This window comes from Pedococcus ginsenosidimutans, assembly GCF_039544395.1.
Taxonomy (GTDB): Bacteria; Actinomycetota; Actinomycetes; order Actinomycetales; family Dermatophilaceae; genus Pedococcus; species Pedococcus ginsenosidimutans.
Genome location: NZ_BAABLO010000004.1, coordinates 343,689 through 799,153 on the forward strand (window position 1 = coordinate 343,689; position 455,465 = coordinate 799,153).

Sequence of the window (455,465 nt, forward strand, 5' to 3'; positions counted from 1 at the left end):
GAGGACGTACTCGTGCGGGTCGTCGAGGCTGCGCGACCAGTCGAACCACAGACAGCCCTCCTCGGCCCGGCACGCCTGCGTGAACTCGCGGCTGAGCTCGGGCCACTCGTCGGCGTGCTCCGGCTTCACGGGGAACTTGGCGGTGATGAAGATCAAGGGAGGCTCCTTCGGTCAGGGTTTCGCGGGGGTTGGCGCGCAGGTGAGCGCCTCGTGGGTGCGGTCGGGCCCGGGAGAGGCCGCCAGGTCGGTGGCGAGCGCCACCGCCCGTCCGAGCACGACGCCGTCGGACAGCAGGTCGCCCAGTGCCTCGCGCAGGGTCGACACGGTTGCCGTGTTGGGGTCGAGAACCGTTGCGAGACCTGCTCTTTCGAGCGAGTCGGCCCCGGCGAACTGGTCGGTCGACAGGGGCAGCACGAGCATGGGCACCCCGGAGGTCAGCGCCTCGGTGACGCTGTTGTTGCCGCCGTGGGTCACGGCGAGCGCCGCCGAACGCAGGAGGGTCACCTGGGGCAGGGCCTCCCGGACGAGCCACGACGCCGGGAGGTCGCCGAGCGCCGAGGCCGGGGTGGAGCCGTGAGCCAGCGCGACGCGCACGTCGAGGTCCCGCAGGGCCGCCACGAGCCGCGTAAGGACGTCGCCGCGCACGGACAGGAAGCTGCCGAGGCTGACGTAGACGTAGGGGACGGCACTCTCCCTCACCCACGCATCGACCGCCTCGTCCGGCGGCTCTTCGCGCACCGCCGACCCCAGGAAGCGGTGCGGGGGCAACAGGGCGGTGCGCTCGGGGTCGTGCAGGGCCTCGGGGTAGTTCAGCAGGAGGACGTCACCGGTCACGGCGAACGCGTCCTCGACCTCGGCGGCCCCGGGAGACAGGGCGCGCGCCGCGGCGTTCCACTCGCGGGTGAACGCGTCACGGACGTCCTCGCACACCGTACGGAGCAGGGCCCAGGCCGCGGGGTCCGGCGCCAGGGCTCGCGGGAAGGCCGGTGGGCACCCGTAGACCTCGTCGCCGACGGGCAGCGCCGTCGGGTGGCCGAGGACCACGTCGGCGTGTGCGACCGCGGCACTGGACAGGGCGAGCCGCGCGGAGAAGGCGAGGTGGTCGACGAGCACGGCGTCGGGGCGGACCTTCTCCACGACGTCGAGGACCGCGCGGCCGACCTGCACCGGCTCCCAGAGGAGGTCGTCTCGGCGCGCCCGCGCCTGGAACAGCAGTGTCTCCACGGCCCCCCGGCGGGTGGCGTCGAAGAACCCGCGGAGCGCGTCGTCCTCCCCCGCCGGTTGTTCCTCGGCCCGGATGACGCCGGGGTTGGAGCCGCGGCCCAGCTGGAGGTGCTCCCGCTCGAACCCGAAGCCGCGCACGATGTCGTCGGTCGCCGGTCCGGTCGCGACCACCACCCGCTCACCGCGGGCCTGCCACGCCGTGGCGAGGGTGGCGAGCGGGTAGAGGTGGGAGGCGTAGTCGGGGCTGATGACGAGCAGCGTCACGACGCGGCCCCGGTCGAGGGTCGAGCGACGCGTGTGACGGGGTGCGTGGCCGGGTGCGTCGTGCCGGGTCTCCCCACGTGCGCTGACGCCTCTGCCCGAGCGGTCTCCCCGGTCGCGTCGGTCGCCCGGCCGGAGGCTCCGGCGTACACGCACGCGAGCGCGTCGGCCATGGCGTCGATGCTGAACCGCTCACGCAGGGTGGCCAGCGCGCGCTTCTGGGCCATGCGGGTCTGCGGGGAACGGGCCAGCTCGAGCGCCTCGAGCACCGCTGACGCGAGCGCCTCGCTCGAGGTGGTGTCGGTGAGGATGCCGGTGACCCCCTGCTCGACGTAGGTGGCCGGTCCGCCGCCGTCGGGCGCGACGACGACCAGCGAGGCGGCCATGGCCTCGAGGATCGCCAGCCCGAACTCCTCCTTGAGGCTCGCGGACACATAGACCCCGCCCGGGGCGCTGAGCCCGGGACGGCCCCGCAGGGTGGCGGCGAGCCAGGTGGCCACGGTGGCGTGCGGACGGTGCCCGGAGAGCAGCAGCCCCTGCGGTGCCGCCTGCTCGCGGGGCACTGCGGCGAAGACCTGGTCGAGCTCGGTGGCCTCGTCCGGGGACGGAGAGGTCAGGTCGCCGCCGACGACCAGGAGGTTGCAGGCGTCGTGCAGGGCGGGTGTCGTCGCCCAGGCCCTCGTGAGGGTGGCCATCCCCTTGACGCGGTTGAGCCGGCCGACCGAGATCGCGAGCGGGAGGCCACGCCGTTGCTCGGGCAGCTCTGCCAGGAGGGCGTCGAGCTCGCCCAGCGCGTCGTCCGCGGCGGTCATCGCCCTCGCCCCCGGGCGCAGGGCTGCACTGGCACGGTCCACGGCCCGGAAGTCGATGCCCTCGGCCACGACGGTCGAGCGCGCCCGTTCGCGGTCCGTGTCGAGGTCGAGCCCCAGCAGCTCGCGGGTGTCACGGCCGAGCTCGGGCCGGGGGAAGAGCACGAGCTGGTCGGCCCCGTCGGCGAGCTCGCGCACGAGGCGGTCGCGGTAGGCGAGGTGCTCGACTCCGTCGACCTCGGCGAAGCGCGCACGGGTCAGCTCACCCGCCGCCTCGCGCCGCGCGAGCACCACGTGCGGGTCGGGGGCGAGCGTGAAGACCACGGGCACACCGAGCTCCCGCGCCGCCTCCGCCGCAGCCAGCGACCCGACGTCCGCCATCCGCAGGTGCACCGCGTCCACGTCACCGGCGGCCTGCAGGACCCGGCGGACCCCACGACGTACGGCGACGCGGTGCACCCACGCGTCGGCCATGCCGACCGGCGGTCCCCAGAGGGGCACCGGCGCGTAGTGGTGGCCCGGCGCGGCCAGGTCGGTGGGCACGGGCGCGGTGTCGGGACCGCCCCGGGAGACGGTGACCACACGCTCGACGCCGCGGTGCCCCTCGAGCAGGGCGTCCCCGAGCTGGACGAGCAGGGTCGCGATGCCACCGGTGTCGCCCTTGCCCGCGCTGGTCAGCCGCCCGTCGATGTCGGCGTGGAGGAAGAGCTGGACGACCGTGAGGCCGTCACGGGCGCGGCCGGGTACGGGGGCGTGACGGCGAGCACCGAGGCGCGGGGTGATGAGGCGGTCGCCGAGGGCCGTGGCCGCGGCCAGCGCCGCCGGCGCGGGGAGCTGGGCGGGCTGGACCATGCCCACGAGGACGGCGGTCGCGGCGTCGCCCGGGACGAGACCCACGGTCTCGACGAGGCGGGTGGTCGCGCCGAGGTGGTCCGGGCTCCTCCCCTGCCCGGCCTGCGCCTTCCCGCCCCGGCTCCCACCGGTGCCGGCGTGGTCACGCCACGACCGGTCCACTGCGGACACGAGCGCCTCGAGGACGAGCGACGGCACCACCCCAGCCCAGCGCTCGAGGGTGCGCTGGGCCAGCATGGCGGTGAAGCCGCCGGCGGCGACGAGGGCCACGAGCGGGGGCACCGCGGCGGGAACGGGCGGGGCGTGCTCGAGGGCCCAGGCGGCGTGCTGCGCCGTGAAGGCGGTGCCGGTCCCGAGCATCGGGACGAGGGTCGTCGCGTCCGGCTCCGGCAGCGCGGCCAGTGCGTGGATGGCGCCCAGCCCGGTGACACCGTCGCGTGCGTCGAGGGCCGCCTCGCGCAGCAGGCCGAGGCTCGTCCCGTCGTCGAGCGCCGCGGCCCGGGTGAGCGCCTCCACCGACCTCAGCCCCTGCAGGATCGTGGGCGCGGCGCGCACCTCCTCGAGGGCCGCACGGACGTCCGTGGTCTCCCGCTCCCCCGCCGGATCCGCGGTCCCCGGACCCGCCGTCGCCACGGGCGACGTCGTCCCCACCGCTGCCGGCCCCGTCACGGCGGCGTGCTCCCTCTCCACTCCTCGACCCTAGGTCGGCCCCCGGGCCGCCGCACTCCCGGCGAGGCGCCGCCGGGGTGAAGAGCAGTCGAAGGTCGGGCGAACTCCTCATCCCGCTCTCCACCCCGCTTGACCACCGCCATGCACGACGAGCCGCGTGGCCAGCGCGACACGCCGCGCAGGGGTCGTCCGAACGGGTGGATCTCGTCAGGCAGTGAGACATCTGGCAACAGGAGGTGACACTCTTCACTGTCGTCACACCCGCCCCTGTTGACTCTCCCCCCGGACTCCACTGATGCGACTGATCTCTGCCGCCCTCGCCGTTGCTCTCACCCCCGCCTTCGTCGCCCTGCCGACGGTGTCGTTCGCTGCCCCCGACGCGCCCCACCCGGTGCGGCCGTCGGTCGTGAGCACGTCCATCTCGGGGATCGACGGGGCCGCCGCCGCCAAGGAGCTCTCCCTCAGGCACCGCGGCCTGGCCCTCTCACGCCGCGCGGTGGAGGGCGAGCGCGTCACCTCCGTGCTCACCGGCGAACAGGTGCGCAAGCGCTTCACCGTGGCAGGGGTCTCGTGGGCCGGATCGACGGACCTGACCGCTGACGACGTCACCGTCGAGGTCCGGCTCAAGGAGGACGCGGGCTGGACCGACTGGGACACCCTCCCCGTCCCGGACGACGGGCCGCAGCCCGGCACCCCCGAGGCCGTGGGGGCCCGGCTGGGTACGACGCCCATCGTCAGCGAGGGCGCCACCGGCATCCAGGTGCGGGTCGACACCCCGAGCGGCCGCACCCTGCCCGACCTCAAGGTCACCACCATCGACCCCGGCACCTCGGCCGCCGACGACAACCTCACCGCCGCCCAGCCCGCCGCGAGCGCCTCGGCAGCCGCGATCCAGCCGACCATCATCACCCGGGCGCAGTGGGGCGCCGACGAGAGCCTGCGCGGCAGCAAGACGCTGAGCAGCACCGTCAAGGCGATCGTCATCCACCACACGGCCGGAACCAACGACTACACCCCCGAGACCGCCGCGGCGCAGGTGCGCGGCATCTACGCCTACGACACCCAGGGCCTCGGCTGGGCCGACATCGCCTACAACTTCCTCGTCGACAAGTGGGGCCGGGTCTACGAGGGCCGCGCGGGCTCGATCACGCAGCCCGTCCGCGGCGCCCACGCCATGGGCTTCAACACCGACACCATGGGCATCTCGGCGATCGGCAACTACGAGACCGCGACCGCGCCCGCGGTGATGGTCGACGCGATCGCCAAGGTCGCCGGCTGGAAGCTCTCGCAGTACGGCGTGAGCCCCACCGCGACGACGCGCCTGACCTCCCAGGGCGGCACCGGCGCGAAGTACGCCGCCGGCGTGACGGTCACGCTCCCGACCATCAACGCCCACCAGAACACGTCCTACACCCTCTGCCCGGGCAAGTACCTCTACCCGCAGATGGACACCATCCGCACCAAGGCCGCCAACTACGCGCAGTACTCCAACACGGCCGGCGCGGTGCCGGTCCCGACCTCGCGCCTGTACGCGACCTACGGCTCGCTCACCCTGAGGACGGGTTCGACGGGCACGGCGGTGCGCGACCTGCAGACCGAGCTCAACCGACGCGGCTACTCGGTCGGGACCGCGGACGGCGCGTTCGGTCCCATGACGGCCAGCGGGGTGTCCGCCTTCCAGAAGGCGGCGCAGCTCGCGGTCACCGGCACGGTCGCCTCCAACGACTGGAAGGCACTGTCCGGCCTGGCCTACACCAAGGTCACTCCCCCCGCCCCGGTCGTCGTGCCCCCCATCGCGGGCTTCAACGCCGACGGGCGCGGTGACGTGCTGGGCCGCACCGCTGTGGGCGACCTCTACTACTACCCGGCGGGCACCGGCACCATCGGGGCACCGGTGCGCATCAGCAGCGGCTGGGGCTCGTTCCGCCAGGTCGTCTCTCCCGGCGACTGGAACGGCGACCGCTTCGCGGACATCGTCGCCACGACCTCGGCCGGCGCCGTCTACCTCTACAAGGGCAACGGCAAGGGCGGCCTGCTCCCGGGCCGCACGCTGCTGTCGAACACCTGGACCTCCTACGTCGACGTCCTGACGCCCGGCGACTTCACCGGCGACAAGAAGCCGGACCTGTTGGCGCGCAAGGCGAACGGCGAGCTGTGGCTCGTCGCGGGCAACGGCAAGGGCGCCTTCACCGGCACCTGGCGCAAGCTGGGGACCGGCTGGCAGACCTACACCCAGGTCATCACGCCGGGGGACGTCACCGGCGACGGCAGGCCCGACCTGCTCGGGCGCACCCCCGCCGGAGGCCTCTACCTGCACGCCGGCACCGGGTCGACCACGGGCCCCGCGTACAAGGGCCAGAGCCGGATCTCCTACGGCTGGAAGGGCTACAACACGGTCTTCTCCACCGGCGACCTCACCGGCGACGGCAAGGCCGACCTCATCGCCCGCACCGCCGCCAACGTCAACACCGTCTTCCCCGGCACCGGCCAGGGCACCTTCACCACGGGCAAGGCCCTCAAGGCGCCGTGGGGGTCCACGACCATGGTCGTCGGGGTGCGCTGACCCGGTCGACGCATGCGCGGCGCGAAGCCTGCGGTGGCCTGCGCGGGGTGATCGGCAACCGTGATCAGCAATGTCGCCGGGAGCGCTGACACAGATGGGCCCGCGTCCTAGCGTGTGCCCCAGCCGGCGTCGAGGGACGTGGTGGTGCAGCACCTCGAGGACGAGGGGTTCGCTCCCTGATTCACCAGGGGCGGGAGCGATGCGCGGGAGGTGCTCCCAGCCCGTCCCTCGCGCCGGCTCCGCGTCGCGCTGCGGCTGAAAACCCCCGAAAAGCCCTCTGACCTGCGCAAACAGGTTGACGGACCTCCCCCGTGGGGTCACGATGGGCCATCGGGCGGCAGGTCAGGGCAGGGCGCGCATGGAGCTTCGGTACCTCGAGGTCTTTCTCGCGGTGGTGGACCACCACGGCTTCCGGCGCGCTGCCGCCCACCTGTACCTCAGCCAGTCGGCGGTCTCCGCCCGTATCCACGAGCTCGAGCAGGAGCTCGGCGCGAAGGTGTTCGAGCGCAGCCGCAGCGGGGTCGCCCTCACGGCGGCGGGCGAGGCGCTGCTGCTCCCCGCGCGCAGGATCCTCGAGGACGCCCGGGCGGTGCGTCGGGGCGTGGAGCTGACGTCCTACGCGGGCAGGCTGACGCTCGGTGTCATGCCCGGCGGGGCCGCAGAGCTCACCCGGCCCCTGCTGCTCGAGCTGTCGCGCCGGTTCCCCGGAGTGACGTTCAGCTTCGTGCACGTGCCGATGCACGGCTGGCACGAGGGGATCCTCGGGGAGGTCGACCTGCTCGTCACCCGTGAGCCCTACCCGGGCCACGAGGTCGTCGCCACGGAGCTGCTCCGCGAGGGTGTCGGGGTCGCCCTGCCTGCGTCGTTCGACGAGGCCGACGCCCACACCCTCACCCTCGACGAGGTCCTGGACTGCCCGATGGTGCGGGCCTCCGACGCCACACCCAGTGCCATCACCAGCCACTGGGGCCTCGAGCACCTCGCCAACGGCTTCAGGGCGCAGCGGCGCGGGCCCGCCGCCGACGGCCCGCTGGAGACCTCCGAGCGCGTCGAGGCCGGGTACGGCGTCGCGGTGGGACCGGCTTCGGTGGAACGCCTCTACGGCAGCGGGGCGTTCCGGTTCGTGGCGATGACCGGGGTCCCGGACTCGACCGTGGCCCTCGTCTCGCGCGGGGACGACGAGCGCGAGCTGGTGGCGGCCGTGCACCGCGAGACCGCCGACATCGTGCGCCGCCTCTCCCCCCTCGTGCTCGGGGGCCGCTCCCCCGGCATCGACGACGTCGTCGATGCCGTCCTGAGGCCGCCGGCCGAAGCCCGCTCAGCCGCCGGTGACGGGCTTGAGGGGTGAGCCGCTGGCGAGGATCGCTGAGGTGAGCGCCTTGGCGGCCTCGGCCGGGGCAGCCTTGTGGGTGAGCAGGACCAGGTCGAGGTGCGGCAGCTTCGGCAGCCCGTGACTGGGCGGCAGCTCGACGAGGTCGGCGGGCGTGAGGGTCCTGGCCATCACGGCGATGCCGAGCCCGGCGCGCACCGCAGCGAGGACGCCGTTCACACCGCGGACCGTGCAGGTGATGCGGCTGCGGCGGCCGGCCTTCTCGAGGGCCTGGACGCTCACCGCGCGGCTCAGGCTCGGCGCCTGGTAGACGACGAGGGGTACCGGCAGCTCGGGGTCGAGCCTGGTGCCGTCCGTGCCGACCCACACGAGGTGGTCGCGGCGGACCAGCTGCCCCCGGGTGGGGGTCGGCATCCCGGCGCTCCGCTTGACGAAGGCGACGTCGAGGTGACCGGACTCGATGCGGCGGATGAGGCTGTCGTTCTGCAGCACCGCGAGCTCGAGGTCGATGCGGGGGTAGAGCTGGCGGAAGTCACGCAGGATCCTGGGCAGTGGCGTCAGGGCAAGGTCATCCGTGACCCCGAAGCGCAGCCGTCCCTTGAGCCGCGAGCCGGTGAACCAGCCGACAGCCCGCTCCTGCGCGGCGAGGATGTCCCGCGCGAAGCCGGCCATCGCCTCTCCGTCGGAGGTGAGGGTGACGCTGCGGGTGTCGCGCAGGAACAGCGGGCGACCCACCGCCTCCTCGAGCCGCTTGATGTGCTGGCTCACGGTCGGCTGCCGGATCCCCAGCGACTCGGCGGCCCGGGTGAAGCTCAGGGTCTGCGTCACCGCGACGAAGGTGCGCAGCTGCTCGGGGTCGTACACGGCACCGTCCTCGGTCTGCATCGGGAGTCAGGTCAAGTCATTGCGAAACGCAATGGCACTTATACGACTGATTTCATCCCAGAATAGCGCGCCGAGCACTCAGGAGGGCCCAGACTTGACGGGTACCCGACCACCCACGACGCCACCCGAACGCACCTCTTCGCCAGGACGACATGAGCTCCGCCGCCTTCCACTCGGTCCACCTTCCCAAACTCTCTCTCCCGCAAGGGATCTCGCGCACGTTCCCCTCCTTGGAGAACCGCAGCTTCCGCCTCCTGCTCTCCGGGCTGCTCGTCTCCGGCACCGGTGGCTGGATCCAGCGCATCGCCCAGGACTGGCTCGTGCTGACCATGACCGACAGCCCCACGGCCGTCGGTGTCGTCACCGCCTTCCAGTTCGTGCCCACCCTGCTGCTCGGGCTGCACGGCGGCCTCCTTGCCGACCGGTTCCCCAAGCGCAACCTCCTGCTCGCGACGCAGGTGTCGATGGCGCTCACCGCCGCGGCCCTGGCAGCGCTCACCCTCTCCGGGGTCGTGCAGGTGTGGCACGTGTTCGCCCTGGCGTTCGTCCTCGGGGTGGTCGCAGCCGTCGACAACCCGGCCCGCCAGTCGTTCGTCTCCGAGGTCGTCACCGGCCCGCAGCTGCCCAACGCGATCAGCCTGGTCTCCTGCACCTTCCAGATCGGCGCCATGACCGGGCCCGTCATCGGTGGGGTGCTCATGAGCACCCTGGGCGCCGGGTACGCGTTCGCCGTCAACGCCGCCACGTTCATCGGCCCCGTCGTGGCCCTGTCGCTCATGCGTGACACCACGTCGCGCCGTACCCGGCCGGCGTCCAACGGCGCCACCGCGGTCGACGGGGCCCTGGTGCAGCCCGACGCGGACGAGGCGGGTGCCAGCGCACCGCGGGCCCGGGCCGGCATCACCTACGCCCGCCAGACCTCGACCGTCCTGTGGCCGATCGTCATGGTCGGCGCCTTCGGCTTCTTCACGATCAGCCTGCCGGTCACCCTGGCGGCCTTCGCGAAGAACGAGTTCCACACCGGCGCAAGCGGTCTCGGCCTGCTCAACGCCATGGTCGCCCTCGGCGCGATGGGCGGCGCCCTCGCCACCGCACGCCGCCAGCGTCCCCTGCGGCTGCGTACCGTCGGGTATGCCGCGTGGGCCCTGGCCTGCGCCATGCTCCTCGCCTCCGCGGCACCCCAGCAGCTGCTCTTCACCCTGCTGCTCGTGCCCGTCGGCGCCGCGAACCTCGGCTTCCTGACCAAGGCGCAGTCGCTCGTGCAGCTGGCGACGGTCCCCCACCTGCGCGGACGGGTGGTCGGCCTGTACATGCTCGTCTTCATCGGCAGCGGCGCCGTGGGCGGTCCGGTCGTGGGCTGGATGGCCGAGACGTACGGCGCGCGGGTCGCCCTGCTCGTGTCGGGGGTGGTGCCCGCCCTCGTGACGGTCCTCGTGTGCCGCCACGTCGCCCACCTCGGTGCGCTGCGGCTCAGCCTGTCGACGGTGTCGGTCCGGCTGCCGCGGGTCCGCGTCACCGCTCGCCCCTGACCTGCGGATCGCCGTCCGTTGCCGGTCCCCTGACCCGGGTGTAGCGTCCGAACGCCCGGACAAAGCCGTCTGAAGCACGCACTGGCGACACCGCCCAGGCCACCCAGAGGACGCCAACCGGCGCCGCTCCCCCTGCTGGGTCGGAGGACGACGATGTCTCGATCTCTCACGGCGGCCGCCTGCGCGGTGGCGCTCGGAACCACGGTCATGGTGGCGCAGCTGCCCGCCGACGCCACGCCCCGCGCGGCGAGCACCACGACCACGACCACGACCACGACCACGACGGGGGCGGCGGACGAGCTCGCCGTCAGCACCCGGCTCGCCGACCGGCGGGAGGTCTCGGCGGGCACCCGGGCCTACTCCATCGGCTTCGAGGACGGCCGCTTCTACGCCAACGGCTGGCACATCACCGGCGAGATGGGCGGCGTCTGGACCGCTCCGCTGAAGCTGGTCGACGGCGTCTGGTTCGGGCTCGACAACCAGTGGGTGGGCCCCGCGACGACGTTCACGAGCGGCTGGGGCTACAGCCGCTACACGCTGCCGGACACCGCCGGGCTCAAGGTGTCCCGCACCGACTTCGTGCCCGACGGGGTGCGCGGCGCCCTCTTCGGCCTGACGGTCACCAACCCGGGCGCTGCCCGGACGACGACGCTGACGGTGGACGCGCACTCGGAGCTCATGGGCCAGTACCCGTGGGGCTTCACGGGCGTGACCCCCAACGCCAGCGACAACCTCCCCGACCACGGCCTCTACGACGGCAAGAACCTCCAGTTCACCGACCAGGGGGCTCTTCCCGGGGCACCGGCCCACGACTACGCAGCCCTCGTGGGCACCGCCGTCACGCCCACGTCCGGCCAGGTCGGCGACCAGTTCTACGGCGCCCAGCCCGGTCACCGCTGCACGGGCACCGAGCCCGGCGCCCCCGCCGACCCCAAGCCGTCCGCCTGCGACGACGGACCGTTCGGTCGCGGCACCGGCGGTCGCCTCACCTACTCCCTCGACCTGCCGGCCGGCGGCTCGAGGACGGTCTGGCTCGCGGTCGCCGGCTCCGACCAGGGGCTGCAGGCAGCCCACACCGAGCTGGACAAGGCCCTGGCTGACCCGGGAGCGGCCCTGGCGCAGAAGCAGGCCAGCCGCCAGGCGCTGTCGCAGATGACCCAGCTCTCCCTGCCCGGTGACCCGCTCGTGCAGCAGGCCGTCGAGTGGGGCAAGCAGAACATGGCCGACCTCACGCAGAACGCCACGAACCTGCAGGTGCGCTGGACCAACCAGGGCAAGCAGTTCCCCGCCCCGTCGGGGACCGTCCCCAGCGCCACGTGGATCGGTGCCGGCTTCCCCGACTACCCGTGGATCTTCGGCACCGACGCGGAGTACACCGCGTTCGCCTCGGTCTCGGTCGGCCAGTTCGAGGCGATCAAGGGGCACCTGCGCACGCTCCGGGAGGTCTCGGACCTGCTCAACAACCGCTCCGGGGTGGTGACCCACGAGGTCGTCTCCGACGGGTCGATCTGGTTCGGCCAGGACTCGCGGACCCAGAACGCCGACGGCACGACGGCCTACAACTTCAACACCGACGAGACGGTGAAGTTCCCGAGCACGGTGGCCCTGCTGTGGCGCTGGACCGGGGACAACGCGTTCCGCGACGAGATGTACGACTTCTCGGTGCGCAACCTGCGCTACGTCACCAACCAGCTCGACGCCGACCACGACGGGTGGCCGGAGGGGCTCGGCAACGTCGAGCGCGGCGGCATGGGCCCGGAGAAGCTCGACAACACCGTCTACTACATCCGCGGACTGTACGACCTGGCCGACATGGCGAAGTCCAGGCACGACGGCACGACCTACGCCTGGGCCAACAACCTGGCCCGCCAGATCAGCTCCCGGTTCGACTCGACCTGGTGGTACGCCGCGGCATCGCAGTACGCCGACTCCCTCGTGGACCCCGGTGACGTGCAGTCCTTCCAGAAGCACTGGATCGGGCAGACGCCGATGGAGGCCGAGCTGCAGGTGAACGGTCGCACCCAGGCCGGCCTCGCGCCGTACGCCCACGGCAACGCGGCCCTCGCCGGGCGGGAGAACGACTGCTACAGCGGCACCGCTCCCCTGTCGACCGGCCTGTTCCACACCGGCTGCGGCGGTGGGGCCAACGGCCAGGGCGAGAAGGTCATCTTCGGCCTGACCACGTCGATCCAGTCGGTCGGCGAGGGCAACTACGGCCGCCTCGGCGCGGGCCAGCAGCAGCGCTACACCCACGCCCTGGCCGACCCGATGTTCGCCGAGCCCGCGACCGGCGGGACCCCCGACGAGCAGCCCGGTGCGATGCCGGAGATCTTCCCCTCGCCCGACCAGGGCGCGAACATCGACCGCTGCTGGACCTGCCGCTCGATGTTCATGCAGGCCTGGGGCAACTACGGCACCGCGTGGGCGGTCGTCCACCAGTGGCTCGGCGTCCAGCCCGACCTGGGCAACGGCCAGCTCGTGGTCGTCCCGCAGGTCCCGAGTGGGCAGCCGTCGGCGTCGGTGACACACCTGCGGCTCGGTGGCGGGTTCGCGGACGTGGCGGCATCGGTGAGCGGTACGCGGTACACGACCACCCTGGACGTCCCACGGTCGGTGGGCGCCAGGAAGGTGTGGATCGGCCACACCCTGCCGCGCGGCTCGCAGGTCGCGAGCGTGCTGCTCGACGGCCGCAGCCTCGACACGTGGACCACCCGCACCACCAACCGCGGCCTCGAGGTCACCGTGCCCACCGGGTCGGGCAGCCACACGCTCGTCGTGGCGAGCCGCTGAGCGAGCGGGAGCGGGGGCGTCCGCGCCGGTGGGTCAGAACCACCTGAGCAGGCGCTCCCGCTCCTCCCGCCGTGCGAGCAGGAGGCGACGGCCGAAGCGCACGACCGTCCAGCACCACCACCGGTCGATGTCGCGGACGGCGAGGTCGGCGCGCTCCTCCCAGTGGCGGCACAGCTCCTCCAGCTCGGCCTCCGTGAGCGACGCACAGGCCTCGACGAACATGCCGGGGCGACCCTCCAGCGGGTCCAGGGTGGTCGGTCCGTCGTCGGTCACCCAGGTGACGCCCGCCTCGATCCGGTCCACACCACCCATACGCAGATCGTCCGCCCCCGGCGCGAGCGGCACCTCCGGCGATCGACGGACCTCGGTCTCCGCCCGGCAGGGGAAACGGCGGCACGCGGCGTCCCGGCGGCGTTCGCCCACGGTGTCACTGCAGGGTGCCACGATGGTGGGCATGCCTTACGACGAAGGGGTCGCCCAGCGGATCCGCGACCTCGTGCAGGGAGATCTCGACGTCACCGAGAAGCGCATGTTCGGCGGGTTGGCGTTCCTCGTCAACGGCAACATGTCGGTGGCCGCCAGCGGTAGGGGCGGGCTCATGGTGCGGCTGGACCCCGAGGACGCCGACCAGCTGCTGGACGGGTCGGTGGTCACGCCGTTCGAGATGCGCGGGTCGCCGATGAGGGGGTGGCTGCGCGTCGCCGAGGCCGGGTACGGCACGGACGAGCAGCTCCGCGGGTGGGTCGAGCGCAGCGTCGACTTCGCCCGTTCGCTGCCGCACAAGTGAGCCGGGCCGACCTGACGGGGCGCGTCCCGGACGGCGCTGTCACAACGAGGGGGCCTGTCCTGTCTTCACTGGTACAGGCATTCGTCGAGGACAGGGAGTGAGCTCATGAAGGTGTTCGTGGCAGGGGCAACGGGAGCCATCGGGCGGCAGCTGGTGCCGCGGCTGGTCGCAGCAGGGCACGAGGTCGTCGCGATGACCCGGGACGCCGCGAAGCAGGACGCCCTACGCGGGCTCGGCGCCCGACCCGTCGTCGCCGACGCCCTGCACGCCGAGCAGGTCGCCGAGGCGGTCGGCACGGCCCAGCCCGACGTCGTCGTCCACCAGCTGACCTCGATCGGCCCGATGGACCTGCGGCACTTCGACCGGGCGTTCGCCATGACCAACCGGCTGCGCACCGAGGGCACCGACCACCTGCTGTCGGCCGCGCAGGCCGCCGGCGTCGGCCGGTTCGTCGCGCAGAGCTTCTTCGCGGCGTACGAGCGCACCGGCGGTCCGGTCAAGACCGAGGACGACTCCTTCGGACCCGGGCCCGCGAAGGAGATGCGCGAGACCGTCGCCGCGATCCGTCACGTCGAGGAGTCGGTGCTCGCGGCGCGGTGGACGGAGGGGATCGTGCTGCGGTACGGCGGGTTCTACGGGCCGGGTACGTCGCTCGGTCCCGATGGTGAGCAGACCGAGGCGGTCCGCAGGCGCCGGTTCCCGGTCGTCGGTGACGGTGGCGGTGTCTGGTCGTTCGTCCACATCGGTGACGCCGCCGACGCGACCGTGGCCGCAGTCGAGCGCGGGCGCCGCGGGGTCTACAACATCGTCGACGACGAACCCGCGCAGGTGGCCGAGTGGCTGCCGGCACTGGCGCGCACGCTCGGCGCGAAGCAGCCGATGCACGTGCCCCAGGTCGTGGGGAGACTGCTGACCGGCGAGGTCGGGAGCGTGATGATGACCGAGCTGCGCGGCGCCTCCAACGCCAAGGCACGCCGGGAGCTGGGCTGGGTCCCCGCCCACCCGAGCTGGCGCCAGGGCTTCGCGGAGCTGGTGGCCTGAATGGGCACCCGCGAGGAGCTCCTCGACCAGCTGCGGCCCACCGCGTTCGCGATCGCCTACCGGATGCTCGGCAGCGTGTCCGAGGCGGAGGACGTGGTGCAGGAGGCGCTGCTGCGGGTGCACCAGTCGCTCGAGTCCGGCGAGGAGATCGCGTCACCCAAGGCCTTCGTGGCCACGGTCACCACCCGGCTGGCCATCAACGAGCTCCGCTCGGCGCGGGCACGGCGGGAGAGCTACGTCGGCGAGTGGCTGCCCGAGCCGCTGGTCACCGACGGGGCCGACGACCCTGCGACCCGTGCCGAGATGGCCGACTCGCTGTCCCTGGCCATGCTGGTGCTGCTCGAGAGCCTGTCCCCCGAGCAGCGGGCGGTGCTCCTGCTCCATGACGTGTTCGGGTACGGCTACGCCGAGATCACCGACATCGTCGGCAAGTCCGAGGACAACGTGCGACAGCTCGCCGCGCGAGCCCGCCGCCACGTCACCGAACGCAGGCCGCGGTTCCAGACCTCGCGCGAGCAGCAGCAGGCGCTGGCCCAGCGGTTCTTCGCCGCCGCCCGCGCCGGCGACCTCGCCGGGCTCGAGTCCCTCCTCGCCCACGACGTCGAGCTCCGGGGCGACGGTGGCGGCAAGGTCCCTGCGCTGGCTCGCTCCCTGCGTGGTCGCAGCCGGGTGGCCCGCACCCTGGCGAACTGGCTGCACGCGCTGGCCCGGTTCCCCGAGGTGGCGATGAGCCCCGTCGAGGTCAACGGTGCCGCCGGGGCGATCTTCCGGGACTCGCACGACCGGGTGCTGGCCGTCTGGGCCCTCGACGTCGTCGACGGCCAGGTCACGGGGATCCAGTCGATCGTCAACCCCGACAAGCTCACCCACCTGGGCCCGGTGGGAGACGCACTGGCGATCATCCGCGCCGCCCGCTGACTGGGCTGGGCGCGGTCAGCCGTTGGCGGCCGCGGCGATCCTCACGGCCATCAGGACGGATCCGTCCGATTCGCCCGTGCGGAGCCACCGCTCGACCTACCATCGCCGGGACGGGTTCGGCAGGGATGTGGGGGCAGGCGCGGTGGGGATGGAACAACCCGTGGAGATGGTCCACGTGGAGCGGCCGTCGCAGTGCCGCTGCGGGGAGCCGCTGCGGCCGGGCGAACGCGCGGGGCTCGTCGGGACCGACCCGGTCCCGGCATGCCTGTGGTGCCTCGCCGACCTGCAAGCGGGAAGGGCCCGCCCCCGCCGACGAGCCGGTACCCAGCAGTGGCAGGGCGCACCCGACGTCACCCAGGAGTCCTTCGGCTCCCCCGTGAACCCGGGGCTCCACCCCGTCCCCTCACCGGTGGCGGACCTGGGACGCGCCAGGCGCGCGCGGCGTACTCGTCGTGGTCGGGGCACCCGGAGGGGACGTGGCCCGCGCGGCCTCGTCAGCCTGGCCATCACCGCGGGGCTCGTGACCGGCGCGCTGTGGGGTCGCCCCCTCCTCTTCGGTGACGACCCGAGCCCGTCGACGATCACCGGGGTCACCATCGGCACCCACGGGATCGACTTCGCCCAGCCGCCACCGGCCCAGGTCGACACCGGTGGCGGCATCCGCGCCATGTGGCCGCCGGTGCCCGCGGACGCGAAGGACGAACCACTCGGCCGCCCCCCGTTCAGCAGCTCGACCTCGACGGACTACGCGTTCATGCAGCAGATGGGTGGACCGACGAGCGCACCCGTCGCCTGGGACCCCTGCCGGCCCATCCACGTCGTGGTGAACTCGGCGCAGGCACCGCAGGGCGCAGACCGGCTGCTGGTCGAGGCTGCGAGCGAGGTCAGCCGGGCCACCGGGCTGCAATTCGTCATCGAGGGCCCCACCGACGAGGTGCCGCACTCCGACCGCGAACCCGTCGACCGGGCGCGGTACGGCAACCGGTGGTCGCCGGCCCTCGTCGCCTGGACGACCCCTGACGTCGTGCCGGAGCTGGCCGGCCGCGTCGCGGGCATCGGCGGTCCCCGGGGTGCCACCTATGCGAAGTCCGTGGACAAGCACTGGGTCAGCGGCATCGTGTTCCTCGACGGGCCGACGTTCACCGACATCCTGCGCAGGACCGACGGCTGGGCCGAGGCCCGCGCGATCGTCATGCACGAGCTGGCTCACATGGTGGGGCTCACCCACGTGCAGAAGCGGGACGAGCTGATGTACTCCGACAACGTCGGCCGGACGACCTTCGGCGACGGCGACCTGGAAGGGCTGAGGCGCCTGGGCGTCGGCCGTTGCTTCACCAAGTAGGCGCTGGACGCGCGCACGGGGCGGCCGGACCACGCACGCACGGGGCGGCCGGACACTGTCCGGCCGCCCCGCGGCACACCTGCTCGTTCTGTCGGACGTCCGTCAGGCGACGCGCGACTGGGGCGAGGTCTCCTTGGTCTTGCCGGGGTCGCGCTCGACGATGTCACCGAGGGCCTCGTCGATGGCCTTCAGCTGCGTGTCCTCGAGCTTCACGCCGGCGGCCTTGACGTTCTCGGCCACCTGCTCCGGGCGCGAGGCCCCGACGAGCGCGGCGGCGACGTTGTCGTTCTGGAGCACCCAGGCGACCGCGAGCTGGGCCATGGACAGGCCGGCCTCATCGGCGATGGGCTTGAGCTTCTGCACCCGGGTGAGGACGTCGTCGTTCATGAACCGCTTGATCATGTCGGCGCCACCCTTCTCGTCGGCAGCGCGCGAACCCTCCGGCGGCTTCTGGCCGGGCTGGTACTTGCCGGTGAGCACGCCCTGCGCGATGGGGCTCCAGACGATCTGGCTGACCCCGAGCTCCTTGCTCGTGGGCACGACCTCGTCCTCGATGACGCGCCAGAGCATGGAGTACTGCGGCTGGCTCGAGATGAGCTGGATGTTGAGCTCCTTGGCCAGCTTCACGCCCTCGCGGATCTGGTCGGCGGTCCACTCGCTGACGCCGATGTAGAGCGCCTTGCCCTGGCGGACGACGTCGGCGAACGCCGTCATCGTCTCCTCGAGCGGCGTCTCGGTGTCGTAGCGGTGCGCCTGGTAGAGGTCGACGTAGTCGGTCTGCAGTCGCTGCAGCGAGCCGTTGATCGACTCCATGATGTGCTTGCGGGACAGGCCGGTGTCGTTCTTCCCACCCGGGCCGGTCGGCCAGTAGACCTTCGTGAAGATCTCCAGGCTCTCGCGCCGCTCGCCCTTGAGGGCGTCACCGAGAACGGTCTCCGCCTTGGTGTTGGCGTAGACGTCGGCGGTGTCGAACGTGCTGATGCCCGCGTCGAGAGCCGCCTGCACACACTTGGTGGCGACGTCGTTCTCTACCTGCGAGCCGTGGGTGAGCCAGTTGCCGTAGGTGATCTCCGAGATCTTGAGACCACTGTTGCCGAGGTATCGGAATTCCATGCTTCAACCGTATGCCGCGTGGCCGACGGCCGCGCGGCGGGGCCTCTGCGCATGCCGGGCATGCCTCCGACCCGCCTGACCAAAGGCGGGTGCGGAGCGGGATCAGGCTCCCGGCACTCCCCCGGCGAACCGTCCGAGCGCGTCCGCCCAGTGCTGCTGGTCGCCGCGCGGGTCACCGGCGATGCCGCGGCCCTCGTGGTAGACCTCGACCCTCGTGCCGTCCCCGTCCGGGCGCAGCTGGACGTCGACCATGCTGAGCGGTCCGTCCTCGTGCGGGTGCCAGCTGACGCGGAGCTGCTCGACCGGATGGATGCTGCGCACCACGCCGTACGACCCGTCGCCCGCCCGCCACGGCTCGCCCTTGTTGCCGATGCGGGCGCCCTCGCCGAGCAGCGCCTCCGTGCCGGCGGGGCTGATGAGGTGCTGCCACACCTGGATGGCCGGCGCGGGCACCGCGTGGCTGGCGTGCACGCCGGCCTCCAGGTCGTCGGAGTCGTCGGCGGTGTCGTCGGCGACGGTGTCGGGCTCACTGCTCATGGGGAACCTCCGTCCGCGTGGCCGCGCCCCGGGTGGGCGTGACCCACACGAAGAAGTCCACCGCGTGAGAGGGCGCGGGGCAACCCCCTCGCAGCGGTATTCGGTGGGTCGTCCCAGAGGCCCCGGCACCGCTACGTCGTGCAGCGGGTCACGGAGCGTGCGGACTCAGGGTGTGCCGACCCATGTGGCGCGGGCGCGCGTCCCGCACCTCCGACAGGAGCGAACCGGCGAACAGCAGGACGAACCCGGCACCCATGACCCAGGTGAGCGGACGGTCGGTGAGGAACTCCGCACGAGCCCGCACCGCGGCGACGAGGATCAGCGCGAACATGACCAGCTGGACCCGCCGCATCAGCCGCACCGTCTCCCAGCGGTCGTCGGCCAGGACCCCCATGCCGGCCACGCCCAGGCAGAACGTCGCGCCCACCACCCGGCACGTCAGCGGCGTGAGCGCCCAGGGCCACAGGCTGATGGCGCGGGTCGGGAAGAGGAACATCAGCACCCCGGTCACCAGCGCCAGAGCCCCGAACCCGGCCACGACGGTCCTGGCCACACGGCCGAGGCGGGGTTCGTCCGGCCTCGACTCCGCGGCATACCGCTGGTTGGTGAGCCAGGCAGCGACGACGAGGAAGGGCGCGGTGAAGTAGAGCCCAGCCCACACCCAGAAGGCGGCCTTGCCGTGGGAGAACTTGTCCCAGTGCAGGATCGTCGCGATGCCGAGTAGGGTCGCGAACAGGGCCACCGAGACGAAGCCCATCCGGACTGCGGCCCAACGGCGCTCGACGAGCAGGACGCGGAGGAAGAACCAGCAGCCGCCGAGGTAGGCGGAGGCGAGCAGCATCGAGGTCATCTGAGCCTGGATGGGCCACGCCCACAGTCGCGCCGTCCGGCCGGGGAAGCCGTAGAGCAGCACGAACGCCACGAGCAGGAAGGGTGCGATGAACGCCGACAGTGCTCGCGTCGTGGCGAGTACCCGGTCGTCGCGCCCGGTGTTGGTCTCCATCTCGCGCCTCCTACCTAGCTCGTTGACGGAACGCGGGAGACCGCATCCAGCAGGGCCGCGTACGAGGCCACGAGCGCGCGGCGTTCGGCGGCCAGTCGCGGGTCGGCCAGGTCGCAGCCCGCGGCGACCCAGGCGTCGGAGTGGTCCATCGCCTCGGCTCGTCGGCGCGCGGCTTCGTGCATCGACTCCCGAGGTGCGGAGTAGACGTGGGAGTAGAGGTCGACGAGGGCGCGCTCGAGGTCGTCCAGGGTGGGCACCTCTTCCAGCGCGGTGCCGCGCTGGTGCGCCCGGTGGACCCGCCACCACTCGACCTCCAGCTCGGCCGCGCGAGCCGGGTCGAAGGTGAGGTCGGAGTGGTCACGCACGAGGTGGTAGAACCGCAGCATCGCGGCCCGCGCGGCGTCAGGGTCGTTGTGTGGCACCGGCGCCCACGCCTGGTTGGCGCGCAGCACCTGCCACGCCGCGACCACCGTGAGCCCCGGCCCGAGGCCGAACCCCTGGTCCACCATGCCGACGAACGCCCTCAGCGCCTTGACCCACTCGCGCCGGTAGTAGGCGGCCCAGGCCTGCGTCTCGAGCTGCCCGAGAGCGACGGCATCGAAGTCGCGCGGACTGTGACGACGCAGGCTGTGCAGAGGGGCGGGGAGTCCGAGCACGGCGCACCTGGCTTCCTGGCCGACGGTGTCCGTGACAGCCGCTGACAACTGCCGGCCTCCAGTCGGATACTAGTCGCGCACGGCTACCGCGTCAGGAGGTCAGATGCTCCAGCAGGTGCCCGGTCGCGGCATCGGCGACGTCGTTTCCGCCATGGATGCCCGGCTCCTGCGGATGCCTCCCGAACGCACCGCCCAGCGGCTCTTCCTCGAGACCTACCGGCGCACGACCCAGGCGGTCGGCAAGGCCATGGAGGACGCGCAGTTCGAGGACCCCGAATGGGTCGAGCGGTGGGACGTCGTGTTCGCCGACCTGTACCTGTCGGCGCTGGACCTGGACCTTGCCGGCGATTCGCGCGTGCCACGGCCGTGGCGGCTTGCGTTCGACGCCCCGGCCTCCCTGCCGGCGTTGCGCCACGTGCTGCTGGGCATCAACGCCCACATCAACTACGACCTGCCGCAAGCACTCTTGGCGGTGATCAGCGACGACGACTTCGCCGACCCGGTGCTGGTGGCTCGGCGCGCCCGCGACCACGAGCGGATCGACGGCGTGCTCTCGGGCCGCGTCGCCGACGAGGACTCCGAGCTGGGTGCGGTCTCTGCGCGGTCGGCCCTCGACCGGCTCCTGCAACCCCTGAACCGCCTGAGCTCCAAGCGCTTCCTGCGTGAGGCGCGACAGAAGGTGTGGCACAACACGATCGAGCTCCAGCGTGCTCGCCTGATCGGCGACGATGAGTATGCAGCGCGGTTGGCCGAGCTGGAGGTGCTCTGCGCCGCGCGCATCGCCGACCTGCTCGCGCCGGGCCAGGTGCTGCTGCGGTTGGCGGTGGCCGGGTTCGGCGTGACGCTGCCTCCGGCCAGGCAAGAGGTCCGTCCGTTCTCGGCGGATTCGTCCACTTCGCCCCCACGCGCGCTCTAACCTCGTGGACGTGAAGTTCAGGAAGACCCACCGTCGCGAGGGACGTCGCAGGGCGATCGGTGGGATCGCCTCCATCGGTCTCGTCGTCGGGCTCCCGTTCGTCCTGCGCGGGCTCACCATCTGGCAGCGCGAGGACAACCCGCGCGGCATACCCGTCCTCGTCGTCGGCCTGGTGATCATCGTGGCGTGCATCGTGGCGCTGAGGTGGGTCGGTCGCACCTGGGATGGCGCCGTCACGGCCGACGCCGAGGACGCGGGCGCCGAGGGGGTCCCGGCGCTGCCGTTCGGCGCCGAGCCCCTCGATGGCGGGGTGGTCCTGCGTCCGCGCGCAGCCATCAGGGTCACGCCCGGGGTGATCGCCGTGCTGATGGTGCTGACCGCCTGGGGGATGTCCGAGGACGGACTCCCGTTGCAGGCCAATGTGGTTCGTGTGGGAGCGGTCGCCATGGCGGCTCTCTGGTGGTGGACCCGTTCCTACGAGCTGTGCCTCGACCACACCGGCATGTGGCGTCGCCGGCGTCCGCGGTGGCGTCTGGCGTGGTCCGACCTCGGACGCGTGGAGATCAAGCCGATGAGCAATGTCTGGTACCCGAACAAGCCGGACGACCTCATCATCCACGGCCGCATCGTGACCCCGCGTGGGCGGGTGCGGGACAGGGTGCGCGTCCGCTGCAACCTGTTGGCGATCATGCCTGACGAGTTCCGTGCCCTCGCCCAGCAGTACGCGGACGGCTCCCCCGTCACCCCGTCAGGGCGTCACGAGAGGGCGCCGGGCATCCGCTGACGGAGCAGGCGGGCATGCCGCGGAGCCCGGCTCCGCGGCATACCTGTTGGCCCCCGCAGGTGGTTCCCGTCAGTGAGCGGGCTCGAGGGCCGGCCTGTCCTCGGACTCCCCCGGCCTCTGGCCCTCGGACCCGTCAGCACCGGGCGTGGCGCGGTCGAGCTCGGCGTCGCGCTTCGCGAGCTGGCTGGGCCACCACATCCGTCCCCGGAGGTCGAGGTTGAGGGCGGTGACCAGGACGGATCGGACGACCAGGGTGTCGAGCAGGACGCCGAGGGCGACGGCGATGCCGATCTCCGCGAAGGTGACCACGGGCAGGGTGCCGAGGACGGCGAACGTGCCGGCGAGGACGAGCCCAGCCGAGGTGATGACACCACCGGTGGCGCCGAGGCCGACGAGCGCCCCACGCCGGGTACCGAGCTCTTTGGCCTCCTCGTGCACGCGGGTCATGAGGAAGATGTTGTAGTCGATGCCCAGCGCGACGAGGAACACGAAGACGAACAGCGGCAGCGACGAGTCGGCGCCGGCGAAGCCGAGGACGTGCCGGAAGATCAGCGCGGACAGACCCATGGCGGCGCCGTACGACAGGACGACGGTGCCGATGAGCACCAACGGTGCCGTGACGGCGCGGAGCAGGAGCACGAGGATCAGCAGCACGACGCCGAGGATGAGCGGGATGATCCGCAGGTTGTCGTCTGCGGACGCCCTGAGAGTGTCCGCCCTGGTGGCAGTGTCACCACCGGCGATCGCGTCGGCACCGGGGACCTTGGCGATGGCCGCGCGGATGCGGTCGACCGTCGTCGTGGCCGCGTCGGAGTCGGGGGCGTCGGTGAGCGTCGCCTGGATGAGCGAGCGGTTGCCCTTGGTGACCGGGTCGCCGACGGTGGAGACGCCCTGCACGCCCTCGAGGGAGGTCTTGACCGCTCCCGCCTGCGGGGCGTTGGCGAGGACCATCACCGGGGAGCCGGCGCCGGCCGGGAAGTGCCTGGCCACGGTCTGCTCCCCCACCACCGACTCGGGGGTGCCGTAGTAGGAGTCCTTGTTCTGCAGGCCGACCGCGTTGAGCTGCAGGATGCCGAGCGAGGCGATGGCCAGCAGCAGGGACGTCACGACCCAGGTGCGCCGCGGCGCCCGGGCGATGCGACGTCCGATGCGTGCCCACACCCCGTCACGGGTGTGGTCGACCGAGCCGTACGTCGGGCGCACCGGCCAGAACATCCAGCGGCCGAAGACCACGAGCAGGGCCGGGAGCAGCGTGAGCATGACGAGGAGACCGACGGCGACACCGATGGCGGCGACCGGACCAAGACCCTTGGTCGAGTTCATCGTCGCGACGAGGAGGCAGAGCATGCCGGCGATGACGGTGGCGCCGGAGGCGAGGATCGCCGGGCCCGCACGGTGCAGCGCGAACGCCATGGCCTCGTGCCGGTCCTCGTGCCTGCGCAGCTCCTCCCTGTACCTCGCGACGAGCAGCAAGGCGTAGTCGGTGCCTGCACCGAAGACGATGACCGTGAGGATGCCGGAGCTCTGGGCGTTGACGGTGAGGGTGTCGTCCTTGGCGAGGAAGTAGATGACCGCCTGGGCGACGAACAGCGCAGTGCCTGCGGAGACCACCGGGATGAGCCAGAGGAGCGGGCTGCGGTAGGTCAGCAGGAGGATGACGATCACGACCGTCATCGCCGAGTAGAGCAGCTTGCCGTCGATGCCGGAGAACGCCTCCGACGAGTCCGCGGCGTAGCCCACGGGGCCGGTGACCTGCATGGACAGGCCGGCGGGGCGTTCCTTCGCTATCGAGCGCAGGTCGTCGACCGTCGCGCCGAGGGTGTCCCAGCCGCCGTCGCCGGCGTCCACCGGGATGATGACCTCCAGGGCCTTGCCGTCCTTGGCGGGGATCGGGCCGACGGTCTTGCTCTTGACCGGGGCGAGCGCGTCGAATCTGGCGACCTGGGCGGCAACGGCCTGTTGGTCCGCTGGCGTGATGCCGGCCGGGCGCTCGTAGACGAGGACGGCCGGGAACTCGTTCTTGCTCTGGAACGCCTCGATCTGGGTGACGACCTGGGTCGACTGGGCGTCCTTGGGCAGCCAGGCGACGGCCTCGTTGTTGAGGACGCCCTGCAGCTTGCCGGCCGGGCCGAACGCTGCCGCGAGGATCGCCAGCCAGAAGACGACGACGAACCACTTCGTCACCTTCCCGCTGGGGAACCGCGCCAGCCGTCCAACGTCGCCGATCCGTGTCTCACTCATCGCTTGTGCCTCTCACGGTGGTCGGGTGTGCGCACCCTGCACGGCACCCATCAGGACGACGGTAGGGAGCGCGGGGCTGTCGGGACAACGGATTTCGCCGGCATTGGGTGGGCGTTCAGGGGCAGTTCAGGGATGACCCTGAGGAGGATTCGGGCATTCCAACTCGTATGCCGCGCTTGAGAGCTGGCGGGGCCCTTGCAACTTCCGTGGGCGACTACTCCTCATATGTCCTTGTCGTAAACCAGCTGATGCCGCCGGCGAACACCCTCTCCCTGACGTGCTGGCTTTGACCCGCGAGGGCGATTGTCCCCAAGGCGGTCTGAGACGCTGCACCGCTCGGCCGCAGGTTGACAGCGCGCTTTAGGCCGTTGGATGTGATGCCTGTCGAAATGACCCACGCCTGCTTCTGCACGCTGTGCTCCTCGAGTCCATAGTGGAGCGCCTCGAACTCCGCGCTGAGGCACCGCAGCGAAAACACCGACCACGTCCCAGCCCCAGACCGCCTCGACCAACTGCTCATCTCGCAGCAACCTTGACCTCGACAGCTGCGCAGCACAAACGCACCGATGGACTCCCTCGATCCTCGCCCCACGCGCAGTTCCATGACTGTGGCGTCGCTGCTTCGACGGGAACGAAGCAGATTTCGTCCGTCCACGTCCCGCAATGTCAGTGAGTTCAGCTGAGCGACGTCCAGCTCCAGCAACATGGCAACTGGTGTGTTGACGACGGTCGCCTGCAGTGACGGAGTCCAGCTTGCACTTTCACCCGTCAGACGTCCCGGCCCCGGGCTTCGATCCTTGCCCATCGTCGTTCTCACTCCGCCCCACTCCTTTCGATCCCCAGCTCGTGAGCGACCTGTTCGCCACCCATGTCGCGCACCACGGCTGGCAGGCCGACGACGACGAGGAGGTCGGTCGCCCGGGACATGCCGACGTAGAGCCGCTCTCGTGACCGGTCCGTCACCGTGTCCTGGTTGACGCAGAGCACGACGGCACGGCGCTCGAGCCCTTTGCAGCCGAGCACGTGGCCGAAGAAGACGTCGTCGCCCTCCCAGAAGCTCGCCCAGTAGGCGCGCTGATCTGTATCGCCAGCCAGGCGAATCTGCTGCGGATGTCGACTTCCAGTGGTGATGACCGCGATGTCGCGAGGGTGCCAGCCTGCATCCACCAGCTCTACAGCAACCCCGTCCGAGGCATCGACAGCTTCATCCTTGCTGCCGACAGCGACGAACCGAACCTCCACACCATCGCCGCCACGCGGCCGCATCCGCATGGGGGCGAGCGGGCCGAAGGCTGCAGCGATCTGCTTGGTGTTCCGCAGGTTGTGGTCAAGGACCAGAGGCACCAATGGAACTGGTGGTTGACCGAAACGCGAGAAGATCCGCTGGTTCTCGTCCGAGTACACGAACAGGCCACCGGTCTCCTCGTCACGGAGCGCACGCATCAACGGTGTCCACCACAGGTCGGCGAAGTCCTGCGCCTCGTCGACGATGATCGCGTCGAACTTGTGGCCGTGGTCTAGCCCGTCCGCGAGCTCTGCCATCTGGGTCGGCAGATCAACCTCCCAGAAGTCGGGGTTGTCGCGACTCCCATCCGGTCCTCCCCAGAGTTGCCCCAGCTCGTGGAAGGTGCCGACGAAGGCGGGGCGGTGTTTGCGCGGCGCAGCGGCCACCTGCCGCTTGAAGTACTCGGCAAGGCCGATGGAGTAGCAGACCAGCGCGACCCGCTTGGCGCTGTGGTCCTGTCCGTCGCGGTTGAGCGCGCCGCGAGTCATCTCCTTGGCCTGGGTGAGCGCGAGGACCGTCTTGCCGCTCCCGGCGCCGCCGCGTACCTCGACGCGGTTCAGCAGCCGCGTGACCTTGAGCAGCGTCGCCTGCTCGGTCGTGAGCCGGTCCGCCTCGCCCTCCCGGTACTCCGCCACCGCACCCGGGTCCACCATTGCGGGGACCCGTCGACCCCGGAGGATCTCGAGCACGAGCTCGACATCGTCCTCGTTGGGCGGACGGTTGCGCGAGTCCTGCTGCACTGGAATGTCGCGCACCCGAGCACCGAGCTTGTCCTGGTCACCCTTGCCGTGCACCGCCCACCGTGGGCAGTCGGGCGTGGCGAAGTCCTCGCCGAGTTCCGAGTGCGGCAGGACGACGCAGTGGGCCCACCGCACCCGGGAACGCGACGAGTTCCTCCAGCGCGGGTCTGCCTCGACGTACTCCCGCAGCGCATAGAGGTTGGTGCGTGCCTGGTCCACGGGGTCGATGGTGTGCGTGCCGCTCCCCCGTGACTGCAGCCAGTGCCCGTCCTGCCGCCAGACGGAGCCGCCCTTGACCTCGATCACCACGAAACCCGCGCCGGGCATCAGGGCCACCAGGTCGAGCTCGTGATCCTTGCGGCGGTCGGTCAGCCGCACTCCGGCCAGGACGACATCGGCGGCTGCAAGCTGGCGCACCAGCCGCTCCCATACGTCGCGCTCGGACTGGGTGATCAGCTGCGGGTTGCCTGGGACCGCTGTCGCCGGCACGTGATCACCTGCCTCTCCCCACCGTTGACCGGTCGTCACGAAGCATGACCAGGGGCCCGCGGAGGAGAGGCAGACCGATCACTCGGTCGGGGCAGCTGACGCGGGCATCGCGACGGGCGCACTGAGGGCCGAGGCCACCGCCAGTTCGATGACCTGCTCGATGGAGTCCGTAATGGACTCATCACGGCCCAACCAGAAGTCCAAGGTCTTGGTCAGCCCTGCGTCATCCAGTTGTGCCAGCTCCAAGCGACCACGCATGTACCAGCGGGCGGTCTGCGCGTTGACTCGCCAAGACCATCCAGCGCCCTCAGTACTCTCGATGCCACCTGAGGTTCCGCGCCCTAGATCACCTTCGTAGGCGGGCTCCTCCGGATCTCGCTGCATGTTGTACTCACGGAGGCAGTTGTCAGCTTCAACCAGTACCTGCGCCCAGGAGATGCCGCTTTCTTGGCAGCGCAACATGAGCGCAACGATGTCGCGCGACAGTGCGAGCACCTCAGAGCGGTGCTCATCCTCGGCGTAGGTTCCGAGGGCGATGGTCATCACTGATTCCAGGTCGGGCGTCATCGTAGGCTTCCTTTCCGGACCTTTCACGCGCAGGTCCCGTCCACGCTAGACGGCTTCCTCGTATTTGTGTGCCAGATGGCCGAACCTGCTTCTGACGCTCGAACCGACCTCAAAGGCTCTTCGCGGCTTCGGGGCTGCAGGGGCGGCTCGAGGCGTTCAGCGCAACAGCCCCAAGGGTCTCATCAGCGGACAGACTGACCACTCGGCGACCAATGAATCAGAAACCTTCGGAGCGAAAGTCATACTCAGCGTTGAGATTCGGGTCCACGCTCGTGAGCAAGCCGTCGTAGAACGCGCGGACCTGCTCCTTCAGCATGTCCTCGTTCGAGTCGATGTAGTCCTGCTTCGCCTTGTCGCTGAGGATCTCGTTGACCATCGCGAGCTGGTCAACGTCGGGCATCGCCCAGCTCAGCAGGCTGCCGTCCTCCACGACACGGTGGAACGACGGCCTGTCGTAGCCGACGAAGATGAACTCCGGCACGGCGATGCGATAGGTGTTTTCATCCTTCTTGGTGATCTTCACCTTCGCTCCGTCGATCCCGAGTTTCGCCTTGAAGTCGTACTTCAGGAACACCGTCTTCTCGGTTCCCGGAACCTTCTTGCCGAGAACTTCGGCGCTCGTCTTCTTGTCCTTGAGCCCTTGAACACTCAGGCTCAGCAACGAGACCTCCTGCGTGCGCTGCATCGCACTGATGACCTGGGAATCGTGGCTCTCGGAACCAATGCCAAAGGGCGACAACCACGATGGGTTCTTGACGACACCGACGATCGCGGCGACCAGGGCGACCACGATGACGAGCGGCAGAACTCGCGCAACTCCGGACCTTGACGACGACATCAGTCCTCCTCTCCACGGCGAAGCCGACGTCGACCCTCCGTCACTCCCGACGAAACCTTGCCGGATGCCAGGCGCGCCCGACCAAGCGTCTCCAGGCCCAGCCGCCTCGCGGCGCCGACTCCATCAGCCCCAGTCTCAATCGCCCTATCCCTGACCTCGCTCGCCGCTTCGGTCCACCGCTTGGCGTCGACAGCGCCCCGGTCGTCTTGAATGCCCAGTAGTTCGTGGAAGGTGACGACCTCCCCCGCGACCCGGTTGGTCGACACCACGACCGCCTTCGCAGACTGAGGGTGCAGCAACACCTTTGCGTTCGCGGTCCCTGCCGCCGCGTCCATGCGACGCAGCAGGCCTTCTGTGGTTCGCGCGATCTGGTCACGACGCTTCTGGCGGGCCGTCCGAAGGCCGATCCGGTGACGGTCCAGTTCGTCGGGCGCTGCCTCCAGGACCCGGTCCAGTTCGAGCACGCCGACGGCATCCTGGAGCTGGAAGCAACGCGCCAGCACGGCCAACCACTCGTGCACGGTCGACTCCGCGTCCTTGGACTTCTTTGCCAGGTCACCCATGGCGTCCGCGCGCTCCAGCTTGCCTGCCAGGGAGTCAAGCTGCCTGAGCGCATACACCTGCGTCCGGGCGATCGTCTCGGACGTGGCCTGCACCTTCGACCACGTGACCTCGGAGACGCGGCCGACTTCATCTCTGACAGTCAGGGCCTCTTCGATGACGAACTCAGCACCAATCATGTCCGCAACGACGGCGTCTTTCTGCCCACGAAGCAGGTCGTCGACCTTCTCGTCGATGGCAGCCAGGTAGTCGGTGATCTCGTCCATCGTCTGCTGCATGGCCAGCTGGGCCATCAGTCCGGCTGCACCGGCCAGGACTGCCGGGTTGGTGAGCATCGATCCCATGCCGGGCTTGTTCACGATCTCGAGAATGCCCTTGAACTTCCCGTCCTCCATCGCGATGGCGCGGCTGGTGTCGGAAGTCGAACCCTTCATCAGCGTCGAGTTCTTGAAGACCTCGGCCGACCTGTCCGTGAGCTTCACCCACTTGCCCGACTGAGCGGCCAGCTGAGAGCCCGCCTCCGCTGCGCCGGATCCCGCACTCAGCGCGGCGCCGAGCCGTGGCAGGCCGAGGTCCCTCGACGGCAGCCGGTGGGAGTCGAGGAAACGGTCGACGGCTGCATGGTCCCCGATGACCGCGACACCATCTCCATCACTGATCAACTGGATCTCGTCATCCATCTTTGGCTCCTGATTCCCCTGTGCTCACGGTCGTGGCGTCGTCAACGTAGCGGCACAAGGCGTTGACCGATCGCAGTTGTTCGGGTGTGTTGACCGGCGCGTCGAGCAGCGCTGGGTTTCCCAGGATGATGCTCATGGATCTCGCCCGTGACACGGCGACGTTGAGGCGGTGCAGGTCGTAGAGGAATCCCACTCCCCTCGGGGCGTCGGCCGCCGAAGAGCTCGTCAGCGAGTAGATGACGACCGCGCCCTCCCTGCCCTGGAACTTGTCGACCGTGCCGACCCGTATGCCGTCCGGCAGCAGAGCGCGCAACGTCGCCACCTGTGCGTTGAAGGGTGCGACCAGGAGGATGTCCTTCTCCCGCAACGTCGCCGTCACGCCTTCGTGATTCGTCCACTGGCGAGTCAGCAGCTCGTCGACGATCTCCCCGATGGCGGCCGCCTCCTCGGGGCTGGATGACTCCCGACCGACGTGCTCGACCGGCACCCAGCGCAGGCCATGGCCACCGAGCTGACCGCCACCCCCGACCACTTGTTGCTCCAGACCGGGCAGCGCGTCGAGCCGCCCCTCATACGCCAGCTCGGACACGAACTCAGTGACCGACGGGTGCATCCGCCGGGTGGTCCCGAGGAAGACGCCACGATCCGCCGGCATGGTGTCGTGGCCGTCGAGCAGGTGCTCCAGAGCGGACACCCCAGCCCCGAAGGGGTGCACCGCCTGGGTCGGCTGGGACAGCTGCTGGGGGTCGCCCAACAGCACCATCGATGTCGCGGCCGGGGAGACCGCCACCGCGTTGGCCAGCGAGAACTGGCCCGCCTCGTCGACCACAAGCACGTCGACGGCCCCTGCCATGTCAGTCCGCGACCACAACCAGGCCGAGCCGCCCACGAGCGCCGTTTCGCCCGAGGTGAGCGCCCCCAGCACCGCGCCGTTGTCGGTCGTCAGCTCGACGAGACCGCCACCGGGCGAGTCGTCCTCGTCGGAGGAGACCTTCTGCAGCGCAGGGCGTTCCACCGCCTCCAACACGTGCCTGATCACCGAGTGCGACAGCGCGGTCACCCCGACCTTCTTGCCCTGATCCAAGAGCGCGCAGATGAGGCGAGCCGCGGCATACGTCTTGCCAGTCCCAGGCGGTCCCTGCACCGCCAACACGTCCCCACCCAAGGAGGTGCCCACGCGGCGGACGACGTCTGCGGGCGACTCACCATCACCGGCCATGAGCGAAGAGGCCGACGGCACCTGCCGATGCAGCAGTCGAAGGGCGAGCGAATCTCCCCCGCGCAGCGCCAGCCTTCCCGTGGACGCGAGAGAGTCTCGGAGCACCTGGTCATTGAGGGGCCCAGGCGGCCCTAGCCCCCGGACAGAAGGCGGGTCGCTCGAGGCGCGCATGGACAGGTCGATCCATCCCGCCTCCGGGTCGGCATCGACCACCTTCCCCACGCTGGCATGCGTGTCGACGTCCTGGGCGTACTGGCCCAGGACCACCTTGCAGTCCTGCGGCGGGAACGGGTAGCGCCACACCTTGGAGGTGACCTTGCCGGTCTTGCTGAGGATGTTGTCGAAGTGGATGGGCTCACCGACATCCCCGATCGCCGTGGCGTCCTCCACCAGCTCGGCCGTGGCGAGCTCGGCATACCGGAAGAACTCCCACCACGCGGGCCGGGCCTCACGTCGGTGCCAGCCGACCAAGCCGGCGAGCAGCTCGTGACCCGCCTCGACCAGGGCTGAGGCCAGCTCGGTCTCGGCGCGCTCGGCGTCGCCGACCTCCTTGACCTCCGCTGGAACGGGGCGGCTCAGGGGGACCCCCAAACCCTCCAGCTCGTCGCGCAACTGCTCGAGCCAGCCATGCAGGTCGTGGGTCGAGCGCACGTCTTCGCGGTTGTAGGCCTCGATCCGTTCGAGGATGCGCTGGTCCTGGTCGACCAACCAGCGCTCGTACTCGATGACCGAGTCCATCGCGCTTCCCACAGCCTCTGCGGTCCCGGCCGAGCGTGTGTGACCCCAGTAGAAGTCCTCGAGCTTCTTGATGGAGTACGAGGGCTTGCTGACCCGCACCCCCTGCCGCACCACTGCATAGAGGTCCACGAGCCGTTCGGCGCGCAGCAGCTGGTCGAGCTCGGCCTCCCGCGTGCCGTACCGGCCCGTCAGCCGTTGCAGCGCGGTCCGCTCGTACGCGGCGTAGTGGTAGACGTGCATCTGCGGGTCGGCCTGCCAACGCAGCATCAGGTGGTCGATGAGGTCCTCGACGAGCTTCTTCTCGGCCGCCGCGTCGTGTGCCCACCACGACGTGAAGGCGCCATGGCGGTCCCACAGCCCGGCCAGGTACTCCCGGCCGACTCCGTCATCAGCCCACGGGTCGCCCTCGAAGTCGAGGTAGACGTCGCCGTCACTTGGCTGCGGAAGTCGTTGGAGCCCGCGTCCCGCCTCTGGGGTGAGCAGTTCGTAGGCCGGCTCACCGGTGGTGCGCTCCTCCACCTGGAGCGTGGCCTGGCGCTGTAGCCCGTGAGCGCTCTGGCTGCCGAGGGCTTCGACAACGGCCCTGGGCTCGGCAGCGGCGAGCTCTGCCATGGTCGTGATCCCGGCGTCGCGCAATGCCTGTCGCTGACTGCCACGGATACCCGCCACCTGCACGAGGTCGTCAGCCTTGAGCCACTCTGTCGCGCAGCGCGTCTCCCACCGGCACTGGGCACAGTGGGCGGTGGGCGTTGCCTCACTGGGGACCGGATCGTTGATCGCGTCGAGGAGCGCCTCACGCCGGCGACGCGCATAGGGCGCGACGTCGACCAGCCGCCAGGGGTGCTGCTCCTTGTCCCCGGTGACCACGACCAGGTATGCCGGTGCCACGCCTTGGAGCGTCATCAGTCGCTCCGCATAGGTCGCCATCTGGAGAAGCGCGGGCACTTTGAGCCGGCGAGCGAGCTTGGTGTCCGCGATGTCGTAGGAGTAGTCGCCAAATTCGCTCGGCCGGTCGCACTTGAGCAGGAAGTCGGCGTAGCCGATCCACTCGCCGTCGTAGAGGGTCGCCTGGTAGACGACGTCGGCGCCGTCGCGCATGGCCTCGACCGTCGCGGCCTCGGCAGCCCGCTTGCCCTCCTCATCGCGGCCCTCGCTCGCGATCTCGACGATCGTGAGGCCCTGCGCACGAAGTGACTCCAGGTAGTTCTTCTCGTGGGCGATGCCCTTCTCGAAGATCAGGTTGAGGGCGTCGTCCGGCTCGGTGGCGCCAAGCTCCGTCGCCGGAGTGTCGAGAGCAGCCAAATCGAGGGTGGTGACGTGCGGGCAGGCGACGTGCTTGGTCAAGTCGGTGGCACTCAGCACCAGCCGCCCATCAACGCGCTGCACGCTACTGAGCCTCATTCGTGGAGCGCGTCGGGAAGGAGGTAGGAACGCCGCCGACGCTGCCTACCGCGGCACGTAAGCGGGTTTGGGTGTCGATCATCCAGTGGATGACCTCCTCCCATCGCTCGGTGTCGCCGATCTTGGGACCGAGCAAGCGGGTCTCGATGCGGCAAGACTTCTTGCCGTGGAGCGGATCGAAGATCAGTTCGTCCGTTCCGAACGCGGTCTGTATCGCGTCCCTGCGGACCTCGAGGAGTCCGAACCGGTGCAGGTTGGTCTCCGCATCCGCCTCGAAGATCAACTCACTCCGACACCCGAACATTGCGTAGGAGAGGCTGTAGACGCAGCCCGTTGTTCCAGTGGGCATGCTCCACCAGTTCACTGAAGGGGCGCTCGCGTTGGTCCATCCGCGCTCCTTGGCCACGGGGACCACGCGACTCCAGAACTCTTGGTACAGCTGGCTCGTGGGCGACGCGGCCGAGGCATCGGCGTCCTTCGCCACCGCCTTTGACCACTCGTTCGGCTTCGCGACAACACGGAAGACGGGGGCGACGAGAGTCTCGGGGGCACCCTCCATGCTCACGAGCGACAACTCGACGCCGAAGAAGCCGATCTCCGTGTCAGTCACGCCGTTGAGCCAGTCGATCGCGGCTCGGTGCTCCTCCCTCACCGATTCGGCGATCCAGACCACCACCTTGGGGTCCGTGCCTCCCGCGTATGCCAGCAGCTGCCCCAAGTGGGAATGGTCTGTATTCCCGAACTGGTTCTCGATGATCACACGGCGACCAGTCCCCACCTCCGAGCCGATGATGTCGAGAGAGAACTTGCCGACCCTGTGTTCCCGGCCCTCCAGCTCGAGGTCCAGACCCAGCTCGAAGGACAGATCCTCAGCGTGCTCGAGCAGCCAAGGCGTGAAGTCGTGCGGCTCGGTGGGCCATGCCTCTTTGACATCCACCCGCTTCAGTCGACTGATCTCGACCATGTCACCTCCATTGCTCAACACTCCCTGCCATCTTCGACCCACCGAGCCAGGGATGGTCACCAAATCGCACTATGTAGTACAAACGTCCAGTTCTCAGACACTGGGGTCCGCAAGCGCGGCCCCACCTCCAGGAAGCTGGAAAGCTGCCCCCCATGGCAGAGAAGAGGGATCTGGAGACGTGGATCGTTCAGGCGCTCAGGGAGCACGGCGGTGAGATGGCAGTGGTGGAGGTTGCGCGCCACGTGTGGAGCCACCACGAGGACGAGCTGCGCGAATCGGGAGACCTGTTCTACACCTGGCAGTACGACCTGAGGTGGGCCGCTCAGAATCTTCGTGACGACGGTGTTTTGGCCGCCAAGGAGGGCCACAGGCGTGGGGGGTGGCGCCTGGCGCACGAGGGCACCAGCGGAATGCGTTGACTAAAGACTTTGGGTATTGCCTCATCTGGGATGATACGTCCATTCTCCCACCTTCGGGCTCCTTGATGGGTATGTTCTGGGTGGTCCGCAGTCATCCGCAGAGGGGCGTTTGAGGTATGTCCAGTGAGGAGATCATTCCTCCCGACGCTCACCTGATGGAGTCAATGCGCGCGGTGGGCTACTCGCTGGAAGCAGCAGTTGCAGACTTGGTGGACAACGCGGTCACGGCGGAGGCACAGAACATCGATCTCGCTTTCGCGAGCGAGCCAAGCGATTTCGTCGCCCTGCTTGACGATGGCAGAGGCATGACGGTGGACCAAGCCCGGGAGGCCATGCGTCTCGCGGGCCGCAGCTCGGTTGAGCAGCGCTCCTCCAACGATCTTGGACGCTTCGGCCTTGGCCTCAAGACCGCTTCGATCTCCCAAGCTCGGGAGCTCGTGCTCGCCTCTCACCAGGGTGACGAGATCGTGGCGTACCGCTGGGACCTTGATCACATCGCCGACTCACGCACCTGGAGCCTGCAGCGCCTCGAGGGCACAGAGGTCGACGACCTTCCCATGATCCAACGCCTGCGGGCACAACCTCGGGGGACGTTGGTGCTGTGGCGGAAGCTCGACCAGCTCCGCAACCAAGTTGGGCAGGGGTCCGCCGCGCTGGATAGTGCCATGGCCGGTGTCCGCGATCATCTGGGGCTCGTGTTCCATCGCTTCCTACAGGGTGAGCACGGCGGCCCCCTCAACCTCACGATTAACAGTCGACGCGTCGAACCCATCGACCCATTTCTGACCGCGCACCGCATGTCGCGGCCCGGACCCGCGGAGTCATTCGTCGTTGACGGCGAGAAGGTGACCGTCCATCCATACACGATCCCCCGACTGGCCGGCCTGACAAGGGCCGAACGAGACCAGGTCCACGCGGCCGGTCAACTCCGCGACAGCCAAGGCTTCTACATCTACCGCGCCATGCGGCTCGTCATCTGGGGCACGTGGTTCCGGATTCAGCCCAAGCAGGATCTGGCCAAGCTGGCGAGGGTTCGGGTGGACGTTCCGAACACCTTGGACCACCTGTGGGCGCTCGACATCAAGAAGTCCGCCGCTCAACCGCCACCTGCCGTGCGAGACAGATTGAGGCGCATCGCCGAGAAGATCATCGTTCCCAGCCGCAAGGTCCACGAATTCAGGGGCATCACCGAGAAGCAAGTTGGCCATGAGGTACTGCTGTGGCAGGTGCGGGTGAATGGTGACGAGTTTGCCTACGAGATCAACCGCGATCACCCGAGCGTCGTCGCCTTGGGCAACGCGCTGGGTCCAGAAGGTTATGCGGCCGCCGGTGACCTCTTGACCCTCATAGAGAAGACCCTGCCTGCGGACGACCTCTTCAACAGACTCACGAAGGACCAGGTTCTCAATTCCACGGTCGCGGACGACGCCCTGCGAAAGCAGGCGGAGGTGCTGTGGCGTCAGTTCCGCAGGGCGTCCACCGACGCGGAGTCCTTTGTTCGCGGGATGCGCGTCACCGCGCCCTTCAACGAGACAGACAAAGCGGAACAGATCCTCAGAGAGGCGACCCAGATCAATGACTGAACAGGTCGAGACCCTGCGCAACGTCGTGACCGCGGCCATGGCCGGGGGCGTCCACTCCGAAGAGGAGCTCCGCTCCTCGATTGCGATGTTCCGCAGCATGGCCATGTTCGACGGAGTGAGCGACGAGGAGTCCGAACTCCTCTTCAAGCAGTTGACCAAGAGCCTTCTCATTGAGCTCGACCTTGGCGTGGCTGTGACCTCGTCCGACTTCGAACCATGGCTCGACTCGACCAAGGCCTCCATCGACTGGCGCCGCTGGAAGACGTACAAGCAGTGGTTGCTTCAGAGTGGGCGTCCACCTCGAGTGGTCGAGCGGCTGGACGAGTTGACCGACGCGGTCCTGGAGTTGGCGGGATCGCCGACGACTGAGGGCACGTGGGCCCGACGAGGCCTCGTCATCGGCGACGTGCAGTCTGGCAAGACGGGTACGTACCTTGGACTGTTCAACAAGGCCGTTGACGCCGGGTACCGGCTAATCATCGTGCTCGCCGGAAGCACGGAGTCCCTTAGACAACAAACGCAAACGCGCGTCGACGAAGGACTGATCGGACGCGACTCGAGGGGTGTCCCCAAAGACAGGGGTGTGATCGGACAGAAGCGCTTTGTCGGTGTGGGTCGGCTCAACCAGACGATCGCCGACGGGATCGGGATGACCACGATCCACCAAGACTTTCGGAAAACGAGCCTGCTGGCGTCAAACCATGGCATGACCACAGACTCGCCTGCGCCCTACGTGTTCGTTGTCAAGAAGAACAAGACCGTCCTCACACACCTTCAGTCATGGCTTGACACCCAGGTTGGGCTCGACGGCAAGCTCGCGCTCCCGCTCCTCTTGCTGGATGACGAGTCCGACTATGCCTCGGTGAACACCAACGCGGACACGAACCCCACGGCAGTCAATGACGCGATCCGCGGGGTGCTGGGCAAGTTCAGTCGTAGCTCCTACGTCGCTTTCACGGCGACCCCGTTCGCCAACATCTTCATCGACCACGATCAGACCGATGACCTGTTTCCCCGGGACTATGTCTACAGCCTTGAGACTCCGACCAACTACGTTGGCGCGGAGCGTACTTTCGGTACGGCCGACGAGCCGCGCGATTCGGGGCTCTTGGACCCGTCCGATGCCGAGTCCTACTTTCCCCGACGTCACAAGGCCGACTTGCACGTCAATGGCCTACCGGAAAGTCTGCGTCACGCAGTCCGCGCATTCCTTCTTACCTGCGCCATCCGCGACGCCCGCCAACAAGGGGGCGGCAGGTCGATGCTCGTTAATGTATCCAGGTTCAAGGAGGTGCAGCGCCAGTGTCACGAGCTGGTTGAGGCCTACACCGTGGAACTCAAGCAGGCGATCGAGTTCCATGCGGAGGCCTACGCAAACGGTTCCCCCAATGAAGCGCTAGCAGCGCTGGAGGAGACGTTCGAGGAGTTCTTTGCGGACGCGGCGTCGTGGACGGACCTTGTCGGACGACTGCAAGCAGCGGTGTCCGACGTTCGAGTTGAACTCATCAACTCCGACCGCGACAAGAAGCTCACCGATGAGGAGATCGCTTGGGATCGACCGCCGCGGATGATCGCGGTTGGTGGTGACGTCCTGAGCCGTGGTCTCACGCTGGACGGGCTCTCGACGAGCTACTTCTACAGGCAGGCTGGCGCGTTCGACACTCTCCTCCAGATGGGCCGCTGGTTCGGATATCGCGACGGCTACGAGGATCTCACCAAGATCTGGATCGATCCGTTGGTGGTGAATCACTTCCGCTTCGTAGCCGCTGCCGTTGAGGAACTGCGCGGCGACCTCGAGTCCATGAAGGCTGCCCGGCTCACGCCCGCCGACTTCGGGCTCGCGGTCAAGAAGCACCCAGACAGCTTGTTGGTCACCGCTCGCAACAAGATGCGCAACGCCACGACGTTCAGCAAGAGCGTGTCCCTTGGCGGTCGTCGTCTCGAGACGACAAGACTCAACAGCGCCGGGACGGTCATAGACCAGAACTTCGGCGCTTTCGAGCAGCTCGTGTCGAGCATCGAGCTGTCGAGCGCCAAGATCAAAGCCAACCGCCGAAACTGGAGCGCCTGGAGCAACGTGCCGAAGGCCCTGGTGGGAGACTTCTTGGCCGCCTACACGGCCTACGAGCAAGACACCATTTTCACAGGCACGAACCTGTCGTCATTTGTCGGCGGGGCCACGTCGCCCAGCCTCCAGACATGGGACGTGGTCATCGCCAACGGCCCGTCGACCGCCCTCGAGCACCACGTGGGTGGCGTCGGATATCGCCCGCCAAGCCGATCGATCTTGTTGGGCGACGGACACATTCTCGTGAGCGGCAGGTCCAGTCGTCTCGCCGGGCCGAGCGATGTGGCTGGCTTGCTGCCCCTTGAGGCAGAACACGAGGTTCGAACGGCCTACATCGCGGCTCACAGCGATCTCAAGAACGCCCCCGAGACGGCCTACTATAAGAAACTCAGCGCTCCCACTCTGATCATCTATCCACTGAGGGTGACGCTGTCGGACCGTGCCCCCAAATCGAAGGACCAACAGGACTTCGTTGCCAAGGAGCTGGAACCACGGTTGCTGACCGCGGTCAAGATCGCCATCCCGGGTGACGCCGCGAACGTGCGTGATCGCGACAAGGACGCGGAGTACATGATCAACACCGTCGCGCAGAAGCAGTGGATCGCTGAGCTCGGGAGTGACGTGGATGAAGACTGACGACACCATGGCGGACTGGCACGGCCTGCTGGCAAGCAAGTCTCAGGCTCAGAGGTTCTTCGCCGCCGAGCACCCACTCGACCTCGTGTACGGCATCGACAGCGAGGGCCGAGCGCTCATGGCTTTGCTGACCGATGCCCCTCCCCCGGTCGAAGATCTGAGCGACGACGTGCGCGTCCACCAGCAGACGCGTGAAGATGGCCGCCACGTCACCACCTGGTCCTTGATGGAGCACCAGCTCTTTGACACCTTCGTGACCCTCTGCTGCGACGTGGTTCAGCGTTCGGACATCCCAGAGGACCGGAGTAGCGCCCTTGATGCGCTGTTGAGAGGGCTGGGAGAATGGCAGCTGCTCTTGCGACCCGGTCAGTACCGGCGTCTGTCTCTCGAAGCTTTGCGCGGCCTCGTGGCAGAACTGCTCGTTGCCAGCCGGACCCTCACAGCAAACCGCCGCCTGCCAGAGGTCATTTCACATTGGACCGGCCCGCTTGGAGCACCCCACGACTTCACGTTCCTGACCGGAGAACTCCATGAGGTCAAAGCCAAGCGCATGGCGGGAACATCTGTGCGAGTCGCATCGGTGGAGCAACTTGATCCACCAGTGGACAAGACACTGACGCTGCACGTGCTAGATCTCGATGAGCGGAGCAACGACACAGAAGGCGTTGTGAGTCTCGCAACCCTCGTTGACGAGGTTCGTGCCGGCCTCGCAACAAGTCCCTCTGTGCGACTCCGGTTCGACCGATTGTTGACCGGTCTCGGCCTCGACCTTACCGACGGCTGGTACGGGGCGACCTGGTTCAAGCCCGGTGCTCACAGCCAGTTCCGCGTTTCCCCAGACTTCCCCAGTCTCCGCAGTAGCGTCTTGCAGCCCCACATCCTCCAAGTGCGGTACAAGCTCGACATCCAGCACCTAGCACCCTGGGCCCTTGATAGCGACACAGCGGACGAGGAGGTCTTGTGAGCGAGTTCAGGGAGGAGCTGCTGAACATGGTCGCGACCCGAGCAGAGGTGGACAGCGACTACATGGTCACAGCCTTCACCAACGAGGTCGCAGAAAGGCTGTCGGACGCAGGGGAGGTGGAGAATCTCGTGGCGATGCACTTCCGCGGCGTGGGGGGCAACGGTCGAAAAAACGTGGGCGTGGACGCCTTCGACACGAGCGACAGCGACGACTCCATATCCTTGGCCGTCACCCTGTTTGAGGGCAGCGACGAGCCCGAGACCCTCACACAGAGCGATGCCAACACACAGTTCGCGATGCTGAAGGGATACCTCTACGACGCCGTCCACGGCACGTTCAAGCAGGGCAGAGAGGCGAGCGAGCCGGCCGTTCATGTCGCGGAGGATCTCCGCATGCGAGCCCGCTCCGTGACCAAATATCGACTGTTCCTCCTCACGGATCGCGTCCTCAGCAGCCGTGCCAAGCACCTGCCCTCAGATGAGATCAACGAGGTCCCGGTTGATTTTCACGTCTGGGACATCGAACGGCTGGAGCAACTGGCTCGGTCGTCGTCCGGACGTACCGAGCTCGACCTGGATCTACGGAAGTGGGCGCCCGACGGGCTGGACGCACTGCGTGTCCCTGGCGACGAGGAGTTCGACACCTACTTGGCCGTCGTGCCGGGCCCAATGCTTGCCGACCTGTACGCGGAGCATGGCAGTCGTCTCCTCGAGAGCAATGTCCGTTCCTTCCTCAGCGCACGGGGCAAGGTCAACAAGGGCATCCGCACGACGGTCCAGTCGAGGCCCGAGAAGTTCCTCGCGTTCAACAACGGCATCACCGCCACGGCGACATCTGTCGAGCTGACCGAGGAAGGGGCCATCAGACGGATCAAGGACCTGCAGATCGTCAACGGCGGACAAACGACGGCGTCACTCTTCTACATACGCCGCGATTCCTCGCCGAAGCCGGATTTGAACAAGATCCACGTCCAGATGAAGCTCGTGGTGGTCCAGCCGGACGAAGCAGAAGCTCTGGTGCCCGACATTTCGAGATTTGCGAACAGCCAGAATGCTGTCAGCGAGGCCGACTTCTTCTCAAACAGCCCCTTCCACGTGCGCATGGAAAACCTCTCGCGCAGGACACTCGCACCGAGTCGGCCGGGGACACCGCACCAGACGTACTGGTTCTATGAGCGGACACGTGGCCAGTACCTCAATGAGAAGAACAAGGGCACGCCCGCAGTAGCGAAGAAGTTTGAGGCTTCCTTTCCTCGGAACCAAGTCATCACCAAGACCGACGCCGCACGGTATCTGGTTGCTTGGGATGGGAAACCACACGTTGTCAGCCAAGGCGCGCAGAAGAACTTCGTAGCCTTCGCACAGAGCGTGACCGCGAAGTGGGAAGTCTCTGACGCCCAGTTCAATGCCGCATATTTCAAAGAGCTCGCTGCCAAGGCCATTCTCTACAACGCCCTTCGAGCGAGGGTGTCGAAAGCCGAGTGGTACGACAAGGGCTATCTCGCCAACATCGTGACGTACGCCATGGCGAAGGTCGCGTACGACCTTCAACGCAGCAAGAGGGGCGTCATGAACTTCCCCGCCATTTGGCAACAACAGTCCGCGCCAGAGCATGTTCTTGAGTACGCCCTCAACGTTGCTCACATGTGCTTCCACACCCTGACGGCTCCCGGGCGCCCGGTGCAGAACGTCACGGAATGGGCGAAACGGGAGCAGTGTTGGGAGGCCGTCCGAGCACAGACCGTTCCCCTCCCATCTGAGGTGCAGGATTGGCTGCTCTCTGTGGATGTCGTTATGGACGAGAAGAGGGACGCAACAAGGGTCCAAAGAATCGACAACGGGATCGAAGCTCAAACCGCGGTGTTTCAGGTCTCTGCATCTGAGTGGTCCTCGATGGAACAGTTCCTGGCGAGCAACCGTCTGCTTTCGCCCAGCGAACAATCGGTCTTGGGGCTCATGACCGGGCGGCGGCCAGGCGTCCCTTCGGAAAAGCAGGCGGCTTGGCTGCTCAAGATCCGAGAGAAGGCCACTGCGCACGGCTTTCACTAGGCAACTGCGTGCCCGACTCGTCGAGCTGCACTCTGCGTGCCAGGGTGTTGGAGTGGCACGTCACGACTCCGGTGAGACATCACCGAGTGAGCCGGATCGCGTGGCGCCCGACGCACGGCTCAGCACACGCTTCTCCAATCAAGCGCGCCAAGCGACAGCACCCGAGCTAGCGCTGCGCAGGGAGCTTCATCGCCGCGGGCTCCGCTACCGGGTCCAGGTGCGGATCCCCGGCCTCCCCCGCCGTCGCCCGGACATCGTCTTCACGCGAGCCAAAGTCGCCGTGTTCGTCGACGGTTGCTTCTGGCACGCATGCCCGGATCACTGCATCGTGCCGAAGGCAAACAGAGAATGGTGGCTGTGGAAGTTCGCCGTCAATCGAGAACGAGATGCTGACACGAACAAAGCACTAGCCGACCTAGGGTGGGCGGTGGTTCGCATTTGGGAGCACGAGTCGATTTCGAGCGCCGCAGACGCGGTCATGACCGTCGTTCGCGATCGGCGCGCAAGGCTGGCGCAGTGCTGAACTGCAGCCTTATCCAACTGGTGCCCAAGTGTCGGCGCAGCCCTTCACTAAGGCGATGAAGTCCCAAACAGTGGTCAGTATCTCATGCTGTTGTCGCTCAAATGTGTCGATGAGGGGACTAGGCACCACCAAGGTGAGGCTCCGGGCCCTCATTTCGTCGGTCTGAGTTTTACTAATTGGAGCTTCGAGGGTGAGGAGATGCTTGGAGCCAACCTTATCCGCCTCCGTGAGCACCTGGCGCCATCGATCCTTGCAAGTGGTCTTCACGCCCAGCATTACCAAGCGCTCTTCAGGGAAGTGACTGCTGACGTACGCCTCTCTGCCCGGAAACAAGAAGTCGGGCCGCTTACGGCCCTCGGTGCGGGCTTGGCGCTCGAATGCCACCCCGTGCAGCGCCAGTAAATGAGCAACGTGGTTCTCTAGTGCGTGGCCTGCTCGCGACCGTCGGCGTTGAAATGTTCTCATCGCCACTTCGAGAGTTCCGTCAACGTCCCCGACAGCTCGTTCGAGCATAGGGCTTACGATGTGGCGCTCAAAGGTTCGATAAAGGGACTCTTCTTGGTCCATCCACGCAACCAAGGACACGTCCGGATCCGCTAGGGGGTCGCAATCGCTAACCGTCGAGCGCGCGAATTCAGAGAATGCTTGGGTGTCAGGAAATTCTGAGCCAAACTTGCTGACGAGGGCGTCCAGATATTGGTCTTTGATGTCCGAGCGTTCAAACCCAAGGGATTCGAGGAGATATCGTGAGGCGAGAGTGAGTGCGTCGTCGCCCAGCATGTCCTGTACGTCCAGAACGGAAGTCGCCTCGAGGTCAAAGAGGTGCTGCAGCTGCAAAGCGACCGTTGAACCCGCAGGGCTGAGAACCACTACTAACTGAGAATCCACCGTGCCTTCACGCGGCTTCGCGATCACCATGTAGTCGCCCTCGCCCGCGCAATCGACCACAGGGTTCGCTGAATAGTACAGACGACACTCGGACCGGGAGGTATGCGCCGATCGCGCGTCGTACCAAGTGACGAGCCCGTCAGCACGCACCGGCTCCGTCTCATCGTCCAGGTACACGAATGCCGCTCGGTATTTGTAACCACCGGGCGGCGGCGCCCCCAGCAGATCTCGCAGACGTGCCACCCCGTTGAACTCGTGCTGGTTGGAACGCTTCGGGTGTGCCTCTACTGCGGAGAGGTACTTTCCCGCGGCTCCGTCGAAGTAGTCCGCGATCGATTCGTGGCTCACCTCAACACCCCGCCGTCGCGCCGATTTGCTCACCCAAGGGGCGGCGGGACAGCAAGTCAGCCAGCGGCAAGCTCAAGCTCCTCGCCCATGCGCACCTTCCAGTCGAGACCCAAGAGGCGGGCCTGCTGCAGCACGATTTCGATCTGGCGGGCCACCGCCTCGGCGACCTTCGGGACGACTGCGTTACCGAACTGTCGGTAGGCCTGCGTGTCGGAGACAACGATTTCGAGGCGGTCCATCGGGAATCCCATCAGACGACCTGCCTCCACCGGTGTGAGACGTCGTGGATTACGACCAAGACCCTGCGAGATCAGGATCTCGGACCCGTCCTTGTGGTAGCGCGCGGAGAGGGTTCGCGTAACGCCGTCAAGGTTTGGCAAGCCGAACCCGAACCCGTTTCCCTTGGCCCTGTGCTTGTCCGCGTAGTTTTGCAAGTAGCGCCAGAGCAGATCAGAGAGTGTGTACTTGGAGTCGACCTCCTCGTCCAAGATGGAGCGCAAAGCATGGGGCCTGCCGTCTGAAACCGGAAACTCGAACGGCACACCCTCTGGAAACGCGGGTGTAAACACTTCGCGCCGGAAACCGATGATGAAGATTCGCTCGCGATGCTGAGGCACCCATCCTGCCGCGTCAATAATGCGCGCGTGGACCTCATACCCCAGTTCATCGAGCCGCGCTGAGATGACCCGCCAGGTCTTGCCTCGGTCGTGTGACACGAGATTCTTCACGTTCTCCAGCAAGAGGACGGCCGGCTTCTTGGCTTCGATGACGTCAGATAGAGCGAAGAACAAGTTGCCCTGCTTAACGTCGTCGAAACCATGTGCACGCCCGAGGGAGTTCTTCTTTGAGACGCCTGCCAACGAGAACGGCTGGCATGGAAAGCCGGCTGCGAGGATGTGATGGTTGGGAACGCTGCTCGGTTCGATGAGATTGATGTCGCCGGCAGGCCTCTCGCCGTACCACGCTTCGTAGGTCTTCTGCGAGTGCTTGTCCCACTCGGACGAGAACACGCACTCACCCCCGATGGACTCGAGGCCAAGGCGAAGCCCTCCGATGCCGGCGAAGAGGTCGATGAAGTCAAAGCTGGAGGTTGACTGGTCAGTCACCGTTGTTCCTATCGAGTCAGTCGACCCAGTGGTGGTTGGAGGGAGTCTGCCAGGGGCTCGGAGGAATACCCTCCAAGCCCCTGGCGTGTCGCTGGATCAGCTGCAGCCGCTGGTGCTGCCGCAGCCTTCGCAGACGTAGCAGGAGCCGGCGGGGCGCATCTTCGTCCCGCAGGTCATGCACATCGGGGCGTCAGCGGAGATGCCCTGGAACTTCTCCATCAGCTCCGCGGACGAGTGCACGTCGACCGAGATCTCCCGAGCCGAAGCGGCACCGGCACCGGACTTCACCTCGGCAGCGGCCGACGGAGCAGCCTCCGCCTTGGTGGCAGCCGCGGCGGGCTTGGCGACGGAGACCGGGGCGGACTGGCTGAAGTTCTCCAGCTCGTCCTCGAGCTCCTCGTCGGACTCGTTGTCCGCCTCGATCGCGGCGTAGGAGCCGGTCTCGAGCTGGCGGGCGCGCTCCTCGGCGGTGTGGATGCCCATGAACGAACGGGTGTCGAAGTCCATGTGGTCCAGCGCCAGGCGACGGAACACGTAGTCCATGATCGACTGCGCCATCCGCACGTCGGGGTCGTCCGTGAGACCAGCAGGCTCGAACCGCAGGTTGGTGAACTTCTCCACGAAGGTCTCCAGCGGCACGCCGTACTGCAGGCCGATGCTGACCGCGATCGAGAAGGCGTCCATCACGCCGGCCAGGGTCGAGCCCTGCTTGCCGAACTTGAGGAAGATCTCACCCAGGTCGCCCGACTCGTAGGTGCCGGCGGTGAGGTAGCCCTCGGCGCCACCCACGGCGAACGACGTGGTCTGCGAGGTACGACGCTTCGGCAGGCGCTTGCGCACCGGGCGGTACTCGATGACCTTCTCGACCTTGGCCTCGGCCGCAGCCGTCGCCTTGTCAGCAGCAGCGTCCTTGGCGGTGGAACCACCGTCGGACAGCGGCTGGCCGACCTTGCAGTTGTCGCGGTAGACCGCGATCGCCTTGAGGCCGAGCTTCCAGCCCTGCATGTGGACGTCCTCGATCTCCTCGACCGTGGCCGTCTCCGGCAGGTTGACCGTCTTGGAGATCGCGCCGGACAGGAACGGCTGGACCGCAGCCATCATGCGCACGTGGCCCATGGCCGAGATCGAGCGCGCACCCATCGCGGTGTCGAAGACCTCGTAGTGCTCCGGCTTGAGGCCGGGGGCGTCGATGACGTGGCCCTTGTCGGCGATGTACTCGACGATCGCCTCGATGGTCTCGCCGGTGTAGCCGAGCTTCTTGAGCGCACGCGGGATGGTGAGGTTGACGATCTGCATCGACCCGCCACCGACGAGCTTCTTGAACTTCACCAGGGAGAAGTCGGGCTCGATGCCGGTGGTGTCGCAGTCCATCATGAAGCCGATGGTGCCGGTCGGCGCGAGCACCGAGGCCTGCGCGTTGCGGTAGCCGTTCTTCTCGCCGAGCTTGACGACGTCGTCCCAGGCCTTGGTGGCCGCACGGTGGATCGAGGTGTCCATCGAGTCGAAGGGGCGGATCGCGTCGTTGGCGCTCTGGTGCTTGCGCATGACGCGCTTGTGGGCGTCGGCGTTGCGGGCGTAGCCGGCGTAGGCGCCGACGACCCCGGCCATCTCGGCCGAGCGCTTGTAGGCGGCACCGGTGAGCAGCGAGGTGATCGCCGCGGCGAGCGAGCGCCCACCCTCGGAGTCGTAGCCGTGGCCGGTGGCCATGAGCAGCGCGCCGAGGTTGGCGTAGCCGATGCCGAGCTGGCGGTAGTCACGCGTGGTGTCGCCGATGGCCTCGGTCGGGAAGTCGGCGAAGCAGATGGAGATGTCCATCGCCGTGATGACGAGCTCGGCGACCTTCTGGAACGTGACCGCGTCGAACGTGTCGTCGTCCTTGAGGAACTTGAGCAGGTTGAGCGAGGCCAGGTTGCAGGACGAGTTGTCGAGCGACATGTACTCCGAGCACGGGTTGGACGCGGTGATGCGGCCGCTCTCGGGGTTGGTGTGCCAGTCGTTGATCACGTCGTCGTACTGGATGCCCGGGTCGGCGCACTCCCACGCGGCCTCCGCGAGCTTGCGGAACAGGTCACGCGCGTCGACCTTCTCGATGACCTCACCGGTGGTGCGCGAGCGCAGCCCGAAGTCGGTGCCGGCCTCGACGGCCTTCATGAACTCGTCCGAGACACGGACCGAGTTGTTCGCGTTCTGGTACTGGACGGAGGTGATGTCCTTGCCGCCGAGGTCCATGTCGAAGCCGGCGTCGCGCAGGGCACGGATCTTGTCCTCCTCGCGCGCCTTGGTCTCGACGAACTCCATGATGTCGGGGTGGTCGACGTCGAGGACGACCATCTTTGCCGCACGACGGGTCGCGCCACCGGACTTGATGGTCCCCGCGGACGCGTCGGCGCCACGCATGAAGGAGACCGGGCCGCTGGCGGTGCCGCCGGAGGACAGCAGCTCCTTCGAGGAGCGGATGCGGGAGAGGTTGAGGCCGGCGCCGGAGCCGCCCTGGAAGATCTTCCCCTCTTCCTTGTACCAGTTGAGGATCGAGTCCATCGAGTCGTCGACGGCGAGGATGAAGCAGGCGCTGACCTGCTGCGGGCTCTTGGTGCCGACGTTGAACCAGACCGGGGAGTTGAAGCTGAACACCTGGTGCAGCAGGGCGTAGGTCAGCTCGTGCTCGAAGATCTCGGCGTCCTCGGCCGTGGCGAAGTAGCCGTGGTCCTTGCCGGCCTTGACGTAGGTCAGCACGACGCGGTCGATGAGCTGCTTGAGCCCGGTCTCTCTGGCGTCGGTGCCCACGGCGCCGCGGAAGTACTTGGTGGTGACGATGGTGGAGGCGTTGACCGACCAGAAGTCGGGGAACTCGACACCGCGCTGCTCGAAGATCGTCTCGCCGGTCTTCCAGTTCTGCTGGACGACGTCGCGCTTCTCCCAGGTCACCTCGTCGTAGGGGTGCACACCGGGGGTGGTGTAGATGCGCTCGACGGTGACGCCTGCGGCGCCCTTGCCGGCGTTCTTGCGGGCACCTGCACGTGCGCCTGCGGTTTCAGTCATGTCTGGTGGCCTCCCTAGCCCCTGGTGCTGCTGTGGTGTCAATTCTCGGTGGTGGCACTGACAGTGCCGGGGTGGTGCTTGTGGTGCGTATGGCGCGGGGCTCAGCCCGGCGGCATACCGGCGGTGCGTCCCTGCTCCGGCTCGGTGCCGGTGGCCTCGCGCTCGGCGCGCAGCAGGGTGATCGCGGCCTCGAAGTCCTCGAGCGACTCGAACGCCTGGTAGACGCTGGCGAACCGGAGGTAGGCGACCTCGTCGAGCTCGCGCAGCGGCCCGAGGATCGCCAGGCCCACCTCGTGGGCCTCGACCTCGGCCTGCCCCTGCTGGCGGATGCACTCCTCGACGCGCTGGGCGAGGAGGGCGAGGTCGTCCTCGGTGACCGGGCGGCCCTGGCAGGCCTTGCGGACGCCGGCGAGGACCTTGCCCCGGCTGAACGGCTCGCTCGCGCCGGAGCGCTTGGTCACCGTGAGGCTGGCCGTCTCGATCGTGGTGAAGCGGCGGCCGCACTCCGGGCACTGGCGGCGCCGGCGGATGGAGCTGCCGTCGTCGGTCGTGCGCGAGTCCATGACCCGGGAGTCGGTGTGCCGGCAGAACGGGCAGTGCATGACGGCAGGCCTCCTCGGAGGTGTCGGACGTGGGTGTGATGGGGTGTGACGCGTGGCGCCGGTGGGCGCTCCCGGCCCGCGCCCTCACGAGTGGGGCTGGGGACGAAACTGTGGACCTGCTGGGGACAACGTGTGGAGAACCGGCCTTGCCCTGTGCACTACATGTGGACGAACTACAGCCGTGTAACCACTAGATGTAGGGATAGTCTGCCTCGCTGCGCCCCGGGACGCAAGCGAGTCCCGGAAACTCCTCCAAACTCCGTAGCGCAGTGTGCATCGCCGCAGGTCAGGGGCCTGCGCAGGGTCGCGACGACACGCCCGAACTGATGCTGATGGGGCTCGTGTGACGCCAGAGGCGCCCCAGATGTGGGGTGCGACGTCGCCGGCCACCCCACATCTGGTGTCGGCCGCACAGGCGCATCTGGACGCCGCCGCTCACGGGTCCTACGCAGGCTGCACGACGCGCCACTGCGCCCCTCGCGCGACGATGGACAGTTGCCGGACACCGCTGCGCGGCAGGGTCAGCCGCGATGCCGGGACTCCCACCCATCTGCAGGGACCGTCCCACGGAGGTTCGCATGACCGCTTCATCCATCGACCGTCGACACCTGGTCCGCACCGCGGCGGGGGTCGCCGTCGGCGGCGTCCTCGTCGCAGGCTCCGGGGTAGCAGCCGCCTCTGCCGACGAGCACGCCGGCCTCATCGGCAGCTGGTGGCTCGAGCACAGTGACGACGCACCCGCACCGCCCTCCCCCGGCATCGCCATCGTGAGCATGGCCCCGGGCGGCGTCATCGTCGCCAACGACATCCGTCCTGCGGGCGTGGTGCGCAACGGCAGCTGGTCGGGCGATGCCGACCACTTCCGAGCGATCCTGTGGGCCCCCCTGGCCCCGCCCACCGGGGGTGCGGACCCGGGCAGCACGCGCGTGCAGATCCAGGGTCGGCTCTCCGGTGGGGTCATGGTCGGAACCGCCGCGATCACCGGGTACTCCCCCGACGGCACCCAGATCTTCAGCGGCACGGGCACGTTCAGGGGCACTCGCCTGCGCGCCTGACCTTCACCCCTGCAGGGCCCCGCCGGCCGAGCCCTGCAGGTCACCCATGCAGGTCACCCCCCGCCCGGCCGAGCCGCTCGGGAAGCCGACTCAGGCCATCGAGAGCAGGAACGCCGCGCTGAACCCGACCACCGTGAGGAGCCCGACGAGGCGTCCGGCGTGCTCGACGGCCTCGGGGACCATGGTGTCGGCGAGCATGGTGAGGATCGCCCCTGCAGCGAACGCCTGGATGGTCGCCACGACCGCCGGGTCGGCCCCGTCGAGCAGCACCCGCCCCAGTGCCGCGGCCACGGTGGCCGCGGCGGTGACGCCCAGCCACAGCCCCATGATCGAGCGCGCGCTGTGCCCGGCGGACTTCATGCCGGCCGACGACGAGAGCCCCTCGGGGATGTTGGAGAGGAACACAGCCGCGACCACGGCGACCCCCACGCCTCCCCCGCCGATGGTGGACACACCGATGGCGGCGCTCTCGGGTATGCCGTCGAGCAGGGCTCCCAGCGCGAGCGCGGTCCCGGCCGCGCCGGCCTGCGGGCCGTTGGGGCTCTTGCGGCGGTGGCCTCCGCGGCTGTCGATCCACCAGTCGCCCAGGAAGAAGACGACCGACCCGCCGAGCAGGCCCAGGACCGTGGAGACTCCCCCGGCCTTGTCGTAGGCCTCGCCCGCGAGCTCGAACGTCAGGGCACTGACGAGCACCCCGGACCCGACCGCCATGACCCAGCCGATGACCCGCTTCGAGGTCGGCAGCCAGATGCCGGCGGCAGCGCCGACCAGCAGCGCCACTCCACCGACGAAACCCCAGAACCCTGCTTCCAGCACGCGCTCACCGTAGCCCTGCCCGGGGACGGTCGCCGCCGCGGTCGGCCACGCCCGGGGACCACAGCAGGACTAGGCCGTCTGCGTGACCCGGGCCGGGCGGGGCGGCGGGACTATCGAAGGCGCAGGGAACCCGTAGCGGAGGAGGTTCTCATGAGCGGAGCAGCAAGGATCGACCGTCGTCAGCTCGTGCGCACGGCGGCGGGGGTGGCGGCCGGCGGAGTCCTGGTCGCCGGGACGGGGGTCGCATCGGCGTCGGCGAGCGACTCGAGCAGCGGCGTCCTCGGCGGCTGGTGGATCGAGCACACCAACGACCCGCCGGCCGACCCGGAGCCGGGCACGACCGTCGTCAGCATCGGTGCCGGCGGCATCATCGTCAGCAACGACATCCGGCCGGCCGGCTCGGTCAGCAACGGCGTCTGGGCCATGGACGGCGACCGGTTCAAGGCGACCTTCTGGGGCACCACCGACCTCGGGCCCGACATGCCTGCCGGCAGCGTGCGCGTCCGGGTTCGCGGGCACCTGAGCGGTGGCAAGCTCGTCGGCACCTTCACCGTCACCGGGTACGACGCGACCGGTGCGCAGATCTTCACCGCCACGGGCACCTTCACCGGCACCCGTATGGCGCCCTGACGCACGTGCTCCCGGAGCCGACCCCGCTGCGGCGGGGCCGGCTCCCGTCGTGTGTGCCGGCGACGGAGCCCGCGCGGCGTTGCCGGTGTGCGCCTCGGGCCCTTGGGCCCTACCCGGCCCCGGTGGGCAGCCCGAGAGTGGGAGCACGACCGCGGGACCTTTCCCGGGCAAGCCCTCAGGGCCACCACGAAGGCAGGAACAGATGAACAGCTACGGACTCGGCGGCAGGGTCGCCGTCATCACCGGCGGCGCGTCCGGCATCGGCCGGGCCTGCGCCCACATCCTCGCCCGCTCCGGCGCCGACGTCTCGGTGTGGGACCTCGACCAGGCCGCCATCGACATCGTCCTCAAGGAGCTCGAGGCGTTCGAGTGCCGGACCCACAGCGCGGTGGTCGACGTGTCCGACTCCGCGGCAGTGGACGGGGCCATGGACGCCACCGTGGAGCACCTCGGACACGTCGACATCGCCGTCTGCAACGCGGGCATCGGCGGGGAGGCCCTGAACAGCGGCGACTACACCGACGAGGGCTGGCACCAGGTCATCGGCATCAACCTCGACGGCGTCTTCTACACCCAGCGCGCGGCGATCCGGGCCATGAAGGCCAGCGGACGCGGCGGCTCGATCATCAACATGGCCTCGATCCTCGGCGCGGTCGGCTTCGCCACGGCGAGCGCCTACACGGCGGCAAAGCACGGTGTCGTCGGCATGACGCAGGTGGCCGCGTGGGAGCACGCCGCCGACAAGATCCGCGTCAACGCCGTGGGCCCGGGCTTCATCCGCACCCCCCTGCTGGACGCCCACCTCGAGCAGTCGGTCCTGGACTTCCTCGCCACGCAGCACGCGTTGCAGCGCATCGGTGAGCCCGAGGAGGTCGCCGAGCTGGTCGCCTGGCTGGCCAGCGACGGCGCGTCGTTCGCGACCGGCACCTACTACCCGATCGACGGCGGCTACCTCGCCCGCTGACGCCGGCCACCGGGCCCTTCGGCGCGTCCCGCTTCAGTCCCGCTTCAGTCCCGCTTCACGCGGTAGTCGATGAACGTCGCGAAGCGGGACTGGGTGACCCCGAGCTGCTCGAGCTCGAGGTCACGCGTGAAGCCCTCGAACAGCCGCTTGCCCGCGCCCAGCACGACGGGCGCGACGATGATGCTCAGCTCGTCGACGAGGTCGGCGTCGAGCGCCTGGCGGATGACGTCGGCACCGCCCATCACGTGCACGTTGCGGTCGCCGGCGGCATCCCGGGCCGCCGCCACCGCCTCGCGCACGCCCTCGATGAAGGTGAACGCGCCGCCGTCGGGCTGCTCCTCGGGCCGGTGCGTGACGATGAAGAACGGTACGTCCCAAGGGTTCTCGTCGCCCCAGTGCCCGGAGGCCTCGTACGTGGCGCGGCCGCCGACGACAGCGCCCATGTCGCGCATGCCCTTCTCCATCCACCCCGCGTCCACCGGCTCCATCTCGCCGCGCGGCTCGTCGTAGCTCCACGGGCCGCCGAAGACCCAGTAGTGAAGACGTTCCCCACCCACCCCCAGGCCGCACCCGGGCCCGTCGTCCGGCCCGGTGACGTAGCCGTCGACCGACATCGTGATCCCTGCGATGACCTTGCCCATCGCCTGCTCCCTCGCTCGTCGTGGGTCGTTCCCGTCAGTGGTACCGACCACCCGGGGCCGAGGAACTCATCGCCCGTGGCTCACGACCGGGACGCGTCCTCGCTGCGCGTCTTGAGGCCGGCGGCCTCCATCGCGAGGTAGCGGTCGGTGGTGGCGCGGTACGCCCGCGCGACGAGCTCCCCCAGCCAGCCGTGCGGTTCGATGCTCAAGGTCACGCGGCTGCCCCCACCGGGCAGCGGCTCGACCACGTGACGGGCCTTGGTGAGGATCGCCGGGCCGCGCATGACCCAGGTGAAGGACGAGCCCGGCTCCAGCTCGGTGACCACCCAGTCGGAGGTGGGGATGCGGGGCTGGCTCAGCTTGGCGCTCGACCCCGGACGCAGCGGGCCCTCGTCGAGCCGGCGCGCCCACCGCACCGATGCCGTCCACTCCGGCCAGCGCTCGATGTCGGTCATCACCTCCCACACCCGGGCCGGCGAGGCGGCGATGTCGACGGTGGTGTGCTGCTCCATCTCGACATTGTCCTCCTGCTGTCGGTCCCTTTCGAGAGGATGGGAGGTATGGATTCTGCGCGCGTCCTCGCTCAGCGACTCGCCACCCAGCGCCTCAGCTCGGCACCCCTGCCCCGGGCTGCCGATGCGGTCCGGCTGCTCACGTGCGTCCAGAGCCAGGAGCGCGACCACGCCTTCTTCTCCTTGGGCCTGCGCACGCGGCACGCCACGTATGCCGCCGTTCGCCGCGAGCACGACAGCGGCGACTTCCTGCGCACCCACATCCTTCGCCCGACGTGGCACTTCGTGGCTCGGGAGGACCTTCGCTGGATCCTGGCCCTCACGTCCCCACGCGTGCTCTCGTCCATGGCGGGGCGCCACCGCCAGCTAGGCCTCGACGACACCCGGCGGATGGACTCGGGGCTGTCGCTGCTGGCCGACCTGCTGCAGGGTCGCCGCCACCTGACCCGCGCCGAGATCGGTGAGGCGTTCGTCGAGCGGGGTTCGGCGATCGAGCCCGGACCCCCGCTGGGGCACCTGCTCCTCGTCGCGGAGCTGCTCGGCCTGCTCTGCTCGGGTCCGCAGAAGGGCGTGCACCACTCCTACGCCTTGGTCGACGAGGTCGTGCCGCCGACGCGTGCGAGGGACGAGGACGAGGCGCTCGTCGAGCTGGTTCGCCGGTTCTTCGCCGGGCACGGACCCGCCACGGTCAAGGACTTCACCCGGTGGTCGTCGCAGACCGTCGCGCGCACCAAGGTGGCTCTGGCCCAGCTCGGCGATGTGCTCGAGCAGGTGGACGTCGGGGGCACCCCGCACTGGTTCGACCCCGAAGTGGTGCCGCGACGCAGCCCGGCCGCCACCTCCGGCTACCTCTTCCCCGTCTACGACGAGGTGGTCCTGACCTACCCCACGGTGCCGTTCCCGGCGGTCGCCGACCACCCGTTCGCCAAGCACCCCGACCCGTTCTGGGCCCGGGTCGTCGTCGACGCCCAGAACGTCGGCCTGTGGAAGCGCAGCGTCCGCGGCGGCGAGGTCGAGGTGGACGTCCGGCTGGCGCGCAGCGTGGACGACCAGGGCAGGGCTGCGGTGCGCGAAGCGGCCCAGCGGCTGGCGGACTTCCTCGAGCTGGAGCTCCGCTACCTCGAGGACGACCGGACACCCCACCTCTGGCGCGGCTAGTCGAGCTCGCTGCGTGGGCGAGGGCTCAGCGGCCGCCCATTTCACACAACATCGGGCGACGGCGACGAGAGTTGATGAATTACACGGTTGGACTTAACGGATGTGCCTGACAAAGCGGACATCGCCCGTCCAGTCTGTTCAGGTTGCCGGGTCCCCGGGCCCTGCCACCTGCGCTCCGGCGCCGTACTGCCCCCCACCCCCCAGGAAGTCATGCGCTCACGCCTCCACCGTGCCTCCGCCCACGCCGTCCTGCGCCTGCTCGCGCTGGCCCTGACGGCGACCGCCCTCGTCGCCGTCGCCCCGAGGGCCGCCGAGGCAGCGGGCCTGGTGAGCGAGTGCAAGGCCTACTCGACCGCCTGCATCTCCTTCAGCGGGTATGCCGGGAAGTCGGTGTGGGGCTACCCCGTGAACTCCTCCGGCAACAACTGCGTCAACTACGTGGCCTACCGGTTGGCGCGCAACGGGGTGCGACAGGAGAGCGGGATGGGCAACGGCGGGCAGTGGGCCACCAGCGCCAAGTCGCGCGGCTACGTCGTCGACAAGACGCCGCGCACCGGCTCCATCGCCCAGTGGAACTACGGCAGCGCCTACGCGCCGAGCGCGGGACACGTCGGCTACGTCGAGGAGGTCACGTCGTCGTACATCGCCATCTCGGACTCCTCGTGGGGTGGCGGCTACTCCTCGCGCTGGCGCGTCTACAAGGGCGACCGCAACTGGCCGAGCAACTTCATCCACTTCAGGGACCAGGCCTACCAGCCGCCGAAGTCCGGCTCGTTCCTGCGCGTGCGGGAGACCAACGAGGTCTACCGGCTCGTCGGCTCGGCACCCATCTACACCTCGACGTGGACCGGCCTCGGGGGCACCCAGCCCACCCACCTCATCTCCTCGACGACCCTGGCCTCCATGCCGGCCCGGCTCGCCGAGGGCACCTTCATCCGCGGCGCGCAGCGCAACGAGGTCTACCGCGTGGTGGGCGGCGCACCGGTGTACGTCTATACGTGGACTCCGTTCGGCGGCGCGCAGGCGACGACGAAGGTCGACCAGTACGCCATCGACAAGGCCGGCACCGGCGGCCACTGGAACCACCTGCTCACCCGGCCCGCCGAGGGCACCCTGGTCAAGGGCGGCCAGCGCGGCGAGGTCTACAAGATCGCAGGCGGCGCACCGGTCGTCGTCACCAACTGGGACAACATCGGCGGCAAGCGGACCCCCATGACCGTCGACCAGTACGCGATCGACAAGGCAGGCAGCGCGACCCGCTACAACCACCTGTCGTACCGCCCGGTGGACGGGTCCTACGTCCGCGGCTACACGACCAAGAAGGTCTACCTGATGAAGGGCGGCGTCGCCCACTACGTCTACTCGTGGGACCAGGTCGGCGGGACCCCGCAACCCACGACCCTCGTGGACCAGGTCGCCGTCGACAAGGCGGGTACGTCGAGCCCGCTCTACTGGACCCACATCAAGGACAAGCTGGTCCTCTGAGCTGCAACTGGGTCAGCAGCTGGGTCAGCCGGCCCGGGTCAGCCGACTGCGGGGATGAGCAGCGTCTGACCGGCGTGGACGTCGGAGCCGGCCAGGTCGTTGGCGACCTGGATGCGGGCGACGGCGTCCGCCAGCGGGAGCTGCGGCAGCTGCGCCGCGGCGACCTCGGACAGCGTCTGGCCCGACTGCACGGTCGTCGCGTGGTCGATCACCGCGGCCGACGCGCCGCCGGAGAGCAGGCTGATCGCGAGCACCACTGCGGCCACCAGCACCGTGATGGTGACTGCCAGCCGCCCGGCCCGCGTGAGGCGCAGCGGCGCCGCGGGGCGGATGACGACGTCGTCACCCGTGGGCACGGAGACGAGCTGCGGGCGGGTCGGTCGCACCGGCATCCGCAAAGGTGCGGGGGTGACGTCCCAAGCGACTGCTGCACTCATCTGGTCCTCCGTGGTGGTCAATGTCTGGTGGCGGTTCGAACGGATGTGCGAACTACCTCTGGACTGATTTCTAGCACGCGTGTTCGAATGCGGCAAGACACGCGTCGAACACATGTTTGGCACAGGCGTTCGAACGCCATACGCTGTGTTCATGCCTCAAGCACATCAGAGGCCACTGACAACGCACCCGTACCACCGTCGCCGGACCTCTTCCAAGACCCCGGCTCACGGCACCTGACCTGCGGAAACGAGGAACCGGCATGAGCGAGGACAACGTCAAGGAGCTCCCCGACCGCGACCACGGCGACGGGCTCACCGTCCGCCAGCGCCGGGTCCTCGAGGTGATCCGCAACTCGGTGGACCGTCGCGGCTACCCGCCGAGCCTGCGCGAGATCGGCGAGGCCGTCGGGCTCACCTCGCCCAGCTCGGTGGCGCACCAGCTGTCCACCCTGGAGCGCAAGGGGTTCCTGCGGCGCGACCCCAACCGGCCCCGCGCCATCGAGGTCGTCTCCCCCGACTCCCCCGCCGACATGCGCGGCTACCGCGGCGGGGCCAGCGCCGACGACGAGACGGCCGTCTACGACGAGACCGGGGTCGGCGACCAGCGCCCGGAGGCCTCCTACGTCCCGGTCCTGGGTCGCATCGCCGCCGGTGTGCCGATCCTCGCCGAGGAGACCGTCGAGGACGTGTTCCCGCTCCCCCGCCAGATCGTCGGGGAGGGCCAGCTGTTCCTCCTGCAGGTCGTCGGTGAGTCGATGATCGACGCGGCGATCTGCGACGGCGACTGGGTCGTCGTGCGCCAGCAGCCCACCGCCGACAACGGCGACATCGTGGCCGCCATGCTCGACAACGAGGCCACCGTCAAGACGTTCAAGCGCAAGGACGGCAAGGTGTGGCTGATGCCGCACAACGAGGCGTTCGAGCCCATCGACGGCGACCACGCCACGATCCTGGGCAAGGTCACGGCGGTGCTGCGCCGGGTCTGAGCCTCACGCCGGTCACCTGCGTCAGATGCCTGCGCCAACGGGCAGCGTCAGTCGCCCAGCGTCTCGAGGTACCTGCTCAGGCGCTGGGTGATGTCGTCCGTGGCGCGGGCCTCGTCCCAGAGCTCCCACCACTCGTTGTCGTCCGGGCGCAGGGCCCGGTGCAGCGCCGAGGTGGCCAGGTCCTCGAGGCGCTCGTCGACCTCGAGCGGCTCCTCCTCGACCCAGCGGGGTACGTGGCGCTCGCGCGCGACGCTCTCGGGGTCGTCGCACGCGGCGACCACCACGGCGGCAGCGATGGCCTCGGCCATCTCCGGCGCCTCGATGTAGCCGTCCGAGCGGATCACACGAGCCATGGCCCGCTCCACGTGGGCGCGGCGCTCGTCGGGCCCTGCCTCCTCGAGCGTGTCGAGGAAGTCCAACGCGTCGTCGTTCTCGAACGGTCCCGTTCCGGCAGCTCCCATACCGGCCTCCCTGTGCCTCGGCTCGCACTGGTCCTTGAGCGGTGTGTCCTCTCGCTGGGGCCGGCTGGTGCCGGTCCCCTCGTCACCGAGAGTGCCAAGGGCTGCCACGAAACGCCAGTGGTCGTTCGGCTGAGGTGGCCATGGACCTTCGTTCGCCTCCGGCCGGGGCAGGCTACCCCAGGCGCTGGTACCAGGCGGTGTCGACGTAGCGGCCGAACTTGTGCCCCACCTCGCGCAGCACGCCCACCTGCTCGAACCCGTGCCGACGGTGCAGGGAGACGCTCGCGTCGTTGGGCAGGGCGATGACCGCGACCTGGGTGTGCACGTCAGGGAGCGCGTCGAGCCTGCCGAGCAACGCGGAGTACAGCTGCGTGGCGATGCCACGCCCCCTCGCGCCCTCCGCGAGGTAGACCGAGACCTCCTTGGTGCCGTCGTAGGCGGGCCGTGGGCGGAACGGTCCGGAGAAGGCGTACCCGAGCAGCTCGTCCCCATCCACGGCCACGAGGACGATGTCGCTCCCGGCGGCGCCCGCGACCTTCTCCCCGAGGTATGCCGCCCCACGTGGCTCGGTGTCGAACGTCGCCACCGAGGTGCGGGCCTGCTCGTCGTAGATCGACGCCATGGACGGGACGTCGGCGGCGACGGCATCGCGGACGGTGATCGCGGTGGCGGCCGGGCTCATATCGGCGATGCTAGGGGGATGACCGACCGGCAGCGCATGTGGGACGAGCGGTATGCAGCCAGCGACCGGGTCTGGAGCTCCGGACCCAACGCCGAGGTCGAGCGCATCGTCTCGCCCTTGCCACCGGGGCGGGCGCTGGACCTCGGCGCCGGCGAGGGCCGGCACGCCCTCTGGCTCGCGTCGCTGGGCTGGCGCGTGACGGCGGTCGACTTCTCGGCGGTGGGTCTCGGCAAGGGTGAGTCCGAGGCGACCCGACGCGGGCTCGCAGTCGACTGGGCGGTCGCCGACGCGCGTTCGTGGCAACCGTCGCCGGGCGTCCTCTACGACCTGGTGCTGGTCGCCTACCTCCACCTGCCCGAGGACGTGCTCGGGCGGTGCCGGCGCTGGCTCGCACCGGGTGGCGCCCTGGTCGTCGTCGGTCACGCGTTGCGCAACCTCACTGACGGCGTGGGCGGTCCCCAGGACCCGGCGCTGCTCCACACCCTCGACGAGCTGCGCGCCGCGTCAGAGGGCCTGCAGGTCGAGCGATGCGAGGAGCTGGTGCGGCACACCGAGGGCGGCGACGCGATCGATGCCGTGCTCGTCGCTAGGCGGCCAGCAGCCTGACGAGGTCGGTGAGGGTCGGGCCGAGCGGGGCGTCGAGCTGGATGGTCGCTTCGGCGTCGCCGCGCGTGGCTCCGCGGGTGATGATGACGACGGGTATCCCCCGCGCCGCCGCCCGTCGGACGAAGCGGTAGCCGCTCATCACCTTCAGGCTCGACCCGAGCACCAAGAGCACCTCGGCTTCTTCAGTGAGTCGAAAACAGTGCTCCACCAACGGTTTCGGCACCGACTCACCGAAGAAGACGACATCGGGCTTGAGGGTGTCCTGCCGGCAGACGAGACAGCGCGGGACGATGAAGTCGGCGACGTCGAGCTCGTTGAGGGCGATGTCGCCGTCGGGTCGGATCTCGTTGCTGGTCACCTCGAACGAGGGGTTGGTGGCCCGCATCCGCTCGTCGAGGTCCCAGCGGCTGGAGAGGTCGCCGCACGTCAGGCAGACGACTCGGGCCAGGGCGCCGTGCAGCTCGGTGACGTCGGTGGCGCCGGCCGCCTGGTGGAGGCCGTCGACGTTCTGCGTGATGACCGCGCCCAGACGTCCGGCTCGTTGGAGCTCGGCGACGGCCTCGTGCCCGGCGTTGGGCCGAGCGAGGTTGAACCGTTGCCAGCCGACGTAGCTGCGCGCCCAGTAGCGCTGGCGAGCCTGTGAGGAGCCGACGAACTCCGAGTACTGCATGGGCGTCACGCGTCGCTTGCCGTCAGGGCCGCGGTAGTCCGGGATGCCGGACTCGGTGGAGATGCCGGCACCGGTGAGCGTCAGCACGCGGCGGCGTTCGAGGAGGTCCGCCACCGCCGCCAGCGCTGCCGGGCTGCTGGCTCCGTCGAGGTGGTAGCCGCCCTGCGCTGGATGCGCCTGCGTCACGTCGGTCACCCCCACAGGTTACGTGGGGGCTGCGAGGGTGGCTCGGCGAGCCGACCCCGGCGGCGCCGGGCTCCTGTCAGTGGCTCACCAGGCGCGCCTTGGCCTCCTGCACCTCCAGCGTGGTGACCGGCTCGTCCTGCAGGTCGGCGACGGTGTTGATGTCGACCCACTCGCCACCGTTGACGCGGTACTGGCCGGTGAGCTGGGAGTCGACCGACACCTGGGCAGCGCGCTGCGCCTTGGCATACGTGTGCTTGATGGCGCCGTCGGGGTAGACGCCGCCAGCGTCGGTCACCGCACCGCTCGAACTGCCGTCGCCGTAGCGGAACGTGTAGGAGCGTGGCGCGATCTTGAACTCGACCGACCACGACAAGAGCTTGACCGGCTGGCTGACCTCCCCCGGCTGGAGTCCGTTGTCGTCAGGCCAGGTGGCGCGGTAGTAGGTGGGCAGGTTCACCAGGGTCACGTTGTCGGCCGGCTGGATGGACACCCGCGGCTTGGAGAACGGCAGCTGCTTGAAGGCCGTCTGGATCTGGCCCATCGTCGGCACGGCCGGTGCGGGCACCCCCGGTGGCGCATTGTCGAGCCCACACATCGTGCGGATCGTCGTCCACTCTCCACCGGCTCGGCGGCTCTGAACCCAGAACAGGATCTCGTCGGACGGCGGAGTGCGGTAGGAGCATGCCGTCATGGCGTACGAGCAGTTGGTGGCCTGGCCTCCAACAGTGTCGGAGATCCGCTTCGGCGCACAAGCCGGAACGATTCGGTACTCGACTCGTGGCGCCTCACTTCGGCTAGCCGGCTTGGCGACGACCTCTTTCGACTTCGGTCTTCCAGACGGGCACGTCTTCGCAGTTGCCGCCGCAGCCGCGTTCGACATCTGACCTCCCAGAAGCCCAGTACCGCATGCGTAGCCGGCAGCGGAGGATGGCGCCGGGGAACCAAGCCAGATACACGAAACGAGGAGGGTCGCCGAGATCACGGGTCTCATCAGCGACATCACAACCCCTTGAAGCTATCGACGAGCCAGCGGTTTTCCTGCCAGACGACACTTGTAGACCAGGTAAAGACTCCGGACTTTGAAGTACGTAGGACGTCGCCGTTCCCATTTAGGACGCGAACAGGCCTCTCCTTGCCAGCAACTTCCACGACCTGCGCGGCCGCGTTGCCAGACACCCAGGTCACGAGCTTGATGTCGAACGATGAGCGCTCGGCACGTTCTCCCTTAGTGCGCATGGTCTGAACCACTTCGAACAATCCCCTGCAGTCGGCACACGAGTCTGTGGAGAGAGATCGAATTCGTGATGAGTCCACCGCCACCAGCGACTGACCTACCTGAGTCCAGTAGTACTTCGCGAAGGCTTCGGCTCCGGCGGCTGTGCGCTTGGTCGCTGCGGCGGGTACCTGCACCTCCGGTGCAGCAGTGGACGTCGTCGACTGAGTCGGCGTCGACGAGGATGAAGACGGCGTGGCGCTCCCCACGCTCGTCGTCCCTGAACCGTCGGGTGGTGCCTCGTCTCCCCCGCTGCACCCGGCAACCAGCCCCAACGCCACTACCCCCGCAGCCGCCACGACGGCCTTCGAGAGTCCAGCTCCCCCACGCATGTGTATCCCCCTTGCTCTCACCGGCACAGCCCGTCCCTGAGCACGACGACGGTACCGATTCTACGGAATACCCGCATTTGCGGGCATTCGTCATCCACAGACAGCCACCCCCGGCCAGCCGAGACGCGTGCTCGGACGCCACGCGACTCATCACCGTTGAGACAACATCTAGGCCTACCGATAACCAGCGGTTATGCTTTGGACCATGATCGACGCTGCTGGCCTCCGCGTGATGAAGGCGATCTCCGACGAGGGGAGCTTCACCGGCGCGGCCTTGTCCTTGGGCTACTCGCAGCCTGCGATCTCGCAGATGGTGCGGCGGCTCGAGCAGCGCACCGGCACCGTCCTCGTCGAGCGCGTGGGCCGTAACGTCCGCCTCACCGAGGCCGGCCAGGTCCTCGCGCGCCACGCGGTGGCGGTCCTCTCCGCGCTCGACGCAGCCGAGGAGGAGGTCGCCGCGATCGCGGGTTTGCGCGCCGGGCGCGTGCGGCTGATGGCGTTTCCCTCGAGCTCCGCGACGCTCGTCCCCCGCGCGCTCGCCCTGGTCAAGCAGCGCTTCCCCGACGTGCAGGTCACCTTCACCGAGGCCGAGCCGCCCGAGTCGCTGGCTGCACTCAAGGCTGGTGAGTGCGACCTCGCGGTCGCCTTCGCCTACGAGGGCACCGACGTGGGGCGCGGCGAGGAGGACATGGACCTCTTCGTGACGCACAAGCTCCTCGATGACGAAGTGCGCCTCGCCCTCCCGCGCTCCCACCCGCTCGCCGACCGGGAGAGCCTCGAGCTCTCCGCGCTCGCGCAGGAGAACTGGATCGCCGGCTGTCCTCGCTGTCGAGGGCACCTGCTGCAGATGTGCGCCAACGAGGGCTTCTCCCCGCACGTGGGCTTCGAGACCGAGGACTACGTCGCCGTGCTCGGCCTGGTCGCCGAGGGTCTCGGTGTGGCGCTCATCCCGGACCTCATCCTCCGCACGGCCCACCACCACGACGTCGTCACCCTCCCCATGACGCCCGCCTCCCGCCGCACCATCAGCGTCGTCACGACGGCCGACCTCCAGAGGGTGCCTGCGGTGCAGGCCACCATCGAGGCCCTCTGCGAGGCGGCAAAGGCCACGCCCCGGGTGCTCGCCAGCAACTGAGCACGACGCCGGTGCGCCCGCTGCCACTGGTCCGAGGCCAGCAGTTCGCCTGACCGTTCGGCCGACAGCCCGCCTCTGCTCGACGAAGCTCACCGCCGGCGCCACGTCACACCCACGTCCTGGTCCTGCGCGACGACCGCCACGTCTCCGCGCTGGTCGGTGCGGAACACGGCATACCTGTTGCGGCGCAACACCTCCAGCGCCTTCGGTGAGGGGTGCCCGTAGTCGTTGTCCTTGCCGACGCTGATCACTGCCACTGGTGCGGCCACCTCCGCGAGCAGGTCCTCGTCGAGGTTGCCTGACCCGTGGTGGGCGACCTTGACCACGTCGAACCGGCCGGCCTCCGCACGCATCTCCGGGTCGCGCCGCAGCTCCAGCAGCACCGCGTGCGCCGCCTCGTGCTCCACGTCGCCGAGCAGCAGCAGGTCGACCGGCCCCGAACGCACGGCCATGACCACGCTGGCGTTGTTGGGGACCGACCCGCTGGAGATGCGCCGCTGCGGCCACCAGACGTCCGCCGTGACGCCGGGCCAGGCCAGGTGGTCGCCCGCGGAGACCTCCCGGACAGGTACGCCGCGAGCCTTCGTCCAGCCCTGCACCTCCTGCCACTGGTAGTCGGGTTCGTGCACCGGCGTGGTCAGCACCTCACGGACCTCCCGCCCGGAGAGGGCACCGGGGAGGCCGTCGACGTGGTCGGCGTGCAGGTGGGTCAGGACGACCGAGTCGAGGACGCCGACGTGGAGCCGGCGCAGGCACGCGTTGATGGCGGACGGGTCGGGCCCGGCGTCGACGAGCACCCCGTGACCGGGTCGGGTCGCGAGCACCAGCCCATCGCCCTGCCCGACGTCGCAGGCCACGAACCGCCACCCGGGAGCCGGCCACGTCGCGGAGGACGTGGGCGCCGCCGCAGCAACGACGAGCAGACAGGCGCACAGGGAGGCCACCGGCCGCACCCGTACGCGGTGCGCCCACCACCGGCCGGAGGTGATGACGAACACCGTGATGGCGGTGAGCAGGAGCGCACCCGGCGCCCCGTCGGGCCAGGGCATCGTGCCTCCCGGGAGCGTGGCGCAGGAGCGCGCAACCCACGCGATCCCGAGCGCCGGCAACGCCCCCACCCAGCACAGGGCCGTCGCACCCCACGGCCACACCGGCGCCACCACGGCGGCCGCGACACCCGACACCGTCGCCGGCGCCACCATCGGTGCTGCCAGGAGGTTCGCCAGCACCCCGACCACGGAGACGCTCCCCTGCAGGAGGACGACCACGGGTGCGCACATCGCCTGCGCCGCAACGGGTATGGCAAGGGCAGGGCCCCACGACCGGATCCTGGCGGGTAGCCGGCGGCCGATGGCTTCACCCCACGTGCGCGTGAACAACAGCAGCCCCAGCGTCGCGAGGGTCGACAGCGCGAAGCCGAACGACCGGCTCAGCCACGGGTCGACGACCAGGAGCACGACGACCGCCGCAGACAGCACGGGGATGCCCGCAGCCCGCCGAGACCTGCTGAGTCCGATGAGGCCGATCGCTCCCATCGTCGCCGCCCTGACGACACTCGGCTCCGGGCGTGCGAGCACCACGAAGCCGGCCAGCACCACGACTGCCACGACGGGGCGCCACCGCCGTCGGACGCCGAGCAGGGCCGCCCCGCCGAGGGCGAACGCGAGGATGATCGCCACGTTGCTCCCCGAGACAGCAGCCAGATGTGTCATCCCCGTGGCCAGCATCGCGTCGTTGAGCTCGGTAGGGGTCCGGCTCGTGTCACCGATCACCAGCGCCGGCAGGAGGCCTCGCGCGTCTGCGGGCAGGGGCGAGGCCGCCGCGCGCAGACCTGCCCGGAGGTGTTCGGCGCCGCGGGCCACCCAACCCGGGCGCGACGTCGTGACCGGCTCGCCCGAGGGACGGACCACGGCCACGACGTCATCACCGGCCTCCGCCACGACCAGCTTTCCGCGCACCTCGATCCCTGACCGCCACGCTACGGTCCGCCACCGCTCGTCTCCGACGACCAGGACAGGGGCGGACACCGTGGAGGCGGCGCCTCGGCCCACCACACGACGCACGTCCATGCGGAAGCGCACGGTGACCCCGTCGCGCCCCGCCTGGGTGAGCACCACCGGGTCGCTCGCGACGATGCCGCGGAGGGTGACCACCGCATGGCCACGGGCCAGCTCCTCGATCGGCCCCGCCTGGCGCACGGCCCGGTGACCCGCCGTCGCCAGCAGGACCAGGGCCACCGTGCCGGCGGACAGGGCCACGACGACGCGCAGGTCGCGCGGTGCGGCCGGACCACTGCGGGTACCGCGTCCGGCCGCGACCGCGACGACCGTCTGGACCAGGGCGACCGTGGCGAGGACCACCAGGACCAGCGGTTCCAGGGCGAGGCTGGCAGCTGACACTGCCCACGCGACGAGCGCAGGGACCAGCAGTCGCAGGTCGAGCACGGCGGACCCGCGGCTGGTCGGATCGCTGTCGGCCCGGCTCGATGAGACGACGGGCACAGGAGTGCCGCGGGACATCAGACGCTCACCTTCGGCTGGAGCTCGGCGAAGATCTTCTCCCCGATGCCGCTCACCTCACCGAGCTCGTCGACGGAGGCAAAGCGCCCGTGCTCCGTGCGCCAGTCGACGATGCGCTGCGCCAGGACAGGGCCCACCCCGGGGAGCTCCTCGAGCTGCGCGGCGGTGGCGGTGTTGAGGTCGAGCTTGCCGCCGGCGCCCACTCCCCCGGCGGCACCGGGACCGCCCGCAGGGCCGGACCCTCCCGAGCTGGGGACGCCTCCACCGGCGGCGCCCTGCGGGGTGACCGCCTCACCCGGCCTCGGTATGCGGACCTGCTCGCCGTCAGCAAGGACGCGGGCGAGGTTGACCGACGCCAGGTCGGCCCCCTTGAGCGCGCCACCGGCCTTGGCCACCGCGTCCGCGACGCGGGCACCCGCCGGCAGCCGGAAGACGCCGGGGCTCTTGACCTGGCCCACCACGTGCACCGTGACGCCACCCGTCGGCACTGCCCCGGCGCCCACCGGCGGCCCGCCCCCTCCCGAGTCGGTCGAGGACGACGCGAACGTCGAGCCGCCGGACGAGTGGCTGACCAGGGCGGAGCCCGACTGCGCTGGAGCCACCACGTGCGGCGCGCTCGCAGCGCGCGCCCACGCGACGCGGACGCCGAAGCCGGCCGCTGCCACGACCACCACCACGAGCAGTCCCACGACAGCGGCGCGGGGGCCGCCGAGACGGGCACCGACCAGCGACGACGGCAGGGTCAGCAGCCTCGGACCGGGCGGCACCGGCCGACGGTGGCGGCCGGACCGCGTGCGGGGACCGTCACCGGAGCCGCTCCCCGGTCGCAGGACCGGTGCGTCGCCCCGAGCAGCGGGAGCCGGCGTGGCGACCGCGTCCGCACCCTCGATCCACTCCCGCGCGGGTTGCCAGGGGACGACGTCGGTGTCCAGCGCACCCGCTCTCCCTGCAGGCGCGGACGGCAGGGCCTCGGCCCCCGTGCGCGGTGCATGCGGCGTTCGCACCGTCGGACCGGGACCCTCGAGCAGGGCGCGGACGCGGGGTGAGGGCTCGGGCGGGCGGCGACGCAACGGCATACGGGCACGCTAGGAAGGGGCGACGCCGGGATCGACGCCACCGTGGGCAGCTGTGGACGGGCCTCCCTGGCCGCCGTGCCTGTGGACGGGCGAAGGCGACGTACGCAGCCCGACCAACCCGTGGGGAAGCGCCCGCCGAACCCGTGGAGAAGCGCCGGTCGAACCCGGGCAGATGCGCCGGTCGAGCAGGAGACGACCACCCCGGCCTCAGGCCGTCGAGGAGCTCCCGCGCCGAGCCGAGATCCAGAGCTCGATGTTGCGCCGGTGGCGGTAGATCACGAGCAGCGCCACGACGACGCACCACGCACCGGTGTCACGTGACCCGACGGGCAGCCACCGGAACCACGAGAGCAGCCCCAGGACGAGCAGCAGCAGGCACGCCGACACCGACGCCCCGGCGACCCACCGCAGCCGCCAGACCAGCAGCACGAAGACCACGACCATCACGAGCGCGAACCACGGCTCCACCGCGAGGATCGCGCCGAGCGAGGTGGCCACACCCTTGCCGCCCTGGCCCTTGAGGAACGGCGACCAGATGTGGCCCAGCACCACCGCCAGCCCCACGAAGAGCGCCGTGACGGTGCCGAACAGGTGCTGCGCGAGGACCACCGGCAGCAGGCCCTTGAGGACGTCGAGCACCCCGACGACGACACCCCAGCGGGGGCCGAGGACGCGTCCGGCGTTCGTGGCACCGGGGTTGCCCGAACCTGCGTGGCGCAGGTCCTTGCCGAGGATCCTTGCCAGGATGGTGGCCGGGTTGACCGCTCCCACCACGAACGCGACAGCCGACGCCACGGGCACCTCGGCCAGCTCCCAGAACGACTCGTGCCCGGCGCCCATCCCGGACCTCAGGCTGTCCGGGGCGACACGGCGACGGCGAGGGTCCCCGGCCCGACGTGGGCACCGACCACGGCCCCGAGCTCGACGACCACCACCTCGTGGGCGGTGGGTACGCGTTCGCGCAGCCGGGCGGCGAGGTCCTCGGCGCGGGTGGCCGAGTCGAGGTGGTGGACGGCGATGTCCACCCCGTGCTCCATACCCTCCGCGGCGGTGACGGCGATCTCCTCCAGCCTGGCCAGCGCGCGTGCGGAGGTGCGCACCTTCTCCAGGGGCCGGATGTGGCCGTCGGCGAGCTCGAGGATCGGCTTGATGGCCAGGGCGGACCCGAGGAAGGCTGAGGCCGAGCCGATCCGGCCACCCCGTCGCAGGTGCTCCAACGTGTCGACGTAGAAGACCACCTTGGATCCGACCGAGCGCGAGAGCACTACTCCTGCAACGTCTTCCGCCGAGGCACCCTTTGCAGCGGCTTCGGCGCCGGACACCACTCCGTAACCCATCGCCATACCCAGCGAACGCGAGTCGACGACCGTCACGGGCACCGGCGACTGCTGGGCGGCGAGGTGGGCAGACTCCACGGTGGAGGACATGTCGGCCGAGATGTGGACCGACACGATCGCGTCGGCCTGCGCCGCGGCAGCCTTCTCGTAGGCCTCGAGGAAGGCCTGCGGCGAGGGTCGCGACGTCGACACCGGCCGGAAGGACCGCAACGCCACCGCCACCTCGGCGGTCGAGACGTCGACCCCTTCGCTGAACTCCGTGCCGCCGATCACGACGTGCAACGGCACCACCTGGATGCCGTGGTCGGCCACGAAGGACTGCGGCAGGTAGGCCGTGGAGTCGGTGACGATGGCGACGTTCACCATCGCAGGCTACAGAGGCACCACGTTGACGAGCTTCGGGGCACGCACGATGACGGTTCGGATCCCGCCCTCCGTGGCCGCCTGGACCTTCGGCAGCGCCAGCACCTGCTCGCGCAGCGCGTCCTCGCTGATTTCGGCAGGCACCTCGAGGCGGTCGCGGACCTTGCCCTTGACCTGCACGACGCACGTCACGGTGTCCTCGACGAGCAGCGCCGGGTCGGCGACGGGGAACGGCGCGTAGGTGATCGTCTCGTCGTGGCCGAGCCGGGACCACAGCTCCTCGGCGATGTGCGGGGCGAGCGGCGCGACCATGACGACGAGCTTCTCGGCGGCCTCGCGGGGTACGGCGTCGAGCTTGGTGAGCGCGTTGTTGAGCTCGATCAACCGCGCGATCGCGGTGTTGAACCCCAACGTCGGGAAGTCCCGCGACACGGCATCGATCGTCTTGTGCAGCGCCCTGGCCGTCGCGTCGTCCAGGGGCGCCTCGACGACCCGCACCTCACCGGTCTCCTCGTCGACGACGTTGCGCCACAACCGCTGCAGGAACCGCTGCGCTCCGACGACGGCCCGCGTCTCCCAGGGCTTGCTCAGCTCGAGCGGCCCCATCGACATCTCGTAGACGCGCAGGGTGTCGGCGCCGTACTGCTCGCACATCTCGTCCGGGCTGACGACGTTCTTCAGCGACTTGCCGATCTTGCCGAACTCACGGGTGACCGGCTGGCCCTGCCACGTGTAGGTCGGCTCGCCGCCGGCGGGGTCCGCGACCTCGACGACCTCGGACGCCTCGACGGGCTGGCCGCGGTGGTCCCGGAAGGCGGGCGCCTGGATGTAGCCCTGCGAGAAGTACTTCCGGAAGGGCTCCTCGCTGCTGAGGTGGCCCAGGTCGTGCAGGACCTTGTGCCAGAAGCGGGCGTAGAGCAGGTGCAGGACCGCGTGCTCGACGCCGCCGATGTAGAGGTCGACGCCACCGGGGTCCTTGGCCCCCTCCGGCGCGCCGGCGACCGGCGTGGCCTGCGGCCCCATCCAGTACGCCTCGTTGCCCGGGTCGACGAACGCGTCGTGGTTGGCGGGGTCGAGGTAGCGCAGGTAGTACCAGCACGACCCCGCCCAGTTGGGCATGGTGTTGGTCTCACGGCGGAACTTGCGCACGCCGCGACCGTCGCCGAGGTCGAGCTCGACGTCGACCCACTCCTGCACCCGGCCGAGCGGCGGCTCGGGCTGCGAGGAGGAGTCGTCGGGGTCGAAGGTCTTGGGAGAGTAGTCAGGGACGTCCGGGAGCTCGACCGGCAGCATCGAGTCCGGGACCGCGTGGGCGACGCCGTCCTCGTCGAAGACGATCGGGAACGGCTCGCCCCAGTAGCGCTGCCGGCTGAACAGCCAGTCGCGCAGCTTGTAGCTGACCGTGCCCTCGCCGAACCCCTTGGCCGACAGCCACTCGATGATCGTCGCCTTGGCCTCGGCGACGGGGAGGCCGTCGAGCGACACCTCGTCGTTGGAGGAGTTGATCGCAGCGCCCTCGCCGGTGAACGCCTGGTCCTCCGGGTGGCCCTCGGACGGCTGCACCGTCCGGACCACCGGCAGCTCGTACTTCGCCGCGAAGTCCCAGTCGCGCTCATCCTGCGCCGGCACGGCCATGATCGCCCCGGTGCCGTAGCCCATGAGCACGTAGTCGGCGACGAAGACGGGCACCTGCGTGCCGGTGACCGGGTTGGTGGCGAACGCACCGGTGAAGACACCGGTCTTGTCCTTGCCCTCGGTCTGCCGCTCGAGCTCGCTCTTGCGCGAGGCCGCCAGGCGGTATGCCGCGACGGCAGCCTGCGGTGACGCCTCGCCGCCCGTCCAGGCCGGGGTGGTGCCCTCGGGCCAGCCACCGGTCGGCACCAGGGTGTCCACGAGCGGGTGCTCGGGCGCCAGGACCATGAAGGTCGCGCCGAACAGCGTGTCGGGACGCGTCGTGAAGACCTCGATGGAGGCGTCGTGGCCCACCACCGGGAACGCGACCCGCGCGCCCTGGCTGCGACCGATCCAGTTGCGCTGCATGGCCTTGACCTTGTCGGGCCAGTCCACGCGGTCCAGGTCGTCGGCGAGGCGGTCGGCGTAGGCGGTGATCCGCATCATCCACTGGCGCAGGTTGGTCTTGAAGACCGGGAAGTTGCCGCGCTCGGACCGCCCGTCGTTGGTGACCTCCTCGTTGGACAGCACGGTGCCCAGGCCGGGCGCCCAGTTGACCGGGGCCTCGGAGGTGTAGGCCAGGCGGAAGTCGTCGAGGACGGCGGACTGCTCGGCAGCGCTCAGCGAGGCCCAGTCGGCACCGCCGGGCACCGGGCGCTCACCGGCGGCGAACTGCTGCACCAGCTCCTCGATCGGCCGGGCGCGCCCCACTCCCCCGTCGGGGCGCACGGCCTCGGGGTCGTACCAGGCGTTGAAGATCTGCGTGAAGATCCACTGCGTCCAGGTGTAGTAGTCGGGGTCGATCGTCGCGATGGTGCGGCGGTCGTCGTGGCCGAGCCCCAGCCTGCGCAGCTGGCGCTTCATGACGACCATGTTGGCCTCGGTGGTCTTGCGCGGGTGCTGGCCGGTCTGCACCGCGTACTGCTCGGCGGGCAGGCCGAAGGCGTCGTAGCCCAGGCAGTGCAGGACGTTCTTACCGGTCATGCGGTGGTAGCGCGCGAACACATCGGTGGCGATGTAGCCGAGGGGGTGCCCGACGTGCAGGCCCGCCCCGCTCGGGTAGGGGAACATGTCGAGGACGAGGAGCTTCTCGCGGTCGCCGACCTTCTCGGGCTCGGCCCAGGGACCGGCCGGGTTGGGCGCGTGGAAGGTGCCCTCCTCCTGCCAGCGGTCCTGCCAGGCCAGCTCGATCTGCTGGGCCATCTGGGCGGTGTAGCGGTGCGGCGTCTCGCTCATGGTGTCCTCGGGTCGTCGTGCGTCGTGGCCAACGGTGGCTGCTCTTGGCTGCGGGTCCGCGGGCCGGGGCTGCTCATGACAAAGCCCCTCGCGCAGGAGGGGCTGGCCGCGGCGGCCTCGGTGGTCCGGGGGCCGACGCGGCTAGGGAAGGAGGAGCTGCCGAGCCATGTGCCTACGGTAGCGCAGCAGCTCGACCCCGGGGTCAGTGGTGGTGGGCGTGCACCACGGCGTGCCCCCTGCCCCGAGCCATGAGCCAGCGGTTGACGGGCACGGTGATGACGAAGGCCAGGGCCAGCGAGGCGGCCAGCGACAGCCAGAACAGGGTCGTGGCGAGGCCCGCGTCCAGCGCGCCGGGGACCACGAGCATGAAGCCGTTGTCGACGAGCTCCATCACGGCGATCGAGACCGTGTCGGCCGCGAGCGCCACACCGAGGGCGGCGCGCACCGGGAGTCCCGAGCCCAGCACCGAGCGCATGGTCAGGCCGTAGCCGAAGACGAAGGCCAGCACCACGGACAGGACGACCGTCCCGAGGTTGTGCAGGCCGAAGGCGGTCCCGACGACCATGCCGAGGACCTCACCGATGGCACAGCCGGTCAGGCAGTGGAGCGTGGCGGCCATGGCCTGCTGCCAGGAGACGACCGAGGTGGTGGGGAGACCGGTGGGGCGACCGGTGGGGAGCTCGGAGGCGCCGTGCGCGTGGGGGTGCGTGTGATCGCTCATGACGTTGGCAACGATACCCCCCGGGGGTGTATTCCGAAGGACCCCTTGGGAGGCGCCGCGGCCTCAGGCCGCACGCCCCGTCTCGGCCAGACCCACGCGCAACCTGCCGAGGATGGAACCCAGCAGCCGCGACACCTGCATCTGGCTCACGCCCAGCTGCTCACCGATCTCCGACTGCGTGCAGTCCTCGACGAAGCGCAGGTGGACGATGCGCCGCTCCCGCTCCGTCAGGCCGTGCAGGGCGTGCACGACCGAGTCGACCCGCAGCATGCGGTCGATGTCGCCGCTCTCCCGGGCCACCACCTCCACGGGCTGGCCGTCGTGGTCGGGAGGCAGGTCCAGGGAGACCGCGCGGTACGCAGCACTGCACTCACGCGCCCTGGTCACCTCCTCGGGCGCCACCCCGAGGGCGTCGGCGAGCTCCGCGGTGGTGGGGTCGCGGTGCAGGTCGTGGGTGAGCCGCTCCTGCTCCGACGCGAGGTCGGCCCTCACCTCCTGCAGCCGGCGAGGGGGCCGCACCGCCCAGCCGCAGTCACGGAAGTGGCGCTTGATCTCGCCGGCGATGGTCGGGCCCGCGTACGCGACGAAGCCGTGCCCGCACCCGGTGCGGTAGCCGTTCGCGGCCTTGACGAGCGCCATGCGCCCGACCTGCACGAGGTCCTCGAGGTCGATGCCGCGCCCGGAGTAGCGCCGGGCGATGCGGTCGACCAGGTCGAGCGTCAGGACGACTGCCTGCTGGCGCAGGACCAGCGCGCGCGAGTGGTCGGGGCACTCCTGCGCCTCGGCGAGGAGCTCGTCGGCCCTCGCGTGGACGTCGTCGGTGCGAGATGGGTTGACGGGCGCCTCGGGCGTCCGGGTCTCCAGCGGTGCAAGCGTTCCCATGCGGGGGTCCCGTCTCTTGAAGGAGAAGACGGTGGCGCCGCTGCTGGACCACGTGTTCCTGAACCACACAACCACCCCCATACCGGACCCGCAACCGCTGCAGCCGGCACCGACCACGGCGTTTGCCTTGCGGACCAGCGGGTAGGCCCCCTTCGCCCCACCGGCACCCCACCCGTACCCGTACCCGTACCCCGAGCACCACCACCGCCGGCGACGCCCGAGGAGGGCCTCGCCGCGACCCCGAGGAGAACCATGTCCCAGGACGCCATCGTCATCCTTCGCGAGGACCACAAGGAGGTCCGCGCGCTGTTCCGCGAGTTCGAGAAGTCGACGACGACCGAGTCCCGCAAGGGCACCATCGTCTCCAAGGTCATCGAGCTGCTGACCGTCCACACCTACATCGAGAACGAGGTCATGTACCCCGAGGTGCGGCGCCTGCTGCCCGACCTGGAGGACGACGTCCTGGAGTCCTACGAGGAGCACCACGTCGCCGACGTCCTCGTCATGGAGCTCGCCGCGATGAAGCCCTCCGACGAGCGGTTCACGGCCAAGACCACGGTCCTCATCGAGAACGTCCGGCACCACATGGACGAGGAGGAGGACGACTGGTTCCCCAAGGTGCGCGAGGGCCTGGGTCGGACACAGCTCCGCGAGCTCGGCGCCCAGCTCCTGGAGGCGAAGAAGCGCGCTCCCCGTTCACCGGCCCAGCCCAGCGCCTTGAAGAAGGCCGTCGACGCGGTCGTGTCCTGACGGTGAGCACCGCCGAGCTCCCCGGCCCCGCCGACGCTCCCCCACTCCCCGAGCTGCTCGCGCAGCTGGCCGACGGGCAGGGTCGTGACAGCAGCCCGGACGACGCGGCCGCAGCCGTCGAGGCGATGGTGCTCCATCCGGACTACCCCTGCCTCGGGGCGCGCTCGGTGTTCAACCGCGAGCGGGCCACGGTCGTCGTGCTGGACGACCTGGCCACCGCCGGGTCGACCGCACGGCTGGCCGAGGCGCTGACCGCCTTCGGCACGGACACCGACCGCTCGGCCGGGTTCGCCTCGCTGGTGGCGGTCTTCCGCGCCGCCTCCCCCGGGGACGAGGCGCAGTTCGAGCGACAGCTCTGGCGCCAGCTGCAGCTCCTGCACGAGGTGGACGACGACGAGTGGAACCCCGACGTGTCACCCGACCCGGCGAACCCCCACTTCGCGTTCAGCCTGGCCGGGACGGCGTACTTCGTCGTGGGCCTGCACCCTGCTGCCTCCCGGATCGCGCGACGTACCCCGCTGCCGACCCTGGTCTTCAACCTGCACGAGCAGTTCGAGGAGCTGCGGCAGTCCGAACGCTTCGAACGGATGCGTGACACGATCCGACGACGCGACCGGGCGCTGCAGGGGTCGGTGAACCCCATGGTCGCCGACCACGGGCGCAGCTCCGAGGCCCGCCAGTACTCCGGCCGGCGGGTCCCTGACTCGTGGGCCCCGCCGGTGACCTTCGACCCCGAGGAGACCCCGTGACGACCACCGGACCGACGACCGACCTGCTGACCCTCGCACCGCAGACGGGCACGGGGTTCCTGCTGCGCACCGGCCAGCAGCTCACCGTCGTGGACCCCACCGGGGGGCAGGTGAGCGACCTCTACTGCTTCGCGGCGCAGGACCACGACGAGCGGCTGTCGAGCGGGCGGACCATCGACTACGCGAACTCGATCTACGTGACCACCGGCCACACGCTGTACAGCAACCGCAGCCGGCCGATGCTCACCATCGTCGAGGACACGTGCGGGCGGCACGACTTCCTGCTGACCCCGTGCAGCCAGGACACGTTCGACCTGCTCTACCCCGAGTTCGAGGGCGCCTACCACCCCAGCTGTCTGGAGAACCTCACCTCGGGGCTGGCGCAGTTCGGGGTCGTCGCGGACCAGGTCGGCACGACGCTCAACATCTTCATGAACGTCTGGCCGGAGCCCGGTGGCGAGCTGCACATCGACCCGCCGACCTCGGTGGCAGGTGACCGGTTGGTCTTCCGCGCCGAGATGGACCTGCACGTCGGCCTCACCGCGTGCTCGGCGGAGAAGTCCAACGGCGGCGTGTGCAAGCCCATCGCGTACCGCGTCGACGACGCCGACTGAGGGCACGCGCCGTGGGGCACCTCGCCGACCGCGTGCGGGGACGGGCACCGGTGCGCTCCGGGGCCGGGGGCAGCGATACTGGGTCCATGACCGAGACGATTCCCGCCGAGGCCACTGAGGCCTTCGCCTCGCTCGCCGCACTCGTGTACGCCGGGACGAGCGCCCAGGAGGTCTTGGACGCGATCTGCCACCGGGCCCTGGAGATCATCCCGGGTGCCGACCACGTGTCCATCTCGACGCTGCAGGCCGACCGCTCGCTGCGCAGCCGGGCTGCCAGCGACGAGGTGGCGCTCCTCATGGACGAGCTGGAGACCCAGGCCGGCGAAGGGCCTTGCCTCGACAGCATCCTGGAGGACTCGGTCCAGCGCGACGACGACATCACCCGTGACTCGACCTGGCCCGCCCTGGCCGAGCTGACGGTGGCCCGCACGCCGGTGCGCGGGATGATCGGCTACCGGCTCCAGCAGGGCAGCGACGCCCGGTCCGCGTTCAACGTCTTCTCGGACACTCCCGGGGCGCTCACCCAGCAGTCCGTCGACATCGGCGCCGTCCTCGCCGCGTTCACCTCGGTCGCGCTGACGGCGGCGGAGCAGAAGGCGAGCGCCGAGAACCTCCGCAAGGGCCTCGCGAGCAACCGCGAGATCGGGAAGGCCGTGGGCCTGCTCATGGCCGCGCACTCGGTCAGCGACGAGGAGGCCTTCGAGATCCTGCGGAGCGCCTCGACGCGCACCAACACCAAGCTGGCCGAGGTGGCCGACAAGGTGAACAGCAGCCACCGGCACCAACTCTCCTGACCTTGCGCCGCGCAGTCGGGCCGGATCGTCCGGACTGTCCGTTTCCCTGCGCCATCACCGGGTAGTCAGCCCACAGCACGTCACCTGACTCCAACAGCGTGGGTCGGGTGACGTGTGCCCGTTTCAGCCCGTTTGAGCGGCTGGGATGCGGGTACTGGAAACCGTGCACCCGACGACGAGGTCGGTGCGAAGCGCCTCGCGGCGCGGTGACCCCAGTGAGGCAGGCATGACGACCACCGACACCCGACGCCCCGTGACCGCCCACGCGGCCCTCGCCCCGGACGAGCAGGCATGGCTCCAGGAGCTCCTCGACCGCCTCCCGGCGAGCTGCCTGCCGGGGACCTACGACGACCTCGCCGCGGCGCTGCTGCGCCAGCACGCCCCGAGCCACCTCCTCTGGCACCTGTCGGTGCTGCCGCGCGCGCGACGGTTCGAGACGACCGAGGAGCTGCTCACCCACCTGGGCGAGGCGACCGGCTCGGCCACGGCGGTGCCGGTCCCCACGTAGGCCGTGGCCGGACGCGGCTTCCGACAGGGGTTTGCGCCGGCGGTGCGCGGGGCAGGGGTCCCGCAGACGGCCGACCGCCCCACCGACGTGCGGTCGCGACGAGAGAGGACTGCACGTGAAGGCACTGACGTGGCAGGGTAAGCGCGACGTACGGGTGGAGGAGGTCCCGGACCCCCGGATCGAGGAACCCAACGACGCGATCATCAAGGTGACGTCGACGGCGATCTGCGGCTCCGACCTGCACCTCTACGAGGTGCTCGGCGCCTACCTCACCCCGGGCGACGTCCTCGGGCACGAGACCATGGGCATCGTCGAGGAGGTCGGGCCCGAGGTCACGCACATCAAGGCCGGCGACCGCGTGGTCATACCCTTCAACATCTCGTGCGGCCACTGCTGGATGTGCGAGCGCGGCTTCTACGCCCAGTGCGAGACCACGCAGGTGCGTGAGCAGGGCAAGGGCGCGACGCTCTTCGGCTACACGAGCCTGTACGGCGCGGTGCCCGGCGGGCAGGCGGAGTACCTGCGCGTGCCCCAGGCGCAGTTCGGGCCCGTCAAGGTGCCGGACGAGATGCCCGACACCCGCTTCCTCTACCTGTCCGACATCCTGCCCACCGCCTGGCAGGGCGTGAAGTACGCCGACGTCGAGCCCGGTGGCACGCTGGCGGTCATCGGCCTCGGGCCGGTGGGCCAGTTCGCGACCCGCATCGCCAAGCAGCTCGGCGCCGGACGGGTCATCGGCGTCGACCTCGTGCCCGAGCGACTCGCCCTCGCGGCCCGTCACGGCATCGAGACCCTGGACCTGCGCGAGGTCGACGACGTGGCGGCGACACTCATCGAGATGACCGGCGGCCGCGGCCCGGACGGCGTCCTCGAGGCCGTCGGCATGGAGGCGCACGGCAACCCCGGCTCCAAGGCCGCCCAGGCCGCCGTCGGCCTCCTGCCGGACACGCTGGCCAAGCCGCTGATCGACCGCATGGCGATCGACCGCCTCGACGCGCTGCACACGAGCCTCAAGGCGGTTCGCCGCGCAGGGACGGTCTCGATCAGTGGCGTCTACGGCGGTGAGGTGGACCCGATGCCCATGATGGAGATGTTCGACCGCGGCATCACGATGCGCATGGGGCAGTGCCACGTGAAGCGGTGGATCGACGAGATCATGCCGCTCGTGCTCGACCCGGCGGACCCGCTGGGCACCGAGGACCTCGCGACGCACCTCCTCCCGCTGGAGGACGCGCCCCGGGGCTACGAGCTGTTCCAGGCCAAGGAGGACGGGTGCGTGAAGGTGGTCCTGCAACCGTGACGGACGCCCGCGGCAGGACCGTGCTCGTCACCGGCGCCTCCAGCGGCATCGGGCGCGCCACGGCCCTGCAGCTCGCCGACGACGGCGCGGACCTCGTCCTGCTCTCCCGCTCCGCCACCGCGCTCGCCGACGTGCAGTCGCTCTGCGAAGCGCGCGGGGTTCGCGCCGTAGTGACGGTGGCCGACGTCAGTGACCGGAGGGCGGTCGAGGCTGCCTTCGAGGAGGCGCAACGGCAGCTCGGCGCCCTCGACGGCGTCGTCCACTCCGCCGCGGCGCTCGCCTACGGCCGCTTCGAGGACGTACCGCCCGAGGTGTTCGACCAGGCGGTGCGGACGACCCTCCTCGGGACGGCCAACGTCGCGCGCTGCGCGCTGGCCGCCTTCGGGGCCTCCGGCGGCGGCAGCCTGGTCGTCCTCGGCTCGTTGCTGGGCAAGATCAGCACGCCCTACATGAGCTCCTACGTCACGGCGAAGTGGGGCGTGCACGGCCTCGTGCGCACCCTGCAGATCGAGGCCAGGAGCACGCCGGGCACCCACGTCAGCCTCATCTGGCCCGGCGGCGTCGACACCCCCGTCTACTCGCAGGCCGGGACCTACCTCGAGCGGCACGGCCGGCCCCCACCGCCGGTGGACCCGCCCGAGAAGGTCGCCCACGCCGTCGTCCGGGCCCTGTGGCACCCCCGCCGCGAGGCCCCGGTGGGTGTCGCCAACCGGGTCGTCGTGGCCGGCTTTCGCCTGCTGCCCGCGGTGTTCGACGTGCTGGTGACCCCCCTGATGAAGGCGGGTGGGCTGTCCCGCGACGAGGCCCTCGACTCCCCCGGCAACGTCCTCGCGCCCACCCCGGAGGGCGAGGCGGTGCACGGGCGGTGGGGACGACACTGGCTGCGACCGGTAGGCGCGGCTGCCGGGCTCGCCGCCGGGGCTGTCCTGGCCTCAGGCGCCATCCGCAGCGCCACCAAGGAGAGGACCTGAGCATGGACGAGCAGACCAGCCACAGCACGCACGACGGGGTCGTCAGCGTGACCCGTCGGGTCGACGCCCCCGGCGACGCCGTCTGGGAGGTGCTCGCCGACGGTTGGGCCTACGCCACCTGGGTCGTGGGTGCCTCCCGGGTCCGCGACGTCGACCACTCGTGGCCGGCCGAGGGCGCCCGGATCCACCACTCCTTCGGGCTGTGGCCGGCGGTCATCAGCGACACCACCCACGTCGAGCGGTCGGTGCCGGGCACCGAGCTCGCCCTGACCGCGCGGGGCTGGCCGGCCGGCGAGGCGAAGGTCGTCCTCACGATCACGCCCCACGACAGCCGCTTCTGCACCGTCACCATCGAGGAGGACGCCGTACGCGGCCCGGGCACCCTGGTGCCCAGGCCGTTGCGGCAGCTGCTCATCGGCCCGCGCAACGTCGAGGCCCTGCGCCGCCTCGCCTACCTGGCCGAGGGACGGCACCGCGAGCGGGTGGCCGGGGCTTGAGGCACCCGCGGGGTGCACCCCGCGGGGTCAGTCCTTGAGGAGCCGGGCCCACGCCGTACGGGTGAGGGCCCGGCGCACCCCACCGGTGGGGCCGTTCGCGCCGATCGCCGCCCTCGCGGCATTCCACCCGCAGGCGCCGTGGACGCCGCCGCCGGGGTGGGCGGAGGCACTGGCGAGGTAGAGGCCCGGCACCGGGGTCTCCGGCCGCCCCAGGCCCGGGACCGGGCGCAGGACGAGCTGCTGGTGGAGCCCTGCGGTGCCGGCGTTGATCGCCCCGCCCACCAGGCTCGGGTCCTCCGACTCCAGGTCGCCGGGCGACTGCACGTGGCGGGCGACCTGGCTGTCGCGGAAGCCGGGCGCCACCCGCTCGACCGCCGCCTCGATGCGGTCGACGTGCTCGGCGAGCTGCTGGCCGCTCCAGTCCAGGCCGCGTGGGACGTGCGTGTAGGCCCACGCGGACTCCGTGCCTTGCGGCGAGCGCGAGGGGTCCGACGTGGTCATCTGCCCGAACAGCATGAACGGCCGCTGCGGGACCCGGCCGACGGTGAGGTCGGCGGAGAAGTCGACGAAGCCGTCCTGGTCGACGCCCAGGTGCACCGTCCCGGCGCCCCGCGCACCCGGGGCGGTCCAGGGCACCGGCCGGTCCAGGGCCCAGTTGACCTTGATGGTGGCGTTGTCCCACTGGAACCTGGCGATGTCCCGGCGCAGCCGACGCGGCAGCGGGTGGTCGGCGAGCAGGTCCTCGTACAGCGCCGGGGCCGGGACGTCGGCGAGCACCCCGCGGCGCGCCCGGACCTCGCTGCCGTCGGCCAGACGCACGCCGGTGGCCCGGCCAGACGCCGTCGTCACCGTGGTGACGGGCGTGCACGTGAGCACCCGCACACCGCGGCTCTCGGCCCGCCGGCGCAGGGCGGTGGCGAGCTCGCCCGCCCCGCCCTCGGGCACCGGGAAGCCGACGTCCTGGCCCAGCATGCACAGCAGCCAGCCGAAGAGCCCGCTCCCGGCGGCGTCCGGGGCGAGGTCGGAGTGCATCGCGTTGCCGGTGAGCAGCAGGCCCGCCCCACGACCCGAGAACCGCTCCTGCCCGAGCCGGCGGACCGGGGTGACACCGAGGCGGGCGAAGTCGAGGGTGCCCGCGGCGCCGAGGCGTCGCAGCATGCGGGCGCCGGACGTCACCGGCGGGAACGGCGTGAACAGGGCGTCGAGCAGCGGGTCACGGATGCGGTCCCAGCCTGCGACGAGCTCGAGCCAGGCGTCCCCGTCGCCGGCAGCCTGGGCCTCGAGCCCGGCAGCGGTGTCCTCGGCACGTGAGCACAGCACGGCGGCACTGCCGTCCTCGAGGGTGTGCGCCAGCACGTTCGGCGCCCTGCGCCACACGAGCCCGTGCTCCTCGAGGTGGAGGTCGCGGATGATGGGGCTGGCTGCGGCCAGCGGGTAGAAGGCGCTGAACAGGTCGGTGACGTAGCCGGGTGCGGTCACCTCGGCGCTGCGGACCGCGCCTCCGACCTCGTCCTTGGCCTCGACGAGCACGACGTCCCAGCCGGCGTCGGCGAGGGCGTTGGCGGCCACGAGCCCATTGGGTCCCGCGCCGACGACGACTGCATCCGCGTTGATCACTCGTGCTCCTTCGGACGGGGTCCTGCTCGGTGCGGCCCACTCTCGCACGGGCCCTACCCGTGGCGCCCCTCGCCAAACGACGAAGGACCGGACACGAGGTGTGTCCGGTCCTTCGTCGTGAGGGTGGAGCTGAGGGGATTCGAACCCCTGACCCCTTCCATGCCATGGAAGTGCGCTACCAACTGCGCCACAGCCCCGAGTTTCCCCGAGGGGGTGTCCCCCGGAGGCGACTGCGGAAGTTTACCCAGTGACCCACCCGTTTCACCAAATCGGGTGCTGCCGCTGCCCCGGGTGCCTCAGGCGGAGGCGTTCCAGGTGGCGATCCGCCACCCGGCGGGGGTCTCGACGAGCTCCGCCCAGTGGCAGTTGCCGAACCCGCCGAGCACGCGCCAGGCCGTCGCGACGTCGAGGTCGACGAGGGCTGCGGTGACGAGGCGGCCGGTGACACCGTGGGTCGCCACGACGGCGGTCTCCCCCGGCCCGAGGTCGGCGAGCAGGTCGTCCAGGGCGGCCCGGACACGGGTGGTCACGTCCGACAGGGACTCACCGTCGACGCCCCGCGGGAAGTCCTCGCCGCGGAAGTGGCGCTCCCGCTCGTCGGGGTACCGGGTCAGCACCTCCTGCGCCGTCAGGCCCTCCCACCGGCCGACGTTGATCTCCCGCCACCGGGCGTCGAGGGTCAGCTCGACACCGGCGGCCGAGGCGACCTCGGCACCGGTGTGGGCGGCCCGGGTGAGGTCGGACGCGACGACGACGGTCGGGGCGAGCGCGGCGAGGGCCTTGCCCGCTGCCCGCGCCTGCTCACGGCCCAGGTCGGACAGGTCGCTGTCGAGCTGCCCCTGCCAGATGCCGGCGGCGTTGTGGCCGGTCTGGCCGTGGCGCAGCACGACGACCTTGCGGCGTCCGGCCGACGCCGACCCGGCCTCCCCGCTCACGCGTCGCGGCGCTTGGGCACGCCCAGGTCGATCTCGGGGCAGTCCTTCCACAGGCGCTCGAGCTCGTAGAAGTCGCGCTCCTCGTCGTGCTGGACGTGGACGACGATGTCGCCGAAGTCGAGCAGGACCCAGCGGCCGTCACGCTCGCCCTCGCGGCGGATCGGCTTGGCGCCCTTCTCGCGCAGCTTGTCCTCGACCTCGTCGACGATGGCCCCGACCTGGCGGTCGGTGCTGGCGGAGACGATGACAAAGACGTCGGTGAGGGCGAGCTGCTCGCTGACGTCGATGCCGGCGATGGTGGTCGCGAGCTTGTCGTCGGCGGCGACGGCGGCCGTCTTGGCCAGCTCGAGGGATCTGTCGGTGGCAGGCACTGCACTCCTACGTTCGTGCCGCTGCGACGGCGGGGGTGCCGGACGCATACAGGCGGTATTTGTTGATGTACTGGACGACGCCGTCGGGCACGAGGTACCAGACGGGTTCGGACCGCTCGACGCGAGCGCGGCAGTCCGTGGAGCTGATGGCCATGGCCGGTACCTCTTGGAGCGTGACCCGGTCGGCCGGCAGCCCCGACTCCGACAGGACGTATCCGGGGCGGGTGACGCCGATGAAGTGCGCCAGCTCGAAGAGCTCGTCGGCGTCCTTCCAGGACAGGATCTGCGCGAGCGCGTCGGCGCCGGTGATGAAGAACAGCTCGTCGTCGGGTCGCTGGGCCTTCAGGTCGCGGAGAGTGTCGATGGTGTAGGTCGGCCCCGGCCGGTCGATGTCGACGCGGCTCACCGTGAAGCGGGGGTTGGACGCCGTCGCGACGACGGTCATGAGGTAGCGGTCCTCGGCGGGGCTGACCTCACGGGTGTCCTTCTGCCACGGCTGGCCCGTGGGGACGAAGACGACCTCGTCGAGCCCGAAGAGGGCCTGCACCTCGGAGGCGGCCACGAGGTGGCCGTGGTGGATCGGGTCGAACGTCCCGCCCATCACCCCCAGGCGCATGCTCAGTGGTGGCCGCCCTGGTGACCCGCGTGGTCGCCGTGGTGCGCCGGACCGGCGACCTTCTGGGCGGTGTTGCGGAACGCCCAGAGCAGCCCGAGCAGGGCGAGGAAGCCGATGAACGCCAGGGCCCCGAACGCCTGCGGGGGCATCGGCAGCTCGCGGGTCTGCCCCTCGGCGGCGGCGAACAGGTTGGACAGAGACGACGTCATGGGCCCCAGCCTACCGGTCGCCACCCGGCCGGGATGCCCACGGGACCCGGCCGGCGCTGTCCACCGATGTTGTGCACAGGGCTGTGCACAACAGCCCTCCCGAGCAGGCACGGGTGTGCACAAGGGTGTGGGAAACCGGTGGACACAGACGGGTTTCCCGAAACCCTTGCGGCGCAGTGGATCCAGTCGCTAGACATCTCTCACGCACTCCGGTCGGAGGGCCTGGCGAGGGGAGACCCGAGCCGGTCCGAGGACCGGGGCAAGGTCAGCCGGATAACGGTGGACCGCCCCGACCGGCTCGTCCGGTGGGGGTCCTGACGGCCTCCGGGCCCCAGGTCCGCGGGCGACGCCGCGGAGGAACTCCGAGACCACTGACCAGATCGCATCGACCCGGGACCCGGTCCGCCGGACCCCGGGGAGCCACCGTCGCAGTGGGCACGACCCGGTCCGCCGGGAGAGTGCGCGGTCGACTGGGGGCAGGGAGGGCGCCGGTTCGCCGGCACCAGCGCTGCACCCGTGGGCACCACCCCCGCTCCGGCGGGGACCGGACCCACACGCGGTACCCCTCCAGACCGGTCCGCCGGTCACGGAGGAGCACCGAGAGGGCCCGTCGAACTCATACTTCGACGGGCCCTCACCTGTTTGCGGGAGCCCGCGTCGCTGCACACCTGCGCCACAGGTGCACGGCCTAGTCTTGGGCCATGCGTCCCGAGCTCAGCATCGTCATCCCCGTGTACAACGAGGAGGACGTGCTGCCCCTGCTCGCCGACAGGCTGCGACCGGTGGCGGACGGCCTCGACGCCACCTACGAGGTCATCACGGTCGACGACGGCAGCACCGACGCCTCCCCCGTGGTGCTGCAGCGACTGCTGCGCGAGTGGCCGCAGCTGCGCGTCGTGCGCCTGCGGGCCAACGCCGGCCACCAGGCCGCGATCTCGGCAGGTCTGGCCAGCGCTCGCGGCGCCTACGTCGTGACCCTCGACGCCGACCTGCAGGACCCGCCCGAGGTCATCCCGGAGATGCTCGCCCGGGCGCGCAGCCAGGGCGTGGACGTCGTGTACGGCGTGCGGTCGGACCGGTCGACCGACTCCCCCTTCAAGCGGGCCAGCGCCCGCGCCTTCTACCGCGTGATCAGGCTGCTGTCGGGGACCGGCGCCCAGGTGGACGCGGGCGACTACCGCCTCATGTCCCGGGCGACCGTGGACGCGATCAACGCCCTGCCCGAGCACCACCGGGTGCTGCGCTTCGTGGTCCCGGCCCTGGGCTTCCCGTCCGACTCGGTGCCCTACCGGCGCGACGAGCGGGCCGCCGGCCGGTCCAAGTACCCGCTGACCGCGATGATCCGGCTCTCCCTCGACAGCGTCACGGGGTTCTCGACCGCGCCGCTGCGGGCGGCCACCTGGCTGGGGCTCCTCGGTGGCGCCGCCGCGTTCGCGCTGCTGGCCTACGCGCTCGTCGCCAGCGCAGCCGGCCAGGCCCTCCCGGGCTGGACCTCCACGGTCGTGGCCGTCGCCGGCGTGGGCGCCGTACAGCTGCTCTGCCTGGGCGTCCTCGGCGAGTACGTCGGCCGGATGTACGCCCACCTGCAGGCCCGGCCCACCTACTTCGTCGCCTACGACTCCCTGACGGGGCCGGTCACCGCCGCGGACGAGCCTCTGCCAGCAGAGTCACGCCAGGCATAGCCTTCACGGGCAGCACGCGCTCGACACCCACCACCGCGCGCAGGGCCAGGTTGACCAGCGGGTGGACCGTGTCGAGGTCCGAGCCGCTCGAGGTCTTGCGGCGCACGGCGACGACGGGCCGCAGCAGGACGTTCCACGACCGCATCCGGGTGACCTCGAAGCCGTTGCGGGCAAGGACGTCGCCCAGGGTCGTCCGGGTGTAGCGGCGCACGTGGTCGACCGCCACGTCGTGCTCTGACCACAGCCGCGGGTCCGCGGGCACCGCGATGAGGAACCGGCCACCAGGGCGCAGCACGCGCAGCACCTCCCGCACGGCGGCGTCGTCGTCGAGGATGTGCTCGAGGACGTCGAAGGCCACGACGAGGTCAAGGCTGGAGTCCTCGACCGGCAGCGCCGTGGCGTCCGCCCGCAGCACGGCGAGGCCGCGGTCGGCCGCCACCTCCGCGCCGTCGGCGCCGTACTCCAGCGCAGCCACCGACCAGCCCGCGGCCTGGAGCACGCGGGTGTTGCCACCGCCCGCGGCGCCGATGTCGAGCGCCCGGCCGGGGGTGAGGCCGTCGACCATGCGCGACAGCAGGTGCCGGCGCTCGCGGTACCACCAGTGGGCGTCCTCGAGTGCGGCCAGCTTGCGGACCTCAGTGCCTTCCACGAGCGCTCATCCTGCCATGCAGCGCCGGTCGGCCCGGGACGCGCGCGCGTGGGCCGGGCCTTTCGTTCAGGAACGCACCTGGCCGTCGCCCTCGACGACCCACTTGGTCGTGGTCAGCTCGGGGAGCGCCATCGGACCGCGGGCATGCAGCTTCTGGGTCGAGATGCCGATCTCCGCACCGAACCCGAACTCGCCGCCGTCGGTGAAGCGGGTGGAGGCGTTGACCATGACGACGGCCGCGTCGACCTCCTGGGTGAAGCGGCGTGCGGCCGCCCTGTCCTCGGTGACGATCGCCTCGGTGTGGCCGGACCCGAACGTGCGGATGTGCTCCATCGCCGTGTCGAGGTCGGGCACCACCCGCACGCTCATCTCCAGGGCGAGGTATTCGGTGGCCCAGTCCTCGTCCGTGGCACGCTCGTGCGGCACCCCTGCACGCTCGGCCAGGCCACCGGACGCGTCGTCGGTGTGCAGGACCACGCCGGCCCCGGACAGCTCGGCGAGCACCTTCGGCAGGAAGTCGGCCGCCACGGCCTCGTGGACGAGCAGGGACTCCGCGGCGTTGCACACGCTGGGCCGGTGGACCTTGGAGTTGACCGCGATCGCGAGGGCCTTGTCGAGGTCGGCGGCGGCGTCGACGTAGACGTGGCAGTTGCCCACGCCGGTCTCGATGACGGGGACGGTCGACTCGGTGACCACCGTCTGGATCAGCCCCGCGCCGCCCCTGGGGATGATGAGGTCGACGAGTCCCCTCGCGGTGAGCAGGGCCCGGACCGCGTCGCGACCACCTTCGAGGAGGGTCACCGCGTCTGCCGGGAGGCCTTGCGCTGCAAGGGCTTCGCGCAGCACGTCGACGAGCGCCCGGTTCGTCGCCTCGGCCGCAGAGCCGCCCCGCAGGATGACGGCGTTGCCGGACTTCAGCCCGAGGCCGGCGGCGTCCACCGTGACGTTGGGCCTGGCCTCGTAGACCATGCCCACCACGCCCATCGGCACGCGCACCTGCCGGAGCTGCAGGCCGTTGGCGAGCGTCGAGCCCCGCACCACCTCCCCCACGGGGTCGGGCAGGGCGGCGACGTCGCGCAGCGCCCGGGCGACGGCTGCGACCCGTGCGGGGTCCAGGGCCAGCCGGTCGAGCAGGCCCTGCGTCATGCCGGAAGCACGGCCGCGCTCGAGGTCCTCGGCGTTGGCCGCGACGATGCGGTCGGTGGCGGCGTCGAGGGCGTCGGCGAGCGCCTTGAGCGCGGCGTCCTTGTCGGCGCGGGTGAGCAGCGCCAGCCGGCGGGAAGCCACGCGCGCGGCGCGGGCCGCCGTGGCCACCTGGGCGACGGCAGCGGGGTCGATCTCAGCCATGGGCCCAGCGTATGCCGGGCGCCCCTCGCCCCGGCGCGCCATCTCAGGGCCACTGGTTGAATGGGGCGGGTGAGCATCCTGTCGATCCAGTCCTCCGTCGCCTACGGCCACGTCGGCAACAGCGCCGCCGTCTTCCCCCTCCAGCGCCTCGGGGTCGAGGTGTGGCCGGTGCACACCGTGCACTTCTCCAACCACACCGGGTACGGCGAGTGGCGGGGTCCGCTCATGCCTGCCGATGACGTGCGTGCGGTCATCCGGGGCGTCGAGGAGCGCGGGGCGTTCCCGAAGGTCGACGCGGTGCTCTCCGGCTACCAGGGTGGCGAGGAGATCGGTGACGTCATCCTCGACGCCGTCGCCCGGGTCAAGGCAGCCAACCCCGACGCGATCTACGCGTGCGACCCGGTCATGGGCAACGCCAAGAGCGGCTGCTTCGTCCACCCCGCGATCCCGGTGCTGCTGCGCGAGCGCGTGGTCCCTGCCGCCGACCTCATCACCCCCAACCAGTTCGAGCTGGGGTTCCTCACCGACACCGAGCCCCGCACCATCGAGGAGACCCTCGCCTCGGTCGAGCTCGCCCGGGCGATGGGGCCCTCGACCGTGCTCGTGACCAGTGTCGAGCGACCGGACGCGCCGGAGCACACCATCGAGATGATGGCGGTCACGGGTGACGGCGCCTGGGTCGTGCAGACCCCACGTCTTCCCATGAAGGCCAACGGATCCGGAGACGTCACGGCGGCCCTGTTCACGGCGCACCTGCTGGAGAGCGGTGACCCCGGGGTGGCCCTGGGCCGGACGGCGAGCAGCGTGTTCGACCTCCTGCAGACCACCCTCGACTCCGGCGAGCGCGAGCTCCAGCTGGTGCAGTCGCAGCAGGCCCTGGCCGAGCCACGGATGCAGTTCGAGGTCACGCGCCTGCGCTGACGCTGCTGCTCCCCTCGGCCGAGCAGCGCGGCTAGAGCATGACGAGGTCGTCGCGGTGGACGACCTCGCGCTCGTACCCGGGCCCGAGCTCCTTGGCCAGGTCGCGAGTGGAGCGTCCGAGCATCCCCGGCAGCTCGGCCGAGGTGTAGTTGACCAGGCCGCGGGCGATGACCTGGCCCTCGGGGCCGCACAGGTCGACCGCGTCGCCGTCGGCGAAGGTTCCTTCGACGGCCGTGATGCCGGCAGGCAGCAGCGACGTGCGCCGCTCGGTCACCGCTCGCACCGCGCCCGGGTCGAGCAGGAGGCGTCCCCGCGGCGTCGTGGCGTGGGCCAGCCACAGCTTGCGCGAGGTGCGTCGCGAGCCGGACGGCACGAACACGGTCCCCACGTCCTCGCCGCCGAGGGCAGCCCGGATGCGGGAGGCGCTGGTGAGCACCGTCGTGATGCCGGCGGCGTTGGCGATGGTGGCGGCCTCGACCTTGGTCAGCATCCCGCCGCTGCCCACGCTCGAACCCGTGCCACCGATGTCGAGCCGGTCGAGCCCCACTCCCCCGACGACCGAGGGCACGCGGGAGCTGCCCGCACGGCTCGGCGGCCCGTCGTAGAGGGCGTCGACGTCGGTGAGCAGCAGCAGCCCGTCGGCGTGCACGAGGTGGGCCACCAGCGCCGCGAGCCGGTCGTTGTCGCCGAACCGGATCTCCTGCGTCGCCACCGTGTCGTTCTCGTTGACGATCGGCACGATGCCGAGCTCGAGCAGGCGGTCGAGGGTCCGCTTGGCGTTGGTGTAGTGCGACCGCCGCGTCACGTCGTCGGCGGTGAGCAGGACTTGGCCGACGGTCAGGCCGTGGGCACCGAAGGCGCGCTGGTAGGCAGCCACGAGGGCTCCCTGCCCCACGCTCGCCGCGGCCTGCTGCGTGGCGAGGTCACCGGGCCGCCGCGCCAGGCCGAGGGGCCCGATACCAGCAGCGATGGCACCCGAGGAGACCAGAACGACCTGCTGGCCCGCGAGGCGACGGGTCGCCAACGCGTCGACGAGCTCGACCAGCCGGCCCTCGTCGAGGGAGCCGTCGCCCGGGGCCGTCAGGGACGACGACCCGACCTTGACCACCAGGCGACGGGCGCGAGCCACGTCGCGCCGGCGGTCTGCGGCGGTCATGCGTCGGCGTCCTCGTCCTTCGCCGTGGCCCAGTGGCCGGCACGGCGCTCGGCGGCGAGCTCGTCACGGGCGGCCGTGCGGGCGGCACGCCGGTCGGCGTAGTCGGCGCGCTTGTCCTCGCGGGTGGGCCGGGACGACGTGTCGAGCCGCAGGTCGGTCCCCCGCTGGCCGAGCAGCTCGGCGCCGGCGACCAGGGTGGGCTCCCAGTCGAAGACGACCGCGTTGTCCTTGGGGCCGATGAGGACGGTCGCACCGGCCACCGCACCGGCGGCGAACAGCGCCTCCTCGACACCGAGGCGCCCCAGGCGGTCGGCGAGGTAGCCGACGGCCTCGTCGTTGGAGAAGTCGGTCTGGCGGACCCAGCGGGTGGGGCGCTCGCCCTCGATGCGGAAGACCTCGCCGTCGGCGGTGTTCTCCCTGACGACCTTGAAGCCACTGTCGTCCACGGATCGCGGCCGGATCACCACGCGCTGCGGGACGGCCGTGGCCGCCTCCAGCTCTGCGCGGGCCTCGCCCACGTGGCGCGCCAGGGCGAAGGTCAGCTCACGCAGCCCGGTGTGGGCGACGGCCGAGACGACGAACACCTCGATGCCGCGGGCCTCGAGGTCCGGCTTGACCATCTCGGCCAGCTCGTGGGCCTCCGGGACGTCGGCCTTGTTGAGGACGACGATGCGGGTGCGCTCGGCGAGGGGGCGGCCCCCGAGGCTCTCGTCCGGCACGTACTGCGCCAGCTCCTGCTCGATGACGTCGAGGTCGGTCATGGGGTCGCGGCCGGGCTCGAGGGTGGCGCAGTCGATGACGTGCACCAGCACCGAGCAGCGCTCGACGTGGCGCAGGAACTCCAGGCCGAGGCCCTTGCCCTGGCTCGCGCCGGGGATCAGCCCGGGCACGTCGGCGACGGTGAAGCGGAACTGCCCCGCCTGGACGACGCCGAGGTTGGGGACGAGGGTCGTGAAGGGGTAGTCGGCGATCTTGGGCCGGGCGGCGGACAGCACCGACACCAGCGACGACTTGCCCGCGGACGGGAACCCGATGAGGGCGACGTCGGCGAGGGACTTGAGCTCGAGCACGATGTCGAGGGCGTCACCGGGCTCGCCGAGCAGCGCGAAGCCGGGGGCCTTGCGGCGGGCCGAGGCCAGCGCCTTGTTGCCGAGGCCACCACGTCCGCCACGGGCGGCGACGAACTCCGCGTCCTGGCCCACGAGGTCGGCCAGGACCTCCCCGGAGCCGTCCTTGACGACGGTGCCGGCCGGGACGGGCAGCACCAGGTCGTCGCCGTCGGCGCCGTTGCGCTCGTCACCGGCGCCGGGCTTGCCGTTGGTGGCCTTGCGGTGGGGGTGGTGGTGGTAGTCGAGCAGGGTGGTGGCCTGCGGGTCGACCCGCAGGACGACGTCACCGCCCCGGCCACCGTTGCCGCCGTCGGGGCCGCCGAGGGGCTTGAACTTCTCGCGCTTGACGGAGGCGACACCGTGGCCACCGTCGCCGGCGGCGACGTGCAGCACGACGCGGTCGACGAACGTGGTCATGGGGCTCTTCTCTCTGCTCTGGTCTGGCGTCCCCGACTGGCGTCAGGGGTCGTGCTGGGGGGACGTACGGAGGGGGCGGGCCTGGTGCAGGCCCGCCCCCTCCGAGGGGGTACGCCGCGTGGCCGGGCCACGCGGCGTACCGAAAGTCAGCTGGCGTCCGCGGTCGCGACCGGGACGATGTTGACGACCTTGCGACGACGCTTGGTGCCGAACTCCACGTTGCCCGCGACGAGCGCGAACAGCGTGTCGTCGCCGCCACGGCCGACGCCCTCACCGGGGTGGAAGTGCGTGCCGCGCTGGCGGACGATGATCTCGCCCGCGTTGACGAGCTGGCCGCCGAAGCGCTTCACGCCGAGTCGCTGTGCGTTGGAGTCGCGACCGTTGCGGGTCGAGGACGCACCCTTCTTGTGTGCCATGTCAGTGCCTGCCTTCTCTGAGGTCTCTGGTGGTCGAAAAGGTGCCGGACTCAGGCGTCGATCGAGGTGATCTTGACCTGGGTCAGGTGCTGACGGTGGCCCTGACGCTTCCGGTAGCCGGTCTTGTTCTTGTACTTCATGATCGTGATCTTGGGGCCCTTGGCGGGCTTGACGACCTCGGCCTTGACGGACACCTTGGCGAGCTTGGCGGCGTCGCTGGTGACGGTGGAGCCGTCGACCACGAGGAGCGGCGTCAGGTCGATGCTGTCACCGGGCTTGCCGGAGACCTTGTCGATGATGAGGACATCGCCGACGGAGACCTTCTCCTGGCGACCACCAGCGCGAACAATCGCGAACACGTGAATCTCTTTCCTACTTCGGGAGGCACGCGCTCTCTGTCTGGACCGTCCGATAGCTACCCGCGCTTGACCGGAGCCAAGACACGGACATCAGAGCGGTGGGCGCACCAAGGGACAAAGATACCGGGTGGGTGCCCTGCCGACCAAACCGGCTCGACAGGGGCTCCCCCAGCACGATCAGGAGGTGGGGGCCACCTCGGCGGAGGCCTCGGCGGAGACCTCGACCGCGTCCTCGCCGACCGGGCGCGGCGGCCCGGCGGGGGCCACCACCCGGCCGCGCTTGCGACGCTTCGGCGCGGCCGGCGCCTGCGCGGCGGGAGCGGGTGCGGACACCTGCTGCTCGGCGGGCTCGCCGTCAGCGGAGGCGGGCTGCTCGGGGGCTGCGGTCGGCTCCTCGCGGCGCTCGGGCGCGCTCGGCGCCTCCGCGGCCGGCGGGGACACGGGAGCGTCCTGGTCTGCAGCCTCGTGCACCTCGACCACCGGCTCGTCCTGCCCGGGGACCGCGAGGAGTGCTTCCTCGTCGTGGTGCTCACCGGCCGACTTCAGGGCCGCGGCGTGGGCGGCTGCGGCGATCTGGGCGGGGGTCGGGCCGTGGTGCACCGGGGCCGCCTGCGCCTGCGCCGGAGCCTGCTCCTGCGAGCCACCCGACCGGCCGCGACGGCCGCGCGAGCTGCCAGCGGCGTTCCCGCCACTGTTGCCGCCGTTGCCGCTGCCGCTGCCGCCGTTGGTGCCGCCGCCGTTGCCACGCTGGGACTGGCCGCCACCCTCGCCGCCGGAAGGCTTGTCGACCGGGTCGGCGTGGACGATGATGCCGCGCCCACCGCAGTGCTCGCAGTTCTCCGAGAAGATCTCGATGAGGCCGGAGCCGACCCGCTTGCGCGTCATCTGCACGAGGCCGAGCGAGGTGACCTCGGCGACCTGGTGCTTGGTGCGGTCACGGCCCAGGCACTCCAGCAGTCGCCGCACGACGAGGTCGCGGTTGCTCTCCAGCACCATGTCGATGAAGTCGATGACGATGATGCCGCCGATGTCACGCAGTCGCAGCTGCCGGACGATCTCCTCGGCCGCCTCGATGTTGTTCTTGGTGACGGTCTCCTCGAGGTTGCCCCCGGAGCCGACGAACTTGCCGGTGTTGACGTCGACGACCGTCATGGCCTCGGTGCGGTCGATGACCAGCGAGCCACCCGACGGCAGCCACACCTTGCGGTCCATGGCCTTGGCGATCTGCTCGTCCACGCGGTAGTGCGTGAAGAGGTCCTCCTCGGAGGTCCACTTGTGCAGCCGCTCCGCGAGGTCGGGGGCGACGTCACCGAGGTAGTCGCTGACCTCGCCGTACGCCTGGTCACCGGCGACGACGAGCGAGGTGAAGTCCTCGTTGAAGACGTCACGGATGACGCGGACGGTGAGGTCGGGCTCGCCGTGGACGAGCACCGGAGCACCGCCCTTGCCCTTGCCGCCGGACTTGGAGTCGGCCTTGGCCTGGATCTTCTCCCAGGTCCGGGTGAGCCGCTCGACGTCGGCGCGCAGCTCCTCCTCGCTCGCACCCTCGGCGGCGGTGCGCACGATGACACCGGCGCGGTCCGGCACGACCTCCTTGAGGATGCCCTTGAGGCGGGCACGCTCGGTGTCGGGCAGCTTGCGGGAGATCCCGGTCATGCTGCCCTCGGGCACGTAGACGAGGTAGCGGCCGGGCAGCGAGATCTGGCTGGTGAGGCGAGCACCCTTGTGGCCGATGGGGTCCTTGGTGACCTGCACCAGCACGGAGTCGCCGGACTTCAGGGCGTTCTCGATGCGCTTGGGCTGGTTGTTGTCCAGGCCGGCGGCGTCCCAGTTGACCTCGCCGGCGTAGAGGACGGCGTTGCGGCCCTTGCCGATGTCGACGAACGCGGCCTCCATCGAGGGCAGGACGTTCTGGACGCGGCCGAGGTAGATGTTGCCCGCCATCGAGGCGTTGGTCTCCCGCGAGACGTAGTGCTCGACGAGCACGCCGTCCTCGAGGACGCCGATCTGGGTGCGGCCCTCGCGCTCACGCACGACCATGACGCGCTCGACGCTCTCGCGCCGGGCCAGGAACTCCGCCTCGGTGATGATGGTGCGGCGGCGCCCGGCCTCACGACCCTCGCGACGACGCTGCTTCTTGGCCTCGAGCCGGGTCGAGCCCTTGACGCTCTGCGGCTCGTCGCTCTGGCGGCGGGCCTCCCGGACCTTGGTGACGGTGCCGGGCGGGTCGTCCCCCTCGCCGGAGGAGCCGCTGCGGCGGCGCCGGCGGCGACGGCGGGTGGAGGTGCCCTCGGCGTCGCCGGCCTGCTCGTCGTCGCCCTCGGGGCCGTGCTGCTCGTCCTCGGCGTCGGCCTCGGAGGTGGCGTCGGTCGACTCGGCGTCGCCCTGGCCGCGACCGCGACCGCGTCCCTTGCCCCCACGACGGCGCCGACGGCGGCCGCCCTCGGAGGTGGAGTCGTCGCCCGAGTCGTCGGACGTGGAGTCGTCGGAGCCGCGGCCCTCTGCGGCCTCGCCCGGGTCCTCGGCGGTGACGGGGCCCGTGGCCTCGTCGGTCGTCTCCTCGGCGTTCCTGTCCTCGGCGTTCCTGTCCTCGGCGCTCCTGCCCCGGCCACGCCCGCGACCGCGACCACGACCCCGGCTCGGGCGCTCGGGCTGCGCGTCCTCGTCGCGGTGGGCCCCGCGCTCGTCGTCGGCCGGCTCGCTCGGCTCGGTCGGCTCGGTCGGCGCGACGGGGGCCTGGACGGCGGGCGCCTCGGCCGGGGCCGGCGCTCCCGCGGCGGCGCTGGCACGGCGACGGCGCGGTGCGGCCTTGGCCGGGTCCGGGGGCTGGAAGATGAGGCCGAAGCTCGGCGCGGTGGCCGCAGCGGCAGCCTCCTGCGCGGCAGCCTCCTGCGCGGCAGCCTCCTGCGCGGCTGCCTCCTGGGCAGCCGCCTCGGCGGCGGCCTCCGCCTCCTCGTCGGTCTCGGCGGCGGTGATGGCGTCGTCCAGCGTGGCTGCGGGCTCCGGGAGCGCGCCCTCGTCGACGACCGCAGCGCCCTCGGCCACCGGCCCAGCGACGGGCTCTTCGACCGGCTCCGCAACGGGCTCGGCCACGGCCTTCGCGGAAGCGCGCTTGCTCGTGGCCTTCTTCGCGGCCTTCTTGGCCGCGGCCTTCTTGGTCGCCTTCTTCGCGGGGGCCGGCGCCGCTTCGGCGTCGGTGGCCGCCAGGGGGAGGTCGGTCGCCTCGTGCGCCGCCTCGGCGTCCGTCACGACGACGTCGACCCCCTCGGGGGCGGGAGCAGAGGCCTTCTTGGTCGCGCGGCGGTGGGCGCGCTTGCGGGCGGGGGCCTTGGCAGGGGCAGCAGCCCCGGTGCCCTGCTCGGGCGCGTCCGGCGCGGCCGCGGGCGACGCCTGTGCTTCCGAGCCGTCGGTGGTGGGGATCTGGTCTTCCGTGGAGGCCATCTCGGCGTCCTTCCGTCACCCACGGGGCGAGGGCCACACCCGAGGGTCCGGGTGGACCCTCCGATCAGCCACGTGGTGCGCGGTGCGTGCAGTCGTGTCGGCAACGGGTGCTGTCGGCACGGAAGTCGGTTGGGCTACGTCCGACGAGGCTCGCGCAGGTCGCGCGGCACCAGGTCAGGCGCCGTCGGCGTCCTCGTCGGCAGCCAGTGGATCAGCCACCCCGGCGGTTGCGGTGTGCAGCGGGCCTTGCGCCAGTCGGGTCACCAGGGGTGGTGTCGGTGGTGCCAGCTCCGTTACTGCTCGCAGCGCGGTCAGGACGTCGTCGGGGCGTACGGCCGGTGTGGTGTGCCGTACGACCACCCGAAGTATCGCACAGTCGGCCCGCTTCGACGGCTCGACATCCACCGACACGAGCGCGGACCTCACGTCGAAGGTCCGTGGACCCGTCTTGAACGTCCTAGTGACCTCCACCCGCTCGTGCGCGAGCAACGTGTCGGCCGCCCTGCGCAGCTCCTCGGCGGTGACCCCCTGGAAGTCGATCACCCAATCGCTGGCCTGGAGGCGGTCGGCGAGCGAGCCCGGAGCCGCCTCGACGACCTCGAGCACGTCGAGGCCCTCCGGGAGCGCCTCGTCGAGGGCCACCCGCAGCGACTCGGGGTCGACCCGCTCGGTCACCGAGACCTCGAAGTACTCGGCCTCGCTGGCGGTGCCCGTGGGCGCGGCGTTGGCGTAGCTCACCTTCGGGTGGGGGTGGAAGCCGGCGGAGAACGCCATCGGCACCCCGGCCCGGCGCAGCGCACGCTCGAGGGCACGCTGGAAGTCCCTGGTCGAGGAGAAGCGCAGGCGTCCCCGCTTGGCGTACCTCACCCGGAGCTTCTGCACCGCCGGTGCGGGGGCGGGGCCTTCGGGGACGCGCTGACGAGCCATGGGGCGCAAGCCTAGGGGCGTAGCCCTCCACCTACGGAATCCGCACTCGCCTGCGACGCCGGTACGGCGCCCCTACCGTGGCACCATGGCCACCCTCGACCGCTCCAGGCTCGCGTCCCTCCTCGCCGCCGAGCAGGCGACGTACACCGACCGCCACCCCCGCAGCCGCGACCTGTTCGCCGCGGCCGACAACCTCTTCGGCCGGGTGCCGATGACCTGGATGAACATGTGGACGGGCGGGTTCCCCCTCTACCTCGACCACGCCACCGGCAACCGCATCACCGACGTCGACGGGCACACCTACGTCGACTTCGCGCTCGGCGACACCGGCGCGATGGCCGGGCACTCCCCCGCCCCCACGGTGGCCGCCGTGCAGCGCCGGGCGGGCGAGCTCGGCGGCATCACCACGATGCTGCCCACCGAGGACGCGCAGTGGGTCGGCGCCGAGCTCGAGCGCCGGTTCGGCCTGCCGCTGTGGAGCTTCACGCTGTCGGCCACGGACGCGAACCGGTGGGCCATCCGCCTCGCGCGCCTCGCCACCGGCAGGCCCAAGGTGCTCGTCTTCGCCTACTGCTACCACGGCTCGGTCGACGAGGCCTTCGCCCTCCCGGGCCCGGACGGCAAGGCCGAGAGCCGCCCCGGCAACGTCGCTCCCCCGGTCGACCTCGACCTCACCACCCGCGTCGCGACGTGGAACGACCTGGCGTCGGTCGAGGCGGCACTCGCCCACGGCGACGTCGCCGCGGTGCTCACCGAGCCGGCCCTGACCAACATCGGGATCGTGCTGCCCGAGGACGGCTTCCTCGCGGGCGTGCGGGAGCTCGCGACGCGGTACGGCGCGCTGCTCATGGTCGACGAGACCCACACCTTCTCCACCGGCTGGGGCGGGGCCACCCGCGCCTGGGGGCTGGAGCCGGACATCTTCGTCATCGGGAAGTCGATCGGCGGCGGCATCCCCTGCGGCGCCTACGGCATCACCACGGAGGTCGCGGCGGCGGTGACGCGGCACACCGAAGCCGGCGACGCCGACATCGTCGACGTGGGCGGCGTCGGCGGCACCCTCGCCGGCAACGCGCTGTCGACCGCTGCCATGCGGGCCACCCTGGGCGAGGTCCTCACGGAGGAGGCGTTCGCGCACATGACCGGGCTCGCGACCGCCTTCACCGCCGGGGTGCAGCAGACCCTCGACGAGCTCGACGTCCCCTGGAGCATCAGCCAGCTCGGGGCGCGGGCCGAGTACCGCTTCGCCCGTCCAGCCCCCCGCACGGGCGAGAAGTCCGCCGCGGCGGCCGACGAGGAGCTCGACGCCTACCTCCACCTGGCCCTGTGCAACCGGGGCATCCTCATGACGCCCTTCCACAACATGGCCCTGATGTGCCCCGAGACGTCCCGTGAGGACGTCGACCGGCACACGGCGGTGTTCCGCGAGGTCGTCGGCGCGCTCTTCGCCTGAGGGGATCGACCCGCCCCGGTGGTCACCGCCGGGAGCCCCGACCGCTCGGCGCACGGCCCGGATTGTCCGGTGACGCTGATCGGGGCCCGGCGTAACTTCGAGAACTGGACCACTTCAGCACGAAGCGGCCGCTGCGACAGATGCGGAGGGTTCAGCGTGTTCATCCAGATCATCCAGGGAAGGTGTCGGGACGCGGAGCAGGTGCACCGGCTGACCGACGAGTGGCGCGAGACGATGGGGCCGACGGCCGAGGGCTGGCTCGGCGGCACCTACGGCATCACCGACGAGGGCGAGTTCGTCGCCGTGGTGCGGTTCGAGAGCCGCGAGGCCGCGGCCCGCAACTCCACGAAGCCCGAACAGGGCCAGTGGTTCGACCGGATGAGGGCCTGCTTCGACGGCGACGTGGTCTTCCACGACTGCGACGACGCCGTGATGTTCCTCGACGGCGGCTCGGACGACGCCGGGTTCGTCCAGGTCATGCAGGGCCGCGTGGCGGACCCCACGGCGTTCCGGCACTTCATGGAGCAGCCCATGGACGTCCTGCACGAGCAGCGCCCGGAGATCATCGGCGGCACGATCGCCATGGAGCCCGACGGCTGGTTCACCGAGACCGTGGCTTTCCGCAGCGAGGCCGAGGCCCGCGTGGGCGAGGGCAAGCCGATGCCCGAGGACGCCCGGCAGCAGTGGGAGGAGCAGATGGCGGCCATGACCGACCTGCGCTACCTCGACCTGCACTCCCCGTGGTTCGCCAGCAGCATGGCGGCGGGTGTCCGTACGGCTTCGGAGCCGATGGCCTGAACGTGCGCCGCCCGCTCGCCGGGCCTTGGGCCTGGGCGAGCGGGCGGCAGTGCTGGGGGCTCTCCGCACGAGCGACCCCAGCGGCTCCGGTGGGGAGGTGAAGGGTCCCACCCACCGGCATGTGTGCGGTCGGGAGGAATCGACCGCGTACACCACGTGCGCCCGGGGACCGGTGGTGACCGCTCACCGGGTGCACCACCATTCGACACCTCCGGCCGGGGCGGCCCCGATGACAAATGTCACCGATCCTGAGAGCGCCTCTCAGCCAGGACTCAGTGTGCGTGTGCCTCGAGCATCGCGTCGCGGCCCGAGCCCAGGACGGTGAGCGGGAGCAGCGTCTTCCCGGTCGGCCCGGTCTCGATCGAGGTGTTCATCTGGGGGCAGACCCCACAGTCGAAGCACGGGGTCCAGCGGCAGTCGTCGACCTCGGTCTCGTCGAGGGCGTCCTGCCAGTCGGCCCACAGCCACTCCTTGTCGAGACCCGAGTCGATGTGGTCCCAGGGCAGCACCTCGGACTCGCCGCGGTCACGCGTGGTGTACCAGGCGACGTCCACCGGTAGCTCGGCGAGCGCCGTCTCCGCCGCGGTCATCCAGCGCTCGTAGGAGAAGTGCTCGCTCCACCCGTCGAACCGGCCGCCGTCGCGCCACACCTGCTCGATGACCCTGCCCACTCGGCGGTCACCGCGCGACAGCAGTCCCTCGACGATGCCGGGCTTGCCGTCGTGGTAGCGGAACCCGATCGAGGAGCCGTAACGGCGGTCGGAGCGGATCGCCTCGCGCAGCTTGGCCAGGCGGGCGTCGGTCTCCTCGGCGCCGAGCTGGCCGCACCACTGGAACGGCGTGTGCGGCTTGGGCACGAACCCACCGATCGACACGGTGCAGCGGATGTCGCGGCGACCGCTGACCTGGCGGCCCGTCTCGATGACCTTCTTGGCCAGCTCGGCGATCTGGAGCACGTCGTCGTCGGTCTCGGTCGGCAGGCCGCACATGAAGTAGAGCTTCACCTGACGCCAGCCCGCGCCGTACGCAGCCGCGACGGTGTTGATGAGGTCCTCCTCGGACACCATCTTGTTGATGACCTTGCGGATCCGCTCGCTGCCGCCCTCGGGCGCGAACGTCAGGCCCGAGCGTCGGCCGTTGCGGGTCAGCTCGTTGGCGAGGTCGATGTTGAACGCGTCGACGCGGGTGGAGGGCAGGGACAGCCCCGTCTGGGTGCCCTCGTAGCGGTCGGCGAGGCCCTTGGTGATGTCGGCGATCTCGGAGTGGTCGGCCGAGCTCAGGGAGAGCAGGCCCACCTCCTCGAAACCCGTCGCGGCGAGCCCGCGCTCCACCATCTCGCCGATGCCGGTGATGCTCCGCTCCCGGACGGGACGCGTGATCATGCCGGCCTGGCAGAAGCGGCAGCCGCGGGTGCAGCCACGGAAGATCTCGACGGACATGCGCTCGTGGACCGACTCCGCGAGCGGCACCAACGGCTGCTTCGGGTAGGGCCACGCGTCGAGGTCCATGACGGTGTGCTTGGCGACCCGCCACGGCACACCCGTCGCGTCGGCCCTCGGGGCCACCCGCTGGATCCGGCCGTCGGGCAGGTAGGACACGTCGTACAGCGACGGCACGTAGACGCCGCCGGTGCGCGCGAGCCGCAGCAGCAGCTCGGCGCGGCCACCCGGGCGACCCTGGGCCTTCCAGGCGCCGATGAGGTCGGTGACCGCGAGGACGGCCTCCTCGCCGTCGCCGACGATGGCGGCGTCGACGAAGTCGGCGATCGGCTCGGGGTTGAACGCGGCGTGGCCGCCGGCAACGACGATCGGGTCCTCGTCGGTGCGGTCGACCGCGTGCAGCGGGATGCCCGCGAGGTCGAGCGCGGTGAGCATGTTGGTGTAGCCGAGCTCGGTGGAGAACGACATCCCGAGCACGTCGAAGTCGCGGACACTGCGGTGCGCGTCGACGGTGAACTGCGGCACCGCGCGCTCACGCATGAGGGCCTCGAGGTCGGGCCACACGGCATACGTGCGCTCGGCGAGGGCGTCCTCGCGCTCGTTCAGCACCTCGTACAGGATCATGACGCCCTGGTTGGGCACCCCCACCTCGTAGGCGTCGGGGTACATCAGCGCCCAGCGGGTGGTGAGCTCCTCGCCGCCGGGTCCGTGCCCGCCGCAGTCCCAGTCCTTGACGGTGGAGTTGAGCTCGCCACCGACGTACTGGATGGGCTTGCTGACCTGCTCGAGCAGGGGCTCGAGGCGGGCGAAGACGGACTGTCCTGGGGTGTGCTCCATGATCTGCCAAGGGTAACCGGCGGGCGCCCGCACGCCGAAAACGCCGAGCACCGGCTCAGGCCCCTCCCAGCGAGCGTCCGTATGGTGCTCGGATGCGTGTGTCCTCCGTCCGGATCATTGCCGCCTTCGGGCTGGCCCTCATGCTGCTGGGTGCCATCCAGGGCATGGGCCGGCACCAGGGGGCATCGGTGACGACCCACCACGCCCCGTCCGCGGTGCGTGACCACCACGCCACGTGAGGCGCCGGTGGACGGCCGTGCTCGGCCTCGTGACCTCGGTGGCGCTGCTCGCGGGATGTGGGCAGCGCGGCACCGACCTCTCCCCGGCGGCGGCCACCGCGACTCGCTCCACGGCGACGACCCCTTCGGTGCCGTCGACGACGGCACCCACCAGCACGGCACCGTCGACCACTCCGCCGGCCACGACGCCGACCACGACGGCGCCCAGCCCCACCCCCACGCCGCACGTCGTCGTGGGGCTCGGCGACTCGGTCACCTCCGGGTACGCGTGCGGGTGCACCGACTTCGTGCGGCTGTACGCCACGATGTTGGGGGCGAGGGCCGGACACCCCGTGCGGCCGGTCAACCTCGGCGTGAGCGGCCTGACGACGACCACCCTCGGGACGCAGCTGTCGGCCCCGCAGACCACCGCCGCGCTCTCGCAGGCGGACGTCGTCGTGGTGACGATCGGCGCCAACGACCTCAGCCCGCTCGTCAGCCAGTGGCAGCACGGCGGCTGCGGCACGACGTGCATGCAGAAGGCCTCGCGCGACGCCGGGGCCGGCGTGGCCGCGGCCCTCGCCCGGGTGCGGGCGACGACCCCGGCGCACGCCCGGATCCTCGTCACCACCTACTGGAACGTCTTCGAGGACGGCGACGTCGCCGACGCCGACTTCGGCCCCGGCTTCGCACAGTGGAGCGACGCGGTGACCCGATCAGCCAACGCAGCCATCCGGGCCGCGGCCACCGCGGACGGCGACCAGGTGGTCGACCTCTACGCGCCGTTCGAGGGCGACGGCGACCGCAACCCGACCGACCTGCTGGCCGACGACGGCGACCACCCGAACGCCGCCGGGCACCGCCTCATCGCCCGCACCCTGCTGGCGGCCAGCACCGGGTGACCCCACCCGCAGCTGCGGAGGGCGCTCCGCGGCGGCGGGTCGGTGGGGCGTGGGCCGGCGGAGCGGTTGCACTGGAGGGCTGTGGGGTGGTGCCCGACGGCGGCATACTGGCCGCGTGGCGACCAGCCGCGTCGGGCAGGCGATGGATGCCGTGCACCGGGTGGGGTTCCTGCCGGCTGACCAGCGCCAGCACGGCGACCTCGACGTGCCGCTGCCCATCGGCTGGGGCCAGACCAACAGCCAGCCGACGACCGTGCGGCAGATGCTGGAGCTGCTCGACGTGCGCCCCGGCGACCGGGTGCTCGACGTGGGAGCCGGGTCCGGCTGGACGACCGCCCTGCTGGCGTGGCTCACCGGCCCGACGGGGCAGGTGGTGGGGGTCGAGCGGGTGCCGGGGCTCGTCGAGTTCGGCGCGGCCAACCTCGCGCGGGCGGACCTGCCGTGGGCCTCGCTGCAGCAGGCGAGGGCCGGCGTGCTCGGTGACCCCGACCATGCTCCCTACGACCGCATCCTCGTCTCGGCGGGAGCGCGGACGCTCCCCGAGCAGCTGGTGGCGCAGCTCGTCCCCGGAGGGGTGGTGGTGGCGCCGGTCGCGGGGCGGATGCTGCGCGCCGTACGACCGCGCTCGGGCGGGGCCCCCGAGGTCGAGGAGCACGGCTGGTACCGGTTCGTGCCGCTGGTCAGCGACCCGCCGGCCGACCCCGCCGCGTCGCCGGCGGACCGGGGGTGAACGACGGCGCCTCCCCCGGACGAGGTCCGGGAGAGGCGCCGTGAACGGGTCCGCCTAGGCGGAGTAGTGCGCGTCGAGCACGTCCTGGTACTTCGTGCTGACCGCCTTGCGCCGCAGCTTGAGGCTGGGGGTGAGGTCGCCCGCGTCGATCGACAGGTCGTGGTCGAGGATCGTGAACTTCTTGATCTGCTCCCACCGGTTGAGGTTCACGTTGAGGGTGTCGACGTAGACCTGCACCATGTCGTGCGCCTGCTTCGACGTCACGATGTCGCGGTAGGAGCCGGAGACGCCGTGGTTGGCGGCCCAGTCCCCGATGGCGTCGGGGTCGAGGGTGACCAGCGCCGTGACGAAGTTGTGGTCGGCGCCGTAGACCATGAACTGGCTGACGTAGGGGCAGATGCCCTTGAAGCTCGCCTCGATCATCGAGGGGGCGACGTACTTGCCGCTCGAGGTCTTGAAGAAGTCCTTCTTGCGGTCGGTGATCCACAGGTAGCCGCGCTCGTCCAGCCGGCCGATGTCGCCGGTGTGCAGCCAGCCGTCGGCGTCCTTGGTCTCGGCCGTGTCCTCGGGCTTGTCGTGGTAGCCCTGCATGACGCCGGGGCCCCGCAGGAGCACCTCGCCGTCCTCGGCGATCCTGGCCTCGGTGCCCGGGAGGGCCCACCCGACCGTGCCGACCTCGTTGGTGGCCGGGCGGTTGACGAACGACGCGGCGCTGGACTCGGTGAGCCCGTAGCCCTCGAGGATCGTCAGCCCGATCGAGCTGAACCAGGTCGCGACGTCGGTGTTGAGGGCAGCGGAGCCGGAGATGAAGAACCGGATGCGGCCACCGAAGCGCGCCCGCACCTTGTGCAGCACGAGCTTGTCGGCGAGGGCCAGCTTCTTCGCCGTCATGCCGGTGGGCTCCTCGCCGCGGGCACGCATCTGCGCGACCTCCCGGCCGACGCTCACCGACCAGCGGAAGAGCTTCTCCTTGAGGCCGCCCTCGGCCGCCATCATCATCGTGATCCGCGCGTAGGCCTTCTCGAAGATGCGTGGGGCCGCGCCCATGAAGGTCGGCTGCACCACGGCCAGGTTGTCGACGATCTTGTCGACCCGGCCGTCGACCGCGGTCGGGAAGCCGATCTGCAGGGGCAGGGTGAGCAGCATCTTCCCGAAGACGTGGGCCAGCGGCAGCCAGAGGTACTGCAGGTCGTCCTCGTGGAGCAGGCCCGTCGCGTCGACCGCGGCGGCGACGTAGGTCCACGAGTCGTGGGTGAGCCGCACGCCCTTGGGGCGGCCGGTCGTCCCGGAGGTGTAGATGATGGTCGCCAGCTGGTCGGCCCGGAGCGCGTCGATGCGGTCCTCGACCACCGACGGGTTGGTGGTGAGCAGCTCGACCCCCATCTGCTCGAGCTCGTCGAGGCCGATGACCCAGTCGCCGTCAGGGGTGCCGTTGAACGTGACGACCCGCGCCACGCGGGGCAGGTCGACCCGGCGGTCGCGCAGCTTGGCCACCTGCTCGTCGTCCTCGGCGAACACGACGGTGCTGCCCGAGTTGGACAGGATGTAGGAGACGTCCGGCGCGATCGTCGTGGGGTAGATCGTCGTCGTCGCCCCGCCCGCGCACATCACGGCGAGGTCGGTGAGGGCCCACTCGTACCGCGTCGACGAGGCGATCGCGACACGGTCCTCGGGACCGATGCCGAGCGCGACGAGGCCGGCAGCGAGCCGGTGCGCCCGCTCGCTCACCTGCGACCAGGTCACCGACTCCCAGAGCTCGCCCGGACCGTCTCCGACGAACCGGAAGGCCTCGCCGTTCGGGCTGGCGGCCACGCGGTCGCGGAACAGGTGCGCCACGGTCGGCGCCCGCCCCTCGATGGCAGCGGTGTTGACTCGTTCGTCCTGCGCGGTGCGGTCGTGCAGCGTGTGGGTCGACATTGACCTTCCTCGGCTCGGCGGTGGGGTTCCGTGGATAGTGCCACGCACTCCATGGTCGCGGGCGGGATCGCCGGGGAATCTGGCCGAAGGTCCCCGTTCAGCCCCCGCGGGTCGACAGGTGGACGTTGTTGACCAGCCCGACCCCGAGCCAGCAGGCGAACATCGACGACCCGCCGTAGGACAGGAACGGCAGCGGTAGACCGGTCACCGGGGTGAGCCCGAGGTTCATGCCGACGTTCTCGAACACCTGGAACAGCAGCCAGGTCGCGACCCCCACCGCCATGAGCCGGCCGAACGCGTCGCGGGCCCGGGCGGCGACCAGCACCGCGCGCAGGACGACGAAGCCGAGCAGCAGGAGCAGCCCGGCCGCGCCGAGGAACCCCAGTTCCTCCCCCGCGACCGAGAAGACGAAGTCGGTCTGCTGGAACGGGATGAAGCCGCCCTGGGTCTGGTGCCCCTGGAACAGGCCCTGGCCCTGCCAGCCGCCGGAGCCGATGGCGATCCGCACCTGCCGGGTCTGGTAGCCGATGCCCTGGGGGTCGGCCTGCGGGTCGAGGAACGCCGTCAGCCGGTCACGCTGGTAGCCGCTGAGCACCGGGGTGGTCAGCGCGAGCGTCACCGCGGCGGCGACGAGCCCGACCGACAGGGCCAGCCACCGTTTCGGGGTGCCGGCGACCGCGACCACCCCCAGCGCCACGGCGCCGAGGACCAGGGCCGAGCCCAGGTCGGGCTGCAGCAGGACGAGCACGACAGGGACCGCGGCCACCAGGGCGGCGAACGCCAGGTCGCGCAGGTCCGGCTGGGCCCCTCGGTCCAGACGCTCGCCGAGGATGATCGCCAGGCCGAGGCACAGGGCCGCCTTGGCGAGCTCGGAGGGCTGCACCGAGAAGCCGCCCGGCAGCAGGATCCACGAGTGGGAGCCGTTGACGGTCGACCCCACGGGGGTGAGGACGAGCAGGAGCCCGCCGACCGCCACGAGGTAGAGCAGCGGCGCCAGGGCCCGCAGCCGCTGGTAGCCGGTGCGCGTCACGGCTGCGGCGATGCCGACGCCGACCGCGGTCGTCAGCAGGTGCCGCAGGAGGTACGCGGAACCGGCATGGTGGCGCGTGGCCGACCAGACGAGGAGCGCACCCACCACGGACAGGCCGAGGGCCGCCACGACCAGGCCCCAGTCGCTGCGGGCCCAGAGCCCGGCGCCACCGCTGGCCCGCACCCAGAACCCGTCGCGTGTGGCGCGCTGGAGGCCGGGGCGGGACACGACGCTCAGGACGGGACGATGGAGGCCAGGACGCGACGGCAGGTCTCGACGTCGCCGGCCATCGCCTCGAGCAGCTCGTCCACCGAGTCGAAGCGCAGCGTCGGCCGGATGTGCTCGACGAACTCGACGGTGACGCGCTCGTCGTAGAGGTCGAGGTCGGTGCGGTCGAGCACGTAGGCCTCGACGGTGCGCAGGGTGCCGTCGAACGTCGGGTTGGTGCCCACGGACACCGCGCACGGCAGGGTGCGGTCGGGCTCCTGCGGCCCCAGGGTGGTCCGCGTGAGCCAGCCCGCGTAGACGCCGTCGGCGGGGACGAGCCCGAGCGCGTCGTCGGAGAGGTTGGCCGTGGGGTAGCCGAGCTCGCGGCCCCGGTGGGCCCCGTGGACGACGGTCCCGGTCATGCGGTGCGGCCGGCCGAGGATGGCTGCGGCCTCGGCGACCTCCCCGGCGGTGAGGTGGCGGCGCACGGCCGAGGACGACCAGCGCTCCGCCTCGCCGAGGTCCTCCAGCACGATGACGTCGAACCCGTGCTGCTCCCCCAGCCCGCGCAGCGTCTCGACGTCACCGGTGTAGCCGCGCCCGAACCCGCGGGTGTCGGCCCCGACGACCAGCGCCTCCACGCCGAGCGTCTCGACGAAGGTGCGGACCACGAACTCCTCGGCCGTCTGCTCCGCGAACTCCCGGGTGAAGTCGAGGACGAGCAGCCCGTCGATGCCGGTCGTCGCGAGCAGGTCGTCGCGCAGGGGCCCGGGCGTGATGAGCTCGAGGCCGTGCTCGGGGGCGAAGATCGCCGCGGGGTGCGGGTCGAAGGTCACCGCGACCGCCGGCACCCCCCGGGCGCTCCCCTCGGCGACGAGCCGCCCGAGGACGGCCTGGTGCCCGCGGTGGACACCGTCGAAGTTGCCGAAGGTCGCCACGCTGGGTCGCAGCGAGCCCGGGGTCTGGGAGGGGTCGGTCCAGCGGTGCACGGAGGACACTCTACGAACCCGCCGGGGCGAACACGACGTGCGACCTCGCTTTGGTGCCGGACTCGTCGAGCACGGCCACCAGGGTGCCGTCCGGGGCGAAGGCCGCCACCGGCTCGGTACGTCCCGGCTCGGCCGAGTCGAGGCGCTGGCCGTAGCCGATGGTGCGGGCCTGCTCCTCGGTGAGCTCGCGCACCGCGAACTGGGCGCGGGCGGCCTGCGCGAGGGGCGTCACGGGTACGGCCTCGGGCCCCTCCAGGGCGCCGAGCGCCTCCAGCGAGTGGGCCCCGTCGAGGTCGAAGGCGCCCACGCGGGTGCGCCGCAGGGCGGTGAGATGTCCACCGACCCCGAGCGCAGCGCCCAGGTCACGGGCGAGGGCACGCACGTAGGTGCCGGAGCTGACGGTCACGGCCACGTCCACGTCCAGCACGGGGACGCCCTGGGCGTCGGCGGGACGGACGTCGAGCACGTCGAAGCGGCTCACGGTCACGGGGCGGGCCGCGAGCTCGACGTCCTCGCCCGCGCGCACCCGGTGGTAGGCGCGCTCCCCCTTGACCTTGATGGCCGAGACGCTGCTCGGCACCTGCTGGAGGTCGCCGGTGAGCGCCGCGACCGCGGCGTCGAGGGCGGTCCGGGTGACCCCGTCGGCGGCCTCGGTCGCGATGACGTCGCCCTCGGCGTCGTCGGTGACGGTCGACTGCCCGAGCCGGATGGTCGCGGTGTAGTCCTTGTCGCAGCCGACGAGGAACGTCAGGAGCTTGGTGGCCCGGCCGATGCCGAGGACCAGGACCCCCGTCGCCATGGGGTCCAGGGTGCCGGCGTGCCCCACCTTGCGCGTCCCGCACAGTCGGCGCGCGCGGCCCACGACGTCGTGGCTGGTCCAGCCGGCGGGCTTGTCGACGACGAGGAGCCCGTCAGGCGCGGGCATCCGACGCCGTACCGTCCTCGTCGATGTACGGGTCGCTGTCCTCGTCGGCGTCCTCGGACGCCGCCTCGTCGCCCACGGCGCCGAGGGAGTCCTCGTCGTCCTCGTCGTCCTCGTCGCGGCGGTAGGGGTCGGCGTCGCCGGCGTACTGCGCGCCGGCAGCTGCCGCGGCCACGGCCGCGTCGCGCTCCTTGGCCTCCCGGAGGAGGTCCTCGAGGTGCGAGGCGGTCTCGGGGATGGCGTCGGCGAAGAAGTCCAGGCTCGGGGTGAGCCGGATCTGGATCTGGCCGCCGACGAACGAGCGGAGCCGGCCCTTGTTCTTCTCGAGCAGGGCGGCGGTCCTCGCGCGCTGGGCCTCGTCACCGAAGACGGTGTAGAAGACCGAGGCGTGCTGGAGGTCACCGGTCACGCGGACGTCGGTGACGGTCACGAAGCCGAGGTCGGGGTCCTTGACGATCGACTCGAGGTTGGCCGCGATGAGGACCTTGATCCGGTCGGCGATCTTGCGGGCACGTCCGGTGTCAACCATGCGCAGTCTCCTAGGTGGGGTGGTGGGGGCACCGCGGCGCCGGGGCTCGCCCCGGACCCGCGGAGCCCGGGGGCGACCAGTCGGCCGCCCCCGGGCTCGCGCTGCCTACGGTCAGGCGCGAGGCTTCTCGCGCATCTCGTACGTGGCGATGAGGTCGCCGATCTGCAGGTCGTTGTACGACCCCAGGTTGATGCCGCACTCGAAGCCCTCGCGGACCTCGGTGACATCGTCCTTGAACCGGCGCAGGCCGGCGATCTCGACGTTCTCCGCCACGACGACGCCGTTGCGGGTGATGCGGGCCTTGGTGCCCCGCTTGATCTCGCCGCTGCGGACGATCGAGCCGGCGATGTTGCCGAACTTGCTGGAGCGGAAGATCTCGCGGATCTCGGCGGTGCCGAGCTCCACCTCCTCGAACTCCGGCTTGAGCATGCCCTTGAGGGCGGACTCGATCTCCTCGATGGCCTGGTAGATCACCGAGTAGTAGCGGATCTCGACACCCTCGCGGTCGGCGTAGTCGGCGTTCTGGCCCTCGGCCCGGACGTTGTAGCCGATGATGATGGCGTCGGACGCCATCGCGAGGTTGATGTTGTTCATCGTGATCGCACCGACGCCGCGGTCGATGATCCGCAGGTCGACCTCGTCGCCCACGTCGATCTGGAGCAGGGCGTCCTCGAGCGCTTCCACAGAACCGGACACGTCGCCCTTGAGGATGAGGTTGAGCGTCTCGACCTTGCCGGCCGCGAGCGCCTCGTTGAGGTCCTCGAGGGAGATGCGCTTGCGGGCCTTGGCCAGGCTGGCCTGGCGGTCGGCAGCCTCACGCCGCTCGGCGATCTGCCGGGCCGTGCGGTCGTCCGGGGCCACCACGAAGGTGTCACCGGCGCGCGGCACCGAGGAGAGGCCGAGCACCTGCACGGGACGGGACGGGCCCGCCTCGGTGAGGTTGTTGCCGTGCTCGTCGAGCATCGCGCGGACGCGGCCGTAGGCCGAACCCGTGACGATGGCGTCACCGACGTGCAACGTGCCGGCCTGGACCAGCACCGTGGCCGTGGCGCCGCGGCCACGGTCGAGGTTGGCCTCGATCGCGACACCGCGGGCGTCGCGGTCGGCGTTGGCACGCAGGTCGAGCGCCGCGTCGGCCGTGAGCAGGACGGCCTCGAGGAGGGCGTCGATGTTCTGGCCCGCCTTGGCGGAGACGTCGACGAACATGGTGTCGCCGCCGTACTCCTCGGCCACCAGGTTGTACTCGGTCAGCTGCTGGCGGACCTTGGCCGGGTTGGCACCCTCGACGTCGATCTTGTTGACCGCCACCACGATCGGCACGTCCGCAGCCTGGGCGTGGTTGAGCGCCTCGATGGTCTGCGGCATGACGCCGTCGTCGGCCGCGACCACGAGGATCGCGATGTCGGTGACCTTCGCACCACGGGCACGCATGGCGGTGAACGCCTCGTGACCCGGGGTGTCGATGAAGGTGATCGGACGGTCGACGCCCTCGTGCACCTTGTGCACCTGGTAGGCACCGATGTGCTGGGTGATGCCACCGGACTCGCCGCCGGCGACGTCCTCGTTGCGGATGGCGTCGAGGAGGCGCGTCTTTCCGTGGTCGACGTGGCCCATGACGGTCACGACCGGCGGACGGGCCTCGAGGTCCTCGTCGTCCTCACCCTCGATACCCGTCTCCAGGTCGATGTTGAAGGCGTCGAAGAGCTCCTTCTCCTCCTCCTCGGGGGAGACGACCTCGATGTTGTAGCCGAGCTCGGCACCGAGCAGCTTGAAGGTGTCCTCGTCCAGCGACTGGGTGGCCGTGGCCATCTCGCCGAGGTGGAAGAGCACCGTCACCAGCGCGCCGGGGTTGGCGTTGATCTTGTCGGCGAAGTCGCTGAGCGACGAACCACGACGGACCCGGATCAGGGTGTCGCCGTTGCCACGGGGCACGCTGACGCCACCGAGCGACGGCGCCTGCATCTGCTCGAACTCCTGGCGCTTCGCGCGCTTCGACTTGCGTCCGCGGACGGGACGACCGCCGCCGCGGCCGAAGGCGCCAGCGGTGGAGCCACGACCGGCGCCGCCACGGAAGCCACCGCCACCGGGACGACCGGCGAAGCCACCACCGGCGGGACCGCCGGGACCACCCGGACCGCGACCGGCGCCGGGGCCACCGGGGCCACGACCGCCACCACGGGCAGGACGCTCACCGGGACGGCCGACCGCGCTGCGGTCGGGCATCATGCCCGGGCTCGGGCGGGGACCGCCGGGACGGGGACCGCCGGGACCGGCCGTGCCACCGGGGCGGGGGCCGGCTGCGCCGGGGCCACCGGGGCGGCTCTGCGGGCGAGGCATGCCCTGGGAGGGCGCGAACGGGTTGTTGCCGGGACGGGCGGGCTCACGCGAGCCACCCTCACGGTTGCCGCCGTCACGACCGGTGCGCATGCCCTGCGAGGGCGCGAACGGGTTGTTGCCCGGGCGCGGGGCGCCGGGACGCGGCGCACCGGACCCGCCGGGACCGGCAGGACGAGGTGCGTTGCCGGGGCGCGGCGAGGCCGGGACACCAGAGGTCTGCTTGCCGCCGTCGCGCGAGGACTGGACGTCCGACCGTGCGGCAGGAGCCGCAGGAGCGGGCGCAGCCTTGGCAGCAGGCGCTGCCGGGGCCGGTGCCGCCGGGGCGGGCGCGGCCTTGGCAGCAGGCGCTGCGGGGGCCGGTGCCGCCGGGGCGGGAGCCGCCGGAGCCGGGGTGGACGGGGTCTGCGCCGCGGGTGCGGCGGGGGCCGCCTCGGCAGCCGGTGCGGCAGCCGCGGGGGCAGCCGGAGCCGGGGTCGCCTTGGCGGGCGAGGGCTTGGCGCCCGCGGAACGCTTCTCCGCGGGGAACGTCTCGGTCGCCTTGCGGACGACCGGTGCCTCGATGGTCGAGCTGGCGGTCTTGACGTACTCGCCGATGCTGTTGAGGTGTGCGATCAGCGTCTTGCTGTCGGTGCCGAGCTCTTTGGCGAGCGCGCTTACACGGACCTTGGCCACGTTTCTCCTGTTCCTGGTCCGTGCCAGGACAGGCGCGGACCGTCGTTACTGCTGGGGGGAGCTCATTGCTGAGTTCTCATCGGGTGCTCATCAGCGTCAAACCCGCTTTCGGTTCCCATAGCGATGGACGGTTGGTTCGAGGTGCTCATCCTGCGGTGGTCCCGGCCCCACCGGTGGTGGGGGCCCGGTCGTGGGCCTCGACGTGGGCCACGACCGCTGCCGGGTCCGGTCCGGCGCCGACACGCAGCGCCCGGCCGAACGCCCGACGGCGCAGGGCCTGGTCGAGACATCCACCTGTCGGGTGCAGCCATGCGCCGCGCCCCGGCATGAGGTGCCGCGGGTCCGGCACCAGCCGGGTCACCCCGGCGTCGTCCGTCTCCGCGACCACTCGCAGGAGGGCCGACCAGCTATCCGTCCCGCGGCATCCCACACACGTCCGAGTTGGTGCCCGAGGCGTCGTGCGGGGGGTGGTGGTGCGTGCTGCGGTCCGGAGTCCAGTCCGGTCGGTCCCCACCAGTCTATCCCCTACCGGCGCCCGGGTGCGTCACCCGTGCTGCCGGGACCCCCGCTGGAGGCCGCGGCACCGGCCGTGCGCGCACCGCTGCGGCCCGCCTGGGGCGCGACCGCGGGGGCGTCCGCCTGGGTGTCGGGACGGATGTCGATGCGCCACCCGGTCAGCTTGGCGGCGAGGCGGGCGTTCTGGCCCTCCTTGCCGATGGCCAGGGAGAGCTGGTAGTCGGGGACCACGACCCGTGCGGACCGCAGCTGGGGGTCGACGATCTCCACCGACTCGACCCGGGACGGCGACAGGGCCGCGGCGACGAACGTTCGGGGGTCGTCGGAGTAGTCGACGATGTCGATCTTCTCGCCGTGCAGCTCGGTCATCACGGCGCGCACGCGGGCACCCATGGGCCCGATGCAGGCGCCCTTGGCGTTGAGGCCGGCGACCTTGGAGTGGACCGCGATCTTCGTGCGGTGGCCGGCCTCGCGGGCCAGCGCCGCGATCTCGACCGAGCCGTCGGCGATCTCGGGGACCTCCAGCGCGAACAGCTTGCGCACGAGGTTGGGGTGGGTCCGCGACAGCCCGATCTGGGGGCCCTTCGGGCCGCGGCGCACCGAGACCACGAAGCAGCGCAGGCGCTCGCCGTGGACGTACTTCTCCCCCGGCACCTGCTCGGCGAGGGGCAGGATGCCCTCGACGGTGCCGAAGTCGACCGTGACGTGGCGCGGGTCCGGGCTCTGCTGGATGACGCCGGCGACGACGTCGCCCTCGCGGCCCTTGAAGTCGCCCATGATCGCCTCGTCCTCGAGGTCACGCAGGCGCTGGACGATCACCTGGCGCGCGGTGGCGGCGGCGATGCGGCCGAAGCCGGTGGGGGTGTCGTCGAACTCGGGGCCGTACTCGCGCGGCGGCCGCTCGTCACCCTCCGCGGGCTCGGGAGCCTCCAGCTCCTCGCGGGCCCACACGATGACGTGCCCGGTCTTGCGGTCGAGCTCGACGCGGGCGTTGCGGTAGGAGTCGTCCGTGCGGTGGTAGGCGACCAGGAGGGCCTGCTCGATCGCCGGGATGAGGATGTCGAGGGAGATGTCCCGCTCGCGCTCCAGGGCCCGCAGGGCGGTCAGGTCGATGTCCATGTCAGCTCTCCTCGGTGTCGTCGTCGGTCTCGTCGACGTCGTCGTGCAGGTCGGTGTCGTCGTGCTCGGCACCACCGTCGTCATGGCCCTGGCCAGCGCCGGGGCGCGAGAACTCGACCTCCACGGCGGCGCGTGCCAGGTCGGCGTACGCGTGCTGCTCGGTGCGGGCCGGCGTCTTCTTGGTCGCGGGCACCTCGATGGTGACGCCCTCGTCGTCCGCGCTGACGAGGCGGCCGGTGACCGGGGTGCCGTCCAGCGGGGTGAGGGTGAGCAGCCGGGTGACGTTGCGGCGGTAGTGGCGCGGCTCGGTCAGGGGCCGGTCGACCCCGGGCGAGGTCACCTCGAGGGTGTAGGGCTGCTCCCCCATGACGTCGGTGTCGTCGAGGGCCTCACCGACGGCGCGGGTGGCGTCGGCCACCTCGTCGAGGCTCAGCGGCTCGGTGGGGGTGGTGGTGGGTCCGTCGGCAGGGTCGAGCACGCGGTCGATCCAGATGCGGACGAGGCGGCGCTTGCCTGCGGGCGTCACGGCCACGTCCTCGACGAGCAGGCCGAGGGACGCGAGGGGCCCTTCCACCGCGGGACGAATCTGGTCCTTGACGCTCAACTGACTCGTCCTCTCTGAAGTTCTGGTGGTGGTGCGCGCCCACTCTATCCACGGCGCAGGCACGACGCATGCCAGCACCGGGGCGCCGCGGCGCCCGTGCCATGATCGCCCCATGCCCGAGGACCGACCCGGTACGCCGTCGTGCCCGACGCGGCGTGACGTGCTCACCCTGGGGGCCCGGTTCGGGGCCGGGGTGGGGGCTGCGGCCCTGCTGTCCACCTCGCTCGCCGCCTGCGGGATCCGCTTCGAGGACGGCCCACCACGCGCAGCGGCAGGCCCCTCGCGCCGGCCCGTGCGGGGCGAGTCGTTCCTGCTCACCCTGCGTCACCACAGCACCGACCTCGCGGCCCTGGCGACGTCCCTCGGCGGACCCGCCAAGGGCCTGCCCGCCCGTCTGGCCCACCTGCACCGGCGCCAGGCCGACGTGCTGCGGGCCGAGCTCCTGCACCTGGGGGTGCCCGCGTCCGTGGTGGACGGCGCCGGCACGCCGAGCGGGACCACGATGACCTCGCCCGGCACCCCACCGACCACGGCAACCAGCCCCGCCGCGCCGTCCCCGACGACGACGTCCGGCGCCACGGGACCCCAGTCCCTCGCTGCCGCCGAGGCTGCGGACCTGGGGCCGACGGCCGTCGCTGCCCTCGCGGGCGTGCCCGCCGAGGTCCTCCCGCTCGCGGGGGCCGTGCTGGCCCAGCGGGCCGCCGCCGCCGCGCTGCTCGGCACCCCCGCGCCGTGGCCGGAGCCGACGTGGTCCGAGCCCTCGCTCGCGGCGTCGTACCTCCAGGGCACCCGCGCTGCCGTCTACGCCTTCCAGGTCGTCGCCGCGCAGTCCCCCACCGGCGCGCAGCGCACCCTGGCCCGCACGACCCTGGCCGTCCTCGAGGCGCGACAGGGGCGCCAGGAGGCGCTCGCCGGCGCTGCCGCGGCCCCGCCACCGCTGGCCTACCCGCTGCCGTACCCCGTCGCGACACCCGCAGCTGCCCGCAGGCTCGCGGCCCACGTCCTCACCGAGCTGCTCGGCGCCGGGGCTCGCGACCTCGGCTCCACCGGTGGCGAGGTCGGGCCGCTCGGCTCCGTCGTCCAGTGGCTGGCCGACACCGAGGTCCTCGCCTCACGGTGGGGTGTGGCCCTCGCCCCGTTCCCCGGGCTCACGTGACCCGCACCCAGGACGCCGCAGCCCTGCTGCCCGAGGACTTCCTGGAGTCGGTCCGACGCCTCACCGCGCAGGAGGGGGCGGTCGGCGGTCCGTCCGGGAGCGAGTGGGCTGCCGGGCTGCCCAGGCTGCTCGCCGACGTGCTCGACGACTGGGGGCTCACCGTCGCCGGGCCGGCGTGCACCGGGTACTCCTCGGTCGTCCTGCCGGTCCTGCGCGAGGGGGCGCGGCTGGCCCTCAAGCTCGGCTGGCCGCACGTGGAGGCGCGCGACGAGGCCCTCGCCCTGCGGCTCTGGGACGGGCGCGGGGCCGTCCGGCTCGTGGCGGCGGACCCGCACCGCAGCGTGCTGCTGCTCGAAGCCCTCGACAGCTCCCGCACCCTCGGCGAGCTCGACGTCGACACGGCCTGCGAGGTCACCGGCGAGCTGCTGCGCGAGCTGCACGTCCCCGCACCCCCGCAGGTCGGCAGGCTCTCGGAGCACGTGCGGCGGCACGCGACCGCCGTGGTGGGAGCGGGTTCGGTCCTCCCCCGGCGGATGGCCGAACGGACCGCCGGCCTGCTGGACGACCTGCTCTCGGACCCCTCCTGCGACGCGACGCTGCTGCACGGCGACCTGCACCACGAGAACGTCCTGCACACCCTCCCCGGGTCCGACCGGCCGCAGTGGCTGGCCATCGACCCGCACGCGGTGGCGGGGCACCCGGGGTGGGAGGTCCAGGCCCTCCTGCGCAACCGCCGCGACGAGCTCGGGACCGGTTCGGCGTTCCGCTACCTCGTACTGCGCCGGGTCGAGGTCACCTGCGACGCCGCCGGGATCGACGAGGACGAGGCGCTGGCCTGGTCGTACGTCCACACCGCGATCCAGGCGGGCTGGGCCGCCAAGGGCCAAGACTCCGACGAGGTGACGTTCGACATCGCCCTCCTGAAGGCGCTCGACGGCTGAGGCCGGCCGACCTGGCACCCCGCCTCGCCGGACCGGGCCCCCCGACGCGCCGACGGCGCGGAACGGGCGCAGACTGCCACCATGCGCTTCGGATTCCACTTCCTCGACTTCACCATCCCCGACGGCCCGGCGTCCTACGCCCCCGCCCTCCGCTCGACCGCGGCCGCAGCAGAGGCTGCGGGCGCGTCGTGGCTCACCGTGATGGACCACTACTTCCAGATGGAGTTCTTCCGCACCGCCCACGACCCGATGCTGGAGGCCTACACCACGCTGGGCTTCATGGCCGCAGCGACCGAACGGGTCAAGCTCGGCACCGTCGTGACGGGCGTGACCTACCGGCACCCCGGGCTCCTCGCCAAGATCGGCACGACCCTCGACGTCCTGAGCGGCGGCCGGGCCTTCCTGGGCATCGGCGCCGCCTGGTACGAGCGGGAGCACAAGGCGCTGGGTGTGCCCTACCCCCCTCTCGCCGAGCGGTTCGAGCGGCTCGAGGAGACCCTGCAGATCCTCCAGCAGATGTGGAGCGACGACGAGGGGCCGTTCGAGGGGAAGCACTACCAGCTCGCGGAGACCATCAACGTGCCGCAGTGCCTCACCCGCCCCCACCCGCCGATCGTCATCGGGGGCAGTGGTGAGAAGAAGACGCTGCGGCTGGTCGCGCAGTACGCGGACGCCACCAACCTCATCGTCTCCGGGGCGGACGAGCTCGCCCACAAGCTGGACGTGCTGCGGCGCCACTGCGACGACCTGGGCCGTGACTACGCGACGATCGAGAAGACGGTCATGGGGCCGCAGGGCGACCCGCTCGCCGACGTGGACGGCTTCCTGCGGACCGCGCAGGCCTATGCCGACCTCGGCGTCGAGCACATCCACCTGCGCGCGATGGCTCCCGACCCGGCGGCCACGGTGACCGAGTTCGGCGAGCGGGTGGCGCCCCGGCTGGCCCAGATCGGCTGAGCGTCCCGGCCGACCGCGTCACCGCGACCAGCGGTACTCCACCTCCGGGCGACCCTGCCCCGCGTACCGGGAGCTGCGGACGACCACCCGCGAGTCGCACAGGTACTCGGCGTAGCGGCGCGCCGTCACCCGGCTGACGCCGACGACCTCGCCGAGCTCGCTCGCCGACAGGCCGCGGCCCTCCGAGGCGTCGCGGAGGGCCCGGGTCACCCGGCTGAGCAGGTCCTCGCTCATCCCCTTCGGCACGGAGGCCCGCGGGGACGGGCGGGCGCCCGCGAGGACCTCGTCGACCTCGGCCTGGGTGTCGACGCGGGTGGAGCCGGGCAGCTGGCGGCGGTAGGTGAGGTAGGCCTCGAGCCGGTCGCGCAGCGTGGCGAACACGAACGGCTTGAGCAGGTACTGGACGACACCGAGCGACACCGCGCCGCGGACCACCTCGAGGTCACGGGCCGACGTCACGGCGATGACGTCGGCGCCGTGACCGGCGGCGCGCATCCTGCGGATCACGTCGAGGCCGTGGCCGTCGGGCAGGTTCATGTCGAGCAGCACGACGTCCACGGGCGTCGACTGCAGGGCCTGGAGGGCTGCGGTGGCCGTGCCGACCGTGCGCACGACCTCGAACCCCTCGACGCGTGCCACGTAGGCGGTGTGCGCCTGCGCCGCGACCGGCTCGTCCTCGACGACCAGGACCTGCAGGGGCTGGTCAGCCACGGGCCACCGCCCCGCCCTCGACGTCCTCGGTGACGGGCAGCCGCACGGTGAACACGGCTCCCGGGCCGCCCTCGACCGACAGCGACCCGCCGAGCCGGCTGACGCTCTGGGACACCAGCGCCAGCCCGATGCCCCGGAGGCCCTCCCGGCCCTGGTCCTTCGACGAGACACCGCGTTCGAAGGCTCGCGCCACGGCACCCGGCGGCAGTCCCGGGCCGGTGTCGGCGACGGTGAGCACGAGGTCGGCACCGTCACGGGCGGTGTCGACCCGGACCTGGCGCTCACCGGGCGACCCGGCGACGGCGTCGAACGCGTTGTCGATGAGGTTGCCGACGATGGTGACGACATCGCGCGCGGGCAGGGCGTCCACCGGCCACACCGCTCCCTCGCCGATCCGCAGGTCGATGCCGCGCTCCCCGGCCTCGGCCGCCTTGCCCAGCAGGAGGGCCGACAGGGCGGGCTCCTCGATGCCGGCCACTACCCGGTCGGTGAGGATCTGGGAGAGCTCGAGCTCCTCGGTCGCGAACTCGAGCGCACGGTCGGGGTGCCCCAGCTCGATGAGCGAGACGATCGTGTGCAGGCGGTTGGCCGACTCGTGCGCCTGCGAGCGCAGCGCCTCGGTCAGCCCCCTCGCCGAGTCGAGCTCCCCGGTGAGGTGCTCGAGGTCGGTGCGGTCGCGCAGCGTGGCGACGTGGCCCAGCGCCCGGCCCTCCCACCGCGCCGGGGCGGTGTTGAGCACGAGCACCCGGGCGTCGGTGACGTGGAGCTCGTCCTCCCGCGGGGTCTCGTCGGTGAGGGCGGCGGTGAGGGGGCCGGACAGGCCGAGCTCGGCCACGGGGCGCCCCACCGCGCCGTCGCCCAACCCGAGGAGCCGCACGGCCTCGTCGTTCGCGAGCCGCAGCCTGCCCTCGAGGTCGATGAGGAGCAGCCCCTCGGTGACGGCGTGCAGGACGGCGTCGTAGTACTCCACCATCTCGCGCAGCTGGCGCTCCCCCAGCCCGTGGGTCTGGCGCCGTACCCGGCGTGCGACGAGCGCGGTCGCGAGGCCGGTGAGGACCGCGGCGGCCAGGCCCGCGGCCAGCAGGGCGACCAGCTGCCCCTCGAGCCGGCGGCTCACCGCCGCCTTGCGGATGCCCACCGCGACGAGGCCGACGACGGCGCCGTCACCACCCGGCCCGGCGCGGACCGGCACCACCGCCCGGCGCGAGGGCCCCAAGGTGCCGGTGTAGTCCTCGACGACCGTGCCGCCGCGCTGCGCCTGCTCGATGTGGCCGATGAACTGGCGCCCGATGAGGGAGGTGTCCGGGTGGGTGTAGCGGGTGCCGGTGGGGCTCATCACCACCACGAAGTCGGTCTGGGTGTGGCGTCGCACGTCCTCGGCGTAGGCCTGGAGGCGGCCGTCACGGTCGGCGGACCGCACCCCGGCGACCACCTCGGGAGAGCTCGCCACGGTCCGCGCCACCGCGAGCGCCCGCGCGGTCGCCTCCTGCGTGCCGGCGCGCTGGGCCTGGGCGTACGCCGCGGCCGTGCCGATGCCCACGACCAGCAGGGCCACGAGGACCTGCAGGACGAACGTCTGGGCCGCCACGCTCCAGCGGCTCGGGGCGCTCGCCCACCGCCCGCGGCTCAGCGCCATGTCGCGCCACCGGGGACCCCGGCAGCGCCTCGGGACCGCCGGAACTCAAAGAACACAAGGGTGACGATAGCCACTGCGACGCCCATACTCGTGCGGAGTTCACCCCTCCCGGGCCGCCCGGGACCGAGTCCACTGGAGCACACGTGAGCACCGCAGCCGACAACGCCGTCGACCGCCCGGCACCCCGCCGTGACCGGACGCACTACCTCTACCTCGCCGTCATCGTGGCGATGGTCCTGGGCATCATCGTCGGGTTCGTCTTCCCCGACTTCGGGATCAAGCTGAAGTGGCTTGGCACCGGTTTCGTCAACCTCATCAAGATGATGATCACCCCGGTGATCTTCTGCACCATCGTCCTCGGCATCGGGTCGGTCCGCCGCGCCGCGCAGGTGGGCAAGGTCGGTGGCCTGGCGCTCGGCTACTTCCTCACCATGTCGACGTTCGCGCTCGCGATCGGCCTCGTGGTCGGCAACATCGTCAAGCCCGGAGCCGGTCTGCACCTCACCGACGCCCTCGCCAAGACCGGCCAGGCGCAGGTCGGCGAGAAGAGCGAGAGCACGGTCGACTTCATCCTGGGGCTCATCCCCGACACGCTCATCTCCTCGCTGACGGCGGGGTCGGTCCTGCAGGCCCTGCTGGTGGCGCTGCTCGTCGGGTTCGCGCTGCAGAAGATGGGTCGTGCGGGTGAGCCGATCCTCGTCGGCATCAAGCACTTCGAGCGGCTCGTCTTCCGCCTCATGGCGATGATCATGTACGCCGCGCCGATCGGTGCGTTCGGCGCGATGGCCGCCGTCGTGGGCGCCACCGGGCTCGACGCCCTGAAGAGCCTCGCCCAGGTGATGATCGCCTTCTACATCACGTGTGCGCTGTTCGTGTTCGTCGTCCTCGGCCTGGTCCTCAAGGTCTTCACCGGCGTCAACGTGTTCTCGCTGCTGAAGTACCTCGGCCGCGAGTTCCTCCTCATCCTGTCGACCTCGTCGTCGGAGTCGGCACTCCCCCGCCTCATCGCGAAGATGGAGCACGCCGGCGTCTCCCGCCCGGTCGTGGGCATCACCGTCCCCACCGGGTACTCCTTCAACCTCGACGGCACCGCGATCTACCTGACCATGGCGTCGCTGTTCATCGCCGACGCGATGGACAAGCCGTTCGGCCTGGGTCAGCAGATCTCGTTGCTGCTGTTCATGATCATCGCCTCGAAGGGTGCGGCCGGCGTGACCGGCGCGGGCCTGGCCACGCTCGCCGGCGGCCTGCAGTCGCACCGCCCCGACCTCGTCGACGGCGTCGGCTTCATCGTCGGCATCGACCGCATGATGAGCGAGGCCCGGGCGCTGACGAACTTCGCCGGCAACTCCATCGCCACCGTCCTCATCGGGCACTGGGTGGGCGAGCTCGACCGCCCGCGCCTGGATGCGGTGCTCGCCGGCGACCTGCCCTTCGACGAGGCCACGATGGTCGACGACGACCACGGGACGGGCCGTGCGGACGAGGTCCAGCGTGCGGAGTCGGTGCCCGCCGGTCGCTGACCGAGCCACGTGACCACCCGGCCACGACAGCAGGCGTCCGGCCGGCTGTCGTGGCCGGTTCGGTTCTGCCACCGGTACTGCCAGCGCGCCAGAGGTGGTGGTCGGTACGGCGCCTGCGCCACCGGTACTGCCAGCGCGCCAGAGGTGGTGGTCGGTACGGCGCCCGCGCCACCAGTGCTGCCCGTGCGGCACACGCGGTGGCGAGCAGTCGGGACAGGGGCGTCGCGGGGTTCCGGGTCAGAGGCGTTGCGGGAAGCCGAAGGTGGTGCGCACCCCCGTCGAGAAGAGCACGCTGGCGGGTGGGGTCGTGCGCGCGAAGGTGCCGAGCCCGGCCGCGACGACCAGCTCGTCCTCGAGCTCGAGGACCTCGGCGGACTGCAGCGGCCACGGGCCGTGGGTGTTGGGCACCCAGAGGGTCCGACCCGCCACCGCGGTGTGCAGGCCGAAGCGCGCGGTGAGGAACAGCTCGAGCGGGGACGGCTGCGCCAGCTGCTCGCCCACGGCGACCGTGACCCGGGACCGTGGTCGACCCACCCCGTCGACGGGCGCTCGTGTGGCCCGGTGGGTCGTGTAGCTGAGCACCCGCCGTCCGTCGGGTGCCACCTGGTCCCGGACCCCCATGGAGGCCCACTGGTAGGGGACGTTGAAGCCCAGCCGCGCCCCGAGGACGACCAGCAGCCGCTGCGCCTCGAGCGACAGGAAGGTGACGCCGTGCCGCCCGCGGTCGTCGACGGAGTACACCCGCACGTTGGTCTCGGCGAAGGTCCCGAGCCACGGCACCGGGGGCCCCGTGCTGATGCCGGCGTCGACCATCCGGAACGGGATCAGGCCGACCCACGCCGACCCGTCGAAGAGGTCGGGCCGCACGCCCCGCGGCAGCAGCGGTGCCAGCAGGCCGGGGTCCACCGGCCAGTGGAGGAACGTGATGTCGCGCCACCACTGGCTCATGATCTGGCGGGTGGGCAGCGGCGGGCCCTGCGGGTCGAGCACCGGGTCGGGGGTCATCGCGTGCCGTCGGGTGCGACACCGAGGTGGGCCACGACGGCGCGCGCGGCCCGGCGGCCGGACACCATCGCCCCCTGGATCGACGAGGTGTCGCGGTGGTCACCGGCGACGAAGCGTCCCTCTCCCAGCGCCACCGGTCGGCGGACCACCAGCGGTGGCGGGACGAACGGCAGGGCGCGGGCGACGTCGTGGCGCACCAGGAGGTCCCACCGTGCCGTCGAGGTGGACCAGAGGCGCGCGACCTCCCGGCGGACGAGCTGCTCGTCGTCAGGGGCCGAGGCGAGGGTCGTGGCCTGGATCAGGCGGCGTCCCGGAGGGGCGTAGGAGGGTGCGGCGTCCGAGACGACGGCGGTGTTGACCACGGGGCCCCGAGCACCGTCGACCCGCAGCCACCGGCTCCTCGGCGCCGGGTCCGTCGTGGAGAACCACCAGGTGCGCAGGCCCTGGGTGGGCGCCGCAGCCAGGACGCTGAGGTCTGCGGCAGCGGCGACGTCGGTGGCGACGACGACGGCACGGGCGGGCACCTCGCCGTCGTCGGTGCGCACGCTCGGCCCGGCGCCGAGGGTGGCGGGGGTGCCCAGCCGTACCGGGCTGCGCAGCCGGGACGCGAGCTGGGCCGGCACCGCGCGCATCCCGTCGCCGGGGACGCCCGGGGTGCCGAGCAGGAAGGACCGCAGCAGCAACCGCACGAACGCAGCAGACGTCCGCCCGCCGTCCTCGGCCAGGACACCCGCGAGGAACGGCTCGAGCACCTCGCGGCGGAGCGGGCCGTCGACGCCGGCCCGGTCCAGCGACTCGGCCAGGGAGCAGTCCGGCCCGGACTCCAGGCGGGACACCGGACCCAGGCTGGGTGCCGCCCAGCGGGCCAGCCGCGCCACCTCGCCAGGGGTCACGAGCCCGCTCGCCAAGGTGCGCGCCAGTGCGGCGGGCTCCCTCCGCGGGTCGGCGAGAAGGGCGGTGACCCCGTCGCGACGCACCTCCACCCCCGCCCCGAACCGTTGCAGCGCAAGGGCTTCCACGTCCAGGAGCTGGCGCACGGCCGGGTACGCGGGGTTGAGCAGCTGGAAGCCGACGTCGCACAGGTGCCCGTCGACGACCTCCGTCCGCACCCGGCCACCGACCTCGTCGGCGGCCTCGACGACGAGGACGTCCAGACCCCGCTCCTCCAGGGTCACGGCACACGTCAGCCCTGCCAGCCCTGCTCCGACCACCACGACGTCATGCATGCACTCACCGTGCCACGCGCGGCGCGCGGATGCCCACGCGGGCCGCACAGGCGTCGTACCGTGACCCCGTGAACGATGCCCGCACCACCGACGCCGAGCACGCGACCGGACCCACCTCCGGTGTCACCGAGCTGCGCACCGAACGGCTGCTCCTGCGCCAGTGGCGACCCGAGGACCGCGAGCCGTTCGCGGCGCTCAACGACGACCCCAGGGTCATGGAGCACTTCCCCGGGCACCTCGACCGCGCCGCCAGTGACGCGATGGCCGACCGGATCGAGACCGCGATCGCCCGCAACGGCTGGGGCCTCTGGGCGGCCGAGGTGCTGCAGACGGGTGATTTCATCGGGTTCGTGGGATTGGCCGTCCCCCGCTTCGAGGAGCACTTCACCCCGTGCGTCGAGATCGGGTGGCGACTGGCCAGCTCTGCGTGGGGGCGCGGCTACGCCCCCGAGGGCGCGCGGACGGCGCTGGCCCACGCCTTCGGCCCGCTGGGCCTGGACGAGGTCGTGGCCATGACCATCCCCGCCAACGACCGCTCGCAGTCGGTCATGCGCAAGATCGGCATGACGCGCGACGAGGCGGCCGACTTCGACCACCCCCTCATCCCCGATGGTGACCCCACGCGGCGCCACGTGCTCTACCGGATCTCCAGGCAGGAGTGGGTGGCTCGCCGCGTCGAGGGCTGACGAGCACCACCGCCCGACCCCGGCCTACGGTGGGGTATGCCCAACCGCCTCGCGCACTCGACCTCCCCCTACCTGTTGCAGCACAGGGACAACCCTGTCGACTGGCAGGAGTGGGGTCCCGAGGCCTTCGAGGAGGCGCGACGGCGCGACGTGCCTGTCCTGCTGAGCGTCGGGTATGCCGCGTGCCACTGGTGCCACGTGATGGCCCACGAGTCGTTCGAGGACGAGGACGTGGCCCGGGCGGTCAACGCGGACTTCGTCGCGGTCAAGGTCGACCGTGAGGAGCGGCCCGACATCGACGCCGTCTACATGGCCGCGACCACCGCCCTGACCGGCCACGGCGGGTGGCCGATGACGTGCTTCCTCACCCCCGACGGCGACCCGTTCTTCGCGGGCACCTACTTCCCGCGACCGCAGTTCCTCCAGCTGCTCTCGGGGGTCACCAGCGCCTGGTCGGACCAGCGCGACCGGGTCCTCGACAGCGGCGCCCACATCGCCGAGAGGCTCCGCGAGCTGTCCGCGCCGGTGACGGGCCACCCCCTGACGGCCGAGGTCCTCGAGACCGCCGTCGAGCGGTTGCGCGGCCAGTTCGACCACGCCGCAGCGGGTTTCGGCGGGGCGCCGAAGTTCCCGCCGTCGATGGTCCTCGAGTTCCTGCTCCGCCACCACGCCCGCACCGGGTCGGCGGACGCCCTCTCCATGGCGAGGGCGACGTGTGCGGCGATGGCCCGTGGCGGGATGTACGACCAGCTCGGCGGCGGGTTCGCGCGGTACTCCGTCGACGCCCGCTGGGTGGTCCCCCACTTCGAGAAGATGCTCTACGACAACGCCCAGCTGCTGCGCGTCCACACCCACCTGTGGCGCGCGACGGGCGACCCCCTCGCCCGCCGCGTCGCGCTCGAGACCTCGGAGTTCCTGCTGCGCGACCTGCGCACCGCCGAAGGCGGGTTCGCGTCCGCCCTGGACGCGGACACCGACGGGGTCGAGGGTCTCACCTACGCCTGGACACCGGCCCAGCTGGTGGAGGTGCTGGGTGAGGACGACGGACGACGGGCTGCCGACCTCCTGTCCGTGACGCGTGCAGGGACCTTCGAGCACGGCACCTCGACGCTGCAGCTCCTCGAGGACCCCGACGACCCCGAGTGGTGGGCAGCCACCCGCTCGACCCTGCTGGCTGCACGCCGAGGACGTCCCCAGCCCGGGCGCGACGACAAGGTCGTGACGTCGTGGAACGGCCTGGCCGTCGCCGCCCTCGCCGAGACGGGCAGCATCCTGGGCGAGCCGTCACTGGTGGCCGCGGCCGAGGCGTGCGCCGAGTTCGTCGTGTCCACCCACCTCGTGGACGGTCGGCTCCGCCGGACCTCGCGCGAGGGCGCCGTGGGCGCAGCCGTCGGGGTGGCCGACGACTACGGCAACCTCGCGGAGGGCCTGCTGGCCCTGCACCAGGCGACGGGTGCCGCGCGGTGGCTGCAGGTGGCCCGCGACCTGCTCGACACCGCGACGGAGCGGTTCGCCGCTCAGGACGGTGGTTTCCACGACACCAGCGACGATGCCGAGCAGCTGTTCACCCGGCCGCGCAGCGCCGCCGACAACGCCGAGCCCTCCGGCCAGAGCGCGCTGGCGGGCGCCCTGCTGACGTGCGCCGCGCTGACCGGGGACCCCGCGATGCGCGACCGCGCCGACGCTGCCCTGGCCGCCGCCGGTGACGTCGCGGCGCGGGACCCGAGGTTCGGTGGCTGGGCCCTGGCGGTGGCGGAGGCCGCGGTCGCCGGTCCCCTCCAGGTCGCCGTCGTCGGTGCCGGTCCCGAGGCCGACGCCTTGCTCGAGGTCGTGCGCCGGTCGCCCTCCCCCGGCCTGGTGCTCGCCCACGGCGAGCCGGACGCGCCCGGCGTCCCGTTGCTGGAGCAGCGGCCGCTGGTCGAGGGCCGCCCGGCTGCCTACGTGTGCCGGGGCTTCGTGTGCGACGCGCCCGTGACCGACGTGGAGGGCCTCAGCGCAGCGCTGCGGTGACCAGTGCCCGGAGTGCGTCGACGTCCCAGCCGGGCTGGGCACCGGGACGGCCGGCCAGGTAGGTCGTGATCGCTTCCACGCTGAGCCCGTGCGTCCCGGACAGGCCGCGCGCGATCATCGCCAGGTAGGGCTGCGTGGGTGAGTTGCGCTGCAGCGCAGACGGATCCGGCGCGGTGAAGGTGAGCACGGGATGGCCCTCGAGCTCACCGACGAGGTGCAGCGACTCGTAGCGGCCGGGGCCCAGGTCGTGTCGGGCGCGGCTCAGGACCGTGCTGAGGTCGAGGTCCTCCCCCGGCAGCCGGTGCATCTCCTGGGCCGCCACGTCTGCGAACTGCTGCTCGCTGACGAGGTAGGCCCGCGCAAGGGTCTCCCCCTGCGCCGTCGCGTCGTAGAAGGCGATGCCCCCACCCCACGTCGGCGACTCCCACGCGAAGAACATGTCGCCCGGCAGGGTCAGCCCCCGGTCGCCGGTCGGTGGGCTGGGGTCGCGGGCGCCCGGGTAGGCGCGCGTCGCGCCGGGCGGCCGGCCACCACCGAGGTAGCACATGAACCGGTCACGGGCGAGGTTGCTCCCGTAGCTCGCGTACCAGACCTGCACCGCCCCCACTGTGCCAGAGACACGGACCGCCGGCGCCCGGAGGCGCACGGGTCAGAGGACGAACGAGCGGTAGGCGGGGTCGTGGGCTGCGAGCGCCGCACGCCCGGCGACGGGGTCGACGAACAGCGCCGTCGCCCACACGTCCGCCCACAACAGGCTGGGGCCCCAGACGGTGACCGAACCCACCCGCTCGACCGCACCACCGGTGCGCGGGTCGCCGATGTGCAGGCCCCGCGCGGCCGTCCCCGAGGTGGCCAGGCCGCCGGTCGTCAGGTCGAGCGAGGCCGCGATGGTCCCGGGTCGGCGGGGGTCCTCGATACCCACCCGCCACGGGGTGGGGTGCGACTCGCGTCCCGCGCCGGCGACGAGGTCGCCACCGGCGTTGACGCAGAACGAGATCCCGGGGACGTTGCCGAGGTGCGCGGCCGCCTTCTCCACGGCCCAGCCCTTGACCAGGCCTGTGGGGTCGTAGCCGCCCGAGCCCGGGTACGCAGCGGTGAACAGCCCGCCGGTGCGCTCCTGGGCCCGCAGGCACAGCTGTGCGACCTCCTCGTGCCACGGGTGGGCCGCGGCTCCGTCGAGCTCGCCCCGGCGCAGACGCATCAGCTCACTGTCGTCGCGCCAGGTGCTGAACAGGCCGTCGACCTTGTGCAGGAACGACCAGACCTGGCCGACGGCCGCGTCGACCTCAGGGCTCTGCACGGTACCTCGCACGTGCACCGAGACCGGCAGGCCCATGACCTGCTCGACGAACGCCCGCCGCGGCGGCCGCGGGGCCTCCTCGGACGAGGCAGCCACCGGCGGGCGCGGCACGGTCGCGACGCTCACAGGTGGGCCTGGTCGATGGCGGACTGCAGGGATTGGATGTAGCCGTCGGAGGTGTAGGTCGCACCCGACACCATGTCGATGTTCGCGCTCTGGGCCTGCACCACCTCACTGTTGAGGACGGGCACCGCGTAGGAGTTGATCTCCTGGTCGCGGTTGTCGTTCCACGGCACCTGCAGGACCTGCGCGGCGGTGATCTTGCCGCTCTTGACGGTGATCTGGACCTGGACGTCGCCGTAGCGCGTGCCGATCGCGTCGCCGGCGTAGGTCTTGGCGGCCGACGAGCTCGACGACGAGGAGGAGGATGACGAGGACGACGACGAGCTGGAGCTGGCGCTGGCGCTCGGGGTCGGTGTCGCAGCGGCGCCGGAGGTCCCCGAGGTCGAGGAGCCGGTGGTCGAGGTGTCCGACGGGGTCGTCGCCGACGGGGTGGGGACGGCCGCGCCGTTGGCGGCCTGGCCGATGACGGGGGCCGCCACCGTCGAGCCCTTGCTCGACGTGGACGTGTGGTAGCTGAACAGCAGCACCAGGGTGGTCAGGGTGGACAGCGCCCACAGGGTGATTCGTCGCATGGTGGGCTCCTAGTACTCGAACCGCTCGAGGTGGATGTGGTCGGAGGCGACGCCGCAGTCGAGGGCGGCCCGGCGGGCCGCCTCCATCCACTTCGGTGCGCCGCAGAGGAAGATGTCGCGCTCGGCGACGTCGGGGACGAGCTGGGTCAGGGCGGCGGCGTCGGTGAGGTGGGCCGCAGCGGCGGGTAGCCAGCTGTCGCGACCCGGCACGCGCGCTCCCTCGACGGTCACGTAGCGGGCGCCCTTCTCCCGGGCGAGGGCGAAGATCTCGTCGGCGAACACGAGCTGGTCACGGCTGTGGGCCCGGTGGACGACCACGACGTCGCCGGGGTCCTGGTCGAGCTCCTCCAGCAGAGCCCGCATCGGGGTGATGCCGATCCCGGCGCCCATGAGCAGCACCTTGCGCCGGGTGCGCACGCCCGCATGGAGCCGACCGTAGGGACCCTCCACCAGCACCCGGGTGCCGGGGGCCAGCGACGCCAGCCGCTCGGTCCCGTCGCCGACGTGGGCCGCCGTGATGCGCAGGGTGCGACCGTCGGGCGCGGCCGAGACCGAGTACGGGTGCGCCCGGCTCCAGCCCGGACCGTCGAGGAAACGCCACTGCAGGAACTGACCAGCGGCCACGTCGAGCCGCTCGACACCACGGCCGGCGACGACCACGGAGGTGACGCCGGGCGCCTCGGCCACCACGTCGGTCACGTGCAGGGGTGACCGCAGCGAGCGCCACAGGGGCACGGCCACACGGAAGCCGAGGACGGCCGCCGCACACACGGCGTACAGGGTCCACCAGAAGACCGTCGAGGCGGTCGAGGCGAGGAACTCCTGCCCCGTCCAGAGCTGGTGGGGAAGCGCCAGGCCGGCACCGAGGTAGCCGTAGAGGTGGATGAGGTGCCACGACTCGTAGCGCAGGCGGCGGCGGGCCTTGCGCACCGAGGTCACGACGACCAGGCAGAGCGCGACGGTGCCGGCGGTGGCGAGCAGCATGCCCGGGTAGTGGAGCACGAGGTCGACGAGGGTGCCCCCGATGCCGGTGGGGGTCCCCGCCGCGTAGCCGAGGGTGATGAGGACGATGTGGGCCCACAGCAGGTTGAACGAGGTGAAGCCGACGAGGCGGTGGGTGCGCGCGAGCTCGTCCTGCCCCCACGCCTGCTCGAACCACGGCACGCGGGCCATGAGGAACACCTGCACGAGCAGCAGCGCCGACGCCACCAGGCCGGTCAGCCGCCCGGTGCTGGTCAACGCCCCTGCCACGGAGCCCAGGTCCTGCACGCCACCGTTGGCGACCCACAGGGCGGCCACCCACAGCAGGACGAGCCAGAACGCGCCCACCGACGCGTCGCGCCACCAGCGCGGGACGGTGTGGACGCGGTGGGTCCGTGCTGCGGTCGCGGCGGGCAGGGCGCCGGGCGACAGCTCCGTGGAGGACAGGTCGATCGTGGTCACACGGTGAACTGTGGGGGGCGTTCCTAGGAGTTTCCTGTGGACAGCCCGTGACCCGGGTTTGGGGTCGGTCAGGCGGTGATGCGGCCGTCGACGAGGACGAGGTCCGCCTCGTCCCGGCCCGTCACGACCAGGCGCGCGTTGGCCTCGTCGGACCCGTCGACCCAGGCCTGCGCGTCGTCCGGCTCACGGCCTGCGAGCACGTGGCGCTCGACGAGCCGGGTCCTGCGCCGGGACGGGTCGAGGTCGCAGAACCACACCTCGTCGAGCTCGGCACGGACGGCCGGCCACCCGCCCTCGGGCAGCAGCAGGTAGTTGCCCTCGGTGACCACGAGGTCGGCGCCCTCGCCGACCTCGATGCTGCCGGGCTCGGGCTCCCCCACCGCGTGGTCGAAGCTCGGCGCCGCCAGCGGCACCCTGGGTACGGCGCGTGCCGTGGCCAGCGTGGCGGCGTACGCGCCCACGTCGAAGGTGTCGGGCGCGCCCTTGCGGTCACGCCGGCCGAGGCGGTCGAGCTCGGCGTTCGGAAGGTGGTAGCCGTCCATCGGCACGTGGGCGACCCGGTCGGCGAGCCGCGGGTCCGCGGCCACGGCGGCGAGCAGCGCCTCGACGAGGGTCGTCTTGCCCGCCCCCGGAGCCCCGGCGATGCCCAGCACCCGGCGTCGGCCGTCGGCCGCGGCCTCGACCAGGGCGGCGCAGCGGTCCAGCAGCCTGGTGTCGACGCCGCGTCCGGTCACGACCACACCCCCAGTACGGAGCCGCCGATGCGCACGATGAAGGCGACCAGCACGAGGACGAACACCACGCGCACGAACCTACTGCCCCGCGCCACCGCTGTCCGGGCGCCGGTGTAGCCGCCGGCGATGTTGGCCACGGCCATGACCAGCCCGATCCCCCACATCACGTGCCCACCCGGCACGAACACCGTCAGTGCCCCGAGGTTGGTGGCGAAGTTGGCGATCTTGGCCTTCGCGCTCGCCTCGAGGAACGCGTAGCCCATGAGGCCCACGAGGGCGAAGACGAGGAACGACCCGGTTCCCGGGCCCAGTGCGCCGTCGTAGATGCCGATGACGAAGCCCGTGACCATCGCGACGACCGTGTGCCGGTGCCCGTCGAACCGCAGGGCCGTCTCGTGCCCCATCGACGGCCTGGCCACGGTGTAGGCGCCCACGACGACGAGCATGACGAGGATGACCGGGTTGAACGCCGACTTCGGGATGTGCAGCCCGAGCAGCGCCCCACCGACCGCCCCGAGGTACGCGACCGCGGCCATGGGCAGGGCCGTCCGCAGGTCGGGGCGGACCCTGCGCCAGTAGGTGACCGAGCTCGTGGTGGTCCCGAAGATGGAGGCGACCTTGTTGGTCGCCAGCAGCTGTGCCGGGCTCGCGGCGGGGAACCCCAGCAGCAGCGCGGGGAGCTGCACCAGGCCGCCCCCACCGACGACTGCGTCCACCCAGCCCGCGCCGAACCCGGCGAGGGCCATGAGCAGGACCGTCGTCAGGTCGACGTCGGGCACCTACCGACCCAGCCAGCCGTCGACGACGTCGAGGATGTCGAGCAGCTCGTGGGCCTTGGCGTCGGGGGTGACGTCGACGGCCACCTGCTGGCTGGCCGGGATGTCGCTGTGCGGCACCCAGATGGCCCGCATGCCCACCTGCTGGGGGCCGTGCACGTCCTCGAACAGCCGGTCACCCACGTAGACCGCCTCGTGCGGCTCGACGTCGACCGCCTCGCAGGCGGCGAGGAACGCCTCGCGGTGCGGCTTCACGACGTGGATCTCCGAGGAGTAGACATCGCCGTCGAGCAGGTCGAGGACGCCGTCGCGCTGGAACACCTCTCGGTGGTAGGCCCGGGTCCAGATGGTGTTGGACAGCACGCCGACCTTGAGCCCGCGGTCGTGCAGCCCCTCCCAGAGCGGCCGCACCTGCGGGTCGGTGTGGGTGTGCGGCTCCCAGAACCGCCGGTACGCCGCGAGCGCGAGGTGGTGCCGGTCGTGCTCGGGGTCGACCCCGGCCTCGGCGAGGATCGCCTCGATGGAGGCGCTCTCGTGGGTCTGCCGCCCACGCGCCCAGGCCTTCTCCTCGGCCGGGTGGATGCGCATGGCCAGCGAGTCGGCCTCGGCGAGGTCGTCGACCGGCATGGCCGGGTCCTCGACGGGCAGCCCGTGGACCTCACGGGCGAAGACGCGCCACTGGCGCGGAAGGTCGACGTCGTGCCAGGGGGTGAGCGTGCCGCCCCAGTCGAAGATGACGGCCCGGGGCGGTGTCACGGCTGCCATCAGCCGGCGACGCCGGTCGCCCCGGCGCCAGCCCCCGAGACGAGGCGGCGGACCGTCTCGACCACGTCACCTACGGCGACCTCGGTGCGCTCACCCGTGGCGCGGTCCTTGACCTCGACCACACCGTGCTCGAGGGACTTGCCGACGACGACGATGGTCGGGATGCCGATGAGCTCGGAGTCCTTGAACTTCACCCCGGGGCTGACCTTGTGGCGGTCGTCGTAGAGCACCGAGATCCCGGCCGCCTCGAGCTCACGGGTGAGCTCCTCGGCCTTGGTGAAGACCTCGGGGTCGCGGGTCATGTCCTTGCCGGCGGCGACGAGGTGCACGTCGACGGGGCTGATCTCCCGCGGCCAGCGCAGCCCGAGCTCGTCGTGGTTGCCCTCGGCGACGCAGGCCACGGCGCGGGAGACGCCGACGCCGTAGGAGCCCATGATGACCGTCTGGAGCTTGCCGTTCTGGTCCAGGACCTTGAGGTCGAGCGCCTCGGCGTACTTGGTGCCGAGCTGGAAGATGTGGCCCATCTCGATGCCACGGGCCGACTCGAGGTCGTGGCCGCACGACGGGCAGGCGTCGCCGGGGCGGACGTCGGCGGCCTCGATGGTGCCGTCGGCGGTGAAGTCGCGACCGGCCACGAGGTCGATGACGTGCTTGCCGGTCACGTCGGCGCCGGTCACCCAGCGCGTGCCCTCGACGACCCGGGGGTCGAGCAGGTAGCGGATGCCGGAGGCCGACTCCGCGCCCAGGGCGCCGGGCCCGATGTAGCCCTTGGCCAGCGCGGGGTGGGCCGCGAAGTCCTTCTCCTCGAACGCCGCGACCTCAGCCGGCTCGACCTGGGCGCCGAGGCGCTTCTCGTCGATCTCGCGGTCACCGGGGACGCCGATGGCCAGCGGCTCGCGCGTGCCGTCGGGGTGGACCAGGACCACGAGGACGTTCTTGAGCGTGTCGGCGGCGGTCCAGGAGCGGTCCTCGCGCGGGAACGCCGAGTTGAGGTGGTCGACCAGCGTCTCGATCGTGGGGGTGTCCGGGGTGTCCTCGGCGTGCGCCGCGGGGGCGTCGTCGTAGGGCAGCGCGTCGGGGACGGGCACCCGCACGGCCTCGACGTTCGCGGCGTACCCGCAGTGGGGGCAGTGGACGTAGGTGTCCTCGCCGTTCTCGGCGGTGGCGAGGAACTCCTCGCTCTTGGAGCCACCCATGGCGCCGGCCATCGCCTGGACGATGACGTAGTGGAAGCCGAGGCGGTCGAAGATGCGGATGTAGGCGTCGCGGTGCAGCTGGTAGCTCTTGTCGAGCCCGGCCTCGTCGATGTCGAAGGAGTAGGAGTCCTTCATGACGAACTCGCGGCCGCGCAGGATGCCCGCGCGCGGACGGGCCTCGTCGCGGTACTTGGTCTGGATCTGGTAGATCGACAGCGGCAGGTCCTTGTAGGAGGAGAACAGGTCCTTCACCGCGAGGGTGAACATCTCCTCGTGCGTCGGGCCGAGGAGGTAGTCGGCGCCCTTGCGGTCCTGCAGGCGGAAGATGTTGTCGCCGTACTCGCTCCAGCGCCCGGACGCCTCGAAGGGCTCCTTGGGCAGCAGCGCGGGGAACAACAGCTCCTGCGCGCCGATCTGGTCCATCTCCTCGCGGACGATGTTCTCCACCCTGCGCAGGACCTTCAGACCCAGCGGCAGCCAGGTGTAGATGCCGGGGCTGACGCGGCGGATGTAGCCGGCGCGGACGAGCAGCCGGTGGCTCGGCACCTCGGCATCGGCCGGGTCCTCGCGAAGGGTTCGCAGGAACAGGGTCGACATGCGCAGTGCCACTTCGGACTCCTCGGGTGGTGGACGAACCACCAGAGGATATCGGGGCGCACCGCGCGGGCTCACCCCAGTTGCGGCGGCGGCCCCGCGCCGGGCCGGCGGGCGGGGTACGCGACCTGCCCCGGCCCGCGCACGGCCGCTGGCAGAATGGCGCCATGGACCCCGACGACCACCGCATCGACTCCGCCGAACAGCTGCGGGCGCTGGTCGGGGAGCCGCTCCCCCGCGTCCGCGACAAGGTGCGCACGAGCCTGCACCAGCTCGACCGCGACTGGATCGCGGCGTCGCCGTTCTGCGTCGTGTCGACGTCCGACGCGGCCGGTCGGTGCGACTCCTCGCCGAAGGGCGACCCGGCCGGGTTCGTGAAGGTCCTCGACGAGAGGACGCTCGCGGTCCCCGAGCGCAAGGGCAACAAGCGGGTCGACGGCTACCTCAACGTCCTGGAGAACCCCCACGCCGGACTGATCTTCCTCGTCCCCGGACGCGGCGACACCCTCCGCGTCAACGGCCGGGCCCGGCTGGTCTCGGACGCCCCGTGGTTCGACGACATGGTGGTCAAGGGCCACCGGCCGGTGCTGGCCCTCGTCGTCGAGGTCGAGGAGGTCTTCTTCCACTGCGCCAAGGCGTTCATGCGCAGCGCCCTGTGGCACCCGTCCACCTGGGACCCGATGGCGGTGGGGTCGCGCCCCGAGATCGCCAGGGCGCTGGAGCGCCCCGAGGACTCCGTCGAGGAGCTCGAGCGCTACTACGGCGCGCAGTACTCCACCGGCCTCTACTGAGGGTCGGCGGGACCGCGGCGCGAGCGCAGGTAACGCAGTCGCGCACTGGTCGCCAGCGCGGACGCCACCCCACCGAGGACGGCCAGGACGACACCGACCCACAACCAGGTGCGCCCGGCCGGCTGGCTGCCCGGCACGACGACGAGGAAGAGCCCGAAGACCAGCAGCGACCCGGTGGACCACACGAGCAGGTTGCCGGCGGCCGCGCTCTCGGGACGGTCGGGTGCGGTGGCCGGCCGGTCGGCGGGCGCGCGGGGACTGCCCGCGTCCGGAGCGTCGGCCTCCCCTGCCATCAGAGCAGCACGGTCGAGAACGTGCCCACGTCCTCGAAGCCGACGTGCCGGTACGTCGCCCGCGCACTGGCGTTGAAGTCGTTGACGTACAACGTCACCCACCGCGCGCGGGTCGTCATCACCTGCTCGACGACCGAGGCCATGAGTGGTGCGGCGAGGCCCTGTCCGCGCAGGTGCGGAGCCAGCCACACCCCCTGGATCTGGGCGCAGCCGAGGGCGACCGAGCCGACATCGGCCTTGAAGACCACGTCGCCGTCCTCGACGGCGACGAAGGTGTGGCCACGGTCGATGAGGGCCAGCAGGGCGGTGCGGTAGGCGGCCCCGGAACCGCTGTAGGGCGGGTAGCCGATCTCGCCCTCGAACATGTGCGCCGCAGCGGGCATGACGAGGTCGACCTCCCCGACGGTGGCGGGACGGACCCGCGGGTCGAGCTCGACGCCGAGGCTGGAGGGGAGCTCCATGGTGCTCATGAGCGGCTGGTTGGCCCGCACGGCCCGCGCCGGCCCCCACGAGGGTGCGAGGTGCCGCCACAGCTCGGCGACTTGGTCGGCGGGGCCGAGGATGGAGGCGCAGTGCCGGCGCCAGCGGCGGACCCGGTCGGCGAAGTAGGCGAGCTCGGACTCGTCGGCCTCGACCGGGACGAGGTTGGCGCTCGACCAGCACAGCGCCTCGAGGCGTCCGTCGACCTTGTGCCCGAGCACCGTGCCGGGCTGGGTGGTGAGCACCCCTTCGAGCAGTCGCGCGGCGACGAACACGTTGGCCGGCAGGTTGCGCGCACACAGCTCGAGGGCAGCATCACGCTCCGACGCAGTCAGGGCGTGGACCGGGTTGCGGGTGCGCAGCACGCAGCCAGCCTAGGCCGTGCGTGCGCTCCGCGCGTCCCCATCCGGCCACGCCGCCGCAGGCGCCCTCACAGGACCTGCGAGAGGAACCGCCGCAGCCGGTCGCTGTGCGCGTCCTCGAACACCGCGCCCGGGGACCCCGACTCGACGACCACGCCCCGGTCCATGAACAGCACCTGGTCGGCCACCGACCGGGCGAAGCCCATCTCGTGGGTGACGACCAGCATGGTCATGCCGCCCGCCGCGAGGTCGGACATGGTGGCGAGCACCCCCTTGACGAGCTCGGGGTCGAGCGCCGAGGTGGCCTCGTCGAAGAGCATGACCTCCGGTTGCATCGCCAGGGCCCGGGCGATGGCGACCCGCTGCTGCTGACCCCCGGACAGGGTGCCGGGGCGGACGTCGGCCTTGTGCCGCAGGCCGACCCGGTCGAGCTGCACCAGGGCCTGCTCGGCGGCGACGTCCTTCGACAGTCCCCGCAGGCGGGTCAGGCCGAGCGTGATGTTGTCGCGGACGGTCTTGTGCGGGAACAGGTTGAAGTGCTGGAAGACCATCCCGACGCGCTGCCGCAGTCGGTCGGGGTCGTCAGCGAGGACGCTGCGGCCGTCGAGCAGGACGTCGCCGGAGTCCGGCTCCAGGAGGCGGTTGACCACGCGGAGCAGGGTCGACTTGCCCGAGCCCGACGGGCCGATGACACACGTCGTCGAGGCGGCCTGCACGTCGAGGTCGATGCCCCGCAGGACGTGGTTGCTGCCGAACGACAGGTGCACGTCACGGGTGGCGACCGAGACGCCGGGGGTGGTGGGCGGTGCCGCGGCGGCTCCCGGGGCCGAGCCCCTGGTCAACCCCTTGGTCGACTCGCTGGTCGCGCCCGCCGTGTCGGGCGTCCGGCTGGTGTTGGCGTTCGTGGTCATCGGTGGCCCTCCTGGGCGAGCTCGAGGGACGGTGCGGCCGGGCCCACCGGGTCGTCGTCGGGGTGCTCGGCCCCGTCGGCGCGCCGGCCGTCCCGCAGCCGACGGTCGATGGCGTTGACGGCGTGCGTGAGCGGCACGGTGATGACGAGGTAGAACAACCCGGCCAGCAGCAGGGCCGACTCGTTGCCGGTGTTGGCCGCCGCGTCCTGGCCGATGCGGAACAGGTCGCGCTGGCTGGCCAGCAGCCCGAGGAAGTAGACGAGCGACGACTCCTTGACCAGCGCGATGAGCTGGTTGACCAGGGCCGGGAGCACCCGTCGTACGCCCTGGGGGATGACGACCAGGCGCATGCCGCTGGGTCGTGAGAAGCCGAGCGCCCGGGCGGCCTCGAGCTGCCCGGCGTCGACGCTCTGGATGCCGGAGCGGAAGATCTCGCCGATGTAGGCGCCGGCGATCAGCGAGAGCGCCAGGATGCCGAGCGGGTACGGGTTCGGTCCCCAGACCGCGAGGCCCAGCGGTGAGAGCCCCACCCCGATGAGCAGGATCGTCACCGCCGCGGGCAGGCCGCGGAAGACGTCGGTGTAGACCCGCGCCGGCCACCGCAGCCACCGGCTGCGGGACAGGCCCGCCACGGCCAGGAGCATGCCCAGCACGGTGCCGACCACCGCCGAGGTGAGGGCCAGGACCAGGGTGTTGGGCAGCCCGACGCGCAGCAGCTCCGGCAGGGCGGTGCGCATGGCGTCGACGTCGAAGAACGTCTGCCACAGGGTCCTCAGGACATCCATCTGCCCGGTCCTCCTCTCGGCGGTGGTGGGTGGTTACTTCGGGGCGCCGATGGCGACCGAGCCGCTGCCCGGCTTGAAGTCGGCCGGGATCTCACGGGTCGGGTAGTACTGCTTCTGCAGCCGGGCCCAGGTGCCGTCGGCGATGACCTCGTCGAGCGCCTTGTTGACGGCCTCGCGCAGGGCGTCGTTCTGCTGGTTCACGGCGTAGGCCTGGCCACCGACGTCGAGCTGCTTGGCGACGGCGACGACCTTGCCGCCGGACTCGCCGGCGGTCTTCTCACCGATCTCGGCCGGGGTGACCCAGGCGTCGGCGGTCCCGGACTTCAGCTGGTTGAGCGCGGCGTTGTAGTCGGGCACCCGCACGGGGTCAAGCTTCTCGCGGGTGGCGAAGTCGTCCTGGACGGTGCCCTGCACCACGACGACGCGCTTCCCGGCGAGCTGGTCGAACGCCGTGATGGGCGAGCCCTTGGGGACGTCGAGACCGAGGAAGCCGAAGTCGTACTTGTCGGTGAAGTCGACGGTCTTCTTGCGCCCCTCGGTGATGCTGATCGAGGAGGACCCGAGGTCGAACTTGCCGGTCTTGACCTGGGCCAGCAGCGAGCTGAACTCGGTGCCGACGAACTGCACCTTGAGGTTCATCTTGGCCGCGACCGCGGTGAGCAGGTCGTTGTCGAAGCCGGTGAACCGGCCGTCCTTGAGGAAGACGTTCGGCGGGGCGTCGGTGAGCGTGCCCACGCGAAGGGTGCCGGGCTGCTGGAGGTGGTACGGGTTGGACTCCGCCGAGCTGCCGCCCCCACCGCACGCCGCGACGGACAGCGCGAGGGTGGCGGAGGTGGCCACGACGAGGGCACGGACGAGGGCGTGACGGCGCACGGACATGGGTCGGTTCCTTGCTCGAGAAAGGGTGGGGAGTCGGCACGGGTCGCCGTTGACCCACGCGCTGGCATGGCGCAGCCCGCGCGGTGGTGCCGCGTCAGAGAGGTCGACGAGGAGGGCGGACACTCCTCGTGAACACGTCAGAAAGTTATCTTACCCATAACTTCGAGTGATAACCGGGGTGACGCTCAGCCCACCATGTGGACGCCCACTGGACAGCTCAGCCGACGGTGACGCTGGGGGCGCCTGCGCTCTCCTCGTCCACCGGCTCGCCCATCTCCTCGGCGATCCGCATGGCCTCCTCGATGAGGGTCTCGACGATCTGCGACTCGGGGACGGTCTTGATGACCTCGCCCTTGACGAAGATCTGGCCCTTGCCGTTGCCGGACGCGACGCCGAGGTCGGCCTCGCGGGCCTCCCCCGGGCCGTTGACGACGCAGCCCATGACGGCGACGCGCAGCGGCACGGTCATGCCCTCGAGCCCGGCGGTGACCTCGTCGGCGAGCTTGTAGACGTCGACCTGGGCGCGACCGCACGACGGGCAGGAGACGATCTCGAGCTTGCGGGGCTTGAGGTTGAGCGACTGGAGGATCTGGTTGCCGACCTTGACCTCCTCGACCGGAGGAGCCGACAGCGAGACGCGGATCGTGTCGCCGATGCCCTTGGAGAGCAGGGCCCCGAACGCCGTGGCGGACTTGATGGTGCCCTGGAACGCCGGGCCGGCCTCGGTGACCCCGAGGTGCAGCGGCCAGTCGCCGCGCTCGGACAGCATCTCGTAGGCCTTGACCATGACGACGGGGTCGTTGTGCTTCACCGAGATCTTGAAGTCGTGGAAGTCGTGCTCCTCGAACAGCGACGCCTCCCAGACGGCGGACTCCACGAGCGCCTCGGCGGTGGCCTTGCCGTACTTCTCCAGCAGCCGCGGGTCGAGCGAGCCGGCGTTGACGCCGATCCGGATGGAGACGCCGGCGTCCTTGGCCGCCGCGGCGATCTGCTTGACCTGGTCGTCGAACTTGCGGATGTTGCCCGGGTTGACCCGGACCGCGGCGCAGCCGGCGTCGATCGCCGCGAAGACGTACTTGGGCTGGAAGTGGATGTCGGCGATCACCGGGATCTGGCTCTTGCGCGCGATCGCGGGCAGCGCGTCGGCGTCGTCCTGGCTCGGGCAGGCCACCCGGACGATGTCGCAGCCGGACGCGGTGAGCTCGGCGATCTGCTGCAGGGTCGCGTTGATGTCGGTCGTCGGCGTCGTGCACATCGACTGCACCGAGATGGGTGCGTCACCGCCGACCTCGACCTTGCCGACCTTGATCTTGCGCGTCTTGCGCCGGGGGGCGAGGACGGGCGGGGGCAGGGCCGGCATACCGAGTCCAACAGTCATGACTGCAGTATCTCCCAGCGGGTCGCGGAGGGTGTGTCCGGCCCCGGAGTCAGCCGCCCAGGCTGATGGGCTTGACGACGTCGGCGTAGATGAGCAGGACCGACATGACGATCAGGACGCTGGACACGGCATACGCCACGGGCAGCGCCTTGGCCACGTCGACGTGGCCGGGGTCGGGCCGGCCGCGGAGGCTGGCGATGCGGCGCTTGGCGCCCTCCCACAGCGCCCCGGCGACGTGGCCGCCGTCGAGCGGGAGCAGGGGGACGAGGTTGAAGACGAACAGCGCGAGGTTGAGCGAGGCCATGAGGCTGAGCAGGAAGACGAACGGGCTCATGCCGGTCTCGCCGCCGATCCACGGGATCTTGCCGGCGGTGGCGTCCCCGGCCATGCGCCCGACGCCGACGACGGACACCGGGCCGTTGGGGTCGCGGGCGCCCGAGCCGAACGCGGCCTGGACGACCCCGACCATCTTCTGCGGGATCTTGAGGATGACCCCGGCGGTGTTGACGAGCTGCTCCCCCACGAACCCCGGGACCGCGGTGACGGACTGCCGCTGGTAGCCGATGACCGGGCCGGACGACACCCCGAGGAACCCGGCGTCGATGACGACGGGCTGGCCGCTGGCGTCGACGAGGGGCTCACCGTCGGGACCGACCTGCTGGACGGTGTTCTTGATGGGCGTGGCGGTGAGGGTCTTCTCGACCCCGTGACGCACGACGACGATCTGCACGCTCTGGCCGACCCGGGGACGGATCAGCCGGCCGACGTCCGCGGTGCGCCTGATCTTCTCCCCGGCCACGGAGACGATCTGGTCGCCGGGCTGGACCCCGGCGGTGTACGCGGGGGTCTTGGGGTCGGAGGCCGCGCACGTCGTCTTGGTGGCCGCGTCCTTGGCGCTGACGACGCACTCGGAGACGGTGGCGACGCGGGCCCCGTCCTCGATGGTGGCGACGCCGTACAGGGTGAGGATGCCGGTGAGCAGCACGACGGCGATGAGGAGGTTCATCACCGGGCCGCCGAGCATGACGACGACCTTGCGCGGCACCGAGAGCTTGTAGAAGACGCGGTCCTCGTCGCCGGGCTTGATCTCCTCCAGGCTGAGCTGGCGCGCCTCGTCGGCGAGCTGGGAGAACCGGCCGGTGCTCGAGACCCGCAGTGTGCCGGGCTTGTCACCGGGCCGCGGCGGGAACATCCCGATCATGCGGATGTAGCCACCGAGCGGGATGGCCTTGATGCCGTACTCGGTCTCCCCCCGGCGGCGCGACCACACCGTCGGCCCGAAGCCGACCATGTACTGGGTGACCTTGACCCCGAACTTCTTGGCGGGGACGAGGTGGCCGATCTCGTGCAGGCCGATGGACACGCCCACGCCGAGCGCGACGAAGAGGACCCCGAGGGCGAACAGCAGCACGGTCATCAGCGCAGCGCCCCCTCGACGTCGGACAGTCGTTCGTTCTCCAAGCCCAGCACCTTCCGTGCCCGGTCGCGCGCCCACGAGTCGGCCCGCATCACGTCCTCAACGGTCAGCGAGGTCGATTCGATCCCCGCGCCGGAGCCTGTCGTGGCACCGGCGTCGTCGCCGTGCTCGTGCACGACGCGGTCCACCGTGTCCACGATGTCGACGAAGGAGATGCGGCCCTCGTGGAAGGCGTCGACCGCGACCTCGTTGGCGGCGTTGTAGACGGCCGGGTGGGTGCCGCCGGCCGCGCCGACCTCACGGGCGAGCCGCACGGCGGGGAACGCCTCGTCGTCGAGCGGCTCGAACTCCCACGTCTGTGCCTGTGTCCAGTCGACCGGGACGTCGACATCGGCGAGCCGCTCCGGCCACGACAGGCCGAGGGCGATGGGCACGAGCATCCGCGGCGGCCCGGCCTGGGCGATGGTCGAGCCGTCGACGAACTCGACCATCGAGTGGATGAGCTGCTGGGGGTGGACGACGACCTCGATCTGCTCGAAAGGGATGTCGAACAGCAGGTGCGCCTCGATGACCTCGAGACCCTTGTTGACGAGCGTGGCCGAGTTGGTCGTCACCACCCGCCCCATGGAGAAGTTGGGGTGTGCCAGTGCCTCCTGCGGCGTGACGTCGCGCAGCGACTCGCGCGAGCGCCCCCGGAACGGTCCCCCGCTCGCGGTGATCACCAGGCGCCGTACCTCCTCGACCCGTCCGCCGCGCAGGCTCTGCGCGATCGCCGAGTGCTCGGAGTCGACCGGCACGACCTGCCCCGGCGCGGCCGCAGCCTTGACCAGGGGGCCACCGACGATGAGCGACTCCTTGTTGGCCAGGGCCAGCACCGCCCCCTCGCGCAGGGCGGCCAGGGTGGGACGCAGCCCGATCGACCCGGTGATGCCGTTGAGGACCACGTCGGCCCCGTGGGCGGCGGCGGCCACCGCCGCGTCGTCCCCGACGACCACCTGGGGCCGGTACCCCGCGCGGCCGGCACGGACGGCATGCGCCCCGATGGCCTCGGCGACGCGCTCGGCCGTCCCGCTCGCGAGTGCCACGAGCTCGACCTCGAAGGTGACCGCCTGCTCCGCCAGGAGGTCGAGGTTGGTCCCCGCGGACAGGGCCACGACCCGGAAGCGGTCCGGGTTGCGGGAGATGACGTCGAGGGCCTGGGTGCCGATGGACCCGGTGGAGCCCAGGATGGCGACGGTGCGCGGAGTGGTCACCGGCCCATTGTCGCAGGAGGGCGGGTCCGGCCCGGTGGGCGCACGCGTGGTCAGGCGGTGGGCGCCTGCGCGCGGCGGCCCAGCGCCCGGTCCGCGGCCACGAACGCGGAGCCGACGACGGCGAAGAGCACGGCGATCGCGGCGAGGTTGACGAGCACCCTCCCCCAGCCGAGAGCGTCGGCGTCGATGAACGGGTAGGGCCACCAGTGGGTGACCAGCCCGCGCACGAGCGTGTAGGCGCCCCAGAGCAGTGGCCAGCCGAGGGACGGCAGCACCGCGGAGCGCACCGCCTGCCCCCGGGGGCCGGCGACCACCCAGGCACCGAGGGCGAGGACGGGCACGACGACGTGGAGCAGCTTGTCGACGACGTAGCTGCCGCCCTCGAGGTCGAGGATCGGCCGCAGGAAGAACCAGTGCACCAGGCCCGTCACGGTGATGCTCGCGACCGTCGCGAGCCGCACGACCCGCCACCTCGGCCCGTCGCGCTCGGGGTCGCGGGCCGACTCGAGCGATACGCCGGCGACCAGCAGGTTGGACAGGATGGTGAAGTAGGAGAGATGAAGCGGACCAGCCGGGTCGCGAGCGCGGGCTGGGCCGTCTCCGCGAGCACGGACTCGCCCGTCACGACCAGCCACAGCTGCCAGAGGACGGCCACGAGGGTGACGGCCGCGACGGTGCCGTGGACGACGCGGCGCGAGGTCGTGCTCACGCCGACCACGGTATCCGCGACACCGGACGCCTGCTCGTCACTCGCGGAAGACGCGCTCCTCGATGAGCTGTTCCTCCACGAGGCGCCCCTCCGGCTCGAACCGGCCCTGCTCGAAGCGCTTGCGGAACTCCAGCGCGATCTGGTCGACACCGCTGCGGTTCTTCTCGATGGACATGACCACCCACTGGCGGAAGCGCTCGGCGTTCTCCAGGTGGTAGACGAGGTGGTGCTTGGCCACGACGTCGTACTTGTCGTTGAGGATGAGGATGACGTCGGACTCGTAGGCGAGGGCGGAGGAGCCGCGCAGGTCGTTGACGCGCATCCGCTTGCCGGCCACGAGGCTGCCCTTCTCGGCCGCGACGATGGCGAGCACCGGCACCTCGAACTCCAGCGCGAGGTCCTTGAGCCGCTCCACGACCACGGCCACCCGCTCCTCCTCGGTGCCGGTGAAGCCGGCCACGGGCACCTTCTGGAGGTAGTCGACGAGGACGAGCGGCGGCTGGGACTCGCGCGCCACGACCGACTCGATGGTCGCCCGGATCTCGTCGAGCGTCGTGTGCAGGCCGCTGGAGGTGTGGACGTGGAGGTGGTCGCCGTACCCCTCCAGCGCGGTCACCGCCTCGACACCACCGGTGGCGGTCTCGAAGCGCTCACGCATGGAGTGGGCGTTGCTGTGGCGGGCCTCGAAGCGCTGCCTGATCTTGGTGAGGCTGACGCCGTCGGTGCCGGCGATGGCACCGGCCTCGATGGCGATCAGGCGCTCGAGGACGCTGTGGGCGTCGTGCTCGTAGGAGAAGAAGATCGCCGACCGGCGGGCGGTCAGGGCGTTGCGCAGCATCTGCAGCGCCATCGCCGTCTTGCCGAGCCCCTGGGGGCCGCCGAGCAGGATGAGCTCACCGGAGCGGAAGCCTCCGGTGAGCGCGACGTCGAGGGTCTCGAAACCGGTCGGCCAGACACGGGCCCCGGCCGCCCGGCCGGTCCGCATCTTCTCGTCGGTCTCGGTGAGGACCTCGGTGAGCGACCGCAGGCGTGGGCCCTTGCGGCCAGAGGGAGCCACCTCGGCAGGGGGTGCCGGGGCCTCCACTGGGTCGAGGGTGGTCATGGCACCGATTGAACCGCGATCGGCCCCCGGACGGGGGCCGATCGCCGACATTCAGCCCCGGGATCTCACGGCGGGGGCCACGTCGCCGCAGGTCAGGTCAGGGGGCGATGCCGACGTACGTCGTCTCGAGGTACTCCTCGATCCCCTCGAACCCGCCCTCGCGGCCGAAGCCGGACGCCTTGACGCCACCGAACGGGGCCGCCGGGTTGGAGATGATGCCCTGGTTGATCCCGATCATCCCGTACTCCAGCGCCTCGCTGACCCGGATCACGCGGCTGAGGTCGCGCGTGAAGACGTAGGAGGCCAGGCCGTACTCCGTGCCGTTGGCGAGGTCGATGGCCTCCTTCTCGGTGCGGAACGACGCGATCGGGGCCACCGGGCCGAAGATCTCCTCGGTCATCATCCGTGCGTCCTTGCGGACCCCGGTGATGACGGTGGGCTCGTAGAAGTAGCCGCGGCCGGGCACCGGGTTGCCGCCGGTGACGATGGTGGCGCCCTGCGAGCGGGCGTGCTCGACGAGCTCGGCCACGCCGTCGCGGGCCTTGCCGTCGATGAGCGGCCCGACGTCGACGCCCTTCTTCGTGCCCTTGCCCAGGGTGAGGGCACCCATCCGCTTGGCCATCCGCTCGGCGAAGTCGTCCACGACGCTCTCGTGCACGTAGAACCGGTTGGCGGCGGTGCAGGCCTCGCCGATGTTGCGCATCTTGGCGAGCATGGCGCCCTCGACGGCGCGGTCGAGGTCGGCGTCCTCGAACACGATGAACGGCGCGTTGCCCCCGAGCTCCATCGAGACGCGCAGGAGCTGCTCGGCCGACTGCTCGACCAGGCTGCGCCCGACGGCGGTGGACCCCGTGAAGGTGAGCTTGCGCAGCCGCGGGTCGCGGATCACCGGCTCGATGACGTCACCGGTGCGCGTCGTGGTGATGACGTTGAGGACGCCGTCGGGCAGGCCGCACTCGCGCAGCAGCTCGGCGAGGGCGAGCATCGTCAGCGGTGTCTGGCTCGCAGGCTTGACGACCATGGTGCAGCCGGCCGCGATCGCGGGACCGATCTTGCGGGTGCCCATGGCGAGCGGGAAGTTCCACGGCGTGATCATGAGCGTGGGGCCGACGGGCTTCTTCATGGTGAGCAGCCGGGTCGCACCGTTGGGCGCGGTCGACCAGCGGCCGCTGATGCGGACGGCCTCCTCGGAGAACCAGCGGAAGAACTCGGCGCCGTAGGTCACCTCGCCGCGCGACTCGAGCAGGGTCTTGCCCATCTCGAGCGTCATGAGGGTGGCGAAGTCCTCGGCTCGCTCGGTGATCCGCTCGAACGCCGCACGCAGGATCTCACCGCGGTCCCGCGGCGGGGTCGAGGCCCAGTCCCCTTGCGCCGCAACGGCTGCGTCGAGGGCGGCCTTGCCGTCCGCGATGGTGGCGTCGGCGACGTGGGCGAGCGTGGCCCCGCTGGAGGGGTCCTCGACCGCGAGGGTGCGCCCGTCACTGCTGTCGCGCCAGCGACCGCCGATGAGCAGGCCCTTCGGGACGGACTCGACGAGTGACTTCTGGGTGGTGGCCATCAGGACTGCTCCTCCGTGGGTGCGGGGTCGTGCCGGTCGTGGGTCTCGTGCGTGTGGTGGTGCCCGGGGATGTGGCCCTCGGGGATGGCGCCGGCGCGGCCGGCGAGCAGCGGCTGGGCCGGGTCCCAGCGCGTGCCGTCGCGGGCGTCGCGCCGCCGACGGGCGATGGCCGAGAGGGCCTCGAGCACCACGCGGTTGGCGAGCGCGGCGGTGATGTCGGCGTGGTCGTAGGGAGGGCTGACCTCCACCACGTCGACGCCGACGACCGGGAGCTCGAGGCAGATGCGGCGTACCGAGTCGAGCAGCTCGCGCGCCGACAGGCCGCCCGGCTCCGGGGTGCCGGTGCCCGGCGCGTGCCCCGGGTCGCAGACGTCGATGTCGACCGACAGGAAGACGCCCTCGCACTCGTCGGTGGCGATGGTGAACGCCTCGGTGAGGCACTCCTGCAGCCCCCGGTGGACGATCTCGGTCATCTCGAACGAACGCATCTGCTGGCCCGCCATCCAGTCCAGGGTCTCCGGCGGCGGCCAGTAGCCGCGCAGCCCGACCTGGAGGAACCGGTCGCCGCGCAGCGCACCGGACTCGATGAGCCGGCGCATCGGCTGGCCGTGGCCCCACAGCGACCCGAACTCGATGTCGCCGGTGTCGGCGTGCGCGTCGAAGTGGATCATCGACACCCGGCCGTGGCCGATCACGTTGGCGACGCCCTTGGCGTCGGGGAACGCGATGGAGTGGTCGCCCCCGAGGACGACGGGTATGGCGCCTGCTCGCGCCACCTTCTCCACCGCCGCCTCCAGGGCCGGCAGCGAGCGCTCGATGTCGCCGGAGTACATCTCGACATCGCCGGCGTCGAGGACCTTGAGGTCGACGAGCCCGTCGGTCCGCAGGGCCAGCGAGGGGCGCGAGCCGTCGTGGGGCAGGTAGTCGGTCATCCGGATCGCCTGCGGCCCGAAGCGCGTGCCGGGGCGGTGCGAGGTGCCCCCGTCGAACGGCGCCCCCACGATGACGACGTCGGCGCCGGCGTAGGTGGACTCGTCGTCGAGGTCGCACCGCTCGACCCCGAGGAAGGTGAAGTCAGGGCCGTACTGCTGCCCGTATCGCGTCATGGTCCGACCCTAGTCCGGTTGCGCTCCAACGGCTTCAGCGGTCCTCCATGCCCCAGGGCGACCCGTAGCCCTCCGGCTTGGGGGCCTTGAGCAGGTCGAGGAAGGGCACCGCGTCGAAGGACTCCGGACCACGCACCCCCGAGCCCTCCCAGACGCCGGTGGCGATGAGCTCGAGGGCGACCACCGGGTTGACCGCGGTCTGCCACACCACGCACTGCGCGCCGTACTCGCGCATCGTGTCCTCGTTGTCGGACACGTGGTAGAGGTACGTGCGCCGGGGCCGGCCGTCCTTGCCGGTGCCGGTGACCCAGAGCCCGGCGCAGGTCTTGCCCTTCATGCGCGGGCCGATCGTGGCCGGGTCCGGCAGGACGGCGGCGACGACGTCGCGAGGGGAGACCTGGACGCCCTTGACGTTGACCGGGTCGGTCCGGTCGAGGCCCAGCGTGTGCAGGGTGCGCAGGATGGTGATGAGCTCCTCTCCGAGGCCGTACTTGAAGGTCACGCGCTCGGCGTCGACCCACCGCGGCATGAGCAGGACCTCCTCGTGCTCCACGTGGACGCACTCCACCGGTCCGATGCCCTCGGGGAAGTCGAAGACCTCCGGCTCGCTGAAGGCCGGGAGGGTGGAGAACCCCGCCTCCAGGTCACCGCCGGCGGCGTCGGCGCGCGCCTTCTCCCAGACCACGGGCGGGTTGAGGCACTCCTCGATGATCGTCCACATCGAGAACCCCGGGGCGAAGGTCTCGTTGCCGTCCTCGTCGTACACCGCGAGGTTCGCGCCGTCGCGGGTGCCGAGCTCCTCGATGTGGGAGAAGAGGTGGTCGGCGGCGTAGCGGGCGAAGACGTCGGACAGGCCGGGCTCCACACCCATGCCGAGGAGCGCCAGCCGACCGGCCGACTCCCACTCCCCCGCCATCGCGAACTGCTCGTCGCCGAGCTTGACGTGCACCTGGGAGTACGGATCGTCCGGGTGGCGCTGGGACAGGCTCATCGCCATGTCGAGGTAGCCCGCGCCGGCCGCGAGGGCTCCGCGGAAGATCGGCATGACGAACCGCGGGTCGACGGCGTTGAACACGTGCGTCGCCTCGTGCTTGAGGGCGAGCGCCGCGACGGCCGCCCCGTCGGAGGCGTCGACCTGGTCGGCCACCAGCCGAGACTCACCCTCGCGGCGGGCGCAGGCAGCGGCCACCGTGGCCTTCGCCCGGGCGAGGTCGTGGTCGGCGACGACCAGGAGCTCGAAGAAGTCGCGCTCGACGGCGATGCGCGCGGCGGCGTCACCGACGCCGCCGGCGCCGATCATCAGGATTCGCATCGTTCCTACGCCTTCTTGGTCCTGCTGCGGGAGATGAGCTGCGCGGTGAGGACGATCCCGACGGACAGCACGAACATGACGGTGCCGACGACGTTGATCTGCACAGGGGTGCCGCGCTGCGCTGCGCCCCAGACGTACATCGGGAAGGTGATCGAGCTCGGGCTCGCGTTGAAGTTGGTGATGATGTAGTCGTCGAAGCTGAGCGAGAAGGCGAGCAGCGCACCGGCCGCGATGCCCGGCGCGACGAGGGGCAGGGTCACCTTCATGAAGGTGGCCACCGGCGTGGCCCCCAGGTCGGCCGCCGCCTCCTCGAGCCGCGGGTCCAGCGACGCCACCCGCGCCTTGACGGCCACCACGACGAAGCTGACGCAGAACATGATGTGGGCGATGAGGATGGCCAGCGCCCCCGTCGACAGGCCCATCATGACGAACAGCGTGAGAAGGCTCGAGCCCATGACGACCTCGGGCGTGGCCATCGGCATGAAGATCAGCAGGTTGGTCGTCGCCCGGCCACGGAAGCGGAACCGCCCCAGAGCGAACGCGACCATGGTGCCCAGGAGGGTCGCCACGAGCGAGGCCGTCACGCCGATGCGCAGGCTGAGCCCGAGCGAGTCGCAGATGCCCGGCGTGCCGCACGGGTTGGCCCACGCGTCGGTCGAGAACCGGACCCACTGGTAGTTGTACCGGCCGTTCGGCTTGTTGAACGAGAACAGCGCCACCACCACGTTGGGCAGCAGGAGGATGAACAGGGTGACCATCGCTGCGGCGGTCAGCAGGTGCCTCCGGACCCAGGCCATCACACCAGCTCCTCGGTGCCGGCCCGGCGCACGTAGGCGGTCACCAGGCTGAGGATGAGGACGAGGAGGATGAAGGACAGGGCCGCCGCGAGCGGGTAGTTGAGCACCCGCAGGAACTGCGCGTCGATGACCTGGCCGATCATCACGGTCTGGGTGTTGCCCAGCAGCTTGGAGTTGATGTAGTCGCCTGCCGCCGGGATGAAGGTCAGCAGGGTGCCGGCCACGACGCCCGGCAGCGACAGCGGCCAGGTGATGCGGCGGAAGGTCTCCCGGGGCGTGGCGTACAGGTCGCGCGCCGCCTCCAGCAGACGGCCGTCGAGGCGGTCCAGGGACGTGAACAGCGGCAGGATCATGAACGGCAGGAAGTTGTAGGTCAGGCCGCAGATGACGGCGAACTTGCTTGACAGCAGCGAGGAGTTCTCCGACAGATTGAGCACCTGCAGGAGGTCCGTGAAGTGGATGGCCCGGGCGAACCGCGCCGGGAGGTAGTCGTCCGCGAGGATCGTCTGCCAGGCGAGCGTGCGGATGAGGAAGCTGGTGAAGAACGGGGCGATGACCAGGACGAGGAGGATGTTCTTCCACGCGCCGCGCCGGCTCGCGATGAAGTAGGCGAGCGGGTAGCCCAGCAGGAGCGCGAGGACCGTGGCCGTCGCTGAGTACCCGATGGATCGGAGCAGCTGGGGCCAGTAGTTCTGCAGCGCCTGGCCGTAGACGGCGACGTTGCCCGTGAAGGTGTAGCCGTTGTCGACGTCGCCCTCCTGGAGTGACTGCGACGCCAGCGTGATCATCGGCACGACGAAGAAGACGAACAGCCACAGCAGGCCCGGCAGCAGCAGCGCGTAGGGAACCCAGTTGACCCGCGCCCTTCGGGCCGGGGGCGGGCCCGACGACGGCAGGGCGGCGCTACTCATCGTCGAGGTCCGCGCCGGCGGTGTCGGACTGCCGCTGGTCGAGGACGAACTCGTGACCCGGGTCCCAGGACATGGCCACGGTCTCGCCGACGTGGGCACGCGCCGACCCGTCGTTCTGCTGCACGACCATGAGCTCGAGGTCCCACGGCATCCGGACCAGGTACTGCGTCGAGACGCCGGTGAACGACGCGTCCGTCACGACTCCGCGAAGGGTGTTGCGGCCTTGCTCCCCGAGTCGCAGCTTCTCGGGTCGCACGCCGACCCACACGTCCCGGATGCCGTCGGGCACGCGGTCGGCGCGGACGACCAGCTCGTGGTCGTGCGTCCGGGCGCGCAGGAGCCCGTCGCCGGCCTCCCCCTCGATCCGTGCCCTGAGCAGGTTGGACTGTCCGAGGAAGTTTGCGACGAAGGTAGAGGCCGGGTTCTCGTACAGCGTCGCCGGGTCCGCGAGCTGCTCGACCACTCCCTGGTTCATCACCGCGATGGAGTCGGCCATCGTCATGGCCTCCTCCTGGTCGTGGGTGACGTGGATGAAGGTCAGCCCCACCTCCTGCTGGATGCGCTTGAGCTCGATCTGCATCTGCCGGCGAAGCTTGAGGTCCAGGGCCCCAAGGGGTTCGTCGAGCAGCAGGACGTCCGGTCGGTTGACGATCGCGCGGGCCAGGGCGACGCGCTGCTGCATGCCGCCGGAGAGCTGCGCGGGCTTCTTGCCCGCCACCGCCTGGAGCTGCACGAGCTCGAGCGCCTCCTGCGCCTTGCGCCGGGCGTCCTTGTCCCCACGCCGCTTGAGCCCGAACGCGACGTTGTCCGCCACGGTCATGTGCGGGAACAGCGCGTAGGACTGGAAGACCGTGTTGACGCTGCGCTTGTAGGCCTTGAGGTCGGTGATGTCCCGGTCGCCGATGAGGATCTTCCCCGTCGTCGGGTCCTCGAGCCCCGCCACCATGCGCAGCGTCGTCGTCTTGCCGCAGCCCGAGGGGCCGAGCAGGGCGAAGAAGCTGCCGGCGGGGACGGTGAGGTCCATCGGCTGCACGGCGGTGAAGGTCTCGAACACCTTGCTCACCCCGACGAGGCGCAGGTCCTCGACGGTGTCCCGCGGCCCGGAGCGCGGCTGCGCCGCGTCGGGGCTCTGCTGGAGGGTCTCCACCACGGCTCAGCCCGCCGTCAGGTCGGCGAAGGCCGCGCTGTACTTGGTCTCCTCGGCGGCGGTAAGCCCCCGGAACACCTGGGTGTTCGCGAGCGTCGCGGCGTCCGGGATGATCAGCGGGTTGTCGGCCACGCTGGGGTCCTCCTTCTGCAGCACCTCCTTGGTGCCCTGGACCGGGGAGATGTAGTTGACGTAGTCCACGACCTGCGCCATCACGGCCGGGTCGTAGTAGTAGTTGATGAGCGTCTCGGCGTTCTTCTTGTGCTTGGCCATCGCCGGGATCACGAAGTTGTCCGACCAGAGCGTCGCCCCGGTCTTGGGCAGGACATAGCCGAGCCTGGGGTTGTCGGCCTGCAGCTGGACGACGTCGCCGGTCCACGCTATGCATGCCGCCGTGTCGCCCGACGCGAGGGGCTTGGTGTACTCGTTGCCGGTGAAGCCCTTGATCTGGCCGGCGTCCTTGGCCTTCTTGAGCTCATCGATCGCGGCGTTGAAGTCGGCGTCGGTGAAGTTGGCGAGCTTCTTGCCCATCGCCATCATCACCAGGCCCACGGTGTCGCGCATCTCCGTCAGCAGGGTCACCTTCCCCTTGAGGGCGGGGTCGGTCAGGAGCTGGTCGATCGTCTCGATCTTCTTGCCCCCGGTCGCGGCAGGGTTGTAGGCGATCCCGGCGAACCCGCTCTGCCACGGCAGGGAGTACAGGCGCCCCTTGTCGAACTCGACGTCCATCAGCGACGCGTCGACGTTCTTGTGGTTGGGGATGTTGGCGAGGTCGAACTTCTGGATATAGCCCTGCCGGATGAGGCGAGCCACCATCCAGTCGGTGCTGACCCAGACGTCACGGCCGGTGTCCTTGCCGTCGGCGAGCAGCGGGCGGACCTTGGCGTAGAACTCGTCGTTGTCGTTGTAGTCCTCGGTGTAGTTGACCTTGATCCCGGTCTTCTTGGTGAACGCCACGAGGCTGGGGCGCGCCTGCGTCTTGTCGTCGACGTCGATGTACTCGGGCCAGTTCGACCAGTTCACGAGCTTCTCGCTGTCGGACATGTCCTGGGCCGCCTTGGCCGAGGGCGCGGCCGAGCCGGAACCCGAGGCAGTGGGGTTCTTGCCCTTGCTGCCGCACGCGGCCAGGGCCAGCGCGATGGCGCCGGCACCACCGGCCATGGCCGTGCGCCGGGTGAGTACCCCTCGGGAGAGGGCGGCACGCAGGGCCAGGTTGTCGAGCTCGGTCATGGGAGCCTCCGAGTGTCTGCCGGGCGGCACTGCTGCCGCACGGCCGGGGTGGGATCAGGGGGACGGGTCGGTCGGGTGGGCGTGGGCTGCGTGGCTCAGCTGTCGATGTTCGCCATGACGTGCTTGATGCGGGTGTAGTCCTCGAACCCGTACATCGACAGGTCCTTGCCGTAGCCGGACTTCTTGAAACCGCCGTGGGGCATCTCGGCGACGATCGGGATGTGCGTGTTGATCCAGACGCAGCCGAAGTCGAGCGCCTTGGACACCCGCATGGCCCGGCCGAAGTCCTTGGTCCACACGCTGGAGGCCAGGCCGTAGTCGACGCCGTTGGCCCAGCGGATGGCCTCCTGCTCGTCGGTGAACCGCTGGACGGTGATGACCGGGCCGAAGATCTCGTCCTGGATGACCTCGTCGTCCTGGTTGAGCCCGGACAGCACGGTCGGCTCGAGGTAGAACCCGTCGCCGAGCGCGGACAGCCGCTGGCCGCCTGCCGTCACCGAGGCGTGGTCGGGCAGCCGGGAGAGGAAGCCCTGGACGCGCTCGAGCTGGTTGCGGTTGTTGACCGGGCCGAGCAGCGCGTCCTCGTCGTCGGGCAGGCCGACCTTCGCCGAGCTTTTGGCGTACTCGCCGAGGGCGGCGACGAAGTCGTCGTGGATGTGCGGAGCGGCGAGCACCCGGGTCGCCGCGGTGCAGTCCTGGCCGGCGTTGAAGTAGCCGGCGACCGCGATCCCCTCGACGGCCGCCTCGATGTCGGCGTCGTCGAAGACGATGACGGGCGCCTTGCCGCCGAGCTCGAGGTGCACGCGCTTGAGGCCGTGGCTCGCGCTCTCGGCCACCTGCATACCCGCCCGGACCGAGCCCGTGATGGCCACGAGTGAGGGCGTGCGGTGCTCGACGACGGCCCGACCGGTGTCGCGGTCACCCGTGACGACGTTGAAGGTGCCGGCCGGCAGGAACTCGGAGGCGATCTCCGCCATGAGCAGGGTCGTCTCGGGCGTGGTGTCCGACGGCTTGAGGACGATGGTGTTGCCGGCTGCGAGCGCTGGACCGATCTTCCAGACGGCCATCATCATCGGGTAGTTCCACGGCGTCACCTGTCCGACGACGCCGATGGGCTCACGGCGTACCCAGCTCGTGTGGCCCTTCATGTACTCCCCCGCCGCGCGTCCCTCGAGCACGCGCGCCGCGCCCGCGAAGAACCGCAGCTGGTCCACCATCGGCGGCAGCTCCTCGCTCGCGGTGAGGGCGTGCGGCTTGCCCGTGTTCTCGGACTCCAGCCGCACGAACTCGTCCGCGCGCCGCTCGATGGCGTCGGCGAACTTGAGCAGGGCCTGCTGCCGCTCGCTGGGGGTCGTCTGGCCCCACTCCTCGAAGGCCTTGGCGGCGGAGGCGTAGGCCGCGTCGACGTCCTCGGCGGTCGAGACCGGGGCCTTGGCCACCACCTGGGCGGTGACGGGGCTGACGATGTCGGACGTGGCGTCCGTCTGCGCGTCGACGTACTGGCCGTCGATGAAGTTGCGCAGGATGCGCGGGCTCGCGGCGCTCGCGGCCTCTGACGTGGCGGTCACTGACACTCCCATGCGTTTCGGGTACGGAATCCGGTGGCTGCACTGTAACCGCATCGCCGCTGATTCCACTAGGTTCTCGGCTGCTGAATGCTGAAATCAACAGTCCGTTTACAGATCGGCAACCGATTCCGTAGCAGGGGGACTTGCGCCAAACGGCGGCGACCGACACCATGGCCGCGTGACCCGCACCCCCGGCAACGGCTCCGATGTGCGCCTCGACGACGTGTCGAAGGCGATCATCGAGCAGCTGCAGGAGGACGGGCGGCAGTCCTACGCCACGATCGCCAAGCGCGTCGGGCTGTCCGAGGCGGCGGTGCGCCAGCGCGTGCAGCGCCTCCTCGACCAGGAGGTCATGCAGATCGTCGCGGTGACGGACCCCCTCCAGGTGGGGTTCCGCCGCCAGGCCATGATCGGCATCCGTGTCGACGGGGACCTCACCCCCGTCGGCGACGCCTTGTCGGCCATGGACGAGGTCGACTACGTCGTCACCACGGCGGGGTCGTTCGACATCCTCGCCGAGGTCGTCTGCGAGGACGACACCGAGCTGCTCGAGCTCCTGACCAAGCGCATCCGCACCCTTCCCGGCGTGCAGACGACCGAGACCTTCGTCTACCTGAAACTCAACAAGCAGCACTACAACTGGGGTACCCGATGACCACTGAGCCCACCGCCGCCTACGAACCGTCCTCCGACCTGCGGACCCCCTCCGGGGCCCTCTACTCCGAGGCGGCCCGCGACCACCTCTGGATGCACTTCACGCGGCACTCCGTCTTCGAGGACCGCAGCGAGGGCGGCCTGGCCCACAGCGTCCCCATCATCGTGCGCGGCGAGGGCCACAAGATCTGGGACGACCGCGGCAACGAGTACATCGATGGCCTCGCTGGCCTGTTCGTGGTGCAGGTCGGGCACGGGCGGGTCGAGCTCGCCGAGGCGGCGGCCAAGCAGGCCAAGGACCTCGCGTTCTTCCCGCTGTGGTCCTATGCCCACCCGCGCGCCATCGAGCTGGCCGAGCGCCTGGCGGCCGGAGCCCCCGGCGACCTCAACCGCGTCTTCTTCACCACCGGTGGCGGCGAGGCCGTGGAGACCGCGTGGAAGCTCGCCAAGCAGTACTTCAAGCTGACCGGCAAGCCCACCAAGCACAAGGTGATCAGCCGCGCGGTGGCTTACCACGGCACCCCGCAGGGCGCGCTGTCCATCACGGGCATCCCGGCGGCCAAGGAGATGTTCGAGCCGCTCGTGCCCGGGGCCTTCAAGGTGCCCAACACCAACCACTACCGCGCCCCCGAGCACCTGCGTGACGACGAGAAGGCGTTCGGCCGCTGGGCCGCCGACCGCATCGCCGAGGCCATCGAGTTCGAGGGCCCCGACACCGTGGCCGCGGTGTTCCTCGAGCCGGTGCAGAACTCCGGAGGCTGCTTCCCGCCGCCGCCCGGCTACTTCGAGCGGGTCCGCGAGATCTGCGACGAGTACGACGTGCTGCTCGTCTCCGACGAGGTCATCTGCTCGTTCGGCCGCATCGGCTCGATGTTCGCCTGCGACGACTTCAACTACGTGCCCGACATCATCACCTGTGCCAAGGGCATGACCTCCGGCTACTCCCCCATCGGCGCGATGATCGCCAGCGACCGCCTGTTCGAGCCGTTCAAGAAGGGCACCAACTACTTCCCGCACGGCTACACCTTCGGCGGCCACCCCGTGAGCGCGGCCGTGGCGATGGCGAACCTCGACATCTTCGAGCGCGAGGGCCTCAACGACCACGTCAAGGACAACGCCCCGCACTTCCGGGCGACCCTGGAGAAGCTGCTCGACCTGCCGATCGTCGGCGACGTCCGCGGTGCCGGGTACTTCTACGGCATCGAGCTCGTCAAGGACAAGGACACGCGCGAGACGTTCAACGACGAGGAGTCCGAGCGGCTGCTGCGCGGCTACCTGTCCAAGGCCCTGTTCGACGCCGGCATCTACTGCCGCGCCGACGACCGTGGCGACCCGGTCATCCAGCTCGCGCCGCCGCTCATCATCGGGCAGCCGGAGTTCGACGACATCGAGAGCCGGCTGAGGTCGGTCCTCAAGGACGCCGAGAAGCACCTCTGAGCCGGCTCACCTCGTGACCCGGCCCCTCTGGTCCGAGGGCATCGCCGAGGAGGGCTCGTACGCCGCGACGTCGGCGCGCGAGCCCTCCTCGCCCTCCCTGCCCTCGCCGTCCCTGCCCTCGCCGTCCCTGCCCTCGCCGTCCCTGCCTTCCCGTGCGGACGTCGTCATCGTCGGCGCGGGCTACACCGGCCTGTGGACCGCGCACTACCTCCTCGCGGCCGAGCCGACCCTGGACGTGGTGCTGCTCGAGGCCGGGCACGCGGGCTTCGGCGCCAGCGGCCGCAACGGCGGCTGGGTGTCGGCGCTGTGGCCGGTGGGCCCGGAGACCCTGGCCCGGGGCCACGGTCGTGCCGCCGCGGCAGCGATGCTCGCCGAGCTGCGCAACACCGTCGACGAGGTCGGCCGGGCAGCGGCGTCCGCCGGGATCGACTGCGGCTTCCACCGGGGCGGCACCCTCGGCCTGGCCCGCTCCACCGCTCAGGTCGAGCGCGCCCGGGCGGAGGTCGCGCACTCCGACCAGTGGGGCATCGGCACCAGGTGGCTCGACGCACAGGAGGCCAGCGCGCGGCTCGCCGCCGACGGCGTGCTCGGCGCGACGTACAACCCGCACTGCGCCCGCGTGCACCCTCGCCGCCTCGTCGACGGCCTGGCCGCCGAGGTCCGTCGGCAGGGCGCCCGTGTCGTCGAGGGTGTGCGCGTCGAGGCGTTGGGGCCGGGGTTCGCGCGGCTGGCCGACGGCCGGAGCGTCGGGGCCACCCACGTCATCCGGGCCACCGAGGGGTTCACCCCCACCCTCGCCCGGCACCGTCGCACGGTCGCCCCGGTCTACTCCCTCATGGTCGCCACCGAGCCGCTGCCGGCCCGGCTCTGGGAGCAGATCGGGCTCGCCGAGCGCGAGACCTTCGCCGACCACCGCCACGTGGTGATCTACGGCCAGCGCACCGTCGACGACCGGCTGGCGTTCGGGGGTCGCGGCGCGCCGTACCACTTTGCTTCGCGCGTCCGACCCGGGTTCGACCACGACGCAAGGGTCTTCGCCGACCTGCGGGCGACGCTGACCGACCTGCTCCCGCAGCTCGAGGGCGTCCGGTTCACGCATGCGTGGGGTGGTCCGCTGGGCATCGCGCGCGACTGGCAGCCGTCCGTCGGCCACGACCCGGCGACCGGTCTCGGCTGGGCCGGGGGCTACGTCGGCGACGGCGTGGCTGCGAGCAACCTCGCCGGCCGCACCCTCGCCGACCTCGTGCTCGGCCGGGCGACCCCCATCACCCAGCTGCCCTGGGTGGGGCACCGCAGCCGTCGCTGGGAGCCCGAGCCCGCGCGCTGGGTGGGCATCAACGCGGGCCTGCGGCTCGCGCACGCAGCCGACGCCGAGGAGGCCCGCACCGGCCGTCCCGCACGGCTCGCGCGCCTGCTCTCGGCGGTGACCGGCCACTGAGGCCGGGCGCCTCGCAGGCTGGCAGACTCACCACCGTGTCCACCCCTCCCGCCGAGCTCTCAGCCGCAGCGCTCGAGTTCGTCACCGTCCGCCACCTCGCCACGCTGACGACCCTGCGCCCCGACGGCTCCCCGCACGTCGTGCCGGTCGGGTTCACCTGGGACCCCGAAGCCCTCGTGGCACGCGTCATCACCAGCGGCACGAGTCGCAAGGCGCGCAACGCCGCCGCCGGCACCCGGGCGGTGCTGTGCCAGGTCGACGGCCGCCACTGGCTGTCCCTCGAGGGCACCGCCCGCGTCCTCGACGACCAGGCCTCCGTGGCCGAGGCCGTGCAGCGGTATGCCGCCCGCTACCGCGTGCCCCGTGAGAACCCCGAGCGCGTCGTCATCGAGATCGCCGTCGACCGCGTCCTCGGCAACGTCTGACGCCGCACCCGTAGGGTCTGGGCATGACCGCCGAGGACAGCAGCAGGCACCGCGAGGTGGAGACCCTCGCCGCCCTCGACGCGGTCCTCGCGTCCGGGCGCCCGCTGCGGGGGCTGCGCCTGCAGGACCTCGACCTGACCCGCCGCGAGGACGCCTTCCTCGCGCGCACCGACGTCGAGGGCCTCGTGGTGCTCGGCGGCCGGCTGTCCGAGGCCCTCGACGTGCACCTGCGGACGCACCACGCGCTGGTCTTCCCCAGCGACCCCCACGCGCCCGTGGACCCCTACCGCGCCACCCTCTACTCACCCCTGGAGCTCTACCGCGGCCTGGCCGACCGCGGGTACGCCGCCACTCCCGACGCGCGGGCCTACCGGTGGGCACGCGAGGCCGCCGCCCACCACGACGCCTTCGTCACGCTGCTGCGGGCCATCCACGACGACTCGGTCACCGACGCGCTCGACGAGTTCGTCGACGGGCGCCCCGTCGTCGGCGTGATGGGCGGCCACGCCCTCGAACGCGGCCGCACGGCGTACGCGGGCGCCGCCCACCTCGGCAGGACGTTGGCCCGGGCGGGTCTCGTCGTGGCCACCGGCGGGGGTCCCGGGGCGATGGAGGCAGCCAACCTGGGGGCCTACGCCGCCAGGGGCGACGGGCTCGACCAGGGTCCCGACGACGGGCTCGACGACGCCCTGGACCGGTTGGCGTCCGTCCCGTCGTTCCGTGAGGACGTCGGCCGGTGGGCCCAGCTCGCGCTCGACGTGCGCGCCGACCTCGGCCCGGGGTCGGGGCGCAGCCTCGGCATCCCCACGTGGTTCTACGGCCACGAGCCGCCGGGCGTCTTCTGCGACGGCATCGCCAAGTACTTCTCCAACGCGCTGCGCGAGGACGGCCTGCTCGCCCGCTCGACGCACGGTCTCGTCGTGCTCGAGGGCGCCGCCGGCACCGTGCAGGAGGTGTTCCAGGCGGTGACGCCGCTGTTCTACGCGACGCCCGGGGCCGTCCTGCCGCCGCTGGTCCTGGTCGGGCACGAGTACTGGACCGACACCGTCCCCGTGTGGGCGGCGGTCGCGGCCCTGGCGCGAGGGCGTGGCATGGACGGCGTCGTGCACCTCGTCGACACGGTGCAGGAGGCGGCCGACGTCGTGACCGCGGGACTCCCCCGCGGCGCGCACGCCTCCGCCGACGCACAGGCGGACCCGTCCCGAGAGGCCCACCCGTGAAGCTGACCGACCTCGCAGGACTGCCCCTGACCTACGCGCCACGCGGGCTCACCCTCGACGGGCCCCTACCGGACGGCTTCCACCACCTCGAGGTCGAGCGCCGCCTCGGCGCCGGCGACGCCGTCCACGCGCGCGCGGCCGAGGCACTCATGCGCTGGGCCCCCCAGCGCGGCATCGGGCTGCGCCCTCAGGCGACCGCACCCCGGGCCGCGTCCGGCGTCGACATCCTCAGCCACCTGGTCGTCCTGCCCGTGCCGTGCCGAGTCGTGTGGACCGTCGAGGACGCCGGTCGCACCGGCTTCGGCTACGGCACGCTGGCCGGCCACCCGGAGAGCGGTGAAGAGGGGTTCCTCGTCGAGCGTCGGGGCGAGGACGTGTACGCCGTGATCCGGGCCTACGCCCGCCCGGCGACGGCCCTCACCCGGCTCGGCGGGCCGCTGACCTGGGTGGGGCAGCGCGTCGCCGCGCAGGGCTACCTGCGAGCCCTGCAGCACGCCGCCGACGGCCGCACCCGGTAGCCCGTCCGACCCGCGCCGAGCCGCGCGGCCGCCTGGCCGAGCCACCTCGCCGAGCCGCCCCGTTCCGGCGGGTCGGGTCAGTCGAACACGATGGTGCGACGACCCCGCAGCACCACCCGGTGCTCGGCGTGCCACCGCACCGCCCGGGCCAGCGCCATCGCCTCGAGCTCCTGGCCCACGGAGGCCAGCTGGGCCGGGCTCATCCGGTGGTCCACGCGGCGGAAGTCCTGCTCGATGATCGGCCCCTCGTCGAGGTCGGCCGTGACGTAGTGCGCGGTGGCCCCGATGACCTTGACCCCCCGGTCGTGCGCCTGGGTGTAGGGCTTGGCGCCCTTGAAGCTCGGCAGCAGCGAGTGGTGGATGTTGATGACCCGTCCCGGCAGGTCGGCGCACAGCTCCGGCGAGAGGATCTGCATGTAGCGGGCCAGGACCACGGTGTCCGCCTCGTAGCGGTCGATGAGCTCGCGCAGCTCCTGCTCCGCCGCCGGCTTGGTCGCCCGCGTCACCGGGACGTGGTGGAACGGCACCCCGTGCCACTCGGCGAGCCCGCGGAAGTCGTCGTGGTTGGACACGATGCCGGGCACCTCGATGGGCAGCGCCCCGCTCTCCACCCTGAACAGGAGGTCGTTGAGGCAGTGGCCCTGCTGGCTCACCATGACGAGCACCCGCGGGCGCCGGGCGAGGTCGTGCACGGCGTACTCCATCGCGTACTCGGCCGCGACCCCGCGCAGCGCGGCCTCGACCTCGCTCACCGCGAGCGGGGCGCCCTCTCGGGCCAGGTGCATCCGCAGGTGGAACTCGCCGGAGGTGGCGTCGGCGAACTGCTGGCTGTCCAGGATCGTCAGCGCGAGGTCGAGGACGACACCGGAGACGGCGTGGACGATGCCGCGGCGGTCGGGGCAGGAGACGGTGAGGACGAACTCGCGGCCGGGATCGGGGACGGTGGGGGCGGTCTGCTGCACGCGCCCAGCCTAGGGCCGGGTCACCAGCACGATCCCGAGGCACATCTCGTCGGTCGTGCCCTCGCCCCACACGACGTAGCGCTCGGGCACCCCCTGCAGCGCCGGGAGCTGGTCACGCAGGCTCTGGTCGTGCCGGCAGGTGACGGTCAACGTGTCGCCGGGCGACAGGTGCACGGCGGGCTGCACGGGGCGGCTGCCCTGGTTGTCGAAGTCCCACACCGGCAGGTCGAGGATGGTCCGGGCGCCCGGTTTCCCGTGGTTGACCTCGACCGTGATCGCGCGACCCAGCAGGTGCATGTGCCCGGCGACGGCCCGGACGGTCTCGGCCTGGCGGACGGTGCGGGTGCACGACTGGGTGGCCGAGGCCCGGATGGGTCCGCAGAGCAGGTGCAGGGCGTTGGCCGCGAACCCTGCCTCGGCGCCGAACCGGCGCTGGACGTCGGCCACTGCCGCCGCGCGGTCGCACAGCGGACCGGTGCGCCCGGGTCGGCACGGCAGCTCGACCGGGCCAGGCAGCAGGACCGTCTGCAGAGCCTTGCGGCTGCCGTCGTCGGCGGCGACCCGGAGCCTGGCGGCACTGAGGTCCGGGGCGTGGCCGGCGAGGAGGTTGTAGTGGACCTGCATGACGATCCGTGACCCCGCCTCCACGGGGAGTCCCACGTCCCGGGGCAGCACCTGCTCACCACCGCCGGGAGCCCACGCACCCAGCCACGGGGCGTCCTCCAGGGCACTTCCCTGGGACTCGATGCCCGTGCCGCCGAAGCAGGTCCAGCCCTGGCCCGGCTGGGCCCGGTCGATGGCCTCGGCGCGCGCCACCGCGTCCGGGGGGACCCGGAACAGGATCACGTGGTGGACCACGCGGGGGCTGCCGGGGAGGACGTCGATGCCGGTGACCATCGACCGCGTACGGATCCCGGGGTCGAGCAGGAAGCAGCGGTAGTCGTCGGTGCCCGGCGCGGCAGGCGCCTTCGGCGTGTACGGCGCGGGCATGCGCACCGTGACGAGGCGCTCCCCCGGGCGCAGCGGCGCAGGCGGCCGGGTCGCCTGCCCGGTGGTGTGCCCACCGTGGGCCGTCGCGTCGGCACCCGCGCCTGCGGCAGCCGGCGTCGCCGAGCCTGTCGCCGTCCGGCCGGCGCCACCGGTCTGCGCCGAGGCACAGCCCGCCAGCAGCAGGACGGTCGCCGCGAGGAGGGCCACGGCGCGAGGAGGTCTCACCTCACGAGTGTAGGCACGCCCCCGGCGAGGTCGCTGGTGTCGGCGCCCGCAGCCGGGCGTCCCAGGAAATCGGTCTGCCGCAGGCTCCGGTCAGGCCGTCGAGGCCGCGAGCTGGCCGCAGGCGCCGTCGATGTCCTGGCCACGGGTGTCGCGGATCGTCGTGGGGATGCCGTGGGCGCGCAGCCGCTCGACGAACTGCTGCTCGACCCCAGGGCGCGACGCCGTCCACTTCGACCCGGGTGTCGGGTTGAGCGGGATGGGGTTGACGTGCACCCAGCCCCGTCCGCGGCCGTTCAGCTTCGACCCCAGGAGGTCCGCCCGCCAGGCGTGGTCGTTGATGTCCTTGATGAGGGCGTACTCGATGCTCACCCGGCGGCCGGTCGCCTCGTAGTAGCGGTAGGCGGCGTCGAGCGCCTCGTCGACGCTCCAGCGCGTGTTGATCGGGACCAGCTCGTTGCGCAGCTCGTCGTCGGGGGCGTGCAGCGACAGTGCGAGCGTCACCGGGATGCCCTCCCCTGCCAGCTTGTCGATGGCAGGGACGAGGCCGACGGTCGACATCGTGATGCCGCGCGCCGACATGCCCAGCCCGTCCGGGGCGGGGTCGGTGAGCCGGCGTATGGCGCCCACGGCCGCCTTGTAGTTGGCCAGCGCCTCCCCCATGCCCATGAAGACGACGTTGGAGATGCGCGTGGGCCCGGTGGGCTCGGGGGCGCCGTCCTCGTCGCCGAGCTCCGCCATGTCGGCGTGTGCGGCCGCGTCGGTGCCCGGCGAACCGGTGGTGGCCGCGGGGAGCTCGCCTCGGCGCAGCATCCGGGCAGCGTGGACGACCTGCTCCACGATCTCGCCCGCCGACATGTTACGGGTGAGCCCAGCCTGCCCGGTCGCGCAGAACGGGCAGTTCATGCCGCACCCGGCCTGGCTCGAGATGCAGATGGTGACGCGCTTGGGGTAGCGCATGAGCACCGACTCGACGATGGCCCCGTCGTGCAGCTTCCAGGCCGACTTCACGGTCATGCCGTCGTCGGCCGTGCGCTGGACGTGGGGGGTGAGCAGCGTCGGGAGCAGGTCGCGGACGAGGTCCTCGCGGACACCCTTCGGCAGGTCGGTCATGTCCTCGGGCGACTCGACGAGTCGCTCGAAGTAGTGCGTCGACAGCTGCTTGGCCCGGAACCCCTTGTGCCCCAGTGCCTCGACGGCAGCCTTGCGCTCGGCCGGGTCGAGGTCGGCCAGGTGGCGCGGAGGCTTCCCGCGACGGGGCGCGGTGAAGGTGAGCGCACCGGGGGCGGGACGCGCGGTCGTGGGCTCGGGCAGGGAGGTCGTCATGGCCCCACCAGTTTCGCAGGCCGTGGGCCAACCACCCAATCCTCTGCCGTGCGCCCGATGGGGCAGGCGTCCGGGGCGGAGCCCGCCCGAGGTGTGGGTGCCCTACGCGGGGACGACCCAGGCGAGCAGCGCCCAGGCGACCGGCGCCACGAGGACGAGGGAGTCGAGCCGGTCCATCACCCCGCCGTGGCCGGGCAGGATCGTGCTCATGTCCTTGATGCCGAGGTCGCGCTTGATGGTCGACTCGGTGAGGTCGCCGACCGTGGCGGCCACGGCGACGCAGGCACCGAGGAGCGCCCCGCCCCACCACGGCCCGTCCAGGAGGAGGACCACCGCGGCCGCGCCACCGGCCACACAGGTGACGACGGAGCCGGCGAAGCCCTCCCAGGACTTCTTCGGGCTCACCGACGGCGCCATGGGGTGGCGGCCGAAGATCACCCCGAACGCGTAGCCGCCGACGTCCGAGAGCACGGTGACGAGGATGAAGACGATGATCCGCCTCGCCCCGTCGTCCGGCGCCAGCATGAGGGCGGCGAACCCGGCCAGGAACGACGGGTAGACCGCCACGAACACGCCACCTACGACGTCGCGCACGGCATCGAGCACCCCGTCGGCGACCCGCCACAGCAGGATGCCGACGCAGGTCAGGCCCAGGGTGACGATGAGCGCCTCGCCCCCGCCGACGTACGCGGACACGATCATGCTCACGCTGCCGACGAGGCTCGGCACGAACGGCACGAGGATCGAGACCTGGGCGAGTGCTCGCCGCAGCTCCCACACGCCGACCCCCACCGCCGCCACGACGATGACGAGCATGAGCTCCTTGCGCACGACCAGCGACAGGATGATCAGCGCGCCGAGGCCGACCCCCACACCGATGGCCGCGGGCAGGTTGCGGCCGGCCCGCGAGGTCTTGGCGCCGCGGGCAGCCGAGCGACCGCCGTCACCGGAGCCGGAGGGGTCCTGGTGGCGGGCGCTTCGGGACTGGGGTGCGGACATGGGCGTCATGGGCTCTGTGGAGCGGCGAGCGCCTCAGACCTCGAGGAGCTCGGCCTCCTTGCCCTTGAGCAGCTCGTCGACGCTCTCGACGTACTTCTTGGTCGTCGAGTCGAGCTCCTTCTCACCGCGCGCGCCGTCGTCCTCGCCGACCTCGCCGTCCTTGACCAGCTTGTCGAGCTCGTCCTTGGCCTTGCGGCGGATGTTGCGGATGGAGACCTTGGCCTCCTCGCCCTTGTGGCGCGCGAGCTTGATGTAGTCGCGGCGCCGCTCCTCGGTGAGCTGCGGGAGCACGCAGCGGATGACGTTGCCGTCGTTGCTGGGGTTGACGCCGAGGTCGGAGTCGCGCAGCGTCTTCTCGATCTCGTGCATCGCCGACTTGTCGAACGGCGAGATGAGGATGGTGCGGGCCTCGGGCGTCTGGAACGACGCGAGCTGCTGCAGCGGGGTCGGCGCGCCGTAGTAACTGACCATGAGCTTGTTGAACATGCCCGGGGTCGCCCGACCGGTGCGGATACCCGCGAAGTCCTCCTTGGCGACCTCGACGGCCTTCTCCATCTTCTCCTCTGCCTCGAGGAGGGTCTCTTCAATCATGTCCGGCTCCTTCTGGGCGTTCCCTGCTGGGACCGCCGGTCGTGGGTGGTCAGTCGTGCGCGTGGGTCGGTCGTCGCCGACTCACCCCGGGGTGACCAGCGTCCCGATCCTCTCACCACGCAGGGCCTTGACGACGTTGCCCTCGCCCTCCATCCCGAAGACGACCATGGGCAGCTTGTTGTCCATGCAGAGGCTGAACGCGGCCGTGTCGACGACGCGCAGCCCCTGCTGCATGGCATCGGAGTAGGTGATCTCGTCGTACTTGGTGGCCTCGGGGTGCGTGCGCGGGTCGGCGTCGTAGACCCCGTCCACGCCGTTCTTGCTCATGAGCACCGCGTCGCACTTGATCTCCAGGGCGCGCTGGGCCGAGACCGTGTCGGTGGAGAAGAACGGCATCCCCGCACCGGCGCCGAAGATGACCACGCGCCCCTTCTCGAGGTGGCGGATGGCCCGGCGCGGGATGTACGGCTCGGCCACCTGTCCCATCGCGATGGCGGTCTGGACCCGGGTCTCGATGCCTTCCTTCTCGAGGAAGTCCTGCAGGGCCAGGCAGTTCATGACCGTGCCCAGCATGCCCATGTAGTCGGCGCGGGTGCGGTCCATCCCCTGCTGCTGGAGCTCGGCCCCGCGGAAGAAGTTGCCGCCGCCGATGACCACGGCCACCTGGATGCCCTCGCGCACCGACTGCGCGATCTGGCGGGCCACCTGACGCACGACGTCGGGGGCCAGGCCCACCTTGCCCCCGCCGAAGACCTCGCCCGAGAGCTTGAGCAGCACCCGGCGGTGCTGGTGGTTGGGGCCGGCGGTGGACGATCCGGCTGGGGCGGTCTGCTCGGGGGCAGAAGTCACGACAGATCCTCCTGGGCTGTGCGGGCGGTCACCGAATACTTCCACACGTTGCCCCGGCGCCCCTACCGCCGCCGTGGGCTCGGGGTCCGCGGCCGACGGGGCTCGGGTCCGCGGCCGACGGGGCACGGGGTCCGTGGCCGCCGGGTACGGGTTCGTGGCCGGCGGCGGCGCATGGCAGGGTTGGCCCATCGAGCTGCGAAGGAGACGCACCATGAGGTCAGGCATCCTCCCCGGGCACCGCGACGAGACGGTCCGGCCCCAGGACGACCTGTTCGGCTACGCCAACGGCACGTGGGTGCGCGAGACGCAGATCCCCGGGGACCGCGGTCGCTACGGCACCTTCGACATGCTGCGGGAGCAGTCCGACGAGCGGGTGCGCCGGCTGATCGACCGGGCCGCGGCCGACACGACGGCCGAACCCGGCTCCCCCACCCGCAAGGTGGGCGACCTCTACCGCGCGTTCATGGACGAGGAGCGGGCCGAGGCGCTGGGCCGCTCGCCGATCGACGACGACCTCGAGGAGATCGCCAAGATCACCGGCACCGACGAGCTCTTCAAGACCATGGGCAGGCTGCAGCGCCAAGGGCTGGCGGGCGTCATGGGGCTCTACGTCGCCCCGGACGCCAAGTCGCCCGAGGACTACGTCCTCTACCTCCACCAGGGCGGGCTGGGCCTGCCGGACGAGTCCTACTACCGCGAGGAGCGCCACGCGGCCGTGCGGGAGGCGTACCTCCCCCACGTGGCCAGGATGCTGGCCCTCGCGGGCGTCGGTGACGGGTCCACCGGTGAGGACTCCCGCGCGGCGCGCGTGGTCGCCCTCGAGACCCGGCTGGCCGGGCACCACTGGGACAACGTGGCGACCCGCGACGCCGTGAAGAGCTACAACCCCAACACCCGCTACGGGCTCGAGGACCGCGCGCCGGACGTCCCGTGGGAGGACTACCTGCGCGGCCTCAAGGCCAAGTCGGCCTTCGAGCACGTCGTGGTGGGCCAGCCCGAGTTCCTCGAGGGGCTCTCGATCCTCCTGGACGAGGTCGTGATCGACGACTGGCGCGACTGGCTGGCCTTCCACCTGGTCAGCTCGGCCGCCCCCCTGCTCAGCCGGGAGTTCGTCGACGCCGAGTTCGACTTCTCCGGCCGGGTCGTCTCCGGCCTGCCGGAGAACCGGGACCGCTGGAAGCGGGGGGTCTCGCTCGTCGAGGGGGCGATCGGCGAGGCCGTGGGCCAGCTGTACGCCGCCGAGTTCTTCCCGCCCGCCGCCAAGGAGCGCATGCTCGAGCTCGTCGGCAACCTCGTCGAGGCCTTCCGCCGCTCGTTCGAGGGCCTGGACTGGATGGGGCCGCAGACCCGCGCCCAGGCGCTGGAGAAGCTCGCGTCCTTCACGCCCAAGGTCGGCTACCCCGACGTGTGGCGCGACTACTCGAAGCTGGAGGTCGACGACGACCTGCTCGGCACCGTACGGCGCGCCAACGAGTTCGAGTGGGAGCGGCAGCTCGGCAAGCTGGGCGGCCCGATCGACCGCACCGAGTGGATGATGCTGCCCCAGACGGTCAACGCCTACTACCACCCGCTGCTCAACGAGATCGTCTTCCCTGCCGGCATCCTCCAGCCGCCGTTCTTCGACCTCGACGCCGACGACGCCGTCAACTACGGCGCCATCGGGGCGGTCATCGGGCACGAGATCGGCCACGGCTTCGACGACCAGGGCTCGCGGTACGACGCCCACGGCGCCCTGCGCGACTGGTGGACCGAGGAGGACCGGGCCCGCTTCGACGAGCGCACCCAGGCCCTCATCGCGCAGTTCAGCGAGCTCTCGCCCCTGGCCTCCCCCGAGGACAAGGTCAACGGCGCGCTCACCGTCGGCGAGAACATCGGCGACCTCGGCGGACTCGCCATCGGCTACTCCGCCTACCGCATCGCCACCGAGGGCCAGCAGGTCCCCGAGCTGGACGGCCTCACCGGCCCCCAGCGGTTCTTCGTCGGCTGGGCGCAGGTGTGGTCGGGCAAGGCCCGCCCCGAGGAGGCCAAGCGCCTGCTCGCCATCGACCCCCACTCGCCCACCGAGGTCCGCGCCAACGCCGTGCGCAACTGCGACGAGTTCCACGAGGCGTTCGGGGTGCGCGAGGGCGACGGCATGTGGCTGGCGCCCGAGCAGCGCGTCCACATCTTCTGAGCAGCCGATGAGCGACACCCTCCGCGACGACCAGCCGGTCACCGTCGCCATCACCCGGCGGGTCCGACCGGAGGACGAGCGGCTCATGCAGGCCTGGGTCGAGGCAGGCACCTCGCTGGCCCAGGGCTTCCCGGGCTTCATGGGCACCGGCTGGCTGCGGCCCGGTCCCGGATCACGCGAGTGGCACATGCTCTACCGCTTCGACTCCCGCGCCAGCCTGCTGCTGTGGGAGGAGTCCCGCGAGCGCACCATGTGGCTGCGGTCGGCACAGGACCTCGTGCAGCACACCAGGGTCGAGCACCGGACCGGCATCGAGGGCTGGTTCGACGAGCCCCGGTCACGGCCCGCCGACGACGTCGCCGAGCCCGTGCCACCGGCTCCCCCACGGTGGAAGCAGGCCGTGACGATCTGGCTGGCCTTCTTCCCGACCAACCTGCTGTTCACGTGGCTGCTGCTCCCGGTGACGCGGGACTGGGTGCTGCCTCTGCGCGTGCTGTTCATGACGCTGCTGCTCACACCGGTCATGACCTACCTCGTGCTGCCGCAGGTCACGCGGCTGCTGCAACCCTGGCTGGTCAGAACCCGGCGTACCTGAGCAGGAACTCGGTCTCGGTGTCGCGCCCGCCCCGCGGGTCGGGACCCGGGTCGACGTCCTGGACCGTCCTCAGCTGCTCCGGCGGGATGCGCTCGGGCAGGTGGGTGTAGTCCCGTGGCTCACGATCCGGTGGCGGCTTCGGCGTGGTCTTCCGTGCTCTCCCCATGCCTCAGTATGCCGCGGAGCCGACCCGGCCACGCGGCGTACGCGGGAACGGCGCGAGGCCCGCCCCCCGAAGGGGACGGGCCTCGTGTGCTGCAGTGGAGCCGGTGAGGGCTCTCGGGTCAGCTGCCGACGCGGAAGCGCGCGAAGGACGTCGCGGTAGCGCCGGCCTCCTCGAGCACCTTGGCGACGGTCTTCTTGGCGTCCTTGGCGAACGGCTGCTCGAGCAGGACGTTCTCCTTGAAGAAGCCGTTGACGCGACCCTCGACGATCTTCGGGAGGGCGGCCTCGGGCTTGCCCTCCTCCTTCGCGGTGGCCTCGGCCACGCGACGCTCGTTCTCGACGGTGGTCGGGTCGACCTCGTCACGGGTCAGCACGGTGGGGCTGAAGGCCGCCACGTGCATCGCGACGTCGCGCACGACCTGCTCGTCGCCACCCTCGGCGCCGACGAGGACACCGATCTGGGCGGGGAGGTCGGGGCTGGTCTTGTGCAGGTAGGACACGACGACCGGGGCCTCGACGCGGGCAACGCGCTTGACCTCGATCTTCTCGCCGATGGTCGCGTTGGCCTCGTCGAGCAGCTCCTGGACGGTGCGGCCGTCCTCGAGGGTGCTCTTGAGCAGCGCGTCGGCGTCGGCCGCACCCGCGGCGACGGCCTGCGTGAGGACCTGGTCGGCGAGGGCGATGAACTTTTCGCCCTTCGCGACGAAGTCGGTCTCGCAGAGGACCTCGACGAGGGTGCCCTGGCCGCCCTCGGCCTTGGCGGTGACCAGGCCGTTGGAGGTGGTGCGACCCTCGCGCTTGGTGACGCCCTTGAGGCCCTTCACGCGAAGGATCTCGGTGGCCTTGGCGCGGTCGCCGTCAGCCTCGTCGAGGGCCTTCTTGACGTCGAGCATGCCGGCGCCCGTGGACTCGCGCAGCGCCTTGATGTCAGCGGCGGTGTAGTTCGCCATGTGTGTGTCTCAGCTCTTCTCTGTCAGAGATGCGGGTGGGGAAGCTCAGGCCTTGGCGTCGGCGTCGGCGTCCGCAGCAGCGGTCTCGCCGGCCTCGGGGGCCGCAGCCTCCGCGGGGGCCTCGGTCGCCTCGGCAGCAGCCTCGGGGGCGTCGGCGGCAGCGGTCTCGCCGGCCTCGGGGGCGACGGTCTCCGCGGTCTTGGCGGCGTCGCCACCGAGCAGCTCGCGCTCCCACTCGGCGAGGGGCTCGTCGCCGGCGACGACACCCTCGGCCTGCTCGCCGTTCTTGCCGGCGGAGCGGGAGATGAGGCCGTCGGCCACCGCGTCCGCGATCACGCGGGTGAGCAGGGTGACGGAGCGGATCGCGTCGTCGTTGCCGGGGATCTTGTAGTCGACCTCGTCGGGGTCGCAGTTGGTGTCGAGGATCGCGATGACCGGCAGGCCGAGCTTGCGCGCCTCGTCGACCGCGAGGTGCTCCTTCTTGGTGTCGACGATCCACACGGCCGAGGGGACCTTGGCCATGTTGCGGATGCCGCCGAGGGTCTTCTCGAGCTTGTCGCGCTCCCGCTTGAAGATCAGGAGCTCCTTCTTGGTGTAGCCCGAGCCCGCGACGTTGTCGTAGTCGAGCTCCTCGAGCTCCTTGAGGCGCGTGAGGCGCTTGGAGATCGTGTTGAAGTTGGTGAGCATGCCACCGAGCCAGCGGTGGTTGACGTACGGCATGCCGACGCGGGTCGCCTGCTCGGCGATGGGCTCCTGGGCCTGCTTCTTCGTGCCGACGAAGAGGATGGAGCCGCCGTGGGCGACGGTCTCGCGGACGAACTCGTACGCGTTGTTGATGTAGGTCAGCGACTGCTGCAGGTCGATGATGTAGATGCCGTTGCGCTCGGTCATGATGAAGCGCTTCATCTTGGGGTTCCAGCGACGGGTCTGGTGCCCGAAGTGGACGCCGCTCTCGAGGAGCTGGCGCATGGTAACGACGGCCATGCCGTGTCTCCTATGTGTCGTTGTCAGTTTCGTCGGACCCACCATTGGGGTGTGGTCCTGCCTGGCGCCTGGCTCGCATCCCACCGACACCCTGGCCGGACTGCTGTGATGCGCCCCGGGTTCGGAGGAGACCTCGTCACCCGGCGAGAAGACGCGCGAATTAGGTCCCCGCGTGCGAGCACACGGTGACCGTCGTCCATCGTACGTGCCGGACCACGTGATCGGGAAATCCGCTCCGACGTCCCCCACCACGCGAAAATGCGCGCGACCGCCCCGGACGGGCCCGGTATGGTCGCGCTCTTGTGACCACCGTCCTGTCCCGCCTCGGCGAGTGGGTGGCCCCCGCCCGGATGGGGGTCCCTTTCCGCTGGAACCTCGCCTCGTCGTGGGCGGGCCAGCTCGGCGACGGCATCGCCCTCGCCGCGGGCCCGCTGCTCGTCGCGTCGCTGACGCGCGACCCCACCCTGATCGCCGCCGCGGCGATGGTCCAGAACCTGCCCACGCTGCTGCTGGGCCTGTATGCCGGCGCGGTGGCCGACCGTGTCGACCGGCGCCGCCTCGTCCTCGCCGCCAACCTGGTCCGGGTCGTCGTGCTCGCCGTGCTCGTGGCCACCATCGCGACCGGCACGGTGTCGATCGTGCTGCTGCTCGTGACGCTCTTCGCGGTCGGTGTCGCCGAGCTGTTCGCCGACACCGGCTGGCGGGCCGTGCTGCCGATGATCGTGCCGAAGGCCGACCTCGGCATCGGCAACGCCCGCCAGATGGCGGGGTTCCTCGTCGCCAACCAGTTCGTCGGGCCCGCCGTCGGCGCGACGCTGTTCGCCCTCGGCTCGGCCGTCCCGTTCGGGGTCCAGGCCAGCGCCCTGCTCCTGGCCGCGGCCCTCTTCGCCAAGGTGCGCCTCCCCCGCGAGCACACCCCCACCCGGCCCGAGCAGCACATCGGCCACGACATCCTCGACGGGCTGCGCTGGATCGCGGGCAACGCCCCCATCCGCACCCTGACCCTGGTCATCTTCATCTTCAACATCACCTGGGGCGCTCCCTGGGGTGTCCTCGTCTACTGGGCGCAGGAGCGGTTGGGCGTGGGCGCGCTCGGGTTCGGCCTGCTCACCACCTGCTCGGCCGTCGGCGGCGTCACGTCGGTGCTGCTCTACGACCGCCTCGAGGCCCGGGTGCCGCTCGCCCGGCTGATGAAGGCGTGCCTCACCCTCGAGGTCCTCACCCACCTCGCCCTCGCACTGACCACCGTGCCCTGGGTCGCGATGGTGATCATGGTCGTGTTCGGCGGCTACGCCTTCGTCTGGGGGTCGCTGTCCTCCGCCGTGCGCCAGCGGGCCACGCCCAACGAGTTCCAGGGGCGGGTCGGCAGCGTCTACTGGCTCGGCCTGATCGTGGGGCTCCTCGTCGGCCAGCTCCTCGGCGGCCTGATCGCCCGGCACTTCGGGGCCGCGGCGCCGTTCTGGTTCGCGTTCGTGGGCGCCGGCGTCACGCTGCTCGCGGTGTGGCGCCAGCTCGACCTCATCTCGCACGCCGAGTCGCCGGAGGAGCACATCGAGGGGGCGTCGGAGGGTGCGTCGGACCGGACGGCGAACGGCGCGCCCGGCGAGGTACCCGGGGCCTGAGCCCTCAGGGGCGCCCGTCCACGGCGCGCTGCACGACCGAGGTGAGGTGGCCGGCATACCGGCTCTGGACCTGCGGGATGCGCCAGTCGTCGCCGGTCACGAGCTGGCGGCAGCGGTAGGTCTCGCAGTGGCAACGCACGACCAGCTCGGGGTCGGTGCTGGCGGTGGCGTAGTCGAAGGTCAGCTCCTCCCCCGGCCCGACGTCGCGGAAGGCGACCAGCCCGGCGCCACCGGCCGCCCAGGCCAGCGTGGGGTCGCAGGAGTGGTTGAGGAGGTCGGCGTCGACCTCGACGACCGCTCCGCGCGGCACCGCACCGGTCGTGAACATCCCTCGCCCGGCGATCGCCGAGGCCCGACGCTCGATGACCATGGCGGCAGGTTACGCCGGACGTCCAGCCCACCGGTCCGTCCGGCTCCCGGAAAGGCACCCGCCGGCCTCGGGGCGAAACCGGGGCGGACCGCATACCGTCGGCGCATGGCCACCCCGCTCGTCCACCGCATGCACGGCTTCGGCACCACGATCTTCGCCGAGATGACCGGCCTCGCCACGCAGCACGGCGCCGTCAACCTCGGCCAGGGGTTCCCGGACACCGACGGGCCGCGCGAGATGCTCGACGCCGCCAAGGCCGCGATCGACGCAGGCCGCAACCAGTACCCGCCCGGCCCGGGGGTGCCCGAGCTGCTCGAGGCGGTGGCCGCCCACCAGTCGCGGTTCTACGGGATCGAGCTCGACCCGCGTTCGGAGGTGCTGGTCACCGTCGGTGCGACGGAGGCGATCGCGGCCACGATCCTCGCGCTGTGCGAGGTGGGCGACGAGGTCGTGACCTTCGAGCCCTACTACGACTCCTACGCCGCCTCCATCGCCCTGGCCGGGGCGGTCCGGCGCACGTCGGTGCTGAGGTTCCCCGACTTCGCGGTCGACGAGGAGTCGCTGCGCACCGCGTTCTCACCTCGCACGCGCCTGGTGCTGCTCAACACCCCGCACAACCCGACCGGCAAGGTCTTCACCCGCACAGAGCTCGACCTGATCTGTTCCCTCGCAAGGGAGTTCGACGCGTGGGTCGTGACGGACGAGGTGTACGAGCACCTGGTGTTCGACGGGGCGACCCACGTGCCCGTCGCCACGCTGCCCGGTATGCGTGAGCGCACCCTGACGATCTCCTCCGCGGGCAAGACGTTCTCGGCGACCGGGTGGAAGGTCGGCTGGGTCGCCGGGCCCGCGGAGGCCGTCGCCGCGGTGCGCACGGTCAAGCAGTTCCTCACCTTCGTGGGCTCGGGCCCGTTCCAGCCCGCGGTGGCCGTGGCCCTGGGCCTCGGGGACGACGTGTTCGACGGCCTCGCATCGTCCCTGCAGGGCAAGCGCGACCTGCTTGTGCAGGGGCTGCGCGGGGCCGGCCTGGACGTGTCGGTGCCGGACGGGACGTACTTCGTCGTCGCGGACGCAGCGGCCCTCGGGGCCACGGACGCCCTGGCGTTCTGCCGGGAGCTCCCGGCCCGCGCGGGCGTGGTCGGGGTGCCGGTCTCGGTGTTCCACGACGACGTGGACGCGGCGCGGACGCTGGTGCGTTTCGCGTTCTGCAAGCGCGACGAGGTGCTGCACCAGGCGGTCGAGCGGTTGGCGTCCCTGCGGAGGTAGGACGGCGGGTCGGGTCCCCTCGGGGCGCGGCTGGTCGGGGTTCGCGCCTGCGCGGCCGTCAACACCCGGCTCGTCCGGAGCTCCTCGTCCACAGCACCGCGTCCAGCACTGGTCCGACGGGAGCGCCACCGGGCACGGTCGAGCGATGAGAGCCCTCCTCGTGCCGGCCACGGTGATGGCCGCGGCGGCCGCGGTCGCCGCCGCCGCGGTCCCTGTCGCTGCCCCCGTCACCGGTCATGCGCCCACCACCGCCTCGGCATCCGCGGCCGGCCGGGTCACGCAGCCCGCGATGTCCCGTGCCGCGCCCGCAGTCGTGGTCGAGCCGGCACCTCCCTCGGGACCGGCCGCGAGCGGTGCTCGAAGGCCGCCTGCGGCTGGACACCCCGCCGCGGCCCCGGGCCACCGGTGGTCGTGGCCCCTGGACCCCCGCCCGGAGGTGGCGCGGCCGTTCCTGCGCCCGGCCACCCGGTACGGCGTCGGCCACCGCGGCGTGGACCTCCTGGGCCGACCCGGCCAGCCGGTCCTGGCGGTGGACGACGGCGTGGTCAGTCACGTCGGGGTCATCGCGGGGCGCGGCACCGTGACCGTGGTCCACGCGTCGGGGTTGAGGTCGACCTACGAACCCGTCACGTCGACGGTCCGCCGGGGCCAGCGGGTGGCGCGGGGAAGCCCGGTGGGCTCCCTGGCAGCAGCCGGCTCACACTGCGGCACCGTGGCGTGCCTGCACCTCGGCGCGCTCCGCGAGGACGACTACATCGACCCGCTCACCCTGCTCGGAGGCGGAAGGGTCCGGCTGCTGCCACTGCGCTGAAGGTTCTGGGGGGCAGCCGCCAGGGGCGGCCACAGTGGTGCGGCGCGGGACCCGCGTCAGGCGCCGCTGGGGAACGGCCACGGGGTGCACCCACCGAGGCTGAGCGTCTGCTGCACCATCACTGGGGCGCGCTTGCCCTTCTGCGGGCACTGGCGGTGCTGGTGGCCGAGGCCGTGGCCGACCTCGTGGTTCACCTGGTACATCCGGTAGCGCGCGACGTCGGCACCGTAGCTGTCGTCACCGAGCATCCACCGCCGCAGGTTGAGGACCGAACGCTCGCCGTTCCAGCAGGACACCTGCGAGAGCGTCTGCAGCGGTGCGCACAGCTTGTCGGTGAGGCTGGGGCTGGCGAGGGTGACCCTGATGTCGACGGGCGCGCCCTTGGCCGCCTCCGCGGGGCTGACGTTGACGAAGTGGATGCCGTCGATGCGCTGCCAGCCACGGGAGTCCAGCAGCACGCTCTGGACGGTGGCCGCCACCTGCGAGGTGTCGACCCCGAGGCCGCCCTCGACCTCGACGGTGTAGTGCACGGCCCGACCCGAGGTGGACTCCTTGGCGTCGGGCACCGAGACGACCGAGATCTTGCCGTTGCCACGCTTCGGCACCGAGGACTCGTCGACAGGCCTGGTCTCCGTGGCCGACGAACCGTCCTCCTCGCTGGGAGTGCCGGTCGTCCGCGACGCCGCGGGTGCCGTGGTTGTCGTGACGCTGCCGGCGGGCACCGCCTTGACCGGGGCCGGGGTGTCGTCGCGCAGGACCTGGCGCACGCCGAACGCGGCCAGCAGGACGAGGACGAGCGACACCGCCAGGGTGCGGCGCAGACGCACCTGACGACTGGTGCGTTGACGTGCGGACCGCTGGGCGGTCCTGCGCGGGGCGCTCACGGGCTGGCTCCGAACCTCTCCTGGGGTGCCTGTGCAGGTGCGGGACGGGCCCCCACCGGGGAATCATTCTCCCCCAGGCCGGCTCCGCCCAGGGCGCGGCACGCCGGGACCCCCTCGGACCACCGCCACCCGACCCCGGCGCACGCGTCGGCGCGGCGCCGGCCGTCAGGCGCGGGGGTGGGCCTGGCGGTAGGACTGCTTGAGGCGGTCGACCGAGACGTGTGTGTAGATCTGGGTCGTCGCGAGCGAGGCGTGCCCGAGGAGCTCCTGGACGAGGCGAAGGTCGGCGCCCCCCTCGAGCAGGTGGGTCGCGGCGCTGTGGCGAAGTCCGTGGGGACCGATGTCCGGGGCATCGGGCACGTGCCTCAGCAGCTCGTGCAGCGCCGACCTGATCTGGCGGGGGTCGGCCCGCCGGCCGCGGCGACCCAGCAGCAGGGCGGCGCCGCTGCCCGCGACGGCGAGCTGGGGGCGCCCGAGCTCGAGCCAGGCGACCAGGGCCTCGCGGGCCGGAACGCCGAAGGGCACGGTGCGCTCCGTGCCGCCCTTGCCCATGACCCGCACCACGTTGCGGTCGAGGTCGACGTCGTCGATGTCGAGCGCCGCGAGCTCCCCCACCCGGATGCCGCTGGCGTAGAGCAGCTCCAGGGCGGCACGGTCGCGCAGGTGGATGGGGTCCTGGTCGTCGCTGGCGACGGCGGCGACGTCCAGCAGCGCCGTGGCGTCGGCCTGTCGCAGCACCTCGGGCAGGTGGCTTCCCCGCTTCGGGGCCACCAGCCGCAAGGAGGGGTCAGCGTCGATGCGACCGGTCTGGCTGGCCCACGCCAGGAACGTGCGCACGGCCGCGGACCTGCGGGCGATGGTCGACCTCGCCGCCCCCGCCTGCGCCTGCTGCGCGAGCCAGGCCCTCAGGTCCTGCAGCCGGACGTCGGCGAGGTCCGCCACCCCGGTCTCACCGAGGAAGGACACCAGGCTGCGCACGTCGCCCAGGTAGGCGCGGGTGGTGTGCTCGGACCGACCTCGCTCGCTGTGCAGGTGCCGCTCGAAGGCAGCCAGCACCTCGGCCCAGCCCCGCCCGGTCGTCTCCACACCGGCCACCGTCGCCCACCGGCCCCGGCAGCACAAGCCGCCACCCCGCGGGCACCCGCCGCAACCCCCCCGCCCGTTCCGCTCGCCCGGGCCCTTCCGGGCCTGGGTCGGCCGCGGGCCCGGGGCGACCGCGGGTCCGGGGCGACCGCGGGTCCGGGGCGACCGCGGGCCTTGGGGTGGCAGCGGGACCGGCTAGCGCGGCGCGGTACGTCGCACGCGACGGTATCCGGACTGGTCCCGGGTCACGAGGTCGTTGGCCACGAGGATGCCGAGCGCACTGACGGCCTCCGAGGTGCTCGTGCCACACTGCCGGGCGACGTCGTCGGCCGTGGTCGAGGACTGGACGCGCAGGACCCCCAGGACGGCACGGTGCACCGGCTCGAGGTCGTCCTCGGGCTCGTGCGGCCCCTCCTTGTGCGGTGCGAGCTCACCGATCGGGCCCACCTCCTGAGCGACCTCCGCGGCATCGGAGACCAGCGTGGCGCCGTCACGGATGAGCACGTGGCAACCGGCGGAGGCGGACGAGCTCACCGGTCCGGGCACGGCACAGACCACCCGGTGGTGGTCGCGCGCCGTGGTGGCGGTGTTGCGCGACCCCGACCGCAGGCCTGCCTCGACCACGACGGTCCCCTGCGTCATGGTCGCGATGAGCCGGTTGCGGCTGAGGAACCGCCACCGGGTCGGCGACGAGCCCGGCGGGACCTCGCTCACCACCGCGCCCGCCCCGGCGACACGGGCGAGCAGCCCCGCGTGCCCCGCGGGATAGGGGCGGTCCAGGCCGCCGGCGACGACGGCCACGGTCGCGCCGTCGACGGCGAGCGCACCCTCGTGCGCGGCCCCGTCAATGCCGTAGGCAGCGCCGGAGACGACGGTGAACCGGCGCTCGGCCAGCCCCGCCGCGAGCTCTCGGGCCTGGTGGATGCCGTAGCCCGTGGCGGCCCTGGCCCCGACGACGGCCACACTGCGGCTGCAGGCCCCACCGAGGTCGAGAGGGCCCTTCACCCACAAGCAGAACGGCGGCTCGGACAGTGCGTCGAGGCCTGCCGGCCACTCGTCGTCACCCGGCACCACCACTCGCGCGCCGAGCGCCCGGGCGATCTCGAGGTCGCGCTGCACGTCGAGGGTCCCGACGCGGGGCAGCACGCGCTGGGCGAGGGCGCTGGCGGGGTCGAGCCCGTGCAGGGCCTCCTGCGCCCCGACGGCACCCACCAGTCGGGCGGCTGCTGCGTCACCCGGCTCGACCAGTCGCGCCCAGGCCACCCGCGCTGCCCGTTCGCCGGCAGGCAGCCGGAGCTGTGTGAGGGCGGTCATGCGGCCACCGGGCCCTGGTTGCGCAGGGTCAGGGCGGTGCCGAGGTCGTCCCTGGTGGGGCCGACCCTGCCGGCGAGGTCCGCGACGGTCCACCCCAGGCGCAGGACGCGGTCGTAGCCCCGGAGGGTCAGCTGGCCGCGGTCGAGGGCACGGTCGATGTCCGCGGTGACCGACCTCCCGAGCCGGCGGGTGCCCCGGCGCAGGAAGGCACCGGGTACGTGGCTGTTCAGCTGCCAGGGACAGCCGCTCCACCGCTCCGCCTGGACGGCCCGTGCCTCGGCGACCCGGGCGGCCACGGAGGCGCTGGACTCTCCGGGCTCGCTCCCCAGGGACGACAGGCTCACCGCGGGGACGTGGACCTGCAGGTCGACACGGTCGAGGAGTGGCCCCGAGAGGCGCCCCACGTAGTTGCGCTTGGCCAGCGGGGTGCACGAGCAGCCGATGCCCTTGCCGAACCCGAGTCCGCACGGGCACGGGTTGGCTGCCATGACCAGCTGGAACCGCGCGGGGAACCGCACCGCGGTCCGCGCGCGGGCCACGACCACCTCGCCGGACTCCAAGGGCTGCCGCAGCGCCTGAAGGGCTCCGGTCCTGAACTCCGGGGCCTCGTCGAGGAACAGCACCCCGTGGTGCGCCTGCGAGATCGCCCCCGGACGCACGGCGCTGCTGCCGCCGCCGATGATGGCCGCCTGGGTGGCGCTGTGGTGGGGCGCGACGAACGGGGGCACTCCCTCGACGTCGAGCTCTGCCGCGGTCACGCCGAGCAGGGACCTCACCGCAAGCACGTCGATCGACTGCTCACGGGTCAGGCGTGGGAGCACGGACACCAGCCGCTCCGCGAGCATCGTCTTCCCTGACCCCGGCGGGCCCAACAGGAAGAGGTGGTGTCCCCCTGCAGCCGCGAGCTCGAGGGCGGTCCGCGCTTCTGGCTGGCCGACGACGTCGGCGAGGTCGTGGACCGGACGGGAGGCCGCCACCGGCCGGGTCGCCGACTCCGGCACCCCGAGGTCGAGACGGTCGGGGCCGAGGCGGTACGCGGCGACGAGGTCGTTGAGGTGGCGCACGGCGTGGACCCGGATCCCGGGCACGAGGGAGGCCTCGGCGGCGTTGTCCTCGGGCACGACCACGTCGGTGCACCCGGCCCGGGCGGCGCACAGGACCGCAGGCAGGATCCCGCGCACCCGTCGTACCTCGCCGTTGAGCCCCAGCTCGCCGAGGTGAACCGTGTCGGCGACCCTGGCGGCAGGCACCAGGTCGACGGCCGCGAGCACGGCCACCGCGATCGGCAGGTCGAACCCGCTGCCGTTCTTGGGGATCGACGCGGGAGACAGGTTGACGGTGATCCGGTCCTGGGCGAGCGAACGGCCGATGCTCGCGGTGGCTGCCTTGACGCGGTTGGGTGACTGGGCGCAGGCCGTGTCGGGCAGCCCGCCGAGCATGAAGGCCGGGAGCCCACCGGACAGGTGCGCCTCGACGTCCACGACCGCGCCGTCGAGGCCCTCGAGGGTCACCGATCGCGTCCGGCCGAAGCTCATGCCCCGACCCCCACCAGGTGGCAGAGCCTCGCCGGCCCGGCGCCCGGTCGCAGGATCCCGATGACGTCGATCCGCACCCGCTGGGCGCGCACGTCGTGCACCTGCAGCCACGCAGCCGCCAACGCACGCAGGCGCACCGCCTTGCGTCCGTCGACCGCCTCGACGGCCGAGCCGAAACGGGAGGTGCGCCGGGTCTTGACCTCGCAGAACACCAGGCAGTCACCGTCGCGCGCCACCAGGTCGATCTCACCGCGGGCACAACGCCAGTTGCGGTCGATGACCGCCATCCCCTGGTCCTGCAGGTAGCGCGCGGCGAGCTGCTCGCCGTACGCGCCGAGCGCTCGCCGTCGGTCCGGGGCCGGTCGCCCAGTCGCTGGTTCCATGCCCCAAGGCAAGCGGTACGGCGTGGGGCGGGCCACGCCGCAACGTCGACCTGTGGACGCGGCCGGGCCCGCGGCCCTTCCTGTGGACGAGCCGGTCGGGCAAGGACGACCGCCCGGCGGAACCGGTGCTAGAAGCCGGAGTCCTTGGGCAGCTCGAGGTCGGACTTCGCGAGCTCCTCGACGTTGACGTCCTTGAACGTCACCACCCGCACCTGCTTGGCGAACCGGGCCGGGCGGTAGATGTCCCAGACCCAGGCGTCCTGCATGGTGACGTCGAAGTAGACCTCTCCCCCGTCACTGCGGACCTTCACGTCGACGGAGTTGCACAGGTAGAAGCGGCGCTCGGTCTCGACCACGTGCGAGAACAGCCCGACGACGTCGCGGTACTCGCGGTAGAGCGCGAGCTCCATCTCGCTCTCGTACTTCTCGAGGTCCTCGGAACTCATCGCGTGCTCATCTCCGGTTCGTTCGCGGTGGTGGCGGTCTGTTCCGCACCCTCATCCTGCCCCGGGACCCCGGGCAGCCGCCACGACCTGCGGTGCAGCTCCGTGGCGCCGTGGAGCTCGAGGGCCGTGAGGTGCTCGGGCGCGGCGTACCCCTTGTTGACCTCCCAGCCGTAGACCGGGTGCTGTGGGGCGTAGGCCTTCATCATGGTGTCGCGCTCGACCTTGGCCAGGACCGAGGCGGCCGCGACCGAGGAGCACTTGAGGTCGGCCTTGATCATGGTGGTCACCGGTGGCGTCGCGGGCGGCTGCTCCCCGGCGAACGCGAACAGCCCCACCTCGTCGGGCGCGGTGAGCCAGTCGTGGTTGCCGTCGAGGATGACGAGGTCGGGGACGACGGGCACGGCGGCCAGCGCCCGGCACCCGGCGAGCCGCAGCGCGGCGATGATCCCGATCTCGTCGATCTCCGCCGGTGAGGCGTGGCCGACGGCGTGGGCCAGGCACCAGCGCCGGATCCTGGGCACCATGGCCTCGCGGGCGGCCGGGGTGAGCAGCTTGGAGTCCTTGACGCCGGTGGGGGCGCTGCGGCAGGTCTCGTCGATGAGCACGACCCCGACGCTCACCGGGCCGGCGAGGGCGCCGCGGCCCACCTCGTCCATGCCGGCGAGGACCCGGTGCCCGTCCCGCTGCAGTGCGCGCTCGACACGCAGGCTGGGCTTGCGGGAGCCGGTGCGTGCGGTGGCCCCCACGGCTCAGCCCCCGCTGTCCGTGGTGCCCGTGCTGCCGTCGGTGTCGTTGCCCGGCACCTCGGCCCCGCCGCTGCCGGTGGTGGTTCCTCCGGCCGGTGCCTGCTGCCCCACCGTCGCGCCCTGGGAGCTCGGTGCGGGCACCTTGGCGAACACGGCATGGGGGTTGGACAGCCACGTCAGGTGGTCCAGCGGCCAGACCAGCGCGACCGCGCGACCGACGATGAGGCGTTCGTCGACCGAGCCCTGGCTGCCGTTGTCCTCCGGGCTGTCGTGCGCGCGGGAGTCGGCGGAGTTGGAGCGGTGGTCACCCATCACCCACACGCGGCCCCTGGGCACGGTGATGTCGAAGTCCTGCTCGCTCGCCGCGTCGCCGGGCTTGAGGTAGGGCTCCTTGATCGCGGCACCGTTGATGGTGATGCGGCCGCCCTCGTCGCAGCACACGACGTGGTCGCCCGGCAGGCCGATGACCCGCTTGATCAGGTGGTTCTCGGAGTTGTCGGGCAGCAGTCCGACGAACGTCATGGCCTCGCGAACCGCGGTGACGACCTTGCCGTGCGGCACCGCAGGCGTCTCCTCGAGCCAGTTGCCGGGGTCGGCGAACACCACGATGTCGCCCCGCTCGAGGTCGATGGGGCCCGGCGTGAGCTTGCTGACGATGACCCGGTCGTTGAGGACGAGGGTGTCCTCCATCGACCCCGACGGGATGTAGAACGCCTGGAGCAGCCAGGTCTTGACGATGAACGAGAGCACCAGCGCCATGCCGACGACGATGGCGAACTCCTTGACCGCTGCGCCGACCACGGCCAGCGGGCCCGCCTCCCCGCCATCGTCCTCGCGGTCGCCGCCGCCGACACCGGCGGCGTCGACACCGGCGGCGTCGACAACGGCGCCGTCGCCGCCGGCCGCGTCACCCCGGTGGCGGGGGCGGGTGGCGTCGTCGTCGTCCATCTGCCCTGCTCCCAACGTGGGGGGCACGCCCGTGTCGTGCCGGTCGTCGTCGCGGGCTCCGCTCGCGGGGTACTCGGCGTGAGCCGGTCGGCGCGGGTCCGCCGGGTCCGCCGGGTCCCTTGGGTCCGCGGGGTCCGCCGCATCGTCGTGGGGACCGTACGCAGCCGCAGGCACGTCGAGCTCGGGCTCGAGCCAGGCCGGGTCGTGCCCGGACGCGCGGCCCTCACCCCGCGCCGTCCCGCCGTCACCGGGGGCGACAGGGGCGTCACCGGTGGCGTCGACGGGCTGGCCGGGCTCGAGGTCGTGGCGCAGCCAGGGGCCGGCCGGAGCGTCGTGGACGCCGCGCTGGGTGCTGCCGTCCTCGGCGCCGGGGCCCTGGGGGCCGGAGGACGCCTGGTCGCGGTCGAACCCGAGCCAGCTGCGGTCCTCCCCACCGGGGGCGCGGGTCACCGCTGGCCTGCCCGGGGGATGTCCGCGAGGGCGGCGGGGCTGGGCAGGCCGCCCAGCCGGCCGAGGGGCCAGAACGTCACGACTGCGCGACCGACGACGTCCTGCACGCGCACCATGCCGCCGCCCGGGTCGCCGAGGTGGGCGCGGGAGTCGGCGCTGTCGCTGCGGTGGTCGCCCATCACCCAGAGGCGCCCGGCCGGGACCGTGACGTCGAAGGTGAGCTCGCTGGGCTTGTCGCCGGGGTACAGGTAGTCCTCCTTGACGGCCTTGCCGTTGACGGTGAGGCGCCCGTCGGCGTCACAGCACACGACGTGGTCGCCGGGCAGGCCGACGACGCGCTTGACGAAGTCCTGCTCACCGAGGTCGATGCCGACCGCCGACGCCGCGCCCGAGAGGGTCCGCCCGACCAGGCCGTCGGCCTGGTGGGGGCTGCGGTCGGCGACGGCGAAGGTGGTCGTCCCGTCGAACACGACCACGTCGCCGCGGGTGAGGTCGTCACCGGACGCGAGCTTGTTGACCAGGATCCGGTCGCCCGGCTCGATCGTGGGTTCCATCGACCCGGAGGGCACGTAGAACGACTGCACGAGGAAACCCCGGACCAGGAGCATCACCACCACCGCCACGCCGGCGAGCAGCAGCCACGAGGGCCCCTGCCTCCGGTCGTCGGCGGTCGCGCCGACCGCGTTCGCGGGGGCGTCGTCGACGGGCGCGGACACCGCCGCCGCGTCAGCGCGTGCTGACGCGGCGGCCGGTTCCTGCTGGGGTGTTCCGGGTCCGGGGTTCATCGCTTCCGGAGCCTAACCCTCGAGTCTGGGTCGGTCGTGCCGGGGCACCCGAGGGTCGAGATGACTTCGCCCTACTTGGCGGGGGTCGTCTCGCGCTTCTCCTTGATCTTGGCGGCCTTGCCGCGCAGGTCGCGCAGGTAGTACAGCTTCGCGCGACGGACGTCACCGCGGGTGACGACCTCGATCTTCTCGATGATGGGGGTGTGCAGCGGGAACGTGCGCTCCACGCCGACACCGAAGGAGACCTTGCGGACGGTGAAGGTCTCGCCGACGCCACCACCGTGGCGGCGGATCACGACGCCCTTGAAGACCTGGACGCGCGAGCGGGTGCCCTCGACGACCTTGACGTGGACGTTGATGGTGTCACCGGCGCGGAACGCGGGGACGTCGTCGCGCAGGGATGCCTTGTCGATCTCGTCGAAACGCTGCATGGCGGATTCGCTTTCTTCTCGGCGCCACAGGTCGCCCAGGGTGTAGTCGTGCTTGGTGTGGTGGTGCGTACTGCCTGCGCCGCGTGCGTGGCTGGTGGGCCGGGCACCGGGGCCGGTGCCGTCGCACTCCCCCTGTGGCAGGGGCGTGGGTCGAGCAGACGCAAGGAGTCATTCTGCCACGAGGGTGCTCTGCCGCCGAAATCGCGGCCGACTAGCGTTGCCCGCGTGAGCATCAACCCGGGCTGGCCGGTCGCCGTCGCCCTCGTGGCCCTGCTGGTCGTGGCCCTCGGCGCCCACCGGGTCAACGGCTACGGCCTCGAGCGCTCCTCGCTCGTGGCCGCCGTCCGCGCCATCGCCCAGCTGGGCATCGCCGCGGTGCTCATCACCTCGGTCGTCTCGCACCTCTGGCTGTCGGTGCTGCTCGTGCTCGTCATGTTCGCCCTCGGGGTCCTGACGACGTCCCGGCGCGTGGAGGCGCCCGCGTCCTGGCCGGCTGCCGCCCTCGCCATGGCCGCCGGGGTCGTGCCCGTCCTCGTGGTCGTGCTGGCGACCGGCACCATCCCGGCGGAGGGCATCGCCATCATCCCCGTCGCCGGGATCATCGTCGGCAACGCCATGACCGCCCACACCCTCGTGGGACGCCGGGCGTTCGCAGCGCTGCGCGACGAGCACGCGCAGTACGAGGCGGCACTGTCCTTGGGCCTGCTGCCCGGCCAGGCCATCCGCGAGATCGTCCACCGACGCGCGCCCGAGGCGCTGCTGCCGGGTCTCGACCAGGTGAAGACCACCGGGGTGGTCACGCTGCCGGGCGCGTTCATCGGGGTCATGCTCGGCGGGGGCTCGCCCGTGCAGGCGGCGACGGCACAGGTCCTCGTGCTGTTCGGCATCATGGCGGCCCAGACCGTCACCGTGGGTGTGGCCGAGCGCCTCGTGGCCGCGCGGCGGCTCGTGTCGCCCGACCTGCGCGCCGCCCTGGTCGACTGAGCAGGACGCGCTAGCCGCGCCGCCGCTTGGTGAGGTCCACGGTGCCGGGGTAGGCGCCCTCGCCGGGCACGGCGCGGTACCCGGCCCTGCGGTAGGTGCGCAGGTTGCGCTCGCTGGCGCGCCCGGTGTTGATCCAGTACGTGGAGACGTCCGCAGGGGCCACGGCCTCGGCGTGGGCGAGCAGCGCCCGGCCCAGCCCGCGGCCCTGGAGGTCAGGGGCGACCATGAGCCGGCCGACCTGCCAGGTCGTCTCGTCCGTGGGGTCGCGGCGCGCGCGCACGGAACCGACGAGCCGTCCCTCGGAGCGCACCGTCCACGTCTGCCACTCGCCCAGCCCGGCCACCACGTCCTCGAGCGACTCGACGAGCGGCGGGATGTCGAAGGACGCGTTGGCCCGCCCCTCGGTGACCCAGCAGGCGCGCGAGAGGGTGAGCAGCTCCGGGGCGTCGGCGGGGGTGGCGAGCGCCACGTCGAAGGAGGCCAGCGCGCCGGACGCGGACGAGCCCGGCGCAGCCTGGGAGCCGTGCAGGAGGTCGGGGCGGCGGGCCGCGGTGCGCTCGAGCCGTTGCTGGTGGCGCCAGCGCGCGATCGCGCCGTGGTCGCCGGACAGCAGCACCGTCGGGACGTCGCGGGTGACGCCGGGGGCGGACTCCCACGACGCGGGCTTGGTGAAGACGGGGTACTCGAGCAGTCCGTCCTCGTGCGACTCCTCGACGAGCGACTCGGCGTTGCCGATGACCCCGGGCAGGAGCCGGGCGACGGCCTCGACGATCGCCAGCACGGCGACCTCTCCCCCGTTGAGCACGTAGTCGCCGAGGGAGACCACGGACACCTCGAGGCCGAGGTCCTGCGCGGCGTACTCGTAGACCCTCTCGTCGATCCCCTCGTAGCGCCCGCAGGCGAAGGCGAGCCACGGCTCGGCGGCCAGCTCGCGGGCCATCGCCTGGGTGAACGGCGCGCCTCCCGGTCCCGGGACGACCAGCCTGGGGCGGGCGCCCTCGGCGCCCGACCCGGCGACGGCGGCGAGCGCCTCGGCCCACGGCTGGGGCTTCATGACCATGCCGGCGCCACCGCCGTACGGGGTGTCGTCGACGCTCTTGTGGCGGTCGTGGGCGAAGTCGCGCAGGTCGTGGACACGCAGGTCGAGCAGGCCGTCGCGCCGGGCCTTGCCGATGAGCGACAGGTCGAGCGGCGCGAGGTAGTCGGGGAAGATCGAGACGACGTCGAGGCGCATGGTCGGGTGGGTCACTCCCCGGCGAGCTCGAGCAGGCCGGGCGGCGGGTCGATGACGACGCGACGGGCCTCGAGGTCCACCTCGGGGACGATCGCCTCGACGAACGGCACGAGGGCCTGCCCGCCGGTGGCCAGGGTGACGACGAGCAGGTCCTGGGCGGGACCGGTCTCGAGGCCGGCCACCTCCCCGACGGCGGCACCCGTCGTGTCGACCACGGCCAGCCCCACGAGCTCGTCCTCGTACCAGCCGTCCTCGTCGTCGTCGGCGTCGTCGACGACGTCACCGAGGGCGACGAACAGGCGGGTGCCGCGAAGGCCCTCGGCGCCGGTGCGGTCGGGGACCTCCTCGAAGCCGAGCAGCCAGATCTCGCGGTGGAGGCGGGCCGTGGCCAGGGTCAGGGCGCGGGGCACCCCGGAGCCGGCCGGCGCCTCGGTGGCGAAGACGACACCGGGGACGAAGCGGCGCTCGGGGTCATCGGTGTGGGTCTGGACGGTGACCTCACCGCGCAGGCCGTGCGGCTTGCCGATGCGGGCGACGAGCAGCTGGTCGGTGGCAGGCATGGCCACGATCCTCTCAGGGTGGGTGGGGACATGCCGAGGGCCGCCGGGACGTGGTCCCAGCGGCCCTCGGAACGACCGGTTGTCGGTGCGCGGTCAGCGGACCTTGTCGGTGTCGACGATGTCGACCCGGACGGTATGGCCGCCGGCCAGCGCACCCATGACGGTGCGCAGGGCGCTCGCGGTGCGACCGGAGCGACCGATCACGCGCCCGAGGTCCTCGGGGTGGACCCGGACCTCGAGCACCTCACCGCGGCGGAGCTCCTTGCGTCGAACGGCAACCTCGTCCTTGTGGTCGACGATGCCCTTGACGAGGTGCTCGAGCGCCTCCTCCAGCACGGTCAGGCCTTGTCCGTGGCGGCGGCCTCGGCGGCCGGGGCCTCCGTGGTCGCGGCCTCGTCAGCCTTGGCCTCCTCGGCCTTGGGCTCCTCGACGGGGGCCTCGTCAGCCTTCTTGGCGGCCTTCTTCTTCGGCGTGGTGGCCGTGTCGGTGCCCGCGTCGGCCTTGCCGGCGGCGGCGATGGCAGCCTCGTAGAGCTCCTTCTTGGACGGCTTGGCAGCCTTGACCTTGAGGGTGCCCTCGGTGCCGGGCTCGCCCTTGTACTTCTGCCAGTCACCGGTGACCTTGAGCAGCGCGGCGACGGCCTCGGTGGGCTGGGCGCCCTGGCCGAGCCAGTACTGCGCGCGGTCGGAGTCGATGTCGATGAGCGAGGGCTCCTCGGTGGGGTGGTACTTGCCGATCTCTTCGATGGCCCGGCCATCGCGCTTGGCGCGCGAGTCCATGACGACGACGCGGTAGAACGGTGCACGGATCTTGCCCATGCGCTTCAGACGGATCTTGACGGCCACGGTGGTGGTGTCTCCTTGTTCGTGTTGTGGGCACGGCGAGACCGCGCACGGTTCGCGCGGGGTGCCGGAACCCGGTGTAGGCGTTCCAGAGCCAGGAGGCCAGTCGCGGCGGCCGGAGGCGTGCTCCGTGCCGTACGAGGGGCCCGTGCCTGGACGGGTACAGCCACCCATTCTGCCAGATGGCCGGGGGTGCCCCCGACCACGCGCTGCGCGGCTACCGCGGGCGGGCTCACCAGGGGCTGGGGCGGTAGTCCTTCACGAAGCACCCGTACACGTCCTCGCCCGCCTCGCCGCGGACGATCGGGTCGTAGACGCGGGCGGCGCCGTCCACGAGGTCGAGCGGGGCGTGCCATCCCTCGGCGGCGATCCGCAGCTTCTCGTGGTGGGGGCGCTCGTCGGTGATCCAGCCGGTGTCGACCGCGGTCATGAGGATGCGGTCGGTCTCGAACATCTCCCCCGCGCTGGTGCGGGTCAGCATGTTGAGCGCGGCCTTGGCCATGTTGGTGTGCGGGTGCCCGGCGCCCTTGTAGCGGCGCGAGAACTGGCCCTCCATGGCCGAGACGTTGACGACGTAGGCCCGCCGGGCCCCGGCTGCGACCGCGGCCCGCATCGCCGGACGCAGCCGGGACACGAGGATGAACGGCGCCGTGGCGTTGCAGAGCTGGACCTCGAGCAGCTCGAGCGGGTCGACCTCTTCGACCTTCTGGGTCCAGGAGTTGTTGACCTGGGTGTCGGGCAGCAGGCCACCGGCGTCGAGAGCAGTGCCGGCGAGGTGGGCGTCGAGGCTCGCGTGGCCCGCCGAGAGCGCCATGGCCGTCATCGAGGCGGCCGAACGCTCGGCGAGCACCTGCTCGGCGTGCTCGGGCGACTCCCCCTCGTGGTGCGCGACCTGGTGCTCGCGCAGGGTGCCGATGAGGTTGGCCGGGTGGGCCTCGCTGATCCGGTCGAACGTCACGAGCTCGGGCAGGTCGACACCCTGCGGCAGCGGGGCGTTCTCGCCGTCGACGAGGTGGCCGTAGGAGCCCGGTGAGCGGCGGACCGTCTGGGCGGCGTTGTTGATGAGGATGTCGAGCGGGCCGGCTGCGGCGACCTCGTCGGCGAGCGCGACGACCTGCGTGGGGTCGCGCAGGTCGATGCCGACGACCTTGAGGCGGTGGATCCAGTCGGCCGCGTCCTCCTGCGCCGCGAAGCGCCGGGCCGCGTCACGGGGGAACCGCGTGGTGATGGTGAGGTGGGCACCGTCGCGCAGCAGGCGCAGCGCGATGTACATCCCGATCTTGGCGCGGCCGCCGGTGAGCAGGGCGCGACGGCCGGTGAGGTCGGTGCGCTGGTCGCGCTTGGCGTGGCTGAGCTCGGCGCAGTCGGGGCACAGCCAGTGGTAGAACGCGTCGACGAGGGTGTACTCGGCCTTGCAGATGTAGCAGCCGCGCGGCTTGATGAGCTCGCCGGCGTGGGCACCGCGGACGCTGGACACCAGCGGGATGCCGCGGGTCTCGTCGTCGATCCGCATGGGCGATCCGGTCGCGGTGCGGGCGATGACGGCCTCGTCGTGCTCGACCTGGGGGCGCAGGGCCTCGCGGCGACGCGTCTTGCGGACCCGCTTGTACATCCGGCCGGTGGCCCGCTTGATGGTCTCGATGTCGGGGTGCCCGGCGTCGAGGTCGGGGAGCTGCTCGAGCACCCGCAGGGCGGTGGCCAGGTCGTCGGGGTCGATCTGCTGCAGGTCGGTGGGCGCGGTCATCGGCTCCGCCACGCGTCGGGGTCGGCGGCGAGGGCGGACACACGCTCGGGCAGCTCGCCGGAGAGCACGTCGGCGAGCGATGTCTCGTCGAGGACCGAGCGCAGGCTGGCGCGCACCGCGACCCACACCGTCGGCAGGTGCTCGGCCACGCCCTCGTAGCTGGTCTCGTGGGGCCGCAGCCCGCGCACCTCCGCGAGCGGGCCGTCCACGGCCCGGAAGACGTCGCCGAGGGTGATGTCGCGTGGCTCGCGGGTCAGGGCGTAGCCCCCGCGCGCGCCTCGGGTGCTGCGCAGCAGACCGGCGTTCTTGAGGTCGGCGGCGATCGTCTCGAGGAACTTGCGGGGCAGTGACTGGCGCAGCGCCAGGCTCTCCACGCTGACCGGGCCACTGGCCGTGGCCGACGCCTCCGCGAGGATGAGCATGGCCCGGACTGCGTATTCAGTGCGTGCCGAGATGTCCACGGAGGGCATCCTCCCGCATGCCCGGCAGACATCCGAATCCGCACCTCGCGGAGGGCGCCTCAGATCGCGGCGCTGGCGCCCACGAGCTGCGGGTCCTGCCCCCGGGAGGCACGGGCGAACACGGTCTCGCCGACCCGCAGGTCGAGGTCGGCCGCCTGCGAGCGCGTCATCTGCACGGCGAACCGCTCCCCCGGGTCCGTGGCCAGGTCGACGCGCACCTCGAAGCCGAGGCGCACGATCCGCTCCACCCGTGCACGGACCCGCGCCGGTGCCGCGTGGCCCTGCGGGACGAGCTCCACGGAGGCCTCGCGCTCGAGCTCGATGTCGTGCGGGCGCACCAGAACCCCGTTGAGGGTGGCGACCGACCCCAGGAAGGACATGACGAAGTCGTTGGCGGGGCTGTCGTACAGCGACACGGGGTCACCGACCTGCTCGATGCGTCCCTTGTTGAGGACGGCGATGCGGTCGGCGACGTCGAGCGCCTCCTCCTGGTCGTGGGTGACCAGGACCGTGGTCACGTGGACCTCGTCGTGCAGCCGGCGCAGCCACTGGCGCAGGTCGGCCCGCACCTTGGCGTCGAGGGCGCCGAAGGGCTCGTCGAGCAGCAGCACCTCGGGGTCGACGGCGAGCGCCCGGGCGAGGGCCATCCGCTGGCGCTGGCCGCCGGAGAGCTGGGCCGGGTAGCGGTGCTGGAACCCGTCGAGCCCGACGATCTCGAGGAGGTCGTCGACCTTCCTGGCGATCTCGGCCTTCGGGCGCTTGCGGATGCTCAGCCCGAACGCGACGTTGTCGCGCACGGTCATGTGCTTGAACGCCGCGTAGTGCTGGAAGACGAACCCGATCCCGCGCTTCTGCGGTGCCACCGCGGTGAGGTCGCGTCCGCCGATGACCACCGTCCCGGCGTCGAGCCGCTCGAGCCCGGCGATCGAACGCAGCAGCGTCGACTTGCCCGAGCCGCTGGGGCCGAGCAGCGCCGTGAGCGTGCCGGCCGGGATCTCGAGGCTGACGTCGTCGAGGGCGGCGAAGTCGCCGTAGCTCTTGCTGGCACCGGTCACGGTGATCATGTCGTGCTCCTCTTGCGGTCGAGAACGGTCATCAGCAGCAACGTCAGGACGGCCAGGCCCATGAGGAGCGTGGCGGCGGCGTAGGCGCCGTAGACGTTGTGGTCGTCGATGTAGCGGGAGTGGACGAGCAGGGTCAGGGTCTGCGACACGCCGGGGAAGCCGGAGCTGACCATGATGACCCCTCCGAACTCGCCGAGGGAGCGAGCGATGGTGAGCACCACGCCGTACGTCAGGCCCCAGCGGATCGCCGGGATCGTGATGCGCCACAGGGTCTGCCACGAAGAGGCGCCCAGGGTGGCGGCGGCCTGCTCCTGGTCGGTGCCGATCTCGTGCAGCACCGGTTCGACCTCACGCACGACGAAGGGCAGCGTCACGAAGATCGTGGCGAGCACCATCCCCGGCAGCCCGAAGATGACCTGGATGCCCAGGCGGTCCAGGCCGCCGAACCAGCCGTCGACACCCCACAGCATGATCAGCGACACGCCGACCACGATGGGCGAGACGGCGAACGGCAGGTCCACGACGGCCTGCAGCAACCCGCGGCCCGGGAAGCTGCCGCGGACGAGCGCGAGGGCGGTGGCGACGCCGAACACCACGTTGAGCGGGACCACGATGGCCACGATGAGCAGCGACAGGTTGAGCGCCGAGATCGCCGCGGGGGTGCGGACGGAGTCGATGAAGGCGCCCAACCCGTCGCCGAAGGTGCGCCACAGGATGAGCGCGATCGGGACGGCGAGGAGGGCGAACAGGTAGCCCAGGGCGATGGTGCGCAGCGTGAGCCGGGTACCGGTCGAGGTCCTCATGCGGACGCCTCCTCGCGGCGCTGGCTGCGGCTGGCGAACAGCCGCAGGACGAACAGGGTGACGAACGCGATCGCCAGCAGCGCCACCGAGACCGCGGCCGCGTTGACGGGGCGGTCGATCTCGATCTGCTGCTGGATGTACTGCGACGTCACCTGGGTCTTGCGGGGGATGTTGCCCCCGATGAGCACCACCGAGCCGTACTCCCCGATGGCCCGCGCGAACGACAGGCCGGTGCCGCCGATCACGGCCGGGGCCAGGGTGGGCAGCACGATCCGGCGGAACGTCGTCCAGCCCGAGGCGCCGAGGGAGGCCGCGGCCTCCTCGACCTCGCGGTCGGCCTCGATGAGCACCGGCTGCACGGAGCGGACGACGAACGGCAGGGTGACGAACGCGAGGGCGACGAGCAGCCCCGGCCTCGTGGCGTTGAGGTGGATGCCGATGGGGCTGCTCGGGCCGTACAGCGAGAGCAGCACGATGCTGGCGACGATGGTCGGCAGGGCGAACGGCAGGTCGATCAGGGCGTCGACGAACCGCTTGCCGGGGAAGTCGTCACGGACGAGCACCCACGCGATGAGGGTGCCCATGACCGCGTTGACCAGGGCCACGACGACCGACACCAGGATGGTGACCCGCAGCGAGGCGAGCGCGACCGGGGCGGTCACGGCGTCCCAGAAGCCGGACCAGCCCTGGTCGAAGGAGGCCACGGTGAGCGCTGCCAGCGGCAGCAGGACGATGAGGCTGAGCCAGAGGCCGACCAGCCCGACCCCGAGGGGGCGGCCCAGGCCGTGGCGCGCCTTGGGCGCCCCCGGGGTCGGGGGCGCCTCCGGCGCCGGCAGGGCCGGCACCTCGGCCCTGCGGAAGAGGGTGGCAGTCATGGCTTACTGCGTCGCCTTGTCGTAGATGAGGGCGATGGAGCCCGTCTCCTTCTTGAACAGGGTCCCGTCGACGGTCTTCCACCCTCCGAGGTCGTCGATCGTCCAGAGCTTCTGCGGCGCCGGGAAGTCGGCGGCGAAGTCCTTGGCGACGTTCTGGTCCACGGGGCGGAAGCCGGCCTCGGCGAAGAGCTTCTGGGCCTCCGGCGTGAACAGGTAGTCGTCGAACGCCTTGGCCTTCGCGAGGTTCTTGCTCTTGGACAGCACCGCGACGGGGTTCTCGATCTTGAACGTCGTCGGTGGCGTCACGTGCTGCACGGGGTCACCGCTGCGCTCGGCGAACAGTGCCTCGTTCTCGTAGCTGAGCAGGACGTCACCGGTCCCCTGCAGGAACGTCTCGGTCGCCTCGCGTGCGGACTTGGGCTGGACCTTGACGTGACCGGTGACGAGCTTTTCGATGTAGGCGAGGCCTGCGGCCTGGTCCTTGCCCCCGTTGCTCTTGGCCGCGTACGGGGCGAGCAGGTTCCACTTCGCGCTACCCGAGCTGAACGGGTTGGGGGTGACCACCTCGACACCCGGCTTGAGCAGGTCGTCCCAGTCCTTGATGCCCTTGGGGTTGCCCTTGCGCACGACGATGGTGACCACCGAGCCGAACGGGATCCCCTTGTACTGGTTGGCGTTCCAGTCCTTGGCCACCAGGCCGGCGTCGACCAGGCGGGTGATGTCGGGCTCCACGGAGAAGTTGACGAAGTCCGCGGGGGCACCTGCGGCGACCTTGCGGGACTGGTCGCCGGACGGGCCGTAGGACTGCTCGAACTGCACTCCCTTGCCTGCGGCGGTCCTGGTGAAGGCCGGGATGACCTTGTCGTAGCCCACCTTCGGCGCCGAGTAGGCGTAGAGCTGCAGCGTGCTCTTGACCGCGCCGCCCCCGCCGGCCGAGGCCCCGACGGTGTCGCTCGATCCCCCGGCGCACGCGCTCAGCACCAGCGCCCCGGCGGACAGCACCCCCGTCACGGTGACGATGTTCCTGTGTCTCATGTGTCTCTCCCTCTTCCGGCGGTGTGCCAGAACCCCTTAGTCCTATGAGTTAAGTAGGAGTTTCTGCGAGGGTACGTATGGGGGTCAACCGCCCGACCGGGCCATCTCGGATGGTGGCGTGACTACTCCAACTGGTGGATGACAGGCCCCGGCCCGGCGTGCGCGGTGGTACGGCGCGTCAGACCTCGGCGCCGCGCAGCACCACGTGCGCGGGGGCGGACAGCGCGCGGATCTCCCGCCGCGGGTCGGCGGTGTAGACCACGAGGTCGGCGTCGGCCCCCTCCTCCAGGCCGGGGCGGCCGAGCCAGGCGCGGGCGCCCCACGTGGCTGCGTACAGCGCCTCGGTGGCGGTCAGGCCGGCCCTGGTGAGCTCGTGGGCCTCGTCGGCGACGAGGCCGTGCCGCAGCGAGCCGCCGGCGTCGGTGCCGAGGTAGATCGGGATGCCGGCCTCCCGGGCGGCGGCGATGGTGGCGTAGCGCCGGTCGTGCAGGGCGATCATCCGACGGTGGTAGTCGGGGAACTTCTCCCGTGCCGGCTCGGCGATCGCCGGGAAGGTCGCGATGTTGACCAGCGTGGGGACGATGGCGATCTGCTGCTCGGCGAACTGGGCGATGGTCTCGGGTTCCAGGCCCGTGGCATGCTCGATGCAGTCGGTGCCGGCCGCGGCGAAGTCGTAGAGGGAGGCCTCGCCGAAGCAGTGCGCCGTGACCCGCGCCCCCTCCTCGTGCGCGGCCGCGATGGCGTCGGTGAGGACGTCGACGGGCCAGCACGGCGAGAGGTCGCCGGTGTCGCGGTCGATCCAGTCCCCCACGAGCTTGACCCAGCCGTCGCCGGCCCGGGCCTCGAGCCGCACGCGCTCGACGAGCTGGTCGGGCTCGATCTCGTGGGCGAAGTTGCGGATGTAGCGGCGCGTGCGCGCGATGTGGCGCCCGGCCCGGATGATCTTGGGCAGGTCGTCGCGCTCGTCGACCCACCGCGTGTCCGCCGGTGACCCGGCGTCGCGGATGAGCAGGGTGCCTGCGTCCCGGTCGGCCAGGGCCTGCTTCTCCGAGGTCGCGTCGTCGACCGCGCCGTGGGCGTCGAGGCCCACGTGGCAGTGGGCGTCGACCAGCCCGGGCAGGACCCACCCGCGCAGCGTCTGCACGTCCGAGCCCGCAGCGGTGGGCCGCTCGAAGGTCAGCCGCCCACCGACGACCCACGCATCGGGGCGCACGTCCTCCGGGCCGACGAGGACCTCACCCTGCAGGTGCAGCACCGTTGCCATGCGCCGACCCTAGCGAGGGCGCCCCGGCTCGGCGCGCGCGGCCGCCGGCGTCCTCAGGACTGGTCGGCGAGCGGTCGCACGAAGCGGCGAAGGGCCTCGACGACCACGTCCGGGGCGTCGGTGTGCACCCAGTGCGAGGCGCCCTTGACGGTCAGCTGGCGCACCTTCGGGAACAGCGCCTGCATGGCCGGCAGGTCCTCGTCGGCGATGTAGGCCGACTCCGAGCCCGCCACCCACAGGACCGGCCCCTCGTACGGCGCGAGGTCACCTGCGGTGTCCGGCCAGTCCGCGATGAGCGACCCCGTGCCCTTGGCCGCGTCCGCGGAGAACAGTCCGAGGTTGGCCTGCCAGCGCCACGAGTCGCCGTCGCGGCGCAGGTTCTGCAGCAGGAACGCCTTGACCCCCGGGTCGGGCTCGTCGAAGCGGGCCTCGGCGTCGGCCCGGTTGGCCAGCGACCCCAGCGGCAGCCGCTCCATCTCGGCGATGTAGCCGCTGAACCGGTCGAGGCTGCCGTAGGACTTCGGCGCGATGTCGACGACCACGAGGCGGGCCACCAGGTCCGGGTGCTGCAGCGCGAGCAGCATCGCCGTCTTGCCCCCGAGGGAGTGGCCGACGACCATCCAGCGCGCGCCGGGGTCGATGGAGCGCAGGGTCGCCGCGACCGCGTCGGCATACGCACTGAACGAGAACTCGGTGCTCCACGGCGACCGTCCGTGGTCGGGCAGGTCGACCAGGGTGCAGCGCGCGCCCGACCCGTCGGGGCCGGCGAGGGCCTTGGCGACCTGGGTCCAGTTGCGCCCCTGGCCGAAGAGGCCGTGGAGGAACGCGACCCGGGGGCCGCCGGTACCCACCGACAGGGTGTTGAGCGGTGCCGGCGTCACGGCGCCGGCGGTCACCGGCCGAGGAACTTCTCGAAGCCGGCCGGCAGCTTGGCAGGGTCGATGTCCGAGGGTGCCCCGGCGGGCCCGGACCCGAAGGCGGAGCCGCCACCGGCCTTGACGCCCTTGGCCTTCTCGGCGGCAGCGCGCTCCTCGGCGGCCCGCTTGGCGGGGTTGCCCGACTTGGACTTCTTGCGCTGGGGCTGCTGCTTGCCGCGCTTGCCCCCGCCCATCCCCGGCATGCCCGGCATCCCGGGGAGGCCACCGCCGCGGGCGAGCTGCTTCATCATCTTCTGCGCCTCGGTGAAGCGCTCGAGCAGGCCGTTGACCTCGGACACCTGCACGCCCGCGCCCTTGGCGATGCGCAGCCGGCGGGAGCCGTTGATCTGCTTGGAGTGGGTCCGCTCGAAGGGCGTCATGGAGCGCACCATCGCCTCGATGCGGTCGAACTCGCGCGGGTCGAGGTTGTCGAGCTGGGCCTTCATCTGGCCCATGCCCGGCATCATGCCGAGCATCGACTTCAGCCCACCCATCTTCTTCAGGGCGGCCATCTGGTCGAGGAAGTCGTCGAAGGTGAAGTCCTCCTCGGCGAGGAACTTGCGCTGCATCTCCTCGGCCTGGCGGGCGTCGAACGCCTTCTCCGCCTGCTCGATGAGGGTCAGCACGTCACCCATGTCGAGGATGCGCGAGGCCATGCGGTCGGGGTGGAAGACCTCGAAGTCCTTCACGCCCTCGCCGGTGCTGGCGAACATGATCGGGCGGCCGGTGACCGACGCGACCGACAGCGCGGCGCCACCGCGGGCGTCGCCGTCGAGCTTGGACAGGACGACGCCGGTGAAGTCGACACCCTCCTGGAAGGCCTGGGCGGTCTCGACCGCGGCCTGGCCGATCATCGCGTCGATGACGAACAGGACCTCGTCGGGCGAGATCGCGGTGCGGATGTCGGCGGCCTGCTGCATGAGGTCGGCGTCGACCGCGAGGCGTCCGGCGGTGTCGACGATGACCACGTCGTGCTGGTTGCGCCGCGCGTGCTCGATACCGTCCCGCGACACCCCGACCGGGTCGCCGAAGGAGCGGGTCCCCTCTCCCGTGGGACCGACCGCGTCGTGGCCGCCGACGTTGCCGCGCTCGGGGGCGTAGACGGGGACGCCGGCGCGCTCGCCTACGACCTCGAGCTGGGTGACGGCGTTGGGGCGCTGGAGGTCGGCGGCGACGAGGATGGGGGTGTGCCCCTGCTCCTTCAGCCAGCGCGCCAGCTTGCCGGCGAGGGTGGTCTTACCGGCACCCTGCAGACCCGCGAGCATGATCACGGTGGGCGGGTTCTTGGCGAACCGGATCGTGCGCGTCTGGCCACCGAGGATGCCGACGAGCTCCTCGTTGACGATCTTGACGACCTGCTGGCCCGGGTTCAGCGCGCCCGAGACCTCCGCGCCGAGCGCGCGCTCGCGCACCGCCGAGGTGAAGTGCTTCACCACGGGCAGCGAGACGTCGGCGTCGAGCAGGGCGAGGCGGATGTCGCGCACGGTGGCGTTGACATCGGACTCGGACAGCCGCCCCTTGCCCCGGAGGTTCTTGAAGGTGGCGGTCAGGCGGTCGGAGAGAGACGTGAACACGGGGCCTAGGCTAATCGGTCGGCGAGGAGCACACCGACACGCCTCACGAGCCGGTCACCACCACCCGAAGTCCCGGACTTCGGGGCTCCCGGGCGCGGTATCACCCGAAGTCCCGGACTTCGGGCCTCCCGGGCGCGGTATCACCCGAAGTCCCAGACTTCGGGCCTCCCAGGGGCCGGACAGCCGAAGTCCCAGACTTCGGGTCTCCCGGGCGCGGAATGCCCCGAAGTCCCAGACTTCGGGGCAGGGTCGCTGGCTGGTCAGACGCCGCCGACACGCCTCACGAGCCGGCCACCGTCCCGTCGCAGGTGTCGATGACCATCGCCACGGTCTGCGCCACCTTGGCCGGCGTGAGGAGCCGGCCGCCGAACTCGGTGACGTAGAACGTGTCCAGCGTCTGCCCCGCGTACGTCGCGATGTGCGCCGACCGCACGGAAAGCCCTGCCTTGGCGAACCCCATGCCGAGCTCGTGCAGCAGGCCGGGCCGGTCCTGGGCGCGCACCTCGATCACGGTGGCCTCCTGCGAGGCGTGCGGGACCACCAGCGCGCGCGCCTGTCCCGGCGACCCCGTACCGGCCTGGGCACTCGGGCGGGAGGCGAACTGGCGCCGGCGGTCGAGCAGCCCCAGCGGCCCGCGGTCGCCCTGGGCGAGGCGCTCCAGGCCACGGACGATGCGCTCCTCGTCCGGGGGCTCGGTGCTCGGGCTCTCCACGTGCCACTCGTTGGCGGCGACCCCGTCGACGGTGCGCAGGATCGCGGTGCGCACGACGAGCCCGTACGCCGCCAGCAGGCCCGCGGTGTCGGCGAACAGCCCCAGCCGGTCACGGTCGAAGACGTCGATGCGGTAGGAGCCGCCCTGCGGGCGGATGACGACCCTGGGCTCCCCCGACGCCACGGACTCGAGGTCCGCGGCGTCGACGGCAGTGGTCTCTGCGGGTGGCGGCATGCTTCCTTCCTCCCACCCGGTGCGGGCGGCTTCGGCGAGCTGGCGCAGCAGGGTGGCGCGCCAGTCGGTCCATGCCTGTGGGCCGGCTGCCGAGGCGTCGGCCTCGGTGAGGGCCACGAGCAGGTCGAAGACCTCCCGCGAGCCGCCGACGCACGCCCGGGCGGCCGTGACCGTGCCGGGGTCCTGGTGGTCCCGCCGCGTGGCGAGGTCGATGAGCGTGAGGTGCTCGCGCACCAGCGTGGTCACGACCTCCACGTCGGCGGCCGGGTAGCCGAGCCGGGTGGCGATGGCGGATGCCAGCGGTGCACCCGTCGCGCTGTGGTCGTGGGCGCCGGCCACCTTCCCGATGTCGTGCAGCAGCGCCGCCAGCAGGAGCAGGTCGGCCCGGCTGACGCCGCGCACCAGTCCCCCGGCGATGACGACGGTCTCGATGAGGTGGCGGTCGACGGTGTGCCGGTGCACGGGGCTGCGCTGGGGGCGCGAGCGCACGGCGGCCCACTCGGGCAGCCAGCGGTCGACGATTCCCGCCTGGTCGAGCCCCTCCCAGACCCCGATGAGCCCGGGGCCGGTGGCCAGCAGGTCCGCGAACAGGTCTCGAGCGATCTCGGGCCACGGCTCCGGCAGCGACGGCGGCTGGCCCGCCAGGTTGGCCAGGGTGGTCGGCGCGATGGGCAGGTTGTTGCGGGCCGCCACGACCGCCGCCCGCAGGGGCAGCAGGGCGTCCGTGGACAGGGTGCTCCGCGGCCCGAGGACCACCTCACCGTCGTGCTCGAACATGCCGAACCCCAACGGGTTCAGCTGCGGACGACGGGGCCCCACCCGAAGGGTCCGCGCGCGCTGGGACTGGCCGGCGCGGCGTACGGTGCCGTCGAGGGCGTAGGCGATGGTCCGCCCGGCCGTCGCGACCTCGGTGAGCAGCTCGTCGGCGTCCTGGTGACCGAGCAGCGCAGCGACCGCGTCGTGGTCCTCCCGGGTGAGGCGGTCGCGTCCCTTGCCCGTGACCACGTGCACGGCGTCGCGCACGTCGAGCAGGGTGCGGTGGGCCTCGTCGACCCCGCCGTGGGGGCGGTCGGTGAGCCACGCGGCGACGAGGGCGTTCAGCACCGTCATGTCGCGCAGGCCGCCGTGCGCCTCCTTGAGGTCCGCCTCGAGGCTCTGGGAGAGGTCGCCGTGCCGCGCGTGGCGCGCCCGCAGCCCGTCGACGAGCTGCGGCAGCCGGCGCCGGGCGTTGGCCCGCCAGTCGTGGGAGACGGTGGACCGCGCCGCCGAGACGACCTCGGGGTCCCCGGCGACGCACTGCAGGTCGAGCAGCCCGACGGCGGCGGTGAGGTCGCCCGAGGCGACGGTGCGGCACTGGTTGACGGTGCGGACCGAGTGGTCGAGGCGGATGCCGGCGTCCCACACCGGGTACCAGATGCGGTCGGCGAGCCCGCGCAGGTCCTCGCCGCTCAGCGAGCGCCCGTAGTGGAGCAGGACGAGGTCGACGTCGCTGAGGGGGCCGGCGTCGCCCCTGGCCAGGCTGCCGACCGCGGCCAGGGCGATGCCCTCGCTGCCGCGGCCGTCGAGCGCGTGCTCCCACGCCTGCCCCAGCCAGTCACGGGTCAGGGCGGCGATGGCGGCGCGGCGGGCCTGCCCCGCGCCGGGGGCGTCGAAGCCGCGGGCCCCCGCCAGGTCCAGGCGTCGGGCCGCCAGGTCGGTCTGCTCGACTGTCATGGCCCCACTGTGCCCGGGCGTCGTTTCGCAGAGTGCGCAACCGTGTTACGTCCGTGTTAGCGCGACGACGTGAGAGGGCCGGCGCCCGGGACCTGAGGTCCCGGGCACCGGCCCGATGGGTGTGGTGGTCAGGTGGTGCGCCTGTCGCCCTCGCTCAGAGGGCGTCGACACCGCGCTCGCCGGTACGGACCCGGACGACGTCCTCGACGGGGACCGTCCAGATCTTGCCGTCGCCGATCCGCCCGGTCTGGGCCGACTTGAGGATGACGTCGGCCACCGAGCCGGCGTCGATGTCGTCGACCAGGACCTCGACCCGGACCTTCGGCACGAAGTCGACGGTGTACTCGGCACCGCGGTAGACCTCGCTGTGGCCGCGCTGGCGGCCGTAGCCGGACGCCTCGCTGACGGTCATCCCGGAGATCCCGTAGGCCTCCAGGGCCTCCTTGACCTCGTCGAGCTGGTGGGGCTTGATGATGGCGGTCACGAGCTTCATGCGGACGCTCCCTCGTGGGTCTTGGTCGCCGTGGTGGAGATCGCCGAACCCGAACCGGATCCGAACCGTCCACTCGCGAGGCCGTTGATGTCGTAGCTGGTCTCAGCGTGCTCCTCGAGGTCGATGCCAGCGACCTCGGCCTCGGTCTCGAGGCGGAAGCCCATCGTCCTCTGGATGACCGTCCCGATCACGTAGGTCACCACGAAGGAGTAGACGAGCACGGCCAGTGCTCCGACGACCTGGCGCCACAGCTGGTCGACGCCACCGCCGTAGAAGAGACCGTCCACACCGGCCGGGGCGCTGGCGCTCCCCAGGAAGCCGATGCCGATGGTGCCGACGAGGCCGCCCACGAGGTGGACGCCGACGACGTCGAGGCTGTCGTCGAACCCGAACCTGAACTTGAGGCCGACCGCGTAGGCGCAGACCGCTCCGGCGAGGACGCCGAGGACGACCGAGCCCACGGGGGTGAGGGCCGAGCAGGCGGGGGTGATGGCCACGAGGCCCGCGACGACGCCGGAGGCGGCACCGAGGGAGGTCGGGTGGCCGTCGCGCAGCTTCTCCACGAGGAGCCAGCCGAGCATCGCCGCACCGGTGGCGGCGAGGGTGTTGACCCACGCGACCGCGGCGGTGCCGTTGGCGGCCAGGGCCGAGCCGGCGTTGAAGCCGAACCAGCCGAACCACAGGATGCCCGCGCCGATCATCACGAGGGTGAGGTTGTGCGGGCGCATCGGGTCCTTGCCGAACCCGACCCGCTTGCCGAGGACGAACGCGAGGGCCAGGCCGGCCGCGCCGGCGTTGATGTGGATGGCCGTGCCGCCGGCGAAGTCGATCGCCTTGAGCTGGTTGGCGATCCACCCGCCCTTGTCGGCGGCGAAGCCGTCGAAGGCGAAGACCCAGTGCGCGACCGGGAAGTAGACGATGGTCGCCCACACGACCGTGAACAGGGTCCAGGCGGTGAACTTCGCCCGGTCGGCGATGGCGCCGCTGACGAGGGCCACCGCGATGATCGCGAAGACCGACTGGAAGGCCACGAACGCCGCGGCCGGGATGGTGCCGAAGACGCGCTCCCCCAGCAGGCCGTCGAGGCCGAAGTGCTGGAAGGGGTTGCCGATGAGGCCGTTCCACGACTCGCCGAACGCCTCGCTGTAGCCCCACAGCACCCAGGACACCGAGATGGTGCCGAGTGCGATGAAGCTCATCATCATCATGTTCAGGACGCTCTTGCTCCTGACCATGCCGCCGTAGAAAAGGGCCAGACCGGGGGTCATGAACAGCACCAACGCGGCACTGGCCAGGACCCAAGCGGTGTCGCCGGTGTTGATCTCCATGGCCAGAACTGTGCCGAGGGCGCGTTTCCGGGGTGCGCGGGACGTGTTACGGGCGTGTTAGCGGATCGTCGCAACGGTAAGCATCAGGTAAAGGGCGGGTGCACGTCTCGCATGGTGGGAGCGGCGGTGGGCACGCCGGTGGGAGCGGGCCGTCGGGAACGCTCAGAAGGCGGAGACGACCTCGGGTGCCCGCTGGGGCCGGCTCAGGGCCCGCACGACCGCGGTCTGCCCGTGGCGCCGCACTGCGACCCCGGTGAGCAGGCCGAGCACCGGGGTGATGACGCCCTCGGGGTAGGTGGGCGCCTCGAGCCCGACGCTGCTCGCGAGGTCGTCGCCGTGCACGACCATCTCCATCATGCGGGTGGTCAGGAAGTCCTCGGTGGTCAGCGCCCAGCCCTGCCACGGGATGAAGATGGTGTCGGGGTCACGCGGGCGGGTCAGCAGGTCCGGCAGGGCGTCGATGTCCTCCCGTGCGGCGGCGAGCACGGCGTCCGGACCGGCCAGGGCGCGCTCGTTGTCGCCCTCCCGGATGCCGACGTTGACCTCGTCGTCGAGGTCCGCGCGCACCCAGGCGGCGCTCTCGTAGTGCGCGAGCAGCGGGATGGGCTCATCGGGCCGCGGGTCGGCCTGCAGGCCCCTGGCGGTGTTGCCCGCCTGGTTGAGCAGGTGGTGGGTCAGCCCACCGACGGTCATCCCGGCGCAGCTGCTCTCCTGCGACCAGGAGTCCCGTACCGGTGCGGTGTTGGCCAGCTCCCAGGTGAGGTCGACGGCGGCGAGGAAGGCGGCGACGTGGTCGGCTCGGCTCATCCCGCGATGCTAGCCAGCGCTTCCCACCGGGGCACCCGAACGCTCCTCGCGGCGCGCGAGCCGCGTACGCAGCCGCGCCGCGTACTGCTCCAGGGGCAGGAAGGCGAGCATCATCACCAGGTGCGGCCAGAACGCGATGGTGATGGCTGCGTAGGTCATGGCGTGGAAGACGAACCAGGCCGCCACCACACGACGGCGCCAGCGCTCCGACAGCACGAAGATCACCGGTGAGGTCAGCTCGGCGGTGAACAGCACCCACTGGAAGGCGTGCAGGGTCCACGGCGCCTCGAGCAGCCACTGCGCCCACGGGGTGCCGCGGCGGACCACCGCGCGGACCATCGTCGCCGAGTTGACCCAGTCCCAGCCGCCGAACCGGACCTTGGCCCAGGCCGACAGGAAGTAGGTGGCGACCGCGGCCAGCTGCACGGCACGCAGGGCCAGCCCGGCCGCCTCGCTGCGCCTGCGGTCGTCCAGGTGGGCCAGCCCCACGGTCGGCAGCAGGGCGAGGGCGACGACGAAGTCGGCCCGGTCGTGGTCGACCTTGCCGTAGCTGAAGGCGACGTACTGGTACCAGACCCAGCCCACGGCCACGGTCCACCCGAGCAGGCGTGGGGCGCGCCCGGTCATCGCGGCGAGCGCCGCCGCGACACAGCCCCACTTCAGCACCTGCACCAGGAGCACGGTCGCGGCCGGCAGGTGCAGCACCCTGCCCATGACGAGCGGCTCGTACCAGACCGGGTCGGCCCAACCGTGGTACCAGCCGGAGGTGTGCAGCCCGAGCACGTCGACGACCACGAAGGCGAAGACGAGCAGGCGCAGGGTGGCCACCCGGGCCAGGGGCATCGGCGTGAAGAGCCACCCCCAGAGGCGGCTCACGGCGCGGTCCACTGCGCGAGGACCTCCGCACGCACCTCGCCGGTCGGCCGGCTGTCGACGACCACGACCTGGCGGCGGACGACGCGCAGGGCGGTCCAGGCCGCGGAGGTCGGGCGCAGCTCGGCGTGGCTGCGCGCGAGGGTGCCCAGGCGGGCGGGGTCGGCCTCGATCTGCGGGATGCGACCCTCGATCTCGGCGCGGTTGAGCCCGGTGTTGCCGGGTGTGAGCGGGGCGGGGACCCACTTCCCCGGCGCGTCGGCGGTCTGCACCTCGATGCCGGTGGACCAGACGGCGCCGGTGGGGGCCTGCGACGTGGAGAACATGCGCCAGGGGCTGAACGGCCACCAGTGGTCGTCGCCCACGAGGGAGCCCGCGCAGAACAGGCCGGTGAGGACCAGGACCACTGCGGCACGCCAGGCCTTCGCCGCGGCGCCCAGCCGCACGACCCCCGTCTCCACGCCCACAGGGTAGGCCATGGGGTGTGGCTCAGCGGGTGGCGTCACGGGCCACCCCCGCGGCGAAGAGGTCCCGCCGCCGGCCGAACCACGCGGCGTCGCGCCGAGGGCGGTCGGCGTGCCCCTCGCCCAGCATCCGCACGAAGGCCGGGTCGCCCTCCGCGGCCAGCTCCTCGATCGTCCTCGCGTGCGACTCCATGCAGTCGAGCACGGCGTCCGGCACCCGCTGCCGCTGCCCCGCGTCGGCGGCGTACCCGTCGACGACCGCCGCGAACTTGTGGAGCCGGTCGGCCATCGTCACCTCGCCCATCTCCAGGCGGACCGCGGCGGGGTCGTGCCACAGCGGCGTCCACGACCACAGCACGTAGGCGAGGTCCTCGAGCGGGTCGCCCGGAGAGGCGAAGTCGAAGTCGATCACCGCGAACGACCCGTCGGCACGCAGCACCGTGTTGTAGGTGCCCACGTCGTGGTGGACGACCACCTCGCCGGGTCGCAACGAGCGGCCCGGCGAGACCCGCCACGGCAGCGCCGGGTCGGGGGCGAACCCCGCCTGCGCCTCGTGGAACGCCCTCAGCCAGGCGCCGATGGCGCGACAGGCGTCGAGCGTCTGGAACTGCGCGGGCAGCTGCTGCGGGCCCAGCGCGCCCGCGACCCCCTCGACGTACGTCAGCACCTCCCGCCCCTGCGCGTCGGTGCCGAGCGGGCGCGGTACGGCGTCGAAGCCGACCGCCGCGAGGTGGTGCAGCAGCGCGTGCACGGCGGGCGTCCAGTGGCCGGCGCGGCGGCGCACCGTGTCGCCCACGCGGACGACGTGCCCGGTGTTGCCACCGTGGAGCACCTGCTCCTGGTCCACGGGCGTCACCGCCACGCCCGGCGGGCGAGCCAGGTGGTCAGGAGGGCGAGGAGCACCAGCGCGGCCGAGGACGAGGCCGCCCAGACGACCTGCCGTCCGCTGACCGGCAGGGAGGCGGGACGTGGGCCCCCGGAGGTCGCGCCCGGCGCCGGCGCGGTGGTCGCGGTCGGCGAGGTGCTTCCCGCGGAGGCGGTCGAGGTGGTCGACGGTGTCGTGGAGGGGCCGGTCGGGGTGGTCGCGGTCGCGGGCAGGGCGGGCGGCACGTCGACGACGCGCACGGTCGAGCGCACCCCCTCGCTGCCCACGAGCAGCCGGTCGCCACCGGGGGCCAGGGCGATGGTCTCGCCCTGGCGCTGCAGGGGCAGCAGCGCAGACCCCACCGCGCGGAAGGTCGACGGGTCGAGCCGGACGACCTGCGTGTACGTCCGCACGAGCAGGCCCGACCCGTCGGCCAGGAAGACCGCATCGGTCGCGAAGGCCGGGGCCGGCCCGACGCGGGTGAGCCGGTTGACCCCGCTGCGGCTCGGCTTCGGGGGCAGGACGTAGACGGCGCCGCTCGCCCCCTTGGTCACGACGTGGACCCGGCCGGTGCGGGGGTCGACGGCCAGCGACTCCGCGTCGTGGGGGCCGTCCGGGTACACGAGCTCCCACGACGCCCAGCGTCCCGAGGTCCGGCCGAGGTCGGGCTCGTCGAACCAGAAGATGCGGACCACACTGCGGCTGGCGGTGTTGTCGCCCAGGTCGCCGACGAGGACCCTGCCCTGCGGGGTGACCGCGAGCGCCTCGACGTCGCGCACCGGGGCGCCGTAGGTGTGCACTCCGGTCGTCCGGCCGGTGCGGGTGTCGACGGCGAAGAGCCTGGGGCCGTCGCCGGAGTCGTTGGCGGTCCAGACGGTGTGCGGGTGCCGACGGCTCAGCGCCAGGCCGGAGGACTCGGTGACCCGCTCGTCGAGGACCGGGAAGTCGCGCTGGGTGTCCGCGGCCGCGCGGGAGGCAGCCCACGGCAGCGCCAGCAGGCCTGCGGCGAGCAGTCCGGCGGCGAGAACGGGGCGTGCCCTGGGGAGCGGCACCCTCAGTCGAGCAGCGCGTCGACGAACGCCTCGGGGTCGAACGGCGCCAGGTCGTCCGGGCCCTCCCCCAGGCCGACGAGCTTGACCGGCACGCCGAGCTTGCGCTGCACGGACACGACGATGCCGCCCTTCGCCGTGCCGTCGAGCTTGGTCAGGACGATGCCGGTGACGTCGACGACCTGGGCGAACACCTCGGCCTGGCGCAGGCCGTTCTGGCCGGTGGTCGCGTCGAGGACCAGCAGCACCTCGTCGATCGGGCTCTGCTTCTCGATGACCCTCTTGACCTTGCCGAGCTCGTCCATGAGGCCGACCTTGTTGTGCAGCCGGCCCGCGGTGTCGACGATGACGACGTCGGCCTCCATCTCGGCGCCGGCCTTGACGGCGTCGAACGCGACCGCGGCCGGGTCGGCCCCGTCACGGTCGGACCGTACGGTCGGGACTCCCACGCGGGCGCCCCAGGTCTCGAGCTGGTCGGCCGCCGCGGCCCGGAAGGTGTCGGCGGCACCGAGGACGACGTCCTTGTCCTCGGCGACCAGGACCCGCGCCAGCTTGCCGACGGTGGTGGTCTTGCCGGTGCCGTTGACCCCGACGACCAGGACGACGGCCGGGCGCCCCTCGACGCGGCTGCTCGCCACCGCACGGTCCATGGTCGGGTCGACCAGGCGCAGCAGGTCCTCGCGGAGCCAGCCGCGCACGGTGGCCTCGTCGGTCGTGCCCTCTACGGCCACCTGGGTCCGCAGCCGGTCGACGAGCTCGGTCGTCGCCTCGACACCGAGGTCCGAGCCGATGAGGGTGTCCTCGACCTCCTCCCACGCGGCCTCGTCGAGCCGGCCGCGCGACAGCAGCGCGAGCAGGCCCTTGCCGAGGGCGGAGTTGGAGCGCGACAGGCGCGCACGCAGGCGGGTCAGGCGGCCCTGGGCCGAGGCCGGGCGCTCCAGCGTCGGGGTCGGCTCGACCTCGGGCAGGGTCTCCGGCTGGCCGGGAGCGGGCAGCGTGTCGACGCTGCCGGCGTCCTCGACGGAGCGCTTGGGCGCGTCCCGCGGTGGCGTGGCGTCGTCACCGACACCGGGCAGCACGTCCGTCCCGCCGGTGCGCCCGGACGCGGGCCCCTGCCGAGTCCGTCCGCCGCGGCCCCGCACGAGGCCGACGACCAGGGCCCCGAACACCACGAGGAGCCCGACGGCGATGGCGATCCATTCCCAGAGCTGATCAATCACGCGCGCCATCCTCTCACCTGCGCGCTGCCGCGCCTGACACGACGGTGCCCCGCCGACCGTGGTCGACGGGGCACCGTTCACTGCTTCGACAGGCCTCGGCCCCGGGCTGCGGGGCCGTGGCCGGTCACTGCGGGGCGGGGATGCTCCACATGCCACGGCCGTGCGTCGCGGCGTAGAGGTTGCCGTCCGGCGCGACCTCGATGTCCATCACCACGGTGAGCGGCAGGCCGGAGCCGAGCCGCTGCCACGACGTCGAGCCGGACGCCCGGTAGAAGGCACCGAGGTCCGTCCCCAGCACGAGCGCACCGTTGGCGAGCCGCTTGATGCTGCTGGCCGGCACGTCGGGCAGGTTGCCGCTGGCGTCGGTCCAGTGGGCACCGCCGTCACTGGTCTCGTAGAGGTGGCCGACCCCGGCACCCGGGCCCTCGGTGAACCGGCGCGAGAAGCCGTTGATGGCGGCGTACGCGTGGTTGCCGTCGGCCGGGTCGATGGTCAGGCCCTGGACGAACCGGTTGGGGAAGGCGGAGTCCAGGGTGAGCTGGTGCCACGTGCCACCGGCGTTGGTGGCGATCCCCCGGGTGAACCCGTTGTTGTTGCAGGGACCGCACCACGAGACGTACGCCGTGCCGTTCTGCATCGACACCGCGGTCGCCGAGTGCCCGGCGCCGAGGTCGAACACCTTCGTCAGCGCCGACTTGTCGCGGGCTGCCCACACCTTCGAGGCGGTGTAGACGTACTGGCCGCCGAAGATCGCGTTGTCCGGGTTGCCGCCGTCCAGGCCGATGGGGGCGATGAACCGCGCGTTCGGGTCACCCGGGTCCAGCGACCACGAGGTCGCGGTGCCCTGGTTGACCGTCGAGTTCGGGTTGGTGGCGCAGTTGTTGGTCACGTAGACCGCGAGGTTGGTGTACTCCTGCAGCTGGTTGCAGCCGTTGCGCGGGTCCGCCGCGCCGTCGCCGCCGTCGCCACCGAAGTTCGAGCCCATCTCGGTGTCGCCGTTGGTGCCGTTCGGGGCCACCTTGCGCAGGTTGGAGACGCCGTTGTCCTGCAGGCCGCCGGAGACCACCACGCCCGTGCCGGACGGGTCCTTGCCCACCGACGAGGAGTAGTACTGCAGGGCCCCGAGGGTCCCGTCGCGCGACACCGACACCAGGTCGGTGGCGTTGCCGTTGGCGTTGACCGTGCCGTTGACCGGCCGGCGGTAGACGCCACCGTCGTTGCCGAACAGCACCACGGGCTTGCCGCCCGACGTGCCGACCGTCACCGAGTGCTGGTCGGGGTGCCCGGCCAGCGGGCAGGTGTTCTTCGCGTCGTCGTAGCTCCAGCAGGGGAAGTTGAAGTTCCAGTACGGCGAAACGGCCGACCAGTGCGAGCCGGCGTCCTTGGTCTCGAAGACCTCCTCGAGGCCCGCCCACACGTGGTCGGCGTTCGCCGGGTCCACCTGGAGGAACTGGTTGTACCAGGCCTGCACGCCGACGGCGTACCCCTTGCGGTCCAGGGCCGAGCCGCTGTTGTGCAGCTGGGCCGAGTCGGCGATCTTGTTCCACGGGCCGAGGGGCGAACCGGTCTTGGAGACGAAGATCCCCGCGAGCGAGGACGCCGAGTTGATCTTGCTCGGCTGCTGCACCATCGCGTAGAGGCGGTCGCCGTTCTTGCTGAAGGCGAACGTCGAGTAGCCCACGTCGTTGGAGTTGGTGATGCCGCCGAGGGTCACCGGGAGCTTGTGCCAGCTCGAGGGCCCCTGCGTGAAGTCGTTGGTCTCGTAGAAGCCGTTGTAGGTGTCACCCGAGCGCCAGCCGATCGCGGCGACGACGTGCTTGGGGTTCTTCGGGTCGACGGCGATGTCGTTGACGATGTTCTTGTACGCCGCGTCGGTCGGTCCGGAGGAGGTGTTGCCGGTCCAGTCGGAGCCGGCCGGCACCAGGACGTGGCCGGCGTCGTCGGTGATCCGCGGCATCCACGAGGGGCTGGGGGCGAAGCCGAAGGTCCAGGCGCCCGCCTTGCTGCCGGCCGCGTGGTACCAGATGCCCCGGTTGGTCGCGGCGAAGACGGTGGAACCGCCCCAGCGCAGCCGGCCGATGGTCGTGGACTCCAGCTCCTTGCCACCGACGCGGTCGGTCGGGGCGAAGGTGCCGGACGCCGGGTTCGCGAGGCGGAAGACCCCGGCGCCGACGTAGGACGTGCCACCGGTGTTGGCCTCGCCGGTGGAGAACCACAGCGACCCGTCCGAGCCCGCGAGCTGGAGGTCCCCGCCACTCAGGGACGGCAGCGCGTCGGCGATCGGCGTCCACGCTCCCCCACCGGTGGTGGAGCGCCACACGCCGCCGTCGGCGCCCGCGGCGTACACGTGGTCGGCCGAGTCGGCCGCGAGCCCCGTGATGCGCCCGGTGACGTAGCCGGACCCGCCGGAGGAGTTCGAGTAGTAGTCGCGGTAGCGGGGGTCGTCGGCGTTGTAGGGCACCTTGGTGACCTCGTGCCACGTGCCCGCGGTCGAGGGGAGCGCCTGGATCTGGGAGTAGGCGCTGCCGTAGGCGCCGGGGGCCACGATGCCGGGGGCGGTCCGCGCCTGCGCGAACTGCTCGGCGATCGTCACGGCCTCCTTCGACTCGTTCTGGGCCTCGGTGGGGTTGCCGCCGGCGATCATGAGCGCCTTCTCCATGACCGCGCCGTTGTAGTGCCTGTCGCGCCACTGGTACTTCAGCCACGCCTCGTTGAGCTCGTGGCGGCCGAGGAAGCCGGCAGAGCCGCCGACGACCAGGGCGAGCCCGACTCCTCCGGCGACCAGCCGGCGGGTTCGGGTGGTGGGGGATCTCATCGTGTTGTCTCCTCCGACAAGGGGGTGGGCCCGGTCGGGCCCGCCCCAGCATCGGCTGAACGGATGAGGACACCCCATGACGATTGTCACGGGGTGTTCAGTGAACGCGCGGGTCTCAGCCGGCGCGGTGCCGCCCTGCGTCCTCGGCGCTGTCGCGCTGGACGGTGTCGCCGACCTTGTCGCGCGTGGCGCTGAGGACGTCGCTGGTCTTCTCCACCGTGGCCTCGATGGTGGCCTCGGTCTTCTCCTTGACCGTCGCCACGATCTCCTCGCCCTGGGGGCTGAGCAGCACGCGGCCCTCCCTGCGTGCCGGGACGGCGACCACGGCGACGACGGCGACCGCCAGTCCGACGCACAGCACCATTCCGATGATCAGCGCAACCATGGGTCTAGGGTGCCCTGCCGCACCGCGGCTGGCCAAATCGACACCCCGCCCGTGGACACCTGCCGCGCCGGTGGACGAGCAGGGCCGCGGCCCCGCCTCAGGCGCTGCGTGCTGCGACGTCCCGGATGCGCTGGGACACCACCGTGGTGACGCCGTCGCCGCGCATCGAGACGCCGTACAGTGCGTCGGCGACCTCCATCGTCCGCTTCTGGTGGGTGATGACGATGAGCTGGCTGGAGTCGCGCAGCTCCTCGAAGAGGGTGATGAGGCGACCGAGGTTGGCGTCGTCGAGCGCCGCCTCCACCTCGTCCATGATGTAGAAGGGGCTGGGCCGCGCCTTGAAGATCGACACGAGCAGCGCCACCGCCACCAGGGACCGCTCGCCACCGGAGAGCAGCGAGAGCCGCTTGATCTTCTTGCCGGGCGGGCGTGCCTCGACCTCGATGCCCGTCGTGAGCATGTTCGAGGGGTCCGTGAGCGTGAGCCGTCCCTCGCCGCCGGGGAACAGCCGCCCGAAGACCTGCTCGAACTGGGCTGCCGTGTCGTGGTAGGCCTCGGTGAACACGCGCTCGACGCGCTCGTCGACCTCTCGCACGATGTCGAGCAGGTCGCGCTTGGACTTCTTGAGGTCCTCGAGCTGCTCGGTGAGGAACTTGTGCCGCTCCTCCAGCGCCGCGAACTCCTCCAGCGCCAGCGGGTTGACCCGGCCCAGGGCCGACAGCGCCCGCTCGGCCTTGCGCAGCCGCTTCTCCTGGACGTCACGGACGAAGGGCGCCGGCTCCGGCAGCGTGTCGGGGTCCTCGTCGGGCCCGGCGATGTGGGGCACCGGCTGGTGGGGGCCGTAGTCCTCCATGAGCACGGCCGGGTCCATGCCGAGCTCCTCGACGGCCTTGGCCTGCATGGCCTCGATGCGCAGCCGCTGCTGGGTGCGGGCGACCTCGTCGCGGTGCACGGTGTCGGTGAGCTCACGCAGCTCGTCCTGGAGCGTGCTCACCTCACGGCGCACCTGGGCGAGGGCCTGGTCGCGCTCGGTACGGGCGGTCTCGGCCGCGGCCCGCTGGCCGGCCGCGGTGTCGAGGGTGCCCGCCACGAGGGAGACCGCGTAGGCGGCGCCGCGGCGGACCGCCTCGGCCATCGACGCCTCGCGCTTGCGGCGCTCCTGGCGGGCGGCGAGGCGCTGGCGCGCGGCGAGCTCGTTGCGGGCTGCTCCCTCGAGGGAGTCGGCGCGCCCCTTGAGGGCGCGGGCCCGCTCCTCCTTGGTACGCAGCGTCAGGCGCAGCTCGGTCTCGGTCGCCCGCCCGCGGCTGGCCTCGGCCTCGAGCCGGTCGCGCTCGTCGGTGCTCGGGTCCTGGGACTCGGTCGGCTCGGCACTCGCCTCGTCGAGGCGCTCGGTCAGCGCGGCGAGCTCGGTCCGGTCGGCCTCGAGCGCGGTGGTGGCGTCGGCGATGCTGCGCTCGGTGCGCTCGGCCTCGGCCTTGGCGGCCCTGACCGTGGCACCGAGGTGGCCGAGCCGTTCGGCGACGGCGGCCATCTTGGCGTCGGAGTCGTGCAGCGCCTCCAGGGCGGCCTCGACCTCGTCGGCCGCGACCCGGTGGCGCTCCTGCGCACCGGTGAGGGCGAACCGCGCCTGCTCACCGCGGCGGGTGGCCTCGGCGACGCGGTCGCGGGTCTCGTCGACGGCGGACTGGATCTCGATGAGGCTCGGGGCGTGGCTGCTTCCGCCGCGGACGAAGCCGGGGGCGAACACGTCGCCGTCGGCGGTGACCGCGGTGATGCCGTCGCCACGGGCGACGAGGGCGGCCGCCAGCGCGGGGTCGGCGACCAGCGCCACCCTGTCGAGCAGCTGCTCGACCGCGGGGCGGACGGTGGCCGGAGCCTGCACGACCTCACGCGCCCAGACGGCCGAGCCCTCGAGCTGCGGCCAGCTCGCCGGGTCGCTGGACGTGGCGGTCTGCCCGACGAGGAAGGCCGCCCTGCCGGCGTCGTCGTCGCGCAGGGTGACCAGGGCGCGGGCGGCGTGGTCGACCGACTCGACCGCGAGCGCGTCACCGGCCCACCCCAGGGCTGCGGCGACCGCGGCCTCGTGCCCGCCCTGCACCTGCAGCAGCGAGGCGACCGAGCCGACGATGCCGTGGCGGGAGTCGGCGGCGGCGAGCAGGGTCGCGGCGCCGTCCTTGCGCGACAGGCTGAGCTCGAGGGCCTCGAGGCGGGCAGCGGAGGTGGTGCGGTCGCGCTCGGCGGCCCGCTCGGCCTCACGGAGCTCCTCGACCTCGGCCTCGGCCTTCTCGAGGACCGCGGCGGCCTTCTCGTAGGCGCTGTCGAGTCCCTCCTCGCCCTCCTCGTCGACGGCGACGGACGCCTCGAGGCTGGTGAACTCCTGCTCCGCAGCGGCGGCCCGCTCCAGCGACTGGGCGACGATCCCCCGCAGGCGGCCGATCTCGGCCTCCCCGGCCTCGATCCGGCTTCGACGGGCGCCGACCTGGCCGGCCAGCTTGGCGAGTCCCTCGCGGCGGTCGGCAGCGGCCCGGAGCAGCCGCTGCAGGCGCTGCTGCTCCGCGGCGTACGCCTGCTCCGCCTCCGTGCGGGCGGCGACGGCCGCCTCGAGCCGGGCCGCGGCCTCGCGCACCTCGGCGAGCAGTGACTCCTCCTGGCGGCGCGCCTCGGCGGCCTGCGCCTTGAGCTCCTCGGGGTCGCGGCCGGTGGTCTGCTCGTCCTGGCTGTCCTGGCTGAGCAGGCGGACGCGCTCGGCCGCCAGCGACTCGGTCGACGACAGCTTGTCGCGCAGCTGCTGCAGGCTGAACCAGCGCTCCTGCGCCCGCGTCAGCTCCGGGGCGGCGTCCTGCGCCTGCTGCTCGAGGACGGCCAGGCGGCTGCGCAGCGCGGCCAGCCCCTCCTCGACCTCGGTGCGCTTGGCGATGAGGGCCGACTCGTCGGCGACCTCCTGCTCGAGGGTGGAGGTGAGCTGCACGAGGTCGTCGGCGAGCAGGCGCAGGCGGGCGTCGCGGGCGTCGGCCTGGATGACGGCGGCCCGGCGGGCGGCCTCGGCCTGGCGGCCGAGCGGGCCGAGCTGGCGGCGGATCTCACCGGTGAGGTCGTTGACCCGGGTGAGGTTGGCCTCCATCGACTCGAGCTTGCGGAGCGCCTTCTCCTTGCGCTTGCGGTGCTTGAGGACGCCGGCCGCCTCCTCGATGAAGCCGCGGCGCTCCTCGGGGGTCGCGCGCAGCACGGCGTCGAGCTGGCCCTGGCCGACGATGACGTGCATCTCGCGGCCGATGCCGGAGTCGGACAACAGCTCCTGGACGTCGAGCAGGCGGCAGGACGTGCCGTTGATGGCGTACTCCGAGCCGCCGTTGCGGAACATCGTCCGCGCGATCGTGACCTCGGTGTAGTCGATCGGCAGCGCGCCGTCGGAGTTGTCGATGGTCAGCGCCACCTCGGCGCGACCGAGGGGTGCGCGGCCGGCGGTACCGGCGAAGATGACGTCCTCCATCTTGCCGCCGCGCAGGCTCTTGGCGCCCTGCTCCCCCATGACCCAAGCGAGCGCGTCGACGACGTTGGACTTGCCGGAGCCGTTGGGGCCGACGATGCAGGTGATGCCGGGCTCGAGGCGCATCGTGGTCGCCGAGGCGAAGGACTTGAAGCCCTTCAGGGTCAGGCTCTTGACGTACATGCCTTGGAGGTCGTCTCTCGTCGCGTGGTCCGGATCGCGCTCACTGTACCGGCGGGGCGGTGGCGCCCCGTGGTGCGCGCGGGCCGCCACGCCGGGTACGGGCCTCGCCGAGGGGCCCGTGTGGCTGGTGTGACGACAGTGCCGTCGGACAGCGCCGGAGCCTGCCGCGCGCGGTCCGGCTCAGTCGCGGGCGATGGCCTCGTGGTGGTGGATGACCTCGGCGATGACGAAGTTGAGGAACTTCTCCGCGAACGTCGGGTCGAGCCCCGCGGTGTCCGCGAGGTCGCGCAGCCGGGCGATCTGCTCCTCCTCACGCGCCGGGTCCGCCGGCGGCATACCCTCGCGGGCCTTGAGCTCGCCGACCCGCTGGGTGCACTTGAAGCGCTCCGCGAGCAGGTGGATGAGGGCTGCGTCGATGTTGTCGATGCTCGCGCGCAGGCGGTGGAGGTCGGCCGTCGCAGTGCTGGACGGGGTGGGACCGGGCTCCGGGAGTGGCTGTGCGGGCTGGGTCACCCGGCAATCGTAGGCGCGCCCGCGCCGACGGCGTCCGGCTGTCTCAGATCCTCGCGCAGCTGGTCGTTGTCCCTCTGGAGGCGGTCGACGAGGTGCTCGAGGTCGGCGACGCGGCGGCGCAGCTCCAGGGCTTCGTGCATGAGTCGCTGGTCGTAGGCGACGCGGTAGCCGACGAGGGCCTTGGCCATGATGTCTCCTCGGGGGACGACTCGTGGTCGTCGGGGTGCCGGTGTGGGGGCCGTCTCTCAGGGTGACATCCAGCCCAGCCCCGGTCAATGGAGGCCCTACTTCTCGACGAACCCCATGACCCCGTCGCGCGGCGCCCCCCACGCGGTGACGCAGACCTCGACCTCACCGGGCCGGAGGTGCTGGCTCGGCTTCTCCTCGAGCAGGGCCACGAACTCGCGCAGCTGGTCCGGGTCGCCCTGGGCGACGACCTCCACCCGCCCGTCGGGGGCGTTGCGCGCGTGGCCCACGAGCCCCCGCTCCAAGGCCCTCGCGCGCACCCACCAGCGGAACCCGACTCCCTGCACCCGGCCGTGCACCCAGACGACGGCCCTGGCCGGTCCCTCACGATCCATCTGCACCACCCTCTCCCCCCTGTTGTACAACCGCGGAGGTCCTGCTGTCAGCCGCGACGTGCCCTGCGGCGGGGCTGGCACCGGGGGCAGGAGTACGACGACCGGTTCATGAACGCCTCGCGGCGGATCGGGGTGCCGCACCGGTCGCAGGGTCGGCCCTCCTGGCCGTAGGCGTGCAGCGAGCGGTCGAAGTGGCCGGAGGCGCCGTTGACGTTGACGTAGAGCGCGTCGAAGCTCGTGCCGCCCTGGCCGAGCGCCTCGAGCATGACCTCGCGCGCGTGGTCCAGCACCCGCGCCAACGTCGGCTTCGTCAGGGACGAGCACAGCCGCTCCCCGTGGACCTGCGCCCGCCACAGCGCCTCGTCGGCGTAGATGTTGCCGACCCCGGAGACGAGGGTCTGGTCGAGCAGGGCCCGCTTGACGGCCACGTCCTTGCCCTTCATCCGGCGCACGACGGCGGCCTGGTCGTAGCCACCCTCGAGGGGGTCCGGGGCGATGTGGGCGACCGGCTCGGGCACGTCGTCGGGCGTCAGCTCGGCGAGCGCCATGCCGCCGAAGGTGCGCTGGTCGACGAAGCGCAGCTGCGGCCCGTCGTCGTCGAAGTCCACCACCGCGTGCAGGTGCTTCTCGCGCGGGGCGTCCGGCGCCTCCACGAGGAGCTGGCCGCTCATGCCGAGGTGGGTGACCAGCCCCTGGCGCGAGCCGTCCGGGCCCGACAGGACGAGCCAGAGGTACTTGCCGCGGCGCCGCGCGTCCTCGACGTGGTTGCCGGCGAGCCGATCGGCGAGGTCCCTGGGGCCGGGCAGGTGGCGGCGCGCGACCCGGGTCCCGAAGAACTCGGCGCGCTCGATGGTGCGGCCGACCACGTGGTCGGCCAGCCCCCGTCGCACGACCTCGACCTCGGGCAGCTCAGGCACGTGGTGCGGGGTCCTCGGCGGACTCGTCGGCGGAGGCGGTCTTCGCGGACAGGCGGGCGGCGCGGGCCGTGAGGGCCCGCCAGGCCACCTCGGCCGCCTTCTGCTCCGCTTCCTTCTTGGATCGCCCGGTACCGGTGCCGAGCACCTCGGCGCCCACCACCGCCCGCGCGTGGAAGGTCTTCTCGTGGTCGGGGCCCTCTTCGTCGACCTGGTACTCGGGGACACCCGAGGAGGTGGCCGCGGACAGCTCCTGCAAGCTCGTCTTCCAGTCCAGACCTGCACCCAGGGTCGCGCTCTGCGCCATCAGCGGGTCGAGCAGGTGGTGCACGAATGTCGCCGCCGCCTCCATGCCGGCCGAGAGGTAGACGGTCCCGATGACCGCCTCCATCGTGTCGGCGAGGATCGAGGCCTTGTCGCGGCCGCCGGTGCTCTCCTCGCCGCGCCCCAGCATCACGTGGTCGCCGAGCCCGATGGTGCGGGCCACCTCGGCGAGCGCGCGCATGTTGACCACGGCGGCCCGCAGCTTGGCCAGCTGGCCCTCGGGCAGGTCGGGGTGCGTGGCGTAGAGCGTGTCGGTGACGACGAGGCCCAGCACCGAGTCGCCGAGGAACTCGAGGCGCTCGTTGTTGGGCAGGCCGCCGTTCTCGTACGCGTACGAGCGGTGGGTCAGGGCACGCAGGAGCAGCGGCTCGTCGACCGGCGCCTGCACCACCTCGGTGAGGTGCTGCAGGAAGTCGTCGACGGGCCGCTGCGTCGCGCTGCCCCCGGCAGGAGTCGGAGTGGAGCTCACGCGGTGGTCAGACCGGCTCAGCCCTGGTGCTCGGTGCGCTCGGCGGTCGTGTAGTGACGGCCCTTGTAGGTGCCGCACGACGGGCAGGCCAGGTGCGGCTGCGTCGGGGCCTTGCACTGGGGGCACGTGGTCAGCGTGGTCGCCGTCGTCTTCCAGTTCGCGCGACGCGAACGGGTGTTGGAGCGCGACGTCTTCCGCTTCGGGACAGCCACGTCAGTTCCTCTTCTCTTCGATGGTGCTCGGGGTGGTGGTGCTGGCGTCGGCGGACAGCGCGGAGAGCGCGGACCACCGGGGGTCGATCACGTCGTGCTGGTGGTCGGGATCGTCGGCCAGGTGCGCTCCGCACTCGGAGCACAGACCCGGACAGTCCTCCCGGCACACCGGCTGGAACGGCAGTGCGGGCACCACCGTGTCCAGGAGCACGGGTTCGAGGTCGAACAGGTCGCCCTCGAGCTTGTGCTCCTCGGTCTCGTCGTCGTCCGCCCCCACCTCGCGGTGGTGGGCGGCACGGTCGGCGTAGGCGAACAGCTCCTGGAAGTGCCCGTCCACCTCGTGGGTGACCGGGTCCAGGCACCGCACGCAGGCGCCGGTTGCCGTGGCGTGGACCGAGCCGGTGACCAGCACGCCCTCGACCACGGACTCGAGCCGCAGCTCGAGCTCCATCGGGGCACCCTGCGGCACCGCGATGACCTCCGTGCCGAAGTCGGCAGGCGCCTCGACGGTTCGCTGGACCTGCACCATGGATCCGGGTCGCCGACCGAGGTCCGTGGTGTCGAAGACCAGCGGCGATCGGGGGTTGAGGTGTTCCATGGCTCCAGCTGTGTCGAGTGACTCGGTCCGTACCTCGGGCGAGGACGTAGACCGACGCACGAGGTTACCGGAGCGCGCCGTACTCCCCAAATGCGCGGCTGCGCCCTGCAGACCTCGCGGGCTGGACCGCCCTGTCCCCACGCGCTAGTGGGGCCAGAGGTCTCTACGACGCGAAGCGCCCCCGGTGCGGACCATGGGTCAGCGCCCCCGGTGCGGACCATGGGGTCCCGCACCGAGGGCGCCGACGGTTCTGGCTAGTAGGTCGTGGGGATGTAGGCGTAGCAGTCGGAGTGCCCGGTCTTGTTGAGTGTCCCCATGAGCAGGTTGCCGGTGTACTTGCCCACCACGCCGTCGACGCTCAGCCCACCGTCGGACTGGAGCTGACGCACCCACTTCTGCGTGGTGGACCCGAACACGCCGTCGACGGACATGCTGATGCCGTAGTGGTAGTTGAGGGCGACCTGGACGCACTTGACCTTGTAGCCGGAGGCGCCATACGCGATCTGCGGCGCCGTCGTGCTCGCGCTCGCCGCACCGGCCCCCACTACGCCCATCGTGGCGCTGACCGCCAGAACCGCCCCTGCAAGCTTTGCTCGCTTCATTTTTCTCCCGTTGTCGCTTGCTTGCCTCCGTTCGAAGGCATCGAGACGTTATTGGGCGCACAGGGGCAGGATCCAGATCAAATGCATGGATCTGCGTGATCTGGCAGTGCTCTTTGACGACGAAGCCCAGCTGCCGCTAGGGGGGCCCGCCCTTACGACCGTCAGGAGCGGGTGAGCCGTGCCGTGAGCTCGTCGCGCACCCGGTCGGTGACCAGGCCGCTCACGTCGCCGCCGTAGCGAGCCACCTCCTTGACCAGGGAGCTCGACACGTGGGCGAGGCCGGGCTCCCCGGGGAGGAACACCGTCTCGAGGCCGGTCAGGTGCCGGTTCATCAGGGCCATGGGCAGCTCGTAGGCGAAGTCGGTGTCGCTGCGCAGGCCCTTGACGACCACGTCGGCCCCGACCTCCCGGCAGACGTCGACGAGCAGCCGTCCGCCGAACACCTCGACGCTCACCCCCGGCAGGTCGCCCAGCGCGTCCTCGATCAGCGCCCGGCGCTCGTCCGGGGTGAAGACCCCCTGCTTGGCCGGGTTGTGCAGGACGGCCACGACCACCTCGTCGAAGAGCGTTGACGCCCGTCGGATGGCGTCGACGTGCCCGAGCGTCACGGGGTCGTAGGAGCCGGGGCACACACACCGTCTGGTCACAGCGGCACGCTAGCAGCGGTGCGGCCCCGGCCCCCTGCTCCGGCGAGTGGGCTCAGCCCGTGCTCACTCGTCCTCGTCGTCGGCGGGCAGGAGGCCCTCCTCGTGCGCCTTGGCGACGATCTTGCGGACGTTGTCGATCGAGCCGGCGTCGGCGTCGAGGAGGCGGTTGCGCTCGGCAGCCCACTTCTCGCCGAGGTCCGCGCGGACCTCCTCTGACACCTCGGTACGGGCCGGGTTGAGGATCGTCTGCTCCTCCTCGCCGATGTGGTGGTTGAGGGCCGTGGCGAGGTCCTCGACCGCGTCGTCGAACTTCTGGGTGTCGGTGCCCTTGCACTCCAGCAGGGCGAGCAGGGCCTCGTTGCCCTCGGCGTGCTCCTCCTCGCCGTGCTCGGCCTCGTGGTCGGTGATGGCGTCCTTGCGCTCGAGGTTCGGGTAGACCTTGGACTCCTCTGCCTCGCCGTGGGCGATGAGCACGGCGGACAGCGCCGCCCGGGCGGCTGCGCGGTCGGCGGTTGCGTCGCGCAGGTCGCGCAGGAGCGCCTCGAACAGGCGGTGGTCCTCGAGGATGAGCTCGACGACGTCACCGGAGGTGGGGCGGGGGATCTCATAGTCCGTCATGGCCTCACCCTCTCTCACCAGCGGCGTCCGCACACTTCTGGGGCCGTGGTGCCAACGGGTCCCACCCATCGGACGTCCGGTTTGCATGCCCCCGGCAGGTGCGTGACGGTGGACGGGTCCTGACCTCTAGGGAAGAGAGAGCCGATGCTCACCCTCACCGAGAACGCCAGCACGATCGTCAAGACCCTGGTCGACCAGACCGAGCCCGGCGACGACGCCGGTCTGCGCTTCAGTCAGGAGGACCCGTCCGCGGGCGCCCTCACCGTGACCACCGCCGAGGAGGCGCTGCCCGGGGACGCCGTCGTCGAGCACGACGGCGCGAAGGTCTTCCTCGACGAGACCGCAGCGGTCGCCCTCGGCGACCAGGTGCTCGACGCCAGCGTCGACCAGTCCGGGGCGGTGCAGTTCAGCATCATCCCCGCGGCGGCACCGACCGCCTAGGACCTCGCGGCCGGACACGGCCACCACGGCCTGTGCGAAGGGCCCGGACCACTGCGGTGGTCCGGGCCCTTCCGCGTGTGGGTCACCCGCGCCGGACACGACTCAGGCGGGCTCCTCCGGCAGCCGCGGACCCGCGAACCAGATCTTCGTCTCGCCGTACCGCCGCTCCCCCTCGGGCTCCCAGGCCGCGGGCCAGCGGGGCTCCGGGGAGCGGGACGACCGCTCGACGACGACGAGGGCGTCGTCGGTGAGCCAGCCGTGCCCGGCGAGCAGGGCGAGGTCCTCGGCGAGCTCGTCCTCGGTGAGGGCGTACGGCGGGTCGCTGAGGACCAGCCCGTACGGCGCCGCCGGTGACGTGCTGAGCACCGTGGCCACCGGCGCGCGCCGGACGAGGGCGCCGGGGAGGCCGAGGGCGCGCACGTTCGACTCCGCCACCCTGGCGGCGGCTGGGTCGGACTCGACGAGCAGGACCCCGGCGGCCCCACGGCTCAGGGCCTCCAGCCCCAGCGCGCCGGAGCCGGCGTAGAGGTCGAGGACCAGGGTCCCTGCGACCACCTCGAGGTGCTCCAGCCGCGAGAACAGGGCCTCCCTGACGCGGTCGCTGGTCGGGCGCGTGCCTGCACCGGGGGGTGTCGCCAGCCGCAGGCCGCCGGCACGTCCACTGATGATCCGCGTCACGGCGGCAACGTAGCAGCGGTGAGCCTCCGTCCCGCCGGGGGCCGCGGGCTCAGGGCTGGTGGACGGTGGGGTCGTCGCGCAGGACGTCGAGCAGCAGTGCCAGCACGGCGTCGGGGCGCTCGAGCGACGGCAGGTGGCCGGCCCAGTCGAGCTCGACGGCCTCGGCGCCACGGATCCCGGTCGCGAGCACGGTGGCCGTCCGCTTGAACAGCTCGAGGTCCTTCGCGCCGGAGACGACCAGCGTCGGCACCGCGACGGCGGCCAGGTCGACCTCCACCCGCCGCGGCCGGGGTCCCGGCTCCTGCGCGTCTGCCTCGAGCTGCACCTCGAACGCGTGCCGCTGCATCGTCGCCACCCGCTCGCGGGTCCCGTCGTCGGCCTCCGGGCCGAGCCACGTCCGCACGTTGAGCTCGACGGCTGCCTCGACGTCGCCTGCCTCGAGCAGCCGGTCCTCCTCGTCGCCGAAGGCCGCGGCATCCGGGGTGGGCTCGACGCCTCGCAGGGCCGCGCAGAGCAGCACCAGTGAGGACACCCGCGCCGGGTGCAGGGTGGCCAGCTCCAGGGCGACGCGTCCGCCGAAGGACGACCCGACCACGGCGGCGTCGGTGATGCCGAGGGAGTCCAGGAGGGCGTCGAGGTCGTCGGCGTCGGCGTACTCCTCAGGGGGCAGCGGCGAGTCCCCGAAACCGCGGAGGTCCGGGCGCACCACGCGGAAGCTGTGGCTGAGGGAGGGCACGAGGGCGTCCCACATGCGGCGGTCGGTGACGCCGGAGTGCAGCAGCAGGACGGCGGGACCTGTCCCCAGGTCGTCGTGGGCGAGGATCATGCGGCCACCCTAGGTCTGCGGGGACGGGTGGGTCGCGGGGATTTGCCGCCGGTGGTCAGCCGCGCTCGAGGAAGGCGGCCTGCTCCTCGTCCACGCGCTCGGCCACCGCGGCGGCGAGGACCGGGTGCTCCGCGAGCTCGGGGTCGCCCCCCACCAGGGCGGCCGCGTCGTCGCGGGCCTGCAGGATGATCTCCTCGTCGCGCACGAGGGACAGGAACCGGAAGCTGCCGCGTCCCATGGCTCGCCCGGACCTGCCCCCGCCGCTCTGCCGTCCGCTCAGCACGTCGCCGGTCCCCCGCAGCTCGAGGTCGAGCCGGGCCAGCTCGAACCCGTCGTTGGTGCCCGCCACCGCCTCGAGCCGCTCGACCGACGACTCGGCCTCGGACGACGTCATGAGCAGGCACAGCCCGGCGTGCCGCCCTCGCCCGACGCGGCCGCGCAGCTGGTGCAGCTGGGAGACGCCGAACCGGTCGGCGTCGACCACGACCATGACGGTGGCGTTGGGCACGTCGACGCCGACCTCGATGACGGTCGTCGACACGAGGACGTCGACCTCGCCCCGGGTGAACGACCGCATCACCGCGTCCTTGTCCTCCGGGGCCATGCGCCCGTGGAGGACCGCGACGGTGAGGCCGGCGAGGGCCGGGTTCTCGCGCAGCACCGCCTCGACGCCGTACACGCTCGCGAGCTCCCTGGGCGCTGGGCCGGTGGCCGGCTCGTCGTCGCCCTCGGTGGCCACCACGACGGCCACCTCCTCGTCGTCCGCGGACACGGCGCTGCCCGCCGAACCGGTGCCGTCGTCGCCGATCCGCGGGCACACGACGTACGCCTGGCGGCCGGCCCGCACCTCCTCGGCGACGCGCTCCCACGTGCGCTGCACCCAGGCCGCGCGGTCGGCGGGCACGACGTGCGTGGTGATCGGCGAGCGGCCCCGCGGCAGCTCGGAGAGCGTCGAGGTCTCCATGTCGCCGAAGACCGTCATGGTCACCGTGCGCGGGATCGGCGTGGCGGTCATGACCAATACGTGTGGAGGCTGGGAACCCTTCTCCCGCAACGCATCTCGCTGCTCCACGCCGAAGCGGTGCTGCTCGTCGACGACGACCAGGGCGAGGTCCTGGAACTGCACCTTGTCCTGGATGAGGGCGTGGGTGCCGATGACGATCCCGGCGTCGCCGCTCGCCGCGGCGAGGAGGTTCTCCCGGCGTGCAGCGGTGGACTGGCTACCGGTGAGCAGGGCCACGCGCGTGCCGATGGCGCTGCCTCCGAGCATCCCGCCCTCCGCGAGGTCGCCGAGCATCGTGGTGATGGAACGGTGGTGCTGGGCGGCCAGGACCTCGGTGGGCGCGAGCAGCGCCGCCTGGCCACCGGAGTCGACCGCGGCCAGCATTGCGCGCAGGGCGATCACCGTCTTGCCCGAGCCGACCTCGCCCTGCAGCAGGCGGTTCATGGGGACGTCGCGGGCCATCTCCTCGGCGAGCGTCCGGCCGACCTCGCGCTGACCCGCCGTCAGCTCGAAGGGCAGCCGGGCGTCGAAGGCCGCGAGCAGCCCGCCCTCCCTCGGCGTGCGGCCGGTGGTGCGGTCGGCGGCCCGGCGGGCGCGCTGCTGCGCCAGCAGCGTCTGGAAGACCAGCGCCTCCTCGTAGCGCATGCGGTGCCGCGCCCGCTGCACCTCCGGGTACGCCGCGGGCACGTGGATGCCGCGGAGCGCCTGGAGCCGTCCCGGCAGCCCGTGCCGCGAGCGCAGGGTGGCGGGGATCGGCTCGGGCACGTCCTCGAGGTGGTCCAGCACGATGCGCACGCACTCGGCGACGGACCAGTTCTGCAGACCCTTGACCTGGAGGTAGACGGGGATCGGACCGCGCTCGGTGGCCGCGGTGCCGAGGTCCCCCTCGACCACCTGGTAGGCGGGGTGGGTCAGCTGCCACCGCCCCCGGTACATCCCGACCTCGCCGGCGAAGACCGCGCGCACCCCCGGCACCAGGGCGTCCTTGTGGCCCCAGGCCTTGAAGAACGCGAGGTCGACGTCGTTGCGCCCGTCGGTGATGGTCACGTTGAGCATCTCGCCACGGCGCTTCTGCATCCGTCGCGTGACGGCCGTCTTCACCTCGGCGACGGCCACGACGTACTTGCCGACGTGCAGGTCGGACAGGTCGGAGGTGTGCTCGAGGTAGCGCCGGGGCCAGAACTCCAGCAGGTCGCCCACGGTGTGCAGCTCGCGGTGCTTGGCCAGGGTGCCGGCGGTGCGGGCACCCAGGAGCTTGTCGAGCCTGGTGCTCTCGTCGACCACGCCTACTCGACTCCCAGCAGCAGGGGGTAGTGCGGCTGGCCGCCGTCGATGAGCGTGACGGTGACGTCGCGGTGGTGGCGCTCGACCCGCTGGCCGAGCTCCTCCACCAGCCCGTCCGGGACGTCCTCGCCACCCACGACGGTCACGAGCTCACCGCCGCTGGACAGCAGTCGCTGCACCACGTCGAGGGCCACTTCCGCCAGGTCCTGGCCGACCACGACCACGTCGCCGCCGACGGCCCCGAGGACGTCGCCCGGCTCGCACGGACCGGCGCTGGTGAGGGCCTGCTTGCTCGCGACCGCGACGGCACCGTGACGCGTCGCGGCTGCCGCGTGGCTCATCTCGGCCGCGTTGCGGGCGACCCCGGCCGCCGCGTCGAACACCGCGAAGGCGGCCAGGCCCTGCACCGCCGTCCGCGAGCGCACGAGGTGCACGTCGAGGCCCTCCTGCTCGGCAGCACTGGCGGCAGCCCGCGCCGCCAGCTCGGTGTCGCGGTCGTTGGGCAGCAGGATCACCGACAGGGTGTGGCAGGCGCGGATGGCGTCGAGCAGCTGGCCGGCCGAGGCGCGCTGGCCGGGACCGCTTGCGACCACCACGGCGCCGGCCTCCTCGAAGACGGCGGCCAGACCGGGGCCCGCGGCGCAGGCGACCACGCCGACACCGCTCGAGGGCCGGCGGTGGGAGGCCTGGTCGGAGAAGTGGGTCACCCGCACGCGGTAGGGGCGGCCGGCGTCCAGCCCCGCCTCGATGGCGGCGCCGACGTCGTCGACGTGGACGTGGACGTTCCACAGGTCCGGCCCACCGACCACGAGCAGGGAGTCACCGAGCTCGTCGAGCACCGTACGCAGCGTCGCCGCCCGCTCCTCGTCGCTGTCGCGCAGGAGGTACATCACCTCGAAGGCGGGGCCCCCCTCGGTGGCGTCGGCGAGGCTCGCGGGTGGTCCGCCGTCGTGCCCGGTGGGCTCCACGACCCCACCATGGGTGCTCCAGCCCTCGCGGCGGCGCATGGAGGGGTCCTCGGCGAACGGCTCCATGCGCTCCCCCACGTGGGCACCGTCCTGGTGCACCACCCGGGCGAGCGCCTCGAGCAGCAGGAGGTAGCCGGCTGCGCCGGCGTCGACGACCCCGGCGCGCTGGAGGGCCGGCAGCTGGTCGGTCGTCGCCCGCAGCGCCTCGGTCGCCGCATCCAGGGCCGCCTCCACGACGGCGGCCAGGCCCTGGCAGACGACGGCGCCACCTGCGGAGGCCGCGGCCTCGGCGACGGTCAGGATGGTGCCGTCCTCGGGACGGGTGACGCTCGCGTACGCCCGGCGGCTGGCGCGCTGCAGGCCGTCGGCGACGACCTCCGCCCCTGCCTGCGGCAGGCCGCTGTCGGCGATGGCCTCGGCGAACCCGCGGACGAGCTGGCTGAGGATGACGCCCGAGTTGCCCCGCGCGGTGAGCAGCATCGCGCGCGACAGGGCGGTGCACTCCTGCTCCAGGGTCGCGGTGCCGAGGATCCCGGCCGCCTCGTGCTCGGTGCGCACGGAGTCGAGGGCGGAGTCGAGGGTGAGGTAGAGGTTGGTGCCGGTGTCGCCGTCCGGCACGGGGAAGACGTTGAGCGCGTCGATCTCCGCACGGCGGGCCGCGAAGGCCGCCCGGGTGAGCACGGCCCACCGCCGCGCATCCACGGCGGAGAGGGCTTCGAGCACGGTGGCAGGCTAGTGCCCAGTGCCGTCAGCGGACTCGTTTTGGTCGCAGCAGCCCTCCTCGGCTACTCTTGACCGGTTCCCGTGGACCGTGTTGGTGCTGGCCTGTGCCCGCGCCCGGACCGCTGCGGGGATCCAAGTCTCGTCACATCGAATTCAGGAGAACACCCGTGGCTGCCAACTGCGACGTCTGCGGCAAGGGACCGAGCTTCGGTCACAACATCTCGCACTCGCACCGCCGCACCAAGCGTCGCTGGAACCCCAACATCCAGCGCGTCAAGGCGCTGGTGGGCGACGCAGGTGTGACCCCGAAGCGTCTCAACGTCTGCACCTCGTGCCTCAAGGCCGGCAAGGTCAAGCGCTGACCCTGACCCACCGGCACTGAACGAAGCCGACCTCCCCTCGGGGACGGTCGGCTTCGTCGTTCCCGGGTACGGCGCCCCGCGCCGTACCCCGCGCCCACGCCACACTCCTCTTCGCCTGCCTCTCCGCGCCCCACCGTCTGGACTTTGGGTGCCAGGGCGCACGCGGAACGGCGCGTTCCGGCACCCAATGTCCCGGCGCGAGCGCGAGCGAGAGCGGGCGCTGCGGTCGGTCAGCCGGCGAAGTGGTCCCAGCCCCGCGGCGCCTGCGGCGAGCCGTCGAGGGTGACACCCTCCCCCACCTCGACGCGCCCGAGCGGCCGCCACCCGTCCGGGAGTGCGCCCGCGAACGTCGCCAGCAGGCTGTGCTCCTCCCCACCGGCCAGCACGCACTCGAGCGCCTCGGCGCCACCGACGACCTGGGCCAGGACATCGGTGTCCGGGCGCAGCAGCTCGGAGTCGAGCGCGATCCTGACCCCGCTGGCGCGGGCGATGCGGTCGCCGTCGCGCAGGAGCCCGTCGGACAGGTCGAGCATCGACGTGGCTCCTGCGCCGGCAGCGGCGGGCCCGGCCTCGACCGGTGCCACCGGGCGCAGGTGGTGGGCGACGCACTCGGCGCGGAGGCCGTCGACCTCGGCGAGCGCACCCAGGTCCTGCTGCAGCAGGGCCAGGCCAGCGGCCGAGCGGCCGAGGGTCCCGCAGACCGCGACCGTGTCGCCGGGCGCCGCCCCGCTGCGCAGCACCGGTCGGCGGCCACCGAGGTCCCCGAGGGCGGTGACCGAGACCATGAGCGTCCCGGTGGGCGCCGACGAGAGGTCTCCACCTGCCACTGCCACCGAGGACTCCTGCGCCAGCCGGCCCAGGGTGCAGGCGAAGTCGACGGCCCACTGCACCGGCGTCTGCGGGTCGGCCACCAGCGTCACGAGCAGCGACGTCGGGACCGCTCCCATGGCCGCCACGTCGGCGACGTTCTGGGTGAACGCCTTGGTGGCCACGTCGGCGGCCGTGGACCACTCGTCGACCCAGTCCCGCCCGCGCACCATGGCGTCGGTCGTGGCCACGACCGAGCCGCCGGTCGCGATGACGGCGGCGTCGTCCCCCGGCCCGATGAGCAGCCCGTCGTGGGCCGCGAAGTACGGGAAGATCTCGGCCAGCAGGTCCCCCTCCGACACCTGTGCCAGCGTGCGCGGGCCCGTGACCATGACTTGACCTCCTCGTGACGGCCCGGGGGAGACGGGCGGGACACCGGCACGGTAGCGTCTGGCGTGGCCGTGGCGCTCCGCCGCGGTCGGGTTCTCGGGGGGCCGGAGTACCGGCCACCCGGACAAGACATGATCCATCTTCGACAGAAGTTGAGGTGCCTAGTGGTGGTCCAGGCCTACATCCTGATCCAGACCGAAGTCGGCAAGGCGGCGTCCGTCGCGGAGGCCATCGCCGGCATTGCCGGGGTGGTGCTGGCCGAGGACGTCACCGGCCCCTACGACGTCATCGCCCGCGTCGAGGCCAACACGGTCGACGAGCTGGGCAAGCTCGTGATCGCCAAGATCCAGGACGTCTCGGGCATCACCCGCACCCTGACCTGCACCGTCGTCCACGTCTGAGGTGCACCGCGCCGCCCGTCGGCGGCGCCTGCTCGTCGCAGCCGCCGGCCTCCTCGTCCTCGGGGTGGCCGGCGGTGTGCTGTACGCCGTGCGGCACCACGGCATCGAGGTCGCGGCGCCGCCCCACAGCCGGGCCTGCGAGGCCGCGATGTCGCTCATGCCGTCGACGGTGGCCAGGCAGCCCGCGTCCGACGCCTTCGTCGCCGCGAAGGGCGACCCGCGCGACATCCGCGTGTGGGGCGACCCTGTCGTTATCGCCACCTGTGGCTGGCCGGCCCTCGGCCCCACGTCCGAGCAGTGCCTCGACGTCGACGGCGTCGACTGGGTCGCCCAGCCCCTGAGCGACGGCGTGCGGTTCACGACCTTCGGCCGCGCCCCCGCCATCGAGGTCCTGGTCCCCCACGCCTACGACCCTGCGCCGCTCCTGCTGCCCGCCTTCGGTCCCGCCGCCAAGGCCCTCCCCAGCACCGGCCGCACCTGCAGCTAGCAGACGCCGGAGCGGCGTGGGTAAGGGCCCGAGGCGCGCCGACTGGGTCTGGCAGGAGCGACGGAGCGGACCGGAGGCGCGAGAGCTACCTAAGGCCGACGGGACGGGTCAGCGCCAGCTGGAGCAGCTCGTCGATGAGGTCGCGGTAGGGCAGTCCCGTCGCCTCCCACATCTGCGGGTACATCGAGTGCGGCGTGAACCCGGGCATCGTGTTGATCTCGTTGACGACCACGTCACCGGTGTCGGTGTAGAAGCAGTCCACCCGCGCGAGGCCCTCGCAGCCGAGCGCCTCGAACGCCGCCCGCGCCAGCCGCTGAACCTCTGCGGCCACGTGGTCGGGAACCGCTGCGGGACACGAGAGCACGGCACCGTCGTCGAGGTACTTGGCCTCGAAGTCGTAGAACTCGTGGCCGCCGGCGGCCGTCACCTCGATCTCGCCGACGTGCGAGACCCGCGGCTCGTCGGTGCCGCGTCCCTGCAGCACCGCGCACTCGATCTCGCGACCGACGATGCCCTGCTCGACGACCACCTTGAGGTCGTGCGTGCGCGCTATCTCGATCGCCCCCTCGAGCGCCTCCGGGGTCGAGACCTTGGAGATGCCCATGCTCGAGCCGGCCCGCGCCGGCTTCACGAACACGGGGTAGGTCAGGGCTGCGACCGCGTCCATCGCCGCGGCCGGGTCCCGGCGCCACTGGGCGTCGGTGATGACCACGTACGGCCCGACCGGCAGCCCCGCCCCGGCGAAGATCACCTTCATGTGGTGCTTGTCCATGCCGGCCGCGGAGGCGAAGACACCCGAGCCGACGTAGCGGATGTCGGCCATCTCGAACAGGCCCTGGATGGTCCCGTCCTCACCGAACGGCCCGTGCAGCAGCGGGAAGACCACGTCGACCTCGCCGAGCGACTTCGGCACCTCGCGTGGCTCGAGCGCCACCAGGGTGCGGTCGGTGGTGGCGAGGGGGATGACCACGCCGGCTCCGTCGGCCGTCACCTCGGGCGTGCTGGTCGAGGTCAGCGAGAGCCGGTCGGGGTCGCCGTCGGTGAGCACCCAGTGGCCGTCGCGGGAGATGCCGATCGGCACGACGTCGTACGCGTCGCGGTCGATGGCGCGCATCACGCCGGCTGCGGTGGCACAGGAGACCGCGTGCTCGGAGGAGCGGCCGCCGAAGACGACGGCGACGCGGGGCTTGCGGGCTGCGGGCTGGTCCGGAGTCATCGCGGACGAGCGTATCCGGCCCACCGGGCGGGCACGGACACGGCTCGCGGACGCGCCGCCTACGCTGGCCGGGTGACCCACGAGCACCTCTCCCCCGCGTCCCGCGTCGTCGCCCTCGGCCGCCAGCCCCGCGTACCCGGCGCCGGTGTCAACGCGCCCCTCGAGCTCTCGTCGACCTACATCGCCGACGGCCCGGTCAACTACGCGCGCGGCGGCAACCCGACGTGGACGGCGTTCGAGGAGGCCCTCGGTTCGCTCGAGGGAGGTGAGGCGCTCGTGTTCGCCTCGGGCATGGCCGCGGTCTCGGGGGCGGTCTCGCTGCTCCCCCACGGTGGCGCCGTCGTCGTGCCCCACCACGCCTACAACGGCACCACCGCCCTGCTCGACCAGCTCGCCGGCACCGGGGCTGCCGTGGTGCGCCGCGTCGACCCCACCGACCAGGCAGCGGTGCGGGCGGCGCTCGAAGGGGCGGCCATGCTGTGGCTGGAGTCGCCCACCAACCCGATGCTCGAGGTGTCCGACCTGCGCGCGCTCGCCGCCATGGCCCGCGAGGTGGGCGCGCTCACGGTGTGCGACAACACCTTCGCGACCCCCCTGGTGCAGCGTCCCTTGGAGGACGGGGTCGACGTCGTCCTGCACTCCGTGACCAAGTACCTCTCCGGCCACTCGGACGTCATCCTCGGGGCCTTGGTCACCGCGGCCACCGAGGCCGGCCGCGAGCTGCACGCGCGCCTGTCGACGGCCCGCCTGCTCGGCGGCGCCATCGCCGGACCGATGGAGACCTGGCTGGCCCTGCGCGGCCTGCGGACCCTCCACGTGCGCCTCGAGCGCGCCACGACGAACGCCCGAGAGCTCGCCGCGCGCCTCGAGGGCCACCCCGGCGTGGAGACCGCTCGCTACCCGGGGTTCGGGGCGGTCATCGCGGTGGAGGTACCCGGTGGGGCCGAGGGTGCGGAGCGCGTCGCCGCCGCGACGGAGCTGTGGACGCACGCGACCAGCCTCGGCGGCGTGGAGTCGCAGATCGAGCGGCGTCGCCGGCACCCGGCCGAGCCCCCGACCGTGCCGGACAACCTGCTGCGGCTGTCGGTCGGCATCGAGGACGTCGAGGACCTCTGGCGCGACCTCGACCGAGCCCTGCGGGGCTGAGGCCTACTCCGCCTCGTTCTTCAGCGCCCGGAGCATCAGCGCCCCGACGACCTCCTGCGGGCTGCGACCGTCGTGCACGACTGCGGCCACCTGCTCGATGATCGGCACCGACACACCGTGGTCGTGGGCGAGCTGGAGGATCGACTCGCAGGACTTCACGCCCTCGGCCGTCTGACGGGTCACCGCGACGACCTCCTCGACGCTCATCCCCTTGCCGAGGTTGACGCCGAACGTGCGGTTGCGCGACAGGGGCGACATGCAGGTGGCGATGAGGTCGCCCACCCCGGCCAGTCCGGAGAACGTCACCGGGTCGGCCCCGAGCTTCATGCCCAGGCGCGAGGTCTCGGCCAGGCCGCGCGTGATGATCGACGCCTTGGAGTTGTCGCCCATCCCGAGGCCCTCGGCCATCCCGACGGCGAGGGCGATGACGTTCTTGACCGCTCCCCCGAGCTCGACGCCGATCACGTCGCTCGAGGTGTAGGGACGGAAGTAGGGCGGGTTCGACGCCTCGGCCACCATCTCGGCGACGCGCTCGTCGATGCAGCCCACGACGCTCGCGGCCGGCTGCTTCTGGGCGATCTCCTTGGCCAGGTTGGGTCCGGACACCACGACGATGCGGCCGGGCTCGACGCCGCCCGCCTCGGCGATGACCTCGCTCATCCGCTTGGTCGTGCCGAGCTCGACGCCCTTCATCAGGGAGACGACCGCGGCGTCGCGGGGCAGCACGTGGGCCCAGTCGGCCAGGTTGGCGCGCAGGGTCTGCGAGGGCACTGCGAGGACGACGATGTCCGCCCCGGCCGCAGCCTCGGCGGGGTCGGCCGTCGCACGGATCCCCGGCGGCAGGGCGATCCCGGGCAGGTAGTCCTCGTTGCTGCCGGCGTTGATCTGGTCGACCATCGCCTGGCGCCGGCCCCACATCGTCACGGGGGTGCCGCCGTCGGCGAGCACGGCGGCGTACGCGGTGCCCCAGCTGCCGGTGCCGAACACCGCGGCCCTGGTCACTGGCCTCCGCCCTTGCGCCGGTGGAAGTTGCCGGTCTCGGGCAGGCCGTGCTTGCGGGAGTCGAACCGCTCCGGCGGCGCCTTCTCCCCCCGGATGGTCTCCAGCTCCAGCGTGATGGCGTCGACGATCCGGTCGGTCGCCTGGCGCAGCAGGGTCCCGGTCATCGGCTGGTCGTAGAGATCGCTCAGGTCCACCGGCGGTCCGGCGCTCATCTGCACCCGGGTGCGCGGGAAGAGGTGCAGCCGCTTGGAGTACGGAGGGAGCATGTCCTGCGGGCCCCACTGCGCGACGGGGATGACGGGGCACCGCGTCGTCAGGGCGATGCGGGCCGCGCCGGTCTTGCCGACCATGGGCCACAGCTCGGGGTCGCGGGTCAGCGTGCCCTCGGGGTAGACGCCGACGCACTTGCCCTCCTCGACCGCGGCCACCGCGGCACGGAACGCGTCCGCTGCGCGACCGGTGTTGCGGTAGACCGGGATCTGCTCGGCTCCCCGCAGGATCGCTCCCACGACGGGGATCCGGAAGACCCCCTCCTTGCCGAGGAAGTAGGGAGGGTGACCGTTGTCGTAGAGGAAGTGGGCGAAGGTGAAGGGGTCGACGTAGGAGAGGTGGTTGGGGCAGACCACGAACCCGCCCGAGGCCGGGAGGTGCTCGGTACCGCGCCACGTCCGCCTGGTCAGCAACAGCATCAGGGGTCGCACGATCGCCACCGCGAAGCGGTAGGCGAAGGGCAGGGCGCGTGTGCCGCTGGCGGTCACGTGGGGTCTCCGTGGTCAGGTCGGGGGCGTCGGGTCGAGTGTGCATCCTCGCGCGTGCGGGGGTCGGTGTCGAGCGACCGCGCCACCACTGCGACGATCGGGTCGATGTCCTCTGCGAGCCCTGCCCCGACCGGTCTCCCCTGGTACGTCGTGGTGCCCGTCAAGGGCGGCACGGCCGCCAAGTCGCGCCTGCACCCGCCTGCCGGCGTGGCCCGCGAGGACCTGGCCCTGGCCCTCGCCACCGACTGCCTCGCGGCCTGCTGCGACGCCGTGCCGCCGGCCCGCGTCGTCGTCGTGACGTCGGACCCGCGGGTGGTCGCGGCCGCGGCCGCGCTGGGTACGACGGTGGTCGCCGACCCCGCCCGCGGGCTGAACGCCGCGGTCGAGGCCGGACGGGACCATGTCCTCACGAGCTCACCCGGTGCGCCGGTGGCGGCCCTGCTCGGCGACCTGCCCGCGCTGCGGGCCCCCGACCTGCTCGCCGCCCTCGGTGCTGCCGCGGGACATCCGCGGTCGGTCGTGCCCGACGCGTCGGGTGAGGGGACGGTCCTGCTCACGGCCCACGACGCCGAGGGTCTCGCCCCGGCGTTCGGGCCGGGTTCGGCCCGTGCCCACGAGCAGGTCGGCCACACCAGGCTCGAGCTCGACCTGCCCCGCCTGCGCACCGACGTCGACGAGGACGTCGACCTCGCCACTGCCGCGCGGCTCGGCCTCGGACCCGCGACCCGTCAGGCGCTGGCGTCCGCCGCCCACGGGGATGTCCGGACGTCGACGGGCAACGGGTCCGGCACCGTGCGGGCTACGCTGCCGGACATGCAGGGCAGCGTTCACACCTTCGACGAGCACTCCGGGGCAGGCTCGGTGCTGCTCGACGACGGCCGTGAGGTGCCGTTCACCGGTGAGGTGTTCGGTGCCAGCGCGCTGCGCCACCTGCGTGCGGGACAGCGGCTGAGCCTTGACCTCGGCCCCGACGACCGCGTCGTCGAGCGGCTCTGGATCGTCGGCATCGGCGACGACCAGCCCATCGGCTGAGGCGCGTCAGCCCACCTGGTAGTCGGCGCCGAGCGCGTCGAGCTTCTCCGAGAACCGCTCGTAGCCGCGGTAGATGAGCTCGATGCCGTGCACCTTGGACTGCCCCTCCGCGGCCAGGGCCGCGATGAGGTAGCTGAAGCCGCCGCGCAGGTCGGGGACGGTGATCTCCGCGCCGCGCAAGGGCGTGGGGCCCGAGATCACGGCGCTGTGCCGGAAGTTCGCGCGCCCGAACCGGCACGGCGAGCCGCCGAGGCACTCGCGGTAGAGCTGGACGACGGCGCCCATCTCCCCCAGCGCCTCGGTGAACCCCAGCCGGTTCTCGTAGACGGTCTCGTGGACGATCGACAGGCCGGTCGTCTGGGTCAAGGCGACGACGAGCGGCTGCTGCCAGTCGGTCATGAAGCCCGGGTGGACGTCGGTCTCGAGCACGAGGGAGTTGAGGGTGCCCCCGGCGTGCCAGAAGCGGATGCCCTCGTCGTCGACGTCGAAGTCACCGCCGATCTTCCGGAACACGTTGAGGAACGGCATCATCGCCAGCTGCTGGGCGCCCCGGACGTAGACGTCGCCCCGGGTGGCGAGCGCGGCGCAGGCCCAGGAGCCTGCCTCGATGCGGTCGGGGATGGCCCGGTGGTCGTAGCCACCGAGGCGGTCCACACCCTCGATCTTGATGACCCGGTCGGTCTCGACGCTGATGATCGCGCCCATCTTCTGCAGCACGGCGATGAGGTCGAGGATCTCCGGCTCGACGGCCGCGTTGCGCAGCTCGGTCACACCCTGGGCGCGGACCGCCGTGAGGAGGACCTGCTCGGTGGCTCCCACGCTGGGGTACGGGAGCTGGATACGGGTGCCCTTGAGGCCGTCCGGCGCGGTGAGGCGCAGGCCCTCGGGGCGCTTCTGCACGTCGGCGCCGAACTGGCGCAGGACGTCGAGGTGGTAGTTGATCGGCCGCTCGCCGATGCGGCACCCCCCGAGGTCGGGGATGAACGCCTCGCCCAGGCGGTGGAGCAGGGGGCCGCAGAGGAGCACGGGCACGCGCGAGGACCCGGCATGGGCGTCGATGTCGGCGACGTGCGCCTGCTCGACGTTGGTGGGGTCGAGCAGCAGCTCACCGTCACGGTCCGTGGAATCGATCTTGACGCCGTGGAGCTCGAGCAGGCCCGAGACGATCTTGACGTCGGAGATCTCCGGGACGTTGCGCAGGCGACAGGGACCCTCTGCCAGCAGGGCGGCCACCATCGCCTTCGAGACCAGGTTCTTGGCCCCACGGACCTCGAGGTCTCCGACCAGCGGTGAGCCACCATTCACGGTGAGGATGTCTGCCATGGCGCAAGCATCCCAAAGAGCCGAAGAGGCCGACACCCCGAGGGGGGTGCCGGCCTCTGGAGAGCCCTGGGGCTCAGGCGCGCTTGGCGGTGCGCTTGGTCGCCGTCTTCTTGGCCGGGGCCGCCTTCGTGGTGGCCGTGGCCTTCTTGGCGGGGGCCGCCTTCTTGGCCGGGGCCGCCTTGGTGGCGGTCGCCTTGGTGGCGGTCGCCTTGCGCGTGGTGGCCTTGGCGGTGGTGGCCTTGGTCGCGGCCTTGGTCGCCGTGGCCTTCTTGGCGGGAGCGGTCTTCTTGGCCGGGGCCACCTTGGTGGCGGTCGCCTTCCGCGTGGTCGCCTTCGCGGTGGTGGCCTTGGTCGCGGTCGCCTTCTTGGCGGTCGTGGCCTTGGCGGTCGTGGCCTTGGTCGCCGCCTTGGTCGCGGTCGCCTTCTTGGCGGTCGTGGCCTTCGCGGTGGTGGCCTTGGTCGCGGCCTTGGTGGCCGTCGCCTTCTTGGCGGGTGCCGCCTTCTTCGCCGGGGCCGCCTTGGTGGCGGTCGCCTTCTTGGCCGTGGCCGTCTTCGCAGCAGCCGTCTTGGCCGTGCCCGCAGAGGCACGGGCCCCGGCGACAGCGGCCTTGGGCAGCGAGCGGGGGTTCTTCACGACCTCCTTGAACGCCGACCCGGCGCGGAACTTCGGGACCACGGTCTTCTTGATCTTCACCGCGGCACCCGTGCGGGGGTTGCGACCGGTACGGGCGGCCCGAGCGGCCTGCTCGAAGGTGCCGAAGCCGGTGATGGCCACGCTGCCGCCCTTGGCGACCTCACGGATGACCACGTCGACGACGGCGGTCAGCGCCTCGCTGGCGGCCTTGCGGCTGCCGAGTCGCGACTCGAGCTCCTTGATCAGTTCTGCCTTGTTCACGGCTTCCCCTCCACAGGGTTGGTGGTGTCAGACGACTCGGTCCGACGAGGTGGGCGGCCGAGCCAGTGCCCGACGTGGATCTGACGTTAGGGCGCAACGGGGGCCCAGTCCACCATCCGGACCGGCTTATCCATTGTGTCGCAACGGATTCAGGGCCTCGTGAGCACCGCGATGGGGCCTTCCGAGGGCGTCCTTGCCGTCCGTGGACGATGAGCGAGAATGAAGACGCCCTCACCAGAGGCGTTGTAGCGCAACGGTTCTCAGCGAACAGGTCGGCACGCCAGGGGTCGAACCGGGACGTGAAAGGGCCCGAGCACGGTGTGCTCGGGCCCTTTCACCGCGAACCCGCCGGTCCGCCAAAGGTTTTCGACGTCGTGTCGGCGCGCCGTGTGTCAGACGACGCTGGTCGACGGCTTCCAGGAGGGACGACGGGCCTCGAAGTCGGTCACGTCCTGCTCGTGCCGCAGCGTCAGGCTGATGTCGTCCAGCCCCTCGAGGAGGCGCCAGCGCGTGTAGTCGTCGACCTCGAACGGCGCCACGATGTCGCCGGCGGTCACCGTCCGGGAGACGAGGTCGACGGTGACGGACGCCCCCGGGTCGTTCTCGAGGTACTTCCAGATCAGCTCGATGTCGTCCTGGGCCAGCTGGGCGGTGAGGAGTCCCTGCTTGCCGCTGTTGCCCCGGAAGATGTCGGCGAACCGGGAGGACAGCACGACGCGGAAGCCGTAGTTCATCAGGGCCCAGACGGCGTGCTCGCGCGACGAGCCGGTCCCGAAGTCGGGGCCGGCCACGAGGACCGAGCCCGCGGAGTACGCGGGGTTGTTGAGGATGAAGGTCTCGTCGCGGCGCCAGGCCGCGAACAGGCCGTCCTCGAAGCCGGTGCGGGTGACCCGCTTGAGGTAGACCGCCGGGATGATCTGGTCGGTGTCGACGTTGCTGCGGCGCAGCGGGACGCCGATACCGGTGTGGGTGGTGAACGCGTCCATCACTTGCTCTCCTCGCTCGAGGCTCCTGCGGCACCGGCGACGGCACCGGCCTCCACCAGGTCGGCCGGGCTGGACAGGGTGCCGCGCACGGCGGTGGCGGCCGCGACCAGCGGGCTGACCAGGTGGGTGCGCCCACCCTTGCCCTGGCGGCCCTCGAAGTTGCGGTTGGAGGTGGAGGCGCTGCGCTCCCCCGGCGCGAGCTGGTCGGGGTTCATGCCGAGGCACATGGAGCACCCGGGCAGGCGCCACTCGGCACCGGCCGCGGTGAACACCTGGTCCAGCCCCTCCTCCTCCGCCTGGACCCGTACGCGGGCCGAGCCGGGTACGACGAGCATGCGGACGCCGTCGGCGACCCGGCGGCCCTTGACCACCTCGGCGGCGGCACGCAGGTCCTCGATGCGGCCGTTGGTGCAGGAGCCCACGAAGACGGTGTCGACCCTGATCTCGCGGAGGGGCGTGCCGGCGGTGAGGCCCATGTACTCGAGGGCGTGGCGTGCAGCGGCCTTCTCGTTGTCGTCGCCCATCGTCTCGGGGTCGGGGACCGCGGCGCTCAAGGGCAGGCCCTGGCCCGGGTTGGTCCCCCAGGTGACGAACGGGGTCAGGGTGTCGGCGTCCAGGTGCACCTCGGCGTCGAAGACCGCGTCGTCGTCGCTGCGCAGCTGCGACCACTCGGCCACCGCGGCGTCCCAGTCGGCACCGACCGGGGCGTGGTCGCGGCCCTGCAGGTAGTCGAAGGTCGTCTGGTCCGGGGCGATCATCCCGGCGCGCGCCCCCGCCTCGATCGACATGTTGCACACCGTCATGCGGGCCTCCATGGAGAGCTCGCGGATGGCGCTCCCGCGGAACTCCAGGACGTAGCCCTGTCCCCCACCGGTGCCGATCTGCGCGATCACAGCGAGGACGATGTCCTTGGCGGTGACACCCGGCTGCAGCCGACCCTCCACGTTGATGGCCATGGTGCGGAACGGCTTGAGCGGCAGCGTCTGGGTGGCCAGGACGTGCTCGACCTCGGAGGTGCCGATGCCGAAGGCCAGCGCACCGAAGGCCCCGTGGGTCGAGGTGTGGCTGTCGCCGCAGACGATCGTCATCCCCGGCTGGGTGAGCCCGCGCTGCGGTCCGACCACGTGCACGATGCCCTGCTCCGCGTCACCCATCGGGAAGAGCCGGACGCCGAACTCCTCGCAGTTGCGGCGCAGCGTCTCGACCTGGGTCCTGCTGACGAGGTCGGTGATCGGCCCGGGGGTCGTGGGGACGTTGTGGTCCTCGGTGGCCAGCGTCAGGTCGGGCCGGCGCACCGGGCGACCCGCGAGCCGCAGGCCGTCGAACGCCTGGGGCGAGGTCACCTCGTGGACGAGGTGGAGGTCGATGTAGAGCAGGTCCGGCTCGCCCTCCGCGCGCCGCACCACGTGGGCGTCCCACACCTTCTCGGCCAAAGTTCCTGACACGTGTTCCCACTCCTCCGTCGCGTCCTGCGTCCTGCACGCGCGCGTGTCTGTCGGTGCGCCACGCCGCGCGGTTCTCCGAGGTTTGCACGCACGACACGCCCACGGATTTGCGTCTCATCGAATGAGACGGCAATATCATCCCATGGACAACACGAGTGGAGTCGGCGTTCTCGACAAGGCGGCCATCGTCCTGGGCGCCCTCGAGGCCGGGCCGTCGACCCTTGCGCAGCTGGTGACCGCCACCGGCCTCGCCCGCCCCACGGCCCACCGGCTGGCCGTCGCCCTCGAGCACCACCGGCTGGTCACGCGCGACCTGCAGGGCCGCTTCGTGCTCGGGCCGCGCCTGGCCGAGCTCGCCGCGGCCGCCGGCGAGGACCGCCTGCTCGCCGCCGCAGGTCCGGTCCTCGGAGCCCTGCGCGACCACACCAACGAGAGCGCGCAGCTCTTCCGCCGCCAGGGCGACCACCGCATCTGCGTCTCGGCCGCCGAGCGGCCCGTCGGCCTGCGCGACTCCATCCCGATCGGCGCGACGTTGTCGATGCTCGCCGGCTCGGCGGCGCAGGTCCTGCTCGCCTGGGAGGAACCGGACCGGCTCCACCGCGGGCTGCACGGGGCCAAGTTCACGGCCACGACGCTCTCGGGCGTCCGCCGCCGCGGCTGGGCCCAGAGCGTCGGGGAGCGCGAGGCCGGGGTCGCCTCGGTGTCCGCGCCCGTGCGCGGCCCGTCCGGACGGGTGGTCGCCGCGGTGTCCATCTCCGGCCCCATCGAGCGCCTCTCCCGCCAGCCCGGGCGCCTGCACGCCGCCACCGTGATCGCCGGCGCCAACAAGCTGACCGAGGTGCTCGCCCGCCACCACGCCCAGCAGCAGCAGCAGAACCACGCCTGACCGCCTCCCCCGTCCCCACTCATTGCCCGGAAGCCACCGCTGGAGCCTCGTTCGAGGCTCCGGCGGTGGCTTCCGGGCAATAGGTCGAGAGGGGCTCGCTCAACGCCCGGGCGCGGCGATCCGCTCATGGGCAGTCTCGCCGCGGCGACCGACGGGGACCGTCCCCGAGATGGCCGCGAGGCCGAACGGTGCGGGACCGGCGTAGACGCTCTCGGCCGCCGACACGGCATACGTCTCATGCCAGATGGTGACGGCCGACGGGTCGGTGCGCGCCGCGCGGTAGAAGGCGAGCCAGGCCGGACGGTGCTCGAGCGGGGTGGCGTTGGCGTAGGCGTAGATGTCGTCGACGCTGCGCCACCACTGGATCATCGTGGTCCCGAGGCCGTGCACGGTCGAACGGCTCCCGAGGTAGCCCAGGGACTCGGCCTCCCCGCGGGCGGCAGCCGCCTTGTTGCGCTCGAGCTCCACGATCATCTTCGGCATCGCGCGCACCGCGGAGCCGACGACGCCGACCCTCCACGGCTTGTGGACCCGCAGGCCGATGAGGAAGACGGCGAGGGGGCCCTCGTAGGCGTGGGTGACGCGCTCGACCATGACGTTCTCCTTGGATAGTGACACTGCCCATCGCAGTTCTGCCATATTGGGCAGTGGCACTATCCGATGTCAAGACCCAGGAGGCACCGATGCGCATCTCCGAGCTGGCCGAGACGACCGGCGTGCCCGTCCACACGCTGAAGTACTACCTGCGCGAGGGGCTGCTCATGCCGGGCGTGGCCACGAGCCGGACCCGCGCGGAGTACGGCGAGGAGCACGTCGAGCGCGTACGCCTCGTGCGCGCGCTCGTCGAGCACGGTGGCGTGGGCATCTCCGGGGTGCACTCGATCCTCTCGGCGCTGGCCGCTCCCCCGCCGTCGCGCCACGAGCTCCTGGGCGTAGCCCACTGTGCGCTGCCGACCCCGGGCGACCAGGGGCCGGTCAGCGAGGAGGTCGCAGCCCTCGTGGCCGACCTCGGCTGGCCGGTGTGGGACCGGGCCCCGGCCGTCCGCGCCCTGAGCGCGGCGGTCACGGCTGCCCGTGACGCGGGCATCCCCCTGCCACCGGAGACGCTGCGCCGCTACGCCGAGGCGATGGCAGACGTGGCGTCGGTCGACCTCGACGCGGCGCTGGCGGCCGGCGACCCCGCTGCCGCGATGCACACCGTGGTGGTCGGCACCGTCATGGTCGACCCCGTGCTGGTGGCGCTGCGCCGCCTCGCCCAGGAGGCCGTCAGCGCCGGGCGCGGCTGACCGGGCGCTCGGCGGGCTCCTGGCACAGCACGACGAAGAAGGCCCCCGCCCTGGTGGGCGGGGGCCTTCTCACGATGTAGCCCCGACGGGATTCGAACCCGCGCTACCGCCTTGAGAGGGCGGCGTGCTAGGCCGCTACACAACGGGGCCCTAGCTGGTTCGCCTGTCGCCTTGCGGCTCCGGGCAGCGGAGAGAACCTTACCGAATGGTGCGGGATTTCTCCGAATCGGCGTGTGTCCCAAGGGACTTGCGCCAGAGCTGGGGTACCAGGACTCGAACCTAGAATGACGGTACCAGAAACCGTAGTGTTGCCAATTACACCATACCCCAAGGGGTATCACGCCCAGCGCGCCCGAAGGCCTTCAGGGGGTGAACCGAGAAGCGATACTACCGGTCGCCCGGAGCCTGCCCAAATCGGCTCCTCGCTACGACTCCCTCAGCTCGCTGCGGAGCTTGAGGACGGTCGTCCCGTCCTCCTGCTCGATGACGTAGGCGGGGTCGTCGTCACTGCCCTTGCGGGTGATCTGCGAACCCTTGACGGTCCTGGTCACGGTGTCGTGGTGGACCTCGACGACCGTGCCCTCGGCCACGCCCTGGCCCCACTTCCAGGAGACGCTGCTCCCCTTGCGCAGAGCCATCAGGCCCCTCCCTGGTCCCGGCCCTCGCGGGCATCCGCCTCGGCGACGGCCTTCAGGGTACGCAGGGTCTGCTCGATCCCGCGACGGTTGCGCGAGGGGAAGCCGAGCGCCTCGACGAGCAGCCGCTGCGGGGCGGCGTACATCGAGTAGTCGAAGGACTCCGTCACGCGGGTGCCTCCCCCGGCGACCGGCTCGAGCTCGTAGCGCCAGCGGTGGCCGCCGAAGTGGCGCCACGCGATGCGGCGCCCCTCCTCGAACTCCACCACGCGGTTGCTGATCCGGTACGGAACGCCACCCAGCTTCATGTCGACGCCGAAGGTCGCGCCGCGCTCGAGCCGCTCGGGCCCGGACACGGTGTCGCGTACCGAGCCGGAGCCGTCGATGCGGGCGTGCTGGCGCGGGTCGGCCAGGATGCCGAAGACGACGTCGGCGGGCGCGGCGACGTCGATGGAGGACGAGACGACGTGGCTCATGCGGCCAGCTCGTCGCGCAGACGCGTCAGCCGCGCCAGGGTCGACGTCTTGCCGAGGATCTGCATGGACTCGAACAGCGGCGGGCTGATGCGCTGCCCGGACACGGCGGTGCGCAGCGGGCCGAAGGCGAACTTCGGCTTGATGCCCATGCCCTCGACGATCGCCGACCGCAGCGCCGCCTCGATGGCAGGGGCGTTCCAGCCGCTCTCGTCACCGAGGACGCCACCGCGCGAGTCGTCGACCCCGGAGAGCGCCTCGACCGCCGCCGCCAGGACGGCGCCGGCGTCGTCCTTGAGCTGCGCCCGGGCGTCGTCGGCCACCCCGACCTCGTCGTCGCCGACGTAGAAGGGCCCCACGAGGGCAGCAGCCTCGGTGAGCAGCGCCATCCGTGTCTGGATGAGCTCGGTCACCTTGGCCAGCCTGGCGAGCTGGCCGAGGCTCGGCTCGGCCGGCAGGACACCGGCCCGCTCGAGGTAGGGCAGCAGGCGCGACGCGAGCTCCTCCACCGGCAACTGGCGGATGTGCACGCCGTTGAGCCACTCGAGCTTCTTGAGGTCGAAGATGGGGCCGACGGGGTTGACCTTGCGCCAGTCGAAGTCCGCCGAGAACTCCTCGAAGGTGAAGACCTCCACGTCCTCGCCGCTCTCCCCCTCCTTCGGCGGATAGGCAAGCAGGGCAAGGAAGTTCACGAGCGCCTCGGGCAGGTAGCCCTCCTCGCGGAACCACGTGAGCCGGGCCGCGGGGTTCTTGCGCTTGGAGATCTTCGACTTGTCGGTGTTGCGCAGCAGGGGCATGTGCGCCCACTTCGGGGGCTCCAGGCCGAGCCAGCGGTAGAGCAGGATGTGCTTGGGGGTGCTGGAGATCCACTCCTCGCCGCGCACGACGTGGGTGATGCCCATCTCGTGGTCGTCGACGACGACCGCGAGGTGGTAGGTCGGGAAGCCGTCGGCCTTGAGGATCACCTGGTCGTCGGGGCGCGGCGCCGAGACCCGGCCGCGGATGAGGTCCTCGAACTGCAGCTCCACGTCCTCGGGGACGAGCATGCGCACCACGGGCGTCTCGGAGAACCCCGGCAGCTGCGCCCGCTCCTCGCGCGTCTTGCCGTGGCAGAGGCGGTCGTAGCCAGTGGGCTGCTTGGACTTCTGCTGGATCTCGCGCATGGTGGCGAGGCGCTCCGTGGAGCACCAGCAGTGGTAGGCCTTGCCCTCGGCGAGCAGCCGCTCCACGTAGGGGCGGTAGGTGTCGAGCCGCTCGGACTGCCGGTACGGCGCGTAGTCGCCGCCGACGTCCGGCCCCTCGTCCCACTGCAGGCCCAGCCAGTGCAGGGTGTCGAACACCTGCTGCTCGCTGTCCTCGCGGAAGCGGGCCCGGTCGGTGTCCTCGATGCGCAGCACGAACCTGCCGCCCTGCTGGCGCGCGAACGCCAGGTTGAACAGGGACATGTAGGCGGTGCCGACGTGGGGGTCGCCGGTCGGGGACGGGGCGACGCGGAGGCGTGGGGCGGTGGGGGTGTGCTCACTCATGGTGGACCCGATTCTAGGGAGCCGCCCCGCGCGGGGCTCGCCGGTGGTGGCTGCCGCCAGCCGGGAAGGGGGTGGCTTTCCGGGGCGAACCGGCTCAGACTGCCAGCGTGACGGGGGTGGCGCAGCAGGGGCGCAGGGCACGGCCGCGGCCGGTGGCGGTCGCCATCGGCGTGCTGGTGGCGATCATCGTGGTGTTCTTCATGCGCCGGCTCGTCACCGACGTCCCGCACGTCGTGGCGGGCACCGTGCCGGACGACGACCTCGCCGAGAAGTACGTGGCGCACCCGTGGCTGGCCTACGGACACATCGTGCCGGGCATGGTCTACCTGCTCGGTGCCCCGTTCCAGCTCTCGCGCACGTTCAGGAGCCGGCACTACGCACTGCACCGGCGGCTCGGACGCGTGCTGCTCGGGTGCGCCCTGGTGTCGGGCGTGCTGTCCGTCGTCCTCGGCGTCGTCTTCGCGTGGGGGCGCGGCGCCGAGACGTCGGCCACGGTGGTGTTCGGGTCCTGGTTCGTCGTGACGCTGCTGCTCGCGTTCCGTGCGATCCGGGACGGCCGGGTGGCCCAGCACCGGCGGTGGATGGTCCGGGCGTTCGCCGTGGGGCTCGGGGTGGCCACGATCCGCATCTGGGTCGGCATCTTCACCGGCATCCAGATCGGGCTGCTCGGGATGGGCGACGCGACCATGCCCCTGCGCGCCACCTTCGGCGTCGCCTTCTGGCTGGGGCTGTCGATGCACGTGGTGTTCGCCGAGTGGTGGCTGCGCCGCACGCCCGACCTCGACGGCTAGGAGGTACGGCGCGGAGCCGGCCCCGCACCGTACCTGCTCGGTCAGCGGCGGACGAACGGGTTGGACAGGGTGCCGATGCCCTCGATCTCGACCTCGACCCGCTGGCCCGCCTCGACGGGACCGACCCCGGCCGGCGTCCCCGTGAGGATGACGTCGCCGGGCAGGAGCGTGAACGCCTTCGACGCGTGGGAGACCAGCGTGGCTACGTCGTGGACCATGTCGGCGGTGGTGCCGTCCTGCACGAGCTCGCCGTCGCGGCGGGTGCGCAGCGCGAGGCGTGAGGGGTCGAGGTCGGTCTCGATCCACGGACCCAGGGGGCAGAACGTGTCCATGCCCTTGGCGCGGGCCCACTGGCCGTCGCCGCGCTGGAGGTCACGCGCCGTCACGTCGTCGGCGCAGGTGTAGCCGAAGACGACCTTGGCGACCTCGTCGGGCTCGATGTCCTTGCAGATCCGCCCGATGACCACGGCGAGCTCGCCCTCGTAGTGCACCTCGTCGGTGAGGTCGGGGATGACCACGGGCTCGCCCGGGCCCACGACGGCGGTGTTGGGGATGAGGAACATGAGGGGCTCGGCCGGCGCCTCGCCACCCATCTCCTTGGCGTGGTCGACGTAGTTCTTCCCGATGCCGATCACCTTGCTGCGCGGGATGACCGGCGCCAGCAGCCGCACGTCCTCGACGAGGTGCGTCGCCCCGGTCAGCTCGATCTTCGTGTAGAGCGGGTCGCCGGTGATCTCGGCGATCTTCTCCCCTGCCCCGTCGACCAGTCCGAAGACCGGGTCCTCACCCGTCGTGAATCTCGCGATGCGCATGCTCCCGAGACTAACCGGCTCAGCGCGCGGAGAACTCGCGGCGGTAGCGCTGCGGCGAGGTGCCCACGACCGACTGGAAGTGCGTGCGCAACAGGGCCGCCGAGCCGAACCCGCTGTGGGTGGCCACCGAGTCGACCGGGAGGTCGGTCTGCTCGAGGAGCTCGCGGGCCCGCAGTACCCGCTGCTGCACGATCCACCGGTGCGGGGTGGTGCCCGTCTCGGCCACGAACCGCCGGGCGAAGGTGCGCTCCGACATCATGGCCAGCCGGGCCAGGTCGGGCACGGTGTGCGGCTCGTCGAGGTTCTCGGTGATGTGGTTGAGCACCGGCTGGATGCTCTCGCAGCTGGTCTCGGGCAGCGGCGACTCGACGTACTGGCGCTGGCCCCCGTCGCGCTGCGGAGGGACGACCATGCGGCGCGCGATCCGGGTCGCGACCGCGGAGCCGAGCTCGCGGCGCACGAGGTGCAGGCAGGCGTCGATGCCTGCGGCAGTGCCGGCGCCGGTGATGATCGACCCCTCGTCGATGTAGAGGACGTCCATGGAGACCCGGGTGCGGGGGAAGCGGCGGGCGAACTCCTCCGCGTAGCGCCAGTGCGTCACCGCGCTGAGCCCGTCGAGCAGGCCGGTCTCCCCCAGGACGAACGCGCCGGTGCAGATGGACAGGATGGTGGCGCCTCGTCGGTGCGCCTCACGGATCGTCTCGAGCAGGGCCTCGGGGTACTCGTCGCGGACTCCCCCGGCGGGGATGACCACGAGGTCGGCGTCGACGGCGTCGGCCCAGGCGTGGCTCGGCACGAACTGCCCACCGCTGGTCGTCGCGACCGGCTCCCCCGCAGCCTCGCCACAGGTGATGAAGGTGAACGGGGGGACCCCGTCGTCGGTGCGGTCGAGGCCGAAGACCTCGCACGCCACCGACATCTCGAACATGGCCATGGGGTTGGTGGCCAGGGCTGCGACCGTCGTGAGCGCCATACCGCCCATGATGCCACGCCAAGTGGCAGAAAGGTGGCCCTAAGCGTCAGTTCTGCCACTCGTGGCCGGATCTTGCCGAGCGCATGATTACTGACATGACCATCATCCTGCTCCTGGCCTTCGTCACCACCGTCGTCGCCGCCCTCGAGCGGCACCACCGCCGCACCTGGGCGCTCCCCCGCGCACCCCACGGCGCGGACTCCACCATCGCCTTCAGCGACCTCGACCACGACGTCGACCGCGTCCTGCACGACGTCGACGCACGTCGCTGAGCCGCGCTCAGCGCAGCTGGCGCTCGACGGCACGCGCCATCACCGCGTACCCCGCGTCGTTGGCGTGGAAGTCGAAGCGCGGCGGGGCCATCCACGTCCACGTCACGATGCGGGCGAGGTTGGTCGGCAGGGTGCCGATGCCCTTCACGACCACCGGGGTCGTGACCGTGGTGTCGAAGGCGCCCGCGACGTCGGCCACCCTCGCGCCGGCCGCCCGGGCGCTCCCGGCGATGGCCGCGTTGAGCTTCGTCAGCTCGACGACCGACTGCTGCCCGGGACCCGACGTGCCCGAGCCGCCGAGCAGGTCGAGGACGAGGAACGGGTCGTAGTAGTTGAGGACCACGACCTGCACGTGCGGGGCGGCCGCGCGCAGGCGGCTGGTGATCTGCGGCAGGTTCTTCGCCAGGGTCGCGAGGGCGGGTTTCGTGCAGGACGGCTCGAGGCCCGCGAAGCCGCAGCGCGCGACGTCGTTGCCGCCGATGTCCAGCGTCACGAGGCGCACGTCGGCTGCGTGGTCGCGCAGGAACTGCTCCGCCTCGGCGAGCTGGCTCCCGCGGTCGTAGGTGCAGCCGCCGCCGTCGAGCATCGAGGTCGTCGTCTCGCCCGAGCAGGCGAGGTTGACCAGCTCGGTGGTGCCGGCGCGGGCCTCGACCGCCTTGCGGACCGCTCCTACGTAGCCCTCGGCGCGGTGGTCGACGCCGTTCTGGAAGCCCGCGGCGAGTGAGTCGCCGAGGGCGACGTAGTAGCCGGTCCCGGGCGGTGCCGACGCGGGCGTGGTGATGGCCGTGCCTCCCGGCGTGGCCGGGTCCCGCGTCGCGGTCGGGGTGCCGGACGGCGCCGGCGAGGTCGTGGCGGCGGTGGGTCCGGTGCGGGTGGGGGACGACGTGGACGTCGCCGTCGTGCCGCCGCCGAGGACGTCGCTGAACGCCCCCGAGGCGAACCCCAGGACCGTTCCCGCCCCGAGGAGCAGCACCACGGCGGTGATCGCGGCGGCGAGGCTGCGTCTGCTCATGGAGCCACGGTGCCACGCCCGGCTGGGAGCCCGCGCAGCCGGGATACCCTTGCGGTGATGGAGCCCACGGTGTTGACGCGCGAGCAGTGGCGCGAGCTCGAGGTCTCCCACGAGCAGCGTGCCGACGCCGCCACCGAGGCCCACCGTGCCCGGCGCAGTGACCGGGTCGCCCACCCCGTCGAGGACTTCCTCTTCACGTACTACCCGTTCCGGCCCGCCCTCCTGCGGCGCTGGCACCCCGGACCCGGGGTGGTCCTCGAGGACGCCGCCGGTCTCCCCCGGGCGGGGTGGCGGCACTACCGCGGGGTGGGCCATGACGTGGAGCTGGACGTCGCCGGGTACCTCGCCTCCCGAGGCGCGACCGTGGACTTCGTCCGCGGGCTCCTCACGGCGACCGCCGCCCGCCCCGCCCAGCTCGGCTGCTTCGGGCTGCACGAGTGGGCGATGGTCTACCGCCAGACCGCCGAGGAGGTGCGCCACCGTGAGTGGCCGCTTCGGCTGGGCGCGGGGGGCACCGACGCCCTCGTCGAGGGCATGCAGATCAGGTGCACCCACTTCGACGCCTTCCGCTTCTACACCCCGCCGGCGCGCTCGCTCAACCTCCTGCAGCCGACGCGGGAGACCCAGGTCGCCCTCGAGCAGCCGGGCTGCCTGCACGCCGGCATGGACCTCTACAAGTGGGCGATGAAGCTGGCACCCGCGGTCCCCGGTGACCTCGTCCTGGACTGCTTCGACCACGCCCGCGCGATCCGCGAGCTCGACATGCGCGCCTCGCCGTACGACCTCTCGGCCCTCGGCTACGAGCCCGTGCGCATCGAGACGCCGGCGGGACGGGCGGAGTACGCCGCGGCGCAGCGCGGGTTCGCTGAGCGCGGGCAGGCGCTGCGCGACCGGCTCGTCCATGCCATCGACGCCCTGCGCACCCCCGCGCCCGCCTGACGCGGCGCCCGCTTGACCCCGGGCCTGCCTGACGCCACACGCCTACCTGACCCCGGCGCCCGCAGGGTGGTCCGTTTCGTGACGTCGGCGGCCGGGGCCCTAGTCTGGTCGCCGTGTCCAAAGTTCTGACGTCCCTACCCGTTGGTGAGCGTGTCGGGATCGCCTTCTCAGGCGGTCTGGACACCTCGGTCGCCGTCGCCTGGATGCGGGAGAAGGGTGCGGTCCCCTGCACCTACACCGCAGACCTCGGGCAGTACGACGAGCCCGAGATCGACACGGTGCCCAGCCGCGCCGGCCAGTACGGCGCCGAGCTCGCGCGCCTCGTGGACTGCCGCAGCGCGCTGGTCGAGGAAGGGCTGTCCGCCGTCGCCTGCGGCGCCTTCCACATCCGCAGCGGTGGCCGCACCTACTTCAACACCACGCCGCTGGGCCGGGCCGTGACCGGCACCCTGCTGGTGCGCGCCATGAAGGAGGACGGCGTCGACATCTGGGGCGACGGATCCACCTTCAAGGGCAACGACATCGAGCGCTTCTACCGCTACGGGCTGCTGGCCAACCCGTCGCTGCGCATCTACAAGCCGTGGCTCGACGCCGACTTCGTCCACGAGCTCGGCGGGCGCCAGGAGATGTCGGAGTGGCTCACCGCCCGCGACCTCCCCTACCGGGCCAGCGCCGCCAAGGCCTACTCCACCGACGCCAACATCTGGGGCGCGACCCACGAGGCGAAGACGCTGGAGTTCCTCAACGAGTCGATGGAGATCGTCGAGCCCATCATGGGCGTGCGGTTCTGGGACGAGTCGGTGTCGATCGCGTCCGAGGACGTCACCGTCCGCTTCGAGCAGGGTCGCCCGGTCGCCATCAACGGCAACGACTTCGGCGGCGACGCGGTGGCTTTGGTCGACGAGGCCAACAAGGTCGGTGGCCGGCACGGGCTCGGCATGTCCGACCAGATCGAGAACCGCATCATCGAGGCCAAGAGCCGCGGCATCTACGAGGCACCCGGCCTGGCGCTGCTGCACCTCACCTACGAGCGGCTGCTCAACGCGATCCACAACGAGGACACCATCGCCAACTACCACGCGGAGGGTCGCCGCCTCGGGCGACTGCTCTACGAAGGCCGTTGGCTCGACCCGCAGTCGCTGATGCTGCGCGAGTCGCTGCAGCGCTGGGTCGCCTCGGCCGTCACCGGTGAGGTCACCGTGCGGCTGCGCCGCGGCGACGACTACTCCATCCTCGACACCACGGGCCCGGCGTTCAGCTACCACCCGGAAAAGCTGTCGATGGAGCGCACCGAGGACGCCGCGTTCGGGCCGGTCGACCGCATCGGCCAGCTCACCATGCGCAACCTCGACATCGCCGACTCCCGCGCCAAGCTCGAGCTGTATGCCGCGCAGGGTCAGCTGGTCGCGCGCCACCATGCGCTCGTCGGTGACCTCGAGCCCGGTGGTGCCAAGGCGATCTCGTCCAACCCGTTCGTGAAGTCCGAGGGCGACGACGAGGCGCTCGACCGCGCGGCGATCGAGTCGGGCACCGACTGACCGCTACTGCGGCGGAGAGAGCAGGCCGCGCTGGATGGCGATCGACATCGCCTCCAGCTTGCTGTGGGCACCGAGCTTGGCCGACAGGTTGGCGACGTGGTTGCGGACGGTGTTGACGCTCAGGGTCAGCTCGGTCGCGATGGCGGCGTTGGACAGGCCCTGGGCCAGCATCGCCAGGACCTCCTCCTCGCGGGGGGTGAGCGTCGGCGTCGGCGCGCTCACCCTCGTCAGCCGGGGGAGCAGTCGGGCCAGCATCTCCGCCGAGACCGAGGCCTCCCCCTGCGACGCCGCACGCACGGCCGAGGTGACCTCGGCGAGGCTCCTGGTCTTGGAGAGGAACCCCGCAGCGCCCGCCTGCAGCGCCCGCACGAGCACGTCGTCGGAGCTCGATCCCGTGAGCACCAGCACGTTCATGCTCGGGCGCAGGGCCTTGAGGTCGGCGATCGCGTCGACCCCGTCGCCGTCGGGGAGCCGCCGGTCCAGGACCAGCACGTCGGGGGCGCCGGACTGCACGCGCGCCCGGGCCTGGCCGAGGGTGGACGCCACGCCCACCGAGACGATGTCGGGCTCGTCCTCCAGCACGCGGGCAAGGCTCGAGGCCATCACCTCGTGGTCGTCGACGATCAGCACCCTGATCGGCTGGTCGTTGCGGTGCGCCGGGTTCGCGCCGTCGTCTTCGCTCATGGATGGGCCCCTCCTCCGCGCCTAGTATCCATGCACCAGCTCAGGGGGCGCGCGCGCACCGCCCGACCACGCCGTACGGGCGCGACCATGGACGCCTCCCGGGTGTCCCCCGACCAGGCGCCCGTCCCTCCTCACAGGACAGGCAGGTCCGTGCCCGCGGTCCGCGTGCTCATCGCCGACGACCACCCCCAGATGCTGGGGGCGATGGTCCACGTCGTCGAGTCCGACGACCGGTTCACCGTCGTCGGCACCGCGACCACCGGGGACGACGCCGTCCGCCTCGCGGGCGAGCTCGAGGTCGACGTCGCCCTGGTCGACGTCCGCATGCCGGGAGGCGGCCCCGCCGCGGTGCGAGCCTTCCAGGCCCTGCCCTCCGCGCCGGTCATCGTGGCGGTGTCGGCCGAGACCACCGCGGGTGTGGTGGCGGCCATGGTGCGGGCCGGGGTGGTCGGCTACCTGGCCAAGGGCCGTATCGGGGAGAGCCTCCCGGAGGTGCTCGCGCGCTGCGCCGCGGGAGAGGTGGTCCTCGCCACCGGCTCGGCGGCGGGGGCCCTGCGGCTGCTGCTGGACCGCTGACCTGCAGGGTCGCCCCGTGGTGGGGGCGCCGCGTCGTGCCTACGATGGGCCACCAGTGGCCGGGACGGATCGTGCCGGACGACGGAGGGGGGACCGCCGCATGACGCAGGACGCATGGCTGTCGACGGAGGGCGGGGTCGTGGTCGGCCCACAGGTCGTCTTCGCGATGGACGCCGACGGCACGTGCACCATCTCGGCGGGCCCGGGCCTGGCTGCACTGGGGTTCGCGCCGGGTGAGCTGGTCGGCCAGAACCTCCGCGAGGTCTACCGCGACGACCCCCTGGGTTCGGAGGCCCTCGATGCAGCGCTGTCGGGACGGCGCTACCACGGCGAGCGCGAGTACCTCGGACGGCGGCTGGCCCTGTTCTTCGAGCCGATCCACGACGCTGCCGGGGTCCTGACCGGTGCCGTCGGGATCGCGACCGACGTGACCGAGCAGCGGCAGGCGGAGGCCCAGGCGCGCGTCCAGGACCGGCGGACCGTGGAGCTCGCCACCGACCTGAGCCGCTTCAAGGCCCTCGTCGAGGCCTCCCCCGACTTCATCGCCATCGCCGCCCTCGACGGCACGGTGGAGTACGTCAACCCCGGCGGCCGCAAGCTCATCGGCATGGCCCTCGACGCCGACGTCACCGCGACGACGATCTCGGACTACCTCACGCCCGAGGGCCTCGCCCTGTCCTTGGAGGTGGAGCAGCCCGCGGTCGTCCGCGACGGCCACTTCGAGGGCGAGACGACGTTGAAGCACCAGGACGGACACGCCATACCCGTCGCCGTCGCGAGCTTCCTCATGTTCGACATCACCACCGGTGAGCCCTTTGCGCTCGCCACCGTGCAGCGCGACATCAGCGAGCGCGTCGCCGCCGACCGGGTCATGGCCGACCTGATCGAGCAGCGGACGGCGCTGCTCACCCGGCTCGTGGACGCGCAGGACGCCGAGCGGGCCAGGATCGCCGCCGACGTGCACGACGACCCGGTGCAGGCCGTGGCGGCGGTCGACCTGCGCATGGGCCTGCTCCGCCGACGGCTGCGGGAGCAGGCACCGGCACTCCTGTCCGAGCTCGACGGCCTCCAGGAGACCCTGGCCGCGGCGACCGACCGGCTGCGGTCGCTGCTGTTCGACCTCGAGCCGCCGGACCTGTCCGAGCGGGGCCTCGCCGGGGCGCTCCAGCGGGCGGTCGACGAGATCTACGAGGGCACCGAGGTGCAGGCGCACGTCGACGGCAGCCTCGAGCCGGACCTCCCGGAGGCTGCCCGGGCAGTCGCCTACCGCATCGCCAAGGAGGCACTCGTCAACGTCCTCAAGCACTCACGGGCCCACCAGGTCCAGGTGACGTTGACCGCGGTCGTCGGCGGGATGCAGCTCGACGTCGACGACGACGGGGTCGGCCCGGGTCCTGCCGTCGGCCCTTCGGCACCCGGGCACCGGGGAGTCTCCGGGATGCGCGACCGCGCCACCCTCGCAGGTGGACGGTGCACGGTTGGGGACAGCCGGCTCGGGGGCACGCGGGTGTCCCTGTGGCTGCCGGGCCCGGAGGCGGCGCCGACCTCGACCCCCGGTCTCGGGGCCGGGCTCGGGCTCACGCTCGCCGCGAGCCGCAGCACCAGCCTCGGCTTCGCGCAGGGCGTGCCCGGGAGCCCGGCCCCCGCGAGCAGCCGCCCGTCCTGAGCCGCTCGCCCACCACCGCCCCTCCGGGTATCCGCCTTCCCACGCGCTTCCCACGCGCGCGCCGAACCACCCCGGGAGGCAGGAGGGCGGCTGAGTCGGTGCATGCGCACTACGAGGACTGGGGCGCGGGCACCGCGACGGCAGGCTGGTCCATCGCGCATCGTGGGAGCACGTCGGCCGGTCCGCGTCCCCTGAGGGCCGGCCGACGCTTCATGCCCCGGACCGGTGGCCGTTGTCCCCCGGACCCGCTGACCAGTGTCGATGTACTAGTCGAGATGCGACGCAGGCATGGTGTGGCCCCCCGCAGCGCCGGACAGACTGGTGCCCAGAGCCCGGTGGTCCCCCCGCGTCACGCGCACTGGGCTCCGCGCGCGACGAGCACCGTTCGGCCCCCTCCCCTGCATTGGGCCGGACGGTGCTCGTCCCCGCGTCAGTCCCGCGCCCGTCCCCCGCGCCCGTCCCCCGCGTCAGTCCCCGTCCGCGCCGTCCTAGCGGACGGGTACGCCTGCCCGGACCAGCCCGTAGGTGACGCCCTCGACCAGGGCGCGCCACGAGGCCTCTAGGATGTTGCCCGCCACACCGATGGTCTCCCACGACGTCTGGCCGTCCGAGGTCTCGATGAGGACGCGGGTCACCGCGTCCGTGCCGTGGGCGGCGTCGAGGATGCGCACGCGGAAGTCGATGAGCTCGAGCTTGGACAGCTCGGGATACGCAGGCATGAGCGCCTGCCGCAGGGCGTGGTCCAGGGCGTTGACCGGGCCGTTCCCCTCACCGGTGGCCACGACGCGCTCCCCTCCCGCGCGCAGCTTGACCGTGGCCTCGGACAGCGCGTTCTCGTCACCGCGGGCGTCGGTGATCACGCGCCACGACTCGACCTCGAAGAACTCGTAGCCGTGGCCCTCCACCTCGCGGCGCAGGAGCAGCTCGAAGGACGCGTCCGCAGCGTCGAACGTGTAGCCGCGCAGCTCCAGGTCCTTGACCGTCGCGAGGACCCGCGCGAGCAGGTCGTCGTTGCCGGCCAGGTCGTAGCCGAGCTCGCGGCCCTTGAGCTCGATGCTCGCGCGACCAGCCATGTCAGAGACCAGCATCCGCATGTCGTTGCCCACGTGGGCGGGGTCCGTGTGCTGGTAGAGGTCGGGGTCGATCCGGATCGCGCTGGCGTGCAGGCCGGCCTTGTGCGCGAACGCACTCGCCCCCACGTAGGGCTGGCGGCTGTAGGGCGGGACGTTGGTGATCTCGCTGATGGCGTGCGCGATCCGCGTCGCCTCACGCAGGCGCTCGGTCTCCAGCAGCGGCAGGCCACGCTTGATCTGCAGGTTGCTCACGACGGTGAGGATGTCGGCGTTCCCGGTGCGCTCGCCGTACCCGTTCACCGTCCCCTGCACGTGGGTGGCCCCCGCCTCGACCGCAGCCATGGAGTTGGCAACGGCGCAGCCGGTGTCGTTGTGGCAGTGGATGCCGACGCGGGCCGAGGTGGTGCCGACGGCGTCGGCGACGACGGCCGCCACCTGGTCGGGGAGCATGCCGCCGTTGGTGTCGCACAGCGCCACCACCTCGGCGCCGGACTCCATCGCCGCGCGCACCACCTCGAGGGCGTAACCGCGGTCCGCGGCATACCCGTCGAAGAAGTGCTCGGCGTCGAGGAACACGCGCCGTCCCTCGGCGGTGAGGAACGAGACGGTGTCACGCACCATGTCGAGGTTCTCCTGCACGGTCGTGCGCAGGGCCGTCTCGACGTGCCGCACGTGCGACTTCGCGACGAGGGTCACGACCGGTGCCTCGGAGTCGAGCAGGGCCCGGACCTGCGGGTCGTCGGCAGCGCGACCGCCGACCCGCCGGGTGGCCCCGAACGCCGCGAGCGTGGCGTTCCTCAGCCGGAGCTCGTGCTGGGCGCGGGCGAAGAACTCGGTGTCCTTGGGGTTCGCGCCCGGCCAGCCACCCTCGATGAAGCCGACCCCGAGCTCGTCGAGGTGCGCCGCGATGGCGAGCTTGTCCGACACGGAGAGGTTGAGCCCCTCCTGCTGCGCGCCGTCGCGCAGGGTGGTGTCGTAGACGTGCAGGTCGCTCATCGTGGTGGTTCCCGTCGAGTCGGTGGAGTCCGGTGGTGCTGCCCGGTGGTGCTGCCCGGTGGTTGCTGCCCGGTGGTTGCTGCTGGGTGGTGCTGCGTGGTTGCGTCGTCCTGGTGGTTCATTCTCCGCCGTCACGCCTCCGTGGCCATCGGTGGCGGCCGGTGGGAGGTCCTGACAAAGCAAAAGACCCCCCGGGTGCGGGAGGTCTGCGCGACGAGGATGTCTCGTCGCGCTAGTCGATAATCACCATGGTGGTCGCCATGTGCCAGGAGGTCACGAGAGCACTGTGGCACGCGGTGTCCGCCCGCTGAACCCCCGGTCCGGATCGTGGTCACCACGCGCCATACCCCCCCGTCGCTCCCCGCACCCGCCCCATCGTGGCCCGAAGTTTGGGACTTCGGGCCAACAAGGCCGCCTCATGCCCCGAAGTCTGGGACTTCGGGCCAAAATGGCCGTCCATGCCCCGAGGTCTGGGACTTCGGGGTACGGGGCGAGCGCCGCGCCGGGCCCCTCCTCGCCCGTGTGCCGCGCGCCCAGTGCGCGAGCCGACACCGCCCCAGCGCGGGCCGCACAGGCTCGCCCGGGAGGATGTCCCGGTGCACCCGACCTCCTTCGCCACGTCGACCACCGGCAGCGACCTCTGGGGCCAGGTGAGCGGCCGGCTGCAGCCCGAACCCCTGTCGACCCCCAGCACGAGCGGCTTCTGGACCGTGCTGCTGGTGGTCGTGGTCGTGATCGGCGTCCCTGCGCTGTGGCTGCGGTCGCGGGTCGTGGTGACCGTCGTGCACGAGCTCGGGCACGGCCTGGTGGGGATGCTGTTCGGGCGGCGCTTCACCGGCCTCGTACTACGCGGCGACATGTCCGGGCACGCCGTCACCGTGGGCCCGTCGCGTGGCGCCGGTCGCATCCTGTCGACGTGGGCGGGGTACCCGGCCCCGGCCCTTGTCGGCGCCACCGCGGTCCAGGCCGCCGGCGCCGGGTGGGCGCCACCGGCCCTGGGCGCCACCGGCCTGGTGCTGCTCGTCTGCCTCGTCCGGGTGCGTTCGCTCTACACCGCGGCGGTCATGGTCGCCCTGACCGCGGTGACCGGGGCGCTGTGGTGGCAGGGCGGTCCCACCCTCCAGGGCGCCGTGGTCCTGGGTGTCGGGACCTTTCTCGTGGTCGGGGCCTGGCGACACCTCGGCGCGGTGGTGGCCCAACCGTCGCCCAGCTCCGACCCGGGGGTGCTCGCACGCCTCACCCACCTGCCCGCCTGGACCTGGAACGCCGGCTACGTCGCTGTCCTGGCCGCGGCGAGCTGGTGGGCGCTCGGGGGCGCGCTGGCACTGGGCTGAGCCGGGCCCGACCCGCGGTGGCCACGCGGTCCCGGCCCGAGCCGGCCCCGGCCAGCGAGGTCAGACCAGGCGCGTCATCCAGTGGTGGGTGTCCTCGGCCCGGCCGTACTGGATGTCGAGCAGCTTCTCGCGGATCCCCTTGGTGACGGGTCCGTAGTCGACGCCGCGCCGGTGGTCGCAGCTGCCGCCGTCCCACCTGAGCTCCCCGACGGGGGTGATGACCGCTGCGGTGCCGCACGCGAAGATCTCGGTGATCTCGCCGCTGGCCGCGCCGTCCTTCCACTCCTGGATCGGGATGCGGCGCTCCTCGGGCTCGAGGCCCATCTCCTTGGCGAGCGCCAGCACCGACGAGCGGGTGACCCCCTCGAGGATGGAGCCGGTGAGCTCGGGCGTGACGAGCCGGTTGTCGCGGGTCACGAAGAAGAGGTTCATGCCGCCGAGCTCCTCGACGTAGGTGTGCGTCGAGGCGTCGAGGAACACCGCCTGGTCGCAGCCGTGCTCGATCCCCTCGAGCTGGCCGGCCAGGCTGGAGGCGTAGTTGCCGCCGCACTTGGCCGCCCCGGTGCCGCCGTCGCCGGCGCGGGCATAGTCGGTGGTCAGCCACAGCGTGACCGGCTTGATGCCGCCGCTGAAGTAGGCGCCTGCGGGCGACGCGATGACGGAGTAGGTGACCTCAGCGGCCGGGCGGACACCGAGGAACGCCTCCGACGCGTACATGAACGGACGCAGGTAGAGGCTGGCCTCCCCCGACGTGCCCGACGGCACCCACGCCTGGTCGACCTCGACGAGCGCCTTGAGCGAGGCGATGAAGTCGTCCTCGGGCAGCTCCGGCAGCGTCATGCGGCGGGCGCTGCGGATCATGCGCTGGGCGTTGGCCTCGGGGCGGAAGGTCCAGATCGACCCGTCCTCGTGCCGGTAGGCCTTCATGCCCTCGAAGATCTCCTGGGCGTAGTGCAGGACCGCCGCCGAGGGCATGAGGGTGATGGGTCCGTACGCGGTGACCTTGCCGTCGTGCCAACCCTCGCCCTTGGTCCACGTCGCCGTGACCATGTGGTCGGTGAACGTCGTGCCGAACCCGGGGTTGGCCAGTACCGCCTCGCGCTCCGCTTCCGGCCGCGGGTCGGTGCGGCGGGTGACCTCGAAGGTCAGCGGGGCGGTGGTCTGGCTCATGGAGTCCTCCTGCGTCGTTGCGGATCTCCTGCCGAGGTTACCTGTCCGGCTGGCACCCCCGGCAGGAGACTGTGGCGCAGCCGCGGCTCAGAGGCGGGAGGCGATCGCGTCGCCCACCTCGGTGGTGCTGCATACCCGGTCGCCGCGCTCGGCGAGGTCCGCGGCCACGGCCCGCTCGACGCGGGCGGACTCCTCGGTGCGCCCGAGGTGCTCGAGCAGCATGGAGACCGACAGGATCGTCGCGGTCGGGTCCGCCTTGCCCTGGCCCGCGATGTCGGGCGCCGAACCGTGGACCGGCTCGAACATGCTCGGGGTGGTCCGCTCGGGGTTGATGTTGCCGCTCGCCGCGAGGCCGATGCCGCCCGCGATGGCAGCCGCGATGTCGGTGATGATGTCGCCGAACAGGTTGTCGGTGACGATGACGTCGAACCTGCCCGGGTCCGTCGCGAGGAAGATCGTCGCCGCGTCGACGTGCTGGTAGGCGGTCTCGACGTCCGGGAACTCCGCCCCGACCTCCTCGACGGTGCGCCGCCACAGGTGCCCGGCGTGGGTGAGGACGTTGTGCTTGTGGACCAGCGTCAGGTGCTTGCGGGGACGGGCGGCTGCGCGGGCGAACGCGTCGCGGACGACCCGCTCGACGCCGAACCGCGTGTTGACGCTCACCTCGGTGGCGATCTCCTGCGGCGTGCCGGTACGCAGCGAGCCACCGTTGCCGACGTACGGCCCCTCGGTGCCCTCCCGGACGACGACGAAGTCGATGCCGTCGGGGGCCACGCGCTCGACGGCCAGCGGGCTCTGGACACCCGGGTAGAGCTTGGCCGGACGCAGGTTGACGTAGTGCTGCAACGCGAACCGCAGCGGAAGCAGGACGCCGCGCTCGAGGACGCCGCTGGGGACGGTGGGGTCACCGATGGCGCCGAGCAGGATCGCGTCATGGCCGCGCAGCTCGTCGAGGACGGAGTCGGGCAGCGTCTCCCCGGTCGCGTGCCAGCGGCGCGCGCCGAGGTCGTACTCGGTCGTGTGGATCTTCGGCCCCGAGTCCCCCGTGACGGCCTCGAGGACCTTGAGGCCCTCGGCGACGACCTCGGGCCCGATGCCGTCCCCACCGATGACGGCGAGGTTGACGGTGTCAGCAGGGGTGGGGTGCGGAGCCATGGAGCCAGCCTAGGAGGGGTCTTGCACTCTGATATGGACGTCTCACATGACGAACGACCCCGGCTCGGCGCCTGGGGTCGTTCGTCATGGGGTGCGGCTTCTTGCCGCCGCGGGTCGGGCTGCGTCAGTCGTCGGAGTGACCCTGCTCGCGCAGGTCCATCGACTCCTGCAGTGCCTGACGTGCCTTCTGGGCTTCTTCGCTCATGTGGATCATTCCTTCACGGATTCCCCTGTGTCGCACAGGGATCGGGTTCGAGGGGTTCAGCGGGGGCTACTCCCGGATGACGGGGTGCCACGGTCAGCCATGCACGCGGGATCTCCGCGGCGAGGTGGCTGACTACCGGAACTCGCCGCGGCGGGTAAGAATTACGAACCGCTGCGCCATGCCTTCGAGATTACGTGGACGTCCAACTATCCGGTACCCGGTTCCCACGCAGTGAGACACCTCTGGACGGGACGGCTCGCCCCGGGTCCTAGGGTGATCCGGTGCTCCCCGATGGCTACGTCCTGCGCCCCCTCTCGGCCGACGCGTCGAGCGCCCTGGCCGCCGCCGCAGCCCGCAACCGCGAGCACCTGCGCCCCTGGGAGCCTCTGCGCCCGGAGTCCTTCTTCACCGAGGAGGGCCAGCGCGAGGTCATCGCAGGACGGCTGCGCCAGGTCGAGCTCGGGCTCTACGACTGCTGGCTGCTCTGGCACGGGACCGAGGTGGTCGGCTCGGCGAACCTCCAGAACATCGTGCGTGGAGCCATGCAGGGTGCCGACGTCGGCTACTGGGTGGACCACGCGCACCTTCGACGAGGCCTCGCGGTCGCACTCCTGCAGCACCTCGTGCAGCGTGGCCACGACCTGGGGCTGCACCGCCTCGGGGCCAGCACCATGGTGGCCAACGTCGCCTCGCAGGCCGTGCTGCGCCGTTGCGGTTTCGAGCAGTGCGGTCTCGTCCCCGAGTTCCTCTACCTCAACGGCGCGTGGAGCGACAGCCTGCTGTTCAACCTCGTCCTGCACGACGGACCACCGCGAGCCTGAGCCACCGCGCGGCAGACTCGCCGCTCACCTACCGGCGGCCCGGCGGTGCGGCCCCCGGATGCAGGTATGCCGCCCGCTCAGGTGAGCGGGCGGCATACCGGAGGTGCCACGGGGGCACCGGTGGAGCGGGGAGTGTCAGCCGGCGAGGTCGACCACGCTGACCTCGGCGCCCACCTCGGAGACGATCGCCTGCAGGACGTCGCCCGGGATCGCGCTGTCGACGGTGAGGGCGACGAGCGCCTGGCCGCCCTTCTCGTTGCGGGCCACCTGCATGCCGGCGATGTTGACCTGCGCGTCGCCGAGCAGGCGACCGACGGTGCCGATGACGCCAGGGCGGTCGACGTAGGTGAAGAAGGCGAGGTGCTCGGTGAGGGGCACCTCGATGTCGAACCCGTTGACGCCCACGATCTTCTCGATGAGACGCGGGCCGGTCAGGGTGCCCGAGACGCTGACCGACGAGCCGTCGGCGAGGGTGCCGTGCAGGGTGGTGACGTTGCGGAAGTCCTGCGTCGACGGGTCGGTCAGCAGGCGCACCTCGCAGCCGCGCTGCTCGGCGAGCAGAGGCGCGTTGACGTAGGTCACCGGGTCCTCGGTCACGTCGGTGAACAGGCCCTTGAGGGCGGCCAGCTTCCAGATCGACACGTCGTGCGCGGTGATCTCACCCTTGACGTCGACGTCGAGCTGCACCGGCACCGACCCCGCGAGCGCGGTGAAGATGCGCCCCAGCTTCTCGACGAGCGCGATACCCGGGCGCACCTCCTCGGGCACGGCCCCGCCCGACACGTTGACGGCGTCGGGGACGAGGTCGCCACCGAGGGCCAGGCGGACGGACTTCGCGACGGCGACCCCGGCCTTCTCCTGCGCCTCGTCGGTCGAGGCGCCGAGGTGCGGCGTCACGACGACGGACTCGAACTCGAACAGCGGGCTCTCGGTCGTGGGCTCCTTGGCGAACACGTCGATGCCCGCGCCGGCCACGCGGCCCTCGCGCAGGGCCTCGGCCAGCGCCTCCTCGTCGACGATGCCGCCGCGCGCCGCGTTGATGATGCGCACGGTGGGCTTGACCTTGGTGAGCGCCTCCTTGCCGATGAGTCCGAGGGTCTCGGGGCTCTTGGGCAGGTGCACGGTGATGAAGTCGCTCTGTTCGAGCAGCTCGTCGAGGCTGACGAGCTGGGCGCCGAGCTGCCCCGCGCGCTGCGCCGAGACGTAGGGGTCGTAGGCGAGGATCTCGACGCCGAAGCCCTTGAGCCGCTCGGCGACGAGCTGGCCGATCCGGCCGAAGCCGACGACGCCGACCTTCTTGTCGAGCAGCTCGACACCGCCGTACTTGCTGCGCTTCCAGGCGCCGCCCTTGAGCGCCTGGTTGGCGGGCGCGATGTTGCGGGCCGTGGAGAGCAGGAGACCGACCGCGAGCTCGGCGGCGGAGGTGATGTTGGAGGTGGGCGCGTTGACGACCATCACGCCGGCCTGGGTGGCGGCGGGGACGTCGACGTTGTCGAGCCCGACACCCGCGCGCGCGATGACCTTGAGGTTCTTCGCGGCGGCGATGGCCTCGGCGTCCATCTTCGTGGCGGAGCGGATCAGCACCGCGTCGACGTCGGCCAGGGCCGGCAGCAGGGCCTCGCGGGACGCTCCGTCGACGTTGCGCACCTCGAAGTCGGGCCCGAGGGCGTCGATGGTGGCGGGCGAGAGTTCCTCGGCGATCAGGACGATCGGCTTGCTCACAGGTCAGTCCTCTGGGGTGGGAAGGGCATGGACAGGGTGTGGTCCGGCACCGCGCTGTGCCGCTGCCAGCATAGGCGCGCTCTCACCATGTGGATGCAGTGGCTCGACATCTGGAACGCGCGTCACATCGTCTGCTGGCCTGCGCCGCAGCCTCGCGCCCAGCGCCAGGGAGGTCGCGAGGAGCACGGCCACCGCGGCGAGGCCGACGAGCGCCCACGGCCACGCGAGCCCGTCGAGCCAGGCTCGAGCCACGGCGAACCCGACCGTCGTGTAGAGGGCGGCCCAGGCGAGCGAGCCCACCACCGTGGCCGGCAGGTAGCGCGACATCGGCATCCGCAGCGAGCCTGCCGCGGCGTTGACGGCCGTCTGCAGGCCGACGGTGAGGAACGCCAGCGTCACGACCGGTGCACCCAGCCTGCGGACCACGCCCTCGGCCCGAGCCACCACCGGACGGTCGAGGTGGCGCCCGAGGCGGCTGCGTCCCCCGCCACGGCGCAGCCCGCGCCCGGCCCAGTACGTCAGGTGGGACCGCGCCATGCCGCTGGCGAAGAACAGGGCGAACACGGCGGCGTACGGCCAGCCGTCGACGGGGTGCTCCACGCGGCCACCCTACGGCCACGCAAAACGCCGGTTGCCCGCCGAACCTTGCGTTGTCTTCGCGCGGGTCGACGGGCAACCGGCGTTTTGCCGGGGTGGGGTCAGCGGGCCGCGCCCTCTGGCCCGCTTCCGCGGCGGCCTCCGGGCCTCGCTCCTTCGTCGCTCGTGTCCTCGGCCGCCTGTCAGCGGGCCGCGGAACCCTCGACGTAGTCGTTGTCGGTGTCCTTGATCCACGACATGAGCTTGCGCAGGTCCTTGCCCGTGGCCTCGATCGGGTGCTGGGCGCCCTTCTCGCGCAGGGCCGTGAACTCGGGGGCGCCGGCGTCCTGGTCCTCGATGAAGCGCTTGGCGAACGCCCCGTTCTTGATGTCCTCCAGCACCGCCTGCATGTTCTCCTTCACCCGCGGGTCGATGACGCGGGGCCCGGAGACGTAGTCGCCGTACTCGGCCGTGTCGGAGACCGACCAGCGCTGCTTGGCGATGCCGCCCTCGACCATGAGGTCGACGATGAGCTTGAGCTCGTGGAGCACCTCGAAGTAGGCGATCTCGGGCTGGTAGCCCGCCTCGGTGAGGGTCTCGAAGCCGTACTGCACGAGCTGGCTCGCGCCACCGCAGAGCACGGCCTGCTCACCGAACAGGTCGGTCTCGGTCTCCTCGGTGAACGTCGTCCGGATGCCGCCGGCGCGCAGGCCGCCGATGGCCTTGGCGTACGACTTCGCGAGGTCCCACGCGGTGCCGGAGGGGTCCTGCTCGACCGCCAGGAGCACCGGCACACCGCGGCCGTCGACGTACTCGCGGCGCACGAGGTGGCCGGGACCCTTGGGGGCGACCATGAGGACGTCGGAGGTGGCCCGGGGCTTGATGTAGTCGAAGCGGATGTTGAAGCCGTGCCCGAAGAGCAGCGCTGCGCCCTCCTTGAGGTTGGGCTCGATCTCGTTGGCGTAGACGGTGCGCTGCACCTGGTCGGGCGTGAGGATGACGACGAGGTCGGCCTCCTTGACCGCCTCGGCGACCGTCTTGACGGTCAGGCCCTCGGCCTCGGCCTTCGCCCGGCTCCGGCTGTCCTCGGCCAGGCCGACGCGGACGTCGACCCCCGAGTCGCGCAGGTTGAGCGCGTGGGCGTGGCCCTGGCTCCCGTAGCCGATGACGGCCACCTTCTTGCCCTGGATCACACTCAGGTCAGCGTCGTCGTCGTAGAACATCTCGGCCACGGTGGCCACTCCTTCGGTTGTCTGCTGCTGGGTTCGGTTGGGTCTTGAGGGGTCAGGCGCTGCGCAGGGCCCGGTCGGTGATCGACCGCGAGCCGCGCCCGATGGCCACCATGCCCGACTGCACGAGCTCCTTGACCCCGAAGGGCTCGAGGACCTCGAGGAACGCCGCGAGCTTGTCGCGGTTGCCGGTGACCTCGATGGTGAGGGTGTCGCTGGCGACGTCGACGACCTTGGCCCGGAAGAGCTGGACCGTCTCGAGGACGTGGCTGCGGCTGTGCAGGTCGGTGCGGACCTTGACGAGCAGGATCTCGCGCTGCACCGAGGCCGTCGGCTCGAGCTCGACGACCTTGAGCACCTCGACGAGCTTGTTGAGCTGCTTGGTGACCTGCTCGAGCGGGAGCGCCTCGACGTCGACGACCACGGTCATCCGTGAGATCTCCGGGTGCTCGGTCGGGCCGACCGCGAGGGAGTCGATGTTGAAGCCGCGGCGGGAGAACAGCGCGGCGATCCGCGCCAGGACACCGGGCTTGTTCTCGACCAGGACCGACAGGGTGTGCTTGCTCATCGTCGTCACTTCCCTTCCCCGCGCTCTGACCCGTCGACACCCTCGGGCTGGGCCGTGGCCTCGTCCTCCTCGCGGTCCCACTGCGGGGCCGTGTCCTTGGCGACCTGGATGGCGTCGTTGCTCACGCCCGCCGGGACCATCGGCCACACCATGGCGTCGCGGTGGACGACGAAGTCGACGACGACCGGGACGTCGTTGATCTCCATCGCCTTCTTGATCGTGGCGTCGATGTCCTCGGGGCGCTCGCACCGCAGGCCCACGCAGCCGTACGCCTCGGCGAGCTTGACGAAGTCGGGGATGCGGCTGCCGACCGAGGTGTGCAGGTCGGTGTTGGAGTAGCGCTCGTTGTAGAACAGCGACTGCCACTGCCGGACCATGCCGAGGCTGCTGTTGTTGATGATCGCGACCTTGATCGGGATGTTGTTGATGACGCAGGTCGCCAGCTCCTGGTTGGTCATCTGGAAGCAGCCGTCGCCGTCGATGGCCCACACCGTGCGCTCCGGCTGGGCGACCTTGGCGCCCATGGCGGCCGGCACGGCGTACCCCATCGTGCCGAGGCCACCCGAGTTGAGCCACGCGTTGGGCCGCTCGTACTGCACGAACTGCGCCGCCCACATCTGGTGCTGCCCGACCCCGGCGACGTAGACGGACTCGGGGCCGCTGATCGCCCCGATGCGCTCGATGACGTGCTGCGGCGCCACGGTCTGGCCGCCCTCGGGCGTCGTGTAGCCCAGCGGGAAGTCGGCTTTCCAGGCGGCGGTCTGCTCACGCCAGGCGGTGTAGTCGCCCATGGTGCCTGCCGCGTGGTCGGCGGTCACCATCTGCGTGAGGTCCTTGACCACCTCGAGGACGTCGCCGACGATCGGCACGTCCGCGACGCGGTTCTTGGAGATCTCGGCCGGGTCGATGTCGGCGTGGATGACCTTGGCGTGCGGCGCGAACGTCGACAGCTGGCCGGTCACGCGGTCGTCGAACCGGGCGCCGAGGGTGATGAGCAGGTCCGACTTCTGCAGGGCCGTGACGGCGGCGACGGACCCGTGCATGCCGGGCATCCCGAGGTGCAGCGGGTGGCTGTCCGGCACGGCGCCGCGGGCCATGAGGGTGGTGACGACCGGGATCTGGGTCAGCTCGACGAACTCGCGCAGCGCGTCGGACGCGCCGCTGCGGATCACGCCGCCGCCGACGTAGAGCACCGGCCGCTCGGCCGCCGCGATGAGGCGGGCCGCCTCGCGGATCTGCTTGGTGTGCGGACGCGCCACCGGGCGGTAGCCCGGCAGGTCGAACTTCGGCGGCCAGCTGAAGGTGGTGCGGGCCTGGAGTGCGTCCTTGGAGATGTCGACGAGCACCGGTCCGGGGCGGCCCGTCGAGGCGATGTGGAAGGCCTCGGCCACGACGCGCGGGATCTGCGACGCATCGGTGACGAGGTAGTTGTGCTTGGTGATCGGCATCGTGATGCCGCGGATGTCCGCCTCCTGGAAGGCGTCGGTGCCGATGGCGGCCGAGCTCACCTGCCCGGTGATCGCGACGACCGGTACGGAGTCCATGTAGGCGTCGGCGATCGCAGTGACGAGGTTGGTCGCGCCCGGGCCGGAGGTGGCCATGCACACGCCGACCTTGCCGGTCGCGCTGGCGTAGCCCTCGGCCGCGTGGCCGGCACCCTGCTCGTGGCGGACGAGGATGTGGCGGACCTTGACCGAGTCGAGCAGCGGGTCGTACGCGGGAAGGATGGCGCCGCCCGGGATGCCGAAGACCGTGTCGACCTCCATCGCCTCGAGGGCGAGCACGAGGCTCTGCGCGCCGGTGACCTCGACGGGCTCCTTCGCCCGCGCCTGCTGCTGCGCCTGCTGGGCCTTCTGGGCCACCTGGGACGGGCTGGGGGCCGGCGTCGTCCTCGTGTCGCTCACGTCTGCACCGCTTTCGGTTCGGGTCCCGCTCACTGGTCCTGCTCCACCTGCTGGTCCTGCTCAACGCTGGTCCTGCTCAACGCGCTGGTTCTGCTCACAAAAAAACCCTCCAGTCCCGGTGCGGGACAACGGAGGGCAGCGCGCCGGCCCTGTCTGACAGGGCCTGCGCGCTAGGGAAGTACGAGAATTCGTGCCACACGAGGACTCTCCTCCCGGGCCCCCGCCGTGTCAACGCGCGAGACGGCCGGTCTCGCGATCCGGACCTGTCGTCTCAGTCACAGGTCCGGACCGCACCGCTCAGCCGCAGACGGCGCCGCCGCTGGCGCTGCCCACCAGCTTGCGGTACTTCGCCAGGACGCCGCGGGGGTACTTGGGCGCCGGCGGCTCGAACCCCTCCGCCCGCCGGGCCAGCTCGGCCTCGTCGACGTGGACGTCGAGCAGGCCGTTGGCGACGTCGAGGGTGATCCGGTCGCCGTCGCGGACGAAGGCGATGGGGCCACCGTCGACGGCCTCGGGCGCGACGTGCCCGACGCACAGACCCGTCGTGCCGCCGGAGAACCGGCCGTCGGTGAGCAGGAGGACGTCCTTGCCGAGCCCCGCCCCCTTGATGGCGCCGGTCACCGCGAGCATCTCGCGCATACCCGGACCGCCCTTGGGGCCCTCGTAACGGATGACCACGACGTCGCCGGGTGCGAGCGAACCCTGCTCGACCGCGTCCATCGCGGCGCGCTCGCCGTCGAAGACGCGGGCGGTGCCCTCGAAGACGTCGGAGTCGAAGCCAGCGGACTTCACCACGGCGCCGTCGGGGGCCAGCGAGCCCTTGAGGATGGTGATGCCACCGGTCTTGTGGATGGGCTCCTGCATGGCGCGCACGACCTTGCCGTCGACGTCCGGCGGCGCGATGTGGGCGAGGTTCTCGGCCATCGTCCTGCCCGTCACGGTGAGGCAGTCGCCGTGCAGGAGGCCGGCGTCGAGCAGCGCCCGCATGACGACCGGCACTCCCCCGACGCGGTCGATGTCGGTCATGACGAACTGGCCGAAGGGCTTCACGTCGGCCAGGTGGGGCACCTTCGAGCCGATGCGCGCGAAGTCGTCCAGGCTGAGGTCCACATCGGCCTCGTGGGCGATGGCGAGCAGGTGGAGGACGGCGTTGGTGGAGCCGCCGAACGCCATGACCACGGCGATGGCGTTCTCGAACGCCTCCTTGGTCATGATGTCGCGGGCGGTGATGCCGCGGCGGAGCAGCTCGACGACGGCCTCACCGGACTTGCGGGCGAAGCCGTCGCGGCGGCGGTCGGTGGCCGGCGGCGCCGCCGAGCCCGGCAGGGACATGCCGATCGCCTCGGCGACGGAGGCCATGGTGTTGGCGGTGTACATGCCGCCGCAGGCGCCCTCGCCGGGACAGATGGCGCGCTCGATGGCGTCGACGTCGGCCCGCGACATGAGGCCGGCCGCGCAGGCCCCCACGGCCTCGAACGCGTCGATGATCGTGACCGTCTTCTCGCTGCCGTCGGACAGTTTGGCGATGCCGGGCAGGATCGAGCCGGCGTAGAGGAAGACGGAGCTGAGGTCGAGTCGGGCCGCGGCCATGAGCATCCCGGGCAGCGACTTGTCGCAGCCGGCGAGCAGCACCGAGCCGTCGAGGCGCTCGGCGTTCATTACCGTCTCGACCGAGTCGGCGATGACCTCGCGGCTGACGAGGGAGAAGTGCATCCCCTCGTGGCCCATGGAGATCCCGTCGCTGACCGAGATGGTGCCGAACTCCAGCGGGTAGCCACCCGCGGCGTGGACCCCGTCCTTGACGGCCTTGGCGAGCCGGTCGAGCGACAGGTTGCACGGCGTGATCTCGTTCCACGAGCTGGCGACGCCGATCTGGGGCTTGACCCAGTCGTCGTCCCCCATGCCGACCGCGCGGAGCATGCCGCGGGCGGCGGTCTTCTCCAGGCCGTCGGTGACGTCGCGGCTGCGCGGCTTGATGTCGACGCCGGTGGTGGGGGGCTCGGTGGTCGTCATGGCTGCATCCTAGGACCGGGGTCCAGCACGTGGGACGCCGGTCTCATTTCGTGAGTGGGACCGTCGGAGGCGGTCAGCCGCGGGCGATGTGGCACCGCTCGAGGGCCGCCGTACCGAGGCCCAGCTCGTCCCAGGACCCGGAGTGGCGAAGCACGGCGACCGTGCTCGTCGGGAAGCCCGCGGCCAGGCAGTCGTGCGCCGCCGTGGAGCCGTTGCCGTCGGACAGCTCGCTGGCCAGGGCGGCCATCGTGGGGTTGTGCCCCACCACGAGCACCACCTGCGCCTCCCCCGCGCTCTCGCGCACGGTCCGCAGGACGGTCTCCACCCCGCCTGAGTACAGGGACCCGTCGTACTGCACGGTCTCGCCGCAGGCGCCCCCCATCTCCGCCTCGACCCAGGTCTGGCGCGTCCGCGTGGCCGTGGAGCAGAGCACGAGCTCCGGGCCCAGCCCGTGCTCGTGCAGCCATGCCCCGACGGCTCGCGCGTCGCGACGCCCCCGCAGCGTGAGCTGCCGCTCGTGGTCCGGTGTGCCCAGGCCCTGCTCCGCCTTGGCGTGGCGGACCAGGATGAGCACCTTGTCATCGCCGGCGCGGGTCATGAGTCGAGCATGGCCCTCTCGTCGGCCGACAGCCAGTCCGGGGCGGGCGGCCGCCTACAGGGAGAGCTCGGGCTTGATGCGCAGCGCCGACCACCGTCCGGCCCTGCGCGCAGCCCGGGTCGACAGGAGGAACGCACCCACGAGGTAGGCCCCGAGGACCGCGAGGTCGAGCGCCAGCCGCCCGGACGAGCCGCCGTACATCAGCCTGCGGATGCCGTCGACGGCGTAGGACATGGGCAGCACGTGGTGGAGCGGGTGCAGCGGCGTCGGCAGCGTCTGCCAGGGGAAGGTGCCCCCGGCACTGACCAGCTGGACGACCATGAGCACCAGGCCCAGGAACTTGCCCGGCGCCCCGAGCCGGGCGGCGAGGGCGTGCAGCACCATCACGAACGTCGCGGACACCGCCACCATGAACGCCACGAGGGCCACGGGGTGCGCCGCGGAGATCCCCACGCCACGCATGACGACCGCGTAGACGAGCACCGCCTGGACCAGCCCGAGCAGCGCAGGGGCGAGCCACCCGCCCAGGGCGCTGCGCCAGCTCGGTTGCCCCGTCGCCAGCGCCCTCGACGAGAGCGGCTTGACCAGCAGGAACAGCACGTACGCACCGATCCACAGCGACAGGCTGAGGAAGAACGGCGCCAGGCCGGCGCCGTAGCTGGCCGCGGACGCGAGCGAGCTGCCCTGCACGCCCACGGGGTTGCCGAGGGTCTGGGCCACGGCCTTGCGCTGTGCGGCGCTGGGGTCCGGGATCGAGGAGAGGCCCTTGGTGAGGCCGTCGTGGAGCCGGGTCGCGCCCGCGTGCAGCTCGTCGAGCCCCCTCGCGAGGTCACCGGCGCCGGAGCGCAGCCGGGTCGCACCGTCGAGGGCGTCCTGCTGGCCGCCGGCGAGACGGCTCGCGCCCGCGGCGAGGGCACGGTTGCCGTCGGCGAGGTCGTGCGCCCCCGTGGCCAGGGCCTGGCTGCCCGTCGCCGCCTGGTGGATCCCGGCGTGCAACGGGCCCGCGGCGTCGGCGAGGCGGTTCGCGCCGGCGGCGACCTGCTGGGAGCCTGCGGAGAGCTGGTCGAGCCGGCCGGAGGCGGTCTGCACCTGGGCGTTCGCGTCGTTGAGGGGTCCGCTCACCGCCGTGGCGGCGTCGAGCACCTGCTGCACCTGGGCGTCGGTGAAGCCTGCTGCGCGCAGCCGCGTGGCCAGGTCGCCCTGGGCGGAGGTCAGTGTGGTCACCAGCTGCCCGGATGCCGTCGCAGCCTGCCGGCCCGCTGCGGCGACCCGGGCGTTGCCGTCGGCGACTTGCTGGGCACCGGTGGCGAGCGCACGCGTGTCCGCGGGGAGGGAGGCGGTGCCCCGGTCGAGCCGGGCGAGCCCCGCGCCCAGCCGGTCGGCCCCGGACGCGAGGGACTGCGCCCCCGTGGCCGCCTTGGCCGCGCCGGCCGACAGGTCCCGGGACCCCGCGACGAGCTGCTGCTCGCCCGACACGAGCTGGTCGGCGCCGTCCCGGAGCTTCGTGGCCCCTGAGTCCGCCTTGGCCAGTCCGTCGGCGAGGTCGCCGGCACCCTTGGCCGCCTCGGCGACCTTGTCGTGGATGGTGGCGAAGCCCACGAGCAGCTGGCTGGCGGCAGTGGAGCTGACCTGCGACGCCACGCTCTTGGTCACCTGGGCGACGAGCTGGTTGGCGATGGTGCGGGCGAGGTAGTTGTTGGCGTCGTTGGTCAGGACCTGCAGCTGCGCCTGCCTCGGCTTGAACTGGGCGCTGGAGGCGAGGTCGGCCGAGAAGAGGGCCGGCACCACCAGGGCGAAGTCGTAGGCGCCGTCGTCGACGCCCTGCTCGGCCGCAGCGCGGGAGACCCGGTGCCAGCCGAAGCTGTGCGAGTCCACGAGCTCGGTGGCCACCTGGTCGCCGACCTCGAGCCGCTCGCCGTTGGCGAGCGTGGTCCCGGCGTCCTCGACGACGACCGCGGCCGGCACCCGGTCGAGGTTCCCGTACGGGTCCTTGTTGGCGTACAGGTAGAGGCCGCCGTAGAGCGTGGGGACGAGGACGAGCGCGGCCAGGGCGGCCCTCGGGAGGCGTCCCGCGGTCAGCCTGCGCAGCTCGGTGAGGGCCAGCCGGAGCGCGGTCACCGGGCCACCCCCAGCTCGAACGTGGCCGACGGGACCGCGAGCTGGCGGGCCGTCGGGTGGGTGACCAGGGCGACGACGGTGAGCCCCTCGGCGGCGAGCCGCTCGGCGGCGAGGTACCACGACCCGGGGTGGCCACCGAACCGGTCGGGTGCCGCGACGACGAGGACCCGCGTCACGGCCCGCGACGCGGCCACGTCCATGAGCAGGAGCGTGCGCTCTGAGGGTGCGAGGCCCTCGAACCGCCCTCTCCCGTCCTGCACGCCGTGGCCCTCGAGGAAGGCGCGGGTGGCGGCCCGGCTCGCGGGACGACCGGCCAGGGCGAGCTGCTCGGCCACCGCGGAGCGCACGCTGACGGCGTCCTCCGGCGCGGTGACGTCGGGGACGTCGACCAGGGCCACGTGGCGACGCCGCAGCTCCTCGCCCGGGTCGCCGTCGAGCCGCACCTCCCCCTCTGCGAGCGGCGCCCGCCCCCCGAGCGCCAGCGCGAGCGCGACGTGCCCGGGTCCGGGGTCGCCCGCGACGAGGGTGACGCGACCGGGGACGGCGGTCAGCGAGGTCGGCAGCAGGAGCGGGCCGTGCAGGCCCGCGACGCTGACGTGGTCGGCGGTGAGCTCCATGGGATCTGCCCTGTCCGGCGCCACCCGTGCCGGGCGACAACCATCGATACACAACTGTATTCGATACAGAAGTGTATTCTCGCCGCATGACGACCGCCAGCCAGGACGCCGTGAGCCGCACCACGTCACGCTCCCCCGAGGCCGCGACGCCGGTCAGCGCGCGGCGGCGGGCCACGAGGACGCGGCTGCTGGCGGCGGCCGAGGAGGTGTTCGCCGAGCGGGGCTTCCACGGCGCCAGCGTCGAGGACCTGTGCGAGCGCGCCGACTTCACCCGCGGCGCCTTCTACTCCAACTTCGCCTCCAAGGACGAGCTCCTGCTCGAGCTCTACGCGGAGCACGCCGCCCGGCTCCACACCCGGGTCGCCGAGGTCGCCGAGACCCCCGGCCTGTCCCTGGAGGAGGTCCTCGAGGGGGTCTTCGACGTGTGGGACGACGACCCGGAGGCACGCCGGCGGTGGCACCTGCTCACCAGCGAGTTCGCCCTGCACGCCCTGCGCGACGAGCAGGCACGCGCGGCGTGGGCCACCCTGCAGGGCACGCTCCGCGAGGAGCTCGCGACCCTCGTCGACCGCGTCGTCGAGGGTCAGCAGCTGCGCCCGGCCGTGGCCAGCACCGAGCTGGTCCGGCTCATTGGCATCGTCCTGCACGGGGGCTTCGAGCAGCACCTCCTCGAACCCGAGTCCGTGCCGGCCGGCTCCCTGGAGCGGACCTTCCTGCCCCTGCTCGTGCGCGCCGCGACGGACGGACCTGCGACCGTCGGGACGGCGACGGGCGGGCGCTAGCCTCCTCTGCATGGACCAGCCACCCCCGATCCTGGACGTGCCGGCAGCGACGCCGACCGACCGAGCGTGGCTCGACGAGGCCGTCCGCCGCATCCAGGCCGACGCCAACCGCAGCGCCGACACCCACCTCGTGCGGGTGCCGGTCCCGGGGCTGCCGGACGTCGACGTCTACCTCAAGGACGAGTCCACCCACCCGACGGGCAGCCTCAAGCACCGGCTCGCCAGGTCGCTGTTCCTCTACGCCCTGTGCAACGGCGAGCTGCGCGAGGGCACCACGGTCATCGAGGCCTCGAGCGGGTCGACCGCCGTGAGCGAGGCGTACTTCGCCCGCATGCTCGAGCTGCCCTTCATCGCCGTCATGGCCCGCAGCACCAGTGCGGAGAAGATCGCGCTCATCGAGCGCGAGGGCGGCCGCTGCCACCTCGTCGACGACGCGGGCGAGGTCTACGACGTCGCGCGCCGGCTCGCCGCCGAGCTCGACGGCCACTACCTCGACCAGTTCACCTACGCCGAGCGCGCCACGGACTGGCGCGGCAACAACAACATCGCCGAGTCCGTCTTCGAGCAGATGGCCCTCGAGCGCCACCCGGTCCCCCGCTGGGTGGTCGTCGGCGCCGGCACCGGCGGCACCAGCGCGACGATCGGCCGCTACGTGCGCTACCGCGGGCTCGCGAGCCAGGTCTGCGTGGTGGACCCGGAGCACTCGGCCTTCCTGCCTGCGTTCCGCTCCGACGAGGCCGGGGTCGCCGCCGCCTGCGGGTCGCGCATCGAGGGCATCGGCCGGCCCCGGGTCGAGCCCAGCTTCGTGCCCACGGTCGTCGACCGGATGATGCTCGTGCCCGACGCCGCGTCGGTCGCCGCGATGCGGTTCCTCACCGAGCGCACCGGGCGCCGGGCGGGCGCGTCGACGGGGACCAACCTGTACGGCGTGCTGCGGCTCGCGTGCGAGCTCACCGGCGACGGGGGTGGGGGCAGCATCGTCTCCCTGCTGTGCGACGGCGCGGAGCGGTACGCCGCGACGTACAACGACGACGCGTGGCTCGCCGCGCGCGGGCTGGACCTCGCGCCGTACACCGCCGTCCTCGAACGCGCCTGGGACGAAGGCGTCTGGACCGGCTGAGCCTCAGCCGCCCGACACCGCGTTGATGACGTGGACCGTGGCCTGCGGACCCACCGGGGTGTGCACGCCCTCGGCCCGCTTGGCGTCCTCGCCATCGACGAAGACGTTGACGTGCCGCCGGATCTCGCCCCGCTCGTCCCGGACCCGCGACGCGAGGATCGGCCACGGCCCGAACGCCGCGTCGAGCACCTCGGCGAGGGTGGCCGGCTCCTCGAGCTCGACGGGCAGCTCGGCCGCACCCTCGGCGAGGTCGCGCAGCAGTCCGGGGAGCACCACGCGGGCGGTCACTGCAGCGTCACCGCCCGGACACAGAGCACGTCGGGCAGCTGCTCGGCGATCCGGCTGAACGAGTCGCCGCCGTCGAGGGAGGCGAACACGTCACCGTTGCGGGTGCCGAAGTAGAGGCCCGGCTCCTCGTGCTGGTCGGTGCCCGCCGCGTCACGCAGGACGTTGGTGTAGCTGGGGTGCGGCAGACCGGTGTCCTGGGTGCGCCAGGTGGCACCCGCGTCGTCGGAGCGCTGGACCTGCAGCACCGCACCCGGCGGGATCCGCTCGCCGTCCGAGGCGATGGGCACCAGCCACACGCTGTCGCCCTGCGCCGGGTTGGCGACCGCGGTCATGCCGAAGTTGGTCGGCAGCCCCGCCTCGATCGAGGTCCACGTGACGCCGTCGTCGTCGGAGCGGTAGACGCCCCGGTGGTTCTGGGCGTAGAGGCGCGTGGGCACGGCGCTGTCCCGCGCGACCTTGTGCACGCACTGGCCGAACTCGGGCCAGGGGTCGTGGGGCATGAAGTAGGCGTGGATGCCGGTGTTGCCCGGCGTCCACGACCGGCCGCCGTCCCGGGTGTTGTAGACGCCGCCGGAGCTCATGGCCACGAGCATCGAGTCGGCGTCGGTCGGGCTCGGCAGCACCGTGTGGATGGCGCCGCCACCGGCCCCCTCCCCCCACTGCGGACGGTGCGGGTGGTCCCACAGCCCGCGGTTGAGCTCGAAGGTCTCGCCGGCGTCCTCGCTGCGCCACAGGCCGTGGGGTTCGGTCCCGGCCCAGACGACCTGCGGGTCGTGCGGGTCGGCGACGAGCTGCCAGGTGGCCTTGAGGGCGGTGTCGGTGTCCTCGGGGAAGCGGATCGAGCCCTCGGGGTGCTCGACCCACGACGCCCCGAGGTCGTCGGAGTGCTGCAGCGACGGCCCCCAGTGGGAGGAGCGGAACCCGACCACCATCCGCGGCGTCTCGCGGCGGGTGTCGAACAGCAGCGACAGCACCTCGCTCATGAGGAAGTGCGGCCCGTCGAGCTCCCACCGGCGACGGTCCTCGCTGCGAGCGAGCCACAGCCCCTTGCGCGTCCCGATGCCCACGATCGTCTGTGTCATGCGCCCCATGCTGGCACTCCTCGCTCTCGACGACTACGTCCGAGGAGATGGACCCGGCCCGGGCGCGAAAGTCATCGGCGGCGGACGGCTTGAGGGGCGCCTCCCGACCAGCGGGCGGGCGCCCTTCAGACCAGGTTGCGCAGCGGACGCCCCGCGGCGTACGCCCCGAGCTGCTCACGCAGGAGGCGCACGGCACGCGGCATGAACGCGGTGGACGCACCCCCGACGTGCGGGGTGATCACTACGCCCGGGGCGGACCAGAGCGGGTGCCCGGCAGGCAGCGGCTCGGGGTCGGTGACGTCGAGCGCGGCCCGCAGCCGACCGGCCTGCAGGTGGCGCACGAGGGCGTCGGTGTCGACGACGCCGCCGCGGGCGACGTTGACGAGCAGGGCGCCGTCGGGCATCGCGGCGAGGAACGTGTCGTCCACGAGCCGTGTCGTCGCGTCGCTGAGCGGCACGATCACGACGACGACGTCGTGGTCCGGCAGCAGCGTCGGCAGCTCGTCGACCCCGTGGACCGAGCGCACGAGCTCGTCACCCGCCCGAGCGCGGCTCGCCACCGCGGTGAGCTGCACCTCGAACGGCGTGAGGCGCGCGGCGACCGCTCGACCGATCGAGCCGTACCCGAGGACGAGCACCCGCTTGTCCGCGAGCGCCGGGTGGATCGCCGACGGCAGCCAGCGCCCCTCCTGCTGCGCGGCGTGGAAGTCGGGGAGGTCGCGCAGCGAGGCGAGGGTGAGGGCCACGGCCAGCTCGGCGGTGGAGGCGTCGTGCACCCCGGCGGCGTTGGCGAGGGCGACACCGTCGGGCAGCAGCGCCTGGACGTCCTCGTAGCCGGCGGTGAGGAGCTGCACGAGCTCGACGGAGGTGGCGTGGCGGATGTTGGGCATGCGCGGGCCCGCCCCCTTGTAGGGAGGCACGACGACCTTGACCTCGTCGGCGCGCTCGGGCGGTCCGTCCATGTCCCACACCGCGAGCTCGAGCCCCGGGACCGGTCCCACCGCGTCGACCCAGTCCTGCCCAGGCAGCGTCACGAGCGTCATGGGCCCACGCTAACCGGTGCCGGTCGAGCACAATGGGGTATGCCGCGCAGACCGGAAGCATCGCCCGCGGGGGCACGACGCGCACGGGTGGTCGCACCGACGGCACCCGCTGCCGCGCTGTTCGTCGCGGTCCTCGGGCTCGGCGCGTGCAGCGGGGGCTCGGGCACCACCGGTTCGCTGACGCCACCGGTCGTCGGCACGACCAGCTCGTCCGCCGCCGGGTCCTCGACCTCGACGGGTCCGGACGAGGCCACGACGTCGGGCTCGGGCCCGGCCACCTCCCGGTCCACCACAGCACCCGCCTCGACGCGGCGGTCGACGGTCGCCCGCGACCTCGACGTGCCGTGGTCGACCGCGTTCCTCCCCGACGGGTCGGCCCTGGTCACCCTGCGCGAGCAGGCCAGGCTGCTCCAGGTCCGCGACGGCAGGACGCCGGTGGACCTCGGCCGGGTCGGGGGCGTGGTGCCCGACGGCGAGGGGGGCCTGCTCGGGGTCGCGGTGTCGCCGGGTTTCACCAGCGACCACACCGTCTTCCTCTACACGACCACGGCCCAGGACAACCGGGTGCTGCGCGTGACGTTCCAGGACGGCAGGACGACCCTGCAGCGGGCCATCCTCACCGGCATCCCCAGGGCGCGCAACCACGACGGCGGCAGGCTCGCGTTCGGGCCCGACGGCTACCTCTACGTCACCACCGGCGACGCCGGCCTGACCGAACGCGCGCAGGACCGGTCCTCGCTCGGGGGCAAGATCCTGCGCATCACGCGCGACGGCCGCCCGGCGCCGGGCAACCCGTTCCCCGGCTCACCGGTCTGGAGCTACGGCCACCGCAACGTCCAGGGCATCGCCTGGGCACCGGACGGGACGATGTACGCCAGCGAGTTCGGGCAGAACACGTGGGACGAGCTCAACCGCATCCAGCCCGGGCGCAACTACGGGTGGCCGGTCGTGGAGGGCCGTGCCGGGCGGCGAGAGTACGTCGACCCGCTCGTGCAGTGGCCCACCTCCGAGGCATCCCCGAGCGGCATCGCGTACGCCGACGGGGCGGTGTGGATGGCTGCGCTGAGGGGCGAGTCGCTGTGGCGGGTCCCGGTGCCCGGCGGCCGCGCCGGGACACCCGAGCGCCTGCTGCACGGCCGCTACGGGAGGCTGCGGGACGCGGTCCTGGCCCCGGACGGACGGCTGTGGGTGCTCACCAACAACACCGCCCGCGGCACCCCGGCCGCCGACGACGACAAGCTCCTCGCGTTCCCCCTGCGCGACCTCACCTGAGGCCGCTCCGAGCCCACCTCGAGCCGGCACTGAGCCGCCCAGCACGGGCACGCACGGGCGAGGTCCACGGACTCAACCAGACGGTGGAGCCGGGTCTACAGCACCGGAGTCGTGTGGCCTGCGTATCCCGGGCGTCCAATCGGGGAGACGCAGACAGCGTCGTCGAGCATGCGGGGAGTCGGACGGACATGGACATGAGCAGGAGTCGAGGCAAGAGCAGGAAGACGCCCGGGGACTGGCGCCAGCGCTGGCGCGCCGGCGTCCTGGTGACGGCACTGGTGGGCGGCGGCCTCGCTGCGACGGCGACCTCGGCCGTCGCCTCGGTGGCCCCGGACGCCCCGACCAACGTGGTGGCCACGGCCGGCGACGGCCAGGCCACGGTCACCTGGACGGCCCCGGCCTCCGACGGCGGCGCGGCCATCACCCAGTACAAGGTCGCGTCCCAGCCCGGTACGGCGTCGGCCACCGTGGCGGGCACGGAGACGACCGCGACGGTCACCGGCCTGACCAACGGCGTGACCTACACCTTCACCGTCAAGGCGACCAACGCCGACGGGTTCACGTCGGTCGCCAGCGCCAAGAGCGCCCCGGTCGTGGTGGGCGGCGGCACGCCACCGACGAAGCCCGACGCGCCGACCGGCGTCGTCGCCACCGCAGGTGACTCGATGGCCTCGGTGAGCTGGACGCCCCCCGCCAACGACGGCGGCGCGGCGATCGACAGCTACATCGTGGCCAGCCAGCCCGGCAGCACCACCGTGACGGTGGACGGCGCCACGACGACCGCGGACTTCCCCGGCCTCGCCAACGGCACCGCGTACACCTTCACGGTCCGCGCCGTGAACACCGTCGGCCGCTCCCTCCCGAGCGCCCCGAGCGCCGCGGTCACCCCCGGCGGCCCGGCCTCACCGCCGGACGCACCGACCAACGTCGTCGCCACCGCCGGTGACGGCCAGGTCACCGTCACGTGGACCGCCCCGGCCTCCAACGGCGCTGCCATCCAGAAGTACCGCGTCAATGTCCAGCCGGGCACCGGCTACGCCGAGACCGTGGACGCCTCGACGACCAAGGTCTTCGGCGGGCTCACCAACGGCACGACCTACACCTTCACCGTGAGGGCCTACAACAGTGCCGGGGTCTCCGCCGCCAGCCTCCCGAGCAACCCGGCCACCCCCGTGGCCGCCCCGCGGACCGCACCCGGCGCCCCCACCGGCGTCACCGCGTCGGCCACCGGCAACACCGCCACGATCCGCTGGAGCGCACCCGCCTCCGACGGCGGGAGCCCGATCACGCAGTACCGCGTCACCGCCAGCCCCGGTGGCACCAGCACCACCGTCTCCGCCCCGGCGCTGACGACGCGGCTCAACCTGTTCGGCGGGACCTACACCTTCGTCGTGCAGGCAGTGAACTCGACCGGCCCCTCGGCGCCCAGCGCGGCGAGCAACAGCGTCCACAGCGTCGCCACCATGTGGAGCGACTTCAACGGCGACGGCAAGGCGGACATCCTCGCCCGCAAGCCCGACGGCGAGCTGTGGCTCTACAGCGGCAACGGCACCGGCAACTTCGGTAGCCCGGCCGCCAAGCGCATCGCGATCGGCTGGCAGGTGTACGACCGCATCCTGTCCCCGTCCGACTTCAACGGCGACGGCCGCGGCGACATCATCGCCCGAAAGCCCACCGGACAGCTCTACCTGTTCCTGGGCAACGGCAAGGGCGGCTTCCTCAGCTCGACGCCGACCCTCCTCGGCTCGGGGTGGCAGGGCCTGGACCGGCTGGTCTCACCCGGCGACTTCAACGGCGACGGGCACACCGACATCATCGCCCGCAAGCCCACCGGCGAGCTGTACCTGTTCACCGGCAACGGCAAGGGCGGGTTCACCAACCCGGCCTACCGCCAGATCAGCAGCGGCTGGCAGGGCCTGGACCGGTTGATCTCTCCCGGCGACTTCAACGGCGACGGGCACACCGACATCATCGCCCGCAAGCCCACCGGCGAGCTGTACCTGTTCACCGGCAACGGCAAGGGCGGGTTCACCAACCCCTCGTACCGCCAGATCGCCAGTGGCTGGCAGGCCTTCGACCGGCTGCTGTCGCCCGGTGACTTCAACGGCGACGGCCACCCGGACGTCGTCACCCGCAAGTCGACCGGGGCGCTCTACCTCTACACCGGCAACGGCAGCGGCACGTTCGCGGCGTCCCGCCAGATCGGCAACGGCTGGGGCATCTACGACATCCTCACGGGCGGCTGAGGCACAGGGACGGAGCCACCCCCGCTGGTCCCAGCGGGGGTGGCTCCGTCGTGTCGGCGTGAGATCGCGCCGGGGTGGCTGCGCCGTCAGCTGGCGCCGAGCTTGGCGAGGATCATCTCCCGCGCCTTGCCGGCGTCGGCCTGGCCGCGCATCTCCTTCATGACCTGGCCGATGAGGGCACCCGCGGCCTGAACCTTGCCGTCGCGCACCTTCTGGGCGACGTCGGCGTGGGCCTCGATGACCTTGTCGACGGCGGCCTCGAGCGCACCGTCGTCCTGGACCAGCTCGAGCCCGCGGGCGTCGGCGACCTCGGTCGGCGTGCCCTCGCCGGCGATGACGCCGTCGAGCACCTGGCGCGCCATCGAGTCGTTGAGCCGTCCGTCGCGGACGAGCCCGTCGAGCTCGGCGATGTGGGACGGCGTGACGCCGAAGTCCTCGACCGACCGGCCCTCGGCGTTGGCGCGCCGGGCGAGCTCGCCGGTCCACCACTTGCGGGCACCAGCCGGGCTGGCGCCGGCCGCGACGGTCTCCTCGATCAGCGCCACGGCGCCGGCGTTCATCACGTCACGCATCTCGAGGTCGCTGTAGCCCCAGTCGGACTGGAGCCGCTTGCGGCGCTCACCGGGAGGCTCGGGCAGGGTGGACCGCAGGGCGTCGACCGTCTCGCGCGTCGGGGCGACGGGCACCAGGTCGGGCTCGGGGAAGTAGCGGTAGTCCTCCGCGTCGGACTTCTCGCGGCCGCTGGTGGTGACGCCGGTGTCCTCGTGCCAGTGGCGCGTCTCCTGGGTGATCTTCTCGCCGCGGTCGAGGACGGCCGCGTGGCGGGTGATCTCGTAGCGGACGGCGCGCTCGACGCTGCGCAGCGAGTTGACGTTCTTGGTCTCGGTGCGGGTGCCGAGCGGCACGGCCGCCTGCTCCTCACTGGTCGCGTCGCCGACCTTCGGCCGGAGGGAGACGTTGGCGTCGCAGCGCAGCGAGCCCTGCTCCATCTTCACGTCCGAGACCCCGAGCGCGCGCAGCAGCTCGCGCAGCGCACCGACGTACGCCTTGGCGACCTCGGGTGCCCGCTTCCCCGCACCGGTCAGCGGCTTGGTGACGATCTCGATGAGGGGGATGCCGGCGCGGTTGTAGTCGACCAGCGAGTACTCGGCGCCGTGGATGCGACCGGTGGACCCGCCGACGTGCAGCGACTTCCCGGTGTCCTCCTCCATGTGCGCCCGCTCGATCTCGACCCGGTACGTCGTGCCGTCCTCGAGCTCCACGTCGAGGTGGCCCTCGAAGGCGATCGGCTCGTCGTACTGCGAGGTCTGGAAGTTCTTCGGCATGTCCGGGTAGAAGTAGTTCTTCCGGGCGAACCGGCACCACGACGCGATCTCGCAGTTGAGCGCGAGGCCGATGCGGATGGCCGACTCGACGGCCTTGGCGTTGACGACCGGCAGCGCGCCCGGCAGGCCGAGGCAGACGGGGCAGACCTGGCTGTTGGGTTCCGCGCCGAACTCCGTGGCGCAGCCACAGAACATCTTGGTCGCGGTGTTGAGCTCGACGTGGACCTCGAGGCCCAGGACGGGGTCGTAGCGCTCGAGCGCCTCGTCGTAGTCGACGACGGCCTCGGTGACGGCGGTGGCCATCGGGGTCACGCTCCCTTCGCGGAGAGTTCGGGGGCCTTGGTGAGCAGCGGTGCGCCCCAACGGTCGTTGAGCATCCGCTCCAGGGCCGAGCCCACGCCGTACAGGCGCTGGTCCTGGGTGGCCGGGGCGAGGATCTGGATGCCGGTCGGCAGGTCGTCCTCGTCGGCGAGGCCGCTCGGCAGCGACATGCCGGGCACGCCCGCGAGGTTGGCCGGGATCGTCGCGACGTCCTGCAGGTACATCGACATCGGGTCGTCCAGCTTGTCGCCGAGCTTGAACGCGGTGGTGGGCGCGGTCGGGCTCACCAGCACGTCGACCTTCTCGAACGCCGCGGAGAAGTCGTTCGCGATGAGGCGCCGCACCTTCTGCGCCTGGCCGTAGTAGGCGTCGTAGTAGCCGCTGGACAGGGCGTAGGTGCCCAGGATGATGCGGCGCTTGACCTCGTCGCCGAAGCCGGCGTCACGGGTCGCGGCCATGACCTGCTCGGCGCTCGGGTCGTCGACCCCCTCGGGCAGGACGCGCAGGCCGTAGCGCATGCCGTCGAACTTGGCGAGGTTGGAGGACGCCTCGCTCGGCAGGATCAGGTAGTACGCGGCAAGCGCGTAGTCGAAGCTCGGGCAGCTCACCTCGACGACCTCGGCGCCGGCGTCCTGCAGCAGGGCGACGGACTCGTCGAACCGCGCGCGCACGCCCGCCTGGTAGCCGTCACCGCCGAGCTCCTTGATGACACCCACGCGCAGGCCCTTGACCTCGGCCCGGCGCGCGGCCTCGACGACCGCGGGGACCGGGGCGTCGATCGACGTCGAGTCCATCGGGTCGTGGCCGCCGATGACGGAGTGGAGCAGGGCCGCGTCGAGCACGGTCCGCGTGCACGGACCGGCCTGGTCGAGGCTCGAGGCGAGGGCGACGAGGCCGTAGCGGGAGACGCCGCCGTAGGTCGGCTTGACGCCGACGGTGCCGGTGACCGACGCGGGCTGGCGGATCGAGCCGCCGGTGTCGGTCCCGATGGCGAGCGGGGCCTCGTACGCGGCCACGACCGCGGAGGAGCCGCCGCCGGAGCCGCCGGGGATCCGGGTGAGGTCCCACGGGTTGTGCGTGGGCCCGTACGCCGAGTGCTCCGTGGAGGAGCCCATGGCGAACTCGTCCATGTTGGTCTTGCCGAGGATGGGCATGCCGGCTGCGCGCAGGCGGGCCACGACGGTGGCGTCGTACGGCGGCACCCACCCCTCGAGGATCCTGGAGCCGCACGTCGTGGGCAGGCCCTTGGTGGTGAGGACGTCCTTCACCGCGATGGGCACGCCGGCCAGCACGTGCAGGTCCTCGCCGGAGGAACGGCGCCGGTCGACGTCGCGGGCGGCGGCGAGCGCCCCCTCCCCGTCGACGTGGAGGTAGGCGTGGACGTCGCCGTCGACCGCGGCGATGCGGTCGAGGTGGGCCTGCACGACCTCGACCGAGCTGAGCTCTCCGGAGTCGAGGGCGTGGGCGAGCTCAGCAGCGCTGGAGCGTGTGATGTCGGAGTTCACGAGTGGTGGTCCTTGGTCTGTCGCGCGGAGGCGAGGTCGTGTGCGGTGCGGCCGGGGCGGCCGGTCAGTCTTCGGCGAGGATGCGCGGCACGGAGAACCGCTGCTGGTCCTGTTGCGGCGCGCCTGCGAGCGCGGCCTCGGCGCCGAGGGACGGACGGACCTCGTCGGGGCGGGTGACGTTGGTCAGCGGGAGCGGGTGCGACATCGGCTCGATGTCCCCTGCCGCCACCTCCTGCACCTTCGCGACGGATTCGAGGATGACACCGAGCTCACCGACCATGCGGTCGAGCTCGGCGTCGGAGAGGTCGATGCGGGCGAGGCCGGCGAGGTGGGCGACGTCGTCCCGGGACAGTGCGGACATGCGGGCCAGTCTAGGGGCGCCGCCGGAGGGGTCCCGTCCCGCCGCCGCCCGGTTCGTCATGGCACGTCCGGGTCGTCCCTGCCGTGGCACGATGTGCGCGGCGCCACGGACCGGCCGTGGGCAGGTCCGGCAGGAGGCACATGCGCGCGGTGGCGAAGGTGGCCGTCGAGGGCAGCGACTGGGTGGGCGTGGTGCTCACCGGCGCGATCCTGCTGCTGGTCCTGGGGGTGATCGCCTGGGTCGAGGTCGTCGTGTGGCGGGCCGTGGTCCGCGCCGTTCGTGCCCGGGACCCGTGGCAGCCGTTCCTCCCCGACGAGCTCGGCCAGTACCAGTTCGCCAACGGCCGGTGGTCGTCCCTGCGCGCGACCGAGCGGCGGGGTGGCTTCGCGCTCGGGTGGCGCTGGGCCTTCACCGCCCTCGTCGTGGCCACGGACTGGGCCGTGCTCGGCGTGTTCGTGTGGTTCTTCGTGCGCTGGATCCTGCCGAACCTCTGAGCCACCCGACGTGTGCCCCGGCAGGCGCTACTGCTCCTCGTCGTCCTTGCCGGGGACCTGCTCGCGCACGTTGTTGAAGATCCAGTCCCGGACGTTGTAGGGCAGGTCCTCCTTGGCGTCGTCTAGGTGGCGTCCGCCGGCGTTGCGGACCGTCTCCGGGAACGTCGCCCGGTGGTCGCCCGGCGGGTCGGCCGGGTCGTGAGGCGCACGCGGGGCGTCGGGCCTGCCCGGGGCGCGGTGGCGACCGGTGGGCGGCGCCTCGTTGGGCCGGATCTTGCCGAGCAGCGACTTAATCTGGCGCAACCCGTCCTCGAGCAGCTCGACCAGGCGCTCGAGCTCACGGCTGGAGCTGACCAGGGCGTCGATCTTGGTGGAGCAGCGGCCGACCACGGAGGCGACGCGCGTGCTGGCCTGCTCGACGACCAGCGGGGTCGCGAGGCCCAGGCTGAGGGCCAGCTCCGCGGCGTAGCTGATGAGGGCACCGACGAGCTCGGAGAGGACGTCGCGCACGAAGCCGTGGACGAAGCCGACCAGTGCGGCAGCGGCCTGCAGCGAGCCGGCGACCCCCTCGCACTCCTGCTTCATGGTGTCGGTGACCGCCTTGAGCTTGCGGGCCTCGCCCCGGTAGGCGGCGACGGCGGCACCCGACATCAGGCCGAGGTCGGCGTCGAGGCGGTGGACCAGGCCGTCTGCCACCGAGCAGAGCTCGGAGGCGACGTTGCTCCAGGTGCCTGCGTAGGCCGCGACCCCCTCGGGGTTGCCGGCGAGGTCGTCGAACCAGCCCTTGATGGGCTCCAGGTGGTCGATGAGGAAGCCGAGGCCGGCGGCGATCAGGCTGCCGAGGGGGTCGGAGACCGTCGCCGCGAGGTCGAGGGCGGTCGAGACGCCGCCGAGGCCGGCGGACACCCAGTCGCCGCCCGCGAGGGAGTCGCACGTGCCGACCACGCTGTCGAGCAGGCCGGCCCCGGAGAACGCCCCGCGCTCCTCCTCCCCCGCGACGAGCGACGCGGGCCCGATCTGCGTCTGGCCCATCAGTACGCGTCCTTCATGGTGAAGCTGACCGACTCGTCGTCCTGGTCGTACTGGCGCGCGACCGAGCGCAGCGCCTCGGCCGCCGCCGCGAACTCCTGCTGCAGCGCGCCCAGCGTCTCGTGGTGTGCCGTCCGCTGCCCGGTGAAGGTCTCGGCGAGCCAGCCGACGATCTTGCCGAAGTCGTCGCCGCCGAGGGTCGTGCCGGTGGCCGACGAGCAGCGCTGCAGGTCGTCGGCCAGGAAGTCCACGGACTTCGCGTGCTCGCGAAGGGTGTCGGTGTCTACGTCGATGGCCATGCGCTCGTTCCCCCTGTGGTGTGACGTCGATCGGTCGTGCCGCGGCGAAGGCGACCGTTGGCTCAGCGGCCCCAGTTGATGTCGGCGCCCGGCAGGCCCCGGCCGGGTGCGCCCGGGTCCTCGAGGGACCCGAAGCGCCCGGTCACCTCAGCGCGCATGCGGTCGGTCGTGCTGGAGTCGGCGCCCCACTCCTGCTCGGACGCCTCCATCACCCTGCGCCCCACGTCGCGCTGCGCCGCCTTGACCGCCTCGACCACGAGGGCCGCCACCTCACGGCCGCCGCGCTGGGCGGCCTGGTCGCTCACCTCGAGGTCCACGAGCATCCCCGACACCTCGACGGTGGCGCTGACCGCGCCGCGGTCGGCCGTGCCGTGGCCGCGCAGCGTGTCGATCTCCTGGCGCCACGCGGTGGCCCGGCGCGCCCGCTCGACCGCTTCCTGCGTCTGGCGGGCGATGGTCTCGCGTGCGGCGTCCGCCGACGAGTAGTCCGGAATGGTCCCCATGGTGGACGAAGGTAGCGCAGCGGACAGTTGGGGCCAACGGGGAGAACTCCCCGTCCGCGCGGTGCCGCGGATGTCTACGATCGGGCCATGTCCCACGACCTGCGACGTCCTTCCCGCAACGAGCGCGTCGTGGTCCGGACGCCGTGGCCGCTGCTGTGGGTCGGGGGGCCGGCAGCCGCGGCCCTGTGGGTGGGGATGTGGGCCGCCGTGCGGCTCGCCGTCACCCAGGGCGACTGGATGGCACCCTTCCGGGGCTCGGGCATCGGGGCCGTGGGCAGCGTCGTCGGCTGGCTCATCGTCCTCGTGCTCCTCGTGGTCCTGCCCGTGGGCGTCTGGTACGCCGCGTCGTACCGGGAGGTCCTCGACCCACGGGGGGTGAGCCTGCGCGTCGGCCGCCGACGCACCCACACCCCCAGGGAGCAGGTCGTCTCGGTCCACTACGTCGACGCCTCCGCGGTCGACGGCCGCCAGCGCCCCTCGCGGGTCTTCGTCATGGCCGACGGCCAGAAGCAGCCGGTCGCCAGGTTCACCGCCCGCGACCGGGGTTGGCGCCGAGCGGTCGACATCCTGGCGCAGTGGCTGCGCGAGAGCCCGGAGCTCGCCGCCGACAGCCGCACGCGGGAGTTCTTCGCACCCCACCTCGACGGGCCGGCCTGACCCGACGTGACCCATCGCTCACCCTGCGACGGCTGCTGCCGGTCCTAGGCTGGGCCCCATGGACGCCCCCCTGCCGACCGAGCTGTTCACCGCCATCGACCACGTCGGGATCGCGGTCCCCGACCTGGACGCGGCCGTCGTGTTCTACCGCGACACCTACGGCATGACCCTCGCCCACGAGGAGGTCAACGAGGAGCAGGGCGTGCGCGAGGCGATGATGGCCGTGGGCGACAGCGGCTCGCACATCCAGCTGCTGGCGCCCCTGACGCCGGAGTCCACGATCGCGAAGTTCCTCGACCGCTCCGGCGCCGGCGTCCAGCAGGTGGCGTTCCGCGTGGACGACCTCGAGGACGTCAGCGCCGTGCTGCGTGACCGCGGGATGCGCCTGCTCTACGACGAGCCGCGTCGCGGGACGTCGAACAGCCGGGTCAACTTCATCCACCCCAAGGACGCCGGCGGGGTCCTGGTCGAGCTCGTCGAGCCGGCCCACGAGACGCACTGAGGCGCCGGCGCCTCCGACGCCTCCCCGGGTGAGGTAGGTCACCGCGTGACCGGAGTCTCACTGCTGAACGAACCGCGTTACCCAGCAGTAGTTTCGGGCCAGCCGAGCCAACGACGCCGACGACGCCGAGGAGCCACATCTCATGCAGGACATCCGCGACGCCATCCTCTCCGGGGACCGCACCGAGCAGACGTACGCAGCCCTCCCCCTCCCCGCGACCTACCGGGGGGTCACCGTCCACAAGGACGAGGTGGACCTCTTCGAGGGCCTCGAGACCCGCGACAAGGACCCCCGCCGGTCCCTGCACGTCGACGACGTGCCGCTGCCCGAGCTCGCACCCGGTGAAGCCCTGGTGGCGGTGATGGCCAGCGCCATCAACTACAACACCGTGTGGACCTCGATCTTCGAGCCGGTCTCGACGTTCGGCTTCCTCGAGCGCTACGGCCGCACCTCGGAGTACGCCAAGCGGCACGACCTGCCCTACCACGTGGTCGGCTCCGACCTCGCCGGTGTCGTCCTGCGCACGGGCCCGGGCGTCCGCAAGTGGAAGCCGGGCGAGGAGGTCGTCGCGCACTGCCTGTCGGTCGAGCTCGAGGACGCCGACGGCCACAACGACACGATGCTCGACCCCCAGCAGCGCATCTGGGGCTTCGAGACCAACTTCGGCGGCCTCGCCGAGCTGGCCATCGTCAAGACCAACCAGCTGATGCCGAAGCCCGCCCACCTCACCTGGGAGGAGGCCGCCTCGCCGGGGCTGGTCAACTCCACCGCGTACCGGCAGCTCATCTCCCGCAACGGCGCCGGGATGAAGCTCGGCGACGTCGTGCTCGTCTGGGGCGCCTCCGGCGGCCTCGGCTCCTACGCCACCCAGATGGCCCTCGCGGGCGGGGCCACCCCGGTCTGCGTCGTCTCCTCCCCCGACAAGGCCGACATCTGCCGTTCCCTGGGTGCCGAGCTCGTCATCGACCGCAACGCCGAGGGCTACCGGTTCTGGAGCGACCCGACCACCCAGGACCCGAGGGAGTGGAAGCGGTTCGGCGCGCGCATCCGTGAGCTCACCGGCGGCAAGGACCCCGACATCGTGTTCGAGCACCCTGGTCGCGAGACCTTCGGTGCCAGCACGTACGTCGCGCGCAAGGGCGGCACGATCGTCACCTGTGCGTCGACGAGCGGCTACATGCACGAGTACGACAACCGCTACCTCTGGATGAACCTCAAGCGGGTCATCGGCTCGCACTTCGCGAACTACCGCGAGGCCTGGGAGGCCAACGACCTCGTCAACCGCGGCCTCATCCACCCGACCCTGTCGAAGACCTACGCGATGGAGGAGGTCGGCCAGGCGGCATACGACGTCCACCGCAACCTGCACCAGGGCAAGGTCGGCGTGCTCACCCTCGCCCCCGAGGCCGGGCTCGGGGTGACCGACCAGGAGAAGCGCGCCCGCCACCTCGAGGCGATCAACCGGTTCCGCAACACCTGAGGTCGGGGGTGGCCCGCGTGCCGCTGTGGACACGCCCGTCGCCGAGCCGCGTCGTCGCCCCGGCCGTCACCTGCGGTGGCATAGGGTCGGGGCATGTCGGTGCTTGATCGGTGGCGCGAGTTCCGGCGCACCCAGCGCGAGGCCCTGCGGGCCAGCAACCACCCCCACCGTGACGCGCCGTCCGGCTCCTCCGCGGCAGACGCCCTCGCGGACATGCTGCCGGGCCTGCGGATGCAGCCGCAGGGTCCGGGTGCCACCGCCGAGGCGTCCGCAGCAGTAGACGGCGCCGGGCAGGGCACGGGCGCGTCGACCCCGGTCGGGGAAGGGGTGGACGCCACCGGCAGCGAGGGCGCTGCCGTCGGCACCAGCACGCGGTACGGCATGGCCGGACGCCCCCTCAACCGGCAGTCCCCGTTCTACATGGGTTTCGTCGGAGCCCTCGGCGTCCTGGCGGCGCTGCTGCTCTGGCACACCCTCGGCCGGCTCACGACGGTCGTGACGATCCTCGTCATCTCCTTCTTCATGACCCTGACCCTCAACCCGGTGGTCGAGACCCTCACCCGGCGCGGGGTCAGGCGTGGCGGCGCCGTGGCCATCGTGTTCGCCGGCCTCGTGGTCGTCTTCGCCCTGCTCGGCATCGTCGTCGTGCCCCCCGTCATCACCCAGGGCGGGCAGCTCGTCGCGCAGGCCCCGGACTGGCTCGACCAGGTCCTCAAGAGCCGCTGGGTCCACAACCTCGACCAGCACTACGGCCTCGTCGAGAAGATCCAGGGCGAGTTCAAGAAGCGCATCACCGACAGCAGCTTCCTCAGCTCGGTCTTCGGCGGCGTGCTGGGGGTCGGCGCCGCGGTCGTCACGGGCATCTTCCAGGCGTTCACCGTCCTCGTCCTGACCCTCTTCCTGCTCGCCTCGCTACCGCGCGTCAAGCAGGCGGCGTACGCCGTCGTGCCGGCGTCGCGCCGCCCGCGCGTCGTGTCGCTCTCCGAGGAGATCATGCGGCGGACCGGGTCCTACGCCATCGGCCAGGTCGCCGTGGCCACGATCAACGCGGTCTGCTCCTGGATCATGATGACCATCGTCGGGATCCCGTATGCCGCGGTGCTCGCCGTGTCCGTCGGTTTCCTGGGCCTGGTCCCCATGGTGGGGGCCACGCTCGGCGCCTCGGTCGTCTGCCTCGTGGCCGTCTTCGACGAGCCGCGCAAGATGTTCATCGCCCTCGCCTACTACGTCATCTACCAGCAGATCGAGAACTACGTCGTCTCGCCGAAGATCATGCAGCGCACCGTCTCGGTGCCCGGTGCGGTGACGGTCGTGGCGGCCCTCGCGGGCGGCACGCTGCTCGGGGTGCTCGGCGCGCTGCTGGCCATCCCGGTGGCCGCGGGCCTCCTGCTGCTCTACGAAGAGGTCCTCCTCCCCCGCCAGCGTCGCCACTGAGCCGGTCGCGCTGACGGGCGCCCACCTGCGGTTCCCCCTCGGCCGTGGCGGCCGAACAGCTCGGACCAGCGCACCCGGTGGCCGGTGATCACGAGGGCGCGCCGGTACACGGCGGCCCCGGCTCCCACGAGCAGCACCGCCGTCGCGGCCGTGAGCGCCATCGCGGCGACCAGCTGCCACACCGGGACCTGGCCGCCGGACCACCGGATGGGCATGGCCATGGGTGCGCTCAGCGGGAACAGCGAGATGGCGGTGCTCCAGCCGCTCGACGGGTCGCCCGTCACCACCATGATGCTCAGGAGGTAGCCGAGCACGAGCACCGAGGTGACCGGCGCGACGGCGGCGCTCGCCTCCGTGACCTTGTCCACGAGCGCTGCGGACGCGGCGAACAGGAAGGCGTAGAGCCCGAAGCCGAGCACGAACCAGACGATCGCGAGGGCGAGGTCGCCGCTGGCCACGGCCGGCAGCCCGACGTAGCCGAGCCGCACCGCGACGGCGAGCGGCGTCGCGAGCACGAGCAGCTGGGCCAGCGTGGCGGCTCCGACCGCCGACACGGTGCCGACCAGCACCTGGCTGGGACGGAGCACGGCGAGCAGCACCTCGGAGACGCGGGTGGACTTCTCGACCGCGACGGCCGACGCGATCGTGCTGCCCGCGAACGTGATCGCGAGGTACAGCGCGATACCGACCCCGAAGCCCACGGCGGCGCGCTCGGTGCTGTCGGCTCGGCCCACCACCACCTGCGGGGGTGGCCGCACCGCGGCCACCGAGGCGATCTGGGCGGGTGTCAGCCCGGCGCCGCGCAGGCGCGCGGTGACCTCGATGGAGGCGACGGCCTGCGCGACGACCGCGGGGAAGCTCTGGTCCACCCCGGTCCCGGTGTAGAGCGTCCCGTCGGCGAGCCCGGCGGTGGCGTCACCGTCGCGCACGGCGGCGCGGACCGCGGCAGGGGTGGCACGCGCGGCGTAGTCCACCGAGTAGCCACCCTGCCCCGCGGCCGCCTGCAGGGCGCCGCGCAACGGTGACGGCACGGCTCCCACGGTGGCCAGCGTGTAGTGGGCGGATTGGTCGAGCACCAGCCGGGGCACCACGACCGCGGCCGCCGACGCGAGCAGCAGGACCGCGGTGATGATCCGGTAAGCGCGAGAGCGGAAGGTCTCCAGCAGGCTGCGCTCGGCGACCAGGGCAGTCCCCCGCCACCACGTCATCGGACGGGCTCCCGCACGCGCTCGCCCGAGGCGGCGGCGAGGAACAGCTCGGAGAGCGTGGGCAGCTCGAGGCCGAAGTCGAGCACCGGCCCCACGGACCTCGCCGCGTCCAGCACCCGCAGCGGGTCCACGCCCGGCGGCACGGCCAGCCGCAGGTCGTCGGCGTGGTCGCTGACCACGCGGACCCCGTCGAAGGCGTCGAGCCACCCCCGTTCCGCGGAGCCGAGCTGCAGGCGCAGCCGTCGCTGCCCCGACGCGGCCCGCAGCCTCGAGACCGACCCGGCGAGGACGGTGCGGCCGTGGTCGACCATGACGATGTCCTCGCAGAGGTCCTGCACGAGGTCGAGCTGGTGGCTGGAGAAGACGACCAGGCACCCGTCCTCCGCACGCCGCCTCAGCATCGCCGAGAGCTGCTCGACGGCCACCGGGTCGAGGCCGGCGAAGGGCTCGTCCAGCACCACGACCTGTGGACCGTGCACCAGCGCCGTCGCGAGCTGCAGCCGCTGCTGCATGCCCCCGGACAGCCGGTCCGTCCGCTCGTCCCACCGGTCGCCCAGCTCCAGCTCCCCGAGCAGGTCCCTGGCCCGCCGGGTGGCCTGCTCGCGGGAGAGCCCGTGCAGCCGGCCGAAGTGCACCAGCTGCGCCCCGGCCTTCATCGACGGGTACAGCCCGCGCTCCTGCGGCATGTAGCCCCAGGCCCGCCGGTCGTGGACGTCGGCCAGGCGCCGTCCGTCGAGCCACACCTCGCCACCGTCCGCCGTGAGCACGCCCAGGAGGATGCGCATGAGCGTCGTCTTCCCGGCCCCGTTCGGCCCGAGCAGCCCGGTCAGACGGCCCGAGGGCACCTGGCAGGTGACCCCGTCCAGCGCCACCCGGTCACCGAAGGCGTGGACCACGTGGTCGACGCGCAGGCCGTCCGACACCCGTCCACCGTCACCCCCGCCCGGTGGCCACCCCAGAGGCGAACGTCCCCTCCGGACGCCCGGCCGGAGCCGCCCTCAGCGGTAGGAGCCGGTGGTGTGCCGCCGCTCGCGGGCCTGCCAGCAGGTCGTATGCCAGTGGCGACGGTCCTCGAGGCCGCCGATGCCCTCGGCGGGCCAGGCGACGACGTGCGGGGTGCCGAGGGCGATGTCCTGCTGGCACCCCGGGCACAGGTAGGCGCGCGTCGACGAGGCGCCGGTGACGCGCCGTACGAACCACTCGGCGCCACCGTAGGACTCCCGTCGGGTGAGCCCGCCGACCGCGCGGTCGACGTTCAGCGGGACGTCGTCGCGGCGGCGCCGGTTGGCTCGGGGCATGGCCCCGATTCTCGCAGAGGGCACCGCGGGCAGCGCGCGAGGTCAGGCGTAGGTGCGGAAGCCGCGCCCCGTTTTGCGACCCAGGTAACCGGCCGTGACGAGGTGCTCGAGGAGCGGGGCCGGGGCGAACCCGCGCTCGCGGAACTCGAGGTAGAGCTCGCGCTGGATGGCCAGGGCGACGTCGAGTCCCACCACGTCGAGCAGCTCGAACGGACCCATCGGCAGCCCACAGCCGGTCTTCATGGCGGTGTCGATGTCGTCGGCCGAGGCGTAGCTGGCCTCGAGCATCTTCACGGCGTCGTTGAGGTAGGGGAAGAGCAGGGCGTTGACGATGAACCCGGACCGGTCGCCGCACGTCACGACGTGCTTGCCCACCCGGGCGCAGACGTCCTGGGCGGTCGCGACGACGTCGGGCGCGGTGGACACGGTGTGCACGACCTCGACCAGGCGCATGACCTGGGCGGGGTTGAAGAAGTGCATGCCGACGACGTCCTGCGGGCGGCTGGTCGCCGCGGCACACTCGACCACCGGCAGCGAGGACGTCGTGGTCGCGAGGACCGCACCCGGCTTGCAGATCTCGTCGAGGTTCTCGAACAGCGCGCGCTTGACGGCGAGGTCCTCCACGACCGCCTCGATGACGAGGTCGACCGTCGCGAGGTCCTCCAGCGAGGTGGAGCCGGTGAGGTGGGTCAGCGCCTCGTCGCGGTCCTCCTCGGTCAGCTTGCCGCGCTGGACGGCCTTCTCGAGGGACTTCGTCACGGCTGCGGTCACGGCGTCGACCTTGGGCTGGCTGCGCGTCACGTAGGTGACGTCGTACCCGGCCTTCGCGAACACCTCGACGATGCCGGTCGCCATCGTCCCCGACCCCACGACGCCGACGGTGCGGACGGCCCGGGGCTCCACACCGCCGCCCTGCGCCTGCGTGGTCGGCGTCAGGGCGTCGTCCACGAGCTGGGAGCTGCCGGGCTCGGCATACGTGTAGAAGCCGCGGCCGCTCTTGCGGCCCTTGAGGCCCGCGCTGACCATCTGCTTGAGGATCGGGCTGGGCGCGTGGAGCCGGTCGCGGCCCTGCTTGTACATCGTGTCGAGGATCTCGTACGCGGTGTCGAGGCCGATGAGGTCCATGAGGGCCAGCGGGCCCATCGGGTAGCCGCAGCCGAGCTTCATGGCGGCGTCGATGTCCTCGCGGCTCGCGTACTTGCTCTCGAACATCGCGACGGCGTGGTTGAGGTAGCCGAACAGCAGGGCGTTGGCGATGAAGCCGGCCTTGTCGCCGACGACGACCGGCCGCTTGCCCAGCCGCTGGGCCAGGGCCTTGACGTCCTCGAAGACCTCGTCCTCGGTGACGACCGTGCGGATGACCTCGACGAACTGCAGCACCGGGGCCGGGTTGAAGAAGTGCATGCCGACGACGCGCTTGGGGTTGCTCGTGGCGACGGCGATCTCGGTGACCGACAGTGAGGAGGTGTTGGTCGCGAGGATCGCGTCGGGACCCACGACGGCGTCGAGCTTGGCGAAGACCTCCTTCTTGAGGTCGAGGTGCTCGGGCACCGCCTCGATCACGAGCTGGCAGTCGGCCACGTCGTCCATGCTCGAGGTGAAGTGGACGCGCGAGTGCAGCGCCGCCTGGTCGTCGGTGGAGAGCTTGCCGCGGGAGACCGCCCGGTCGGTCGAGTGCTGGAGGACGCCCCGACCCTTGTCCACCGCCGCCTCGTCGACCTCGATGGCGACGACGTCGATGCCGTTGCGGGCGAACACCTCCACGATGCCTGCACCCATGGTGCCGAGACCGACGACAGCGACCTTGCTGAACTCACGAGCCATGCGGCGCAGTCTGTCAGAGGCCGTCCGCCACGTGGACCCCCGGCCGGGGTGACGGTCGCCACCCGCGGGCGTCACCCGTACGCCGGGCACGCTGCGCAGCGCACCGGGCAGCGACCCGGCTCACCACTCGTGGCCGGCTCACCACTCGTGGCCGGCTCCGATGAGCGCCGACTCCATGTCGAAGCGCTGTTCGCGCGACAGCCCCCGGATGGCCGTCGGCGCCGGCACGTCCACGGCACGGCAGTAGTCGCGCAGGGCGTGGTCGTAGGCGAGCCGGGCCGCCATGAGGCGCTCCGCCTTGTTGGGGAGGTTGGACTGGTCGACGTGCCGCACGTGGCCGGCCAGGCGGCTGACCTCGAGGGCGAGCAGCACCGGGGGCAGGGGCTCGGGCTGCGGCCGGCGCCGGGCCACCGCCAGCTCGAGGCGGCGGAGCAGCGGTCGCAGGATCCTGGGGGCCCTGCCGGTGTTGACCCAGCGCAGCACGGCGATGCCGGTGGCGACGACGATGGCCAGCCCGGCGACGTTGCCCAGCAGGAACAGCATGGGTGCTCACCTCACCTCACTTCCGAGTGTGCGCCCGCGGTCGCGCCGGCGCAATGAGGTCCCGGTCACGACCACGTCACCGTCCGCCGTAGAGTGGCGCCTCGTGCGACTGGTGATTGCGACGTGCTCGGTGGACTACGACGGGCGCCTGTCCGCCCACCTCCCCCTGGCGACGAGGCTGCTGCTCGTCAAGGCCGACGGCTCGGTCCTGGTTCACAGCGACGGTGGCTCCTACAAGCCCCTCAACTGGATGTCACCTCCTTGCGCGATGGCCGAGGTCACCCCCGAGGAGCACGAGGCCGCCGAGGGCGTGCAGACGGTGTGGCAGGTGCAGCACGCCAAGTCCGAGGACCGCCTGCGGGTGCTCATCCACGAGGTGCACCACGACTCCTCCCACCAGCTCGGGGTCGACCCCGGCCTGGTCAAGGACGGTGTGGAGGCCCACCTCCAGAAGCTGTTGGCGGAGCACATCCACACCCTCGGCGAGGGCTGGTCACTGGTGCGCCGCGAGTACATGACCGCCATCGGCCCGGTCGACATCCTGTGCCGCGACGCGGGTGGGGCGTCGGTGGCCGTGGAGATCAAGCGCCGCGGCGACATCGACGGCGTCGAGCAGCTCACCCGCTACCTCGAGCTCATGAACCGGGACCCGCACCTGGCGCCGGTCACGGGCATCTTCGCCGCGCAGGAGATCAAGCCCCAGGCGCGCACCCTGGCCACCGACCGGGGCATCCGCTGCGTCACCCTCGACTACGACGCGCTGCGCGGGATCGACGACACGACCACCCGGCTGTTCTGAGCGCGCTCTTCTGGCCGAGCTGCTCTGACCCGGGCGCTCAGACCCGGGCGCTCAGACCACGGCGCGGTCGGCCGACCCGGGCCACGAGCACACCCGGAAGCCGTCACCGTCCACCTCGACCTCGGCCACCCCGCAGTTGGGCAGGAACGCCCGCTCGACCAGGTCCTGCCGGACGGCGCCGTCGACCCGCGGCTGGACGAACGACATCACGCCGCCGTGGCTGAAGACGAGCACCGTCTCGCCGCGGTGCAGGTCGGCGATCGCCTGGAGGGCCTCCCGGTAGCGCGCCACGACGTGGGCGCCGGTCTCACCGCCGGGGATGAACCGGCCCAGGTCGCCGTGCATCCAGGACTTGAAGACCGACGCGAGCTCGGGGTCGTCGTGCGGTCGGCCCGCCAGCGCTCCCACCGAGAACTCGGCGAGCCCGTCGACCGCCACGCTGTCCACTCCCAGCAGGCCCGCTGCCAGCCGGCCCGACTCGACGGCCCGCTCCAGCACGCTCGTGTAGACGCGGGCGACGCGGCGCTCCCGCAACGTCCCCGTGAGCGCCGTCACCTGGTCGCGCCCGCGTGCGCTCAGCCAGCCGCCCTCGTCGCAGAGCACCGACGGGTGCCCGTACTCCGCGTCGCCGTGCCGCGCGACGAGCAGGGTGGCCGGGCAGTGGAGGTCGCTCACGCCCTCGAGCGTATGCCGCGTGGTCGGCGCGTGGGGGGCGGTCAGGCTGCGCGGGTGACGCTGTCCAGGAAGGCGTGCAGCCGGCCGAGCATCCGGGCCGACTGGTCCTCGACGGACAGCGACTCCTGGAGGCGGGCGCCGGCTCCTGCGCTGCGCAGGCCGCGCACGTAGAGCGAGCAGGCGAGGTCGGCACACAGGTAGGTGCCGACGGAGTTGCCCAGCTGGCCCGACCGGCCGGCCCTGCGCGCGGTCATCAGCGCCACCCCGTCACCGGGGTGGGTGGTCAGGCACACCGCACACATGTTGCGCCGCCGCCGTCCGGCGGAGGAGTCGGCCAGCCGCAGCGCGACCCCCGTGGCGGACCCGTCGGTCGGGGCCACCACGTAGGCCCGCTGGGGTGCGGCGGGGTCGCGCCAGCCGAGGAAGTCGAGGTCGGCCCAGGGCCGGGTGGCCAGGTCCTTGGGTAGGGTCAGCCGCTTGGCCTCGCCCTTGGTGGCGTTGACGAAGGACGTCCTGATCTCGGTCTCGGTCAGCTCCTGCATACTATGAATCATAGGCCAAAAACTAGGAGTCCTAGGAAAGGGATGGCGTGGCACGAGCAGGACTGACGGCGCAGCGGTTGACGGCGGCCGCGGCGGACCTCGCCGACGAGGTGGGGTTCGAGGCCGTGACGCTTGCAGCGCTGGCGCGCCGCCTGGGCGTCAAGGACGCCAGCCTCTACTCGCACGTGGGTGGCCTCAGGGAGCTGCGGACCCGCGTCACGGTCCTGGCCCTCGCCGAGCTCGCCGACCTCCTCGCCGACGCCGTGGCCGGTCGCTCCGGCAAGGACGCCCTGGCGGGCTTCGCGACGACCTACCGGCAGTACGCCCTCGACCACCCCGGTCGCTACGCCGCCATGCAGCAGGAGCTGGACCCCGCCACGGCGGCCGCCAGCGCGGCCCCACGGCACGGCGAGCTGGTGCGGGCCGTGCTGCGCGGGTACGGCCTGGACGACCCCGACCAGACCGACGCCGCGCGCCTCGTGCTGTCGATGGTCTACGGGTTCCTGGGCCTGGAGGCGATGGGCGGCTTCAGCCACCACTCGCGCGACCTGCAGACGTCGTACGCCCGCTCGGTCGACGCCGTCGACCACGCGCTGCGCAGCTGGGCCGACGGGTCAGCGCAGGGCTAGGAGCCCCAGCAGTCTGGCCGCCTCCGCGCGCATGGAGTCCCGCGCCGGCCCGAGGTACTTGCGGGTGTCGACGAGCTCGGGGTCTGCGGCGAGGAGGCGGCGCACCTCGGCGGTGAAGACGCTGCCGAGGTGGGTCGCGATGTTGACCTTGGTCATGCCGGCGCGCACCGCGGCGACCAGGCCGTCGTCGGGCACGCCCGAGGAGCCGTGCAGCACCAGGGGCACCGGCACGACGTCACGGATGGCGGCGACCAGCTCGAGGTCCAGGGCCGCGGTGCGCTCGGTCATCGCGTGCGACGACCCGACGGCGACCGCCAGCGCGTCCACCCCGGTGTCGAGCGCGAACTGGCGCGCGTCGTCGGGACGGGTCCGCACCCCGGGTGCGTGCACACCGTCCTTGCCCCCGATCTCGCCGAGCTCTGCCTCCACGTCGACGCCGTGGTCGTGGCAGCGTGCCACGACCTTGCGGGTGGTCGCCCTGTTGGTGGCGTCGTCGAGCCGCGACCCGTCGAACATCACCGACGTGAAGCCGAGGTCGATGGCCTCGTGGACGAGCTCCACCGACACCGCGTGGTCGAGGTGGAGGACGACGGGTACGGACGCCCGCTCGCCCAGCGTCCGCGTGGCCAGGGCAAGGGGCGCCAGGGATCCGTGGAAGCGCACGGCGTTCTCGCTCACCTGGAGCACGACCGGGAGGCCGGTGTCCTCGGCCGCCCCGACCAGGGCCTCCGCGTGCTCGAGGTGGACGACGTTGAACGCCCCCAGCCCCCGTCCTGCGTCACGGGCCTGCCCGAGCGGCTCCCTCAGCGGTACCAGCACGGCTCAGCTCCTTGTCGTCTCGACGCGCACGTCGGCGCGCAGGCGGTCGATGTCGGCGGGGTCCACGACGCCCGCGGTGGGTTGCAGCACCGCGGCGGCGGACCACGCCACGGCCTCACGGAGGCACTCCGACCACTCGCGCCCCTGGGCGATCCCGGCGGCGACGGCGGCCACGGCTGCGTCGCCCGCGCCGGTCGGGTTGCCCCTGAGGTGCTGGCCGAGGGCGGCCCGGACCACCCCGCCGTCGGGAGCCACCGCGAGGATGCCGTCAGCGCCGAGCGACACCACCACGTGACGGGCTCCCCTGTCCTGTAACAGTTTTGCTCCTGCCAGCGGGTCGTCCACACCCGTCGCCTCACGGAGCTCGTGCAGGTTCGGCTTCACGACGTCGGGGTTCGCGGCAAGCGCCCCGAGGAGCGCGGCGCGTGAGGCGTCGACCACCACCGGTACGCCGGCCGCGTGCCCGACCCGGGTCAGGTCCGCGTACGCGTGGTCGGCGAAGGTGGTGCTGACCCCGGCGCCCCCGGCCACCGGCGGGAGGCTGCCCGAGGCGACGAGCACCCGTACGGGGTGCTGGTCCACGAGGTCGGCGACGTGCTCCACCAGAGCCGACCAGGCCTGCGCCGGCCAAGGGGCACCGGGCTCGTTGAACGCCGTGGCGTCACCCTCCTGCCGGCTGACGACGGTCGTGGTGCGCCGGGTCGGCGCCGACGACCGGGCGAAGCGGTGCGCCACCCCCCTGGCGTCGAGGTCGGCCCTCAGCTGGTCCCCCGTCGCGCCACCGACCGCGCCGGTGGCCAGCACCGGCTCCGAGCAGCAGTGCAGGACACCGGCGACGTTGAGGCCCTTGCCACCAGCGACCTCGCGGACCGCGAGCACCCGGTGGCTGGCGTGCGGCACGAGCCGCTCCACGTCGTAGGTCACGTCGAGGGCCGGGTTGGGGGTGACGGTCAGGATCACGCCGGGCCCCTCACACGAGCTCCTCACATCGGCTCCTCACACGAGGTCCCACGCGAGGCAGGCCGCACCGAGGCAGCCGGCGCGGTCGCCGAGCAGTGGCCGCTCGACCCGCGGCATCCGCTGGAACGTCAGCCGGTCGCGAACCGCTGTGCGGAGCGGGCCCAGGAGGGTCTCCCCGCTCTGGGCGAGGCCTCCGCCGACGAGCACCAGGTCGACACCGGTCAGCGTCACCGCCATCGTCACCGCCCGTGCGAGCGCCTCGACCGCGACGTCCCAGACCGCTTGCGCCGCAACGTCTCCCGCTTCGACGAGGGAGGCGACACGCTCGGCGCTGGCACGTCCCGCACCATCAGGCGCCGGCAGCGTGGAGGACGCGTAGGCGCGTTCGACCGCCGCTGCCGAGGCGATGGCCTCGAGGCACCCACGCGCCCCGCAGCCGCACTCCGGGCCGGTCGGGTCGACGACGACGTGACCCAGCTCCCCCGCGTAACCGTCGGCCAGCAGCACGTGGCCGTCCACCATGAGGGCGCCCGCGATGCCGGTGCCGACGGGGACGAACAGCACGTGCCGGTCGTCACGGGCGGCACCCAGCCGTGCCTCGGCCACGAGCCCCGCTCGCACGTCGTGGCCCAGCGCCACGGGCAGCCCGAGCTGTCCGGAGAGCGGCGCACCGACGGGGAGGTCACGCCAGCCCAGGTTGGCCGACCAGCGGGCGACCCCCTGCTTGTCGTCGACGAGCCCGGGCACCACCACACCGCAGGCCACCACGTGGTGCGACCCGGCGTCGGCCGTCAGCAGGTCGCGCACGACCCGCTCGAGGTGCTGGACCAGGACGCCCGGGAGTGCGCAGCCGGCGGGCGTCGGCACCGTCGCCGACACGACCTCGCGGCCGCCGCGCGCCACCAGCGCCGCCTTGGTGCGGGTGCCGCCGACGTCGACGGCCGCGACCAGGTCGGTCGCGCCTGCCTGGGGCCCCACCGTCAGACCACTTCCACGGTGACGCCGGCCGAACGCAGGTCGGCGACGGCATCCTCGGGAGCGCTGGTGTCGGTGACGACCAGGTCGATGCGGGAGGGAGGGCAGATGCGGGCGAACGCCCTGCGGCCGAGCTTGGCACCGGAGGCGACCACGACGACCCGCTGGGCACGCTCGACCATGAGCGCGTTGATGCCCGCCTCCCCCTCGTGGTGGCACATCGCCCCGGCCGAGCCGGAGACCGCGTCCACGCCGAGGAACACGGTGTCGAGCCAGAGCTCACCGAGCACCATCGCCGCGAGCGGGCCGGACAGCTCGTAGGACTCGGTCCGGGCCACGCCACCGAGCGAGACGCAGCGCACGAAGGGGCGCAGCACCATCTCGGTGGCGATGTTGAGCGCGTTGGTCACCACGGTGATCGCCGGGCGTCGCGAGGAGCTGGCGAGGTCGGCACGCGCCGCGAGGCGCCGCGCGACCGCACTGGTCGTGGTGCCGCCGTTGAACCCCACCACCGACCCCTCGACCGCGAGGTCCGCCGCGTACGCCGCGATGCGGTCCTTGGCCGTGTCGGTGCCGGCCTGCTTGTAGCGGGCGGGCAGGTCGTAGGCGACCGCGGACGCGACGATCCCGCCGTGCGTCCTGGTGACGAGCTGCTGCGCCGCGAGGTCGGTGAAGTCGCGCCTCACCGTGGCCTCGGAGACCCCCAGCGCCTCGACGACCTCGCCCACGCTCAGCCGGCCGTTCTCGGCGAGGAGCCCCAGCAGGGCACTCCACCTGGCGCCGCGGTCCTGCGGCCTCGAGCTCGGGGCGCTCACTTGACCGACCCGGCCGTCAGGCCTCCCACGAGGTGCTTCTCGATGATGGCGAAGAGGATGACGACCGGCACGATCGCGATGATCGAGGCGCCGAACAGCTGGTCCCAGTTCTGCTCGTAGCCGGTGACGTAGGAGTTGATGCCGACGGTGAGCGGCTTCTTGTTGTCGTCGAGCATGAGAGTCAGGGCGACGACGTACTCGTTCCAGGCCGCGATGAAGGTGAAGATCGTCGCCGTCACGAGGCCGGGCAGCGTCAGCGGCAGCATGATCCGCCGCAGCCGCGTCACCGGGCCGCACCCGTCGAGCTCCGCCGCCTCCTCGACCTCCTTGGGGATCGAGGCGAAGAACCCGTGCAGGATCCACACCGCGAAGGCCAGGTTGAACGCCGCGTTGGTGAGGATCAGCGCGAGGTAGGTGTTGACGAGGTTGAGCGAGAAGAACTCCCGGTAGATGCCGACGACCAGCGAGGTCGGCGAGAACATCTGCGTGATCAGCACCAGGAAGAGGAACGCGATGCGCCCGCGGAAGCGGAAGCGCGCGGTGAAGTAGGCGGCCGGCACGGCGACCAGGACCACGATGACGGTGGAGGCCACGGCGACGATGACCGAGGTCGTCAGCCAGGCCCGGAACCGCTCGTCGCCGACGACCTCGCCGAACGTCGTCCACTTCCACACCCGAGGGAGCAGTGACGGGGGCGTCGTGACCACGTCGCCGCTCGGGCGGAACGCGTCGAGCAGCATGACGAGGTAGGGCCAGAGGAAGGCGAGCGCCACGCCGAGCCCGATGACGGGCAGGGCCGCGGGGCGGATCCTGCGCCAGCCGGTGGTTCCGTTCACGACTCCTCCTCACGCCACCGCGAGACCCGCAGGTAGGCGACGACGGCCACCAGGATGAGCAGCACGTTGAACAGGCCCGCGGCCGCCGACTGGCCGACGTCCTTCTCGGCGCTCTTGAACGCCAGCTTGTACATGAACGTGATCGTCGTGTCGTGGCCGAACCCCGGGTTGGACTCGTTGAGCGTGTAGATGATCGGGAAGCTGTTGAACACGTAGATCATGTTGAGCACCGTCGCCACGAGCACGGCCGGCCGCAGCAGCGGCAACGTGATCAGCCGCCACACCTTCCACGGCGAGGCACCGTCGATGCGTGCCGCCTCGTACACGTCGCTGGGGATGGCGTGCAGCCCGGCGACGAAGACGTACGCCGTGAAGGGGATCGAGACGAAGACCCCCACTGCGACCATCGACGGCATGATCCACCGGTCGTCGCCGAGGAAGTCGATGGGCGTGTCGACGACGTGGAGCTTCAGCAGGACCGCGTTGAGGGTGCCGTAGTAATAGCTGTAGATGAGGCTGAACAGCCGTGCGGTGATCACCAGGGACGCCGCCCACGGCACGATCACCGCCCAGCGGACCACGCGCCGGCCCCAGAAGTCCTTGGTGAGGAACTGCGCCAGCCCGAGGCTGACGAGGATCGTCAGGACGACCACCGCCACCACCCACACCAGGGTGTTGGTCAGGACGGTGCCGAGCGAGTCGTTCGCCAGGACGGCGCGGAAGTTCGCCAGCCCGGCGTCGCCCTTGCGCAGCCCCGTGATGGAGTAGCGCGAGAGCGACGCCTTGACCAGCTCCACGGCCGGGTAGACGACCACTCCGCCGATGAGGAGGAGCGCGGGTCCCAGCCACAGCAGCGCGACGGGACCCGACGCCTCACCTCGTCTCTTCATGGTCAGCTGCCGGCCTCGGCGGACTTCTGCAGCTTGTCGAGCACGGCCTTCGGGTCGCCCGTGACGGCGGTGCCGAGGTTCTGCTGCACGGCCAGCTTGACCTTGTCCCACGTGGGGTCGTCGGTCGGCGTGAGGTGCGCGTTGGGCAGCGTCTCGAGGTAGGTCGCGAGCTTGGTGTCGGACTTGAACTCCTCGATGCCGGACTTGGTCACCGGCAGGAAGCCCTCGGCCTTGATGAACGAGTTGACCTGGTCCTTCTGGTAGTACAGGTCGTAGAAGGCCTTGACCGCGTCCTGGTTGCCCTTCTTCTTGAAGGCCATGAGGTAGTCGGTCACGCCGAAGGTCTGCGGCTCACCGCCGTCGGCCTTGGTCGGCATCGGCGCGACGCCGTAGTCGACCTTCTTGGCCGCGTCGAGCGTGGCGGCCAGGGGCGAGAACCCGACGACCATCCCGACCTTGCCGGAGGCGAACAGGTCGAACGCGTCCTGCCGGTTGGTCTTGCCGGGGTTGTTCTGCGTGAGCTTCTTGGTGGCCAGGGACTTGAGGAACGTGAGCGTCTCGACGTTCTCCGGGGAGTTGATCGTCCACTTCCCGTCCTTCTTCCAGTCCCCACCGTTGTTGAACATCCAGATCGAGAACTCGCCCTGCGACTCCTCGGGCCCGAGCGGGAGGCCGTAGCCGATGCTGCCGTCGCCGAGACCGGCGATCTTGGTGGCGTCCTGCTCGAACTCGGCCCACGTCTTCGGCGGCGCCGCGATGCCGGCCTTCTTGAAGAGCGCCTTGTTGTAGAACATGGCCCGGGCCGAGCTCAGGTCCGGCATCCCGTACATCTTGCCCTGGTAGGTGCCGGACTTGACGAAGGCGTCGAGCAGGTCGGACTTCACCGAGCTGGAGAGCACGTCGTCGGCGCTGTAGAGCAGGCCGTCCTTGGCGTAGCTGGCGTAGGCGTTGAGGTTGAGGATGTCCGGCGGGTTGTTGTTCTGGACCATCGTCGAGCTCTGCTGGTCGATGTCGTCCCAGCTGACGATCTGCACCTCGAGGGTGTTGCCGGTCTTCGCCTTGTAGTCGGAGGCGAACTTGTCCCAGAACGCCTTGGTGTGGTCCTTGGAGTACTCCGCGGCGACCAGCTTGATGGTGGTGGCCTTCTTCGCGGAGCCGTCCCCGCCCCCTGCCGACCCGGCCCCGGTGCCGCCGGAGCAGGCTGCCAGGGCGAGTCCTGCGCCGAGGGCGAGCACGCCCCAGCGCAGCGCCGCTGTGTGTCCTGAAGTCGTGGTGCGCACGTCGCTCCTCGTGTTCGTCGGTGGCTGCTTCGACAGCCGACGATTCGATTGATCGTTTCCTGTCGTTTGAAGCACGCTTCGCTCAGGTTCGCCGAAGCATGAGGGAAACCATGGCCTCGCACCGAGCCCCTCGTCAAGCACTTGCGGGCCACATTCGCGATCGATCTGGCGCCCAGCCGTCACAAAGCAGCGCAAACCCGGCACGTCTTGACTGATCGAATCTGAGTGAGGAACACTTCAGCCACTCTAATCCGCTCATAGATAGGGCCCCGATGTCTGCCTACACCAGCCATGCGTCCGCCGAGATCACCACCCAGCCGGCCGACTGGGCCGCGGTGCTGGGTCGCGTGGAGGAGGCCGTCGCAGTCATCCCCCGCCCCGGGGACCACGTCGCCGTCGTGGGGTGCGGCACCTCCTACTACATGGCCCAGGCCTACGCGGTGCTGCGCGAACAGGGGGGCCATGGCGTGACCGAGGCCCACGCCGCCAGCGAGTTCCCGTCGGGACGGACCTTCGACCACGTCGTCGCCATCTCGCGCTCGGGCACCACGACCGAGGTCATCGAGCTCCTCACCGCGCTGCGCGAGCAGGGGGTGCGCACGACCACCGTCGTGGCCACGGCCGGCACCCCCTTGACCGAGCTCGGCACCGACTGCCTGCTGCTCAGCGAGGTCGACGAGCAGTCGGTCGTCCAGACCCGCTTCGCCACGACCACCCTGTTCCTCCTGCGTGCCACGCTCGGCGAGGACCTCGCCCAGGTGGTCAGCGACGCCGAGGCCGTCCTGGCCGAGGACGAGGACACCGCCCTGGCCGGGGTCGCTGACGCCGAACAGCTCACCTTCGTCGGTCGTGGCTGGACCGTGGGGCTCGCCCAGGAGGCGGCGCTCAAGCTGCGCGAGTCCGCGCAGTTCTGGACCGAGGCCTACCCGGCCATGGAGTACCGCCACGGCCCGATCAGCATCACGACGGCGGGCCGGGCCACGTGGGCGTTCGGCGAGGTCCCCGCCGGGCTCGCCGAGGACGTCCTGGCCACCGGTGGCCACTTCGAGCACCGGGACATCGACCCCCTCGCCGACCTGCTGCGGGTCCACCGCCTGTGCCTGCTCAAGGCGCGACGCGCCGGGGTGGACCCGGATCGACCGCGACACCTGACCCGGTCCATCATCCTGTCGTGACCTCCGCGCCCCACCACGCCGACCGCCTGCTCCTGACCGGACGGGTCGTGACCCCCGACGGGGTGGTCGACGACGGCGTGGTGGCTGTCGAGGGCGGCCGCGTCGTCCACGCGGGTCCCCGACCCGGCACGGCTCACGGGCTCGGCGAGGGCTGGGCGGGGGTGACACCCCCGCCGTGGTGGCGCGAGGGGCTCACGCTGCTGCCGGGCCTCGTCGACGTGCACTGCCACGGCGGCGCGGGTGGCGAGTTCGGGTCGGGGGCGCCGGAGTCCGCCGGAGCTGCGGAGCACCACCACCGCCACGGCACCACGTCGGTCGTCGCCTCCCTCGTGTCCGCCCCGCCCGACACGCTGCGCGCCGGAGTGAGGACCCTCGCTCCCTTGGTCGGGTCCGGCCTGCTCGCCGGAATCCACCTCGAGGGCCCGTTCCTGTCGACGGTGCGCTGCGGCGCCCAGGACCCTGCTGCCCTGACCGACGTGGACCTCGCGCTCGTCGAGGAGCTCTGTTCGCGCGCGGGCGGCGGCCTGCGCCACATGACGTTCGCCCCCGAGCGCGACCCCCGTGGCGAGCTGCCGTCGGCCCTCGCGGCCCACGGCGTGGTCGGGTCACTGGGCCACACCGACGCCGACCACGACACCTGCGCCGCCGCCCTCGCCGCGGTCGCAGGGCACGGCGTGGCGGGCAGGCGGGCGCTGGTCACGCACCTGTTCAACGGGATGCCGCCGCTGCACCACCGGGCTCCCGGCCCCGTCGGCGCCGCCCTCGGCGCAGCCGTGCGCGGCGGCGCCGTCGTCGAGCTCATCGCCGACGGCGTGCACCTCGCGGGCGCCACCGTCCGGCTGGTCTTCGACACCGCGGGCCCGGGGGCCATCGCCCTCGTGAGCGACGCCATGTCGGCCAGCGGGCTGCCCGAAGGAGCGCACACCCTCGGCGGGCGTTCGGTCACGGTGACCGGGCGGGAGGCACGGCTCACCGACGGTGGCTCGCTCGCCGGCGGGGTCTCGACGCTGCTCGAACAGGTCCGGTGGTGCGTGCAGGACCTCGGCATCGACCTCGCCGATGCCGTCGCCTCGGCCTCGACCACCCCCGCGCGCGCCCTCGGCCTTGCCGGCGTCGGCGTGCTGGCGCCGGGGGCGCACGCCGACGTGGTGGTCGTGGACGAGTCGCTGCAGCTCGAGCGTGTCCTGCGCCGGGGCGCCTGGCTCTGACGCCGTACGGCGCCTCTCCTCCCCCTCCCTCTCCCCTCCCGAGGGGTCCGGGTACGGCAGTGGGCCCCTGCCTCGCGGCAGGGGCCCACTGGTCACGCGTGGTGGTGGGTGCTCAGCGCACGACCACCGACAGGGCCGCTGACGTGGAGGACAGGTAGACGGTGGAACCGCCGTACACCGCCTTCAGCGAGTGCGTGCCCTTGGCCAGGACGGGGGCCTTGAAAGTGGCCTTGCCGCCCGTGACCGTGGCCGTACCCAGCGTCTTGGTGCCGTCCATGAACGTCACCGTGCCCGTGGCGAGCGACGGGGCGACCGTGGCGGTCAGCGTCGGGCGGAAGCCGTAGCTGAAGTCGCGGTCGTCTGCCGCCAGCGTGGTGGTGGTCGTCGCCTTGACCCGGACCACCTGCGAGCGCAGGCCGTCGGTGTTGAGGTGGTGGACCAGCATCAGGCCGATCGGCTTGTCCGTGGCGTAGGCCGCGTCGTTGCGACGGATCCGGAGCGACTGCCCCGGAAGGTCGGTGTTGAGCAGCGTGCCGAAGTCGCCCCAGGCCGACAGGGCGGGCGAACCCACGCTGATGGTCATGGGCGCCGAGGACGAGCCGATCGAGTCGACCGAGCCGGCCTCCGCCGTGGAGGACTCCACCCAGTACTTGAGCTTGGTGGAAGCGTCCTTGACGAGCCCGGCCTCGGTGAGGACACCGAGCGACACCGGCAGCACCAGCGAGTCGCTGTTGAAGACGTTGGTGTCGAAGGAGCCGTCGATGCCGTTGAGGAGCTGGTCATCCAGCACCTTGCCGTACGTCGGCGAGCTCTTGCGCAGGTCGACCAGCTCCGAGAGGAAGTAGTCGTAGTCGTCCGTCGTCGACACGCGGGTGTTGTAGACGGCTGCGTCGGGCCCGGCGTTGGTGGCGTCGGTCTCGAGCAGGACGTCGAACTCGGTGTACGAGGCCGGCGTGCGCCACGGACCCCAGCTGTTGACGGCGAACGTCAGCGTGCTGTCGTCCAGGTTGCCCGCCAGGTTGTAGTCCGAGCCGGCACCCACGTAACGAAGGTCCGCGGAGCGGTCGTCGTTGAACGCGATGCAGTTGGTGACGAGCGTGCTGCTGCAGCTCGGCATCTTCGAGCTCATGCCCTGCAGCTGGACCGCCGAGACGGAGGACTGGTAGCCGCCGGGCGCGTACCCGTTGGCACCACCCTGGTCGACACCCGTGCCGGTGAGGGCGAGGTTGCCCCACTTGACCGAGCCGGTGCCGCCGGTGACGGTGGCGTTGCCCGAGGACGACATGACCGAGGCCGGACGCGGAGCCGACCACACCGGGACGCGCAGGGCGCCACCGGTCGTGGCACCCACCGGCGTGAGGACCATGCGGCCGCTCGCGTCGGTGCGGAAGCTGCGCTGCAGCTGCAGGTCCAGGGGGTCGGCCGAGGTGGTCGGGTCCTGGACGGCGAGCAGCTTGGCCTTGGTGATCGTGGCCGTGACCTTGACGTCAGCCGAGGCGCCCGCCGCGAGGTTGAGCTGGCTCGGGCTGAACGAGTAGGTGACGCCCGGCGTGGTGTGCGCCGCCTTGTAGGAGATCGTGTAGGCCGCGGACCCGGTGGGCCGCTTGTTGACGACCTTGACCGTCTTGGTCAGCGTGGTCGTCGGGGCGGTGACCGCCACGGGACCGAAGGAGACGCTGACCGCACCCGGGGTGTCCTTGCTGTAGGCGAGGGTCGAGGTGCCGACAGCGTTGTCCACCTTGACGCGGCCGGAGCCGACGCGCTCGGGGCCGTAGACGGCACCGGTGTGGTTCTCACCGACGAAGACGTCCTGGGTCGCCGTGTTCATGATGGCGGCCTTGACCTCCTCGACGCTCCAGTTGGAGTGCGCGCCACGCACGAGCGCGGCCTCGCCGGCCACGTGCGGGGAGGCCATCGAGGTGCCGCTCTCGGCGATGCCCTCGTTGCCCGTGCCGACCGCCACCGAGAAGGTGGTGACACCCGGAGCAGCGACGTCGGGCTTGATGTTGTTCGTCACGCCGATGCCGCGCGAGGAGAAGCCCGCGAGCTGGTCGATGGCGCCCTTGTTGACGATCGAGACCGAGTTGCGCAGGTCGTTGGTCATGGTGACCTTGACGGGCGTGCCGGCGTCGAGCTGGCTCTTGATGGCCTCGGTGCCCTGGTTGACCAGGAGCATCGCCGGGATGACGTCGGAGCCGGTCACGCCGGCCGAGAACGAGTTGACGTCGCTGCCGAAGATGACGCCGGCGGCGCCACCCGTGGCGGCGTTGCCGGAACGCCCTGCCGAACCACAGCGACGGCCGGTGCCGTCGAGCCACATGGTCATGACGATCTTGCCTGCCACCTTGGTGGCGTCGCCCGGGGAGAGCGGCGAGCAGGCGTCGGTGTTGTTGGTGGCCGACGGCGGCTGGGTCCAGTCACCGAGCGTGACCACGTTGGTGTTGGTCAGGCCGGGCTCGTTGGCCCAGTCGTACGCCACGGACTTCAGGGCGGCGAAGATGTCGTCCTGCTTGCCGTCGACGGTGTCGGCCGGCTCGATGCCGGTCGGGCTGTCGACCTTGAGGCCGTCGACGACGTCGTTGCCGTCGTCGGAGGCGGCCACGGCCAGCACGCGCGTGGCGTTGCCCGGGGCGCCGCCGACCTCGTAGACGTCGCCGCTGTTGCCCATGGAGGCGACGACGACGGTGCCGAGGGCAGCGAGGTTGTTGCTGGCGACGGAGTCGGGGTCGTCGGGCGAGCCGTAGCTGGAGCCGAGCGACATGTTGACGACGTCGAGGCGGTCGGACAGGTCACCGTCACCGTTGGGGTCGGCAGCCCAGTCGAGGGCCTCCCCCACGATGCTGGTGTCGCCGTCGCAGCCGAAGACCTTGAGCGCGTAGAGGCTCGCACCCGGCGCGACACCCGGGCCGATGCTCAGCGAGGCGGGGTCGATGTCCGAGGAGTACCCGCCGGTGTAGGTCGAGCCGTCCTTGTTGACGCCCAGGCCGGCCGTGGTGCCCGAGACGTGGGAGCCGTGGCCCTCGCAGTCGATGGGGTTCGGGTCGGGGACGGGGGTGCCGACACCCTCGCTGGGGTTGTAGGCGTCGCCGGCGAAGTCGTAGCCGCCGACGACCTTCGGGGTGGGCGTGAACGTGTTGCTCGCCGAGGCGGCCGCGAAGGCCGCCTTGGTGCCGGGGCCGCCGAAGTCGGCGTGGGTGTAGTCGATGCCGGTGTCGATGACACCGACGCGCACGCCCTTGCCGGTCTCGCCGCGGCCCTTCCAGACCTCGGGGGCGCCGATGAGCGGCACGGACGAGGAGTTGGAGGCCTGCTTCGGCGTGATCCGGTGGACCGCCTTGACGCCCGGGAGGGCGGCGAGGGCCTGGACCTTGCTGGCGTCCGTGCGGACCGCCACACCGGAGTACAGCGCGTGCGCGCGGTACAGGGTGCGGGCCTTGGTCGCGGAGTCGCTGAAGTGCGACTCGACCGTGGCCTGCGCGCGCTTGATCGCTGCCGTCTGGTTGCGCGAGGCCGTCTTGGCGGCCGTCGTCCCACGGGCCCGGGCCTGCCCGAACGCCGCGGAGGCGGGGGCGGCGTCGAGCTCGATCATGACGTCGACCTGGCCCTTGGCGCCCACGAGCGAGCGGTCGACCTTCTCGGCACCGCTGCGCTGGGTGCCCAGCAGGTAGGAGCCGGCACTCTTCAGTCCCTTGGGGACGTCCACATTCGAGCCGCGGTGCTTGACCGGGCTCGGGTTCACGCTGGCGGAGGCACTCGAGGTTCCGAGCGCGGCGGCCGCCACGACCGACAGGGCACTGACACCGACCGCGGCTACATAGCCGCGGTGGCGCCGCCCCAGATGATGCATCGACACGGGGTCTCCTTCGTCGCGCGGCCACACAACCATTCGCCCCCCACTTGGGCCGGGCGCGTGGAGGACACCCGCCCCCACTGATTCACCGCGCGCGGGGCGAACATAGGCGACGAAACGGCCCCGTGGGTGGATATCCACGAAACACGCACCAAGACTTGACGCACGCACCACCCGCCGCACCGGCGACCTGCATCCGCGACGCCCGACGGACGCTCGGGACGGGGTGCCGGCAGCCTGTGGGGGACGTGTTCCGCGCCCCGGTCAGGCCGGGACCGGGCGTCCCTCGCCGAGCCCCCGTGAGCGCCGGACGACCTGGACGAGCTCGCCCATGATGCCGTTGAGCCCGAAGTCCTTCGGCGTGAACACCGCGGCCACCCCGAGCTCGCGCAAAGCCTTCGCGTCGGAGTCGGGGATGATGCCGCCGACGATGACCGGGACGTCCGCCGCGCCCGCGTCCCTCAGCCCGTCGAGGACCTCCGGGACCAGCTCCATGTGCGAACCCGACAGGATCGAGATGCCGACCAGGTGCACGTCCTCGGCCACTGCTGCGGCGACGATCTGCTCCGGCGTCAGCCGGATCCCCTGGTAGACCACCTCGAACCCTGCGTCACGGGCACGCACGGCCACCTGCTCGGCGCCGTTGCTGTGGCCGTCGAGACCGGGCTTGGCCACGAGGATGCGCAGCCGCTCGCCCAGCTCCTCGCCGGTGCGGCGCACCAGCTCGCGCACCTCCCGCAGCTCGTCGGTGCCGCCGTCTCCCACGCCGACCGACCCCGACACCCCGGTGGGGGCGCGGTACTCGCCGAACACCTCCCGCAGCGCCTGCGCCCACTCCCCCGTCGTGACCCCCGCACGGGCGGCCTCGAGGGAGGCCTCCATCAGCGGGGCCCCGGACCGCGCTGCCTCCGTGAGGGCCGCCAGGGCGTCCGCTGCCCGCTCGCGCGACGTCTCGTCGGCGTCCCGGGCCTCGCGCCAGGCGCGCACCGCGTCGACGGCCCGGGCCTCCACGTCGTGGTCGACCGTCTGGATGGCCGTGTCGAGGTCGGCAGTGAGGGGGTTGGGCTCGGTGGTCTGGAAGCGGTTGACGCCCACGACGACGTCCTCGCCGGACTCGATCCGCCGCCGCCGCTGGGAGTGGGAGGCCACCAGCGCCGACTTCAGGTAGCCGGACTCGACCGCCGCGACGGCCCCGCCGAGCTCCTGCACCCTGTCGATCTCGGCCCTGGCCCCGGCCACGAGCTCGGCCACCTTCGCCTCGACGACCGGCGACCCGGAGAACAGGTCGTCGTACTCGAGCAGGTCCGACTCGAACGCCAGCACCTGCTGCATGCGCAGCGACCACTGCTGGTCCCACGGACGGGGCAGGCCCAGTGCCTCGTTCCAGGCCGGCAGCTGCACGGCTCGGGCGCGCGCGTCCTTGCTCAGCGTCACGGCGAGCATCTCCAGGACGATGCGCTGCACGTTGTTCTCGGGCTGCGCCTCGGTGAGGCCCAGGGAGTTGACCTGCACGCCGTACCGGAACCGGCGTTGCTTGGGGTCCTGCACGCCGTACCGGTCGCGGGTGACCTCGTCCCAGAGCTGGACGAAGGCGCGCATCTTGCACATCTCCTCGACGAACCGGACCCCTGCGTTGACGAAGAAGGAGATCCGCGCGACGACGTCGCCGAACCGCTCCTGCGGCACCTGCCCCGAGTCGCGTACGGCGTCGAGGACCGCGATGGCCGTCGACATGGCGTAGGCGATCTCCTGGACCGGCGTGGCCCCGGCCTCCTGCAGGTGGTAGCTGCAGATGTTCGTCGGGTTCCACTTGGGCATCTCGGCGACGGTGTAGGCCACCATGTCGGTGATGAGCCGCAGTGACGGCTGGGGCGCGAACACGTAGGTCCCGCGCGACAGGTACTCCTTGATGATGTCGTTCTGGGTGGTGCCCGCGAGCGCCCGCACCGCCTCGGCCGGGTCACGTCCCTCCGCGGCCGCCTGCTCCTCGGCCACCACCTGGTAGAGCGAGAGCAGCCACATCGCCGTGGCGTTGATGGTCATCGAGGTGTTCATCCGGTCCAGCGGGATCTGGTCGAACAGCGCCCGCATGTCCCCGACGTGCGACACGGGCACCCCGACCTTGCCCACCTCTCCGCGGGCGAGGGGGTGGTCCGGGTCGTACCCCGTCTGGGTGGGCAGGTCGAAGGCGACGGACAGTCCGGTCTGGCCCTTGTCGAGGTTGCGCCGGTACAGCGCGTTGCTCGCCGCCGCGCTCGAGTGCCCCGCGTAGGTGCGCATCACCCACGGTCGGTCACGCTCGGGGCGCGCCGGTGCGGCGGGTGCGTCGGGGGCGGGCGACGGCGCGGCGACAGGCTCGGCAGGCTCGGACATGGGCCGAACGTACCGGCGGGCCGAAGGCCTGCGGGAGGAGCTCAGGCGGTGACAGCCGCCACAGTGTCGGCCTCGGCCGACTCGCGCAGCACGAGGGCCCGGTCGAGGCGTGACGCACGCAACAGGCGTCCCGTGCGCTCGGTCATGTCGATGACGGCCAGCCGGCGCCCGGCGCGACGGGCCCGCGTGTAGGCCTCCACGATGACCCCCAGGCCGGTGGCGTCACCGATCTCGGCGTCGGCCAGGCGCATGAGGACGTCGCCGCAGCCGGTGTCGATGATCTCGTGCAGGAGCAGCCGCACGTCGGGGACGGAGTGCACGTCGATGCGTCCGGTGATGGCGACCTCCTGCCCCGTGTGCAGGGCGCGGACCGCGACGGGGAGTACCCCGATGGAGCTGACCGACATGCGAACCCCCTTGTCCGTGGAGACATTCACTCACAAGGACGCCGTCGACGGGGGTACGAGTTGTGTCGAGCCTGATCAAGATCTGGTAAAGGTCCCGGCCGCCCGGCGGCTGTTTCGCTATGGCACCCGGGACGAACCGGTCGTCGCCGGGCGTCTCGCTCAGAGGAAGGGCGCCTCGTCGGGCTCGCGGGTGACGTCCGCCCCGAGCCCCTGCATGCTCTCGGCGAAGCCGGCGTAGCCGCGGTCGATGTGCTGGGCCCCGCTCACGGTCGTGACCCCCTCGGCCACGAGGCCGGCGATCACCAGGGCGGCACCGGCGCGGATGTCACTCGCCTCGACCGGCGCGCCCGAGAGCCGCTCCACGCCGTGCACCATGACGTGGTGCCCGTCGATCCGGGTCTCCGCGCCGAGCCGGTTGAGCTCCTGGACGGTGCGGAACCGCGCCTCGAAGAGGTTCTCGGTGATCATCGCCGACCCGTCCGCGACGGCGTTGCAGGTCAGGGCGAAGGGCTGCAGGTCGGTCGGGAAGCCGGGGTACGGCAGGGTCGCGACGTCGAAGGCCCGCGGGCGACGGCCACCGGAGTCGACGCGGAAGCCGCGGTCGGTGTCGGTGACGGTCGCCCCGCTGGCCTCGACGAGCTCGAGGGCGGCCACGAGGTGGGCGCTGTTGGCGCCGACGACCTCGACGTCGCCCCGGGTCGCGGAGGCGGCGAACGCCCAGGTGCCGGCGGCGATGCGGTCGGGCACGACGGCGTGCTCGGTCGGTGAGAGCCGGTCGACGCCCTCCACCTCGATGACGGAGGTTCCTGCCCCGGAGATGCGGGCGCCCATGGACCTGAGCATGTCGGCGATGTCGGCGATCTCGGGCTCGCGCGCGGCGTTCTCGAGCCGGGTGGTCCCCCGGGCCAGGACGGCCGCGGTGAGCACGTTCTCGGTGGCGCCCACGCTGGGGAAGTCGAGGCGGATCTCCGCACCGTGGAGGCCGTTCGGCGCCTCGGCGACGAGGAAGCCGTGGGTGACGTGCACCTGGGCCCCGAGCGCCTCGAGCCCGGCGGCGTGCAGGTCGAGCCCGCGCGAGCCGATGGCGTCTCCCCCGGGCACGGCCACGTCGGCGGACCCGGTGCGGGCCACCAGCGGCCCGAGGACCGCGGTGGACGCACGCAGCGCCCGCACGAGGTCGTAGTCGGCCCGGTGCCCGATCTGCTCGGGCACCGTGATCTCCACGACCCCCGCCGGGGCGTCGTAGTCGACGGTGCACCCGAGCCTGCGCAGCAGCTCGGCCATGATGGTCACGTCGAGGATGGCGGGGACGTTGGTCAGGCGCGTGCGCCCCACCGCGAGCAGCGCGGCCGCCATGAGTTTGAGGGCACTGTTCTTGGCACCCCACACGGCGACCTCGCCGCGCAGCGCGGTGCCTCCGACGACCCTGAATCTCTCAGCCACCGACCCACCCTATCCGCGCGGCGCCGACCCATCTGACAGGCTGCTGCCATGGTCAACCTGACGCGCATCTACACCCGCACCGGCGACGACGGGCAGACCCACCTCGGGGACATGAGCCGCACGAGCAAGACCGACGTGCGGCTGCTCGCCTACGCCGACACCAACGAGGCCAATGCCGCCATCGGGGTGGCCCTGGCGGCCGGGGAGCTGCCCGACGACATCCGCGCCACGCTCCTGCGCGTGCAGAACGACCTCTTCGACGTCGGCGCGGACCTCTGCACCCCCCTGCAGCCCACCTACGAGTACCCGCCGCTGCGGGTGGAGCAGGCCTGGGTCGACGAGCTCGAGGCCGACTGCGACGCCTACCTGCAGCGCGTCGAGAAGCTCCGCTCGTTCATCCTGCCCGGCGGCACGGTGGGCTCGGCCCACCTGCACGTGGCGACGACGGTGGTGCGCCGTGCGGAGCGGGCCGCGTGGGCCGCCATCGCGGCATACGGCGACCAGCCCGGGACGGGCACCAAGGGCGAGGGCGGGGTCAACCCGCTCACCGCCACCTACCTCAACCGCCTGTCGGACCTGCTCTTCGTGCTCGCCCGCGTCGCGAACCTGCCGATCGGCGGGGACGTGCTGTGGCAGCCCGGCGGCGGCCGCGCCCAGGCACCCGGTCAGGAGAAGTGATCCCGGTCAGGCGACGTTGACGTTGAAGCCGGGCGGCGAGCTCTCCAGCCAGCTCCGCATGGCCGTGTAGGCCGCGGGCGCGAGGGCGATCCGGAACTCGTCGCCGTCGTAGCGGCACGCCACGGTGACCGCCTCGGGCAGCCCGGCAATGGCCTCCTGCGAGGTCTGCGGTGGGCCGAGCTCGAGCCGTGGCCGCTCCCACGTCCGCACCGGTCGCGGCGAGGGGCCGATGAGCGTGTACCACTCCAGGGTGCCGCCGGAGAACCGCAGCAGCCCCAGGCGGTAGGAGGAGCGGTCCTGGGCCCGCAGGGCGCACAGCATCAACGGGGCCCCGGACGACAGGAGGCGCCGGCGTACGAAGATGTACGCCAGCGCCAGGACTGCGAGCAGGGCGAGCGCCCCCACGATGATCTCGACGAACATCACGGGCGCCATGCTCACCCCTTTCCGGCTAGGCCGGGATCTGCGAGGCGTCGACCGCCTCGGCGACGATGATGACCTTGTCGCGGTCGACGGACAGGAACCCTCCGTCGATGCGGGCGGAGGCGTCGCTGCCGGCGGTCCGGATGCGGACGTCGCCCTCGACGAGGATGCCGAGCAGCGGGGTGTGGCCGGGCAGGATGCCCAGCTCGCCGTCCACGGTCCGGGCCAGGACCATGTCGGCCTCGCCCTCCCAGACCTTGCGGTCGGCGGCGACGAGTTCAACCTGCAGGGTGCTCACGGTGTCCTCCACGGGAATGCGTACTGCTCGAGTCTAGCCACCGTCGTGGGGAGCCCCTCGACGGGTGGTGAGCCGTGGGGCCAGCCAGAGCGGCTGGCCCCACGACCTACGGGTGCTGCTGCGACGCGCAGGCGTCGCCGTGCGTCGGACGCGTCGGCGTCAGAGGTTCTTCTCGATCTCGGCGGCCTGGCGCTCGACGTCGTCGAGGCCACCGCACATGAAGAACGCCTGCTCCGGCACGTGGTCGTAGTCGCCGTCGGCGATCTTGGTGAACGCCTCGATGGTGTCGGACAGCGGGACCGTCGAACCCTCGATGCCGGTGAACTGCTTGGCGACGTAGGTGTTCTGGGACAGGAAGCGCTGGATGCGACGGGCGCGGTTGACGAGGATCTTGTCCTCTTCGGAGAGCTCGTCGATGCCGAGGATGGCGATGATGTCCTGCAGCTCCTTGTTGCGCTGGAGGATCTGCTTGACGCGCACCGCGGTGGTGTAGTGGTCCTCGGCGATGTAACGACGGTCGAGGATGCGCGAGGTCGACGTGAGCGGGTCCACGGCGGGGTAGATACCCAGCGAGGCGATCTCACGGGACAGCTCGGTCGTCGCGTCGAGGTGGGCGAACGTCGTGGCCGGGGCCGGGTCGGTGTAGTCGTCGGCCGGCACGTAGATCGCCTGCATCGAGGTGATCGAGTGACCGCGCGTCGAGGTGATGCGCTCCTGGAGGGTGCCCATCTCGTCGGCGAGGGTGGGCTGGTAGCCCACGGCGGACGGCATGCGGCCGAGGAGGGTCGAGACCTCGGAACCGGCCTGGGTGAAGCGGAAGATGTTGTCGATGAAGAGCAGCACGTCCTGGTTCTGGACGTCGCGGAAGTACTCCGCCATGGTCAGCGCCGACAGCGCCACGCGAAGACGCGTGCCCGGCGGCTCGTCCATCTGGCCGAACACGAGGGCGGTCTGGCCGAGGACGCCGGCCTCCTCCATCTCGACCATGAGGTCGTTGCCCTCGCGGGTGCGCTCACCGACACCGGCGAACACCGACACACCACCGTGATCGCGGGCCACACGGGCGATCATCTCCTGGATGAGCACCGTCTTGCCCACGCCGGCGCCGCCGAACAGGCCGATCTTGCCACCCTGGACGTAGGGGGTCAGCAGGTCGATGACCTTGATGCCGGTCTCGAACATCTGGGTCTTGGACTCGAGCTGGTCGAAGGCCGGGGCCTTGCGGTGGATGCCCCAGCGCTCTTTGACCTCGAACGTCTCGCCCTCGGCGAGGTTCATGACGTCACCGGTGGTGTTGAACACCTTGCCGAGGGTCTGGTCGCCGACGGGCACGGTGATCGGGCCGCCGGTGTCCTGCACCTGGGTGCCGCGGACGAGGCCGTCGGTGGGCTGCAGCGAGATGGCGCGCACCATGTTGTCGCCGATGTGCTGGGCGACCTCGAGGTTGAGGTTCTTCTTCTCCCCCGAGAGCTCGACCGTGGTGGTGAGCAGGTTGTACTGCTCGGGCATGGCGTCGGCGGGGAACTCCACGTCGACGACCGGGCCGATGATGCGGGAGATGCGGCCGATGCCACCGGGGGTGGCGGCCTGGGTCTCTTCAGTGACAGTGGCAGTCATTGGTTTCTCTCTACCTTCTCAACTGGCGTCGGCGAGGGCGCTGGCGCCGCCCACGATCTCGCTGATCTCTTGGGTGATCTCGGCCTGGCGGGCCTGGTTGGCCAACCGGGTGTACTTCTTGATGAGCTCCTCGGCGTTGTCCGTGGCCGACTTCATGGCCTTCTGGCGCGCGGCCAGCTCGGACGCGGCGGCCTGGAGCAGGCAGTTGTAGATGCGCGCCGTGACGTACTTGGGCAGCAGCGCATCCAGGACCTGCTCGGCACCGGGCTCGAACTCGTAGAGGGGCAGGACGTCGTCCTCCGCGGGGGGCTCCTCGCCCTCGACCACCTCGAGGGGCAGCATGCGGATGACGTCGGGCTCCTGGTTGACCATGTTGACGAAGCGCGTGAAGACGATGTGGACCTCGTCGGCTCCACCGTCCTCGTAGGGGCGGTTGAACGCCGCCACGAGCTCCTCGCCGATCTCCCGCGCCACGTCGAACGTGGGCTGGTCGGTGAACCCGGTCCACTCGGCCGCGAACTCGCGCTTGCGGAACCGGTAGAAGCCCACCGCCTTGCGGCCGACCAGGTAGGGGACGACCTCCTTGCCCTCGCCGCGGAGCTCGGCGATGAGGCGCTCGCTCTCCTTGATGACGGAGGAGCTGTAGGCGCCGGCGAGGCCACGGTCGGAGGTCACGACGAGCACCGCCGCGCGGCGCACCTCGGCCGACTCGGTGGTGAGCGGGTGGTCGACGTTGGAGAACGTCGCCACGGCCGACACCGCACGCGTCAGGGCGCGGGCGTACGGGGAGGACTCACGGACGCGCTGCTGGGCCTTGACCACGCGGGACGCGGCGATCAGCTCCATGGCGCGCGTGATCTTCTTGGTCGCCTGGACGGACCGGATGCGCTGGCGGTAGACCCGCATCTGCGCTCCCATATGTTGCCGCCTCTCTCGTTCGTTCCTGGTGCGGCCCGGGGCCGCGGATCACGTTCTGGGGGGGTGCCGCCCGGAGGCGGCGACGCTGTCACCGGGTGCCCACCGTGGTGGGCACCCGGTGGGGGTCAGCGCTTCTGCTTGACGATCTGCTCCTGCTCGACCTCGTGCTCGAGCTCGCCCGGGTCGGCCTCGTGGCCGACGGGGGTGTTCTCGGCGCCGGAGGCGGCGAACTGCTCCTTGAACGCCTTGACGGCGTCCTCGAGCCCGGAGCGGGTCTCGTCCTCGAACTTCTTGGACTCGCGGATGGCGTCCAGGAGGCCCTTCTTCTCGCGGCGCAGGTAGTCCAGGAACTCGGTCTCGAAGCGCGAGACGTCCTCGACGGCGATCGAGTCGAGCTGGCCGGTGGTGCCGGTCCAGATGGACACGACCTGCTCCTCGACCGGGAACGGCGCGGCCTGCTTCTGCTTGAGGAGCTCGACGAGGCGGGCACCCTTGGCGAGCTGGGCACGGGAGGCCGGGTCGAGGTCCGAGGCGAACATGGCGAACGCCTCCATCGCGCGGAACTGCGCGAGGTCGAGCTTGAGGCGACCGGAGACCTCCTTCATGGCCTTGATCTGCGCGGCGCCACCGACACGGGAGACGGAGACACCCACGTCGATCGCGGGACGCACGTTGGCGTTGAAGAGGTCGGCCTGCAGGTAGATCTGGCCGTCGGTGATGGAGATGACGTTGGTCGGGATGTACGCCGAGACGTCACCGGCCTTGGTCTCGATGATCGGCAGGCCGGTCATCGACCCGTGGCCGAGCTCGTCGGACAGCTTCGCGCAGCGCTCCAGGAGGCGGGAGTGCAGGTAGAAGACGTCACCGGGGTACGCCTCGCGGCCCGGCGGGCGGCGCAGCAGCAGCGACACGGCGCGGTAGGCCTCGGCCTGCTTGGACAGGTCGTCGAACACGATGAGGACGTGCTTGCCCTGGTACATCCAGTGCTGGCCGATGGCCGAGCCGGTGTACGGCGCGAGGTACTTGAAGCCCGCCGAGTCGGACGCGGGGGCCGCGACGATGGTGGTGTACTCGAGCGCGCCGGCCTCCTCCAGGGTGCCGCGGACGGCAGCGATGGTGGAGCCCTTCTGGCCCATGGCGACGTAGATGCAGCGCACCTGCTGGTCGGGGTCGCCCGAGTCCCAGTTCTGCTTCTGGTTGATGATCGTGTCGACCGCGACCGTGGTCTTGCCGGTCTGGCGGTCACCGATGATGAGCTGGCGCTGGCCGCGACCGATCGGGGTCATGGCGTCGACGGCCTTGAGGCCGGTCTGCAGCGGCTCGTGGACCGACTTGCGCTGGACCACGGTCGGCGCCTGCAGCTCGAGGGCGCGACGCTCGGTGGTCGCGATCTCGCCGAGGCCGTCGATCGGCTGGCCGAGCGGGTTGACGACACGGCCGAGGAACGCGTCGCCGACGGGCACGGAGAGCACCTCGCCGGTCCGCTTGACCTCCTGGCCCTCCTCGATCCTGGAGAAGTCACCGAGGATGACGACGCCGATCTCGTGGACGTCGAGGTTGAGCGCGAGGCCCAGCGTGCCGTCCTCGAACTCGAGCAGCTCGTTGGTCATGCACGAGGGCAGGCCCTCGACGTGGGCGATGCCGTCACCGGCGTCGCTGACGCGGCCGACCTCTTCGCGGGAGGCCGTGCCGGGCTCGTAGGACTGAACGAAGTTGTCCAGTGCGTCCCGGATCTCCTCCGGACGGATCGAAAGCTCCGTCATCTGATCTCTTCTCCCTTGAGTGGTGCAGTGACCGGTGCCGAGGGGCTCGGACCGGAAGGCGTGGTGGTGGTCGTGCTGTGCAGTTGTCGTGCGGTGCCGTCAGCCGGCGATGTGCCTGCGGGCCTCGTCGAGGCGACGCAGCACGGTGCCGTCGACGACCTCGTCGCCGACCTGGACACGGATGCCACCGAGCACCTGCGGGTCGAGGACGACCTGCAGCACGATGGACTTGCCGTAGATGGAGTGCAGCGCCGCGCTGAGACGCTCACGCTGCTGGGGCGTGAGCTCGGTCGCCGCGGTGACGACGGCCGTGACCTGCTCGCGCCGACGGGACGCGAGGGCGAGGTAGCCCTCGAGGGTGCGGTCGAGCTTGCGGCCCCGGGGGGCGAGCACGGCCTGGCGGGCCAGCCGCACGGTCGTCCCGCTGGACCTGCCCTCGAGGAGCTGGGTGATGACGCCGGCCTTGGCCTGGGCGTCTCCCTGGCGGTTGGTCAGGCGGTCACGCAGCTCGGGGTTGCCGGCCACGATGCGCTCGAACCGGAACAGCTCGTCCTCGACGCGGTCGATCTCCCCGTCGGCCTCGGCCTGGGAGAGCAGCGACTCGATGCCGAGCTCCTCCACCGAGTCGGACAGGTCGCGCTCGGTGGCCCAGCGCTGGCCGACCACGGTGCGGAGCAGGTCGGTCGTCGGCTGGGACACCTTGCCGCCCAGGACCCGGGAGACCAGGTCGCGCTTGGCCTCTGCGTCCCGGGACGGGTCGGCCAGCGCGCGGCGCAGCGTGGCGCTGCCGTCGATGACGCCCACCACGGCGAGGAGCTCCTCACCGAGGGTGCGGCGGTCCGCCCCCGCGCCGAGCGCGGCCTCGAAGGCCTTGCTCGACTCGATGGCGGCTGCCCGCGACGAACCACGCATCAGGCGCCCTCTCCGACCTTCTCGGGCTGGATGTTCCCGGCCTCGAGCTCGGCGAGGAACCGGTCGACCGTGCCGCGACGGCGGGTCTCGTCCTCGAGGGACTCACCGACGATGCGGCTGGCCAGCTCGATCGACAGCCGGCCGACCTCGCTGCGCAGCGAGACCACGGCCTGCTGGCGCTCGGCCTCGATCTGCTTGTGCGCCGCCTCGGTGATGCGGTTGGCCTCGGCCTGGGCGTGCCCGCGCATCTCGACGACGATCGCGGCACCCTGCTCCCGCGCCTCCTCACGGATGCGGGCAGCCTCGGCGCGCGCCTCGGCGAGCTGGGCCTGGTACTGCTCCAGCGCGGCCTGGGCCTGCTGCTGGGCCTCTTCGGCCTGCTGCATGCCGCCCTCGATGGCAGCGGTGCGCTCGGCGTACGCCTTCTCGAGGTTGGGCACGACCTTGGTGGCCACAACCCAGTAGAGGATCGCGAAGGCGATGACGCCGAAGATCAGCTCACCCCAGAGGGGCAGGATCGGCAGGCGCTCGCCGGTCTTGTCCTCGGCGGCGGCCGCGACAACCACCTGCGTGATGCCGGTGAAGTGCTGCACGGGTTCTCCTAGTGCTGTGGTGCCAGGGGGCGTGGGGCTGGGTGGTTCGGCTTACTTGAAGACGAACGCGAGAACCAGACCGAAGATGGCCAGCGCCTCGGCGAGGGCGAAGCCGAGGATCGCGATGCCCTGGAGGACGCCGCGAGCCTCGGGCTGGCGGGCGACACCGTTGATGTAGGCGGCGAAGATCAGGCCGATGCCCACACCGGGGCCGATCGCAGACAGGCCGTAGCCGAGGATGGCGATGTTGCCAGTCATGTCAGAGGTCCTCTTTCGGGTTATCAGTCCGTCGGCACGTCGCCGAGCGGGAGTTCGTTGGCTATTCAGTTGTGGGTCGGGCGGGTCCTGCACCGGGCCGACGTGCGGTCGCCCCGGACGGTCTCAGTGCTCGTCGGCGAGGGAGCCGGCGATGTAGGTGGCTGCGAGCAGCGTGAAGATGTAGGCCTGCAGGAACTCGATCAGTCCCTCGAAGGCGGTCAGCACGAAGGCCATCCCGAAGGAGCCGACGCCGGCCGCCTTCAGGCCGATGCCACCGTGGATCAGCATGTACTCGCCGCCGGTGATGAACAGCAGCAGGAGCATGTGTCCGGCGAACATGTTGCCGAAGAGTCGCAGGGCGAGGGTGAGCGGCCGGGTGACGAAGTAGGTCAGCAGCTCCAGCGGGATGATCAGCACGTAGATGCCCTTGGGCAGGCCCGGCGGGATCATGTGCTTGATGTGGCCCCAGGCGCCGTTCTTCTTGATGCCCACCGCGTGGTAGATCACGAACACCAGCAGCGTCAGCGCGATCGGGAAGCCGATGCGGCTCATCGTGGGGTACTGGATCGGCGGGATGATGCCGAACAGGTTGTTGACCAGGATCAGCATGAACATGCTGAACAGCAGCGGGACGAACCGCAGGAAGTCGTGGCTGCCGATGATGTCGCGGGCCACGCCGTTGCGCACGAAGTTGTAGGCGCTCTCGGTCACCCACTGGCCCTTGCCGGGGACGACCGCGGCGCGCTTGGTGGTCGCCACGAGGACCCACGCGATCAGCGCCACCGAGATGGCCAGCACGACCATCGGGCGCGTGATCGCGAAGTCACCGTGACCGATCAGGGGCTGGTAGAACTCGGCGGGCGTCGGGGCGTGGAAACCGCCCCCGTCGCCGCCGGCAGCAGCCGGGCTGATGGCACCCAGCACGTTCAGACTCACAGGTTCTCCTCGAGCTTTGCGTTCGGAACACTCCACTGGCCGATGAGGGCAACGGTCACGCGCCCCGGCCCTGCATGCACTGGGCGGACCTGACCTGCGGAAGTCATTGCGTACCGTACCGGAACCACACGAGGTACAGCGACAGGGCCATCCCACCCACGATCCCCACGGCGACCAGCCAGGACGTGCCCAGCCAGCGGTCGAGTCCCCACCCGATCGCACCGAACATCGCCGGACCGGTGATGAGGTACGAGACGACGTTCCACATCCGCGCCTCCTCGAGGCGCTGGTGCCCCGCGTCGGCCTTCTGCAGCGGCGTCTGCCGGTCCTCCGGGGACGACCCCGGGGGCGGCGTGGAGGGCGGATCGGTCACGGTGGGCTCCTGTGGTCATCTGGCCGAACCCTCATCCTGCCCCGGATCCTGCGGGGCGTCGAAGACGAGCCGGCGGGAGCGCACGAAGGCGATGACCTGGAAGACCTGCCACACCAGGGCGACGGCGAGGACGGTGGCGCCGAAGGCGGTCCCGTCGAGCCACGAGGCGTCCTTGAGGGCCATGATCACCACGAGCAGGAAGATCATCTGGCCCATGAAGACGGCCAGGGCGCTGGCGAGGAAGCGGAGCGGGTCGAGGGCGCCGCCGAGCCTGCGCATGACGAGCAGGCCCAGGGCGAAGAAGGCGAGGGCGATGACGAAGCCGAGTGCTGCCCCGAGGGCTGCCCGTCCGCCTGCGACCACCGCTGCGACGACCACGGCCACCGGACCCACCGCGAGGGTGGGGAGGAAGGCTCCACGCAGCATGACCGCGAACGGGTCACGGTCGGCGTGAGGGGCTGTGGTCATGGATCTGCTGCCTGATTCGTCGGGGCTGCGGGGGCCTGGCGAACGGTGGTCCACACCCGCCTTGGGGTGCTTGTGAAAGGTATCACAAGCGCTCCACCGAGCACCAACCGCACCCCTCCCCTCCCCCTCCCCGGTCCCAGGGACGCCGGAAGGCCCGGCCCCTTCGCAGGGGCCGGGCCTTCGGGTACGGGTCGGTCAGGCCTGGCGGGCCCGCACCAGCCGGCGGACGGTGCCGAAGACACCGAGCGCGGCGAAGAGCACGAACATGACGGCCTGGGAGCCGTAGCCCGACAGCACGTTGCCGGTGAAGAGGTTGGCGCTCACGAAGTCGACCACCGACGGGTAGCCGAGGGACTGGCCCTGCGGGGTGTTGTAGAAGTCCACGAGGTCGGCCGCGACGACGGCGAAGAAGGACAGGGCCACGCCGCCGAGCACCACCAGCACGAGCGGCACGAGGCCACGGTTGGGCGTCCGGGTCGCGCCCTTGGTGTAGAGGGCAGCCGCAGCGCCGGCGATGACGAAGCTCGAGATCGAGGCGACGAAACCGAGCTCCCAGATGAGGACGGCGACGGCCATGCCCAGCGGGACGGCCGCGAGCGAGAACAGGATCCCCCGCGACACGATCTCGACCGGTCGGGCCTGGGCGTAGAGGCCGCTCGCGTCGAACGGGCCCACCTCCGGGAGCACCGGCGCCGGCGACGGCGTGGGGACGGACGCCCTGGGCGGGTCCGGGATGAGGTTGTCGGTCGTGCTCATGGTTCCCCCTGCATCGGGCGCCGCGACGGTCGCGGACGTCTCGTTCGGGGCGTGACGTTAGGACATGCAGGGCCCCACCGGGGGGCGAACCGGGCAAACCGGCCGGCGCTAGCCTGCGACCCGTGACCGCACATCCCCCGACCGGGTCCCCCCTCATCGGCCGTTTCGTCCGCCTGGACCCCGTGCGACCGGCTGATGCCGCCGGCCTGCACGCCGTCCACTCCGACCCCCGCGTCTACACGCAGGGCTACGTCATGGCGCCCCCTTCCCCCGACCTCGCTGCCACGCAGGCGCTGGTCGACAGGACCGTGGCGGCCCGCGCGACCGGCCGCACGGCGTACACGGTGCGCCTCACCGGGGCCGGTGGCCTCGGCGACGAGGGCACCGTGGTCGGCACCTCCTCCCTCGGCGACGTCGACCTCGTCAACGAGCGCGTGCACCTCGGCTGGACCCTGTACGCGTCGCGGTGGTGGGGCACGCAGGTGAACCCCGAGTGCAAGCTCCTCCTGCTGGGCCACGCGTTCGACTGCGGGTTCGGGCGGGTGAAGATCCAGACCGACGCCGTCAACCACCGGTCGCAGGCGGCGATCGCGAAGCTCGGGGCGACGCGGGAGGGCGTGCTGCGCCGTCACACGCGCAGGGCCGACGGCACGTTCCGCGACACCGTGGTGTTCAGCGTGCTGCGCGACGAGTGGCCGGCCGTGCGGGCCGGGCTCGAGCAGCGCCTCGCCTGACCGCGGGCGCGGACCGGCGTCCGGCCGGGGTGGTGCGTCCGTCGGGCCCTAGCCGATGCGCCGGACGCGGCCGCCCGTCGGGGCCCACCGGGGCAGCCAGATGGTGAGCACACCCACGACGACCACGGCAGCGAGCACGCCGGCCCCCGCGACCCGGGCGTCCTGGATGAAGATGAAGCTGACCGAGCCCAGGGCGGCCACCGCCGCCCACATCCACAGCAGCAGCACCGCGCGACGGTGGCCGTGGCCGATCTGGAGCATGCGGTGGTGCAGGTGCTGCTTGTCCGGGCTCCACGGCCGCTCGCCGCGCCGGGTGCGGCGCACCACGGCGAGCAGGATGTCGACCAGCGGCAGCAGGATGATGGCCGCGGGCACCACGAGCGGCAGCAGCGTCGCCGCGACCGGGTTGGTGCTCACCTGCGACGGCGTGACGTTGCCCGTCGTCGAGATCGTGGCCGCCGCGAGCAGCAGCCCGAGCAGCAGCGCCCCGGAGTCACCCATGAACAGCCGCGCCGGGTGGTAGTTGTGCGGCAGGAACCCCAGGCAGCAGCCGATCAGCGCCGCGGAGATGAACGTCGCCGACGAGAACACGTTGGGCGGGTCGAAGGTGCGCGAGATGCCGTAGCTGTAGATGAAGAACGACGACGCGGCGATGACGACGACCCCGGCCGCCAGCCCGTCGAGCCCGTCGATGAAGTTGACCGCGTTCGTGAACAGCACCACGGCGAACACGGTGAGGCCGACCATGATCGGCTGCGGCAGCACCGTCACCCCGCCGATCGGCAGCTGGAAGAGTGTGACGCCGTTGAACGCCATGATCCCGGCGGCGATCATCTGGCCGCCCATCTTGGTCAGCCAGTCGAGCTCACGGATGTCGTCGATGGCACCCAGGACGCAGACGATCGCGGCACCCCACAGCACCGCGTTGAGCTCCGGCCCCAGCCGGAAGACCTGGCCGAGGAACGGCAGCTTGCTCGCCGCGAGCATCGACGCCGCGAAGCCGAGGAAGATCGCCACCCCGCCCAGCCGCGGGATCGGTGTCGAGTGCACGTCGCGGTCGCGCACCGGCGTGAACGCGCCGGTGCGCACCGCGACGGCGCGCAGGAGGGGCGTCGCGGCATACGTGATCACCGCGGCGACCATCAGGACGAGGAGGTACTCGCGCACTCAGGGCGCCTCTCGGGTGGGTCGGGACTCAGCCTCGAGGGTATGCCGGGAAGCGGGTCACGAGGTCCGTCACGCCGGCCCGGACCTCCTTGGAGACCGCGTGGTCGGGGTCGGCGTCACCCTCGACGACGGCCTTCGCGATGAGGTCGGCGATGGTGCGCATCTCGTCGGTGCCCATCCCCTGCGTGGTCACGCAGGGGGTGCCGACGCGGATGCCGCTGGCGATGTTGGGCTTCTGGGGGTCGAACGGGATGGCGTTCTTGTTGAGGACGATGCCGGCCGCGTCGGAGCGGGCCTCGGCGTCGGCGCCGGTGACGCCGACACCCTGGAGGTCGTGCAGCGACAGGTGGGTGTCGGTGCCGCCGGTGGTCGGGCGGATCCCCTTCTCCCCCAACGACGTCGCGAGGACCTTGGCGTTCTCGATGACCTGCTTGGCGTAGGCCTGGTACTCGGGGGTGGCGCACTCCTTGAAGTTGACCGCCTTGGCCGCGATGGTGTGCATCTGCGGACCGCCCTGCATCATCGGGAAGACGGCCTTGTCGAGCTTGGTGGCGTGCTCCTCCTTGCAGACCAGCGCACCCGAGCGCGGCCCGCGCAGCACCTTGTGCGTCGTGAAGGTGACGACGTCGGCGTACGGCACCGGGCTGGGGATGGCCTTGCCGGCGACGAGGCCGATGAAGTGGGCGGCGTCGACCCAGAAGACCGCCCCGACCTCGTCGGCCAGCCTGCGGAAGAACTCGAAGTCGATGAGGCGTGGGATGGCCGAGCCGCCCGCGAGGATGACCTTGGGCCGGTGCTCCTTGGCGAGGCGCTCCACCTCGTCGTAGTCGATGTCCTCGGTCTGCTTGTCGACGCCGTAGTGGACGGCGTTGAACCACTTGCCGGAGAAGGAGACCTTGGTGCCGTGGGTGAGGTGGCCGCCCATGGGCAGCGCCATGGCGAGGATCGTGTCGCCGGGCTGCATGAACGCGCCGTAGACCGCCTGGTTGGCACTCGCGCCGGAGTGCGGCTGGACGTTGGCGTGGTCGGCGTCGAAGAGGGCTTTGCAGCGCTCGATGGCGAGGTTCTCGGCCTTGTCGACCTCCGAGCAGCCGCCGTAGTAGCGGCGCCCCGGGTAGCCCTCGGCGTACTTGTTGGACAGCGTCGAGCCGAGTGCGGTGAGCACCTCGGGGCTGGACATGTTCTCCGAGGCGATGAGCTGCAGGCCGCTGCGGATGCGGTCGAGCTCGGACACCAGGACCCCGGCGATCTCCGGGTCGAAGGCGGACAGGGCGCCGAAGTCGGAGCCGTAGAAGGTGTCAGCGCTCTGGGTCATCGCGTCTCTCCTGGGGTGCTGCTGTCTGGAGTGTTGTCTGGGGTGCTGTCCGAGGCCGGATCCGCGGGCAACTCTAGGGCCTGGGTCGGCTCGGGCTCCGGGGCGTCCGAGTCGGTGTCGGCCGGGTCGGTGTCGGCCGGGGCGTCCGCCTCGGTGTCGGCCGGCTCCGGGTGGAGGACGGCGTCGAGCTGCTCCTGCGTGACGGCGCCGGCGCGCAGGACGACGGGCACCTCGCTCGTGCAGTCGACGATGGTCGAGACCTCGGTGGAGGTGGTCGGGCCGGCGTCGAGGTAGACGGCGACGGCCGCCCCGAGCTGGGCCGCCGCGTCGGTGACGGTCGTCGCGGGCGGGCGGCCGGTGAGGTTGGCGCTGGTGACCGCCATGGGGCCGACCTCGCCGAGGAGGGCGAGGGCGGTGTCGTCCTTCGGCATGCGGACCGCGACGGTGCCGTTGGTGTCGCCGAGGTCCCACATCAGCGACGACTGTGCCTTGAGCACGAGGGTGAGCGGCCCCGGCCAGAACTCGCGGATCAGGTCGCGCGCCCACTCGGGCACGTCGGTGGCCAGGCCGTCGACGGTGCGGACGCTCGGCACGAGGACGGGCGGGGGCATCTCTCGACCGCGGCCCTTGGCGGCGAGGACCGAAGCGACTGCCTCGGGTGAGAAGGCGTCGGCCCCGATGCCGTAGACGGTGTCCGTGGGGAGGACGACGACGCCGCCGTCGCGGACGACCTCGACGGCGGCGGCGATGCCCTCGGCACGGCCGGACTCGGTGGTGCAGTCGTACACAGGACTCATGGGAGCCAGCGTAGTTGCGCCCTCGGACCGGCCGCGCCGGAGGCTCAGCGGACGATCTTGAAGTTGAACATCCCCGTGCCGAGGGCACCCATGAGCCGCAGCCACACCGGGAGCAGCATCTCGGTGCCGCGGGCCGTGCTGATGTCGCCGAGGTCGATGACGTCGGTGTGGCCGAAGCTCTGCAGGAGCTCGGTCACCGTCGCCTTGGCGTCCGCGTCGTCGCCGGAGACGAACACCGACGAGGCCTCGCCCAGGGACGTCGGGCGGACCATGAGCTCGGCCGTGAGGGTGTTGAGCGACTTCACGACCCGCGCCTGCGGGAACTCGCGCTGGATCTGCTCGCCGAGGCTGTCGGTGTCCTTGACGAACAGGGTGGGAGGGAAGCCCTGCGAGAAGTCGAGGGGGTTGCTGATGTCGAGGACGACCTTGCCCGCGAGCGCGTCGGCACCGGCAGCCTGCAGGGCCGGGATGGCGGCCGCGCCACCCGTGGCGTTGACGACGAGCTCGGCGTCGGCGACGGCGTCGGCGAACGTCGCGAGCCGCACCTGCGGGTGCTCGGTGGCCCACGCGGCGTACGGCGGGTTGCCCATCCCGTCGGGCTCGGTGCGGGCGAGGGTGGCCTGCGGGTCGCGCGTGCCGGTGACGACGTCGTGGCCGAGCTCGACCAGACGGCCCGCGAGGGCCTGGCCGACCATGCCGGTTCCGAGGACTGCGATCTTCATGGGGTGCTCCTTGGTTCGTGAAGTAGACAGGTCTGTCTACCGATGGGGCGACCATAGCAGACAGATCTGTCTACCGACACGGTATGCTGTGCGCAGACCCTTCGAGGAGGCCCCAGCCGTGCCCACGTCGACCACCCCCGCCGAGCCCGCCGCACCAGTGGCGCCCGCACGCCCCAGCGCGGCTCGCGACCGGATCCTCGAGACAGCCTTCGCCCTCTTCTACGCCAGGGGCATCCGGGCCGTCGGCGTCGACCTGATCATCGCCGAGTCCGGGGTCGCCAAGGCGACGTTCTACAAGCACTTCCCCGCCAAGGACGACCTCGTCGTGGCCTACCTCGACAAGGTCGACGGCATCTGGTCGGGCCAGCTCCACGCCGCAGCCGAGGCCGCGGGCGCGGCGCCCGCCGACCAGCTCGTGGGGTTGTTCGACGCCCTGCAGAGCGCGTGCCGACGGGAGGGGTACCGAGGGTGCGGCTTCATCAACGCAGCCGCCGAGTCCCAGCCCGGGACCCCGGTCCACGACCGCACGGTGGCCCACAAGGCCTCCGTCCTCGCCTGGGTGCAGGAGCTCGCCGAGCGGGCCGGTGCGCGCGACGCGCGTGCCCTGGCGCGCTCCCTCACGCTGCTGCTCGACGGCGGGCTGGCGAGCGGAACGCTCGACGCCGCACCGGAAGCCCCGGCCGTCGCCAAGGACACGGCTCGAGCCCTCGTCACCGCCGCCCTGGCCTGAAGCCGTCACGCGCCGCGCCGGAGTCGGTGCGCCGGAGGCGGGGCGCCGTCAGGCGCGCGTGGCCACCGTGGCGCGGGGGCGGCCGGTGAGGTCGCGCTCGTCGTGGACCTCGCGCCACGAGCCAGAACGCTCGAGCGCGCGCGGCAGCGACTCGCCCTGGCTGTCGGCGTGCTCCATCACCAGGACCCCGCCCCGGCGGAGCAGCACCGCCGCGCGGGCGGCGACCGCCAGGGGGATGGCGAGCCCGTCGTCGCTGCCGCCGTAGAGCGCGAGCTCGGGGTCGTGGTCGCGGACCTCGGGGTCGACCGGAACCATGCCGAGCGGGATGTAGGGCGGGTTGGACACGACCACGTCGACGGCTCCCTCGAGCTCGGGGAACGCGGTTGTGGCGTCGCCGTGCACCAGCGCCACCGGCAGCCTCGTGTCGGCGACGTTGCGCGCCGCCCAGGCGTGCGCGTCCTCCCCCAGCTCCACGGCGTGGACGGTGGCCGTCGGCAGCTCGTCGGCCACGGCGAGCGCGATGGCCCCCGAACCCGTGCAGAGGTCGACGACCACCGGCGACGCGCCGGCCGCGCGTGCGGCGTCGATGGCGAGGCCGGCGACGACCTCGGTCTCGGGCCTCGGGGTGAACACCCCGGGCCCGACCGCCAGCTCGAGGCGGCGGAACGCCGCCCGCCCGGTCAGGTGCTGCAGCGGCACCCGGTCGGCCCGCTGCTCCACGAGCGCGCCGTACGCCGCGGGGTCGGGTGCCGGGGCACCCACCACCATCGCCGTGCGGACCTGCGCGGCGGTCCTGCCCAGGACGTGCGCTGCGAGCGCGACCGCGTCGACGTCCGGGGACGGCACCCCTGCCTCGGCCAGCCGGGCGGCGGCCCCGCGCACCGCTGCCCGCAGGTCGCCGGGCTGCTGCGCGGTCACCGGCTGGAGGCGCCCGAGGCGTCGGCGACCGCAGCCATCCGCGCGGCCTCGTCGGCGTCGACCGCTGACTGCACCACCGCGTCGAGCTCGCCGTCGAGGACGGTGTCGAGGTTGTAGGACTTGAAGCCGGTCCGGTGGTCGGAGACGCGGTTCTCCGGGAAGTTGTAGGTCCGGATGCGCTCGCTGCGGTCGACCGTGCGGATCTGGCTGCGGCGGGCCGCGCTCGCCTCGGCGTCCGCGGCGTCCTGGGCCAGCTGGTGCAACCGGGCCCGCAGCACGCGCATCGCCGACTCCTTGTTCTGGAGCTGGCTCTTCTCGTTCTGGCAGGAGACCACGGTGCCGGTCGGCAGGTGGGTGATCCGGACGGCCGAGTCGGTGGTGTTGACCGACTGGCCACCGGGGCCGGAGCTGCGGTAGACGTCGATCTTGAGGTCGTTGGGGTCGATGGTCACCTCGACCTCCTCCGCCTCGGGCATGACGAGCACCCCTGCTGCGGAGGTGTGGATGCGGCCCTGGCTCTCGGTCACGGGCACCCGCTGGACCCGGTGGACCCCGCCCTCGTACTTCAGCCGCGCCCACGGGGCGTCGCCGGGCTCGGGTGTCCCCTTGGCCTTGACGGCCATCCGCACGTCCTTGTAGCCGCCGAGGTCGGACTCGGTCGCGTCGATCAGCTCGGTCTTCCAGCCGCGGCGCTCGGCGTAGCGCAGGTACATCCGCAGCAGGTCGCCGGCGAACAGTGCCGACTCCTCCCCGCCCTCGCCGGCCTTGACCTCGAGGATGACGTCACGGTCGTCGTCGGGGTCACGGGGCACGAGCAGGCGGCGCAGCTTGTCCTCGGCCGCGTGCAGCGTCGCCTCGAGGGCGGGGACCTCGGCAGCGAACCCCTCGTCGTCCTTGGCGAGCTCACGAGCCGCCTCCAGGTCGTCGGTCGCCGCGTGCCACGCGTGGTACGCCGCGACGGTCGGGGCCAGCGCGGCGTACCGCTTGTTGAGGCGCCGCACGAGGTCCTGGTCGCCGAAGACCTCCGGGTCGGCGAGCTGCTTCTCCAGGTCGGCGTGCTCCTGGACGAGGGCTGCGGCGGACTCCAACATGGGGGCTCCTGAGGTCGTGCGCGGGTGGTGCTGGGACGTACTGGGCGGTGCCAAGCGCTGCCTCACCCACCGGACGGGTGCGGGGTTCAGCGGCGCAGGTAAAGCAATGCGCCGGCCCCGACCACGAGGGTCGGGACCGGCGCATCGGAGGAGCTACTTGCTCTCGGCCGCGGCCTTCTTGCCATAGCGGGCCTCGAAGCGGGCCACGCGACCACCGGTGTCGAGGATCTTCTGCTTGCCCGTGTAGAACGGGTGGCACTGCGAGCACACCTCGGCGCGCATCTCGCCGGAGGTCGCAGTGCTGCGGGTCTTGAACGTGTTGCCACAGGTGCAGGTCACCGTGGTCTCGACGTATGCGGGGTGGATGTCCTTCTTCAAAGCGTGCTCCTTGGTCATGTGGCCGGGTCGGCGGGGCGGGTGCCTCGGGCCGTGAACCGGTCAGCGGTCAAGTGTGCCAGACAGCGGCGCACATCTCCTAAACGGTGCTCGACCGTGCGGCATTCCCCGGGCGGCTGCGCCGCGGAGCCGGGCTGAGCACGAGCGGCAGCCGGATCGTCATCGTGGTGCCGACCCCCTCCGTCGACTCGAAGCCCAGCTCGCCCCCGTGCCCCTCGACGATGGCCCGCACGATGGCCAGGCCGAGCCCGGTGCCCGGGATGGCCTGAGCGTTGGCGTTGGAGGCACGGAAGAAGCGGTCGAAGAGCTTGGCCTGGTCCTGCTCGGGGATCCCGATGCCGGTGTCGGCGACCGCGATGGTGACGCTCTGGCCGTCACGCTGGGTCGAGATGGTGGCCACTCCCCCGGCCGGGGTGAACTTCACGGCGTTGGAGCCCAGGTTGATCAGGGCACGCTCGAGCTGGATCCGGTCGACGTGGACCTGGAGGCAGGGGTCGACCTCCTCGACGACGAGGCGCACGCCCTGGGCGCTCGCCACGGGCTCCAGCATCTCGCTGACCCCCCGGACGATCTCGGACACCAGGACGTCCTCGGGGTCGGACTCGAGACCGGAGGCCTCGATCTTGTTGAGCACGAGGAGGTCCTCGATGAGGCCGCGCAGCCGCGTCGCGTTGCGCCCGATGACCCTCAGCGCGGCCTGCTGGCCCCCGCTGAGGTCGCCGTAGTCACCGTCCTCGAGGAGCTCGAGGTAGCCGCTGATGGAGGTCAGCGGTGTGCGCAGCTCGTGGCTCACGGTGGCCATGAAGTCGGTCTTCTGGCGGTCGAGCTCGGTGAGCCGGCGCATCTGCTCGCCCTGCATCTCGTTGAGCCGCAGCTGCGCGATGGCCTGGGCGAGGTAGCCGGCGCACTGCTGGGTGGCCTGGATCTCGTAGCGCCGCCAGCGACGGTAGATGTCGACCGTCATCAGGGCCAGCACCCCCAGGCCGCGCTCGCCCACACCCACGGGGACCATGACCATCGACCTGGCACCCGTGGCCCGGTGGAACGCAGCAGCGCGCTCGTCGCGCGAGACGCTGGGGTCGAGCAGGTCGCGGATGACGAACACCGACCCGTCACGGCGCAGCTCGCGGTTGACCTGGGGCACGAGGCTCATCAGCGACGGCGGGAGCGGCGGCAGCGGCGGGAGGTCCTCGCGGTGCCACTGGACCCGCTCCTCGACACCCTCCTGGCCGTCGCCCAGCGTGTAGAGCAGCACGCGGTCGGCATGCATACCGGTCCCGAGGCGGGCGCAGACGAGGCGCAGCGCCTCCTCGATGTCGTCCACGCTGCGCACCATGTCGGCGACCTCGAGGGCGAGTCGGTGCATGAGCAGCACCTGGTCCTGCTCCTCGACCAGGGCCCGGTTCGTCTTCGTGAGCTCGTTGAAGTCGTCTGCGAGGGCGCGGATCTCCGCCGCCCCGCCCGAGGCGTCCGCCAGCGCGAGGTTGTCGCCGCCACGTTGCCGGGCCACGACCTCGCGAAGCCGGGCGACCGGGGCGGACAGGGAGCCGTCGATGCTGCGCCACATGAGGTAGGCGCCGACCACCGAGAGCAGGGTGAGCGCGATCATGATCGACAGCAGCCGGTCGAACGCGCCGGCGATCCGGGAGCGCGCCTGCGCCCGGCCGGCGATGAGCTCGGACTCCAGCTGGCTCGAGACCGAGCGGAACTCCGCCATGCGCCCGTCGGCCCCGGCCAGGACGCCGGCGTCGGCCGACGCCCCCTTCACGCCCGGCTGGGCGACCCACGCGAACCACGCCCTGGCCGCGGTCTCCTGCCGGCTGGTCAGGTCTGCGTACGTGGCCCGCTCCTTCTTCGTGAGCACGTCACGCCGCAGCACGGTCTCCTGCAGAGTCACCAGTCGCTCGACCTCGCTGAGCGAGCCGCGCAGCGCCGACCCCTCGGCGACCCCGGCCGCGGTGCGGCGGCTCCAGGCGGCGTCGGCGTCGGTCATCCGCTGGCGGATCGCGGTCGTCGCGTCGATCGCCGGGGAGAACGCCATGCTGGTGCGAGCGGTGTCGCGTGAGTTGGAGCGCACGGTGAGCAGCGCGGCCCCCGCGACGACCGGGACGATGCACAGCATCGCGACGACCAGCAGCCTCAGCTGGCCGGAGACGGACCACAGCGAGGGCCTGGTCAATCCGCCGCCTCGTCGAAGCCCGCGCGGGTCATGACGCCCCAGACCTGCTCCTTCTTGCGCAGGCTCGCCCACCAGCCGCCGAGCCGCCACCAGACGGTGAGCTGCCGGTAGCCGATGTTCTCCAGGACCGCGGCCGCGAGCGTGGTCAGCAGGTCGCGCCACCGGTTGTAGCGGTGGAACGCCCACTCCTCGACGGACATCGCCGCGAGGGTGACCAGGATCGCCAGGCCGTAGGCCAGCACGAGGAACAGCAACGCGTACGGCACGTTGACGATCCCGAGCGCCAGGCCGAGGACGACGACGACGATGCCGAAGCCCTCGAGCAGCGGCGCGAAGAGCTCGAAGACCCAGTAGTAGGGCAGCGCGAGGAAGCCGATGCGGCCGTAGCGGCGGTTGAAGAGCATCCCGCGGTAGGCCCACAGCGTCTCCCAGAGGCCCCGGTGCCAACGCCTGCGCTGGCGCGCCAGGACCGACAGGGTCGAGGGCACCTCGGTCCAGCACACGGGCTCCGGCACGAACTCGACGGCGTAGTCGCGGCCCTCGTCCATCATGCGGCGGTGGATGCGCAGGACCAGCTCGAAGTCCTCGCCGATGCTGTCGGGGTCCAGTCCCCCGGCGTCCACGACGACGTCACGGCGGAACATGCCGAAGGCGCCGCTGATGAGGATGAGCATGCCGAGGCGGGACCACCCGGTGCGGCCCACGAGGAACGCGCGGAGGTACTCCACGACCTGGATCCGTGCGACCCACTGGGTGGGCATCGCGAGCCGGACCAGTCGCCCGGAGACGACCCGGCTGCCGTTGACGGCCCGGATCGTGCCGCCCGTGGCGACCATCCGCGTGGGGTCGTCGGTGAAGGGCTTGCTCACGCGCAGCAGGGCGTCGGGCTCGAGGATCGAGTCTGCGTCGATGAAGGCGATGAGTGGCTCGACCGCGACATTGACGCCGGCGTTGATGGCCTCGGATCGACCGGAGTTGGCCTTGCGCACCACCACGAGCCGGGTGTGCCCGTCCCGCGGCACGTAGACCCCGAGGATCTCCGCCCGGACCGGGAGGTCCATAGGGACCTCGCGCGGGATCTGGACCAGGTCGAAGGCCTCACGGAGCACGCCGAAGGTGTTGTCGGTGCTGCCGTCGTCGACGACCACGACCTCGTGGCGGGGGTATCGCAGGCTCAGCATCGCCGTGGTGGAGGTGACGATGCCGACCTCCTCGTTGTGGGCCGGCATGACCACGGAGACGCCTAGCGCCAGCTCGCCTCCGAGGGTGTCGACCGAGGCGTCGCGCATGCGCAGGTAGCGGCGGAACTGGAACCCGGCGGTGATGATGAGCAGGAGGAACGAGAGGTTGATGACGACGAAGTACACGAGGATCGGCACCGAGGTGACGTCGTAGAGCCACTGCACCACAGCGCTCAGGCCGTCCCGGAAGCCGTTCACCGCTGTCCCGCCCTCAGGGCGGCGAGCACCAGGGCAGTACCTGCCGCAGGCTCGTCCCGACGCCCGTCGAGCGTCGCCATCCCCCGCGGCCCGATGGCGACAAGGGACTCCGCGGCCATCTCTGCCAGGCGCGGGTCGTTGGCGTCGAGGAGGCCGACGAGGTCGTCGTGGGCGAGGGGCGAACCGATGCGACCCATCGCCTCCGCACAGGCGCGGCGCAGGTCGGTCGGCTGGTCCGGCCGGGTGTGGCGCGCCAGCAGCGCGACCTCGGAGTCCTGCCCGATGGAGCCGAGGGCCTCCGCGGCCTCGACGCGGACCGTGACGTCGGGGTCGGCAGCGATGAGCTCGCGCAGCTCGGGCAGGGCCTGCACGAACGTGCCGACACCTGCCACGTGGGCGGCCACCATCCGCGTGCGGGGGGCCGGGTTGCGCATGGCCGCCCGCAGCACCGGGGCGATCTCCACGCCCATCTCGAGCAGCGCGTCCGCGGCGAGGCCGGCGGGGATTCCCTCGCCGGTGCCCACCGAGCGGAGCAGGGGCGCGGCGAGCCAGGGGTCGGCGAGGTAGGAGGCGGCGTAGGCGGCGCTGGCCCGCACCTCGGACGCCTCGTCCTCGAGGGCCTCGGAGATCAGGGCCGTGCTGTCCTCGACCCGGGCGAGGCCCAGCAGCTGTACGGCGCGGGCACGGCGCACGGGTGAGCGGTGGGACACCTCAGCCTTGGCCCGCTCGAGGGCACCGTGGTCCTCCAGGACCGTGACGAGCTGGTTCGCGGGCTCGCCGCGCACCTTGGCCAGCAGGGCCACCGCGGCCTCGTCGATCGCGTCTGCGGTCTTGCCGCGGGCACTGCGCAGGATGCGCAGGCCACCGGGCTCACCGGCGGCGAGCTCGATGAGGGCACCCCGGACGGGGGCGAGGGACTGCGCGGTGCGCCGCTCGCGGCGCAGGCGCGTCACCTTCGACCAGATGACGCTCAGGGCGAGCACGAGGCAGGCCAGCAGGACGAGGAGCTCGATCCCCAGGAGGAGCTGGCGGGTGGTCACCGGGCTCGGGCGAGCATCCCGTTGACCCGGTGAAGGAGCTCGCGCGGGCTGAACGGCTTGATCACGTAGTCGTCGGCCCCCACGGCGAAGCCAGTGTCGACGTCGCTGTCGCGGGACTTGGCGCTGAGCAGCAGGACCGGCACGGCACCGTGCTCGCTGTCGCGGATCTTGCGCAGGACGTCGATGCCGGACAGGCCGGGCATCATCACGTCCAGGATCACCAGCGCCGGGCGCTCGGCCTGGAACGACTCCCAGGCGGCGAGCCCGTCGGCGACGGCCTCGACCGCGTACCCCGACTGCGTGAGCTTGAACTCCACGAGGTCGCGGATGTCTGGGTCGTCGTCAGCGATGAGCACGCGGGCGCCATCCGGCATTGCCACGGCATGTCCTTTCATCCCGGTCATTCATTTCCACTAGTACAAATGTATGGGCTCCGGGGCTGAATCGACGCACTGGGCGCGCGTCCATGGGATTCCCACAGCAAACCCAGCCGAACGGCGTACCTCCCGCCCCCACGAGCGGGGGACGAGGAGACCGGGCCGTACCCGCACAAACACGAGCAAGCCCTGCCCGACCAACGCGTCCGCACGCGACCGGGGCCCGCCACCTCTTCGGTGCCGAGCCCCGGTCGGACTGGTGGGTGTCCCACCAGGCGGTCAGCTGTGCTCTTCGTCCCCGGGTCGCAGCGAGGAGTTCTGCTGCACCTGCATGAGGAACTCCATGTTGCTACGGGTCTTCTTGAGGCGGTCGATGAGCAGCTCGATGCCCTGCTGCTGGTCGAGGGCGGCGAGCACCCTGCGCAGCTTCCACATGATCTTGAGCTCCTCGCCCGAGAGGAGGATCTCCTCCTTGCGGGTGCCCGAGTTGTTGATGTCGACGGCCGGGAAGATCCGCCGGTTCGCCAGGCCACGGTCGAGCTTGAGCTCCATGTTGCCGGTGCCCTTGAACTCCTCGAAGATCACCTCGTCCATGCGCGACCCCGTCTCGACGAGCGCCGTGGCGAGGATGGTGAGCGAGCCACCGTTCTCGATGTTGCGGGCGGCGCCGAAGAACTTCTTCGGCGGGTAGAGCGCGGCGCTGTCGACGCCACCGGACAGGATCCGGCCGCTCGCCGGGGCGGCGAGGTTGTAGGCCCGGCCCAGCTTGGTGATGGAGTCGAGCAGCACGACGACGTCGTGCCCCATCTCCACGAGGCGCTTGGCGCGCTCGATGGCCAGCTCGGCGACCGTGGTGTGGTCCTCGGCCGGGCGGTCGAAGGTCGAGGAGATGACCTCGCCCTTGACCGCGCGCTGCATGTCGGTGACCTCTTCGGGCCGCTCGTCGACGAGGACGACCATGAGGTGGCACTCGGGGTTGTTGGTGGTGATCGCGTTGGCGATGGCCTGCATCACCATCGTCTTGCCCGCCTTGGCGGGGGCGACGATGAGGCCGCGCTGGCCCTTGCCGATCGGGGCGACCAGGTCGATGACCCGGGTCGTGAGCAAGTGCGGGTCGGTCTCGAGGCGCAGTCGCTGCTGGGGGTAGAGCGGCGTGAGCTTGCCGAACTCGACCCGCTTGCGGGCCTCCTCCGGCGACATCCCGTTGACCGTGTCGAGGCGCACCAGCGCGTTGAACTTCTGACGCTGGTTCTGCTGCTGGTCGTCGGACTGCGCCTTGACCGCGCCGGTGACGGCGTCGCCCTTGCGCATGCCGTTCTTCTTCACGGTGCCGAGCGGGACGTAGACGTCGTTGGACCCGGGCAGGTAGCCGGAGGTGCGGACGAACGCGTAGTTCTCCAGGACGTCGAGGATGCCGGCCACGGGGACCAGCACGTCGTCCTCCGCGACCTGCGGCTCGTTGTCGTAGTCGCCGTACTCGCGGCCGCGACCGCGCTTGTCACGGTTGCGGTTGCGGTTGCGGTTGCGACGGCGGCCACCGCGGCCGTCGCCGTCTTCGTCGCCGTAGCCCTGCTGCTGGCCCTGCTGCTGGCCCTGGTGCTGCTGGCCGTCCTGCTGCTGGTCGCGCTGGCCCTGGCGGTCGTTGCGGTCGTCGCGGGCCTGCTGCCGGTCGTTGCGGTCGTCGCGGGCCTGCTGCCGGTCGTTGCGGTCGTCGCGGGCCTGCTGGCGGTCGGCGCGGTCGTCGCGGGCCTGCTGGCGCTCGCCGCGGTCGGGCTGCTGGCGGTCGCTCCGCTCGCCCTGCTGGCGGTCCTCGTGCTGCTGGCGCTCGGTGCCGGACTCGCGCGCCTGCTGGCGCTCCTCGCGGGCCTGCTGGGTGCGCTCACGGCGCTCGCCACGCTCGCGGCGGGTGCGCGGGGCCCCTTCCTGCCCGGAGTCCGCGCCCTCGGCGCGGGAGTCGGAGTGGGTGCGGGACTCGGTGCGGGACTCGCTGCGGGGCTCGGTGGCGGCGGGGGCGCTCTCGGCGGCCGGCGCGGTACGGCTCACGGCCGGCTCGCTCGTCGCGGAGCGGCCGTTGTCCTGGCGCGGCGCGGGGCCACCGGACTGGCGGTCCTTGATGGCGGTGACGAGGTCACCCTTGCGCATCTTGGCGGTGCCGGTGATGCCCATGCTCGCGGCGAGCCCCTGGAGCTCGGCCACCTTCATGGTGCTCAGCGCGCCGGAGCGGCGCGGCTTCTCGTCCTGCGACGACGCAGTGTCGAGAGTGGTGGTGTCTGTCACGAAGGATCCTTCCCCCTCGTATGCGGCCGGGTTCAGATCCCGGGCCGGTGCTTGGGTCAGGCGATGCTGACCAGTGGAGCCACATGCGGCACAGCGAGGCGGGCGGCGTCAAGGCCGCCAGCATGTGGAGGGTGCAGCCCGCTGGTGGATGGGCGGGGGCGCCATCGGCTGCGAGTGCGTGCTCAATGTAACACCGTTGCCTGCGCCGGAAGTCCATCGTGCCCAGATTGTCGCCTCAGCCACCGAGGCGTCTGACCTGCGCACCTGTCGTCGGCACACCGGGCGACAGGACGTCCCACGCGTCGTCGACGAGGGCCTCCACGCCCCCTGCGGCGTCCCGCGTGGAGAGCACGAGGACCGAGGGACCTGCGCCGGAGATCACGGCTGCGTGACCGGCGGCCCGGAGCCGGTCGACCAGCTCCATGGACCCGCCGAAGGACTCGCGCCGGGCCTCCTGGTGGAGCCACTCGCGGGTGCCGGCCAGGAGGTGCTCGGGGTGCGCGGAGAGCGCCTGGACCAGTAGCGCGGCCCTGGCCGAGTTGTGGGCGGCGTCGCCGTGCCTGACGTGGGTGGGCAGCACCGAGCGGGCCTTGGCCGTGGACAGCTGCGTGGCCGGCACCAGCACGAGCACGTGGACGTCGGGGTGCAGGTCCATGCGCAGGGTGTGCGTGGGGTCGTCGCCACCGTCCGACCACGACAGCGTCAGGCCACCGTGGACGGAGGCCGAGGAGTTGTCCGGGTGGCCCTCCAGCCGCGCGGCGAGGGTGTTGGCGAACGCGAGGTCGAGGTCGCCCCCGGCACCACGGGACACGTCGTGCAGCCCTTGTGCCGCAACGATTCCCGTGACGATGGCCGTGGCCGACGAGCCCAGCCCGCGCCCGTGGGGCACCTCGTTGCGGCAGCGCAGCCGCAGGCCCTCGGGGGGCGTGACGCCGAGCTCCTCCCAGGCGCGCACCATCGACCGGTGCACGAGGTGCGTGGCGTCGAGCGGCACCTCCCCCGCACCCTGCCCCGCCACCTCGATGTGCAGGCCGGGCGCCTCGGTGACCGTGGCCTCGCAGGTGTCCCAGAGCCCGAGCGCCAGACCGACGGAGTCGAAGCCCGGGCCGAGGTTGGCGCTGCTCGCCGGCACCCGCACCTCCACGGCCGCCCCCGGTCGCAGGGCAGCCGCCATCAGCCGTCCAGCCCCAGGGCCTGGGCTGCGGTGAAGGCGTCGACAGGGACCCGCGTGGGGGTGACGTCGGAGCCGTCGGCGTTGCGCAGGGCCCACTGCGGGTCCTTGAGGCCGTGTCCCGTGACGGTGCAGACGATCGTGGCGCCGGCGGGCACGTGACCCGCCTCCGCGGCCTGGAGCAGGCCGGCCACCGAGGCAGCCGAACCCGGCTCGACGAAGATGCCCTCACGCGACGACAGCACCCGGTGGGCGTGCAGGATCTGCTCGTCGGTCACCGACTCGATGCGGCCGCCGGACTCGTCGCGCGCGGCCTCCGCCTGCTTCCACGACGCGGGGTTGCCGATCCGGATCGCCGTGGCGACCGTGTCGGGCTCGTCGACGGGGTGACCGAGGACGATGGGTGCCGCACCCGCGGCCTGGAAGCCCCACATCTGCGGCAACCGCGTCGCGGGACCCGGCTGCTCGGAGTCGCGGTGGTACTCGCGGTAGCCCTTCCAGTAGGCGGTGATGTTGCCGGCGTTGCCGACCGGGAGGCAGTGGATCTCAGGAGCGTCACCGAGTGCGTCGACGACCTCGAACGAGGCGGTCTTCTGGCCCTCGATGCGGGCGGGGTTGACCGAGTTGACCAGCTCGACGGGGTAGGCCTCCGCGAGCTTGCGCGCCAGCGTCAGGCAGTCGTCGAAGTTGCCGGCGACCTGCAGGAGCGTGGCCCCGTGGGCGATGGCCTGGCTGAGCTTGCCCATCGCGATCTTGCCGTCCGGCACGAGCACCGCACACGCCATGCCGGCCTTGGTGGCGTAGGCCGCCGCGCTCGCGCTCGTGTTGCCGGTGGACGCGCAGATGACCGCCTTGGCTCCGTTGCGCGCGGCGACGGAGATCGCCGCGGTCATGCCGCGGTCCTTGAACGAACCGGTGGGGTTGAGGCCCTCGTACTTCACCAGGACGTTGGCGCCGGTGAGGGAGGACAGGTGCTCGGCCGGGATGAGCGGCGTGCCGCCCTCCTGGAGCGTGATCACCGGCGCACCGGCGAGGGTCGGGAGGCGGTCGGCGTACTCGCGGATGACGCCCCGCCACAAGGTGGCCATCAGGCGCCCTCCACCCTCATGACGGAGGTGACCTCGCGCACGGTGTCGAGCGCTGCGAGCGCCTCGACCGTGGCGGACAGCGCAGCGTCGGGGGCGGTGTGGGTGACCACGACGAGGCTGGCCTCGGTGGGCGAGCCGTCCTCCCCCTCGACGACCTTCTGGCGGACCGTCTCGATCGACACGTCGTGCGCGGCGAAGGCCGTGGCGACCTGGGCGAGGACACCCGGACGGTCGGCCACCGCGAGGCTGATGTGGTACCTCGTGAGTGCCTGGCCCATGCTCAGGACGGGCAGGTCGGCGTAGGCGGACTCCCCCGGTCCGTGCCCGCCGCCGACCCGGTGGCGCGCCACCGCGACGACGTCGCCGAGGACCGCGCTGGCAGTCGGGTCGCCGCCGGCTCCCTTGCCGTAGAACATGAGCTGGCCGGCCGCGTCGGCCTCGACGAAGACCGCGTTGAACGCGTCACGCACCCCACCGAGGGGGTGGGACCGGGGGATCATCGCGGGGTGGACGCGGACGCTGACACCCGGCGTCGGCCGGCCGTCGGGGCCGGCGACCTCCGTGCGCTCGCAGATCGCGAGGAGCTTCACGACGCAGTCCATCTCGCGCGCGGCCTGCACGTCGGCGGCGCTCACCTCGGTGATGCCCTCACGGTGCACCTGGTCGCTGGACACGCGGGTGTGGAACGCCAGGGACGCGAGGATGGCCGCCTTCGCGGCGGCGTCGAAGCCCTCGACGTCGGCGGTCGGGTCGGCCTCGGCGTAGCCGAGCGCCTGGGCCTGCTCTACGGCCTCGGCGAACCCCATGCCGGTGGTGTCCATCTTGTCGAGGACGTAGTTGGTGGTGCCGTTGACGATGCCGAGGACCTTGCGCACGTCGTCGCCCGCGAGCGACTCCCGGATGGGCCTCAGGATGGGTATGGCGCCCGCGACCGCGGCCTCGTAGTAGAGGTCGACGCCGTGCAGGGCCGCGGACGCGTACAGGCTCGGCCCCGCCTCGGCGAGCAGCGCCTTGTTGGCGGACACGACCGACGCGCCGTGGGCCATGGCCTTCTCGATGAGTCCCTTGGCCGGCTCGATGCCGCCGATGACCTCGATGACGATGTCGGCCCGGGTGACGAGGGAGTCGGCGTCGGTCGTGAAGAGCGACGGGTCGACGGGCAGGTCCGAGCGGTCGCGGCCCGCGCGGCGCACCGCGATCCCCACGAGCTCCAGCGGGCGGCCCACCCGGGCCGCGAGGTCGTCGGCGTGCTCGACGAGCATGCGGGCCACCGAGGACCCCACCACGCCGCACCCGAGCAGGGCGACGCGCAGCGGCTCGCCGGCCGTCGCCTTCTGGCTGTCACTCACCACGTGCTCCTCAAGCGCCCCGGAAGGCTTGTCGCGGACCGGCCCATGGTGCCGGTGACCACGGTGTGGACGCTCATTGTTCCGTCATCCGGACGTTCTCGTGCCGCATCGGGGGCAGCACGGGAAATCTCCTCACCCGACATCCAGGGCCAGCAGATCCTCCACCGTCTCGCGCCGCACGATGACCCGTGCCTTCCCGTCGCGCACCGCGACCACCGGGGGACGCGGGGTGTGGTTGTACTGGCTGGCCATGCTGCGGCAGTAGGCCCCCGTGCCGGGCACGGCGAGCAGGTCGCCGGCCGTGACGTCGTCCGGGAGGTACTCGTCCATGACGACGATGTCGCCGCTCTCGCAGTGCTTGCCCACGACGCGGGCCAGCCGCGGCGCGCCCTCCGAGCGGCGGCTCGCCAGGGTGCAGGAGTAGTCGGCGTCGTAGAGGGCGGTGCGGATGTTGTCGCTCATGCCGCCGTCGACCGAGACGTAGGTGCGCTTCGCCCCGCCGCCGAGGTCGACGTCCTTGACGGTGCCCACCTCGTAGAGGGTGAAGGTGCTCGGGCCGGCGATGGCCCGGCCCGGCTCGATCGACACCTTGGGTGCCGGGGTGCCGGGGCCGCCGTCGCCGACGGCCTTGAGCTCACGGGTCACCAGGTCGGCCATCTGCTCGCCGAGCCGCCGCGGGGACAACGGCTCGTGCTCGGAGGTGTAGGCGATGCCGTAGCCGCCGCCGAGGTCGAGCTCCGGCATGTGCACGCCGTGGACCCTGGCCACGTCGGCGTGCAGCCCGATGAGACGGCGGGCGGAGACCTCGAAGCCCGAGGTGTCGAAGATCTGGGAGCCGATGTGGGAGTGCAGCCCCAGCAGCTCGAGGGTGTCGGCGTGCTCGAGGATCCGCGCCACGGCCTCGGCGGCCCGTCCCCCGGCGAGGGAGAACCCGAACTTCTGGTCCTCGTGGGCGGTGGCGATGAACTCGTGGGTGTGGGCCTCGACGCCCACGGTCACGCGCACCATCACCGGCGCCCGCACCCCGAGCTCGGCCGCGACCGCTGCGATGCGCTCGATCTCCTCGAACGAGTCCACCACGATGCGGCCGACGCCGTAGGCCAGCGCCTGGCGGATCTCTGCGACGCTCTTGTTGTTGCCGTGCAAGCCGATTCGCTGCGCCGGGAAGCCGGCACGCTGCGCGACCGCCAGCTCGCCACCGGAACACACGTCGAGGCACAGCCCCTCGTCGGCCACCCACCGGGCCACCTCGGTGCACAGGAACGCCTTGCCCGCGTAGTAGACGTCGACTCCCCCGAGCCCTGCGAACGGCTCGGCGAAGTCGTCGCGGAACGCCCGGGCCCGCGCGCGGAAGTCCTCCTCGTCCAGGACGTACGCGGCCGTACCGAACTCCCGCGCGATACCGACCACGTCGAGGCCGCCGACGGTGAGGCGGCCCTCGTCGTCACGGGTGACGGTCTGCGGCCACAGCTGCGGCATCAGCTCGTTGACGTCACCCGGGGTGGGCAGCCAGTGCGGCGGCCCGCCGTACCCCTCGGCGTGGAGGGCGCCTGCCTCGTGAGCGCGCATCGTCGTCCTGCCTCTCCCTGCTCCGTCCGCGTGCCCGCCGGTCCCGCCGGCGTCGCACCAGCGTCACACGACGGACCGCGGTGGGGTCACATGCGCTCGGGTGCCGAGACCCCGAGCAGGTGCAGGCCGTTGGCCAGCACCTGGCGCGTCGCGTCGTTGAGCCACAGCCGGCTGCGGTGCAGGTCGGTGACCTCCTCGTCGGCGGTCATCGGCCGCACACGGCACGTGTCGTACCACTTGTGGAAGTGGCCGGCGAGGTCCTCGAGGTAGCGCGCGACACGGTGCGGCTCGCGCAGGTGCGCCGCCTGGGCGACCACCCGGGGGAAGTCGCCGAGGATGGCCAGCAGGGCCGCCTCGGTCGGGTCGCCCAGCAGGGCCGGGTCGAAGCCGTCCTCGCGCAGGACCCCGTCCTCGCGCGCCAGCCGCGCGACGTTGGAGGTCCTCGCATGGGCGTACTGCACGTAGAAGACCGGGTTGTCGTTGGTCTGCTTGCGCAGCTCCTCGCCGTCGAGGGACAGCGGGCTGTCGGCCGGGTAGCGCGACAGGGAGTAGCGGATCGCGTCGGTGCCGATCCACCCGATCAGGTCGCGCAGCTCGATGACGTTGCCCGCCCGCTTGGAGAGCTTCGCGCCGCCGAGGTTGACCAGCTGGCCGATCTGGACCTCGATGTTGTGTTCCGGGTCGTCACCCGCGCAGGCGGCGATGGCCTTGAGGCGGTTGATGTAGCCGTGGTGGTCGGCCCCGAGCAGGTAGATCTTCTCGTCGAAGCCGCGGTCCTTCTTGGACAGGTAGTAGGCGGCGTCGGCGGCGAAGTAGGTGGGCTCACCGTTGGCCCGGATCAGCACCCGGTCCTTGTCGTCGAGGAAGTCGGTGGTGCGCAGCCAGACCGCACCGTCCTGGTCGAAGACGTGGCCCTGCTCGCGCAGCCGCTCCACGGCCTGCTCCACGGCTCCGGCGTCGTGCAGGGACTTCTCGGAGAACCAGACGTCGAACCGCACCCCGAAGGCGTCCAGGGTGTCGCGGATGTCGGCCAGCTGCAGCGGGTAGGCGATCTCCTTGGCCACCTCGAGGGCCTCTGCCTCGGGCAGGTCGACCACGTCGGGGCGCTGCTCGAGGACCGATGCCGCGAGGTCGTCGATGTAGGCGCCGGGGTAGCCGCCCTCGGGGGTCGGCAGCCCCTTGGCCCGGGCCAGGACGCTGTGGGCGAACTTGTCCATCTGCGCACCGGCGTCGTTGAGGTAGTACTCGCTCGTCAGCTGTGCACCCGAAGCCGTCAGGAGCCGGCCCATGGCGTCACCGAGCGCCGCCCAGCGGGTGTGCCCGAGGTGCAGGGGCCCGGTGGGGTTGGCCGAGATGTACTCGAGGTTGATGACGTGGCCGGCCTCGGAGTCGTTGCGACCGTATGCGGCGCCCGCCTCGACGATGCTGCGCGCCAGCTCGCCGGCCGACGCCGCGTCGAGGGTGATGTTGAGGAACCCGGGTCCGGCGATGTCGACGGCCTTGACCCCGTCGACCCGGCCGAGCCTGTCGGCGAGCAGCGCCGCCACGTCGCGCGGCGGCATACCGGCCCCCTTGGCCAGCTGCAGCGCGACGTTGGTGGACCAGTCGCCGTGGTCGCGGTTCCTCGGGCGCTCCACGCGGACCTCCGCGGGCACGTCCACGGCGAGGTCGCCGGCGGCGACGGCGTCGGTGAGGGCGGTGCGCAGGGCAGCGGAGAGCTGTTCGGGAGTCACCGGGCAAGTCTAGGGTGACCTCAGTGGGCGGGTGAGTGGCCCCTGCCGCCGGTCATGTAGCCACGGACGAGCTCGATGAGCTGCTCGGGGTCGAACGGCTTCGACACGAACGCGTCGAAGCCGGAGGCCCGGGCCTGCACCCTGTCGTGCTGCTGCACCGAGGCCGTCACCATGACGACCGGGATGTCGGCCAGCCGCGGGTCGGCACGGATCCGGCTGATGGCCCACCACCCGTCGCGCGGCTCCATCTGCGCGTCCAGGGTCACGACTCCCGGGAGCTCCTCACCCCGGTCGGCCCGACCGGTCAGCAGGTCGAGCAGGGAGCCGCCGTCGCAGGCCTCCTCGACCTCGAAACCCTCGAGCTCGAGGTTCACCCGGATGAGGCGACGGATCGGCTCGGTGTCGTCGCACACCACCACCAGTCCCCCGGGTTCCATGGAGCACACCCTAGGCTGCTAACCTCACCGAGCGCGTCCACCACAGGACGTGCATCGGCCCCCGTAGCTCAGGGGATAGAGCACCGCCCTCCGGAGGCGGGAGCGCAGGTTCGAATCCTGCCGGGGGCACCAACGAGGCCAGTCGCGACGCGGCTGGCCTTCGTGGTGCCGAAGTGGTGCCAGATCGCCCGGGTCCCGGCCTGAACAGGGCCATCTGCCACCACGTCGACGAGGCGGCCCACCACGTCGTCGGGCCGCCTGTGGATGACCGCGGACCGGTATTGCGCTCCTGCGCCACGCTGCCGTCATGCCCCGTCGCCCGACGCAGCTGCCCGCGCACCTCGCCACACGCGCCTTCAGCACCACCGAGGCGTTGTCCGTCGGCCTGACCCACGGCCGGCTGCGTGGCGGCGACCTCGAGCGACCGTTCGACGGCGTGCGGCGGCTGGCGCTCGAGGTGGGCGACGCGGGCTCGGCCGGTGCAGGCGTCGGGGCCCTGGTCCTGGCCGATGCGAGGGCAGCTTCGCTCGTCCTGCCCCGCGACGCGGCCTACTCGCACTGCACCGCTGCCCTCCTCCACGGACTGCCCCTGCCCCGGAGCCACGAGCACGCGCGCCCCCTGCACGTCATGCGGCCGGCCGGGCGCAACCCGGTCGACCGTCCCGGCGTGAAGCCGCACCTCGGCCTGCAGTCGCGTCGCATCGTGCCCGTCGGCGGCGTCCTGGTGGTCTCGGCGGCAGACACCTGGGTCGACCTCGGTGGCCTGCTGGGGGTGGAGGACCTGGTGGTCGTCGGCGACCGGGTGGCGAGGATGGCGGGCAGCACCGAGCCGTTGGAGGAGGCCCTCGACCGCCGGGGCCGGGGCGCCCGCGGGGTCAGGGCGCTCCGTGAGGCGCTGGCCTGGGTGAGGGTCGGCGCTGACTCGGCCATGGAGACCCGCAGCCGCCTGCTCTTCTGCCGCCACGGCCTCCCGGAACCGGAGGTCAACGTGCCGGTCATGGCGGCCGACGGGTCAGGGTTCCTGTGCCGTGGCGACTTCGTCTGGCGGGCCCGCAAGGTCGTCGGCGAGTACCAGGGCGCCCACCACTTCGGCAGCTTCCGCCGCGGCGACGACGACATCAGCCGGCGGCTCCTCGTGGAGGACGACGGGTGGAAGTACGTCGAGCTGACCCGCTCGGACCACGTCAACCCGGCCCGGCGACGCGCCCTCCTGCATCGGCTGGCCGCCTACCTCGACGTCGAGGTGGTGGCAGAACGTCCTGACCCGGCCTGGACAGGGCGGTTTGCCACCACCTCGAGGTGTCAATGACTGGTGAGACCCTCGAGACGCGTCCAGCCGCCCGCGGACGTGCAGGTGGTCCGCGGTCAGCGCTGGGAGGCGTCGGTGACCTCGCCGACGAGCTCCTCGATGACGTCCTCGAGGAACACGACGCCGATGTCGACCCCGTCGGTGTCGACGACCCGGGCCAGGTGGGCCCCGGTCAGCTGCATGGTCCGCAGCACGTCCTCGACCTCGTCGGCGGCCTGCACGGTGGCCAGCTTGCGCACCCGCTTCACCGGGACGGCGATGTCACGCTCGGTGTCGTCGGCGTAGAGCACGTCCTTGAGGTGCAGGTAGCCGGCCAGCGTGCCCGCGCGGTCGACGAGCGGGTAGCGGGAGAAGCCGCGCTTGGCCACGAGCCGCTCGACGTCGTCAGGGGTCGCGGTGACGGGCAGGGTCACCAGGTCGTCGAGGGGCACGGCGACGTCGACCGCGTCCTTGTCGCTGAACTCCAGCGCCGCGCCGACCAGCCCGTGCTGCCCCTCCTCGATGAGCCCCTCGTGGTGGCTCTCGGCGAGGATGTGCTCGACCTCCTCCACCGTGAACGTCGAGGCGATCTCGTCCTTGGGCTCCACGCCGAACAGCCGGACCAGGGCCTTGGCGAGGTGCTCCATCACCGAGATGACGGGGCGCAGCGCGCGCGTGACGACCATCAGGACGGGGACCAGGACCAGCGCCGAGCGCTCCGGCCCCGCGAGCGCGAGGTTCTTGGGGATCATCTCCCCCACGACGACGTGCAGGTAGACCACGACCAGCAGGGCGAGGGCCAGCGCGGCACCGTCGGCGACACCGGTCGGCAGCGAGAGGTGCTCGACCACGGGTTCGAGCGCGTGGTGCAGCGCCGCCTCCGAGATGGCACCGAGCAGCACCGAGCACACGGTGATGCCGAGCTGGGCGCAGGCGAGCAGCGACCCCATCTGCTCGAGGGCGTCGAGGCAGGTCTGGGCGCGGCGCGAACCCGCGGCGGCGAGCGGCTCGAGGGTCGAGCGTCGGGCAGCCATGGCCGCGAACTCGGCGCCGACGAAGAAGGCGTTGAGCAGGAGCAGCAGGACCGTCACCCAGACGGCGGCGGCGCTCACCGTCGCTCCTCGTCCGTCGTACGGCGCGCAGTACCCGGCTGCGCGCCGCCGCCCGCGCCGCCCGCACCGTCAGCGCCACCCGTACGCCTCGCACCGGCGCCCTCACCGCCCTCGTCCTCGGACGGCTCCTGGGCGCGGAAGCGGAGCCGGTCGGCCCGCATGCCGTCCATGGCGAGGACCGTGATCTCCCACCCGGGGATGCTCACCGTGTCGCCGACGACGGGTATGCGGCCGAGCTCGGCCATCACGAACCCACCGGTGGTCTCGTAGGCGGGGCCGTCGGGCACCTCGGCGCCGAGGCGGTCGCGCACCTCGTCCGGGCGCCAGAGCCCGGGCACGGTCCACGACCCATCGGTGAGCTCGCGGCCGGTCGTCCGGAAGACGTCGTGCTCGTCGGACACCTCGCCCACGATCTCCTCGACGACGTCCTCGAGGGTGACGATGCCGGCCGTGCCGCCGTACTCGTCGACGACGATGGCGAGCTGGAGGCCGTGCTCGCGCAGCATGAGCAGCAGGGGGTCGAGGCGGATCGTCTCGGGGACGAGCAGGGGCGGCACCATCAGGGCCGAGACGGGCACGTCCGGGCGCCGGTCGTGCGGCACGGCGATGGCCCGCTTGACGTGGACGACCCCGTCGATGTCGTCCCAGTCCTCACCGGTGACCGGGAAGCGGGAGTGGCCGGTACGGCGCGCGAGGCGGACGACGTCGTCGGCGGTCGCGGTGCGCTCGATCGACGAGGACCGCGCTCGCGGGCTCATGACGTCGGCCGCGGTCTGCTCACCGAACCCCAGCGACCGGGTGACGAGGCGTGCCGTCCCCTCGTCGAGGGTGCCGGCCTCGGCGGAGCGCCGTACCAGCGAGGCCAGCTCCTGGGGGGTGCGCGCCCCGGACAGCTCCTCCTGGGGGGTGATGCCGAGGGCGCGCAGGAACAGGTTGGCCGAGCCGTTGAGGACCACGATCAGGGGGCGGGACACGGTCGCGAACGCGCGGACCGGCATGGCGACCACCTTGGCGGTCGCCAAGGGTGCGGAGATCCCGAGGAACTGAGGGAGCAGCTCCCCGAACACCATGGAGAAGACCGTCGCGACGGCCAGGGCCAGTGTCGAGGAGACCGAGTCGAGGGTGCCGCCGGTGAGCCCAAGCCCTCCGAGCGGGGTCTGCAGCAGCTTGCCCAGCGAGGGAGTGGTGAGGAAGCCGAGGACGAGGGTGGTCAGTGTGATCCCGACCTGGGCCGCGGACAGCTGGGTCGACAGGCGGCGCAGCGAGCCCAGCACGGTCTCGGCGCGGCCGTCGCCGGAGTCGATCGCCTTCTGCACCGTCGGGCGGTCGAGCGCCACGAGGGAGAACTCCGTGGCGACGAAGACAGCGGTCCCGACCGTCAGCCCCACGCCGGCGAGGACCAGCAACCATTCGGTCATAGTGCGGCCATCCTAGGGTCGCGCGACGCGCCGGGGACAAACCGCGTTGACCCTCCCCCTGCGTGAGTTGGGAGGATGGCGCCATGGACCTGAGACCGGGGGAACGATGACGAGCACCACCACGACCACACCCACCACCGGCGCCAGCGGCGCCGGTCGCATCGAGGTGCGCAACCTCACCAAGCGGTTCGGCAGCTTCACCGCCGTCGACGACCTGTCCTTCACCGTCGAGCCCGGCCGGATCACCGGCTTCCTCGGCCCGAACGGCGCGGGCAAGACCACGACCCTGCGCATGCTGCTGGGCCTGATCACGCCGACGAGCGGCACGGCCACCATCGGCGGCCGCCGCTACCACGACATCGAGTCACCGATGTCCGTGGTCGGCTCGGCCCTCGAGGCCACCAACTTCCACCCCGGACGCACCGGACGCAACCACCTGAGGGTCCTCGCGGACACCATGGGCGTCGGTCCGGCGCGCGTGGACGAGATGCTCGAGCTGGTGGGCATCCCCGCGGCCGCCCGCAAGCGCGCGGGGGGCTACTCCATGGGTATGCGGCAGCGGCTCGGCCTCGCCGCGGCCCTGCTGGGCGACCCGCAGGTCCTGATCCTCGACGAGCCCGCCAACGGGCTCGACCCTGAGGGGATCCGCTGGCTGAGGGGGTTCCTGCGCCACCTGTCGAGCCAGGGCAAGACCGTCCTCATCTCGAGCCACATGCTGCAGGAGGTGGAGCAGACCGTCGACGACGTCGTCATCATCTCCAACGGCCGCCTCGTCAAGCAGGGCCCCATGAGCGAGCTCCACGGCAGCGGCGGGGCCATCGTCAGGACCACCGACCCTGATGCCCTTGCCGGCGCACTCCGTGTCGCCGACGTGACGAGCTCTGCACAGGACGGCGCCCTCCTGGTCGACACCACGGACCTGCGACTCGTCGGCGACGTCGCCCTGCGTGCAGGCCTGCCCGTGTACGAGCTCCGCACCGCGACGACCGACCTGGAGGACGTCTTCTTCCAGCTCACCGAGGGCACGAACCGCAACCTCGGCCCATGGACGCCGACCGACGGGAATGCCCTCACCGGGCAGGAAGGGGCACAGGCATGACCGCCGCCGTCCGCGCCGAGTTCCGCAAGTTCTTCACCACCCGCATGTGGTGGGGCATGGCCATAGCGATGTTCGTCGCAGGAGCCGGCCTCGCCGTCGCCTTCGGCTTCCTGTACACGAGCGACTCGTTCAACAACGGCTCCGGCCAGGGAACGCCCACCGGCAGCCCGGAGCAGATCGCCAACAGCGTGTACACCAGCGGTCTGAGCATCGGCTACCTCCTCACCCTGACCATCGGGGTGATGCAGATCGGTGCCGAGTACCGCCACAAGACGATCACGAGCACCTTCCTCGGGGTGCCGAGGCGTGGGCGTGTCATGGCGGCGAAGGTGCTTGCCCTGCTCGGGATCGGCGCCATCTACGGGATCATCTCGCTGGTCGGGTCGATCGTCGCCGGTGCTCTCATCCTCAACGCCAAGGGCTTCGAGCCGTTCCCGACCTCCGGGGTCTTCAGGACGCTTGCCCTCAGCCTGCTCGTGCTCGGCCTCTGGGCCCTGATCGGACTCGGGGCGGGCATCCTCATCCCCAACCAGGTGGCCGCCCTGCTCATCGCGGTCGGGGTGGCGTGGATCGTCGAGCCGCTGGCCGGGTTCGGGCTGAGCTTCTGGGACTTCGGGCGCGAGCACATCGTGCCCTACCTCCCGAGCGCCGCGACCCAGGCCATGGTCAACGGGGTGTCCTCGGGCAACCCCAACGCCAGCCAGCCTCTGGCGTGGTGGGGCGGCGCGCTGGTGCTGGCGGCGTACGCGGCGGTGCTCGCCGGGTTCGGTTCCTGGCGGACCGTCCGGAGCGACATCAGCTAGGCGGCCGACCCCGACGGTGGACAGTCGTGGGGCCGGTTTCCGCGAGGAGGCCGGCCCCACGGCATACCCGCAGGTGGGGAGGGGTATCGCGCGGGCGCGGCACCGCGCTCGGGGCCTGCTCCCCCGGATGACGCCACGCAGGCCGACGGGGCTAGGCTGGGTGTACCCATTGCCCGTCATTGTCGACGCTACGAAAGAGGCGTATCCGCCGTGCCCGACCAGTCCCCGACCAGCGACCCCATGGCGGCCTTCGGGCCGAACGAGTGGCTCGTGGACGAGCTCTATGAGCAGTACAAGAACGACAAGAACTCCGTCGACAAGGCGTGGTGGTCGTTCTTCGAGGACTACCAGCCGGAGGGCGGCGGCAACGGGTCCGGGGCCAACGGTGGCGCCCCGGCCGCGGCCGCACCGGCCGAGGCGAAGCCGGCCCCCACCCAGCAGGCCGCGAGCGCCCCGGCGGCCGGGCCAACAGCCCAGGCCGGCGCACCGGCGTCGGCCACCACCGCCAAGGCGTCGTCCGCCACCGACTCCGGCAAGGCGCAGGCCACGACCACCGACCGGTCCGACGCGAAGACGGACACCGCCGTCGCCGACAAGCCGGAGGACAAGGAGGCCGCGGCCGCCAAGGAGCAGCCCAAGCCCCGCGACCCCGAGGCCCCCAAGGCGACCGGCCCGGTCAACCAGGACGAGGTCAGGCCCCTGCGCGGCGCGAGCGCCCGCACCGTGACCAACATGGAGTCGTCGCTGTCGGTGCCCACCGCGACCAGCGTCCGCGCGGTCCCGGCCAAGCTGCTCATCGACAACCGCGTCGTCATCAACAACCACCTGGCCCGCTCGCGCGGCGGCAAGGTGTCGTTCACCCACCTCATCGGCTACGCCCTGGTCAAGGCCCTGGGCCACATGCCGGAGATGAACAACGGCTACACCACCGACGAGAAGGGCAAGCCGGCGCTGGTCGTGCCGGGCCACGTCAACCTCGGCCTCGCCATCGACCTGGCCAAGCCCGACGGCACCAGGCAGCTGCTCGTCCCGTCCATCAAGTCCGCCGAGGCCATGGACTTCGCGCACTTCTGGACCGCCTACGAGGACGTCGTCAAGAAGGCCCGCGGCGGCAAGCTGACCGTCGAGGACTTCCAGGGCACCACCCTCACGCTGACCAACCCCGGCACCATCGGCACCGTCCACTCGGTCCCCCGCCTCATGGCCGGCCAGGGCGCGATCATCGGCGTCGGCGCGCTCGAGTACCCCGCCGAGTGGCAGGGCGCGAGCCAGGAGACGCTCAACCGCAACGCCGTCTCCAAGATCCTCACGCTGACCAGCACCTACGACCACCGCATCATCCAGGGCGCCCAGTCCGGCGACTTCCTGCGGATCGTCCACCAGCTGCTGCTCGGCGAGAACGGCTTCTACGACGAGATCTTCGAGTCGCTGCGCCTGCCCTACGAGCCGGTCCGCTGGGTCCAGGACATCTCCGCCCACCACGACGACGACGTCAACAAGACGGCGCGCGTACAGGAGCTCATCCACGCCTACCGCGTGCGCGGCCACCTCATGGCCGACACCGACCCGCTGGAGTACCGCCAGCGCCGCCACCCCGACCTCGACGTCACCAGCCACGGCCTGACCCTGTGGGACCTCGAGCGCGACTTCGCGACCGGTGGGTTCGGCGGGGCGCCGATGCTGCGCCTGCGCAAGATCCTCGGGATCCTGCGTGACTCGTACTGCCGCACCATCGGCACCGAGTACATGCACATCCAGGACCCCGAGCAGCGCCGCTGGCTGCAGGCCAAGATCGAGGTCGGCTACGCCAAGCCCGGTCCCGACGAGCAGCTGCGCATCCTGCGCCGCCTCAACGCCGCCGAGGCGTTCGAGACGTTCCTGCAGACCAAGTTCGTCGGCCAGAAGCGGTTCAGCCTCGAAGGTGGCGAGTCGGTGATCGCGCTGCTCGACCGCATCCTGTGCCGCGCCGCCGCCGACTCCATGGACGAGGTGTGCATCGGTATGCCGCACCGCGGCCGCCTCAACGTGCTCGCCAACATCGCGGGCAAGTCCTACGGGCAGATCTTCCGCGAGTTCGAGGGCAAGCAGGACCCCAAGTCCGTGCAGGGCTCCGGCGACGTGAAGTACCACCTGGGCACCGAGGGCGAGTTCGTCGCCGAGGACGGCAGCAAGACCAAGGTCTACCTCGCGGCCAACCCCTCCCACCTCGAGGCAGTCAACCCGGTGCTCGAGGGCATCACCCGGGCCAAGCAGGACCGCCTCGACCTCGCCGGTGAGGACTTCACCGTCCTGCCGCTGCTCATGCACGGCGACGCGGCGTTCGCCGGCCAGGGCGTCGTGGCGGAGACGCTCAACCTGTCCCAGCTGCGCGGCTACCGCACCGGCGGCACGATCCACGTCGTCATCAACAACCAGGTCGGCTTCACCACGTCGCCCAGCGCCTCGCGCTCGTCGACCTACTCGACCGACGTGGCCCGCATGATCCAGGCGCCGATCTTCCACGTGAACGGCGACGACCCCGAGGCCTGCGTCCGGGTCGCCGAGCTCGCCTACGAGTTCCGGCAGGAGTTCAACAAGGACGTCGTCATCGACATGGTGTGCTACCGCCGCCGTGGCCACAACGAGGGCGACGACCCGTCGATGACCCAGCCGCTCATGTACAACCTCATCGAGGCCAAGCGCTCGGTCCGCAAGCTCTACACCGAGGCCCTCATCGGCCGCGGCGACATCGGGCAGGAGGAGGCCGAGGCGGCGCTGCGCGACTACCAGCAGCAGCTCGAGCGCGTCTTCGTCGAGACCAAGGCGGCCCTGAAGGAGGCGTCCGAGGAGGCCACCAACCCGACCCTGGCGGGCACCGACGCCGAGGGCCACTCCGGTCTGGAGCCGCCGTCGGCGCAGGCCAAGGACACCAGCCCACGGTCCGCAGACCAGACGGCCATCACCGCGGACGTGCTCCAGCACATCGGCGACGCGTTCGTGAACCCGCCGCCCGGCTTCACGGTCCACCCGAAGCTGGCGCAGGCCATGGAGAAGCGCGCGGCGTCGACCCGTGACGGCGGCATCGACTGGGCCACCGGCGAGCTCGCGGCGTTCGGGTCCCTGCTCATGGAGGGCACCCCGGTGCGCCTCGCCGGCCAGGACAGCCGCCGGGGCACGTTCGTCCAGCGTCACGCGGTGCTCATCGACAAGCACACCGCCGAGGAGTGGACCCCACTGCTCTACCTCGGTGACGGCCAGGCCCGGTTCTGGGTCTACGACTCACTGCTGTCGGAGTTCGCGGCCATGGGCTTCGAGTACGGCTACTCCGTGGAGCGCCCCGACGCGCTCGTGCTGTGGGAGGCGCAGTTCGGCGACTTCTTCAACGGCGCGCAGACCGTGGTCGACGAGTTCATCTCCTCCTCCGAGCAGAAGTGGGGCCAGCGCTCGTCCGTCGTGCTGCTGCTCCCCCACGGCTACGAGGGCCAGGGACCGGACCACTCCTCCGCCCGTATCGAGCGCTTCCTGCAGATGTGCGCCGAGGACAACATGACGGTCGCCTACCCGTCGACGCCGGCCTCCTACTTCCACCTGCTGCGCCGCCAGGCCTACGCCCGCCCCCGCCGCCCGCTCATCGTCTTCACCCCGAAGTCGATGCTGCGGCTCAAGGCGGCGAGCAGCATGCCGGAGGACTTCACCACCGGCACGTTCCGCCCGGTCCTGCCGGAGCGCAAGGAGCTCGATGCCGCAGCGGTGACCCGCGTGCTGCTCGCCAGCGGCAAGGTCGTCTACGACCTCGAGGCCGCCCGCGACAAGGCCGGCGACTCCGCCACCGCGATCGTCCGGGTGGAGCAGCTCGCTCCCCTGCCGGCCAAGGAGATCGCCGCCGAGCTCGCGAAGTACCCGAACGCCGACGTGGTCTGGGTGCAGGACGAGCCGCGCAACCAGGGCGCGTGGCCGTTCATGGCGCTCAACCTGCCGCAGGCCCTCGCCGACCTCGGCGAGACCCGTGCCCTGCGGGTGGTGTCGCGCAAGGCCTCTGCCTCGCCGGCCACGGGTTCGAGCAAGCGTCACGCCGAGCAGCAGAACGAGCTGATCACGGCCGCCCTGGCGCGCTGACCCACCGCCCCCGGGAGGGGCACCTGACGAGGCCACGCGGCTGCGCGCCGCGTGGCCTCGTCCGTGCTGCGGGACGACCCGGTTAGGGTTGCAGCGTGTACTTCACCGATCGTGGAATCGAGGAGCTCGCCTCACGACGGGGCGAGGAAGAGGTCTCCTTCGAGTGGCTGGCCGAGCAGCTGCGGACGTTCGTCGACCTCAACCCCGAGTTCGAGACCCCCGTCGAGCGACTGGCCACCTGGCTGGCCCGGCTCGACGACGATGACGAGTGAACGAGACGACCAGATGACGACGATGAGGACCAGCGCGTGAGCGAGCCCACCTTCACCCCGAGTGCCGAGTTCCAGGTCGCCTCCGACGGCCCCCGCGACGTCGCGATGGTCTTCCTCGGCGCGTCGATGGTGGCCGGGGTCGGCGACCCCAAGGGCCAGGGCTGGGTCTCCCGGGTCGTGGGGCGCACCCACCACCCCGACCTCGAGCTCACGCCGTACAACCTCGGGGTCCGCGGCGACACCTCAGCCGACGTCCTGGGGCGCTGGAAGAACGAGTGCGCGCCGCGCTGGCGCGGCCGCTCGGAGAAGCGGCTGGTCATCTCGGTTGGGACCAACGACGCCGCGTCCGGTGTCACCCTGGCCCGCCACCGGCTCAACCTCGCGAACATCCTCGACGACGCCGCGAGCGCCGGCATCGGCACGTTCGTGGTCAGCCCTCCCCCCACCGACGACGACGAGCTCAACACCAAGCTGGACGTCCTCGTGGAGGCGCAGGCCGACGTCTGCTCCCGGCGCGAGGTGCCGTTCGTCGACTGCTACCGGCCCCTGCTCGGTCACGAGCAGTGGCGCACCGACCTCGCCGCGAGCCGGGTGGCCCACCACCCCGGCCAGGCGGGGTACGGCCTCATCGCGTGGCTGGTGCTGCACAACGGCTGGTACGACTGGCTGCAGATCTCGCCCAGCTGAGGGCCGTCGGCGGCGCCACGCCGCCCGCTCAGACGGTGAAGACGATCTTCCCGAAGACGTCGCCGGACGCCATCTTGGCGAACCCGTCACGCGCCTGCTCCAGGGGCAGGACGGTGTCGACCACCGGCTCGATCCCGCGGTGGGCGACGAACTGGGCCAGCCGCTCGAGCTCGCCCCGCGTGCCCATGGTGGAGCCCACCACGCGCAGCTGCTTGAAGAAGATCTTGGTCAGCTCGGCCTTGGCCGGGGCGTCGCCCGAGGTGGCCCCGGAGATGACGATGGTGCCGCCGGGGTTGAGCGAGTTGACCGAGTGCGACCAGGTGGCGGCGCCGACGGTCTCCATGACGGCGTCGACCCGCGCGGGCAGGCGCTCGCCGCTACCGAAGGCGCGGTCCGCCCCGATCTCGACGGCGCGGCGGCCCTTCTCCTCGTCGCGCGAGGTGACCCACATGCGGTACCCGGCGGCGTTGCCGAGCTGCACCAGGGCGGTGGCCACTCCTCCGCCCGCGCCCTGCACGAGCACGGTGGCGCCCGGCGTGAGGGCCGCATTGGTGAACAGCATCCGGTAGGCGGTGAGCCACGCGGTGGACAGGCAGGCCGCGTGCTCCCACGACAGGCCCTCGGGCTTGGGGACGAGGTTGCCGTTGGGGACCCGGACCTGCTGGGCCAGGGTGCCGTCGTGCAGCTCGGACAGCAGGGTGCGCCGGGGGTCCAGCGTCTCGTCACCGCGCCAGCCGTCGCTGGGGATGACGGCGTGGACGATCACCTCGTTGCCGTCGGGGTCGACCCCGGCGCCGTCGCAGCCGAGGACCATCGGCAGCCGGTCTGCCGGCAGGCCCACCCCGCGCAGCGACCACACGTCGTGGTGGTTGAGGCCGGAGGCCTTGAGGGAGACCGTGGTCCAGCCCTCGCGCGGTTCGGGGTCGGGGCGCTCGCCCACCTCGAGGCCGGAGAGCGGGTCGTCGGCGGACTGGCTGGAGGCGTAGGCGGCGAGCATGCCCTCGACCCTAGCCCGAGGCCCGCGGACGGGCCCGTCCGAGCGCCGCCGCGGCGGCCTGGGCCGAGTGGTGGGCGCGCCTCATCCGTTCGGCCCTTTACCGGGCAAATCCTCCCTTCGGGGGTGCCCAAGCCGGACACCCGCTTCATACACTCGCGGAGCCGTTTGAGGACTCGGGAGCGACAGGGGAGGTGGGGCGCCGGTGCCGACCGCACGGGAGCAGCGCCGCCTGCGCCTGCACCGCTGGCTCTGGGCCGTGGTCGACGCCGTGGTGCTCGTGGCGGCGCTCTACATCGGCTCGTGGATGCGCTTCGACTTCCACCCCGGGCCCGTCTTCGTGACCAACCTGGCCATCCTGTCGGCTGTCGCCGTCGCGACCCACCTGCTCGTGGGCATCCTGATCGGCCCGTACGCCGTGGGGCACGAGCGCGGGTCGTTCGAGGAGATCGCCGACATCGCCAAGGCAGTCGCCGTCACCGGGACCGTGCTCGTGGCCGTGGTGCTGGGCTTCCGGTGGCAGGCGACCGTGCCGAGGAGCGTCCCGTTCATCGGCGCGACGTTCGGGCTCGTGGGCATGTTCGCGAGCCGCTTCCTGGTCCGCACCTGGCGCCTGCGCGACCGCAAGACCGAGCCCGAGGTCGACCGCGCCATCGTGTTCGGTGCCGGCGAGGCCGGGCGCCGACTCACCCGCAGCCTGCGGCGCGACGGCGAGGGCGGCTACCACCCCGTCGCGATCCTCGACGACGACCGCAGCAAGGGGCGCCTGCGCATCGAGGGCATCCGCGTCCGCGGCACCCGCGCCGACCTGCAGGACGTGGCTGACCGCCTCGGCGCGACGACCCTGATCATCGCCCTCCCCCGCGCCCACGCGAGCACCATCCGCGAGCTCACCGACCTCGGCACGACCGCAGGCCTGAAGATCCTCACGCTGCCGCCGCTCGGCGACATCATCGGCGGACGACCCACCGCCAGGGACCTTCGCGACGTCGACGTCGCCGACCTGCTCGGGCGCCGCCCCGTCGAGCTCGACAACGTCGTGATCGCCGAGCAGATCAACGGCCGCTCCGTGCTCGTCACGGGTGCCGGTGGCTCGATCGGCTCCGAGCTGTGCCGCCAGATCGCCCGCTTCGGGCCCGCCAAGCTCTACCTGCTCGACCGCGACGAGTCCGGCCTGCAGGCGACCCAGCTGAGCCTCGTCGGCCACGGCCTGCTCGACGACGACGCGGTCGTGCTCGCCGACATCCGCGACACCGCCCGCATGGCCGAGGTGTTCGCCGCCACGAAGCCCGACATCGTCTTCCACGCTGCGGCGCTCAAGCACCTGCCCCTGCTCGAGGCCAACCCGATGGAGGCCTGGAAGAGCAACGTCGTCGGCACGGTCAACGTCCTGACCGCTGCCGCTGCCGAGGGTGTCGGCACGTTCGTCAACATCTCCACGGACAAGGCCGCGAACCCGACGTGCGTGCTCGGCCACAGCAAGCGCGTCGCCGAGCGGCTCACCGCCGACTTCGCCCGCTCCTTCCCGGGCCGCTACGTCTCGGTGCGGTTCGGCAACGTCCTGGGCTCGCGCGGCTCGGTCGTCCACGCGTTCACCGCGCAGATCGAGCGCGGCGGCCCGATCACGGTCACCCACCCCGACGTCGAGCGCTACTTCATGCTCATCCCCGAGGCGTGCCAGCTCGTCCTGCAGGCCGCCTCCCTCGGCGCCGACGGCGACGTGATGGTCCTCGACATGGGTGAGCAGGTGAAGATCGTCGACGTGGCCCACACGCTGCTGCAGATGTCCGGACGCCGCGACGTCGACGTCGTGTTCACCGGCCTGCGTCCCGGCGAGAAGCTCGCCGAGGAGCTGTTCTCGACCGACGAGGCGCCCGTCCCCACCGACCACCCGCTCGTGGCCCGCGTGCAGGTCCCGGCGCTGCCGGCCGCGGACGTCTCGACCAGCATGCCCGTCTCCGACGAGGCGGTGCGCGCCTGGATGCGTGCAGCCTCCTCCTCCGCGCTCGGCCGGTCCGGCGTCGTCGAGGCGGCCGAGGCGCTGCTGGGCGGGGCATGACCGACCCCGAGCTCGAGGCGATCGAGGCTCGGTACGCGCGCCGCGCGGCCATCCCCGCGGACCGTTACTCCTTCGCGAGCGCCGACGTACGACGCGGCTCGACCTCGGCCGACCGTGCTGTGCTGGGGGCGCTGGCTGCGGCGGCCCTGACCGACTTCCCACGGATGCGCGTGCTGGAGGTGGGTTGCGGCGAGGGTGCGAACCTCTTGCGCTTCCTGCGCTGGGGCGTCGACCCGAGCCGCCTCGTGGGCAACGAGCTGCTGCCCGACCGCCTGGCCCTGGCTCGCCGGGTCCTGCCCGCTGAGGTCGTGCTCGTGCCGGGCGACGCCCGCTCGCTCGAGCTCGAGCCGTTCGACGTCGTGCTGCAGTCCACCGTCCTCTCCTCGATCCTGGACGACGAGGTCCAGCGTGGCGTGGCGGAAGCCATGTGGCGCCTGACCCGCCCCGGCGGAGCGGTCCTGTCCTACGACTTCACCGTCGGCAACCCGCGCAACCCCGACGTGCGCGGCGTCCCGGTCAGCAGGCTGCAGGAGCTGTTCCCGCACGGGCGGCTAGGCGCGCGCCGCGTCACCCTCGCCCCGCCGGTCGCCAGGCGCGTGGCGTCGGTCGGCCCGGTGTACTCGGCGCTCGAGGCCGTGCCCTGGCTGCGGACCCACGCGGTCGTGACCGTCCGCAAGCCCGGCTGAGTCAGTCGCGGACCACGGCGGCGACGGTCTGCAGCAGGATGCGCAGGTCGCCCGGCAGCGTGCGGTGCTCGACGTAGTCGACGTACATGGCCGCCTTCTGGGGCAGGAGCACGTCGCGGTAGTGCGCCTCGGGGTCCTCGGCGGCGGCGAGCAGGTCCGACTCGTGGCGGAAGGCGATGCTGACCGGGTCGGTGATGCCCGGCCGCACGGACAGGATGACCCGCGCCTGCTCCGGGTCCCAGAGCGCTGCATACCTCGGCACCTCCGGCCGCGGGCCGACCAGGCTCATGTGGCCGGTCGCGACGTCGATGAGCTGCGGCAGCTCGTCGAGCTTGGTGCGGCGCAGGAACTGGCCCACTCGGGTGACCCGGCTGTCGCCGGTGGGGCTGACGAGCGCTCCGTCGTGGCTGGCGCGCATCGAGCGGAACTTGTGGAGCCGGAACACCTCACCGCCGAGGCCGACGCGCTCCTGGCGGAACAACGCGGGGCCGCGGCTGTCCACCCGCACCGCGACGGCGATGGCGAGCAGGACGGGAGAGAGCACGACCAGGGCAGGGACCGCGACCGCGAGGTCGAGGAGGCGCTTGGCCCGGTCGGGCGGCGCCGCGGGCGTGGACATCATCGCAGGACGGTGGCCACGGTCTCGACGACGCGTTCGACCTGCGCGTCGGTCATCGAGGAGAAGGCGGGCAGGCTCACCACGCGCTCGAACTCGGCGGTCGCCACCGGCAGCTGCTCGGGTCGCAGCTCGAGGCTGTCGCGCCAGTAGGGCTGCAGGTGCAGCGGGATGAAGTGGACGCTGCACCCCACGCCGCGCGAGGCCATCTGCTCGATGAAGGCGGTGCGGTCGACCGGGGCGTCGTCACGCAGCCGCACGACGTAGAGGTGCCAGGCGTGCTGCGTCCCGTCCTCCCCCACGGGCGGCAGGTCGAGGGGAAGTCCGGCGAGGGCCTCGGTGTAGCGGGTCGCGATCTGCTCGCGGCGCTTGCGCATGGCGTCGGCGCGACGCAGCTGGACCCGGCCCATCGCGGCGGCGGGGTCGGTGAGGTTGTACTTGTAGCCCGGCGCCACGACGTCGTAGTGCCACGAGGGGGCGGTGCTGCGGTAGCGGTCGAAGACGTCGCGGCTGATGCCGTGCAGGCGCATGGTGCGCACCCGCTTGGCCACGTCGGGGTCGCGCGTGACCACCATGCCGCCCTCGCCGGTGGTGATGGTCTTGGTGGCGTAGAAGCTGAAGACGGTGGCCAGGCTGTCCCCCGCCCCGACCGCGGTGCGGCCGTCGTGGGCAGGGAACGAGTGCGCGGCGTCCTCCACGACCCGCAGACCGCGCTCGTGGGCGAGCCTACGCACGGCGGGCTCGACGGGCAGCCCGGCGAAGTGCACCGGTATGACGGCAGCCGTCCGGTCGGTGATCGCGGCCTCCAGCCCGGACGCCGTGAGGTTGAGGGTGGCCCGGTCCACGTCCACCACGACGGGGGTGGCGCCCAGGTAGCGGACGACCTCCGCGGTGGCGGTGAACGTCCACGTCGGGACGACCACCTCGTCGCCCGGTCCGACGCCCGCGGCCTCCAGGGCGAGGTGCAGGCCGGCGGTCGCCGAGTTGACCGCCACGGCCTCGACCTCGCCGTCGGCGCCGCCGACGAACTCCGCGAACTCCCGCTCGAACGCCGCAGCCCGCGGCCCGGTGGTCAGCCACCCGGAGCGCATCGCCTCCGCGGCAGCCTCGATCTCCTCCTCGCCGATGTCGGGGAGGGCGAAGGGCAGGAACGCGTCGGGAGAAATGCCGGACCTCCGTCATGTGCGGCCGTGGGGCGGAATGCCGCGGTTATCATGACACGCCCCCGCCTGCTGCGAGTGGGCCCCGGAGGACCGCCGTCGACCACCAGAGGGGAAGTTCGCGTTGTCGCGCAGGAAGGTGCTGGTGTTCAACCAGTTCGCCATGCCTCGCACGCAGTGGGGACTCACCCGCAACGCAGAGCTGTTCTCCCGCCTGACGGGTTGGGACGCCCGCATCGTCGCCGCGAACCGTGACCACTACGGGCAGGGCACCTTCACCACGACCGACCCGCTGTTCACGCTCGTCCCCGTGCCGGCCTACGCGGGATCGTCCGTACGGCGTGTCGCCGGGTGGGTCCTCTTCGCCGCCAGGGCCACCGCGATCGGCCTCAGGATGCGAGGAGTGGACGCGGTCTACGGATCCAGCCCCCACCTGCTGGCCCCCCTCGCCGCCTGGGTGGTGGCCGCAGCCCGTCGCAAACCGCTGGTGGTCGAGGTGCGCGACCTCTGGCCGGAGTCGATCGTCGAGGCGGGCCTGCTGCACCGCGGGAGCCGGTTGCACCGCCTGCTGGTCGGGCTCGAGACGTTCCTCTACCGCCGCGCCCGCAGCATCGTGGTCGTCACCCCCGGCTGGGAGGACCACTTCGCCCGGCTCGGGATCGACCTCGCCAAGGTGGTCGTCATCCCGAACGGCACCGACGTCGATGACAGGCCGGTCGACCGTGCTGCCGCGAGGACGCGTCACGGCATCACCGGCTTCACCGCGGTCTACGCCGGCGCCCACGGTCCCGCCAACGGGCTCGACCAGGTGCTCGACGCGGCGAAGGGACTCCCCGAGGTGCGCGTGCTCCTCCTCGGGGCGGGGTCGGAGAAGGCACGATTGATGGAGCGGGCAGCCCGCGAGGCGGTCACCAACGTCGAGTTCCGAGACCCCGTACCCAAGGACGAGCTCCGCGAGGTCCTCGCCGCGTGTGACGTGGGCATCCACGTGCTTGCCCCGTGGCAGCTGCTCCAGGCGGGCCTCAGCCCCAACAAGGTGTTCGACTACCTGGCCGCCGGTCTTCCGGTCGTGAGCAACTGCGCGACCGGGCTGCGTGACGTCATGACAGACGGGGAGTGCGGTCGTCTCGGCGGCCCCGACGACCTGACCGGCTGCCTCTCGGCAGTGCACGAGGCAAGCGACCATCAGCGGGCGCTGTGGGCCACCGCCGGGCGCACCCTCGTCACCGACCGCTTCTCACGCACTGCTTCCGCCACACTGCTCGAGTCGGTGCTCGTCGAGTCCTGCCGTGGGCCGGAGTACGGGCACCACACGCAGTCGAGCTCCCCCCACGGAATCACCTCAGAGAGAGCCGGGAACCCATGAAGAGCGCCCTCATCAGGCTCGCGACCACCCGCCCGTCCCTGGCAGTCCGCAGGACGTTGTTCCGTGGAAGTGAAAGGTACTGGGACCGCAGGTATGCCAAGGGCGGCAACTCGGGCGCCGGGTCATACGGAGCGAAGGCCCAGTGGAAGGCCGACGTGGTCAACGGATGGGTCGCCGAGCACCGCATATCGAGCGTTGTCGACTGGGGCTGCGGCGACGGCAACCAGCTGGGTCTGGCTCAATACGAGCGCTATCTGGGCCTTGACCGCTCTCCTACCGCCATTCGCATGTGCTTGGAGCGCTTTAGCGATGACGCGACCAAGAGCTTCATGGCTTTCGACCCCGCAACCCTTTCCGACCCCGCTCGGTGGCTCGTCGGCGACATGGCACTGTCCATGGAGGTGATCTTCCATCTCACTGAGGACTGGGTGTTCGAGGACTACATGAACCGCCTGTTTGCGAGCGCAGAGCGGTACGTGGTCATCTGCAGCAACGACACCACTGGGACCGAAGCTGGTCCGACGGAGAAACACCGCCAGTTCACTGCTTGGGTCGCGAAGAACCAGCCAAGCTGGGAGCTGCTACAGCAGGTGGCCCCGCCCGCAGAGGTCGACATGATGGCGTCGTTGTACCTCTACGGACGGACCTGACAGATCGCCGACAGCGGTCATGATCGTTCACGCTCTCAGGACGCGGCAGGCATTTGCGCGTCAGGTGTTCTGGACACTGCTGATCCAAGGGTCAGGAGCACTTCTCGCGTTTGCCACCGTGGCGTGGCTCGGGCGTACGCAGGGCCCGGTCCCACAGGGAGTCTTCAGCCGTACGAAAACCGAACTCGAGTTCTTGGCGAGCGTCGCGTCACTCGGTCTTCCCCAAGCGCTGATGTACTACGCCCAGACGCAGAGGCTCTCCGTCTCGCGGGCCCTGAGGATCTCCTCCGCGGCAGCCGTTCTGGGTGCGCTGGGTGCCGTGGTCTACGGACTTGTGCGCGGAGAGGGCCTCGCAGTGGCGGCCGTTGCAGCCGCCGTGTTTGCGATGGTCTGGCAAGGCAATCTACGAACCATCCTCCTAGGCGTCTCTACGGCACGATCCTTCAACATCGTCACTGCTGGCCCGCAGGCATTGGTTCTCGTCTGGGTGGTCGCATCGACTTCTACTCTGGGGATGAACACTGCCGTGGCAGCCAGCGGCTACGCAGTCGCCTTCGGTGTCGTGGCGGCGGCAGCCGGCGCGCGCCTGTGGAGGCGTGCAGACACACAGGTGGAGCAGGAGGTGGACGCCCGACGTCTTGCCTCTTATGGAATCGCGACGTGGGTCAGCGCCATGGCGGTCACCGGGAGCCTGCTGGCGTGCACCCTCTACGTCGATGCCACCCTCGAACCGCGGGCCTTGGGTCTCTTCACGGCCACGGTGGTCCTGGCACAGGTCGCTCTGACCCCTCTGAACTACCTCCTACCCCTGCTACTCAAGCGCTGGGTCGCGTCCACGGGCCACCGCCGCTGGCCCTACCTCGTGATCGGCACCGCTCCGCCCCTGGCGGCAGCGTTGGTCTTCAAGGTCGCAGGCACTTCTTGGGCCGACGGGAAGCTGGGAGAGTACGCCCAGGTCAGTGACTCCCTGTGGGTGGTTTGTGCAGTCGTGGGTCTCGAGGTCGCCGTTCGCCTGTTGGCGGCCGACCAACTCGCCAGAGGTCGCCCGTGGGCTCCGGCCGTCGCAGACGTTGTCCGCATGGCTTCGATAGCCGCTGCGTTGGGCTTGCTTCGACCGGGCAACTCCCTGGAGGTCGTCGATGTCTGGGCTCTGGCATCTTTGTGGGCCCTGCTGACCCTCGTGGTGCTTGAGCTCCAGTCCCGTCGCGCGAAGGTGTCCCCCAACGCTCCTCTGTTCGACGGAGTCGCCCCATGACCACGGCCGCCCAAGTGGGCTCGCTTCACTTTCGGAGGAACGACGCATGAAGATCGTCCTTCTGGCACCCGCTTCGTCGATCCACACCCAGAAGTGGGCAGACGGCCTTGTGGAGCGCGGCCATGAGGTCGTCGTCGCGACACAGCACCCGGCTACCTCTTGGCCAGGTCCCGACGGACCTCGCGTGCTCGTGCTGCCCTTCCGAGGTCAGCACGGCTACTTCCTGAACGCTCCGATACTGCGCCGACAGTTGCGGGCGCACCGCCCGGATATCCTCAACGTGCACTACGCGAGCGGCTACGGCACGACCGCAGCACTGTCTGGCTACACCCCGTCCTTGCTGTCGGTGTGGGGCAGCGATGTCTTCGACTTCCCACGCGGATCCCGACTCAAGGCTCGCCTACTACGGTTCAACCTCAACGCAGCCACCCGGCTTGCGTCCACGAGCAACGTGATGGCCCGGCACACCCAGAGTCTGTTGCCGGGCGCAGCCGCACCATTCGTCACTCCCTTCGGGGTGGAGACAGGACGTTTCGCGCCTAGCCAGCACAAGGCCCCCTCCCAGGGGGTCGTCATCGGCATGGTTAAGGCCCTTTACCCCAAGTACGGGGTTGATGTCCTGATCCGGGCATTCGCGCAGGTCGTGGAAGCCGCTGATGACCAACGGGACATCAGACTCCTGGTCGTCGGCGACGGACCCGAGCGAGCGGAGCTCGAGGCGCTGGCCCAGCAACTGGGCCTTTCAGGCGTCGTCGAGTTCCGCGGGGCCCTGCCACATCGGGACGTCCCCGAGATTCTCCGTAGTCTGGACATCTTCGTGGCCTCCAGCCGGCTGGACAGCGAGAGTTTCGGTGTGGCCGTCGTCGAGGCCAGCGCTTGTGGACTCCCAGTGGTGGTCACGGACGTCGCGGGGCTCTCCGAAGTTGTGGAGGACGGCGTCACGGGCTATGTCGTGCCTCGTGACGACCCCGGCGCGCTTGCCCTTGCGGTGTTGTCGTTGGTTGACGATCCGCGCGAGCGCGATCGCATGGGAAGCGCCGGACGCGCGACCGTCGAGGCGCGCTACGACTGGCAGCGCTGCCTCGACACCATGGTCGACGCCTACCAGAGCACCATCGATGCTGCCGGTAGGGGACATCGCGCCTCAGGCGAGGGCTGACACCGCGGCGGCGACGGTGTCGCAGACGCGGTCGTCGAAGACGCTGGGCACGATCTCCCCCGCGGTCGGCTCTGGCACGAGCGACGCGATGGCCCGGGCTGCGGCGAGCTTCATCTGTTCGGTCACCTGGGGCGCTCCCGAGTCGAGGACGCCGCGGAAGATACCGGGGAACGCCAGCACGTTGTTGATCTGGTTCGGGAAGTCCGAGCGCCCCGTGGCCACCACCGCGGCATACCGAGCCGCCAGGTCCGGGTGCACCTCCGGGTCGGGGTTGGCCAGGGCGAAGATGATGGCGTCCGGTGCCATACGGGCGATCTCTGCCTCGGGCACGGTGCCGCCGGACAGCCCGATGTAGACGTCGGCGTCGACGAGCGCGTCCCCGAGCCCACCGGTGAGGCCGCGAGGGTTCGTGGTCGCCGCGAGGCGCCGCTTGTGGTCGGCGAGGTCCGCCCGGGAGGGCGCGATGATCCCGCGGGAGTCGCACACCACGAGGTCGGCGACACCGGCGCGGGCGAGCAGCCTGGTCACTGCGACCCCGGCCGCCCCGGCCCCGGCGACGACCACTCGCAGGGACGCCAGGGGTCGGCCCACGACACGAGCCGCGTTGAGCAGTCCGGCAAGCACCACGATCGCCGTGCCGTGCTGGTCGTCGTGGAAGACCGGGATGTCGAGGCGTTCCTGGAGGCGTCGCTCGATCTCGAAGCAGCGCGGCGCCGAGATGTCCTCGAGGTTGATCCCGCCGTAGGTGGGGGCGATGCGGGCGATGGCGTCGACCAGCTCCTCGACGGAGCCCGAGTCCATGCACACCGGGACGGCGTCCACGCCACCGAAGTGCTTGAACAGCACGGCCTTGCCCTCCATGACGGGCATGGCCGCCAGCGGCCCGATGTCGCCCAGCCCCAGGACCGCCGTGCCGTCGCTCACCACGGCCACGGTGTTGCGCCGAGAGGTGTACCGAGCCGCCAGCGCCGGATCGAGGGCGATGGCGCGGCAGACGTCGGCCACACCCGGCGTGTACAGGAGCGAGAGGTCGGCACGGTCGCGCAGGGGCGACGTGGCGTGCACCCCGAGCTTGCCCCCCTCGTGGGCGCGGAAGACGGGGTCGGACGGGTCGTGGGTCGGGTACGCGGGAGTCGCTGCATTCGCAGACATGGAGGAAGTCACCTCAGGGAAGAGAGGGAGGAGATGCGTGGGGCACAGCCAACGCAGCCGGACGGTCAGTCGGGCCGGGGTGTGGCCAATCAAACGCACAGTCGCGGGGGTTACCCGCGAGTTCATGGTGACATATGGCCCTGGCGCCGGACACCCTTGTGACGGGACTGTGACACGGATCGCGTCGTCAGGTGGCAGGATGCCGACCAAGCCTGACGGCGCCCTCGCCGACACACGAAGCACCACCTGAGGAAGGACCCACCTCGTATGACCCAGCGTCTCCGTCCCACCGCCGTCCTCGTCGCCGGGCTCGCCACCGCGGGCCTGGCCCTCTCCGCGTGCGGCTCGGACAGCCTCGACAGCAACAGCACCCCGTCGAGCTCCTCGAGCTCCAGCTCCTCGAGCAGCCAGACGGTCGACCCCGCCCTCGCCGCCAAGGTCCCGCAGAAGATCAAGGACGCCGGCAAGATCGTCGTCGGGTCGGACGCCTCCTACGCGCCCAACGAGTTCATCGACACCGACGGCAAGACGGTCGTCGGGATGGACGTCGACCTGTTCAACGCCGTCGCGGCCAAGCTCGGCCTCAAGGCCGAGTTCCAGAACGCCGGTTTCGACACGATCATCCTCGGGGTGAAGTCGGGCAAGTACGACGTCGGGGTCTCCTCGTTCACCATCAACGACGAGCGCAAGAAGAGCGTCAACATGGTGAGCTACTTCAACGCCGGCACGCAGTGGGCGGTCAAGAAGGGGAACCCCAAGAAGGTCGACCCCGACAACGCCTGTGGCCTCAACATCGGCGTCCAGAAGGGCACCGTGCAGATCGACGACCTCACCGCCCGCTCCAAGAAGTGCACCGCCGCGGGCAAGCCGGCGATCAAGCAGATCATCGACGCCGACCAGAGCAAGGTCACCGCGAGCGTCATCTCCGGCAAGTCGGACGCGATGCTCGCCGACTCCCCCGTCGGTCTCTACGCCGTGAAGCAGACCGGTGGCCAGCTCGAGGCGCTCGGCGACATCTACGACGCCGCGCCCTACGGCTTCGTCGTCCCCAAGGACCAGACCGACTTCGCCCAGGCGATCGCCGACGCCCTCAAGGCGATGGGCACGGACGGCAGCTACAAGGCCATCCTGACCAAGTGGGGCAACGACACCGGCGCCATCACCGACTTCGCCGTCAACCCCTGACCGGCGCCGCGCACCTCCTGATCCGAGGCACACATGTCTGAAGGCACCCAGGACCGGCCGGGCCGCATCTCCGCGCGGCCGGTCCCCCACCCGGGCCGGTGGGTGGCGATCGCGGTCATCGCCATCCTCGTGGCCATGATGGTCAGCTCGTTCGTCACCAACCCGCGCTGGGACTTCCCGTTCGCGCTGAGGGTGATGAACTTCAACCCGGTCCTGCGCGGCCTGATGATCGGCACCATCGTCGGCACGGTGGGCTCGATGGTCATCGGCGTCGTGGTCGGGGTCGTCGTCGGCATCATGCGGCTCTCGACCAACCCCGTCCTGCGAGGGGTCTCCTTCGTCTACACGTGGTTCTTCCGGGCCATCCCCCGCTACGTGCTCCTGACGATCCTCGGCACCGGCCTGGGCTACCTCTACAGCACCTTCGACATCGGGGCGCCCTTCGGGCAGCAGATCGCCAAGGCACTCGGGCTGTCGAGCGACCTGACGTTCCTCACCCTCGACGTCAACCAGTTCAGCAGCACCCTGGCCATGGGCGTCATCGGGCTGGGCCTCTCCGAGGCCGCCTACATGGCCGAGATCGCCCGCTCGGGCATCCAGTCCGTCGACGTGGGCCAGCGCGAGGCCGCGCAGGCCCTCGGCATGTCGTCGGGCAAGACGATGCGCCGGGTGGTCCTCCCGCAGGCGATGCGCGTCATCATCCCGCCGACCGGCAACGAGACCATCGCCATGGTGAAGGACACGTCGCTGCTCATCGCCCTCCCGGTCAACACCGAGCTCTTCTACCAGGTGTCGGTCATCGGCTCCCGGACGCTGAAGATCATGCCGACCTACGTCGCCGCCACCGCGTGGTACCTCATCGTGTGCAGCGTCCTCATGGTCGGCCAGTCCTTCCTGGAGAAGCGCTTCGGCCGCGGCTTCGGCACCACCTCGAGCGGGCCCGGCGGCATCCGGGCGCGGATGTTGGCGCTCAAGGGCGGGGCGGGAGGCGCCTGATGACCACGACCACCGACACCACCCAGCCGCTGGTCCACGCGGTCAACGTCACCAAGGCCTTCCACGGCAACGAGGTCCTCAAGGGCATCGACATGGACGTCCGCAAGGGCGAGGTCGTCTGCCTGCTCGGGCCCTCGGGCTCAGGAAAGACGACGTTCCTGCGCTGCATCAACCAGCTGGAGACCATCGACGGCGGCCGCATCTGGGTCGACGGCGACCTCATGGGCTTCGACGACCGCGGTGGCACCCTGCACCACCTCACCGACCGGCAGGTGGCGGCCCAGCGCCGCGACATCGGCATGGTGTTCCAGCGTTTCAACCTGTTCCCCCACATGACCGCCATCCAGAACGTCATGGAGGCGCCGATCCAGGTCAAGGGCGGCCGCAAGTCGCAGGTCAAGGAGCGGGCGCTCGAGCTGCTCGGCAGCGTCGGCCTCGCCGACAAGTGCCAGGCCTACCCCGCCCAGCTCTCCGGCGGCCAGCAGCAGCGCGTCGCGATCGCGCGCGCGCTGGCGATGGAACCCAAGCTCATGCTCTTCGACGAGCCCACCTCCGCGCTCGACCCCGAGCTCGTCGGCGAGGTGCTGCGCGTCATGCGTGACCTCGCCAAGAACGGCATGACGATGATCGTCGTGACCCACGAGATGGGCTTCGCCCGTGAGGTGGCCGACCGGGTCGTCTTCATGGACGGCGGCGTCGTGGTCGAGCAGGGACCCCCGTCCGAGGTCATCGACAACCCCCAGCACCAGCGCACCAAGACGTTCCTCAGCCGGATGCGCCAGGAGGAGCAGCACTGATGGCGGTCGGCCTCGGGGTCGTCGTGGTCCGGGGACGCTCGATGGAGCCGACCCTGCACACCGGCGACCGGATGGTCGTGCTCCACGGCGCTCCCCCGCGCGTGGGCGGCCTCGCCATCGTGCGGCTCCCACCGGACGACGACGGCGTACCCCGCCCGCTCGCCATCAAGCGCGTGACCATGCGCGACCCCGCGGATCGCACCCGGTACTGGGTCGAGAGCGACAACCAGGGCCTGCTCGGGGTCGCGGACTCGTGGACGCACGGCATCGGCTCCCTCGCGCGCGACCAGATCCGCGCCCTGGTGCTCTTCCGGATCCCCCAGCGGCTGCGCCTCCCGGGCTCGCGCAGGGGGCGTCGTGCACCCGAGGCGGACGCGGGGTAGGTTGAGCGAGCACGTGATCACCCATCTCGCAGAAGGGATACGCATGCTCTCCCGCATCTTCCGCACCACCGAGGTCAGCGCCCACTGCGACCTGCCCTGCGGTGTGTACGACCCCGCACAGGCCCGCATCGAGGCGCAGTCCATCAAGGCGATCATCGCCAAGGTGGCCGACAACAACGACCCCGACTTCCGCACCCGTGCGATCCTCATCAAGGAGCAGCGCTCCGAGCTGGTCAAGCACCACCTGTGGGTGCTGTGGACCGACTACTTCAAGGCTCCGCACTTCGAGAAGTACCCCCAGCTGCACACCCTCTTCAACGAGGCCACCAAGCTGGCCGGCGCCACTGGCACCAAGGGCGAGCTCGACGCCGGCAAGGCCGACGAGCTGCTCGCCAAGATCGACGAGATCGACGCGATCTTCAAGGAGACCAAGGCCGCCTAGGTCCTCCAGCACGCACGAAGGCGCCCGTCCCGGAATACCGGGGCGGGCGCCTTCGCGTGCCGTCCTGCGGAAGCCGCCGAACGAGACCGATCAGACGCTGCCGGCGACCTGGTTGAACAGGCCGGACAGGTTGCCGCCCAGGAGTGCGACGGCGACGATGATGACGATGGCGATGAGGGCGACCATGAGGCCGTACTCGACGGCGGTGGCGCCCTGTTCGTCCATCTTCGCCCGGAACTTCGCGATGTGCCTGCTCATTGGGATCCCCTGACTCCTGCGTGGATGTGGTGCTGCGGCTGGATCCTCGCAGGTCAGCCGACCCCCACCCATCCCCTGTTGCGGCAGACCTTCTGCACGAAGGGGTGACCCGTTCCTTGTCGGTGCTTGCGACGTCGGCGTAGAGTTTTCGGTTGTTGCATGCGACATGACGTCGGTCGTCCGCACCCCCGCCGTCTGCACGAAGTATCGGGATCCACGGCACACCCTGGGTCTGCGAAGGGGGGCGGACGGGGCTGCACACAGCGCCCAGCACGGCTCGGCCCAGGCTGCCAGCACGCCACAAGGGGCACGCTCGTGAAACGACCTACCTTCCTCGCCCTCGGCACAGCCACCCTGCTGGGCCTCTCAGCGCCGATGCTGCCCGCGGTGGCAGCCCTCGGCGTCACGGCGCACGTCAGCACCTCCACCCGGACGGCCGGCTCGACCAGCTCGACCTCCGGCTACCACGAGCCCGTCTGCCAGGCCCGCTCGTCCCTGTGCGCCGACTCCTACGACAACCCCGCCGACGAGTACGTCGGCCACGACGAGCCCTCGGTGCTGTTCAAGTCCGGGGTGCGCGGATCCGGCAACGACATCACCTACACCATGACCCTCCCCCGGGAGCCGAAGACCAGGCCGACCGCCTCCGGGGCTTCCGGGTCCACCTGGAACTTCCAGCTGCGCCCCACCTTCTGGTTCGGCCTGACGTTGTGCGACACCGAGTCCGCGCCCGAGTACACCAAGACGTGCACTCCGGACTCCGACGCCAACAACCTCGTCGGCACCAACCCCTCCGCGGCCGACTACATCGGCAAGCACCCGGGCAACGCCTACATGGAGCTGCAGTTCTACGGCCCCGGCTACGTGCCCCAGTTCGAGGGCTTCGGCTGCACCGCCCACCAATACTGCGCGGCCATGACGATCGACAGCTTCGTCAGCAACCAGAACACCGGTGTCGCCAACACGTCGGCCTGCGACAACTACCTCCTCGGGGGCGTCGAGCCGATCAACTGGGCCTACATCACCAGGAGTGGTCGCTCGCAGGCGCCGGCCAACCCGCTGTTCACCGGCACGTTCGACAACCCGGACCTCAGCGCGGTGACCCCGAACGCCGGCAAGGACCTGTTCATGGACCCCGGCGACCGGATCCGGATCCACATGCACGACACGACTGCGGGCCTGCGGATCGACCTGTCCGACCTGACCAGCGGCCAGCACGGCTCGATGACCGCGTCCGTGGCGAACGGCTTCGGCCACATCCTGTACACGCCCACGTCGAGCACGTGCCAGGCAGCGCCGTACGCCTTCCACCCTGAGTACTCCACGGGCAACCCGCGGGGCAACACCTGGTCGGCCCACACCTACAACGTGGCGATGTCCGACGAGATCGGCCACTTCGAGAACTGTTTGGCCATCGACGCCAACTTCAACTGCACCAAGCCCGGCGCTCAGGACGCCTCGGGCCTCGACGAGGACGACGGCAACAACTTCTGCGTCCCCGGCTCCGACTCCACGCTCGTGAAGATCAACGGGTGCCTGAGCTCGGACGAGGACTTCGACGGCCAGTCCTACCGCAACGACTGGCCGGGCACGCTGCGTGACGTCGCCCGCGACCAGGCGCTGCACCCCTCGCCGGTGCTGTTCACCAGCCCGGTGACCACCGGTGGCGCCAACTACTCGAAGGTGGCGTTCGAGACCGACCTGCCACGCATCGAGGCGGCGGACTCCCAGGACAGCGCACCGTTCTGCGACCGCACGACCGGCGCCAACTGCGTCAACCCGCCTCGCGGCGCCGAGTTCTACCCGATCTTCACCACGACCCGGGCCAACGGGACGTGCACCTGGCAGGAGGGCGGGCGCTTCATCCCCGGCACCACCAGGACGTTCGGTGGCACGTCGACCAGCGAGTACGGCCCGCTCCTGAAGACCGTCTACCCCGTGGCCGGGTCCACGACGACCACGCGCTACAACAACTTCAACAGCGGCGACCTCGCCAACCCCTGCCGCGCGCAGTGACGACCGTCTGAAGGGAGTGGCCCCGGGTGGTTCGGTCCGCCCGGGGCCACTCTGCGTTGTTACCCATGTGACGCCTGTGACCTCCCACGGTTACCCACGAGTCGGGCGTACCGTGCACATCGGACTGCCATCCCGCAGCCACCACCACTTCATCTGGAGGCCAAGGTGAGCATCGACAGCGAAGTCGACCACGACACCGTCCCACCCGCCAACAAGGGCCTGCTGGCAGTCGCCGCTGTCCTGCTGGCCCTGCCGATGATCGCCCTGTTGTGGGTGAGCAGCTACTCCCGCAAGGACCCCGTCCTCTGGGGGTTCCCGTTCTTCATCTGGTACCAGTTCCTCTGGGTCTTCCTGTGCTCGGCGATGACGTACACCGCCTACCGGCTGGTCCTGCGCGCCCGGCCGCACCGCCCGATGGCCGGCACCACCGGCACCCACGGTGAGGGGCAGACCCGATGAGCACCCTCGTCCCCGCAGCGACGGGCACCGGCGGCGTCAACGGCGTCGCCCTCACCGTCCTCATCCTGCTGTTCGCGCTCGTCACCGGCATGGGCTTCTGGGCCACCCGGTGGCGCCGGGCCGACTCGATGGAGTCGCTCGACGAGTGGGGCCTGGGCGGCCGACGGTTCGGCACCTGGGTCACCTGGTTCCTGCTCGGCGGTGACCTCTACACGGCGTACACGTTCGTCGCGGTGCCCGCGGCGATGTTCGCGCTCGGCGCCGTCAGCGGCTTCTTCGCGGTGCCCTACACGATCGTGCTCTACCCGATCATCTTCATCTTCATGGCCCGGCTCTGGTCCGTGAGCCACCGGCACGGCTACGTGACCCCCGCCGACTTCGTCAAGGGTCGCTACGGGTCGCGGGGGCTGGCGCTGGCGGTGTCGATCACCGGCATCCTCGCGACGATGCCCTACATCGCGCTGCAGCTCGTCGGCATCCAGGCCGTCCTCGAGGTGGCCGGCGTCGGCGGGAGCAACGCCCTCGCCAAGGACCTGCCGCTGTTCATCGCGTTCGCCCTGCTCGCTGCCTACACCTACTCCAGCGGCCTGCGGGCGCCGGCGGTCATCGCGTTCGTCAAGGACGCGCTGATCTACCTCGTCATCATCGTCGCCGTGATCTACCTGCCGTCCAAGGTCGGCGGCTGGGACCACGTCTTCGGCGCCGCCGAGGCGAAGATGGCCAAGACCAGCCCCGTCACGGGCAAGCCGACCGGTGCGTTCATCCCGAACGCCCAGCAGTACTGGGCCTACGCGACCCTCGCGTTCGGCTCGGCCCTCGCGCTGTTCATGTACCCGCACTCGATCACGGCGACCCTGTCGAGCTCGAGCCGCAACACGATCCGGCGCAACGCCTCGATCCTGCCCGCCTACTCGTTCGTGCTCGGCCTGCTGGCCCTGCTCGGCTGGGTGGCCATCGCCGCCGGCACCAAGCCGATCGGCCTCGACGGCAAGCCGAACGCGCAGCTGGTCATCCCCCAGCTGTTCGAGGACATGTTCCCGAGCTGGTTCGCCGGGGTGGCGTTCGCCGCCGTGGCGATCGGCGCCCTGGTCCCCGCGGCCATCATGTCGATCGCGGCGGCCAACACCTTCACCCGCAACATCTACCGCGACTTCCTCAAGCCCGACGCCTCGCACGCGCAGGAGGCCAAGGTCGGCAAGCTCGTGTCGCTGCTCGTGAAGGCGTTTGCCCTGATCTTCGTGCTCACGCTCGACAAGCAGAACGCCATCAACTTCCAGCTGCTCGGTGGCATCTGGATCCTGCAGACGTTCCCGGCGATCGTGTTCGGCCTGTACACCCGGTGGTTCCACCGCTGGGCGCTGCTCGCCGGCTGGGCCGTCGGCATGGTCTACGGCACCATCACCGCCTACAACGTCATCAACCCGGCGACCAAGGGCCACTTCGGCGGCTCGCTGGACATGATCCCGACGATCGGCAAGATGGGCTACATCGGCATGACCGCCTTCGTCATCAACCTGGTGATCGCCGCGGTCCTGTCGTTCGTGCTCAACGCGATGAAGGTCGACGCCGGCCACGACGAGACCATCAAGGGCGACTACTTCGCCGACGCGGGCGACCCCCGCGTGGAGAAGAACGTCGCCCTGGACGCGCACCTCACCACCGGTACGCCGTAGCGCGGCACCGTACGACGTCCACGAGGAGGGGCGGTGCCGGGACCAGGTCCCGGCACCGCCCCTTCGTCGTCCTCGGTCAGGCCGAGCCCGAGGGAGCCGCGCGACGGCGCCGCTCCAGCACCCGTGACAGCGAGTCCACCACGCGCGGGTCGTACTCGTAGCCGAGGCCGAGGTGGATGCGCTCCATCGCCCGGTCGTCGCGCGTGCCCTCGGGTCCGATGAGGTCGTCGTAGGCGTTGGCCACCTTGATGATTCGGCTGGCCATGGGCAGCTCCTGGCCGAACTCGCGCACCTGCCGGTACGGCGTCGTCTGCGCCTCCAGGATGGTCGCGACGTTGTCGAGCACCCCGGTGCTGCGGACGATCTCGGCACCGTCGTGGGCGATCCGCTGCTGGTCCGCGGGCGCCGCCATCACCGTCGCCCCGTGCGGGATCGGTTCGCGCAGCGCGATCTGGCCCAGGTCGTGCAGCAAGGCGGCGTACTCGAGGTCGGTCAGCTCACGCTGGCCCATGCCGAGGTCGCGCCCGACGGCGACTGAGGTGTCGGTGACGCGCTGGGCGTGGTTGGTGCCGGTGTACCCCGCGAGCTCGGTGAGGCTCGAGAGCGCACCGATGGTCTGGCGGTAGGTCATGCGGATGGTGGCGTAGCGCTGGACGGCGAAGTAGGTGAGCACCAGGGGGAAGAGGAACAGCGGCAGCGCGGCGATCCCGATGGCGAACTCCGCGAGGGCGATGAGCGCACCCGAGGCGACCAGGGCGGTGGCCAGGCCTGCGGCCGAACGGATCTCGTCGAGGACGGCGGGCACCAGGGGCGCGTGGTCGCGACCGGCCCGGACCGCCGCCTCGAGGGTGAGGTCGACGAGCATGGCCACGCTGCCGACGAGCAGCATGACGACCCCGACGAACCAGCGCTGGTCGTCCCAGGTGTCCTGCCACGACAGCAGCGTCCGGCCGTCGAACGTCGCGTAGCGGTAGATGAGCGGGGCGACGGCCGCACCGACGATGCGGGCGGCCGTGTCGGCCCAGCGCACGCTGCCGTTGACCACGCGCAGGAACACGGTGCCCGCGACCATGCCGAGGCAGATCGTGGAGACGATGACTGCTGCACCCATGGGCTCGTCACCGGGACCACGCACTGCGGAGAGAGACAGGCCGAGCGCCGCCGCGGTGGACATCGGCGCGGTCTCGCGGCCGGTGAGGATGGTCAGCCGCGCCGTCTCCCCCAGGGCGATGGCCACGAGGAAGACGCTGAGGTGGACCAGGTCGCCGCGACCGAGGTGCGGCACGTCGTCGACCGCGGTCCAGAAGGCGGCGAGCGTGGTGACGAGGCCGGCGACCACGACGGGCACCGTGAGGTCGACCCGGCGGATGTGCATCCTGCTCACGACAGCCCCTCCGCCACCGGCACGACGGGCACGGCCTCGAGCGAGCGCCCCGGGGCGCCCATGATCCGCCGGCGCAGGTCGGGACGGCTGGCCAGCAGGTCGGAGGTCTCGGGCTCGTCGTGGTCGATCGCGACGCCCGCCGCCATGAGCTCCTCGTCGCTGCGGACGGTCGGCGTCCACTCGTGGCGGGTCAGGGCACGGCCGAGGGCGTCGACGACGAGGGGGTCGAACTGGGTGCCGGCTCGCTGGTTCATGACGTCGAGGGCCTCGCTCACGGTCAGTGCCGGTCGGTAGGCGCGCGAGGTGGTCAGCCCGTCGAAGACGTCGGCGACGGCCACGACCCTGGCCGAGAAGGGGATCTGCTCACCCGCGAGGCCCGCGGGGTACCCGAGCCCGTCGAAACGCTCGTGGTGGTGGGCGATGCCGTCGACCGAGCCCGAGAGGAAGTCGATGTCCTGGACCATCCGCACGCCGGCGAGGGCGTGGTCGGCGATCGTGACGAGGTCGTCGTCGGTCAGCTCACGACGGGCCCGCAGCAGGCGGGTCGGCACGCCGAGCTTGCCGACGTCGTGCAGCATCCCGGCGGTGCGCACGTCCTGGATCTCCTTGTGCCCCAGGCCAAGGCTCTCCACGAGCCAGGCACTCAGCTGGGCGACGCGCTCGCTGTGGCCGGCGTTGTGCGGCTCCTTGGTCTCCACGGCGGTGACCAGGGCGCGCAGGGTGCTCTCGTGGGCACGGAACTCGTCGCCGTACTGGACGAACGCCCATCGCGCCACGAAGAGGGGCGCGAGCACGAGCACCGCGCTGAACCAACCGACGCGCGCGGGGATCCACAGCACGACGAAGAGGAAGCCGATGACGCCGTAACCGATGTAGGCGAGGCCGGTGGTGCTCAGGAGCTTGTAGACCTGGGTGCGGATCGGGCTGCCCGTGGCGACCCGCAGCACCCCGGCGAGCAGGAGGGCGTTGAGCATGCACTGCGCGATGTCGGTGACGATGAGCGGCAGACCGACGCCGATCAGGATCCGCCCCGCGGAGGTCATGGTGGACGCGTCGTCGAGGCCGCCGACTCCGCGGTAGACGAGCCCTCCGAGCGAACCCATGCTGCTGAAGAGGGCGATGTTGAAGACCCGGACGATCAGCTTCTCCGGATCGACCTGGATGACGGTGGCCAGTCCCCCGACCACTGCTGCCCCGACGGGGCCACCGATGACGGCGGCCGCGAGGAGGATGATGCTGAGGAACGAGAGGGTGACCCGCTCGCCCACGTTGGCGCCGCGGAGCATCCAGCTCGCGATGCCGAGACCCGACAGGACCGCGACCGCCAGCCAGCTGCGCGGCTGGCCCGAGGTGAGGACGCCGGCGACGACCAGGGCGACCGCGACCGTGACCGCGAAGGCCACGTAGAGCACGGTCGCGCCGTCACTGCGGCGCGCGCGGGTGGGGGGCCCGGGACTCTCGGTGCTCACGACACCAATCTAGGCCCCGGGGTTGCCGGTGAGGCGCAGGCTCAGCTGGTCCAGCCCCAGGCGCGCTGGGCGGAGAAGTCGCTCGGGCCGTCGTTGGGGGTCCAGACGAGGGAGTCGTCGTTGCCGAGGATGGACTCGAAGATGGTGGTGATAGCCTTCATGACGGAAAACTCCTTCTGCTCGTATGAGGTCCTACTCATCCGTTCGGACCAATCGAGCGGTCAATGCACCGGGTAGCCAGGGGTGCTACTGGGTTGCAGGACTATGATGGCCCCCCACCGGTTCGCCCGCTTGCGGACCAGGGGGTTCTTTGCCAAATCTTGAAGGTCTTCTCCGACCTATGGCCGCCTCTGACGCGCTAAGTGGGCCTTTTGGCTTCACCCCCGCCGGGAGCACCCCGCGAGTTGTGAGACAATGGCCACCGGCAGGGCGCATCTTTGTGCCACACCACCAGCGACGGAGTGACTCCCATGAGCAAGCGCGCCCGCAAGCGCCGCTCGCGCAAGGGCAACGCGGCCAACCACGGCCGCAAGCCCAACGCCTGAGCCAGCGCACGACGCACGAGAGCGGCGGCCGGATCCGATGGATCCGACCGCCGCTCTCTGCGTGCTGGGGTCTGCGGTGCCGCTACTCGGAGATCTCGTAGCGGATGGTGGTGATGCGGGCCATGATCTGCGTCCGCAGCTCCACCGGGGCCTCCTCGCAGGCGCACGAGCGCTTCACGAGCGCCTTGAGGGCCTGGTCGAGGTCGTACTGCTTGAGGCACGGCGAGCACGCCTCGAGGTGGTGGGCGATCTTTGCGGTGTCGTCGCGGGTCATCTCGCCGTCGAGGTACTCGTAGACGCGGTGCAGCACCTCGGAGCAGTCCGTGCCGGCGGCGTCGCCCTGTCCTGAGTCAGGTCCACACATCATGAGTCCGCTCCCTGGGTCGCGAAGCCGCGCTCGGCGGCATACTCGGTCAGCAGCTCGCGCAGCTGCCTCCTGCCTCGGTGCAGCCGGGACATGACGGTGCCGATCGGCGTGTCCATGATCTCGGCGATCTCCTTGTAGGCGAACCCCTCGACGTCGGCGAGGTAGACCGCCATCCGGAAGTCCTCCGGCAGCTCCTGCAGCGCCCGCTTCACCTCGGTGTCCGGCAGGTGGTCCAGCGCCTCGGTCTCGGCCGAGCGCAGCCCGGCGGACGAGTGCGACTCGGCCCGGGCGAGCTGGTAGTCCTCGATCTCCGCGGCGTCGGACTGCAGCGGCTCGCGCTGCTTCTTGCGGTAGCTGTTGATGTAGGTGTTGGTGAGGATGCGGTACATCCACGCCTTGAAGTTGGTCCCCGGACGGTACTGGTGGAACGCGGCGAAGGCCTTGGTGTAGGTCTCCTGCACGAGGTCCTCGGCGTCGGCGGGGTTGCGCGTCGTGCGCAGCGCGGCCGAGTAGAGCTGGTCGAGCAGGGGCATCGCCTCACGCTCGAAGCGCGCCTGCCGGTCTTCCCTCGACTCGGTGGCCACGTCGACGGTCGCGTCGGGGGCAGGGGTCTCAGTCATCACCCTCCAGCCTAGCCCGCGCCGGGCGCGGTCCGGCTCGTCGGTCGTGGCGGACAGGCCGAGCGCGACCCGCCCGTTGGCCGCGCCGGTCGGAACCGGGGCCACGGTGGTGCCGCCCTCCGGCGGCGAGGCGGTCAGCAGTTGCACGTGCGGGGCTCCTGTGCTGGGGGTACGGGGTTCCCTTGGGTCAACCGACGCCGCCGCGGGCTCATTCCCGCGCGCCGCGCCTGCGACCGGCGGCCACGACGCCGTACGGGTGGCGCCTGCCGGCCGCGCTGAGTGCCGTCAGCGGCCGGCGACCTGCTCCAGGAAGGTGCGTGCCGCCACCACCACGTCCACCGGGTCACGCCCGAAGCTGTGCGTCCCCTTGACCGCCGACACCAGGTCGGCTGCGGGCAGCTCCGCCCTGACCTCCTCCGGCGTCCCGAACGGGTCACGCAGCCCCTGCACGACGTGCAGCGGCAGGCCCGCGGCCAGCGGCTGGCGCAGCTCGTCGGCCCGAGACCTCTCTGGCGCTCCGGGCGGGTGCAGCGGGAAGCTCAGGCACAGCACCGCGTCGGCGTGCACCGCTGCGGCCGTCCGGCAGGCGACGCGGGCACCTGCGCTGCGACCGCCGACGACCAGGGGGCCGGGCAGCTTCCCCGGGCCGGTCACGAGCGCCCGGACCACGGGCACCCACGCCTCGTCCAGGGTCGGCGGCCGGGTCGCCACCTTCAGTCCCTTGAGCCGCCAGGGCTGGTCGACCAGGACCACCGCCCAGCCGAGCCCGGTCATCTCGCGCGTCACGGACACGATGTCGCCGGTCCAGCCCTGGCCGCCCGCCCCGTGGCCGAGGACGAGGGTCGCCCGCGCCCCGCGGGGACGGTGGACGGTGGCCCGTGCAGTGCCCTGTGGCGTCGGGACGTCCAGCACCCGGGTGGGTCGGGGCAGACCCGCCGTCACGACGAGCCGCCGACGATCTCCCCCGTCATCGGGTCGACCACCCCGTCGAGCTCGTCGAGCCCCGCCGGCTCCACGAGCTGGGGGCCGTTGCTGCGGTTGGAGGAGACCGCGGCGCCCACGGGGTGGGCCTCGAACCGCCCGGGGCGGTGGAAGGCGAGGAGGCGACCCACCTCGTCGAGGTCCGTCATGGTGGGGTCGAGCCAGGTGGCCCAGTCCTCGCGCTCCAGGACCAGTGGCTGGCGGTCGTGGATGCGGTCGAGCCCCGGGTCGGCGTCGGTGGTGACGATGGTGAACGTCGTCAGCCACGCCTGCGGGTCGTCGGGGTCCGCGATGTCACGGTCGCGCCAGAACTCGTAGAGGCCGGCGAAGGCCACGACGTCGTCATCGGCCCGGTGGATGAAGAACGGCTGCTTGCGCGGGTTGCCCTTGGCGTCGACGGCGACGGGCGACTTCTGCCACTCGTACCAGCCCTGCGCGGGGACGAGGCACCGGCGTGAGCGGGCCGCCTTGGCGAAGCTGCCCTTCTCCAGCACCGACTCCGCCCGCGCGTTGATCATGCGCATGCCGACCTTGACGTCCTTGGCCCAACTCGGCACCAGCCCCCAGGTGAGCAGGCGCAGCTGCCGCACCCCGGACGCCGGCAGCTCACCGTGGTCGGCCTGCCCTCCGCCGGCCTGCTCGCGGTTGGCCTCCCGGGGCACCCGGGACAGCACGACCGGGGCCAGCTTGCTGGGGGCGAGGTTCCAGTCGGGGGTGCCGGCCGGAGGGCTCTGCGGGTTCTTCAGGACGGTGCGCGTCGGGTCCGCGGTGCGGTCCTGCTCGACCTCGAACTCCTCCACGAGCTCGTCGGGGTTGGCAGTCGCCGCATACCGTCCGCACATGGTGGACAGGGTACGCAGCGACGCCGACCCGGCCATACGGTAGGAAGGGAGGCGCAGGCCGAACGCCTCGCGCACCGACTTCCCGCAGCCACCACAGGAGTGACCATGACCCTCGTCCGCCGCGTGGCCCGACCGATGCTGGCCGCGATCTTCGTCGTCCAGGGCCTCGAGCAGCTCCGGCACCCGGCAGCGCTCAAGGCGAAGGTCGCGCCCTTCGCCGAGCAGGTCGCCCCGCTGGGCCTGCCGAACGACCCCGAGCTCCTCGTGCGGGCCAACGGCGCCACCATGGTCGGCGGTGGGGCTCTGCTCGCCACCGGACGCGTCCCGCGCCTCGCGGCCCTCGCGCTCGTCGGCTCGCTGGTGCCGACCACCTATGTGGGACACCGGTTCTGGGAGGAGACCGACCCGGCGACGCGCAACGTGCAGCGCATCGGGTTCCTCAAGAACGTGGGCCTCATCGGCGGGCTCCTGCTCGCGAGCGTCGACACCGAGGGCAGGCCCGGCCTGGCCTACCGCGCCGGCCTCGCGACCGACTCCGCGAAGCGCGCCGCAAAGCGCACCAAGCGCGAGGCGAAGGTCGCGGCCAAGGCCGCACGCCGCGAGGCCAAGCTGGTCGCGACCCAGGCGCACGATGCCCTCACCTGATCCCGCACACCCCGTGGAGGGCGACTGGCACACCCCGGTCGCCGACGGTCGCGTCGACGACGAGGTCCACCTCCCCGGCAGCAAGTCGCTGACCAACCGCTTCCTGGTCCTGGCCGCCCTGGCCAACGGCCCGTCGCTCCTGCGCAGACCGCTGCGGTCGCGTGACACGCTGCTGATGGCGCAGGCGCTGCGGCAGCTCGGAGCCGGCGTCGAGGACACGACGGCCGCCCAGGGCTCGCGTCCGGACTGGCTCGTCACGCCGGCCTCGCTGCGCGGCGGCGGCTCGGTCGACTGCGGGCTCGCGGGCACCGTGATGCGCTTCCTGCCGCCGGTGGCCGCCCTGGCGTCGGGCACCGTCGACTTCGACGGAGACGCCCAGGCCCGGGTGCGGCCGATGGGCCCCGTCCTCGACGCGTTGCGAACCCTCGGAGTCGACCTCGACGACGACGGCCGTGGCACCCTGCCGTTCACCGTCAGGGGTCGCGGACACGTGCGCGGCGGGACGGTCACGCTCGACGCCTCGGCCTCGTCCCAGTTCATCTCCGCCCTGCTGCTGGCGGGCGCCCGCTACGACGAGGGGGTCACCGTCCACCACCGGGGCAAGCCCGTCCCGAGCGAGCCCCACATCGAGATGACCGTCGAGACGCTGCGCGACGCCGGAGTCATGGTCGACGACAGCGAGCCGGACACCTGGCGGGTCGAACCGTCCGAGGTCAACGCGCTCGACGTCCAGGTCGAGCCAGACCTGTCCAACGCCGCGCCCTTCCTCGCGGCCGGGCTGGTCACCGCCGGGCGCGTCACGGTGCCCGGCTGGCCGCACCACACCACCCAGGCGGGCGACGCGATCCGCGACATCCTCGACGCCATGGGCGCCGACGTCTCCCTGACCCGCGAGGGGCTCACCGTGACCGGCACCGGCCAGGTGTCCGGCATCGACGTCGACCTCCACGACGCGTCGGAGCTGACCCCGGTGGTGGCGGCCGTCGCCGCCCTCGCGGACTCCCCCACCGTCATCCGCGGCGTCGCCCACATCCGTGGCCACGAGACCGACCGGCTCGCGGCGCTGGCGCGGGAGCTCGGCTCGCTCGGCACCTCGGTCACCGAGACCGACGACGGCCTGCGCATCGAGCCGAGGGCGATGCAGGCCGGGCTCTTCCACACCTACGCCGACCACCGCATGGTGATGGCCGGCGCCGTCCTCGGCCTCGGGGTCCCCGGGCTCCGTGTCGAGGACGCAGCCACGGTGGCCAAGACGCTGCCGGAGTTCGTCGACCTGTGGCACGGGTTGGTGGCACCGGGCACGAGCGCAGCGGGCGCAGTGACTGCATGAGCCGCAAGGCCTCCGACTACGACGAGAGCGACGTCCGGGTCCGTCCCAGCCGGCGGGGCTCACGACCGCGCTCCAAGGACCGCCCGGCCCACGAGGACGCCGTCTCCGGCTTCGTCATCGCGGTGGACCGCGGTCGCTACACCGTGGTGATCCCCCGCGGCCCGGGACGCAAGGCAGCCCCCGAGCGGCTCGTGACCGCCATGAAGGCGCGCGAGCTCGGCCGCAAGGGGATCGTCGTCGGTGACGACGTCGACCTCGTCGGCGACACCAGCGGCAACCCCGACGGGCTGGCCCGTATCGTGCGGCTCACCCCGCGGCGTTCGGTGCTGCGCCGCAGCGCCGACGACACCGACCCGGTCGAGCGGGTCATCGTCGCCAACGCCGACCAGCTCGTCATCGTCTCCGCACTCGCCAACCCCGAGCCCCGCCCGCGGCTCATCGACCGGTGCCTCGTCGCGGCGTACGACGCCGGGCTCGACCCGCTGCTCGTCCTCACCAAGGCCGACCTCAAGGACCCCACCGAGTTCCTCGGCAGCTATGCCCCGCTGGGCGTCCCGCACGTGGTGACCTCCACCGGCGAGTCCGGGTTCGACGGCCTCGAGGCACTGACCGAGCGCCTGATCGGGAGGATCAGCGTCTTCGTCGGGCACTCGGGCGTGGGCAAGTCGACCCTGGTCAACGGCCTCGTGCCCGACGCCCACCGTGCCACCGGCATCGTCAACGACGTCACCGGCCGCGGCCGCCACACCTCGTCCTCCGCGGTCGCCCTGCGGCTGCCGGGCGACGAGGGCTGGGTCATCGACACCCCTGGCGTGCGCTCGTTCGGCCTCGCCCACGTCGACCTCGGCCGGATCATCCAGCACTTCCCGGACCTCGAGGCGGGCACCACCCAGTGCCCGCGGGGCTGCAGCCACGACGAGGAGGAGTGCGCCCTCGACGCCTGGGTCGCCTCCGGTCAGGCCGGTCCCGCGGGGGCCTCGAGGCTCGAGTCGCTGAGGAGGCTGCTGCGGGCCCGCTCGGGCGAGGCCGACTGACCGCCCACGGCGACGCGCCGTCCCCACACCAGGTCTCCTGCGAACGCGAGAACCGTTGCCAGCAAAGGCATCCCGAGGAGCAGGCCGATCTGCACCCGGTAGGGCGCCGACAGCATCGTGTACTCGTCGAGCCGCTCGCTCCACCACAGCAGCACCGCCGGCCCGACGACCACCACGAGGGTCGCGAGACGGGCAATCGGGTGCCTGCGGCGCAGCAGCAGGCCGCCGACGACGAACGCCGGCAGGAACGGCAGGCCCTGCCCCGCGAACATGACCATGCCGGGCACCACCGCGAGCCTCGCCACCCGACGCCAGCCGTGCCGCGACCGCGCGACCGACGAGACCGCCACCCCGGCCCCGAGCACGGCGCTCAGCACCACGATCGCGAGCGTGCCCGCCCAGCTGAACTCGGGCACGGTCGACACGAGGCGCATCCAGACCCGTGCCGCCACGCCCCACAGGGCGCCGAGGACAGCGCCCAGCGCCGCGGCCCTCGGTAGTCCGGATGGCGCGCTCCGCCATAGGGGTGAGGTGCTGGGGCGGTCCATGGGGTCTCCTTGGCTGTGGCGGAAGGTGCTGACACCACACAGACGCAGGTGTCGGCCCGGCGGGTGACAGGTCCGGTCGACGCGAACGACGCCGCCCCGGACGTCACCCGCCAGCGCCACGAAGTCGTCTGTCGAGGTGATGGGACCGATGGAAGTGGTGACGACGGGCCGGGTCCGGGAGGCGGTACCCCCCGCCGCCACCGACCTGGTCGGCGCGCTGTTCGTGGCCGAGGCCGCACGGCTGGTCTCCCTCGCCCGCTTCTTCGTCGACGACCGCACGGCCGCAGAGGACCTGGTGCAGGAGGCGTTCATCCGGCTCGCCCGTTCGAGCCACCGCATCCGCGACGAGGACCGCGCCGCGGCCTACCTGCGCTCGATCGTCATCAACCTCGCGCGTGACCACAACCGTCGCGGTCTGGTGTCACTGCGGCACCGACCACCTGCCGTCCCCGACGAACCCTCGGCGGAGGAGACCGCCTCCGTCCGGGAGTCCCGGCGCGAGGTGGTCGAGGCCCTGCGGGCGCTGCCCCGGCGCCAACGGGACTGCGTGGCGCTGCGCTACTACCTCGAGCTCGGCATCGACGAGATCGCATCCACGCTGGGGGTCTCCCCCAACTCCGTCAAGACGCACCTGACCCGCGGCCTGCGGTCGCTGGCCGCCCAGCTCGAGGAGAGACGATGAGCGCACTCGAGGACCGGCTGCACGAGGCCCTCACCGGCGAGGGCAGGAGTCGTACTCCGTCGCCCGACCTCTTCTCGCGCGTCGTCGAAAGCATCCACGACGACACCCGCCGCCGGCGCCGGTTGCGCACCCTCGTCGCGCTCTGGGCCGCCGGGGCGACGCTGGCGGTCGTCGCGGTGGTCACGCTCACGCCCCGAGGAGAGGACGGACTCGAGATGCCCTGGTGGATCCTGGAGGTCGCCACGAACGCCGTGCTGCTGGCGGTCGCGCTGTGGCTGGGCCCCTTCATCAAGCGCTTCGGCCGCGCGTACGCAGCCGACGTCTTCCACGACAACCCGCTCACCGGCAAGAGCTACATCGTGCTGACGGACATCGTCTACTACCTGATCTTCGCCGCGTACATCCTGTTCTCGGTGCACTTCGCACCTCAACAGGGCTGGGGCAACGAGATCTCCGAACGCGTCACCGCCGAGCAGCTGACCTTCGAGGTGGGTCGGGTGGGCGGCATCCTGCTCGTCATCGGCATCCTGCACGGCCTCAACATCGTCCTCATGCCCGTGCTCGGGCGGCTGTTCTCGCTCAACCGCCGGCTGCCGGGGTCCTGAGGCAGGACGCGACTGCGCCGCTCCCCCAACGGGAGAGCGGCGCAGTTCTGGTGGTGCGGGTGGTCAGACGGTGTTGCCGACCTCGTCCTGCCGGTCCGAGACGTCGACGGTCTCGATGATCTCGCGCGGCTGCGCGAAGTGGCAGGCGGACAGGTGCGCGGCGACGCCGTCGGGACGCATCTCCAGCAGCGGGATGTCGGTCTTGCACTTGTCCTGTGCCTTCCAGCACCGGGTGTGGAAGCGGCAGCCCGACGGCGGGTTGGCCGGCGAGGGGACGTCGCCCTTGAGGACGATCTGCTCCTTCTTGTCGCGCAGCGTCGGGTCCGGGACCGGCACGGCCGACAGCAGGGCCTGGGTGTAGGGGTGGGTGGGGCGACCGTAGATGTCGTCCTCCTCCCCCAGCTCTGCCATCTTGCCGAGGTACATCACGCCGACCCGGTCGGAGATGTGGCGAACCACGGACAGGTCGTGCGCGATGAAGATGTAGGACAGGCCGAGCTCGTCCTGCAGCTTCTCCATGAGGTTGACGACCTGCGCCTGCACCGACACGTCGAGCGCGGAGACCGGCTCGTCGCAGATCAGCACCTTGGGGTTGAGCGCGATGCCGCGGGCGATGCCGATGCGCTGGCGCTGTCCACCCGAGAACTGGTGCGGGTAGCGGTTGATGTGCTCGGGGTTCAGGCCCACCAGGTCGAGGAGGTCCTGGACCGCCTTGCGACGGCCCTTCTTCGGCACGACGTCCGGGTGGATGTCGAACGGCTCCCCGACGATGTCGCCGACCGTCTTGCGCGGGTTGAGCGACGTGTAGGGGTCCTGGAACACGATCTGGATGTCACGACGAAGCCGGCGCATGGCACGACCGCGCTGGGCGTACATGTCGACGCCGTCGAAGACCAGCGAACCCGAGGTGGGCTCCTCCAGCCGCATGAGGAGGCGGCCCAGCGTCGACTTGCCACAGCCGGACTCACCGACGATGCCGAGCGTCTCGCCCTTGAGGAGCTCGAAGCTGACGCCGTCGACGGCCTTGACGTGACCCACCGTGCGGCGCAGCACGCCGCCCTTGATCGGGTAGTGCTTGACCAGGTCGGTCGCGGTCAGAATGGCCTCAGCCATTGAGGACCTCCTCGGCAAAGTGGCAGGCGGACTCACGGCCGGGGGCGACGAGCCGCAGCGCGGGTCGGTCCTCACGGCAGACGTCCTGGGCGAACTTGCAGCGCGGGTTGAACGCACAGCCCGACGGGATGCGCATGAGGTTCGGCGGCAGGCCGCCGATGGCCGCGAGCTGCTGGCCCTTCTGGTCCAGGCGCGGGATCGACTCGAGCAGACCCTTGGTGTAGGGGTGCGCGGGCTGGCGGTAGAGGTCGTAGACGTCTGCCCGCTCGACGATCCGGCCGGCGTACATGACCGCGATCTTGTCGGCCACGTCCGCCACGACACCGAGGTCGTGGGTGATGAGGATGAGCCCCATCTGGCGCTCCTCCTGCAGCTCCTGCAGGAGCGACATGATCTGCGCCTGGACGGTGACGTCCAGGGCCGTGGTCGGCTCGTCGGCGATGAGCACCGCCGGGTCGAGCGCGATCGCCATGGCGATCATGATGCGCTGGCGCATACCGCCGGAGAACTGGTGCGGGTAGGCCTTCACCCGCTCCTTCGCCGCCGGGATCTGCACCCGCTGCATGAGCTTGACCGCACGCTCGAGGGCGTCGGACCGGTTCATGCCCCGGTGGATCCGGAACATCTCGGCGATCTGCCAGCCCACCGGGAACACCGGGTTGAGCGAGGACAGCGCGTCCTGGAAGACCATCGAGATCTCCGGGCCGCGGGTCCGCCGCCGCTGGTCGGCCGGCATGGTGAGCAGGTCCTGCCCGCAGTAGCGGATCTGGCCCTTGGGGACCACCGCCGGCGGCACGTCGAGGATGCCCATGATCGCCTGGGCGGTCACCGACTTGCCCGACCCCGACTCACCGAGGATGGCGAGCGTCTCGCCCTCGTAGAGGTCGAAGTTGACGCCGTTGATGGCGCGGGCGATGCCGTCGGCGGTGTGGAACTCGACGTGGAGGTCGTCCACCTCGAGGAGCAGCCCGTCCTGCGGGTGGTACTCGGAGCCGGTCGCGGTTTTGGCGCGACGTCGGCTCGTGGTCTCAGTAGTCGTCATCTGTGAGTCTCTCCTGCTCAGCGTGACTTCGGGTCGAAGGCGTCGCGCACGGCGTCACCGAGCATGATGAAGGCCAGCACCGCCAGGGACAGGAACAGGCTGGGGAACAGCAGGATGTGCGGGGTCGTCCGCAGTGCCACCAGCGCGTCCGAGATCGCCACACCCCACGAGACGGCCGGGGGCGTCAGGCCGATGCCGAGGAAGCTCAGCGTGGCCTCGACGGTGATGAAGACACCGAGGTTGATGGTGGACACGACGATGACCGGCGCCAGGGCGTTCGGCATGACGTGCGCCCGGATGATCCGGAACGGGCTCGCCCCGAGGGCGCGGGCCGCCTGCACGTAGTCGTTCGGTTTCACCTGCAGCACGCTGGACCGCATGAGGCGGGCGATGCTCGGCCAGCCGAACACGGCCATGACCAGCACGACCTTGCCGACGACGACCAGGTAGGGCGAGTTCTCGTCGTTGGGGAACGTGGACATGAACAGGATGCCGCCGAGGAGCAGCGGGATCGCGAAGAACATGTCCGTCACGCGGGAGACGAGCGAGTCCAGCCAGCCGCCGTAGTAGCCGGCCAGCACGCCCATGGTGACGCCGATGATCACGGTGACGATGGTGGTGAGGACACCCACGAGGATCGAGGCGCGGGCGCCATAGATCGTGCGCGAGTAGATGTCGTAGCCCTGGATGTCGCGGCCGAACCACGCGTTGGCGTTGGGCCGCTCACGCGCCTGCTTCAGCACCGCGGCGTTGGGGTCGACGTTGGTGAACAGCTGCGGCACCGCGGCCATCACGATGAACAGCACGATGAGCGTGACCGACACCCAGAAGATGGGGTTGCGCTTGAGCTGCCGCCAGGCGTCGGAGGCGAGGGAGCGTCCCTCGTCGGCGCCGCCGCCGGCGGTGGGGGCGCCGGCCTCGGCGCCTACTGCAATGGTCGATGCCTCAGTCATGGCTGATCCTCGGGTCGAGCACGCCGTACAGGAGGTCGACGAGCAGGTTCACGACAAGGAAGACGAGCACCAGGATGGTCACGGTGCCCACGACACTCACCGGGTCGCGGTTGCGGATGCCGGTGAACAGGAAGCCACCGACGCCCTGGATGTTGAAGATGCGCTCGGTCACGATGGCGCCACCGAGCAGGCCGCCGAAGTCGGCACCGATGAAGGTGACGACCGGGATGAGCGAGTTGCGCAGGGCGTGGACGCCGAGCATGCGCGGACGCGACATGCCCTTGGCCACGGCGGTGCGCAGGTAGTCAGCGCGCAGGTTCTCGACCAGGTTGGTGCGGGTCAGTCGCGCGGCGTACGCGATCGATGCGCTGCCCAGCACGAAGGCGGGCAGGATCAGCCGGTAGACGGTCGCGTCGGAGCCCACGGTCGCGGGAAAGATCGGCCACTTCAGGCCGAAGGTGTACTGGAGCGAGACACCGATGACGAAGACGGGCACGGAGATGACGAAGAGCGTGCTCACCAGGACGAGGTTGTCGATGAACTTGCCCTTGCGGATGCCGGCGAGGACACCGGCGATGATGCCGATGACCGTCTCGAAGATGATGGCCATGGCCGCGAGCTTCGTCGTCACGGGGTAGCGCTGCGCCAGCTCGTCGACGACCTTGATGTCACGGAAGTTCGTGCCGAGGTCGCCCTGAAGCAGGTTGCCCATGTAGGTGAGGTAGCGGACGTGCAGCGGGTCGTTGAGCCCGTGCTTGTCGCGGAACTCGGCGACGAAGGCCGCCGGGCAGGGGCGCTCACCGCAGAGGCCGATCGTGGGATCGCCCGGGAGCGCGTAGACCATGGCAAAAATGATGAACGTGGCGCCAAGCAGAACCGGGATCATCTGGATCAATCGCCGCAGGATGTACTTGTACACGTCACCTCCTCTGGTTTGACGCCACCGGGGTGGGGGGTGTTTCCCGTTGGCGTGGCTGGACGAGCCGGGACGCTACATGACGTGGGCGCCGCAGCCCATCACAACATAGTCGTATGGGGGGTGCGGGGGGCAGGAGGCGGTGTCTCCCCTCGACTGCTCCCGGACAGGCCATCGGCCTGCCGACACTGGGCCGGCAGGCCGACGGCGCTGCGGGTGGATCGCCCTGCGGTCACAGGGCTCTCCGGGGCGGCTTACTTCAGCGCGAGGCTGGAGAAGTCGATGGTGCCGAACGCGGTGATCTTGACACCGGTGACCTTGTCGGACCAGCCGAAGGTGGCGGTGGAGTACCACATCGGGATGGCCGGCATGTCGTTCGCGAGGAGCGCCTCAGCCTGCTGGTACTTGGCGTTCGCCTGGGCGGCGTCCGTCTGGGCAGCAGCCTCGTTGAGGAGCTTGTCGAACTCGGGGTTGCTGTAGTCACCGTCGTTGGAGGACGCACCGGTCTTGAAGATCGGGGCGAGGAAGTTCTCGATCGACGGGTAGTCCATCTGCCAGCCGGTGCGGAACATGCCCTTCTGCTTGCGCGCCGCGATGTTGGCACGGAAGGTGGAGAAGTCCACGACCGGGGTGGCGACACAGTCGACACCGAGGGCACCCTTGATGGAGTTGCAGGTCGCCTCGACCCACGCCTTGTGAGAAGCGTCGGCGTTGTAGGCGATCGTCATCTTGCCACCCTTGAAGCCACCGGCCTCGTCGAGCTTGGCCTTCGCCTTGGCGGCGTCGAAGGTGCACCACTCGCCACACTGGTTGGCCTTGTAGCCGTCCACGACCGGGGAGACCCAGCCGGTGGCGGGCTGACGGGTGTTGTTGAAGATCTGCTTGATGATCGTCGGACGGTCGATCGCCATGGAGATCGCCTGGCGGATCTTCGGGTCGGCGTAGTTCGGGTCGACCTTGCTCGGCGCGAAGGTGATCGTCTGGATGACGCCGACGGCCTTCTGGGCGTTGCGGTCCGGGAGGTCCTGCTTGTACTTGTCGTCGATCATCGCCGAGGAGGGAACCTCGTCGGTCACGTCGAGGTTGTTGGCCTGGACGTCGGTGTAGGCAGCGTCAGCGTCCTGGTAGATCTTGAACGTGATGTTGTCGAGCTTGCCACCGAACTTGCCCGAGTAGTCAGCGAACTTGCTGAGCTTGATCTCGGTGTTCTTGGTCCAGGAGTCGAACTTGTACGGGCCGGCGCCGATCGGCTTCTCGCCGAAGGCCTTCGGGTCGTTGAAGAACGAGTCGGGCAGCGGGGAGAACGCCGAGTAGCCGAGGCGGACCGGGAGGTTCGAGACCTTCTCGGTGGTCTTGACCGTGAAGGTGTAGTCGTCCTTGACGACCAGGCCGGTCAGCTTCTTGGCCTTCGGGGTGTAGCCCTTGCAGGGGTCCTCGGAGTCCTTGCCCGCGCACTGCAGGTCGCCGTAACCCTCGATGGGCTCCATGAAGTAGCCGGAGGACTGGGCGTTGGGGCCGTAGGCGGCGTAGTTCCAGGCGTCGACGAAGTTCTTCGACTTGACCTCGGTGCCGTCGTGGAACTTGTAACCCTTCTTCAGGGTGATGGTGAAGTTCTGGTTGTCCGTCGACTCGATCTTGTCAGCGATGTCGTTCTCGGGAGCAGCCGTCTCGGGGTTGTAGTGGACGAGCTTCGCCGTGATGGCGTCGAGCACGTTGCCACCACAGGTCTCCGTGGTGTTGCTGGGGATGAGCGGGTTCTGGGGGTTGCACCCACGGACCGTGACAGTGCCGCCGGTCTTGCCGCCGCTGGCACTGGAGCTGGTGCCCGGGTTGTCGCTACCGCCACCGCACGCTGCAGCAAGCAGCGCGACAGAGGCAACACCGGCAACCATGGTCACCGTGCGAGTAGTTCCTCGCATTGATGTCCTCCTACTTAAGGGGTCAGCCGTCCTGAATCGGACGGATCGGTCCGGGCTGCTCACCGGGTGGAGCGCAGCCCTGTAACGCACAGGGCGTTCGTGTTGTGGCACCCATGAAAGAGCAAGCAGGGAGTAAAGGCGACGTTCTCCGCCAACCCGAGACAAAAACGTGATCGTCGCGAGGCCTCCCCGAGAGCAGATCTTCGGTGGGCGCGGCTTTTGGCCGCGTCGGGGCGTTCGTCCCGAAGTCGGGCTGTGTGGCGGTCCCCCGCCCGGCGACCCCGACGGGCTAGCGTGGGCAGGTGCCCTACGACGACGACCTGCGCCTCGCCCACGTCCTGGCGGACGCCGTCGAGCGGATCACGGTGGCCCGCTTCCGCGCGGAGGACCTCGTCGTCGAGTCCAAGCCCGACCTCACCCTGGTGAGCGACGCCGACAAGGCGGCCGAGGAGCTCGTGCGCAGCCAGCTCAAGCGGACGCGGCCGCGCGACGCCGTCGAGGGCGAGGAGTTCGAGACCACCGGCCACGGGCCTCGGCGCTGGGTCATCGACCCGATCGACGGCACCCACAACTTCGTGCGGGGCGTACCGGCCTGGGCCACCCTGATCTCGCTGGTCGACGAGGGCATGCCGGTCCTCGGCCTCGTCGCGGCGCCGGCCCTCGGGCGGCGTTGGTGGGCCGCCAACGGCTCCGGCGCGTGGTCGGGTCGCTCGCTGGCCGCGGCCAAGCGCATCCACGTCTCGGCCGTGTCGCGTGTCGAGGACGCGTCGCTGTCGTACTCCAGCCTCGCCGGCTGGCGCGGGATCGACCGCCACGCGCAGTTCCTCGAGCTGACCGACGACTGCTGGCGCACCCGGGCCTACGGCGACTTCTGGTCCTACATGCTCGTCGCCGAGGGGGCGGTGGACATCGCCGCCGAGCCCGAGCTGGCGGTCCACGACATGGCCGCCCTCGTGCCGATCGTGACCGAGGCCGGCGGCCGCTTCACGTCCCTCGCCGGGCAGGACGGTCCGTGGGGCGGTAATGCCTTGGCCACCAACGGGATCCTGCACGACGAGGTCCTCGAGCGGATCGGGACCGACGCACGGGTGTGAGCCTTTGCGGGCCCCGAACCGGCCCTCGCGGTACCGGCACCAGCTCCGTGACCGCCGGGAGGCAGTCCCTCAGCTCGGGACGACGGTGACCTCTCCACGGCCCAGGCCCCGGATGCCCTCGGCGTGGGCCGACGCGTCGCCGACGACCACGACCGTCCACTCCCCCTGCACCCATCGCCGGTAGGCCGTCGCGAGGTCCTCCGCCGTCAGGGCACGGATGCGTTCGAGGTTGCTCGTCGTGAACTCCGTCGTCAGCCCCTCCAAGGCCAGCGTGGCGGCCTCGTCGGCGACCGAGTCGGCCGTGGCGAAGCGCCCGGGAGCGGTCTTGCTGACGAAGTCGACCCCGGCCCTGACCTCGTCCTCGGTCAGCCCGTCACGCACGCCGTCGAGGATGTCGAGCAGCAGCCCCACCGACTCCACGGTGGAGTCGGCACGCACCGACCCCGAGGTGAGGAAGAGCCCGCCCGCGCTGCGGGGGCGGAACACCGAGCGGATGCCGTAGGTGTAGCCCTTCTCCTCGCGGAGCACCGCGTCGACCCGCGCGTTCGGTGAGCCACCGATGACGAACCCGAGCACGGGGTACGGCGCCCAACCACCTTCCGCGCGCCGGTCCGGCCCGGCACAGCCCACGAACAGCTCGCTCTGCACCGAGCCCGGCCTGTCGACCAGGACGATGCGCGCCGCGTCGGACGCGCGCACGGCGGGTGCTCCCGGGGTGACCTGCCGCGTCGCCTGCCAGCTACCCAGGGTCTGCTCGAACGCCGCCACGACGTCGAGGCCGGACAGGTCCCCGGCCACGACTGCGGTCATGCCCTGCGGGCCGACGTGACGGCCGTGGAAGGCGACGACGTCCTGGCGGGTCAGGGCGCCGACGGTCTCGGCCGACCCCGCGCTGGGGCGCGAGGCCCGGTCGTCGGCGTCGTAGAACGTGGCCACGAACTCGCGGGCCGCCCGTTGCGGCGCGAGCGCCCGCTCCTGCTCGATCTCGGCGAGCCGGGTGCGCCGGATGCGCTCGACCTCGGCCTGGGGGAAGACCGGTTCGGCCAGGGCGAGCCTCAGCAGCTCCAAGGCCTCGGGCAGATGGCGCTTGGGGACGTCGAGGTCGACCCCGAGGCCGGCCTCGTTGACCGATGCGCCGAGCGCGATCCCCTTGCGCTCCAACAGTTCTGCGAACTCCTCGGGCGAGTGCTCGGCAGTCCCCTCGTCCAGCAGCCGGGCCATCGCGGTGGCGACGCCCTCCACGTGGCGTGGCTCGGCCGACAGCGGCAGCGGGAGCGCCGTGCGCACCGAGACGACGTACTGCCCGGGGATGTCGTAGGCGAGGAGCTCGATGCCGTTGGCGAGGGTGTGGCGCTCGGGCACGGGGAAGCTCCACGGCCCGGGCGGGGCGACCTCGGGACGGGTCGGCTCGCTGCGGTCGTCGGTCACGGTGCTCATGCGGCGTCCTCCTCGGCGGCCACGAGGTGGCGCACGACTGCCCTGCTCTCCGGGCGCAGCCAGGTGGCTGCGGCCTCACGGACCTGCTCAGGGGTGACCTGGCCGATGCGGTCCAGGAACGTGTTGACGAACTGCGCGTCGTCGTGGAGCAGGACGTGCTGGCTGATGAGGTCGGCGCGCTCCTCGTGCCCTGCGAGCGCGGAGAGCCAGCTGCGCTCGGACTGGGCGAGCGCAGACTCCATCTCCACGGCCGTCGGGCCCTCGACGGCGAAGCGCTCGAGCTCCTCGACGACGGCCGCCTCGAGGGCGGAGGGGTCCTGCCCGTCGGCGACGTCGAGGACGAAGAACCCGAGCGACACCCCGTCGACGAACCCCATGGCGTGGGCCTGGACGGCATTGGCGACCTGCTCGCGACGGACCAGCCGCTGCACCAGGCGGGAGGTCGACAGGCCACCGAGGGCGTCGATGGCCAGCGCCGCCGCGAAAAACTCCTCGGTGTTGTCGACCGGGAGCCGGAAGGCGATGTGCACCCGGTCGTTGGGCACCGCGCCGGGCCGGTCGACGGCGACGGGCTCGGTCAGCGGCGCGAGCTGTGGGAGGTTGTCCCGCGGCGCCTCGGCCGAGGCCGGGAGGTGGCCGAAGTAGCGCTCGGCCGCAGCGAACCCCTCCTCCGGGGTGAGGTCGCCGACGAGGGTGAGCACGGTGTTGTTGGGACCGTAGTAGCGCCGGAAGAACGCGTGCACGTCCTCGAGGCTCGCGGCGTCGAGGTCCTCCATCGAGCCGATCGTCGGGTGGTGGTAGGGGTGCTCCGGTGGGAACACCGCGGCATACACCTCGATCAGGGCCTTGCCGTAGGGGACGTTGTCGTAGCGCTGGCGCTTCTCCTCCTTGACGACGTCCCGCTGGTTGTCGAGGTTCTCCTGGGTCACCGCGTCGAGGAGGTGGGCGTGGCGGTCGGCCTCCATCCACAGGGCCAGCTCGTAGGCACCCTTGGGCACCGTCTCGAAGTAGTTGGTGCGGTCGAACCAGGTCGTGGCGTTGAGGCGACCGCCCTCGGCCATCAGCCGGGTGAAGTGCTCACCGCTGGCGATGTTGCGCGACCCCTGGAACATGAGGTGCTCGAACAGATGGGCGAACCCGGTGCGCCCCGGCGTCTCGTGGCGCGAACCCACGTTGACCCACAGGTTGACCGTGACGGTCGGGACGCTCGGGTCGGGCGAGACGACGACCCGCAGGCCGTTCGCCAGGGTCCGCTGGTGGATCGGGTAGTCCAGGGGCATGGCCAAACCCTAGGCGACGGGCCCGACCGCCGCGCCGGCTACAGGGTCTTGCTGCCCTGCTCCCGCGCCTGGGCCACGGACTGGGCCGGCGGTCGCCGGTCCGCGGGCACGCGCGGCAGGGAGGGGGCGTACTCCTCCCCCAGCTGCTCGATGGCGGTGCGCGCGAACACCTGCTGCTCCGTCACCGTACGCTCGGACCGGCCACGGCCGACGAAGCTGACGGCCCAGTGCAGCAGGGTGGTCAGCCGGTGCTTGAACCCGATGATGTAGACGAGGTGCACCGCGAGCCAGAGCACCCACGCTGCGAAGCCGCTGAAGTGCAGCTTGCCGATCGAGGCCACCGCACTGAACCGGGAGATGGTCGCCATCGACCCCTTGTCCTTGTACGTGAACGGGCCTGCGGGCGGCTTGCCGGCGAGGCGTCGCTTGATCTGGTCGGCGGCGTAGCGCGACCCCTGGATGGCGACCTGCGCCACCCCCGGGTAGCCCTTGAGCGACGCCATGTCGCCGACGACGAACACCTCGGGGTGGCCCGGGAGGGTGAGGTCGTCGTCGACCTGGACGCGGCCCGCGCGGTCGACCTGCGCCCCCGACTGCTCTGCGAGCTGGGCACCGAGCTCCGACGCCTGGACACCGGCGGCCCACACCTTGGTCACGGCCTCGATGCGGCGGGTGCTGCCGTCGGAGTCCTTGACGTCGATTCCCGTGGCGTCGACCCCGGTCACCATGGCGCCGAGCTGGACCTCGACCCCGAGGCTGCGCAGCTTCTCCGCCGCCTTGGCGCCCAGGTGGTCACCGAACGCGCCGAGAACCGTGGGCGCGGCGTCGAGCAGGACGATGCGCGCGCGGCTGGTGTCGATGGCCCGGAAGTCGCGCCGCAGCGTGCGCCGCGACAGCTCGGCGATCTGGCCGGCCATCTCGACCCCGGTGGGACCGGCGCCGACGACGACGAACGTCATCAGCCGCTGGATCTCCTTGGGGGTACTGGCCAGCTCTGCCCACTCGAACGCGCCGAAGATGCGGCCGCGCAGCTCGAGGGCGTCGTCGATCGACTTCATGCCGGGGGCGTAGCGGGCGAAGTGGTCGTTGCCGAAGTAGGACTGACCGGCCCCTGCGGCGACGATGAGCGAGTCGTAGAGGGTGACCGTCTCGCGGTCGAGGACCCGCGAGGTGACGGTGCGGGCCTCGAGGTCGATGTGGGTGACGTTGCCGAGCAGGACGCGCGCGTTGTCCTGACGGGCCAGCACCTCACGCGTGGCGGGGGCGATCTCGCCCTCGGAGAGGATGCCGGTGGCCACCTGGTAGAGCAGCGGCTGGAACAGGTGGTGCGTGGTCTTGGCGATGAGCGTGATGTCCACGTCCGCACGCTTGAGTGCCTGGGTGCCGAACAACCCCCCGAAGCCGGAGCCGATGACGACGACGCGGTGACGCTGACTGGTCTGGACCTCGTGCGACATACCCACAACTCTCCTGTGAAAGACGAAGGACGGCCACCCCACGGGGGGTGCCGTCCTCGATGACGCTCCTGCGTTCTGGTCAACAACCCTAGCGCGAGCGGTATGCCGCGGACCCGCCCCGTGCTGGGGGTGCGACCCGCATCACGTCGGGCGTCTCAGCCTGTGGCCGGAGGGACGCTGCCCGACGGGGTGGGTGCGACCGGGTCCGGCGCCGGGGGTGCCGTCGTGGTCGTCGGCGCCGGGGTCGTGGAGCTCGAGGACGAGGTCGTCGGCGGGACGGGCGTCCTCGTGGGCGGCGCGGTCCTCGGGCCCGACGAGGTGGTCGACGAGCCGGTCGACGAGGCGCCGCCCGTGCTCGGCGTCGACGTCCGGGTGGGGCTGGTCGGGCGCCCCGCCGACGTGGTGGTCGTGCTGGAGGTGGTCGTCGTCGAGCTCGTCGAGGTCTCGGGCACCGGTAGGTCGCTGGCCCGGCCACCAGAGGCGACGCGGAACGCCACGTCGTCCAGCGCGGCCAGGCCGTGCCGGCTGAAGAAGTCGACCCAGTCGGACACCGCCGTGACGTAGTCGCCCGAGTAGTTGTAGGACAGGACCGCCGAGCGCAGCTGGCCGTCTGAGCGCAGGTCGCGCCCGTCGGCGCAGAGGTAGCCAGCGGTGGCGAGGGCGGCGTCGAAGACGTTCTGGGGGTCGCGCCGACCGTCACCGTCCCCGTCGCGGCCGGCCCAGCGCCACGTACCGGGCAGGAACTGCAACGGTCCCATCGCACGGTCGTAGCTGCTGTCACCGTCGTAGGCCCCGCCGTCGGTGTCGTGGACGACCGCGAACGGCCCGCCGTCCAGCAGCGGTCCGTAGATCTGGGGCGTGACCCGGTGGTCGGCGTCGATCGAGCGTCCGCCCACCGACCCCGACTCGACCTGGCCGATCGCCGCGAGGTGGGCGGTGCTGAGGTGGCAGCTCCGGGGCGACTTCGCCACGGCGGAGACGTAGGCCTTCGCGAGCACGGCCTGCGGGGTACCGGGCGCCGGCATGGCACCGGTGGCCGCCCTGCGGGGTGGTCGTGGCGGCTTGCGCAGGACCGCCGCCCGGGCAGCGGGGGCGGCGGCCACGGCCTGGACCACGACGGCGCTGGTCCGGTCACGGTCGTCGAAGGACCAGGTGTCGGGGACGTCGGCCGTCGACACCACGACGGGCGCAGGGAGGGCGGCGCGGTCGGCCGCGGGTTCCGCGGTCACGGACCGCTGCACCACGGCAGCCTGGAGGCCGAAGGCCGCGACGAGTCCGCCGAGCACGGCCAGCTTGAGCACCTTCACGCAGTCCCTCGCCCCCTCCCGACCATCGCAGCCGACCCGTGGCAGTCAACCCCCGCAGCCTGCCGCGGGTTCGGCGGGGCGGCACGTCCTCGAGGCGCGAACGGCACGAACGGTTGAGGCCAGAACGGACACTGGCCCCACCGACCCCAGCAGCAACGACCCCGCTGCACCGGTTGCGGCCCAGCGGCAGCCGCGTCAGAACAGGCGCTGCGCGCGGGTGTCCTCGGACTCCTCCAGGGCCAGCAGGAAGCGTTTGCGGTCGAGGCCGCCGGCGTAGCGGACCAGGCTCCCGTCGGCGCCTATGACCCGGTGGCACGGGACGACGATCGCGATCGGGTTGCGCCCGTTGGCGGCCCCTACTGCCTGGCTGAAGCCCACGTCGCCCAGGACCCGTGCAAGGTCGCCGTAGCTGCGCGTCTCGCCGTACGGGATCTCGCGCAGCAACGCCCAGACCCGCTGCTCGAACGCGTTGCCGGCCGGCGCCAGCCGCAGGTCGAACTCGGTCCGGTCCCCGGTGAAGTACTCACCGAGCTGGCGCACCGCCTCGCCGAGGACGGGGTCCGGGCCGTCGCGCAGCCCGAGCACCGCGGGGTCGGCCGCCTGCTTGCCACCGGCCAGGTGCACGCGCACCAGCGCCCCGTCCTCGGCGACGAGGGTCAGTTCGCCCACCGGCGACGGCACGACCGTGTGCACCCTCATGGCGCGACAGGCGGGTCGAGGGCCGCGGCGAGGCGGGCGGCGTACTCCTGCGCCTCGTCGTCGGACGCGTACTTCGTGCGGGGCCAGAAGAAGCCCCGCAGGCCGTCGCCCTTCGTCCGCGGCACCACGTGGACGTGCAGGTGGGGCACCGACTGGGACACGACGTTGTTGACCGCGACGAACGAGCCCTGCGACCCGAGCGCCCGGACGACACCTGACGCCATGCGCTGGACCGCCCCCATGAGCACCGGGACCAGCTCGGCGGGCAGGTCGGGCAGCGTGTCGACGTGGATCCGGGGCACCAGCAGCACGTGCCCCTTGAACAGCGGCCGGGTGTCGAGGAACCCCAGCACGTACGGCTCGTCGAGCACGACGTGCGAGGGCACGGTGCCGTCGACGATCCCGCAGAAGAGGCAGTCCACGCCAGCGACCCTAGTCGGCGCCGCCGACAGGGACGGGGCTCAGGCCTTCTTCGGCGGTCGCGGCAGGAAGTAGCTGGTGCGCTCGCGGTACTCGGCGTAGCCGGGGCGCTCCCCCATGTGCTTCTCGAGCAGCCTCGCGCCGGTCGCGAAGACGAGGAAGTAGGTCATCACGACAGGCGACAGCACGGTGAGGACACCCGGCCACGCGCTCGCGGCGACGAGGTAGATGCCCCACCAGACGCACGAGTCGCCGAAGTAGTTGGGGTGGCGCGTCCACGACCAGAGGCCGCGGTCCATGACCTTGCCCTTGTTGGACGAGTCGGCCTTGAACGCCCTGAGCTGCGCGTCGCCGACCGCCTCGAAGGTGAGGCCGACCGCCCACAGCAGCAGGCCGACGACGGCGACCACGGTGACACCGTGGCCCGCGGCTGCACTCACCTGGATCGGCAGGGAGACGAACCACACGGCCAGGCCCTGGACGAGGTAGACCTTGCGGATCGCGACCCACGTGGGGTTGCCCTCCTCCTTGGCGAGCATCTCCTCGTAGCGGGGGTCCTCACCCTTGCCGGCGTTGCGCCGGGTCACGTGCCACGCCAGGCGCAGGCCCCACGCCGCCACGACGAGCACGAGCGCGAGGCGCCGCCAGCCGGTGCCGTCACCGACGAGGCCCGCGACCACGGCGACCACGACGAAGCCCAGGCCCCACGTCGTGTCGACGACGCTGACCCGGCCCTGCTTGGCACCGACCACCGCGGTCACCGCCATGAGGACGACCACCGCGAGCAGCGAGGAACCTGTGACGGCAAGGAAGTTCGAGCCGTCGAAGGTCATGACCAGACCGTCGGCCGCTGCGGCGGGAGCCCGGAGGCGCCACGGTCCGGGCGGACCGACAGGATCTGGTCGACGCCCATGCGCCCGTCGCGGAAGGCCATCGACCCACCGACGAGGTAGAGCCGCCAGACGCGTGCGACCTCCTCGCCGACGAGGGCGACGGCGCGATCCCAGTTGGCCTCGAACGTGTCGTACCAGGCGTCGACGGTGCGGACGTAGTGCTCGCGCAGCGCGTGCACGTCACGCACCTCGAGCCCGGACTCCTCGATGAGGTCGACGGTCTGCCCGACGGGGCGCATCGTCATGTCGGGGGCGATGAACGACTCGATGAAGGGTCCGCCACCGGGGTGCCGGCCACGGCGCGACATCTGCTGGATCAGGACGCGGCCACCCGGGCGCACGCGGTCGTGCAGCACCGAGGTGTAGGTGCGGTAGTTGCGCTGGCCCACGTGCTCCCCCATCTCCAGGGAGACGACGGCGTCGAAGTCGTTGTCCGGGACGTCGCGGTAGTCCTGCAGGCGGATCTCGACCCGGTCCTGCAGCCCGCGCTCGGCGATCCGGGCGTCGATGAACTTCTTCTGCTCGGCGGCGATCGTCACCCCGGTGACCTGCGCGCCGAAGTGCTCGGCGGCGTACAGGCTCATGGAGCCCCAGCCACAGCCGATGTCGAGCAGGCGCATGCCGGGCTCGAGGCCGAGCTTGCGGCAGACGAGGTCGAGCTTGTCGCGCTGGGCGTCCTCGACGGTGTAGTCGGGGTCGTCGGAGGTCCAGTACGCGCACGAGTAGGCCATGTGCGGGTCGAGGATGAGCTCGTAGAACTCGTTGGACAGGTCGTAGTGGTGGTGGATGGCCTGCTTGTCCCTGCCGAGGCTGTGCAGCCGGCCCTTGAGCACGGCCTGGCTGGCCGGGGGCGGCAGGGGCCGGCCGAGCGCGCCTGCACCCTTGGCCACCTTGAGGACCGCGGCGACCGTCGCGGGAGTGGGGCGGATGCCGCCGAGCCCACGCTCGTGCGCGACCTCCCACACGTGGGTCAGTGCTGCGTTGAGGTCGCCCTCGACGTCGAGCTCACCGGTGACGTAGGCCTGCGCAGCCCCGAGCTCTCCGGGGTGGCGCAGCAGGCGGCGCAGTGCCCGCGGGGAGCGCAGCACGACCCGCGGCGCGTCGGAAGGGCCGGCGGCGCTGCCGTCCCACGCGGTGAGGTGCACCGGGAGCGCGCCCCCGACGAAGGGGGCGAGCGCCTCGGCGATCTCGGTCGCGACACCGGGCGCGGTGGCCGTGGTGGTGCGCGTGCTGGTGGTCTGTGTCGCGGTCATCGGCCGCCTTCCCTCTGGAGAACGAGCTGCTGGACGTCGAGGTAGCCGGAGCGGAAGCCCGCCCGCGAGTACTCGAGGTAGAAGTGCCACATGCGGTCGAACACCTCGTCGAAGCCGAGCTGGTGGATCCGGTCGAGCGCACCGAGGAACCGCTCGTCCCACAGCCGCAGGGTCTCGGCGTAGTGCTGCCCGAAGGACAACCGCTCGGTGACCCGCAGCGACGTCTCGGCGCGGTTGACGTCGACGAGCGCCTGGGTCGAGGGCAGGAAGCCGCCGGGGAAGATGTACTTGTGGATCCACGTGTAGGTGTAGCGCGTGGCCAGCATGCGGTCGTGCGGCATCGTGATCGCCTGGATCGCGACCTTGCCCCCGGGGGCCAGCACGTTGTCGATGGTGCGGAAGTACTCGCCCCAGTACTCGTGCCCCACGGCCTCGATCATCTCGACGGAGACGACCGCGTCGAACTCGCCGTCGACGAGGCGGTAGTCGAGCAGCTCGACGTCGACCCGGTCGGCGAAACCGGCGGCGGCGATGCGCTCACGGGCGAGTGCCTGCTGCTCCGATGACAGCGTCACGGACAGGACCGTGGCCCCGCGCCGGGCGGCGCGGATGGCGAGCTCGCCCCAGCCGGTGCCGATCTCGAGCACCCGCGTACCGGCGCCCACCCCCGCCGAGTCGAGCATCCGCTCGACCTTGCGGCCCTGGGCCTCGGCCAGGTCCTCCCACGTGGGCAGCGTGCGCGGGTTGTTGAGGGTGACGCGCTCCCCCGCGAGCGGGCTGCCGGGTGCGTCGTCGCCCGTGAACAGGGCCGAGGAGTAGCTCAGCGTGCTGTCGAGGAACGTCGCGAACATGTCGTTGGACAGGTCGTAGTGGCGCGCGATGTTGTTGCGGGTGTTGCTCGTCGTGTTCTTCTCGGTGTGCGGGGCCCGGGCGACGTAGAAGGCGCGCAGCCGCTGCAGCGGCTCGGGGATCAGGGTGCCCATCTGGGCGGCGAAGATCTCGAGCAGGCCGCCGAGGTCCTCGGCGTTCCAGTCCCCGCCCATGTAGGACTCGCCGAAGCCGATGAGGCCCCCGGCTCCGACAGCTGCGAAGAACGCGTCGGGGCGCTCGATCACCATGAGGGGCGCGGCAGGGTCGCCGATGCCCCCGCCGACGATCGCCTCGCGACCGATCTGCACCCGCACGGGCAGCCGGCGGACGACGGACAGGAAGATGCGGCGCGCTACGGCGCCCTCGATGGCGCGACGGGCCTTCGCCCTGCGGGCCGTCAGGTCGGGCCAGCGGGTGGGGTCGATGACCGGGCTCGTGGAGAGGCCGGCGGTGGCGGTGGTCACTGGACTGCCTCCTGGTGGTGGGAAGGTCGGGGCTGGACCGGCAGCCGCCGGAGCCACAGCCAGATGCCGTGGATGCGGATGCGTGCCGAGACGGCCAGGGGTTCGAGCGGTTGGGTGAGCGCCAGGCGCAGGACCGTGCTGGTCCGCACCGGCAGCGCGCGGCCGGTCATGCCGGCGACGAACGGGGCGTGGCCCGGACGGCGCAGGACGACCTGGACACGGAGCTGGTCGTCCGGTTCGGGGACGAGGAGGCTGTAGGAGCCGGAGACGTCGTTGAAGGGGCTGACGTAGAGCGCCTTGTCGACCTCCGCCCGCCCCCGCTCGTCGGCGTGGACGAGGTAGGCGTGGCGGTCGCCGTAGGTGTTGTGCACCTCCACGACGGTGCACACCAGGCGTCCTTCGCGGTCGTGGCACCAGAAGACGCTGATCGGGTTGAACACCGTCCCGAGCACCCGGGGTACGGCGAGCATCATCACCCGCCCGCCCTCGAGGTCCACCCCCCGGGAAGCCAGGAAGGTGTCGACGTTCTGGCGCAGGGTGCGACCCGGGTCGCCGAGGTGGTCACGGGACTCGAACCGCGCCAGCGGCGCGAGGCGTCCCAGCTGAGGAAGGTCGTCGACGTCGACGAGCCACTGCTGGCTGCGGGTCCGGAACCGGTGTGCCACCGGCTCCTTGCGCGCATGGTGGACCGAGGTCGCGTAGATGCGCGTCGATGCCGGGGCCCTCACCGCACCGCTGCTTCCGTCGGCACCGGCCGTCCTGCCGGCTCGTGCCAGTCGATGCCCAGCGCAGCCGCGGCCCGCACACCGGAGCGTGCGCCGTCCTCATGGAACCCCCAGCCGTGGTAGGCGCCGGCGAAGGCGATCCGCTCGGTGTTGATCCCCGGCAGACGCCGTTGCGCCGCAACGGATTCCGGCGTGTAGAGCGGGTGCTCGTAGTGCATCGTGTCGATGACCTTCGACTGGTCGACGCAGTCGACACCGTTGAGCGTCACCAGGAACCGGGGCCCCTGCACATCGAGGCGCTGGAGCCGCGTGAGGTCGTAGGTCACCAGGACACCCGTGCCGGCGTCGGCCGCCGGGCGGCGCCAGTAGTTCCACGAGGCTCGGGCGCCGTCGCTGCGAGGCAGCACCGACTCGTCGGTGTGGAGCTGGGCGACGTTGCTGGAGTAGTGGATCGCGCCGAGCACCTCGCGCTGCGAGGGGGTCGCCTCGGACAGCATGGCGAGTGCCTGGTGCGGGTGGACCGCGACGACGACGGCGTCGTAGGTCTCCGAGCCACCACGGGCGTCCTCGACGACGACGCCGAGCGGCGTCTCGACCACGGAGCGCACCGGGCTGGAGAGACGGACCTCGTCGAGGCCTGCGGCGAGCGCCTCGACGTAGCGCTTGGAGCCCCCGGTCACCGTGCGCCACGTGGGCGATCCGAAGACGGTGAGCATGCCGTGGTGGTCGAGGAACTCGAACAGGTAGCGCGCCGGGTAGTCCAGCGACAGCGCCGGGTCGCACGACCACACCGCGCCGACGACCGGCTCGAGGAAGTGGCGCACGAAGTAGGGCGTGAAGCCGACTCGCTCCGCGAAGGCGCCAAGGGTCTCGTCGCGGTCGTCGTCGCCGGCGGTCCGGCCGAGAACCGCTCGCGCCTCGCGGTGGAACGCGCGCACCTCGGTGAGCATGCGCAGGTAGGCGCGGTCGGTCAGGTTGCTCCTGCGGGGGAACAGCCCCTTGGCCTTCTTCGCACCGGCGTACTCCAGCCCGGACTCGTCGTCGCGCACGGACATGCTCATGTCCGACTCCTGCGTGGCCACGCCGAGCTCGCCGAAAAGGCGCAGCAGGGTCGGGTAGGTGCGGTCGTTGTGGACGATGAAGCCCGTGTCGATGCCGAGGGTGCGGCCCCCCACCTCCACCTCGTGGGTGTCGGCGTGGCCGCCCAGGCGGGCGTCGGCTTCGTACAGGGTCACGGGGCCGCGCGTGCTGAGCACGTGCGCGGCCGCGAGTCCTGCGATCCCGCTGCCGATGACGGCGCGGCGTGGTGCTGGCATGGTGTCCATCCGATCGTGGTCAACTGCTGGTCGTTCGTCGTGCGGGCCCGGTCGGATTGCCTCAGCCGGGGTGCGCCCGCTGGACCGCGGGCTCCAGCCGCGGTCGGCGGACCACCCTGCGGCTGACCTCCCGGGAGAACACGGCCACGACCGTCTCCAGCGGGCCGCGCAGCGGTACGAGGGCGAAGAACGCCCCCACCACCGCCACCACGAGCACCTGGTCGCCGAAGTGCTCCGGCGCCTCCCAGTCGGGCCACCAGCCCTGCGCCATGACCAGCACGTGGAGCGTGTAGAGCGACAGGGTCATCGCACCGGCGCCGAAGAGCGCGGCCCAGATCTCCGGCCGGCGCCGCACGAGCAGGACGCACACCCCGAGCACGGCCATCGCGGAGCCCGTCGTCTGGGCCAGGTCGAGCGTCGTCCCCGAGTGCGGGGCCACCGTGGCCAGCCACCACCACGAACCCGTCGGGGTGGTCCCTGACAGTCCGTGGGTCAGCAGGGCACCGAGGGCGCCGGGGTCGGTCCGCAGGTCGGGGTCCGGGAAGGCACCGTCGGGGTACGTCGAGGCGAGGGCCGCCCGTGCACCGGGGCGGTCGAGCAGCACCCGGGACAGCAGGGTCGCGGCGACGGCCAGGCCGACGCCGAGGGCCGCGACGCGCGCCGCCGTCGCGGTGCGGTGAAGGTCGAGGCGCCCCAGCGCCATACCCGCCAGGAGGTAGGCGAGCCAGACGCCGGCCGGGTAGTAGCCGGTGAGGAGGAGCTCCGAGAGCAGGTGGGCGGGGCGCAGGAGGTCGCTGGGCGTGGGGCTGCCCACCTCGTGCGGTGGGAGGTGGGGGCGGAGGAGGTGGGCCGCGAACGGCGCCACCAGGGCCCAGGCGGCCGCCCACGCGGCGAGGGCGCGGGCACCCAGCCCGAGGAACGGCAGGCCCAGCACGAACAGCACGCCGTACGACGCGAGGATGACCGCGATGACGGTGGGCACGGTGCCGAGGGCCAGCCCCAGGGCGCCGATGAGCAGGGCACGCACGACCAGCCGCACCGAGGCCGCGCGGCGCTCACCACCGTGCACCGGCATCTTGCGCCCGCTGACCAGGGAGACGCTCACGCCCGCGAGCACGGCGAAGAGGGCGGACGCCCGCCCCCCGGCGACCTGCTGCACCCAGGGCACCTCGTCACCGACCCGTCCGGGCAGGACGTGCGTGGCCATCATGCCGACGAGGGCGAGCGCACGCGCGACGTCGACTCCCACGATCCGGGCCGCCGCGACCGCGGGCAGCACGGGCTCGCTCATGAGCACATCCTGTCAGCAGCCGCGCCACGGCGCGCGTCTCGCGGCGCACGGCGACAGGAGGCGTGGACGGACCGGTCCCCGACGCGCTGGAGCGGGTCACAGCGCGTCGGGGCCGTACCGGGCAGACCGGGAGGGGCCATCCACGGTCCGCCCGCGCGGGGCTGCCGGTGGGGCAGCCCGGGGTCACGGGTGGACGACTAAAGAAACGGGCTCGGGGTCTCCGTGTCCAATCTCTGTCCAGAGTCTCCTAGGACGATGGTGCCCCTCGGTCGCGGCGTTGTCCAGCCTCTGACCAAGGATGCGGACTAGCCTTCCTGGGGTGTACTCCATCGGGCACGCGGCGCAGCTGACCGGTGTGCCGGCCGCCACCCTCCGGGTGTGGGAACGGCGCTACGGGCTCGTGCGCCCGGAGCGCTCCGAGGGCGGCTACCGCCTCTACGACGAGCACGCCCTGCAGGTGCTGCGGGCGATGTCAGCGCTCGTGGCTGCGGGGTGGGCACCCCGGACCGCCGCCGCCCACCTGCTCGCCGGTGCCGAGGCGTTCGACGGGCCACGCCCCGCAGCGCCCCCGGCTTCCCCGGCCTCGACCCCGTGGGACACCACCGCCCTCGCCCAGGGCGCGGTCGACCTCGACCGCGAGGCGGTGTCAGCAGCCCTCGACACGGCGTTCGCCTCCCCTGACCTCGAGCAGGTCCTCGACGACTGGCTCATGCCGTCGCTCGAGAGGGTCGGGTCGTGGTGGCGCGACGGGCTGGTCGACGTCGCCGGTGAGCACGTCGTGAGCGCGGCGGTAGAGCGACGGCTCGGCGCGACCCTGGACGCCGTGCCCGTCCCCGCCCGCGGGCCGCTGGTGGCCGTGGGGCTGGCCCGCGGATCGCTGCACGAGCTGGGGGTCCTGGCCTTCGCGGTCGCCCTGCGACGCCTCGGGGTCGACGTCGTCTACCTCGGTGCGGACCTGCCGCCCCAGAGCTGGGTCAGTCTGGTCCGCGCCCGGCCGCCCGCCGCCGTCGTCATCGGGGCACCCATGGTGACGGACGTCATCGCCGTCCGGGAGACCGTCGACGCCCTGCGCGCTGCACGTCCGCAGCTGCCGGTGTTCGTCGGCGGCTCGGCCCAGGACGAGGTCGGGCACGGCACCCGCACCCTCGGGCACGCGATGCGGCGAGCCTCCCGCACCCTCGTCGAGGAGCTGGGCGCGGGCGGGGCCCCCGCCTGAGGAGCTGGGCGCGGGCGGGGCCCCCGCCTGAGGCGCGGGCGCGGGCGGGGCACCCGCCTGCGGCGCGACCGCCCGGCCCACACCGCCGGTGCGGCTACCGCTTCTCGAGGGCCTCGGTCAGGAGCGCGACCAGGGCCTCGAGCTGGATGTCCTCGGAGGAGCTGACGTCCTCGTCGGAGCCGTCCAGGGCACGAGCCGCGAGGCCGGCCTTGCCGTCGATGAGCTGGGCCACCTTGGGGTCGATGGTCTGAGCGGCGATGATGCGCCACGCGGTGACCGGCTCGCCCTGGCCGATGCGGTGCACGCGGTCGATGGCCTGCGTCTGCTCCGCGTCGGTCCACGACAGCTCGGCGAGCACGACGTTCGACGCCACCTGCAGGTTGAGGCCGACCCCGGCGGCGGTCAGCGAGCAGACCACCACGGCCACGTCCGGGTCCTCCACGAAGGCCTTGATGGCTGCCTCGCGCTGCCTGGGCGTCTGGTCGCCGCGGATCGAGGAGTAGCGCAGCCCCCGCTTGGCGAACGTCTCCTCCGCGACGTCCATGACGTCGATGTGCTTGGCGAAGAACACGACCTTGCCGACGCTGCGTGCCAGCTGGGCGGCGTAGTCGGCGGCGAGGCCCGCCTTCGCCTGGCCGATGCGACGCATGACGCCGAAGACGTTCTCCTCCGTGGCCGAGGGGCTGGTGTCCTCCCGCTCCCACCGGGCCACGCGCCGTACCAGCTCGTGGTCGATGCCCTCGACGAGGACGCTGGACCTGCGCGTCTCCATCGCGCTGTCGTAACGCGCCACGAGGCGCCGCGCCAGCTCGCGCTCGGCGGCCCGGATGGAGCGTCCGGCCTCGTCGTCGAGCTCCACCGGGAGGTCGGCGATCCGGCGTGCGGGGATGTCGGAGGCGACGTCGACCTTGCGGCGCCGCACGATGCCCTGCTCGATGACGCTGGTGCGGGCCGCGGCGTAGAAACCGGGGTCCGCGGGAGTGAGGCCGGTCTGCTCCAGCGCGTGCATGAGCGGGCCGAGCGGCTTCTTGTCGTCGACCCAGCCGAGGAACTGCCAGATCGCCCGGAAGTCCTCGATGTCGTTGATGAGCGGCGTCCCGGTGAGGGCCATGAGGAGCGGACGGACCGTCCGGGTGCGGATGCGCTCCGAGAGCTGCAGGACGTGCTGCGAGCGCTGCGAGGTCTTGTTCTTGATGAAGTGGGCCTCGTCGACGACCATGCCGCGGAACCCGAGGTTGCCCAGCCAGCCCACGTGGCGGTCGAGGACCTCGTAGTTGACGACGACGATGTCGGCGAACCCGTCGATGTCCTCGCCATTGCCGTGCACGACCGTCACCGGGTGCTCGGGGGTCCACAGCTGGGCCTCGCGGGCCCAGTTGGTCTTGACGACGTTGGGCACCACCACGAGCAGCGGGTAGGCGTCGGCCGCCTGCGCGGCGAGCAGCGCCTGCGCGGTCTTGCCGAGGCCCGGCTCGTCGGCGAGCAGGAACGTGCGGTGGCCCTGCGCCGCGGACTCGACGAGCTGCGCCTGGTGGTGCATGAGCTCCATGCCCGGGGGCGTCCTGACCGTCCCCGGCTCGGGGAGGTCCATGCACGAGGAGGCGCCGCCGTACTCGAAGGAGCGGAACAGCGGGCCGAGCAGCTCCCAGCTGCCGAGGCGCCCGGTCACCGGGCGGTGGTGCTCGACCGCGGAGAAGTCCGGGGCGAGGAAGGGGTTGGAGAGCTGGCGGGCGACGACCGACTGGGGCACGACGCGGCGGTCCACCGTGGCCGACACCGTCTCCGGCTCCGGCTCGGGCTCCTCCTCCTCGGGGAGCTCGAGCCCCGCGGCTGCCTGCATCTGGCGGCGCAGGTCCTTGGCGTCGTCGGAGACCGTGGCGTCCTCGGCGAGCAGGACGAGCAGGGAGGTGTCGCGCGCGGCCGTCTTGGCCAGGATCGTGGCGAGGCCGTCGAGCCGCTTGAGCTGCTCGGCGCGCTGGCCCTCCGACATGGTCGCGTCGGCCTTGATGCGCGCGCGCTCCTCGCGCACCAGGAGGGCGACCACCTGGAACGTGGTGCGGCCGGAGGGACGTACGCGGCCGCGCTGGGCGGCGGTCTCGACCTCGCGGACCGCACGTGCGAGCACGGGGATGATGCCCTCGTTGTCGAGCTCGCGCCCGCGACGGCCGGGGCGCGAACCCCCTTGACCGGTGCGGCGGGACCCCTCGCCCCGACCGGGACCCCCGGCCGAACCCCCACTGCGGGCGGCACCGTTCTGGCGCTGGCCTCGAGCCAACTGACTCCTCCTCCGCGAAGACCGCGACGAGCTGGTGTGCGGACTGACAACCGGCACGCACGTCACGGCCGGACGATCGGACGTCGGGCTGGCACGAGGACCCCCACGACGTGACTCGGTCCCACCCAGCTGCGTGGGACCGGGGCGGCCTCGCGGCTCGCCCACTGGTGGCACCGACGAACCCCTTGGACGACAGCCGCCGAGCGCCGGGCCGAGCCGGTGCGAGATGGGCGGTCCGGCCGGGAGCCGGTGCTGGTCAGATCCTACCGTCCACCACCGGTACGGGACGACGACAGGCTGGTCACGGCACCAAGTGGCACCCGAACCGTACGTAGTGCGCATATCCCACGACGTTGTGGGTATTCTCTGGCCACTGGACGATGGGCCGAGGCGGAAGAGTCGAGATGAGCACTGTCACCCCGCACGAGGCACCGCTCCCCGGCGCCCCCCATCCCGACCTGCCCCCCGAGGCGGCGGTTGCTGCCGTCGACCGGGCGGAGCCCGCATCCGGCCCCGCGCAGCCCGTGACGGACACGATGCCACCGGCACACGACCCCGTCGGGACGGTGACGGACGAAGCGCCGGACAAGGGCGAACTCGACGTCAACGAGCCGTGGGACGAGCCGTTCAACCCGCTCGTCGCCGTCGCGGCAGGCACCTCGGAGCCGGCGGCGCGGTTCCGCTTCGACGTCGTCACCGGCTCGTGGTGGTGGTCGCCGGGCATGTTCGCCCTGCACGGGTTCGAGGCCGGCGACGTGGAGCCGAGCACCGACCTGCTGATGGCGCACAAGCACCCCGAGGACCTCCTGGCCACGGAGGACACCCTGCGCGGGGTGCTCGCGACCGGGGAGCCGTTCTGCTGCCGCCACCGGGTCGTCGACGCGCACGGCCGCATCCGCGAGGTGCTCTCGGTGGGTGAGGGCTTCTGTGACGACGACGGCAACGTCATCGCGGTCCAGGGCTACTTCGTCGACCTCACCGACGCCTTCCGGCAGCAGGCGGGCGGCGGCCGGCCCCAGACGCCGACCTCGCTCGAACGCGTCATCGCGCTGGAGCAGGCCAAGGGCATCCTCATCGGCGCGTTCCGGCTCACGGCCGGGGCTGCACTGGAGCTCCTGCGCTGGCGCTCGGAGGAGACCGGCACCGAGGTCGAGCTCATCGCGCAGGGCCTCGTCGCCGAGTTCGTCTCGGTCGAGGAGGACGACGACCTCAGCCCGGCACGACGCGCCTGCACCTACCTGGGCCTGAAGCCCCTCGAGGACGACTGAGCGCAGACGCGTCAGCGGACGGTGAAGGTCTTGTCGTCCGTGGCCGGTCCGGCTCCGGCGCCGCCCGAGGGGTCGTCGGTCGACAGCGTCACCGTGTAGGTGCCCGGCCCCAGGCGTGCCGTGAACGACAGCGCACCGAACCCTCCGGTGCCCGTGCCACCCATGGCGGACCCGTGGGCCACCAGCACCCCTGCCTTCGTGCGCACGGCCCAGGCGAACGTGGCCTCGAACGACGTGCCGTACCCGGTGAACCTGACCACGCCGGCCTTGCGGACCTCGCCGTACTGGGGTGAGGTCACCCAGGCGCGGGCCTGCACGTCGAGCAGCGGGGCCCGGCGGACGGGGGTGCCGATGCGCACCACTCCCCAGACGTCGGCAGCCTTGCCGTCCTTGGTGATGGTCACCGTCGTGGCCGGAGTCCCGCGCTGGTACGCCGCGGCGCTGGCCGTGTAGACGAGCTGCTGGATCGCGGTGGCCGCCAGCTCGCTGCCCAGGTTGGTGTTGGCGAAGGCGTCGGCGGAGAGGTCGACCGTGACGGCGCTGCCGCGCTGCGACACCCTCACCCGGGTGGCCGGTCGCCACGGCGTGGAGTAGTCCGGGTCGAGCGGGGACAGCCGGGTCATGGCGCTCACGGCGGAAGCGACCGTCCCTCCGGCGTCCGGGACGGTGCGGAACTCGCGGTACAGCCTGAAGGAGCGCTGGGACTCACCGATGTAGTAGACGGGGACGTTCGGCAGGGTGCGTCCGTGCAGCGTCGTCGACCCGCGTGGGACCGAGGTCGTGGTGCTCGGCGAGGTGGAGGACGAGCTGGCGGTGCTGGACGGGCTGGGCGCGGTGGCCGAGCTCGCCGGGGGTGATGACGAGATGGACGACGTCGACGTCCCCGACGGGGCAGGGTTGCCCGCCCCCGCACACGCGCCCGCCGCGGCGAGCACCACCACGGCTGCCGTCACCACGCGGGCCGTTCGACCTCTCATGGCGCCCCTCCTTCGTCTGCCTTCCCCCAGCACACCGCAGGCGCGTGACCCCGCCCAGGGCCGAAAGCCCTCCCCTACTGCTCGAAGGGGATTCGCCTCGTGAGCGGCAGCCCGTGAGCCCGGCCCGGCCCGCGAGCCCTTTCCGCGAGCCCTGCCCGAGCCCTGCCCGGGACCAACGGCCCTGTGGGCCCTGTCGACGCACCCACACACTGGGTGCCCGGACACCAGAATGGAGGCTGCCATGAAGGCACAGCCCGGGGACCGCATCGTCCTCGCCCCCGTCGTCGTGGAGGGGCCGGTCAGGGACGGGGAGGTGTTGGAGGCCAGGGGCCCCGGAGGCACACCACCCTTCCTGGTCAGGTGGAGCGACGGGCACGAGGGCCTCCTCTACCCCGGCCCCGGCGCGGTGCTGCGCATCGGGGCACCCGCGGCCGGGTACGGCCACCCGGAGCAGCCCCACGACGGGCAGCCTCACGACGGGCAGGGTCACGACGGCAACGGCCACGCGGCCGGGAGCGCGCACGGCGCCCACACCGCAGGGGTCTCCCCGGCCGCCGAGCCCCACGCCACAGAGCGTCGTCACGTGCACGACTGGCAGGTGCGCATCAGCATCTTCGGCTCCGACGACGAGACGGACGCCCACGTCGTCCTCGTGGCGGACGCACCGACGCGGCTGACCGCCAGCGGACACAGCGACCGCAGCCCCGACGACCTCGTGACCCCTGAGATCGGCGAGGAGGTCGCGGTCGCCAGGGCTCTGCGGCGGCTCGCCGACCAGCTGCTCGAGACGGCGGCCGGTGACATCGAGGACCGCACCGGCGAGCACGACGTCACCCTCCGCCCGCGCTGACGCCGGTTGGTGCTGCTGACGCCGGTGGGTGACGGGGACTCAGGGCACGCAGCGCCGACTCACGGGACGTAGCGCCGGGCGCCGGCGAACTGCACGGCGTACGACGGTGTCGAGACGGGGATCGTCATGACCGCCTGCCCCGTGGCGGGTGACTGGACCATCTGGCCGGAGCCGGCATACATCGACACGTGGTGCACGTAGCCCGAGGACGTCGCGTAGAAGAGGAGGTCGCCGGGAGCCATTGCGACTGAGGCCACCGCTCGGCCGCGGGTGGCCTGCGCGTCGGCATCCCGCGGGATGACCAGGCCGTGGACCCGGTGCACGAGCGAGGTCAGGCCCGAGCAGTCGAAGCCGAAACCGGACCGTCCCGCCCAGAGGTAGGGCAGTCCGGTGAACGCCTGGGCCGACTGCACCATGGAGACACCCGTCGTCGGCTGGGCCGCAGCGGTGCCGGTGCGCCGTGCCACGGCAGCCGGTGAGACCCGGCGCACCTGTCCGCCGGGGAGGCCCACGCGCAGCCAGCTCCCGGCACCGGCGAGGAGCGGGAGGCGGGTGCCGTAGCTGACCTCGACGACCGGGGTCGCGGCGGCGGTGTCGGCGCGCAACCAGGCCGTCCGCGACACCACGGTGGCGTACTGCGCCGCCGAGACCGGAGCCACCGCGCTCAGCTGCCGCAGCGGCACCCAGCCCGGGTAGCCCCGGGAGTCCAGCGGGGTCGGCTGGTCGGGCACGACGACCTTGGCCCAGCTCCCGGAGACGGCGGTCACCAGGACCCGGTCACCCAGCAGAGCCTGGGTGTCGGCCCTCCCCTGCAGGCCCCGACGGTCGGTCAGGCTCATCGCGCCGAGCCACCCCCGGATCTCGGCGGGCGCGCGCAACGCAGGTTGGTCGACTGTGCGCGGAGAGGCCCACGAGCGCCAGAGCGTCGCGACCGACACGCTGACCCACGCGGAGCGGCCGACCCGCACCGTCGCCGGGGGCGAGGGCCGGGAGCCGGTGGACGTCGAGGACGGGTGCGACGGGTGCGAGGTCGGCTGCGACGTCGTACCGTGTGGGCTCGCGGTCGTCGTGCGTGGACCGGTGGTGGTGGGCCGGCTCGTGGCGCCCTGGCTGGTCGTGGCTCGACCCGAGGTCTGCGAGCCGGTGGATGTCGACACCGGGGTGGCCGGGTGGGCGCACCCGGACAGTGCCACCGCCCCCGCGAGGGCCATCGCTGCCGCAACCATCCTGGGTCTCACACGTCCACCGTGTCCCCGGGTCCCGCCCCCGACCAGTGCAGGAGGTCCCGGCCCGGGACCCTCACCTCGTCCGGAACGCCGGCGCCGGAGCGGTCCGCGCGATGCACGACACGTCGAGGCCGTCGGCACTCCCGGCGTGCAGGAATGCCGCGATGACCGCCGGCACGCACCCGAGGTGGCCCACGACGTGCTGCTGCGCCTGCACCACGACGATGCGGCTGTGTGGTTGCTGCGCGGGCACGGCGCCGAGGTTGGCCGGAGGGTCCTGGGGGTCGCCGTCGCCCACCACCCACAGGACCGGTGTGGCCGTGCGGACCGCCGCCCCGTCGTCAGGGCGGACGACGCCCTCGGGCAGGTGTGCGCAGAGCATCTGCCGCTGGCGCGCCAGGGCCAGCTCGCGGGCGAGCGCATACGAGTGCTCGCCCTGCCGCGCCACCTCTGCGGGGTCGTACCGTGCCCAGCTCTCGGAGCAGGTCACCTCGTCCGCCATGAGCAGGGTGGGACCCGGGTTGTCGGAGGTGCCGATGAGTCGCCCGGCCTCGAGCAGCCGGCCCCGGAAGGCCAGGTGGAGGGCGAGGGGCAGCTGCGCGGCGCCCTGCTCGGTCAGCAGTGCCGAGTGCACCGCGGCTGCGAGCATCACCTTGTCGACGACCTGCGAGGCGCCGGAGGCGGGGTCGACGACCGTGACCGGGTGGGCGAACCGCTGCAGCAGGGCAGCCCACTCGGTGGCGAGGCGCGGGAAGGCCCGGTGGCACGTGGTGTCCGCCGCGCAGCGGCGGAAGAGCAGGTCCAGTGCCGCCTGGCTGCTGCGCCCGATCCGCTCCAGGACCGGCACGTCGACCGGCGTCGTCCCGTCGAGGACGGCCGCCCGCACCCGGTCCCCGTGCTGGCGCAGGTAGTACTGGGCGACCGTGCCGCCGTACGAGGTGCCGTAGAGGTCGATCTTCGTGTAGCCGAGCGCCGCCCTCACCGCGTCGAGGTCGTCGGCGGCGACCGTCGTCGTGTAGAAGCGGGGGTCTGCGTCGACGGAGGCGAGGGCGGCGCTCGACCAGGTGGCGAGGCGGGCGTTCGCGGCGCGGGCGGACAGACCCGTGAGGGTCGGTAGCTGCGGCAGGGTCAACCGGTTGGAGCTCCCCGTACCCCGCTGGTCGACCAGCACGATGTCGCGTGCCGCATGCAGGTCCTTGAAGACCGACGGCAACCAGGCGAAGAACTGCGTAGCCGCGTCGCCCGGGCCCCCGGCCAGCACGAACACCGGGTCGGCGCTGGGTGCCCGCACCGCCGGGACGACCGCGACGCGCAGGCCGACTCGCCGACCGTCGCTGCGCGAGCGATCCTCCGGGACGGGCAGGACGCCGCACAGCGCGGCAGCCTGGGCCTTGACCGGCTGTTCACCGCTGATCGTGCAGGCCACCATCGCCTTCCCCGCCAGCGTCCTGGACGCCTGCGTGCCGGCCGACGACGAGGCGTTGGGCGTCGAGGTGCCGCCGGGCTGGGTGGTGCAGGCTGCGGCCAGGCAGGCGACCGCCGCGCCTCCTGCCACCAGGCGCGCCACCCGACCCTGTCGACGTGCCACCCCCACCTCCGTTGGCTCGGCCCGGCGCCCGTACCGCCCCTCCGGGACGGGCGCCCGCACCGCCCCTCCGGGACGGGCGCCCACCCCTCCCCTGGAGGGTGGACCCGGGCAGCGGCCGGTCCTCAGAGGCGAAGGTCCTCCGGCCCAATGGCGCCCGCGCACGGGTGCCCGCGGGGCTCGCACTTTTGCCGGTGGTCGGGCGCGCGGCAGCGGACGAGGCTTGAGCCCTCGCCGGCGTCACAGGCCGGGCTGGTCCCCCTGCTGTGCGACGCCGGGGCGGGTGTCGCCACCGGCGCCGCCCGGGTCCGACCCGAACCGGAGGTCACCATGACCGACAAGCAGAGCATCGACAGCCCGCACGAGCGGCGCCCCTTCCACCAGCACGGCCACATGGACGTCGTCACCATCGGTGACTTCACGCTGGGCCGTGGCGTCTTCGAGCCCGGCTGGCGCTGGTCCGAGGACGTCAAGCCCATCGCCGGCACGGACTCGTGCCAGACCCACCACACCGGCATCTGCCTCTCGGGCCGGATGACGGTGCGCCTCGACGACGGCCACGAGCTCGAGCTCGGGCCCGGCGACGTCGTCGACATCGACCCGGGCCACGACGCCTGGACCGTGGGCGACGAGGCCTGCGTCCTGCTGGACACCGGCGTCGCCGCGTACGCCAGACCTCGGTGAGCGCTGCAGCGCTAAGCCGGCGCAAAGCAGAAGGCCCGGACCAGTGGTCCGGGCCTTCTGTCGCTGACGCGTTGGTAGCGGGGGCAGGATTTGAACCTGCGACCTCCGGGTTATGAGCCCGGCGAGCTACCGAGCTGCTCCACCCCGCGTCGGTAGTCACCACTGTACGGGACGCCCTGCACCCGAACCAAATCGGGTGCAGGGCACTGTTCCCGCGGTGTCAGGGCGTCGTCGTGGTGCTCGGCGACGGCGTCGTCGTGGAGCTGGCGGACGGGGTCGTCGTGGCGGTGCCGCTCGGGGTCGGGTTCACCGTGACGCTGCCGCCCTTGGGGGCTGCGGCGACTGCGCGCTTGATCGCGTCGTCGAGCGCCTTCTGGGCATCGCCGTAAGCCGCGAAGTCGCCCTTCTTGAGTGCGGCCTGGCCGTCGGCGTACGCCGCCTGGATGTCGGCGAGCGCCTTGGCCAGGGCCGCCGCGTCCCCCGGCTTGGGGGTGGTGGGGGTCGTGGGCGTGCCACCACCCGTACCGCCCGTGCCCGTACCACCGGTGCCGGAGTCGCCTGCGGTGGCGCCGGAGTTGCCGCCGAACAGGCCGTCGAGGGCGCCGTCCAGGGTGTCCGACCACGCCAGCTTGTTGCCGAACGCGACCACGGTGGCCCGGGACAGCGGGAACGCCGTCGTCGTGTTGGCACTGACGTAGATGGGCTGCACGTAGAGCAGCCCCCCACCGACGGGCAGCGTGAGCAGGTTGCCCAAGGTCACCCGCGAACCCTGCTGCCGCGCGTTGTTGAGGAACTGCGACAGCGTCAGGCTGAAGGCCGGCGAGGTCTGGTTGGACGAGCCGATGTCGTTCTGGACCTGGCCCGGTCCCTTGACCTGGCTGTCCTTGGGCAGCTCGAGCAGCCTCAGGTTGCCGTAGTCGGGGCTCGGCTTCCCGGCCTCCTTGCCGGCATCGGCGTCCACGGCCAGGAAGCCCGACAGCACCTGCCGGTCACCGACCGGCTTGAACGTCGTGGTCAGCGAGAACTTCGCGCTGTCCTGGTCGGGCATCTTCAGCGTCAGGTAGTAGGGCGGCTGGTCGACGTTGCGCTCCTCCTGGGCCGGGTCCTCGGGCACGTCCCAGAAGTCCTGGCCGCCGTAGAAGGAGGCGGCGTCGGTGACGTGGTAGCGGGTGAGCATCTGGCGCTGCACCTTGAACAGGTCCTCGGGGTAGCGCAGGTGCGACATCAGGTCGCTGCTGATCTGCGACAGGGGGCGCACGGTGTTGTGGAACGCCTTGCTCCACGCCTTGAGCATCGGGTCCTGGTCGTCCCAGGCGTAGAGCTTGATGGAGCCGTCGTAGGCGTCGACGGTCGCCTTCACCGAGTTGCGGATGTAGTTGACCTGGCCGGTGCCGATCGGGGTCACCGCGCTCGAGCGCGCGGTCGTCGAGTCGGACGTCGCGTTGTCGATCTCGGTGAGCCGCGAGTACGGGTAGTCGGCGGAGGTCGTGTAGCCGTCGATGATCCACTGCACGCGCCCGTCGACGACCGCCGGGTAGGGGTTGCCGTCGGCAGTGAGCCAGGGTGCGACGCGCTTCACGCGCTCGAGCGGCGTGCGGTGGTCGAGGATCCGGCTGTCGCTGTTGACCGCGTCGGAGAGCAGGAAGTTGAGCTCGCGGTACTTCAGGGCGTAGGCAGCCTTGCGGGCGAACGAGCCGATGGCGACGCCGCCCTTGCCCGTGTAGGTGGTGTTCTTCTGCCCCGCCGCACTGTTGTCGGGGTAGTCGAACTCGCGGGGTGACGCCGACGACGCGGCGCCGACCACGGAGTACTGCGGCGACTTCTCACCGAAGTAGACGCGCGGCTCGAACTGGCCCAAGGGGCCCGTCTGCGGGATGTTCTTCTCGTAGAAGACCGGCTCGCCGTCGGCGGTGCGCTGGTTGCCGTACGCCGCGACGACGCCGAATCCGTGCGTGTAGACCGTGTGGTCGTTGAGCCAGTTGCGCTGGTTGGTGGGGACGCCCTGCAGGTCGAGCTCGCGGACGGCCACCACGGTGTCGCGGGTCTTCCCGTCGACGGTGTAGCGGTCGACGTCGAGCGCGTCGGGGAAGGCGTAGTAGGACTTCACCGACTGCAGCTGCTTGAACGTCGGCGAGACCACGATCGGGTCGACGAGGCGGATGCCGGGGATGGTCTCCGCGTCGTCACGCAGCTGGCCCTGGGTCGCCTCGGTGGTCGCGGCGTACGGCGTGGTCTTCACCGACTCGATGCCGTACGCGGCGCGGGTGGCCTTGATGCTGCGCTCGATGTAGGGCTGCTCCTTCGACTTCTCGGAGGGGCGCACCTCGAAGCGCTGCACCAGGGCCGGGTAGATGCTGCCGACGACGACCGAGGTGATGACCAGCAGGGCCACACCCACGACCGGCAGCCGCCAGGACCGGGTCCAGATCGAGGCGACGAAGATCCCGGCGACCATGACGGCCGACACCGCCAGGATGGCCTTGGCCGGCAGCACCGCGTGGGCGTCGGTGTAGCGGATGCCGGTGAGCAGCGAGGAGTCCTTGACCGCGAGGGAGTAGCGGTCGTACCAGTACGTCGCCCCCCGGACCAGGACGAGGACCGCGACGAGGACCGCGAGGTGGGTGCGCGCGGCGCGGGTGGTGCGCTCGGCGCGCGCCTGGATCTGCAGGCCGCCGTAGATGTAGTGCGTGAAGGCGGCCGCCAGCAGCGCCATCACCAGCGCCATCGTGAAGAAGCCGAGGATGAACCGGATCCACGGGAGCTCGAAGACGAAGAAGGACAGGTCCTTGTGGAACTGCGGGTCCCTGGTGCCCCAGTCGCCGCCGTTGCGCCACAGCAGGAACGTCTGCCACTGCCCCGCCGCACCCGTGCCGGCGAGGAGCCCCAGGACGGCGGGGACGCCGACCATCGCGACCTTGCGCAGCGGCTCGATGGCTTCGCGGTACTGGTCGAGGCTCTGCTGCTGCGTCGTGACCGGGGCGTAGATCGGCCGCGTGCGGTAGGCGATGAGCAGGCTGGAGGCGACCAGCGCCGCCGTGATGACGAAGCCGACGACGAACAGCAGGATCTTGGTGGTCAGCTGGGTGGTGAAGACGCTCTCGTAGCCCACGGAGTCGAACCACAGCACCTCGGTCCACAGCGACGACGCGATGGACACGACGAAGCCGAGCGCCACGAGGATGAGGATCGTCGGCAGGAGCGGCCCGCGGCGCCGCCGGAAGGTGAAGGTCGGGGGACGTCGACCGCCCGCTCCCCCTCGGGGTGCGCCCCCGGGCCGACCGCCCTCGCCCGGTTCGCCCTGGCCGAACCACTCTGAAGAACTCACTGCACGCCCGATCTGCCGCGCCGCCCGCCCACGGTGGCGGCCTGCTGGTAGTGGGACCAACTTACCGACCAGCGCTGGGGTTCCCGCGGGGTATCCCGCGAGCCGGGTGCGCGCCGCTCGCCCGCCGCGTGGTGGCGCGCGAGCGCCATACGGCACGATGGTCGCGTGAGCCAGACCTCCCAGCCCGTCGCCGACCCGCTGTCCATCGCAGCCCTCGACACCGAGCGGCACGTCGCCGCGTCGGGGTGGGACCAGAACCCCCGCCTGTTCGCGCTCGTGCCCACCTCGGACCTCGTCGCCCGCGAGCCGCACCTCAAGGCCCAGCTGAAGGGTGCCGACCTGGCCGAGGGTGCGCTCAGCGCCATCGAGCAGGAGGACCTGCCGCCGACCTCCAACCTCGAGTCGCTGCTCGGTGGGATCGCGTGGCCGGACACCGTCGTGGGCGCCGCCCTCGCCGTCGAGCGGATCGTCGTGCCGCCGGAGGCCGAGCGCGACCTGCCCGTCCACGCCGACTCGGCCGTCGACGCGCTGGCCGCGCACCCGCTGCGCCAGGACGTGCGGCTCCTGGTCGCGGTCACCCGTGACGGGCAGAGCCGCTGCCTGCTGCGCCAGCGCGCCCACGACCGCGACGACCAGGTCGCCCTCGGCGAGGACATCGCACCGGGCCTCGTGCACGCCCTCCGCGCGACCCTCCAGGACTGACGCCACCCCGGCGAGCGACCTACGCCGTCGCCGCCGGGCTCCCACGGGCCTGCTCCGTGCCGGTCTACTTCGTGCAGGTGGGCAGGCTGGTGGCCTGCTTGGCCGCGATGGCCTCGACGGCCTTCCTCGCCTCGTCGAAGGACGCGATCCGCACCACCCGCAACCCGTCGGGCACGTGGCCGACGACCTCGTCGCAGTTCGAGGCCGGGGCCAGGAACCACTGCGCTCCCCCGTCACGGGCGCCGACGAGCTTCTGGCGGATGCCGCCGATCGGCCCGACCGTCCCCGTGGCGTCGATGGTGCCGGTGCCGGCGATCTTCTGGCCGCCGGTGAGGGCACCGGGGGTGATCCGGTCGTAGACGCCCAGGGCGAACATCGTCCCCGCCGAGGGACCGCCCACGTTGCCGGCGTCGATCTTCACGTCGAACGGGAAGTCGAACCTGGTCCCGAGGAAGACCCCGACCGTGGTGCGGCCGTCGGACTCGCGCGTCTTCGCCTCGACCTTCACGTCCTTGCCGTCGCGCAGCAGGCTCAGGGCGACGGTGTCGCCGGGCTTGTGCGTGCTGATGGCGCTGCGGATGGCGTCGGGCCCGTCGACCGTCTTGCCGTCGACGGCCAGCACGCGGTCGCCCGCCTTGAGCAGGGCCGCGGACGGGGCGTCCTTGGCCACCTGGCCGATGACCACCTGGGTCGGAACCTTCTGCCCTGTCGCCTTGAGGGCCACGGCGATCGCCTCCTGCTGGGAGTCGATCATCTCCGCGGTGCCCTCCTCCTCGACCTGCTTGTCCGTGACGCCCTTGGGGAAGTAGAGCTCCTCCTTGACGACGGCCTCGTTGGGGTCGATGGCGGCCTTGAGGACGTCCCACACCGTGACGCGGAAGCCGGGGCCGCCGGCGACGCGCACGGTCGTGAAGTCGAGGGCGCCCGTCGTGGGGTAGGTGGGTGCGCCCGAGACGGTGATGAGGTCCTTGCCCGAGAGCTTGCCGAGGGTGTTGGTGATGGGGCCGGGCTTCATGATCACGTAGGGCAGGCCCACGATCGTCGACAGCGCGGCCAGCGCGATGAGCAGGAACATCACCACGAGCGCGGTCGCCGAGCGACGGCCGAGGCGGTACGGGTCCGGCGTGACCGGGCTCGCGGGACCGGTGCCTGCGGGACCGGTGCCCGCGGGGTCGATGCCGGGCGGGCCGGCAGGCTGGTGCGTCACGGCAGCCCCACCCACTCGTCGGAGCCGTCGGAGAACTGCTGGTGCTTCCAGATCGGGACGGTCGACTTCAGCGTGTCCACGAGGTCGCGGCAGGCCTCGAACGCCTGCCCGCGGTGCGGTGCCGACACGGCAGCCACCACCGCGGTGTCACCGATCTCGAGGTGCCCGACCCGGTGGACCGCCCCCAGGCGGGCCACGGGGTGCCTCGACGCGACCTGCTCGCAGACCGCGCGCAGCTCCGCGACGACCGAGGGGTGCGCCGAGTAGTCGAGGGCGGCCACGGCCTCTCCGTGGTCGTGGTCGCGGACCACGCCCACGAACACCGCGATGCCCCCGCACCGCGGGTGGCGCACGAGCCCGAGGACCTCGTCGACGCTCAGCGCCTCGTCACGGACGTCGCAGAGGACCACCTCGGGCGCGTCGGGAGTCGGGCTCGCCGGTGTCGGGGCGGTCGGCGTGGTGACCGGTTCGCTCATGCGGTGGCACCCTTCCTGCGGCGTCGCCGCATGATCGCCGCGGTGCCCACCAGGGCCACTGCGGCACTGGCCGCCCCGAGGGCGGCGTCCTTGCGGTCGAGGCGTCGGGCCGCGACCGCGTGTGAGCCCCGGATGGCGTCGAGGAGGACGCCGAGGCACGTCTCATTGTCATGGACCGGCACCCACCCGTGACCCAGCAGCGTGTGGGAGGACACCGCCCACGGGAACGCGACGAACGCCAGGTCACTGGCGGGTGCCGGCAAGACCCCAACGCGGTGGAGGCGGTCGGCGGTTCCCATCGCCGCGCCCATGCTCAGCTCGACGCTGCGCATACCGGTCAGCCGTTCGAGGTCCGCCTGGGTGAGGTGACCCGGCGACCCGACCGCCACCGCACCCTCGATCCCGTGGGCGACGACCACCGCGACGGCCGAGCCGAGGTCGTCGACGTGGCAGAACTGCCAGGCCGCCTCGGTGCCGCGCACGGACAGCAGCCGCGGCGCCTCGAAGTGGCGGGTGGTGACCGTGTCGACGCCCTCACCGACGAGCGCGGCGGGCCGGACGACGGTGGTACGTAGCCCCGGGTGGACCTCGCGGGCCACTGCGACGAGCTGCTCCACGTCCATAAGGTCACCGACCTGGCCCTCGTCCGAGGGCGCCCGCAGCGGGGCGTCGTCCTCCAGGGGCACCGGGTTGTCCGGCAGGGCGCCGTACACCTGCGCACCGGTCACGACCACGAGGTGCCGCACCCCGGCGGCGGCCGCAGCCGTCACGACGGTCTGCGCGCGCCGCAGGTTGCGTTCCCGCCGCACCCTCGTCCCGAGGGCGAGGTCCTCGCCCAGGTCGGTGCTGGCCGCGACGTACACGGCCGTGTGGACCCCGGTGAGCGCGGCGACCAGGGCAGGGTCCGCCGGGTCGGCATAGCGGAAGTCGACCCCACCCACGGGCGGTCGCTCGGTGTCCACGGCGACCACGGTGCCGACGCGCGCCTGCGCCCCGGGGGCGCCGGCTGCGGCGTGGCCCCGGGCGGCCGCGACCACCAGGGCGCGGAGCACGGCACGGCTCGCCGGGTCGGCGGTGCCGACGACGGCCACGTCGATCGCGCTACGCCGCGAGCGAACGCCGCCCCGCCCGGCACGGGCAGGGGAACTCACACTGGCCTCCGCGTGGTTGTCTTGGGTGGAAGCCCATCCTCTCAGGACAGCCGAGGAGCAGTCGTGCCCGACCACCCGCAGTCACCCGACTCACCCCAAGACGGGTCCGGTGACGAACCCACCGGCTCCGGCCTGCCTGCCGAGCTCGAAGAGGTGCTGAAGGGCCTCACCGGCGGCACGATCGACCCCGAGATGGCCAAGGCCCTCAAGGACATGGGCATCGACCGCGTCGACCCCGCGATGCTGCAGATGATGGTCGGCCAGATGCAGGCCATGTTCGCCAGCCCCGACACCGACCCCTTCAACGTGTCCCTGGCCACCGACACCGCCCGCAAGACCGTCTCCGCCGCGGGCGACGCCACCGTCGGCGACGCAGCCGCCCGCCAGGTGGCGCAGGCGGCCCAGGTCGCCGAGCTCTGGCTCGACGAGGTGACGGCCTTCGACGCCCCCGGCATCACCACCCACGCGTGGAGCCGGGCCGAGTGGGTCGAGGGCACCATGGCGACCTGGAGCACCCTCGTGGAGCCGGTGGCCGAGGGTGTGGGCCGGGCGGTCGGCGACGCGATGCGCACCCAGCTCCAGCAACTCGGTGAGGGCGGCCTGCCCGAGGGCCTGCTCCCCGAGGGCATTCTGCCGGCGGGCATGGACCCTGCGGCGTTCCTCGGCCAGGTCGAGCCGATGATGGCCAAGATGAGCGGCTCGATGTTCGGCCTGCAGGTGGGACAGGCGCTCGGCGCCCTCGCCACCGAGACCGTGAGCGGCACCGAGGTGGGCCTCCCCCTCGTCGCCGACCGCTCGGTCGTGCTGCTGCCCGCCAACGTCGAGGCGTTCGCCGAGGGTCTCGGCGTCGACCTCGACCAGGTGCGCCTCTACCTCGCCGTGCGCGAGGCAGCGCGCGTGCGGCTGTTCTCCGAGGTGCCGTGGATCGGGCCGCAGCTCCTCGCCGCGGTGCGCGACTACGCCCGTGACATCAGCATCGACACCGACCGGATCGAGTCGGCCCTGACGTCGGTGGACGCCAGTGACCCGACCGCGCTCCAGTCCGCCCTGCAGGACCAGCTCTTCCGCCCCGACCCAAGCGCCAGCCAGCGCGCCGCCCTCGCCCGCCTCGAGACCTACCTCGCGCTCGTCGAGGGCTGGGTCGACGTCGTCTCAGAGCGGGCCACCAGGGCGCACCTGCCGCAGGCGGCCAGCCTCGGCGAGGCCGTACGCCGCCGGCGCGCCACGGGCGGTCCCGCTGAGAAGGTCTTCGCCGGCCTCGTGGGGCTCGAGCTGCGCCCGCGCCGGCTGCGCGACGCCGCCAACCTGTGGGCTGCACTCGAGGACCGCCACGGCCAGGACGGCCGCGACGCGGCGTGGGGCCACCCCGACGTCGCCCCCACCGCGGCCGACCTCGACGACCCGCTGGGCTACGTCGAGCGGTTCGGCACGTCCACCGACACCGACATGGACGCTGCCCTCGACCAGCTGCTCGCCGAGGGTGAGAAGGGCCCCGACCAGTGACCGACGAGGTCCCCGCGGCGTACGTCGCGCTCCGCGAGGACGCCATCGCCCGCCTCGACGGGTGGCAGGCGCCGGACCCGCAGCAGGAGCAGTGGCGCCGCGAGCTGCTCGACCACTGCGCGGAGCACCCGGGCGCACTGTGGAAGCAGGGGCCCCGGCAGCACCTCACGACCGGTGCCATCGTCCTCAGCCCGTCGCTCGACCGCGTGCTGCTCACGTTGCACGCCAAGGCCGGGATGTGGCTGCAGTTCGGGGGGCACTTCGAGCCCGAGGACGACACGGTTCTGGCGGCGGCGACCCGGGAGGCCCGTGAGGAGAGCGGGCTGCCGGACCTGGTCCTCGACCCGCGGATCGTCGAGCTGCACCGCCACGAGCTCCTGGCCCCGGCATTCGGGCGCTGCGCCGAGCACCTCGACATCCGGTTCGCCGGCGTCGCCCCCGACGACGCGGCCTACGAGGTCAGCGACGAGTCCCTGGACGTGGCCTGGTGGCCGACGGACGGCATGCCGCCGGAGACCGAGGCCGAGCTCGGGCCGCTCGTCCGGGCCGCCCAGCGGATGCTGGGCTGACGACTCCGGCCCCGGTGCTGCGGGTCGGGCGCCGGGCACCAGGCCGGCGCCCCCTCTGGCTCAGTCGCCGGCGCTGATGTCCAGGGCAGCCTCGCCCAGCTCCTCGCCGCCGTCGCTGATGTCGTCCTCGAGGTCCAGGCCGGCGGTCGCGGCGACCCCCTCGAGGTAGCCCCGGGCGCGCTCCGTGCGGGGGTAGCTCTCGAGCAGGGACCAGAACTCCGGGCCGTGGCCGGGCGCGAGCAGGTGGGCGAGCTCGTGCAGCACCACGTAGTCGAGGACGTACGAGGGCATGCCCTTGACCCGGGCCGAGATGCGGATGGTGCCGTCGGCAGGGGTGCACGAGCCCCAGCGCGAGTTCTGGTTGGTGACCCAGCGGATGCTCGAGGGCTTGGCCAGACCGCCGAGGTGCCGCTGGGACAGGTCGGCGGCACGCTTGGCCAGCTGGGTGTCGCTTGGGCGTCGGCGCTGGTCGCCCTTCTCCAGCTTGGCGACCATGGTGGCCACCCACTGCTGCTCCTCGGCACGGGTGAACCGGGCGGGGATGAGCACGATCGTGCGCCCGTTGTCCCGGTACGCGCTCACGGTCCGGCGCCGACGCCGACTGCGCCTGACCTCGATGTCAGTGGTCCCCATGGTCCTCACGATAGGTGAGGACCCTGACAACCCCGGTGAACTCCGGCCCGACACCCACGCCGCGCCCCCTCCACCCCGGGTCCTTGAGCGGGTGACCCGGTGGACACCGTACGGAGCGCTCAAAGATCCCGGCGTGCGCGGTCGGCGCGCGTCGGGTCGCTACCGGCCGCGGAACTGCGGGGTACGGCGCCCTGCCGCCGCGGCGATGCCTTCGTGCACGTCGGCGGTGGCCAGGGTCGTGGCCTGGGCCAGCGCCTCCCACTGCAGTGCCGTCTCGTGGTCGGCGTGCCCTCCCCCGCGCAGCGCCTGCAGCGTCAGTCGCGTGGCGACCGGCGCAGCAGCGGCGATGCGCTCCGCGGCCGCCAGCGCCTCGAGGAGCACCTCGTCGGCGGGCAGCGCGCGCGAGGCCAGCCCGAGCCGCACGGCCTCCTCCCCGGTGACGATGCGTCCGGTGAGCAGCAGGTCGCGGGCGACGGCGTGCCCGGCCACGTCCGGCAGCGACCAGGTGGTGGCCATCCCCGGGTGCAGGCCCAGGGCGGTGAACGGCACGCCCAGCTTCGCCCCGTCGGCGACGTAGCGCAGGTCGCACGCGAGCGCGACGGCGAAACCCGCCCCGATCGCGGCACCGTTGACCGCGGCGATGGTCGGCACCTCGAGGTCGCGGATGGCGAGCCACGAGCGGTAGAACGCGAGCATGCGGTCGCGCAGGTCCGGCACCGAGGCGTCGGGCTCGGACACGATCCACGACAGGTCGCCCCCGGCGCAGAACGCCGGCGCGGCCCCGGTGACGACGACCGCGGCGAGGTCGCGGTCGTCGCGCAGCAGCCGCATCACCTCGACCCACGACGCGGTCATCGGCCCGCTCATCGAGTTGCGCCGTTCGGGCAGGTCGAGCGTCACCACCGCCACCCGACCGCCCGACGCCTCGTGGGCCCTGACCTGCAGGTCCTCGTACTCCCCGTCCCACCACTGTCGACCCGTCACGGCACGAAGCCTAGGGGCGGTCCTGAGCACGGAGGACACACCCCCTTGCGGGATTTTGTGCTCAGCATGGTCTACGGTGGCCGAAGTCCGACGGCGCAGCGTGCGCCGAGATCGACAAGGAGACATGGCGATGGCTGAAGAGACCTACAAGGGCGAGTTCTACTGCGTGAAGTGCAAGGAGAAGCGCGAGGCCGAGGGCCGTGTCGTGGAGACGAACGGCCGCCGCATGGCCAAGGGCGTCTGCCCCGTCTGCGGGACCAACCTCAACCGCATTCTCGGCAAGGCCTGACGCAGGCCGCCATCGACGAGGGGCGGACCCGACCACACGGTCGGGTCCGCCCCTCGCTGCGTCCCCCGACGTCACCGGGCCCGGTCAGGCCCTGACCGGACGCCGGGACGAGATGGGTACGGCGTGGGAAGCCCCTGTGGATGAGCGGCCGGGGCGTGCCCGTGGCTGTGGCAGGTTGGCGCGGGTGACCCGAGGCCCACTGCTCAAGACCGTCTGGCCCGTGCTGCGCCGCGGCACCGGCCAGGTGCAGTTCGGCACCGACGCGGAGCGCGGGGCGGTGGTCGTGGGCCTCACGCCCGCACAGGTCGCAGCCCTTGAGGCGCTCGACGGCACCCACGAGCTGCCGCAGGCCCTGACCAGCGCGTCCGGGCGCGTCCTGCTCGACCACCTGGTCTCGCGCGGCCTGGTCGTCGACGCGACCGGCCCGCAGGCCCTGCCGCCGTCGACTCGCGCGGTCCTCTCGCCGGAGTCCGACGCCCTGCTGCGCACGAGCTCCCCTCCCGAGGCCGGGTACGGCGCGCTGGTGCGCCGCCACGCCGCGCACGTGCTCGTCTCGGGCCGCGGGGAGGTGCCGAGCGCGGTCGCCTCGGCGCTGCGCCGGGCCGGGGTCTCCCGCGTGTCCCAGGGCGCCCGGGCGGCCGACGACTGGGAGCACGCGCCCACCGGGGTGCCGGACGTGGTCGTGCTCGTGGCGTCCGGCGCCCTCGACCCCGCCAGCGCACAGCCCTGGCTGCGGCACGCCGTGCCGGTCCTCCCGTTGGTCATGCACGAGGTCGAGGCGGTGGTCGGGCCGCTCTCGGCGCCCGGAGGACCGTGCCTGCGCTGCCTGGACCTCGCGAGGGCCGACCTCGACCCGGCCTGGCCGGCCCTGCTCGGCCAGCTCACCCGCCCCACGGTGGGCCCGGGGCGGGACGTCGGCGGCGAGGCCTCCCTGGTCGGGGTGGCCTCGGCGATGGCCGCCATGGTGGTCCTCGGCGTGCTCGACGGGCAGCCGCTCCCGGTGGGCCGGTCCCTCGAGGTGGGGCTCCCGTGGCCGCGCGTGAGGCAGCGCCAGTGGGAGGTCCACCCCCGGTGCGGGTGCGCCGTACGGACGACCTCGGACCCACCCGGCGATGCAACTCCCCCGCGACAGGTGAGAATGGCTGGATGAACGAGCTCCCGCGTCGCGCCGTCAGCCGCACGGCCCGCCTGGCCAGCCTGCCCCTCGGGTTCGCCGGGCGCACCGCGGTCGGCCTCGGCAAGCGCGTCGGTGGCAAGCCGGCCGAGCTGGTGGCCGCTGAGCTCCAGGCCCGCACCGCCCAGCAGCTGTTCACCGTGCTCGGCGAGCTCAAGGGCGGAGCGATGAAGTTCGGGCAGGCCATGTCGGTCATGGAGGCGGCCCTGCCCGAGGAGATGGCCGCGCCGTACCGGGCCACGCTCACCAAGCTGCAGGAGGCGGCACCCCCGCTGCCCGCCGCCACCGTGCACGCCGTCCTCGCCGAGGAGCTCGGCCCCCGCTGGCGCTCGGCGAAGTTCCAGTCCTTCGACGACTCCCCCGCAGCGGCGGCCTCGATCGGGCAGGTCCACCGGGCGGTGTGGCGCGACGGTCGGGAGGTGGCGGTCAAGATCCAGTACCCGGGCGCCGGCAAGGCGCTGCTGTCCGACCTCAACCAGCTCGCCCGGGTGGCCCGCCTGGCCGGGGGCTGGATCCCTGGCATGGACATCAAGCCGATCACCGACGAGCTCAAGTCGCGCATGTCCGAGGAGCTCGACTACAACCTCGAGGCCTCCAACCAGCGCAGGTTCGCCAAGGTCTTCCGCGACGACCCGCACTTCGCTGTGCCGGAGGTGCTGGTCAACAGCGAGCACGTGATCGTCTCGGAGTGGATGGGCGGCACCCCCTTGTCGACCATCGTCGCCAAGGGCACGCCCGAGCAGCGCAACGCCGCCTCGCAGCGCTACATGGAGTTCCTGCTCGTGGGACCGGCGCGAGCCGGGCTGCTCCACGCCGACCCCCACCCGGGCAACTTCCGCCTCCTGGAGGACGGCCGCCTCGGGGTCATCGACTACGGCGCCGTCAACCGCCTGCCCCACGGCCTCCCGTCGGCGATGGGCACGCTGGCGGCCGCCGCCCTTTGCGGCGACGCTCCTGCCCTCGAGGCCGGGCTGCGTTCCGAGGGGTTCATCAAGCCGACCATGTCGCTGGACGCCCACGCCCTGCTCGACTACCTGCAGCCGTTCATCGACCCGCTCATGCACGAGGAGTTCACCTTCAGCCGGCCGTGGCTGCGCAGCGTCGCCGCGCACGTCAACGACGTCCGCAGGCCGGAGTTCCTCGTCGGCATGAAGCTCAACCTGCCGCCGTCCTACCTGCTCATCCACCGCGTGTGGCTCGGGGGCATCGGGGTGCTGTGCCAGCTGAACGGCACCATCCCCGCCCGCGACATCGTCATCGAGCACATGCCCGGGCTCAAGCTGCACACCCTGCCGCCGCCCCTCGACTGAGCCGTCCCGGCCTCACCACCAGGCGCTGTCGAGCTTTCCCTCGATGCTGCGCAGGTGCTCCCGGCTGCACCGGTCGCAGGTCCACACGTCCCGGCCGTTCTCGGTGCCCCGGGCCCAGGTGATGGCGGCCAGCGCCGGGTCGGCCGCGACCTTGCCGCAGATGGCGCAGACCGGGGCCACCTTGGGCACGATCAGGCCTTCGCCTTCGCCGCAGCAGCCTTGGCCTTGAGCTCGGCCTTCGCCGCCTGCTTGAACTCGCGCACCTTCGCGAGCGACTCGGCGTCGACGACGTCGGCCACCGACCGGTACGAGCCGTCTTCGGCGTACGGGCCGACCGCCTCCTGCCAGCCGGCCGGGCGCACGTCGAGCTGCTTGCCCACAAGGGCGGCGAAGATGCGTGCCTTCTGGTCGCCGAACCCGGGCAGCGCCCTCAGCCGGGCGAGGAGGTCCCGGGCGTCCTCGGCGTCCTGCCAGATCGTCTCGGCCCGGCCGCCGTACTCGTCACGGACGACGACCGCGAGCTGCTGCACCCGCCCGGCCATGGACCTGCCGTAACGGTGGATGGCCGGCGGGGTGGAGCAGAGGTCGGCGAACGCCTCGGGCTCGGCCTCGGCGATCGCCTGCGGTGACAGCGTGCCGAACCGCTCGAGGATCTTCGACGGCCCGCGGAACGCGTGCTCCATGGGGTACTGCTGGTCCAGCAGCATGCCGACCAGGAGGGCGAACGGGTCGGAGCTGAGCACCGCGTCGGCGGCCTCGTCCTGGGCGATGCGGATCTGCGTGGCCATGGCGTCCAGCCTATTCCCGACTTCTTGCCCGGCGTGCACCGTTTCGAGGCCGCGAGCGGCCCCAAACGGTGCCGACCGGGCAAGAAGTCGGGGGTGTCAGAGGAGGTAGACGAAGTCGGGTGTCAGAGGAGGTAGACGAAGCCCGGGCCCTCGTCGCGGTACGGGATCCCCAGCGCGTCGAGCGCCGGGGTCCACGAACCCGTGACGCCCGGGTCGGCGGCCTCGAACCCGTGGTCGGCGGTGAGCAGGAAGGTGACCTCGTCGCGCACGCCCAGCGTCTCGAGGTGGTCGAGGAACGCCACGAGCCTCGCGTCGCTCTGGCGCAGGGAGTCGCGGGCCATCGCCGAGCGCGGGCCGCCGCCGTGGTGCCCTGCGTCGGTGACGACGTTCGCCCACCAGGTCAGCACCGGCGCCGACTCGGCGTCCTCCCACAGCTGGAGCAGCTGCTGCAGGCCGAGGTCGTCGACCTGCATCCCCCAGTGGAAGTAGCTGTCGTCGAGGTGCTCGGGGTGCTGCAGGAAGACCGAGCTCGCCGGGTCGGGCATGAGGTCACCCATGCCGTCGGCGGCGGCCTGGAAGCCACCGGCCTCGCGCAGCAGTGCCATGGTGCCGTAGTCGGCGCCACGGTCGATGGCCTCGTCGATGCTGGCCGTTCTCGGCGAGTTCTGTTGCGGCACATGGTCGTTCACCATCTCGAAGACCGTGCGGACTCCGGACCTCAGCCACTCCGCGCTGCGGTGCCAGGTGGCGGCGTCGTTGGGCACGACGCGCTCTCCGGTGGCGCGGTCGTAGAACACGTTGCCCAGCACGCCGTGCCTTCCCGGGCCGACCCCGGTGAGGATCGAGGTGTGGTTGGTGAGGGTCACGCTCGGGAACTCCGCCACCGCTCCCCCGCGCAGGGCCAGCCCCCGCTCCAGGAGCCAGGCGACACCGGGCAGCTCACCCGCCTCGGCCATGGCGAGCAGGTCACCGCAGTGGGCACCGTCCCAGAGGATGCCGACGACCTTCTTGGGCACCCCCACGGCCCCACCCGTGGATCCGCCCGTGGACCCGCCGGCCGGGGCGGGTGGGAGCTGGAGGTACTGCGCGAGCGGGGCGCCGTCGAGCGGCTCACCCCTGCCGTCGACCAGGTCCGTCTCCGGGACCCCGCAGAGGACGGCGAGCGTGGGGCCGACGTCGACGAGTCGGGCGTGGTCGTCGACGGGGCCGAGCTGCCGGACGCCGGGACCGGCCATCACGAGGGGCGCACGGGACTGGATGACATCCAGCGACCCGTGCTCGCCACGGTGGCCACCTTCGTCAGGGAAGAAGTGCCGGGGAGTGTGGACGACGGCGAGGTCGGGGCTGCGGTCGGCGTCGGCGAACGCCGAGAGGATCCGGCGCGCGGCATACGGGTAGGCGTTGTCGGTGGAGACGCGGGGGCCCGGCGCCCCGAGCTCGGCGGCGTACGGCAGGAAGGCCATCGGATCCGTCGAGGCCACCGGGTCCTGGCCCGACACGACCTCGTGCCTGCCGTCGAGGTGCAGCCGCACCCGGCCGACGTGGTTGGCTGCAACGGCGACCCCGTCCTCCACCCAGACGACGAGGTCCACGACGGGGGCGAGCTCGGGGACGGTCAGGGCTGCCACCACGGCCTCACGGGACATGGCGCGAGCCTAGGCGGTGCCCTACCCCGCACTGCCCTGGCATGGAAGAACCCGCCGGGACCACCTCAACACGGGGGTCCCGACGGGTTCGGGGCGGGGGGTCACCGGGCCAGCATGCGAGGCATGGCCAGCAGCATGTCGTGCTGCGTCTGTGCCTCGAGCCGGCGCTGGTACTCCCGCTGGCGGCGCGTGCGATGGGCGCGCGCCAGGTCGGCGTACAAGGCCTGGAACATGGTTGAGCTCCTGGTGGTGCGGTGGTGGACGGTGGTGGTGTGCGGGCGGCCGAGGTGCCGTCCCGTGGACCCGGCATCGACTGCCGGGTCCACGGGAGCCCCCTCAGGCACCCCCGCGATCGGGGTGGCGGTCACGACGGAGACGCTCATGCGGCGACCGGGTTCTTGCGCGGACGGCCGCGGGGCCGCTTCCGGGCGACGACGACTCCCTGGACGAAGAGCTCGCCTCCCCAGACGCCCCACGGCTCGGCACGGTCGATGGCACCTGCGAGGCAGGCCATCCGGGCCGGGCACGTGTGGCACAGCGACTTCGCGAACTCGACGTCGGCCGGGCTCTCGGCGAACCACATCTCGGCGTCGTTCTCTCGACACGGGATGCCGTCGCCTGCCGTCGCGGCCTGCTCGTTCAGGTCGTGGAGTGCGCTCAACTGCATCGGGTGTCACCTCCCTCTCGTCGTCCCGCCACGGTGGTGGCAGTGGTGTTCGTCTCGTTCTCGCCGGTGGTTCCCCGGTCGGGGGCCGGCGCCTTCTCTTGGGTGGTGTCGTGCTTCATTCGGTGGTGCTTCTCCCTGCAGGTCTGGTGCGGAAGAAATCTGTCTGGACAAACAGAAAGGCCGCGGATCCCGGATATCGGGTTCCGCGGCCTCGGAGGGGCCTGCTGGCTGGTGGCCTAGACAGGCGGCTCTCCGAAGGGACGGAACGCGAGATCCTTGGTGGTGGTGGTGCCATTGCCGGCGCCGAAACCGTCGACGTAGAACATCGGGAGCTGGGCATCGGCGATGACACGGATGGCGACGGAGGCGGACACAGCGGTCCCCTGGGCAACCGGTCCACGGGTGCCTGCGAGGACGACGTGGGCGGCCTCGGGGCACACGGAACGGACGCGGGACATGTGCGTCGCGTCGATCGTCATCGTGATGTTCTCCATGGGGCCAACCCTCCTTCGCGGTGTCGTGGGGCCCGGTCGGTGTTCCCACCGGGCGTGCTCGTCAAGGGTAGAGCAGCGTGCGCGAGGGCAGCAACGCATTTAACGAGAAATTCGGCAAAGAATTCGCCAAGGCGGGATCAGTTGCCGGATTCTGTTGCAGCCGAACGGTTTTCGAGAACTTCCTCCGCCGATGACCCGCCGATCAGCGCGAGCACCTGCGCGCCGTAGAGACCCAGCTTGCGGGCCCCGACTCCGGAGATCTGCGCCAGCTCGCCCTCGGACGAGGGCTCCCGCTCGGCGATCGCGGTGAGCGTCGCGTCCGTGAACACGACGTAGGCCGGCACGCTGGACTGCTTGGCCACGGCCAGGCGCCACTCGCGCAGCCGCTCGAACACGGCCTCGGAGTAGGTGGGCGGACAGTCGTCGCAGCGGCCGGTCTTGCGCTGCGCCGCGGTGGTCAGCTCCGTGCCGCACGAGCGGCAGTGCGCGGGTAGCACGGGCTTGCCGGGCCTGCCCGCCGAACCCCCGCGGCGCCCCGAGGAGCTCTTGGGCTGCGACCGGGCGCCCTCGCCCAGGATGCTCGCCGCGCCGTCGAGGAAGCGCGACGGTCGGCGGCTGGCCCGCGCGCCCGGCGTGCGAGCCCCGGCCCAGGACAGGCGGAGCTCGCGACGGGCACGGGTGACGCCGACGTACGCGAGCCGGCGCTCCTCCTCGATGGCCTCCGGGGTGTCGGCCATGGTGATGGGCAGGTAGCCGTCGGAGACCCCAGCGAGGAACACGACGTCCCACTCCAGGCCCTTGGCGGCGTGCAGCGAGGCCAGGGTCACGCCCTGGACGGCCGGCGCGTGCTGGGCGGCCGCGCGCTCGTCGAGCTCGCGGACGAAGTCGGGCAGGCGGGCCTCCGGCGAGGCCACGACCAGGTCGTCGGCGAGGGCGGCAAGGGCGGCCAGCGACTCCCAGCGCTCACGCGCGGCGCCGCCGGCGTTGGGGGCCTCGCGGGTCCACCCGGCGCCGAGCAGCACGTCCCGCACGAGGTCCGGCAGCGGGATCGAGCCGTCGTCGGAGCGGGCGGCGCCGCGCACGAGCAGGATGGCGTCGCGGACCTCCCTGCGGGCGAAGAACCGCTCCCCTCCACGCACGAGGTACGGGATGTCACGCTCGGCGAGCGCTGCCTCGAAGGCCTCCGACTGGCCGTTGGTGCGGAACAGCACCGCCATGTCACCCGGGGACACGCCCTTGGCCACGCGGTCGGCGATCTCGCCCGCCACTGCAGCGGCCTCCGCCGGGTCGTCCGGGTGGGCGGTCAGCGAGGGCATGGGGCCGTCACCGGCCTGCGCCTGGAGGGTGACGGCGTTGCTGCGCATGGCACCGGAGGGACCGCGGACCACGAGGTTGGCGAGCCCGACGATCTGCGGCGTCGAGCGGTAGTTGCGCACGAGCCGCACCACCTGCGCCTTGGGGTGCGTGGTGGGGAACTCGAGCAGGTGGCGAGGGCTGGCCCCGGTGAACGAGTAGATGGTCTGCGCCGGGTCACCGACGACGCACAGGTCGGGTCGCTCGCCCACCCAGAGCTCGAGGAGACGCTGCTGCAGCGCGTTGACGTCCTGGTACTCGTCGACGACGAAGTGCCGGTACTGCGCCCGCACCGCCCGGGCGATGTCCTCCCGCTCGGAGAGGATCCCCACGGTCAGCAGCAGGACGTCCTCGAAGTCGATGACGCCACGCTGGGTCTTGACCTGCTCGTACGCCTCCAGGACCCGCGCCATGGCCGTGGCGTCGAGGCCGGGCGGCTCGCGGCGGGCGGCGCGTGCGCCGGCGGCATACGTCTCGGGGGTGAGCATGGAGACCTTGGCCCACTCCACCTCGGCCGCCAGGTCGCGGATGGCCGTGCGGTCGCGGGCGAGGTCGAGGCGCAGGGACGCCGCGGCCTGCGCCACGGCGGCCGCCTTCTGCGGCATGACCTCCGGTGCTGCGCCACCGATGGCCTGCGGCCAGAAGTAGTGCAGCTGGCGCAGGGCGGCGGCGTGGAAGGTGCGGGCCTGCACGCCGGCGACTCCGAGGTCGCGCAGGCGGGTGCGCATCTCGCCCGCAGCCCTGGCCGTGAAGGTGACCGCGAGCACGCGCTGCGGCTGGTAGGCGCCCGAGTGGACGCCGTACGCGATGCGGTGGGTGATGGCCCGCGTCTTGCCCGTTCCGGCCCCCGCCAGCACGCACATCGGGCCGAGCGGGTGGGCTGCGACCTCGCGCTGCTCGGGGTCGAGGGCGGCGAGGATCTCGTCGGCGGACGGCGGTGCGGGTGTGGAGGACATCGCCCGCGATCCTGTCAGACCCCGCTGACGGCGAGGTATGCGTGTCCCCAGCTCGTGGGACGGCCCCTCGGCGTCACTGGGCCAGGCCGTACACCTTGTGGACGTGCACCTTCAGGACCAGCCGGTGGTCGGCCACCATCGCCCGCCGGTAGTCGTCCCAGTCCGGGTGGTCCTCGCCACGGATGGTGCGGTACAGCTCGACGAGCTCCTCCACGGTCGGGTCGTCCTGCGCCTTCGCGACGGGTGACAGCTCCGCCTCCCCCTCGAGCACGGCGTACGACCAGCCGTCCGGGGAGGTCACGAGCAGCGAGGCGCGCGGGTCGCGGCGCAGGTTGGCGACCTTGGCGCGGCCGTCGACGACGGAGATCCTGGCCGTCACGGTGTCACGCTCCACCGCGAGCGCGTAGTTGACCATGGACAGCTGGGGGCGGCCGCCACGCTTGAGGGCGGCGAGGGCCGCGAGGTTGCGTGAGGCGGCGAGCCGCAGGAGCGCGGGGTCGAAGCGGGGTTCGGTCACGGGTTCGGGTTCGGGCATGGGTCATCATGGTCACGGACGTCACACCGGCGCAGCGGAAGACCGAGGCCCGCCGCGGTGTTGACCCCTCTGGGCCACCACCAGGCCCCGACTGACCCTGTTCCCTCCAGAGAGCGAGTGCTGCCCGATGTCGACCCCGAAGGCTCCGGCCCCCGGTTCCGTGACCATGTTCACCACGTCGTGGTGCGGGTACTGCAACCGCCTCAAGGCGCAGATGGGCCGTGAGGGCATCGCGTTCACCGAGGTCAACATCGAGGACGAGGCCGACGCGGTGAAGTTCGTGATGGACGTCAACGGCGGCAACCAGACCGTCCCCACGCTGCTGTTCCCCGACGGCACCGCGGCCACCAACCCGTCGATCAACGAGGTCAAGAAGCGCCTCGCCTCCTGACGAGGCGCCCTCGACCGCCGAAGCCGCCCCACCCAGCCGGGTGCGGGCGGCTTCGCGCCGTCCGGGGCCACGCGTCGGGGGCAGGCCCCTCACTGGCGGCGCCTCACCGGCGCGCCGTCACGGCGCGTCGACCTCGTGGCCCAACCAGTGCTCGAGCAGCCGTCGGGAGATCGACAGCCGCCCCGACATCGCGAGCCGGCCGTCGGCAACAGCGGCCCGGAGCTCGTCACGGGTGAACCAGCGCGCCTCGGCGATCTCGGAGTCCTGGAGCACGAGGTCGACCCCGACGGCCCGGGCCGTGAACCCCACCATCAGGGAGGTCGGGAAGGGCCACGGCTGGTCACCGAGGTACTCGACGTCCGTGACCTCCAGGCCCACCTCCTCACGGACCTCCCGGGCGACCGCCACGGGCAGGCTCTCCCCGGGCTCGAGGAACCCCGCGAGGACGGAGAAGCGGCCCTCGCCCCAGCCCGCGCCACGAGCCAGCAGCAGCCGGTCGTCCTGGTCGACGACGGACATGATCACGGCCACGTCGGTGCGCGGGTAGTGCTCGCTCCCCTCAGCGGTGCACCGGCGCAGCCAGCCGCCCTGGGCCGGTTCGGTGGGGGCACCGCAGCGCGGGCAGAACGGGTGCGCGCGGTGCCAGTTGGCCAGCGCCAGGGAGGTCGTGAACACGGTGGCGTCGAGGGCCTCGAGGTCGGCCCCGACCTGGCGCAGGGTGCGCAGCCCGGCGGTGCCCTCGCCGCCCGGTCCGTCCGCGTCCTCGGGGGCGTCGAGCACCACGGTGACGTATGCCGTGTCGCGCTCGTCGACGCCGAGGAAGAGCGCCAGCCGGTCGGTGTCACCGGGCTCGGGCGCCCGCAGGGACAGCCGCACCTCGACGCTGCGGGCGCCTACCTCCTCCCGGACGGCGACCCGGTCCCCGTGCAGCTCGAGCACGCGGGTCGTCGGCGTCGCCAGGAGGTCCGCCAGCAGGCCGGGGTCGGTGCGCAGCTCCGCCGACCGGTCGAGCCCGGGCTGGGCGAAAGGCAGAGTCGGGAGAGTTTTGGCGAAGGAGCCCACGCCTCCACCCTAGGTGCGCCCTCTCGGCATACGGTGGGCGCGTGGACCGCAGCCCCCTCTTCCTCGCCGCACTGGCCAGTGCCGCCGTGCCGGGCCTGGACCCCGCGAGCGTCGAGGCGCTGCCGGGCACCCCTGACCACCAGTACGACGTGGCGTTCGTCCAGGACACCCAGCACCGGCGCTGGGTGGTGCGGGTGCCACGCACCCAGGCTGCTGCCGCCCAGATGGAGTCCACCTTCGGGCTGCTCGGCCTCCTCGCCCGCAGGCTGCCCTTCAGCGTGCCCACCCCCAAGGGCTTCGCCCCGCTGAAGGAGGGCGGTCGCGCCGCGATCTACCCCTTCCTGCCGGGCCAGAACATCGACTTCGGCGCACTGCCCGCCGGTCCCGGCCTGGCCGCCGAGCTCGGGCGCGCGATCGCCGCCCTACACAACGCCGACCACGGGCTGTTCGAGGAGGCGGGGCTGCCGGCGTACGACGCGGACACCTACCGCACCCGCCGGCTCACCGAGCTTGACCGCGCGGCAGCCACCGGGCACGTGCCGACCGGGCTGCTCGCGCGCTGGGAGAAGCAGCTGGAGGACGTGGCGCTGTGGCGGTTCGCGCCCACCCCGACGCACGGTGACCTCACCGGCGACCAGGTGCTGGTCGTGTTCGAGGACGACCAGGACGCCTCCACCGGTCGCGTCAGGGCCCTCACAGGCTGGGAGGACGCCAAGGTCGCCGACCCCGCCGACGACTTCTCCGCCCTCGCGACCCAGGCGTCCGAGCCGGCCATCGAGACGCTCATGGAGGCCTACGCCCACGCCCGCTCCGAGCGTCCCGACCCCCACCTGCTGACCCGGGCCCGGCTCGTCGCGGAGATGCGCGTCCTGTCTGCCCTGCTCGCCGCGGTCAGCGGTGGCGACCGCCTCCTCGTCGAGCGGCACGCAGCCACCCTGCGCCGGCTCGAGCAGGAGGTCCACGAGCGGGAGGAGGCGGCCCACGACTACCGCCACACCGAGCCGACCCCGGCGCGCCGTCCCGTGCCCGTCGTGGTCCCCCCGGTCGTCGTCGAGGACTCCGAGGAGGAGGACGAGGACGTCGCGGTGATGTTCGCCCCCACGGCCGGCGAGGACGACCTGGAGGGGCCGGACGCCCAGCCGGACGCCGAGCTCCACCCTGAGGCCCAGGAGCCGGTTGCCCAGCCGGAGCCGGACGACGGGGACGAGCCGGAGTCGCACCACGACGCCGACCTCGCGGAGCCAGCGGACTCCGAGGTCGTCGACGACGACGAGCGGGTGGCCCGCCACGAGCCCCGCGACGACTCCACCACCGAGATCCCGGTGACGCCGCCGACAGCCGGAGCCAGCCACACCGGCCCGAGCCGTCCGGTGCAGTTCGACGACGACGACGACGACGTCGACGGCGACGGCGACGGCGAGGACCCCGGCCCCGAGTTCGAGCCCGGCTACTCCCGCTCCTAGTCCGGGACCGCCGCGAGGAGCTCGGCGATGTCGCGGTCGTCCGGGAGCTCGGGGAACACCGTCTCCCCCGACCCGGCGTAGTAGAACGCGGCGTCGACCTCGTCGAGGTCGAGTCCGCGCAGCCTGGCGAAGGCCACGCGGTAGGCAGCCAGCTGCAGCGCCCGGGCCCGTGCCACCTCCCCGGACGGCTTGGCCCCGGTCTTCCAGTCCACGACGGTGAAGCCTCCACCCGGACGGGGGAACACCGCGTCGATGCGGCCACGCACCGCGATGCCGTCGATGACGGTCTCGACCGCGATCTCGATCTCCGTCGGGGTGCGGGTGGCCCACTCGCTGGCCAGGAAGTGCTCCTTCATCAGCGGCAGCTCGGCGTCGTCGCCGGGGTCGTCGTCTGCGCTGCCCGGCAGGTCGAGGATGTCGACCATCGCCGCCTTGGCGAAGTGCTGCTCGACCCACGCGTGGAAAGCGGTACCTCGCCGGGCCGCGAGCGCGGGGGGCTCGGGCATCGGCCGCCGCAGGGTCGAGGCGAACCGCTGCGGGTCCTGGGCCAGGGACACCACGGCCGAGGCGGACAGGTGCCGGGGCAGCAGGACGGTGACGTCGCCGCGGGCCGCGAGCCGGCGCCGTTCCTCCAGCAGCAGGTCCAGCTCCTCGAGGACCGAGAGCCGCTCACCGGGCAGCGGGAGGACCCCCTGCTCCAGCGGACCGTCGGACTGCGCCGTCCGGGCGTCGTGCTCGTCGATCGCGCGGCGCACGGCTGCGGCTCCGTCGGCCAGCGCCAGACGGCGCTCGGCGAGCGGGTCGGCAGGCCACTGCACCGAGACGACCTCGGCCGCTGCGGGGTTCTCGGCGCGGTCGGGCTCGAGGGGATCGGGCATGTCGGCCCACTCCAGCACCTGCACGTCGAGGTCCTCCCCGCCCAGCGCCTCCTGCAGGAAGCGCGAGGTCACCTTGGGCGTCTTCCCGTCGGTCCAGACCGGGGCCGTGAGCAGCATGTCGGTCTTCGCGCGGGTGAACGCGACGTAGGCCAGCCTGCGCTCCTCCGCGACCGCGTGCTCGCCTCCGGCGTGCAGGAACGCCTCCACCCGGGCGTCGATGTCCTTCCAGTCCTCGGCAGCGGCCCAGTCCAGGACGGGCAGCCCGTGGGCGTCGCCCCGCAGCGCGTAGGGGATCCCGCCGTCCTGGAGGCCGGCGACCCAGCCGCGCGCCTTGGGGGTCGGCACGGCCCACTCGTCGTCGACGACGCGGCTGACCGCGGAGGACAGGGCCGGGAACGTGCCCTCCACGAGGCCGGGCACGGCGACCGCGTCCCACTCCAGTCCCTTGGCGGCGTGGATGGTGAGGACCTGCACGGCATCGGTTGAGGCCTCGATGTAGCCCTTGTCGAGCCCGCGCTCCTCCTTCAGCGCCGCGGCGAGCCAGGCGAGGAAGCCACCGAGGTTGGGGCGGTCGGCGCTGACGGTGAAGCTCGCGGCGACGTCGGCGAAGGCGTCGAGGTGGGCGCGGGCCGCGGTCGGCGTGTAGCCCTCCCGGGCGAGGACCTCGATGTCGAGGCCGAGCACCCGCTCGGCCTCGCCGACGAGGTCGGCCAGGGGCAGGCTGCTCAGGGACCTCAGCCGGCGGATGGCCTGCTGCAGGCCCACGAGCCGACCGAGGGCGACGTCGCTGACCGTGCGGCCGTCACGGCTGCGCCACCCCGGCGGCGGCAGCTCGTCGACGGCCTCGACGATGCTGACGCGGTCAGTGCTGTCGGGGGCCTGGTCGACCGGCTCCGGCGGTGTGTCGTCGTCGGCGGCGTCAGCCGACTCCCCGTCCACGTCGCCAGCGGCGCGCCGTGCTGCGCCGAGGCGCAGCTCCTGCTGGTGGCGCGCCCACGCCATGAGCCCGTCGAGGTCAGCCGCACCGAGTCGGCAGAGCGGACCAGTGAGCAGGCGCAGGAGCTGGTCGCCGCGGGTCGGGTCGTGGACGACGTGCAGCAGCGAGGTGATGTCCTCGACCTCGGGGGTCAGCAGGAGCCCGCCGAGGCCCACCACCTCGTAGGGCACCCCCTGGGTCTCCAGGGCGTCGATGACCAGCGCGAACTGCGACCGCTTGCGGCAGAGGACGGCAGCCGACGAGGCGCCCTGGGCACGGCGCTCGTGCAACCAGGCCGCCACCAGGGCCGCCTCCTCGGCAGCGGTGACCACGCGGGCCGCGCTCACCCGGCCTGGACCGGAACCGGCGCGGGCCGACAGCTCCAGCACCGGGACCGCCGAGCCGGCCCGAAGTGGAGCGGCCACGGCGTTGGCGACGTCGAGGACCGCGACGTCGTTGCGCCAGCTGGTCGACAGCTGCTTGACAGGGGCAGGAGCCCCGCCGTCGCGGAACACCTCACGGAACGCGCTGAGCGTGGTGGCACTCGCGCCGCGCCACCCGTAGATGGACTGGTGCGGGTCACCGACGGCGGTGACGGGGACGGGCTCCCCCGCCGCGACGAACAGCGACCGCAGCAGCTCGAGCTGGGCGGCCGAGGTGTCCTGGAACTCGTCGAGGAGGACGGCACCGAAGCGCTGGCGCTCGATGGCACCGATGTCGGGGAACGTCAGGGCCAGCCGGGCCGCGAGGGCCATCTGGTCGGCGAAGTCCATCGCGTCACGCTTGCGCTTGAGGTCGAGGTAGCGCTCCACCATCGGCAGCACCCCGGCCCGCGCCCGCAGCGCGTCGCGCATCTTCTTCGCCTCCCCCGGCAGGTCCTTGGCGCGGCTGGCCCCCGGCGGCAGGGCGGCCAGGGAGGCCAGCACCACCTCGAGGTGGTCACGCACCTGTGCCGGGGTGACCAGGTGCTCGGCCATCTCGCCGGCGAGGTCGACGACGGCCGCGGTCACCGTCGACTCGGCGTTGGGCACGTGGTCCATCGGCCCGTCGTAGGCGGACACCACCTCGGAGGCGTACTGCCAGGCCGCAGCCTCCGAGAGGAGGCGCGACTCCGACTCGTAGCCCAGCCGCAGCGCGTGCTCGCGCACCAGCCGGCCCGCGTACGAGTGGTAGGTGGACACCGTGGGGGTGCCGCCGAGCACCTCGGCCCCGGTCTCCTCGTCATCGGTGCGCGGGTGCCACACGTCGCGCGACTGCAGCAGGCGCAGGCGCGCGCCGATGCGCTCGGACAGCTCGGTGGCCGCCTTGCGGGTGAAGGTCAGGCCGAGGACCTGGTCGGGCTCGACGAGTCCGTTGGCCACCAGCCACACCACGCGGCCCGTCATCGTCTCGGTCTTGCCGGACCCGGCGCCGGCCACCACGAGCAGCGGCGAGAGCGGGGCCTCGATGACCCGGACCTGCTGCTCGGTGGGCTCGGGCTGGCCGAGGGCCAGCGCGATCTCCTTTGCCGAGAGCCGCGGACGTTCCTGCTGGGGGGTGCTCACAGCACCCTCCCCTCGGGCTGGACGGGACAGGAGCTGCGTACCTGGCACTGGGTGCACCACTCGCCGACGGTCGCGTGGAACGTCGAGGCCGCCATGCCCTCGGCGGTCGAGCCCACGAGCTCGGCCGCCCACTGGGGGTCCTCGTCCTCGCTGAGGGGTGGCTGCGTCTGCAGGGTCGTCTTGACCAGGGCTCCCTTGCCGACCTGCAGCAGCGCCGCCCCGGCGGTGGTCGTCCCGTGCTCGGGGAACGCCCCATGCTCGACCCCCAGCTGGTAGGCGCCGAGCTGGGGATGGCGGGCGAGCTCGTCGTTGCGCGGCTTGCTGCTGCCGGTCTTGTAGTCGACCACCCTCAACCCCTGGCCGTCCGGGGTCCGCTCGAGGCGGTCGACCTGGCCGGTGAGGACGGCTCGGCCCAGGACCACCCGCATGTCCAGCTCGGCCCCGAGCCGGGTCCATCCCGCGGCCTCTGCCTCGCGGAAGTAGCGACCGAGCCGGCGGACCATCTCGTGCGCCTCGGTGCGCTTGCGGTCCGAGACCCACCCGGCGGGCAGCCCGAGGCGCCCCCACCGGGCGTCCACCTCGGCGACCATCCGCTCGGCGTCGGCGTCGCCGAGGTCGTGGGCGATGCTGTGCACGAGCGTGCCGATGTCCGCAGCACCGACCGAGGGGCCGTCACCACCGACCGAGCTGAACAGCCAGCGCAGGCCGCACTTGCCGAACGACTCCACCTTGCTCGGTGACACCCCCACCTGCTCGTCGGCGGTGCGCAACGGCCGGTCGTCGGTCACCGACCGCATGACCCACCACTCGGCCGGGTCGGCCCCGGGCACCCGCTCGTGGGTGAGCCGCGCCAGCGCCGCCACCGCGGTGTCGCGCTCGACGGGGTCGGGGTCGAGCAGCTGGCGGCGCAGCTGGCCCACGAGGGTGGGCAGCGTCATCGTGCGGGCCACCTCGGCGAAGGGCCGGTCGCCCTGCTCGGCAATGGTCTCCGGGTCGACGACGTCGAGGTAGACCGACGGCTGCTCGTCGTCGCTGCGGACCGCGGTGACGAGCACCCGCTCGCTCGCCCGGGTGAGGGCGACGAGGAAGAGCCGGGTCTCGTCGTAGCGCACGGCCGACTGCGCAGCGCGGAAGGTGGTCGACCTCCCCGACACCACGTCCACGAGGTGCTCCGAGCCCAGCAGCGAGCCGCGGAGCCTCAGGTCGGGCCACACGCCCTCCTGGACGCCGGCGACCACGACGAACTGCCACTCGCGGCCTGCCGCGGCCTGGGGCGTGGTGATGGTCACCGACTCGCCGACGGGTGAACGGGCGACGAGCGTGTCGCCGGGGATGTCCTGGCTGCCGATGTGGGTGAGGAACTCCTCCGGACCGGCCTGCGGCAGCCGGTCGACGAACTTGGCCGCGGCGTCGAAGAGGCCCACCACGGCGTCGAGGTCGCGGTCGGCCCGTGCCGACGCCTGCCCACCCGAGAGCGCAGCGGCCTGCCACTCCCGCGCCAGCCCGGTGGCCGCCCACATCTCCCACAGGACCGACTCCGCGCTGACCCCGGTGTCCCAGCGCCAGGAGGAGCCCTCGAGGCCGCCCTTGGCCGCGCTGACCCCGGCGGCGATGGTGCGCGCGACCCGCCGCGCGGGGTTGGCCTCGGGCCCCAGCTCGATGAGCGCGCCGGGCAGGCACAGCGCCTCGGCGAGCAGCTCGTCGCTGGTGCGGCCGCCGCCGCCCTCGAGCTCGCGGCGGCGCAGGGCGCGCCGGAGCCGGCGCAGGCCCACCGCGTCCGCTCCGCCGACCGGCGAGAGGAGGGTGTCGACGGCGACCTCGGGCGTGAGGGCGTCCTCGACGCCGCGGGCCAGGTCGAGGACCACGCCGAGCAGCGCGAGGAGGGGCCGGACGGCCACCTCGTCGCGCACCGGCAGGTCGGTGGCCGAGCCGGCGACCGGGACACCGGACGCCATCAGGACCCGGCGCAGGGTGGACGTGCGCCCCTGGCCGCGCACGACCACGGCCATCTGCGACCACGGCACGCCGTGGCGCAGGTGGGCCTCCCGCAGCTCGGCCGCCACGCAGCTCGCCTCCTGGCTCACCGCGCGCAGGAGCCGCACCTCGACCTGCCCGCCGGGGCGACCGGCCACGGCCGCGCGCTGGGCGCCACCCCCGAGGGCCCCGATCTTCGGCGCCACCCTTGCGGCCGCCTCGTGGACGGCAGCGGACAGGCGGTGTGACGTGGGCAGGAACAGGGTCGGTCCCGACCCCAGCTCGGTCCACCCGTCGGCGAGGTAGCGGGGGTCGGCTCCCCGGAAGGTCTGGACGGCGCTGTCGGGGTCACCGAGGAGCACCACGTCGATGCCGGGCCCCACGACCGTCTGCAGCAGCCTGGCGCCCGCGGAGGTGAGCTCCTGGGCGTCGTCGACCACCACGAGGCGCAGCCCGTCGCGCAGCCTCGCGAGCGCGTCGGGGTCCTCGACGAGCAGGTCGGCCGCTGCGCCGAGGATCCACGCCGGGTCGTACGCGCCGGGCGCCGACAACGCGGTCACCTCGTCGTACTCCGCGAGGACCGAGGCCGCGGCCACCCACTCGGGCCGGTCGCGCTCCCGGCCCCATCGGGCGAGGTCGTGGGGCTCGAGGTCGAGCTCCACGGCACGCATGAGCAGGTCACGCAGCTCGTTGCGGAAGCCGCGGGTGCCGAGGGCGGCGTGGACCCGCTCCGGCCAGTCCGGTGCCCTCGTGTCGCCCGCTGCGTGGCCCGCGAGCAGCTCGCGGAGGATGACGTCCTGCTCGGGTCCGCTCAGCAGCCTGGGCGCCGGGTCACCCCGCAGCGCCGCCGCCTGGCGCAGGATGCCGAACCCGAAGGCCTGGTGCGTGCGCGCGAGCGGCTCGGTGGACGTGCGCCCGAGGCGGGCGGTGACGCGTTCCCGCAGGCTCCCGGCACCCACGCGCGAGGACGTGAGGACGAGGCACTGGTCAGGGGTGACCTCCCCCGAGGCCACCCGCGCCACGACGGTCTCGATCGCGGTGGTGGTCTTGCCCGTGCCGGGGCCGCCGAGCACGCGCAGGACGCCGCCACGGTGCGCCACGGCCTGCTGCTGCACGTCGTCGAGCGCAGGGGCGTCGACGACGAGGCTCGGGGCACGGCGCAGGGTCAGCACGGTCCTGATTCCATCACCTCGCGCCGACACCGGGGCGAGCCGCCTCGGCGCGTCACGCGGTCGGTCGCCGGGCGTCCTTCCAGCGGGCCACCGCCAGGTCGACGCGCCTGCCGTCGAGCGCACCTCCCACGAGGGGCGTCCCCTCCTCCCGGTAGTGCGCGAGCGCCTCGTCCTCCAGGCCCTGCGGGAACCACCCGCCGGACCTGAGCACGCGCCACCACGGCACGTCGGACCCGTACCGCGCCATCACGCTGCCCACCCCGCGTGGGCCCCCGCGCCCGAGGACCTCGGCGATGTCGCCGTACGTCATGACCATGCCCTCGGGGATCTGGTCGACCACCTCGAGGACGTCGTCGGCGAACTCGCTCGGCGGGCCGAAGCCCGTGGCGTCGGTGACCACTGCTCAGTACACCGGCAGGCTGGGGTCGACGTCGCGCACCCAGGCGAGCACCCCGCCGGTGAGGTTGCGGACGTCGTCGTGGCCGCGGGCCGCGAGCAGGCCGGCCGCCTCGGCGGACCGCACCCCGGACTTGCAGAGCACCACGACGGGTACGCCGTCCGGCAGCTCCTGCTCGGCGGTGCCGGCACGGAAGGCGTCGAGGTGCACCGCCCGCGAGCCCGGGATCGACACGATGTCGCGCTCCCCCGCCTCCCGGACGTCGACGAGCTCGAACCGCGCCTCGCCCCGTTCACGTGCCTGGAGGAGCCGTGCCAGCTCGCTGGCGGACACCTCGGCGAACGCCGGCCCCGGGGATGCTGCGGACCCGGCCGTGTCCGTGCCCGTGACCGCGCCGCCGCCGATGCCGCAGAGCTCCTCGTAGTCGACCAGCGCGGTGACGGTGGGCGACTCCCCGCAGACCGGGCACTCGGGGTTGGCGCGGACCTTCAGGGTGTCCCAGGTCTGGCGCAGGGCGTCGTGCACGAGCAGCCGCCCGACCAGGGGCTCGCCACGACCGACGACCAGCTTGACGGCCTCGGCGACCTGGACCGAGCCCACGGCCGCGCAGAGCACGCCCAGCACCCCGCCGGTGGCGCACGAGGGCACCGCGTCCGGGGGTGGCGGCTCGGGGAACACGCACCGGTAGCAGGGCCCGTGCCCGGCGAACCACACCGACACCTGCCCGTCGAAGCGGTAGATCGAGCCCCAGACGTGGGGCAGGCCGAGCAGCACGCAGGCGTCGTTGACGAGGTAGCGGGTGGCGAAGTTGTCGGCGCCGTCGAGCACGACGTCGTAGTCGGCCATCAGCTCGAGGGCGTTGTCCGCGGTGAGGCGCACGTCGTGGCGCACGACGGTCACGAGTGGGTTGACCGCGGCGATGCTCTCGGCCGCCGACTCGGTCTTGGGGCGCCCGACGTCGGCGACACCGTGGACGACCTGCCGCTGGAGGTTCGAGGCGTCCACCACGTCGTCGTCGACGATGCCGATCGTGCCGACCCCGGCCGCCGCGAGGTAGAGCAGGGCGGGCGAGCCCAGACCCCCGGCGCCGACGACGAGGACCCGGGCGTTGGACAGCCGCCGCTGGCCCTCGAGCCCGATGTCGGGGAGCAGGATGTGCCTGGCGTAGCGGGCCTTCTGCTCGACCGTGAGCTCGGGGCCGGGAGCGACCAGCGGTGGGATCCCCATGTGACTCACGTTACCCGTGCGTACGATGTCACCGACACCTCCGCAGGGTGGTGGTCCAGCCACGAGAGAGGGACGCATGTCGCTTCGCGCCGACACCGGCACCGACACGGCCAGGGGCCAGCGGATGCCCCGGTCCGCCCGGCGGGCCCAGCTGCTCGAGGCCGCGCAGGCCGCGTTCGTCGAGTCCGGCTACCACGCGGCGGCCATGGACGACATCGCCGACCGGGCGGGTGTCTCCAAACCCGTTCTCTACCAGCACTTCCCCGGCAAGCTCGAGCTCTACCTCGCCCTCCTCGACAAGCACAGCGAGGCCCTCGAGATGCTCGTGCGCGAGGCCCTCGCCTCGACCCACGACAACAAGGAGCGCGTCTACGCCTCCATCGCCGCCTACTTCGACTTCGTGTCGCGTGACGGCGCGGCGTTCCGCCTGATCTTCGAGTCCGACCTCACCAACGAGTCGGCGGTCCGCAACCGCCTCGACGCGGTCGGCCTCGTCTGCGCCGAGGCGGTGGCCGAGGTGATCGCCGAGGACACCAGCCTCCCGGACGAGGACGCCTCGCTGCTCGGCATGGCGCTCACCGGCCTCGCGCAGGTCAGCGCCCGCCACTGGCTCGCCCAGGGGTCCGACGTGCCCAAGGACGAGGCCGCCCGCCTCGTGGGCACGCTCGCGTGGCGCGGGCTCGGCTCGTTCCCCAAGGTGGGCGGGGAAGGTTCCACCGAGGCGGCTCGTTAGCCTTGTCGACAGACCGCACGGCCGGGTACGGCGCGTGCGCATCCCCATCACCGACCACCGCACCGCGGCCGGTCACCCCAGAACAGGAAGGCACCACCGTGGAGGTCAGGATCGGCGTGCAGAACGTCTCCCGCGAGGTCGTCATCGAGTCGAACCAGACGGCGGCCGAGGTCACTGCGGCAGTGAGCGCCTCGCTCGGCGAGGGCGCCGTCCTCACGCTCACCGACGACAAGGGCCGGCAGGTCATCGTCCCCGCCGCCGCCCTCGGCTACGTCCAGATCGGCGAGTCCGAGAAGCGGGGCGTCGGCTTCGGCGTCTGACGGCACGCCCACGGGGCCGCCCTCGGGATCCTCCTTATCGCAGGCCGCTGACCTGCGCAAACGCGGGAGAATCGTTCCCGAGCCGTGACCTCGACACTCCCTCGTCCAACGTGCGCCGCCCCGCTGGAACGTGTTGAGTACTTGCGTGAGGACCGCACCGCGGTCTCGACAACAGCACAGCTCATCACGTGCAGAAGGAGTGAACGATGATTGGAACGATCATCGGGGCCATCATCGCTGGCCTCATCATTGGAGCCTTGGCGCGACTGGTGCTTCCCGGCAAGCAGAACATCTCGGTGCTGGTGACCATCATCCTGGGGATCCTCGGCTCCCTGGTGGGGTCCTGGCTCGTCTACCAGCTCGGCTACAACAACTCGAACGGCGGGTTCAAGATCATCCCGTTCCTGGCCGGCGTCGTGCTGGCAGCCGTCTTCATCGTGATCTACGAGCGCATGACCGGTCGCCGGGGCGCGACCCACGTCTGACCTCAGCCTGACAGCCGAGAGGCCCGGTCCTGGTGGACCGGGCCTCTCGCGCGTCCGGGGACGGGCTCAGGCGGCGAGGCCGAGGCGCCCCATGCGCCGCGTGTGCTCGTCGGTGAGGCGGGCGAACATGCGCCCGAGCTCGGCGAGGTCGGCGCTCGGCCGGTGCGGGCCGCCCACTCCCCCCACGAGCAGGGACGCCAGCGCGTCCCGCTCGACGGCCACCTGCTGGGCCTGCGACAGGGCCTCGCCCACCAGCCGCCGTCCCCACAGCGCGAGGCGGCCGGCGACACGCGGGTCGGTGCGGATCGCCTCGCGGACCACCTTGACCACGAAGTCGGCCTGGCCCACGTCCTGCATGGCCGAGTTGACCAGCTCGCGGGTGGAGGGGTCCACGTAGGCAGCCACCTCGCGGTAGAAGTCGGTGGCGATGCCGTCGCCCACGTACGCCTTGACGAGCCCCTCGAGCCAGGTGCTCGGCCGGGTGCGCTCGTGGAACGCGTCGACGGCGGGGATGAACGGGGCCATGGCCGTCTCCGGGGCCACGCCCATGGCCTCCAGCCGGGCGACGATCATCTCGTAGTGGCGGAACTCGGCCACTGCGAGGCCCGCGACGGCGGCCTTGAGCGGCTGGGTGGGAGAGAGCTCGGAGTCGCCGGCGAGGCGCGTGAAGGCGGTGAGCTCGCCGTACGCGAGCGCGCCCAGCAGGTCAGCAACCGCCTCGCGGTACTGCGGGTCGGCGAGCCAGTCGTCCTGCGTCATGGTCGTCACCCTAACGGCGCGAGGTGCGGTCGATGCGGGCGAAACCGGACCACGGCGGTAGTCTGGGCCTCGTCAAAGGTGCCCGGTCGGCACGAATCAGCCGCGGAGACCCTCCGCGCCCCGCTCGACGAGCATTGACGAAGACCTCCGATCGGCCCGCTGCGCGTCGGCCTCCCACTCAAGGGAGCGCCCCGATCGAGAGAACTCCATGACCGAGACCACGACGGACGCTGCTGCGCCCGCAACCCCCAGCTTCGCCGACTTCGACGTCCACCCCGACATCGTCGCGTCACTCACCGACGCCGGCATCACCTCCCCCTTCCCCATCCAGGCGATGACCCTGCCCGTGGCGCTGTCCGGCCACGACATCATCGGCCAGGCCAAGACCGGTACGGGCAAGACGCTGGGCTTCGGCGTCCCCATGCTCAACCGCACCGTCGCGCGCGGCGACGCCGCCTGGGAGGGCATGCCGCACGCCGGCAAGCCGCAGGCCCTTGCCGTCGCCCCCACCCGCGAGCTGGCCGTCCAGGTGGCCGGCGACCTCGAGCGGGCCGGCAAGCGCCGTGGCATCCGCGTCCTCACCGTCTACGGCGGCCGAGCCTACGAGCCCCAGATCGAGGCGCTGCGCAACGGGGTCGAGATCGTGGTCGGCACGCCGGGCCGCCTGATCGACCTCGCCAAGCAGGGACACCTCGACCTGTCCCACGTGAAGTCCGTCGTGCTCGACGAGGCCGACGAGATGCTCGACCTCGGCTTCCTGCCCGACGTCGAGAAGCTCCTCGCGATGACCCCCGGCTCGCGCCAGACCATGCTGTTCTCGGCCACCATGCCCGGCGCGGTCGTGGCCCTGGCCCGCCGTTACATGAGCCAGCCCACGCACATCCGCGCGATGGGCGACGACCAGGAGAACGCCCACACCGTCAAGGCGGTCGAGCAGTTCGTCTACCGCGCGCACGCCATGGACAAGGTCGAGATGCTCGCCCGCATGCTCCAGGCGGAGGGCCGTGGCCTGACCATCATCTTCAGCCGCACCAAGCGGACGGCCGCCAAGGTCGCCGACGAGCTCGTCGACCGCGGCTTCGCCGCCGCCGCCATCCACGGCGACCTCGGCCAGGGGGCCCGCGAGCAGGCGCTGCGGGCGTTCCGCAACGGCAAGGTCGACATCCTCGTCGCCACCGACGTGGCGGCCCGCGGCATCGACGTCGACAACGTCACGCACGTCATCAACTACCAGTGCCCCGAGGACGAGAAGACCTACCTGCACCGCATCGGTCGCACGGCGCGTGCGGGCAACACCGGCATCGCGGTCACGTTCGTCGACTGGGACGACATGCCGCGCTGGGGCCTGATCAACAAGACCCTCGACCTCGGCATCCCCGAGCCCGAGGAGACCTACTCCTCCTCCGACCACCTCTACGAGCAGCTCGACATCCCGCGCACCGCCAAGGGCCGCCTGCCCAGGTCGGAGCAGAAGCTGGCCGGGCTCGACGCCGAGGTGCTCGAGGACCTCGGCGAGACCGGCAAGTCCAGCGGGCGTCGTCCCGCCGGTGGCGGCCGGTCCGGCCGGGACGGTGGCCGCAGCGGTGGCGGCCGTGACGGTGGGCGTGACGCCGGTCGTGGCGAGCGCCGCCCCGAATCCGCCCCCAAGGACGGCGACGCGGCGACCAAGCCCCGTCGCAACCGCAACCGGCGCCGCACCCGTGGCGGCGCCACCGGGTCGACCCCGGCCGGCCAGGAGGGCTGACCCCGCCGGGCTCCGGCCCGCACCACGCCTCGCACCGGCCACCGCGGACTCCTGTCCGCGGTGGCCGGTCCCGTTGCGAATCGGTCACGACGGCTCCGTACGGTGCCGTGCGGGTGCGATCCTCACCGCGTGGGGGACCTCGCGCCGTGGACCGTGCGCCGCACCGTGGCCGTCCTCGTCGTGGCCGTGGTCGCGGTCGCGGCGGTGGCGGTCGCCGTGCTGCGGCCGAGTGAGCAGGAGCGGTTCCGCGCCTGGCTGAGGGCGCAGCCCGGCATCGCCAGCGTGCGCGAGGTGGACCAGGCCCTGGCCTCGGGGCCTGCGGCGGCACGAGTGTTCGAGCCGACGCTGAGGGCCGAGCTCGCCGACCCGGTGGACGCCCCCGTCGTGCAGCGCCTCGCCTCGGGCATCGAGGCGTATGCCGTGCAGCACCCCGACGTGGCCACCACGACCGTGGAGCTGGGCAGGGGTGCGGACGTCGTGCTGGTGACGACGCACCCCGGGCCCAACGCCACCATGGTGCGCGTGCTGGGTGCCGCCCGGACCCTGCCGGGCGTCGTCTCGGTGTCCCTGCGCGTCCGCTCCGGCGAGGCCCCGTTCACCGCGACCCTGCGAGCCGGCTCCGACCTCGTCGGGGCCGCGACCGTCCTGGCGCGGGCCCTGCCGGAGGCAACGGGGTCCTGGGTCACCGGTCCGGCCTCCGTCGCGGCCCGTGACGACGTCGGGCACGAGGTGCGGGTCGAGCCCCACGCGGCCGTCACCCCCGTCGCCGGCCGTGCCTTCGCGCTCGCCGTCAGGGAGGACCCGAGCCACCCCGTGGTCCTGGTCTCCCGCAGCGGGCAGTCGCTCGCGGACAGCGTGATCCGGCTGGCGGGCTCGCCCGTCACGGCAGCGACCGCGGCCGCCCTGCACCACGCCGGGTTCGGCCTCTCGCGGCTGGGTCAGCTGGTCGAGGGGCCGGGCGGACCCATACCCATGGACGAACGGGCCTGGGCGTCGGCGTCGGCCGGGCGGCTCTCCCGCCTGCCCGGTGTGCTGGCGGCGCGGATCGACCCGGGTGACCGCGAGCACGACCGGCCCCTCACCGCCGACCTGCGCGTCAGCGCCGGGGTGTCGTTCGAGCGCCTGCTCGTGTCGCTGCCCCCGGTCGTCGAGCGCGTCGAGCTCCACACCGCACCGGCAGCGCCGGACTACGCCCGTGACGACGCGCTCGTGCCCGACCCGGAGGTCGACTGCCCCACCTGGCCGGGTGGAGGGCTCAACCTCGCCTACAGCGGGTCGCCCGCGCAGATGACCCGCGCCGCGAGCTACCTCGCGCTGCTCCTCGCTGCCGCACCCGACGCCACCTGCGTGCACTGGGCGGAGCCCGCCGAGCACCGTCGGCCAACCACACAGACGCTGCTGGTGCGGGTCCCGCTGCGGACGGCCGCCTGGCGACCCGTCCTCGACGTCGTGCGCGCCAGGAGGTCCGACCTCGAGTCGGCGCACCCGGCCCTCGTCCTGCTGCTGCCGATCGCCGGCACCGACCGGACCGCGGTGTTCAACCTGCACGAGGGCGCTGCACCCTACGTCGGCGCCCTGGGGACGCGGACGCGGGCGCAGGAGCAGGCCGCCGAGGCCATGGTCACGCCCCTCCTCCGGTACTGGGAGGGCTCCGGACGCTGACGAGGCCGGTCACCCCGGGTTCCCCCACGGTGACCGGCCTCGGCCGGTGCTGACGCGGTGCCGGAGCCCGGCACCGCGACGGTGTCAGGCGCCGATGGTCGCCGTGTCGATGACGAACCGGTAGCGCACGTCCGACTTCACGACGCGGTCGTAGGCCTCGTCGACCCGGTCGGCGCCGATCGTCTCGATCTCGGCGGCGATGTCGTGCTCGGCGCAGAAGTCGAGCATCTCCTGGGTGAGGGCGATCCCACCGATGTTGGACCCGGCCACCGTCTTGTCACCGTTGATGAGCGCACCGAACGGCAGCTTCTGCGGGCTCGGCGGGAGCCCGACCGTGACGAACGTGCCGAACGGCTTGAGCAGCGAGAGGTACTGCGGCAGGTCGAGGTCCGCGCTGATCGTCGAGATGATGACGTCGAACGAGCCGGCGAGCTCCTCGAAGGTCTTGGCGTCGCTGGTCGCGCGGTAGTCGCGGGCACCGAAGCGTCGGCCGTCCTCCTCCTTGGACAGGCCCTGGCTCAGCACCGTGACGTCCGCGCCCATGGCAGCGGCGATCTTCACGCCCATGTGGCCGAGTCCGCCCATGCCGACGATGGCGACCTTGGCGTCCGGGCCGGCGTGGTCGAGCCAGCGCTTGAGCGGCGTGTAGAGCGTGATGCCGGCGCAGAGCAGGGGCGCGGCCTTGTCCAGGTCGAGGCCGTCGGGGATCCGGACGACGAAGCGGTCGGTCACCACGACCTGCTGGCTGTAGCCACCCTGGGTGATGGTGCCGTCGACGTCGGTGTCGCCGTAGGTGAAGACGGTCTTCTTCTCGCAGAAGTTCTCGTGCCCGGCCTTGCACTGGGCGCACTCGCCGCAGGAGTCGACCATGCAGCCGACACCGACGCGGTCACCGACCTTGAACTTCGTCACCTCGGGGCCGACCTCGCTCACCACGCCGGCGATCTCGTGCCCGGGGGTCAGCGGGTAGGAGGTCTCACCCCACTCGCCGCGCACGGTGTGGATGTCGCTGTGGCAGATGCCGGCGAACTTGATGTCGATGCGCACGTCGTCGGCGCGCAGGTCTCGCCGCTCGACGGTCGTGGTCTCGAAGCGGCCGTCAGCGGACGGCATGGCCAGTGCTGCAGTGCGGGACATGGTTCTCCTCGGGGGGTAGGGGTCAGTCACCGTCAAGTGACAAGTCCCCTGCCCGACGACGTATTCCGCCGACCGTCAGAGCTTCGCGAGCTTCTTCGCCAGCCCGGCGGCCACGTCGCGGTAGGCCTTGGCCCCCTTGGAGTTGCGTGAGGTGGCGAGGATGGAGCGCCCGACCGCCGGGGCCTCGGCGAACCGCACGGTCTTGGGGATCGGGGGTTCGAGCACGGGCAGCCCGTAGCGCTCGCCCACGTCGGCGAGCACCTCCTGGGCATGGTTGCTGCGGCCGTCGAAGAGCGTGGGCAGTATGCCGAGGACGGCCAGGTCCTTGTTGAGGATGCGCTGGACGTCCGTCACGGTGTCGAGGAGCTGCCCGACACCGCGGTGGCTGAGCATCTCGCACGGCATGGGGATGACCAGCCCCTGGCTGGCGGTGAGGGCGTTGAGGGTGAGCACCCCGAGGCTGGGCGAGCAGTCGAGCAGGATGACGTCGTACTCGGCCCGCACCTCCTCCAGGGCGGTGCGCAGCACGTACTCGCGGCCCGGGCGCGGCAGGAGCTGCGCCTCGGCCCCGGCGAGGTCGATGACGCTCGGCACCAGGTCGACGCCGTCCTCGCAGGTCACCCGCACGTCAGCGACGGTGGCCTTGCCGAGCAGGACCTCGTTGACCGACGACTCGACCTCGTCGGGGTCGACCCCGAGGCTGAACGTCAGGCAGGCCTGGGCGTCGAGGTCGACGAGCAGCACGCGCTTGCCCTGCTCGGCGAACGCGGCCCCGAGGGAGGCGACCGAGGTCGTCTTGGCCACACCACCCTTCTGGTTGGCCACGGACACGATGACCGCTGGTCTGGTGCGAGCTCTGGCCAACGCGGGGGCCTTTCGTGCGAGGGCGGGTGTGGTGTCGGGGGCCAGTCTGTCAGGTGCCCGTACGGCGCCCGAACCGCCGCCGCGGGACGGCCGGCAGGCACCGGCCGGGAGCACGAGAAGTGGGCATCGGCGCGGCGGGACGGTGGCCGAACCCTTATCGTGTGTGGTCAGAGCACGGTGAGGAGCTCGGGCGGCACACCTGCCCGGAAGACAGGGGCTTGGCTGGTGGCAGTGCCGCAACACGGTGGCCGGGAGGGCGGCACGCGTCTGGACGTGTCGTTCCCCGATGCGCTGCGCACTGCCGTCCGGCGCAGCGGGCGCAGCCTGGAGTCCCTGCGGCGCCGGCTGGAGGAGCGCGGCTCGTCCGTGAGCATCGCGACGCTCAGCTACTGGCAGTCGGGTCGCAGCCAGCCCCAGCGGTCCGCCTCCCTGGAGGCGGTGGCCCACCTCGAGGAGATCCTCGGCGTGCCCCGCGGCCACCTCGTCAGCAGGCTGGGTCCGCCGCGCCGCCCCGGGCCCACCCGCGGCCTGCCCACCGCCGCCCCGCTGCCTGACGAGATCCCGCTCGGGCAGCGCGCCCTCGAGGAGCTCGGCTTCGGCGTCCACCACGAGCTCGTCGACGTGACCGTGCACGACACGATCGACGTCGACGCCCGAGGCGTCCAGCGTGTGCGCACCATCCGCAACGTCGTCCGCGCCACCCGCGACGGCGCCCAGCGCATCCCCGCCCTGCTGTCGGTCTCGGAGCCGACCGGGGCGGTGGCCGAGTTCGAGGCGGTGAGCGGCTGCCGCATCGGTCGCCGGGTGACCCACGCGCGGGAGGGTGTCTTCGCCGCGGAGATCCTGCTCGAGCGGCCGCTGCGGATCGACGCGACGGGCGCCGCCGAGCACCGGGTCACGCTGCCCGCCGACGCGGCCCCTGACGACGCGGTGGAGTACTTCCTGCTGCACCGGGTCACCGAGCTCATGGTGTGGGTGCGGTTCGACCCGGACAGGCTGCCCGTCAGCGTCGAGACCTACACCGTCATCGACGGCCGGACCGTCTCGTCGCTGGTCGACCTCGCCGGCTCGACGAGCGTCCAGCACGTCGTGCACCGCGTGGGCCCTGGGCGCGTCGGGATCAGGTGGAGCTTCTGACCCCGTCGGACCGACCGGGCACGTCCTCGAGGGCCGCCCAGCCGGACTTCTCCGGCCCGAACGCCTGGCCTTCCGGGCAGTGCGCCCGGAAGTCGCACCACTGGCAGAGCGGCCCGACCGACGCGGGGAACCGCTCGGACTCGACCCCGCGCTCGGCGTAGTCGTCCTCGGCCCGGCGGGCGTCGCGGGCGATGGACTCGGCCTCGGCGATCTTGCGCTTGAGGGAGTCGCCGGTGTGCTCGTGCGCAGCGACCGTGCCGCTGGGCAGGTGGTGCAGCTCGACCCGCACGCACCGCCTGCGGAACATCTTCCACGCCGCCGCCGCGTAGAGGGCCAACGGCAGCGAGGTCCGGGCGTCGTCGTCGGTGGGCTCCCAGCGACTGGTCTTGTAGTCGACGACCGCGAGCTCGCTGCCCCGGTCGTCGAGCCGGTCGATGCGCCCCTGGAGCGCCAGCACCTCGGTCTTGAGCGACACCGTGCGCTCGATGCCGAGCGGCTGCTCGCCCGGGTCGACGTCGGCGAGGTAGCCGGTCACCTGGCGCTGGGCTCGCCCTCGCCACAGCGCCGACTGCTCGCTGTCGCGGAACCCGGCCTCGATCCAGGACGTGCGCACCAGCTCCGCGCCGGCGTCGGGTGTGCGCCCGGCCACGGGCAGGTCCCACCAGTCGCGCAGGGCGTTGTGGACGGCCGTACCCACCGACGTGTGTGCCCGCTGGGGTCGCGGGGGCGGGGAGGGCCGGTCGAGGTACTGCATGCGGTAGCGCCGCGGGCAGTCCACCCACGCGAGCAGGCGGCTCGGGCTCGCGCGGAACAGCCTCTGTGGCATGCCCCCGAAGGCCTCCTGCACGAACCCGCCCGGGCGCAGCGTCGTCGACCCCGCGGGGCTCCCCTGCTCCATACCGGGCAGGTTAGGCGCTGGCACGGACAAAGGCGTGGACGCTGTCGGCCACCATCTGCACCGCGATGGCCGACAGCAGCAGCCCGGCGATGCGGGTGATGAGGACGGTGCCGCTGTCCTTGAGCACGCGGTGGACCTGGCCGGCGAACCGGAAGAACAGCCAGACGACGAACATCGTGGCCACCAACCCGAGCGCCACCGCGACGTACTGGCTGGGGTGGTCGGCCCGCTGGACCTGGAGCATGGTCGCCACGATCGCGCCCGGACCGGCCAGCAGCGGGGTGCCCAGCGGCACCAGGGCGACGTTGACCCCCGCGTCGGCGTGCTGCTCCTGCTCGGAGCCGGTGAGCAGCTGCAGGGCCACGAGCAGCAGGAGCAGGCCACCCGCTCCCTGCAGGGCCGGCAACGAGATGTGCAGGTAGGTGAGGATCTGCTGGCCGAAGACCGCGAAGAGCACGATGACCCCGAGGGCCACCAGCGACGCGCGACGGGCGGCCGCGATCTTCTGCTTCTGCGTGAGCGTGCCGGTGAGGGCCAGGAAGATCGGCAGCGCGCCGGGCGGGTCCATGATGACGAGCAGGGTGACGAACACCGAGCCGAAGACCTGCAGGTCGATGATGCTGCTCACGCGCGGACCACCTGCACCCCGCTCGTCGCCTCGTCCTCGATCTGCTGCAGCACCTGCGGGTCGGTGGTGTTCTCCCCGAGCCGGTTCTGCTTGCCGGTGCCGTGGTAGTCGCTGGACCCGGTGATGAACATCCCCAGCCGCGCGGCGAGCGCGTGGGCGTGGGCCCGCTCCCGCGACGAGTGGTCGCGGTGGTCCGCCTCGAGGCCCGCCAGACCGGCCTCGGCCATCTCCGCGACGACCTCGTCGGCGACGGTCCAGCCACGGGCGTTGGCGAACGGGTGGGCCATGACCGGCACGCCGCCGGCTGCCCTGACGAGCTCGACGGCCCGGACGGCGTCCGGCGCATAGTGGGAGGCGTAGTAGGGGCTGCCGTTGCCCAGCACCTGCGCGAACGCCTCGTCGCGGGTGCCGACGTAGCCGCTCTGGACCAGGGCGTCGGCGATGTGCGGCCGGCCCAGCGTGGCGCCCTCGCCCGCGAGCGCATGGACCTGGTCGAGGGTGACCGGTATGCCGTCGGCCGCCATCGCGGCCACCATGCGGGAGACCCGGGTCTCCCGCGACTCCCTCGCCCGCACGAGCTCGTCGCGCAGGCCGGCGTCGTCGGGGTCCACCAGGTAGGCCAGCAGGTGCACGCTGATCCCGCGGTGGGTGCAGGAGATCTCCACCCCGCGCACGAGGTCGACACCGACCTCGAGGGCGGCGGCCTCGGCAGCCGGCCACCCGGCATACGTGTCGTGGTCGGTGAGCGCCACCACGTCCAGGCCGGCCTCGGCGGCCGACCGCACGACGTCCGCCGGCAGCTGGGTGCCGTCACTCGCCGAGGAGTGGGTGTGGAGGTCGATGGGCACGGACCAAGGGTAGGGGCACCGGCGGGCCGGTCCGGCCAGCCGGTGCCGCGCTCCGGCCCGCCGCTCAGTCGGCGACCGGGCGCAGCTCCACGGTCTCGCCGGGCCCGGAGAACTTCGCCGCGACTTCCTCTGCGCGCGCCTGGTCGGCGACGTCGACGAGGAAGAACCCGGCGAAGTGCTCGACCGTCTCGGCGTACGGGCCGTCGGTCACCTTGCGCCGACCGCCCTCCCAGCGGAACAGGCGGGCGTCCCGCGGGTCGCCGAGCGCCTGTCCGCCCACGAGCTCACCGCGCTCGGACAGGTCCTGCATCACCGACTCGAAGTCGGCGTTGCGCTCCTCGCGCTCGGCGGCCGACAGGGCCTGGTGCTCGGCGAGGAAGTCGCTGGTGGGGTGTCCCCACGGCTGGGGGTTGGAGTGGATGAGGATGACGTACTTCATGAAGTGCTTCCCTGTCCTTGGTGCTGGTGGCCGTCACGGCCCTGACACCACCCTGACGGTCGAGGCCGGGCATCCTCGACATTTCGCCGCCGACATCTCGTCGGGGACACCTGTCCCCCACCAGTCAGCGCTGACGGGGCGTTCAGTTGTGAGGCAACGCACGCCCGTCCCGGTGTCGCCCCCCGCCCCGCGTCGGCAGGATGGCTCCCATGCAGTTCGGACGCAGCTACGAGGAGTTCGAGGTCGGTGCGGTCTACAAGCACTGGCCCGGCAAGACGGTGACCGAGTACGACGACCACCTGTTCTGCCTCCTGACCATGAACCACCACCCCCTGCACCTCGACGCCAACTACGCGGAGAACACGACGCAGTTCGGCAAGAACGTGGTGGTGGGCAACTACATCTA

At 71.8% G+C, this 455,465-nt stretch carries 430 protein-coding genes, 5 tRNA genes and 1 pseudogene (2 of these 436 cut by a window edge); 137 read left to right on the forward strand and 299 right to left on the reverse strand.

Annotated features, from left to right (window positions below; genetic code table 11):
* The 3 genes in view from ABEA42_RS06380 to ABEA42_RS06390 are tightly spaced (at most 15 nt apart) and all read right to left on the reverse strand, a layout consistent with a single transcriptional unit that may run on beyond the window.
* On the reverse strand, positions 1-156 hold the 5' end (the start) of the coding sequence (locus ABEA42_RS06380) for a putative quinol monooxygenase (RefSeq protein WP_345501936.1). Its footprint begins 171 nt before the window's first position; only the first 156 of its 327 coding nucleotides appear in the window; its start codon is at positions 154-156; the stop codon falls past the left edge of the window.
* 15 nt (positions 157-171) lie between these two features.
* On the reverse strand, positions 172-1,488 hold the full coding sequence (locus tag ABEA42_RS06385; protein WP_345501938.1) for a glycosyltransferase: 1,317 nt from the start codon (positions 1,486-1,488) through the stop codon (positions 172-174).
* Entirely contained in the window at positions 1,485-3,836 is a 2,352-nt protein-coding gene (locus tag ABEA42_RS06390; RefSeq protein WP_345501939.1) for a glycosyltransferase family 4 protein, read from the reverse strand. Before ABEA42_RS06390 ends, ABEA42_RS06385 begins: the two co-directional genes overlap by 4 nt.
* A 274-nt stretch (positions 3,837-4,110) precedes the next feature.
* Here ABEA42_RS06390 and ABEA42_RS06395 point away from each other — a divergent pair, with 274 nt between their 5' ends.
* Together ABEA42_RS06395 and ABEA42_RS06400 are read left to right on the forward strand one after the other, a co-directional pair.
* Complete coding sequence (locus tag ABEA42_RS06395) at positions 4,111-6,378, forward strand: FG-GAP-like repeat-containing protein (protein WP_345501941.1); 2,268 nt, start codon at positions 4,111-4,113, stop codon at positions 6,376-6,378.
* A gap of 358 nt (positions 6,379-6,736) precedes the next feature.
* Complete coding sequence (locus ABEA42_RS06400; protein WP_345501942.1) at positions 6,737-7,726, forward strand: LysR family transcriptional regulator; 990 nt, start codon at positions 6,737-6,739, stop codon at positions 7,724-7,726.
* Here the strand turns inward: ABEA42_RS06400 and ABEA42_RS06405 are convergent.
* Positions 7,697-8,572: a LysR family transcriptional regulator gene (locus tag ABEA42_RS06405; RefSeq protein WP_425572027.1), complete on the reverse strand. Its 876-nt coding sequence runs from the start codon at positions 8,570-8,572 to the stop codon at positions 7,697-7,699. The genes ABEA42_RS06400 and ABEA42_RS06405 overlap by 30 nt on opposite strands.
* 251 nt (positions 8,573-8,823) lie before the next feature.
* Between ABEA42_RS06405 and ABEA42_RS06410 the strand changes: the two genes are divergently transcribed.
* Both ABEA42_RS06410 and ABEA42_RS06415 read left to right on the forward strand, forming a co-directional pair.
* Positions 8,824-10,122, forward strand: coding sequence for an MFS transporter (locus tag ABEA42_RS06410; RefSeq protein ID WP_345501944.1), 1,299 nt, complete (start codon positions 8,824-8,826; stop codon positions 10,120-10,122).
* A gap of 153 nt (positions 10,123-10,275) precedes the next feature.
* Positions 10,276-12,912, forward strand: a complete 2,637-nt coding sequence (locus ABEA42_RS06415) for a glucosidase family protein (RefSeq protein ID WP_345501945.1) — start codon at positions 10,276-10,278, stop codon at positions 12,910-12,912.
* 33 nt (positions 12,913-12,945) lie between these two features.
* Here the strand turns inward: ABEA42_RS06415 and ABEA42_RS06420 are convergent, their stop codons facing one another.
* Positions 12,946-13,224, reverse strand: a complete 279-nt coding sequence (locus ABEA42_RS06420) for a hypothetical protein (protein ID WP_345501947.1) — start codon at positions 13,222-13,224, stop codon at positions 12,946-12,948.
* 142 nt (positions 13,225-13,366) lie between these two features.
* Between ABEA42_RS06420 and ABEA42_RS06425 the strand changes: the two genes are divergently transcribed.
* From ABEA42_RS06425 to ABEA42_RS06440, 4 genes are all read left to right on the forward strand, one after another.
* Complete coding sequence (locus ABEA42_RS06425; RefSeq protein ID WP_345501948.1) at positions 13,367-13,699, forward strand: TfoX/Sxy family protein; 333 nt, start codon at positions 13,367-13,369, stop codon at positions 13,697-13,699.
* 105 nt (positions 13,700-13,804) lie between these two features.
* Positions 13,805-14,740, forward strand: coding sequence for an NAD-dependent epimerase/dehydratase family protein (locus ABEA42_RS06430; RefSeq protein ID WP_345501949.1), 936 nt, complete (start codon positions 13,805-13,807; stop codon positions 14,738-14,740).
* The gene (locus tag ABEA42_RS06435) at positions 14,741-15,658 is read left to right on the forward strand and encodes an RNA polymerase sigma-70 factor (protein WP_345501950.1); all 918 of its coding nucleotides are present in this window, start codon (positions 14,741-14,743) and stop codon (positions 15,656-15,658) included.
* Between the two features lie 148 nt (positions 15,659-15,806).
* A complete protein-coding gene (locus ABEA42_RS06440) occupies positions 15,807-17,000 on the forward strand; it encodes a hypothetical protein (protein WP_345501951.1) in 1,194 nt (397 codons plus the stop codon).
* 102 nt (positions 17,001-17,102) lie between these two features.
* Here the strand turns inward: ABEA42_RS06440 and ABEA42_RS06445 are convergent, their stop codons facing one another.
* From ABEA42_RS06445 to ABEA42_RS06460, 4 genes are all read right to left on the reverse strand, one after another.
* Entirely contained in the window at positions 17,103-18,113 is a 1,011-nt protein-coding gene (locus ABEA42_RS06445; protein ID WP_345501952.1) for an aldo/keto reductase family protein, read from the reverse strand.
* Positions 18,114-18,215: 102 nt separating this feature from the next.
* Complete coding sequence (locus ABEA42_RS06450) at positions 18,216-18,650, reverse strand: SRPBCC family protein (RefSeq protein ID WP_345501953.1); 435 nt, start codon at positions 18,648-18,650, stop codon at positions 18,216-18,218.
* A gap of 148 nt (positions 18,651-18,798) precedes the next feature.
* A complete protein-coding gene (locus ABEA42_RS06455) occupies positions 18,799-19,653 on the reverse strand; it encodes a hypothetical protein (RefSeq protein WP_345501955.1) in 855 nt (284 codons plus the stop codon).
* 14 nt (positions 19,654-19,667) lie between these two features.
* Positions 19,668-20,309 carry a hypothetical protein gene (locus tag ABEA42_RS06460; RefSeq protein ID WP_345501956.1) on the reverse strand — a complete coding sequence of 214 codons (642 nt, stop codon included), beginning with the start codon at positions 20,307-20,309 and terminating at the stop codon, positions 19,668-19,670.
* Between the two features lie 115 nt (positions 20,310-20,424).
* Between ABEA42_RS06460 and ABEA42_RS06465 the strand changes: the two genes are divergently transcribed.
* Both ABEA42_RS06465 and ABEA42_RS06470 read left to right on the forward strand, forming a co-directional pair.
* The gene (locus tag ABEA42_RS06465) at positions 20,425-21,225 is read left to right on the forward strand and encodes a DUF5995 family protein (RefSeq protein WP_345501957.1); all 801 of its coding nucleotides are present in this window, start codon (positions 20,425-20,427) and stop codon (positions 21,223-21,225) included.
* Positions 21,226-21,235: 10 nt separating this feature from the next.
* Positions 21,236-22,009, forward strand: a complete 774-nt coding sequence (locus ABEA42_RS06470) for a hypothetical protein (RefSeq protein WP_345501958.1) — start codon at positions 21,236-21,238, stop codon at positions 22,007-22,009.
* Between the two features lie 69 nt (positions 22,010-22,078).
* On the opposite strand, the gene ABEA42_RS06475 is transcribed toward ABEA42_RS06470, so the two are convergent.
* From ABEA42_RS06475 to ABEA42_RS06505, 7 genes are all read right to left on the reverse strand, one after another.
* Entirely contained in the window at positions 22,079-24,250 is a 2,172-nt protein-coding gene (locus ABEA42_RS06475; RefSeq protein WP_345501959.1) for an MMPL family transporter, read from the reverse strand.
* A gap of 813 nt (positions 24,251-25,063) precedes the next feature.
* Entirely contained in the window at positions 25,064-26,764 is a 1,701-nt protein-coding gene (locus ABEA42_RS06480) for a nuclease-related domain-containing DEAD/DEAH box helicase (protein ID WP_345501960.1), read from the reverse strand.
* Between the two features lie 78 nt (positions 26,765-26,842).
* Positions 26,843-27,331 carry a hypothetical protein gene (locus ABEA42_RS06485; protein ID WP_345501961.1) on the reverse strand — a complete coding sequence of 163 codons (489 nt, stop codon included), beginning with the start codon at positions 27,329-27,331 and terminating at the stop codon, positions 26,843-26,845.
* A 217-nt stretch (positions 27,332-27,548) separates the two neighbouring features.
* Complete coding sequence (locus ABEA42_RS06490; protein WP_345501963.1) at positions 27,549-28,121, reverse strand: hypothetical protein; 573 nt, start codon at positions 28,119-28,121, stop codon at positions 27,549-27,551.
* 47 nt (positions 28,122-28,168) lie between these two features.
* Positions 28,169-29,410, reverse strand: coding sequence for a hypothetical protein (locus ABEA42_RS06495; RefSeq protein WP_345501965.1), 1,242 nt, complete (start codon positions 29,408-29,410; stop codon positions 28,169-28,171).
* Positions 29,403-32,753, reverse strand: coding sequence for a TM0106 family RecB-like putative nuclease (locus ABEA42_RS06500; RefSeq protein WP_345501966.1), 3,351 nt, complete (start codon positions 32,751-32,753; stop codon positions 29,403-29,405). The genes ABEA42_RS06495 and ABEA42_RS06500 overlap by 8 nt, the downstream gene beginning before the upstream one ends.
* A 1-nt stretch (position 32,754) precedes the next feature.
* Complete coding sequence (locus ABEA42_RS06505) at positions 32,755-33,732, reverse strand: DUF4268 domain-containing protein (RefSeq protein WP_345501967.1); 978 nt, start codon at positions 33,730-33,732, stop codon at positions 32,755-32,757.
* 152 nt (positions 33,733-33,884) lie between these two features.
* Here ABEA42_RS06505 and ABEA42_RS06510 point away from each other — a divergent pair, with 152 nt between their 5' ends.
* From ABEA42_RS06510 to ABEA42_RS06535, 6 genes are all read left to right on the forward strand, one after another.
* Entirely contained in the window at positions 33,885-34,151 is a 267-nt protein-coding gene (locus ABEA42_RS06510) for a hypothetical protein (protein WP_345501968.1), read from the forward strand.
* A gap of 116 nt (positions 34,152-34,267) precedes the next feature.
* Complete coding sequence (locus tag ABEA42_RS06515; protein ID WP_345501969.1) at positions 34,268-35,734, forward strand: ATP-binding protein; 1,467 nt, start codon at positions 34,268-34,270, stop codon at positions 35,732-35,734.
* A complete protein-coding gene (locus tag ABEA42_RS06520) occupies positions 35,727-38,438 on the forward strand; it encodes a Z1 domain-containing protein (RefSeq protein WP_345501971.1) in 2,712 nt (903 codons plus the stop codon). Before ABEA42_RS06515 ends, ABEA42_RS06520 begins: the two co-directional genes overlap by 8 nt.
* Positions 38,428-39,402, forward strand: a complete 975-nt coding sequence (locus tag ABEA42_RS06525) for a PD-(D/E)XK motif protein (RefSeq protein ID WP_345501973.1) — start codon at positions 38,428-38,430, stop codon at positions 39,400-39,402. Before ABEA42_RS06520 ends, ABEA42_RS06525 begins: the two co-directional genes overlap by 11 nt.
* Complete coding sequence (locus tag ABEA42_RS06530; protein ID WP_345501974.1) at positions 39,399-41,450, forward strand: AIPR family protein; 2,052 nt, start codon at positions 39,399-39,401, stop codon at positions 41,448-41,450. The genes ABEA42_RS06525 and ABEA42_RS06530 overlap by 4 nt, the downstream gene beginning before the upstream one ends.
* A 100-nt stretch (positions 41,451-41,550) precedes the next feature.
* Entirely contained in the window at positions 41,551-41,973 is a 423-nt protein-coding gene (locus ABEA42_RS06535; RefSeq protein ID WP_345501976.1) for a very short patch repair endonuclease, read from the forward strand.
* Between the two features lie 9 nt (positions 41,974-41,982).
* On the opposite strand, the gene ABEA42_RS06540 is transcribed toward ABEA42_RS06535, so the two are convergent.
* The 4 genes from ABEA42_RS06540 to nrdR all read right to left on the reverse strand — a co-directional run bounded on the left by ABEA42_RS06540 (position 41,983) and on the right by nrdR (position 47,956).
* Positions 41,983-43,209 (reverse strand): type II restriction endonuclease, encoded by a 1,227-nt coding sequence (locus ABEA42_RS06540; protein ID WP_345501978.1) that lies wholly within the window; start codon positions 43,207-43,209, stop codon positions 41,983-41,985.
* A gap of 56 nt (positions 43,210-43,265) precedes the next feature.
* A complete protein-coding gene (gene dcm, locus ABEA42_RS06545; RefSeq protein ID WP_345501979.1) occupies positions 43,266-44,315 on the reverse strand; it encodes a DNA (cytosine-5-)-methyltransferase in 1,050 nt (349 codons plus the stop codon).
* 96 nt (positions 44,316-44,411) lie between these two features.
* The gene (locus ABEA42_RS06550; protein WP_345501980.1) at positions 44,412-47,354 is read right to left on the reverse strand and encodes a vitamin B12-dependent ribonucleotide reductase; all 2,943 of its coding nucleotides are present in this window, start codon (positions 47,352-47,354) and stop codon (positions 44,412-44,414) included.
* 101 nt (positions 47,355-47,455) lie between these two features.
* Complete coding sequence (gene nrdR, locus ABEA42_RS06555; protein ID WP_345501982.1) at positions 47,456-47,956, reverse strand: transcriptional regulator NrdR; 501 nt, start codon at positions 47,954-47,956, stop codon at positions 47,456-47,458.
* Between the two features lie 578 nt (positions 47,957-48,534).
* Between nrdR and ABEA42_RS06560 the strand changes: the two genes are divergently transcribed.
* Positions 48,535-49,011, forward strand: coding sequence for a hypothetical protein (locus ABEA42_RS06560; RefSeq protein WP_345501984.1), 477 nt, complete (start codon positions 48,535-48,537; stop codon positions 49,009-49,011).
* Between the two features lie 90 nt (positions 49,012-49,101).
* Here the strand turns inward: ABEA42_RS06560 and ABEA42_RS06565 are convergent, their stop codons facing one another.
* Entirely contained in the window at positions 49,102-49,827 is a 726-nt protein-coding gene (locus tag ABEA42_RS06565) for a ZIP family metal transporter (RefSeq protein WP_345501986.1), read from the reverse strand.
* A 150-nt stretch (positions 49,828-49,977) separates the two neighbouring features.
* Between ABEA42_RS06565 and ABEA42_RS06570 the strand changes: the two genes are divergently transcribed.
* Positions 49,978-50,457 carry a hypothetical protein gene (locus ABEA42_RS06570; RefSeq protein WP_345501988.1) on the forward strand — a complete coding sequence of 160 codons (480 nt, stop codon included), beginning with the start codon at positions 49,978-49,980 and terminating at the stop codon, positions 50,455-50,457.
* Positions 50,458-50,659: 202 nt separating this feature from the next.
* Positions 50,660-51,421 carry an SDR family NAD(P)-dependent oxidoreductase gene (locus ABEA42_RS06575; protein ID WP_345501990.1) on the forward strand — a complete coding sequence of 254 codons (762 nt, stop codon included), beginning with the start codon at positions 50,660-50,662 and terminating at the stop codon, positions 51,419-51,421.
* 44 nt (positions 51,422-51,465) lie between these two features.
* Here ABEA42_RS06575 and ABEA42_RS06580 read toward each other — a convergent pair whose 3' ends face one another.
* Together ABEA42_RS06580 and ABEA42_RS06585 are read right to left on the reverse strand one after the other, a co-directional pair.
* A complete protein-coding gene (locus ABEA42_RS06580; RefSeq protein ID WP_345501991.1) occupies positions 51,466-52,062 on the reverse strand; it encodes a dihydrofolate reductase family protein in 597 nt (198 codons plus the stop codon).
* A gap of 80 nt (positions 52,063-52,142) precedes the next feature.
* Positions 52,143-52,574: an SRPBCC family protein gene (locus ABEA42_RS06585; protein ID WP_345501993.1), complete on the reverse strand. Its 432-nt coding sequence runs from the start codon at positions 52,572-52,574 to the stop codon at positions 52,143-52,145.
* A 48-nt stretch (positions 52,575-52,622) separates the two neighbouring features.
* Here ABEA42_RS06585 and ABEA42_RS06590 point away from each other — a divergent pair, with 48 nt between their 5' ends.
* On the forward strand, positions 52,623-53,732 hold the full coding sequence (locus ABEA42_RS06590) for a winged helix DNA-binding domain-containing protein (protein WP_345501995.1): 1,110 nt from the start codon (positions 52,623-52,625) through the stop codon (positions 53,730-53,732).
* A 210-nt stretch (positions 53,733-53,942) separates the two neighbouring features.
* A complete protein-coding gene (locus tag ABEA42_RS06595) occupies positions 53,943-55,217 on the forward strand; it encodes a CHAP domain-containing protein (RefSeq protein ID WP_345501997.1) in 1,275 nt (424 codons plus the stop codon).
* A gap of 38 nt (positions 55,218-55,255) precedes the next feature.
* On the opposite strand, the gene ABEA42_RS06600 is transcribed toward ABEA42_RS06595, so the two are convergent.
* Entirely contained in the window at positions 55,256-55,654 is a 399-nt protein-coding gene (locus tag ABEA42_RS06600) for a LysM peptidoglycan-binding domain-containing protein (RefSeq protein WP_345501999.1), read from the reverse strand.
* 260 nt (positions 55,655-55,914) lie between these two features.
* On the opposite strand from ABEA42_RS06600, the gene lexA reads away from it, so the two are divergent.
* Complete coding sequence (gene lexA / locus ABEA42_RS06605) at positions 55,915-56,640, forward strand: transcriptional repressor LexA (protein ID WP_345502001.1); 726 nt, start codon at positions 55,915-55,917, stop codon at positions 56,638-56,640.
* Positions 56,641-56,687: 47 nt separating this feature from the next.
* Here lexA and ABEA42_RS06610 read toward each other — a convergent pair whose 3' ends face one another.
* Together ABEA42_RS06610 and ABEA42_RS06615 are read right to left on the reverse strand one after the other, a co-directional pair.
* Complete coding sequence (locus ABEA42_RS06610) at positions 56,688-57,101, reverse strand: DUF4259 domain-containing protein (protein ID WP_345502003.1); 414 nt, start codon at positions 57,099-57,101, stop codon at positions 56,688-56,690.
* Between the two features lie 172 nt (positions 57,102-57,273).
* A complete protein-coding gene (locus ABEA42_RS06615) occupies positions 57,274-57,783 on the reverse strand; it encodes a GNAT family N-acetyltransferase (protein ID WP_345502004.1) in 510 nt (169 codons plus the stop codon).
* An 18-nt stretch (positions 57,784-57,801) separates the two neighbouring features.
* Here ABEA42_RS06615 and ABEA42_RS06620 point away from each other — a divergent pair, with 18 nt between their 5' ends.
* Positions 57,802-58,389 carry a class I SAM-dependent methyltransferase gene (locus ABEA42_RS06620; RefSeq protein ID WP_345502006.1) on the forward strand — a complete coding sequence of 196 codons (588 nt, stop codon included), beginning with the start codon at positions 57,802-57,804 and terminating at the stop codon, positions 58,387-58,389.
* Here ABEA42_RS06620 and ABEA42_RS06625 read toward each other — a convergent pair.
* From ABEA42_RS06625 to ABEA42_RS06635, 3 genes are all read right to left on the reverse strand, one after another.
* Positions 58,370-59,245 carry an NAD-dependent protein deacetylase gene (locus ABEA42_RS06625; RefSeq protein ID WP_425572028.1) on the reverse strand — a complete coding sequence of 292 codons (876 nt, stop codon included), beginning with the start codon at positions 59,243-59,245 and terminating at the stop codon, positions 58,370-58,372. The genes ABEA42_RS06620 and ABEA42_RS06625 overlap by 20 nt on opposite strands.
* Positions 59,246-59,321: 76 nt before the next feature.
* Positions 59,322-59,840 (reverse strand): hypothetical protein, encoded by a 519-nt coding sequence (locus ABEA42_RS06630; RefSeq protein ID WP_345502007.1) that lies wholly within the window; start codon positions 59,838-59,840, stop codon positions 59,322-59,324.
* A 404-nt stretch (positions 59,841-60,244) separates the two neighbouring features.
* Positions 60,245-60,727, reverse strand: a complete 483-nt coding sequence (locus ABEA42_RS06635) for a DUF6318 family protein (protein WP_345502008.1) — start codon at positions 60,725-60,727, stop codon at positions 60,245-60,247.
* A gap of 328 nt (positions 60,728-61,055) precedes the next feature.
* On the opposite strand from ABEA42_RS06635, the gene ABEA42_RS06640 reads away from it, so the two are divergent.
* A complete protein-coding gene (locus tag ABEA42_RS06640) occupies positions 61,056-61,985 on the forward strand; it encodes a LysR family transcriptional regulator (protein WP_345502009.1) in 930 nt (309 codons plus the stop codon).
* 89 nt (positions 61,986-62,074) lie between these two features.
* Here the strand turns inward: ABEA42_RS06640 and ABEA42_RS06645 are convergent, their stop codons facing one another.
* From ABEA42_RS06645 to ABEA42_RS06675, 7 genes are all read right to left on the reverse strand, one after another.
* The gene (locus tag ABEA42_RS06645; protein WP_345502011.1) at positions 62,075-64,429 is read right to left on the reverse strand and encodes a ComEC/Rec2 family competence protein; all 2,355 of its coding nucleotides are present in this window, start codon (positions 64,427-64,429) and stop codon (positions 62,075-62,077) included.
* A gap of 74 nt (positions 64,430-64,503) precedes the next feature.
* A complete protein-coding gene (locus ABEA42_RS06650; RefSeq protein ID WP_345502012.1) occupies positions 64,504-65,271 on the reverse strand; it encodes a helix-hairpin-helix domain-containing protein in 768 nt (255 codons plus the stop codon).
* A gap of 516 nt (positions 65,272-65,787) precedes the next feature.
* On the reverse strand, positions 65,788-66,420 hold the full coding sequence (plsY, locus tag ABEA42_RS06655) for a glycerol-3-phosphate 1-O-acyltransferase PlsY (protein ID WP_345502013.1): 633 nt from the start codon (positions 66,418-66,420) through the stop codon (positions 65,788-65,790).
* A gap of 8 nt (positions 66,421-66,428) precedes the next feature.
* Positions 66,429-67,280, reverse strand: a complete 852-nt coding sequence (locus tag ABEA42_RS06660) for a DegV family protein (RefSeq protein WP_345502014.1) — start codon at positions 67,278-67,280, stop codon at positions 66,429-66,431.
* A gap of 9 nt (positions 67,281-67,289) precedes the next feature.
* Entirely contained in the window at positions 67,290-70,187 is a 2,898-nt protein-coding gene (gene leuS / locus ABEA42_RS06665; protein ID WP_345502016.1) for a leucine--tRNA ligase, read from the reverse strand.
* Between the two features lie 202 nt (positions 70,188-70,389).
* Positions 70,390-70,908 (reverse strand): DUF4396 domain-containing protein, encoded by a 519-nt coding sequence (locus ABEA42_RS06670; RefSeq protein WP_345502017.1) that lies wholly within the window; start codon positions 70,906-70,908, stop codon positions 70,390-70,392.
* Between the two features lie 63 nt (positions 70,909-70,971).
* Positions 70,972-71,790: a sigma-70 family RNA polymerase sigma factor gene (locus ABEA42_RS06675; protein WP_345502018.1), complete on the reverse strand. Its 819-nt coding sequence runs from the start codon at positions 71,788-71,790 to the stop codon at positions 70,972-70,974.
* A 252-nt stretch (positions 71,791-72,042) separates the two neighbouring features.
* Between ABEA42_RS06675 and ABEA42_RS06680 the strand changes: the two genes are divergently transcribed.
* The 8 genes from ABEA42_RS06680 (at position 72,043) to ABEA42_RS06715 (ending at position 77,973) form a co-directional block, all read left to right on the forward strand.
* A complete protein-coding gene (locus ABEA42_RS06680) occupies positions 72,043-72,540 on the forward strand; it encodes a hemerythrin domain-containing protein (RefSeq protein ID WP_345502020.1) in 498 nt (165 codons plus the stop codon).
* Positions 72,541-72,542: 2 nt separating this feature from the next.
* A complete protein-coding gene (gene gntA / locus ABEA42_RS06685) occupies positions 72,543-73,289 on the forward strand; it encodes a guanitoxin biosynthesis heme-dependent pre-guanitoxin N-hydroxylase GntA (RefSeq protein ID WP_345502022.1) in 747 nt (248 codons plus the stop codon).
* The gene (locus tag ABEA42_RS06690; protein ID WP_345502024.1) at positions 73,286-73,903 is read left to right on the forward strand and encodes an urea carboxylase-associated family protein; all 618 of its coding nucleotides are present in this window, start codon (positions 73,286-73,288) and stop codon (positions 73,901-73,903) included. Before gntA ends, ABEA42_RS06690 begins: the two co-directional genes overlap by 4 nt.
* An 86-nt stretch (positions 73,904-73,989) precedes the next feature.
* Positions 73,990-74,697: a GAF and ANTAR domain-containing protein gene (locus tag ABEA42_RS06695; RefSeq protein WP_345502026.1), complete on the forward strand. Its 708-nt coding sequence runs from the start codon at positions 73,990-73,992 to the stop codon at positions 74,695-74,697.
* Positions 74,698-74,923: 226 nt separating this feature from the next.
* The gene (locus ABEA42_RS06700) at positions 74,924-75,205 is read left to right on the forward strand and encodes a hypothetical protein (protein ID WP_345502028.1); all 282 of its coding nucleotides are present in this window, start codon (positions 74,924-74,926) and stop codon (positions 75,203-75,205) included.
* A gap of 115 nt (positions 75,206-75,320) precedes the next feature.
* Positions 75,321-76,505 (forward strand): zinc-dependent alcohol dehydrogenase, encoded by a 1,185-nt coding sequence (locus ABEA42_RS06705; RefSeq protein ID WP_345502030.1) that lies wholly within the window; start codon positions 75,321-75,323, stop codon positions 76,503-76,505.
* Entirely contained in the window at positions 76,502-77,476 is a 975-nt protein-coding gene (locus ABEA42_RS06710; RefSeq protein ID WP_345502031.1) for an SDR family NAD(P)-dependent oxidoreductase, read from the forward strand. The genes ABEA42_RS06705 and ABEA42_RS06710 overlap by 4 nt, the downstream gene beginning before the upstream one ends.
* A 2-nt stretch (positions 77,477-77,478) precedes the next feature.
* A complete protein-coding gene (locus ABEA42_RS06715) occupies positions 77,479-77,973 on the forward strand; it encodes an SRPBCC family protein (protein WP_345502033.1) in 495 nt (164 codons plus the stop codon).
* 27 nt (positions 77,974-78,000) lie between these two features.
* Here ABEA42_RS06715 and ABEA42_RS06720 read toward each other — a convergent pair whose 3' ends face one another.
* The 6 genes from ABEA42_RS06720 to ABEA42_RS06745 form a co-directional block, all read right to left on the reverse strand.
* Entirely contained in the window at positions 78,001-79,590 is a 1,590-nt protein-coding gene (locus ABEA42_RS06720) for a phytoene desaturase family protein (protein WP_345502035.1), read from the reverse strand.
* 124 nt (positions 79,591-79,714) lie between these two features.
* Positions 79,715-79,787: transfer RNA gene (locus tag ABEA42_RS06725), tRNA-Ala, on the reverse strand.
* 99 nt (positions 79,788-79,886) lie between these two features.
* A complete protein-coding gene (locus tag ABEA42_RS06730; RefSeq protein WP_345502036.1) occupies positions 79,887-80,525 on the reverse strand; it encodes a histidine phosphatase family protein in 639 nt (212 codons plus the stop codon).
* Positions 80,522-80,896, reverse strand: coding sequence for a ribosome silencing factor (gene rsfS / locus ABEA42_RS06735; RefSeq protein WP_345502038.1), 375 nt, complete (start codon positions 80,894-80,896; stop codon positions 80,522-80,524). Before rsfS ends, ABEA42_RS06730 begins: the two co-directional genes overlap by 4 nt.
* 7 nt (positions 80,897-80,903) lie before the next feature.
* Positions 80,904-81,512, reverse strand: coding sequence for a nicotinate-nucleotide adenylyltransferase (gene nadD / locus ABEA42_RS06740; RefSeq protein WP_345502039.1), 609 nt, complete (start codon positions 81,510-81,512; stop codon positions 80,904-80,906).
* 2 nt (positions 81,513-81,514) lie between these two features.
* Positions 81,515-81,721, reverse strand: coding sequence for a hypothetical protein (locus tag ABEA42_RS06745; RefSeq protein WP_345502040.1), 207 nt, complete (start codon positions 81,719-81,721; stop codon positions 81,515-81,517).
* 701 nt (positions 81,722-82,422) lie between these two features.
* Here ABEA42_RS06745 and ABEA42_RS06750 point away from each other — a divergent pair.
* Positions 82,423-83,403, forward strand: a complete 981-nt coding sequence (locus ABEA42_RS06750) for a glycosyltransferase family 2 protein (protein ID WP_345502042.1) — start codon at positions 82,423-82,425, stop codon at positions 83,401-83,403.
* On the opposite strand, the gene ABEA42_RS06755 is transcribed toward ABEA42_RS06750, so the two are convergent.
* Both ABEA42_RS06755 and ABEA42_RS06760 read right to left on the reverse strand, forming a co-directional pair.
* The gene (locus tag ABEA42_RS06755) at positions 83,357-84,052 is read right to left on the reverse strand and encodes a class I SAM-dependent methyltransferase (protein WP_345502044.1); all 696 of its coding nucleotides are present in this window, start codon (positions 84,050-84,052) and stop codon (positions 83,357-83,359) included. The genes ABEA42_RS06750 and ABEA42_RS06755 overlap by 47 nt on opposite strands.
* Positions 84,053-84,118: 66 nt before the next feature.
* The gene (locus ABEA42_RS06760; protein WP_425572008.1) at positions 84,119-85,399 is read right to left on the reverse strand and encodes a glutamate-5-semialdehyde dehydrogenase; all 1,281 of its coding nucleotides are present in this window, start codon (positions 85,397-85,399) and stop codon (positions 84,119-84,121) included.
* Positions 85,400-85,468: 69 nt separating this feature from the next.
* Between ABEA42_RS06760 and pdxY the strand changes: the two genes are divergently transcribed.
* Positions 85,469-86,320, forward strand: coding sequence for a pyridoxal kinase PdxY (pdxY, locus tag ABEA42_RS06765; RefSeq protein ID WP_345502047.1), 852 nt, complete (start codon positions 85,469-85,471; stop codon positions 86,318-86,320).
* Positions 86,321-86,351: 31 nt separating this feature from the next.
* On the opposite strand, the gene proB is transcribed toward pdxY, so the two are convergent.
* The 6 genes from proB to ABEA42_RS06795 form a co-directional block, all read right to left on the reverse strand.
* Positions 86,352-87,476: a glutamate 5-kinase gene (gene proB, locus ABEA42_RS06770; protein WP_345502048.1), complete on the reverse strand. Its 1,125-nt coding sequence runs from the start codon at positions 87,474-87,476 to the stop codon at positions 86,352-86,354.
* Entirely contained in the window at positions 87,473-89,002 is a 1,530-nt protein-coding gene (obgE, locus tag ABEA42_RS06775; protein WP_345502050.1) for a GTPase ObgE, read from the reverse strand. The genes proB and obgE overlap by 4 nt, the downstream gene beginning before the upstream one ends.
* A gap of 146 nt (positions 89,003-89,148) precedes the next feature.
* Entirely contained in the window at positions 89,149-89,418 is a 270-nt protein-coding gene (gene rpmA / locus ABEA42_RS06780) for a 50S ribosomal protein L27 (RefSeq protein WP_056883713.1), read from the reverse strand.
* A 50-nt stretch (positions 89,419-89,468) separates the two neighbouring features.
* Positions 89,469-89,777: a 50S ribosomal protein L21 gene (gene rplU / locus ABEA42_RS06785; protein ID WP_345502053.1), complete on the reverse strand. Its 309-nt coding sequence runs from the start codon at positions 89,775-89,777 to the stop codon at positions 89,469-89,471.
* A gap of 177 nt (positions 89,778-89,954) precedes the next feature.
* Positions 89,955-93,218 (reverse strand): Rne/Rng family ribonuclease, encoded by a 3,264-nt coding sequence (locus ABEA42_RS06790; RefSeq protein ID WP_345502054.1) that lies wholly within the window; start codon positions 93,216-93,218, stop codon positions 89,955-89,957.
* 174 nt (positions 93,219-93,392) lie between these two features.
* Entirely contained in the window at positions 93,393-94,145 is a 753-nt protein-coding gene (locus ABEA42_RS06795; RefSeq protein WP_345502055.1) for a TIGR03936 family radical SAM-associated protein, read from the reverse strand.
* A gap of 85 nt (positions 94,146-94,230) precedes the next feature.
* Between ABEA42_RS06795 and ABEA42_RS06800 the strand changes: the two genes are divergently transcribed.
* Both ABEA42_RS06800 and ABEA42_RS06805 read left to right on the forward strand, forming a co-directional pair.
* Entirely contained in the window at positions 94,231-95,598 is a 1,368-nt protein-coding gene (locus ABEA42_RS06800) for a transaminase (RefSeq protein ID WP_345502056.1), read from the forward strand.
* Between the two features lie 156 nt (positions 95,599-95,754).
* Entirely contained in the window at positions 95,755-96,396 is a 642-nt protein-coding gene (locus ABEA42_RS06805) for a hypothetical protein (protein ID WP_345502057.1), read from the forward strand.
* 272 nt (positions 96,397-96,668) lie between these two features.
* Here the strand turns inward: ABEA42_RS06805 and ABEA42_RS06810 are convergent, their stop codons facing one another.
* Positions 96,669-98,672: a TIGR03960 family B12-binding radical SAM protein gene (locus ABEA42_RS06810; RefSeq protein WP_345502058.1), complete on the reverse strand. Its 2,004-nt coding sequence runs from the start codon at positions 98,670-98,672 to the stop codon at positions 96,669-96,671.
* A 92-nt stretch (positions 98,673-98,764) separates the two neighbouring features.
* On the opposite strand from ABEA42_RS06810, the gene ABEA42_RS06815 reads away from it, so the two are divergent.
* Genes ABEA42_RS06815 through ABEA42_RS06825 form a run of 3 tightly spaced genes read left to right on the forward strand, consistent with a single transcriptional unit; the run spans position 98,765 to position 100,522 of the window.
* Positions 98,765-98,911 (forward strand): hypothetical protein, encoded by a 147-nt coding sequence (locus ABEA42_RS06815; RefSeq protein WP_345502059.1) that lies wholly within the window; start codon positions 98,765-98,767, stop codon positions 98,909-98,911.
* Positions 98,908-99,792, forward strand: coding sequence for an SGNH/GDSL hydrolase family protein (locus ABEA42_RS06820; protein WP_345502060.1), 885 nt, complete (start codon positions 98,908-98,910; stop codon positions 99,790-99,792). The genes ABEA42_RS06815 and ABEA42_RS06820 overlap by 4 nt, the downstream gene beginning before the upstream one ends.
* Positions 99,793-99,841: 49 nt before the next feature.
* On the forward strand, positions 99,842-100,522 hold the full coding sequence (locus ABEA42_RS06825; protein ID WP_345502061.1) for a protein-L-isoaspartate O-methyltransferase family protein: 681 nt from the start codon (positions 99,842-99,844) through the stop codon (positions 100,520-100,522).
* 54 nt (positions 100,523-100,576) lie between these two features.
* Here the strand turns inward: ABEA42_RS06825 and ABEA42_RS06830 are convergent, their stop codons facing one another.
* The 9 genes from ABEA42_RS06830 to rimP form a co-directional block, all read right to left on the reverse strand.
* Positions 100,577-102,439, reverse strand: coding sequence for an AMP-dependent synthetase/ligase (locus ABEA42_RS06830; protein ID WP_345502062.1), 1,863 nt, complete (start codon positions 102,437-102,439; stop codon positions 100,577-100,579).
* Positions 102,440-102,536: 97 nt separating this feature from the next.
* Positions 102,537-103,697: a rod shape-determining protein RodA gene (rodA, locus tag ABEA42_RS06835; RefSeq protein WP_345502063.1), complete on the reverse strand. Its 1,161-nt coding sequence runs from the start codon at positions 103,695-103,697 to the stop codon at positions 102,537-102,539.
* Positions 103,698-103,702: 5 nt separating this feature from the next.
* Positions 103,703-104,665: a bifunctional riboflavin kinase/FAD synthetase gene (locus ABEA42_RS06840; RefSeq protein WP_345502064.1), complete on the reverse strand. Its 963-nt coding sequence runs from the start codon at positions 104,663-104,665 to the stop codon at positions 103,703-103,705.
* Positions 104,666-104,675: 10 nt separating this feature from the next.
* Positions 104,676-105,590, reverse strand: coding sequence for a tRNA pseudouridine(55) synthase TruB (gene truB / locus ABEA42_RS06845; RefSeq protein ID WP_345502066.1), 915 nt, complete (start codon positions 105,588-105,590; stop codon positions 104,676-104,678).
* Positions 105,577-106,116 carry a 30S ribosome-binding factor RbfA gene (gene rbfA / locus ABEA42_RS06850; RefSeq protein WP_345502067.1) on the reverse strand — a complete coding sequence of 180 codons (540 nt, stop codon included), beginning with the start codon at positions 106,114-106,116 and terminating at the stop codon, positions 105,577-105,579. Before rbfA ends, truB begins: the two co-directional genes overlap by 14 nt.
* A gap of 111 nt (positions 106,117-106,227) precedes the next feature.
* Positions 106,228-109,125 carry a translation initiation factor IF-2 gene (gene infB / locus ABEA42_RS06855; protein ID WP_345502069.1) on the reverse strand — a complete coding sequence of 966 codons (2,898 nt, stop codon included), beginning with the start codon at positions 109,123-109,125 and terminating at the stop codon, positions 106,228-106,230.
* A 145-nt stretch (positions 109,126-109,270) separates the two neighbouring features.
* Positions 109,271-109,513 carry a YlxR family protein gene (locus ABEA42_RS06860; RefSeq protein WP_425572009.1) on the reverse strand — a complete coding sequence of 81 codons (243 nt, stop codon included), beginning with the start codon at positions 109,511-109,513 and terminating at the stop codon, positions 109,271-109,273.
* 137 nt (positions 109,514-109,650) lie between these two features.
* Positions 109,651-110,760 carry a transcription termination factor NusA gene (gene nusA / locus ABEA42_RS06865; RefSeq protein WP_345502072.1) on the reverse strand — a complete coding sequence of 370 codons (1,110 nt, stop codon included), beginning with the start codon at positions 110,758-110,760 and terminating at the stop codon, positions 109,651-109,653.
* A gap of 1 nt (position 110,761) precedes the next feature.
* A complete protein-coding gene (gene rimP / locus ABEA42_RS06870; protein WP_345502074.1) occupies positions 110,762-111,364 on the reverse strand; it encodes a ribosome maturation factor RimP in 603 nt (200 codons plus the stop codon).
* A gap of 112 nt (positions 111,365-111,476) precedes the next feature.
* On the opposite strand from rimP, the gene ABEA42_RS06875 reads away from it, so the two are divergent.
* The 3 genes from ABEA42_RS06875 to ABEA42_RS06885 all read left to right on the forward strand — a co-directional run bounded on the left by ABEA42_RS06875 (position 111,477) and on the right by ABEA42_RS06885 (position 114,418).
* Positions 111,477-112,520, forward strand: coding sequence for a DUF4439 domain-containing protein (locus tag ABEA42_RS06875; protein WP_345502075.1), 1,044 nt, complete (start codon positions 111,477-111,479; stop codon positions 112,518-112,520).
* The gene (locus ABEA42_RS06880) at positions 112,517-113,461 is read left to right on the forward strand and encodes an aminoglycoside phosphotransferase family protein (protein ID WP_345502076.1); all 945 of its coding nucleotides are present in this window, start codon (positions 112,517-112,519) and stop codon (positions 113,459-113,461) included. Before ABEA42_RS06875 ends, ABEA42_RS06880 begins: the two co-directional genes overlap by 4 nt.
* An 81-nt stretch (positions 113,462-113,542) precedes the next feature.
* A complete protein-coding gene (locus ABEA42_RS06885; protein ID WP_345502077.1) occupies positions 113,543-114,418 on the forward strand; it encodes an LLM class F420-dependent oxidoreductase in 876 nt (291 codons plus the stop codon).
* Between the two features lie 18 nt (positions 114,419-114,436).
* Here the strand turns inward: ABEA42_RS06885 and ABEA42_RS06890 are convergent, their stop codons facing one another.
* On the reverse strand, positions 114,437-115,129 hold the full coding sequence (locus tag ABEA42_RS06890; RefSeq protein WP_345502079.1) for a response regulator: 693 nt from the start codon (positions 115,127-115,129) through the stop codon (positions 114,437-114,439).
* The gene (locus ABEA42_RS06895) at positions 115,122-116,765 is read right to left on the reverse strand and encodes a sensor histidine kinase (protein WP_345502080.1); all 1,644 of its coding nucleotides are present in this window, start codon (positions 116,763-116,765) and stop codon (positions 115,122-115,124) included. The genes ABEA42_RS06890 and ABEA42_RS06895 overlap by 8 nt, the downstream gene beginning before the upstream one ends.
* A gap of 143 nt (positions 116,766-116,908) precedes the next feature.
* Here ABEA42_RS06895 and ABEA42_RS06900 point away from each other — a divergent pair, with 143 nt between their 5' ends.
* On the forward strand, positions 116,909-118,288 hold the full coding sequence (locus tag ABEA42_RS06900; RefSeq protein ID WP_345502082.1) for a cation:dicarboxylate symporter family transporter: 1,380 nt from the start codon (positions 116,909-116,911) through the stop codon (positions 118,286-118,288).
* Positions 118,289-118,525: 237 nt separating this feature from the next.
* On the opposite strand, the gene ABEA42_RS06905 is transcribed toward ABEA42_RS06900, so the two are convergent.
* Complete coding sequence (locus tag ABEA42_RS06905) at positions 118,526-119,293, reverse strand: YqjF family protein (RefSeq protein ID WP_345502084.1); 768 nt, start codon at positions 119,291-119,293, stop codon at positions 118,526-118,528.
* The gene (locus ABEA42_RS06910; RefSeq protein WP_345502086.1) at positions 119,290-120,519 is read right to left on the reverse strand and encodes an FAD-dependent oxidoreductase; all 1,230 of its coding nucleotides are present in this window, start codon (positions 120,517-120,519) and stop codon (positions 119,290-119,292) included. Before ABEA42_RS06910 ends, ABEA42_RS06905 begins: the two co-directional genes overlap by 4 nt.
* A 68-nt stretch (positions 120,520-120,587) precedes the next feature.
* Here ABEA42_RS06910 and ABEA42_RS06915 point away from each other — a divergent pair, with 68 nt between their 5' ends.
* Both ABEA42_RS06915 and ABEA42_RS06920 read left to right on the forward strand, forming a co-directional pair.
* A complete protein-coding gene (locus ABEA42_RS06915) occupies positions 120,588-121,205 on the forward strand; it encodes a GNAT family N-acetyltransferase (RefSeq protein WP_345502088.1) in 618 nt (205 codons plus the stop codon).
* Positions 121,206-121,241: 36 nt separating this feature from the next.
* Positions 121,242-123,215, forward strand: a complete 1,974-nt coding sequence (locus ABEA42_RS06920; RefSeq protein ID WP_345502090.1) for a thioredoxin domain-containing protein — start codon at positions 121,242-121,244, stop codon at positions 123,213-123,215.
* Here ABEA42_RS06920 and ABEA42_RS06925 read toward each other — a convergent pair.
* From ABEA42_RS06925 to ABEA42_RS06960, 8 genes are all read right to left on the reverse strand, one after another.
* Complete coding sequence (locus ABEA42_RS06925; protein WP_345502091.1) at positions 123,196-123,813, reverse strand: histone deacetylase; 618 nt, start codon at positions 123,811-123,813, stop codon at positions 123,196-123,198. The two genes, ABEA42_RS06920 and ABEA42_RS06925, sit on opposite strands and share 20 nt — an antisense overlap.
* Before the next feature lie 51 nt (positions 123,814-123,864).
* The gene (locus tag ABEA42_RS06930; protein WP_345502092.1) at positions 123,865-124,641 is read right to left on the reverse strand and encodes an FAD:protein FMN transferase; all 777 of its coding nucleotides are present in this window, start codon (positions 124,639-124,641) and stop codon (positions 123,865-123,867) included.
* Positions 124,638-125,210, reverse strand: a complete 573-nt coding sequence (locus ABEA42_RS06935; RefSeq protein WP_345502093.1) for an FMN-binding protein — start codon at positions 125,208-125,210, stop codon at positions 124,638-124,640. The genes ABEA42_RS06930 and ABEA42_RS06935 overlap by 4 nt, the downstream gene beginning before the upstream one ends.
* 9 nt (positions 125,211-125,219) lie before the next feature.
* Entirely contained in the window at positions 125,220-126,653 is a 1,434-nt protein-coding gene (locus ABEA42_RS06940) for a ferredoxin reductase family protein (RefSeq protein ID WP_345502094.1), read from the reverse strand.
* Positions 126,654-126,721: 68 nt separating this feature from the next.
* Complete coding sequence (locus ABEA42_RS06945) at positions 126,722-127,387, reverse strand: nucleoside/nucleotide kinase family protein (RefSeq protein WP_345502095.1); 666 nt, start codon at positions 127,385-127,387, stop codon at positions 126,722-126,724.
* A complete protein-coding gene (locus tag ABEA42_RS06950) occupies positions 127,384-128,166 on the reverse strand; it encodes a TSUP family transporter (RefSeq protein WP_345502096.1) in 783 nt (260 codons plus the stop codon). The genes ABEA42_RS06945 and ABEA42_RS06950 overlap by 4 nt, the downstream gene beginning before the upstream one ends.
* A complete protein-coding gene (locus tag ABEA42_RS06955) occupies positions 128,167-128,928 on the reverse strand; it encodes an HAD family hydrolase (protein ID WP_345502098.1) in 762 nt (253 codons plus the stop codon).
* Entirely contained in the window at positions 128,928-130,733 is a 1,806-nt protein-coding gene (locus ABEA42_RS06960; RefSeq protein ID WP_345502099.1) for a proline--tRNA ligase, read from the reverse strand. Before ABEA42_RS06960 ends, ABEA42_RS06955 begins: the two co-directional genes overlap by 1 nt.
* A gap of 152 nt (positions 130,734-130,885) precedes the next feature.
* Here ABEA42_RS06960 and ABEA42_RS06965 point away from each other — a divergent pair, with 152 nt between their 5' ends.
* Entirely contained in the window at positions 130,886-131,509 is a 624-nt protein-coding gene (locus ABEA42_RS06965) for a pyridoxamine 5'-phosphate oxidase family protein (protein ID WP_345502100.1), read from the forward strand.
* On the opposite strand, the gene ABEA42_RS06970 is transcribed toward ABEA42_RS06965, so the two are convergent.
* The 18 genes from ABEA42_RS06970 to ABEA42_RS07055 all read right to left on the reverse strand — a co-directional run bounded on the left by ABEA42_RS06970 (position 131,503) and on the right by ABEA42_RS07055 (position 150,707).
* On the reverse strand, positions 131,503-131,802 hold the full coding sequence (locus ABEA42_RS06970) for a hypothetical protein (protein ID WP_345502101.1): 300 nt from the start codon (positions 131,800-131,802) through the stop codon (positions 131,503-131,505). The two genes, ABEA42_RS06965 and ABEA42_RS06970, sit on opposite strands and share 7 nt — an antisense overlap.
* Positions 131,802-132,647, reverse strand: a complete 846-nt coding sequence (locus ABEA42_RS06975; RefSeq protein ID WP_345502103.1) for a GNAT family N-acetyltransferase — start codon at positions 132,645-132,647, stop codon at positions 131,802-131,804. Before ABEA42_RS06975 ends, ABEA42_RS06970 begins: the two co-directional genes overlap by 1 nt.
* A gap of 65 nt (positions 132,648-132,712) precedes the next feature.
* Positions 132,713-133,555, reverse strand: coding sequence for an amino acid ABC transporter ATP-binding protein (locus ABEA42_RS06980; protein WP_345502104.1), 843 nt, complete (start codon positions 133,553-133,555; stop codon positions 132,713-132,715).
* Positions 133,552-134,340, reverse strand: a complete 789-nt coding sequence (locus tag ABEA42_RS06985) for an amino acid ABC transporter permease (RefSeq protein WP_345502105.1) — start codon at positions 134,338-134,340, stop codon at positions 133,552-133,554. Before ABEA42_RS06985 ends, ABEA42_RS06980 begins: the two co-directional genes overlap by 4 nt.
* Positions 134,341-134,373: 33 nt before the next feature.
* Positions 134,374-135,219 carry an ABC transporter substrate-binding protein gene (locus tag ABEA42_RS06990; protein WP_345502106.1) on the reverse strand — a complete coding sequence of 282 codons (846 nt, stop codon included), beginning with the start codon at positions 135,217-135,219 and terminating at the stop codon, positions 134,374-134,376.
* A 217-nt stretch (positions 135,220-135,436) separates the two neighbouring features.
* Positions 135,437-136,597, reverse strand: coding sequence for a flavodoxin-dependent (E)-4-hydroxy-3-methylbut-2-enyl-diphosphate synthase (ispG, locus tag ABEA42_RS06995; protein WP_345502107.1), 1,161 nt, complete (start codon positions 136,595-136,597; stop codon positions 135,437-135,439).
* A 49-nt stretch (positions 136,598-136,646) separates the two neighbouring features.
* Entirely contained in the window at positions 136,647-138,014 is a 1,368-nt protein-coding gene (locus ABEA42_RS07000) for a M50 family metallopeptidase (protein ID WP_345502109.1), read from the reverse strand.
* On the reverse strand, positions 138,014-139,267 hold the full coding sequence (dxr, locus tag ABEA42_RS07005; RefSeq protein WP_345502110.1) for a 1-deoxy-D-xylulose-5-phosphate reductoisomerase: 1,254 nt from the start codon (positions 139,265-139,267) through the stop codon (positions 138,014-138,016). The genes ABEA42_RS07000 and dxr overlap by 1 nt, the downstream gene beginning before the upstream one ends.
* A gap of 50 nt (positions 139,268-139,317) precedes the next feature.
* Entirely contained in the window at positions 139,318-139,902 is a 585-nt protein-coding gene (locus ABEA42_RS07010; RefSeq protein ID WP_345502111.1) for a Pr6Pr family membrane protein, read from the reverse strand.
* Positions 139,903-140,013: 111 nt separating this feature from the next.
* Entirely contained in the window at positions 140,014-141,078 is a 1,065-nt protein-coding gene (locus tag ABEA42_RS07015) for a DnaB-like helicase C-terminal domain-containing protein (protein ID WP_345502113.1), read from the reverse strand.
* Between the two features lie 97 nt (positions 141,079-141,175).
* On the reverse strand, positions 141,176-142,636 hold the full coding sequence (locus ABEA42_RS07020) for an NAD-dependent succinate-semialdehyde dehydrogenase (RefSeq protein WP_345502114.1): 1,461 nt from the start codon (positions 142,634-142,636) through the stop codon (positions 141,176-141,178).
* The gene (gene speB / locus ABEA42_RS07025) at positions 142,636-143,742 is read right to left on the reverse strand and encodes an agmatinase (protein WP_345502116.1); all 1,107 of its coding nucleotides are present in this window, start codon (positions 143,740-143,742) and stop codon (positions 142,636-142,638) included. Before speB ends, ABEA42_RS07020 begins: the two co-directional genes overlap by 1 nt.
* Before the next feature lie 34 nt (positions 143,743-143,776).
* Positions 143,777-145,054 carry a saccharopine dehydrogenase family protein gene (locus tag ABEA42_RS07030; protein ID WP_345502117.1) on the reverse strand — a complete coding sequence of 426 codons (1,278 nt, stop codon included), beginning with the start codon at positions 145,052-145,054 and terminating at the stop codon, positions 143,777-143,779.
* A 5-nt stretch (positions 145,055-145,059) separates the two neighbouring features.
* On the reverse strand, positions 145,060-145,851 hold the full coding sequence (locus tag ABEA42_RS07035) for an ABC transporter permease (RefSeq protein WP_345502118.1): 792 nt from the start codon (positions 145,849-145,851) through the stop codon (positions 145,060-145,062).
* The gene (locus ABEA42_RS07040; protein ID WP_345502119.1) at positions 145,851-146,762 is read right to left on the reverse strand and encodes an ABC transporter permease; all 912 of its coding nucleotides are present in this window, start codon (positions 146,760-146,762) and stop codon (positions 145,851-145,853) included. Before ABEA42_RS07040 ends, ABEA42_RS07035 begins: the two co-directional genes overlap by 1 nt.
* Complete coding sequence (locus ABEA42_RS07045) at positions 146,755-147,912, reverse strand: ABC transporter ATP-binding protein (RefSeq protein ID WP_425572010.1); 1,158 nt, start codon at positions 147,910-147,912, stop codon at positions 146,755-146,757. Before ABEA42_RS07045 ends, ABEA42_RS07040 begins: the two co-directional genes overlap by 8 nt.
* 3 nt (positions 147,913-147,915) lie before the next feature.
* A complete protein-coding gene (locus ABEA42_RS07050; protein ID WP_345502120.1) occupies positions 147,916-149,139 on the reverse strand; it encodes a polyamine ABC transporter substrate-binding protein in 1,224 nt (407 codons plus the stop codon).
* A gap of 95 nt (positions 149,140-149,234) precedes the next feature.
* The gene (locus tag ABEA42_RS07055) at positions 149,235-150,707 is read right to left on the reverse strand and encodes a gamma-aminobutyraldehyde dehydrogenase (RefSeq protein ID WP_345502121.1); all 1,473 of its coding nucleotides are present in this window, start codon (positions 150,705-150,707) and stop codon (positions 149,235-149,237) included.
* A 178-nt stretch (positions 150,708-150,885) separates the two neighbouring features.
* Here ABEA42_RS07055 and ABEA42_RS07060 point away from each other — a divergent pair, with 178 nt between their 5' ends.
* Genes ABEA42_RS07060 through ABEA42_RS07085 form a run of 6 tightly spaced genes read left to right on the forward strand, consistent with a single transcriptional unit; the run spans position 150,886 to position 156,399 of the window.
* The gene (locus ABEA42_RS07060) at positions 150,886-151,362 is read left to right on the forward strand and encodes an Lrp/AsnC family transcriptional regulator (protein WP_345502122.1); all 477 of its coding nucleotides are present in this window, start codon (positions 150,886-150,888) and stop codon (positions 151,360-151,362) included.
* Positions 151,359-152,798, forward strand: a complete 1,440-nt coding sequence (locus ABEA42_RS07065; RefSeq protein ID WP_345502123.1) for an aspartate aminotransferase family protein — start codon at positions 151,359-151,361, stop codon at positions 152,796-152,798. The genes ABEA42_RS07060 and ABEA42_RS07065 overlap by 4 nt, the downstream gene beginning before the upstream one ends.
* A 13-nt stretch (positions 152,799-152,811) precedes the next feature.
* Positions 152,812-154,236, forward strand: coding sequence for an NAD(P)/FAD-dependent oxidoreductase (locus ABEA42_RS07070; RefSeq protein WP_345502125.1), 1,425 nt, complete (start codon positions 152,812-152,814; stop codon positions 154,234-154,236).
* 35 nt (positions 154,237-154,271) lie between these two features.
* Positions 154,272-154,661, forward strand: coding sequence for a pyridoxamine 5'-phosphate oxidase family protein (locus ABEA42_RS07075; RefSeq protein ID WP_345502126.1), 390 nt, complete (start codon positions 154,272-154,274; stop codon positions 154,659-154,661).
* 23 nt (positions 154,662-154,684) lie between these two features.
* Complete coding sequence (locus tag ABEA42_RS07080) at positions 154,685-155,881, forward strand: LOG family protein (protein WP_345502127.1); 1,197 nt, start codon at positions 154,685-154,687, stop codon at positions 155,879-155,881.
* Positions 155,878-156,399, forward strand: coding sequence for a DUF1990 family protein (locus ABEA42_RS07085; protein ID WP_345502128.1), 522 nt, complete (start codon positions 155,878-155,880; stop codon positions 156,397-156,399). Before ABEA42_RS07080 ends, ABEA42_RS07085 begins: the two co-directional genes overlap by 4 nt.
* Positions 156,400-156,476: 77 nt before the next feature.
* Here the strand turns inward: ABEA42_RS07085 and purU are convergent, their stop codons facing one another.
* The 6 genes from purU to pyrH all read right to left on the reverse strand — a co-directional run bounded on the left by purU (position 156,477) and on the right by pyrH (position 162,338).
* The gene (purU, locus tag ABEA42_RS07090) at positions 156,477-157,361 is read right to left on the reverse strand and encodes a formyltetrahydrofolate deformylase (RefSeq protein ID WP_345502129.1); all 885 of its coding nucleotides are present in this window, start codon (positions 157,359-157,361) and stop codon (positions 156,477-156,479) included.
* Between the two features lie 9 nt (positions 157,362-157,370).
* A complete protein-coding gene (locus tag ABEA42_RS07095; protein WP_345502130.1) occupies positions 157,371-158,576 on the reverse strand; it encodes a monooxygenase in 1,206 nt (401 codons plus the stop codon).
* 90 nt (positions 158,577-158,666) lie between these two features.
* Positions 158,667-159,899, reverse strand: a complete 1,233-nt coding sequence (gene rlmN, locus ABEA42_RS07100; protein ID WP_345502131.1) for a 23S rRNA (adenine(2503)-C(2))-methyltransferase RlmN — start codon at positions 159,897-159,899, stop codon at positions 158,667-158,669.
* 102 nt (positions 159,900-160,001) lie between these two features.
* Complete coding sequence (locus ABEA42_RS07105) at positions 160,002-160,898, reverse strand: phosphatidate cytidylyltransferase (protein WP_345502132.1); 897 nt, start codon at positions 160,896-160,898, stop codon at positions 160,002-160,004.
* Positions 160,899-160,931: 33 nt separating this feature from the next.
* Positions 160,932-161,489 carry a ribosome recycling factor gene (frr, locus tag ABEA42_RS07110; protein ID WP_056883663.1) on the reverse strand — a complete coding sequence of 186 codons (558 nt, stop codon included), beginning with the start codon at positions 161,487-161,489 and terminating at the stop codon, positions 160,932-160,934.
* Positions 161,490-161,570: 81 nt separating this feature from the next.
* Entirely contained in the window at positions 161,571-162,338 is a 768-nt protein-coding gene (gene pyrH, locus ABEA42_RS07115; protein ID WP_425572012.1) for a UMP kinase, read from the reverse strand.
* Between the two features lie 211 nt (positions 162,339-162,549).
* Between pyrH and ABEA42_RS07120 the strand changes: the two genes are divergently transcribed.
* Both ABEA42_RS07120 and ABEA42_RS07125 read left to right on the forward strand, forming a co-directional pair.
* A complete protein-coding gene (locus tag ABEA42_RS07120; RefSeq protein ID WP_345502134.1) occupies positions 162,550-164,511 on the forward strand; it encodes a M13 family metallopeptidase in 1,962 nt (653 codons plus the stop codon).
* Between the two features lie 7 nt (positions 164,512-164,518).
* Positions 164,519-165,106 carry an antibiotic biosynthesis monooxygenase gene (locus ABEA42_RS07125; RefSeq protein ID WP_345502135.1) on the forward strand — a complete coding sequence of 196 codons (588 nt, stop codon included), beginning with the start codon at positions 164,519-164,521 and terminating at the stop codon, positions 165,104-165,106.
* On the opposite strand, the gene ABEA42_RS07130 is transcribed toward ABEA42_RS07125, so the two are convergent.
* From ABEA42_RS07130 to rpsB, 3 genes are all read right to left on the reverse strand, one after another.
* Positions 165,087-165,272: a heme biosynthesis protein HemY gene (locus tag ABEA42_RS07130; RefSeq protein ID WP_345502136.1), complete on the reverse strand. Its 186-nt coding sequence runs from the start codon at positions 165,270-165,272 to the stop codon at positions 165,087-165,089. The two genes, ABEA42_RS07125 and ABEA42_RS07130, sit on opposite strands and share 20 nt — an antisense overlap.
* Positions 165,273-165,390: 118 nt before the next feature.
* Positions 165,391-166,221 (reverse strand): translation elongation factor Ts, encoded by an 831-nt coding sequence (gene tsf, locus ABEA42_RS07135; RefSeq protein WP_345502138.1) that lies wholly within the window; start codon positions 166,219-166,221, stop codon positions 165,391-165,393.
* Positions 166,222-166,266: 45 nt separating this feature from the next.
* Entirely contained in the window at positions 166,267-167,205 is a 939-nt protein-coding gene (gene rpsB, locus ABEA42_RS07140; RefSeq protein ID WP_345502139.1) for a 30S ribosomal protein S2, read from the reverse strand.
* A 302-nt stretch (positions 167,206-167,507) separates the two neighbouring features.
* On the opposite strand from rpsB, the gene ABEA42_RS07145 reads away from it, so the two are divergent.
* Positions 167,508-168,827 carry an MFS transporter gene (locus ABEA42_RS07145; RefSeq protein ID WP_345502140.1) on the forward strand — a complete coding sequence of 440 codons (1,320 nt, stop codon included), beginning with the start codon at positions 167,508-167,510 and terminating at the stop codon, positions 168,825-168,827.
* Positions 168,828-168,831: 4 nt separating this feature from the next.
* Here ABEA42_RS07145 and ABEA42_RS07150 read toward each other — a convergent pair whose 3' ends face one another.
* Positions 168,832-169,197 carry an SET domain-containing protein gene (locus tag ABEA42_RS07150; RefSeq protein WP_345502142.1) on the reverse strand — a complete coding sequence of 122 codons (366 nt, stop codon included), beginning with the start codon at positions 169,195-169,197 and terminating at the stop codon, positions 168,832-168,834.
* A 105-nt stretch (positions 169,198-169,302) separates the two neighbouring features.
* Here ABEA42_RS07150 and ABEA42_RS07155 point away from each other — a divergent pair, with 105 nt between their 5' ends.
* Both ABEA42_RS07155 and ABEA42_RS07160 read left to right on the forward strand, forming a co-directional pair.
* Complete coding sequence (locus tag ABEA42_RS07155) at positions 169,303-170,463, forward strand: pyridoxal phosphate-dependent aminotransferase (protein ID WP_345502143.1); 1,161 nt, start codon at positions 169,303-169,305, stop codon at positions 170,461-170,463.
* Between the two features lie 145 nt (positions 170,464-170,608).
* Positions 170,609-171,274, forward strand: coding sequence for a murein hydrolase activator EnvC family protein (locus ABEA42_RS07160; RefSeq protein WP_345502144.1), 666 nt, complete (start codon positions 170,609-170,611; stop codon positions 171,272-171,274).
* Between the two features lie 56 nt (positions 171,275-171,330).
* Here ABEA42_RS07160 and ABEA42_RS07165 read toward each other — a convergent pair whose 3' ends face one another.
* The 10 genes from ABEA42_RS07165 to rplS form a co-directional block, all read right to left on the reverse strand.
* Positions 171,331-172,101 carry a DUF3152 domain-containing protein gene (locus ABEA42_RS07165; protein ID WP_345502145.1) on the reverse strand — a complete coding sequence of 257 codons (771 nt, stop codon included), beginning with the start codon at positions 172,099-172,101 and terminating at the stop codon, positions 171,331-171,333.
* Positions 172,102-172,323: 222 nt separating this feature from the next.
* Complete coding sequence (locus ABEA42_RS07170) at positions 172,324-173,244, reverse strand: tyrosine recombinase XerC (RefSeq protein WP_345502146.1); 921 nt, start codon at positions 173,242-173,244, stop codon at positions 172,324-172,326.
* Positions 173,245-173,436: 192 nt separating this feature from the next.
* On the reverse strand, positions 173,437-174,555 hold the full coding sequence (dprA, locus tag ABEA42_RS07175) for a DNA-processing protein DprA (protein WP_345502147.1): 1,119 nt from the start codon (positions 174,553-174,555) through the stop codon (positions 173,437-173,439).
* Entirely contained in the window at positions 174,552-176,090 is a 1,539-nt protein-coding gene (locus ABEA42_RS07180) for a YifB family Mg chelatase-like AAA ATPase (protein WP_345502148.1), read from the reverse strand. Before ABEA42_RS07180 ends, dprA begins: the two co-directional genes overlap by 4 nt.
* On the reverse strand, positions 176,087-176,473 hold the full coding sequence (locus ABEA42_RS07185; RefSeq protein ID WP_345502150.1) for a YraN family protein: 387 nt from the start codon (positions 176,471-176,473) through the stop codon (positions 176,087-176,089). Before ABEA42_RS07185 ends, ABEA42_RS07180 begins: the two co-directional genes overlap by 4 nt.
* Before the next feature lie 128 nt (positions 176,474-176,601).
* Complete coding sequence (locus tag ABEA42_RS07190; RefSeq protein ID WP_345502152.1) at positions 176,602-176,919, reverse strand: DUF2469 domain-containing protein; 318 nt, start codon at positions 176,917-176,919, stop codon at positions 176,602-176,604.
* Positions 176,916-177,665, reverse strand: a complete 750-nt coding sequence (locus ABEA42_RS07195) for a ribonuclease HII (protein WP_345502154.1) — start codon at positions 177,663-177,665, stop codon at positions 176,916-176,918. Before ABEA42_RS07195 ends, ABEA42_RS07190 begins: the two co-directional genes overlap by 4 nt.
* A gap of 3 nt (positions 177,666-177,668) precedes the next feature.
* Positions 177,669-179,063 (reverse strand): signal peptidase I, encoded by a 1,395-nt coding sequence (lepB, locus tag ABEA42_RS07200; RefSeq protein ID WP_345502156.1) that lies wholly within the window; start codon positions 179,061-179,063, stop codon positions 177,669-177,671.
* Positions 179,060-179,779: a signal peptidase I gene (gene lepB / locus ABEA42_RS07205; RefSeq protein WP_345502158.1), complete on the reverse strand. Its 720-nt coding sequence runs from the start codon at positions 179,777-179,779 to the stop codon at positions 179,060-179,062. Before lepB (ABEA42_RS07205) ends, lepB (ABEA42_RS07200) begins: the two co-directional genes overlap by 4 nt.
* A 140-nt stretch (positions 179,780-179,919) precedes the next feature.
* Positions 179,920-180,279 carry a 50S ribosomal protein L19 gene (gene rplS, locus ABEA42_RS07210; RefSeq protein WP_056883648.1) on the reverse strand — a complete coding sequence of 120 codons (360 nt, stop codon included), beginning with the start codon at positions 180,277-180,279 and terminating at the stop codon, positions 179,920-179,922.
* Positions 180,280-180,504: 225 nt separating this feature from the next.
* Here rplS and ABEA42_RS07215 point away from each other — a divergent pair, with 225 nt between their 5' ends.
* Entirely contained in the window at positions 180,505-181,263 is a 759-nt protein-coding gene (locus ABEA42_RS07215; protein WP_345502160.1) for an ABC transporter permease, read from the forward strand.
* Positions 181,264-181,273: 10 nt separating this feature from the next.
* On the opposite strand, the gene trmD is transcribed toward ABEA42_RS07215, so the two are convergent.
* The 36 genes and pseudogenes from trmD to ABEA42_RS07390 all read right to left on the reverse strand — a co-directional run bounded on the left by trmD (position 181,274) and on the right by ABEA42_RS07390 (position 215,742).
* Positions 181,274-182,497 (reverse strand): tRNA (guanosine(37)-N1)-methyltransferase TrmD, encoded by a 1,224-nt coding sequence (gene trmD, locus ABEA42_RS07220; RefSeq protein WP_345502613.1) that lies wholly within the window; start codon positions 182,495-182,497, stop codon positions 181,274-181,276.
* 11 nt (positions 182,498-182,508) lie between these two features.
* Positions 182,509-183,057 carry a ribosome maturation factor RimM gene (gene rimM / locus ABEA42_RS07225; RefSeq protein ID WP_345502161.1) on the reverse strand — a complete coding sequence of 183 codons (549 nt, stop codon included), beginning with the start codon at positions 183,055-183,057 and terminating at the stop codon, positions 182,509-182,511.
* Positions 183,058-183,150: 93 nt separating this feature from the next.
* A complete protein-coding gene (locus tag ABEA42_RS07230; protein ID WP_056915145.1) occupies positions 183,151-183,393 on the reverse strand; it encodes an RNA-binding protein in 243 nt (80 codons plus the stop codon).
* A 2-nt stretch (positions 183,394-183,395) separates the two neighbouring features.
* On the reverse strand, positions 183,396-183,902 hold the full coding sequence (gene rpsP / locus ABEA42_RS07235; RefSeq protein WP_345502162.1) for a 30S ribosomal protein S16: 507 nt from the start codon (positions 183,900-183,902) through the stop codon (positions 183,396-183,398).
* Positions 183,903-184,131: 229 nt separating this feature from the next.
* Positions 184,132-185,643, reverse strand: coding sequence for an SDR family NAD(P)-dependent oxidoreductase (locus ABEA42_RS07240; RefSeq protein WP_345502163.1), 1,512 nt, complete (start codon positions 185,641-185,643; stop codon positions 184,132-184,134).
* A complete protein-coding gene (locus ABEA42_RS07245) occupies positions 185,640-186,113 on the reverse strand; it encodes an RrF2 family transcriptional regulator (RefSeq protein WP_345502165.1) in 474 nt (157 codons plus the stop codon). The genes ABEA42_RS07240 and ABEA42_RS07245 overlap by 4 nt, the downstream gene beginning before the upstream one ends.
* A 50-nt stretch (positions 186,114-186,163) precedes the next feature.
* Complete coding sequence (locus ABEA42_RS18505) at positions 186,164-186,484, reverse strand: TOBE-like domain-containing protein (RefSeq protein WP_425572029.1); 321 nt, start codon at positions 186,482-186,484, stop codon at positions 186,164-186,166.
* A gap of 30 nt (positions 186,485-186,514) precedes the next feature.
* Positions 186,515-187,168 (reverse strand): annotated as a pseudogene (locus ABEA42_RS07250) (sulfate/molybdate ABC transporter ATP-binding protein); the annotation flags it as partial.
* The gene (gene cysW / locus ABEA42_RS07255; RefSeq protein WP_345502167.1) at positions 187,165-187,971 is read right to left on the reverse strand and encodes a sulfate ABC transporter permease subunit CysW; all 807 of its coding nucleotides are present in this window, start codon (positions 187,969-187,971) and stop codon (positions 187,165-187,167) included. The pseudogene ABEA42_RS07250 and the gene cysW, both read right to left, overlap by 4 nt.
* Positions 187,968-188,846 (reverse strand): sulfate ABC transporter permease subunit CysT, encoded by an 879-nt coding sequence (cysT, locus tag ABEA42_RS07260; RefSeq protein ID WP_345502168.1) that lies wholly within the window; start codon positions 188,844-188,846, stop codon positions 187,968-187,970. The genes cysW and cysT overlap by 4 nt, the downstream gene beginning before the upstream one ends.
* Positions 188,847-188,849: 3 nt before the next feature.
* A complete protein-coding gene (locus tag ABEA42_RS07265; protein ID WP_345502170.1) occupies positions 188,850-189,881 on the reverse strand; it encodes a sulfate ABC transporter substrate-binding protein in 1,032 nt (343 codons plus the stop codon).
* Between the two features lie 178 nt (positions 189,882-190,059).
* Entirely contained in the window at positions 190,060-191,145 is a 1,086-nt protein-coding gene (locus tag ABEA42_RS07270) for an amidohydrolase family protein (protein ID WP_345502172.1), read from the reverse strand.
* Positions 191,146-191,198: 53 nt separating this feature from the next.
* Positions 191,199-192,041, reverse strand: coding sequence for an alpha/beta fold hydrolase (locus ABEA42_RS07275; protein WP_345502174.1), 843 nt, complete (start codon positions 192,039-192,041; stop codon positions 191,199-191,201).
* The gene (gene ffh / locus ABEA42_RS07280; RefSeq protein ID WP_345502176.1) at positions 192,038-193,636 is read right to left on the reverse strand and encodes a signal recognition particle protein; all 1,599 of its coding nucleotides are present in this window, start codon (positions 193,634-193,636) and stop codon (positions 192,038-192,040) included. Before ffh ends, ABEA42_RS07275 begins: the two co-directional genes overlap by 4 nt.
* Positions 193,637-193,916: 280 nt before the next feature.
* Positions 193,917-196,295 carry a [protein-PII] uridylyltransferase gene (locus ABEA42_RS07285; protein ID WP_345502178.1) on the reverse strand — a complete coding sequence of 793 codons (2,379 nt, stop codon included), beginning with the start codon at positions 196,293-196,295 and terminating at the stop codon, positions 193,917-193,919.
* Between the two features lie 154 nt (positions 196,296-196,449).
* Positions 196,450-196,788 (reverse strand): P-II family nitrogen regulator, encoded by a 339-nt coding sequence (locus ABEA42_RS07290; protein WP_056883635.1) that lies wholly within the window; start codon positions 196,786-196,788, stop codon positions 196,450-196,452.
* On the reverse strand, positions 196,785-198,116 hold the full coding sequence (locus ABEA42_RS07295) for an ammonium transporter (RefSeq protein ID WP_345502180.1): 1,332 nt from the start codon (positions 198,114-198,116) through the stop codon (positions 196,785-196,787). The genes ABEA42_RS07290 and ABEA42_RS07295 overlap by 4 nt, the downstream gene beginning before the upstream one ends.
* A gap of 162 nt (positions 198,117-198,278) precedes the next feature.
* Positions 198,279-198,923: a maleylpyruvate isomerase N-terminal domain-containing protein gene (locus tag ABEA42_RS07300; protein ID WP_345502182.1), complete on the reverse strand. Its 645-nt coding sequence runs from the start codon at positions 198,921-198,923 to the stop codon at positions 198,279-198,281.
* A gap of 9 nt (positions 198,924-198,932) precedes the next feature.
* A complete protein-coding gene (locus ABEA42_RS07305; RefSeq protein WP_345502184.1) occupies positions 198,933-199,799 on the reverse strand; it encodes a hypothetical protein in 867 nt (288 codons plus the stop codon).
* Positions 199,796-200,257: a hypothetical protein gene (locus ABEA42_RS07310; protein WP_345502186.1), complete on the reverse strand. Its 462-nt coding sequence runs from the start codon at positions 200,255-200,257 to the stop codon at positions 199,796-199,798. The genes ABEA42_RS07305 and ABEA42_RS07310 overlap by 4 nt, the downstream gene beginning before the upstream one ends.
* Positions 200,258-200,285: 28 nt before the next feature.
* On the reverse strand, positions 200,286-201,122 hold the full coding sequence (locus ABEA42_RS07315; RefSeq protein ID WP_345502188.1) for an aminoglycoside phosphotransferase family protein: 837 nt from the start codon (positions 201,120-201,122) through the stop codon (positions 200,286-200,288).
* Positions 201,113-202,177 (reverse strand): hypothetical protein, encoded by a 1,065-nt coding sequence (locus ABEA42_RS07320; protein WP_345502190.1) that lies wholly within the window; start codon positions 202,175-202,177, stop codon positions 201,113-201,115. Before ABEA42_RS07320 ends, ABEA42_RS07315 begins: the two co-directional genes overlap by 10 nt.
* Positions 202,178-202,179: 2 nt before the next feature.
* Entirely contained in the window at positions 202,180-203,403 is a 1,224-nt protein-coding gene (ftsY, locus tag ABEA42_RS07325) for a signal recognition particle-docking protein FtsY (protein ID WP_345502191.1), read from the reverse strand.
* A 115-nt stretch (positions 203,404-203,518) separates the two neighbouring features.
* Positions 203,519-206,209, reverse strand: a complete 2,691-nt coding sequence (locus ABEA42_RS07330; RefSeq protein WP_345502192.1) for a WD40/YVTN/BNR-like repeat-containing protein — start codon at positions 206,207-206,209, stop codon at positions 203,519-203,521.
* Positions 206,210-206,324: 115 nt separating this feature from the next.
* A complete protein-coding gene (locus tag ABEA42_RS07335) occupies positions 206,325-206,594 on the reverse strand; it encodes a hypothetical protein (protein ID WP_345502194.1) in 270 nt (89 codons plus the stop codon).
* Positions 206,595-206,691: 97 nt separating this feature from the next.
* Entirely contained in the window at positions 206,692-210,264 is a 3,573-nt protein-coding gene (gene smc / locus ABEA42_RS07340) for a chromosome segregation protein SMC (RefSeq protein ID WP_345502195.1), read from the reverse strand.
* 180 nt (positions 210,265-210,444) lie between these two features.
* Positions 210,445-210,777, reverse strand: coding sequence for a chorismate mutase (locus ABEA42_RS07345; protein ID WP_345502196.1), 333 nt, complete (start codon positions 210,775-210,777; stop codon positions 210,445-210,447).
* The gene (locus ABEA42_RS07350) at positions 210,774-210,965 is read right to left on the reverse strand and encodes a hypothetical protein (protein ID WP_345502197.1); all 192 of its coding nucleotides are present in this window, start codon (positions 210,963-210,965) and stop codon (positions 210,774-210,776) included. The genes ABEA42_RS07345 and ABEA42_RS07350 overlap by 4 nt, the downstream gene beginning before the upstream one ends.
* A 96-nt stretch (positions 210,966-211,061) precedes the next feature.
* On the reverse strand, positions 211,062-211,358 hold the full coding sequence (locus ABEA42_RS07355) for an acylphosphatase (protein ID WP_345502198.1): 297 nt from the start codon (positions 211,356-211,358) through the stop codon (positions 211,062-211,064).
* 47 nt (positions 211,359-211,405) lie between these two features.
* Entirely contained in the window at positions 211,406-212,275 is an 870-nt protein-coding gene (gene mutM, locus ABEA42_RS07360) for a bifunctional DNA-formamidopyrimidine glycosylase/DNA-(apurinic or apyrimidinic site) lyase (protein WP_345502200.1), read from the reverse strand.
* Complete coding sequence (gene rnc, locus ABEA42_RS07365; protein WP_345502202.1) at positions 212,268-213,065, reverse strand: ribonuclease III; 798 nt, start codon at positions 213,063-213,065, stop codon at positions 212,268-212,270. Before rnc ends, mutM begins: the two co-directional genes overlap by 8 nt.
* 17 nt (positions 213,066-213,082) lie before the next feature.
* Positions 213,083-213,277, reverse strand: coding sequence for a 50S ribosomal protein L32 (rpmF, locus tag ABEA42_RS07370; RefSeq protein ID WP_056883621.1), 195 nt, complete (start codon positions 213,275-213,277; stop codon positions 213,083-213,085).
* A gap of 1 nt (position 213,278) precedes the next feature.
* The gene (locus ABEA42_RS07375; protein WP_345502204.1) at positions 213,279-213,875 is read right to left on the reverse strand and encodes a YceD family protein; all 597 of its coding nucleotides are present in this window, start codon (positions 213,873-213,875) and stop codon (positions 213,279-213,281) included.
* Between the two features lie 254 nt (positions 213,876-214,129).
* The gene (locus ABEA42_RS07380; protein WP_345502206.1) at positions 214,130-214,477 is read right to left on the reverse strand and encodes a peptidoglycan-binding domain-containing protein; all 348 of its coding nucleotides are present in this window, start codon (positions 214,475-214,477) and stop codon (positions 214,130-214,132) included.
* Between the two features lie 161 nt (positions 214,478-214,638).
* Positions 214,639-215,124, reverse strand: a complete 486-nt coding sequence (gene coaD, locus ABEA42_RS07385; RefSeq protein WP_345502207.1) for a pantetheine-phosphate adenylyltransferase — start codon at positions 215,122-215,124, stop codon at positions 214,639-214,641.
* 63 nt (positions 215,125-215,187) lie between these two features.
* Entirely contained in the window at positions 215,188-215,742 is a 555-nt protein-coding gene (locus tag ABEA42_RS07390) for a hemerythrin domain-containing protein (RefSeq protein ID WP_345502208.1), read from the reverse strand.
* Positions 215,743-215,886: 144 nt separating this feature from the next.
* On the opposite strand from ABEA42_RS07390, the gene ABEA42_RS07395 reads away from it, so the two are divergent.
* Positions 215,887-216,183, forward strand: a complete 297-nt coding sequence (locus ABEA42_RS07395) for a Fe-S cluster assembly protein HesB (RefSeq protein WP_345502209.1) — start codon at positions 215,887-215,889, stop codon at positions 216,181-216,183.
* 102 nt (positions 216,184-216,285) lie between these two features.
* Here ABEA42_RS07395 and rsmD read toward each other — a convergent pair whose 3' ends face one another.
* The 4 genes from rsmD to ABEA42_RS07415 are packed head-to-tail and all read right to left on the reverse strand — an operon-like array spanning position 216,286 to position 221,665.
* Positions 216,286-216,861: a 16S rRNA (guanine(966)-N(2))-methyltransferase RsmD gene (gene rsmD / locus ABEA42_RS07400; RefSeq protein ID WP_345502210.1), complete on the reverse strand. Its 576-nt coding sequence runs from the start codon at positions 216,859-216,861 to the stop codon at positions 216,286-216,288.
* A gap of 49 nt (positions 216,862-216,910) precedes the next feature.
* Entirely contained in the window at positions 216,911-217,687 is a 777-nt protein-coding gene (locus ABEA42_RS07405) for an alpha/beta fold hydrolase (protein ID WP_345502211.1), read from the reverse strand.
* Between the two features lie 55 nt (positions 217,688-217,742).
* A complete protein-coding gene (locus ABEA42_RS07410; RefSeq protein ID WP_345502212.1) occupies positions 217,743-219,974 on the reverse strand; it encodes an ATP-dependent DNA helicase RecG in 2,232 nt (743 codons plus the stop codon).
* Between the two features lie 2 nt (positions 219,975-219,976).
* On the reverse strand, positions 219,977-221,665 hold the full coding sequence (locus ABEA42_RS07415; protein WP_345502213.1) for a DAK2 domain-containing protein: 1,689 nt from the start codon (positions 221,663-221,665) through the stop codon (positions 219,977-219,979).
* A gap of 167 nt (positions 221,666-221,832) precedes the next feature.
* Between ABEA42_RS07415 and rpmB the strand changes: the two genes are divergently transcribed.
* Positions 221,833-222,027, forward strand: a complete 195-nt coding sequence (gene rpmB, locus ABEA42_RS07420) for a 50S ribosomal protein L28 (protein ID WP_055814433.1) — start codon at positions 221,833-221,835, stop codon at positions 222,025-222,027.
* 230 nt (positions 222,028-222,257) lie between these two features.
* Here the strand turns inward: rpmB and thiL are convergent, their stop codons facing one another.
* Complete coding sequence (gene thiL, locus ABEA42_RS07425) at positions 222,258-223,226, reverse strand: thiamine-phosphate kinase (protein WP_345502214.1); 969 nt, start codon at positions 223,224-223,226, stop codon at positions 222,258-222,260.
* 165 nt (positions 223,227-223,391) lie between these two features.
* On the opposite strand from thiL, the gene ABEA42_RS07430 reads away from it, so the two are divergent.
* Both ABEA42_RS07430 and ABEA42_RS07435 read left to right on the forward strand, forming a co-directional pair.
* Entirely contained in the window at positions 223,392-223,625 is a 234-nt protein-coding gene (locus ABEA42_RS07430; protein WP_345502215.1) for an Lrp/AsnC family transcriptional regulator, read from the forward strand.
* Between the two features lies 1 nt (position 223,626).
* Entirely contained in the window at positions 223,627-224,112 is a 486-nt protein-coding gene (locus ABEA42_RS07435) for a hypothetical protein (RefSeq protein WP_345502216.1), read from the forward strand.
* Positions 224,113-224,197: 85 nt separating this feature from the next.
* Here the strand turns inward: ABEA42_RS07435 and ABEA42_RS07440 are convergent, their stop codons facing one another.
* Positions 224,198-225,343, reverse strand: a complete 1,146-nt coding sequence (locus ABEA42_RS07440) for a D-alanine--D-alanine ligase family protein (protein ID WP_425572030.1) — start codon at positions 225,341-225,343, stop codon at positions 224,198-224,200.
* Between the two features lie 57 nt (positions 225,344-225,400).
* Between ABEA42_RS07440 and ABEA42_RS07445 the strand changes: the two genes are divergently transcribed.
* A complete protein-coding gene (locus ABEA42_RS07445) occupies positions 225,401-226,474 on the forward strand; it encodes a trans-sulfuration enzyme family protein (protein WP_345502218.1) in 1,074 nt (357 codons plus the stop codon).
* 3 nt (positions 226,475-226,477) lie between these two features.
* On the opposite strand, the gene ABEA42_RS07450 is transcribed toward ABEA42_RS07445, so the two are convergent.
* Together ABEA42_RS07450 and ABEA42_RS07455 are read right to left on the reverse strand one after the other, a co-directional pair.
* Positions 226,478-227,476 (reverse strand): NAD(P)H-dependent glycerol-3-phosphate dehydrogenase, encoded by a 999-nt coding sequence (locus ABEA42_RS07450; protein WP_345502220.1) that lies wholly within the window; start codon positions 227,474-227,476, stop codon positions 226,478-226,480.
* Positions 227,473-228,234: a lysophospholipid acyltransferase family protein gene (locus ABEA42_RS07455; RefSeq protein ID WP_345502221.1), complete on the reverse strand. Its 762-nt coding sequence runs from the start codon at positions 228,232-228,234 to the stop codon at positions 227,473-227,475. The genes ABEA42_RS07450 and ABEA42_RS07455 overlap by 4 nt, the downstream gene beginning before the upstream one ends.
* A gap of 105 nt (positions 228,235-228,339) precedes the next feature.
* Between ABEA42_RS07455 and cofC the strand changes: the two genes are divergently transcribed.
* Complete coding sequence (cofC, locus tag ABEA42_RS07460) at positions 228,340-229,266, forward strand: 2-phospho-L-lactate guanylyltransferase (protein WP_345502222.1); 927 nt, start codon at positions 228,340-228,342, stop codon at positions 229,264-229,266.
* 6 nt (positions 229,267-229,272) lie between these two features.
* On the opposite strand, the gene murA (ABEA42_RS07465) is transcribed toward cofC, so the two are convergent.
* From murA (ABEA42_RS07465) to leuC, 4 genes are all read right to left on the reverse strand, one after another.
* Positions 229,273-230,589 carry a UDP-N-acetylglucosamine 1-carboxyvinyltransferase gene (murA, locus tag ABEA42_RS07465; protein WP_345502223.1) on the reverse strand — a complete coding sequence of 439 codons (1,317 nt, stop codon included), beginning with the start codon at positions 230,587-230,589 and terminating at the stop codon, positions 229,273-229,275.
* Between the two features lie 73 nt (positions 230,590-230,662).
* A complete protein-coding gene (locus tag ABEA42_RS07470) occupies positions 230,663-231,484 on the reverse strand; it encodes an HU family DNA-binding protein (RefSeq protein WP_345502224.1) in 822 nt (273 codons plus the stop codon).
* Between the two features lie 392 nt (positions 231,485-231,876).
* Positions 231,877-232,470 (reverse strand): 3-isopropylmalate dehydratase small subunit, encoded by a 594-nt coding sequence (gene leuD / locus ABEA42_RS07475; RefSeq protein WP_345502226.1) that lies wholly within the window; start codon positions 232,468-232,470, stop codon positions 231,877-231,879.
* The gene (gene leuC / locus ABEA42_RS07480) at positions 232,470-233,915 is read right to left on the reverse strand and encodes a 3-isopropylmalate dehydratase large subunit (RefSeq protein WP_345502227.1); all 1,446 of its coding nucleotides are present in this window, start codon (positions 233,913-233,915) and stop codon (positions 232,470-232,472) included. Before leuC ends, leuD begins: the two co-directional genes overlap by 1 nt.
* Before the next feature lie 142 nt (positions 233,916-234,057).
* On the opposite strand from leuC, the gene ABEA42_RS07485 reads away from it, so the two are divergent.
* Entirely contained in the window at positions 234,058-234,801 is a 744-nt protein-coding gene (locus tag ABEA42_RS07485; protein ID WP_056883602.1) for an IclR family transcriptional regulator, read from the forward strand.
* Between the two features lie 99 nt (positions 234,802-234,900).
* Here ABEA42_RS07485 and ABEA42_RS07490 read toward each other — a convergent pair whose 3' ends face one another.
* Entirely contained in the window at positions 234,901-235,395 is a 495-nt protein-coding gene (locus ABEA42_RS07490) for a monooxygenase family protein (RefSeq protein WP_345502228.1), read from the reverse strand.
* A gap of 89 nt (positions 235,396-235,484) precedes the next feature.
* Between ABEA42_RS07490 and ABEA42_RS07495 the strand changes: the two genes are divergently transcribed.
* Entirely contained in the window at positions 235,485-236,087 is a 603-nt protein-coding gene (locus ABEA42_RS07495) for a MerR family transcriptional regulator (protein WP_345502230.1), read from the forward strand.
* Positions 236,088-236,164: 77 nt separating this feature from the next.
* Here the strand turns inward: ABEA42_RS07495 and ABEA42_RS07500 are convergent.
* The 5 genes from ABEA42_RS07500 to gltX all read right to left on the reverse strand — a co-directional run bounded on the left by ABEA42_RS07500 (position 236,165) and on the right by gltX (position 238,721).
* Positions 236,165-236,237: transfer RNA gene (locus tag ABEA42_RS07500), tRNA-Glu, on the reverse strand.
* A 108-nt stretch (positions 236,238-236,345) separates the two neighbouring features.
* A tRNA-Gln gene (locus ABEA42_RS07505) sits at positions 236,346-236,417 on the reverse strand.
* 95 nt (positions 236,418-236,512) lie between these two features.
* Positions 236,513-236,725 (reverse strand): hypervirulence associated TUDOR domain-containing protein, encoded by a 213-nt coding sequence (locus tag ABEA42_RS07510; RefSeq protein WP_345502231.1) that lies wholly within the window; start codon positions 236,723-236,725, stop codon positions 236,513-236,515.
* Positions 236,725-237,198 carry an SRPBCC family protein gene (locus ABEA42_RS07515; RefSeq protein ID WP_345502232.1) on the reverse strand — a complete coding sequence of 158 codons (474 nt, stop codon included), beginning with the start codon at positions 237,196-237,198 and terminating at the stop codon, positions 236,725-236,727. The genes ABEA42_RS07510 and ABEA42_RS07515 overlap by 1 nt, the downstream gene beginning before the upstream one ends.
* The gene (gltX, locus tag ABEA42_RS07520) at positions 237,195-238,721 is read right to left on the reverse strand and encodes a glutamate--tRNA ligase (RefSeq protein ID WP_345502233.1); all 1,527 of its coding nucleotides are present in this window, start codon (positions 238,719-238,721) and stop codon (positions 237,195-237,197) included. The genes ABEA42_RS07515 and gltX overlap by 4 nt, the downstream gene beginning before the upstream one ends.
* 107 nt (positions 238,722-238,828) lie before the next feature.
* Between gltX and ABEA42_RS07525 the strand changes: the two genes are divergently transcribed.
* Positions 238,829-239,512: a DUF2306 domain-containing protein gene (locus ABEA42_RS07525; RefSeq protein ID WP_345502234.1), complete on the forward strand. Its 684-nt coding sequence runs from the start codon at positions 238,829-238,831 to the stop codon at positions 239,510-239,512.
* A 41-nt stretch (positions 239,513-239,553) separates the two neighbouring features.
* Here ABEA42_RS07525 and ABEA42_RS07530 read toward each other — a convergent pair whose 3' ends face one another.
* A complete protein-coding gene (locus ABEA42_RS07530) occupies positions 239,554-240,324 on the reverse strand; it encodes a fumarylacetoacetate hydrolase family protein (protein ID WP_345502235.1) in 771 nt (256 codons plus the stop codon).
* A 19-nt stretch (positions 240,325-240,343) separates the two neighbouring features.
* Positions 240,344-241,297: a GlxA family transcriptional regulator gene (locus tag ABEA42_RS07535; protein WP_345502236.1), complete on the reverse strand. Its 954-nt coding sequence runs from the start codon at positions 241,295-241,297 to the stop codon at positions 240,344-240,346.
* Positions 241,298-241,392: 95 nt separating this feature from the next.
* Here ABEA42_RS07535 and ABEA42_RS07540 point away from each other — a divergent pair, with 95 nt between their 5' ends.
* Complete coding sequence (locus tag ABEA42_RS07540; RefSeq protein ID WP_345502238.1) at positions 241,393-241,569, forward strand: hypothetical protein; 177 nt, start codon at positions 241,393-241,395, stop codon at positions 241,567-241,569.
* 7 nt (positions 241,570-241,576) lie between these two features.
* On the opposite strand, the gene ABEA42_RS07545 is transcribed toward ABEA42_RS07540, so the two are convergent.
* Positions 241,577-242,581: an SGNH/GDSL hydrolase family protein gene (locus ABEA42_RS07545; RefSeq protein WP_345502240.1), complete on the reverse strand. Its 1,005-nt coding sequence runs from the start codon at positions 242,579-242,581 to the stop codon at positions 241,577-241,579.
* A gap of 57 nt (positions 242,582-242,638) precedes the next feature.
* Between ABEA42_RS07545 and ABEA42_RS07550 the strand changes: the two genes are divergently transcribed.
* Together ABEA42_RS07550 and argG are read left to right on the forward strand one after the other, a co-directional pair.
* A complete protein-coding gene (locus ABEA42_RS07550; protein ID WP_345502242.1) occupies positions 242,639-243,520 on the forward strand; it encodes a 3-methyladenine DNA glycosylase in 882 nt (293 codons plus the stop codon).
* Between the two features lie 113 nt (positions 243,521-243,633).
* A complete protein-coding gene (argG, locus tag ABEA42_RS07555) occupies positions 243,634-245,058 on the forward strand; it encodes an argininosuccinate synthase (RefSeq protein WP_345502244.1) in 1,425 nt (474 codons plus the stop codon).
* 3 nt (positions 245,059-245,061) lie between these two features.
* Here argG and ABEA42_RS07560 read toward each other — a convergent pair whose 3' ends face one another.
* Positions 245,062-245,742, reverse strand: coding sequence for a response regulator transcription factor (locus ABEA42_RS07560; RefSeq protein WP_345502246.1), 681 nt, complete (start codon positions 245,740-245,742; stop codon positions 245,062-245,064).
* A 150-nt stretch (positions 245,743-245,892) separates the two neighbouring features.
* Here ABEA42_RS07560 and ABEA42_RS07565 point away from each other — a divergent pair, with 150 nt between their 5' ends.
* Both ABEA42_RS07565 and ABEA42_RS07570 read left to right on the forward strand, forming a co-directional pair.
* Positions 245,893-246,318 carry a response regulator gene (locus ABEA42_RS07565; protein WP_345502248.1) on the forward strand — a complete coding sequence of 142 codons (426 nt, stop codon included), beginning with the start codon at positions 245,893-245,895 and terminating at the stop codon, positions 246,316-246,318.
* 100 nt (positions 246,319-246,418) lie between these two features.
* On the forward strand, positions 246,419-247,984 hold the full coding sequence (locus ABEA42_RS07570; RefSeq protein ID WP_345502249.1) for a PAS domain-containing sensor histidine kinase: 1,566 nt from the start codon (positions 246,419-246,421) through the stop codon (positions 247,982-247,984).
* A gap of 488 nt (positions 247,985-248,472) precedes the next feature.
* Here ABEA42_RS07570 and cimA read toward each other — a convergent pair whose 3' ends face one another.
* Positions 248,473-250,053 carry a citramalate synthase gene (gene cimA, locus ABEA42_RS07575; protein ID WP_345502250.1) on the reverse strand — a complete coding sequence of 527 codons (1,581 nt, stop codon included), beginning with the start codon at positions 250,051-250,053 and terminating at the stop codon, positions 248,473-248,475.
* A gap of 596 nt (positions 250,054-250,649) precedes the next feature.
* Between cimA and ABEA42_RS07580 the strand changes: the two genes are divergently transcribed.
* Positions 250,650-251,387: a M50 family metallopeptidase gene (locus ABEA42_RS07580; protein WP_345502251.1), complete on the forward strand. Its 738-nt coding sequence runs from the start codon at positions 250,650-250,652 to the stop codon at positions 251,385-251,387.
* 60 nt (positions 251,388-251,447) lie between these two features.
* Here ABEA42_RS07580 and ABEA42_RS07585 read toward each other — a convergent pair whose 3' ends face one another.
* Both ABEA42_RS07585 and ABEA42_RS07590 read right to left on the reverse strand, forming a co-directional pair.
* Positions 251,448-252,557, reverse strand: a complete 1,110-nt coding sequence (locus ABEA42_RS07585; protein ID WP_345502252.1) for a branched-chain amino acid aminotransferase — start codon at positions 252,555-252,557, stop codon at positions 251,448-251,450.
* An 87-nt stretch (positions 252,558-252,644) separates the two neighbouring features.
* Positions 252,645-253,712: a 3-isopropylmalate dehydrogenase gene (locus ABEA42_RS07590; RefSeq protein WP_345502253.1), complete on the reverse strand. Its 1,068-nt coding sequence runs from the start codon at positions 253,710-253,712 to the stop codon at positions 252,645-252,647.
* Between the two features lie 486 nt (positions 253,713-254,198).
* On the opposite strand from ABEA42_RS07590, the gene ABEA42_RS07595 reads away from it, so the two are divergent.
* Positions 254,199-254,738 carry a GNAT family N-acetyltransferase gene (locus tag ABEA42_RS07595; protein WP_345502254.1) on the forward strand — a complete coding sequence of 180 codons (540 nt, stop codon included), beginning with the start codon at positions 254,199-254,201 and terminating at the stop codon, positions 254,736-254,738.
* A gap of 135 nt (positions 254,739-254,873) precedes the next feature.
* On the opposite strand, the gene serA is transcribed toward ABEA42_RS07595, so the two are convergent.
* The 9 genes from serA to ABEA42_RS07640 all read right to left on the reverse strand — a co-directional run bounded on the left by serA (position 254,874) and on the right by ABEA42_RS07640 (position 266,083).
* Positions 254,874-256,460 (reverse strand): phosphoglycerate dehydrogenase, encoded by a 1,587-nt coding sequence (gene serA / locus ABEA42_RS07600; protein WP_345502255.1) that lies wholly within the window; start codon positions 256,458-256,460, stop codon positions 254,874-254,876.
* 3 nt (positions 256,461-256,463) lie between these two features.
* Entirely contained in the window at positions 256,464-257,060 is a 597-nt protein-coding gene (locus ABEA42_RS07605; RefSeq protein WP_345502257.1) for a DedA family protein, read from the reverse strand.
* A 179-nt stretch (positions 257,061-257,239) separates the two neighbouring features.
* Positions 257,240-258,268, reverse strand: coding sequence for a ketol-acid reductoisomerase (gene ilvC / locus ABEA42_RS07610; protein WP_345502259.1), 1,029 nt, complete (start codon positions 258,266-258,268; stop codon positions 257,240-257,242).
* Between the two features lie 52 nt (positions 258,269-258,320).
* On the reverse strand, positions 258,321-258,833 hold the full coding sequence (ilvN, locus tag ABEA42_RS07615; RefSeq protein ID WP_056884111.1) for an acetolactate synthase small subunit: 513 nt from the start codon (positions 258,831-258,833) through the stop codon (positions 258,321-258,323).
* 5 nt (positions 258,834-258,838) lie between these two features.
* A complete protein-coding gene (locus ABEA42_RS07620; RefSeq protein ID WP_345502260.1) occupies positions 258,839-260,737 on the reverse strand; it encodes an acetolactate synthase large subunit in 1,899 nt (632 codons plus the stop codon).
* A gap of 297 nt (positions 260,738-261,034) precedes the next feature.
* Complete coding sequence (gene ilvD / locus ABEA42_RS07625; protein WP_345502261.1) at positions 261,035-262,750, reverse strand: dihydroxy-acid dehydratase; 1,716 nt, start codon at positions 262,748-262,750, stop codon at positions 261,035-261,037.
* 73 nt (positions 262,751-262,823) lie between these two features.
* Entirely contained in the window at positions 262,824-263,348 is a 525-nt protein-coding gene (locus ABEA42_RS07630) for a SixA phosphatase family protein (RefSeq protein WP_345502263.1), read from the reverse strand.
* A gap of 54 nt (positions 263,349-263,402) precedes the next feature.
* Positions 263,403-265,466, reverse strand: a complete 2,064-nt coding sequence (locus ABEA42_RS07635; RefSeq protein WP_345502265.1) for a YhgE/Pip domain-containing protein — start codon at positions 265,464-265,466, stop codon at positions 263,403-263,405.
* Positions 265,463-266,083: a hypothetical protein gene (locus ABEA42_RS07640; RefSeq protein WP_345502267.1), complete on the reverse strand. Its 621-nt coding sequence runs from the start codon at positions 266,081-266,083 to the stop codon at positions 265,463-265,465. Before ABEA42_RS07640 ends, ABEA42_RS07635 begins: the two co-directional genes overlap by 4 nt.
* A gap of 86 nt (positions 266,084-266,169) precedes the next feature.
* Between ABEA42_RS07640 and ABEA42_RS07645 the strand changes: the two genes are divergently transcribed.
* Together ABEA42_RS07645 and ABEA42_RS07650 are read left to right on the forward strand one after the other, a co-directional pair.
* The gene (locus tag ABEA42_RS07645) at positions 266,170-266,865 is read left to right on the forward strand and encodes a TetR/AcrR family transcriptional regulator (protein WP_345502269.1); all 696 of its coding nucleotides are present in this window, start codon (positions 266,170-266,172) and stop codon (positions 266,863-266,865) included.
* 10 nt (positions 266,866-266,875) lie between these two features.
* A complete protein-coding gene (locus ABEA42_RS07650; RefSeq protein ID WP_345502271.1) occupies positions 266,876-267,985 on the forward strand; it encodes a PLP-dependent cysteine synthase family protein in 1,110 nt (369 codons plus the stop codon).
* A 3-nt stretch (positions 267,986-267,988) separates the two neighbouring features.
* Here the strand turns inward: ABEA42_RS07650 and ABEA42_RS07655 are convergent, their stop codons facing one another.
* The 3 genes from ABEA42_RS07655 to ABEA42_RS07665 all read right to left on the reverse strand — a co-directional run bounded on the left by ABEA42_RS07655 (position 267,989) and on the right by ABEA42_RS07665 (position 270,398).
* Positions 267,989-268,273 carry a MoaD/ThiS family protein gene (locus ABEA42_RS07655; RefSeq protein WP_345502272.1) on the reverse strand — a complete coding sequence of 95 codons (285 nt, stop codon included), beginning with the start codon at positions 268,271-268,273 and terminating at the stop codon, positions 267,989-267,991.
* Positions 268,270-269,355 carry a WD40/YVTN/BNR-like repeat-containing protein gene (locus ABEA42_RS07660; protein WP_345502274.1) on the reverse strand — a complete coding sequence of 362 codons (1,086 nt, stop codon included), beginning with the start codon at positions 269,353-269,355 and terminating at the stop codon, positions 268,270-268,272. The genes ABEA42_RS07655 and ABEA42_RS07660 overlap by 4 nt, the downstream gene beginning before the upstream one ends.
* Before the next feature lie 125 nt (positions 269,356-269,480).
* The gene (locus ABEA42_RS07665) at positions 269,481-270,398 is read right to left on the reverse strand and encodes a 2-hydroxyacid dehydrogenase (RefSeq protein ID WP_345502275.1); all 918 of its coding nucleotides are present in this window, start codon (positions 270,396-270,398) and stop codon (positions 269,481-269,483) included.
* 87 nt (positions 270,399-270,485) lie between these two features.
* Here ABEA42_RS07665 and ABEA42_RS07670 point away from each other — a divergent pair, with 87 nt between their 5' ends.
* Both ABEA42_RS07670 and ABEA42_RS07675 read left to right on the forward strand, forming a co-directional pair.
* Positions 270,486-271,670 (forward strand): PQQ-dependent sugar dehydrogenase, encoded by a 1,185-nt coding sequence (locus ABEA42_RS07670; RefSeq protein WP_345502276.1) that lies wholly within the window; start codon positions 270,486-270,488, stop codon positions 271,668-271,670.
* A gap of 194 nt (positions 271,671-271,864) precedes the next feature.
* Positions 271,865-273,916 (forward strand): fibronectin type III domain-containing protein, encoded by a 2,052-nt coding sequence (locus ABEA42_RS07675; RefSeq protein WP_345502278.1) that lies wholly within the window; start codon positions 271,865-271,867, stop codon positions 273,914-273,916.
* An 86-nt stretch (positions 273,917-274,002) separates the two neighbouring features.
* Here ABEA42_RS07675 and gatB read toward each other — a convergent pair whose 3' ends face one another.
* The 3 genes from gatB to gatC all read right to left on the reverse strand — a co-directional run bounded on the left by gatB (position 274,003) and on the right by gatC (position 277,428).
* Positions 274,003-275,544, reverse strand: a complete 1,542-nt coding sequence (gene gatB, locus ABEA42_RS07680; protein WP_345502279.1) for an Asp-tRNA(Asn)/Glu-tRNA(Gln) amidotransferase subunit GatB — start codon at positions 275,542-275,544, stop codon at positions 274,003-274,005.
* A 5-nt stretch (positions 275,545-275,549) separates the two neighbouring features.
* The gene (gene gatA, locus ABEA42_RS07685) at positions 275,550-277,067 is read right to left on the reverse strand and encodes an Asp-tRNA(Asn)/Glu-tRNA(Gln) amidotransferase subunit GatA (RefSeq protein WP_345502281.1); all 1,518 of its coding nucleotides are present in this window, start codon (positions 277,065-277,067) and stop codon (positions 275,550-275,552) included.
* Positions 277,068-277,131: 64 nt separating this feature from the next.
* Positions 277,132-277,428: an Asp-tRNA(Asn)/Glu-tRNA(Gln) amidotransferase subunit GatC gene (gene gatC, locus ABEA42_RS07690; protein WP_056883564.1), complete on the reverse strand. Its 297-nt coding sequence runs from the start codon at positions 277,426-277,428 to the stop codon at positions 277,132-277,134.
* Between the two features lie 140 nt (positions 277,429-277,568).
* On the opposite strand from gatC, the gene ABEA42_RS07695 reads away from it, so the two are divergent.
* On the forward strand, positions 277,569-277,922 hold the full coding sequence (locus ABEA42_RS07695) for a hypothetical protein (RefSeq protein WP_345502283.1): 354 nt from the start codon (positions 277,569-277,571) through the stop codon (positions 277,920-277,922).
* A 27-nt stretch (positions 277,923-277,949) separates the two neighbouring features.
* On the opposite strand, the gene ABEA42_RS07700 is transcribed toward ABEA42_RS07695, so the two are convergent.
* The 3 genes from ABEA42_RS07700 to ABEA42_RS07710 form a co-directional block, all read right to left on the reverse strand.
* A complete protein-coding gene (locus ABEA42_RS07700) occupies positions 277,950-278,954 on the reverse strand; it encodes a WXG100 family type VII secretion target (protein WP_345502284.1) in 1,005 nt (334 codons plus the stop codon).
* Entirely contained in the window at positions 278,954-279,250 is a 297-nt protein-coding gene (locus ABEA42_RS07705; RefSeq protein ID WP_345502285.1) for a type VII secretion target, read from the reverse strand. The genes ABEA42_RS07700 and ABEA42_RS07705 overlap by 1 nt, the downstream gene beginning before the upstream one ends.
* A gap of 62 nt (positions 279,251-279,312) precedes the next feature.
* On the reverse strand, positions 279,313-279,753 hold the full coding sequence (locus tag ABEA42_RS07710; RefSeq protein WP_345502286.1) for a YbaB/EbfC family nucleoid-associated protein: 441 nt from the start codon (positions 279,751-279,753) through the stop codon (positions 279,313-279,315).
* 87 nt (positions 279,754-279,840) lie between these two features.
* Here ABEA42_RS07710 and ABEA42_RS07715 point away from each other — a divergent pair, with 87 nt between their 5' ends.
* The 4 genes from ABEA42_RS07715 (at position 279,841) to ABEA42_RS07730 (ending at position 283,826) form a co-directional block, all read left to right on the forward strand.
* Complete coding sequence (locus ABEA42_RS07715) at positions 279,841-280,410, forward strand: hypothetical protein (RefSeq protein ID WP_345502287.1); 570 nt, start codon at positions 279,841-279,843, stop codon at positions 280,408-280,410.
* Positions 280,411-280,468: 58 nt separating this feature from the next.
* Entirely contained in the window at positions 280,469-280,912 is a 444-nt protein-coding gene (gene mce / locus ABEA42_RS07720; protein WP_345502288.1) for a methylmalonyl-CoA epimerase, read from the forward strand.
* Between the two features lie 142 nt (positions 280,913-281,054).
* A complete protein-coding gene (gene ccrA, locus ABEA42_RS07725; RefSeq protein WP_345502290.1) occupies positions 281,055-282,392 on the forward strand; it encodes a crotonyl-CoA carboxylase/reductase in 1,338 nt (445 codons plus the stop codon).
* 93 nt (positions 282,393-282,485) lie between these two features.
* Positions 282,486-283,826: an AI-2E family transporter gene (locus tag ABEA42_RS07730; protein ID WP_345502291.1), complete on the forward strand. Its 1,341-nt coding sequence runs from the start codon at positions 282,486-282,488 to the stop codon at positions 283,824-283,826.
* Here the strand turns inward: ABEA42_RS07730 and ABEA42_RS07735 are convergent.
* The 5 genes from ABEA42_RS07735 to ABEA42_RS07755 all read right to left on the reverse strand — a co-directional run bounded on the left by ABEA42_RS07735 (position 283,787) and on the right by ABEA42_RS07755 (position 288,699).
* Positions 283,787-285,034, reverse strand: coding sequence for an ABC transporter permease (locus tag ABEA42_RS07735; RefSeq protein ID WP_345502292.1), 1,248 nt, complete (start codon positions 285,032-285,034; stop codon positions 283,787-283,789). The two genes, ABEA42_RS07730 and ABEA42_RS07735, sit on opposite strands and share 40 nt — an antisense overlap.
* Complete coding sequence (locus ABEA42_RS07740) at positions 285,031-285,957, reverse strand: ABC transporter ATP-binding protein (RefSeq protein ID WP_345502294.1); 927 nt, start codon at positions 285,955-285,957, stop codon at positions 285,031-285,033. Before ABEA42_RS07740 ends, ABEA42_RS07735 begins: the two co-directional genes overlap by 4 nt.
* A gap of 75 nt (positions 285,958-286,032) precedes the next feature.
* Positions 286,033-286,332: a hypothetical protein gene (locus ABEA42_RS07745; RefSeq protein WP_345502295.1), complete on the reverse strand. Its 300-nt coding sequence runs from the start codon at positions 286,330-286,332 to the stop codon at positions 286,033-286,035.
* A 42-nt stretch (positions 286,333-286,374) separates the two neighbouring features.
* On the reverse strand, positions 286,375-288,156 hold the full coding sequence (locus tag ABEA42_RS07750; protein WP_345502296.1) for a 3-hydroxyacyl-CoA dehydrogenase family protein: 1,782 nt from the start codon (positions 288,154-288,156) through the stop codon (positions 286,375-286,377).
* A gap of 138 nt (positions 288,157-288,294) precedes the next feature.
* Complete coding sequence (locus ABEA42_RS07755; protein ID WP_345502297.1) at positions 288,295-288,699, reverse strand: hypothetical protein; 405 nt, start codon at positions 288,697-288,699, stop codon at positions 288,295-288,297.
* Positions 288,700-288,802: 103 nt separating this feature from the next.
* Here ABEA42_RS07755 and nucS point away from each other — a divergent pair, with 103 nt between their 5' ends.
* Positions 288,803-289,498: an endonuclease NucS gene (nucS, locus tag ABEA42_RS07760; RefSeq protein ID WP_345502299.1), complete on the forward strand. Its 696-nt coding sequence runs from the start codon at positions 288,803-288,805 to the stop codon at positions 289,496-289,498.
* A 51-nt stretch (positions 289,499-289,549) separates the two neighbouring features.
* On the opposite strand, the gene ABEA42_RS07765 is transcribed toward nucS, so the two are convergent.
* Both ABEA42_RS07765 and ABEA42_RS07770 read right to left on the reverse strand, forming a co-directional pair.
* Positions 289,550-290,173, reverse strand: coding sequence for a histidine phosphatase family protein (locus tag ABEA42_RS07765; protein WP_345502300.1), 624 nt, complete (start codon positions 290,171-290,173; stop codon positions 289,550-289,552).
* Positions 290,174-290,214: 41 nt separating this feature from the next.
* On the reverse strand, positions 290,215-290,715 hold the full coding sequence (locus ABEA42_RS07770; protein ID WP_345502301.1) for an FBP domain-containing protein: 501 nt from the start codon (positions 290,713-290,715) through the stop codon (positions 290,215-290,217).
* Between the two features lie 47 nt (positions 290,716-290,762).
* On the opposite strand from ABEA42_RS07770, the gene ABEA42_RS07775 reads away from it, so the two are divergent.
* Positions 290,763-291,344 (forward strand): TetR/AcrR family transcriptional regulator, encoded by a 582-nt coding sequence (locus tag ABEA42_RS07775; protein WP_345502303.1) that lies wholly within the window; start codon positions 290,763-290,765, stop codon positions 291,342-291,344.
* Here ABEA42_RS07775 and ABEA42_RS07780 read toward each other — a convergent pair.
* The 7 genes from ABEA42_RS07780 to ABEA42_RS07810 are packed head-to-tail and all read right to left on the reverse strand — an operon-like array spanning position 291,330 to position 297,919.
* Positions 291,330-292,163 (reverse strand): class II fructose-bisphosphate aldolase, encoded by an 834-nt coding sequence (locus ABEA42_RS07780; RefSeq protein ID WP_345502304.1) that lies wholly within the window; start codon positions 292,161-292,163, stop codon positions 291,330-291,332. The two genes, ABEA42_RS07775 and ABEA42_RS07780, sit on opposite strands and share 15 nt — an antisense overlap.
* A 3-nt stretch (positions 292,164-292,166) precedes the next feature.
* Positions 292,167-293,123 carry a 1-phosphofructokinase family hexose kinase gene (locus ABEA42_RS07785; RefSeq protein WP_345502305.1) on the reverse strand — a complete coding sequence of 319 codons (957 nt, stop codon included), beginning with the start codon at positions 293,121-293,123 and terminating at the stop codon, positions 292,167-292,169.
* 36 nt (positions 293,124-293,159) lie between these two features.
* Complete coding sequence (locus ABEA42_RS07790) at positions 293,160-294,101, reverse strand: ROK family protein (RefSeq protein WP_345502306.1); 942 nt, start codon at positions 294,099-294,101, stop codon at positions 293,160-293,162.
* Between the two features lie 2 nt (positions 294,102-294,103).
* Complete coding sequence (locus tag ABEA42_RS07795) at positions 294,104-294,913, reverse strand: DeoR/GlpR family DNA-binding transcription regulator (RefSeq protein WP_345502308.1); 810 nt, start codon at positions 294,911-294,913, stop codon at positions 294,104-294,106.
* Positions 294,910-295,749 (reverse strand): carbohydrate ABC transporter permease, encoded by an 840-nt coding sequence (locus ABEA42_RS07800; protein WP_345502309.1) that lies wholly within the window; start codon positions 295,747-295,749, stop codon positions 294,910-294,912. Before ABEA42_RS07800 ends, ABEA42_RS07795 begins: the two co-directional genes overlap by 4 nt.
* Positions 295,746-296,639 carry a carbohydrate ABC transporter permease gene (locus tag ABEA42_RS07805; RefSeq protein WP_345502311.1) on the reverse strand — a complete coding sequence of 298 codons (894 nt, stop codon included), beginning with the start codon at positions 296,637-296,639 and terminating at the stop codon, positions 295,746-295,748. The genes ABEA42_RS07800 and ABEA42_RS07805 overlap by 4 nt, the downstream gene beginning before the upstream one ends.
* Before the next feature lie 2 nt (positions 296,640-296,641).
* On the reverse strand, positions 296,642-297,919 hold the full coding sequence (locus ABEA42_RS07810) for an extracellular solute-binding protein (RefSeq protein ID WP_345502313.1): 1,278 nt from the start codon (positions 297,917-297,919) through the stop codon (positions 296,642-296,644).
* A gap of 272 nt (positions 297,920-298,191) precedes the next feature.
* Between ABEA42_RS07810 and ABEA42_RS07815 the strand changes: the two genes are divergently transcribed.
* The gene (locus ABEA42_RS07815) at positions 298,192-299,094 is read left to right on the forward strand and encodes an SIS domain-containing protein (protein ID WP_345502315.1); all 903 of its coding nucleotides are present in this window, start codon (positions 298,192-298,194) and stop codon (positions 299,092-299,094) included.
* Positions 299,091-300,302 (forward strand): N-acetylglucosamine-6-phosphate deacetylase, encoded by a 1,212-nt coding sequence (locus ABEA42_RS07820; RefSeq protein ID WP_345502316.1) that lies wholly within the window; start codon positions 299,091-299,093, stop codon positions 300,300-300,302. Before ABEA42_RS07815 ends, ABEA42_RS07820 begins: the two co-directional genes overlap by 4 nt.
* A gap of 112 nt (positions 300,303-300,414) precedes the next feature.
* Here ABEA42_RS07820 and ABEA42_RS07825 read toward each other — a convergent pair whose 3' ends face one another.
* The 4 genes from ABEA42_RS07825 to murA (ABEA42_RS07840) form a co-directional block, all read right to left on the reverse strand.
* Positions 300,415-304,149, reverse strand: a complete 3,735-nt coding sequence (locus ABEA42_RS07825; RefSeq protein ID WP_345502615.1) for a S8 family serine peptidase — start codon at positions 304,147-304,149, stop codon at positions 300,415-300,417.
* A 267-nt stretch (positions 304,150-304,416) separates the two neighbouring features.
* Positions 304,417-306,432: a protein meaA gene (locus ABEA42_RS07830; RefSeq protein ID WP_345502616.1), complete on the reverse strand. Its 2,016-nt coding sequence runs from the start codon at positions 306,430-306,432 to the stop codon at positions 304,417-304,419.
* 134 nt (positions 306,433-306,566) lie between these two features.
* The gene (locus tag ABEA42_RS07835) at positions 306,567-306,932 is read right to left on the reverse strand and encodes an STAS domain-containing protein (RefSeq protein ID WP_345502317.1); all 366 of its coding nucleotides are present in this window, start codon (positions 306,930-306,932) and stop codon (positions 306,567-306,569) included.
* 159 nt (positions 306,933-307,091) lie between these two features.
* Entirely contained in the window at positions 307,092-308,375 is a 1,284-nt protein-coding gene (gene murA, locus ABEA42_RS07840; protein ID WP_345502319.1) for a UDP-N-acetylglucosamine 1-carboxyvinyltransferase, read from the reverse strand.
* Between the two features lie 48 nt (positions 308,376-308,423).
* Here murA (ABEA42_RS07840) and ABEA42_RS07845 point away from each other — a divergent pair, with 48 nt between their 5' ends.
* Entirely contained in the window at positions 308,424-309,053 is a 630-nt protein-coding gene (locus ABEA42_RS07845; RefSeq protein WP_345502321.1) for a cob(I)yrinic acid a,c-diamide adenosyltransferase, read from the forward strand.
* A 6-nt stretch (positions 309,054-309,059) separates the two neighbouring features.
* Here the strand turns inward: ABEA42_RS07845 and ABEA42_RS07850 are convergent, their stop codons facing one another.
* The 12 genes from ABEA42_RS07850 to ABEA42_RS07905 all read right to left on the reverse strand — a co-directional run bounded on the left by ABEA42_RS07850 (position 309,060) and on the right by ABEA42_RS07905 (position 318,368).
* Entirely contained in the window at positions 309,060-309,488 is a 429-nt protein-coding gene (locus tag ABEA42_RS07850; RefSeq protein ID WP_345502322.1) for a DUF2550 domain-containing protein, read from the reverse strand.
* Positions 309,489-309,504: 16 nt separating this feature from the next.
* A complete protein-coding gene (locus tag ABEA42_RS07855; protein WP_345502324.1) occupies positions 309,505-309,774 on the reverse strand; it encodes a F0F1 ATP synthase subunit epsilon in 270 nt (89 codons plus the stop codon).
* A gap of 159 nt (positions 309,775-309,933) precedes the next feature.
* On the reverse strand, positions 309,934-311,391 hold the full coding sequence (atpD, locus tag ABEA42_RS07860; protein WP_345502325.1) for a F0F1 ATP synthase subunit beta: 1,458 nt from the start codon (positions 311,389-311,391) through the stop codon (positions 309,934-309,936).
* Positions 311,392-311,409: 18 nt separating this feature from the next.
* Positions 311,410-312,309 (reverse strand): F0F1 ATP synthase subunit gamma, encoded by a 900-nt coding sequence (locus tag ABEA42_RS07865; RefSeq protein WP_345502327.1) that lies wholly within the window; start codon positions 312,307-312,309, stop codon positions 311,410-311,412.
* 125 nt (positions 312,310-312,434) lie between these two features.
* The gene (atpA, locus tag ABEA42_RS07870; RefSeq protein WP_345502328.1) at positions 312,435-314,072 is read right to left on the reverse strand and encodes a F0F1 ATP synthase subunit alpha; all 1,638 of its coding nucleotides are present in this window, start codon (positions 314,070-314,072) and stop codon (positions 312,435-312,437) included.
* A gap of 99 nt (positions 314,073-314,171) precedes the next feature.
* Positions 314,172-314,984: a F0F1 ATP synthase subunit delta gene (locus ABEA42_RS07875; protein ID WP_345502329.1), complete on the reverse strand. Its 813-nt coding sequence runs from the start codon at positions 314,982-314,984 to the stop codon at positions 314,172-314,174.
* Positions 314,984-315,559, reverse strand: a complete 576-nt coding sequence (locus ABEA42_RS07880) for a F0F1 ATP synthase subunit B (protein WP_345502617.1) — start codon at positions 315,557-315,559, stop codon at positions 314,984-314,986. Before ABEA42_RS07880 ends, ABEA42_RS07875 begins: the two co-directional genes overlap by 1 nt.
* Positions 315,560-315,628: 69 nt before the next feature.
* Complete coding sequence (gene atpE, locus ABEA42_RS07885; protein ID WP_056883533.1) at positions 315,629-315,835, reverse strand: ATP synthase F0 subunit C; 207 nt, start codon at positions 315,833-315,835, stop codon at positions 315,629-315,631.
* A 123-nt stretch (positions 315,836-315,958) separates the two neighbouring features.
* Positions 315,959-316,771, reverse strand: coding sequence for a F0F1 ATP synthase subunit A (atpB, locus tag ABEA42_RS07890; RefSeq protein WP_345502331.1), 813 nt, complete (start codon positions 316,769-316,771; stop codon positions 315,959-315,961).
* 103 nt (positions 316,772-316,874) lie between these two features.
* The gene (locus ABEA42_RS07895) at positions 316,875-317,144 is read right to left on the reverse strand and encodes an AtpZ/AtpI family protein (protein ID WP_345502333.1); all 270 of its coding nucleotides are present in this window, start codon (positions 317,142-317,144) and stop codon (positions 316,875-316,877) included.
* 15 nt (positions 317,145-317,159) lie between these two features.
* Positions 317,160-317,612 carry a hypothetical protein gene (locus tag ABEA42_RS07900; protein ID WP_345502335.1) on the reverse strand — a complete coding sequence of 151 codons (453 nt, stop codon included), beginning with the start codon at positions 317,610-317,612 and terminating at the stop codon, positions 317,160-317,162.
* Positions 317,613-317,807: 195 nt separating this feature from the next.
* Positions 317,808-318,368: a hypothetical protein gene (locus tag ABEA42_RS07905; RefSeq protein WP_345502336.1), complete on the reverse strand. Its 561-nt coding sequence runs from the start codon at positions 318,366-318,368 to the stop codon at positions 317,808-317,810.
* A 122-nt stretch (positions 318,369-318,490) separates the two neighbouring features.
* On the opposite strand from ABEA42_RS07905, the gene ABEA42_RS07910 reads away from it, so the two are divergent.
* Complete coding sequence (locus tag ABEA42_RS07910) at positions 318,491-319,102, forward strand: GNAT family N-acetyltransferase (protein WP_345502338.1); 612 nt, start codon at positions 318,491-318,493, stop codon at positions 319,100-319,102.
* A gap of 48 nt (positions 319,103-319,150) precedes the next feature.
* Here ABEA42_RS07910 and ABEA42_RS07915 read toward each other — a convergent pair whose 3' ends face one another.
* The 4 genes from ABEA42_RS07915 to ABEA42_RS07930 are packed head-to-tail and all read right to left on the reverse strand — an operon-like array spanning position 319,151 to position 323,103.
* Entirely contained in the window at positions 319,151-320,269 is a 1,119-nt protein-coding gene (locus ABEA42_RS07915; RefSeq protein WP_345502340.1) for an MraY family glycosyltransferase, read from the reverse strand.
* A 28-nt stretch (positions 320,270-320,297) separates the two neighbouring features.
* Positions 320,298-321,584, reverse strand: a complete 1,287-nt coding sequence (locus ABEA42_RS07920; protein ID WP_345502342.1) for a serine hydroxymethyltransferase — start codon at positions 321,582-321,584, stop codon at positions 320,298-320,300.
* Complete coding sequence (locus ABEA42_RS07925; RefSeq protein ID WP_345502343.1) at positions 321,581-322,381, reverse strand: L-threonylcarbamoyladenylate synthase; 801 nt, start codon at positions 322,379-322,381, stop codon at positions 321,581-321,583. The genes ABEA42_RS07920 and ABEA42_RS07925 overlap by 4 nt, the downstream gene beginning before the upstream one ends.
* A gap of 44 nt (positions 322,382-322,425) precedes the next feature.
* A complete protein-coding gene (locus tag ABEA42_RS07930; RefSeq protein WP_345502344.1) occupies positions 322,426-323,103 on the reverse strand; it encodes an NADPH-dependent F420 reductase in 678 nt (225 codons plus the stop codon).
* Positions 323,104-323,221: 118 nt separating this feature from the next.
* On the opposite strand from ABEA42_RS07930, the gene ABEA42_RS07935 reads away from it, so the two are divergent.
* Positions 323,222-323,833, forward strand: a complete 612-nt coding sequence (locus ABEA42_RS07935; RefSeq protein WP_345502345.1) for a TetR/AcrR family transcriptional regulator — start codon at positions 323,222-323,224, stop codon at positions 323,831-323,833.
* A 48-nt stretch (positions 323,834-323,881) separates the two neighbouring features.
* Here the strand turns inward: ABEA42_RS07935 and prmC are convergent, their stop codons facing one another.
* The 14 genes from prmC to ABEA42_RS08005 all read right to left on the reverse strand — a co-directional run bounded on the left by prmC (position 323,882) and on the right by ABEA42_RS08005 (position 340,897).
* Positions 323,882-324,751, reverse strand: a complete 870-nt coding sequence (prmC, locus tag ABEA42_RS07940) for a peptide chain release factor N(5)-glutamine methyltransferase (protein WP_345502347.1) — start codon at positions 324,749-324,751, stop codon at positions 323,882-323,884.
* Positions 324,748-325,842, reverse strand: coding sequence for a peptide chain release factor 1 (prfA, locus tag ABEA42_RS07945; protein WP_345502349.1), 1,095 nt, complete (start codon positions 325,840-325,842; stop codon positions 324,748-324,750). Before prfA ends, prmC begins: the two co-directional genes overlap by 4 nt.
* 153 nt (positions 325,843-325,995) lie before the next feature.
* Positions 325,996-326,220, reverse strand: coding sequence for a 50S ribosomal protein L31 (gene rpmE, locus ABEA42_RS07950; RefSeq protein ID WP_345502619.1), 225 nt, complete (start codon positions 326,218-326,220; stop codon positions 325,996-325,998).
* Between the two features lie 97 nt (positions 326,221-326,317).
* Positions 326,318-328,417 carry a sensor histidine kinase gene (locus ABEA42_RS07955; RefSeq protein WP_345502350.1) on the reverse strand — a complete coding sequence of 700 codons (2,100 nt, stop codon included), beginning with the start codon at positions 328,415-328,417 and terminating at the stop codon, positions 326,318-326,320.
* Positions 328,414-329,856, reverse strand: coding sequence for a glycosyltransferase family 2 protein (locus tag ABEA42_RS07960; protein ID WP_345502351.1), 1,443 nt, complete (start codon positions 329,854-329,856; stop codon positions 328,414-328,416). The genes ABEA42_RS07955 and ABEA42_RS07960 overlap by 4 nt, the downstream gene beginning before the upstream one ends.
* On the reverse strand, positions 329,853-330,896 hold the full coding sequence (locus tag ABEA42_RS07965) for a HEAT repeat domain-containing protein (protein WP_345502353.1): 1,044 nt from the start codon (positions 330,894-330,896) through the stop codon (positions 329,853-329,855). Before ABEA42_RS07965 ends, ABEA42_RS07960 begins: the two co-directional genes overlap by 4 nt.
* Positions 330,893-331,270, reverse strand: a complete 378-nt coding sequence (locus ABEA42_RS07970) for a response regulator transcription factor (RefSeq protein ID WP_345502621.1) — start codon at positions 331,268-331,270, stop codon at positions 330,893-330,895. Before ABEA42_RS07970 ends, ABEA42_RS07965 begins: the two co-directional genes overlap by 4 nt.
* A gap of 282 nt (positions 331,271-331,552) precedes the next feature.
* Positions 331,553-333,550, reverse strand: a complete 1,998-nt coding sequence (gene rho / locus ABEA42_RS07975) for a transcription termination factor Rho (RefSeq protein WP_345502354.1) — start codon at positions 333,548-333,550, stop codon at positions 331,553-331,555.
* Between the two features lie 235 nt (positions 333,551-333,785).
* Complete coding sequence (locus tag ABEA42_RS07980) at positions 333,786-334,724, reverse strand: homoserine kinase (protein WP_345502355.1); 939 nt, start codon at positions 334,722-334,724, stop codon at positions 333,786-333,788.
* Positions 334,724-335,809: a threonine synthase gene (thrC, locus tag ABEA42_RS07985; RefSeq protein WP_345502356.1), complete on the reverse strand. Its 1,086-nt coding sequence runs from the start codon at positions 335,807-335,809 to the stop codon at positions 334,724-334,726. The genes ABEA42_RS07980 and thrC overlap by 1 nt, the downstream gene beginning before the upstream one ends.
* Positions 335,809-337,158: a homoserine dehydrogenase gene (locus ABEA42_RS07990; protein ID WP_345502358.1), complete on the reverse strand. Its 1,350-nt coding sequence runs from the start codon at positions 337,156-337,158 to the stop codon at positions 335,809-335,811. Before ABEA42_RS07990 ends, thrC begins: the two co-directional genes overlap by 1 nt.
* A 132-nt stretch (positions 337,159-337,290) precedes the next feature.
* Positions 337,291-338,727, reverse strand: a complete 1,437-nt coding sequence (gene lysA, locus ABEA42_RS07995) for a diaminopimelate decarboxylase (protein WP_345502359.1) — start codon at positions 338,725-338,727, stop codon at positions 337,291-337,293.
* An 86-nt stretch (positions 338,728-338,813) separates the two neighbouring features.
* Entirely contained in the window at positions 338,814-340,460 is a 1,647-nt protein-coding gene (argS, locus tag ABEA42_RS08000; RefSeq protein WP_345502360.1) for an arginine--tRNA ligase, read from the reverse strand.
* A gap of 20 nt (positions 340,461-340,480) precedes the next feature.
* Positions 340,481-340,897, reverse strand: a complete 417-nt coding sequence (locus tag ABEA42_RS08005; RefSeq protein WP_345502361.1) for a response regulator — start codon at positions 340,895-340,897, stop codon at positions 340,481-340,483.
* Positions 340,898-340,954: 57 nt separating this feature from the next.
* Between ABEA42_RS08005 and ABEA42_RS08010 the strand changes: the two genes are divergently transcribed.
* Positions 340,955-341,029, forward strand: a tRNA-Arg gene (locus ABEA42_RS08010).
* A gap of 175 nt (positions 341,030-341,204) precedes the next feature.
* A complete protein-coding gene (locus tag ABEA42_RS08015) occupies positions 341,205-342,206 on the forward strand; it encodes a hypothetical protein (protein ID WP_345502362.1) in 1,002 nt (333 codons plus the stop codon).
* 56 nt (positions 342,207-342,262) lie between these two features.
* On the opposite strand, the gene ABEA42_RS08020 is transcribed toward ABEA42_RS08015, so the two are convergent.
* The gene (locus tag ABEA42_RS08020; RefSeq protein WP_345502363.1) at positions 342,263-343,297 is read right to left on the reverse strand and encodes a hemolysin family protein; all 1,035 of its coding nucleotides are present in this window, start codon (positions 343,295-343,297) and stop codon (positions 342,263-342,265) included.
* The gene (locus ABEA42_RS08025; protein ID WP_345502364.1) at positions 343,294-344,715 is read right to left on the reverse strand and encodes a hemolysin family protein; all 1,422 of its coding nucleotides are present in this window, start codon (positions 344,713-344,715) and stop codon (positions 343,294-343,296) included. Before ABEA42_RS08025 ends, ABEA42_RS08020 begins: the two co-directional genes overlap by 4 nt.
* Positions 344,716-344,821: 106 nt before the next feature.
* On the opposite strand from ABEA42_RS08025, the gene ABEA42_RS08030 reads away from it, so the two are divergent.
* From ABEA42_RS08030 to ABEA42_RS08050, 5 genes are all read left to right on the forward strand, one after another.
* Entirely contained in the window at positions 344,822-345,814 is a 993-nt protein-coding gene (locus ABEA42_RS08030) for an ABC transporter ATP-binding protein (RefSeq protein ID WP_345502365.1), read from the forward strand.
* The gene (locus tag ABEA42_RS08035; RefSeq protein ID WP_345502366.1) at positions 345,811-346,617 is read left to right on the forward strand and encodes an ABC transporter permease; all 807 of its coding nucleotides are present in this window, start codon (positions 345,811-345,813) and stop codon (positions 346,615-346,617) included. Before ABEA42_RS08030 ends, ABEA42_RS08035 begins: the two co-directional genes overlap by 4 nt.
* A 240-nt stretch (positions 346,618-346,857) precedes the next feature.
* A complete protein-coding gene (locus ABEA42_RS08040; protein ID WP_425572031.1) occupies positions 346,858-350,712 on the forward strand; it encodes a multifunctional oxoglutarate decarboxylase/oxoglutarate dehydrogenase thiamine pyrophosphate-binding subunit/dihydrolipoyllysine-residue succinyltransferase subunit in 3,855 nt (1,284 codons plus the stop codon).
* A gap of 95 nt (positions 350,713-350,807) precedes the next feature.
* Positions 350,808-350,984, forward strand: coding sequence for a DUF6104 family protein (locus ABEA42_RS08045; protein WP_345502368.1), 177 nt, complete (start codon positions 350,808-350,810; stop codon positions 350,982-350,984).
* A 36-nt stretch (positions 350,985-351,020) separates the two neighbouring features.
* Positions 351,021-351,671 carry a GDSL-type esterase/lipase family protein gene (locus tag ABEA42_RS08050; RefSeq protein ID WP_345502369.1) on the forward strand — a complete coding sequence of 217 codons (651 nt, stop codon included), beginning with the start codon at positions 351,021-351,023 and terminating at the stop codon, positions 351,669-351,671.
* Between the two features lie 28 nt (positions 351,672-351,699).
* Here the strand turns inward: ABEA42_RS08050 and ABEA42_RS08055 are convergent, their stop codons facing one another.
* Positions 351,700-352,668 carry a zinc-binding dehydrogenase gene (locus tag ABEA42_RS08055; protein ID WP_345502370.1) on the reverse strand — a complete coding sequence of 323 codons (969 nt, stop codon included), beginning with the start codon at positions 352,666-352,668 and terminating at the stop codon, positions 351,700-351,702.
* Between the two features lie 202 nt (positions 352,669-352,870).
* Between ABEA42_RS08055 and ABEA42_RS08060 the strand changes: the two genes are divergently transcribed.
* Together ABEA42_RS08060 and ABEA42_RS08065 are read left to right on the forward strand one after the other, a co-directional pair.
* The gene (locus ABEA42_RS08060; RefSeq protein WP_345502371.1) at positions 352,871-354,724 is read left to right on the forward strand and encodes a nucleoside-diphosphate sugar epimerase/dehydratase; all 1,854 of its coding nucleotides are present in this window, start codon (positions 352,871-352,873) and stop codon (positions 354,722-354,724) included.
* On the forward strand, positions 354,721-355,410 hold the full coding sequence (locus tag ABEA42_RS08065) for a class I SAM-dependent methyltransferase (RefSeq protein ID WP_345502372.1): 690 nt from the start codon (positions 354,721-354,723) through the stop codon (positions 355,408-355,410). Before ABEA42_RS08060 ends, ABEA42_RS08065 begins: the two co-directional genes overlap by 4 nt.
* A 1-nt stretch (position 355,411) precedes the next feature.
* On the opposite strand, the gene ABEA42_RS08070 is transcribed toward ABEA42_RS08065, so the two are convergent.
* Together ABEA42_RS08070 and ABEA42_RS08075 are read right to left on the reverse strand one after the other, a co-directional pair.
* A complete protein-coding gene (locus ABEA42_RS08070) occupies positions 355,412-356,032 on the reverse strand; it encodes a sugar transferase (RefSeq protein ID WP_345502373.1) in 621 nt (206 codons plus the stop codon).
* Positions 356,029-357,192, reverse strand: a complete 1,164-nt coding sequence (locus tag ABEA42_RS08075) for a DegT/DnrJ/EryC1/StrS family aminotransferase (RefSeq protein WP_345502623.1) — start codon at positions 357,190-357,192, stop codon at positions 356,029-356,031. Before ABEA42_RS08075 ends, ABEA42_RS08070 begins: the two co-directional genes overlap by 4 nt.
* A 118-nt stretch (positions 357,193-357,310) precedes the next feature.
* On the opposite strand from ABEA42_RS08075, the gene ABEA42_RS08080 reads away from it, so the two are divergent.
* The 4 genes from ABEA42_RS08080 (at position 357,311) to ABEA42_RS08095 (ending at position 361,616) form a co-directional block, all read left to right on the forward strand.
* Positions 357,311-358,552: a glycosyltransferase family 4 protein gene (locus tag ABEA42_RS08080; RefSeq protein ID WP_345502374.1), complete on the forward strand. Its 1,242-nt coding sequence runs from the start codon at positions 357,311-357,313 to the stop codon at positions 358,550-358,552.
* Positions 358,549-359,202, forward strand: coding sequence for a class I SAM-dependent methyltransferase (locus ABEA42_RS08085; RefSeq protein ID WP_345502375.1), 654 nt, complete (start codon positions 358,549-358,551; stop codon positions 359,200-359,202). The genes ABEA42_RS08080 and ABEA42_RS08085 overlap by 4 nt, the downstream gene beginning before the upstream one ends.
* Positions 359,203-359,266: 64 nt before the next feature.
* On the forward strand, positions 359,267-360,457 hold the full coding sequence (locus ABEA42_RS08090; RefSeq protein ID WP_345502377.1) for a hypothetical protein: 1,191 nt from the start codon (positions 359,267-359,269) through the stop codon (positions 360,455-360,457).
* 46 nt (positions 360,458-360,503) lie between these two features.
* Entirely contained in the window at positions 360,504-361,616 is a 1,113-nt protein-coding gene (locus tag ABEA42_RS08095; protein ID WP_345502378.1) for a glycosyltransferase, read from the forward strand.
* Here ABEA42_RS08095 and ABEA42_RS08100 read toward each other — a convergent pair.
* A complete protein-coding gene (locus tag ABEA42_RS08100; protein ID WP_345502379.1) occupies positions 361,602-362,768 on the reverse strand; it encodes an NAD(P)-dependent malic enzyme in 1,167 nt (388 codons plus the stop codon). The two genes, ABEA42_RS08095 and ABEA42_RS08100, sit on opposite strands and share 15 nt — an antisense overlap.
* Positions 362,769-363,035: 267 nt before the next feature.
* On the opposite strand from ABEA42_RS08100, the gene ABEA42_RS08105 reads away from it, so the two are divergent.
* The 5 genes from ABEA42_RS08105 to sodN are packed head-to-tail and all read left to right on the forward strand — an operon-like array spanning position 363,036 to position 366,571.
* Positions 363,036-363,953 (forward strand): ABC transporter substrate-binding protein, encoded by a 918-nt coding sequence (locus ABEA42_RS08105; RefSeq protein WP_345502380.1) that lies wholly within the window; start codon positions 363,036-363,038, stop codon positions 363,951-363,953.
* A gap of 33 nt (positions 363,954-363,986) precedes the next feature.
* Positions 363,987-364,949 carry an amino acid ABC transporter permease gene (locus tag ABEA42_RS08110; RefSeq protein ID WP_345502382.1) on the forward strand — a complete coding sequence of 321 codons (963 nt, stop codon included), beginning with the start codon at positions 363,987-363,989 and terminating at the stop codon, positions 364,947-364,949.
* A complete protein-coding gene (locus tag ABEA42_RS08115; RefSeq protein WP_345502383.1) occupies positions 364,949-365,746 on the forward strand; it encodes an amino acid ABC transporter ATP-binding protein in 798 nt (265 codons plus the stop codon). The genes ABEA42_RS08110 and ABEA42_RS08115 overlap by 1 nt, the downstream gene beginning before the upstream one ends.
* Positions 365,746-366,129 carry a S24/S26 family peptidase gene (locus ABEA42_RS08120; protein WP_345502384.1) on the forward strand — a complete coding sequence of 128 codons (384 nt, stop codon included), beginning with the start codon at positions 365,746-365,748 and terminating at the stop codon, positions 366,127-366,129. The genes ABEA42_RS08115 and ABEA42_RS08120 overlap by 1 nt, the downstream gene beginning before the upstream one ends.
* Positions 366,130-366,172: 43 nt before the next feature.
* The gene (sodN, locus tag ABEA42_RS08125) at positions 366,173-366,571 is read left to right on the forward strand and encodes a superoxide dismutase, Ni (RefSeq protein ID WP_345502385.1); all 399 of its coding nucleotides are present in this window, start codon (positions 366,173-366,175) and stop codon (positions 366,569-366,571) included.
* A 90-nt stretch (positions 366,572-366,661) separates the two neighbouring features.
* Here the strand turns inward: sodN and ABEA42_RS08130 are convergent, their stop codons facing one another.
* Positions 366,662-366,829, reverse strand: a complete 168-nt coding sequence (locus tag ABEA42_RS08130) for a Flp family type IVb pilin (RefSeq protein ID WP_345502387.1) — start codon at positions 366,827-366,829, stop codon at positions 366,662-366,664.
* A gap of 315 nt (positions 366,830-367,144) precedes the next feature.
* Between ABEA42_RS08130 and ABEA42_RS08135 the strand changes: the two genes are divergently transcribed.
* The 3 genes from ABEA42_RS08135 to mctP all read left to right on the forward strand — a co-directional run bounded on the left by ABEA42_RS08135 (position 367,145) and on the right by mctP (position 370,977).
* Positions 367,145-368,845, forward strand: a complete 1,701-nt coding sequence (locus ABEA42_RS08135; protein WP_345502388.1) for a hypothetical protein — start codon at positions 367,145-367,147, stop codon at positions 368,843-368,845.
* Between the two features lie 165 nt (positions 368,846-369,010).
* Positions 369,011-369,304, forward strand: a complete 294-nt coding sequence (locus ABEA42_RS08140) for a DUF3311 domain-containing protein (protein WP_345502390.1) — start codon at positions 369,011-369,013, stop codon at positions 369,302-369,304.
* Positions 369,301-370,977, forward strand: coding sequence for a monocarboxylate uptake permease MctP (gene mctP / locus ABEA42_RS08145; RefSeq protein WP_345502392.1), 1,677 nt, complete (start codon positions 369,301-369,303; stop codon positions 370,975-370,977). The genes ABEA42_RS08140 and mctP overlap by 4 nt, the downstream gene beginning before the upstream one ends.
* A gap of 76 nt (positions 370,978-371,053) precedes the next feature.
* Here the strand turns inward: mctP and ABEA42_RS08150 are convergent, their stop codons facing one another.
* On the reverse strand, positions 371,054-372,352 hold the full coding sequence (locus ABEA42_RS08150; protein ID WP_345502624.1) for an HD-GYP domain-containing protein: 1,299 nt from the start codon (positions 372,350-372,352) through the stop codon (positions 371,054-371,056).
* A 5-nt stretch (positions 372,353-372,357) separates the two neighbouring features.
* Entirely contained in the window at positions 372,358-373,830 is a 1,473-nt protein-coding gene (locus ABEA42_RS08155) for an HD-GYP domain-containing protein (protein ID WP_345502394.1), read from the reverse strand.
* A 470-nt stretch (positions 373,831-374,300) separates the two neighbouring features.
* Between ABEA42_RS08155 and ABEA42_RS18510 the strand changes: the two genes are divergently transcribed.
* Positions 374,301-374,375: a 50S ribosomal protein bL37 gene (locus ABEA42_RS18510; protein WP_369791897.1), complete on the forward strand. Its 75-nt coding sequence runs from the start codon at positions 374,301-374,303 to the stop codon at positions 374,373-374,375.
* 82 nt (positions 374,376-374,457) lie between these two features.
* Here the strand turns inward: ABEA42_RS18510 and rsrA are convergent, their stop codons facing one another.
* From rsrA to ABEA42_RS08175, 4 genes are all read right to left on the reverse strand, one after another.
* Positions 374,458-374,739: a mycothiol system anti-sigma-R factor gene (gene rsrA / locus ABEA42_RS08160; protein ID WP_345502396.1), complete on the reverse strand. Its 282-nt coding sequence runs from the start codon at positions 374,737-374,739 to the stop codon at positions 374,458-374,460.
* Positions 374,739-375,365: a sigma-70 family RNA polymerase sigma factor gene (locus ABEA42_RS08165; protein WP_425572032.1), complete on the reverse strand. Its 627-nt coding sequence runs from the start codon at positions 375,363-375,365 to the stop codon at positions 374,739-374,741. The genes rsrA and ABEA42_RS08165 overlap by 1 nt, the downstream gene beginning before the upstream one ends.
* Before the next feature lie 282 nt (positions 375,366-375,647).
* Positions 375,648-376,304, reverse strand: a complete 657-nt coding sequence (locus ABEA42_RS08170; RefSeq protein WP_345502397.1) for an alpha/beta hydrolase family protein — start codon at positions 376,302-376,304, stop codon at positions 375,648-375,650.
* Positions 376,301-377,185, reverse strand: coding sequence for an SOS response-associated peptidase (locus ABEA42_RS08175; protein WP_345502398.1), 885 nt, complete (start codon positions 377,183-377,185; stop codon positions 376,301-376,303). The genes ABEA42_RS08170 and ABEA42_RS08175 overlap by 4 nt, the downstream gene beginning before the upstream one ends.
* Positions 377,186-377,290: 105 nt before the next feature.
* On the opposite strand from ABEA42_RS08175, the gene ABEA42_RS08180 reads away from it, so the two are divergent.
* Genes ABEA42_RS08180 through rsgA form a run of 3 tightly spaced genes read left to right on the forward strand, consistent with a single transcriptional unit; the run spans position 377,291 to position 380,194 of the window.
* Positions 377,291-377,830 carry a DoxX family protein gene (locus ABEA42_RS08180; protein ID WP_345502399.1) on the forward strand — a complete coding sequence of 180 codons (540 nt, stop codon included), beginning with the start codon at positions 377,291-377,293 and terminating at the stop codon, positions 377,828-377,830.
* Complete coding sequence (aroA, locus tag ABEA42_RS08185; RefSeq protein ID WP_345502400.1) at positions 377,817-379,160, forward strand: 3-phosphoshikimate 1-carboxyvinyltransferase; 1,344 nt, start codon at positions 377,817-377,819, stop codon at positions 379,158-379,160. The genes ABEA42_RS08180 and aroA overlap by 14 nt, the downstream gene beginning before the upstream one ends.
* On the forward strand, positions 379,157-380,194 hold the full coding sequence (gene rsgA / locus ABEA42_RS08190; RefSeq protein ID WP_345502401.1) for a ribosome small subunit-dependent GTPase A: 1,038 nt from the start codon (positions 379,157-379,159) through the stop codon (positions 380,192-380,194). The genes aroA and rsgA overlap by 4 nt, the downstream gene beginning before the upstream one ends.
* On the opposite strand, the gene ABEA42_RS08195 is transcribed toward rsgA, so the two are convergent.
* Positions 380,116-380,646: a hypothetical protein gene (locus ABEA42_RS08195; protein WP_345502402.1), complete on the reverse strand. Its 531-nt coding sequence runs from the start codon at positions 380,644-380,646 to the stop codon at positions 380,116-380,118. The genes rsgA and ABEA42_RS08195 overlap by 79 nt on opposite strands.
* A 244-nt stretch (positions 380,647-380,890) precedes the next feature.
* Here ABEA42_RS08195 and ABEA42_RS08200 point away from each other — a divergent pair, with 244 nt between their 5' ends.
* Positions 380,891-381,424 carry an RNA polymerase sigma factor gene (locus ABEA42_RS08200; protein WP_345502403.1) on the forward strand — a complete coding sequence of 178 codons (534 nt, stop codon included), beginning with the start codon at positions 380,891-380,893 and terminating at the stop codon, positions 381,422-381,424.
* Positions 381,421-382,029 (forward strand): hypothetical protein, encoded by a 609-nt coding sequence (locus ABEA42_RS08205; protein ID WP_345502405.1) that lies wholly within the window; start codon positions 381,421-381,423, stop codon positions 382,027-382,029. The genes ABEA42_RS08200 and ABEA42_RS08205 overlap by 4 nt, the downstream gene beginning before the upstream one ends.
* Before the next feature lie 63 nt (positions 382,030-382,092).
* On the opposite strand, the gene ABEA42_RS08210 is transcribed toward ABEA42_RS08205, so the two are convergent.
* From ABEA42_RS08210 to ABEA42_RS08230, 5 genes are all read right to left on the reverse strand, one after another.
* Positions 382,093-383,142, reverse strand: a complete 1,050-nt coding sequence (locus ABEA42_RS08210; protein ID WP_345502406.1) for an ABC transporter ATP-binding protein — start codon at positions 383,140-383,142, stop codon at positions 382,093-382,095.
* Positions 383,135-384,184, reverse strand: coding sequence for an ABC transporter ATP-binding protein (locus tag ABEA42_RS08215; RefSeq protein ID WP_345502408.1), 1,050 nt, complete (start codon positions 384,182-384,184; stop codon positions 383,135-383,137). Before ABEA42_RS08215 ends, ABEA42_RS08210 begins: the two co-directional genes overlap by 8 nt.
* Before the next feature lie 17 nt (positions 384,185-384,201).
* On the reverse strand, positions 384,202-385,137 hold the full coding sequence (locus tag ABEA42_RS08220) for an ABC transporter permease (protein ID WP_345502410.1): 936 nt from the start codon (positions 385,135-385,137) through the stop codon (positions 384,202-384,204).
* Positions 385,130-386,056 (reverse strand): ABC transporter permease, encoded by a 927-nt coding sequence (locus tag ABEA42_RS08225; RefSeq protein ID WP_345502412.1) that lies wholly within the window; start codon positions 386,054-386,056, stop codon positions 385,130-385,132. The genes ABEA42_RS08220 and ABEA42_RS08225 overlap by 8 nt, the downstream gene beginning before the upstream one ends.
* Positions 386,057-386,307: 251 nt before the next feature.
* Complete coding sequence (locus tag ABEA42_RS08230; protein ID WP_345502414.1) at positions 386,308-387,972, reverse strand: peptide ABC transporter substrate-binding protein; 1,665 nt, start codon at positions 387,970-387,972, stop codon at positions 386,308-386,310.
* Positions 387,973-388,274: 302 nt separating this feature from the next.
* On the opposite strand from ABEA42_RS08230, the gene hisN reads away from it, so the two are divergent.
* Positions 388,275-389,066, forward strand: a complete 792-nt coding sequence (gene hisN / locus ABEA42_RS08235; protein ID WP_345502415.1) for a histidinol-phosphatase — start codon at positions 388,275-388,277, stop codon at positions 389,064-389,066.
* Between the two features lie 69 nt (positions 389,067-389,135).
* Here hisN and ABEA42_RS08240 read toward each other — a convergent pair whose 3' ends face one another.
* The 12 genes from ABEA42_RS08240 to ABEA42_RS08295 all read right to left on the reverse strand — a co-directional run bounded on the left by ABEA42_RS08240 (position 389,136) and on the right by ABEA42_RS08295 (position 402,478).
* Entirely contained in the window at positions 389,136-390,503 is a 1,368-nt protein-coding gene (locus tag ABEA42_RS08240; RefSeq protein ID WP_345502416.1) for a M16 family metallopeptidase, read from the reverse strand.
* Positions 390,500-391,783: a M16 family metallopeptidase gene (locus ABEA42_RS08245; protein ID WP_345502418.1), complete on the reverse strand. Its 1,284-nt coding sequence runs from the start codon at positions 391,781-391,783 to the stop codon at positions 390,500-390,502. The genes ABEA42_RS08240 and ABEA42_RS08245 overlap by 4 nt, the downstream gene beginning before the upstream one ends.
* 38 nt (positions 391,784-391,821) lie before the next feature.
* Positions 391,822-393,240 carry an NAD(P)/FAD-dependent oxidoreductase gene (locus ABEA42_RS08250; protein ID WP_345502419.1) on the reverse strand — a complete coding sequence of 473 codons (1,419 nt, stop codon included), beginning with the start codon at positions 393,238-393,240 and terminating at the stop codon, positions 391,822-391,824.
* Positions 393,241-393,395: 155 nt separating this feature from the next.
* Positions 393,396-394,547, reverse strand: coding sequence for a lytic murein transglycosylase (locus ABEA42_RS08255; RefSeq protein ID WP_345502420.1), 1,152 nt, complete (start codon positions 394,545-394,547; stop codon positions 393,396-393,398).
* A 195-nt stretch (positions 394,548-394,742) separates the two neighbouring features.
* A complete protein-coding gene (locus ABEA42_RS08260) occupies positions 394,743-395,246 on the reverse strand; it encodes a methylated-DNA--[protein]-cysteine S-methyltransferase (RefSeq protein ID WP_345502421.1) in 504 nt (167 codons plus the stop codon).
* Entirely contained in the window at positions 395,243-395,668 is a 426-nt protein-coding gene (locus ABEA42_RS08265; protein ID WP_345502422.1) for an HIT family protein, read from the reverse strand. Before ABEA42_RS08265 ends, ABEA42_RS08260 begins: the two co-directional genes overlap by 4 nt.
* A gap of 39 nt (positions 395,669-395,707) precedes the next feature.
* Positions 395,708-396,499, reverse strand: a complete 792-nt coding sequence (locus ABEA42_RS08270; protein ID WP_345502423.1) for a DUF1295 domain-containing protein — start codon at positions 396,497-396,499, stop codon at positions 395,708-395,710.
* Positions 396,496-397,812, reverse strand: a complete 1,317-nt coding sequence (locus ABEA42_RS08275; protein ID WP_345502424.1) for a cyclopropane-fatty-acyl-phospholipid synthase family protein — start codon at positions 397,810-397,812, stop codon at positions 396,496-396,498. Before ABEA42_RS08275 ends, ABEA42_RS08270 begins: the two co-directional genes overlap by 4 nt.
* Positions 397,809-399,146: a cyclopropane-fatty-acyl-phospholipid synthase family protein gene (locus ABEA42_RS08280; protein WP_345502426.1), complete on the reverse strand. Its 1,338-nt coding sequence runs from the start codon at positions 399,144-399,146 to the stop codon at positions 397,809-397,811. The genes ABEA42_RS08275 and ABEA42_RS08280 overlap by 4 nt, the downstream gene beginning before the upstream one ends.
* The gene (locus ABEA42_RS08285) at positions 399,143-399,874 is read right to left on the reverse strand and encodes a DUF1365 domain-containing protein (protein ID WP_345502428.1); all 732 of its coding nucleotides are present in this window, start codon (positions 399,872-399,874) and stop codon (positions 399,143-399,145) included. Before ABEA42_RS08285 ends, ABEA42_RS08280 begins: the two co-directional genes overlap by 4 nt.
* Positions 399,871-401,187 carry an NAD(P)/FAD-dependent oxidoreductase gene (locus tag ABEA42_RS08290; RefSeq protein WP_345502430.1) on the reverse strand — a complete coding sequence of 439 codons (1,317 nt, stop codon included), beginning with the start codon at positions 401,185-401,187 and terminating at the stop codon, positions 399,871-399,873. Before ABEA42_RS08290 ends, ABEA42_RS08285 begins: the two co-directional genes overlap by 4 nt.
* A gap of 61 nt (positions 401,188-401,248) precedes the next feature.
* Positions 401,249-402,478, reverse strand: coding sequence for a heparan-alpha-glucosaminide N-acetyltransferase domain-containing protein (locus ABEA42_RS08295; RefSeq protein WP_345502432.1), 1,230 nt, complete (start codon positions 402,476-402,478; stop codon positions 401,249-401,251).
* A 319-nt stretch (positions 402,479-402,797) separates the two neighbouring features.
* Here ABEA42_RS08295 and ABEA42_RS08300 point away from each other — a divergent pair, with 319 nt between their 5' ends.
* Positions 402,798-403,694: a MerR family transcriptional regulator gene (locus tag ABEA42_RS08300; RefSeq protein ID WP_345502433.1), complete on the forward strand. Its 897-nt coding sequence runs from the start codon at positions 402,798-402,800 to the stop codon at positions 403,692-403,694.
* A 94-nt stretch (positions 403,695-403,788) separates the two neighbouring features.
* Here ABEA42_RS08300 and ABEA42_RS08305 read toward each other — a convergent pair whose 3' ends face one another.
* A complete protein-coding gene (locus ABEA42_RS08305) occupies positions 403,789-405,969 on the reverse strand; it encodes a DEAD/DEAH box helicase (RefSeq protein ID WP_425572018.1) in 2,181 nt (726 codons plus the stop codon).
* Between the two features lie 404 nt (positions 405,970-406,373).
* On the opposite strand from ABEA42_RS08305, the gene ABEA42_RS08310 reads away from it, so the two are divergent.
* Positions 406,374-407,237: a PAS and ANTAR domain-containing protein gene (locus ABEA42_RS08310; protein ID WP_345502434.1), complete on the forward strand. Its 864-nt coding sequence runs from the start codon at positions 406,374-406,376 to the stop codon at positions 407,235-407,237.
* A gap of 11 nt (positions 407,238-407,248) precedes the next feature.
* Here the strand turns inward: ABEA42_RS08310 and ABEA42_RS08315 are convergent, their stop codons facing one another.
* Entirely contained in the window at positions 407,249-408,214 is a 966-nt protein-coding gene (locus ABEA42_RS08315; protein WP_345502436.1) for a Gmad2 immunoglobulin-like domain-containing protein, read from the reverse strand.
* Positions 408,215-408,455: 241 nt separating this feature from the next.
* Here ABEA42_RS08315 and ABEA42_RS08320 point away from each other — a divergent pair, with 241 nt between their 5' ends.
* The gene (locus tag ABEA42_RS08320; protein WP_345502438.1) at positions 408,456-409,064 is read left to right on the forward strand and encodes a dsRBD fold-containing protein; all 609 of its coding nucleotides are present in this window, start codon (positions 408,456-408,458) and stop codon (positions 409,062-409,064) included.
* Between the two features lie 59 nt (positions 409,065-409,123).
* On the opposite strand, the gene ABEA42_RS08325 is transcribed toward ABEA42_RS08320, so the two are convergent.
* Both ABEA42_RS08325 and ABEA42_RS08330 read right to left on the reverse strand, forming a co-directional pair.
* A complete protein-coding gene (locus tag ABEA42_RS08325; RefSeq protein WP_345502439.1) occupies positions 409,124-409,903 on the reverse strand; it encodes a C40 family peptidase in 780 nt (259 codons plus the stop codon).
* Between the two features lie 460 nt (positions 409,904-410,363).
* The gene (locus ABEA42_RS08330; RefSeq protein WP_345502440.1) at positions 410,364-411,878 is read right to left on the reverse strand and encodes an alpha/beta fold hydrolase; all 1,515 of its coding nucleotides are present in this window, start codon (positions 411,876-411,878) and stop codon (positions 410,364-410,366) included.
* Between the two features lie 327 nt (positions 411,879-412,205).
* On the opposite strand from ABEA42_RS08330, the gene ABEA42_RS08335 reads away from it, so the two are divergent.
* On the forward strand, positions 412,206-412,559 hold the full coding sequence (locus tag ABEA42_RS08335) for a cupin domain-containing protein (protein ID WP_345502442.1): 354 nt from the start codon (positions 412,206-412,208) through the stop codon (positions 412,557-412,559).
* 72 nt (positions 412,560-412,631) lie between these two features.
* Here ABEA42_RS08335 and ABEA42_RS08340 read toward each other — a convergent pair.
* Together ABEA42_RS08340 and ABEA42_RS08345 are read right to left on the reverse strand one after the other, a co-directional pair.
* A tRNA-Met gene (locus ABEA42_RS08340) sits at positions 412,632-412,708 on the reverse strand.
* 71 nt (positions 412,709-412,779) lie between these two features.
* Positions 412,780-415,884 carry a UPF0182 family membrane protein gene (locus tag ABEA42_RS08345; protein WP_345502443.1) on the reverse strand — a complete coding sequence of 1,035 codons (3,105 nt, stop codon included), beginning with the start codon at positions 415,882-415,884 and terminating at the stop codon, positions 412,780-412,782.
* A gap of 165 nt (positions 415,885-416,049) precedes the next feature.
* Here ABEA42_RS08345 and ABEA42_RS08350 point away from each other — a divergent pair, with 165 nt between their 5' ends.
* Positions 416,050-416,586, forward strand: coding sequence for a PPA1309 family protein (locus tag ABEA42_RS08350; RefSeq protein ID WP_345502444.1), 537 nt, complete (start codon positions 416,050-416,052; stop codon positions 416,584-416,586).
* 64 nt (positions 416,587-416,650) lie between these two features.
* On the opposite strand, the gene ABEA42_RS08355 is transcribed toward ABEA42_RS08350, so the two are convergent.
* Genes ABEA42_RS08355 through ABEA42_RS08365 form a run of 3 tightly spaced genes read right to left on the reverse strand, consistent with a single transcriptional unit; the run spans position 416,651 to position 419,360 of the window.
* On the reverse strand, positions 416,651-417,793 hold the full coding sequence (locus ABEA42_RS08355; RefSeq protein WP_345502446.1) for a YlbL family protein: 1,143 nt from the start codon (positions 417,791-417,793) through the stop codon (positions 416,651-416,653).
* Positions 417,790-418,269 carry a molybdenum cofactor biosynthesis protein MoaE gene (locus ABEA42_RS08360; protein ID WP_345502447.1) on the reverse strand — a complete coding sequence of 160 codons (480 nt, stop codon included), beginning with the start codon at positions 418,267-418,269 and terminating at the stop codon, positions 417,790-417,792. The genes ABEA42_RS08355 and ABEA42_RS08360 overlap by 4 nt, the downstream gene beginning before the upstream one ends.
* Positions 418,266-419,360 carry an NAD-dependent epimerase/dehydratase family protein gene (locus tag ABEA42_RS08365; RefSeq protein WP_345502448.1) on the reverse strand — a complete coding sequence of 365 codons (1,095 nt, stop codon included), beginning with the start codon at positions 419,358-419,360 and terminating at the stop codon, positions 418,266-418,268. Before ABEA42_RS08365 ends, ABEA42_RS08360 begins: the two co-directional genes overlap by 4 nt.
* A gap of 123 nt (positions 419,361-419,483) precedes the next feature.
* Here ABEA42_RS08365 and ABEA42_RS08370 point away from each other — a divergent pair, with 123 nt between their 5' ends.
* Entirely contained in the window at positions 419,484-420,923 is a 1,440-nt protein-coding gene (locus ABEA42_RS08370; RefSeq protein WP_345502449.1) for a zinc-dependent metalloprotease, read from the forward strand.
* Positions 420,920-421,492: an NUDIX hydrolase gene (locus ABEA42_RS08375; protein WP_345502450.1), complete on the forward strand. Its 573-nt coding sequence runs from the start codon at positions 420,920-420,922 to the stop codon at positions 421,490-421,492. Before ABEA42_RS08370 ends, ABEA42_RS08375 begins: the two co-directional genes overlap by 4 nt.
* A 60-nt stretch (positions 421,493-421,552) precedes the next feature.
* Here ABEA42_RS08375 and ABEA42_RS08380 read toward each other — a convergent pair whose 3' ends face one another.
* Both ABEA42_RS08380 and ABEA42_RS08385 read right to left on the reverse strand, forming a co-directional pair.
* Entirely contained in the window at positions 421,553-422,125 is a 573-nt protein-coding gene (locus tag ABEA42_RS08380; RefSeq protein WP_345502451.1) for a M48 metallopeptidase family protein, read from the reverse strand.
* A gap of 159 nt (positions 422,126-422,284) precedes the next feature.
* Positions 422,285-423,109, reverse strand: a complete 825-nt coding sequence (locus ABEA42_RS08385; RefSeq protein WP_345502452.1) for an enoyl-CoA hydratase/isomerase family protein — start codon at positions 423,107-423,109, stop codon at positions 422,285-422,287.
* A 130-nt stretch (positions 423,110-423,239) separates the two neighbouring features.
* On the opposite strand from ABEA42_RS08385, the gene ABEA42_RS08390 reads away from it, so the two are divergent.
* The 3 genes from ABEA42_RS08390 (at position 423,240) to ABEA42_RS08400 (ending at position 425,882) form a co-directional block, all read left to right on the forward strand.
* On the forward strand, positions 423,240-423,398 hold the full coding sequence (locus tag ABEA42_RS08390) for a DUF5679 domain-containing protein (protein ID WP_091788997.1): 159 nt from the start codon (positions 423,240-423,242) through the stop codon (positions 423,396-423,398).
* A gap of 184 nt (positions 423,399-423,582) precedes the next feature.
* A complete protein-coding gene (locus ABEA42_RS08395) occupies positions 423,583-424,548 on the forward strand; it encodes a hypothetical protein (RefSeq protein WP_345502453.1) in 966 nt (321 codons plus the stop codon).
* Positions 424,545-425,882 carry an ABC1 kinase family protein gene (locus tag ABEA42_RS08400; protein ID WP_345502455.1) on the forward strand — a complete coding sequence of 446 codons (1,338 nt, stop codon included), beginning with the start codon at positions 424,545-424,547 and terminating at the stop codon, positions 425,880-425,882. The genes ABEA42_RS08395 and ABEA42_RS08400 overlap by 4 nt, the downstream gene beginning before the upstream one ends.
* Before the next feature lie 12 nt (positions 425,883-425,894).
* Here the strand turns inward: ABEA42_RS08400 and ABEA42_RS08405 are convergent, their stop codons facing one another.
* The 8 genes from ABEA42_RS08405 to ABEA42_RS08440 form a co-directional block, all read right to left on the reverse strand.
* Entirely contained in the window at positions 425,895-426,071 is a 177-nt protein-coding gene (locus tag ABEA42_RS08405) for a hypothetical protein (protein ID WP_345502457.1), read from the reverse strand.
* 2 nt (positions 426,072-426,073) lie between these two features.
* On the reverse strand, positions 426,074-426,670 hold the full coding sequence (locus tag ABEA42_RS08410) for an HhH-GPD-type base excision DNA repair protein (protein ID WP_345502459.1): 597 nt from the start codon (positions 426,668-426,670) through the stop codon (positions 426,074-426,076).
* A 122-nt stretch (positions 426,671-426,792) separates the two neighbouring features.
* Complete coding sequence (locus ABEA42_RS08415; protein ID WP_345502461.1) at positions 426,793-428,316, reverse strand: alkaline phosphatase family protein; 1,524 nt, start codon at positions 428,314-428,316, stop codon at positions 426,793-426,795.
* A gap of 101 nt (positions 428,317-428,417) precedes the next feature.
* Positions 428,418-428,549, reverse strand: a complete 132-nt coding sequence (locus ABEA42_RS08420) for a hypothetical protein (RefSeq protein WP_345502462.1) — start codon at positions 428,547-428,549, stop codon at positions 428,418-428,420.
* Between the two features lie 146 nt (positions 428,550-428,695).
* A complete protein-coding gene (locus ABEA42_RS08425; protein ID WP_056883430.1) occupies positions 428,696-428,983 on the reverse strand; it encodes a WhiB family transcriptional regulator in 288 nt (95 codons plus the stop codon).
* A 236-nt stretch (positions 428,984-429,219) separates the two neighbouring features.
* Positions 429,220-429,477, reverse strand: coding sequence for a hypothetical protein (locus tag ABEA42_RS08430; protein ID WP_345502464.1), 258 nt, complete (start codon positions 429,475-429,477; stop codon positions 429,220-429,222).
* Positions 429,478-429,614: 137 nt separating this feature from the next.
* Positions 429,615-431,786, reverse strand: a complete 2,172-nt coding sequence (locus ABEA42_RS08435; protein ID WP_345502466.1) for an ATP-dependent DNA helicase UvrD2 — start codon at positions 431,784-431,786, stop codon at positions 429,615-429,617.
* 73 nt (positions 431,787-431,859) lie between these two features.
* The gene (locus ABEA42_RS08440) at positions 431,860-432,321 is read right to left on the reverse strand and encodes a PPOX class F420-dependent oxidoreductase (protein ID WP_345502468.1); all 462 of its coding nucleotides are present in this window, start codon (positions 432,319-432,321) and stop codon (positions 431,860-431,862) included.
* A gap of 127 nt (positions 432,322-432,448) precedes the next feature.
* On the opposite strand from ABEA42_RS08440, the gene ABEA42_RS08445 reads away from it, so the two are divergent.
* Positions 432,449-432,712: a glutaredoxin domain-containing protein gene (locus ABEA42_RS08445; protein ID WP_345502470.1), complete on the forward strand. Its 264-nt coding sequence runs from the start codon at positions 432,449-432,451 to the stop codon at positions 432,710-432,712.
* Positions 432,713-432,829: 117 nt separating this feature from the next.
* On the opposite strand, the gene nudC is transcribed toward ABEA42_RS08445, so the two are convergent.
* Positions 432,830-433,774, reverse strand: a complete 945-nt coding sequence (gene nudC, locus ABEA42_RS08450) for an NAD(+) diphosphatase (RefSeq protein ID WP_345502471.1) — start codon at positions 433,772-433,774, stop codon at positions 432,830-432,832.
* A 41-nt stretch (positions 433,775-433,815) separates the two neighbouring features.
* Here nudC and ABEA42_RS08455 point away from each other — a divergent pair, with 41 nt between their 5' ends.
* Complete coding sequence (locus ABEA42_RS08455; protein WP_345502472.1) at positions 433,816-435,237, forward strand: phosphotransferase; 1,422 nt, start codon at positions 433,816-433,818, stop codon at positions 435,235-435,237.
* Here ABEA42_RS08455 and ABEA42_RS08460 read toward each other — a convergent pair.
* The 4 genes from ABEA42_RS08460 to moeB are packed head-to-tail and all read right to left on the reverse strand — an operon-like array spanning position 435,234 to position 443,405.
* The gene (locus ABEA42_RS08460) at positions 435,234-438,635 is read right to left on the reverse strand and encodes an ATP-dependent helicase (protein WP_345502474.1); all 3,402 of its coding nucleotides are present in this window, start codon (positions 438,633-438,635) and stop codon (positions 435,234-435,236) included. The genes ABEA42_RS08455 and ABEA42_RS08460 overlap by 4 nt on opposite strands.
* Entirely contained in the window at positions 438,632-441,781 is a 3,150-nt protein-coding gene (locus ABEA42_RS08465) for an ATP-dependent helicase (protein ID WP_345502476.1), read from the reverse strand. The genes ABEA42_RS08460 and ABEA42_RS08465 overlap by 4 nt, the downstream gene beginning before the upstream one ends.
* Positions 441,782-441,833: 52 nt before the next feature.
* Positions 441,834-442,181 carry an MGMT family protein gene (locus ABEA42_RS08470; RefSeq protein ID WP_345502477.1) on the reverse strand — a complete coding sequence of 116 codons (348 nt, stop codon included), beginning with the start codon at positions 442,179-442,181 and terminating at the stop codon, positions 441,834-441,836.
* Between the two features lie 3 nt (positions 442,182-442,184).
* Positions 442,185-443,405 carry a molybdopterin-synthase adenylyltransferase MoeB gene (gene moeB, locus ABEA42_RS08475; RefSeq protein WP_345502478.1) on the reverse strand — a complete coding sequence of 407 codons (1,221 nt, stop codon included), beginning with the start codon at positions 443,403-443,405 and terminating at the stop codon, positions 442,185-442,187.
* Between the two features lie 76 nt (positions 443,406-443,481).
* On the opposite strand from moeB, the gene ABEA42_RS08480 reads away from it, so the two are divergent.
* From ABEA42_RS08480 to ABEA42_RS08490, 3 genes are all read left to right on the forward strand, one after another.
* Positions 443,482-444,138, forward strand: coding sequence for a TetR/AcrR family transcriptional regulator (locus ABEA42_RS08480; protein ID WP_345502479.1), 657 nt, complete (start codon positions 443,482-443,484; stop codon positions 444,136-444,138).
* A 98-nt stretch (positions 444,139-444,236) separates the two neighbouring features.
* Complete coding sequence (locus tag ABEA42_RS08485; RefSeq protein WP_345502481.1) at positions 444,237-444,458, forward strand: DUF3107 domain-containing protein; 222 nt, start codon at positions 444,237-444,239, stop codon at positions 444,456-444,458.
* Positions 444,459-444,664: 206 nt separating this feature from the next.
* On the forward strand, positions 444,665-444,943 hold the full coding sequence (locus ABEA42_RS08490; RefSeq protein ID WP_056883416.1) for a GlsB/YeaQ/YmgE family stress response membrane protein: 279 nt from the start codon (positions 444,665-444,667) through the stop codon (positions 444,941-444,943).
* A gap of 66 nt (positions 444,944-445,009) precedes the next feature.
* Here the strand turns inward: ABEA42_RS08490 and ABEA42_RS08495 are convergent, their stop codons facing one another.
* Positions 445,010-445,702, reverse strand: coding sequence for a ferritin-like fold-containing protein (locus tag ABEA42_RS08495; RefSeq protein WP_345502483.1), 693 nt, complete (start codon positions 445,700-445,702; stop codon positions 445,010-445,012).
* A gap of 208 nt (positions 445,703-445,910) precedes the next feature.
* On the opposite strand from ABEA42_RS08495, the gene ABEA42_RS08500 reads away from it, so the two are divergent.
* Positions 445,911-447,446 carry a DEAD/DEAH box helicase gene (locus ABEA42_RS08500; RefSeq protein WP_345502485.1) on the forward strand — a complete coding sequence of 512 codons (1,536 nt, stop codon included), beginning with the start codon at positions 445,911-445,913 and terminating at the stop codon, positions 447,444-447,446.
* A 129-nt stretch (positions 447,447-447,575) separates the two neighbouring features.
* Positions 447,576-449,108, forward strand: a complete 1,533-nt coding sequence (locus ABEA42_RS08505; protein WP_345502487.1) for a hypothetical protein — start codon at positions 447,576-447,578, stop codon at positions 449,106-449,108.
* Between the two features lie 84 nt (positions 449,109-449,192).
* On the opposite strand, the gene ABEA42_RS08510 is transcribed toward ABEA42_RS08505, so the two are convergent.
* Both ABEA42_RS08510 and ABEA42_RS08515 read right to left on the reverse strand, forming a co-directional pair.
* On the reverse strand, positions 449,193-450,245 hold the full coding sequence (locus tag ABEA42_RS08510) for an NAD(P)-dependent alcohol dehydrogenase (protein WP_345502488.1): 1,053 nt from the start codon (positions 450,243-450,245) through the stop codon (positions 449,193-449,195).
* A 75-nt stretch (positions 450,246-450,320) separates the two neighbouring features.
* Entirely contained in the window at positions 450,321-451,070 is a 750-nt protein-coding gene (locus ABEA42_RS08515; RefSeq protein ID WP_345502489.1) for a ParA family protein, read from the reverse strand.
* Between the two features lie 264 nt (positions 451,071-451,334).
* On the opposite strand from ABEA42_RS08515, the gene ABEA42_RS08520 reads away from it, so the two are divergent.
* Entirely contained in the window at positions 451,335-452,246 is a 912-nt protein-coding gene (locus ABEA42_RS08520) for a hypothetical protein (protein WP_345502491.1), read from the forward strand.
* On the opposite strand, the gene ABEA42_RS08525 is transcribed toward ABEA42_RS08520, so the two are convergent.
* The 4 genes from ABEA42_RS08525 to ABEA42_RS08540 form a co-directional block, all read right to left on the reverse strand.
* On the reverse strand, positions 452,230-453,144 hold the full coding sequence (locus tag ABEA42_RS08525) for a RecB family exonuclease (RefSeq protein WP_345502492.1): 915 nt from the start codon (positions 453,142-453,144) through the stop codon (positions 452,230-452,232). The genes ABEA42_RS08520 and ABEA42_RS08525 overlap by 17 nt on opposite strands.
* Before the next feature lie 10 nt (positions 453,145-453,154).
* A complete protein-coding gene (locus tag ABEA42_RS08530) occupies positions 453,155-453,772 on the reverse strand; it encodes a MarC family protein (RefSeq protein WP_345502493.1) in 618 nt (205 codons plus the stop codon).
* Entirely contained in the window at positions 453,769-454,620 is an 852-nt protein-coding gene (locus ABEA42_RS08535) for a PHP domain-containing protein (protein ID WP_345502494.1), read from the reverse strand. The genes ABEA42_RS08530 and ABEA42_RS08535 overlap by 4 nt, the downstream gene beginning before the upstream one ends.
* 64 nt (positions 454,621-454,684) lie before the next feature.
* Positions 454,685-455,059: a YciI family protein gene (locus tag ABEA42_RS08540; protein WP_345502496.1), complete on the reverse strand. Its 375-nt coding sequence runs from the start codon at positions 455,057-455,059 to the stop codon at positions 454,685-454,687.
* Between the two features lie 209 nt (positions 455,060-455,268).
* Here ABEA42_RS08540 and ABEA42_RS08545 point away from each other — a divergent pair, with 209 nt between their 5' ends.
* On the forward strand, positions 455,269-455,465 hold the 5' portion of the coding sequence (locus ABEA42_RS08545) for a MaoC family dehydratase (RefSeq protein WP_345502498.1). The gene runs 322 nt beyond the window's last position; the window shows 197 of its 519 coding nt (coding positions 1-197); the start codon lies at positions 455,269-455,271; its stop codon lies beyond the right edge, outside the window.

Bases quoted from the DNA above. Each gene is read 5' to 3' on its own strand.
- ABEA42_RS06395 (WP_345501941.1), top strand. From the start codon at position 4,111: ATGCGACTGATCTCTGCCGCCCTCGCCGTTGCTCTCACCCCCGCCTTC.
- ABEA42_RS06400 (WP_345501942.1), top strand. From the start codon at position 6,737: ATGGAGCTTCGGTACCTCGAGGTCTTTCTCGCGGTGGTGGACCACCAC.
- ABEA42_RS06415 (WP_345501945.1), top strand. From the start codon at position 10,276: ATGTCTCGATCTCTCACGGCGGCCGCCTGCGCGGTGGCGCTCGGAACC.
- ABEA42_RS06420 (WP_345501947.1), bottom strand. From the start codon at position 13,224: ATGGGTGGTGTGGACCGGATCGAGGCGGGCGTCACCTGGGTGACCGAC.
- ABEA42_RS06425 (WP_345501948.1), top strand. From the start codon at position 13,367: ATGCCTTACGACGAAGGGGTCGCCCAGCGGATCCGCGACCTCGTGCAG.
- ABEA42_RS06430 (WP_345501949.1), top strand. From the start codon at position 13,805: ATGAAGGTGTTCGTGGCAGGGGCAACGGGAGCCATCGGGCGGCAGCTG.
- ABEA42_RS06435 (WP_345501950.1), top strand. From the start codon at position 14,741: ATGGGCACCCGCGAGGAGCTCCTCGACCAGCTGCGGCCCACCGCGTTC.
- ABEA42_RS06440 (WP_345501951.1), top strand. From the start codon at position 15,807: ATGGAACAACCCGTGGAGATGGTCCACGTGGAGCGGCCGTCGCAGTGC.
- ABEA42_RS06445 (WP_345501952.1), bottom strand. From the start codon at position 18,113: ATGGAATTCCGATACCTCGGCAACAGTGGTCTCAAGATCTCGGAGATC.
- ABEA42_RS06450 (WP_345501953.1), bottom strand. From the start codon at position 18,650: ATGAGCAGTGAGCCCGACACCGTCGCCGACGACACCGCCGACGACTCC.
- ABEA42_RS06455 (WP_345501955.1), bottom strand. From the start codon at position 19,653: ATGGAGACCAACACCGGGCGCGACGACCGGGTACTCGCCACGACGCGA.
- ABEA42_RS06475 (WP_345501959.1), bottom strand. From the start codon at position 24,250: ATGAGTGAGACACGGATCGGCGACGTTGGACGGCTGGCGCGGTTCCCC.
- ABEA42_RS06485 (WP_345501961.1), bottom strand. From the start codon at position 27,331: ATGACGCCCGACCTGGAATCAGTGATGACCATCGCCCTCGGAACCTAC.
- ABEA42_RS06495 (WP_345501965.1), bottom strand. From the start codon at position 29,410: ATGGATGACGAGATCCAGTTGATCAGTGATGGAGATGGTGTCGCGGTC.
- ABEA42_RS06505 (WP_345501967.1), bottom strand. From the start codon at position 33,732: ATGGTCGAGATCAGTCGACTGAAGCGGGTGGATGTCAAAGAGGCATGG.
- ABEA42_RS06510 (WP_345501968.1), top strand. From the start codon at position 33,885: ATGGCAGAGAAGAGGGATCTGGAGACGTGGATCGTTCAGGCGCTCAGG.
- ABEA42_RS06515 (WP_345501969.1), top strand. From the start codon at position 34,268: ATGTCCAGTGAGGAGATCATTCCTCCCGACGCTCACCTGATGGAGTCA.
- ABEA42_RS06520 (WP_345501971.1), top strand. From the start codon at position 35,727: ATGACTGAACAGGTCGAGACCCTGCGCAACGTCGTGACCGCGGCCATG.
- ABEA42_RS06525 (WP_345501973.1), top strand. From the start codon at position 38,428: ATGAAGACTGACGACACCATGGCGGACTGGCACGGCCTGCTGGCAAGC.
- ABEA42_RS06550 (WP_345501980.1), bottom strand. From the start codon at position 47,354: ATGACTGAAACCGCAGGCGCACGTGCAGGTGCCCGCAAGAACGCCGGC.
- nrdR (WP_345501982.1), bottom strand. From the start codon at position 47,956: ATGCACTGCCCGTTCTGCCGGCACACCGACTCCCGGGTCATGGACTCG.
- ABEA42_RS06560 (WP_345501984.1), top strand. From the start codon at position 48,535: ATGACCGCTTCATCCATCGACCGTCGACACCTGGTCCGCACCGCGGCG.
- ABEA42_RS06570 (WP_345501988.1), top strand. From the start codon at position 49,978: ATGAGCGGAGCAGCAAGGATCGACCGTCGTCAGCTCGTGCGCACGGCG.
- ABEA42_RS06575 (WP_345501990.1), top strand. From the start codon at position 50,660: ATGAACAGCTACGGACTCGGCGGCAGGGTCGCCGTCATCACCGGCGGC.
- ABEA42_RS06580 (WP_345501991.1), bottom strand. From the start codon at position 52,062: ATGGGCAAGGTCATCGCAGGGATCACGATGTCGGTCGACGGCTACGTC.
- ABEA42_RS06585 (WP_345501993.1), bottom strand. From the start codon at position 52,574: ATGGAGCAGCACACCACCGTCGACATCGCCGCCTCGCCGGCCCGGGTG.
- ABEA42_RS06590 (WP_345501995.1), top strand. From the start codon at position 52,623: ATGGATTCTGCGCGCGTCCTCGCTCAGCGACTCGCCACCCAGCGCCTC.
- ABEA42_RS06595 (WP_345501997.1), top strand. From the start codon at position 53,943: ATGCGCTCACGCCTCCACCGTGCCTCCGCCCACGCCGTCCTGCGCCTG.
- ABEA42_RS06600 (WP_345501999.1), bottom strand. From the start codon at position 55,654: ATGAGTGCAGCAGTCGCTTGGGACGTCACCCCCGCACCTTTGCGGATG.
- lexA (WP_345502001.1), top strand. From the start codon at position 55,915: ATGAGCGAGGACAACGTCAAGGAGCTCCCCGACCGCGACCACGGCGAC.
- ABEA42_RS06610 (WP_345502003.1), bottom strand. From the start codon at position 57,101: ATGGGAGCTGCCGGAACGGGACCGTTCGAGAACGACGACGCGTTGGAC.
- ABEA42_RS06615 (WP_345502004.1), bottom strand. From the start codon at position 57,783: ATGAGCCCGGCCGCCACCGCGATCACCGTCCGCGATGCCGTCGCCGCC.
- ABEA42_RS06620 (WP_345502006.1), top strand. From the start codon at position 57,802: ATGACCGACCGGCAGCGCATGTGGGACGAGCGGTATGCAGCCAGCGAC.
- ABEA42_RS06630 (WP_345502007.1), bottom strand. From the start codon at position 59,840: ATGTGTGGGCTCGACAATGCGCCACCGGGGGTGCCCGCACCGGCCGTG.
- ABEA42_RS06640 (WP_345502009.1), top strand. From the start codon at position 61,056: ATGATCGACGCTGCTGGCCTCCGCGTGATGAAGGCGATCTCCGACGAG.
- plsY (WP_345502013.1), bottom strand. From the start codon at position 66,420: ATGGGCGCCGGGCACGAGTCGTTCTGGGAGCTGGCCGAGGTGCCCGTG.
- leuS (WP_345502016.1), bottom strand. From the start codon at position 70,187: ATGAGCGAGACGCCGCACCGCTACACCGCCCAGATGGCCCAGCAGATC.
- ABEA42_RS06670 (WP_345502017.1), bottom strand. From the start codon at position 70,908: ATGAGCGATCACACGCACCCCCACGCGCACGGCGCCTCCGAGCTCCCC.
- ABEA42_RS06675 (WP_345502018.1), bottom strand. From the start codon at position 71,790: ATGGGAACGCTTGCACCGCTGGAGACCCGGACGCCCGAGGCGCCCGTC.
- ABEA42_RS06680 (WP_345502020.1), top strand. From the start codon at position 72,043: ATGTCCCAGGACGCCATCGTCATCCTTCGCGAGGACCACAAGGAGGTC.
- ABEA42_RS06695 (WP_345502026.1), top strand. From the start codon at position 73,990: ATGACCGAGACGATTCCCGCCGAGGCCACTGAGGCCTTCGCCTCGCTC.
- ABEA42_RS06700 (WP_345502028.1), top strand. From the start codon at position 74,924: ATGACGACCACCGACACCCGACGCCCCGTGACCGCCCACGCGGCCCTC.
- ABEA42_RS06715 (WP_345502033.1), top strand. From the start codon at position 77,479: ATGGACGAGCAGACCAGCCACAGCACGCACGACGGGGTCGTCAGCGTG.
- nadD (WP_345502039.1), bottom strand. From the start codon at position 81,512: ATGCGCCTGGGGGTGATGGGCGGGACGTTCGACCCGATCCACCACGGC.
- ABEA42_RS06745 (WP_345502040.1), bottom strand. From the start codon at position 81,721: ATGACGTCGTCTCTGTCCAACCTGTTCGCCGCCGCCGAGGGGCAGACC.
- ABEA42_RS06750 (WP_345502042.1), top strand. From the start codon at position 82,423: ATGCGTCCCGAGCTCAGCATCGTCATCCCCGTGTACAACGAGGAGGAC.
- ABEA42_RS06760 (WP_425572008.1), bottom strand. From the start codon at position 85,399: ATGGCTGAGATCGACCCCGCTGCCGTCGCCCAGGTGGCCACGGCGGCC.
- proB (WP_345502048.1), bottom strand. From the start codon at position 87,476: ATGACCGCCGCAGACCGCCGGCGCGACGTGGCTCGCGCCCGTCGCCTG.
- obgE (WP_345502050.1), bottom strand. From the start codon at position 89,002: ATGACCACGTTCGTCGACCGCGTCGTGCTGCACGTCGCCGCCGGCGAC.
- rpmA (WP_056883713.1), bottom strand. From the start codon at position 89,418: ATGGCACACAAGAAGGGTGCGTCCTCGACCCGCAACGGTCGCGACTCC.
- ABEA42_RS06790 (WP_345502054.1), bottom strand. From the start codon at position 93,218: ATGGCCTCCACGGAAGACCAGATCCCCACCACCGACGGCTCGGAAGCA.
- ABEA42_RS06795 (WP_345502055.1), bottom strand. From the start codon at position 94,145: ATGGCTCGTCAGCGCGTCCCCGAAGGCCCCGCCCCCGCACCGGCGGTG.
- ABEA42_RS06800 (WP_345502056.1), top strand. From the start codon at position 94,231: ATGGCCACCCTCGACCGCTCCAGGCTCGCGTCCCTCCTCGCCGCCGAG.
- ABEA42_RS06810 (WP_345502058.1), bottom strand. From the start codon at position 98,672: ATGGAGCACACCCCAGGACAGTCCGTCTTCGCCCGCCTCGAGCCCCTG.
- ABEA42_RS06815 (WP_345502059.1), top strand. From the start codon at position 98,765: ATGCGTGTGTCCTCCGTCCGGATCATTGCCGCCTTCGGGCTGGCCCTC.
- ABEA42_RS06830 (WP_345502062.1), bottom strand. From the start codon at position 102,439: ATGTCGACCCACACGCTGCACGACCGCACCGCGCAGGACGAACGAGTC.
- truB (WP_345502066.1), bottom strand. From the start codon at position 105,590: ATGCCCGCGCCTGACGGGCTCCTCGTCGTCGACAAGCCCGCCGGCTGG.
- rbfA (WP_345502067.1), bottom strand. From the start codon at position 106,116: ATGGTTGACACCGGACGTGCCCGCAAGATCGCCGACCGGATCAAGGTC.
- nusA (WP_345502072.1), bottom strand. From the start codon at position 110,760: ATGGACATCGACCTGACCGCCCTGCGGGCCCTGGAGCGCGAGCGGGAC.
- ABEA42_RS06875 (WP_345502075.1), top strand. From the start codon at position 111,477: ATGCCCGAGGACCGACCCGGTACGCCGTCGTGCCCGACGCGGCGTGAC.
- ABEA42_RS06885 (WP_345502077.1), top strand. From the start codon at position 113,543: ATGCGCTTCGGATTCCACTTCCTCGACTTCACCATCCCCGACGGCCCG.
- ABEA42_RS06895 (WP_345502080.1), bottom strand. From the start codon at position 116,765: ATGGCGCTGAGCCGCGGGCGGTGGGCGAGCGCCCCGAGCCGCTGGAGC.
- ABEA42_RS06905 (WP_345502084.1), bottom strand. From the start codon at position 119,293: ATGACCCCCGACCCGGTGCTCGACCCGCAGGGCCCGCCGCTGCCCACC.
- ABEA42_RS06910 (WP_345502086.1), bottom strand. From the start codon at position 120,519: ATGCATGACGTCGTGGTGGTCGGAGCAGGGCTGGCAGGGCTGACGTGT.
- ABEA42_RS06920 (WP_345502090.1), top strand. From the start codon at position 121,242: ATGCCCAACCGCCTCGCGCACTCGACCTCCCCCTACCTGTTGCAGCAC.
- ABEA42_RS06935 (WP_345502093.1), bottom strand. From the start codon at position 125,210: ATGCGACGAATCACCCTGTGGGCGCTGTCCACCCTGACCACCCTGGTG.
- ABEA42_RS06955 (WP_345502098.1), bottom strand. From the start codon at position 128,928: ATGGCAGCCGTGACACCGCCCCGGGCCGTCATCTTCGACTGGGGCGGC.
- ABEA42_RS06965 (WP_345502100.1), top strand. From the start codon at position 130,886: ATGGACCCCGACGACCACCGCATCGACTCCGCCGAACAGCTGCGGGCG.
- ABEA42_RS06970 (WP_345502101.1), bottom strand. From the start codon at position 131,802: ATGGCAGGGGAGGCCGACGCTCCGGACGCGGGCAGTCCCCGCGCGCCC.
- ABEA42_RS06980 (WP_345502104.1), bottom strand. From the start codon at position 133,555: ATGACCACGAACGCCAACACCAGCCGGACGCCCGACACGGCGGGCGCG.
- ABEA42_RS06985 (WP_345502105.1), bottom strand. From the start codon at position 134,340: ATGGATGTCCTGAGGACCCTGTGGCAGACGTTCTTCGACGTCGACGCC.
- ABEA42_RS06990 (WP_345502106.1), bottom strand. From the start codon at position 135,219: ATGTCCGTGCGCCGTCACGCCCTCGTCCGTGCCCTCGTCGTGGCCACC.
- ispG (WP_345502107.1), bottom strand. From the start codon at position 136,597: ATGACTGTTGGACTCGGTATGCCGGCCCTGCCCCCGCCCGTCCTCGCC.
- ABEA42_RS07000 (WP_345502109.1), bottom strand. From the start codon at position 138,014: ATGACCGTGCTGCTGTTCGCCCTCGGGGTCCTCTTCGTCGCGCTCGGC.
- ABEA42_RS07015 (WP_345502113.1), bottom strand. From the start codon at position 141,078: ATGACCACCCTCGACCCAGTGGAGGCCCCGGCACCCCCTGCCGAGGTG.
- ABEA42_RS07020 (WP_345502114.1), bottom strand. From the start codon at position 142,636: ATGGCCACCACCCAGAAGTCACTCGTCGAGTCCGTCCCGAAGGGCCTG.
- speB (WP_345502116.1), bottom strand. From the start codon at position 143,742: ATGACGCGATACGGGCAGCAGTACGGCCCTGACTTCACCTTCCTCGGG.
- ABEA42_RS07030 (WP_345502117.1), bottom strand. From the start codon at position 145,054: ATGCGAATCCTGATGATCGGCGCCGGCGGCGTCGGTGACGCCGCCGCG.
- ABEA42_RS07035 (WP_345502118.1), bottom strand. From the start codon at position 145,851: ATGGCCTGGGTCCGGAGGCACCTGCTGACCGCCGCAGCGATGGTCACC.
- ABEA42_RS07040 (WP_345502119.1), bottom strand. From the start codon at position 146,762: ATGAGTAGCGCCGCCCTGCCGTCGTCGGGCCCGCCCCCGGCCCGAAGG.
- ABEA42_RS07050 (WP_345502120.1), bottom strand. From the start codon at position 149,139: ATGACCGAGCTCGACAACCTGGCCCTGCGTGCCGCCCTCTCCCGAGGG.
- ABEA42_RS07065 (WP_345502123.1), top strand. From the start codon at position 151,359: ATGACCACTGAGCCCACCGCCGCCTACGAACCGTCCTCCGACCTGCGG.
- ABEA42_RS07080 (WP_345502127.1), top strand. From the start codon at position 154,685: ATGACCGCCGAGGACAGCAGCAGGCACCGCGAGGTGGAGACCCTCGCC.
- rlmN (WP_345502131.1), bottom strand. From the start codon at position 159,899: ATGACGACCTCCCTGCCCGAGCCCACGACCGCGCGTCCCGCCCCCGGT.
- ABEA42_RS07105 (WP_345502132.1), bottom strand. From the start codon at position 160,898: ATGTCCGCACCCCAGTCCCGAAGCGCCCGCCACCAGGACCCCTCCGGC.
- frr (WP_056883663.1), bottom strand. From the start codon at position 161,489: ATGATTGAAGAGACCCTCCTCGAGGCAGAGGAGAAGATGGAGAAGGCC.
- ABEA42_RS07120 (WP_345502134.1), top strand. From the start codon at position 162,550: ATGAGGTCAGGCATCCTCCCCGGGCACCGCGACGAGACGGTCCGGCCC.
- ABEA42_RS07125 (WP_345502135.1), top strand. From the start codon at position 164,519: ATGAGCGACACCCTCCGCGACGACCAGCCGGTCACCGTCGCCATCACC.
- ABEA42_RS07130 (WP_345502136.1), bottom strand. From the start codon at position 165,272: ATGGGGAGAGCACGGAAGACCACGCCGAAGCCGCCACCGGATCGTGAG.
- tsf (WP_345502138.1), bottom strand. From the start codon at position 166,221: ATGGCGAACTACACCGCCGCTGACATCAAGGCGCTGCGCGAGTCCACG.
- rpsB (WP_345502139.1), bottom strand. From the start codon at position 167,205: ATGGCCGTCGTTACCATGCGCCAGCTCCTCGAGAGCGGCGTCCACTTC.
- ABEA42_RS07150 (WP_345502142.1), bottom strand. From the start codon at position 169,197: ATGGTCATCGAGCGTCGGGCCTCGGCGATCGCCGGGCGAGGGATGTTC.
- ABEA42_RS07155 (WP_345502143.1), top strand. From the start codon at position 169,303: ATGGCCACCCCGCTCGTCCACCGCATGCACGGCTTCGGCACCACGATC.
- ABEA42_RS07160 (WP_345502144.1), top strand. From the start codon at position 170,609: ATGAGAGCCCTCCTCGTGCCGGCCACGGTGATGGCCGCGGCGGCCGCG.
- dprA (WP_345502147.1), bottom strand. From the start codon at position 174,555: ATGACCGCCCTCACACAGCTCCGGCTGCCTGCCGGCGAACGGGCAGCG.
- ABEA42_RS07180 (WP_345502148.1), bottom strand. From the start codon at position 176,090: ATGAGCTTCGGCCGGACGCGATCGGTGACCCTCGAGGGCCTCGACGGC.
- ABEA42_RS07185 (WP_345502150.1), bottom strand. From the start codon at position 176,473: ATGGAACCAGCGACTGGGCGACCGGCCCCGGACCGACGGCGAGCGCTC.
- ABEA42_RS07190 (WP_345502152.1), bottom strand. From the start codon at position 176,919: ATGAGTTCCGAGGACCTCGAGAAGTACGAGAGCGAGATGGAGCTCGCG.
- rplS (WP_056883648.1), bottom strand. From the start codon at position 180,279: ATGCAGCGTTTCGACGAGATCGACAAGGCATCCCTGCGCGACGACGTC.
- trmD (WP_345502613.1), bottom strand. From the start codon at position 182,497: ATGCGCCTCGACGTCGTCTCGATCTTCCCCGACTACCTCGCGCCGCTC.
- rimM (WP_345502161.1), bottom strand. From the start codon at position 183,057: ATGCCTGCCACCGACCAGCTGCTCGTCGCCCGCATCGGCAAGCCGCAC.
- ABEA42_RS07240 (WP_345502163.1), bottom strand. From the start codon at position 185,643: ATGACCGCGCCCACCGACCTGCAGCAGATCGACCCCGACGACCTGGCC.
- ABEA42_RS07245 (WP_345502165.1), bottom strand. From the start codon at position 186,113: ATGCCCTCCGTGGACATCTCGGCACGCACTGAATACGCAGTCCGGGCC.
- ABEA42_RS18505 (WP_425572029.1), bottom strand. From the start codon at position 186,484: ATGTCCTTCCTGGGGTCGGTCGCCACCCTCAACGGGGTTCTGGTGCGC.
- cysW (WP_345502167.1), bottom strand. From the start codon at position 187,971: ATGAGGACCTCGACCGGTACCCGGCTCACGCTGCGCACCATCGCCCTG.
- cysT (WP_345502168.1), bottom strand. From the start codon at position 188,846: ATGACTGCCACCCTCTTCCGCAGGGCCGAGGTGCCGGCCCTGCCGGCG.
- ABEA42_RS07265 (WP_345502170.1), bottom strand. From the start codon at position 189,881: ATGAGACACAGGAACATCGTCACCGTGACGGGGGTGCTGTCCGCCGGG.
- ABEA42_RS07270 (WP_345502172.1), bottom strand. From the start codon at position 191,145: ATGGCAACGGTGCTGCACCTGCAGGGTGAGGTCCTCGTCGGCCCGGAG.
- ABEA42_RS07285 (WP_345502178.1), bottom strand. From the start codon at position 196,295: ATGACAGTCGAGCAGACCGACCTGGCGGCCCGACGCCTGGACCTGGCG.
- ABEA42_RS07290 (WP_056883635.1), bottom strand. From the start codon at position 196,788: ATGAAGCTCGTGACCGCCATCATCAAGCCCCACCAGCTCGACGAGGTC.
- ABEA42_RS07295 (WP_345502180.1), bottom strand. From the start codon at position 198,116: ATGGAGATCAACACCGGCGACACCGCTTGGGTCCTGGCCAGTGCCGCG.
- ABEA42_RS07300 (WP_345502182.1), bottom strand. From the start codon at position 198,923: ATGAGCCGAGCCGACCACGTCGCCGCCTTCCTCGCCGCCGTCGACCTC.
- ftsY (WP_345502191.1), bottom strand. From the start codon at position 203,403: ATGGCGCGCGTGATTGATCAGCTCTGGGAATGGATCGCCATCGCCGTC.
- ABEA42_RS07330 (WP_345502192.1), bottom strand. From the start codon at position 206,209: ATGAGATCCCCCACCACCCGAACCCGCCGGCTGGTCGCCGGAGGAGTC.
- ABEA42_RS07335 (WP_345502194.1), bottom strand. From the start codon at position 206,594: ATGGTTGCGCTGATCATCGGAATGGTGCTGTGCGTCGGACTGGCGGTC.
- smc (WP_345502195.1), bottom strand. From the start codon at position 210,264: ATGTACGTCAAGAGCCTGACCCTGAAGGGCTTCAAGTCCTTCGCCTCG.
- ABEA42_RS07350 (WP_345502197.1), bottom strand. From the start codon at position 210,965: ATGGCCAAGGCCCTCGTCGGCTACCGCGTCGCCTACGACCAGCGACTC.
- ABEA42_RS07355 (WP_345502198.1), bottom strand. From the start codon at position 211,358: ATGGATCGTGAGGGACCGGCCAGGGCCGTCGTCTGGGTGCACGGCCGG.
- ABEA42_RS07375 (WP_345502204.1), bottom strand. From the start codon at position 213,875: ATGGAACACCTCAACCCCCGATCGCCGCTGGTCTTCGACACCACGGAC.
- ABEA42_RS07380 (WP_345502206.1), bottom strand. From the start codon at position 214,477: ATGAAGCGAGCAAAGCTTGCAGGGGCGGTTCTGGCGGTCAGCGCCACG.
- ABEA42_RS07390 (WP_345502208.1), bottom strand. From the start codon at position 215,742: ATGACGGACTATGAGATCCCCCGCCCCACCTCCGGTGACGTCGTCGAG.
- ABEA42_RS07395 (WP_345502209.1), top strand. From the start codon at position 215,887: ATGCTCACCCTCACCGAGAACGCCAGCACGATCGTCAAGACCCTGGTC.
- ABEA42_RS07405 (WP_345502211.1), bottom strand. From the start codon at position 217,687: ATGATCCTCGCCCACGACGACCTGGGGACAGGTCCCGCCGTCCTGCTG.
- thiL (WP_345502214.1), bottom strand. From the start codon at position 223,226: ATGGTCACGGGCCCGCGCACGCTGGCACAGGTGTCGGAGGGGGACCTG.
- cofC (WP_345502222.1), top strand. From the start codon at position 228,340: ATGTCCTCTGCGAGCCCTGCCCCGACCGGTCTCCCCTGGTACGTCGTG.
- murA (WP_345502223.1), bottom strand. From the start codon at position 230,589: ATGGCAGACATCCTCACCGTGAATGGTGGCTCACCGCTGGTCGGAGAC.
- leuD (WP_345502226.1), bottom strand. From the start codon at position 232,470: ATGGACGCGTTCACCACCCACACCGGTATCGGCGTCCCGCTGCGCCGC.
- ABEA42_RS07485 (WP_056883602.1), top strand. From the start codon at position 234,058: ATGGACAACACGAGTGGAGTCGGCGTTCTCGACAAGGCGGCCATCGTC.
- ABEA42_RS07490 (WP_345502228.1), bottom strand. From the start codon at position 235,395: ATGGTCGAGCGCGTCACCCACGCCTACGAGGGCCCCCTCGCCGTCTTC.
- ABEA42_RS07495 (WP_345502230.1), top strand. From the start codon at position 235,485: ATGCGCATCTCCGAGCTGGCCGAGACGACCGGCGTGCCCGTCCACACG.
- ABEA42_RS07510 (WP_345502231.1), bottom strand. From the start codon at position 236,725: ATGGCTCTGCGCAAGGGGAGCAGCGTCTCCTGGAAGTGGGGCCAGGGC.
- ABEA42_RS07515 (WP_345502232.1), bottom strand. From the start codon at position 237,198: ATGAGCCACGTCGTCTCGTCCTCCATCGACGTCGCCGCGCCCGCCGAC.
- gltX (WP_345502233.1), bottom strand. From the start codon at position 238,721: ATGAGTGAGCACACCCCCACCGCCCCACGCCTCCGCGTCGCCCCGTCC.
- ABEA42_RS07530 (WP_345502235.1), bottom strand. From the start codon at position 240,324: ATGCGCATCGCGAGATTCACGACGGGTGAGGACCCGGTCTTCGGACTG.
- ABEA42_RS07535 (WP_345502236.1), bottom strand. From the start codon at position 241,297: ATGGCGCTCACGACGGTCGCAGCCCTGGCCACCAACCCCATGGCCATG.
- ABEA42_RS07540 (WP_345502238.1), top strand. From the start codon at position 241,393: ATGACCATCATCCTGCTCCTGGCCTTCGTCACCACCGTCGTCGCCGCC.
- ABEA42_RS07545 (WP_345502240.1), bottom strand. From the start codon at position 242,581: ATGAGCAGACGCAGCCTCGCCGCCGCGATCACCGCCGTGGTGCTGCTC.
- ABEA42_RS07550 (WP_345502242.1), top strand. From the start codon at position 242,639: ATGGAGCCCACGGTGTTGACGCGCGAGCAGTGGCGCGAGCTCGAGGTC.
- ABEA42_RS07560 (WP_345502246.1), bottom strand. From the start codon at position 245,742: ATGAGCGAAGACGACGGCGCGAACCCGGCGCACCGCAACGACCAGCCG.
- ABEA42_RS07570 (WP_345502249.1), top strand. From the start codon at position 246,419: ATGACGCAGGACGCATGGCTGTCGACGGAGGGCGGGGTCGTGGTCGGC.
- cimA (WP_345502250.1), bottom strand. From the start codon at position 250,053: ATGAGCGACCTGCACGTCTACGACACCACCCTGCGCGACGGCGCGCAG.
- ABEA42_RS07585 (WP_345502252.1), bottom strand. From the start codon at position 252,557: ATGAGCCAGACCACCGCCCCGCTGACCTTCGAGGTCACCCGCCGCACC.
- ABEA42_RS07590 (WP_345502253.1), bottom strand. From the start codon at position 253,712: ATGGCTCCGCACCCCACCCCTGCTGACACCGTCAACCTCGCCGTCATC.
- ilvN (WP_056884111.1), bottom strand. From the start codon at position 258,833: ATGAGCAAGCACACCCTGTCGGTCCTGGTCGAGAACAAGCCCGGTGTC.
- ilvD (WP_345502261.1), bottom strand. From the start codon at position 262,750: ATGACGACCACCGAGCCCCCCACCACCGGCGTCGACATCAAGCCGCGC.
- ABEA42_RS07630 (WP_345502263.1), bottom strand. From the start codon at position 263,348: ATGACCCGCGCCGGCGATGACAAGGTGCTCATCCTGGTCCGCCACGCC.
- ABEA42_RS07640 (WP_345502267.1), bottom strand. From the start codon at position 266,083: ATGGAGCTCACCGCCGACCACGTCAGCGTCGCGGGCCTGCACGGCCCG.
- ABEA42_RS07645 (WP_345502269.1), top strand. From the start codon at position 266,170: ATGACGACCGCCAGCCAGGACGCCGTGAGCCGCACCACGTCACGCTCC.
- ABEA42_RS07650 (WP_345502271.1), top strand. From the start codon at position 266,876: ATGGACCAGCCACCCCCGATCCTGGACGTGCCGGCAGCGACGCCGACC.
- ABEA42_RS07660 (WP_345502274.1), bottom strand. From the start codon at position 269,355: ATGACACAGACGATCGTGGGCATCGGGACGCGCAAGGGGCTGTGGCTC.
- ABEA42_RS07665 (WP_345502275.1), bottom strand. From the start codon at position 270,398: ATGACGCTCGTGACGCTGCCTGGGCAGGACTGGGTCGACGCGGTGGGA.
- ABEA42_RS07675 (WP_345502278.1), top strand. From the start codon at position 271,865: ATGAGCAGGAGTCGAGGCAAGAGCAGGAAGACGCCCGGGGACTGGCGC.
- gatB (WP_345502279.1), bottom strand. From the start codon at position 275,544: ATGGCCACCGCCGTCACCGAGGCCGTCGTCGACTACGACGAGGCGCTC.
- gatC (WP_056883564.1), bottom strand. From the start codon at position 277,428: ATGTCCGCACTGTCCCGGGACGACGTCGCCCACCTCGCCGGCCTCGCC.
- ABEA42_RS07695 (WP_345502283.1), top strand. From the start codon at position 277,569: ATGCGCGCGGTGGCGAAGGTGGCCGTCGAGGGCAGCGACTGGGTGGGC.
- ABEA42_RS07700 (WP_345502284.1), bottom strand. From the start codon at position 278,954: ATGGGCCAGACGCAGATCGGGCCCGCGTCGCTCGTCGCGGGGGAGGAG.
- ABEA42_RS07705 (WP_345502285.1), bottom strand. From the start codon at position 279,250: ATGGCCATCGACGTAGACACCGACACCCTTCGCGAGCACGCGAAGTCC.
- ABEA42_RS07710 (WP_345502286.1), bottom strand. From the start codon at position 279,753: ATGGGGACCATTCCGGACTACTCGTCGGCGGACGCCGCACGCGAGACC.
- ABEA42_RS07715 (WP_345502287.1), top strand. From the start codon at position 279,841: ATGTCCCACGACCTGCGACGTCCTTCCCGCAACGAGCGCGTCGTGGTC.
- mce (WP_345502288.1), top strand. From the start codon at position 280,469: ATGGACGCCCCCCTGCCGACCGAGCTGTTCACCGCCATCGACCACGTC.
- ccrA (WP_345502290.1), top strand. From the start codon at position 281,055: ATGCAGGACATCCGCGACGCCATCCTCTCCGGGGACCGCACCGAGCAG.
- ABEA42_RS07730 (WP_345502291.1), top strand. From the start codon at position 282,486: ATGTCGGTGCTTGATCGGTGGCGCGAGTTCCGGCGCACCCAGCGCGAG.
- ABEA42_RS07735 (WP_345502292.1), bottom strand. From the start codon at position 285,034: ATGACGTGGTGGCGGGGGACTGCCCTGGTCGCCGAGCGCAGCCTGCTG.
- ABEA42_RS07745 (WP_345502295.1), bottom strand. From the start codon at position 286,332: ATGCCCCGAGCCAACCGGCGCCGCCGCGACGACGTCCCGCTGAACGTC.
- ABEA42_RS07750 (WP_345502296.1), bottom strand. From the start codon at position 288,156: ATGGCTCGTGAGTTCAGCAAGGTCGCTGTCGTCGGTCTCGGCACCATG.
- ABEA42_RS07755 (WP_345502297.1), bottom strand. From the start codon at position 288,699: ATGCTGTTCCTGCTGGGCAACGTCGCCGGGCTGGCCATCGTCGTCGCC.
- ABEA42_RS07770 (WP_345502301.1), bottom strand. From the start codon at position 290,715: ATGCAGGAGCTGACCGAGACCGAGATCAGGACGTCCTTCGTCAACGCC.
- ABEA42_RS07805 (WP_345502311.1), bottom strand. From the start codon at position 296,639: ATGAAGAGACGAGGTGAGGCGTCGGGTCCCGTCGCGCTGCTGTGGCTG.
- ABEA42_RS07815 (WP_345502315.1), top strand. From the start codon at position 298,192: ATGTCTGCCTACACCAGCCATGCGTCCGCCGAGATCACCACCCAGCCG.
- ABEA42_RS07825 (WP_345502615.1), bottom strand. From the start codon at position 304,149: ATGCATCATCTGGGGCGGCGCCACCGCGGCTATGTAGCCGCGGTCGGT.
- ABEA42_RS07830 (WP_345502616.1), bottom strand. From the start codon at position 306,432: ATGCGCACCTACGCGGGGCACTCGAGCGCGGCGGCGAGCAACGCGCTG.
- ABEA42_RS07835 (WP_345502317.1), bottom strand. From the start codon at position 306,932: ATGTCGGTCAGCTCCATCGGGGTACTCCCCGTCGCGGTCCGCGCCCTG.
- ABEA42_RS07845 (WP_345502321.1), top strand. From the start codon at position 308,424: ATGGTCAACCTGACGCGCATCTACACCCGCACCGGCGACGACGGGCAG.
- ABEA42_RS07850 (WP_345502322.1), bottom strand. From the start codon at position 309,488: ATGGCGCCCGTGATGTTCGTCGAGATCATCGTGGGGGCGCTCGCCCTG.
- atpD (WP_345502325.1), bottom strand. From the start codon at position 311,391: ATGACTGCCACTGTCACTGAAGAGACCCAGGCCGCCACCCCCGGTGGC.
- ABEA42_RS07865 (WP_345502327.1), bottom strand. From the start codon at position 312,309: ATGGGAGCGCAGATGCGGGTCTACCGCCAGCGCATCCGGTCCGTCCAG.
- atpA (WP_345502328.1), bottom strand. From the start codon at position 314,072: ATGACGGAGCTTTCGATCCGTCCGGAGGAGATCCGGGACGCACTGGAC.
- ABEA42_RS07875 (WP_345502329.1), bottom strand. From the start codon at position 314,984: ATGCGTGGTTCGTCGCGGGCAGCCGCCATCGAGTCGAGCAAGGCCTTC.
- atpE (WP_056883533.1), bottom strand. From the start codon at position 315,835: ATGACTGGCAACATCGCCATCCTCGGCTACGGCCTGTCTGCGATCGGC.
- ABEA42_RS07900 (WP_345502335.1), bottom strand. From the start codon at position 317,612: ATGACCACAGCCCCTCACGCCGACCGTGACCCGTTCGCGGTCATGCTG.
- ABEA42_RS07905 (WP_345502336.1), bottom strand. From the start codon at position 318,368: ATGAGCACGACCGACAACCTCATCCCGGACCCGCCCAGGGCGTCCGTC.
- ABEA42_RS07920 (WP_345502342.1), bottom strand. From the start codon at position 321,584: ATGACCCAGAGCGCTGACACCTTCTACGGCTCCGACTTCGGCGCCCTG.
- ABEA42_RS07925 (WP_345502343.1), bottom strand. From the start codon at position 322,381: ATGAGTCCTGTGTACGACTGCACCACCGAGTCCGGCCGTGCCGAGGGC.
- ABEA42_RS07930 (WP_345502344.1), bottom strand. From the start codon at position 323,103: ATGAAGATCGCAGTCCTCGGAACCGGCATGGTCGGCCAGGCCCTCGCG.
- prfA (WP_345502349.1), bottom strand. From the start codon at position 325,842: ATGTTGGAGTCCGCCGCAGCCCTCGTCCAGGAGCACGCCGACCTGGAG.
- ABEA42_RS07970 (WP_345502621.1), bottom strand. From the start codon at position 331,270: ATGCCGGATGGCGCCCGCGTGCTCATCGCTGACGACGACCCAGACATC.
- ABEA42_RS07980 (WP_345502355.1), bottom strand. From the start codon at position 334,724: ATGGCGGCTGCCCTGCGACCGGGGGCGGCCGTGGAGGTGCGGGTGCCG.
- thrC (WP_345502356.1), bottom strand. From the start codon at position 335,809: ATGGCCACCTTGTGGCGGGGCGTCATCCGCGAGTACGCCGACCGCCTC.
- lysA (WP_345502359.1), bottom strand. From the start codon at position 338,727: ATGCGCGCTCACGAGGCAGGCGCCCTCCACGCCGAGGGGTACGGCGGG.
- ABEA42_RS08005 (WP_345502361.1), bottom strand. From the start codon at position 340,897: ATGGAACCCGGGGGACTGGTGGTGGTGTGCGACGACACCGAGCCGATC.
- ABEA42_RS08015 (WP_345502362.1), top strand. From the start codon at position 341,205: ATGCCCCGTCGCCCGACGCAGCTGCCCGCGCACCTCGCCACACGCGCC.
- ABEA42_RS08025 (WP_345502364.1), bottom strand. From the start codon at position 344,715: ATGACCGAATGGTTGCTGGTCCTCGCCGGCGTGGGGCTGACGGTCGGG.
- ABEA42_RS08030 (WP_345502365.1), top strand. From the start codon at position 344,822: ATGACGAGCACCACCACGACCACACCCACCACCGGCGCCAGCGGCGCC.
- ABEA42_RS08035 (WP_345502366.1), top strand. From the start codon at position 345,811: ATGACCGCCGCCGTCCGCGCCGAGTTCCGCAAGTTCTTCACCACCCGC.
- ABEA42_RS08040 (WP_425572031.1), top strand. From the start codon at position 346,858: ATGGCGGCCTTCGGGCCGAACGAGTGGCTCGTGGACGAGCTCTATGAG.
- ABEA42_RS08055 (WP_345502370.1), bottom strand. From the start codon at position 352,668: ATGCTCGCCGCCTACGCCTCCAGCCAGTCCGCCGACGACCCGCTCTCC.
- ABEA42_RS08065 (WP_345502372.1), top strand. From the start codon at position 354,721: ATGACCGACCCCGAGCTCGAGGCGATCGAGGCTCGGTACGCGCGCCGC.
- ABEA42_RS08070 (WP_345502373.1), bottom strand. From the start codon at position 356,032: ATGATGTCCACGCCCGCGGCGCCGCCCGACCGGGCCAAGCGCCTCCTC.
- ABEA42_RS08085 (WP_345502375.1), top strand. From the start codon at position 358,549: ATGAAGAGCGCCCTCATCAGGCTCGCGACCACCCGCCCGTCCCTGGCA.
- ABEA42_RS08095 (WP_345502378.1), top strand. From the start codon at position 360,504: ATGAAGATCGTCCTTCTGGCACCCGCTTCGTCGATCCACACCCAGAAG.
- ABEA42_RS08100 (WP_345502379.1), bottom strand. From the start codon at position 362,768: ATGTCTGCGAATGCAGCGACTCCCGCGTACCCGACCCACGACCCGTCC.
- ABEA42_RS08105 (WP_345502380.1), top strand. From the start codon at position 363,036: ATGACCCAGCGTCTCCGTCCCACCGCCGTCCTCGTCGCCGGGCTCGCC.
- ABEA42_RS08110 (WP_345502382.1), top strand. From the start codon at position 363,987: ATGTCTGAAGGCACCCAGGACCGGCCGGGCCGCATCTCCGCGCGGCCG.
- ABEA42_RS08115 (WP_345502383.1), top strand. From the start codon at position 364,949: ATGACCACGACCACCGACACCACCCAGCCGCTGGTCCACGCGGTCAAC.
- ABEA42_RS08120 (WP_345502384.1), top strand. From the start codon at position 365,746: ATGGCGGTCGGCCTCGGGGTCGTCGTGGTCCGGGGACGCTCGATGGAG.
- sodN (WP_345502385.1), top strand. From the start codon at position 366,173: ATGCTCTCCCGCATCTTCCGCACCACCGAGGTCAGCGCCCACTGCGAC.
- ABEA42_RS08130 (WP_345502387.1), bottom strand. From the start codon at position 366,829: ATGAGCAGGCACATCGCGAAGTTCCGGGCGAAGATGGACGAACAGGGC.
- mctP (WP_345502392.1), top strand. From the start codon at position 369,301: ATGAGCACCCTCGTCCCCGCAGCGACGGGCACCGGCGGCGTCAACGGC.
- ABEA42_RS08150 (WP_345502624.1), bottom strand. From the start codon at position 372,352: ATGCACATCCGCCGGGTCGACCTCACGGTGCCCGTCGTGGTCGCCGGC.
- rsrA (WP_345502396.1), bottom strand. From the start codon at position 374,739: ATGTGTGGACCTGACTCAGGACAGGGCGACGCCGCCGGCACGGACTGC.
- ABEA42_RS08175 (WP_345502398.1), bottom strand. From the start codon at position 377,185: ATGTGCGGACGGTATGCGGCGACTGCCAACCCCGACGAGCTCGTGGAG.
- ABEA42_RS08180 (WP_345502399.1), top strand. From the start codon at position 377,291: ATGACCCTCGTCCGCCGCGTGGCCCGACCGATGCTGGCCGCGATCTTC.
- aroA (WP_345502400.1), top strand. From the start codon at position 377,817: ATGCCCTCACCTGATCCCGCACACCCCGTGGAGGGCGACTGGCACACC.
- rsgA (WP_345502401.1), top strand. From the start codon at position 379,157: ATGAGCCGCAAGGCCTCCGACTACGACGAGAGCGACGTCCGGGTCCGT.
- ABEA42_RS08200 (WP_345502403.1), top strand. From the start codon at position 380,891: ATGGAAGTGGTGACGACGGGCCGGGTCCGGGAGGCGGTACCCCCCGCC.
- ABEA42_RS08205 (WP_345502405.1), top strand. From the start codon at position 381,421: ATGAGCGCACTCGAGGACCGGCTGCACGAGGCCCTCACCGGCGAGGGC.
- ABEA42_RS08210 (WP_345502406.1), bottom strand. From the start codon at position 383,142: ATGGCTGAGGCCATTCTGACCGCGACCGACCTGGTCAAGCACTACCCG.
- ABEA42_RS08215 (WP_345502408.1), bottom strand. From the start codon at position 384,184: ATGACGACTACTGAGACCACGAGCCGACGTCGCGCCAAAACCGCGACC.
- ABEA42_RS08220 (WP_345502410.1), bottom strand. From the start codon at position 385,137: ATGACTGAGGCATCGACCATTGCAGTAGGCGCCGAGGCCGGCGCCCCC.
- ABEA42_RS08230 (WP_345502414.1), bottom strand. From the start codon at position 387,972: ATGCGAGGAACTACTCGCACGGTGACCATGGTTGCCGGTGTTGCCTCT.
- ABEA42_RS08240 (WP_345502416.1), bottom strand. From the start codon at position 390,503: ATGAGCACCGTGACCGACGACCGCAGCGAGCCGACCCGTCCCGAGGTC.
- ABEA42_RS08245 (WP_345502418.1), bottom strand. From the start codon at position 391,783: ATGCCCCTGGACTACCCGATCCACCAGCGGACCCTGGCGAACGGCCTG.
- ABEA42_RS08250 (WP_345502419.1), bottom strand. From the start codon at position 393,240: ATGTCGCACGAGGTCCAGACCAGTCAGCGTCACCGCGTCGTCGTCATC.
- ABEA42_RS08260 (WP_345502421.1), bottom strand. From the start codon at position 395,246: ATGAGGGTGCACACGGTCGTGCCGTCGCCGGTGGGCGAACTGACCCTC.
- ABEA42_RS08270 (WP_345502423.1), bottom strand. From the start codon at position 396,499: ATGACCTTCGACGGCTCGAACTTCCTTGCCGTCACAGGTTCCTCGCTG.
- ABEA42_RS08275 (WP_345502424.1), bottom strand. From the start codon at position 397,812: ATGACCGCGACACAGACCACCAGCACGCGCACCACCACGGCCACCGCG.
- ABEA42_RS08290 (WP_345502430.1), bottom strand. From the start codon at position 401,187: ATGCCAGCACCACGCCGCGCCGTCATCGGCAGCGGGATCGCAGGACTC.
- ABEA42_RS08295 (WP_345502432.1), bottom strand. From the start codon at position 402,478: ATGAGCGAGCCCGTGCTGCCCGCGGTCGCGGCGGCCCGGATCGTGGGA.
- ABEA42_RS08310 (WP_345502434.1), top strand. From the start codon at position 406,374: ATGAGCACTGTCACCCCGCACGAGGCACCGCTCCCCGGCGCCCCCCAT.
- ABEA42_RS08315 (WP_345502436.1), bottom strand. From the start codon at position 408,214: ATGAGAGGTCGAACGGCCCGCGTGGTGACGGCAGCCGTGGTGGTGCTC.
- ABEA42_RS08320 (WP_345502438.1), top strand. From the start codon at position 408,456: ATGAAGGCACAGCCCGGGGACCGCATCGTCCTCGCCCCCGTCGTCGTG.
- ABEA42_RS08325 (WP_345502439.1), bottom strand. From the start codon at position 409,903: ATGAGCCTGACCGACCGTCGGGGCCTGCAGGGGAGGGCCGACACCCAG.
- ABEA42_RS08335 (WP_345502442.1), top strand. From the start codon at position 412,206: ATGACCGACAAGCAGAGCATCGACAGCCCGCACGAGCGGCGCCCCTTC.
- ABEA42_RS08360 (WP_345502447.1), bottom strand. From the start codon at position 418,269: ATGAGCGAACCGGTCACCACGCCGACCGCCCCGACACCGGCGAGCCCG.
- ABEA42_RS08380 (WP_345502451.1), bottom strand. From the start codon at position 422,125: ATGGGGACCACTGACATCGAGGTCAGGCGCAGTCGGCGTCGGCGCCGG.
- ABEA42_RS08390 (WP_091788997.1), top strand. From the start codon at position 423,240: ATGGCTGAAGAGACCTACAAGGGCGAGTTCTACTGCGTGAAGTGCAAG.
- ABEA42_RS08400 (WP_345502455.1), top strand. From the start codon at position 424,545: ATGAACGAGCTCCCGCGTCGCGCCGTCAGCCGCACGGCCCGCCTGGCC.
- ABEA42_RS08410 (WP_345502459.1), bottom strand. From the start codon at position 426,670: ATGGCCACGCAGATCCGCATCGCCCAGGACGAGGCCGCCGACGCGGTG.
- ABEA42_RS08415 (WP_345502461.1), bottom strand. From the start codon at position 428,316: ATGTCCCGTGAGGCCGTGGTGGCAGCCCTGACCGTCCCCGAGCTCGCC.
- ABEA42_RS08420 (WP_345502462.1), bottom strand. From the start codon at position 428,549: ATGTTCCAGGCCTTGTACGCCGACCTGGCGCGCGCCCATCGCACGCGC.
- ABEA42_RS08425 (WP_056883430.1), bottom strand. From the start codon at position 428,983: ATGCAGTTGAGCGCACTCCACGACCTGAACGAGCAGGCCGCGACGGCA.
- ABEA42_RS08430 (WP_345502464.1), bottom strand. From the start codon at position 429,477: ATGGAGAACATCACGATGACGATCGACGCGACGCACATGTCCCGCGTC.
- ABEA42_RS08435 (WP_345502466.1), bottom strand. From the start codon at position 431,786: ATGTCCTCCACACCCGCACCGCCGTCCGCCGACGAGATCCTCGCCGCC.
- ABEA42_RS08440 (WP_345502468.1), bottom strand. From the start codon at position 432,321: ATGCCCGAACCCGAACCCGTGACCGAACCCCGCTTCGACCCCGCGCTC.
- ABEA42_RS08445 (WP_345502470.1), top strand. From the start codon at position 432,449: ATGTCGACCCCGAAGGCTCCGGCCCCCGGTTCCGTGACCATGTTCACC.
- moeB (WP_345502478.1), bottom strand. From the start codon at position 443,405: ATGGGGATCCCACCGCTGGTCGCTCCCGGCCCCGAGCTCACGGTCGAG.
- ABEA42_RS08480 (WP_345502479.1), top strand. From the start codon at position 443,482: ATGTCGCTTCGCGCCGACACCGGCACCGACACGGCCAGGGGCCAGCGG.
- ABEA42_RS08490 (WP_056883416.1), top strand. From the start codon at position 444,665: ATGATTGGAACGATCATCGGGGCCATCATCGCTGGCCTCATCATTGGA.
- ABEA42_RS08495 (WP_345502483.1), bottom strand. From the start codon at position 445,702: ATGACGCAGGACGACTGGCTCGCCGACCCGCAGTACCGCGAGGCGGTT.
- ABEA42_RS08500 (WP_345502485.1), top strand. From the start codon at position 445,911: ATGACCGAGACCACGACGGACGCTGCTGCGCCCGCAACCCCCAGCTTC.
- ABEA42_RS08510 (WP_345502488.1), bottom strand. From the start codon at position 450,245: ATGTCCCGCACTGCAGCACTGGCCATGCCGTCCGCTGACGGCCGCTTC.
- ABEA42_RS08525 (WP_345502492.1), bottom strand. From the start codon at position 453,144: ATGGAGCAGGGGAGCCCCGCGGGGTCGACGACGCTGCGCCCGGGCGGG.
- ABEA42_RS08540 (WP_345502496.1), bottom strand. From the start codon at position 455,059: ATGAAGTACGTCATCCTCATCCACTCCAACCCCCAGCCGTGGGGACAC.